Below are 376,330 nucleotides of genomic sequence, written 5' to 3' on the forward strand. Positions count from 1 at the left end.
ACGTGCAGCGAGGCCCGGCCCAGAACGAAGGTGTCGAGGTCACCCAACAATTTCGCCGAGGCGGCCGATCCGTCCATCGTGTACGACTCGCCTTTCCCGTCGAGAGCTGCCCGTTCGATCCGGAATCCGGTGGGCCGACCGCTCAGCTCCTCGACGAGGGCATAGGGCAGGCCGTTGCGGTCGCAGTCGGCATGAAGCTGATCCTCGGCGTCGAGGTACCGCTGGTACGCCGGCTGCAATCGCTTGGGAATCTCGTCTGGTTCGTAGCCGTAGGTGGGGAAGAACGTGCACGTCAGCTCCGGGTGGCCGGCTTCGCAGTGGTAGCACTCACGGTTGTTCTCCATGACGAGCTTCCAGTTCGAGTCCTCGATGAGGTCACTCTGCGCGGCCACCTTCGCCCCGGCGATGTCATGCCCGGTCAGATAGGGCTCGATGACCTCGGCCACCTCGTCGATATCATCGGGCGGAGTCGGGCTGAGGCAGATGAAGATGAGTCCGCCGATGACGCGAAGGTTCACGGAACGCAGAGAGAAGCAGCTCCGGTCGAAGCCGGGAGCTTGAACTCCTGCAGAGATGAGCTCTCCGGCAGGGGTGTAGGTCCATTGGTGGTAGCCGCACACGATGTTGCCCACCGAGCCGGACAGATCATTGAGCAGCCGAGTCCCCCGGTGACGGCAGACATTGTGGTGGGCACGGATCTCACCGTCGTCATCGCGGATGACGATGACGGAGTAGGCGCCGATGTCGACCGTGAGATAGTCACCGGGCTCGGGCACTTCGGCAACAGAGGCAACGAAGATCCAGGTCGAGGCGAAGATCGCCTCGATATCGCGGGAGAAGAACTCCGGGCTGATGTAGAACGGCGCCGCCAGCGAATAGCCGGGCACACGCTCGTCGATGAGCCGGTCGATATCGGTCCTGCCGTGCCCGCCCGAACCGTCAGCCGCACCCGACCCAGCAGGTCCGCTCGTGCTGGAATCGGTCCGCTTCTGCTCTGGCGCCAGAGTCAATTCGTCCACCACCTCGTCGTGTCTCGGCCGCGCCTGCTGTCGGCCCCTTCGCCGACCGCGACCGTGGAGTTCGTGCTCCTGCCCCCAGTGTCCGCCAGAGGTTTGCTGAAGAAAAGCGAATCTTCTTCATCCGAAACGTGCAATAATATTGCATGATCGATCCGCGTCTCCACGTCCTTCGGGTCCTTGCCGAAGTCGGCACTCTCACCGCGGCGGCACACCGCCTCGGATACACCCCTTCGGCCGTATCCCACCAGCTCAGAGGCCTGTCGAAAGATCTCGGCGTGCGCATCGTCGAACCGCGCGGTCGCGGACTCGTCCTCACCCGCGCCGGTCAGCTCCTCCTCGAGCGCTCTCAGGAGCTCTTCACCAGGTGGGAGGAGATCCGAGGCGAGCTCGACGGCCTAGGCACCAGCCGAGATACGCGCACCAGACGGCTGCGGCTGTGCGGCTTCTCCACTGCCGCGGCCGCCCTGCTTCCACCGACAGCTCTGACGGTGATGGAGCGATTCCCGGGTGCCGAGGTCACGATCATCGAAGCCGACCCCGAGGAGTGCTTCGACCTTCTCATCTCCGACCATGCCGACGTCGCCGTGGTCGTGGCCACCGACCCGCTGCCGCCGCGCAGCGATCCCCGCTTCGAGCAGTCGGCACTGTTCAGCGATCGCCTCGATCTGCTGGTTCCCGTCGGACACCGCCTGGCAGAGAAGTCAGCTGTGGCGTTGAGCGAGGCCGCCGAGGAGTCCTGGATCCTCGACCGGGCGGGTTCGCCGTATCACCGTCTGGTGCGCACGGCGTGTGCGGCTGCCGGTTTCCAACCGGAACAGGCCCATCAGTCTCGGGAGTGGGAGACGGGTGCGTCGTTGGTCTCGGCGGGACTCGGGGTCGCGCTCATTCCTCGCCTGGCACGCCTGCCGGACGGCTTCGATGTGGTGCGCGTGCCGCTGCGCGGTGATCCGGTGCCGTCACGGAAGATCCTCTCGGGCATCCGCCGCGGTTCGGGCGCTCAGCCGATCATCGCCTCGGCGTTGGAGGTCCTCCGGGAGTCTGCTGAAACGGCGGCCCACCAGGAGGCCTGACCATCCGGACCTGCGGTCGCATTCGACGCCGCTTCCGCACGACGACGGTGGTGAGGACGATCCCGGCGATCAGCACCAGAACGGAAACCACAGCCACAACGAAACCGGTGATGAAGAAGCCGGAGGCGAAATCGTCGAAGGCGTCGACGTTGCCGCCGCCTCCGAGGAGGAACAGGAACATCGGGATGACGAGGATGCACAGTCCCACCCCGAGACCGAGGACTCCGGCGATGATGAGGAGGATTCCCGGCACCACGGACGGTTTCTTCGCAGGCACACCTCCCGGCGGGAACCCACCGGGCTGGATCATCTGCGGGTGATGCGTCATCCGGGCCTCCTTCCTCTCCCCCAATCCTATCGGGGACTCGAAACCACGCCATGACCTGCGCGTAGAGTTGAAGCACATACTTCGAAAGACGGGCACCACGATGGACGATATGACCGCCGATGATCGGTCCAACCAGGTCGACAACGAAACTCGGACTTCCGCACCCGAGGACACGGCCGCCTCGGTGAGAGGTGGGACGCTCAAACGGACGATCGGCCTGAGCGAGCTCGTCTTCTTCGGACTCGTCTTCATCGGTCCCGCGGCCGCAGTCGGCGTATTCGGCACCCTCGATGCCCGCTCGGGCGGGGCCGTGGCACTCGTCTACATCGTCGCGACGATCGTCATGGCCTTCACCGCGGTCAGCTATATGCGCATGTCACGGGAGGTTCCCCGCGCGGGCACGGTGTTCGCCTACGCCTCGGCGGGAATCGGAAAACCGGCCGGTTTCGTCGCCGGCTGGATGATCCTCCTCGACTATCTCTTCATCCCCTCGGTCGCCTATCTGTTCACCGGGATCGCTCTGAACTCGATCTTCCCCGCGCTGCCCGTCTGGGTGTTCGTGGCCGTGGCCGTCATCCTTACCACCGGGCTCAATCTCGCCGGGGTCAAGGTCGCCTCCCGTGTGATCACCGGGGTCGTCCTCGCCGAGGTGGCCGTCCTCGCCCTGGTCCTCGTCCTCGGCATCGCCTACCTCGTCCAGCATGGGCCGACGCGGGGATGGTTGACCCCGCTGACCGGGGTCGATGCGTTCTCCGTGACAGCGGTGCTCGCTGCCGTGTCCGTGGCTGTCCTGTCGTATCTCGGCTTCGATTCGCTCGCAACATTCTCCGAGGAGGCCAAGGGCGGGCCGCGGATCGTCGGCCGTGCCACGCTGATCTGCCTCGTGCTCGCAGGTGTCTTCTTCGTCGCGCAGACCTGGGTGGGCAGTCTGCTCTCACCGTTGACTCCGGCGGACCTGCAGGCCGATCCCGCGCTCGAGGGAGCCGCCTACTACGACGCCGTCGACTCGACTCTCGGCCCGTGGCTGCACTGGCTGCTCGCCTTGGCCAAGGCCGTGGGCGCGGCGTTCTCCGCGATGATCGGTCAGGCCGCAGGCTCCCGCATCCTCATGGACATGGGACGATCCCGTCAGGTGCCGAAATTCCTCGCCGAGGTGGCCCCGAAGACCGGTGTTCCGTGGAAGGGAATACTCGTGGCCGCCGGCGGCAATGTGATCGTGGCCGGGTGGGCGGCGACCCGTGCCGATGGTCTCGACCAGCTGACCTCGATCGTCAACGTCGGGGCGCTGACGGCGTTCATCTTCCTTCAGGCCTCGGTGGTCGGATACTTCCTCGTGAAGAAGCAGGGCAGCGAGACTCCCAACTGGTTCAACCACGGCGTCATTCCGGTCATCGGCGCCGGTCTGCTCATCGCAGTGCTCGTCAGCGCAAACCCGCTGGCCCTGGTCATCGGGGCGGTCTGGCTCGTCATCGGCATTGCCGTGTTCGCGGTGAACAACCGGCGGCGCGCCCACGTCTGAGCCGGTCCGGCGGCCCATCATTCAGCCGCCGGTTGCGGGTGTGACCGGACGGACCGGCCCGGGAGTCTCAGTCCTGCAGGCGGGTCGTTCCTTCGTGGCCGCCGGAGGAGTTGAGCTGTTTGGCGTAGCAGCTGTCGGGGCCGAGTCCGTGCGATGAGCACCACGACAGGGCGTCCTCGGGGTCGTCGTAGCCGATGCCGACGACGGTGACCCAGAAATTGTCTTCCTTGAAGCTGCCGAAGTCGCCCGACCAGATGAGCTTCACGCGGGGGAACTCTTCGCGCAGCCCTTCGAATTCTTCGAGGATCGCTTCTTCGTCCCAGGTCTTCCCCTCGGCTTCGAGGCCGACCTTCTTCGAACTCAGCTGCGGCACCCATTTGCCGTTGAGTTCGCTCTTCGCTGTCTGTCCGTCGGAGTCGGCGAGCTGTTTGAGTGCCTTCTTCGGGTCGTCGGGAAGCGCCGATTCGGTCTCGGTGGGTTCGGGTGAATTGCTGGCCGCAGCCGAACCGTCATCGCTGGCGGCGTTCGTCGGCTCATCGGTGGAGGCGACATTGGCGGGGTCCTCGGAGTCCTTCGAGAAGAACGTCGCCGCGCCCCATCCGATGCCCCCTGCGAGGACGATGCCGACGACGACGAGGAGCGCGATCATCCCGCCGCGCTTCTTCTGCGCCGGCGGTCCGGCCTGCTGATACGGTCCCGGACCGTAGCCGTAGGGCTGCTGGTGTGCGGGCTGTCCGTTGCGATGAGGCGGGCCGCTCTGCGAGTGCGGGGTCTGGATATAGGGGCGCTGCGGCTGAGGTGACTGAGGAGGCGGCGGAGGTGTGCCCCATCCATTGCCCGACTGAGGCCCTGACTGCGGACTCGGCGGGGGTCCCGGCTGGGATCCGGGCTGCGAGGACCATTGGCTTCCCGACCGGTCGTTGACGTCCCATTCGTTCTCATCCCCACGCCCGGGAGGGTTCGTACTCATCCGTCACTCCAGATCGATCACGCCGTGTTTCAGAAAAAGTCCCAATATAGAACTTCTCTTGCATTAACAGCCTAATATAAGTTGTGAACTACACATGCTTGATCTGCTCAGTTGATTGTTTAGATGTGAATGACATTGCGGAGCTGTCGGGCAACTGCACTTGAGGACTGGGTATGCACGACGAATCCGACGAGACGACACCGACTGCCGCCGAGGATCCGAAGGATCAGACCGCCGAGGACCAGGAGAGTCCCGAAGACGAGGTTCCGGACGCCGCCGAGACCTCGGAAGATCCTGCAGCTCAGGACGATGAGGCCACCGAAGAGACCGCTCGCTGGGCGCCGCCGGAAGACGGCACGCCCACCACCGAGCAGACCGTCGACCCGTACCAACAAGACCCCTACCAGCAGGTGCCCAATCTGCAGGCGCCCTACCAGCAGGTCCCTCACCAGCAAGGCCCCTACCCGCAGGGCTCGGGTCCCTACCAGTCCGGTCCTGTGCCCTACCCCGCACCACCGGGCTACCCGGCGAATGCCCCGAAGTCGAAATTCGCCTCGGCGCTGGCAAAGGGAGCGACGTGGAAAACGGCCCTGATCCCGCCGGGGATCGCCCTCCTCGGCGGCATCATCGTCTCCATCATCCTCACCGTCATCCTCACGTCGATGTCGGAATTCGACTCGCTGACCGAGGAGACCGGCCTCAACCTCGACAGCCTCAACTACGCCCTGCCGTTCATCCTCATGGCTCTGTCGCTGTTCGGTTCGGCGGCGTTGCGCTTGGACATCAACGCCCCTGACACCTTCAACGCCCAACTGGGCATCTTCACCACCGGCGCACCCCTGGTGGTCACCATCGTCACCGTGGGTCTGCTGTGGTGGATGACGAAATTGAGCGAACGCCGCTCCCCCGCACCCAACCGAGTGTCCACGTGGATCCGCATCGGGGTCGCGACCCTGGCGATGACGCTCGTGCTCTTCCTCCTCCAGGTCATCTTCGCCGCCCGCGCCTCCGCCTTCGAAGAGGAAGGATCGTTCACCTTCACCTTCTCGGCGGTCACCGTCCGATCGTTCTTCCTGCCGATGCTCGTCATCCTCATCACGAGCATCGCCGGTCGTGTCGCCGGACATTTCAAGGGCACCGAGGCGATCGGTGCACCGTTCCTGCGCTGGGCTGTTCCGCCTCTGCTGGTGACCTGGATCCACCTCGCCCTCACCGTGGCCGTGTTCTCGATCGTCGCGCTCTTCGTCCTGCCGCTGTCAGTCGAGATGCCGGGTCAGCTGGTGCCGCTGACGTTCGTCAACATGGGCCTCATCCTCACGTCGCTGACCCACCTCGGCGGAATCAGCGCCACCGCCCAAGGCGACTTGGGCTTGTACTCGGACACCTTCTCCGAGAGCCTCACCATGTTCAGCCGCGACGCTCCCGGGCTGCTATGGCTGGGCCTGCTCGTCGTCGTGGCCGCCGTGCTGATCGCAACGATCGTCGCCACCGTCACCCGGCGTCCGGCCTGGACCGTGATCGAGCAGGACAAGCAGCAGTGGTCGAGCGCGTGGAAGCTGCCTGTGGCGTTCTGCCTCGTCTGGGGTCTGCTGTCGCTGTTGGCCATTCCGGCGAACCTGTCGATGTCCGGATCCGCCGAGGCGGCCATGTTCTTCGGTGGGTCCGGTGCGGCCCGTGCGGGGATCGGCCCCCTGGCCTGGACATTCCTCATCTTCGGCCTCTGGGGCGGGATCATCGAGGTGATTTCGCGCACCCTCGGCCCGCGACTCGCCCTCACCTTCCCGGCCGTGGCGCGGATCGCCGCCGGACGGACCGTGCACCCGCACTGGGGACCATACCTGGGCATGAGCGAACCGCAGTTCGCGTTCATCCATCCCGATCTGGCTCGAGCCGCCGCCCCGACGCCACCGCCGGTTGCTCCCGGCCCCGGCGAAGTCGGACCGCACGACCCTGGCGGGTTCGGACCGCAGGGACCTGTCGGCCATCAGTGCCCGCCCGCATCGCCGAATGCGTTCGACTCGCAGGGCCAGCCGCCCCATCTCCAGCAGGGTCCGCAGCAGTTCTCTGGTCCGGTCGGTCCGCAGCAGCATCCGACCCCGTCCGACCAGCAGCCTTATGCCTACCCGCAGGGTGTCGCCGACCAGCCGGCCTATTCGACGCCGCAGGGCTCAGCCGGGCAGCAGTCAAACTCGGCTCCGCAGGGAATGTATGCGCCGCAGCCGTACGCGGGCCCGGCCAAGCCCTTCGACAAGAAGAAGACGACGCTCGTATCGGTCGTCGCCGGTGGTGCCGTCCTCCTCCTTGTGGCCGCACTCATCGTCGTCACCCAGCTCAACGGGCACATGTTCGGTCCCGAGGCGACGGTGGAGAAGTACTTCTCGGAGCTCTCCGACGGTGACGCCGAGGGTGCCCTCGAGGTCGCCGACGTCGACGTTCCGCAGGAGTCACGGACCCTTTTGACCAACGATGTCCTCGGCGGCTCCAAGGCACTACCCGACGATGTCACCGTCGAGGATGCCGAGATCTCCGGAGACACGGCGACGGTCGCGGTCACCTACGACGTCGGCGGCTCCAAGGGCGACAGCACGCTGACCCTGCACAAAGCCGGAAAGAAGGCGCTGTTCTTCGACGACTGGGCGCTCAAGAGTCCCGACCTGCTCACTCTCACCGTCGACACTCCCGGCCTCAAAAAGGTCAAGGTCAATGGGATCGACGTCGACAGCGACGGGTCGACACTGTCCCTGCCGGCCTTCCCCGGTCTCTACACGATCGACCTGGCCGAGAAGTCCGATCTCATCACCGCAGACGCGGTCGAGGTGCGGGCGTTCCTCGGCGATGACGCGAACATGGAGGGTGAGGACACGCCGCTGCTCGCCGCCCATCCCTCGGACGCGTTCCGCAGCGAGGTCGACAAGCAGGTCAAGACCCTCATCGACAGCTGCGCGAAGAAGACGGTCGCCCGGCCCGACGGGTGCCCGTTCGGATCCTCGCTGGCCGACAGCTATGAAGCCACCGGCCTCACCTGGTCGATCTCGTCGTATCCGACGGTGAGCGTCGCCGATGACTCCATGGGTGCCGACCAGTATTCGAACCCCGAGGACGCGACCGGTCCGAACGGCGGTCCGGCGTGGCTGATCTCCTCCGACACCTCCGGTGAGGCGCTCGTGACCGGCAGCTACGACATGTTCGACGAGTCCGAACCCTTCGATGACACCGTGACCTTCGACCTCAACGGCACGGCCGAGATCGTCGACGGCAAGATCGTCATCACCGTCAACGACGACCCCTGGGACTGGTGACCGAGGCAGCGTGACCCGGCCCGGGGCACGCCGTTCAGTCGACGACGATCGCCGAGGCGGGGCTGCTGATCCGTTCGACGAGTCCCAGTCCTTCGTCGACGTAGGCGGCGCGTTCGTCGCCGGGGACCATCGCCCCACCGGTGAGCCACACGAGGTGGACGCCGGTCGCGGACCGAGCCGCCGCGTCGCCCATCCGCCACGGAATGGTCAGCCCGGCGGTAGCGGAGGGTTCGACATCGATGCCTTCGGTCTCATGGAGCACCCCGACTCCCGCGCGGATGACCTCGTCGGGGACCGCGGCGAAGCCGGAGATGAGCGGCCCGATCATCGGTCCGATGAAGCGTGAGGGTCGGGCGACCGCCAGCCCGTCGGCCGCGGTGGCTCCGGACAGCCCGATGTCCTGAACGGAGATGCCGCTGTGCCGATCGGAGCGCACGCCGAGGAACATCGCCGGTGCCTGGCTCGGTTCGACGAAGACGCAGCGCACTGCCGTGCCGAAGACCCGTTTGAGCCCGAAGGTCACTCCCCCGGGGCCGCCTCCGATTCCACACGGCAGGTAGACGGTGAGCGGATTCTGTTCGTCGATGGTCACACCTGCAGCCGCGAACTGGCGCTCCAGCCGCAGGGCAGCCACCGAATATCCGGCGAAGAGGCTCTTCGAGTCCTCGTCGTCGACGAAGTGCGTGTTTTCGGCGGCCTCGGCCGAGGCACGGCCGGCCTCGACGGCTTCGACGAAGTCACCGGCGTGTTCGATGACGTCGACCCCGTGGTCGCGCAGCTTCGTCTTCTTCCATTCCCGGGCGTCGGCGGACATATGCACCGAGGCGGCAAAGCCGAGGCGCGCGCTCAGAATCCCGATCGACAGCCCGAGGTTGCCCGTCGAGCCCACGACGATGCGGTGGTTCGCGGCGATCTCACGAAACTCAAGAGTCGAATAGGTGGCGGGATCAAGAGCGTCGAGTCCGTGCTCGGCGGCGACCGCCTCGGCGAATTCGAGCACCTCGTGGAAGCCGCCGCGGGCCTTGATCGACCCGCTCACCGGCAGGGAGTCGTCGCGTTTGAGCCACAGCCGTCCGCCCAGCTCGGATCCGAACAGACCGTCGAGGCGGTGCTGCGCCGCAGGCGCCGGAACCAGAGCCGATTCGATCATTCCGCCGTTGACGTCTGGAAACGCCGATGCGAGCTCGGCCGGAACGGTCGCCGTCTCCGGGAAGGTCTCTGCGAACCAGGGGGCGAAGCGGTCGAACCGGGCCGCCGCGGAATCCATCACGTCGCCGAGGTCGGGCAGGGCCGCCTCGGTGCCCGTGGAGCGGAGCCATGTGGTCGGGGCACCCGATGCGAGGGACCGGATGATCTCGTCGGTGCTGAGTTCGTCAGGCAGGTCGGTCATGCACCGATCGTAGCCCGGCGGGGTGCGGGCCTCAGCTCTTGACGATCTTCTTCGCGGATTCGAGGACGTCGCCGAGTTCGTTCAGCCATTTCGCGTAGCCGTCATAGGTGTAGGCGCGTTTGTCGTCCCAGGTGCCGAGCTGGTCCTCCTTGACTGCGGGCAGGCTCTTGTACACCGGGTTGTCTTCGTAGTCGGTCGAGGCGTCGTGGACGAGGACGACGTCGGCCGGGTAGTCCGACATCTTCTCCCAGGAGACTTCTGCCCAACTGCTCTCTCCTGTGGCGTCGGGGCCGACGAGGGTGAGCCCGTCCTTGTTGAGCATCTCGGCGATGCCCAAGGAGTTCGAGGTGTAGTTGATCTCCGCGGTGAAGTTCGCCAGCAGCACTGTCAGCTGGTCCTGCTTCTTCGCGACGCTGCGGATGCGTGCCCGAGCGTCGTCGAAGGCCTTCCGCTTGTCCGCGATGGCGCCGGTGTCTGTGTCCTTGCCCAGCGCCTCGGCGATGGCCGCGTACTGGGCGAACATCGCGTCGGGACCCTGCCCGCCGAGTTTGACCGGGACGAACGGCACGAGCTCGCTGACCTGGCCTTTCACCTTCTCGTCCCACCAGGTCCACCCGTCGCCGGCCTCATTGCCGTAGGCGACGAGGATGTCCGGCTCGGCAACCGCGAGGGCCTCGATATCGAGTTCCATATCGGTGCCGACGACCTCGACTCCTTCCGAGTCGAAGGACTTGCCCGGGGACTCGTTCTGTCCGAACCCGAAGACCGCGACCGGCGTGATTCCGTACTGCGCGAGTCCGGCTGCCGAATAGAAGTCCGCGGCGATGCGCTTTGCCGGGCGGTCGAGTTCGATCGTCAGCCCGTCATAGCCTTCGGGCGAATACGTGAAGTTCGGGACGCTGCCCGCAGCGCCGGTAGCGCCATCACCCGCATCGCCATCGGCTTCGCCGCGGCAGCCGACGAGGGCGAACGGGGCGAGAACGGACAGGGCAAGGAGCTGACGACGACGCATCGAGAGCCTTTCGGTGGGCGTCCCCGCAGGGACGGAACTGGTGCGCCTGTAGTGACGCCGGGACCACCGTAGCACTATTTGGAAAGGCTAGCCTTACTAAATTAGAGTAGAGTAGCGTTGCGGATGTTGACATATCCACGACAGCTGCACACACGAAAACAACGCGTCCCCGCGGGGACGCTCTCACGGCCACATGGTCCTGGGGATGCGAAGGAGAATCAGTGTCACGAGCCCCCATCGGTGCCTTCGAAGCAGAGGTCCTCGCCGTCGAAGACCTCAGCCCGTCCTTCCGTCGGGTGACTTTCGGGGGTGCGGGACTCGAGGAATTCGGCCCGAACACCCACCCTCGTGATCTGCGGATCAAACTCGTCATCCCTCCTCAGCGTGCCGCCTCGCCGCAGTTCGATCTGCCGGCATTCCTCACCGAGCAGGAAGCCGCTGGAGTGTCCTGGTACCAGGCCTGGCTGCAGGTCAGCCCCGAGGAGCGCGGCGCGATGCGCACCTACACCGTGCGCGAATGGGACGATGCCAAGCGCAGACTCGTCATCGACATGGTCCTCCACACCGATGAGCACGGCCACTCGGGCCCGGCGGCCGAGTGGGCCGAAGCCGCCGAGGTGGGCCACCGCCTCCATATCATCGGCCCCTCCCGTGCCTCGGAGACTCCGTGCGCCGGGATCGAGTTCGCCCCGGGAGATGCCCACCAGATCCTGCTCGCCGGCGACGAGACGGCTGTGCCCGCCATCGCCTCGATCCTCGATTCACTCAAGGACAGCCAGGCGCAGGGCAAGGCCGTTCTCGAAGTCCCGAGCGCCGAGGACATCATCGACATCACCGCTCCCACCGGCTTCGAGATCGAATGGCTGCCACGCGGGGAGGCCGACTTCGGTCAGCTCCTCGAACCTGCCGTCCGCGAGGCGGTGCGGTCGGAGACCCGGATCCCCGTCGGAGCCGGAGCGGCAGGGTCGGCCGGCGGGCCGGATGGTCAGGTCTGGGAACTCGACGATGTCAACATCGACGAAGAGATCCTCTGGGACGTTCCCGCGGCCCTCACCGAGGCGGCTCAAGGCAGTTCGAGTGCAACGGAGAAGGATGACCGCCCCTTCTATGCGTGGATCGCCGGAGAGGCCGGACCGGTCAAGCGACTGCGCCGCTACCTTGTGCAGGAAGTCGGGGTCGACCGCAAGCAGATCGCGTTCATGGGCTACTGGCGTCAGGGCAAGGCCGAGGGCTGAGCCCTCAGACCCAGCTCGACCGAGCCTTCAGACTCTGCCTGACTGAACTCTCAGACCTTGCCGGGCTGAGCCGGCGACCGTCGCAGAGCTCCGATGATCTGCGGCCCGATCGCGGCAGCCGCCCCGGCCAGGCAGAGCACACCGCCCACTGCGGCCAGCGGAGGCGGGGCCTCTCCGAGAACGATCCAGGCCATCACGACGACGATCGCGGGGACGAGGAGACTCGAAGAGCTGAGCAGACCTGCCGGCAGATGTTTGAGCGCATATCCCCAGAGGTTGAAGGCGATAGCGGTCGGTACGACTCCCAGGTAGATGATCTGCAGCGTCATCTCGATGGGTGCCGTGGCCACCTCGTCGATGAGGCCAGGGGCGAAGACGAGACTGACGAGTGCGCCGATGAGGATTCCCATCCAGGTCACGGTCACCGAGTCCTCTCCGGACAGGAAGTGCTTCTGCAGCAGCACGCAGGCGGCGTAGAGCACTGCGGCGACGAGACTGAGGACGAGACCGCCGACGGTGAAGAAGCCGGTGAAGCTGGCTGCCGTGATCAGCCCGATTCCGAGCAGAGAGACGATGATGCCGATGAGCAGGCGCTTCGGCAGCCCTTCTCCGAAGACGAGGCCGGCGAAGACGGCGATGATCAGCGGTGCGATATTGACGATCATCGAGGCGGTTCCGGCATCGATCGACCGTTCCGCAGCGTTGAGGACGACGACGTAGGCAGAGAACCAGGCGACTCCCCACAGGACGAGAATCAGCCAGACGACCATGCCGGAGGGGAATCGGGGGCGGCGGAAGAGCATCCACGCGGAGAGCACCACAGCCGCGGACGCGCCGCGCAGCAGCGCCATCGGACCAGGTGAGAAGAATTCGCCGGCATCGCGGATGACGACGAATGATGACGCCCAGAACGTCATGGTGAGCAGGGCAGCGATCCAGTGCAGGACGCGGGGCGCTGTCATCTGGTGAGGATTCGGACTCACGACTCGAGGACTGAGGGCTGATCTGTTCATAGGAACGATTATTCGTCGCATGATCGTGAAAGAAAAGCGCACACTATTGCACAACTGTCCGCGATGTGCGTACGGTTCAACTGTGTACAACGTTGCCCACCTGAAGTCGTTCAAATCGGTCGCACTCACCGGGTCCGTCCGGTCCGCCGCAGAGCATCTCAGTCTCTCACCGTCTGCGGTCAGCCATCACCTCAAGATTCTCGAACAGGAGACCGGTCTGACTCTGTTTCAGCGACAGGGACGCGGCCTGTGCCTGACCGACACCGGTTCGGCGATCATGTCCGACGTCGACTCCGTGCTCGAGAGCTCGGGGCGATTGGGCCAACGCATCTCGGACCTGCATGAGAATCGGATCGGACGCCTGTCGATCGGGTACTTCGGCACGGCCGGCACCCAGTGGATGCCCGAACTCGTCTCCTACCTCGAGAACCGCCATCCCGATGTCGCCGTGCAGCTCAACCTGGCAGAGGGCCCCTGGAACGAATTCCACTCCGATGTCCAGGTCGTGATCGCAGATTCCGAGGATCCCGTGTTCCCATCGCAGGTGGAGAGCCACTTCCTCACCGCGGATCCGTATGTGGTCGCAGTGCCCGACGATCACCCCCTGGCTTCGCGTCCGGAGGTCAGCCTCGACGAGCTGGAGAATCATCCTTGGATCGACAACGACACCGGCGACGGTCCGTGTCGGACGATCCTCTTCGACGCCTGCGCACGTGCAGGGGTGGCGGTGCACTTCAAGCACGAGGCTCACAGCTTCGCCACTGCCCTGCACATGGTCAGTCGGGGTTTGGGTCTGACGATCCTCCCGCGGCTCGGTGTCGAACCCCTGCCTCCCGGGGTGGCCATCATCCGGCTGGCGGCGCCCGAACCGATCCGCTTCATCCACGCGATCAGCGATCCGGGCCACCCGCAGCAGGAACTCATCGAGGATGCGGTCACAGCCCTGCGCGAGCTCGCCACCGGCTGACGATGGAAAGACCGCCGGCCTCCTGCCACGAGGGTGCGCCTCGGCAGCTCATGGGCCCTCTGCTGGCGGTCCGACTGCGCTCAGATCTCGGCGAGCATCTTCCCTGGGTTGAGGATGCCCAGCGGGTCGAGCGCGTTCTTCACGGCCAGCTGGATCCGTCGTGATCCTTCGTCGAGTTCGTTCGGCAGCCAAGCGCGCTTGAGGAACCCGACCCCGTGTTCGCCGGTGATCGTGCCGCCGAGTTCGAGGCCGATGCGCATGATCTCAGCGAACACACCTTCGGCCTTCGCCGTCTCGGCCGCATCGCCGGAGTCGAAGAACACCGATGGGTGCATATTTCCGTCGCCGGCGTGCGCGACGAGGGCGATCTCGAGTCCGGATGATGACCGCAGCTCGGCCAGACGGTCACAGAATTCGGGCACGGCGGTGCGCGGCAGGCAGACATCGTCGAGCAGCTGACCGCCGCCGTGAGCGTTGGCGAATTTCTCGTAGGCCGGCTGGATCATCCGCCGTGCCGTGATGAGAGCCGCGGAATCGCTCGGGTCGTCGGAGTAAGCGACGTCAAGGGCACCGCAGCGCTGGGCCACCTCGGTGAAGGTCGACATCGCGGCCTCCGCATCGGTCGGGTTGTCGTCGACCTGCATGATGAGCATCGAACCGGCATCGTCGTCGAGGCCGAAGTCGCCGTAGTCGTTGAGCATGCGCAGGCTGGCCCAGTCGAGGAATTCGAACAGGCTCGGCACTCCGCCGCCGGCCATGAAGTCGGCGACGGTCTGCAGTCCGCTGCGCTCATCCGGGAAAGTCGCGATCGCGGTGAACGGCTCGGGCAGGGCGGGCACGAGGCGCAGCGTCGCTTCGACGACGATTCCCAGGGTGCCTTCGGAGCCGATGAAGAGATGGCGCATATCGAGTCCGGCCACGCCCTTGGCCGTCTGCGGGCCGAGCGTGGTGATGGTCCCGTCGGCGAGTACGACTTTGAGTGAGCGCACGTAGTCCCTGGTCACACCGTATTTCACGCAGCAGAGTCCGCCGGCATTCGTTGCGATGTTCCCACCGATCGATGACAGTGCCACCGATCCGGGGTCCGGCGGGTAGGACAGTCCGAACGGGGCGAGGTGGTCCTTGAGGTCCTGGTTGATGATGCCCGGTTGAACGGTGACGAGACGTTCGGCCTCGTTGACGGCCACGACGTCCTTCATCTTCGACACGTTGAGCAGGATCGCTCCCGGTGAGGCGTTCGCGCCTCCCGAGATCCCGGATCTCGCCCCTTGCGGGACGACCGGCACCCGATGTGCGCTGGCGAAGGCCATGACCTCTTGGACGTCTTCAGCCGAGGCGGCCCTGACCAGGGCGATCGCCCCCTCGCGCGGGCAGAACAGGGCCTCATCGCTCGAGTGAGCGTCGATGACATCCGGGTCAGTCGTCAGCGCACCCGGACTCAGCTTCGCTGTGAGGTCGTCGATCGCCACCGGGTCGAGGGCGGGGAAGTCGGGTGCGGTGGACGTCGGGGTCGTCAATTCTGCTCCTCGGATCGGTCGGGCGAAGGCGGACGGCGGGCCGTCACTTCAGCGTCACGTCCAGGTTATCGGGAGCGGGTGCGGCCCGGAGGATGAGGGTGACGATGCCGGCGGCGACCATGGCCGCGCCGACGACCCACATGCCGGCATTCTGGGTTCCGGTGAGATCGGCCAGCCAACCGGTGATGTAGGGGGCGAAGAAGCCCGCGGAGTTGCCGAGCGAGTTGATGAGCGCGAGTCCCGCGGCGGCACCGGCACCGGCGAGGAAGGTCTGCGGCAGCGGCCAGAAGGTCGGCAGGGCGGCGCAGATCGCCATGCAGGTGATCGTCACGGCGATCATCGTGGTGAACGGTGAGGACAGGTAGAGGGCGATGGGGATCGCCACACCGCCGATGAACAGCGGGATGGCCACGTGCCACACACGCTCACCCGTGCGATCGCCGTGCCGGGACCAGAAGTACATGGCCAGGGCACCGAAGACATAGGGGATGGCCGTGATGAGGCCGATCTCGACGATCGAGTACTCGACGCCGAAGGACTCCTGGAAGCCGGCGATGATCGTCGGGAGGAAGAAGCTCATGGCGTAGAGGCCGTAGACCATGCCGAAGTAGACGAATGACAGGGCCCAGACGCGGGGCTGGAGCAGCGACCGGCGGACCGGGTAGTGGAAGGTCTCTTCCTTGCTCTTCTCCTCGGCGTCCATCGTCGACTGCAGCCAGTTGCGCTCTTCGGCGCTCAGCCACTTCGCGTCCCGCGGGCGGTCGGTGAGGTAGAAGATGCACATGATGCCCAGGAGAACGGCGGGCACGCCTTCGATGATGAACATGAAGCGCCAGCCGGCGAAGTTCTCGAAGATCGAGTTGCCGCTGGAGATCAGCCACGACGACAGGGGCGAACCCACGACGCTGGAGAGCGGGATGGCGAGCATGAACAGAGCCGTGGCCCGCGCGCGCATCGAGGTCGGGAACCAGTACGTGAGGTAGAGAATGATGCCCGGGAAGAATCCCGCCTCGGCGACTCCGAGAAGGAACCGCAGCACGTAGAGCCAGCCGTGGTTGGGCACGAATGCCATGGCCGCGGCGACGACGCCCCAGCTGATGAGGATGCGGGCGAGCCAGATGCGGGCGCCGAACTTGTGCAGAGCGAGGTTCGAGGGCACTTCGAGGATGAGGTAGCCGAAGAAGAAGATGCCTGCGGCGAACCCGAACTGGGTTGCGTTCATCGCGAGGTCTTCGTTCATTCCGCCCGGTCCGGCGATGCCGATGTTCGTCCGATCGAGGTAGTTGATGAAGTACATCGCGATGACGAACGGGATGAGACGGATGAGGACCTTGCGCAGGGTCCTCTTCTCCAGTGCCGAATCGGCGGGGGTCTGTCCGCTGGTCGGCGGGCTCACCTCGGATGACATGGGATCTCCTTCGATCAAGTCGGGCCACGGTGGTGGCGCGGGGATGCGCCGCGAACATGGTCGTCGGCGCATGATGGCAACACATTACGACAGCGCGGGCGGCTGACCTAGCGTTCGCAGCAAAAGTACCGAATACCGGGACGGGGACTTCAATCGGCTCGTTCAAGCCGGCGCCCGGATGTCGAACCGTGCTCGACTCGACATCCGCGTTCCGCCTTGAACGACGTTTCGGTTGCCCCACTCGCCGTCGGGCAAACGATCGGTACGATGAAGTCACTGAGGCGCGGATACCATTGCGAGGAGGGCGACATGCAGCCGATGACGGAACTCGAAGCCGAGACTCTGCGCGACTACTACGGCAAGTTCGCCCGCCTCGAAGCGGCCGACACCTCCCCGATCTACACCGCATGGGCCGAGGGAGTGGCCGCGGATGACGAGATCCTCTCGCTCCTGCTCGAACTGCCCCGACCGAAGCGCCAAGCCAATCTGCTCTTCGGCGCAGCCCGCCACCTCGGCGCTGGCGAAGGCGCCTATGCTGACCTGCGTGCATGGCTGCTCGACGACTGGGCGAAGGTGCGCGAGCTCATGCTCGCCCGGTCGACCCAGACGAATGAGGCGGGTCGCTGCGCGACGCTCCTTCCAGCACTCGCACGGGTTCCAGGACCGCTTGCACTCATCGAGGTAGGCGCCTCAGCGGGGCTCTGCCTCTACCCTGACCGGTACAGTTACCGATTCACCGTCACCGAGGCGGCCGGGTCGTCCGGTTCAGATTCCGAGAAGTCGGCGACGCTCGACCCTGCGGACGGTCCGAGCCCGGTCGTGCTCGAATGCGTACTGACGAACTCCACGGTCCCGGACCACCTCCCCGAGGTCGCGTGGCGGGCCGGAATCGATCTCAATCCTCTCGATATCACCGATGCTGACCAGCGGGAATGGCTGACTTCGCTGATCTGGCCGGAGCATGAGTCGAGACGGGAGCGCCTCCTCGCCGCTGCCTCGGTCGCGGCCGCCGATCCCCCGCACCTCGTCCGCGGCGACCTGCTCGACACCGTCGAAACCCTGCTTGCCGAGGTGCCAGCCGGGACCCAACCGATCGTCTTCCACAGTGCGGTGCTGGCCTATGTCGACGCCGAGGCGCGTGCCCGCTTCGCTTCGCTCATGCAATCGCGCGACGACGTCGTGTGGATCAGCAATGAGGGCGCCGGCGTTCTGCCTGACACTCGCGCTCAGCTCGAGACACTCGGGATCGAGCCCGATGGGCGATTCGTGCTCAGCGTCGACGGCCAAGCTGTCGCTCTGACCGGACCGCACGGGCAGAGCTATGTCGGCATCGCGGTGATCCCCTGATGCGCCGACCCGCTCGGAATCGGGCCGTGCTCAAGCAGTCGACGCCCCCAGGAGGCTCGTTCAAGGCAGAGCGCAGACATCGACCCGTGCGCCTTTCGAGGACTGAGTTGCGCCTTGATCGAGGCTGGGTCGAAGAGCGAAGCCTTGAACGAAGCGTCGACAGCGAGGCAGCGAGGCAGCGAACAGCGGCGGACAGTGCCCACCGAGGGAGACGTCTAAGAGCTTGCTGGCGTCCACCCGAGCTTCGGGCCGATCTCAGTGGCAAGTTGGTGGAGGATGTGCTTCCAGTCATCGAGCTCGAACTCGAACGGAAGTTCGAAGAGATAGTCATCCGAAGCCTGGAAAGCCGGGTTGGACAGCAGGTAGTCGACGATCTCCTCGGTCGAGCCGAGCAGGTCCGGTGCGATGATCGTGTTCTTCCCGTGGACCTGCTTCGTCCGCGGAGTCCGCTCCTCTGCGTATTTCCGGTACTTGGCCGCCTGTACCGGACTCGCGCTATCGGTTGGAACGATCACGCGTGCCAGGCTCACTCGTCCATTCTCACCAGAGAGCGATTCGCGGTAAGTCTCGATCTGGTTGACCTGGTTGAGAGAGAAGTCCTCGATGCCGTCCTCTGCCGAGGTGATGTTGCTCATCAGCCAGTTCAATCCAGCCTCGCCCGACCAGTTGGCCGAGCGCAGCGATCCCCCTCCATACCAGAGGCGATCGCTCAGTCCGGGCGCATGCGGTTCCACCCGTTCGGAATCGATGTCCCCGCCGAAGCCTTTGTACTCGGGCTTCTCCCGTACCGGGCCTCCCGCGAGGAGATCACGCAGACGCTCGATGCGCGCGTAGCTGTAGTCTTCGCCGCGCCATCTCTCACCATGGACGATGTCATTGACCTCCTCGGCGAATGCGGGCGGATGCACGCTCAATCCAGCCAGAACCCGGCCTCCGGAGAGGACGTCGGCAACGGCGAGATCCTCGGCCAGTCGAAACGGATTCTCATGACCGACGGGAATCACCGCACTGCCCAGCCCGATCCGCTGCGTGTGCTGGGCCAAAGCAGCGAAGTACACTGCCGGCGACGGCAGACCGGACTGCATGTGCCGAGTTCGGACCCATCCGCTGTCGAGCCCGAGCTCCTCGGCGAAGCGGAACAGTTCGATACCCTCGGCCAGGCCGCGACCAGGATCATCGCGATCGAAGGGAACGAGGTGGATGAACCCGAGATGGCCGACTCGGTCATTTGTCGACGTGCTCACGGTGCCTCTCTTCTGATGCCTTGAAGGCATCGTCCGACGATGGTTGAATGCTTGACTTCTATCAGCTCCGCCTGAGAACTCTAGCCAGGCTCGTCACACTCGGCCCTCGAAGTGATCGCGGGGCGTCGTTCAAGCCGCAGCGCGGATGTCGAACTGTGCACCTTTCGACAAGTGCGCGCCGCCTTGAACGACGGAGCTTGGTTTCGAAAAGCGAGGGCCGCTATGAACGATGCGGCCGTGGTCGCCCGATGACTCCCAGATCGCGAAATCACGCCCAACCGACGACGAGGCGGGCCGCCTCGGCGGGGATCATCGGATCGACTCCCGTGAGGTCGGCGAAGCGGCGCAGACGATTCGCCACAGTATTGCGATGGCAGAACAGCTGCGCGGCAGACGCACCGATGCTCCCCGAAGCGAGGTAGACCTGCACCGCCTCGATGAGGCGCTCTCGCTCGACCGGACCACAGGCGGCCAGCGCGGACTCGACATCGGCGAGGATCGGATTGCCGGCGGCATTGAGCGACCGCGCGGCCAACCGCGCCCACCCGCTGCGCCACGTCATCGCAGTCGCCTCATCAGCGGCGATGACATCGGCGAGATCTCGCGCGGTCAGCGCCGACCGCCGCAGGGTGCCGATCCCGTCGGCGCGGACATACCCCACCCTGGCCTCGGCGATCTTGCCGGCGAGCGCCCCCAACGAATGACCGGTTCCGCCCCCGACCGGACTGGAAGCATGGCCCGCACCGCCCGGAATCTGCGTGAACGCAATGAGAACCTCGCCGAGGTGGTGCGTGAACATGGTCCCGCCCGCGCGGGCATGATCGGAGATGATCACCCGCAGCGCCCGGACGTCGTCCCCGGTGGCGGCGATGACGAGCAACGGAGAGTCGACATCGAGACCGAGCCCGGTCGCGATTCTCGACAGGCGCTCCGCAGTCGGGTCGGGGTCGTCGAAGAGGCTTGCGATGAGGCCCGCATGCACCGAATCCTCTTCCGCGCGCATCCGGGTGCGCTCGGCGGTATAGGCCTGTTGGACCTGAGAGACGTATTCGTCGACGGTGGATAAGACGATGCCGGTGTGCCGGATGACGAGTTCCGCATCCTCCTGATTCGCCACACGGGTGAGCACCTCCCAGAGCACATTGAAATCGTGGCGGATCGCGGTCATCAGCGCCTCGAGCGGAATTCCAGCCCGTGCCCGGGAGACCCCGACCTCCGTCGACACCGCCACGGGGCCGTCGAACCCACCGGCGCGCAGTCCCTCGATGAGGGTGGAGAAGGACAGCCGACCGGTCCGCCGCAGCTCCGAGACCGGAATCGGTGCGGGATCGTAGCCCGAGACCGTGACGACGCGGGTCATGAACCGATCGGTCAGCTCGTCGAGATCGAGAGCGTCGAGGAGCTCGAGCCAGCGACGTTCGTCTCCGGGCTCCGGACGGTCCCGAAGCTGTCGTGTGCCCGCAATTCCATCCTGTTCATCCATCACACTCTCCAGAATATGTGCATCTGCACAAGCACTGCTCACTTTTCGGCGACAAATGTGCCTGGATCAGGACATGTGGCACTCTGTAAGGTCGATACCTGCCGGTCGATCGCAACGATCGACCGCTGCACCACCCGCACCCGGACACGGCCGACCAGGCCCAGGTCCCCGGACTCGACGGAGAGAATCCATGAGCGAGCAGAACACCACGGCGTCCGCCGAGCTCAACGCCACGACGGAACTGAGCATCAAGGACGCGAACAAGGTCGCCGCCGGCGCCCTGATCGGCACCGCCCTCGAGTGGTACGACTTCTTCCTCTTCTCGGCAGCGGCAGCCCTGGTCTTCAACGTCCAGTACTTCACCAGCGAAAACGCCACGGCCGCCGCCATGGCCTCCTTCGCCACCTTCGGTGTGGGGCTGGCCGCTCGTCCCATCGGCGGTCTGATCTTCGGCCGCATGGGCGACAAGATCGGGCGCCGCAAGGTCCTGCTCATCACGATCATCGGCATCGGCGTCGTCACCGGACTCATCGGCCTCCTGCCGACCTATGCTGCGATCGGCTTCGCCGCCCCCGCCCTGCTCGTGCTCCTGCGCATCCTCCAGGGTCTCTTCGTCGGCGGCGAATGGTCGGGCGCGATGACGCTCGTCGTCGAGAACGCCCCGCTCCACCTGCGTGCCCGTTATGCAGCGATCCCGCAGATCGGCTCCCCGATCGGCACGATCCTGTCCTCCGGCGGCTTCTTCATCATGACCCTGGTGTTCTCACAGGACAGCTTCGACTCGTTCGGCTGGAGGATCCCATTCCTCGTGGCCCTGCCGCTGCTCGTCGTCGCCGTCTACCTCCGCTCCCGCCTCGAAGAGTCCCCGGTCTTCCGTCAGCTCGAAGAGTCCGGCGAGGTCGAGAAGAGCCCCATCCGCACCACCTTCCGTGACTCGTGGAAGCAGATCATCATCGGCATGGCCGCGGCTCTGCTCGGCGTCGGCGGCTTCTACCTCGTCACCGCATTCTGCGTCTGGTACGGCGTCAACGTCCTCGGCTACGACGATTCGCTCCTCCTGCTCGGCAGCATGGTCGCCGCCGCCGTCGAGATCGGAGCCCTGATCTGGGGCGGTGCCCTGGGCACGAAGTTCGGAGCCTCGAAGGTCATCCTCTGGGGTGGAATCGCCTCGGCGGTCGTCGCGGTTCCCGCATTCTTCATGTTCGAGTCCGGCAATCCGGTCCTCGTCGTCATCGCCATGACCCTGGCCGTGTCCACTCTGTCCCTGCCCTACGCGGCATCGGGCACCGTGCTCACCGGACTGTTCCCCGCCACCACTCGCTACACGGGTGTGGGCATGGCGCAGAACGCCGCAGGCATGCTCTCCGGGTTCATCCCGCTGCTGGCCACGAGCTTCGTCGCTTCCGCCGGAGACCACTGGTGGCCGGCCGCCGCGATGCTCGTCTTCCTCTCCCTGTTCACGGCGTTCGCCGGCTACGTCGCTCCGCGCATGAGCGTCGACCTGCCCGGCTTCAAACACTGAGACTCGCACAGCGCTGAGAACCCAGCGCTGAACCGGGCCGGGAGCCCCCGGACCTCACACCGTTCGATCCTCGAAAGGACACCCCCACCATGTCGCGTTCCGCCGGCCACCTCATCGTCGACACCCTGGAGAAGGCGGGCATCGAACGCGTCTACGCGGTCCCCGGCGAGTCCTACCTCGACGTCCTCGACGGACTGTACGACGCGAACATCGAGACCGTCGTGTGCCGGCAGGAGGGCGGTGCCGGGTTCATGGCGCTGGCCGAATCCCGGCTGACCGGCCGTCCCGGAATCGCCATGGTCACTCGCGGTCCGGGGGCGGCGAATGCGATGATCTCCGTCCACACCGCCTGGCAGGACGCGACCGCGCTCGTCCTCTTCGTCGGCCTCGTCCCGCTCAACGATCGCTCCCGCGAATCCTTCCAGGAGTTCAGCCTTCCCGAGTGGTTCTCCTCGACGGCGAAGCGCGTGCTCACCATCGATGATGAGGACCGTGCCGGTGAGATCACCGCCGATGCCCTGCGCATCGCCGCATCCGGTCGCCCCGGCCCCGTCGTCGTCGGCCTGCCCGAGGATGTCCTCGTCCGTCTCACCGAGGCCCCCACTCCGATCCTCCCCGAGGTGGCCCCACCGACCCCTGCCCCCGCCGTCATCGATGGCTTGGCTTCGCGGATCGCGGCGGCCGAGCGTCCCGCATTCGTGCTCGGCGGGGATGGGTGGCACAACGGCTGCGGAGCCGAGCTGGCCGGTCTGGCCGCCTCGACGGGGGTGCCGATCTTCTGCGATTGGCGCGCCTACGATGCGATTCCGCATTCCTCGCCGGCGTGGGCGGGGTGGCTCGGCTACGGTCGCGCCGATGCTGTGGCGGCCGGTTTCGCCGAGGCGGACCTCGTCGTCTTCATCGGCTGCACCCGCTCCGATGTCTTAAGCGACGGCTACACGATCGGCTTCGACGCCGAGACCGTTCTCGTCTCCCTCGATATGGAGGCCACCCAGCACGCAGGGCGCATCGATGAGCACATCATCGCCTCCCCCGACTCCCTCACTCGCGCTCTGACCAGGACCGCTGCCGGTGATGCTCGGGATGCGAGCCAGCTGCGCGGTGACCGGACGGATGAGTGGATGCAGGGACGCGCGGACGCGCAGTCCCGGTTCGCCGCTCACCGCCCCGACGCCGAGGCGGCACCGGAGAATCCGGGCCGTGCCGGGGTCGATCTCGGGGTGGCGTTCGGGATTCTCGATGACCGACTCGGCGGGGAGGCGATCCTCACCTACGGGGCGGGCAATGCGACGATTTGGGGGCACCGGTTCATCCGGCATGAGCGACCGGCCAGCCTCGTCGGAGCCCGCAACGGGGCGATGGGTCTCGCCGTTCCCGCCGCGGTGGCCGCTTCTCTGGCGTACCCGGAGCGGCGTGCGGTCGCGGTCTGCGGCGATGGGGACTTCCTCATGAACGGCCAGGAGATCGCCACGGCCTTCGCCCACGGCGGATCACCGCTCATCATCGTCGTCGACAACGGCGTGTACGGCACGATCGTGTCTCACCAGGAGAATCACTATCCGGGACGACCCTCGGGCACGCGCATGGTCAATCCGAACTTCGCAGCGTGGATGTCGGCATTCGATCTCAGCAGCTCCGGGGCCACCTCGGCGAGCAAAGCGTCCGTGAACGGCGATGGGATGTCTGTGTCCGGGCTGACCGGGCACGGGGAGCGCGTCGAAACGACCGAGGAATTCGGGCCGGCGCTCGACCGGGCCCTTGCCCACGACGGGCCCGCGCTCATCCATGTGCTCATCGATCCGGCGACGATGCCACCGGCCGCCGACGAAACCTCCTGATCCATCCTGCGTGCCCACCACTGTGGGCTCCTCCCACCTGACACCGGCACTGCCGGCGCCGCACCCCTCCCCCGCACAGTCGCAACCCACCCGCCCGCGACACCGTCTCGAAAGGACCCGCTATGACCGTTTCACCCTCTCTGATCAACGCTGATCGCGAGGCCGAGTTCCTCGCCGATTGGGCCGTGCATTCGCGTTTCGGCGCCGTGGAGGGCACGAACGGCGTCGACCGGCAGGCGGCGAGCGCCGCCGATGGTCAGCAGCGGAAATGGTTCGAAGAGCTGCTCGTCAAGCACGGTTTCAGCGTGCACCGGGATGCGATCGGCAATCAGTTCGGGCTCCTCGAACTCGCGCCCGGGGCCCCGTATGTGCTGACTGGTTCGCATATGGATTCGCAGCCGACGGCCGGCCGTTTCGACGGTGCCTACGGGGTGATGGCCTCGGCGCACGCATGTTTCGCGATCGCCGAAGAGATGCGAGCAGACCCGTCGAAGGCGAAATTCAACCTCGCCGTGGTCAACTGGTTCAACGAAGAGGGCTCCCGGTTCAAGCCCTCCATGATGGGATCCAATGTCTTCACCGGCAAGGCCGAACTCGAAGCGGCCCTGACCACGCGTGATGCTGCTGGAATCACCGTCGCCGAGGCGCTCGATGCGATCGGCGAACGCGGGAACTTCACGGCCCCGGAGATCGCCTCCTATGCGGAGATCCACGTCCAGCAGGGTCGCAGCATGGAAGAGGACGGGGTGACGATCGGACTTGTCAATGCCACCTGGGCGGCGCACAAGTACGAATTCAAGGTCACCGGCGCACAGGCGCACAGCGGGTCGACGCTCATGTCGGACCGGCAGGATGCTCTGCTCGGTGCGGCACGACTGGTGGTCGCCGCACGGGAGCTCGTCGACGATTTCGAGCCTGGTGCCCTGCATACTGCGTGCGGTCAGCTCACCGTCTACCCGAATTCTCCGGTCGTCGTCGCCAGCGAGGTCAGCCTGCTGCTCGATCTGCGCTCCCCCAGCGCCGAGGTGATCGCCCCGGCCCATGAGAAGCTCATGGCCACGATCGCCCAGGTCAGCGCCGATGATCGCGTGGAGATCGAGATCGTCGCCGAGCACATCTGGGATCAGAACCCGTACTCCGAAGACGGAGTCGAACTGGCACGCACCGCTGCCGAGGATTTGGGACTCACCTCGGCGAAGGTGATGACCGTGGCCGGGCACGATTCCACGAACATGAAGGACGAAGTGCCCACCGTCATGCTCTTCATTCCCAGCGTCGACGGGGTCTCGCACAGTCTGGCCGAGTTCACGAAGGACGAGGACCTCGTCTCGGGTCTCCATCACCTCACCGAGGTGGTTCGCCGGCTCGCCGCCGGCGCGCTGGCAGAGTGACCGCGAAGGAGGTCAGTCCTCCCAGGGATTGAGCAACCTGACTCCCGTATTCGCGAAGTCAGCGACGTTCCTCGTCACCAGGGTCAGAGAGTGTGCGAGTGCGGTCCCTGCGATCAGGCTGTCCATGTCGGGCATCGCGTCAGGGACGTGCAACTGCGATGCCTGCACAGCCACTTCGGCATCGACGGCAAGAATTCTTCTGTCGAAGAGCTGAGAAACCTGTTCGTCGAACCACTGCCGAAGGACGGATCCAGCGCGTGTGTCCCGCCGCTCTTTCCGTCGGACTCCGACGTCGAGTTCGAGGACCGTAATGGCGCTGATGGCCAGATCGTCGATCCTCTGTGCAGCGATCCAGGAGCCGACGGGAGTCCGGTTGCCGCGGCGAGCGTCACTGATGATGTTGGTGTCGAGCAGATATCTCACAGTTCGGGCACCCGCAGCGATCGCTGAGAACGATGCGGCAGATCGAGGTCCGAATCATCGTCGTGGATGACGAGGGCATCTCCGACGAGGTCCGATCTGCCGCTGAGTTGATCGTACTCATCGGCAGTCAGCAGAACGTGCGCGCGACGACCATGTTCGGTGATGGTGACCGGTCCGTGTCTGGCCGCACGTTTAGCCGCCGATACGTCCCGGTTGAATTCCCGACTCGACATCGTGGTCATCATCCACCTCCCGAAATGTCACTACTGTAGGTACATTCTATCTCGGGGTTGTGGACGAATCCATAGCCAGATGCCGAGTGGACAGGACTCTCGGACCCGCGGTCATCAGTCGATGGAGTCGACGTCTTGGTTCTCGTCGACGAGCTTCTTCGCCAGCGGCTCCCACTTGTCGTAAGCGTCGGGGTATCCGGAGTGCTGCACTTCCTGTGCGGCGTCACCGGGTTCGATGCTCTCCCAGTTGTCGATCTGGGTCAGCCCCGGATTGTCGGTTCCGGAGTCGACGCCGTAGAAGGCTTTCGATGCGTACACGGTGTCGGTGACTTCGTCGGCCGATCCCCAGTTCATCGAGGGACGCTGCTGGAAGGCACCGGCGGAGTCGCGGTCGCCTCCTTCGAGGTCGTTGAGGCTCGATTCCTGCAGCGCGGTCATCACGGCGATCGTCTGAGCCTCCTTCGACAGGTCCGCGCCCTTGCCGACGCCGATGATGGTGCGCGCGTTGTCGATCTGCTCCTCGCTCAGCTCATCGGGGTCGTCGATCCCTCCGGTCGAGCCGGCGTCGGACTGGGTTGCTTCACCCTCCTGGCTGACGCCTCCGGAGATCGGGTCGGCCGAGGCCGAGGTCGCCGTTGCCAGGGAGACTCCCCCGGCGAGAATGGCTGCGGACAGTGCAGTCACCGCAAGTGTGCGCGCACGTTTCATCTGTTCTCACTCTCTCTTGATCGGGTCCTCGACCCGGGCGGCGATTCCTGGTGCGCGGCACACGTGGTGGGTTCTGCGGCATCTGCCCTGTGGTCGGCACAGGAACACCAATGCAGAAGGTGCCGTGGAATCGCCCCACACAACACTGACGGACCGATTGGCCCTGTTCAATGCAGAGAGACTTCGAGATGACTTATTCTCGCCGCAACGAATCGTCACGGATCCGTGTGCATGCGATCAGAGTTCGCTGAACGCCGCGCGGTCACCAGCAGTGCTCCCACCCGACCGTGACCGGGGTCTCGATCCGCTCGTCCGGCGGTTCGCAGGCGCGAGCCAGGGAAATTTCAGGTGCCGGCGGCGATCGGCGGGTGGAGGTAGATCCTCGGCGATCCTACACTTCGAGGTCGGCCCTGTTCCTCCGAGGCGGCCCTCCTCGTCACATGCATCGACGCCGCGTCCCATGGGAGGGGCGCGGCGACGATGTGCGCTCAGGTGCGCGGAGTACGGTCGGCGGATCGGTGCCGCCGGATCGGCATCGGATCAGTGGCGGATCACGTGCCGATCAGATCACAGACCGTTCAGGCGGTAGGGGACGAAGCTGTCGTCCTGGTCGTACGGATAGGAGACTTCGTGGGCGACCGAGCCGAGCGAGCCGTTCTCCTCGAGGGCGTGGTAGGCGGTTTTATCGTCGTTGGCCCAGCCGTTGAAGATCACGACGTGGCCGTTGGCGCCTTCGGTGCCGGGGCCGCCCTTCATCAGGACGTCGCCGGGCTTCAGTTCGTCCTTGTCGATCTTGTGGGAGACATCGGGCAGGGTCACGGTGTTGAGGCTGTCGTCGAGTCCCCAGGCCATCGAGACGAATCCCGAGCAGTCCATGCGGTACTGCTTGCCCTGTGGATCCGGATGGGTGGTGTCCCAGTTGTAGGGCACTCCCTGGTCGACCCAGGTCTGCGCGCGGCTGATGATCTCATCGCGACGATCATCGGCCTGGGTGGATGTCTTCTGGCCGGACTCCGACTGCGCGGTCGTGGCCTTGCCGGAATCTCCCTGTGCTGCGTAGCTGTGTGCCGGGGCAGCGTCGGCCTGAGCCGGTGCGGTGGCCATCATGGTGCCGCCTGCGAGGAGACCTGCGGTGAGGACGGTGGTGGTGAGTGTGCGTGAAACCTTCATCATCTCTCCTGATCGTTCTCGGGTGTGCATGTGTGATTTCGGAATGTGCGGTTTCGGGTGGTGCGACTTCAGGTCAGCGGAACGGGTCTCAGCTGATCGGGGCAACATCCTGATTGCCGTTGACGAGCTCGGTCGCCAAGGGATCCCACTTGTCGTACTCGGCGGGGAAGGCGGAGCCCTGCACTGCCTGAGCTGCGGCTCCCGGGACCATCGTCTCCCATCCTTCGATCTGGATGAGGCCGAGGTTCGAGCCTTCGGGGTTGACGCCATAGAACGACTTCGAGGCGTAGACCGGGTCGGTCACCTGGGCCAGAGTGCCCCAGCCCATGGACGGACGCTGCTGGAACAGTCCGGCGGAGTCGCGGTCTCCGCCGTCGAGGTTGTAGAGGCTCGATTCCTGCAGGGCCGTCATCACGGCGATCTTCTGTGCCTGCGTCGACAGGTCCGCGCCCTTGCCGACGGCGATGATCGTGCGCGCGTTGTCGATCTGCTCCTGGGTGAGCTGAGTGGCGTCCTGAGCGCTCGGAACCTTGCCGCCGTCGAGTGCTTTGCTCGTGAACGGAGCGGCCTCCTTTGAGACTGCAACCGGCTCTGCGGACGCGGCGGTCGCCATGGAGACACCGCCGGCGATGACAGCCGCGGAAAGGGCTGTCACTGCAATTTTGCGTACGAGTTTCATCGGTTTCCTGTTCTCTTGAGGGGCAGTTGCCGTGAGCGAGAACTCGAGACCAGCTGAGTGGGGAAGCGATCGGAAACCAGCATCGATCACGCAAGCGATCCTGTCGTTTCGCTCACGTCCTCCAGACTGTCCGATCCGATGAGAGGCCTCAACAAACTCCGTTTCAACATCACGTCACAGGGTTCTCAACACGAGTTCAACACCACGTGAACCAGGTCACTCGGACCTGAAGGCCTGCAGCGTCCGATCTCGCCCGACGACGAAGGAGGCACCCACTGCGATGACACTCGCTGCCGCAATCATGGCGCCGGTGCCGAGCAGTCCGACGATGAGACCGATGAGCGGATTGACGATGACCTGAGGTGCCTGCTGGACGACGATGAGCAGACTCTGAAATCTCGATACCTTGGACGCAGGTGCCAGCAGCACATAGACCGGGAAGACATGCGCAGTGAAGACCACGACCCCGGCCCCGACGAGGGCGGTCGCTGCGAGACCCACTCGCCAGTCGGCCGACACAGCCAGCACGATGAGCCCCAGGGCCACGACGCACGGACCGATGACCATCGGAGTCCACACCCGATTCGCAATGCCGCGCCATGCGAACACGGCGCTCGTCAGCAGGCCCCCGGCGATCCATCCGGATTCGATGAGCCCCGCCTCGGCGGCGGTCCAGCCGCGCTCGCGGGCGGCAAGGGGAATGCCGAGGAGTACCGACGGGATCACGGCTCCGGCCATGAGGGACACACCGGTCAGCAGCGCCGGCGCTCCCGGCGTCGTCCGCGCCGCTCGCACCCCGTCGACGATTCCGCGCACGCTGACCGGGTCGGGCAGGTGATCCCCTCGCCGAGGCGGTCGGATCGCAAGCAGGGCGATGAGCATGATCAGGCATCCGAGCACATCGAGCAGTGCCACCCCGGACAGGCTGATGATCCCGATGAGGATTCCGCCCAGCGGCGGGGCGATGGTGCGCGCCAGCTGTCCGGCCATGCCCGATCGGGCCATGGCTGTGCCCAATGATCTCTCGGGGACGAAGAGCCGTGGGAAGACTCCGACGGCGGGCCGATAGAACGCTGCCGCCGACCCGATGAGCACGGCGGCCGCCAGGAGCACCGGCGGAGCCGCCGACCAGACGGCAACGGCGAGTGCGATCCCCGAGCCGATGAGCACGAAGGCGAGTGTGCACGCGAGCATCACCCGACGCGGCCCGAATCTGTCGGCGACCGCGCCGCCGAGCAGCCCGAGCAGCACCGCAGGCAGGACGGTGAGTGTGAATACCCAGGCGGCGAGATGAGGGCCGTGGCCGGAGGCCACCCATGTCAGAGCGAACGCGAGGATCCCGGTGCCGAGTTCGGTGACGACCGAGGTGAGCACCCAGGCGTTGAATCCCTTCGGCAGCGGGACCCGGTCCCCGCCTGAGACTCCCATATCGACGGGGCTCAGGCTCTGCGGGGCAGGACGAGCGCCACGAAGTCGGGTTGGCTGGGAGCACGCCAGATGAGGGGATCGTCCTCGTTGCCCCAGTCGCAGGTCAGCTCGTCGCCGATTCCCGCGTCGACGATGGACTTCATGGAGCCGGCGGAGAGTTCGAATCTCGACGCGTCCCTCGGCAGCCGCACTCCGGATTCAGGGGACCGGCCTGTGGCTTCGTCGACGAGCCGCAGGATCTCTTGGCGTGAGAACCGGCTTCTGCCTCTGCGGCGTGCGGCGGCCGCCTCCACCGTGCGACCGATGTCGGGGAACCGGCGGTCGGACTGCGACAGGGTCGTCGATTCTCCGTCGGAGTGCTCGATCGACACGCGCACCTGTTCGGGGTGGTCGACGGATCCTCCGGTGACAGCGATCGTGAGGGTCACCTCGCAGCTCGTGGTCGGAAGCGAAAGCAGAGCCGAGGCGGTGACAACCGTCGACACCCCCACCGGCCTCTTCGGACCGTCTGCGGGCGTCGGAGCATCGAACTCGGCGGGGATGTGCGTGCGCGCCATCAGCACATAACCGTCGGTCACGGCCAAGGTGAGGGCCTCGGGTTTGATCTCCACGCTCAGGTGGTCGAAGGGCGAATCGGCGGGGGCCGTCCCCTTCGGCTGCGCCAGCTGGCGCACCGCGGCGGCGAGCACGGCGGAGTCGACCCGAGCGCGGCTGAGCGTCGTCTCGGTCCGGGATCGGAGCACCGATCTCAGGTCGTCGACCAGCGCCGCGGCGGATTCGCCTCGTCCGATGGCCTCGGCGAGCCAGTCGTCGAGGATGGCCTCGGCGATCACCGGTTCGCTGTCGAGGATGGTCCCGATCGTGCGCAGCCGAAAGCCTGCGTCACGCAGGCGTCGGATCCAGATCGCACGCTGCTGCTGGTCGAGCCCGTAGTACCGATAGCCGGTCCGGTCCTCGACATGTGCGAGCGACAGAAGGCCGCTGCTGTCGTACCCCCGCAGGGTGCTGGCGCTGAGTCCGACGGCACGAGCGAAGTCACCGATCGTCTGCAGCGACCGGCTCGTCGACTGCGGCACTCGTGCGGTGTCGGGTTCGCGGGTGGGGTCCACGGACCCATCATCGACTTTCACCCTGGCTGAAGGTCAAGAGTGCGGGAGATAGTCGTTGCGCAGCCACGTCGGACCCACCGGACAGTTCCTCAGTCCAGGCTTCTGTCCCTGTGTACGCTGATCCCATGTTCGTACCGCTGCCGCCAGATGCCGCAACCGCCGTCAGGTCCTACCTGCGTCTTGCCGATCGGATCCTGCCCGGCGGCATCATCGCCTGCGCCGTCACCGGATCGATCGCCCTCGGCGCCTATCGTCCGGGCCGCAGCGACATCGACCTCGTCGCGGTCATCGCCGATGAGTGGCTGGACCGTCCGGATCTCATTCGGCGGCTGCGGCTGCTCCACCTCTCGCAGGTGCCCCGCCTGGTGGTAGAGGCGGCGCGCGGGCGAGGTGTGAGTGCGTGCTGCAATACCGTCTTCATCGCCGAGTCCGAGGTCAGTCGACCCGTCACCGAGATCCGTCCAATCGCCTCCCATACGGGTGAGATCTTCGATTCGCACGGCGCGTTCGACGTCAATCCGGTGATCTGGAAAGAGCTCGTCGACGGCGGCATCACGGTGCGGGGACGACCGATCGCTGCATGGGATCTCGATGCGCAGACGGAGGCGCTTCGACCATGGGTCCGCACGAACCTGCGCGAGTACTGGACTCCGTTGGCCGCACAGCTGCGCGACCGACCGCGGAGAACTCCACGCACGCTGTTCCAGCGTCTCCTCACGTCCCCGCGGGGACTGAGCGCCGGCACGGTTGCGTGGTGCGTGCTCGGTCCCGCGCGTATGCATCACACGCTCGCGACCGGTGAGATCATCGGCAAGGAGGCAGCGGGTCGCCACGGATTGGACGCATTCCCTCAGCATGCCCCCATCACCGAGGTGGCCCTGGCCAAGGTGCGCGGCGCGCGGATCCCGTCCGCACCGTCACGTGCACAGTGGCGGGCATTGACCGCCTCGGCGATGGAGGACATGATCACCGCATCACTCGGCTGATCGACGACCGTAGTGGGTTGAGCGGCCGCCGGGAACTCGACGACGGTTGCGGTGATCTTGGGGTCAGCCGAACTGCCCCTATTTCGCGATGAAGTGGAGGCGCTTATTCACGAACTCACCCATCCCGATCGGACCCATCTCACGACCGAAACCAGACCGCTTCACCCCACCGAACGGCAACTCAGCCGCCTCAGCAGCAATCGTGTTCACATGCGTCATCCCCACCTCAAGACGAGCAGCCACACGATCAGCACGCCCCTCATCAGCAGAGAACACAGACCCACCCAAACCAAGAGCACAATCATTGGCCAACTCGAGAGCCTCCTCGTCACTGCCGACCTTGAACACAGTCGCCACCGGTCCGAAGAGCTCCTCACCATACGACTCGGAATCCCGGGGCACATCAACGAGCACCGTCGGCGAATAGTACGCCGCCGGGCCCTCTCCCAGCTCACCACCGATAAGCACACGAGCCCCCTCAGCAACGGCTTTCTTCACCTGCGCATCAACGGTCTCCGCGGCGGCACGCGACGACAGCGGCACATACTCACCCTCACCCAGATTCATCGGATCCCCCGGAGTGAGTCCGGTACCCAATCGCACGAGTTCGGCAACGAAGTCGTCATAGATGTCGTCCATAACAATGAGCCGCTTATTCGAGTTGCACACCTGACCGGCGTTATACGTCCGAAACTCCCACGCCTCACGCGCCACCGCCGCAACATCGTCGGCGTCGAGAACAACCATCGGATCGATCCCACCGAGCTCGAGCACGGCCTTCTTCAGGTTCTGACCGGCCTGGGCACCGATGATCGCACCCGCCCGCTCCGACCCGGTCAGGGACACTCCCTGAACCCGGGGGTCAGCAATGATCGCAGCGATCTGGTCATGGTTGGCAAAAAGGTGGGAGTACCCGCCGGCAGGGACTCCGGCGGCGTGGAAGATCTCCTCGATCAACAGTGCCGACCGTCCACAGATATCGGCATGTTTGAGCATGATCGTATTGCCCAGCACGAGATTCGGGGCAGCGAACCGGGCGACCTGGTAGTAAGGGAAGTTCCACGGCATCACACCCAACAGGGCACCGACCGGCAGGGATTCGATCCGCGCGGTACCGGGGATGGTAGATGGGATCTGATAATCCGTGGCCAGACTGGGGCCGTGGACGCCGTAGTAGTCGATGATGTCGGCGGCGAACTCGACCTCGTCAACGGACTCGGCATACGACTTGCCCATCTCCACCGAGATCGTTTTGGCGAGTTCGTCTTTGCGTTCATGGAAGATCTCCGCCGCCCTTCGCACAACCGACGCCCGCTCCTGAATATCGGTGTCCTTCCAGGTCAGGTGAGTGGAGTGGGCGGAAGTCACTGTGGACTCGATCTCGGCATTCGTTGCCTCGGGGAAGGTCTCGACGACCTCGCCAGTGGCGGGATTCTGAACACGATAGTTCGACATGGTTGCTCCTTCGCAGTCTCGGGTCGGAATCGCATCTGCGCGACCGGAGACGGTCAATGGTGAGAATTTCTGGTGGGCGGTCAGTGCTGCGACCAGGGCAGCGCGCCCGGATATGGGGATTGTGAGGCGATGAATGGCGTCGCTGCGGCCCCATCACCGCAGTCAGTTATCACCCATACCATCGACGGAAGCGCCCGAACCGGCGCGAACGATCATTCCGACTTGATCGTAATACAGGTCACGGAGTTTCGCCGAGGCGGCCGCCCACCGACCCGAGAATAGATCCGTCATCGAGGCGGCCCCATCTCGGGAAAGGCATTGCTCAGAAGAAACGGACGGCCAGAAAGGATGATCCAACTGGCCGTCCGAAATGAATTGCGGAACGAGCAGTGAGTTATGCGACGGCAGTTCCTTCGAGCTCGATCATCTGGCCAGGGATCGCCAGTCGAGTGACTCCGAGCATCGTAGTCGTCGGCGCAGCGCCTGCTGACCCGAGCTTCCCGGCGAGCAGCCCATAGTGTGGGAACAGTGCGTCCACATCGGTGGTGTAGACGTTCAGACGGACCAGATTCGACAATGACATGCCAGCTTCGGCAAGTACGGCCTCAAGGTTCGCTGTGGCCAGCGACAGTTGGGCTTCGATGTCACCATCGTGCTGTGGTCGGCCGTCACTGCTCATCGCTGTCTGTCCCGAGATGTAGAGGGTCCGAGTCTCCCCCGAAACGACCTCGCCCTGATTGAATCCCAATTCCTGTGACCACGTCACCGGATTCACTGCTGTGCGTTCCATTGCTGCTCCGTTCGTCTGCTAGGCAACGCCGCCTGCCCTGTGGCCGCCTTCTCAGACGTTGCACTGACAGCCTCCCAACTAATCACGACACCTTGTGGCGTGATTTCTGGTACAGATTGATTTATGCGAGCAGACCGCCTCGTCTCGTTGGTGTTGCTGTTGCGCCAGCGAAAGCGAATGACCGCCGACCAGCTGGCCGGTGAGCTCGAAGTCTCCACACGCACAGTTCTGCGCGACATCGACGCTCTCTCAACCGCAGGTGTTCCCGTCTACGCCGACCGCGGCCGACACGGCGGCTATTCCCTGCTGCCAGGCTTTCGCACCGAATTGACCGGACTCAACTATGACGAGGCACTCGCACTTCTCACTGCCGGATCAGACCGCGGCGAGAAGGTATTCGGCCTCAGCGCATCGCTGGCCTCGGCGATGCGCAAGGTCGTCGACGCGTTGCCCGAAGGCCACAGGATGCGCCTCGATGATGCAACCGAACGGTTCCTAGTCGAGCCGGAGGCCGATCTGCTCTCCCGACGCGTTACCACGGAACACTTGGCCACCGGGATCATGAGCGAGGTCCGCGACGCGGTGCTCAACGGCCGCCGACTGCAGTTCGACTACTCGGCACCGGGTCAGGAACCGAGCCGCCGAACTGTCGACCCGATCGGACTGGTCACTGTCCGCGGACGCACCTATTTGATTGCCACGAAGTCCGGGGAAGATCGGACCTACCGTCTATCTCGGATGCTCAGCGCCGAGTCGCTCCCGGAAGCTGCGCAACGGTCCGCAAAGGTCGACCTCGACCAGGTCTGGGCCGACCGAGTCGCACACTTCCTCTCCGACGATCACCTCCCCGTCGTCGTCCGCGTCAAGACCGCACGGCGCGAGGAGGTGCTGAAGAATGTGAGCGCAGTCCGGGGTGAGGAACCCGAGCAGGACGATTGGGTCCGCCTCGACGTGAACTACGAAGACCTGCGTCACGCGGTGTGGGCGACGTGGCAGTTGGATACGGACGCCGAAGTTCTATCGCCGCAGTCTCTCTGTGATGCGCTGTACATGCGCGCCAGTAAGCTGACCGCTCTCTATCGATCCTGAGCATCCATCCCGACCGACACGAGGGGCAAGTGAACCTAGCGCACGACTTCGCGGTGTGTGGTGTCGAGTCGGCGCGTCCAGCCCCGGCCGTCGAGGTGTTCGAGCAGGGGGATGACGACGCGTCGGGTCGTCCCCAGCGCCTGCCTCGCCTGGCTCGTCGTGAAGGGCTGGTCGAGACCGGCGAGGATCCGCATCGCCTGTGCAGGGGTGCGCGGAGACACGATGATTCCGTCGCCGAGGCGCAGGATCCGTCCCGCCTTCTCGGCGACCGCGAGCTCCCGCGCTCCGAGGGCGAGTTCGCGCAGATCATCGGCTTCCGGTGCGGCGAACGGGTCGGCTGCGAGTCGGCGCTCGATCTCGGCGATACCGGCTTCGGCGGCACCGAGGCCTGCGGTATGCCCGGGCGGGCGGACCATTCCGTCGACGGCTTCGAGCCCGGCTCGCGAGATGATCTGGTTGAGCAGTGCGCGAATCGCGCCGCCGGAGCCTTCGGGCAGAGGCAGAGCCGGTTGGATTTTCGCCTTCGCCGGGGAGTCGCGTTTCGGTTCGGCGCCGCGTCTGCGACCTGAGTCCGGAGTTCGCTGAAGTGCCTCTGCGACGGCTTTGACGGGCACTCCCGCGGCCATCGGCGTGGCGGCGAGTTCGCCTCGGACCAGGGATTTCGTCGCCCCGACCCAGGAGGTCAGCGTCGGCGAGTGGACGAGCCACTCACCCACTTCCTCAACATCGGCAGGCAAGGATTCGTCGACGGGCACCTGCAGTCCGAACCGGGTAAGGATGGTGCGTTCGACGGCTCCGCGGCGGGCCACCTCGGCGAGGATATCGCCTTTCACAGGATGCTCGGCAAGCTCATGAGCTCGCCTGGCGCCGTCGCCTCGTCGGGACAGTTCGGGCGGGTCGACGTCGAGCACGAGGAGGCCGGCGAAGACGTTGCGGCTTCCTGGCGCGCGGAGCACGATCCGGTCGCTGACCTGCAGGGGAAGCGGTCGGTCGAGGGTGAGCCGGGCGTGGTCGGCATCGAATGCCCGCAATCGTGCGGGCACGGCGGCGGTGCCGATATGGGCCATGAGTTTGTGGATGCCGGAGTCGAGGGTCTCGCCCATGGTGCGGCGCACGTCGATCGTGTCGACGATCGGCCAGGTCCCACTCGTGAGCAGTGCGTCGCCGCGGTGGAGGTCGTCGGCGGGGACATCGCGCAGGTTGACGGCCACGCGGGCCTGCGGGACCACCTCGGTAGTGGTGGAATTACGGGACTGCAGACCCCGCACACCCACGATCCGGTCGATGGTCTCTCCGCGCAGCTCGACTGTATCGCCCGTGGTCAGTGTGCCTGCCGTGAGGGTCCCGGTGACGACGGTGCCGGCTCCCTTGATGGTGAAGGCCCGGTCGACCCACAAACGCACCCTCCCCGAGGTGGTCGGAGGCTCGGCCGTGGCCGTGACCTCGTCGAGGACGCTGATGAGTTCGGGCAGGCCCTGCCCGGTCGTGGCTGACACCGTGACGATCGGCGCTGCTTCGAGTGGTGTTCCACGCAGCTGCGCTCTGACCTGAGCTTTTGTGGTCTCGACGGAGTCGGGGGCGAGGTCGGCCCGGGTGATGACGACGAGGCCGTGGGTGATGCCGAGCGCATTGATCGCGTCGCGATGGTCAGTCGATTGGGCTTGCCAGCCCTTGTCTGCGGCGATGACGAAGCAGGCGATGGGGGCGGGGCCGAGCCCGGCGAGCATGTTCGCAAGGAACTTTTCGTGCCCCGGAACGTCGACGAAGGCGAGTTCGCGGCCCGAGGGCAGGGTCGTCCAGGCGAAACCGAGGTCGATGGTCAGCCCGCGCTTCTTCTCTTCGGCCCACCGATCGGGCTCCATTCCGGTCAGGGCATTGACCAGCGTCGACTTCCCATGATCGACGTGTCCGGCGGTGGCGATGACGAAAGTGTCAGGCATTGTCAGCACGGACTCGCTTGATGGCGGCAGCGATGCGGTTGTCTTCGCTTTCGGGTACGCAGCGCAGGTCGACCAAGCATCGTCCCTGGTGGACTCGGGCGACGATCGCAGGATCGCCGCGGCGCAGCGGTTCGGCGAAGGCTTCGGGCAGTTCGACTGCCCAGCCGGACAGGGGCACTCCGGGGGCTCCCCCGCCGCCGACTCGTCCGTCGTGGTCGACGATCGTGGCACCGACCGCCTCGGCGAGAGTCTCGGTGCGTTTCCGCAGGTGAACTGTGTCGATGTGGAGGGCGTCGTGGATCGGGTTCGCCGTGTGCGTGATCGTGGCTTCCAGCGCAGCGAGGGTGAGTTTGTCGGTGCGCATCGCTCTGGCCAGAGGGTGTTTGGCCAGTGTCTGCACTGCTTCGGTGCGGCCGAGGATGAGTCCGGCCTGCGGGCCGCCGAGGAGTTTGTCGCCGGAGACGATGACGAGGTCGGCGCCGGCGCGCAGGGCGGTGTCGATGTCGGGTTCGTCGGGCAATGCCGAGTCGGGAGTGAAGAGTCCGGAGCCGAGGTCGACGATGAGCGGCAGGTTGTGCTCGTCGGCGAGTCCGCGCAGTTCAGCCACGTCGACGGAGGAGGTGAATCCTTCGACGCGGAAATTGCTCGTGTGCACCTTGAGCAGGCAGGACGTGTCGTCGCTGATGGCCTCGGCGTAGTCGGCCACGTGGGTGCGGTTCGTCGTGCCGACCTCGCGCAGGCTGGCGCCGGTCGTCGTCATGAGGTCGGTGAGGCGGAACCCGGCACCGATTTCGATGAGTTCGCCGCGGCTGATGATGATCTCGCCGGAACCTGTGCCGCGGCCGCGCACCGCAGTGACGGCCAGCAGCAGGGCGGCCGCACCGTTGTTGACCACGAGGGCATCCTCGGCAGCCGGGCTCGCCTGCAGCAGGGCGGCCTTCGCTCCGGTGCCCCGCTTGCTGCGTTTACCGGTGCCGAGGTCCATTTCGACGTCGACATATCCGGCCGCCTCGGTGATCGCCTGGGTTGCCGCAGGTGAGAGCGGTGCCCGGCCGAGGTTCGTGTGGACGAGGATGCCGGTGGCGTTGAGCACTGGGGTCAGGGAGGAAGCCGAACGGGAGCTGAGCTTGGAGGTGATGGCGGGGGCCACCTCGGCGACGGGGATCTCGCCGGCTCGGGCGGCGTTCTGCACCTCGGAGATGATGGCCTTGATGGTCGCCTGGTTGAGGCGCTCACCTGCTGCGATGACCTCGGGAAGGGCGAGGAGATGATCCGTGCGCGGAATGGATCGACGCGGGTCGGACTCGACCATCTGACCTCCTCCTCTGTGCGGGGTCACGGCGGCTCCGCTTGGTCGGCGGGACCGCGAAACGGTTGGCGGAGGCGGACGGGAATCGAACCCGCCAGACCGAGATACTCGGTCTCACTGGTTTTGAAGACCAGGGCGCCCACCAGGACACGGACGCCTCCATAAGGAATCCTATCGCGGGTATGAGCGAGGTGAAGCGAAGGGCCGATGCGGCCGGGGCGGCGCTCGATTGACCAAACGAACCAGTATCGAGCGCGCCGGTACCGATCTTCCGACCGAGTTCACTCACCATTCGCTCAGGCTTCTCCGAGCGCGGCTTAAGGTGACAAGGTTCCCAGCCATCACCGCTCGAAGGTCGTCATGCCCTCTTCGCTTCACCCTGCCTGGTCACACCGCCGACCCCATCCCACCGGAGGGCGACTGTTCATCCCCGCCATACTCGCCACACTGGCGGTCCTCGCTGCCCATGTCGCACCCATCGGAACGCTCACCGGTCTTCCGGGTCCCGCCTCGACACCGGCCCATGCTGCAGCACCAAGCGAGGACGACCTCGGCAGGGACGGGTCGGCACTGCGCGACGTCGAAACCAAACGCGTGGCTCCGGGACTCGACCTGACGAACTTCTCCCGTCTCGAGGACGGAGGATGGAACAACGGCAATGTGCTCACCGCGGACCTCACCACGGACTCCCTGTCGATGGACGTCCGCGACACGGGAAAGGTCGCCGGCGCCGGTACCACCAGCGAGATCATGGCGGGCGGACCCGAGGGGAAGAAGGCCGTGGCCGCCGTCAACGGCACGTTCTTCGACATCAACCAGTCGTGGGCACCGATCTACACCTCGGTGTCTCAGGAGGGAATGCGCATCGGCTCGAAGGAGGCCAAACCGGCGCTCACGCTCGAGGACAAGAAGGCAGCCGTGTCGATGCTCTCCGCTGCGGGAACGCTGACCCATGACGGGCAGGAGACGGAACTCGGCGGATTGAACAACCCGGAGCTGAGCCCCGACACCATCGGTGTGTACAACGAGGCGTGGGGAGACCATACGCTCGACCGTCCGGTCGGCGGCCCCGATGACATAGCCGCCGAGATCGCCCGCGTCACTGTCGTCGACGAAAAGGTCACCGAAACCTCGGGCATGGTGGACGAAGCGGGCGACCCGGAAATCCCGGCAGACGGACAGGTCCTTCTCGGCCGCGATGCCGGGGCGAAGACGCTATCGGAACTCGAAGTCGGCGACGACGTCGATGTCGAGATCGGACCGAGTGAGGACGTCGACATGGGGATCGCGGGCAGCCACCAGATCCTGGCCGACGGCTCGGTTCCCGACCTCCCCGCCGGCGACCTTGAAGACACCGAACACCCGCGCACCGCGGTGGGCATCAGCAAGGACGGTTCGGAACTGTTCGTCACCACCATCGACGGACGCAGCGAGTCCTCGGGAGGCATGAGTCTCGAGGACATGGGCGAGTTCTTCTCTGACATCGGCGCCTACAACGCGGTCAACCTCGACGGCGGCGGGTCGACGACGATGCTCGCCCGCACAGCCGGCGCAGATGCTCCGGCACTGCAGAACGACCCGTCCGACGGTAAGCAGCGCACCGTCGCCAATGCCCTCGTCTTCTACTCAGACGCCCCCGCAGAACAACTGGCCGATGCGCAGATCGAACCCGAACTCGACAGACAGACCACCGTGCTCAAGGGGCTGAGCCGATCAATGAAGGGCACCGGGCTCGGTAAGAATCTCGAACCGATCGCCTCCTCCGGAACGTTCTCCGCCGACGGCGGAGTGAAGCTCGCCGACTCCGATGAGTCGAACGCCCGCGTGACCGGTGAGACCACCGGCAAGGGTCGCGTGAGCTATGCCGTCGACGGGCACACCGCGCGACAGGACCTCGATGTGCTCGGCGAACCGGTCGGACTCTGGCCGAGCGCGCGTAGCATCAACCTGCAGGACGACGAGGACTCGCAGACGGTGTCCCTGACCGGCTTCGACTCCGAGGGCAGGCGTTCTCTCATCGAAACCGGGGACATCGAGGTCGACGCCGACGAAGGGCTGAGGGTCGACACCGACAGCCTCGGCGAACTCGTCGTCTCCGCCGATTCGTCGACGGCTGGGAAAGGCAAGGACTCCCGCGACGACGAACCGACGTCCGGGAACGTGAAGCTCACCGTCGGAGACGTGACAACGACGATCCCGGTGACCGTCGGCACCGAAACGACCGAGGTCCTCGACTTCTCCGACACCTCGGCGTTCACCGACGGGAAGGATCGGGCGAGCGGATCGTTCGCAGCCGGGGAGCCCAGCCCGGACGGTAAGCCGAGCATCGATCTCACGTATGACTTCACCACCTCCTCGGCGACGCGCGGCTACTACCTCATCCCGAAGGAGCCGGTGAAACTGGAAGGCAACACGGTGGCGTTCGAGATGATGGTCCGCGGCGACGGCACCGGGGCCTGGCCCAGGCTGCAGGTGAGCACTCCCGACGGCACGGTGACGAACATCGACGGCGACCACATCACCTTCGACGGGTGGCAGAAGGTCCGCTTCACCGTCCCCGAGGGGCTCTCCCAACCGCTCACCCTCGAACGGATCCGGATGATGGAGACCCGGTCTGCCGAGAAGTACAAGGGGGACATTTCGATCTCGGACCTCCAGGCGATCTCCACGCCCGAGACCGACGATCCGGCCGCCTCGGCGCTGCATGATCCGGCGCTGCTGACGACCGGGACCGTCGCTGACCGTCCGCAGAACATCGCCGTGATGAGCGACGCCCAGTTCGTCGCCACCGACCCGGATTCCGAAGCTGTCAAGGGTGCCAGGCGGACGCTCAAGGAGATCCGTGCCGCAAAGCCGAACCTGCTCGTCATCAACGGCGACCTCGTCGACGAGGCCTCTCCGGAGGATTTCGAGCTGGCGAAGACGATCATCGACGAGGAGTGGGATGAGTCGATCCCCTACATCTACGTGCCCGGCAACCACGAGATCATGGGTGGGGAGATCGACAACTTCGAGGCCGCGTTCGGTTCCCCGACGGGCGAGCGCACCGTGGGGCGGACGAAGATCGTGACCCTGAATTCCTCGGACGGAACGTTGAACGGCAGCAATGATTCACAGTTGAACATGCTCGAAGACGCCCTCGACGAGGTGGCCGAACGTGACGAGCTCACCGGCATCACCGTGTTCTTCCACCATCCCCCGCAGGATCCGCTGCCGTCGAAGACGAGCCAGCTCGGGGACCGGCGGGAGGCCGAGGAACTCGAGAAGAAGCTCGGAGAGTTCCGCAAGGACAGCGGGAAGTCCGCGGCCGTGATCAACGGGCATGTGGGGGCGTTCCACGGGTCCGCGGTCGAGGGTGTGAGCTACCTGATCAACGGAAACTCCGGGAAGGGTCCGGCCGGCACTCCGGCGACCGGCGGATTCACCGGGTGGACGATGCTCGGCGTCGATCCCGGAGTCGGCGACGTCGGTGACGATCCGAGCACGGCCGATCGGGTCGGTTGGCTGGCCGCGGAGACGAAGCCGCGCGTGGATTCGATCTCGTTGGAGGCACCCGGCTCCCTGGCCCCGGGTCAATCCGCGGATGTCGCGGCATCCTTCACACAGGGTGAGCGCACCGTGCCCGTCGGTTGGCCGGCGACCGCCCAATGGGGCGGCGACGGTGTCGTGGTCGATTCCGGCGCCGAGGTGGACATGCAGCAGGCGACGGGTGCGAAGGTCAGTGCCCAGTCAGTGAAATCGGGGGTCCCCGAGGCGGCCTCCGACGTCGTCCGCGTCAACCCGGCGACGGGTCAGATCACCGCGGAGAACCCGGGAACAGCGACCCTCGAGGTCACCGTCAACGGCAAGACCGCGAAGGCCACCGTCGAGGTCGCGGGTGAAGAACCGCCTCCGGGTCCCGGCGATGACGACGGATCTGAGGACAGCGGCGCATCGGCCGACAGTGCGGGAGCTGAGGACGGCTCCGACGCTTCCTCCGCGGGAGGCGAGGACGGCTCATCGGAGGGGTCGGACGATGACGGCGCCTCGACCAAGGCCTCGGCCGGTGCCGATGAGGATTCCTCGGCGGGAAGCGGTTCGGACGGAGCCTCGTCGAATGCCTCTTCGAGTGCCTCGGGCGGCAGAGAGGCGAGCGGCTCGTCGGACAGCGAATCGGACGGCACTTCGTCGACCGCCTCGTCGAGAAGCGATGCGAACGCGGACGGGTCGTCTGACGGGAACGGCGATCTGCCACGCACCGGCGGACCGGTTCTGCTCACCGCACTGCTCGGCGCGTTGCTGGTCATCGGCGGAATCATCGCCGTCCGCGCGGCCCGCGCGCGGCGGGCCGGCCGCCCGGCGGGGAGGCACTGACCCGGGCGAACGGCCGGCCGGACGCCCGTACGGAGGTGCACGGCCGCCTCGGCGACGGAGTGGAATCGGGCGTCCGTCGACGCCCTTGACCGCCGGTGTTAGTCTCGCAGTATGACTGCGATTCAGGACCGTCTGACCTCGTTCGCCCACGGTGGAGGATGCGCCTGCAAGATCCCTCCCGGCGAGCTCGAGGACGCGGTGCGCGGCCTGGTCGGTCAGCCCGGCCCGGATGTCCTCGTCGGCCTCGATGACGGCGATGATGCCTCGGCGGTGCGAGTCCGCGATGACCTCGCGGTGCTCTCGACCGCGGATTTCTTCACCCCGGTCGTCGATGACGCCTACGACTGGGGACGGATCGCGGCGGCCAATGCGCTCTCCGATATCTACGCAATGGGCGGAACCCCCGTCACGGCGATCAACCTCGTCGGGTGGCCGCGGGAGAAGCTGCCGATGGAGCTGCTCACCGAGGTTCTGCGCGGCGGGCTCGACGTTGCGGCACAGGCGAACTGCCCCGTGGCCGGCGGGCATTCGATCGACGACCCCGAACCGAAGTACGGGATGGCCGTGACTGGGGTGGCGCATCCGGATGAACTCATGCGCAACGATTCCGCCGAGGCGGGGCTGCCCCTGACATTGACCAAGCCGATCGGCGTGGGGATCCTCAACAATCGGCACAAAGTCACTGGTGAGACCTTCGACGAGGCAATCGCCACGATGACCGCGCTCAATGCCGAAGCGTCACGGGCGGCCGTGGCTGCAGGTGTACGAGCGGCCACGGATGTCACCGGTTTCGGTCTGCTCGGGCACCTGTTCAAGATGGCGCGAGCCTCCGGGGTCGGAGCGGTCATCGATGCGGCCGCGGTGCCCCGGCTCGGCGGTGTCGATGAGTCGATCGCTGACGGGTATGTGTCCGGCGGGACGAGGCGAAACCTCGACTGGGTGCGGCCTCATCTGACCGCGGATGATTCCATGACCGAGGACGACCTGCTGCTTCTGGCCGATGCGCAGACCTCCGGCGGACTGCTCGTCGTCGGCGAACTGCCTGGTCACCCCGTCATCGGTGAGATCGTCGCCGGTTCAGGCGTGCACGTGAGGTGAAGGGCTAGGGCTGAGGGATCCCAGCCTCGATGCCGGCGATGATGATGTCGAGACCGCGTCGGTAGAGCCGGTGATTGCGCTCGGTGCCCGCAGGGTGATTCTCAATCAAACTGGTGAGCCGCGAGTCCTCTGACGCAGGAGCGAAGATCACCTGCGGCGACAGCGCGTCGAGTGCGGCTCCGAAGGCAAACGCATCGAGCACCTCGATCGTCGTGAGAAGCTCGGTCTCCGGCACACCCGCATCGGCCAACACGTCGATGAGGGACTCGTAGAGAGTCAACGTCCCGGGTTCCTCGACTGTGACTCCGAGCAGGTGGATCATCACCCGCGGATGATCCGAATACAGCCGCCACAGCGAATCCACCATTGCCTTCAGGTTGTCTTTCCATGACCCCTGATCAGGGATGTTCAGGGCGTATTCGACGCTGAGAACCTCACGCATCGCGTGGATGACCCCTTCACGTCCGTCGACATGATGGTAGATCGAGGACAGACTGACCCCGAGCTTCTTGGCCAAGGGCTGGATCTTGAGCTCACCGCCGCCATCGATCATCCCAATCGCTGCGCGTCCGATCTTCTCCCGGCTCAGCAGTGGGGAACTAGGTCGTGCCATGAAGTGCTCACTTCCTCAAGGACGTCCGGACGCCCAGGCGCTTAAGGGGCCCGAAATCTGGACTAACGCTACTCGTCTACGCATTGACAAGGTCTCGGTGTACGGGCACCATTCTAGATAACCGAAAACTTTTCGTTTAAGTCGCGAAACTCGCACTGGCAAAGGGGCCGACCCATGAGTTCCACTTCCACCTCCGCACCGCCGACACCGGATGATCCGCGGGTCCCCCTCAGGCCGCGGAACGGATCTGCAGTCTTCCTCGTCTCTCTCGCCGGACTCATGCTTGCCAACCTCGCTCCGCTGATCATGTCGGTCTTCGAGCAGATCGGATTCGACGTCGTCGCCTCAGGCAACATCCTCACGTGGGGACTCTTCACTTCGGCGATCATCGGGTTGGCGACCTCCCGTGCCGCAGCCGGGACCAGGAGACGCACCATCGCCGCCAGCGGACTCGGCATTGCGACTATTGCCTTTCTCGTCGCTGCGCTGGTCACCGGGCCGACTGCGCTCATCGTCATCAGCTTCCTCATCGGCTCGGCGGGACTCGGCACTGCGGTATCGACCTCAGGTGCCGCGATTGCCGCACTGCGGAACCCCAACCGGGTCAGCGCATCGTCCGGAGTCGTCAACAGACTCCTCGTCATGGTCGTCCTCGCCGTCATTCCCATCCTCGGCCTGGCCCAGATCACCGTCTTCGGATCACTGGCCCTGCTATCGCTGGTCAGCTTCGCCGTGACGGTCTGGTTGCCGAGCACACCTGAAACATCGACGACCGAGGTGCTCGCCGAAACCCGAGCCGAGGCGACACCCTTATCGAGTCGACCACGCAAACCGCGCACAGTCCTCCTCGCAGGAATCGGCGTGCTCATAGTATTCCCCCTGTGGGGAACCAGCGAAGATTCTGTCTGGACACTTGCCCCGACTCTTGGTGATGCGGTCGGCATGTTCGATCAGACCCTCGGCTTTGCGCTCAGCGCGGCTGCGGGCATCGGCGCCGGAGCAATGCTCGTTGTGACCCTGCTCGGCAGCCGAATCGGACGCGCCCTGCCCTTGGGCATCGCACTGGCACTCGGAGGAGCGATCAAGATCTGGATCGGTGTGGAGACGGACCCCGCAATGCTCGCCACTCTCATCATCGCGGTGAACACCATCTACGCCTTCGCCTTCACGCTCTTCATTGCCACTGCCGCCGGTCTCGATGCGCGAGGAAACTGGTCAGGACCGCTGATCGGGGCCTATATCGTCGGTTCGAGCTTTGCCCCGATCATCGGAGCTTGGATCATCGACGGTGTCGGAATTCCGACCTTCGGACTGATCGTGGGTCTCGTCAGCTTCGTCCTCATCATTCCGACGATGCTCATCGCACGCGTATCAACCCGCGTAGAAAAGACGCTCAACAGCCTCGACGAGGCCGCAGCAACCCACGAAAGGACACCATGACCACGGTCTATGAGAATGCCGTTGTCTTCACCGGAGACGAACACGCACCGATCGGCCAGGCAGTGGCGATCGACGCCGGCCGTATTCTCGCGGTCGGAGACACCTCAGCGGTCCTCGATATCGCGGGAGACTCCGCGCAGCGGATCGACCTCGAAGGCAGCCTCCTCGCTCCCGGATTCGTCGAGGGACACACGCACCTGATGATGCTCGGCCAGACGCTCGACAAAGTTCAGCTGCGGGACTGCACGAGTCTCGAGGAGATCCAAGAGCGCTTGGCGCTCAAGCGGCAGGAGCAGCCCGAAGCCCCGTGCGTGCTGGGCTCGGGTTGGATGTTCGACGTTATCCCCGGCGACCGGCCCACGGCTGACATGATCGACGAGGTGGTCAGCGACGTCCCCGTGCTCCTCGACTCCAATGATGTGCATTCCGCTTGGGTGAATACAGCAGCGCTTGAGGCCATGGGCATTACAGAGGCGACACCGAACCCGCACGGCGGCGAAATCGTCCGTAATGGGCAGGGGCAGGCGACAGGGTTCCTCCTCGAAAACGCGGCGATCGAGTACGCATGGTCCTATCTCGAGTCCGTCACGACCGATGAGGATCGTGATCGGTTCCTCGACAGCGCCTTCCGCGTCTATCTGGAGAACGGAGTTACCTCGGCGACCGACATGGCGGTGGGCGAAGCAGAGGCGGCGACTTTCCGCCGTCGACTCGAGAGGGACGGACGACTGCCGTTTCCCATCACTGCTCACTGGCTGCTGCGGCCCACCGGCGATCCGGCCCGCGATCTCGCCGCTGTCGCACGAGCCGCCGAGATTCGCGACCAGTTCGCCGACCTTCCCGGCTCCGAATGGTTCCGCATCGTCGGCGTGAAGTTCATCCTCGATGGCGTCATCGATGCCTGCACTGCAGCCATGCGCGACCCCTATGTCGACGGAACGCAGGCCGGGCCGATCTGGTCGTTCGAATCGGCGGCTCCGGTCGCTGTCGCTGCCGATGCCCATGGACTCGAGCTTGCCATGCACGCCATCGGTGACCACGCCAGTGAGATCGCCCTCGACCTTGCGGCCGAATGCGTGCGCGTCAATGGACCCCGAATCCGGTCCCCGCGGATCGAACACCTCGAGTCGGTGACCGATGAGACGATCGCACGCATGGCCGGCCTCGGCGTCGTTGCATCGATGCAGCCGGTGCACTGCGATCCGGCGATCATGGGCAATTGGATGACGGTGCTCGGAGGGCAACGCGCCGAGAACGGGTTCCCGTGGCAGAAGTTCCGTGAGGCCGGAGTCCACATTGCTCTGGGCACGGATGCGCCGACGGCACCGCATCAGATGTCGCACAACCTCTTCATCGCCTTGACCACCCGCTCGGCACTAGAACCTGGGGATACCAACTATCATCCGGAGCGAGCCTTCACGCCAGCCCAAGCATTGAGTGCGCTCACGCATGCCGCGGCGCGGGCAGGGGGATTCGCCGACGGCATTGGCCGGATCACCCCAGGGGGTCGTGCCAACCTCGTCGTTCTCGACGTCGATCCCTTCTCCGATGATCAGGACCGACTACTCGAGGCTCAGGTACGCGCCACCTTCGTCGACGGTGAGGTGGTGTGGCAGAACAGAGAAGCAGTCGTAGATGGCTGACTTGGAAGAAGAGCCATTGCCCACAGTCCGTTTCTTGAAATGACGGTGCTGCGACTCGGCGTCGCTCCGATGCCTACTCAGCGCGGGGTGACGTCCTCGTCGCGGAACTGGCGGAAGCTGGCCATACAGAACCAGAAGATGACCCCCTGGACGAGTCCGAACAACAGTGTCTCCCACAAACTGAACATCCCATTGCTCAAACCAAGGAAATTCATTAGGAAGTAGATCAGCGGAAAGGCCACCGCGACCGCCACACCGAACCTAAGGCTCTGACGATCCTCGAGCAGCTTCTTCATAGGCCTCTCTCGCTACCCGACGCGCTTCAATTTGCAAGCAATGTTGCTGAATAAGGTGCCTGGTGAGGCTGTTTTTGACGCCGATCAGCGTTTGCCGAGGGAGATTTCGCGCAGCGAGTTCGAGCATCCTTCATCGGTCGTCGCACACCACCCCGTTACACCGAGGTGTTTTCGCACTGAAGGCGAGGGGTTCCGCCGGAACTGTATGAAGAGCCACTCGCGAGTGGGTGCTGGCACTGCCGGTGCCCAGCAACACGAACGGTGAGGGGTGCTCACGGTGAGGGGCGCTCGCGCTTAGCGGTGATGTCCCGCCCGCGCGCCTACCGGCCGGTGGTGATGGAGTCGTCGGTGATGCCGCGAGCCCGACGCTCTTCGAGGCGAGCGCGCTGCGGTTCGACCACGTGACGCGGGTCCTTCGTCGATTCGATGCCGGCTTCCAGCACACCGAAACGCGTGTACGCCGAGGCGGCCGCCAAGGCCGCACCGGAGACGACGGACAGTCCCCGCAGCACAGCACGAGTCTTCCAACTCCGCTTTCGCGAGACGCTGGATCCAGCCACAGTGCCCACAGCATCGGCGATCGCACCGGCGACTCCTCCGCCGGAACCACCAACACCACCACGGGCCAGCTTCTTCGCGAACACGCGCGCCCCCACCTCGACGACGGCGGCTCCGACGGCTCCGGCGATGAGCAGCTTCTCGGCGCGGTGGAGCTTGTGTTCCGGTTCGCCGTCGTCCAACGGATCGACCTCGGCCGGGTGCATGCGCTTCCTCATCGCCGACATCGCATAAGCCTCTCCGGCGGTCCCGGCGAGCGCGAGCAGTCGGGCCGGGCCGGTCTCGGCCACCGGTGCCAATGCCATCGCGGCACCTCCGGCGGCCATCGACGCCGAGGACACGAATACGTACGGCAGACCGTTGCGACCGGCGGCGTTCCAAGTCGGAACGGCCGTCGCCCCGAGAAGCACAGCGGTATATGCGGCCAGCGGAGTAGCAAAGAAGGCGGACTCGACGGCCGCCGGCGTCTCCATCGCATGGAGCACCTTGCGCAGCGGGCCCAGAGGCAGCAGCTTCTCACCGGTGATCCGGTCGAGTTCGATCGCAAAGGTCACTCCCGATCCGACGCCGAAGCCGGAGAGGATCCAGGTGCCCAAGCTCATCGGCGATGAGACTTTGACGACGCGCATCATATTGAGGAACCGCTCGGGCCTGCCGAGGTCAGCCACGAGAGCGGCACCGCCGATGCCGGTCGCGGCGATCGCAGTCATCCGGGAGGCGATGCGCAGACCGGGCCGATCGGTCAGCTGCGCGCCGAAGCCCAACAGAGACGAACCGCCCGCCAGACCGCCGAGGAACAGGTAGGCCCCGATCTCATCGCCCCACGGTGGAGCCTTGACGATCGGTCGACCGTAATAGGACGTGAACTCGACATCCTCGACCATCGGCATCTCACGGTTGCCGTCGGCACCACGGTTCTTCCACCCGCCGCCGCGACCGCCCCGTCGACCACCGGAACCGTCAGGTCCGCTGGGACCTCCGCGGCCGCCTCGGCGACGTTTTCTGCGTCCGCCTTCCGGCTCGGGTGGGCGGTAGGAATCGTATTCTGAAGTGCTCATGAACGGCGGCTCCCGAGGAACGCGAGACCGGCCGCGGCGACCATGCCCAGCGCCGCGATCCCGGCGTTGGCGTACATCTTCGGCAGATCCTTCGTCGCGACCCGCGGGTCCGGCGGCAGGCCGTAGACCTCGGGTTCGTCGAGGAGGAGGAACACCGATCCGGTGCCGCCGACCCCGTCGTTCGAGTTCGCCCCGTAGAGGCGAGCCTCGGTCAGGCCCTTCGCGTGGAGTTCGGCCACACGGTCGTGCGCCTGGTCGACCATGTCCTCACGGTCGCCGAACTTGATCGACTGCGTCGGGCAGGTCTGCGCGCAGGCTGGTTCCTGACCCTCGACGAGGCGGTCGTAGCAGAGGGTGCACTTGTTCGCGGTGCCCGCGTTCGGCACATCCATGTCCGCGGCCTTGCGATCATCCCGGTCGGTGGGGGTATTGATCGTGCCGTCGTCGCGGCGTTCGATGACGCCGAAGGGGCAGCCGGCCACGCAGGTTCCGCAGCCGTTGCAGACATCGTTCTGGACGACGACGGTGTCGAATTCGGTGCGGAAGAGCGCACCGGTCGGGCACACGTCGAGGCAGCCGGCGTGCGTGCAGTGTTTGCACACGTCGGAGGACATCAGCCAGCGGAAGTCCGCGGTGTCCGGGGGTGTCGTGTCGACGTTCGACAGGTCGGTCGGCTCCAGGGCACCCGGTGCCAGCAGATCGACGTTGAGGTCGGGGGTCGTCGGCAGACCGGCGGAGGTTCGGCCCTCGGCCGCCGCACCCAAGGCCCCGTCCAGCGGCTGCGCGGCGGCAGACTCATCGGTGCGCGGGCGGATCGTGGGCATGCCGAGATTGACGAGCTTGCGCCCGGATTCCCGCGCCTTCTCGATGCGTTCGGAATCCTGTTCGATGAACGCGACGTGCCGCCACGTGTTCGCCCCGAGGCTGCCCGTGTTGTCATACGAGGAACCGAGCAGTTCGAAGGTGCCGTCCTGCGGGTTGCGGTTCCACTCCTTGCACGCGACTTCGCAGGCCTTGCAGCCGATGCAGATCGAGGTGTCGGTGAAGAATCCCTTGCGGCTGTGCGCGGAATCGTGCCAGTGCCCGTCCGCCAACGTGCCGTCATCGATCGTCGGTGTCGACATCAGTCGTCCTCCTCCTCGTTCTCCTGCCGATCCCGAGCCGCACGGGCGCGAGCTTCCGCTTCGGCCACCTCGGTTTCGGCGATCGCACTGCCGTCGGCGTGCCGGCCGTGGTCGGGGTCGCCGTCGCTGGGGTCCCCGTCGTCGGCACGGTTCGACACCGCAGTCTCGGCGGGTTCGGTCGCCTCGGTGGGTTCGATGGTGATCCTACCGCTGCGATCATCGGCGCTGTCGACCGTCGCCGAGGCGGTCGTGCCGTCCCCGTCGGAGGCTCCATCGCGTCCCCCGTCCAGGGTCTTGCCCGGGGTGACGCCGACGGCCGAGTCGCCGCCTCGGTGAGCGTGCCCACCGGCGCTGCGACCCTGTCCGGCGTGATGGGAGGCCTCGACATCCTCGGCGGGAACGGTGACCTGCTGGTTGCCGGATTCGGGGCTGAGACCGGCCTCGCGTTGGTACTTCTCGACGAAGTCGACGAGTTCGGGTCCGCGGGGACGGCGGCCGGGCATGATCGTTCCGGCCACGTACTTGCTGTTCTGGATGTAGACGTTGGGGTCCATCGTCACTCCGAGCAGGTCGTTGGCGGAATCGCCTTCGACGACGGCATCCTGACCGCCCACGCCCCAGTGATAGGGCAGGCCGATCTGGTGGACGGTCTTCCCGCCGATGGTCAGCGGGGTCATCCGCTTCGTCACGAGGACGCGGGCTTCGATCGCCGCTCGCGGGGAGACCAAGGTCGCCCAACCGTAGGGCTCGAGCCCCACCTCGGCGGCGAGTTCGGGTGAGATCTCGCAGAACATCTCCGGCTGCAGCTCCGACAGGTACGGCAGCCACCGGGACATGCCTCCGGCGGTGTGGTGCTCGGTGAGTCGGTAGGTCGTGAACACATAGGGGAAGACCTCGGATCCGGGCACCCCGGCACCGGGAGCGGACAGGTTGTCCTCACGGCGCATGACCATCCGGGTCGGGCTGTTCTGCTGGGAGTACAGCGGGTTCGCGACCGTCGATTCCTGCGGTTCGTAGTGGGTGGGAATCGGCCCGTCGATCATGCCGCTTGGTGCGAACAGCCATCCCTTGCCGTCGGCCTGCATGATGAACGGATCGTCACCGTCGAGGTTCGCGGGTCCGCCATAGGCGGCATCCGATCGGGCGGCGGGTGCGCGGTCGATCGGGAAGTCGGGCACGTCCTTGCCGGTCCACTTCCCGGTCTCGTCGTCCCACCACACGAACTTCTTCCGTTTCGACCAGGGAGTTCCGTCGGGTGCGGCCGAGGCACGGTTGTACAGGATCCGGCGGTTCGCCGGCCATGCCCACGCCCATTCGGCGGCGGTCTCGTCCTGCTCATCCCGCGGTTTGCGGCGGGCGGCCATGTTCTGGCCTCCGGCGTAGACGCCGGCGTAGATCCAGCAGCCTCCGGCGGTGGTCCCGTCGTCGGTCATCTGGTTGAAGTTGTCCAAGGGCTCGCCGTCGCGGTCGCCGCCGATGAAGTAGCCGTTGATCTCCTTGACGACCGCCTCGGCGTCGACTTCGCCCTCCTCGTCGACCGGGTAGTCCCAGGTCATGTCGAGCAGCGGTCGATCGCGGGGGTCGTCGGAGTCCCTCAGCTTCTCGCGCACGGCTTGGCCGAGTTCGTAGAAGAAGTCGAGTTCGCTCTGTGCGTCCCCGGGCGGGTTGACGGCCTTGTGGCGCCACTGCACGAGACGCTGGGTCTGCGTGAAGGTGCCGGCCTTCTCCGTGTGGTTGGCTGCGGGCAGGAAGAACATCTCGGTGTCGATGTCCTCGGTCTTCAGCTCCCCGGTCTCGATCTCGGGGCCGTCCTTCCACCAGGTGGCGGATTCGATGAGGCTGAAGTCGCGGACGACCATCCACTTCAGGTGACTCATGGCCATGCGCTGCATGCGCCCGTTGGCCGAGCCCACGGCCGGGTTCTGCCCGAGCAGGAAGTACCCGTCGACACCGTCGTTGAGCATGCGCACCGCGGTCTGGTAGGTGCCGTGGGCGCCGTTGATGCGCGGCAGATAGTCAAAGGCGAAGTCGTTGTCCTGCGTGGCCGCGTCGCCCCACCAGGCCTTGAGCAGGCTGGTGGCGTAGGCACGGCCGTTGGCCCAGTAGCCCTTGTGGGTCTCCGGGGTGCCGACGGCGGCGACGTAGTCGTCGAAGGTGTCGTGGACTCCGGCACTGGGCATCGGCAGGTAGCCGGGCAGCAGGTTGAACAGGGTCGGGATATCAGTCGATCCCTGGATCGTCGCGTGCCCGCGCAGCGCCATGATTCCGCCGCCCGGTCGGCCCATGTTGCCGAGCAGCAGCTGGAGGATCGAGGCGGTGCGGATGAATTGCGCGCCGAGGCTGTGCTGGGTCCACCCGACCGCGTAGGCGAAGCACGTGGTCCGTTCCCGGCCCGAGTTCTCGGTCACCGATTCGTAGAGGTAGTCGAAGTCTGCGGGTTTGATTCCGCAGTTCTCCTCGACCATCTCAGGCGTGTAGCGCGAGTAGTGGTGCCGCAGAATCTGGAACACCGATTTCGGGTCCTTCAGGCTCGGGTCCTTGAGCGGTGCACCGTGCTCATCCGTCTGGTACGACCACGTCGAATTCTCGTAGGAGTTCGTGTCCGGGTCGAACCCGGAGAACAGTCCGTCGAGATCCTCGGTGTCGACATAGTCGTCGCTGATGAGGTTCGCGGCGTTGGTGTAGGCGCGCACGTACTCGTCGAAGTAACGGCCCTCGGTGAGCACACGGTTGATGAGCGCACCGAGCAGCACGATGTCGGAGCCGGCCCGAATGGGCACGTGCTTATCGGCGATCGCGGTGGTGCGCGTGAAACGAGGATCGACGTGGATGATGCGGGCACCCCGGGCCTTGGCCTCGCTCACCCACTGGAAGCCCACCGGGTGGCACTCGGCCATATTGGAACCCTGGATGATGATGCAGTCCGCATTCGCCATATCCTGGACGGGTTGTGTGGCGCCGCCGCGCCCGAACGAAGTTCCCAAACTGGGAACGGTGGCGGAGTGTCAAATACGCGCCTGGTTCTCGATCTGTATCGCCCCGGCCGCGGTGTAGAGCTTCTTGGCGAGGTAGTTCTCCTCGTTGTCGATGGTCGCCCCGCCGAGGCTGGCGATGCCCATCGTCCGCCGCAGCGGGTGGCCTTTGTCGTCGAAGTCCTCCCAGTGGTTGCGGCGGGCCTCGATGAATCGGTCGGCGATCATGTCGATCGCCGTCGGCAGGTCGATCTTCGTCCAGTCCTTGGCCTTCGGGGCCCGGTAGAGGACGTCGGTGACACGACCGGGAGCGTTGACAAGCTGTTCGCTGGCTGCGCCCTTCGGGCACAGGCGGCCGCGAGAGATCGGTGAGTCCGGGTCGCCTTCGATCTGCACGACCTTGTCATCCTTGACGAAGATCTTCTGCCCACAGCCGACGGCGCAATAGGGGCACACGGATTGGACGACCTTGTCGGCCGTGACCGTGCGTGGAGTGGTGTCCCGAGTCTGCTGGGACACGACGGATTCGCCGCGTCCCGTCTTATCCGACGTGCGCAGCTGCCGGAGTACCGGCCACTCGAGGAAGCTGAACCGAGCCATGGCACCACCTTAGCCCCTCACGGGGCGGAAATGCACCAGGTGAGACCGGGTTTTCGACCCCATCTCAGGGGGTTGGGAATCGCCCGGTTCGCCGAGGCGGCTGCGCGGTCATGATCGACCGCGCAGCCGCCTCGGTGCCGGGTTCCGGGTCTCTGGGTTGGCCGAGTTCAGATCCGGCGGGCCAGGAGGATCGCGTCCTCGAGTTCGGCGGGTTCGCCCGACGGGGAGGTCACTTCTCGGGTGCGGGTGTCGGCGAGTTCGATCTCCCAGCGGTGCGGGCTGGCGCCGATGAGGAGGGCGAAGTCTCCGTTCGGGCTGACCAGTTCATGGTGGTGGTCCATGCCGTGCTCGAACTTCTCGCTGTGTTCGGCGGCCCACGGCGGCATCGTCGCATGGGAGACGAGCAGGAGGGCCCCGCCCGGTGCCACGTGCGCGGCGACGCGGGTGAGGAGCTCTTCCCGGGTGTCGGGCAACCGGGTGTGGAGGAAAGATCCGGTGACGAGGTCAAAGCCGCCTCGGCGATCGGGGTCGTCCGGTTCCCAGGTGGAGACGTCGGCGACGGCGAATTCGGCGGAGATTCCGCGGGATTCGGCGGCCCGGCGGGCTCGGTCGATGGCCGTGGTCGACAGGTCGATGCCGGTGGCGTCCCAGCCGTTCTCGGCCATCCAGACGACGTCGGCGCCTTCTCCGCAGCCGACGTCGAGGACGCGGCCGGGGGTCATATCGGAGACGACGGCGACGAGGGATTCGTTCGGATTTCCGGACCAGATGGCGTCGTCAGCCCCGGCGTAGCGCTCTTCCCAGGCGGCCACGGAATCGGGTACGCCGGTATTGCCTGCGCCGGTTCTGTCTGCGTGGGTGTGGTCGTTGTGGCTGCTGGTCGCTGTCACTTGTCGACGCCCAGGTCGGCAGGGATCGAATCGGGTGCGGCACCGTCCGCGCTGTCGGTCTCTGCGGCAGCGGCGGCTTCCTGCTTGGCCAGTTCGGCACGAACCTCGTCCATGTCGAGTCCCTTGACGGCGGTGATGACCTGTTCGAGCTGCGGGGCGGCGAGCGCGCCGGGTTGGGCGAAGACGACGATGCCCTGGCGGAAGGCGACGAGGGTCGGGATCGAGGAGATCGCGAAGAGTCCGGCCAGCTGCTGCTGCGCTTCGGTGTCGATCTTGCCGAAGACGATGTCGGGGTTGGCCTCGGCGGCCTGTTCGAAGACCGGGGCGAACTGCTTGCAGGGGCCGCACCAATCGGCCCAGAAGTCGAGGAGGATGATCTCGTTGTCGTTGATGGTCGACTCGAAGTTGTCTTGCGTGATTTCGATCGTAGACATGCCGTCCAGTCTAGGAGCCGCGGATGAATATCGCCTGGACGGAGGTCACATGACGGGGCCGATGTCCGGAACGACGGGGCGGCTGAAACGGAGCTGACAACCGCCACGGCGGGGATCAACTCGGCGGGTGCCCGATGTTTACCTGCCGAGGTCGGCGATCGGTTCGTCGTCGATGATGGCGGTGAACACGGCGTCCGCCTCGGCGGATTTGACCACCCGGTTGGGGTCTTCCGGTGCGGGTGTCCACGGAATGATCTCGAAGGTGATGTCGTCCTCGGGCACGGAAGCCACCGTCGTGGCCAGGGAGGCCAGCGAACGCATCGAGTCGAGTTCGTCGTCGACACCGATCGTCGAGGTCACAGCGTCGAGGAATCCGTACAGGCGGTCGGGCCGGGTGAGGACCTGGCCGCTCTTGGCGCGGTCGATGATGGCCTCCATGACCATCTGCTGGTTGCCCATCCGTGAGATGTCGCTGCCATCGCCCACGGCGTGCCGTGTCCGGGCCAGGGCGAGGGCGTCGTCTCCGCCGATCGTCTGGTGGCCGGCGGGCAGGTCGAGGTTCGCCTTCGGGTCGTTGAGAGGTTCGTCGAGGTCGACGTTGATCCCATCGAGCGCGTCGACGATCGCTGAGAATCCGTCGAAGTCGACGTTGATGAAGTGGTCGACGCGCACCCCGGTGAGTTCCTCCGCCGCTGATACGGAGCAGGCCGGACCCGCATTGAGGGCCGAGTTGATCATCCCGTGCGTGGCCGCCGACGCGCCGTGGCCGGTATCGTCGCAGGCGGGAATGTCCATGATCGTGTCACGTGGGATCTGCACGGCGTCGATGCGGCCGCCGTCGGCGGCGACGTGAGCGAGGATCATCGCATCGCTGCGGGCACCCTCGGCACTGCCGAATCCTTGCCCCGAGGCGGTCTCGGAGTTCACGCCTTCACCTGTGCCCGAGTCATCGGAGGCGTCCTTCGCCGAGGCGAGATCGCGAGTGTCGGATCCGATGATGAGGACGTTCGTCTCATCCGTGAGCTTCTCGGGAACGTCACCGCCGTGGGCGCGCAGCGGGGACGAGGAGATATTCGCGCCGAGGTTGTGCACCGCCACCGCGATCGTCACGGGGGCACCGATGATGAGGACCGCAGCCACGGCGACGAAGGTGCGCCGGCGCCGGTACTTCGCGGCGAGGCGTCGCTGTCGGCGGGGTCCTGGCGGCGGTGACGATTCTTCGTTGTCCACGGTTCGGGTGCTCCTGCGTCCGGGGTCACGGCGGATTGCATACAAAACGGAATGTATACAATCCTAGATGCCTGCGCGGTCGAGTGCACATCGCTGTGTTCCATCTCTCGACTGAAATCATTCGGCCGAAATCACCCGCAGAGCGATCACTCTGTTAAGCTGGAATCGTTCTCGCACAGAAATGTGCGGAGCAGATGGTGTCTGAAGAGCAGGTAGATTCGCTCGTCACCATGTGTTTGCCCATCGGCGCGTGTCTGCCTTCCGCGCCCCTCATGATTTTTCCCAGTTCAGTCGTCTGACGACTTCCGTCCAGCACCTTCGAGTGCATGATCGAAACCGAGTATCCCCACGATTTCGTCTGAGACAGAGACCTCACATCAGAGAACTCATCCTCACCAGCGATTCCGAGTCCTCGGTTCACCCACAGATTTTCGTTGGATCTGCGTCTGAAGATCCAGTCCAGCCAGCGGGAAAGCCGGATCCAGCAATGGGTCCGACCATCACGATCGCAGCAGCGGTCATCAGTTAAAAAATAAGGATACAAAGATTATGGCAACAGGTACCGTGAAATGGTTCAACGCGGAAAAGGGTTTCGGATTCATCCAGCCTGACGACGGTTCGGCTGACGTGTTCACTCACTTCTCCGCGATCGAAGCCTCCGGCTACCGCGAGCTCACCGAGGGTCAGAACGTCGAGTTCGATTCTGAGATGGGCTCCAAGGGCCTGCAGGCGACTCGCGTCCGCGGCCTCTGAGACTCTTTGAGAGTCTCACCTAGAGACTTCTGAGATTCACCAGCGACCCTGCGTTCACCCATTTGGTGTGAACGCAGGGTCGCTGTCATCCCCTCCCCAATTGCTACCTGACGGGGGCCTAGATACCTGGCGCCAGGTTGCTGGGCCGCCGTCAGGTAGCAATTAGGGAGGGGTCTGTTTGAGTGGGGATCCTTTGAGGCGCTTCCGCCCCTGGTCACACCGGCAGTCCGGCATCCCTGCCCAGCTCTGAGCATTGCCGCAATCCGCTTGTCTCCGCAGAAAATCTCTTATCGAACCATTGCTTCGGCATATGCGGCTGTTTTAAGGTACTGGCAATGCCTATGGCGAGTTCGAGGATGAACTTGAACTATCTACCGGGCGCTACAGGAAGGAAAGGTAGCCCCGGTGCTCGATCGTCTCTTCGCATATTCACCCTGTCTCGACGTCCCTGACCAGTGGGCCATTGCCACTGTCGTCTCGGTCTCCGGGTCTGTCCCTCGCCCGATCGGCACCTCGATGGCAGTGCGCTCCGATTCCCTGACCATCGGCTCGATTTCGGGCGGTTGCGTCGAATCAGCCCTAGTCGATGCGGCGCTGACCTGCATCGATTCAGGTCAGCCCACGCTCTGCGATTTCGGCTATGCCGATGATGACGGGCTCTCGGTCGGCCTCATGTGCGGCGGCGACATCCGCGTGTTCATCGACCCCGTCAGCACCGTCGCGAACGCACTGCGCACTCTGCTGCCGGTCACTGCCCCCGCTTCCGCAGGCGTTCCAGTCTGCCCCGCCCGTCCCACCGACCTCACCGGTCCCGCAGCCGCCGAACCCCTCGCCCCCGAAACTGGGTCCCTGATCCGAGAGCTGCCCTACGAGATCACCCTGAGCAATGGTGCCCACATAGGTTCCTCGACCGCCCCGCACTACGGAACGCCTGCCCACCGCGAGGAATCTCAGCACCACCGGACAGTTCCGCGCCTCCCGATGCCGGCTGTGGCTGTGCCGACCGGGCAGCTCTTGCCGGCAGCCTATGCAGCTGAGATCGGGCGGGCAGCGGACGAGGTCGATGCGCTCATCCATTCCGGCGGCTGCGGGATCGTCGAAGTCCGCGATGACACCGTCGTCGAATGCCCGATCATCCGACGCCTCTTCGTCGAATCCCACCGCCCCCGCGCTCGCGTGCTCATCTACGGTGCCAACGACTTCTCCGCCGCGATCGCCGAAGCCACCTCCTTCCTCGGTCTGCATGTCACGGTGTGCGATGCCCGACCTGCCTTCGCCACCCAGGCCCGCCACCCCGGCGCCCACGACGTCATCGTCGCTCGCCCGGGCGACCACTTCGCCGAGGAGGTCACCGCCGGTCGCGTCGACGCGCGGACCGCTGTCATCATGCTCACCCACGATCCCCGTTTCGACCTGCCCGTGCTCGATCGCGCCCTGCGCATGGACCTCGCCTACGTCGGCGCGATGGGTTCACGCACCACCCACGAACGTCGAGCCCAGGAACTCCTCAACGGCGGTCTGCCGGCAGCGGCATTCGCACGCCTGCATTCCCCGATCGGGCTCGACATCGGAGCCCGCACCCCGCCCGAAGTCGCCGTTGCCGTCCTCGCCGAGTACATCGCCTGCACCCGCCGGACGGGCTACGCCTCGTCGATCCCGCAGCTGCGTGATACCTCCGGTCCCGTTCACGCCGATCGCAGCGGACATTCCTCACCTCGCCGAGGCGGCCCATCCTCCAGCGACCACCGTGCAGATGATTCCGTCCCCCACCCCACCATGGAGGCCGCATCATGGACATGACCTGCGTGGATGAGGTTCTCTTCTCCGCCGACCCTGACCATTGGCGGCCCGGTGACCGCTGGCTCGCCGGAGGCACAGTCCTGCTCTCCTACGGCACCGATATCACTCGCGGTGCGCCGATGAGGCTCCTCGACATCACCGAGGCCGGGTGGGAACCGACGATCTGGCATGCGACCGAGCTCGAAATCGCCGCCACCTGCCGCATCGCCGACATCTTTGCGTTCACCTCTGGCAGCAATCGTCCCGCTCCGCATTCAGTCCTGCCCGGACTCGACCTCTTCGCGCCATGCTGCGATTCATTCGTCGCCTCCTGGAAGATCTGGAATGTCTCGACGATCGGCGGAAATGTCGCCACGGCTCTGCCGGCAGGACCGATGACGAGCCTGCTCGCTGGGCTCGATGCGCAGGCTCTGCTCATCGGTCCCGGCGGAAGCCGTCGCCGCCTGCCTGTGGCCCAGCTCGTCCGCGGCGAAGCGAGAACGGACCTGGGTGAAGGTGAGCTCATTCGCAGCTTCCACATTCCCCTGACCAGCTTGGCCCAACGCTGCGCCTTCCGCCGGATCTCCCTGACCGAACGCGGAAGGTCTGCTGCCCTGCTCATCGGGCGACTGCTCGAAGTCGACCGGGTGCGGATCACCATCACCGCGTCGACGAGGCGGCCGATCATCATCGATCTCGGCCGGGCAACGGGCTATGACCTCACACCTTCAGCCCTCCATGCCGCGATCGAATCGGCCGTAGCTGGAGATTGGCATGACGACATCCACGGCAGTCCGCGCTGGCGGGAGGCGATGACGCACCGCCTCGGCGAGGAGATCCTCACCGAGCTGCTGGCCGCCGACGATTCCACGGCCGACTTTCGGGTCAGCGGAGACATCACCATGACAAGGAGCGAGCGATGAAGCCCGACGATTCAACTCTGGCCCCGACTCAGCCTGCATCCGTCTCGGACGCTCGGCCGCGGTCTCAGACCGACACAGCCCAAGTCGACGGACGCACTGTATCAGTCAGTCCGGAACCCGGACAGTGCCTGCGCACCTGGCTGCGCGACCACGGAGCGCACGGGGTGAAGAAGGGCTGCGATGCCGGTGACTGTGGGGCGTGCACAGTCATCGTCGACGGAGCGGCCGTGCACAGCTGCCTCTATCCGGCCCACCGTGTTGCCGGCAGGAACGTCACGACAGTGCAAGGACTCGGCACGGTCGAGGACATGCATCCGGTGCAGGAGGACTTCCTCGCCGCGGGCGGGTTCCAGTGCGGATTCTGCACAGCCGGGATGATCTGCACGGTCGCGTCGATGAGCGAAGACGATAAGAAGGATCTGCCGCGCAGCCTCAAGGGCAATGTCTGCCGGTGCACCGGCTACCGGACGATCGAGGACGCGATCGCCGGGCACCGCAATATCGACACCGGGCACGGCGGCGTCGGAACGAGCACCGGTGCACCGGCGGGTCCGGCCGTCGTCACGGGAACCGCCCGGTACACGATGGATATCGACGAGGCCGAACTGCCGGGGCCGCTGCTCCATGCCGTCCTCGTCCGCTCCCGGCGATCGCATGCGAAGATCACCCACATCGATGACTCTCGGGCTCTGGCCGAACCTGGAGTCGTCACCGTCCTCACGCACAAGGACGCTCCGGACAGGAGGTTCTCAACTGCGCAGCATGAACTCGTCGGTGATGATCCGAAGGACACCCGCGTCTTCGACGATGTTGTCCGCTTCTTCGGGCAGCGAGTGGCGGTCGTCGTCGCCGAATCCCAACGTGCGGCGGAGCGCGGTGCTGCGCTCATCGACATCGAGTACGAGGATCTCGAGGCAGTTTTCGATCCGGAGCTCGCCGACGTACCCGGTGCACCAGTCATCCACCCGGAGGCCGATGAGGAGTCGGGGATCGCCGATCCGGCGACGAACGTGGTTGCGGAAGTGCACAGCCACCTCGGCGATGTTCCTGCGGCTCTTGCCGAATCTGCGGTCACGCACGAGGCAACGTATCACACTCAGCGGCTGTCACATATGGCGTTGGAGACGCATGGCTGCCTGTCATGGATCGACGATGACGGACGGTTCGTCATCCGCTCGAGCACTCAGGTGCCGTTTCTCGTGCGTCGGACGCTGGGTCAGGTCTTCGACCTCGACCGGGAGCAGATCCGTGTCTGCTGCGAACGGGTCGGCGGTGGATTCGGCGGCAAACAGGAGGTGCTGTGTGAGGACGTGGCACTGTTGGCGACCATGGCCACCGGGTCTCCTGTGAAGCTCGAACTCTCCCGCAAGGAGATCTTCACTGCTACGACCGTCCGCCATCCCTTCCGGATGCGGGTCCGGGCAGGAGCGGACGCCTCCGGACGGCTGACGGCGCTGGCCCTTGACGTTCGGTCGAACACGGGAGCGTACGGCAATCACGGTCCCGGGGTGCTCTTCCACGGAGTCGGTGAGTCGATCGCGGTGTACAAAGCCGCGAACAAGCAGGTCGACGCCAAGGCCGTGTACACGAACACGATCCCGTCGGGAGCGTTTCGCGGGTACGGACTGAGCCAGATGATCTTCGCCGTGGAATCGACGATCACGGCTCTGGCGCACAAGCTCGGCATGGACGAACTCGAGATGCGGAAGCTGAATATCGTCGGTCCCGGAGATGAGATGCTCAGTGTCCATGATGAGCCCGAGGAGGACCTCGTGATGGGCAGCTATGGGCTCGACCAGTGCATCGACCAGGTTCGAACCGCCCTCAGACGCGGTCAGGAACGCTGGGATGAGCACATTGCCGCAGGTCACGGAGTCGAACCTGGACCCACGTGGAGAATCGGGACGGGGACGGCGATCGCGATGATCGCTACTGCCCCACCGCGCGGACACATCGCTCATGCGCAGATCGAACTCGCCGCCGACGGTCGCTACGAGCTGTCCATCGGCACCGCTGAGTTCGGCAACGGGACTTCGACCGTGCATGCGCAGATCGCTGCCACCCTGCTCGGGACGACGACTGACAAGGTGAGGCTGCGGCAGTCCGACTCGGATGCGGTCGAACACGATACGGGGGCTTTCGGATCGACGGGAACGACGATTGCCGGACGTGCGAACGAGGCCGCGGCGAAGGAGCTCGTCGGGCTGTTGCAGCGGTTGGCCGCTACCCATCTCGGGGCTCGGCCGGAAGATATCCGAATCGAAGGCGATCGGGCCGTCGCTCGATGGTCCGCCGAGGTGGCCGACCAGTTCACCTCGGTCGTGGGCCCGACGCGGCGGGAAGCGTCAATCGCACTGAATGTGCTGCGCGACGAGCACATTGCCGCTGCCGGTGAACCGCCACGCGGGTCCGGGTATTGGGGCGGCACCCCACGTTCGGTGGCCTTCAATGTCCACGGGTTCAGGGTCGCCGTCGACATGAGCACCGGCGAGATCCGCATCCTCCAGTCCGTCCATTCCGCCGATGCCGGAGTGGTGATGAACCCGCATCAGTGCCGTGGGCAGATCGAAGGCGGAGTTGCACAGGCGATCGGGGCTGCGATGTATGAGCAGGTCATCGTCGACGAGACAACCGGGAAACCAGTCACCGATATCCTCCGACAGTACAAAGCACCGAACTTCGCCGACATTCCCCGCACCGAGGTGTACTTCGCCGAGACCTCCGACGAGCTCGGTCCGCAGGGCGCGAAGTCGATGAGCGAGTCCCCGTTCAATCCCGTCGCCCCGGCCCTGGCCAATGCGGTTCGCGCGGCCACTGGTGTCCATTTCACCTCTACGCCGCTGACCCGGGACACCGTGTGGGCGGGTCTCGTCGGTGCCGGTGTGGTGATGGAATGACCAGGGAGCCGTCGGATGGCCTTTCGGCGGACGGGAGTTCGCAGAGCGGAGATTCGCAGGGCGGTATAGCGCTGATCTTCGCTGCCGGCAGCGGCCGGCGTTTGAGTCTGGGTCCGAAGGCGCTGCTGCCATGGGGTGATTCGGTTCTCGTGGTCCGCGCGGCCCGTGCCGCTCGCGCCGCAGGGCTGCATCCAGTCGTCACCGCAGGTCCGGGCCGATGTGAGATCGTATCCCACCTCGCCGAGGCGGGACTCGGCGAATCGCAGGTCACCGTTGTCGAGGTGCCCCAAGCTTCCGCTGGGTTGTCTGCGTCGTTTCGTGCGGGGGTGGCCGCGATCGCCGCGCTCACCTGCGACGATTCGGTGGCGGCCGCCTCGGTGAGGTCTGATTCCAGGTGTTCCCGGCTCTCGGGACGTACCGCGATCACGATGATGCTCGTCGATCAACCCTGGGTCGGGGCGGACGTGATCGCCCGACTCAATGCGCGATACGACTCGGATCGGGTCGTCCGCGCAGTCTGGTCGGGAGAACCGGGCCACCCGGTTGTCATGAGCCTTGTTCATGCGCAAGTGGCCGCCGACGGAGCCCAAGGGGATGAAGCGGGACGCTCATGGATGCGAAGTCGCCGACACCTCATCGACCCGGTCGAATGCTCTGACATCGGCAATGGCACCGACATCGACACCCCCGCAGACCTCGCCGCCGCCCACACCTCCCCAATTACTACCTGACGGGGGCCTAGATACCTGGCGCCAGGTTGCTGGGCCGCCGTCACCGGCGTTGACAGGCACCCTTGCTCTACTTAGAGTCAGTGCCAACGACCGTGAACCCTGACGTTGGAGGAGCGATGAAGCAATCGGTACTCACCCGTTGGATCGTCGCATTCATCCTGCTCGCCGCCGCCTGCATACTGAGTTCCCAAGCGGCGCCGTTCCATGACTTTGCCGCGTTTCTGTGGCTCTTGGCCCTCGTTCTGCTGATCACCGCCACGACACTCGCGGTCATTCGTGACCGTCGACGACGCCGATCTGGCTGAACACTCCGGCAGCTCCGCGCACTTCGGCCCGCCCGGTTATCCTGAACTCATGCCGCCCTGCGACACTCCTCGTCTGCGCCTGCGGGAGATGACCGACGACGATCTCGACGATATGGCCGCCCTCCTCGGCGATCCGCAGGTGATGGAGTATTACCCTCACCCCAAAGACCGCACCGAGGCGGCTGCGTGGATCCGGTGGAACCGACGCAATTACGCAGAGCACGGGTTCGGGCTGTGGATCGTGGAGACGCACAAAGGTGAGTTCCTCGGCGACTGCGGCCTGACTTGGCAGACCGTCAACGGCGCACCTCACCTTGAGGTCGGTTTTCATGTGAAGCCGTCCGACCAAGGTAATGGGTTCGCCACCGAGGCGGCTCTGGCCTGCGTCGATCACGCTCGGGAGCTCGAGGTGGCTGCAATACTGACCGCCATCATCCACCGAGACAATCGACCGTCGCAGCGTGTGGCCGAGAAGCTCGGGATGCAGCGCAACCCCGAACTCCGACACAAGTCCCCGGACCACGAGGTGTTCTCCCTGGACCTGTGACAGCCCTAATTGCTACCTGACGGGGGCCCAGATACCTCGCGCGAGGTTGCTGGGCCGCCCTCAGGTAGCAATTAGTGGTGGTCTAGGAAAGTGCAGAAGTCCTCGACTCCGCTGAGCTCGATGTCGTTCCGCCGTCTGGTTTCCCACGCCGAGCGGGTCAGGCGCCAGCGTTGGATGCGTCCCGGCTCGCCTCGGCGGATGTCCCAATCGACGCCGTTGCGCTCGTACCCCAAGGCTTCGGACACCTTGTTCGATCCGATGTTGTCGACGAACGCATCGGAACCGGCCTCACTCGCCCCGAGCCCCGCAAACGCAAGATGGAGCAGAGCGCTGCGCATCTCCGTGCCGAGGCCGCGACCGCGCACATCCGTCGACAGCCAGGAGAATGAGGCGAACGTCCCGCAGGAGTCGAATTTCTCCGCAATGAGGTCCTGCATCCCCACGGCCTCACCGTCGACGAGGACGGCGAAGGCCAACCGGAAGTCAGAGGGAGAGAAGCGTCCGCGTCCGCGCCATACGCTCTGGAGCCACCTGCTCACCCGCACGTCCGGGTCGGATTCGTAGAACGACATCGGATCGTCGTAGGGGGCGGGTTCCGCGAAGACCTTTCCGTCTCGCACAAGAGGGGCGAGCGCCGCGAGCATCTCATCGGCGGCACCGACGAGCTCGAGTCGGGGAGTCTTCACCCGGATCTGCAATGGCGGGTAGCCGATCATGCAACCAACCTAGGCCAGCCGGCCCGAATCCACAATGGTCCGACGACTCCGGGTAGCGTGGGGTTCGACTCCAGGATGCCGATAACAGGTGGTGGCCCATGACCGAACCCGATCGCCCGACCCCGACGACCGTCGTCTTCGACCTCGGCAATGTGCTCATCGGCTGGGACCAGACAGGGCCCCTGGCCGATCGTATGAGTGCCGATGAATGGCATTCCTTCGCCGAGGCGGCCGACTTCCCCACGCTCAACACCGCAGCTGACTCCGGCGTTTCGATCACCGATATCGTCGCCCGAGCCGCCGAGGCAGACCCCCGCCACGGTGAGATCGTCGCCGGCTACTACGAGAACTTCGACAAGTCCCTGACCGGTCCGATCGACGGCATGGCCGAGATCGTCGCAGATCTCAAGGCCGCCGGCGTCCGCCTGCTCGGGCTGTCGAACTGGTCGGCTGAGACCATCCACCATGCCCCTGTCGTCGCCCCGGCGATCAGCGAACTCGAAGACATCGTCGTCTCCGGTCGAATCGGTCTGGTCAAACCCGATCCGGCGATCTTCGAACTGGCCCGGGACCGATTCGACCTCGACCCGGCCCGGACGGTCTTCGTCGACGATCTGCCCGCCAACGTGAAGGCAGCCGAACGGCTCGGCTTCATCGGCCACGTGTTCTCAGGAGCCGACTCGCTGCGCGAGGAACTGTCCGAGCTCGGTCTGTTTAAGTCTTACTAAGACATTGCGTCCGGTTACTTGTTGGACTTTCAGTCCGACTGAGGTGACAGTCTTAGTTCCGAACCTTCACTTGAGTCTCTGCGAAGGTCGAAGGTCTTCCAGCGTCCGAAGTCGTTCTAGCGCACCGTCTATTTTGGTTGCGGCCTCGTGAACCACCGCCTCAACCAACGCCAGGCATCCCACTTGGCTATCAAAAAATGAAACGTCGACGGCGGCCTGCAGTACGACGTCGGAAATACCAGCGACCGGCGACAACCATTGGTCAGTGATCAACGCGACCGAAGCAGAGTTTCTCTTTGCGGCCTCAGAAACCTGGAAAAGATGCTCCTGATATCGCCTGACGTCAAGAACAAGCAAAACGTCTTGCCGCCGCAGATCGGTGACAACATGAAGGTCACGTCCCATCGGATCTTCCAAGAACGAGACGTTCGGCCTCACCTTCGATAGCTGCAGCTGAGCTACGCGGCCAACCAGCCCGCTGTAGTGTCCCCCAACAACCACCACGCGATTCGATACCTTTGTCAGCATCTTCACCAAGCGGTCGATTTCCGAACGTGGATTCTGCTGAAAAGTTCTAGTGATGAGATCCGCCCGGTCCGTCCCGCTCGAGGAGAACTCGTCTGAAAAATCTCGTCCAGCCGTCTCTGCCTCAGCCCGTATAAGCGGACTCGCCGATCTCGTCGTCAATTCGGTCCGCAGACGATCCTGCATTTCGACGAAGCTGTTGAATCCGAGCTGCGTACAGAAACGCACGACCGAAGCAGAACTCGAACTAGCCAAGGCCGCTAGTGACGATGTTGTCCCCAAACCAGCACTCGGATAGTCGGCCAGCAGAGCACGAGCAATCCGGCGACTGGCGGGACTGAGCGAATCAATCGACGAATTGACCGTCTCCGCGACTGTTTCCATCGTATGACTCCCGAGAATGAAGCGTACATTTCAAATGTGATCCACATTGCAGTTATGAAACAACTATGCCAAGCTGATCTCGCTCAGCACAAATGAAAGGAACATCACATGACTGAAACCATCCTCCGATCGTTTGGCCAGAGTACCGAGCCGCTTCTCATCGTTCATGGCGGTGCCGGACATCGATCGACTCCCCTTACCTCGGATGGTACAGCCAGCGCGCATGCAGCGTTGGAGAAAATTCTCGAAGCAGGCTACTCAGTACTCAGCGCGGGCGGCTCTGCAGTCGACGCAGTCGTTGCCGCGGTCCGCGAACTCGAGGATGCCCCCGATTTCAATGCGGGCCACGGGGCCGCACTCACTGCGTCAGGAACCGTTGAGCTCGACGCTTCGATCATGGCTGGTGACGGCCGCTCGGGGGCCGTCACCGGTGTATCTACCGCTCGCAACCCCATTTCGGTTGCTCGCGCGGTTATGGACAAAACCGACCACCTGTTATTCGCGACACCGACTCACGAACAGCTGAGTAAGTGGGACGTCGAAACAGTCGATCCCGAATACTTCATCACGGAGAAAAGGCGAGAGGAGCTCGCCGCCTTTCAGAAGCAGCCTGACGCCTTGCTCCAGCACGGCACAGTCGGTGCCGTCGCTCGCGATGCAGACGGGAATCTGGCAGCAGCAACTTCCACCGGTGGAATCGTCAATCAGGAGCCAGGCAGGGTAGGCGACACACCGCTGGTAGGTGCCGGGACATTCGCTGACGACGGAACAGTGGCTGTCTCTTGCACCGGCACGGGAGAAGTATTCATGACTGAAGTCGCAGCTCACAGCGTGCACGATCGAGTTTCTCTCGGAGGAGCCTCTCCAAATGAGGCGGCAGTCGCAGTCCTCGACCGAATCGCAATTCGCGGCGGGATGGGAGGAATGATCGTCATTCCGACGTCTGGTACGGGGCTCGCGGCGTACAACAGCGGCGATATGTTCTACGGGTCATTCGATTCCACAGGTACATACACGCACGTGTGAACGTCCAGCCCGGGGAAACCGGTAGCTGGAGTTGACGATTACTTGATTAGGAGAGATATGTCAGTTCAAGCACCCACTGACGAGGACAGGCAAAGTCGCTTGTCCCGAGGAGTGATGAAACTCCTCGAAGCAGTAGACCGTGCAGGCAACAAACTGCCTCACCCATTCTGGATCTTTGTGGGCCTTGCCGTCATCGTCGCCCTGCTCAGCGCACTGTTCGCTCGCTTGGATCTTTCTTCAGTCAATCCCACTGACGGCAAAACAGTGGCCGTCAAGAGTTTGCTCACGTCCGAAGGCATTCAGATGATGCTCGACGGTGCGATCGAGAACTTCGTGAACTTTCCCCCGCTGGGGTTGATTGTCGTGGTCGCACTTGGAGTGTCTATTGCAGACGCAACAGGATTATTACCTTCCCTGATGAGGGGGATGCTTTCCAAGGTCAATCCTCGCTACGTGACCTTCATGATCGCGATTACCGCAATGGCCGCCCAAATTGCTGGCGACGCCGCCTTTGCAGTGATGATTCCGTTGGCGATGATCGCCTACCGCGCGGTCGGGCGCAGTCCGATCATCGGGGCTGTCGTGGCATATGTTGCTGTGGGTGGAGCAAGCAGCGTTGGACTGATTCCCACCGGAACCGACGCGGTATTTGCCGGTCTGACGACCGCCGCTGCCCACACGATCGACCCGAGCTATAACGTCAACCCGCTATCTAACTACTATTTCTCGGCTTCATCGTCCATTGTGCTGGCTCTCTCCATCACTTTGGTTGTTGAACTGGTTGTGGCCAAACGAGTCGCGTCCCTTGAGGCGGCAGAACCTTCAATAGACGCTGATCCGTTACCGGACATGAAGCTCAAGCTTTCTGAGCAACGTGGCATGATCGGCGCAGGAATCGCCACTGTTCTCTTCTTCGGCCTCCTTGTCCTGGCAACAGTACCGGCGAGTTCGCCCCTCCGCGGAGAGGGTGGGAGTGTTGTCGATTCACCTCTGATGAACAATATCGCCGTCATCATGATGTTGTTCTTCAGTACTGTGGGAATCGTCTACGGTGTCATCGTCGGCTCAATCAAGAAGTTCAGCGACATCCCCGAACTCATGGCTCCTGGCGTCGCTGCTCTCGTTCCAGTCGTGGTTCTCTTCTTCGCCGCTTCACAATTCTTGGCCTACTTCAAATGGACAAATATGGGGCAAGTCATTGCGATTGAGGGGGCAGGGCTCCTCGATCGCATAGGTGCAGCTCCAATCGTCATTTTTGTTGTCGCCGTGCTGTTTATCAGCTGCCTCAATCTGGTGCTCACCTCGGGTTCGGCAATGTACGCATTCGTAGCACCGGTCCTGGTACCAATGCTCATGCTCCTCGACATTGCGCCAGAGACCACTCAGGCGATGTTCCGCATCGCCGATGCGCCGACAAACAGCTTGACCCCGATGAGCCCATACTTCGTTCTTGCCCTCGGATTCATCCGGCAACATCGACCCACGGCTGGTGTCGGCACGTTGATGTCGCTGGTTCTTCCGATCGCCTTGGTCAATCTCGTCGTCTGGCTGGTCCTTTTCATATTGTGGTACCTCGTGGGTCTGCCTCTGGGGCCAGGAGTAGCCGCTCGGTAGCGTCGTGATTGGTGCCGCGTTGGTCTTCTCGCCACCAACCGCGCACCGTTTTGATCCGGCAGGTGCCAATCCAATCCTTGTGCACTTCCCGTCCGTCTCTGCACGTCTCTTCCGCCACCTGCAGTTGTCGCAACGTTTCGCACAACTGAGAAATTCGTACCGTTCGAGGCGTCATCCCCGCTGATACTGTGAGAAATGTCCGCGCCTGGAGAGTCCACCCGCCGCCTGAACAGGAGACACGATGACGACACCTTCATTCCTCGACTCCATCGATTCCCAGCTCGACTGGCAGCGCGAGGTCTACAAAGACCTTCACCGCAATCCTGAGGTCAGCCTCGACGAGCACAAGACCGCCGACCGCATCGCGGCCGAACTCGAGGGACTCGGCCTCGAGGTCACCCGGATCTCCGCCACCGGTCTGGTCGCCGTCATCGACAACGGCACCGGACCGACCGTTCTCGCACGAGCCGACATCGATGCTCTCCCCGTCACCGAGGACACCGGCCTCGACTTCGCGTCCGAGGTCGACGGTGTCATGCACGCCTGCGGTCACGATATGCATGCCGCCGCTCTGCTCGGCGCGGTCCGGCTGCTCAAAGAGAACCAAGATGCCTGGTCAGGCACGTATATCGCGCTCTTCCAACCGGCAGAGGAGAACGCGGCCGGGGCGAAGGCGATGATCGATGACGGGCTGACGGACAAGGTTCCGACCCCCGAGGTGGCCCTGGCCCAGCACGTCATGCCGCTGCCGGCCGGCAAGATCTTCACCGCTGCCGGACCAGTGATGTCGGCCGGGGATTCGGTGAAGATCACGGTCTTCGGTCGCGGCGCCCACGGGTCCATGCCGCACCTGTCCGTCGACCCCGTGGTCCTCGCGGCCTCCATCGTTCTGCGCCTGCAGACAATCGTGTCCCGGGAGACCGAACCGGGTGAGTTCGCCGTCGTCACGGTCGGTGCGTCGAACGCCGGATCGAAGTCGAACATCATCCCCGATCGGGCCGAGCTGCTGCTCAACGTCCGCACCTACGACACCGCGGTGCGCAAGCGGGTGATCGCATCGATCGAGCGGATCGTCCGCGGCGAATGCGAGGCCGCCGGAACCCCGAAGGAACCGACGTTCGAGTATTTCGACCAGTTCCCGCTGACGGACAACAGTGAAGCGGTCAATGACACCATCACCGAGGCGCTCACCGAGTTCTTCGGCACCGAGGCGGTGCTCGAGGCGACCCCCGCGACCGCGTCGGAGGACTTCAGCGAACTGCCGAAGGCCTTCGGCATTCCCTACGCCTACTGGTTCGTGGGGTCCTTCGATGCAGAGAAGTACCAGGCCGCCGAGGAGGCCGGAACCGTGCTCACGGATGTTCCGGCCAATCATTCGCCGTTCTTCGCCCCCGAACTCGAGCCGACTCTCGAGATCGCGACCAAGGCGCAGGTCGTCGGCGCTTTGGCCTACCTCGGCGGCTGAGCCCTAACTGCTTCGACCGGCGACCCCGAGCAGTCTCCACGTGGCCTGTGATCGGTCGCGCGGAGACAGCAGGCTCCCTCGTCGGGTGAGTCACTCGTCGATCGTGCGCACGACGTGTGCCGGTGAGCCGACAACGACGGCGCGAGCCGGAACGTCTCTGGTCACCACAGACGCCGCGGCGACGACGGCGTCATCACCGATGGTGATGCCTGGCAGGACAGTCACGTTCGACCCGATCCAGACATTGCGTCCGATGACGATCGGAGCCGGGTGCATGTCCGCACGACGGTCCGGCTCCATCCCATGGTTGAGGGTGGCGAGAACGGTGTTGTGCCCGATGAGCGTGTCATCGCCGATCGTGATCCCGCCCTGGTCCTGAAAGCTGCACCCGGAGTTGATGAAGATCCGCTGCCCCAAGGTGATGTTCTTCCCGAAGTCCGTGTGGAACGGGGGAAACATGGCCACAGTCGGATCGACCGGGCGTCCCGTCAGCTCGGCCAGCAGCGCGCGAACCTCATCGGGTTCGTGGTAGCTGCCGTTGATTACCGCCGTGATGCGCAGGGCTTCCTGGCTGGTGCGGTGCATGACCTCATGCAGAGGCGAGCCGCCCGTGATCGTCTCTCCGGCGTTGAGGGCTTTCAGCAGATCTGCTGTGTCCACGGTGTCACCTTTCCTTTACTGACAGATGAAGAGATCAGGGCCTCAGCAGGACCTTGACGGCTTCGCGGCTGTCCATGGCCGAATAGGCGGCCGCGGCGTCGTCGAGGCTCATCGTCTGGTCGAAGACCTTACCCGGGTCGATCTCTCGGTTCCAGATGAGTTCGATGAGGTCCGGCAGGAAGCGACGAACCGGTGCGGGCCCGCCGTGCAGATGAACCAGACCGAAGAACAGTTCTCCTCCGGGCAGCTCGACATCGTGTGAGACACCGACGTAGCCGACATGACCGCCGGGTCGGGTCGACCGGATCGCCTGCATCATCGATTCCTGTGAGCCGACTGCCTCGATGGCGCTGTGGACGCCGAGGCCGTCGGTGAGCTCTCTGATCTTCGCCACGCCCTCGTCGCCGCGTTCTTCGACGATGTGGGTGGCACCGAATTCGCGGGCGAGGTTCTGCCTGTCGACGTGACGGCTCATGGCGATGATCGTCTCCGCTCCCATCTGCTTGGCGGCAAGGACTCCCATCAGTCCGACAGCGCCGTCGCCGATGACGGCGACCGACTTACCGGGGCCCACCTCGGCGGCATCTGCGGCGAACCACCCGGTGCCGAGCACATCGGATGCGGCCAGCAGCGACGGGATGAGATCGTCATCAGGCTGTCCCGGCGTGGCGACCAGGGTGCCGTCGGCATGGGGAATGCGAGCGAATTCGGCCTGGGTGCCGATCCCGCCGTCGACGAAGATTCCGTTGACGCAGCGGGACTGGTAGCCGGCGGTGCAGATCGGGCAGGTGTTATCGGAGATGACGAATGATCCGACGACGAAGTCACCGGGTGCAACGGTGCGAACCTCGTCGCCGACTTCCTCGACGATGCCGACGTATTCGTGGCCCATGAGCTGCTGATCCGGTGCGTCGGCACCACGGTAGGGCCACAGGTCGGATCCGCAGACGCACGCGGCCACGATCCGGATGACGGCATCGGTGGGTGCCTCGATGGTCGGATCGGGTCGTTCTTCGACCCGGACGTCGCCGGGCCCGTGCATGATCACTCCGCGCATTGTTCTCTCCTTGAGAAGTTCGGTTGTTCGCTGCTGTTCGGTTCGGGTCGTGAGGCTCAGCTTCGCGGACGGTGCAGGTCCGCCTCGTCCACGTGCTCGAGCCAGGTCGTCGTCTGAGCGGGATCCTCGGCGTTCTCGAGCATGGCGATGTGTTCCATGAATGTCTCGGTGGCGGCTCCGTGCCAGTGTTCCTCGCCTGCCGGGCAGTAGACGGTCTGCCCCGGGCGGGCCTCGATCACGTCACCGTCGCGTGTGCCGAACAGAGCGGTTCCGCTGGTCACGTGCAGAGTCTGACCCTTGGCGTGCGAATGCCATGCGGTGTGTGCGCCGGGGGCGAATCGGACCCGTGCGACGACCATGGTCTGGCCGTCCTCCTGCGGGGAGGCGATGGGGTCGACCCACACATCGCCGCTGAATTGCTCGGGCGGGTTCTTCGCTGTCGGGGTCGTTGGGAGAATGCGGTGGCTCATGATCGGTGTCCTCTGTTCTCAGGAAGTTGGTTCTCGGGTGGTCGTTCGGTCTCGGTCGTCGGCGCCGCCCACGAGGCGAGCAGACGCAGCTTCTGCTCCGATTCCGAGCCAGGTTCTGCTGTGTAGATGAGGAGGGCGAGGCCGTCTTCGGCGGTGATCCGCAGCTCCTCGAAGGCGAGGACGAGCTCGCCCACGACCGGATGGTTGAACCGCTTCATCCCCGTCCCGTGCGTGCGGACATCATGTTGGGCCCACAGGGTTCGGAACGTCTCGCTCTGAGTCGACAGTTCCCCGACGAGGTCCTGGATTCCGCGATTATGCGGATCCCTTCCTGCCGCGCTGCGGATGATCGCCACGCACATCTGCGCGAAGAGTTCCCAGTCCGGATAGAAGTCCTTCGATGCGGGATCGAGGAACTGGAATCGCGCCAGGTTCGGTGTCCGTCCGCCATCCCCGATGACCGGCGAGTAGAAAGCTCGGCCGAGTTCGTTGACGGCGACCATGTCCTGCATATCGTTGCGGACGAAGGCGATCGATTCCTTGATCGAATCGAGCATCCAGAACAGCGTCTCGTGCGGTGGACGTTGGGCGGTCACGGGACGTCGTCTGCGACCCGAGGTCGGAATGCCATCGGCGGCACGGGCGAGATCAACGAGGTGGCCCCGCTCGGTGTCGTTGAGCAGCAGAGCCTCGGCGAGCGCTTCGAGGACAGCTGCGGAAGCCCCTCCGATCGCGCCCCGTTCAAGTTTTGAGTAGTACTCGACGCTCAGTCCGGCCAGGGCCGCGACCTCGCTGCGGCGCAGGCCCGGCACTCGCCTCGTGCCTTGGGTGGGAAGGCCGACTCGATCAGGGGTGATCTTCGCCCGCCGTGACATGAGGAATTCGCGTACTTCGGCCCGGTTGTCCATATTCTCCAGGCTAGACGCGTTCTCATCTGAGAGGGATACCCTGTCAGGGCACCTCTGCGCATCACTCTCGCAGCACCGAGCGTGTCTACGGCTATGGGTGGGGCATTCGGTCGCGATCGTAGGTGATCGTCGTGTACCCGTGTGGAACCGGTGTGCCGTCCTCGTCGACTCCGACGAATACGATCTTCTCGATGCTGAGGATCGTCTTCCGGGTGATCATATTGCGCACCCTCGCCTTCATCGTCAGCGACGTACGCCCGAACTGGGTTGCGATGAGCCCCATCTCGATGAGATCGCCTTCCCTCGCCGAAGCCTGGAAGTCGATCTCCGAGATCAGCTTCGTGACAACTCGATGGTTGCCGAGCTGGATGATCGCGTAGATCGCGGCCTCCTCGTCGATCCACCTCAGCAGGCTACCGCCGAAGAGGGAGCCGTTGGCGTTGAGGTCCTCGGGCCGCACCCATTTGCGGGTATAGAAGTTCATCCCCTCCACATCGTGGCGGGCGGAGCTCTCTGTGGGCTGTGCCGTCGCTGTCATGCGATCAGAGTAGCGAGGAGTTGTTTCGCCCTCGTTTCGATCACGTCACCGCTGTGCGACGTCGTCTTTCAATTGTCGAAGTCATCCTTCGCGTTCGAAATCGTCCTTCATGGTCGTGAGCGTCCGCCGAATGTTCAATCGCTGGAAGTCCGCGAAGCTCCGCCCACGTGTGACGATGTGGTCGAAGACCCATGCCAGCCAGTCGGGCCAACCGCGACGATCGTCTGTCCACGACTCCGTCACTCGGGTCGCCCCACCGAGGTCCTCGAACTCGTAGGCCCAGCTCGCGTTCGCCCCTTCGATGCTGGGAGTTCGGGGTCCGATCCGGCGCACGGTGAAGGCGAACCGTTTGCCGGGCACAGATTCGGTGACGACGCATTCGGTCACCCACGTCGCCGGCCCGCGACGGCTCGTCCCTTCGAAGACGTCGCCTGTCTGCAGCGGACCTGCAATCGTGCGCGTGCTTGCCCCCGTGTTCTCCGGGCTCCATCGGGCCATCTGGGTCGGATCGGCGATCTGCTCCCAGAGTGCGGCGGCGTCGGCCTTGATCACCATGCTGTCGCTGACCTGCATCGTTCGCGTCATCGTCGTCCCTTCTCATTGTGGTCGTGCACGCACCAGGAGCCGGCCGAGCACGTGGCCCCATTCAAACACGGGTCCTGAGCTAGCCTGGGCACATGGCCGACTCCGCGACGAACGACGAGATCATCGCCTTCCGCCTCCGCGCTCATCATCTCGATGAGCGACTCAGCCGCAACTCACTCACTGAGGCCGCGGGAGCCTGCGGCATCCAGAACAGCCCACCGGGATCCGCGCTGACCTCACTCCATGCGCGGGTCGAGGACATGAGTGCGACGGCGTTTGCTTCGGCTGTCGAAGAGGAGAAGTCGCTGCTGCAGAGCTGGTGCATGCGAGGGGCGCCCCATTTCTTTCCCGCTGCGGATCTCCCGGTCTTCACCACCGGGGTCGAACCGACGAGTGAGAGGGCGATGCGCCATTTCGTCCTCGGAGTCGAACAGTCGGTCGATTCGCTCGGGATCTCGCTGAGCCAGATCCTCGATCGGGTCGAGCAGGAGATCGCCGGGGTGCTCAGAGGGCGGAGGATGACGATCACCGAACTCGGCGAGGAACTCGCCGAGGTGCTCGCAACCTCCCTGACGACGAAACAGCGAAGCACCTGGGAATCTCAGGGCCCGTATGCGAAGGGCCAGAGCCTCGGTGCCGGCGTGATCCATTTCTGCATTCGGCTGCTCACTCTGCGGCAGATCCTCTACTTCGCCCCGCGCGAGGGAAACACGGCTCCGTTCGTTCTGCTCGACGAATGGGTCGATCCGCGTTCGATGCCCTCGACCGCACTCACCGAGAGTGAACGCGACCGGGCCAGATCCGAACTGCTGCGCCGCTATCTGCACTGCTATGGACCGTCGACACGCGCCGACTTCGCCGCGTGGATCGGAATCCGGTCCACGGAGGCGACACCTTGGTGGGATCTGATCGCTGGGGAGATCACCGAAATCGATCGCGGGCGACGGACCTGGATGCTCGCCGAGGATGTCGATCAGCTGCATCGCGCGCAGCTTCCGCACGGCGTGCGTCTGCTTCCCCCACACGATCCCTATACGCAGATGCGGGATCGGGAGACGATCGCGTCCAAGGAGTTCCATCGGGAGATCTGGAAGACCGTGGGCGATCCAGGAGCGCTGCTGGTCGATGGCAGGATCGCGGGGACCTGGAGGGCGCGGAAGCGGAATCGACGACTGAGCATGACGATCGCAACCTTCGGCACCGTCCCGAAGTCGGTGAAGAGCGCACTGACCGCTGAGGCAGAGGCGATGGGCGCACTGCGCGAGGCAGACGCCGTCGACATCGAATTCGCGTCAGACTGAGATCATTCGGCGAGTTCGCTGATCAGCACGCGAGCGAGGGCTCCGAGTCGGAATCGCTCCGGGATCACGGTTCTGATCCCCTGTTCATGCAGCGGTGCTGCGGTGACGTCGCCGACTGCTGCCGCCACCACCGATTCGTTGAACGCCTCGATCACGGCCGGCAGCAGTCCCTGCTCCTCGGCTGCGGTGAGGAATGCTGCCGCCCCGGGTGCTGATGTGAAGGCCACGGCATCGCACCTGCGCTCCGCGACGAGTCGGACCGCGTCGACCACGGCGGCCGGATCGGGGGCCGGGCCCCACCGGTAGATGACGAGCGAGCGGACATCGGCGCCTGCTGCGGCGAAGGCCTCATCGAGTCCGTCGGCGCCGGCACCGTGATGCTGTACGGCGATGCGCTGACCATTCACGCCCTCGCCGAGGAGGACCTGCTGGATCTCTGCGCTCGTCTCGGATTCGGCGACCCAGTGAGCTCTCAGTCCGGCGGCCTGTATCGCTCCGCGTGCCTTGGGACCGCGGGCGTATATCCGTGCTCCGGCGAGCATCGAGTGCCACTCCTCGCGCAGACCCGCGGCTTCAGCCACGTCACCCCAGCCGGTGAATCCGACGCCGGTCGTGACCACGACGATGTCCGGCCGGGCCTCGATGAGTTCACGGGTGCGGGTGACGAGTTCAGGGTCGTCGATATGCGGGATGACGGACAGGGTCGGGGCGTGCACGATCTTGGCACCGTGACGCTCGAGGGCGGAGGCAAGCTGCTCCGCGCGCCGCTGAGCTGTGAGCACGATGCGACGTCCGGCCAGCTCGTCGCCGATGTCATTTTGGGGCTGGTTCATGCTCACATCCTGGTCGCGCCGCGTCACCGGGGCAACTTCCGGCCTTCGAGAGCAGCCTGGTGGGCGAGCATCTCATCCTTGAGTCCCTGGACGACGGCGGCGATCGCCGGTCGCCGCATCGAATCGGGTCTGAGCACCATCCAGTAGGGCAGTCGCTCGGCCACCGAATCGGGGAAGAGTCGCACGAGGTCGGGGTGACGGTCGGCCATGAAACACGGGAGGAAGCCGATTCCGGCACCCGCACGCGTCGCTTCGACGTGAACGAAAACGTTCGTCGAGGTCAGTGCATCCTTCATCTCGGGAAACAGCCGCCTCGGCGCATCGAGGTCGTCGACCTGGAGCATGGAATCGACGAAATACACCAGCCGGTGGTCGCTGACTTCCTCCACCGAGGCGGGGGTGCCGTTGGCCGCTAGATAGTCACGCGAGGCGTAGAGACCGAGTTCGTAGTCACCGAGCTCGATCGCCTCTGCTCGGTGCACGCGCGGTTCGCCGACGACGACCTCGATATCGAGACCGGACCGCTGCTGCAGGGCCTGCCTGGTGACGGTGACGATCTCGACGCTCAGCCCGGGATGCCGACGTCGCAGCTTCGCGACCGCCGGGGAGGCGACATAGGCGCTGAACCCATCCGTCGCGGTCATCCGCACCACTCCGGACACCGTCTCCGGGCCCTGGCCGGGACTCTCGAGTTCGGCGACCGCGGTCTCCATCTGTTCGGCCACCGCAACGGCCCGTTCCCCGAGGTCGGTCAGCTCCCATCCGTCATCCGAGCGAGCCAGCACGCGTCCGCCCAAGGACTTCTCCAAGGCGGCGATGCGGCGGGAGACCGTCGAGTGGGTAAGACCGAGGTTGTGTGCCGCCGTCGTGAACTTGGCGGTGCGGGATACGGCCAGCAGCACGAGCAGATCGTTGGGAGTGGTGTCCATGCCTGCCATGGTGGCACACCTGCAACAAGTGCGGCCTCGTCAGCGCACGTGCTGCTGCGACGGCGAGCGCGTCCAGCGCAGCAGCACGACGATCAGACAGATGAGGAACACGATCCCCGAGGTGACCAGTCCGGTGACGAGGATGCCGATATCGGCAGGCAGATCCACGTCCTCGGCCGGTTTGGTCGGTGCCTTCCCCTCCGGATCGATGAGGACGGAGATCGTGTCGCCCTCATCGAAGTCGTCGTATCCGTCCTTACCGCGGTAGATCAGCGGTTCGGCGACGGGGGTGCCGTCGGTGCGTTCGAGGCTGTAGGTATGAACATAGACCTGCCGCGACCTGGGCGGATTGGAACTGTGCACGGTCTTCTGCTCGACTTTGTGATCGGCGACGACCACCTCGGTGAGTTCGCCCGCCTGAGACAAAGCAAGATCCTCGCCGAGCATCACAGTGCCGATGAGTGCAATGGCCACGAACGGTCCGGTGTACCAATACGCCGGCGTGTGTCCCATGAACCTGCGCATCGCCAGAGTGACGCCGAGGAACACGAAGCATCCGAGGATGATCGTGAACAGCAGTTGGTCCGGATACAGGTATCCGATCGTGAAGACCGCACCTGTGCCGACGAAGAAGACAGCACCGGTGATGATGATGGTCAGCGGATTCCGGCTGCCCTGGTTCCAGCGGCGCTCACTCTTCCCGCCGTCACCCCACTTGCCGCGCATCCAGTAGGCGTCCATTCAAGCCCCGTTCGTCACTGCGGCATGTTGACGAATCGGGACTTCGCGCCCTGGAACGCCACGGGGATGTCCATCGTCGGACCGGCACGGTGCTTGGCGACGATGATGTCGGCCTCACCGGCGCGTTCGTGTTCCTTGTCGTACATGTCCTCACGGTGGATGAGGAGGACCATATCCGCGTCCTGCTCGATCGAACCGGACTCACGCAGATCCGAGATCATCGGCCGCTTGTCCGTGCGCTGCTCGCTGCCTCGGTTGAGCTGAGACAGTGCGATGACCGGCACCTCGAGCTCCTTGGCCAGCAGCTTGAGCGAACGGGAGAACTCCGAGACCTCCTGCTGACGGGACTCGACGCGCTTGCCCGAGGACATCAGCTGCAGGTAGTCGACGCAGACCATCTGCAGATTGTGCTGCTGCTTGAGCCGGCGGCACTTCGCGCGGATCTCGGTCAGCGCCATGTTCGGCGAATCGTCGACGAACAGCGGCGCATTGTTGATCCGGGCCTCGGTCGCGGCCAGCGTCGTCCAGTCGTGCGGACTGAGCTCGCCGCGGCGCAGGTTCTGCAGCGGAATCTCGGACTCCGCCGAGAGCAGACGCATGACGAGTTCGTTCTTGCCCATCTCGAGCGAGAAGAACACAGCGGCCGCATCATTGTGGATCGCAGCCGAACGGATGAAGTCGAGCGCCAGAGTCGACTTGCCGACACCGGGACGCGCGGCGATGACGATCATCGTGCCCGGATGCAGACCGTTGGTGAGGTTGTCGAACTCGGTGAAACCGGTGGGCACACCCGCGGTCTGCCCATCGGTGTTGCCGTTGCGTTCGATCTCCTGGGCCACCTCGCCGAGGATGTCGGAGAGGATGACGTAATCCTCTGTCGTATGGCGTTCGGTGACCTTGTAGATCTCCGCCTGAGCGGAGTTCACGACGTCATCGGTATCGCCTTCGGCGTCGTAGCCCATCTGCACGATGCGGGTGCCGGCCTCGACGAGGCGGCGCAGCACGGCCTGTTCGCTGACGATCGCGGCATAGTAGCCGGCGTTGGCGGCGGTCGGCACCGACGAGATGAGGGTGTGCAGGTAGGCGGCACCGCCGACGCGGGCGAGGTCGCCGGTCTTCGTCAGGTAGTTCGCCACCGTCACCGAGTCCGCGGGCTCGCCCCGGGAGTAGAGGTCGAGGACCGCCTCGTAGATGGTTTCGTGAGCGGGCTTGTAGAAGTCGTCGCCCTTCATCGTCTCGACGCAGTCGGCGATGGCGTCCTTCGACAGAAGCATCGCGCCGAGCACGCTCTGCTCGGCTTCGACGTCCTGCGGAGGGGTTCTCAGACCGTCATAGCCCTGGTCGTTGCTCACTTCAGTTCCTCTTCCTACACAGCCGCGTCGACACGCACCCGCAGATGGTGCGCTCCAACTGTACCCGGAGACCCGCGGAGGGTCCCACCGGCCCGGTCACTCCCGCCGAACCGGTGCCGACCATCCTAGGACGAGGCACTGACACAGAAACTTCAGTCCCGCGCCCTCCCGGCCGTGGCCACGGAGTGCAGAATCGGCTTCGTCAGCTGCAGCCCACCACGGATGATGCCGATGCCGACGACCACTGTGAGCAGGATCGTGAGGAAGGTGACCGGCTTGAATACGAGCGCGGCTCCGGCCAGGGGCAGGACGAGCAGCAGCCCGAGCCCTCCTGCCAGCAGGGACACCCAGATCGCTGGGGCCATGACGGCCCGCACCAGTGCCCGGTGCAGCAGCTGAGGATCGGCGCCCGCGGCATAGAGGTCGGAGAAGGTGTCGGCTCGGTCATAGATATCGGCGACCTGGTTGATCACCGCGGACACGGCGATGAGCACGATCGCGATGCCCATGACGAGCAGAACCCCGGTGAACATGTCGTGGAAGAGGTTGATATCGGAGGTGCCCATCGTTGCCGGGTCGTCCTCGGCGGCGTCGAGGCCGAGCTGCATCAGCGCCACCCCCGACCCGCAGACGGCCGCGGTGAACGAGGCCATCGCGAGTCCGGACACGCGTCGCCAGAACCGTTTGGGTTCGTCGGAGACAAGGCGAGCCGCGATGAGGCGCTCCGGGGTGGCGGCCCGCCGACCGGACAGGTGAGCGAACCAGCGGACGAGGAGCCCGCCGAGGAGGTCGACGACGACCAGCCCGAGAGCGAAGAATCCGACCACCGCGCCGAGCACGATCCCCACGCCGAGACCGCCGCTCTGGGTGAGCGCGTACACGACCGGCAGCAGGCAGATCACGAGCACCGTGACGATGATCTTGGCCACGGGGAGCTTCCGCTCCAGACTCTTCGTCCGCACGCCCAACGGAGAGACCGCGACCTTGCGCAGACCCAGCAGGGCCGAGCCTGCGCAGACCAGGGCCAGGAAGACGACAACGGCGAGGATGAGCCACGCGGGCATGAGCATGTTCGCGTACCCGATGGGTTCGCCCATGAAGTGGGTGAAGCTGACCGGCAGCGCCAGTCCGAGATACCCGAGCACCCCGAGGATGATGCCGGCCAGGGCCGGGATCAGCGGTTCGGCCACGGCGAGCGCCGTGATCTGGGAGCGTCGGGCCCCGAGCAGCGACATCGTCGACAGCCTTTCGTCCTGCCGGCGTGCCGACAGGGTCGCCGAGGCCGATGCCAGGGTGGAGGCGGGGATGATCAGCAGAGCCGTAGCCAGGGCTGCGAGGGTCTTGTACATGATGTCGAGGCCCTCGTCCGCGGGGTCGGGGCTCGGTGGGATCTGGAAGAACATCCAGGTCCCGGCCGCCACGGTGAGGAACAGCGTGGCACACGCGAAGAACGCGGCGGCCACGAGCACGGAGCTCGCCGAGGTCAGCGATCTCCGCCCGAGGACGAGGGGAACTGCTGCGAAGGACGTGGACATCGGGTCTCCTCTCAGGCCATGGTCGCCTCGGCGGTGGCCCGGTTCTCGGGTGCCGCCTCGGCGAGGGTGCGGTTGTGGGGATCGATCTCGGTGACCCGGCGGACGAGCGGGCGGGTGACCTGCAGCCCCAGCCACACCATCGCAACCCCGGCCACGAGGACGGCGGCAACGGTTCCGATGGTGAACGGATCGCCGAGGTCGCTCACCGAAGCCATGAGCCAGGCGAGGATTCCGCCGAGGAACAGGGAGACGACGGTGACCAGCAGGATCGGCGACATCACGGCGTTGACGGTCACCCGGTGCATCATCTGCTGGGTCATTCCGGCGGCGTGGAGCTCGCGGTAGGTCGTGGCCCGGTCCAGGATGTCTGCGGCCTGGTTGATCGTGGCCGAGACGATGACGAGGACGAAGGCGATGACCAGGGTGAGGATGAGTCCTGTGAAGATATCGTCGCCGAGGTGGACGTACGGACCCATGACCGCGCGGTCCTCGGCGGAGAAGTCCTCCTGACCGCTGCGCATCATCGCTGTTCCCGCCCCGCCGACGACGGCGATGAAGGTGATCATCGCCAGCCCGGCGACCCGGCGCCAGTACTGTCCGGGGGCGTCGGCGATCATTCCCGCCGCCATCACCGAGGCGGGACGGCGGGCGATTCTGCCGGCGATGCCGGCGTGGACGCGGATGCACAGGACGCCGAGGACGCTGATGAGCAGGAGGGTGATGCCGATCGTGGCGATGCTGTACATGATCGTCACCGCCATCGGCAGCTCCATCTGGGTGGAGACATAGGTCGCGATGGCCACGATGAGGATGAGCACGATGGCCGTGATGATGCGGGCCAGGGGGAATCTCCGGGGCAGCGACCGGGTGCGCACGCCCAGCGGGGAGACCTGGATCTTGCGCAGGCCGATGAGCGAGGCGATCAGGCAGACCGCCAGGAGGCCCACGATGACCGCGGCGAGCAGCCAGACCGGCATGAGCAGTGCCTGGTAGCCCAAAGGTTCGCCGACGAACGTGATGAAACTCAGCGGCCAGGCGACCAGCAGGTAGCCGCCGATTCCGGCGAGGATGCCCAGCGAGGCGGGGATGAAGGGTTCGGCGACGGCGATGAGGCGGATCGTGCTGCGTTGCGCCCCGAGCAGGGACAGGGTCGAGAGTCGTTCGTCCTGACGGCGGGCGCTCAATTTCGCCGAGGCGACCCCGAGGCTGGTCGCGGGCACGATGAGGAAGACCGTGGCGAGGACGGCGAGGAGCTGGTACAGCTCGGCCACCTCGGCGTATCCGGAGACCTCGGGGCGATCGATGAATGCCCAGGCGCCGGCGGCCACGGTGAGGAAGATCGTCGCGCAGGAGAAGAAGGCGATCCCGACAAGGCGCGACGTCATCGAAGTCAGGGACTGTTTGGACAGGAGGAGGGGAAGGATTTTCATCACTGGGCGGCTTCCTGCATTGCCGAATCTGCGACGATGCGGCCGTCGGCGAGTCGGACGACACGGGAGCAGCGGGCGGCGACGTTCTCATCGTGGGTGACGACGACGAGGGTGGAGCCGCGGCCGACGGTGGAGCCCAGCAGCTCGGTGAGAACCTCGTTCGAGGTTCGGGAGTCGAGGGCGCCGGTCGGTTCGTCGGCGAAGGTGACGACGGGCTGGGTGACCTGGGCGCGGGCAATTGCCACCCGTTGCGCCTGACCTCCGGAGAGCTGTCCGATCCGCTTGTGTCCGTGCTCGCTCAGACCAAGACGGTCGAGCCAGGCCCGGGCGTGCTGGGTGGCGTCCGAGCGGTTCATGCCTGCGAGCATGGCGGCGAGCGCAACATTGTCGATGGCGGTGAGTTCGGGCAGGAGCAGTCCCTGTTGGAAGACGAAGCCGAAGACCTCGCGGCGCAGAGCGGTGCGGCCGGATTCCTTGAGGGAGGTGATCTCGGCGGCGGCGCTGCGGTCGGTCGGCGAGAGTCGGATGCGGCCGCTGTCGGGACTGATGATGCCGGCCAGGCAGTGCAGGAGGGTGGTCTTACCGGAGCCGGAGGGTCCCATGATGGCCAGGGATTCGCCGAGGCCGATCGTGAGGTCGACTCCGGCGAGAGCGTACGTCTGGTTGAAGTGCTTGGTGACGTTTCCGGCGGTGATGATGGCGGGGTGCTGGTGGGCGGGCTGCTGCGCTGCGGCAGGATGCTGTGAAGAAGTCATGTCTCCATGTTTTCGCCCAACGGGCCTTGGCACTATGCAGTCAGCCTGTCAGCCGGTGCGGGATTTCCCAACCTCTGTTGACGGAAACCCCTGCGCGGTGGTCCGTGCCGGCTCCGGCGATGGATTCGGTCACCGCAGGGGTGACCGCCTCATTTCTTGAGGAACAGACGGATGACGGCACGCAGGGCGATCATCGTTCCGGCAAAGACGAAGAGAGCACCCAGCCCCTGGTACATCGTCAGGTCCGTCGAGATCTTCAGTCCGCCGTCCATTCCGAACAGGAGGATCGCGGCGATCACTGCCGTGCAGGCGAGGAGCACCGCCGTGAACTCGCTGAGAACTCCGCGCAGCCAGGAGCGTTCGGCAGCGGAGGTGAACAGCTGCGGTCGCACACTGAATCGGCCTGCAGCCATCTCCCTGCTCACCTGCTCGACACGTCCGGGCAGGCGCCGGGCGGTGAGCGCGGCAACGCCGGCGGCGCCGACGGATTTCGCGCTCATCCTCTCGGGCGCGATCACCGCCGCGGTGATCGCGGGCAGCTCCCGGCGCACAATGCTCAGCAGGGTCTGCTGCGGGTCGAGGCCGGTGACGGACTCCTCGATCGATGCCAGGGTGCGCAGTGCCGCTGCCAGGTCCCCGGGGACTCCGATTCCGTGGTCGCTGAGGACGGCGAGCAGCTGCCGGAACATCGCGCTGTCGATGCGTCCGTGTACACGCAGCACGGTGATGATGCGGCCGATGTCGCGCCGGAGCAGGTCGACGTCGACGTTCTCCTGTGCGTCGAAGGCCAGCAGGATCGCGTCGGCTGCTGTCGCCGCATCGTCGACGACGACGGCGTGGAGGATGAGGGCCAAGGCGTTGCGGGATTCGTCGTCGAGGATGCCGATCGACCCGAAGTCGAGGAAGACGAGGTCGCCATCCTCGGTGATCATGATGTTTCCCGGGTGCAGGTCGGCGTGGAAGATCCCCGTCACGAGGATGGACCGGATGGTCGACAGGCACAGTCTCCGGGCCGCAGCGCTCCGCTCCCTGTCGCCGAGGCGGGGGTATCCCTCGAGTGCCGCCTGTCCGAGGGTGCGCCCGGGAATGAAGTCGGTGACGAGGATCGACGCGCCGGAGAGCTCGTGTTGGACTGCGGGGACTCTCACCCCTTCTCGAGAGCCGAGGGAAGCGGCGGCCATGTCGAGGTTGCGGGCTTCGACCCGGTAGTCGAGCTCCTCGTCGAGGGATTCGACGAATCCGTGCGCCAACTCGCCGAGTCCCATCGCGCGGGCCCATTCGTAGCGTTTGAGCAGATGAGTCGACAGCCTGAGGAGGATGTCGCTGTCAACGCTCACCGCGGCCACGGCACGCGGCCTCCTGACCTTGATGGCCACCTCGGTGCCGGTTTCGAGCACCGCGCGGTGGACCTGAGCCAACGACGCGGCGGCCAGCGGAGTGGGGTCGACGGAGGCGAACGCTTCTTCCCAGTCGGCTCCGAGCTCAGCGGCGATGACGCCTTTGACTTGCGCGAAGGGCAGCCGTTCGGCATCGGCCTGCAGGGTTCCCAGTGCGGAGGTCAGTGTCGGCGGGAGGATGTCGGTGCGGGTGGAGAGGAACTGACCGAGTTTGACGAAGGTCGTGCCTGCCGAATTGAGGAAGACGACGAGCGAGGCGGCGAACCTGGTGTCGTCGGGTTTGAGTCCCGAGGTCAACGACCGGTGCAGGCCCGAGCTCATCGCTGCTCGGATGACGGTGAATATCCGGCCGGTCCGTCGGGTCCAGCCGCGAATCCCGATCACTGCGCCGCGGGCGCCGGGCAGCGTTCCGGTGGGCATGATGACTTCGAGGACGAACAGCACGATCGTGCTCAGTGCGAGGATCGCCAGACACATGAAACCGGCGAAGATCAGCAGCTGGACCTGGTCGAGGCTCTCATAGGAGACCTCGGGAGAGAAGATGCCGTTGAGTCGGGCCACGTGCGTGATGAAGGCGCCGCCGGATGAGAAGACGAGCATTCCGACGAGGATCGATCTGAGCAGTCCGACGTCGGGGCCGAGGAGTCGGCGCGAGAGCAGACCCAAGACGGAGCCCAGGATGACGATGGAGAGCAGCGCTGCAACTGTGAGCATCGGATCCTTTCCGGTTCTGCTCGGTCATTTCAGAGTACAGCCCGCGCGTAATCCTTGACAGAGTTTCGACACAACTTCCCCTGCGATTGTCCCCTTCACCCGGGGGCTTGGGACCGAAAGCGCTGAACCCTCAGTGGCTGAGGGCGCTTCAGCGCCTCACCCTGGCGGTCTCACCCCGGCAGGAGCACGATGACGGTGTGGATCACGAGGCCGACCAGCGCGCCGATGACGGTGCCGTTGATGCGGATGTACTGGAGGTCGCGGCCGACGTAGAGCTCGATGCGCTCGGCGGCTTCCTTCGCATCCCAGCGTTCGATGGTGTCGGAGATGACGCTGGCGATCTCAGGGCCGAAGCTTTCGGCCAGATCACCGGCGGTGGTGGCGATCCGGTCATCGATGCGGCGGGAGAATTCCGAGTCCGCCTGCAGCCGTTCGGCGAACTCGCCGATGAGCTGCCAGATGCGGGCTCGGACTTCGCCGCTTTCGTCGATGATGGCCTCGCGCAGCAGCTGTTTGAGCGAACCCCAGATCTCGAGGACGGAGTCGACGACGCCCTCCTGGCTGAGCAGGTCGTTGAAGATCTCTTCGGCCCGCTGGGACAGGGATGAGTCGGATTCGAGGTCGTCGGAGAGGTCGACGAGCCACGCATCCAGCGCCTGTCGGGCCTTGTGGTATTCGTTGTCGCGGACGTCGGCGACCCAGCCGAGCACTTCGCGCTGCAGGCGGTTGGCCAGCTGTTCGTTGACGAAATCGGGGACCCAGGACGGTGCCCGATTGTGGACGATCTCATCGATGACCTGCGGATTGTCACCCAGCCAGCTGTAGGCCTCCGCGATGATGAGGTCGACTAGTCTGTGGTGAGCCCCGTCGAGCACGATCTGACGCAGCAGCTGAGCGAGCACCGGTGTCTTCCTGGTGGCCACGAGCCGAGGAATGATGACGTTCCTGGTCAGCGCCTTGATGGAGTCGTCATCGATGCGCGCGAGCACATATTCGAGGCCCCCTGCGGCACGGTCGACGACGATATCTCGGTTGGCGGGTTTCGCCAGCCATTTTCCGGCACGATGGGAGATCTCGGCGGATCGGATCTTCGTCGACACCGCCTCGGCGTGGAGGAAGTTCGTGGCGACGAAGGCCGACAGACTCGCTCCGAGTGTGTCCTTCTTGCGCGGGATGATCGCGGTGTGCGGAATCGGCAGCCCGAGAGGGTGGCGGAACAGCGCGGTGACGGCGAACCAGTCGGCGATCGCGCCGATCATCGCGGCCTCCGAGGCGCGGGAGACGAACCCCCAGACGCCGGTGTTGTCGGTGAAGAGGTGGGTGGAGAGGAAGATGAGCGTGGCGAGGATGAGCAGCGAGAGCGCGAGCGTGCGCATCTTCTTCAGCCCGCGAGCGCGCTCTTGATCCTCCGGCGTAAGCTCGGCCGGCCCGCCGTTTCCGCTGCCGGCGCCGAAGCGCGGTACGGATGGTGTCTTCTCGATCGACATCGTTACCCCCTGCTCCACGACTTTAGCGAAACCCTGCCCCTCCACACGCATCCGCAGGCGGGTTCGCACCTGGGAATTCCGCGGAGAGCCCCGCCGCTCGGGCCGCCCTATCTCTCGCGAGCATCCCTCACAGTTGCTCTTACTTCCCCACGCTGCCCGCTATCCGCCCCGTCGCTCTCATATCTGCCCGGTGCACCGGGTGGAGATGCCACGATTCATGAGGGATGAGCCTTCGTGACAGTCGCCGAGGCGGCCCTGCCCGACCGTGGAACGTTAGGCTACGTGGATGGAACACTTCGAGAATCGTGAACGTGCAGAATCCTTCGGCGAGGTCGCCCGGGACTACGACGCCTTCCGACCGAAGTACCCTGCCGCGCTCCTCTCGGCGATCATACAAGCGGCCGGGGCGAGCGCCGACTCCCAAACGGATTCCTCACTGCCGTCCACCAGCGATCGAACCGCGGACGCCCCGCGCATCCTCGATGTCGGTTCCGGCACCGGCATTCTCGCGTCCCAGCTCCGGTCAGCAGGCGCCGAGATTCTGGCCATCGAACCAGACCCCGCGATGGCTGCGGTCGCTCGGGCCAAAGGTCTCGATGTGGAAGTCTCGGCGTTCGAGAAATGGGACCCACAGGGCCGGACCTTCGATCTCGTCAGCTTCGGTCAGTCCTTCCACTGGGTCGATCCTCTAGTTGCTCTGCCGAAAGTTCGCACGGTGCTCCGCCCCGGTGGGATTCTGGCTCTGGCTTGGAACGATATCGAACCCATCAGTGAGCTGAAGACCCGGCTCGATGCGGTCATCGCTCGCTTTCATGCCGACGGCAGGACCGCGAGTCTCGGTTCGAGAGCGAGCCGGGGCACCGAAGCGAGCCAAGAGGCAAGGGCGGGCAGCGGTACAGCTGAGTCCGCGCGGGAGGTCGAACCCGTCGAACATCCGGCGCTCACAAAACTGCAGGACGCCGGTTTCACCCCGAATGAGACCACTTTCGTCGAAGACCTCCATTATTCGAGGCACGACTGGCTGTCGATGGTCTTCACCTACTCGGCTCAGCTGACGATGGATCCAGTGAAGAGAGCGGTCATGCGCGAAGAGATGGCCGCCGAAATCCCCGACGACGGGCTCGATGCGCGGAACGAGGCACTTCTCGTCCTCGCTGGGGCCTGAATATGGGACGCTCAGAGTTCAAAAGCTGCGCGCTCAATGCTGAGCAGTGCCCACCCACTGGGCCGGTGCCACACGGCACGAGTCCGACCCGTAGAGTGAAGGCGTATGGTCACCGCTGTCCTGCACGGGGCCGCGCCCTCGCTGACACCGCCACCACCCGGTGGAGACGTGCACTCGTCCCTTTGGGACCACAGCGGCCCTCCCGCAGATGCAGCGATCTGACCGACCGAGACCACCCGCATCCTAGAGTCAGGAGCAGTCGTGCCAGCGACACCCGCCGAGGCCACCATCACCGAGATCACGAATCTCATCACCTTCGACACGACGAGCAGGGACACGAACCTCCCGCTCATCGACCACGTCGAAGCCCGCCTCCAGGCCGCCGGCATCGAATCACGCCGGATCCCGAATCCGGAGGGCACGAAGGCGAATCTGCTCGCGACCATCCCCGCAGCCGACGGCACGACCAGCGGAGGCATCGTCCTGTCCGGGCACACCGACGTCGTCCCCGTCGACGGCCAGGACTGGTCCTCCGACCCGTTCACCCCGGAGGTCCGCGACGGAAAGTACTTTGCCCGCGGCAGCGCCGACATGAAGTCCTTCATCGGCGTCATCCTCTCCCGCCTCGAAGCGCTCAAATCCGCGAAACTCAGCGAACCCATCCACCTCGCTTTCTCCTATGACGAAGAGATCGGCTGCGTGGGCGCCATCTCCCTCGTCGAGGCCATCACCGAGGAGGGCCTGGCGCCCCGCGGTTGCATCGTCGGCGAACCCTCGAGCATGCGGGCCATCCGCGGCCACAAATCGATGAACGTCTTCCGCGTCGACTTCCATGGCGTCGCCGCTCACTCCTCGCTCACCCCCGAAGGCGTCAACGCCATCGCCTATGCCTCCGAATTCGTCGCCTTCGTCCACGCCGTCGCAGCCGAATTCCGCACCGAAGGGCCCTTCGACGAGGCCTATGTCGTGCCCTTCACCTCGGTCACGGCGAACACGTTCACCGGCGGCATCGCCGTGAACACCATCCCCGCCGAGGCGACCGTCCAGTTCGAGTTCCGATCGCTCGGTTCCGTGGACCGCGAGGCCCTCATCGAACGCTTCCGCGCCGAAGCTCAGCGTCTCGGTCGAGCGATGGCCGCCGAAAACGAGGCCGCCGGCGTCGACTTCACGATCGAAGCCGAAGCTCCCGGCTGCGAGACTCCGGCCGATGCGGACATCGTCTCGCTCGCCGCGAACTGGGGCGCTATCGCCACCGATGACAAGGTCACGTACGGCACCGAGGCGGGGCTGTTCTCCGAAGCCGGCATCCCGACCGTCGTCTGCGGTCCCGGAGACATCGCCCAGGCTCACGCACCCGACGAGTTCATCGAACTCGACCAGATCGCCGCCTGCGAGTCGTTCATCGACGCCCTCATCTCCGACCTCTCCGAGAGCTGAGCCGATCGGGTTGCGCACTACCTGAAACACCCCACACCGCTGCCTGCGCTCCCTACGTGTTCGGGCACGAGCATCCCCCACTGCAAGCGGCACAACCTACTATTGCAGGAGCGTCCCTCACCAGGAGCCGCATAACGCACCGGTCGAACGGGAGGTTATGCGGTTGCCGCGGTGAGGCACAAGCAGCACGTCACAATGCCGGGACCGCGTACGCTCGCGTCGAACACGACCACAGCTGCGTCCGCTCCGACTGCGACAACTGACCCTGCCGACCCGCCGATTCTAGACCTTCCTGCGTCCTCTGCACCCCAAAAGTAGATGTACACTGAATCAGCCGACCTTAGGTTAGGCTAAATTCGTTCATCCCCTTTCGAGACGGCCCGAACACCCGCCTCGACGAACTGACGAGAGTGAGTCAGATGTTCGTCGCGAACCTCCTCATCGCCTTGCGCGAAGGTCTCGAGGCCACCTTGGTCATCGGCATCCTCGTGGGCTACCTGGTCAAGACCGGTCGCCGAGATGTCTTGCCCAAACTCTGGCTCGGCGTCGGTCTCGCCGCGCTCATTCCCTTCGGCATCGGCGCCCTGCTGACCTGGGGGCCGAAGACCCTGACCTATCAGGCGCAGGAGATCATCGGCGGCGTGCTCTCCATCATCACCGTTGCCCTGGTGACCGGAATGATCTTCTGGATGGGCAAGCACGCACGCGCACTCAAAGGTGAACTCGAATCGTCGATGGCCGCCTCGTTGGACAAGCGCTCGTCCGGCTGGGGTCTCGTCTGGCTCGCCGTGCTCGCCGTCGGCAGGGAAGGCGCGGAATCCGCGCTGTTCATCTGGGCCACGGTCCGCTCCTCGGTGGAGAACAACGTTGTCGCCACCACCGCCGGCGTCGTCACCGGTCTGCTGCTCTCACTCGTCCTCGGCTGGCTCATCTACCGCGGTTCGCGCAAGATCAATATGAAGCTCTTCTTCTCCGTCACCGGCTACTTCCTCATCCTCGTCGCCGCCGGAATCTTCGCGTACGGCATCAGCGATCTGCAGGAAGCCGGAGTCCTGCCCGGCATCATGAACCATGCGTGGGACGTCAGCCACCTGCTGCCCGAACCGACGTCGCCGATCTACTGGCTCTACGTCCTCGGACAGGCGATCTTCCAGGTCAACGTCCAACCCACGGTGCTCCAAACCATCGGCTGGATCGTCTATATCGTCCCCGTGGCGATCATCTTCTACCGCCAGGTCCACGGGAAGAGGCCCACAGCGAAGCCGGACGGTAAGTCCGAAAGAGCACAAAGGCACGCCCCCGCCGAGGCGACCCCCACCTCGGCGACGGCCGACCCGACATAATCGGCCCCGACACTCCACCCCCTGAATCGTGCGCATCCGCGCCGCTCATCGCACCACCACGTTCAATGACCGACCCATCTCACGAGGACAACTATGAAACGCCATTCCCCTCTCATCACCCTGCCCACGGTCACTCTGCTCGCTCTGTCGCTGGCAGCATGCACCGACAATCCGCAGAACAAGAAGGACGATGCCGCTGCCTCCGGCGACACCGTCACGGTGACGATCACCGATGACACCTGCGATGTCAGCCCCGCCACTCTGCCTTCGGGCAAGGTGAGCTTCTCCGTGACGAACAACGGCACGAAGCCGAACGAGTTCGAGATCCTCGCCGAGAACAAACTCCAGATCGAATCCGAGAAGGAGAACATCGGCCCGGGCACGACGACTACGGTGACCACAGCACTCGAAGAAGGCACGTACTACACGGCATGCAAGCCGAATATGGTCGGCGATTTCGTGGGACTGGCGAAGTTCGCCGTAACGAAGGGCGAAGACGTCTCCGTCGACAGCGACACCCAAGCCGCCGAGGACAAGGCGATCACGAACTACACCGGCTACGTCAAGGACCAGGTCGGTCAGCTCGTCGATGCAACGAAGGACTTCACCGATGCTTACACCTCGGGTGATACCGAGAAAGCGAAGGCCCTCTATCCGTTGGCGCGTCAGCACTATGAACGCATCGAACCGACCGCCGAGTCCTTCGGCATCAAAGAGGCCGGAGACCTCGACGGTGCGCTCGACGCCCGAGTCCAAGACCTCTCGGCCGATGCCGGAAAGAAGCCCAACGACCCCGAGGTGTTGGCCGACTGGACCGGTTGGCACCGGATCGAAGCCGATCTGTTCACGGACAAGTCCGAAGGCTATGAGTTCGAGTCCGAGGCCGAACGGAAGAAGGTCGCGGACAAACTCAACGAGGACACGAAGACCCTCTACGACCTCGTCTACGGCAAGGTCGACGGTGCCAGCGGCACGTTCGAACTCAAACTCTCCGATGTCGCCACGGGCGCATCCGCGCTGCTCGAAGAGGTCGCACTGTCGAAGATCGGCGGCGAAGAGGAGACCTTCTCGCACACCGACCTCTTTGACTTCCACGCGAATGTCGAAGGCGCAGAGGTGGCCTACGGCAATGTCGAAAAGCTCGTCGAAGCCCAGGATCCCGAGCTCGCGAAGAAGATCACAACGAACCTCGACGGTGTGAAGACGGTGCTGAAGAAGTACCAGACCGGCAAGGACGATGAGGGCAATATCCTCTACGAGGACTATTCGAAGGTTGCGGCAGTGCAGAACGACGCCGGCGAAGCTCCGCAGGACACCGACTACACCAAAGCCCAGCAGGAACTCTCAGACGCAGTCAATGCCCTGAGCGAACCCCTGTCGCAGGTCAGCGGCACCATCCTGCGCTGAAGTCTGTCGGAGTACGCGAATGAGCCATGACGAACCCACCGAGGCGGGATCCACCGAGGGCAAGGTCCGCGGGATTCCGAGGCGTCGGCTCTTTGCCCTCGGTGGGGCCGCAGGTGCTCTCGGCATCGCTGGTGTCGGGGGCGGTGCGGTCGGTTATGCCGTGCGCGGAACGCAGGAGAAGAAGCAGTCCGCCGTCCATCTCAGCTATCCCTTCCGGGCTGAGAAGCAGCAGGGCATCCTCACTCCCGCTCAGGACAATATGTACACGGTGGCCTTCGATGTCACGACCTCGGACCGCCAGGCACTCATCGGCCTCCTCGAGGATTGGACGGTGGCGGCGGAACAGATGAGCGCTGGTGACCTGGTCGGTGGCGCTCCGGACGCGAATACCGAACTGCCGCCGAAGGATTCCGGTGAGGTGTGGGGGTATCCGGCCAGCGGGCTGACGATCACCTTCGGCTTCGGTGCCACCTTGTTCGTCGATGAGTCGGGCAAGGATCGTTTCGGCCTGAAGGGCAAGATGCCGCAGGTGCTCAAGGACGGTGTGCCGAAGTTCGCGAATGAAGCCATCCATGCCTCCGAGAGCAATGGTGATCTGCTCGTCCAAGCCTGCGCGAACGATCCGCAGGTCGCCGTCCATGCGATCCGCAACCTCACTCGCATCGCTTTCGGCACTGCGAAGCTCAAGTGGGGGCAGATCGGCTACGGCCGCACCTCGTCGACGTCGACAGAGCAGGAGACGCCGCGCAACCTGTTCGGGTTCAAGGACGGGACGAACAACATCAAGAGCGAGGACGCCGACGGCGAACTCGACAAGCACCTGTGGGTACAGTCTGGTGATGATCCGGCTTCCGATGGCTGGCTGGCCGGTGGCACCTACTTCATGGCTCGCAAGATCCACATGTACTTGGAGATCTGGGACCGAGTGTCCTTGGCTGAACAGGAAGACATCATCGGCCGCGACAAACGCTATGGCGCCCCGCAGTCCGTGGCAGAACCCACCGCGGATGAAGAGTTCACCCCCATCGACTTCTCTGCGAAGAACGCGGAGGGCGCACCGGCGATCGATGCGCGGTCGCACATCGCCATCGTCGCTCCCGAACACCACAAGGGGGCGAAGATGCTGCGTCGAGGATACAACTTCACCGATGGCAATGATTCGCTCGGCCGCCTCGATGCGGGGCTGTTCTTCATCGCCTATGTGCGGGACCCGCGGACGAATTTCTACCCGATCCTCAAGACCATGGCACAGAAGGACCTGCTCACCGAGTACCTGCAGCATCAGGCCTCGGCGCTGTTCGCCATCCCGCCCGGCATCGGCACCGGCGACACGATGATCGGCCAGAAGCTCTTCACCTGACCCATCCCTTCCCATCGTCCCGCAGCGTCCGGGCGGCATCACAGCATCCCACACCGCCAGCGACATTGCGCACCGCAAGCGTCGTGTCCTCCATCTGCGACCCACGAGCATCCGTCACCGCAAGCGGCACAACCTACGACTGCAAATGCATCTGTCACCGGCAGCCGCACAACGCACAGGTGCAACGGGATGTTATGCAGCTGTCGCGAGGTTCTAGGTGCGACACGTCGTTTTGCCGCGAACCCGGACGGATACTCGACTGCCCTCCAGGGCAGACCGCAGCCCCCAACGTCGTCTGCAGCTCAGTGCCTACCGTGAGCAGGTATCAGCAGCGAGCCACCGCCGGCCGCATCCTCACAGCTCCGACAGCCGAATCCCAACCCCATGAATAACGCCGAGGCGGCACCTGAACTCAGGTGCCGCCTCGGCGGTGGTGCGGTGGGGCCGTTCAGGCCCTCACCACGTCCGAATCATCCGGACTGGGACGCCCGGACAAGGCCTTGATCAGGCCTTGCCGATGACCTCGAACTTGATCTTCGCGGTGATCTCGTCGCCGACGCGCACAACAGCGTTGTAGCTGCCGGGGGTCTTGACGTGACCGGTCAGGGCGACCTGACGGCGATCGAACTCGCGTCCGGTCGCGGTCTGCAGAGCCTCGGCCACGAGGGCGGGGGTGACGGCGCCGAAGAGGCGACCGTTCTTACCGGCCTTCATGTCGATGCGAACCGTGGTCGACTCGAGTTCGCCCTTGACCTTGATGGCTTCGTCGTGATCAGCGATCTGCTTGGCCTGACGGGCCTTGCGCAGAGCCTCGATGTGCTTCTCAGCGCCGGCGGACCAGGCGGAAGCCCAGCCACGAGGCAGAAGCAGGTTGCGTGCGTATCCGGCACGAACCTCGACGACGTCGCCGGCGGCACCGAGGCCGTCGACTTCCTGGTTCAGAATCACTTTGCGGTTAGGCATTATTCTTTCCCTCCGATCAGCGAGCTGAGCTCGAGTAGGGCAGAAGTGCCATCTCGCGGGCGTTCTTGACGGCCTTTGCGATGACGCGCTGTTCCTGCACGGTCACACCGGTGACGCGACGTGCACGGATCTTGCCGCGGTCGGAAATGAACTTACGGAGCGTAGCGGTGTCCTTGTAGTGGATGTTCGCCGCTTCGCCCTTCTTGAGCGGATTAGCCTTCTTCTTGATAGGCTTCCGGATCTCTGGCTTTGCCATGAGTATCTCCTGTTAACGAATGTCTCGAAATGTCGTGAAGACGTGGATCAGAACGGGGGTTCATCGGCGCCGGGGTTGCCCCAGCCGCCGTTGCCGCTCTGCGGGTTCGATGATGCCCACGGGTCATTGGCGGGTGCGTTGTTGCCGCCCTGGCTGTAGCCCTGGCGCTGACCGCCCTGCTGGCCGCCCTGCTGAGGATTGTTGCCCCAGCCGGAGGACTGCTGGTTGCCGAAGCCGCCCTGCTGGCCGCCTCCGCCCTGGCTGCCGCCACCGAAGTTGCCGCCGCCACCGCCGAAGTTTCCTCCGCCGCTGGGGCTGTTCTTCGAGACCTGGGCGGTGGCGCGTCGCAGGCTGGGGCCGACTTCGTCGACATCCAGCTCCATGACCGTGCGCTTCTCGCCTTCCTTGGTTTCGAAGGACCGGGACTTCAGTCGGCCCTGAACGATGACCCGCGTACCGCGCTGCAGAGATTCGGCGACGTTCTCTCCCATTTCACGCCACACCGAGCAGCGGAGGAAGAGAGTCTCTCCGTCCTTGAACTCGTTGGCCTGACGGTCGAAGATACGCGGCGTCGAGGCCACGGTGAAGTTAGCGACTGCCGCACCGTTCGGTGTGAAGCGCAGTTCGGGATCGCTGGTGAGGTTCCCGACGACCGTGATGACTGTTTCGCCTGCCATTGAATCTCCTAGAAGCGAGGTAGCTTAAGATGCCTTACTTGGCGTCCGGGCGGAGGATCTTCGTACGCAGAACGGACTCGTTGAGTCCGAGCTGACGATCGAGTTCCTTGGTCGTTGCAGGCTCGGCGTGGAAATCAACCACGACGTAGTAGCCTTCGGACTTCTTCTGGATCTCGTACGCGAAGCGACGACGTCCCCAGATATCCACGTTGTCGACGGTGCCGTTCTCAGCCGGGACAACCTTGATCAGGTTGTTCACGGTGTCAGCCAGCGTCCGCTCTTCGAGGTCGTTATCAAGAATGAGCATGAGCTCGTACTTACGCATATGTCACCCACCTCCTCTGGTCTTTGCGGCCATGGTCGGTCCATGGCAGGAGGGTATATGCACGCCCGCTCCCCGTCTCGTGATCGTCACGAAATGGGAACAGACCTCACTAGTCTAATCGACCGGTGCGCTGACTGTCATGTCCGGATTCGTGCTCTTCCTTACGTCCAGCAGCCCGATGTTCCAGTGCGTCGCCAGGATCGTCGATCTCTTCTCGCCGAGGCGGCGCCGACGCAGCCATGCGACCGCGGATACCTCGCCGGTAGAGGTTCTCACCGGCCATGATCACGACGAGGACGAGAGCGAGCAGCCGCAGCAGGGTGAACAGGGCGACGAAGGTGGACTCGAGTCCCTCATCGACTTCGAATCCCGACACATCGCCGAGTTGGACGGCGACGGCGAAGACCGCCTCGGCGAGGGTCCAGACGATGAGCACCCACCAGCGGCGGACGGACAGGGCGATGAAGGGCAGCAGCCACAGGCTGTCCCAGGGCATGAGTCCCGGCGCAAGCAGCAGGCAGCCGCCGATGAGCAGGCATGCGGCTACGGCCGGGTCGAGACCCGTGCGGCGGACCATGTAGAGGGAGACGGTGACGGCGAGGACCACTCCGGCGCTGACGATGATCCACAGCGGGGCCCAGACGGACACGTCGCCGAGTTCGGCCATGAGCAGGATCGACGCGAAGGATCCGCCGTCGACGGCATCGGAGTACCAGTGGATGATCCGGTCGATCGCGCTGAGATCGACGACGAGCAGCACCGCCGAGGTGACCGTGGCCGCGGCGAGCATCATCCGCGGATTGCGCGCCTTCAGTCCCCGTGCCGGGTTCGGCCCGGTCACCGTCAGGGCGAGGAGCACGAGGAGGGCGAGTGGGTTGATGAACGTCGCGATGCCCAGCAGCACACCGGCCAACCACCCGCGCGGGCGTAGCGGTGGGGTTCCGAAGAAGATGACCATCGCCCACACCGCCAGCGCGAGGGCAATCGGGTCGAGAGTGGAGCCGAGGGTGAAGAGGATGAGCGGGGAGACGAAGACCGCGACCAGCCACCCCCGGAAGCGGGCGAGGACGAGGAGTCCGGCGCCGAGAGCAGCGATCCCTGCGGTGTTGAGCAGGAGCACCACGACCATGAAGAGGGAGACGTCGTTGGTGAACAGCTGGAACAGGTCGACCAGCCGAGCTTCCAGCGGGGCCAGGGCCGCCGCTCCGCCGTGCGCGCGCCCAAGTACCTCGGGGTTGGTGTCACCGAGGAACGCCGTGGACAGAGGACCTGCGCACATCCTCGCCGAGGCGGCCGGCTGTTCGTATCCCGAGCTCAGGCACGGGCCCTGCAGAGCCAGAGCGAGGAAGGTGATGACGCCGAGGACCGCAGCCAGCGCAGAGGCCTGCGCGCTGCGGAACCGGCGACCGGCAGCACCGAGGTGAATGCCGACCGGACCGCCGAGCAGAGGCTCGGCGATCCGGGTGCTGGACTTCGAGGGCATGACTCGAGGTTACCGGTCAGCCGGTGATGTCATCGATGCCCAATCCGCCATCTTCACTGCTGCCGTTTCCGGTGTCTCCACCGCCAGTGTCGCCACCGTCGCCAGAGCCCTTGTCGGTACCGTTGCCACCGGTGTCGCCACCGCCGCCGGAGCCCTTGTTGGAACCGTTGCCGCCACCGGTGTCACCACCGCCGCCGTCATCGGACCCACTGTCCTTACCGTCGGAGTCCTTCGAACCCTCGTCGGAGCCGTCCTTCGAGCCTTCTTCCTTGCCCTTCTCGTCGCCGTCGGAGTCCTTGTTCTTGTCCTCGTCGTCCTTCGGAGTCTCGATCGGAGCCTTCGGCTCTTCCTTCTCCTTGTCCCCGTCGCTGCCGTCGTTGCTGCCCGACGGTGCTTTCGGCTCGGGCTTCGGAGCCGGGGCCGGGTTGGAGTTCTTCGGCTTCGGCTTATCGGGAAGCTCGCCGCGAGCCGGGAACTGTTCGACCTTCTCACCCTGGAGGGCCTTCTGCATGTAGTCGGTCCACACCTGAACGGGGAACGAACCACCGGTGACCTCACCGCGACCGCCGAAGGAGCCGATAGACACGGACTTTCCGTCGACCTCACGATAGAGCACGACCGAGGTGGCGAGGTTCGGTGTGTAACCGGAGAACCATGCGGCCTTGTTCTCGTTCGTCGTACCGGTCTTGCCGGCAGCAGGACGACCGAGGTTCTGGGCGTAGCTGCCCGAACCACCCTGAACGACCTGGCTCAGGGCGTACGAGGTCTCGGCACCAACTGCCTTGTCGAAGACGCGCTTGCCCTTGGTTTCGGCCTTGTACACTTCCTCGTCCTCGGCACCCTTCGTGACCTTCTTGATCGAGTGCGTCTCGTGGTGCACGCCGTTTGCCGCAAAGGTCGCGTACGCCGAAGCCATGTCGATGGGCTTGACGCTGGGCGTACCGAGCACATTGGAGGGGTTCGGGGTCAGACCGATCGAGCAGCCGCCGGTATCCCCGGTCTTCATCTCCTTGTCGGTGCAGTTCTCGCTCAGACCCGCACGTTCGGCGACGTCGACAGTCTTGTCGGGCCCGACCTGCACGTTGAGTGCCGCATAGGCTGTATTGATCGAGGACTGCGTCGCCTTGAGCAGGCTCACCGGGCCATAGCTCGAGCCGCCGAAGTTGCGCACCGGCCACGGCGTGCCGTCGTTGTTGAGCACCGTCGGGCTGGCACCGGGATAGGAATCGGTCAGCCTGACACCGTTCTCCAGACCTGCGACGAGCGCGAATGGCTTGAACGTCGATCCGGCCTGCACATGGCTCTGGGTCGAGGCATTGAACGCCTGATCGAGGTAGTTCTTACCACCGTAGAAAGCTTCGATTCCGCCGTTGTCGGGGTCGATCGAGACGAGTCCGGCCTGCATTCCTTCAGGCTGGTCCTGGGGAAGCGTCTTGATGGCCTGCTCGGCTGCCTTCATACGATCCTTGTCGAAGGTGGTGACGATGTTGTAGCCACCGCGGTCGAGCTGAGCCTCATCGATATCGAGCTTGCGCAGGGCTTCACGACGGACGAAATCCCACATGTAGCCCTTCTGCCCGGACAGCGAGGATTCCTTGTTCTGCTTCTTCACTTCGGGCATCTCGACCTTGGCGGCCTGCTCCTCGGTGATGAAGCCTTCGTCGACCATGTTCTTGACCACGTAGTCGAAGCGGTCCTGATAGGCCTCGGGGTTGTCCGAAGGATCGGCGGCACCCGGGCGCTGGATCATCGCGGCAAGCAGAGCGGACTCGCTGACATTGAGCTCCGAGGCCGGCTTGTCGAAATAGTTCTGAGATGCCACTTCGATGCCGTAGGAACGACGGCCGAGGTAGATGGTGTTGAGGTAGTTCGCGAGGATCTCGTCCTTCGACTGCTGCTGGTCGATCTTGAGCGAGATGAACATCTCCTTGACCTTACGATCAAGCGAATGCTCGTTCGTGAGGTAGAAGTTCTTCACGTACTGCTGGGTGATCGTCGAACCGCCACCCGCGTACTTATTCGTGGCCACGCCGACGACAGCGCGGGAGAGACCCTTGATCGAGATGCCGCGGTTCTCGTAGAACGAGGTGTCCTCGGCGGCGATCGCGGCCTTCTGCATGGGTTCGGAGATCTCGTCGATCTCCACTGACTTGCGGTCCTCGACCTTGTACTGACCGATCGGCGTCTTGCCGTCGCTGTAGTAGATCGTCGAGGTCTGACCGGTGGCCTCGAGGTTCGGCTCGGGGATGTCCGTTGCGGCATAGCCGATGGCGAACGCCACGCACAGGGCGATGACGAGGCTGAGCCCGCCGACGACGAGTACGCGGATGCTCGGCAGGAAACGGGTCCATCCGCTCACACCCGCTCGCGGGTAGTTGAGCAGGTTCTTCGTATTCCTGCCGATGTTCTTGGCTGTGTGTTGTCCCTTAGCCACCCAAGGTCCTCCAGGTCAGTCAGCCTGCCGCAATGCGTGGCGACGAGGTCCGAAAAAGGTCAAAGACGCCAATCAGTCTCGCACGCATTCATTAGTAGAGGATGAAAAAGTGCTGAGCCTGACGCCCTGCAGACACGCCAGGTTACCGAACCGTTCTCAGAGTAACCCCGCATTCGGCATCTCACCAGGCATTTTACTTGACTGCGGGAGAATCAACCATGACGAGTGCGTGTTTGCTCACATTCAAAATGTCTGCCCGCAGATCAGTGCTCGGCGTCGCCAGCCGGAGCACCTCGACCAGGCGCGCGTACCTTCTCGTTCAAGCGTGCCCGCACTTTTCCGCAGATGCCGCCAGCCGCGACGCCTCGTTCAAGCCGCCCAGCGCTTTGCCACAGGTATACGGGCTGAAAAGTGCTGGGCCGCTTGAACGAGAGTCGCGGCACCGCTCAGCTCTTGAGGTCGAAGTCCGTGTCGGCGTACTCGTTGCCCTCGACGACGGGTTCGCCGCTGAACGGATGCAGCTGGTCTTCGCGGGCGCGCAGCTCGACGCGACGGATCTTTCCGGAGATCGTCTTCGGCAGCTCGGCGAACTCGAGTCGGCGGATGCGCTTGTACGGAGCCAGATTCTCACGGCAGTAGGCGAGGATCGACCGCGCCGTCTCGGCATCGGCCTCGAACTTGCTCGACACCACGACATACGCCTTGGGCACAGCCAGTCGCACAGGATCAGGCGAGGGCACGACGGCCGCCTCGGCGACGGCCTCGTGTTCGATGAGCACGCTTTCGAGCTCGAAGGGGGAGAGCCGGTAGTCGCTGGCCTTGAACACGTCATCGGCGCGACCGACGTAGGTGATGTAGCCGTCCTCATCACGAGAGGCCACATCTCCGGTGTGATAGACACCGCCTTCGAAGGCCTCTGTGGTCTTCTCCGGGTTGCTCCAGTATCCGGTGGTCAATCCGACGGGGCGAGGATCGAGGCGCAGGCAGATCTCGCCCTCGTCGCCTTCCTCACCGGTCGCCGGGTCGATGAGCACGACGTCGAATCCGGGCAGGGCCTTGCCCATCGAACCGTATTTGAGCTCCTGATCGGGCGAGTTGCCGATCTGCAGGGTCGACTCGGTCTGACCGAAGCCGTCGCGGATGAGCACACCCCATTCGCTGTGAACGCGGTCGATGATCTCGGGGTTGAGGGGTTCACCGGCACCGAGAGCTTTCGTCGGGGGATTCTTCAGGTGGCTGAGGTCGGCCTGGATGAGCATGCGCCACACTGTCGGCGGGGCGCAGAAGCTCGTCACTCCCACGCGGTCCATGGTCTCCATGAGGGCGTTGGCGTCGAAGCGCGAGTAGTTGTAGAGGAAGACGCAGGCTTCGGCGATCCACGGGGTGAAGATGTTCGACCAGGCGTGCTTGGCCCAGCCGGGCGATGCGACATTGAGGTGGACGTCGCCGGGTGTCAGTCCCATCCAGTACATCGTCGAGAGATGACCGACCGGGTAGGAGACATGGGTGTGGGCGACCATCTTCGCCTTCGAGGTGGTGCCCGAGGTGAAGTAGAGGAGCATCAGGTCATCGGCGCGCGAGCTGCCCTGAGGGTCGAACTCGGTGCTCTCATCATCGGCATCGGAGTAGCTGTAGTCCTGCTGGCGGGTGGGCTCGCCGCCGACGACGATGCGGACGACTTCGACATCGACGTCATCGAACTTCGCGGCATCCTCGGCGCCGGCGACGACGAACTCGGCCTGACCGCGCTCGGCACGGTCGGTGAGATCGATGGGGCCCAGCTGCGTGGTGGCCGGCATGAGCACGGCACCGAGCTTGATGCCGGCGAGCATCGTCTCCCACAGCTCGACCTGGTTGTTGAGCATGACCATGACATGGTCGCCGCGCTTGATCCCGGCGCGGCGGAAGTGATTCGCCACCTGGTTCGACCGCGCGGAGAGCTCCGCGAAGCTCCACTTGCCCTCAGTTCCGTCCTGTTCGACGATCCACAGAGCCGGCTTGTCGTTGTTCTCGGCGATCTTGTCGAACCAGTCGAGTGCGAAGTTGAAGTGCGTGAGACGCGGCCATTCGAACTGTTCGCGCGCGGCCTCGTAATCGCTGCGGAGCTCGATCAGCTTGTCTCGGGCAGCGCGGAACTCCTCGGTCACTGTCATTGTGGTCTCCTCACCTTTCGCCACCGTCACATCATGTGACGTCACACACAAATCTAAACGATTACGAAGCTATCAGCACTGATCAGCCGGTGAGCAGGCGGGGGTCGGTCACTGACCGTGGGATTCCCACCAGGAGCGCAACTCCGCCTCGGCGCGTTCGCGTCCGAGCGGCCCGTGCTCCATCCGCAGCTCGAGCAGATGCTTGTACGCCTTGCCCACCAGCGGTGATGGTTCGATATCGAGGATCGCCATGATCTGCTTGCCGTCGAGGTCCGGGCGGATCGAATCGAGTTTTTCCTGTTTCGCCAGGGCCTCGATGCGCTCTTCCAGGTCGTCATAGGCGAACGCGAGCCGATCGGCCTTCCGCTTGTTCCGGGTGGTCACGTCCGCACGGGTGAGAATGTGCAGCCGCGAGAGCAGCCGTCCCGCGTCGGTGACATAGCGGCGCACCGCCGAATCCGTCCACCCGGCATCGCCGTAGCCGTAGAAGCGCAGATGCAGTTCGACGAGGCGGCCGACCGCCTTCGTCGTGTCCTTGTCGAAGCGCAGCGCCTTCATCCGCTTGGCCGTAAGCTTCGCACCGACCGCGTCGTGATGGTAGAACGTCACGGCACCGCCGGGCTGGAAGCGCCGAGTGGCGGGTTTGCCGACATCGTGCATGAGCGCGGCGAAACGCACGACGAAGTCCGGCACGCGCAGGCGCTGCGGATCATCGTCGGCCATTCCGGCCTCCTCTTGAGCCGCGGCATATCGGCTCTCGAGTTCGACTGCCTGACGCAGCACGGTCAGCGAATGCTGGTAGACGTCCTTGTGCCGATGATGCTCATCGGTCTCGAGCTGCAGTCCGGACACCTCGGGGAGGACATGGTCGGCGATTCCGGTGCGCACGAGCAGGTCGATTCCGGCGACCGGATCGATGCCGGTGATGAGCTTGACGAGTTCGACCTGGATGCGTTCGGCGGAGATGATCTCGATCCGATCGGCCATCGCCGTCATCGCCTCTTCCACCTCAGGCACTGGGTCGAGCCCGAGCTGAGAGGTGAACCGGGCCGCGCGCATCATCCGCAGCGGATCATCGGAGAACGAGTCCGCGGCGGCCCCGGGGGTGCGGATGCGACCGGCGATGAGGTCGTCGAATCCATGATGCGGGTCGACGAACGTCTTCGAGGGCAGCCGGATCGCCATCGCCCCGATCGTGAAGTCGCGGCGGACGAGGTCGGCGTCGAGGTCCGTGCCGAAGGCGACCACAGGTTTGCGCGAGTCCTCTTCATAGGCTTCTGCGCGGTAGGTCGTGATCTCGATCTGCACACCGGACTTCACGGCCCCGATGGTGCCGAATTCGCGTCCGATGTCCCAATGTGTGTCGACCCAATCGGAGATCAGTCCGAGGATGTCGTCGGGGTGGGCATCGGTGGTGAAGTCAAGGTCGGGCATGGGGCGACCGAGCAGCGCGTCACGGACGGAACCGCCGACGAGGGCGAGTTCGAAACCGGCTGAGGAGAACCTCTGACCCAGCGGGCCGAGGATGTGCTCGAGTTCGTCGAGCTTGTCGTGCAGTCGGTTGTGCGCGGTCTGCGGATCCACCGAGCTCCTTCAATTCTTCAGATCTCTGCTCTTGCCCATGGGAACTCGTCTCCCGCGTCCAGGCGTGAGTTCCGATCTCCATAAGCCTACCGGGAGCAGATGACACGAAACTTCCAAGCTTCGCCTACTAAGGTAGGAGAATGACCACACCGATGCCCAAGCCGGGACCCCGCACGTCCCGCCGCACCACAGTGGAGGAGATCTCCGCCGGTGGCATCGTTGTCGACTTCTCTCACCCGTTGCTGACCGTGGCCGTCATCGCGCGCATCAATCGCGCCGGCCGGATCGAATGGTGCCTCCCCAAGGGGCATCTCGAAGGAACGGAGACCCCCGCCGAGGCGGCCCGCCGTGAGGTCGAAGAGGAGACCGGGATCGCGGGGCAGATCATCTGCCCGCTGGGAACCGTCGACTACTGGTTCACCGTGACCGGAATCCGGATCCACAAACTCGTCCACCATTTCCTGCTGCGTGCACAGTCGGGGACTCTGACAGTGGATAATGATCCTGACCAAGAAGCGATCGATGCGGCGTGGGTGCCCTTCAATGACCTGCGTTCGCGACTGTCGTTCGCCAATGAGCGCCGAATCGTCGCCGCCGCCCGACCGATGGTGTCCCGACTGGAGCAGTGAAACCCATTCCCATCCGCCGACTGCGATTCCTCACCGCCCTGCTGAGCACGCTCCTGCTGCTCGCAGGGCCGGTTTTCGCATATCCGCTGCTCGATGCCGCCCCGGCCGCAGCCAGCACCGATGCGAATACCGACGCGGACACCGATGCGAAGAAGGATGAGGTCTCGATCACCCTCGACGAGGTGACTCCGTGGATCGATGACAAGGGCACGCTGACCGTGCGGGGAACGATCTCGAACACGACGAAGAAGGCGGTCGAGAAGCCGAGCCTGAGCCTGCAGATGTCGACTCGCAAGCTCGATTCCGAATCCCGCCTGACCTCCTGGAAGCAGGGACAGGCACAGCACCGCACCGTCGCCGATCTCGAGCATGATGGAACCGAAGCGAGGAAGAAGGCGAAGAAGGACAAGGACGCCGATTCCGATGACAGCTCGGGAATCACCCTCGACACCTCGTTCGACGACACCATCGATCCCGGCACCTCCGCGGAATTCACCTTCCGCGTGCCCGCCGATGACCTCGACCTGAGCAAGTCCTCACCCGTGAGTTCCTGGGGCCCGCGGGGGCTGGCGGTTCAGCTCGGCGACGACACCGGTCTGCGGGCCTCTGCGCTCGGCTTCACCACGTGGTACCCGGATCCGGAGTTCGATCAGACGAAGATCAGCCTGCTCGCTCCCGTCACTCTGCCCGGCCATTCCGAGGGCGGACTCATCCCTTCCGACCGGCTCGATGCCGCCATTGCCGAAGGCGGTTCGCTCGACACGATCGCAAAGCTGCTGGAACACAGAGAGCTCGCTCTGGCGATCGACCCGCGAATCATCGCATCCTTCGAAGCCGCGATCGCCGAACCGCCTCCCGCCGACGCACCGGAGGAGACCGAAGAACCCGACGGGGGAAGCGGTGAGGAGACTCAGTCGCCACCGGTCGGAGCGCCGGAGAACGATGACGCCGATTCCAGCGGTGCCGAACTCGAAGCCGCAGAGAAGCAGCGCAAACGCCTCGATTCCTGGTATCAGGACTTCGTGGAGGCGGCACAGAAGCACACGGTCGTCGCTCTGCCCTATGGCGATCCCGATCTCAGTGCTCTGCGCGGGACGAAGATCGACCGACTGAGCTCCTTCGCTCAGAAGCAGCGCGAGATCGTCAAGGACGTCTTCCCCGATGCCCGCACGGACATCGCTTGGCCGGTTGCCGGAAGTGCGACGAAGAACGGGCTGCGGGCACTGAAGAAGTCGGGCAATTCTACCGCGATCCTCAGCGATGGTCAGCAGCCTTCGATCACCGGCATCCACGATGATGCGCATTCGCAGACGACGATCACTGACGATGGCGAGTCGACGATCGACACTCTCATCTCGGATACGAAGCTCACTGACATGAGCGCCGAGGCGATCGCCGAGGACAACCCGGCCGGGGCACTGTCAGAGCTCGTCGCGGAGTCCGCGGTGATCCAATCCGAGGCGCCCTACCGCACTCGCAGCCTGTTCGTTCCGCTCCCACGCGCGGCCGCCTCGGCGAATTGGGAGCAGACCGTCGAGGAACTGAGCTCGGCACCGTGGATCGCTCCCACCGGAGTCGACAAGATCCTCGATTCCGGTTCCGAGGCGCGCGGGCTGCTGCGGACGGATGCCGACGCTCCGCACATCCGCAAGAGGGCCGTGGAATCGCTGGCCATGACCCGGGAGAACCAAGCGGACTTCAACAGCGTCTTCAGTGACCGTGACAGCGCCGATATCCGGCTCGACCGCGAACTCCTCACCTGCACCTCGGCGGCGTGGACCCTGGGCCGGAACGCGAACATCTGCGCCGGTCAGGCCCGCGAGCAGAGCGAGAATCTCATGGACAGCCTGCACCTGCGCAAGGGATCGTCCGTCCTCCTCGTCACCGGCGAGAAGACGACGATTCCGGTCACGATCGTCAATGATTCCCCCGCCGAGGCGACGTTGAGGATCCGGATGAAGCCGAACACTCCGCAGCTGCGGGCGCAGGAGACGGAGACCGTGAAGGTGCCTGCCGCGGAGACGATGCGTGTGGACGTGCCCGTCGAGGGCCTCGCCAACGCCGATGTGCCGACGACGATCGAGATGGTCACCGCCGACGAGGTGGTCCTGCCCAAGCAGGAATCACTCATGGTTCGGGTCCGCGCCGATTGGGAGAACATCGGCACCGCTGTGATCGGATTGGCCCTGGCCGTGGTGTTCGTGATCGGCTTGATCAAGACCATTTCTCGGGGGCGACCGAAGATCCCCGAACAGCAGCTGGCCGATGCGATGGCCCGCGCCAAGACCGACGACCCCGAAAAGAGGTAGAGCGTGTCCAGCTTCTCATCCCTGGCCCGGTCCTCGGCGATCATGACCGCCGGCACCATGACCTCGCGTGTGCTCGGTTTCGTCAAAGCCTCGATGCTGGCCATGGCGATCGGAGTCACGGCGGTCCAGGCCGATGCCTTCGATATAGCCAACAAGGTGCCGAACACCCTTTACATGCTGCTGGCCGGCGGTGTGGTCAATGCTGTCCTCGTCCCGCAGATCGTGCGTGCCTCCAAACGGGAAGACGGCGGTGCCGACTTCACGAACCGACTGTTGACGCTGTCGTTCCTGCTCCTTGCCGGTGTGAGCATCATCGCCACCGCTGCTGCCCCGCTGCTCGTCTGGCTCTATTCTTCGGGGTGGAGCGAGGAGCAGATGGCGCTGGCTACGGCTTTCGCCTTCTGGTGTCTGCCGCAGCTGTTCTTCTACGGCCTCTACACGCTGCTGGGCCAGGTGCTCAATGCGAAGTCGTCGTTCGGTCCCTATATGTGGGCACCGGTGCTCAACAACGTCGTCGCGATCGCAGGACTTGCCGTCTTCATCCTCATCTTCGGCACGAACAATGCGTCTCCGCACGGGCTCGACACCTGGACCCCGGACAAGATCGCCCTCATCGCCGGAACGGCGACCCTCGGCGTCGCGGCTCAGGCACTCATCCTCATCTGGCCGCTCAAGCGTATCGGCTTCAAGTACAAGCCGACATTCGGATTCCGGGGAGTCGGACTCGGCTCGGCCGGCAAGGTCGCCTTCTGGACGTTCGCAGCCATGCTCATCGGCCAGATCGGCTTCCTCATCATCTCCCGCGTCGCCTCGGGGGCTTCGATCCCCGGCGACGGAAACGCTTCGAACGCCGCTTATACGAACGCCTACCTCGTGTTCATGCTCCCGCATTCGCTCATCGCGGTCTCTCTGGCCACGGCACTGTTCACCTCTCTGGCCAAGAACGCGGCCGAGGAGGACACCGAGGCTGTCGTCGGCGACTTCTCGATGGGTGTGCGGATGGTCGGGATGGTCAACACCTTCGCCCTCGCCGCCCTCGTCGTCCTCGCCTCACCGGTGGCGATGATCATTGCCGGTCCTGGTCGCGAACAGGCCATGGCCATCGGTCTGGTCATCATCACGATGGTCTTCGGCCTCGTTCCCTTCAGCGCGAACTATCTCGCGCAGCGGGTGTTCTACGCCTACGGGGATGCGAAGACCCCGTTCCTCATCCAGCTGCCGCAGATCATCTTCCAGTCCCTGGCCGTCCTCTCGGTATCGATCTTCCCGAAGTCGGTGACGGTGGCGATCATCGGTCTCGTCATGAGCCTCGGCTATCTGATGGCGATGATCATCTCGTTTGCGGTCCTGAAGAAGCGCCTCGGCGCCATCGACCTGCGCGGAATCCTCACCTCGCACATGAAGTTCCTACTCGCTGCGATCGTCGCCGCAGGCGCTGGGTTCGGTCTGCTCTACTTCTTCCCGGACTTCGCCTTGGCAGGACGCTGGCAGGCGTTCATCACCACGGCTGCCGTCGGCACCGTGATGCTCCTGTTCTTCATCGGAGCTTGTTATTTGCTCAGAGTCAGAGAGTTGCATTCGATTATTGGCGTGGTAGCTGGAAAACTAAGGAGAACAGCCTGAGCCCCGTCAATCCCCACCGGAGGTGGTCGCCCTGATCGATATCGAACCCGGCATGGTGGTGGCCGGCCGTTATGTCGTATCGACCGTCGACCGCCGATGGCTTCCCGAAAAGCCCGAGGTCGGTGCCGTCTGTACCGGACTCGATGCGATCCTCGATGAACCCGTGCTCATCCTCGTCGCCGATGCCGACGGTTCCAACGACGTCCTCGAAGCCGCCCGTCGTGTGTCGATCCTCGGTGACCCGCGCATCGCCCCGACCCTCGACGTCGGCCATTCCAACGGACTGGACTACATCGTCATCAAGCGCATCGCGGTGACGCCGTTCAACCAGATCCTGCCCCGTTCGCCGTTGCCCGTCGACGCCGCCTGCGCACTCATCGGCGAGGTCGGCTCGGCGCTAGTGACCTCCGCCAGGCGGGGACTGTTCCACATGTTCCTGCGTCCGAGTCTGGTCGGTCTGACGTCGAAGGGTGCGGTGGTCATCGCAGGCATAGGCATCGATGCGGCACTGGCGCTGGACACCGGGCTCGTCGAGCAGAAGGACTACACGCCGACAAAAGCCTCACGTCGAGACGCCCTCGCGCTCGTCCAGCTCTTCTACACGGCTCTGACCGGATACTGGCCCGGCGAAGAGGCATTCGACGGCATTCCACCTGCGGAGAAAGAGAACGCCCGGATCGCCCGGGCGCAGGCGCTCAACCCCGAGGTCCCTGACAGACTCGATGATTTCGTCAGTGGAATCATCACAGGTTCGGATCCCGGTCCGGGTTCGGTCGCCGAGGTTCTCGGCTATATCGACAAGTGGGACCCGGAACTGCTGCGCTACGTCAATCGCGCTCCGGTGGCGGAGAACGAGAATCTGTTCGATCAGTCGCCGCGCAGCTTTGATGAGGCCACCAGCCTGCCCGCTCCACGTTCGAAGACCATCGGGCCCGGTCCCGGCGGTTCGACCAGCGCCAGCGAAGATCAGGTGCAGGCCGCCCTGGTGCGCATCGGAATCACTCGTCCGGGAACGCGGGGACTGGCGGCCGGAGTGGTCGGAAGCACCACGGGCCGGTATGCCGACAGGATGCAGATGCGCGAGGCCTCGAGCTTCCCGATTGCGAAGGAACAACTCGACAGCGCCGCTCAGGACTGGGAGGAATGGCAGCCGGAGCAGACGTACTCGGAGTATTCGGAGTATGCGGAGCACGAATACGACGAGAACCTCACGACCCCGATCATGAGCCGGGAAGACGATTCGGATCCTGACACTCAGGCACTTGAGATCGTCCCCGAGAACGACGACGAAGGCGATGAGAACGATACTCGCGTGATCATGGACGGCGAGGACGAGGACGACGGTTCCTGGTTCCTCGGCGGCATGTTCGAAACCAATGAACAGCAGCGCGAGCATCAGCGACGCGAGTATGAACGCGAACGGCGGATCGCGAAGGCCAAGGAAGACGAAGCGCGCAGGCGGCTTGCCGCCTTCGAGGCGAGTTCGGCTGCCCGTCAGCAGGAAGCCAATGCTGCCGCACCGCCGAAGGAGATGCGCCGGCTGTCCCCGGACTCCGTTGACGATCGCAGTGCAGTCGACAACCGGAACACCGGTGGTGAGTCCCGCGCCGCGGCGGCTGAGGGCTCCGAATCTGTGCGCCCTGCTGAGCGCAAGGCCGGGAAACCGCGCCAACAGCACAGCGATTCGACCGGTGCAGCCCAGGCTGCGTCCGTGAAGAACCGAACCAAGGCTGCCGGGACAGCAGGTGCCGCGGCAGCAGGCGTTGCCGGTGCTGCCGCGGCTGCGGGCGCTGCAGCCAAGTCCTCCGGTTCAGCGGCTTCGAGCTCCGCACCCGCAGCTGCCTCAGCCACGGCAGGGGGTGCCGGCACCGGTGGTGCTGGCGGTAGCGCGGCTTCCGGCGGTGCTGGCAGCGGTTCGGGTGGAGCAGGCCCCGACGAGCGGGATCCAGCCGCCACTCGGAAACCCTTCCTGTGGCTGGTTCTCGGCCTCGCGGTCGTTGCCGCAATCGTGCTCGGCATCGTCATCGTCGGCTTCAACTCGGGAGACGAGGAGTCCACTCCGGTCTCCGAGACGTCCGCAGCGAGCGAGCAGCCGACGAAGAAGGAAGAGAAGAAGACTCCGAAAGCCGATCCTCCGAAGATCAAGACGGTCGAATCCCTCGACCCCGAAGGCGACGGATCGGAACAGGACAGTGAAACCGAGAACGTCATTCCCAAGGCCGAAGGATCCTGGAACACCGACCGGTACAACTCGGCGAGCTTCGGCAATCTCAAATCCGGTGTCGGTCTGCTCTTCGAGTTCGAGGACGAGTCCACCATCAGCAAGGTGAAGGTGGCGTCGGGGAACTCCGGAGGCAAGTTCGAGATCCGTGACGGGGACGACCCCGAGGACGCGAAGGTCATCGGCGAAGGCGTCTTCGATGCCGACGGCGCCGTCACCGTGGAGTTCGATGAAGACGTCGAGACGGACAAGCTCATCCTCTGGGTCACTGAACTTCCGCAGACCGATGGCGGCTATAAGGCCACCATCAGCTCTGTGAAGTTCTTCTGAACCGACCAGCAGTTCCTCGTACCCTGATGCCGGACAGGATTCGGGTGCGGAATAGTCCGCGGCACCGTACCGTTATAGATAAGAACGTCAATTCGCGCGGCACTCCGCGGCGCGCTGAGCACAGCAGATAGAAGCAGGGAACTTTTCACATGACTGATACTCAACTGGTGATCATCGGATCGGGGCCAGCCGGCTACACCGCGGCCGTCTACGCGGCCCGTGCGAACCTCTCGCCGGTCGTCATCGCAGGATCGGTGACCGCAGGCGGCGAACTGATGAACACCACCGACGTCGAGAACTTCCCTGGATTCCCCGCCGGTGTGCAGGGGCCCGAACTCATGGAGAGCATGCGAGAGCAGGCTGAGAAGTTCGGTGCCGAGGTCATCTACGACGATGTCGAGACCCTCAAACTCAACCCGGGTGCTCACGAGATCGAGACCGCTCTGGGGGCGCGCTACACAGCCAAGGCCGTGATCCTGGCAACCGGCTCGGCGTACCGCGAGCTCGGACTGCCCAACGAGAAGAAGCTCTCCGGGCACGGAGTCAGCTGGTGCGCCACCTGTGACGGATTCTTCTTCCGTGACCAGCACATCGCTGTCATCGGCGGCGGCGACTCCGCACTCGAGGAGGCCACCTTCCTCACCCGTTTCGCGTCCAAGGTCACGCTGGTCCACCGTCGGCAGGAGATGCGTGCTTCGCAGGCCATGCAGGACCGCGCGAACGCCGATGAGAAGCTCGAGTTCCTCCTCGACTCCGAGGTCGCCGAAGTCCACGGTGAAGATTCCCTCACCGGGCTGACCATCCGCAACACCGTCACTGGTGAGACCTCAGAACTGCCGGTGACCGGCATGTTCGTGGCTATCGGTTCCGACCCGCGCACAAGCCTGTTCGCCGATCAGCTCGAGATGCGCGCCGACGGGTACCTCAGCGTCGACGGTCGCACCTCGAAGACGTCTGTCGAGGGCGTCTTCGCAGCAGGCGACGTCATCGACTCGGTCTATCGTCAGGCCATCACTGCTGCCGGTTCGGGCTGCTCGGCCGCCCTCGACGCCGAACATTACCTCGGCGACCTCGAAGCTGCTTCAAAGCCCGCCATGGCGGAAGCAGCAGTGGCCGAAGCCTCAGTCGCTTCCTGATCCCGAAACGCCCGCTCGTATCGCTGCGCTTGACAGCACAGCGGGCCGAGCGAATAGGCCCGGGAATGAAAGATCCAGCTCCACTGTTCTGATAGAGACATTCGTTGTGAAGGAAGGTTACTCATGTCGACAGAAGTCACTGATGCCACGTTCGAAGAGAACGTACTGAAGTCCGATAAGCCCGTACTCGTCGATTTCTGGGCTCCTTGGTGCGGCCCCTGCCGTATGGTCAGCCCCATCGTCGACCAGATCGCCGAAGAGCACGGAGACAAGCTCAACGTGGTCAAGGTCAACACTGACGAGAATCTCGAGACCGCAAGCACCTATGGAATCACCTCGATTCCGGCGCTCTACGTCTTCAAGGACGGCGAAGTCGCCAAGACCATCATCGGCGCACGTCCGAAGCCCGCTCTCGAGGATGAGCTCTCCGACTTCATCTGATCGAGTTCTAAGGCGCCTGTTGTAGTATCAACGGGCGCCTTAGGCATTTCTGAGCGCCGCTGAACACTGACCCTCGAAACGCATCACCTACGATTGGCAACGCATTGACGAACACGAACTTACCGCGCTATTCGCGTGGCGACATTTCCGAGATGCTGCCCAATATCAAAGCTCAGATGGCACGTTTAGGGCTCCATGTCGGTGATACCGAGACCGCGGACTTCGATCGAGCCTTTGAGCTGGGGGTCCGCCAGTTCCAGCAGGATCGAGGAATCCTCTGCGACGGTGTGTTGGGTCCTGAGACGTTTTCTGCGCTGGAACAGGCCCGATATCAGTTGGGTGACCGTGTGCTCCGATTCGACCCCGTCAAGGTGCTGACAGGCGATGATGTCGTCGACCTCCAGACCAAACTCGCCGGCCTGGGGTTCTATCCAGGTCGTATCGATTCCGAGTACGCGTCTCTGACCGAGGCAGCGGTCAAGGAACTGCAGATGAGTTTGGGTACGAAGGTCGACGGTGTCACGGGACCACAGACTCTGCGCGGACTCAACGCGATCGACCGCAACCAGGACACCGGCAATCTCTTCGCCCTTCAGGAACGTGCACGTGTGGCAGCCTCGGGCACGTCCCTCGTCGGCCGCACTTTTGTCATCGAGGCGGCGACTACAGTTGTAGATTTCCAAACGTTGCCGATGACCGACGAGCAATCTGCCCTCGAACGTCAGATCACTTCAGACATAGCAAGTCGCCTTGTCGGTCGTTTGGAGGCCATCGGAGCGGGGGCTCTTCTCCTCGAAGGCGATGCTGTCGAGGTCAATCGCGCAGATACACTCGGCGCATCTGCGGTCATCACCGTCACGGCAGATGTCAGCAAATCCAAGGATGCCAACGGAATCGCAACTTTCTACTTCGGTCATGAACGTCAGGCGGACCTCAACTCGCCCACGGGGCAGAAGCTGGCGGAGCTCATCCAAGGCGAATTGGTCGCACGGACCGGAATGCTGGACTGCCGCACGCATGCGCGCACGTGGTCATCACTCAAGCGACTGAAGACTCCGAAGGTGCATGTCGTCAGCGGTTACCTCACCAACCCTGACGATCTCGAAAATCTCAAGGATCCGCACGTCAGGGACGCGATCGCCGACGGAATAGCCGCCGCGCTCCAGCGCCTCTACATTCTGGAGGACAAGGATCCGCAGACCGGCACACTCAGTCTCGATGCCATCAAGGCGCTGAACTAGTCACCCAGCTTCAACCTTGCTGCCTCCAGAGTCATGCTTCTTGAATAGGAGCACGGCTCTTCTCGCCTCAGTCTTGGCCCTCTGGAGACAAAGCACCAGACGACTAACCACAGAGAACAGGCGCTCTCTTCAAGCACCGAAGACGGGTTGATACAACTCAGGGACAACACCTACAACGGACAACGGTCGACCCGCACTAATCCCACGCAGCGCGCGTACCGAACCCTACCGACCTCCCAGCATGGGCTCGGGAGAGATATGTTTCACGTGAAACGACAGCCTGGGTAGACTTCAATCGACGAATCGCCCGAGCAACAAGGGCCCTCCTTTGAGGAGCGAAGCCATCTGGACGACTGCCTGCTCATTGAAACTCTCGGCCACAACCTCGCGTAGCTTCGCAGCGACCATACACACGAACTGAGTTGCTCTCACACGACAACGAAAAGGGCGAGTCCAGTTCCGTCGTTCCACGTGAAACCATACGAGCTCTCCGAAGGCGCAAGACCAATGACTATAACAACACCCACAAATCCCGGCTGACATCACGGCATCCTTATAACGTCGAACTAACCCGCCCTTCACTGCCCATGCATTTTCGGGGACACCGACTCTAATCACTTCGACAGCGCCATCATTGCGAACGGGCTATTCACTGGACCAGTCAGAGACGGTAGTCGACAGTACTCGCGATCGGCACATCGAAATATCAGGTATCGGGCCGTTGCGAATCCCCGACCCTATACTCATTACATCCAGTACTAATAGGGCTGTTCGTTCAGCTCAAAAACGTGTGTTGAATAGCAGCGCGTCTCTTTTCAGTGCTCGGTTGTTTCACGTGAAACAACGAAGCGAAGAGGCCGTAGTTTCGACGATAACCCCCTGAATTGGGGATATGACCTGTGCGCAGAACATGATCTAGTTCCCGCCTCAGCCCAGCAGACTGAAACAACCAGAAGTTCTATCCCACCCGCATACGCCTCATTACGCGGAGTACAGCTATCTTCGCGTCGAGCAGATGCGCGAACCAGCCGTGCGATGGTACTCGCCGGCACGTGTTTCACGTAAAACCCACGCTATACCGGAGACTAGTAGTGAGCTGATCACCGGTAGGGAGTGATCATCTCGTAAACGCACCGATAGTCGACTGAGCACGCACGAGCCAAGTGGACTGAGCACGTACGAGCCATACGACGCCTTCCCACGCAACACAAAGCGAAACAGCACCGGCCCTCGAATGATGCCAACTTTGGGAAATTGCGACACACTCGGCACCGGCGAAGAATGAACAACCCGAACGTTGTAACAATGATGCTGGTGCCGACTACTTCTTTCGGTGCTTTTCGAGAGGCAGCGCGTTGCATCTTCATCGGTTGAGACGTGGTTCCACGTGAAACATCGCCATATACCCAATTCCTCATAAGACGACGTGCTCTGGTTCCGTGAAGATCGTTGAAAGTACTCGCCAAGTCACAACCCCTGAGTTCAGCGAATCCTGCCATTTGCTCTCATCTACTCCCGCGAATAGAGTCTACGTGGGCCCCCAAGGATAGATGCCGTTGACGTATTTCAGTGTCTTGTGGAGCGGTGACCACCGGTGGGCAGCTATTGATTCGCCACTAAACCGCACGCGGCAAACTTGAACTATAGAAGTGTTTGTGTGAACAAGCGAGCCCGAAGACACGGTGTGTTCTGATGAGTGCCATTCGACTGACAGCTTTATCACGTGGAACACCACTCGCACGTTGCCCCTGGTGCTCTATACCCGCGAACACCTTGCCGGCTCATATCCAACGCCCCGTCAGATCCGTATTCACGCTGATTCTCTATCCCGCGCATCCCGAGTATGCGGCTACAGTGGTCCATACTCTGCCTGCTAACGGCACTCCAACAGCCGGAAAAGGAGCTGGCGGAAGCGGAAGATGAGCTTTGAATGCCTTCCAATGTTTCCGACATGGGTTCGCTCAAGAAGAGACATGCGTGGACTGAGAATTCCACATCACCACTCGATTCACCGTCAGCCGATTGATGCGATCACGGTCCTAGCAGCGTTCCAGATCGCACTTCACCTACCTAGTCACCCGAGACTCCCGGACGAATCGAACATGGTTTCACGTGAAACAGAGATTCAGTCCGTGCGTCTTCGGGGAGTGACGCAGACGCTTGAGAACCAACATACTGCGTTTGAATCCAAGGAGGCTCAGTAGGGTCCAGATGTGGTTGTGGAAAGCCGCGCTGACTGTTGCACGGCCAAAGCGCCGGCCTGTTTCACGTGAAACAAGGACCGGTCCACGCGCCATGACTACTCTCCCGCAAGTAGTCCAGGCCGTCCGCAAGCAAGACCTGGCTGACCCAGTTGAAGTTCCAGCAACCGACCCGACTCGTCTGTTTCACGTGAAACAAGACTTCAGGAAAGTTCCACTCGAAATGAAGACCACATCCCACGGTATCGGGCCACCTGCCCGCATCAATGAGGCTATGGATTCCTGGAGTCCACCTCTTGGCGGCGGAACATGCTCGCTCAGCAGGGCGCACATGGCAGCTGCAAGAGCCACCCCCTGTGGACCTTCATACTAGGCTTCTTCTGAATGCATCTCGCCTGTTTGCCAGAAGAATCTCGAACTCCGTCAACACCCACGTCTAATGGGTGGAGAGTCGACGGCGAACCTACAGTCGCGCCGTTTCACGTGAAACGGTGTGAACGCCATTGCACAAGCGAGAGAGTGGCCTATTACCGTCAATAGCGAAATGGTGGATACCGGCGCGTTGAATTGATACGACGGGCTCAACCAAGTTCCGCATAATGGAAATGGGCTTCGGGGCGAACACCCCGAAGCCCATCTTCGCCTAGAGCAAGCCGCTCAGAGCGCGTCCTCGTTCGGGATACCCAAAAGACCGAGAATACGGTCGAGGTCCTCTTGGTTCGCGAACTCCACACTCAGCTTGCCCTTGCGTTTGCCAACGGAGATGTTCACCTTGGTGTCGAGTCGATCACCCAAACGTTCAGCTACAGCGATGAACTCAGGGGACACCTTCGTCGTTGCACGTGAAACATTGATGGAGTCGCCTCGGTTGAGCAGCACGACAGCTTCTTCCGATGCCCTGACGGACAGACCCTCAGCAACGATCCGCTGCGCCAGCACTTCCATATGCTCCGGATCGCGCAGTCCGAGAATCGCTCGAGCGTGACCGGCCGAGATGACGCCGGCAGCGACCCGTCTCTGCACCAGAGGAGGAAGACGCAGCAGACGCAGGGTATTGGAGATCTGAGGACGAGAACGCCCGATACGCTCGGAGAGTTCTTCCTGCGTACACCCGAAGTCCTCGAGCAGCTGGCCATAAGCCGCTGCCTCTTCAAGCGGATTGAGCTCTGCACGATGCAGGTTCTCCAAGAGCGCATCACGGAGAAGGTCTGTATCTTCGACATACCGGATGATTGCCGGAATCGTCGACAGACCAGCGTCCTTCGTCGCGCGAAGACGCCTCTCACCCATGATGAGCTCGAAGCGCGAGCGGTCGCTCGGCTTCTGCCTGACTACGACAGGCTGAAGGACACCGATCTCACGAATGCTGTGGACCAATTCCGCCAGCTGATCTTCATCGAAGACCGTTCGCGGCTGCCTGGGGTTCGCATCGATGAGATCGACATCGATCTCACCGAATTCGGTATCCGGAATCGACTCGACACCTTCGAAATCGTCGAGTTCGCCCTCATCGGCAGTCTCCACGGTGTCGGAGTCACCCGGCCGTCCGATTGAAGCTGAACTGCTCGTCCCGTTATCGGATTCGGAAGCTGTCGAAGGTTCTGATTCCGAGGCCGCCGCCGGACGGGTCTCGTCTAGGGCATCCATTGACTCTGATGCGACTACATTCGTAGTAGCAACGTGCTCGTCACCTCCGCTGACACCGGACTGGCCTTCTTCATCCGCCTCGTAGTCAGCATGGCTTCGCCCAGATGACGTGTATACGCCGGGATGCGTTTCTCGAACATCATCCTCGGCCGACGATGCCGATGCAGTTGCCGAAGTGACCTCTGGGACCTGAGAGTCATTGACGAGGTCAGAACTCACGTCAACAGCTTCATTGTCAGCCACTTGAACCGAAGTGGAATCAGCAGACGAGCTCGCCGCTGGAGTCTCAACTTCGCCTGAGCCCGTTGCTGAGTCAGAGACCGAGGCGGAGGACGATGTCTTCCGCGTCGTATTCTTCGTCGCTGCAGACGCCTTCTGTGCGCTCTCAACTGAGGAAGCAGAGGACGGACCGGACGCCGGCCGAGCAGAAGAAGACCCAGCCTTCGTCTTCGTTGACGTCGATTTGGCGCCAGCAGAAGTTCTGGAGGAACCGCTCCCGGTCGCCTTCTGTGCAGTCGCCTTCGATGCGTTCGACTTCACCGTCGATGCCTTCGTTCCCGACGTCTTGGAGGTCGCCGTCTTCGTCCCTGTCGACTTAGACGCAGTGGACTTAGAAGCGGTCGGTTCAGCGGCGGTGGACTTCGAACCCGCGGCCTTGGACGCAGAGGCCTTGGACGACGCAGCCTTGGTCGTTCCCGATTTTGTCGCCCCGGCCTTCGCCGACCCGGCCTTCGAAGATGCTGTCTTCGAGGCAGCCGCCTCAGTCTCAGTATCTGCCCCGGAAGTCGTGGACGGCGATCGAGTTGTCCCGGATGCCTTCGGCTTGCGTCGTCGGGACGACTGCATCGACGCCGCTGGGTCCGTGCGCGCAGTGCGTGACGTCTTCGTCTCGCTCTCGCGTTTGCCGTCTTCCGAGTTCCCGCCGGAGAAGAACACATCGACCGGACGATCATTGGAGTTCGCGTCGGGAATCAATGCTCCGAGTCCGCGCCCCAGGCCCCTCTTTTTGCGTTCAGCCACGACTTACTCCTCGATTCGCAATTTCTTCGGCGGCTTCCCGATAGGACAGGGCACCGCTGGAATGTGGGTCATATGAGATCACGGTCTGGCCATAGCTCGGTGCTTCGGAGATCCTCACCGAACGCGGAATGGCAGTACCGAGGACCTGCTCCGGGAAGTGAGTGCGCACATCCTCAGCGACCTGAGCACTGAGGTTCGTCCGTCCGTCATACATCGTCAGCAGAATCGTCGTGATCGCCAATTCGGGATTGAGGTGCTTCTGGATGAGCTGGATGTTCTTCAGCAGCTGGCTGAGGCCTTCGAGTGCATAGTATTCACACTGGATCGGGATGAGGACCTCGCGAGCGGCCACGAAAGCGTTCACCGTCAGCAGACCGAGGCTGGGCGGGCAGTCGATGATGATGTAGTCGACGCGGTCTCCCGCTGATTCCTCCTCCTTGAGGTAGATGCCCAAGGCACGCTGCAGTCGCTGTTCACGTGCGACGAGAGACACGAGTTCGATCTCCGCGCCGGCGAGGTCGATGGTGGCCGGTACGCATTTGAGAGTGTCGAAGTCCGGACACTGCGCCACCGCCTCGCGCATGGGAACGTCATCGATGAGGACGTCATAGATGCTCGTGACCTCGGAATAGTGGTCGATTCCCAGGGCGGTGCTCGCGTTTCCCTGCGGATCGATGTCGATGAGCAGCACATTGAGCCCCTGATTGGCCAGAGCCGCTGCGATGTTCACCGCCGTCGTGGTCTTTCCGACGCCACCCTTCTGGTTCGCGATCGTGAAGATACGGGTCGAGTCCGGCCGTGGAAAGGTTGTCTGCGACAGTCGATCCGCTCGCCGGTTGTCCCGTGCAATCGCGGCACCAATGGGAGACGACTCATCCATGATCGGCATAGGGCGCACTCCATCATCCATCGGTTTCACAAGGCTCTCATCCAGCCTAGACCAACTCTACTTCGTACTATTTCTTGACGATCTCGACGACACGACTCGGGACCTCGAGGATGCCGCCGCCATCGACGACGTGGATCTGAGGTTGGGACAGTCGATATCGCTTGATCAGTTTCTTCGCTTTGACCAGCTCGCCTTCGACGGAAGCTCCCTTGAGGGCGAGGATCCGGCCCCCGGGGCTGATCACCTCGCGGGTCCATTCGATGAGAGTCGTCATCGCCTTGACCGCGCGTGCGGTGACGACCGTGAACATCTCCTCGTCGACGAGTTCCTCGACGCGTGCACGCACGATTCGCACATTCTTCAGGCCCAGATCGTCGACGACCATATTCAGCCATTCGACGCGGCGTTCCATCGGTTCGATGAGGACGATCTTCGCCTCGGGGCGCATCAGTGCGATCGGAATACCCGGCAATCCGGCACCGCTGCCGACATCGCCGACGACATCATCATCATTGATGTGTTCGGCAACCACAGCGCAGTTGAGAATATGCCGAGTCCACAGCCGATCGACCTCGCGCGGACCGATGAGCCCCCACTCGATTCCGGTCGTGACCAAGTGCTCGGCATACTGCTGCGCGGCAGGATAAGCCGCACCGAAGTACTCTTCAGTGCCTGCCGGAGGCGACTCGATCTCCGCTGTCGTCGGCTCGGTCGAGAACTCCGCCTCGGTCGAGAGCTCGGGGTCGTTCTCGGGCTGATCAGTCATCGGCGAGCCGGATGACGACGTGACGACCGTCGCCCTCACCCTCAGACTCCGAGACCAGGCCGGCGCGGGCAGCTTGGTCATGGATGATCTTACGTTCGAAGCTGTTCATCGGCTTGAACGCGAACTCCTCGCCGCCGTCCTTGACTTCGGCGATTGCGCGCTTGGCCTTCTTGATCAGCTCTTCGCGACGGCTGTTGCGGAAACCGTCGATATCGAGCATCAGCCACGACCGCTGACCGGTCTGGGTCTGCACCGCCAGACGGCTGAGTTCCTGAAGCGCACCGAGGGTGCGGCCCTCGCGGCCGACCAGGGTGCCCAGGTTGGAGTCCTCGTCGTCCTCGCAGACGATGGACAGCTGTGCACGGCCGTCGGCGACATCGATATCGATATCGCCATCGATGTCGGCCAGATCCATCAGCTCTTCGAGGTAGTCCGCAGCGATCTCGCCCTCTTCTTCGAGGAGTTCGGCACGGCTCGGCTTCGGCGAGGTCTCCTCCGGAGTCTCTTCCGGTGTCTGTTCGGAGGTCTCGTCGATCTTCTCTTCGGTCATGTCTGTCCTCAGCGCTTCTTGTTCTTCTTACGGTTCTTGCTCACGGGCTGCTGCCGCTGGCCGCTCTTCTTCGGGGCCTCCTCGGTGACGGTCGATCCCTTGAGCTCGTCCTGCTTCACAGTCTTGCCCTTGCGAGCCTTGCGCTCAAGCATCTCCTTCTCGGCCTTCGAGCCGGGAGCGGGCATATTGCGGATGACCATGTGCTGCTGGGCCATCGTCCAAGTGTTCGAGACCAGCCAGTAGATGAGGACACCGAGCGGGAAGTAGATTCCGCCGATGCCGAAGACGAGAGGCATCACGTAGAGCAGCATCTTCTGCGACTGCATCATCGGGTTGGCCATTGCCGACTCCGACATGTTCTTCGCCATCATCTGCTTCTGCGTGATGAACATGGTGGCGGCCATGATGACGATGAGGACACCTGTCAGCAGCTTGACCGCAAAGCCCGGGTCGGTGAAGACCGCCGAAAGGCTGATGCCGAAGATCGAGGACTGCTCAGCCTGGATCGCCAGCTGCTGTGTGAAACCGCCGATGGCTCCGACGTCACCGGAAGCGACCTTCGGCATGTTGTGGATGACGCGGAAGAGCGAGAAGAAGATCGGCATCTGCACGAGCAGCGGCAGACACGATGCCCACGGGCTCGTCTTGTTGTCACGGAACAGCGCCATCTGCTCTTCGGCCATGGCCTGGCGGGAGTATTGGTCCTTCTTGCCTTTGTACTTCGCCTGCAGGCGCTGGATCTCCGGCTGCAGCAGTTGCATCTTGCGCTGTGACTTGATCTGGTAGACGAAGAGAGGGATGAGGAGAGCACGGATGACCACTGTCAGTCCGGCGATCGAGAGCACCCAGGTCCAACCGCTGTCGGCCGGGAGACCGATTGCGGTGAAGATCTCGTGGAAGATCGCGAGGATCCAAGCAACTACCCACTGCAGCGGGTAGAGCAGCTTGTCCATCCAGTCCATTCAGTTCTCCTCGTTACACCGATTCTTGCGCGAAGTTCATTTTGCCATTGTTCACAGGTCTGCGCGACACGACGTGTGCCCCGAGGCAGTCCGCTTCTTCACGCTCGTGCGCGGACTGCAAGTTCAATATATTCAGGTGTGTGCCTGACCGCGGTGGATGGTCTTCGACCTGGCCTCCCGCGCCGAGCCCGGCACATGGTCGACACCTCCGTGCGACCACGGATTGCAGCGCAGTATTCGCCACCCAGTTAACACCACGCCCTTGAGAACTCCGTGTATCTCGAACGCCTCGAGACCGTACATGGAGCAGCTGGGGTAGTAGCGACACACTTGGCCGTAGAGAGGTGAGATCACGATCCGATAGGCGCGGATGAACCAGACGAACGGCATCCTCGGTCCGATCAGGACGATCCAGCCGAGTGTCGGCCAGAAACCTGCCGGCCGGCGGGGCACCTCGGAGACATGCTTCAGATCATGCTCGGCGTCCACGACGTTCCAGCTTCTTCTCTGCCTTGACCAGCAGCTCGTCGACCTCGGCGGACAGTACGGCGAAATCGACCTGTCCGGCATGCGGCAGTGCCCGGATGACGAACAGATCTCCTGATCTCAGCTCTCCGAGCCGCGCACGCATGATCTCGCGCAGGCGGCGTTTGGTGCGGTTGCGCACCACGGCGTTGCCGACGGCCTTGGATACGATGAAACCCACGCGTGCAGCGTGGGTATCATCGGTGTCTCTCAGGCTGTGCGCCATGAGATGCTCTGTGCGCACCCGGACCCCGGCTCTGAAGATTCGTCTGAAGTCTTCGCCGCTGCGGATCCGATGTGCCGCGTCAAGCATGCTCAGGCCGAAATGTCGGAACGTCCCTTGCGACGACGTGCAGCCAGGATCGAGCGGCCCGCGCGGGTGCGCATACGCAGACGGAAGCCGTGCTTCTTGGCGCGCTTACGGTTGTTGGGCTGGAATGTACGCTTGCTCACTTCAGTCTCCGATTTCTAGGTTGCGGGTGAACGCCGGTGCGTTCTCACAAAAAACGGCGGTGCGAGTCTCGACCGCCGAGCACTCCTGTGCATAAGAGCCAAAAGATAATCAGGATAATCGGATGAAGCCCGGTACACAGGACACTCCATCTTAGCGAGGCGGAATCGGACCGGTCAAACGGGATCTGCATGTTTCACGTCACGCTCGCCCGAAATTCATCGCCGTTCGCGTGTCCGTCACCAACCCTCGTCCACAAGTCACACCCATGTAGTTTTCCACAAGCTTATCCACGAGTGTGGAGATTCACTGGGCTGAGTCGGCACTGGTCCACATTCTGTGGAAAACTATGTGGAAGTCATGCACAGGTGTGGATCACGCCAGAACGAATTTTTTGAAAGCTGAGGAAATGTGACGGTGTCGAATTCCAAGAATGAGCTCATCGGCCGCTGGCACACGGTGGTCTCAAACCTGGAACAGGACCCAGACCTCACGTCGCATCAGAAGGGATTCCTCTCCCTCGCGTTGCCGAAGGCCCTCGTCGACAATGCGCTCATCCTTCTCGCCGTGCGTGACGAACACACCCGCCGCACCATCGAGACCCGACTGCTCGGCCCTCTGACCAGGGAGTTCTCAAAGGTGCTCGGTTTCGAGGTGACCTTCGGCTTCGTCGTCGATCCTGAACTCGACGTGCCGATCCGCTTCGAAGAACTCATTGGAGAGTCGACCCCTGGAACCCAGGTTCCCATCGATCCGGTCACCTCCACCTCGGCGACGGGATCCCCTGAACCCACCCCCACCGAGGCGACCGAACCGGTCCGGCCGGCACCCGCCGATCATTCGACGCCCGAATTCGCTCAGCCGCACCAGGGCCAGCCGGCTGCGCAGACCTCGGGTACCCAGATGCCACAGGCTCAGGCATCGGCGCTTCCGGCAACGCAGACGCCCGCCTCGCAGCCGCAGGCTCCCGACGATTCCGGCATGACTGACCGTGAGATGAAGATCGCCGAGGCGACAGCCGCCCCGATGGGCCCGCCCGTCGATGCTCCCGGCGTCGCTCAGCTCAACCCGAAATACACCTTCGACACCTTCGTCATCGGCGCTTCCAACAGGTTCGCCCATGCAGCGGCCTTCGCTGTCGCCGAGGCACCGGCCAAGGCCTACAATCCTCTGTTCATCTATGGGGACTCGGGATTGGGCAAGACCCACCTGCTCCACGCGATCGGCTACTACGCGACACAGCTGTTCCCAGAGATCCGAGTGAAGTACGTCTCCAGCGAAGAGTTCGTCAACGACTTCATCAATACGATTGGCTCATCGAAGACCTCGAATGCTCTGCGTCCCGCCTTCCAGCGCCGCTACCGCGAGGTCGACATCCTCATGATCGACGACATCCAATTCCTGCAGGGCAAGGATGCGACCGTCGAAGAGTTCTTCCATACGTTCAACGCCCTGCACAATGAGGCGAAACAGGTCGTCATCACCTCCGATCAGCCGCCGAAGATGCTCAAGGGCTTCGAAGAGCGGCTGCGCTCCCGATTCGAATGGGGTCTGCTCACGGACGTGCAGCCGCCGGATATGGAGACTCGGTTCGCGATTCTGCGCCGCAAGGCCGCAGCCGAGCAGCTCGATGTTCCCGACGATGTCCTCGAATACATCGCCTCCCGTGTGTCCTCGAACATCCGCGAACTCGAAGGCGCTCTCATCCGGGTCACGGCATTCGCCAACCTCAACGATCAGCAGATCGACGTCTCCTTGGCCGAGACCGTTCTCAAGGACTTCATCACCCCCGATGACACCCCCGCGGTCACGGCCGCGGACATCATGGGCCAGACCGCTGCCTACTTCAGCCTCACCCTCGACGACCTGTGCGGAACCTCCCGGTCCAGGACTCTGACGACGGCCAGGCAGATCGCCATGTATCTGTGCCGTGAGCTCACCGACCTCTCCCTGCCGAAGATCGGACAGGCGTTCGGTGGACGCGATCACACCACCGTGATGCACGCGAACAAGAAGATTCGAACTCAGATGGCCGAACGACGGGCCGTCTACACCCAGGTCACCGAACTCACAAACCGCATTAAACAACAGCACCGCCTATAGAAGTCGTCATACACATCTGTGGATAACCCTGGGGACAATTGCTCACAGCTTGGGGACAGAACGGTGGACAGAACTGGTCCACGGGTGGAAAGATGTGAACTACATGCTTGTGTTTACCCAAGCGCCCACCGACGTCTCGGTCGCGGTGCACATGGCATCCACAAGCTCATAATGGATCAGAACCCTTGATTACTCTGGGGTAAGCGGCACTTGTCCACAGTGTCCACATGTGCTGATACTTCTACCAAGTGAATTCAACTCCTAAGAGGGCGACCGCCACCGACTGCTGCGGGGGATGAGCTTCGAGCTCATGAGCTCGAGGTCGAGAGAGTCATGGACCTGCAGAATATTCGAACACAGGATCTCGGCCGATTCTCGAATGCGAGATTCGGTCGCTGAGCACCCTCGGCATCCCTTTTCGGCCGGCACTCCTGAGGTGGGCACAAATCGGATAGGCTGTGTAAAGTTTTCCGAGCAGTATCGAGCCTGTGACTCGCAATCCGGAATCTCGTGCCAGATGCCCAGTGCAGGTCGGGTGGCCACCCCGAAGGAGTAAAGTGAACGCGGAAGCATCCCCCTTGAAGTTCAAAGTCAATCGCGACGTTCTCGCTGACGCTGTTGCCTGGGCGACCAAGACTCTGCCCAACCGTCCTTCCGCTCCGGTCCTCACCGGTATTCTCATCACCGCCGAAGCCGGCGGCACAGTGCGTCTGGCCGTCTTCGACTACGAAGTCTCATCCCGCGTCGAGATCGTTGCCGACGTCGCCTCCGCAGGAACGGTCCTCGTCTCCGGACGTCTGCTCGCCGACATCTCCAAGGCTCTGCCGAACCAAGAGGTCACCCTCGAACAGATCGATGCGAAGGTCGACGTGACCTGCGGATCCTCGCGCTTCTCACTCATGACGATGCCTGTGGCCGAATACCCCGCGCTGCCGCAGATCCCCGACGACTCGGGCACCGTTTCGGCCGGTGAGTTCCAGAACGCCGTCTCACAGGTCACGATCGCGACCTCGAAGGACGACACCCTGCCGATCCTCACCAGCGTGAGAGTCGAGATCGAGGGCGAGAAGGTCACGATGCTCGCCACCGACCGCTATCGTCTGGCCGTTCGCGAGTTCACCTGGAACCCGGGACGCCCCGACGTCTCGGCCGTGGCTCTGCTGCGCGGACGCACGCTCTCCGATGTCTCGAAGTCCCTCGGCGGCGATGTCACGATCGGCCTGAGCACCGATGCTGGCAAGGACCTCATCTCCTTCACCTCGGCGGGTCGAGTCACCACCTCGCTGCTCATCGAGGGCGAGTATCCGAAGGTCCGGTCGCTGTTCCCGGATTCGGTTCCGATCCATGCCATCGTCGAGACAGCCGTGCTGCGCGAAGCCGTTCGCCGCGTCTCACTCGTGGCAGAACGCAACACCCCGCTGCGCTTCGAGGTCACCGACGGCATGCTCACCCTCCACGCCGGCACCGGTGACGACGCTCAGGCCTCTGAAGCCGTCGAAGCCACCCTCCAGGGCGACGAGATCACCGTCGGCTTCAACCCGCACTACATCGCCGAAGGTCTCGCCGCTGTCGAGAGCCCGTACGTGAACTTCTCCTTCACGCAGCCGATGAAGCCGGTCATCATCTCCGGGCAGAAGGAACTCGACGGTCCTGCCGACGAGTCCTATCGCTATCTGCTCATGCCCACGCGCATCTGAATGTGGATATCCCGACTCTCCCTGCGTGACTATCGGTCGTATCCGGAACTCGACCTCGAGTTCTCACCCGGAGTCACCACATTCGTGGCCGACAATGGGACCGGGAAGACCAATATCGTCGAGGCGATCGGGTACCTCGCTCATCAGCGCTCCCATCGGGTGGCCTTCGACGCTCCGCTCGTCCTCGAGGGGCGCCCGGCCGCAACGGTGTCCGCACTGGTCAACCGGGATCAGCGGCATGCCACCGTCGAGGTGACTATCCAGGCCAAAGGTGCCAACCGGGCCCGGGTCAACCGCAATGCGGTGAAGCTCAAGGACATCCTCGGCCTCGTCTCCTGCGTCGTCTTCGCTCCCGAGGATCTCAGTCTGGTCCGCGGTGAACCGGCCGAACGCCGGTCGTGGATCGACACGCTCGTCGTGGCGCGCAATCCACGTTTCGCCTCGATCATCACGGACTTCGAACGGGCACTCAAACAGCGCAATGCTCTGCTCAAACGGCTCCGCGAGGACCGCGATCCCGGCCTCGAGGCGACACTCGACATCTGGAACATGGCCTATGCGGACTCAGCTGCCGAACTCGTCTTCGGGCGACAGCGGATCCTCGCCGATATTGTCGAACCGCTGCAGACGAACTTCGCCTATATCGCAGCCGATGCCCGGCTGGAACGGCAAGGCGCCCACATCGCCTACGATTCGCGCATCGACTACTCGCAGGCAGCATCCGCTGCCGACTGCAAGGAGCTGCTGCTGGCGGCCCTCGATCGTCGCCGCACGACTGAGATCGAGCGCGGACTGACCCTGCACGGACCCGGTCGCGATGATCTGTCCCTGATGATCGGAACCCATCCGGCGAAGGGCTACGCCTCTCACGGAGAGACCTGGTCGCTGGCGCTGGCCATGCAGCTGGCAGGTTGGGACCTGCTCTCCGCCGATGCCGGAAGCGCCGCTGAACAGCCGATCCTCGTCCTCGATGACGTCTTCGCCGAACTCGACACCGGTCGGCGTCAGCGTCTGGCGTCCAGAGTGACATCGGCTGAACAGGTCTTCATCACCGCGGCCGTCGACTCCGATCTGCCCGATGGCCTCGAAGGAATCCGGATCGACCAGTCCCGACTTCTGCAGAGCGGCGCATCATGAGCGGCATCGACCGGGACTACTCCACTCCCGTCGCCGCGCTCGAAGCCCTCGACCGAGTCCGACGGATGGAGGTGACCGAAGCGAAGTTCGTCCGCAGCCGTCGCCGTTCCCGCCTGCGCGGCGAAGCCGTCTACTCGGGGTCGGGTCGAGACGGCCGTGACCCGAAGACCGTGTCATCAGTGCTCGGGTCGCTCATCACGGACCGCGGCTGGTCGTCCTCACTCGACATCGGCAAGGTGCTCGGCCGGTGGCCCGACCTCGTCGGACCCCAGGTGGCCCAGCACGCGACGCCCGTCGACTTCTCTCCTCCCCTGCTCGTCATCGCCGCAGACTCGACGACCTGGGCGACCCAGCTGCGGGTGCTCAAACCGACGATCCTGCGCAGACTCGAGGAAGGGCTGGGTTCGGCGACGATCACCGAGATCGAGATCAAGGGGCCACAGGGACGCAGCTTCAAACGCGGTCGACGATCGGTGGCCGGCCGCGGACCCCGGGACACATTCGGGTGAAGTGGGCAGCCGCCTCGGCGAAATTCCGGGAAGAATCCCTGTATTTCTGAGAAGAACACAGAGGGCCTTAAACGGCCATAGCCGCTACCTCACCTGTCCGGGGGTACATCTGCGGCACGAAAATTCGGGAAATATGCCTTCACAGGCCGCTTACGGGCATTTCAGCGTGCGGCGCGGTAGAATGGGGAGCTGATAGCGACCATCCGAACAAGGAGTCATATGACGACCGAGGATCAGCCTCATTATGATGCCGGCGACATCACTGTTCTCGAGGGTCTCGAGGCAGTCCGGAAACGGCCCGGCATGTACATCGGTTCGACCTCGGAACGTGGTCTCCACCACCTCGTTCAGGAGATCGTCGACAACTCGGTCGACGAGGCGATGGCCGGCTACTGCGATCATATCGAGGTCACCATCCTCGCCGACGGAGGCGTCCGTGTCGCCGATGACGGCCGTGGAATGCCGGTGGCGATGCACCCGACGGAAGGCAAGCCGACCGTCGAGGTGATCCTCACGATCCTCCACGCCGGCGGTAAGTTCGGCGGCGGCGGATACGCCGTGGCAGGCGGTCTCCACGGTGTGGGTTCGACCGTCGTCAACGCATTGTCCGAACGACTCGAGGTCGAGGTCAGGCGCGACGGCTACGTGTGGACGATGGACTTCGACCGTGGTGTGCCCAACGGCGAACTGCAGCGCGGCGAAACCACCGATGAGACGGGCACGACCGTGACCTTCTGGCCGGACGGCTCGATCTTCGAGACCACGGACTTCTCCTACGAGTACCTCCGTGCGCGCTTCCAGCAGATGGCTTTCCTCAACAAGGGCCTGAAGATCAGCCTCACCGATGAGCGCCACAACGAAGTCGATGACGGCGATGTCCAGATCGACGAGGACGAGGCGACCGAGTGGAAGCCGCGCACCGTCACCTACGAGTACGCGAACGGTCTGCTCGACTATGTCGAGTACCTCAACTCGACGAAGAAGGCCGATCTCGTCCACCCTGATGTCATCGTCTTCGAAGCCGAAGAGGGCGAACAGACTCTCGCGCTCGAGATCGCGATGCAGTGGACGACGTCGTACAACGAGTCCGTCCACACCTACGCCAACGTCATCAACACCCATGAGGGCGGCACCCACGAGGAGGGCTTCCGCACGGCTCTGACCTCGCTGGTCAATGCGTATGCGAAGGACCAGAAGCTGCTGCGCGACAAGGACCCGAACCTCACCGGCGATGACATCCGCGAGGGTCTCACGGCCGTCATCTCCGTCAAGCTCGGCGATCCCCAGTTCGAGGGGCAGACGAAGACGAAGCTCGGCAACTCCGAGGTCAAGGGCTTCGTCCAGCGCGTGGTCCGCGACGAACTCGGACACTGGTTCGAGTCGAACCCGGCCCAGGCCAAGGACGTCGTGCGCAAGGCGCTGCAGGCCTCCCAGGCCCGCTTGGCCGCTCGCAAGGCTCGTGAGGCCACTCGCCGCAAGGGACTGCTCGAGTCTTCGGGTATGCCCGGCAAGCTCAAGGACTGCCAGTCGAAGGACCCGTCGATCTCTGAAGTCTTCATCGTCGAGGGTGACTCGGCCGGCGGCTCGGCGACTCAGGGCCGCAATCCGAACACTCAGGCTATCCTGCCGCTACGCGGAAAGATCCTCAACGTCGAAAAGGCTCGACTCGACCGTGCGCTGGGCAACAACGAGGTCCAGGCGATGATCACGGCCTTCGGCACCGGCATCGGTGAGGAGTTCGATCTCGAGAAGCTGCGCTATCACAAGATCGTCCTCATGGCCGACGCCGATGTCGACGGTCAGCACATCACGACCCTGCTGCTGACGCTGATCTTCCGGTACATGAAGCCGCTCATCGAGCACGGCTACGTCTACCTCGCCACCCCGCCGCTCTATCGCATCAAGTGGTCGAACGCCCCGCACCAGTTCGCCTACACCGACAAGGAACGCGACGGACTGCTCGAGACCGGGCGGGCCGCCGGCAAGCGACTGCCCAAGGATCTCGCGATCCAGCGCTACAAGGGTCTGGGCGAGATGAACTACGAGGAGCTGTGGGAGACGACGATGGATCCCGACCACCGGCTGCTCAAGCAGGTGTCGCTCGACGATGCGATCGTTGCCGACGAGATCTTCACCGTCCTCATGGGCGATGACGTGGATTCGCGTCGCCGCTTCATCCAGGAGAACGCGAAGGACGTCCGCTTCCTCGATATCTGATCGTCCGTCCTCACCGGGGCAGCCGCCTCGGTGAGGGTGGGAGACCGGATGCACCGCCCCCATTCTTTGCACGCACCAATCGCCGCCGCACACGGCTGAGATCCAGCCGGACACGGTTCGAACACAAGGGAAGAGCCCACATTGGCCGACGAGAACGATATCGGAACAGAAATCAACCGGATCGAACAGGTTGATCTCAACCTCGAGATGCAGAGGTCGTACCTCGATTACGCGATGAGCGTGATCGTCGGACGTGCCCTGCCCGACGTCCGTGACGGACTCAAGCCCGTCCACCGCCGCGTGCTCTACGCGATGTTCGACGGCGGGTATCGCCCCGACCGCAACTTCTCCAAGTGCTCGCGCGTCGTCGGCGACGTGATGGGCCAGTACCATCCGCACGGTGACACGGCGATCTACGATGCCATGGTCCGCCTCGTGCAGCCGTGGACGATGCGCTACCCGCTCGTGGCCGGTCAGGGCAACTTCGGCTCCCCGGGCGACGACGGAGCGGCCGCACCGCGTTATACCGAGTGCAAGATGGCGCCTCTGGCCATGGAGATGGTCCGGGACATCGAAGAAGGCACCGTCGACTTCCAGGACAACTACGACGGCCGCAACCAGGAACCCATGGTCCTGCCCTCCAGGTTCCCGAACCTGCTGGTCAACGGCTCGGCAGGCATCGCCGTGGGTATGGCCACGAACATTCCTCCCCACAACCTGCGTGAGGTCGCCCAGGGCGCACAGTGGCTGCTGTCCCACCCGGAGGCGAGCAAGGAAGAGGCGCTCGAGGCCCTCCTCGGCATCGTCAAGGGACCCGACTTCCCGATGGGCGCGACGGTCCTCGGTCGCAAGGGCATCGAGGACACCTACCGCACCGGTCGCGGATCGATCACCCAGCGCGCCGTCGTCGAGGTCGAAGAGATCCAGGGCCGGACCTGCCTCGTCGTCACTCAGTTGCCGTACATGGTCAACCCGGACACCCTGGCTGCGAAGATCGCCTCCTACGTCAAGGACGGCAAGGTCGCCGGCATCGCCGACCTGCGCGACGAGTCCTCGGGCCGCACCGGTCAGCGCCTGGTCATCGTGCTCAAGCGCGATGCCGTGGCCAAGGTCGTGCTCAACAACCTGTACAAGCACACGTCGCTGCAGGAGAACTTCTCCGCGAACATGCTGGCCCTCGTCGACAGCGTGCCGCGCACGCTGAGCATCGACTCCTTCCTGCGTCTGTGGGTCAAGCACCAGATCGAAGTGATCGTCCGTCGCACGCAGTTCCGTCTGCGCAAGGCCGAAGAACGCGCGCATATCCTGCGCGGCTACCTCAAGGCCCTCGACGCCCTCGACGAGGTCATCGCCCTGATCCGCCGCTCCCCGTCCTCGGACGAGGCGCGGAGCGGACTGATGGAGCTGCTCGAGGTCGACGAACTCCAGGCCAATGCGATCCTCGACCTGCAGCTGCGCCGACTGGCCGCACTGGAGCGACTGAAGATCCAGGAAGAGGCCGAGAAGATCGAGCAGCAGATCGCCGAGTACAACCACATCCTGGCAACCCCGGCTCGCCAGCGTGAGATCGTGTCCGAGGAACTCGACGAGATCGTCGAGCGCTACGGTGACGATCGCCGGACGAAGATCCTCGCCGGATTCGACGGTGATGTGTCCATGGAGGACCTCATCCCCGAGGAAGAGGTCGTCGTCACGATCACCCGCGGCGGTTACGCGAAGCGGACCCAGACTCACCTCTACCGGGCCCAGCACCGTGGCGGCAAGGGCATCAAGGGCGCGGCACTGCGCGGCGACGACGTCGTCGAACAGTTCTTCGTCACCTCGACCCACAACTGGCTGCTGTTCTTCACGAACACCGGTCGCGTGTACCGGGCGAAGGCCTATGAGCTGCCCGAAGGCTCACGGGACGCCAAGGGCCAACACGTAGCGAACCTGCTCGCCCTCCAACCAGGTGAGACGATCGCACAGGTGCTGTCGATCCGGGACTACGAAGTAGCCGACTTCCTCATCCTCGCCACTCGTTCCGGTGTGGTGAAGAAGACCCGCCTGAGCGAGTACGACTCGAACCGCACCGGCGGTGTCATCGCCATAAACCTGCGCGAATACAAGGGTCAGCCCGATGAGCTGGTCTCGGCCCGCATCGTCGGTGCTGAGGATCACCTGCTGCTGATCTCGCGCAAGGGCATGTCGATCCGCTTCGCCGCCGATGACGAGTCGATCCGTCCCCTGGGCCGAGTCACCGGTGGCGTCACAGGTATGAAGTTCAAGGACGACGACGAGCTGCTCACGATGGACGTCGTTCGGCCGGACACCTACGTCTTCGTCGTCACGGAAGCCGGGTTCGCCAAGCGCACCCCGGTCGACGAGTACCGTCTGCAGGGGCGCGGCGGTCTGGGAATCCGGGTTGCGAAGATCACCGAACAGCGCGGAGACTTGGTAGGCGGACTCATCGTCGAAGACGGTGAGGAGGTCCTCGTGGTCATGGAGCGCGGTAAGATCGTTCGGTCGAGCATCGATGAAGTTCCGGCGAAGGGACGCAACACCATGGGTGTGGTGTTCGCGAAACCGGATAAGAAAGATCGTATTATCGCAGTGACCCGTGGGCCCGAAGCCGAGGTCGAAGACGAGATCGAAAGCGAAGACGATGCCGAAGTCCCGGAAGGTGAGGTCGCAGAGCCTCAGACCGGCAACGAGGATGTGGAAGAGTGAGCGATAGCAAACAGCCAGGCTCAGGCAAGATCATACGCACGTCGAGCGGCTCGACCCGTCTGACGGCCGGATCGTCGAAGTCGGACGACAAGTCGGCTGCGGCAAGCGGTTCAGGCTCGAACTCCGGGTCGGGAACCGGCGCGAAACAGGGATCCGGCCCCGGTCGCGGCTCTTCGGGACCGAACAGCCAGAACGCCACCGTCGTCGCACCTCCCGCTCCGAAGGCCTCGCCGAAGCCCAACCGGGCACCCTCGGCGGGCTCGACGCCGTCGGCACACACCGGATCTCAGGGATCGGGTGCTCAGACCGGTTCGCAGGGATCCGGCGCACCGACTTCCGGTTCACAGGGATCGGGCTCCCAGGGATCGGGCGGCGGCAACCGCGGCGCCACCTCGGTGATGGGAAATGCCGCGAACACCGTCCGCGCGAGCTCCGGCAGCGTGAAGATGGGTGTGAAGAACATGGTCGACAGCGGGAAGGGCAAGAAGAAAAAGGGCCCCCGCACCGTCCGCCTCACCGTCTCCGCGGTCGACCCGTGGTCGGTCATGAAGATGTCGTTCCTCATGTCCGTGGCGATCGGCATCGCCACGATCGTCGCCTTCATCGTCCTGTGGGTCGTGCTGCAGGCGACCGGTGTGATGAGCGGCCTCGAATCGACGATGAGCGAGCTCGCCGGCGCAGAGTCGGCCGAGCGGATCGTCGGCATCTTCGGCTTCGGCCGAGTCGTCGCGGCCGGCTTCATCATCGCGGTCATCAACATCGTGCTGATGACGGCGCTGTCGACGCTTGCGGCCTTCATCTACAACATCGGCTCCCTCATCGCCGGCGGATTCAGCCTCACCCTCACCGACGACTAATTGCTACCTGACGGCGGCCCAGCAACCTCGCGCGAGGTTGCTGGGCCGCCGTCAGGTAGTTCTGGGAGGGTGTGAGAGGGGTCACTGGGCGTCGATTTGTGTTTAGCTGCGGTCGATGGGTATTGTTTTACTTCGGGTTCACCCGATGAGGGCCTATAGCTCAGGCGGTTAGAGCGCTTCGCTGATAACGAAGAGGTCCCTGGTTCAAGTCCAGGTAGGCCCACGTCCTGTCACAACAGGATTTCCTTTCGAGGAGGATCATGAGAAGATGGATTCTCAGCGGTCTCACGTTAGTGGGACTGGGAGTGTTCTTCGGGTGGCGGCACCAGAACCAGAGTGCCCAAGCCGAATGGTCCGAACACACCGACTCGGTGTGAGGGTGTGAACCCGTTTCGGGGGTATGGCGCAATTGGTAGCGCATCTGCTTTGCAAGCAGAGGGTTAGGGGTTCGAGTCCCCTTACCTCCACTCGAGTAGTTTTGAGACAGCACTCGTAGAACGAAGGCTCCGAACCAATGTGGTTCGGAGCCTTCGTCATTGCGAAAACCTATCAGGCGCGCCAGTAGCCCAAGTAGCCGTCGATGAGGCCGTCATAGGTGTGCAGGCTGCGGTCGCCGTTGAAGTTCTGGTGCCACACCTGGCCTTCGTAGTAGATGCCGATGTGACCGTAGGCTGTGGTGTTGTCGCCGTCTCCCCAGACGAGGATGTCGCCGTTCTTGAACTTCTGGTCGGTGTGCCAGGTGAAGCCGTTCGCCTTCATCTTGTCACCGCCGGAGCCGCCTGCCTGATAGTCGACGGCGTTGCCCCACGCTCCGTGGTCGACGCCGTGGACCTCTTCGAGGGCCCGGGAGATGAGGCTGACGCATTCTCCCTGGTAGCCGCCCTGCGAGTTCGCCAGCGACTGGCCCTTGTAGTGCTTGAGGAAGTCTCCGATGTTCGAGAACTTCTTCTCCGCCTCCGGGCTCGCCGAGGCGGTGCCGGAGTCCGCAGCCGAGTTCTCGGCTGCGGCGGAGGCGGCTCCCGCGGAAGCGGCGGGCGGTGCCGCCGGCTGGGCGGCGGAGGCGATCGAACTGGAGCCGAGCACGGCGGCTCCGGCGATCATCGCAGCTGTCATGGTCTTCGTGGTGACGTTCTTCAGAGTCATTCTCATCCGTTCGTTCCGCTTGACTGTGTGACTGGTAGTGACTTTCCAGGAGACGATCCGCCTCGGTGACGGGTCGTCTCCTCTGCCGACGTTAACAGCGCTTAAGTGAACATCCGATACGTCGAATCGAAGAGAGTGTGAACTCCGCCGCGACATCGATGCCGGCCGCCTCCGTCTGCAGTGTTTCCATGAGACCTCTGCTGAGCCCGATTTCACCGCGGTGGATGGCGGCCGCGGTCGCCATCGGCATTGCGGTGGCAATGGGCGGCTGTTCAGCGAACGCTTCGCCGCCATCGACGATGCCGACCTCAGGAGCTCCCTCGCTGCCGACGTCAGGAACCTTCGACTACCAGCTCGGCGGATCCTATGACTCGCTGCCGGATTCGCGGGGCCGCATCGATATCGTCGTCCGCGACGCGAGTGCCGCGCCGCTGACCGGGGCCTACTCCGTCTGCTACGTCAACGGCTTCCAGACCCAACCTGACGAAGCTGCGGACTGGCGCGACCACGCTGACCTGCTGCTCCACGATGCCGTCGGTGACCTGGTCGTCGACCCGGATTGGCCTGACGAACACATCCTCGACCCCTCGACCGCAGACCGACGATCCCAGATCCTCGATGTCATCGGACCCGTCATCGACGGCTGCGCCGAATCCGGATTCGACGCCGTGGAGATCGACAATCTCGACACGGCCGACCGATTCCCCGACATCGACCGAACCGGTGCCCTGGAACTCGCGGCCGCGTATGTCGACCGTGCCCACGCCCATGGTCTGTCGGTCGCACAGAAGAACGCCGCCGAGCTCGCCGACACCGCGCATTCTCAGCTCGGCTTCGACTTCGCCGTGGCCGAGGAATGCGCCGCCTTCGACGAATGCACTGCGTACACCGAGATCTACGGCGATCGTGTCCTCGCCATCGAATATCCCGACACCCTCGCCGAGGCGGGGCTGGACTTCGCCGCCGCCTGCACCGTCCCGGATCGTCCGCCGCTGATGATCCTGCGCGACCGCGATCTCGTCGCCGCAGGCGATCATGGGTACCGATACGACACCTGCTGAGGAGACCGAGCGAGCAGTGACGAAGATCGCCGCGATTTCGGGTTCTCCCCACTGTCGGAGGTATTCGGGAATACGTTAGTCTGAGATGCTGTTGACACTTTCGTCTGCGCGTCGATTCGGCATCTGCGTGCGACCTCCGCCCACATCCCGGGCCCCTCAGACACATCCGAACGGAGCACCGTCTTGTCCAGCGACAGCTCACCCGCACACGCGCAGACACAGCATAACGACACCATCGACCCCGCCGGTATGAAGGTCATCTGGCTGCTGTTGGTGGCTGCCTTCGTGGCCATTCTCAATGAGACGACGATGGCCATCGCCATTCCCGAACTCAACAAGGCCCTCGACATCCCTCCGGAGCTCGGCCAGTGGCTGACCAGCGCTTTCATGCTCACCATGGCCGTCGTCATTCCGACGACCGGTTTCCTCCTGCAGCGTTTCACCACCCGCCAGATCTTCCTGGCCGCGATGATCCTGTTCTCTGCGGGCACGCTCATCTGCCTCGTTTCGCAGGGCTTCCTGCTGCTCCTCATCGGACGGATCGTCCAAGCCGCAGGAACCGGCATCATGATGCCCCTGCTGATGACCACGATGATGAACGTGGTCCCGGCGCATTCGCGCGGTCGGATGATGGGTCGAGTCGGCCTTGTCATCTCGCTGGCCCCGGCCATCGGACCGACGATGTCGGGCATCGTCCTCGATTCGCTGGGCTGGCGCTGGCTCTTCGGCATCATCCTGCCCATCGCGCTCATCGCACTGGCACTCGGCGCGAAGTGGATGACCAACCTCGGCGAGTCGACGCACGCCCCGATCGATGTCATCTCCATCGTTCTGTCCGTCTTCGCCTTCGGCGGCATCGTCTATGGCCTCAGCCAGTTCGGCGGAGGCCACGGCGGTGAGGCGGGCGGCGGATCGACGAGCACCCTGGCCTGGGCGACGATCGGCGGCGGAGTCGTCTTCCTCGCGCTCTTCGTGTGGCGTCAGCTCGTCCTGCAGAAGGGCGATCGCGCCCTACTCGACCTGCGTGTGTTCAATTCGCGGAACTACGTCTTCTCGGTCATCATCATGGCCGTCGTCGCCCTGTCCATGTTCGGCACGTTCTCCCTGCTGCCGCTGTACCTGCAGAGCGTCGTCGGACTCGGTGCCACCCAGTCCGGTCTCGTACTTCTGCCCGGTTCGGTGATCATGGGTCTGCTCGGACCGGTGATGGGTCGGATCTACGACGCCCGCGGACCGAAGACGCTCCTCGTGCCCGGCACGATCATGATCGCGTCCTCGATGTTCGCGTATTCGACGGCCGGCGTGGGAACGCCGATCTGGCTGCTCATCATCGTCCAGATCGTCATGTCATTGGGCCTGGCCGCATCGTTCACCCCGCTGTTCTCCGCCTCGCTGGGATCGCTGGAGCGCCACCTGTACTCCCATGGTTCGGCAGCGCTCAACACCCTGCAGCAGGTCGCGGGAGCTGCCGGCACCGCGCTGCTCATCTCGATCTACTCCGCGGCCCTGCACTCGGGTCAGGCGGAGGGCAAGTCCGTCCCCGAGGCGGGTGCCCCCGGCGGTCACGCCGCGTTCCTGTTGGCGACGGTCATCGCGATCGTCCCGATCGTCCTCGCGTTCTTCATCCGCAAGCCGGAGGACCAGGAAGAGTACCCCGCCGAGGTGGTCGAACCGACCGAGGCCAGCCCCGCCGAATGACGGTCGGCCCCGCCGAATAAAGGTCGGCCCATGACAGCGGCCGACTGAGGCACATCGAACCCCTCGTTCCGAATTTCCCGGAACGAGGGGTTCTGTCGTCGGCCACCTCGGTGATCGGAGGTTCCGACCTTGGTACGGTGACCTCATGACCTCCTCTGTGCCCTCGGCTCCGACATCCTCGACCGAGATCCAGCCGGACGTGCGGGTCCGCGGGGCCAGGGAACACAATCTGCGCAACGTCGATCTCACCGTGCCCCGGGATGCGCTCGTCGTGTTCACCGGAGTGTCCGGATCGGGCAAATCCTCCCTGGCCTTCGGCACCCTCTTTGCCGAGTCCCAACGCCGTTACCTCGAATCTGTGGCACCGTATGCCCGCCGGCTCATCGATCAGGCAGGGGTCCCCGACGTCGATTCGATCACGGGAATGCCGCCGGCCGTCGCCCTGCAACAGCAGCGCGGCGGGCGTAGCGCACGCTCGAGCGTCGGCAGCATCACCACGGTGTCCAGCCTCGTGCGCATGCTCTACTCACGGGCGGGATGGTACCCGGAGGGGCAGTCGATGCTGTTGGCCGAGGATTTTTCGACCAACACCGTCGAAGGTGCCTGCCCGGAATGCCACGGAATCGGCCGCGTCTACGAGGTGCCCGAGGACAAGATGGTCCCGGATCCGACGCTGACGATCCGGGAGCGCGCGATCGCTTCCTGGCCGAAGGCCTGGCACGGCCACCAGCTGCGCGATGTGCTCGTCGCTCTCGGCTACGACGTCGATGTCCCCTGGCAGGACCTGCCGCGCGAACACCGCGATTGGATCCTCTACACGGAAGAGACTCCGCACCTTCCCGTCCACTCCCGGCTGACGCTGGACGAGGCGCGCGAAGCGATCGCAGCAGGCGCCGAACCGACCTACTCGGGAACCTTCGTCGGAGCCCGGAAGTACGTGCTCGACACGTTTGCGAACACGAAGAGTGCCGGGATGAAACGGCGCGTCGCCGAATTCCTCAGTGCCGGTCCCTGCCCCGTGTGCCACGGAAAGAAACTCAGACCCGACGCTCTGTCGGTGACGATCGCCGGTCTCGACATCGCGGAATTCTCCGCGCTGCCGCTGCATGAACTCATGTCCGTCCTCCGCGATGAGGTCGCCTCGGCGAAGGTGGCTGCGGAGGCAGACGACCACCCGGCGGCGGACAAGCTCGCCGCATTCGTCCGCCTCGGCGAGGGTCTCATCGATCGGCTCCGGCCGATCGTCGATCTCGGTCTCGGGTACCTCTCACTCGATCGGACCACACCGACGCTGTCCGGAGGTGAGCTGCAGCGGTTGCGATTGGCCACTCAGCTGACCTCGGACCTCTTCGGCGTCGTCTACGTGCTCGACGAACCCTCCGCCGGCCTTCACCCGCAGGACGTGGATGCCCTGCTGGGTATCCTCGACGGGTTGAAGGACCGCGGGAACAGCCTCTTCGTCGTCGAACACTCCGTGGACATCATGCGCCATGCCGACTGGCTCGTCGACATCGGACCCGGCGCCGGCGAACGCGGCGGAGACGTCCTCTACAGCGGACCTACGGCCGGACTTGCCGAGATCGACGAATCCGTGACCAGGGGCTATGTCTTCGGTGGACGTGGACTCGAACCCCACGAACCCCGGCAGCCGCGAGGCTGGATGCACCTTGAGAACATCCGCCGCAACAATCTCCACGACTTCAGCCTCGATCTGCCGCTGGGCTCGCTGACCGCCGTGACCGGAGTATCGGGTTCGGGCAAGTCCAGCCTCGTCAGCCAGGTGCTCCCGGCCATCGTCGGCGACCGGCTGGGCACCTCTACGACTGCTGATGAACCCGCGTCCGATGATGACGAGCTCCTGCTCACCGACGAACCCGAGGAGCTTGAGGGCACCGTCACCGGGGAACTCACCGGGGTCCGACGGGTGGTGAGCATCGATCAGAGGCCCATCGGCCGCACGCCCCGGTCCAACGTCGCCACCTATACGGGCCTGTTCGACCATGTGCGTCGCCGCTTCGCCGAGACGCCTGAGGCCAGAGAGCGCGGTTACAAGCCCGGTCGCTTCTCCTTCAACGTCGCCGGCGGACGGTGCCCCACCTGCGAGGGTGAAGGATCGGTCATGGTCGAGCTGCTGTTCCTGCCCTCGGTCTACACCGAGTGTCCCGACTGCCACGGCACCCGCTTCCAGTCGAGCACCCTGGAGATCCTGTGGCGCGGACGCAATATCGCCGAGATCCTGGGGATGAGCGTCGAGGAAGCCCACGACTTCTTCACCGGCGAATTCGACATCATGCGCTCCCTGACCGCACTCATCGACGTCGGCCTCGGCTATCTGCGCCTCGGCCAACCTGCCACCGAGCTCTCCGGCGGTGAGGCGCAGCGGGTCAAACTCGCCAGCGAGCTCCAGCGCTCCCAGCGCGGCGACACTCTCTACGTGCTCGACGAACCCACCTCCGGACTTCACTGCGCGGATGCCGACCGGCTCGTCGCGCACCTGCAGACCCTCGTCGACGCCGGCAACACGGTCGTCATGGTCGAACTCGATATGCGCGTCGTGGCAGTCGCCGACCACGTCGTCGAACTCGGTCCCGGCGCCGGTGACGACGGCGGCCGGGTCGTGGCGACCGGAACCCCCGCCGACATCGTCGACGTCGGAGCGGGCCCCTCCGCGAAATACCTCGCCGCGGCACTCTCCGAACTCCGGTGATCTGAGGCACACGACTTCATCTCAGCGGGCCGTGTGATCCCCAGAAGCAAGCGGATCCCGGGGCCTGCCGGAATTGTTGGAGGCGTCTAAGTCTCAGTTGTGCGTAGACACACCCGATTCGCGGCGGGAAGTCTTGAGATATGCCCACCGCAATCATCCGCCGTATCGCGATCTGCCTCGTCATCGCCGCACCCGCCGTGGTGCTGCGCATCACCGGCATCGAACTCGCCCCGGTTCTCGAGCTCCTCGCGTTCGGCGCCGCCATCGTCGCGGCCGCCTTCCTCCTGGCTTGGGCCGCCGAGGCGGCGCAGAAGGACATCTCGGGTGCCCTCGCGATCGCCCTGCTCGCCCTCATCGCGGTCCTCCCGGAATACGCCGTGGACCTCTACTACGCGTTCCGCTCCGGAACGGATCCGGATTACCTGCACTTCGCGGCGGCGAATATGACCGGATCGAACCGACTGCTGCTCGGCTTCGGGTGGCCGCTCGTCGTCATCATCGCCCTCCTCGTCGCCCGCCGCATGGCCAAGCGGACGAAGTCCCCCTTCCAGCATTCCCTGCACATCGACTCGGGCAGCCGGATGGACATCGGCTTCCTCGTCATCCTCGGTGTGATCGCCTTCGCCATTCCGCTGCTCGGCAGCATCCCCATCTGGTTCGGCTCAGCCCTCGTGCTCATCTTCGTCGCTTATCTGTGGCGGGCCGGGCAGGCCGCCGGCGATGACGAAGAGGAGTTCGTCGGCGCCGCGGCTCTCATCGTCGCCATGCCGCAGAAGGCCCGTCGGATCACGGTGGTGACGATGTTCGTCGTCTCGGCAGCGATCATCCTGCTGTCTGCCGAACCATTCGCCGAGGCGCTCGTGGCCTCGGGTTCGGCGTTGGGCATCGACAGCTACTTCCTCGTCCAGTGGCTGGCCCCGCTGGCCTCGGAGGCCCCCGAGTTCATCATCGCCGCAATGTTCGCCCTGCGCGGCATGGGCGGGGCCGCCATCGGCACACTCATCGCCTCGAAGGTCAACCAATGGAGCCTGCTCGTCGGCTCCCTGCCGATCGCGCATTTCGCGGGTGGGGGTGGTCTCGGGCTGCCTCTGGACGGGCGGCAGATCGAGGAGTTCACGCTCACGGCCACGCAGACCCTCCTCGGTGTGGCGATCATCTTGGCCCTGCGCTTCCACTGGGCACCAGCGCTGGGACTCGCCGCGCTCTTCGGGGTGCAGTTCTTCGTCACGGACACCTCCGGCCGCTATGTTCTCTCCGCGATCCAAGCGGTGCTGGCGATCGTCTTCCTTATCCTCCACCGCAGTGACATCCTCCCCACGCTCGCTGCCCCGTTCCGCAGACCGCAGCGCAGTGACGACGGTGCAGACCCCGCCGAGGCGGCCGATCCGGAGCGCGAACCGCCCGTCACAATGTCCGCCGACCCGAAGTCGACCGGTACCCGCGCGTAGAATGACGATCATGCCGCGCCCCTCTGTCACTCGCATGGTCGAGGACTATGTCACCCTCATCTGGAAGGCCTACGAATGGCCCGGCGGTCGCCCCGCCACCACCGAGATGGCCGAACAGCTGGGAGTGACCGCCTCGACGGTGTCGGCGAACCTCAAGAAGATCGCTCGCGACGGCTACATCGACTACGAACCCTACGGGCAGATCGTGCTCACCGATGTGGGCCGGCAGATCGCCGTCGAGATCGTCAGACGCCATCGCATCGTCGAGTCCTACCTCGTCGAGGCTCTGGGGCTGACCTGGGATCAGGTCCATGACGAGGCGGATCGACTCGAACATGCCGTCTCCGATCTCGTGCTCGAACGGATGAACGCAGCGTTGGGAAGCCCGCAGCGTGACCCGCACGGCGATCCGATTCCCGATGCCGACGGGCACACAGCCGATTTCCCGAGCCGGCGGCTGCAGGAGACCGCCCCGGGCGTCGAGGTCGAGGTCGTGCGCGTGTCCGACCGGTCGCCTGAACTGCTGCGTTACCTCACCGATCGTGGAATCGTCATCGGCACGAAGCTGCAGGTGAGATCGATCAGCTCGGCCGCCTCGGCGATCGCGGTCAGCGTCGGCGACGAGATCATCGAACTCGCCCTCGACGCCGCCGACGCGATCCGCGTCGCACCCTGCGTCGGCTGAGGCAGACAGAGCCTCAGACCGACTGCGATTCCCACTCGGGATCCGCGGTGGCCTCGGTGTGTACTGCCTTCTGGCGCAATTCCCCTCCCCGCGCGTGTCCGGCGATGAGGAGGGTGATGAGCCCGCCGACGGTGACGAGCGCACCCGCCCACAGCGGTGAGGTATAGCCGAGGCCCGAGGCGATGGTCAGTCCGCCGACCCACGCCCCGAAGGCATTGCCGACGTTGAAGGCCGCGATGTTCGCTCCTGACCCGAGAGTCTGCGCGTCGCCGGAGTGGCGCATGATGCGCATCTGCATGGCCGGAACCGTGGCGAAGCCGAACCCGCCCATGAACACCAGCGCGATGATCGTGGCGACCTTGTTCTCGGCGATCAGAGAGAACACTGCGAGGATGACGACGAGACCGATGAGCAGGGTGAGCAGGGTCGCCCCGAGGTTCTTATCGGCCGCCCGACCGCCGAGGATGTTGCCGATGAAGAGGCCGACTCCGAAGAGGACGAGCAGCCATGGGACGGCGGCGCTGGAGAAGCCGGTCACTCCGGTGAGCGTGAACGCCATATAGCTGAAGGCTCCGAACATGCCCCCGTAGCCGAGGATCGTGATGAGGATCGACGCCCACACCTGACCGGAGGCGAAGATGCGGAATTCGCCGAGGATGCCCGAGGCCGCGTCCGATCGTGCCGGAATCGAGGGGACGAGGACGGCTATGCCGATGAGGGCGATGATGCCGATGACCGCGATGGTCCAGAAGGTCGACCGCCATCCGGCGGCCTGGCCGAGGAAGGTACCCAAGGGGACTCCGAGGACGTTTGCCGTGGTCAGACCCGCGAACATCATCGAGATCGCCGCGGCCTGACGGTTCGCGGGCACCAGGGAAGCGGCCACGACCGCGCCGATGCCGAAGAAGGCGCCGTGGCAGAGTGCCGCGACGATGCGTCCGACCATCATCATCTCGTAGCTCGGGGCGAGAGCCGAGAGTCCGTTGCCGATGATGAAGAGGACCATGAGGCCGATGAGAGCCGTCTTCCGATCGACCCGGCTCAGCGCCACGGTGATCGCGATGGCTCCGATGGCGACAGCAAGGGCATAGCCGGAGATGAGGTATCCGGCGACGGTCTCGGAGACCGCGTAGTCTGCGGCCACCTCGGGCAGAAGGCCCATGATGACGAACTCGGTGAGTCCGATTCCGAACCCGCCGATGGCGAGAGCGAGCAGTGCGAGCGGCATGGTGGTGCAGACCTTTCGGTGGGGAGCGGATTCCGCGGTCGCGAAATCACGTGCGTGTGCAATAGAGCGCGTGTGCAGTAGTTGCAGACGCAATGAATATAGTTGCACACGCGTCTTATCCGCGCAAGTGGTGTATCCTTGAGAGACGTCGAGAACAAGGAGAATGACGTGGGCATCAGGGACGACGCGGTGGAGATCCGGGCCAAGGGCTGGCGCACGCTCGCTGCTCTGCACGGACTCATCGAGGTCGAGCTCGAACGCAGTCTCCAGCGCGAGCACGACCTCTCCGTGGTCGAATTCACCGTCCTCGATGCGCTGAGCCGGCAGGACGGCTGGCATATGCGCATGCGGCAACTCGCCCGCGCCGCCGCCTTGTCATCGAGCGCGACGACGCGGCTGGTCACTCGCCTCGAGGACCGCGGGCTGCTCACTCGTGTGCTCTGTGCCGACGACCGTCGCGGCATCTACACCGAACTCACCCCTGCCGGTGAGACGCTGCTCGCCGAAGCCCATCCGACGCATGACAGTGTGCTCGAATCCGCTCTCGCCGAAGCTCGTGAGACGCCGGAGCTCGCGCCACTGGTCTCGGCGCTCTATGCCGAGTCGGTCGTCTGAAGTTGCATCCTGAGTTGACTCACTCTGACCGCAGAGGCAGAGCTGGCCCAAAGGAAAAGGCCCGATCGACAGCGGAAATTCGCTGTCGATCGGGCCTTTTCGACCGCCTCGGCGATGGTGATCCTGCACTAGGGCACAGGACTCAGCCGATCAATTCCACCTGAGAACAGGTGCGACTGATCAGACGTGGACGCGGATGAGGTGTTCGTTGGTGAACGCCTGGAACGCCCACTGAGCGTTCTCACGTCCGTAGCCGGAGCGGTTGATGCCGCCGAAGGGGTATTCCGGTCCGGATTCCATGTGGCTGTTGATCAGCGTCATGCCGGCGTTGATCTTCTTGCCGAACTCCTGACCCTTCTCCAGATCGTCGGTCCACACCGAGGACATGAGGCCGTACTCGGAATCATTGGCCAGACGCAGAGCATCCTCTTCGTCCTTGGCACGGTAGATCATCACGGCCGGTCCGAAGAGCTCGTTGCAGCCGAGGTCCGAGTGCGGGTCGATGTCCGTGAGCACGGCCGGGGACATGAACCAGCCGGGGCGGTCGAGCTTCTTGCCGCCGGTGTGCAGGGTCGCACCATCGGCCACGGCCTTCTCGATCATCTCGATGATCTCGTCGCGAGCACCTTCGGAGGACACGGGTCCCATGCCGACCTCGGGGTCGTCGAAGTCGGAGATCTTCATGGCTTCGGCGGCCTTGACCGCCTCGGCGACGAATTCGTCGTAGAGCTCATCGACGACGATCATGCGCTTCGGCGAGGTGCAGACCTGGCCGGCGTTCGCCAGACGAATCCCGACGAGCTTCTGCGCCACCGAGGCGACGTCCTTCGAGTCGAGGACGACGGCCGGGTCATTTCCGCCGAGCTCGAGGACCGCGCGCTTGTAGTACTTCGCGGCGATCGCGGCCACCGACGCACCGGCACCCTCGGAACCGGTGAGTGAGAAGCCCTTGACGCGGAAGTCCTTGAGGACCTCCTCGGCGTGGGAGGAATCGAGGTAGATGTTCTGGTACACGCCCCTCGGCAGTCCCGCCTCGGTGAGGAGGTTCTCGAAGTACTGCGAGGACTTCGGACAGATCGACGCCTGCTTCATGATGATCGTGTTGCCGACCATGAGGTTGGGCAGCACGAAGCGGGCGATCTGGTTGTACGGGAAGTTCCACGGCATGATGCCCAGCAACACGCCAAGCGGCTGGTGCTCGACATAGCTGCTGGCCGCACCGGCGGCGGCCAGGTGGGTCGTGGACAGATGGGTGGCGGCGTTGTCGGCCATCCAGCGGGCGGTGCGGGCGACCTTGTCGACCTCGCCGAGGCCCTGCTTCTTGATCTTGCCCATCTCACGACCGATGATGTCGGTCATCTCATCGGCATTCTCATCGACGAGATCGGCGAACTTGCGCAGGATCGCCGCGCGCTCATGCAGCGGCGTCTCCTTCCACGCCAGATGTGCCTCGTGGGCACGATCGATGTAGGAAGGAATCTCCTCTTTGGGAACCGAGGCGAACTCCTCCTCGACTTCGCCGGTGTTGGCATTGGTGACAGCGAACTTGCTCATGGAACGTCCTTTCACGGGTTGACGATCTGTGCCCTGTAACAAACTACAGTCTCCCGACATTCCGCGACACTTGAGTCCATCCCTGGGATTGGGATCGGGCATAGGATTCGGACGTGGAGAGAGTGAATGGAATCGGCGGATACTTCCTGCGGGCGGCCGACCCCGAGGCGATGACGGCCTGGTACCGCGACGTCCTCGGCGTCGACTTCGGTGATCACGGATTGTGGCAGCAGCCGGCCGGACCGACCGTGATCGGACTCTTCGAGGCCGACACCGACTACTTCGGGACGCGACCGGAAGGTCAGGACCGGCAGCAGACGATGCTGAACTTCCGTGTCGCCGACCTCGACGCGATGATCGCGCAGCTCCGCGTTGCCGGCGCCGAGGTGGACGACGAGACCCAGCAGATGGACGGAATCGGACGCTTCGGTTGGGTGACCGATCCCGAAGGGAATCGGATCGAGCTGTGGGAACCGGAGGAACAGGACTGAATCTCGGTTGAACTGGGACTAGGCGGCCGCCTCGGCGGTGGCGGGTTCCCTGCGATCATCGATCAGACGGCGTCTGACCGCGAACGACAGGACCGCGGCGATGACGCACATGGCCGCCCCGCCCCACCAGGCGTAGGTGTACTCACCGAAGGCGTCACGGACGGCGCCGGCGGCGAAGGCCGCGGCGGCGGCCCCGATCTGATGGGCGGCGAAGACCCAGCCGAAGACGATGGTGCCGTTGTCGCCGAAGATCTCCCGGCACAGAGCGGCCGTCGGCGGGACCGTCGCGACCCAGTCGAGGCCGTAGACGACGATGAAGAGGATCATGCTCGGGTGGACCGTGTCCGAGAGCAGCCAGGGCAGAAGCAGCAGGCCGACCCCGCGGAACGTGTAGTACGCGACGAGGAGGATCCGGGCATCGAATTTGTCGGTCAGCCAACCGGAGAACACGGTGCCCACGATGTCGAAGATCCCGACGACCGCGAGCAGGCCGGCCGCCGTCGACGCGGGCATCCCATGGTCGTGGGCCGAGGGGATGAAGTGGATGCCGATGAGTCCGTTCGTCGTCGCGCCGCAGATCGCGAAGGCGATGGCCAGAGCCCAGAACGAGCGATGACGGGCGGCGAAGAAGAGACCTGCGAAGGCGCGTCGGGCGGCACCGGTGCCGCGGCGTTCGGCGGGCGTGGTCGGGGTGAACTCCGCCGTGGTCGGGGTGTCGCCCTCAGGCTCGGTCTCGTCGTTGAAGTCGGTCGGGCGATCCGTGCTCGCATCAGCCGCACCGTAGGGCAGGACGCCCAGGTCAGTGGGATGATCGCGGAGGACGAACCAGACCAGCGGCACGGCGGCCATCGCCGCGATGCCGATGAGCAGGGATGCCGGCTTCCACCCCGTGGACTCGGCGATCGTCGCGACCGGCGGCAGGAAGATCAGCTGACCGGTGGCCGATCCGGCGGTGAGGATGCCCATGACCAGCCCGCGGCGGGCGACGAACCAGCGATCGGCGATGGTGGCAGCGAAGACAAGGGCCATCGAACCAGTGCCCAGCCCGATGAGCACTCCCCAGAATATGAGCAGCTGCCACGACGCGGTCATGAGCACGCTGCCTCCGGCGCCGAGGGCGACGAGAGCCAGAGCCGCGGCCACGACCTGGCGGATGCCGAAGCGATCCATGAGTGCCGCGGCAAAGGGGGCCGTGAGTCCGTAGAGCAGCAGGTTGACGCTCACGGCCAGGGACATGCTGCTCATCGACCACCCGAAGTCCGCATGGAGCGGGACCATGAGTGCTCCGGGAGCAGCCCGGAATCCGGCGGCGGCGAGCAGGGCGATGAAGGCGACGGCAGCGACCCACCAGGCGGGGTGGATGCGGCGGTGCCGCCGCTGCGCGGGTGGAGTGGTCGACATCGATCCCTCGAACTTTCTTCAAAGAAGTTATACTGGGGGAAGTATAAGCAGACTTCGTCGAAGAAAGGTAGTCGAGATGGCTTTGCGTTCGGATTGGTCGCAGGAGTTCTGTCCGGTGAAGCGGTCCCTCGACGTGCTCGGCGATCCGTGGGTGCTGCTCATCGTCCGCGACGTCCTCCATGGTCGGGGGCGTTTCGATCAGCTGCGTGAGAATCTCGGAATCTCCGAAGCCGTGCTCAGCCGGCGGTTGTCCGGGATGCTCGAGGCCGGGCTGCTGACGAAGGTCGACTACGCCGATGGGGCCCGGATCCGGCAGGGCTATGCGGCCACCGAGGCCGCGGCCGATCTGCTGCCGATCCTGCAGCAGCTGTCGCTGTGGGCAGAGAAACACACCGAACTGCCTGCCGGCGGAGGCCATATGGGACTCATCCACGAAGCCTGCGGGCAGGAGACGACTCAGGGCGAGGTGTGCAGCGCCTGCGGCGAGACTCTGGTTCCCGAACAGATGACCTGGGTCAAGCCATGGAAGGACGCGCGCGAACGGCTGCAGCCGGCTGGGACTCTGAGGTGAGCACTGACCGGACTGTACGGTCCGCTGGGACAAACTGCACGGTCCGCTGGGACTAGCAGGCCGCCTCGGCGAGGATGGGCTCTGATCGCCGTGCCCACGCCCGTTCGACGCGGATCGCCACGGCCACCATGACGAGTGCAGCGAGCGCGAGGACGATGGCGGCGATGACCGTGGAGGGGAAGCCGAACCCGGCGGCGATGACCCAGGCGCCGACGGCAGGTCCGACCGCATTGCCGACATTGAAGGCCGAAGTGTTGACGCTGGCGGCCAGGGTCGGCGCCTGAGTCGCGATCTGGAAGACGCGGGCATTGAGCGCCCCGGCGATCGAGAAACCGCTGGCGCCGACGAGGACGATCATGATGACGGCAAGGATCGCATTGTCCGCGACCAGCCACAGGGCACCGAGGCTGAGCGCCAAAGCCGTGAGGCTGCCGACGATATTGCCGAAGATATTCCTGTCGGCCAAGCGCCCGCCGACGACGACACCGACGAAGGCACCGACGCCGAAGGCAGCGAGGACTGCGGGAACGAGGTCCGCGGACAGGCCGGCCACCCGAGTGAGCAGCGGGGAGAAGTAGGAGAAGGACGCGAACACCGAAGCCTGGAACAGCGCCGTCGTGCCCAGGGCCAACCAGATTCGGGGTCCCTTGAACGCCGCGATCTCGGCACGCAGCAGCGTACGCAGGCTGGGGGCCGCCTCGGCGGGAGCAGGCGATTCTGCTTCGTCTGGGCCGCTGGACTTCGATGGGTCGGTGGACTTCGCGCTCGACCGGGTGGCCACGGCGATGAGAACGGCGGCCAGGGCGGTGACGAGGGCGACCGCCCAGAAAGTCGATCGCCACCCGAACTGGGTGCCGATCCATGTTCCCATCGGCACTCCGACGAGGTTGGCCACGGTGAGTCCGCCGACGAGGCTGGCGAGTGCGCGGCCCTGCACGGCGGCGGGAGCGATGGCCGAGGTGTGGACGGCGGCAACGGCCCAGAACCCGCCGCAGGCGAAGGCCGACAGCACCCTTGAGACCATGAGCAGTCCGTAGCTCGGTGACAGCGCCGCAAGGATGTGGAGGGCGGAGAAGCCGATGATCATGACAATCATCGTCGCTCGCCTGGGCAGGGTCAGCGTCAGCAGCGTCATGGCCGGTGCCCCGACGATCATGCCGATGGCGAAACCGGTGATGAGCAGGCCCGCCTGCGGGATCGTCACACTTAGGTCAGCGCTCAAGGGTTCGAGGATTCCGGCGATCATGAACTCGCTGGTGCCGAGGCAGAAGATCACGGCGGCCAGCAGATAGACCTGACCGGGGACCCGAGGTTTCAGGGAGGGCGGTGTTGAAGTGGTCATGGGGTGGGGCTGCCTTTCGTCGAGGCGCCTGGAGCACCTCCGGTTTCGAGGGTGGCCTTGCCGGCCGGAGTGCACAGTCCCGCGACGAAGGCTCGGGCCTGGGCGAGGACGTCCTCTGTGGTCATGACGCGGGCGGCGATGCGCAGGCCGGCGAGCACGCTGTGGATGAGTGGGGAATGGATTCGGGGGTCGAGGTCAGCGAGGATATGGCCCGCGGTCTGACCGCGCTCGATGATGCCTGAGTAGGTGTCGAGCCACGCGTCGCGGTCGGGGTCGAGGATCGAGCACACGGCATCGACTTCGCGGCCGAGCTCGGCCGCCGTGTTCGCCGACAGGCACCCGGTCCGGTTCTCGTCGTCGCACTGCTTCTTCAGCTCGCCGCCGAGGCGGTGCATGAGCAGGACGGGCGCGGGTTCGAGGCTGTGCTCGAGTTCCTCCCTGAGCGGGATGCCCGTGGCCGTGTAGTCACGCAGGGCGCGGAGGAAGACGGCGTCGAGGCTGTCGAAGGTGTTGTAGAAGCTCGAGCGGCCGATGTTCGCGCGTTCGCAGACCAGTCCGACATCGGTTCCCGCATAGCCGTGCTCGCTGAACACGGCGATGGCGGCATCGATGACGGACTGCTCGTCGAAGCTCTTCTTCCTGCCCATGTGACGAGACTAAAGCATTTTGGACACCTGTGTCCAATAAAACAGTGGTGACGGTTTCGACGCCCTGGTCTCCGGCCCGGCTTCGGTCTGTGTTGCGGCCGTTCTCGGCCCGATCAGGAGTTGAGGATGCAGAATTCGTTGCCTTCGGGGTCGGCGAGGACGACCCAGGGTTCGTCTCCGGTCTGACCCACTTCGACACGGCGTGCTCCGAGATCGAGGAGGCGGGCCACCTCGGCGTCACGGTCATCGGGCCGGAAATCGAGGTGGAGTCGGTTCTTCACGACCTTCTCTTCCCGGTCGATGCCGACGATGATTCCCGGCAGGCGATCGGGATTCTGCCGGATCTCGATCTCCGTGTCGTTCTCGTCGACGATCACCCAGCCGAGCGCTCGAGCCCACCAGCGCCCGAGCGTGAATGGGTCGGGCGAATCGATGACGATCTGTTCCCATTCCAATGACATGGCTTCACCTTTCGACAGTTGTCTCGGTTGTGCCCTCAGGCCCCGACGTCGCCGAGGTGGTGCCGGATTTCGTGGAGTCCGTAGAGCGTGAGCGAGGCGACGGTGAAGGCGTGACCGTCGGAGCGGAAACCCTGACGCTCCCATTCCTCCCCGCTGACCTGGGACAGGAGGCCGGCGTAGGACTCCGCGGCCGTACGCACGGCGGGGGCCACCTCGGCGGGATCGGCGTGGGCATAGTCGGATTCGACGGCGACCGCATCGCCGTCGAAGTTGTCCAAGATCGGGTCGGTCTCGGCCAGCATGCGCTCGGTGCGACGGCGGAATTCGTCGAGGACATCGCGCATATGAGCGGCGTATTCGATGTCCGACCACCGGTCCGGACTGCGCCGTTCGGTAGCGTCATCCCTGGTCAGGACCGTCTGCCAGGTGGCGGCCGCCTCGGTGAGGGTGGTCGGGACGCCGGTCGGGTCCTCGGTGCCGGTGAAGCCGCAGTCGGAACAGCCCGCGGCGAGGACATCGGTCCAGTCGCGGGTGTCAGGGGTGATCTCGCTCATTCGCTGTCCTTTTTGGAGCTCGCCTTCTTGCTTCCGGACTTGGTGGTTCCGGTTGTCTTGCCGCTCGCCTTCCTGCCACTCGTCTTCTTGCCGTCGGTGAGGATCTCGGCGAGCACGGTGGCCTGGCTGATGTCATCGCGCTTGGCCGCCGTGAGCAGGGTCAAGGTCCCCTTCTGCGCGAGCTCGCGCAGTTCATCGAGGGCCTGCTCGGCTTCATCGCTCTTCAGTTCCTCGCGGAAGCGGCGGGCGAACTCGTCGAACTTCTCCGGGTCGTGGGAATACCATTTGCGCAGTTCGGTCGAGGGCGCGACGTCCTTGACCCAGTCGTCGAGTTCGGCCTTGTCCTTGCTCACACCGCGCGGCCAGACTCGATCGACGAGGATCCGGGTCCCATCGGAGGTCTGCGCTTCGTCGTAGATGCGGCGGACCCGGACCATGTGTGCGCTGCTCTCTGCGGAGCTCTTCTTCCCGGACATCGGAGGATGTTCCTTTCGCTCGCTTCCCTTCGAGTCTACGACGCGAATGCAGCGGCAGTGCCCGTCTGCCTCTGCCGGTCTTGTCGACAGCTGTTTCTGACGACAGCTGCTCTCAACGACAGTCGGTATGGGCACCGTGGCCAATCGCGCCTGGTGAGGCGTAGACTCCGAGACGTAGGTCACCTTGGTGTCCCGAGGTGCACCGCGCCGAAGCCGCGAGCGGAGGAGATGATGAAGTGACCGTCTGGCAACAGGCATTCCCCAATGGGAAGAGTCCGCAACGGGTGCTGGTCCCGCCGTCGCCGTCTGCGATCTTCCTCGTCCTCACGGTCCGCCCCGGATTCGAGAGCAGAGTCAAGGACTTCCTGTCCGAGATCGCAGGGCTGACTCGAACCGTCGGCTTCCGCTCCCGCGAAGCCGACCTCAGCTGTGTCACGGGCATCGGCGCCGACCTCTGGGACCGCATGATCACCGCACCCCGCCCCCGGGGTCTCCACCCCTTCATCGAACAGCGCGGAGACGTCCACACGGCACCGTCCACCCCGGGTGATCTGCTGTTCCACATCCGCGCTCGCCGCATCGACATGTGCTTCGAACTCGCCCGACTCATCGGCGATGCTTTGCAGGGCGCCGTCGACGTAGCCGACGAAGTCCACGGCTTCCGTTACTTCGACGAACGCGACATCCTCGGTTTCGTCGACGGCACCGAGAACCCCGAGGACCAGGGTGCCGTCGACGCCGTGTTCCGCCACCCCGATGACGTTGCCCAGGATTCCGGCCCGGAGTCCATCCCGGATTCCGCCGAGGCGGGACCCGATGTCGCTGCCGCCGCCGGGGCAGGAGCCGAGGTGGGAGCCGTTCCCGGCGATGGCGCCCCGGGCTATCCGGGCAGCACCTTTGTGATCGTTCAGAAGTACACACACGACATGGCCGCCTGGGACGCACTCAGCGTCGAGGAGCAGGAAGCGGCCTTCGGGCGGCACAAACTCTCCGACGTCGAATTCGCCGAGGAAGACAAAGCACCGAACTCGCACCTCATGCTCAATTCGATCGAGGACGAGGACGGCAACGACCGGGAGATCGTGCGCGACAATATGGTCTTCGGATCCGTCGGCTCCGAGGAGTACGGCACTTATTTCATCGCCTATGCCGCAGACGTGACGACGACCGAGCAGATGCTTACGAACATGTTCATCGGAGACCCGGTGGGCACCTACGACCGGATCCTCGACTTCTCGACCGCGGTGACCGGAGGGCTGTTCTTCGTCCCGTCCCAGGATTTCCTCGACGATCCCGATGGGGAACTCGCCGAGGCGGGACTCGGGATCGGCGGAGCCGCCTCGGCGAAGGTCGATGGACCGGACATCGACGACGGATCGGACGACGATCCGGTCGCTGATGAACCAACAGACAGCGACGACCCGACAGATTCGGACCCCTCAGCACCCACGGACGGCAGCCTGGGAATCGGCAGCCTGAACAGGAGACGACAGTGAACAATCTCTATCGCGAACTCGCCCCGATCACCGGCCCGGCCTGGGCGGAGATCGAGGAGGAGGCTCGGCGCACCTTCAAGCGCAATATCGCCGGTCGGCGCATCGTCGACGTCGAGGGGCCGACCGGTTTCGAGACCTCCTCGGTGACCACGGGACATATCAAGGATGTGCAGTCCTATTCGTCGGGTCTGCACATTCGACAGCGCATCGTGCAGGAATTCGTCGAACTGCGCGCCCCCTTCACTGTCACGCGTGAGGCCATCGACGATGTTGCACGCGGCTCCGGCGATTCGGACTGGCAGCCGGTCAAGGACGCAGCGACGACGATCGCCCTGGCCGAGGACCGGGCCATCCTCCACGGACTCGACTCCGCGGGCATCGGCGGAATCGTCCCGAACTCGTCGAACGCGGCCGTGACCCTGCCCGATGCAGTGGAGGACTATGCGGACGCGGTGGCGCAGGCGCTGTCGAGCCTGCGCACGGCCGGTGTCGACGGACCCTACAGCCTGCTGCTGTCCGAGGCCGAATACACGAAGGTCTCCGAGTCGACCGACCACGGCTTCCCGATCCGCGATCACCTCTCCCGCCAGCTCGGCGCCGGGGAGATCGTCTGGGCGCCGGCGCTCGAAGGTGCCCTGCTCGTGTCCACCCGCGGCGGCGACTACGAACTCCACCTCGGCCAGGACCTGTCGATCGGCTACAGCGGCCACGACAGCGAGACCGTCGACTTGTACCTGCAGGAGACATTCGGCTTCCTCGCGCTCACCGACGAATCGAGCGTCCCCCTGCACCCCTGAGCCCGGCTCGGTGAACTGCTGCGCCTGCGGAGTCGCGGCGCAGCCCCCAGGTCGCGCTGCACAGCAGAGGGCCGCAGTTGCCTAGGCATCGGGTTCTGTTCCCTGAATCATCGGGTTCTGTACGGTTGCACATCGAGTTCTGATTCAGTCATCGAGTTATATTGCGATCACTGGATCAGAAGTCGATGACTCCCCACGAGGTGGCCTAGCGGCGGGCAGCCTCGCTGAGGTTGCTCAGCACAAGCGTGCGCACCTGCCGGTCGATATAGGTCTCCAGGTCGAGCCCGATCCGCTGGAAGTACCAGTACTTGAGCGCCCACATATGGGCGATCGACATGAGGTCGTGCCCGAGCACCTGCGCATCGACATCACGCAGGTCGCCTGCCTCGACGGCGGCGGTGACGACGTCGACGAGGGGCTGGAGGGTCTCGAGCTCCTGGTCCTGGATCGACTTCAGTCCGTCCTTCGACAGTGCCCTGGAGACCTGATAGGTGAGCACGACCGCATGTCTCTGTTCACCGACGATGCGGCAGAACTCCGTGAACGCGGCGATGACCTTGTCCACGGGTTCGGCCGCCTCGGCGATGGCGGAGGGGACACGGAGACGGAACTCCTCGAGGACGCGGGTGATCGCGGCGAGCACGATCTGCTCCTTGTCCGAGAAGTACTTGTACAGCAGTCCGACACTGACCCCGCCGGACCTCGCGATCGCCTGCATGGACACCGAATGAGTGCCCTTCTCCTGCATCAGACGCACGGCGGCGTCGACGATCTGCCGCTCTCGGAATTCCGCGCGGGCACCGCGGACGATCGCGTTGAGGTCTTCGGATTCAGCTGACATGCTCGGCGGCGACTTCCTCTCTGAGCTTGAACTTCTGAATCTTACCGCTTGGCGTGCGAGGGAACTCGTCGAGGCACTGCAGGGCCTCGGGCCAGTACTGCTTGGCCACTCCCTTCGCGTCGAAGAACTCCTGCAGCTCGTCCATCGTCAGGCTGTGGCCCTCATTGAGGGTCACGACCGCGCACGCGATCTCCTGCAGCCGGGGATGCGGCACCGCGACGACGGCGACCTGGGAGACCGCGGGATGTTCGTAGAGAACGTTCTCGATATAGGCCACCGGGATGTTCTCGCCGCCGCGGATGATGATGTCCTTCGACCGCCCCGCGATCCGGATGAAGCCTTCGGCATCCATTTCGGCGAGGTCTCCGGTATCGAGCCAAACGCCTGCGAAGGCGTCTGCCGTCTGCTCCGGTTCATCGAGGTAGCCGACGAACAGGAATGGGCCCGTGACCTGGATTCTTCCTTCGACGCCCGCGGGCACGGGTTCCCCGAGGGGATCGACGATGCGGACCTTCATCGAGCCCAGTGCTCGTCCGTCGGTGCTCGTGACCTTCTCCTCCGAATCGCCCGGCGCCGTCATCGTCACCAGCCCGCATTCCGTCTGTCCCCAGCCGCCGAAGACGTTGAGCTCCGGAAGCAGCGTGCGCGCCTCATTGACCATGACGCGTGGAATCGGGGCGCCCATGCAGCAGAAGTGCTTGAGGGCGGACAGGTCGTGCTGCGTCGACTTCGCCACCTCGAGCAGATCGTGGAGGAACGGAGTCGCCCCCGATGTGTGCTGGATTCCGTGCTCGGCGACGAGACGGGCGAACTCCTCGCCGTTCCACACGTCCTGGAACACGCCCGAACCGCCGATGAGCAGAGGCAGACACACTCCGTACATGTAGCCGGTGAGATGGCCGAAGGTCGAGGCCATGTGGATGACCGAATCCTCGTCCAGGCCCAGGTGATCCGGCCACGGCAGCGAGGCCGCGAGCACGTTGTTGTGCGTGTGCATCACACCCTTGGGATTGCCCGTCGTCCCCGAGGTGAAGAGGATGAGTCCGACATCATTGGGGTCCGGGCGCCGGCCGTCCCAAGCGATGGATTCGATCGCCGAGGCGGCCCACCGTGAACCGTCCGAGCTTGAGTCGCGTTCCCCTCGAGCCAGGAAATCCGTCCACCTCTCGAAGCCGTCCCGACCGTCGAAGGTCGCCTCGCCGGGGGTGTCGAGGACGATCGTGTGCTGCAGCTCCGGCAGGTTCGGACGCAGTCGGTCGACCATATCGGGATAGTCGAACTTTCGGAAGCGATTGGGCACGAAGAGCACCGAGACCGACGCCTTCTTCGCCATATACCCGATCTCGCGGTCCCGATAGATCGGGATGAGGCCGTTGGTCACAGCGCCGGCCTTGATCGCGCCGAGGTGGATGACCAGCCATTCATACCAGTTCGGCAGCTGCACACCCACCACGTCGCCGGGTTCGACCCCGAGGTCGACGAGCGCCTGGGCACAGCTGTCGACATCCGAGCTGAGCTCGGCATAGGTGTGAGCACCGTAGGGATCGCGGGTGACGACCGCGTCCGGTCGTTGTGCACTCCAGTGCTCGAGGTGGTCGAGCAGGGTCTGGTTCTTCCAGTCCCCGGATGAGGTGAATTCCTTGATGAGGGAGTCGGTCAGGATGGTCTCGAATCGGGTGGGCATAGCAGGGCTCCTTTGCTCTGGTTTCGTGCCTGTGACTCGGGTGGTGCCGGTAGTCGTGCTGACAACTGCCGCCGACGGGAGACGGCCGTGATGCTCAGGCCATCGTCAGTCCGCCGGAGACGGAGAGTGTCTGGCCGGTGACATAGGCGGAATCGGGACGGGCGAAGAAGGCCACGGCATTCGCGAGGTCCTCGGGCTGGGCGAGTCGACGCATCGGAATCGCCTTCTCCAGTGCGGTGCGCAGCTTCGGATTGTCCGCGGAGATCTCAGCGAACAGCGGCGTGTCGGCCGGTCCGGGACACACGCAGTTCGCGGAGATCCCGTGACGGGCGACCTCGCGGGCGAAGGTCTTCGTGAACGAGATGATCCCGCCCTTGGCCGCCGAGTACACGGCCTCCCCGCTCGATCCGACCCGGCCGGCGTCCGAGCCGATGCTGATGACGGATCCCGATCCGGCTGCGATCATGTGCTCGGCCGCCGACTGCGTGCAGTTGAGCGTGCCGAGGAGGTTGATCGCGATGACCCGCTGCCAGGTCGCCGGCGTCGACTCCATGAACGGTTCGACCTTGTCCCAGCCGGCATTGTTGACGAGGACGTCGATGCGTCCGAAGCGCTCGACCACCTCGGCGATCATGGCGTCCACGGCCGCACGGTCGGTGACATCGGCGGCGAGCCCGATCGAATCATGCCCCAGCGCCGAGGCGGTGTTCGCGGCCGTCTGTGCGTCGAGGTCGGCGACGACGACGGTGGCGCCGTCGGCGGCGAGGCGGGTCGCGATTCCCTTGCCGATTCCGGAGGCGGCACCGGTGACGATGATGATGCGATCGGTCAGAGGTGCGGTCTGAGTGGGTGCTGACATGGTGGTGTCCTTCCAGTCGTGTGTCTGATGCTGCGGTTGGAATGTGAGCCGTGCGAGAGGAGTGCCAGTGGAGAAGCTATGGGTGGGACCGGTTTGTGTTCTTCCCGGTCAGGGGGCGTATTCGCGACCGGCGGAGTTGCGGGCGATGATGAGCTTCATGATCTGGGCGGTGCCGTCGCCGATCTGCATGCCGAGCACGTCGCGCAGTCGTTTCTCGACGTCCCGGTCCTGTTTGTAGCCGTTCTGTCCGTGCAGAAGCAGGCACTGATGGACCGCATGGTAGGCCTCGAGCGGGGCCCACCACTTGCACATGGCAGCCTGAGAGGTGTGCGGGTGGCCCTCGTCGCCGAGGCGCAGAGTGTCCAGGCATAGCAGTCGGGCCGCCGCCATCTTCGTCTCCGCCTCGGCCAGGGGGAAGGAGACCCCTTGGAACTTCGACAGCGGCTGATCGAAGGCCTCACGTCCCTTGACGTAGGCCCAGGCGTCCTCGATCGCGCGCGTCGCAGTCCCCGTGCACTGCAGTCCGATGAGAGCTCGGGAGAAGTCGAATCCCTGCATGACCTGGGTGAATGCTCCACCGACCTCGCCGAGGAGGTGGTCGGCGGGCACGCGGACATCGGTGAAGTCCACGCTGCCGCGAGCGACGGCCGCCTGACCCATGTCGATGATGGGGTTTCGGGTGACTCCGGGGGCGTCGAGGTCGACGAGGAACGCCGAGATGCCCTTTCCGCGCCCCGCCTCGGGGTCGGTGCGGGCGAAGATCACCGTTGCCGTCGAGGTCATGGCCAGCGACATCGACTTCGTGCCGTTGACGATCCAGTCGTCGCCGTCCCGCCGAGCCGTGGTCGAGGGGTTTCCGGCGTCCGAACCAGCCTCCGGTTCGGAGAGTCCGATGGCCACCGTTTCGTCACCGGCTGTGATGAGGCGGCAGTAGTGGGAGGCCACCTCGGTGCTGGCATTGCGGGCGATGACCTGTCCGATGAGGGATCCGACGACCTGGACATAGGCGACGGTGAGGTCTCCACGGGCGATGGCCTCGGTGACGAGACCCGCGGTGACCTTGGTCAGCCCGGTCCCGCCGAGGTGGGTCGGCAGTTCGGGGGCGATGAGACCGGCGCGGCCCATCTCCCGGGTGATATCGGCACCGATGCGGCCGGCGCCTTCGCGTTCGCGGGCCTCGCTGATGAGCCGCTCCTCGAATCCGGCCGCCGCATCGAGCAGGGTCTGGGTATCGGGGGTGAGAGTCGTGTCCACGGGAATCCTCTGTGCTGTCAGGGTCTGTGCTGTCAGGGTCTGTGCTGTCAGGGTCTGTGCGGGTGGGATCTGTGCCGGCGGGGCGCCGGGGGTCAGTACGCGCCGTCGAAGCGACTGAAGTCCGGATCACGCTTCTCCGCGAAGGCGGCCGCTCCTTCGTGTGATTCCGGGGAGTGCGCGTAGAGGTCGAGGGCGCTCATGGCGAGGTTCGTGAAGCCGGTCTGCATCTCGGAATCGGCGTTGAATGACTGCTTGAGGAAGCGCAGCGCCGTCGGTGCCTTGAGACCGAGGGCCCGGGCGCGTTCCTTGGCGCGGGGCATGAGTTCGTCGGCGTCGACGACTTCGTTGGCCAGGCCCCAGGATTCGGCCTTCTGTGCGTCGATGAGTTCGCAGAAGTACCACATCTCACGGGCGCGCTTCTCACCGATGACCCGGGCGAGGAAAGCCGAACCGTAGCCGGCGTCGAAGGATCCGACCTTGGGGCCGGCCTGGCCGAAGCGCGCGTGCGAGGCCGCGATCGTGATGTCACAGAGGGTGGTGAGCACGTTTCCGCCGCCGATGGCGACACCGTTGACCGCGGAGATCACCGGTTTCGGCACCGAGCGGATGACCTTGTGGAGTTCGGAGATGCGGAACATGCCGTAGCGGCCGGGGCCGTAGTCGCCGGTCCGCGCCTTCTGTTTGACGTCGCCGCCGGCGCAGAAGGACTTCTGCCCGGAACCGGTGAGGATGATCGAACGGACGCGGTTGTCGCCCCAGGCGAGAGTGAAGGCTTCGATGAGTTCGTCGACGGTCTGCGACCGGAACGAATTGAAGGAATCGGGTCGGTTGATCGTGATGACCGCGAAGGTCTTTTCCACCACGTAGAGGATGTCGTCGAAATCCGTGGCTGCGGTCTGCTGAGTCGGGCTGGTGGATGTTGGCATCGTTGCCTCCTCGAACGAAAAATGAATCTATGTTCACATCTAGTGAACATTAGTTCATGAATGAGGTCAAGAGTCGCGGTGCCGGAAGATTCTTGTGAGTTCGCCGAGTTTCGTCCGTCCGCATCGGAGCGACGGTGCACTGGTGGAAGAATGTTGCCGGCAAGGGTGCCGACATAATGCACTGATCAGGTGTCGGCCGATCCAAACTCCCGGCAATGGGTCGGGAGTGACCGACGATGACGACGAGAGACGGACGATGATGACCGCTGTAGAACCTGGGCCGAACGGCTCGACGTCACCGAGGGGCAGGCAGACAGCTGCCGGTGCGGAGATCGGGGCGCTCATCGGCGCCGGCTTCGGGCTGCTGTTCCTCATCATCAACACCGGCCAGTTCTCGACCCTGGGGCGCACGCTTGTCATCGCGGTCGGCGTCATCGTCTTCGCCGGCATCGCGGTCCTCGCGGTTCGCGGACTGCTGCGGAACCGTGGTGGAGGCGGCCGCCTCGGCGAATCGGGGACCCGTGGTCGTCGGGAACCGCCGTTCGGTCGCGCCTACTGGATCATCGTGCTCATCGAGGCGGTCCTCCTGTTCGCGGGAACCCGGCTGCTGGCGAGCCTCGGCCACTCGGAACTCGGAGTGGCATGGGTGGCCGTGGTCGTCGGCACTCATTTCTTTGCGCTCGGCTGGGTGTTCGAGCTCAATCGCTTTCATGTGCTCGCCACCGTCGTGACCCTCTGCGGAATCGGCGGGTTCATCGCCTTCTTCGCGGCGGCTCCGGCGTTCATCCCGGTCATCAGCGGCATCATCTCGGGATTCGTGCTGCTCGCCTTCGCCGTGTGGGCCCTGACCCCGACCGAGCGGTAGAGCCGGCACGCATCGAGTTTCGTTCGGTTCGTCATCGGGTTCTGATCCAATCATCGAGTTTTCTCCCGATGACTGGATCAAAAGTCGATGACTCCGCACGCGGTGGCTGGGCCAGGCCCTACCGGCAGGTGGAGGGGTTGGTTGGTCAGTCCTCGGCGGGGGCTTCGGGGACCCCGGCGCCGTCCTTCTTCAGCGGCTGCACGCGCGGGGGTGGGAACTCCGGAGCCTGGGCGGCGGGACGGGCTTCCAGCCCGGCGAACACCTCGGCGATGGCGCGGTCGAGCTGCGGATCGTCGGCGGCGAAGAGCTGACCGGGATCGTGCTCGACCTCGATATCGGGGTCGACTCCATAGTTCTCCACACTCCAGCCCTTGCCCTCGATCCAGAAGGCATAGCGCGGCTGCGTCACTCCGGTGCCATCGACGAGATCGTAGCGACCGTCGATGCCGACGACTCCGCCCCACGTGCGCACGCCGATCACCGGGCCGATGCCCTTGGCCTGAACGCGCGCGTTGATGATGTCGCCGTCGGAGCCGGAGAATTCATTGGCCACGAACACCACCGGGCCGCGCGGAGCATCCTCGGGGTCCCGGTCCATCTGGTCATAGCTGCGAGCCGCACCCCAGGCAACCACCTGATCGGCGAAGCGTTCGGCCACCAGAGCACTCGTGTGCCCGCCTCGGTTGAACCGCACATCGGCGATGACGCCCTCGCAGCCCATGGCCTGCCGCAGATCCCGGTGCATCTGCGCCCACCCGTAGGAGGTCATGTCCGGGACATGCACATAGCCGATGCGGCCGGATGACTTCTCGGCCACATACTCCCGGCGGGAGCGCACCCAATCCTGATAGCGCAGCTTCTCCTCGGTGGGCAGCGGAATCACGGCGACCGTGCGGTCCTTGCGTCCGCGGCGCAGAGTCAGCTCGACGATCGTGTCCGCGGCCCCCTGCAGATGAGCGGCGGGACCGGCCGCCTCGTCGACGGGCTGACCATTGACAGCCACGATGACATCGCCGGGCTGCGCTCCGACTCCGGCCTGGCGCAGCGGCGACCTCGCCCCCGGTTCACTGCTCTCACCGGGAAGGATGCGAGAGATCGTCCAACCCTCAGTGCTCCGCTCAAGATCCGCACCGAGGAATCCGAGCTTCTTCGACCCATCGCCGAGCCCAGACGGCGTGACATAAGCATGCGAGGTGTTGAGCTCACCCACGGTCTCCCACAGCACGTCGACGAGGTCGTCATGAGTCAGCGCCTTCGCGGCCACGGCACGCCAGCGCAGCGTCACCGACTCCCAATCGACCCCGTTCATGTCCTCGCGCCAATAGTGGTCGCGCATGATCCGGGAGTTCTCCTCGAACATCTGCAGCCACTCGGCCCGGCGGTCGAGCTCGAATCGCAGACGTGAGAGATCGACGGAGATGTTGTCATCATCGTCGGCCTCGACCTTCCGGTTCGCCGGGACCACGCTGATCGCATCGTCGCTGCGCACGACGAGCAGCTTGCCGTCTCCGGAGATCTCATACTCGTCGGCCTTGTCGACGACGGTGCTGACCTTCCGCTTGGCGAAGTCGAAGTACTGGACCACCTCGGCGGGTTTCTCACCGGCATCTCCGGCCCGTCCGGTGCCGAGCTCACCGGCTTCGACGTCGCCGGTGCGCAGCCAGACGAGTCCTCCCTCAGCGGATTCGAGATCCCGGAAGACCCCCGAGGCGACCGGGAACGGCACGATGCGCTCCTCGGCGCCCTCGAGCTCGACCTCGACGGTGGCGGCCGGTTTGTCCCCGCGACCGCGCTCGGACTTCGCCTCCTCGGTGACCTCGCTGATCGCCCATCCGCCGGCGCTCGGTCCGAAGGGCGCAGGTTCATCGGCGGCCAAGGGCAGCAGCCACGGTCGGGTGACGCCGTTGAACGACAGATCGAAGGAATGCTGGTTGTACGAGGGATCGAAGGTGCGATCGGAGAGGAAAGCGACGAACTTCCCGTCCCGGGTGAACGTCGGCGAGAAGTCATTGAACTTGCCCGTCGTCAGCGGCTGGGCCTCGCGATCCGATTTCACCTCGGCGATCATCAGCTGCGCGAGCAGCTCCTCACCCTGCGTCGGCTGCGACCACACGAGGTACTTCCCATCGGGTGAGAACCGCGGATCGCGCGCCTCGCCGTGTCCCGAATGCCCGACCAGGCGCGTCCGACCATTGCCCACCTCGACGGTCCGGATCGACCCGTCGTGGGAGATCGTGGCGAGCATCTTCCCCGCCGGATCCGCCTTCAGGTGCAGGACCCGTCCCAGGGCTCCGGCCCCGATTCGCCGAGGCGGCTTGTCCCCGGTCACGGACGCGACCTCGATCGCGTCCTCCCCTTCGACATCGGTGATGTACGCGGCAAACCCGGTGTCACCGAGGACGAGAGGTTCGCGGGTGCGGATCGACGAATCCGCGCACAGCGCCCGGGCCGGGCCCTCGCGGTGGGCGAGCCAGAAGGTCTTGCCTCGCCATTCCACCACCGAGGCATTGCCTTCTCTGTCGGGGCTGATGTGGTTGAGCCCGGTCTTCGGGTCGAGACTGAGCGGCTGCACCTGGGTGCCCGGCAGAGCTACTGCGAGGGTGCGGACCTCGGCGTCGAGGCTGTCGAGGATCCTGATCTCCCCACGGGAGTGCCAGACGATGCGGGTGCCGTCGGTCGTGGCGTCACGGACATAGCCCTCGGCCTCGGACTGGTGCGTGAGCTGCCGTGGTTCGACCGAGTCATCACCCGAACTCGCCGAGGCGGCCAGTCCGTCGATGATCCACAGGTTCGCCTGTTCATCGGCATGGTGAGGGAAGGTCGCGGCCCGGTCCGAGGTGAACACGAGCGAATCGCCGACCCACAGCGGGTCGGTCAGAGAGGCCTCGTCCTCGCGCAGCAGCCGCTGCCACCGGGCCCCGGATCCATCTCCGATGCCGGCAGCGTTCGTACTGCCGACTCGATCGAGCCACAGCCTCGGCGCAGTCCCACCCCGGTAGCGCTTCCAGTGCGCGGGTGGACGGGAGAACGGCGTCGACAGAGCGGTCACTCCCGTGTGGTGCCGGGCCAGACCCGAGGCACGACCGAACGACAGCCGATCGACCTCGCCGTCGAGGCTCACGGACTTCACGACATGGTTGCGGACCTCGAACTCCCCGGCATTCGCGCCGACGAGGACATGGGCGGCATCGGCCCACCCGAGCATCGTCATCGCGCTCGACCCCAACCAGGTGAGCCGACGCAGGGACCCGGTGGCCACCTCGGCGACCATGAGCTCCGCCTGGCCGGTGCGGAAGGATACGAACGCGACGTGCGCTGCGTCGGGTGAGATCCTCGGTGACCGGACCGGCGCATGATCGGAGGTCAGCCGCCAGGCGCGGCCGCCGGCGGAGGGAACGAGCCAGACATCGTCGTCGGCGGTGAAGGTGATGAGATCGGACTGGATATGGGGATAGCGAAGATAAGTCACGTGACCCACATTACAAGCTCGACAGTGCGGCGACCGCGGGCCGGAACCGATGCCCAGGCAACTTGCACCCGGCAATAGAATGGGCACATGCCATCTCTGACTTCTGTGCTCACGGACCGTTTCGCCGCCGCCCTCACCCGGGCCTTCGGTGAGGACTTCGCCGGACGTGATCCCGTCATCCGCAGCAGCCAGTTCGCAGACTTCCAGGCCAATGTGGCCCTGCCGCTGGCCAAGGAGCTGAAGTCGAAGCCGCGCGATATCGCCGCACAGATCGTTGAGAACCTCGACCTCGAGGGTGTGTGCGAGACCCCGGAGATCTCCGGACCCGGGTTCATCAATCTCACCTTCACCCCCGAATTCCTCGCCTCCACCCTCGAAGCGGGAGGCGCCGCAGAGGCACCGGCAAACGATGCCCCGCAGAAGATCGCCATCGACTACTCGGCCCCGAACGTGGCCAAGGAGATGCACGTCGGGCACCTGCGCACCACTGTCGTCGGGGACGCCCTGGCCCGCACCCACGAATTCCTCGGCAACACGGTCATCCGCCAGAACCACATCGGCGACTGGGGCACCCCCTTCGGCATGCTCATCGAACACCTCCTCGATGTGGGAGTCGACTCCGACGAGGCCTCCGAAGTGTCCGAGAACCCGAACGCCTTCTACCAGGCGGCCCGGGCGAAGTTCGACTCCGATGAAGCCTTCGCCACACGCTCCCGGTCCCGCGTCGTCAAACTCCAGGGCGGCGACGAAGAGACCCTGGGCCTGTGGACGACGCTCGTCGGCTACTCCCGCGAGTACTTCAACCGCATCTACTCCCTCCTCGACGTCACCCTCACCGACGCCGACCTCGCCGGAGAGTCCACCTACAACGACATGCTCGCCGAGGTCTGCGACGAGCTCGAGGCGAAGGGCCTGGCCACGATCTCCGATGGAGCGCTGTGCGTGTTCCCCGAAGGCTTCACCGGCCGTGCGGGCGAACCCCTGCCGCTCATCATCCGCAAGTCCGACGGCGGCTACGGCTACGCCACGACCGACCTCGCGGCCGTCCGCAACCGGGCGATCAACCTCGGTGTGAACCGGGCGCTCTACGTCGTCGGCACCCCGCAGGCCATGCACTTCGAAATGGTCTTCACCGTCGCCCGCGCGGCCGGCTGGCTGCCGGAGACCTTCAGCCCCGAACACGTGAAGATCGGCAATGTGCTCGGATCCGACGGCAAGATCCTGCGCACCCGTTCCGGTGCCCCGCTGCGCCTGGCCGAACTCCTCGAAGAGGCCGTGACCCGGGCGAAGACGACTCTGGCAGAATCACACGTGGACTTCGGCCCCGAGGAGGCCGATGAGGTTGCGCGCATCGTCGGCATCGGTGCGGTCAAGTACGCCGACCTCTCCGTCGCCCACGACACCTCGTACACCTTCGACCTCGACCGGATGCTCGCCCCCATCGGCAACACCGCCCCGTACCTCCAGTACGCCGGTGCCCGCATCCGTTCGATCGGCCGCAAAGCCGAGGCCGAAGGCGTCGATGCCTCCCAGGTCGCGAACGCTGCGATCAGCCTCGGCGAGACGGCCGAACGTGAGCTGGCCCTGTCGATCCTCGGCTTCGCCGATGTGGTCACTGAGGTGGCCGCCGGGTCGACGCCCCACCGCCTGTGCACCTACCTGTTCGATCTCGCCCAGGCATTCACCTCGTTCTACGAGCAGTGCCCGGTGCTCATCGCCGAGACCGAAGAGCTGCGCGATTCCCGTCTGCGGCTCTCGGCGATCGTGCTCGAGGTCCTCCAGGCCGGTCTCGGGGTGCTCGGCATCCGCGTTCCCGAGCGGATGTGAGTTCACCTCACCTGCCCTCCGCGAAGAGGATGCTGCCCTGGATCGTTCTGGGCATCGTCATCCTCGCCCTCAACCTGCGCACCCCGATCATCGCGCCGACGGCGATCCTGCCCGACATCCAGGAAGGCACGGGATTCAGCGCGGCCGGACTCGGTCTCCTCACCGGTCTGCCGGTTCTGCTGTTTGCGCTGGCCACGCCGCTGGCGGGGAAGTTCATCACCCGCCTCGGGGCCGAAACGACGGTTCTCGCCTGTCTGTCCGGTGTCCTGCTGGGCACCGTGCTGCGGTCGGTCGGTCCGTCCTGGCTCGTGCTCGTGGGCACCGGAATCATCGGCCTCGCGATCACCCTGGGCAATATCGTCGTGCCCGTCCTCATCCGCCGCGAGGTCCCGTGGGAACAGGTGTCGATGGTCACCGGCCTGTACTCGGCGATGATGAACGTCGGTTCGATGGCCACCCTCATCGGCACCGGCCCGCTGGCCGCAGCCTTCGGCTGGCGCTGGGCGCTGGCCACATGGGGCGTTCTCGCCCTCGCTGGGCTCGGTTTCTGGATGGTGCTCATCCGCGTGCGCGTGCGCCGCGAGGGGGAGGCCGCCCGCGCTGCCGCGGAGGCCGTCGATTCGACTGACCCGTCCCTCGCCGAGGCGGCCGCCCCCGCCGCGAAGCAGTCGTGGGCCGAGGCTCCCGCCTCCTTCCGAATGATCATCGCCCTGCTCATCATCACGTTCTCCGGGCAGTCGACCGCCTACTACGTGACGACGACCTGGCTGCCGAGCTACCTCGGCGACACGATCCGGCTCGCCCCCACCGCCGCCGGAGGCACAGCGTCCCTGTTCCAGATCGCGGCGATCCTCGGCGCCTTCGGAGTGCCGCTGCTGGCAGTGAAGACGAAGCCGTGGGTGCCCGTGGCGATCGTCGCAGTCCTCTGGCTGTCCCTGCCCGTGGGCCTGCTGGCAGCCCCCGGCGCGTACTGGCTGTGGGCGACCACCGGCGGCATCGCCCAGGGCGGCGGGTTCACCGCGATCTTCTCGATCATCGCCCGCACCGCCGGCAGCGACGCCCAGACCGCGTCAGCATCGGCCCGCGTGCAGTTCGGCGGCTACCTCGCAGCGACCTTGGCTCCGCCGTTCGCCGGTTGGCTCAACACCGCGACCGGCGGGTGGACGGCACCGCTGCTGCTCATCCTCACCGCAACCCTCGCATTCACGATCACCGGTCTCGTGGCCGCCCGCCGTGCCGGAGGCTTCCCCCGCGGCGGGCGCGAGGTCCTCGAACCCGAATAGGCTCGCCCTCCCTAATTACTACCTGACGGCGGCCCAGCAACCTGGCGCGAGGTTGCTGGGCCGCCGTCAGGTAGCAATAAGGAGTCGGCGCGCACAGAAACACCGAGGCGGCCCACCGTAACGGTGGGCCGCCTCGGTGACGGTCATGCGAATCCGTGGATTCGCCTGGTGACTGAACAGCGTCACTGATCAGTCGTCAGTGACTCAGTGCTTGGCGTCGGAGCCTTCGGCAGGCTTGACGGCCGGCTTCGGTGCGGGGACCTCGTCCGCGGCCTCAGCCTTGGTCGAGGGCACAGCGGTCTGCGAGACCTCGGTGGCCGCTGCCTGGCGCGAAGCCGGGGTCGAACCGACCGGACGGGCATCGGCGGGACGGTTGTTCGGCAGCGGGGTCGACCAGGGATCCTCGACCGGCTGGGCCTTCTTCCACACGTAGTAGCCGATTCCGGCGGCCGAACCGATGACGAGGGTCCACACAAGTGCGGCCTTTCCGCCACCGGACTTGCGGGCGGTGTCCTTCTCGATGCGCTTTCCGGCGTTGGCGAGAGCCTTGCGGGCCTTCTTCATGGCCTTCTTGTCGCCGGTGAGGCGGACAGCCAGGTCATCGATGAGCTTCGGGGTCTCGGCAGCGGACAGCGAAGTCGCGGCGTTCGATGCGAACTTGCCGGCGCGTTCGGTGGCTTCGGGTCGGTAGGACTCGAGCTTGTCGGCCCAGTCGTGGACCCGATCATTGGCCTTGTCGGCGAGAGCTTCGACCTGCGGACGCGCCTTCTCAGCGAACTCTTCGGCCTTGCCGGCCAGCGCCTCGACCTGGGGGCGAGCCTTGTCTGCGGCCTCACGCAGCTTAGGGGCGGCGTTCTCGCTGGCATCTGCCAGGACTCGGAGCGACGTCTGCTTCGCGGAATCGAGCTTCGAAGTGAGCTGATCTCGAGTGGGCTTCTTCGACATAAACAGTTCCCAATCCTTAGATGTCGGTGGTCAGGTGATCATTGACCAGTCTACGGCCTAGGGGCAACCCTGTGGACAGCGGATGTCATCGAATTGTCTGCGGATCGCCTGACAGGTTGGGCAATGGACCTGGTGCGAAACTGCATTCGCCGTCTCGGCGTGGAAGAATGAAGGCATGACTACAGCTTCGACACATACCGCAGTCCTGCACACCAACCACGGTGACATCACCATCAACCTCTTCGGCAATCATGCTCCGAAGACCGTGGCCAACTTCGTCGAACTCGCCCAAGGTGAGCGTGAGTTCACCGATCCTTCGACCGGCGAGCCGACCAAGCGCCCGTTCTTCGACGGACTCGGCTTCCACCGCATCATCTCGAACTTCATGATCCAGGGCGGCTGCCCGCTGGGCACCGGCACCGGCGGACCCGGCTACACCTTCGATGACGAGATCCACCCCGAACTGCAGTTCGACCGCAAGTACCTGCTGGCCATGGCCAACGCCGGCAAGCAGATGGGACGCGGCACCAACGGCTCGCAGTTCTTCATCACCACCGCTGAGACCCCTTGGCTCAACGGCAAGCACACCATCTTCGGTGAGGTTGCCGATGAAGCCTCGCAGCGGGTCGTCGACGAGATCGAGGGTGTGCGCACCGCTGCGATGGACAAGCCGGTCGAGCCGGTCGTCATCGAGAAGGTCGACGTCACCGCGAAGTGAGTCACTGTCCGTAGAGGACCACTGAGTACCATGGTGTGATGGACACACCTGAGGAGGGCTCGGCACGGGAAACCGGCCGGGCCCTCTCTGCATCCCCGCCGCTGATCACCCGCACGCTCCTCATCGTCACCATCGTGGCGTTCCTCGCGGAGCTCATTCCCGGCCTCGACCTGCTGCGCCGACTGAGCTTCGTGCCTGCGCTCACGCTCGAACAGCCGTGGCGGGTGCTCACGGTCGCCCTCGTCCACGAGGAGCCCTCACCGTTCCATCTGCTGGCGAACATGATCGGACTGTTCTTCTTCGGATCCTTCGTCGAGCGGGCGCTGGGGCATTGGAAGTTCCTGGCCGTCTACATCATCGGCACTGCGGGTGGTTCGGCCATGGTGCTCCTGCTGGCCGATCCCCTCGGCGTCGATTGGGTGACGCATCATATCGGTGCTTCGGGTGCGGTGTTCGCGATCGTCGGTGTCCTCTTGGCCCCGACCCGTCGGCTCGACCGGAACATCGCCGGGGTGCTCGTGTTCGTGGCGCTCAACTTCGGCTATGGATTCCTCGTCGCGGGCGTGTCCTGGGAGTCCCACCTCGGCGGTCTGCTCACCGGGTTCGTGCTCGGGTGTGCGGGGCTGCTCGGGCCACAGCGCTCACGGACGCTCGTGTTCACGTCGACCGCGGTCGGTCTGGTGGTGCTCCTGGCGGCCGGCGGAGCGTGGAAGCTGGCCGGCCTCTCAGCCCTGCCCTGAGCTAGGAGCTCGAATTCCGAACTCGGCTGAGGCCCTGGACTCAGTCGCAGAGTGCGACGTTTTCGTCTGCTGAGCGAAGTCGCACAGGCGCTATCAGGCTTTTACCAGACAAAAGCCGTTTTGTGTGCACTCTGCAGTGGAAAATTCTTTGTCCACAAGCTCTATCCACAACGTGGATAACTTACACCTGTGTGTTTAGCCTGGTCAGAGGCTTAAATTAAGTTTTCCACAAGCGACGCACCCGGCTTGGGTATAACTCGGCGCTTGTGGATTGTTGATGCCGGGGCGCCGCTGCCGGAGCGAGCGGAGCGCCGTTGCCGGTGCGAGCGTGGACCGGTGAATGCAGATTGTCTGGTCGATCCGCGGTGATTCCGAGCTCAGAATCACCGCGGATCGACCAGACAATCGTCAGCGATTGCGGCCGGGGTCGGCTACCGCCAGCGTGTGGACATGATCAGACCCGCCACGAAGAAGGCGAAGCCGATGAGGATGTTCCAGTTGCCCCACGCTTCGACGGGGAAAGCGCCCTGGGTGATGTAGAAGGTGACGAGCCAGATCAGACCGATGAGCAGGAGGCCGATGAGGACCGGCAGGAACCAGCTCGGGTTCGGTTTGATGGTCTGCTGCCCCGAGGTCGAGGTGTAGCTCGCCGTCTTGCGACCTTGCGGGCGCTTGGCGGGATTGCCCGACCGGGCCGTGCGCTTGGCGGCCGCACCTTTCGAGCCGGTTGTCTTGGAGGCCGATGATTTGGAATCAGAGGCCTTCGATCCTGAGGTCTTGGAGTCCGAGGTCTTCGACGACTTCGCATCCTTGGCCGACTTCGCGTCCTTGGCCGAGTCGGACTTCGTGGCCGACTTCTCGTCCGTCGACGCCTTGTCCTTCTTTCCGGCGGCCGCGGTCGCTGAGTCCTTCGCGGAAGCTTTTTCGGAGTTCTCTGCGTCCTCATCCGCGGAATCGTCCTTCAGGTCATCCGCAGCAGACTCCGTCGCATCCGACTCGGTGTCGGCAGCTTCGGCGACATCGGTGTCGAGCGATTCGGTCTCGAGTTCCTCGATCTCGGTCGCTTCGACCGTTTCTGCGGATTCGGCCTGCTTCGCCTTGGCCGCCGACGAAGTGCGAGAAGTGCGCTGGGGGCGTCCTTTGGACTTGGCCACAAGTACTCCTTTGTCGGCCGACCGTCTTTGGGGTCGCCGAATGAATGGTTGGGGACGATCGCAGACCAGTCTACTCGGGGCGGGGGTCACAGCGAAAAACTCCGACTACCCTGAAAGCGCCCCGAGCGCGCCCCGAACGATGATTCCCATAGGATAAAGTGCATAGGGGTGTCCCCGCCTGTCTTCTTCGACGGCCCCCGACAATGCAGTGACAGTCACGGAGCAGAAGTGGTGAATAGTTCCTCCTCGGGTAACGAGCCGGGCGTGAATCCGCCCTCGCGACCCACTATCCGTCCTGCTCAGAGACGGCAGGCTCCATCTGACTACGGTGACCAGCAGCTCGGTTACTCCGCCGATCAGTCTGCAGGTGGTTCCGGTGCCGGCGGCGATCAGCCGCTGCCCAGCCGACGCGAGCTGCGACGCAGGGAAGCCGAAGCCGCTGCGGCCCAGGGCGAACCGACCGCCGTCTACTCCGACGCCCCGCCTGTCTACGAACAGCCCCACTCGACGCACGCTCAGGCGACCCAGGCCATGCCCGCGGTCCCGCAGAACGCTCCCAATGCGGCACAGAACGCCGGTGGCGCGGCCGGCAACGGATATGCGGCCGCACCCCAGCAGGGCGGACATGCTGCGCACGGCCACCTCGGCGAGGATCCACGCCAACCTCAGGCCGCACCCCAACCTCAGGGCCGGCCTCAGACCCGCCGCCAGCGGCGACGTCAGCCCGTGGAGAAGGAACCGCTCGGTCCGATCCGCGGGACCGTGCGCACCTTCGGCGAACTGTGCATCACGGCCGGTCTCGTCCTCATCCTCTTCGTCGTCTGGCAGCTGTGGTGGACGGACATCCAGGCCAACCGCGACAACGAAGTGCTCGCCGACGAACTCACCCAGGACTGGGCGAACCAGGACCCGAACGAGCTGCCCGACGACCCGGACGAACCCGTGGTCTCCGATCCCGTGGGCAAGAACGAGGCCTTCGGCATCTTCTACATCCCGCGCTTCGGCGACGACTACTACCGCACCGTCGCCGAGGGCGTCGACCTCGAACCCGTGCTCAACCGGATGGGCGTGGGCCGCTACCCGAACTCGGCGATGCCGGGCGAAGTCGGGAACTTCTCCATCGCCGGCCACCGCGTGACCTACGGCAAGCCGCTCAACCAGATCGCGAACCTGCGCCCGGGCGATGAGATCATCGTCCAGACGAAGGACGGCTTCTACACCTACACCTTCCGCAACTTCGACATCATCCTCCCCGACGCCGTCGAAGTGCTCTCGCCCGTGCCCGACGCACCCGACTTCAAGGGCAAGGACCGGATCCTGACGATGACGGCCTGCAACCCGATGTTCTCCGCCCGGGAACGCTACGTCGCCTACGCCGAACTCACGGACTGGACGCCGGCCAGTGACGGAGCACCGGACAATATCAAGGACTCGAAGGCCTATGACAAGGTCAGCAAGAACGGCGGTGCCTGATATGTACGCATTCATCTGGCGGATCCTCCCGGGCAACTGGGTGGTCAAGCTCATCCTCGCCCTCATCCTCATTGCGGCTGTCGTGCTGCTGCTCATGCAGTACGTCTTCCCCGTGATCGCCCCGTACATGCCCTTCAACAACGCCACAGTGACCGAAGGCGGACAATGACAAAGATCCTCGTCATCGACAACTACGACAGCTTCGTCTACACGCTCGTGTCCTATCTGCGTGAGCTCGGCGCGGATGTCGACGTCGTCCGCAACGACGACATCCCCGTCTCCGCGATCGCGGAGTCCGTGAGCGCCTACGACGGCGTGCTCCTGTCCCCGGGCCCCGGCGTGCCCGCAGAATCCGGAGTCTGCCCGCCCCTTCTGTCCTGGGCGGAGAAGGCTGGCATGCCCGTGTTCGGCGTCTGCCTGGGCCATCAGGCACTCGGCGAGGTGTTCGGCGCCGAGGTCACCCATTCTCCCGTGCTCATGCACGGCAAGACCTCGGTCATCACCCACGACGGCGAAGGCATCTTCTTCGGCTGCCCGAGCCCGCTGACGGTCACCCGCTACCATTCGCTGGCGATCGTCGACGAGACCCTCGACCTCGAGAAGTTCGCCGTCACCGCCCGCACCGACGATGGCATCGTCATGGCCATCGAACACCGGGAGAAGCCCCTGTTCGGGGTCCAGTTCCACCCCGAATCCGTGCTCACGGAGTGCGGATACCTCATGCTCGGCAACTGGCTCGAGGTGTGCGGTCTCGAAGGCGCTGCGCAGGCGGCGGCGGGCATGTCGCCGCTGGCGACCGCGATCGCCTGAGAATTCCCGCCGATCCCTGTTCTCAGGGTTCTCGCCGAGGCGGCCCATCGTTATGATCGTGAGCACAGTGGTCCCCGTGCTCAGATGATCCGAATCAGCGCCGGGATCCGTGCACGACCTCAAGGGCCGTGCACTGCCGACGAACAGGAGACAGCGACGATGTCAGAACCGACCTATCTGCGCGACGAACCGTTCACCGAACTCACCGTCATCGAGGTCCCTGCCACTCCGGCGGCGGTCGTCGAAGCGCGTGAAGTGCACATGTCAGACCTGCCGGAACTCTTCGATGCCACGTTCTCCGGTCTCTTCCCCGTGCTCTCCGAGGCGGGCCTCGAACCCGCGGGACCGGCCTTCGCCCTCTACACTCGACAGCCGAGTGAAACGGTGGATCTGCAGGTCGGGATCCCCACCTCGGCGGGGCTGACGAATGCGCAGCCGATCGCCGGCGGTCATATCGTCATCCCTGCGGAGCTGCCCGGCGGCTCCATGGCCGTGCGCAGCCACCTCGGCGGATACGACGGCCTCGGGGAGTCATGGGCGCAGCTGCTCAAAGACGCGGTGGCGGCCGGCCACCGTCCGGGACTGCCGTTCATCGAACTCTATGTCACCGAACCCAGCCCCGAGGCGGATCCCGCCGATATGCGCACCGACCTGTTCCTCACCTTGGAGTGAGGAACGGCGTCACCGACGCCCACAGACACACACCGGAGACGACAGCGGCCGGGTCAGTCGATGACTGACCCGGCCGCTGTGCGCTGAGAGCTCAGTTGCCGATGATGCCTTCGGACCAGTTGTCGAAGAGCCCTCCACCCATCGAATCCTTGTCCTTCTTGTCCTTGTCCTGATCGCCTTCGTCTCCGTTGTCTCCGCCGTCGTCGCCGGGAGCGGTCGGGATTCCACCGGGGACCGACGGGATCGACGGCGACGGCTCCGGCGGCTTCTTGGCCACCTTCACAGTGATCTCCGAGCCCTGCTTGACCTCGCTTCCGCCGGTCGCTGACTGTTCGAAGACCTTCTTCTCATCGTGTTCGTCGGTCTCGACCTCTTCGGTCTTGCACGTGAGCTGGTACTCATCGCCCTCGAGGGTCTTGCAGGCCTCCTCGGCGGTCTGACCCGTGACGTCGGGGACCTCGACCATGCCCGAGGAGACGACGAGATCGACATTCGAATCGACGTCGACCTCCTGACCGTCACCGGGCTTGGTCTCGATGACGACGCCTTTCTCCACATCCGGGGAATTCTGGGAGATATGGGTGCCGGCCTGCAGCTTCGCGTCGTTGATGATCTTCCGCGCCTGCTCCTCGGTCTTGCCGGTGACATCGGGGATCTTCACGGACTCGGGGCCCGAGGAGATGATCAGCTTGACGACGCTGTCCTTGTCGACCTTCTGACCGCCCGGAGGGTCGGTCTCGATCGCCTTGCCCTCGTCGACTTCGGCGCTGTACTTCTCGTCCGTGTCCACCCGCAGGCCCTGTTGGATGAGCGCGGCCTCGGCCTCATCGGCGTCCATGTTCGCCACATCCGTGACCTCGACCTGGACGATCGGCTCGGGCTTGTTGATCTCGTACACCCACAGGGCCACGGCGGCCAGGGCGAGGAGGACGAAGATGCTGCCGATCCAGACCCAGGCGCGCGACCGCTTCTGCGGCGGACGCTCCTCCTGATTGGTCATGATCGCCGATACGGGCCCGGTTTCGGGAGTGGGCTCGGCCTCGTTGGCATGAGCCATCGGAGCGGTCATGGGCGGGGCCATCATCGGATACGCCTGCGTGGCCTCGACATCGTCCTCGAAGCTCATGGGACGGCCGTCGCGGGCGGCGAGCACGTCCTCGCGGAAGGTGTAGGCGTCCTGGTAGCGGGCGTCGCGGTCCTTGAGCAGAGCGTGGAGGAGGAGCCGGTCGACGGCCGGTGGGATGTTCGAGTTGTAGAAGCTCGGCGGCTGCGGAGTCTCCCCGACGTGCTGGTAGGCCACGGCCAACTGGGAATCGCCGACGAACGGGGGACGACCGGCCAGCAGCTCGTAGAGCAGGCAGGCTGTCGAATACAGGTCGGAACGGGCGTCGACGACTTCGCCGCGGGCCTGCTCGGGGGAGAGGTACTGGGCGGTGCCGACCACCGACTGGGTCTGCGTCAGTCCCGAATTGTCCTTGAGCGCCCGGGCGATGCCGAAGTCCATGACCTTGATGTCACCCTCAGGGGTGAGCATGACGTTCGCGGGTTTGATATCGCGGTGGACGATGCCGTTGCGGTGGGAGTATTCGAGCGGAGCCAGGACCCCGGCGATGACGTTCAGCGCCTCGTCGACGGTGAGTGTGCCGTGCTCATTGAGGACTTCGCGCAGGGTCTGGCCCTCGACGTATTCCATGACGATGAACGGAACGGACACCGACGAGCCGCCGGATTCGACGAATTCCTCTTCGCCCGAATCGTAGACGGAGACGATTCCGGGATGGTTGAGACCGGCCGCGGATTGGGCCTCGCGCTTGAGTCGGGTGTGGAACGACGGATCGCGGGCGAGATCGGAGCGCAGAAGTTTGATGGCCACGCGACGGCCGAGACGGTTGTCGACGCCCTCATGCACTTCTGCCATGCCCCCACGGCCGAGGAGCGCACGAACTTCGTAACGCCCCGACAGAACCTTGGGTTCACTCATGTATGTCCTCCGCTTGTCTCACCCGAGCTTCAGGCTTCATTCTCACCTGAACCGGGTCGAGTTTCAGTATCTCAAACTCTTCGCTTCTCGTAATCGCTGCTCTGTATCGATCACTGTCTAGTCATTGCCGTTGTTTCCGTTCTGGTTGCCGCCGGCCTCCGAGCTGCTCGCCGAGCCGGAATTGCTGCCCGCTCCGTTATTGCCGCTGTTCGGGTTGGAGCCGCCGGAGGTGTCGGCCGAATCGCCGGAGCTCGAGGTATCCGACTCGCCTGACGTGTCCGTCGACGATGAGGAGTCCGATTCGCTCGAGGTCTCGGAGTCCGACGACGAACTCGACGAGCTCGAGGAGTCCTGATCGGAGGACGAACCGTTGTCACCGGAGTTCGAACCCTGATCCTGCGAATCGGATGAGGAACCGGAATCCGAGCTCGACTCCGAGTCATTGCCCAGCCCCGAATCGGATCCGGAGTCCGAGGCCGGCTCTTCGGGCTGCTCGGCGGGACCGGCGGAGATGTAGAGGGTCACGGTGTCACCCTCTTCGAAGGTGTAACCGTTGTCGCCCTCGCCGACGTCCGCGACGGTTCCAGCCGCCCGATCCGAGTTGATGTCGGTCGTCTCGACCTCGAGTCCCTTGTTCTCGAGGTTCTGCGTCGCCGAGGATTCCGTGAGTCCGATGTAATCGTTCTTATCGATCTCGATCGTCTTCGCCGCCTCCGAGGTGGGCGCCGAGGTCGATGGCTCCGGTTCGGGTTCGGCATTGCCTCCGCCGAGGAAGAACCACAGCAGGGAACCGACCGCGATGAGGGCGATGATCGCAAGGATCCAGATGAGGACCCGGCCCTTGTTCGACTGCTTGTCCTTCTCCAGATCCTGATTCTGCGGATCGTTGGGATCGATCTGTCCCGTATTCGCCGCAGCTGCTCCGGCACCGGCGGCACCAGCGCCGACGATTCCGGCGGCGGCACCGTTCGGATACACCTGGGTCGCATCGTTCGAGGAGGTGACGGGCAGGGTCTTCGTCGTGGCTGCCGGCTCCGGGTTGTTGAAGACCTGGGTCAGAGCTTCGGACGCCGCGGCTCCGTGGCGCATCTGCGGCACGAGCTCCTCGGCCCCGGCGATGTCCCCGGCCGAGAGCGCCTCGGCGGCCTTGGCGACCTTGAAGGCATCGGAGGGACGGCGTTCGGGCTTCTTCTCCAGCAGGCAGTCGACGAAGCGGCGCAGCGGTTCGGAGACCGTGTCCGGCAGCGGCGGATGCTGCTGATTGACCTGGGCGATGGCGATGGCCACCTGCGAGTCTCCGGTGAAGGGACGCTGACCGGCCAGGGCCTCATAGGCGATGATGCCCAGTGCATAGAGGTCGGAACCGGGTCCCGAACCCTTTCCGGTGGCCTGTTCGGGGGCGAGGTACTGGGCGGTGCCCATGACCTGCCCGGTCTTCGTCAGCGGTGCCTGATCGGTGACTCGGGCGATGCCGAAGTCCGTGATCTTGACCCGGAAGTCCGGGGTCATGAGGATGTTGCCGGGCTTGATGTCACGATGGATGACGCCCACCTTGTGTGCGGCACCGAGGGCCTGAGCGGCCTGCGTGACGATGGAGAGCGTATCGGTCTCGGACAGGGGAGCACTGCGCTCGATGATGGCCGACAGAGCCTCACCGGGCACGTATTCCATGACGAGGTAGGGCGAACCCTGCTCGTCACCGTAGTCGTAGACGCCGGCGATTCCCGGGTCGGAGACTCGGCCCATGTTCTGGGCTTCGGCACGGAACCGGGCGAGGAAGGTCGATTCGGAGAGGTACTCGTCCTTGAGGATCTTCGCCGCGACCTCGCGGCCGAGCACGGAGTCCACACCCTTCCAGACCTCGCCCATGCCGCCGACGGCGATGCGGGAGGTGAGTTTGTAACGGTTGCCCAACAGGGTGCCTTCGACGGGTCTCATTTCTCGACCACCGCTTCCATCATGTTCTTCGCGATCGGTCCTGCGACCGTCGCACCATAAGCTTCGTTGCCCGCGTTTCCACCGTTCTCGACTACGACCGCGACCGCGACCTGAGGGTCGTCGGCGGGGGCGAAGGAGATGAACCAGGCATGGGGTGCCGCGCCCTTGGCGTGCTGGGCGGTGCCGGTCTTCGCCGCGACCTTCGTATCGCCCATCTTCGCCACCGAGGCGGTGCCGTTCTCGACCACACCGGTCATCATGTCGGTGAGCTTGTCGGCCGTATATCCGGACACGGGGCGGGACATCTGGCTCGGGCGGGTCTCGGAGATCGGCTCGAGGGTGTTCGCATTGAGCACCCTGTCGACGAGCTGGGGCTTCATCATCTTGCCGCCGTTGGCGATTCCTGCGGTCATCATCGCCATCTGCAGCGGAGTCGACCTGACTTCGTACTGACCGAGCGAGGACTGAGCCAGCTGCGGCGGATTGAGGTCGGACGGGAACGAGGACGGGGTGACATTGAGAGGGATCTCGAGATCCTCGCCGAAGCCGAACTTCTCGGCCTGCTTCGCGATTGCGTCTTCTCCGAGGTCCATTCCCAAGGAGGCGAATGAGGTGTTGCAGGATTCGGCGAGCGAATCGGCCAGCGTCGGCTTGCCCCCGTTGCGGCAGGCACCGGGATGCGAGTTGCCGATCGTCGCCGTCGTCTGCGGCAGATCGAGCGTGGCGGGTCCGTTGAGCTGGGAATCGGGCTCGTAGTCGCCGGATTCCAGGGCGGCCGCGGCGACGAGGACCTTGAACGTCGAGCCGGGCGGGTACAGGTTGCCGCCGATAGCGCGGTTGTAGGCGGGCTTGCCGTCGGCGGCTTCGAGGTTCTTGAAGGCCTGGCTGGCTTCGGTCGAGTCGTGGCTGGCCAGGGCATTGGGGTCCCAGCCCGGGGTCGAGGCCATGGCCAGGATCTTCCCGGTCTTCGGGTCGAGAGCGACGGCGGCGCCGTTCTGGTTGCCCAGCCCGTCCCACGCAGCCTGCTGCACCTTCGGGTCGATCGTCAGCTCGACGGCGGCGCCGCGCGGCTGCTCACCGGTGAAGAAGCTGCCGACCTTGTCATAGAACAGGGCGTCGGAATCGCCGGAGAGGTAGTCGCCGGAGGCGCGCTCCATCCCCGAAGCGCCGGACACGACGGAGTAGTAGCCGGTCAGCGAGGCGTAGGCACGCGGATCGAGGTTGTCCGAACCGTATTTGCGTTGGTACTTGTACTTGTCGTCGACGGGCTCCGAATAGGCGATCGGGGTGCCGTCGACGAGGATCGGACCGCGATCACGAGCCAGCTGGTCGAGAATCCGCCGGTTGTTCAGCGGATTGTTGTTCAGCGAATCCGCAGTTACGTACTGCACCCAGCTCGTCGACCCGAACAGGAGCGCGAACATGACGAATCCGACGACGGCGATATGCGTCAATGGCTTCTTCATCGTTCACCTCCGGTGGGTCGTTGGTCGGTGGCATCGGTGTCGTTCGGTGCCTGGCCGCGGGGCCGTGCGCCTGCGGACGGCAGATTCGTGGTCGGGGCTTCGTCATCGAACACGCGGGAATCCGCCGGCGGCAGGTTCGTCGTGGGGGCATCCTCGTCGACCGTGAGCGCCGAGGCGGCCGTGTCGTTGGCGCGAGCACCTGCGGGAACGGGTTCGGGATCCTCTGTGATTCTGAGCACTCCGGTGTGGAATTCCTCCACGGGGCGCCTGGCATTGTCCGAGATCCGCAGCAGCAGGCCGATGATCATCCAGTTCGCGATGAGCGAGGAACCGCCCTGTGCGAGGAACGGCGTGGTCAGACCCGTCAGCGGGATGAGGCGCGTGACGCCGCCGACGACGACGAAGACCTGCAGGGCGATCGTGAACGACAGGCCCGTGGCCAGCAGAGTGCCGAAGCCGTCACGCAGCTGCTGAGCGGTGCGGATTCCGCGCTGGAAGATGAAGAGGTAGCACAGCAGGATGACGAAGAGCCCGGCCAGGCCGATCTCCTCTCCGAAACTGGCGTAGATGAAGTCGGATTCGGCGTAGGGGACCATATTCGGCCGGCCTTCGCCGAAGCCGGTGCCGATGAGTCCGCCGTTGGACATGCCGAACAGGCCCTGCACGAGCTGGTAGGAACCACCGGGAGTCTTGTTGTACTCCTCGGCGGTCAGCGCATTGAGCCAACCGGACACACGCTGTCCCACGTGGGAGAAGAGGAAGGTCGCCGCAATCGCGCCGGCGGAGAAGAATCCGAGGCCGAGGATGATCCACGAGACCTTTGAGGTGGCCACGTAGAGCATGGCGACGAAGAGGCCGAAGAAGAGCAGCGAGGTGCCGAGGTCGCGTTCGAAGACGAGCACGCCCACGCTGGCGACCCAGGCGACGACGATCGGGCCGAAGTCGCGCAGACGGGGGAAGCGGATGCCGAGGATCTTCGGCCCGGCGGCGACGAGCTGGTCCTTGTAGGTGACGAGGTAGCCGGCGAAGAAGATGGCCAGCAGGATCTTCGCGATCTCGCCGGGCTGGAAGGACAGAGGGCCGACGCCGATCCAGATTCGGGCGCCGTTGATGGTCTTGCCGATGCCGGGGATGAGCGGCAGCAGAAGGAAGACGAGGGCGGCGAAGCCCGAGACATAGGTGTAGCGGCGCAGCCAGCGGTGGTCGCGGACAATGAAGATCACGGCGATGGCCAGACCCACGCCGAGTGTCATCCACACCAGCTGGGTCATCGCCGAACCGAGGTATTCGTCGCGGCCGAGGTCGACGCGGTAGATCATGGCCAGGCCGAGGCCGTTGAGCAGCACCGCGATCGGCACGAGCACGGGATCGGCGTATTTCGCCTTGATCCACACAATGATGTGGAGGATGACGCCGAGGGCCGCCAGCCATGCGGCATAGCCGTAGACATTGGCCGGGATGGTGTCTTCGACGCCGAGACCGACCAGGGCGTAGGCGGTGGTGGCGACGGCAATAGCCAGGATCAGGAGACCGAGCTCGGCCAACCGGTAGGTTCTGGGGCGCGCGGTCTGCGAGGGAGCCTGGTTCATCACTGCGACTCCCGGGTGATGGCATCACTGGGGTCGGCAGACTTCGAATCCGGAGGTGAGGGAGCCGGGTCGCTCGGACTCGTCGAGTCCTCGACATCGCCGGACATGCCGGAGGAGCGATCGGATTCCTTGCGCAGATTGTCGATGATGCGATCGGCCTCATCGCGTGACCCGGCGGGAATCGATCCGCGCAGACGGTCCTGGGAGTAGCTGTTGAGGCTGCCGACCTCGATGTCCGTGGTGTCGACGAGGCGGCTGAGTTCGATGGGCCCGAGCGTCGTGTCGAGACCGCGGTAGAGGGAGACCTTGCCGTCGTCGTCGGCGACATAGTACTGGTGGCTGACGTAGTTAAAGGCGAAGAATCCGCCGACGGCCAGCGCGACGATCACGATGGCGGTGATGATCCATCCGAGGTAGGACCTTTTCTCGACCTCATCGTCGAGGTCGGCCTCCTCGTCTGCCGCGGTGTTCGTCTGCAGCTGCTGAGTGGTTCCGTCCCGTGCTTCGACGTCCTCGCCGTCCACGGTCTGGATCGGGGCGGTGTCGGCGGACACGTCGTCCTCGGCGAAGGTCGCATGGGCTTCGGTGTCCACGGCCGCCTCGGCGTCGGGGTTCGCACCGATCGCGGCGTAGCGGGGGTTGAGGTGGACGGAGCCGACGGACACGCCTTCGGTGGTCTCGACCTCGCCTTCGAGAACGTCGCCGACGACGACGGTGACATTGTCGGCTCCGCCGCCGGCCAGGGCCAGGTCGATGAGCTGACGGCAGGCCTCGTCGGGGTCGGCCACCTCTTTGAGCACGCGGGTGATGTCGTCGATATCGGCGAATCCGGTCAGACCGTCCGAGCACAGCATCCAACGGTCGCCGACCTGGGCCTCACGCAGGGACAGATCGAGGTCTGGGGAGGCCCCGACGTCGCCGAGGACCTTCATCACGACCGAGCGCTGCGGGTGGGTCTCGGCCTCCTCAGCGGTGATCCGGCCCTCATCCACGAGCATCTGCACGAACGTGTGGTCGTGGGTGATCGGCTGGAGTCTGTCGTCGCGGAGCACATAGCCGCGGGAGTCGCCGATATGGGCGAGAGCGAAGCGATTGCCGGGGGCGCGCAGCACGGCCGTGACGGTGGTGCCCATCCCGGCGAGTTCGGGCTGTTCGCCGACGCCGCGGCAGATGCGGTCATTGGCCTCGAGGATCGAGGTCCGCAGGATTTCGAGGGCGTCCTCGCCTCCGGGCTCGTGATCGAGTTCGGCCAAGCGGGACACGGTGATCGCCGAGGCGACGTCTCCGCCGGCGTGACCGCCCATTCCGTCGGCGATGAGCAGGAAATTGGGTCCCGCGTAGCCGGAGTCCTGGTTGTTCTTACGAACCAGCCCGGTATGAGACCGGGCTGCCGAACGGAGAGTGATGGTACCGCCGGTCGTCACGATTGGGTCTCCAGGGTCGTATGTCCGATGGTGATCCGGGTGCCGATGGCCAACTGGATGGGCCCGGTCATGCGCGAGCCGTCGACGATGGTGCCGTTCGTCGACCCGAGGTCTTCGAGCATCCAGGCTCCGTTCTTCGCCGAGATCCGCGCATGATGGCTGGAAGCGAAGTCGTCATTGATGATGATCGTGTTGTCGGGGGCTCGGCCGAAGGTCACTGGCGCTCCCGAGAGCATCAGCGTCTGCCCGGCCAAGGGGCCGTCGGTGATGCGGATGGTGCCCGGATGGGCGTGGGCGACCGGGGCGGCCGCCGGACGAGGTGCGGGAGCCGGACGCGACGGTGGCGGCGGGGCGGACTTGGAGCCGCCTCGGCGAGCTTTCTTTCCGGCGCGGGCCTTCCGGGGGCCGAAGATGTCGCGGCGGAGGACTCCGGCGACTCCGAGGACGAAGAGCCAGAGGATGACGAAGAATGCCAACCGGAAGACGGTGACGGTGAATTCGCTCACTGGGCATCCCGCTCGTTGTAGTGGACCTCGGCCTCTCCGGCGAGGAGGACATCGCCGTCGGACAGGGTCGCCGATGTCAATTTGCGTCCGTGCAGAAGCGTGCCGTTCGTCGAACCGAGGTCATTGGCCACGGCACGGTCGCCCTCGACGACGATCTCGAAGTGACGTCGTGAGACGCCGGGATCGTCGATGACGATGTCCGAGCTCGACGAGGATCGGCCGAAGGTGTTCGTGCCCTGGCGCAGCATCTGCGTGCGACCGTCGATGGTGACGCTGGCTTCGATGGAGCGCGCGGGAGCCGGTGCGGGTGCGGGTCGGGCGGCAGGGTTCGGTCGCGAGGTCGCGGCGGGGGTCGGAGCCGAACGGGCAGGTTCGGGGGTGCGGCGCGGTGTCGCGGGTCGGGAACCGGAGTTCGGGGACTCGCCGACGATCGGATTCGCCCGCGAGATCGGGTCGTAGCCGCCGCGGTTGGCCGGTTGAGCGGCGGGGGAACCGTCGGGACGCTGGGTCGAGGACACGACGCGGTACATTCCCGTGTCGAGATCGTCGGCGAGAGCGAATTCGACGGAGACGGGACCGACGAAGCTGTAGGCCTGTTCGACGGCGTGGTCGCCGACGACTTGGCGCAGATCGGAGCGCAGTTCGGACTCGAGTCCGGAGAGTCGGTCGTGGTCGGTCTGCGAGAGCTCGATGACGTAGTGGTTGGCCGTCAGGGTGCGACCGCGGGAGACCACGGCGGCTTTGTTGTCGGCCTCACGGCGCAGGGCTCCGGCGAGCTCGACGGGTTCTACCTGGGATCTGAAAGCCTTGGCGAAGGCGCCGTTGACGACGTTCTCCAGCCCCTTCTCGAAGCGATCGAGTAACCCCATGGCACCTCCTCATCAGGTGTTGCCGTTGCCGGACGAACTCTTCGCCTAGCGTCTTTGAGTGCTCTGACCAGGTGGTCCTGATCACGTGCACTCTGGGCACATCAACACCCAATCCTAACGCGGTGTGGCTCTCAACTCACGTCACGCGTGTTCGCGGGGCGAAGCTGTGCCGGGATTCCCTGCGTGCGTCCAGGGAAGATCGAGGCAGTGCACGCGGTGCAGGTGGGCCCGTGCGCGGGGCGAGCGTGCGTGGCTGCGCGGGGTGAGCGCGGGGCGAGCGTGTGGGGCCGTGTGCGGCGAGGGCGGGCGCTGGGAAGGGCGAGGACGTGGGGCTGCGAGGGGCGAGGGCGTATGGCTGCAAAGGGCGAAGATCAGTGGCCACGTGGAATGCGCGATGAGTGACCGTGCGGAATGGACGTGGTCCGCGCGGGCGACACAGCGTGAGTGACCGCGCGGGGCGAAAATGTGAAGGTGGACACGTTTGCCTCGATTCGGCTTCCTCGGTTTTCAGTTTCGCCGCCTCCGATGCTAGAGTTTTACCTTGTTCGCGCGAGTGGCGGAATTGGTAGACGCGCTGGCTTCAGGTGCCAGTGGCCGCAAGGTCGTGGGGGTTCAAGTCCCCCCTCGCGCACAGCGAACGAGAAGCCCCTCACCGGGTCCCGTCAGGGTCAAGGTGAGGGGCTTCTTCGTGCCTGCGGTCGGTTGAAAACTCGCGAAAGGCCCAGTTTGAGTTGAGCAGCCCAGTTTCAAACATGGGCTGTTCGCCCCAAACTGGGCCGAACGCAGTGCGTGAAGTGTCGGGTGAGCCGCCTAGGCGCGCTCGTAGAGGCGGGCGCGGCCCTTGATTCCGGCGAAGCGGAACGGTCCCGCGGTCACCTTCGGGGTCGTGACGTCCTCGGCGCTGGAGAGCTCGGCGGCGTGGAGCGCGCGGTACGCGTCGATGGACAGCGGAACCCGGGCGTCGAGGGCCTCGGTGACGGTTAGTCGGTGCGAATGCTGTGCGTAGCCGGGGACGACGCGGGCGGTGAAGAACTCGCCGACGCTGCCCGACCCATAGCTGAACAGTCCGATGCGCTTGCCGGCAAGATCCTCATCGTGATCGAGCAGTGAGCACAGTCCGGCATAGAGCGAAGCGGTGTAGGAGTTGCCGAGGCGCCGGTTGTACAGAGTGCTCGTGGCCAGCCCCGTATCGCGCGGGCCGGTGGCGACGGAGCTGTCGGCAGAGCCGGTAGTGGCCGAGTCTGTGGCGGCGGCCGAGTGGGCGGCAGCCGGGCCGGGACTGACAGCAGCGGCGCCCGCACCAGAGGCACCCGGGACGATCTCCGTGTCGAGATCCTCACCGGTGAGTCCGGCGAGATGGACCTGTGCCTTCTTCGCCATCTTCGTGAACGGCTGGTGGTAGAGCACACGGTCGATCTCGGCCATGGCCGGTCCGCCCTGCGCGGCCAGATCGGTCCACGCTCCGGTGAGCGCATCGAGGTACGCGGTGACCGACAGGGCCCCGTCGACGATCGCGGTCGTCGAATCGTTCGGGCGCCAGAAGTCATCGACATCGGCCGAGTTCAGGCCCGAGACCGGTTCGATCTCGAGCAGCTTCGGATCCGCCGAGACGAGCATCGCCACGGCACCGGCACCCTGGGTCGGTTCACCCGGAGAATCGAGGGCATAGCGGGCCACATCCGAGGCGATGACGAGCACGCGCTGACCCGGTGACCGGGTGACGATGCCGACGGCCGCCTGCAGGGCGGCGGTCGCCGAATAGCACGCTTCCTTGACCTCGACGACGCGCATCTGCGACGGCAGGTCGAGCAGCGAGTGCACGGCCATGCCGGCGGCCTTCGACTGGTCGATTCCCGATTCGGTGGCGAAGAGCATCGTCCGGATGCCCTCCGTCCCGCACCGCTGAATGATGGACGCGGCGGCCGCGGCGGCCATGGTTACGACATCCTCATCGGGTGCCGGGAAGCTGAACTCGTCCTGGCCGAGGCCGAGGTGGAACTTGTTCGGATCGGTGCCGTTCGCCTCGGCGAAGTCATCGAGCCTGACGACATGATGGCTCGTGGCCAGTTCGATGTCGTCGATGCCGATCGGTACAGTGCCCGCAGCAGTGTGTGATGTCATGCGGCCTCGCCGTCCTCTCGCTGAGTCTCGGCAGCGCGCTGCTCATCAGCCTTGCGTTCCATCTGACGGTGAGTGTCCATCAGCTCACCGGGGTTCGTCTGAGCGGCGAGCAGCGAGAGCTCCCCGCAGAGCACCGTCGCGGCCATGAGTGCGGCCAGACGACGCGAATTCGCTCCCGGCTCACGATCCTCCCGGCAGCCCAGCCGTTCCAGCGCCTCATCGACATGCGGCAGATCCTTGCCGTTGCCCACGGTGCCGACGATGAGGTGCGGCAGCGTCGTCGAGAAGTACAGGCCCTCGGGGCGGTTCTCCGCATAGGTGATGCCCTGCGAACCTTCGACGATGTTCGCCGCATCCTGACCGGTGGCCAGGTAGAAGGCGAGCAGCATGTTCGCATAGTGCGCGTTCGCCGAACGCAGGGCTCCCGCGATCGTCGATCCGACGAGGTTCTTGCGCACGACGAGTTCGACCATCTTCTCAGCGCTCGTGCGCAGGCGACGATCGACGACCTCGTGGGGCAGGACGATCTCGGCGACGACATTGCGTCCGCGTCCGAGGATCCCGTTGACCGCGGTGGCCTTCTTGTCCGAGCAGTAGTTGCCGGACACCGAGCCGTAGTCGAGGCCCAGCTGCCAGGACAGAATGGTGTCCATGAGCGAATCCGAAGCCTGGGTGACCATATTGTGGCCCGAGGCGTCGTTGGTGCGGAAGGCGAAGCGGACGAAGAGCAGGTTCCCGACGATCTCGGGGTGGATCTCGATGAGCCGGCAGTGGCCGGACCCGGCTTCGACGACGGCTTCGAGTTCGCGGGTGCGGTGACGGATGGCCTGCGCGGCGGCTGAAGCGCCGATCGCTGATTCGGCCACGAACAGCACGGATCGGGTCATCCGCTCATCGACGATGACGGTGCGGATCCCACCCTCGATCTCACGGGAGATCGATGCCCCGCGGCCGACGGAGGGCCACAGCGGGGTCTCGTACGTTGCCAGGGGCACAGCCACCTCGGTGTGGGTGCCACTCGGCGCCAGCGCTTCGCCGCTGACCCGCAGGGGACCGACCCACGTGGTGGGGATCCCGGTGATCGTGGTCTGCTGATTCACAGCTGATTCCTCCTCGAAAGGACGTCGGATCGGTGCGAGAGCGCGGTGACGTCGATTCCGCGCAGGCGGGCGAACTCGCCGAGGCGGCCCCGCGTGAGCAGGTCCGTGGCCGTGAGGTCCGTGGACCGCTGCGCCCCGAGCAGGGCGAACAGAGCCGAGGTCTGAGTCTGCCAGGTGCGCACGAGATCGACGAGCCCGTCCGGACCGTGGTCGAGCACGGTCTGCAGGAACGTGCCGGCGACGCCGACGGCCCGAGCACCGCAGGCCAGTGCTTTCACGACATCATAGGGGTTGCGCACGCCGCCGGAGGCCAGGAGCACGCGGTTCGAGACGCCGTCGTCCATCGTCGTCTCCGTCGTCCACTCGGGTGGGGCGTCGAGCAGGCAGGCCAGGGCGGACTGGCCGAAGCCGGTGAGCATGGAGAAGTCATCGGCCGGTGAGCGATCGTTCTCGATGCGCAGGAAGTCCGTGCCTCCGGCGCCGGAGACATCGGCGTACTGGACTCCGATATCGGCGAGCAGGGTGAGCGTCCGGCGGCTGAGTCCGAATCCGACCTCCTTGACGACGACGGGCACGGGGCAGGCGGCGACGATGTCCTCGAGTCCGGACAGCCAGGTGGAGAAGTCGCGGGTGCCTTCGGGCATCGCGGTCTCCTGCACCGGGTTGATGTGCAGCTGGAGGGCATCGGCGTTCAGCAGCTCGACGGCCCGTCGGGCATCATCGGCGCTGCGACCGGCACCGAGGTTGCCCATGACGAAGCCGTCCGGGTTCTCCTCGCGGATGACGGTGAAGCCCTTCGCTGCCTCGGCGTCGTCGAGGGCCACGCTCATCGATCCGCAGGCCATGGGCAGACCGGTCTCGGCGGCGGCGATGGCCAGGTCCCGGTTGATCTTCGCTGTGGTCTCCGTGCCGCCGGTCATGCCGTTGACGTAGAAGGGCGTCGGCCAGGTCCACTCGCCCAGTTCGACGCTGAGGTCGACAAGTTCGGGGTTCGTGCCCGAGAGCGCATGGTGGACGAATTCGAGGTCGTCGAAGTCGGTGCGGCGGGGGCCTTCCGTCTGCTGTGCCGAGGCGAGGCGCACGTGGTCGTCCTTGCGGGAGGCCCGTGAGGCCTTGGTCTCCGGTGTCTCAACTGATGCCGGGGTCTCAGAACTCATCGATCTCGCCTTCCTCTCGGTGGGCACCGAGGTCCAGGGGTCGGATTCCGGCGGCTTCCCAGCCGCTGAGAATGGTCTGTGCTTCGGTGTGGGGGTGAGCGAGGGCGATTCCGCAGTCACCGCCGCCGGCTCCCGAGGGCTTCGCTGCGGCTCCGTGGGTTTCGGCGATCTCGCACAGGTCGTGCAGAGCTTCGGTTTCGATGAGGCTGCCCGTCGAGTCGCTCAGTCGCCGCAGCAGGGCGCGCACGGAGCGGATCGTGGTCAGGCTCGCCTCGGCATCGTCGGCGTCGAAGGCCGCCACGAGATCGTCGACGAGCGTGTGCGACTCGGCGGCGAAGGACACGAGCGGGCGCGCTTTCTGCGCTGCCGGGGACGATTCGGAGGAGGTTTCGTCCGCCCGCTCACGCGGGGAGTGGACGCGTGTGACGAGATGTTCGGTCGACGCCGGTGATCCGGTCCAGCCGACGAGGAGGTCGAGCGAGCTCGGTGGGGTGACCCGCCTGGCCGAGCAGCCGGCCCATTCCGGGCAGCTCATGGCGGAGACGACCCCGTGGGCCTCGCGGTGAGCGTGCAGGGCGGCACGGTCGGGGGAGGAGTAGCGGATCCAGCCGCCGAAGGTGCTCGCGGCAAGATCGCCGCCCGAGGCCTTCGTGGAGATCGCGATGGTCGCCAGGACGGCGAGTTTGAAGCGTTCGGTCAGGGTCAGCCCGAGGCGATAGAACTCATCGAGCGCGGCGATCGTCGCCACCGTCACCGCCGCTGAGGAGCCGAGACCGAACTTCCGGCCGTCCGAGTCATTGAGCTCGCTGGAGATCTCGAGATCGAAGTAGCGGGGGCTGGCGCCCCGGCCGGAGCGCAGCTCTTCGACGGTGGAGATCGCCGAGAGCACATAGTCGAAGGGGCGCTCGTCGACGATGATGTGCTCACCGTCGTCTTCGCGCCGCCACACGACGGGAGCCTGACCGTATTCGCTCGAATGGATGCGGCCGGCGCCTTCGCTCTCGGTCAGCCGGACGGTGATGCACCGGTCGACGGCGATGAGCACGGCGGGCTGTCCGGGTTCGACGACGGCGTACTCGCCGGCGATGAACAGCTTGCCGGGCGCCCGGGTCTCGATCATGCCCGGCTGCCCTCACCCGCAGCCGGGTTCACTGCGTCTGCGGGCGGGACTGCGTCGGCGGCGGTGAGCAGGTGGGCTCCCGGTCCCGGTCCGACGATGCGGACGTCGCCGAAGCCGGAGAGCTTCTCGGCGAGTGCCTCGGCGTCATGGGGGCGGACGATGACGGCGACGTTCGGGCCGGCATCGGCGGTCGAATAGGCTTCGATCCCCGACTCGCGGGCTTCGGCCACGGCGTCGAAGATCGCGTGGCTGGTCGGATTGAGGAACCGGATCGGCGGCACGGTGGACTGGATGAGGCCGTGCATGCGCAGGGCGTGTGATTCGGTGATCTCGCCGATGCGGGTGAAGTCCCCGGCCGCGCACGCGGCGACCATCTGCTCGAGGTAGTCCTCGGTCGAGGACACCCAGCCGGAGTAGAAGGGAGAGGTGGCGGCGGTCAGGCGCATCGCCTCGCGGGAGGACACGGCCTTCCTAGCCCGGTTGACGGTGACGATGATCATCCGCATATCCGGGGCGGGAACGGTCTCGGCGAAGGAAGCGGCGTCGTCGCCGGCGTGCCAGACGGCGATGCCGTCGGGAATCGAGCGGCACGCCGACCCCGAACCGCGGCGGGCCAGCCGGCTGAGATCGCGGGGTGCGAGGTCGAGGTCGAAGGCCGCGGCGGCGGCCGTCGCCAGAGCTGCGAAGCCCGACGCCGAGGAGGCCAGTCCGGCACCCGTGGGCACGGAGTTGCGGGACCGGACGAGGACCCGATCATCGCGTCCGGCCAGGTCACGGACATGGTCGAGGAAGGTGGAGATGCGGTCGGTCTGACCGGCATCGGCGAGTGCGCCGTCGAGTTCGAGGACATCGGTCTCGGCGTCCGGGGCGGGCACCACGGTGGTCGTGGTCTCGAAGTGATCGAGGGTCAGCGACAGACTGCCCGCAGCGGGCAGGATGAGCTCCTCATCGGCCTTGCCCCAGTACTTGACCAGGGCGATGTTCGGGTAGGCCCGCGCCGTCGTCGTTCTCATGTCGGTCTGACCTCCGTCGTCCAGGTGCGGGGTGCTCCCGCCTTGCGCAGGGCCTCGGCGAGCTCTTCGGCCGAATCATCGTCATCGGCCAGGGCCAGCACGCAGCCGCCGAGTCCGCCGCCGGTGAGTTTGGCACCCCGGGCTCCGGCCGCCGTGGCGGCATCCACGAGGGAATCGAGAGTCGGGGTCGACACACCGAGGCTGCCGAGCAGTCCATGGGCTTCGTTCATCAGCGTGCCGATCGCCCCACGATCACCGGAGCGGATGTTGTCGACGGCGGAGTCGGTGATTTCGGCGAGACGGTCGATCATCCCCCCGATGCGCACAGGATCGGCGTCACGGCGGGCACGGACTCCTCCGACCGCCTCGGCGGTGGACCCGTGATGACCGGAGTCCGCGAGGACGAAGACGAGGCGCTGACCGACGTCGATGGTCTGGGCGCACCCGGTCTGGAAGCGGATGGGGGCGGGTTTGGCCACGGCCCAGGCGTCGATTCCGCTGGGTCGGCCATGGGCGACGGTCTCGGCCGCCTGCACGATCTCGTGGAGGGTGTTCTCGTCGAAGACCGTCGCATGCAGGTTCGCGACCGCGCGGGCCACGGAGGTGGCCACGGCTGCACTCGAACCCAAGCCCCGGCTGTGGGGGATCGCCGAACGGATGAGCAGCTCCACCTCGGCGTCGGGATTTCCCACGGCCTTCAGCGCGGCGTTGAGACCGGCGACGACGGGGCCCATCGGCTCCGGAGCGGTCTGCGCATTTCCGGAGAACAGCTGGCTCTCGATCCGGGTCTCCTGGTGCGGGGACCGGCGGATGTCGGTCTGGACTCCGAGCCCGTGCAATGGCACTGCGACGGCCGGAGAGCCGTAGACAACCGCGTGTTCGCCGAACAGGATCGCCTTTGCGTGGGCGAAGCCCTGGGATGTGCCCTGGGCGGGTTCGGTCTGAGAGGAATTGTGCATGCAGGATGGTTTCGGAGTCTGTGGATTGATTTCACCATCATATGCCGTACCCCCGCCCATCCCGAAGACGAGGTGACGTCCGTCTCAGGTGGGTCCTGCCGAGAGGTACTCGCGTTCGGCCGGGTCGGTGGTCAGGTCGAGCGCCCGCCGGCGGGCGGTGGCCGCCTCGTCTGTGCGGCCGAGGCGGGTGAGCAGATGAGCCCGCAGCACCCAGGCAGGTTGGAAGGCGGAGACGCGCTTATCGTCTTGGCCGTCCGGGTCGGAGCCCAGCGCGTCGAGTGCGGCCAGTCCCGCCTCGGGCCCCTCGATTTCGGCGAGGATGGCCGCCCGGGAGACCGCACCGCCGAGGCTCGGGGCTACCTGCGCGAGGTCGTCGTGGAGGCGCAGCAGCATCGGCCAATCCGTGGATCCGGTGCGGATTCCGGCCATATGGAGGAGTTGGATGGCCGCCTCGAGTCCGAATCGGCCGACGTGGCCGCAGCGGTGGACCTCGACGAGGTGGCGCTCGCCCGCCTCCGTGAGAGTTCCGTCCCAGCGGTCCGGGTCCTGGTCGGACAGGGGCACGAATCGTCCGTCGCCGCTGCGACGAGCGGGGAACCGGGCGGCGGAGAGGTGGATGAGGGCTGCCAGTCCGTGGGATTCGCCGTCACCGGAGCAGAGTTCGGCCACGAGGCGGGACAGGTACAGGGCCTCGCCGATCATGCCCTCCCGTGGCTGAGCGGCCGCCTGAGCCCATTCGATGGCGAAGGCCTCGTAGATCGCCTCAAACACATCGGGCAGGCGGGACTCGAGGTCGAGGCGGTCGGGACTGCCGAAGGCGACGCCGAGACCGGCAACGCGCTTCTTCGCCCTGGTCAGACGGGCAGAGACGGTGGCGGCGGACAGGGCCATGGCCGCCGCGATCTGTTTTGCCGTCATCCCCATCACCGCCGAGAGCATGAGCAGCGGCCGGGCGGGAGGATCGATGTCCGGGTGGGCGCAGGCGGCGAGGAGTTCGAGCCGGCGGTCGGGCAGGGCGGCAGGGTCGTGATGGGCAGGGTCGGTGCCGGCGTCGATGCGGTCGATCGTCTCCTCGTCGAGGGCTGTCGAGGTCCGTGCCGCCGCCGATCTCCACACGTCTCGCCGGGCGTTGAGAGCCACCCGGTAGAGCCAGCCCTCGGGATTCCCGGGCGGACCGTGGGCCCGCCACGCGGTCACGGCACGTTCGAGGGCGGTGGACAGCGCATCCTCGGCGCCGGAGATATCACCGTCGGCGGCCGCGATGAGCGCGATGATCCTGCCCCAGCCGTCCTGGGACAGGATCATCGCGCGCTCGGCAGGATCGGCAGACTCGATCATCGGCGAGCGATCAGGAGGAGCCGCCCGGGCGGGACGGGCAGTCGCCGGGTCGGGTCGGCTCGTCACCCGGTCGGGTCCAGGCGCCGTCGACGAACGAAGTCGCCGCGGGTCGGACCTCGATGGTGCCGTAGCTCGTGCCGGGGAACTTCTCGGCCCAGGCCAGGGCCGCCTCGATGTCGGGAACGTCGATGACGACGATCCCGGCCAGGGCCTCCTTCGCCGCGGCGAAGGGCCCATCCTCGATGACGACTTCTCCGGTCCTGCGGGTCACGGTCTTCGTCTCGGAGTGGGGTGCGAGCATCTCCCAGGCGACGACGACCCCGGCCGAGGTCAGCGCCTGGCCGAAGTCGTCCATGAGGCGCATCATCTCCTGGAAGTCCTCTTCGGTGGGGGCAGGGCCGTCGGCTCCGGGCTCGGGTGCGTGGAAGATCAGTGAATAGCGCATGGTTCGCTCCGTTCTGTGTGCGGCGGCCGGATTTCGGCCGCTCACAGAGAAGACGATCGAATCGACGCCGATTCGACAGCTGTGCAGAATTCTTCCACGAATCCCCTCCGCCGAGGCGGTCCCGACCCAGCCGAACCCTCAGACGAGTCCGGTGTAGACCGATCCCGGGTTGAAGATGTTGTCCGGATCGAGGGCCTGTTTGATCCGGTGGTTGAGCTCCATGACGTCCTCGCCGAGGTAGGGCGCGAGCCACGGCGCCTTGAGTCGGCCGACGCCGTGCTCACCGGTGATCGTCCCGCCCAGCCCCGTGGCCAGATCCATGACCTCGCCGTAGGCGATCTGCGCGCGCTTCTGCTGTTCCTCATCCTTGGGATCGAGGACGAGCAGCGGATGCGTGTTGCCGTCGCCGGCGTGCGCGATGACGGCGATTGTCACCTTGCGTTCGGCCGCGATCTTCTCGATGCCGAGGACCAGGTCGCCGAGCTTCGGCAGCGGAACCCCGACGTCCTCGAGCAGCAGAGCACCCTTCTTCTCCACGGCCGGGATCGCGATCCGGCGGGCCGTGACGAAGGCTTCGCCCTCGTCGGGGTCGGCAGTGAGATAGCACTCTGAGGCAGAGTTGCTGTTGCAGATCTCCTCGATGATCTTCGCCTGCACAGTGCAGTGCTCGCCGGGTTCGTCGGACTGGATGACGAGCATGCCTTCGGCCTCACGGTCGAGCCCCATCTTCAGCTCATCCTCGACGGCGTTGATCGAGGGCTTGTCCATGAACTCGAGCATCGAGGGTCGCATGGCCTTCGCGATCTCGAGCACGGCGTTCGTGGCATCGGCGAGCCTCGGGAACATCGCGACGACAGTCGTCGGGGGCAACTGGGCGGGAATGAGCCGCAGGGTCACCTCGGTGATCACGCCCAAGGTCCCCTCGGAACCGACGAAGAGCTTCGTCAGCGGCAGACCCGCGACGTCCTTGAGCCTCGGGCCGCCGAGTTTGACCGCCCGTCCATCGGCGAGGACGACGGTCATGCCGAGGACATAGTCCGTTGTCACACCGTATTTCACGCAGCACAGGCCGCCGGCGTTCGTGGCGATGTTGCCGCCGATGGAGCAGAACTCGAAGGACGAGGGGTCCGGCGGGTACCACAGGCCGTGTTCGGCCGCGGCGGCCTTGACCTCGGCATTGAAGGCGCCCGGCTGGACCGTGGCCATGCGGGTGACGGGATCGATGCTGATCTCGCGCATCTTGTCCAGGGACAGCACGATTCCGCCGGCGATCGCGGAGCTGCCGCCCGATAGGCCGGATCCGGCGCCGCGGGGCACGATCGGGACCTTCGCCTCGGCGGCGATGCGCACCACCGTCTGCACCTCCTCGGTGGTTCTCACCCGGACCACGGCGGCAGGCACCCCGGCATCGGGGTCGTTCGCACGGTCCCAGCGGTAGGCGTCCATCGAATCGGGATCGGTGATGACGGCTTCGGCCGGCAGAGCGGAGGTGAGGGAGGAGACAACGTCCATGTTGTGTGTCTGACCTTTCGAGCGGAGTTCGGCACCCGGAGTTCGCTCTCGACGTTACCAGGATCACGTTCGCCGCAGGCGGCCAGGGCCAGGGTGCGGACAGGCGAGCGGGAGATCGTCCGAGCGACCGTCCGAGCGGGCCCGCGGCGTAGGCTGGATCCATGACCTCCGCCCCCGCTCAGCGGCCTGCCGCCTGCGTGCTCGGAGCCGTGCCCGGAACCGGGTTCGAGGGGCAGCGGATCGGGATCGTCGACCTCGACAGCGCAGGTCAGGAGATCGGTCGGATCGACCTCGCCGAGGCGGCCCTGCCCGATTTCGTCCGTGACCGTGAGGACGGGGCCGGGGGAGATCCGAGCGAACCGGGCGGAGCCCGCCCTCGCTGGGTCCTCAGCGACACCGCGAAATGGTGCCCCCCGCTGCTCGCGGCCGGGGTGAGCCTCGAGCGCTGCCATGATCTGCGTCTGGCTCATGCGATCCTCGCCCGCTCCGAACTCGTCACCGCACCGGAGGCGGTGCGCGCCGCCTCCGAATGGGACGCCGCGCCCGCCGACGCCGCCGCACCCGAACAGGCGGCCGCTCTCTTCGACGTCGATGCCGGGCGCGGATTCATCCCACAGGTTCCGCACGATCTCGAGGCGGCCCTGGCCGAATATGCCCGTCAGACCGCGGCGATCGAGACCGCAGGCGATCCGGGCCGACTGCGGCTGCTGCTGGCCGCCGAATCGGCGGGAGGACTCGTCGCCGCAGAGATGCGCGCGGCAGGCGTGCCCTGGGACGAAGCCGAACATGATCGGATACTGACCGAACTGCTCGGTCCCCGGCCGATCCGCGACGGGAAGCCTCAGAAGATGCTGGCCAAGGCCGAGGAGGTCCGCGCGGCCCTTGAGGATCCGCGGGTCAACCTCGATTCGCCGAACCGGCTGCTCGCGTCGCTGCGCAATGCCGGCATCAACGTCGCCTCGACCTCGAAATGGGAGCTGCAGACGAGCGAACATCCGGCGATCGCGCCCCTGCTCGAGTACAAGAAGATGGCGCGGCTGCTGAGTGCCAACGGGTGGCATTGGCTCGACGAATGGGTTGATGACGGACGGTACCGACCCGTGTACGTGCCCGGCGGGGTCGTCACCGGCAGGTGGGCGGCCAGCGGGGGAGGGGCCCTGCAGATCCCGCGGCAGCTGCGTCCGGCCCTGCGTGCCGACGAGGGATGGCGGCTCGTCTCCGCCGATGTCGCCCAGCTCGAACCCCGGGCGCTCGCCGCCATGTCCGGAGACCGGGCGATGGCCGCGGCCGGATTCGGCCGCGATCTCTACTCCGGGCTCGTCGACGCCGGCGTCGTGGCCACCCGGCAGGAGGCGAAGATCGCGGTGCTCGGGGCGATGTACGGATCGACGACCGGGGAGGCCGGAGCCCTGGTGCCGCGTCTGCGGCAGAATTTCCCCGCCGCCATGCACCTCGTCGATTCCGCCGCCGAGGCGGGCCGACAGGGAGGAGTCGTGTCCACCTGGTTGGGTCGGACCTCCCCGCCGCCCGGCGAGGAGTGGCAGAGACTGCAGAGGGCCGCGAACCGCTTCGATGCCACCGGTGCCGATGAACAGCGGGCCCGGCGGGCCGCCGGTGACCAGGGACGGTTCACCCGCAATTTCGTCGTTCAGGGCACAGCGGCCGAATGGGCGCTGGCCTGGCTGGCCGACCTGCGGCTGCGCCTGGCGCGGCTGCCGGAGATCGAGGCGACATCAGAGGCGACCGCCTCGGGGCCGGTGTTCTCCCGCCGTGCTCACCTCGTGTTCTTCCTCCACGATGAGGTCATCGTCCATGCCCCGACCGAGCAGGCCGAGGAGGCGGCGGAGGCGATCAGGGCGGCGGCCGCCTCGGCGGGTCGACTGCTGTTCGGAGATGCCCCCGTCGATTTCCCTCTCGATCTGAGCATCGGTGAGCGCGCGATCAAGGACTGAGCCGTTCGATGGGCCCGAATGAAGGACTGAGCGGGACCATGGCGCCGAACGAGGGACTGAGCGGATTTACGAAGAATAAGTCCATGTGCATGGAATAGACTGCGAGCCGCAAGCGCTGGACGATGTGGCCCAGCAACGGATACGCAAGTCCAAGGAGATCACATGAGCATCAGCGTCAAGGCACTGCAGAAGACCGGCCACGATCAGCCGTTCCGCGTGGCCACCATCGAACGCCGGGATCCCCGACCCGATGACGTCGTCATCGACATCAAAGCCGCGGGCATCTGCCACAGCGACATCCACACCATCCGCAACGAATGGGGCGAGGCGCACTTCCCGCTCACCGTCGGCCACGAGATCGCCGGCGTCGTCGAGGCCGTCGGCTCCGAAGTCACCGATTGGAAGGTCGGCGACCGCGTGGGCGTGGGCTGCATGGTGAACTCGTGCGGCGAGTGCGAGGAATGCCGGGCCGGTCAGGAGCAGAACTGCCTGAACGGCAACGTCGGAACGTACAACGTCGAAGACGTCGACGGCACGATCACCCAGGGCGGATACGCACAGAAGGTCGTCGTCAACGAACGCTTCGTCTGCCGGATCCCCGATGCGCTCGACTTCGACGTCGCCGCCCCGCTGCTGTGCGCGGGCATCACCACCTATGCACCGCTCAACCGCTGGGGCGCCGGTGAGAAGAAGAACGGCGCTCCCAAGCAGGTCGCCGTGCTCGGACTCGGCGGACTCGGCCACATGGGTGTGCAGATCGCCGCGGCCATGGGCGCGCAAGTGACCGTCCTCTCGCGCACACTGAAGAAAGAAGCAGCGGCACTGGAACTCGGCGCGCAGCGGATGCTCGCCACCACCGACGAGAACTTCTTCTCCGACCATGCCGGCGAGTTTGACCTCATCCTCAACACGATCAGCGCCGATATCCCCGTCAACCGCTACCTGCGACTGCTGGGGCCGCGCGGGGTCATGGCCGTCGTCGGTCTGCCGCCGGAGAAGCAGGAGTTCTCCTTCGGTGCCGTCATCGGCGGGGCCAAGGCCATCGCCGGATCGAACATCGGCGGCATCGCCGAGACCCAGGAAATGCTCGACTTCTGCGCCGAACACGGCATCGCCGCGAAGATCGAGACGATCCCCGTCACCGAGGCGGACGCCGCCTACGACCGAGTCGTGGCCGGAGACGTGCAGTTCCGCGTCGTCATCGACACCGCGAGCTTCGATGACGTCGAGGCCGTCGCCTGATCCGCCTCGTCTGATCCGCCTCGTCCGAATCCCGGGCGTGAGACCGCAAGGGTCGAGGGATTCCCGCAATCGATGCGGGAATCCCTCGACCCTCATGCTGCAGGCGGGCACAATGAGACCGGGTCGAGGAACAGGGGAACGATGACGGGTACGAGGCGACAGCTGCGGACGGTGCCGCTGGCGCTGCTCATCCTCTACACGGTCTTCATCGGCCTCGTCACGCTCACACCGAATCAGCTGGACACGGGCCCCGGGTCGTTCATCGCAGGACTGCTCGAGTTCCTCGCCTCCCACCGAGTGACCGCATGGATCAGCTTTGACATCCTCGAGAAGCTCGCGAACGTCGGAATGTTCATTCCCTTCGGCCTGCTTGTGGCCCTCCAGTGCGGCCGCAGCCGCTGGTGGGTCGGCTGGGTCGCGGGCATCGCCTTCACGTGCCTCATCGAGGGCACTCAGGCGACCCTGCTCTCACCTACGCGCTTCGCCACGATCAGCGATCTCGTCACGAACAGCCTCGGTGCGGGCATCGGGGCTGTGGTCGGACTCATCGTCATGAGGATCTGGCCGCCGAGGATGGACGTCGTTCCCGTCGACCATGAGGTTCGTTGACAGATCGTGAGGTCCGGTGAGAGCCGGGTCATATCCGCATCTGAGGATGTGCCCAGGATTCGGTCGTAAGTTGGGCGGTGATGACCGATCGTGATCAGCGCACAGTCGGTGCGCCGCTGGCTCTTCTCGTCCTCTACACACTCTTCATCGCCGCCATCACGCTGACCCCGCAGCAGATGGGCACCGGTCCGGACACTCTCATCGGGCACGCACTCGACCTCTTCGCCGCTCACCGGGAGACCGCCTGGCTGACCTATGAACGGGTCGAGAAGCTCGGCAATGTGGCGATGTTCATTCCCTTCGGATTCCTCGCGGCCCTGCACTTCGGGCGCCGACGCTGGTGGCTCGGATTCCTTTTCGGCGCGGGTTTCAGCGCCGCCATCGAGATCTTCCAAGGCACCGTGCTCACTCAGTCCCGCTTCGCCACGCTCAGCGATCTCGTCACGAACACTCTCGGCGCCGGCATCGGCGCGCTCCTCGGCCTGTGCTGCCTGGCCGCATGGCCGAAACGGTCGAGGAGGAGGGAATCGGACAAGGAGCTCGCGCCGGTGTAGGTCCGATCACATCGGTCCAGGCCTCGATCTCCCGGCCCTCAGCCGTCCTCGGCTTCTTCGAGGGCCGCGATGCACCGGCCGAGCGCCTCGGTGACCATCGTCCGAGTCTCATCATCGAGCGGCGAGACCATTCGAGCGGAGACCGCCTCGACGCGGGAGACGGCCTGATCGAGCACCTCAACGCCTGCCGAGGTGAGACGTGTGGGCAGGACTCGACCGGATTCGGCCGTGGCCGGCCTCGTGATCAGTCCCCGTTCCTGGAGGCCGCGCACCAGCGTATTCATCGTCTGCCGGGTGACGAAGGCGCCGCGCGCGAGCTCGGAATTCGACGCCCCCGGCCTCCGGCGCAGCTGCTCGAGGCAATTGTACTGCGGGGTGGTCAGCTCCAGCGGCCGCAGCGTCTCGTCCATTGTCGACCGCAGCTCCGACTGCAGATGCTTGAGCTGATAGCCGAGCAGCGACTCGAGTTCCACCGGCTCTTCGCAGGTTCCCGCATTGTGATCCTCTGACCCTTGACTCATGTAAGTATTCTGACATACATTTATCGATGTCAGGATACTGACATGTGACAAAGGCGGCTCTCCATGAAAGGGAGGGATGCCGAGAGAAGGGAACGAACATGAATGCATCGACGACCGATACAGTGAAAGCCGGCACCACGAGCACCGAGGAGACCGGCACCGTGAGCGGTCCGGACTTCATCGCCTTGCAGGTCCGAGACGTGGAAGCGGCCGCACAGTTCTACGAATCGCGGCTCGGCCTCACCCGTGCCCCGGCTGCCCCTCCCGGAGCGGTCGTCTTCACGACTTCGCCGATCCCCTTCGCCGTGCGCGAACCGCTGCCCGGCGTCGACCTCGACTCCGGCGACCGTCCGGGAAACGGGGTGGCACTGTGGCTGAGGTGCGATGATGCGCAGGCGCTGCATGATTCCCTCGCCGAGGCGGGGGTGGAGATCCTCCGGGCGCCCGCTCCCAGCCCCTTCGGGCTGACCTTCGCCTTCGCCGATCTCGACGGCTATGCGGTGACCCTGCACGACGCAGGGTGATCACTCGAACGAGTCGACGATCTTCTTGATCCGTCTGTTCCGGGTCTCCTCGGCCTTCGCCGAGGTCACCTGCCGCACATGTTCCTTGCGCTTCGACGGTGCGAGCGCATCGAAAGCCGCGCGGACACCGGCGGCGGCGAGCGCCTCGGCGAGGGAATCGGGAACAGGGGTCTCCCGGTTCGAGGTGTCGTGAGTCAGCGTCACCTCGTGGGTCTCACCGCCGGCGACGCCGATCTTCTCCCGGTGCTCCTTGGCGAGCGGGAGCAGGTACTTCCCACCCATCACCGCGGTCGTCGAGGGATAGGAATAGCCTTCGATCGTGACGATGACCGGGACCCGTTTGCCCACGCCGAAGTCGAGGACGATGTCCTCGGGAACTTCGATGCCGACATTGTTGCCGAGTTTCAGGAGTTCAGTGGTGAACGTGACCATGCGGCCTCCTCGGTGAGTGGATGGTCTTGACCGAGCGTAGGCCGATCAGTCCTCGTCGACAAGGTCGGGAGCGGTTTCGGCGGTCGAGAAGGTCGGCCACCAGCAGCGCACGCGCTTGGCGTAGTCGCGGTATTCGTCGCCGAAGCGCTCCAGGAGGTCGGTCTCCTCGTGGGGGCGGATGAGCCAGTTCCACAGCAGTGAGCCGATGAGCGCGTACACGACGACGAGCCACGAACCGATGAGCAGGCCCATCGCCATGCCCTGGACGACGCCGGCGATGGCCATCGGATTGCGGACGAAGGCGTAGGGGCCGCGGGCGACGAGGTGGTGGGCCATCTGCGAGGGCAGCGGGGTGCCGGAGCCGAAGTTCGCGATCGCGCGGGCCGACCAGACGCCGATGACGCTGGAGATGGCGAGCAGGGCGAAACCGACGACGACCAGGAGGATCGGGAACTTGTAGGCGAGGTTCCAGCGGTCTTCGAAGGCATTGATGATGACCGGGATGATGATGAGGAAGACGCCCCAGAACACGACGATCTGGATGGTGGTCCGCATCAGCAGGCGGGACCGGATGCGGGTATGCGAACTGTGGAACGCGAAGGGCCCGACCAGGAGCTTCTCGGACGGGATGCGGCCGACGATCATGAGCACACCGGCAAGGAGGCTGCCGAGTGCGGCGAGGATCATGAGGACGGCGCCGAGCCCCGCCTCGGTGGTGGCGGTTGCGTAGATGACCATGCCCAGCGCCACGAGCACGGTCCACCCGGTGGCGATCCACACCGCCCAGCGGAAGTTGAGCGCGGCCAGGGCAGAACCGATGACGAACAGCGGAATGTCGACGATCGCGATGAGCAGCGGGTCGATGCTGCCGAGAGTCGCGGTCGCCACCCCGGGAATCATCGCGGTGCCCAGCCACCATGCCGCTCCGGCGAGGGCCTGGAGGGCGAAGTACATGCGGCCGTGGAAGATGCGCAGTCGTTTCTTCGGTTTGTTCACTTCGGTGAGATGTCGATTCATGTGTGCACCGTCCCGCGGATGCAGATGGAAGTGTCTCCGCCGACCCAGATCTCGTCGTCCTCGGCGGTGATGGAGATGACTCCGGAGCGGCCGAGCGCGGTTCCCTGGGTCGCGGTATAGCTGTTCGGGGCCAGGTTCTCACCGATGAGCCATTGGGCGACGGAGGCGTTGAGGCTGCCGGTCACCGGATCCTCGGCGACGCCGACTCCCGGCACGAAGGCGCGGATCTCGTACTCGTGTTCTGCCCCGTCCGGGTGGGCGCCGAGGACGCCGAGCTTCGCATCGGGGATGGCCGAGAAGTCCGGGGTGAGCGCGAGAACCTGGTCGGCGCTGGACAGTCGCACGGCCGCCCAACCGGGGCCGTTGTCGGCCCACTGGTGGCCGAGGATCTCGGCACGATCGACGCCGAGGGCGACCGCGATCTGGTCGACGTAGGCATCGTCGAGCGGTCCCGAGCGCAGTCGATCGGGGGCGGCGAAGGCGAGGGTCTCGGAGGATCCGCTGGTCGGGTCGGTGGGGCCGGCCGGGTCGGTGGGGCCGGCCGGGTCGGTCGGGCCGCCTCGGCGAGGGGATCTGCGGATGTCGACGAGGCCGGCACCGCACTCCTGGACGATACGGTCCTCGTGCTTCGGGGCGCCGCCGGCGTCGAGCCAGGCCGCGGCCGAACCGAGCGTGGGGTGGCCGGCGAAGGGCAGTTCTCGATGCGGGGTGAAGATGCGCAGACGGTAGTCGGCGGTGGGGTCGTCGGGCGGGAGGATGAAGGTGGTCTCGGACAGGTTCGTCCAGTTCGCGATGCGGGCCATCTGCTCCTCATCGAGGCCATCGGCGTCGACGATGACCGCGACGGGGTTGCCGTGGAAGGGCACGGCAGAGAAGACATCGACCTGGGCGAATCGGCGGTGCTGTGACAATGACACTCCTTCACGAGTTGCGGACCACGCTGCGAGCGGGGGATTGCGCGGGCGCTTCTCACAGTGTAAAGGCCCAGGCCGGAGCGCCGGTGGATTGGCCCCCGGTGGCGCGGGGGTGTCAGCCGCGGAGGGCGGCGGAGATCCGCTCGGGCGACAGTGCTGCATCAATGGCCAGATGAGCCGCGCCGAGGATTGCGGCGTCTCCGGCCGCACGCGAAGGTGCGATCGTGAGGTGCTCGGTCGACAGCGGGATCGACCGTGCGTAGACGACCTCCCTCACCCCTGCGACCAGGTGTTCCGCGGCCTGCGCCATGGTCCCGCCGATGAGGATGAGCGCCGGATTCATCAGGCTCACACATGTGGTGAGCACCTCGCCGAGGTCGCGTCCGGCTTGGCGGACGGCCTGAATGGCCTGCAGGTCCCCGTCTTTGGCGAGACGGACGACATCGCCGGGTGTAGCAGCGGGAACCCCGGACTTCGTCAGGTTCAGCGCTATCGCTCGGCCGGAGGCGACTGCTTCGAGGCACCCGCGGTTGCCGCACGCGCAGGGGATGTCCGCAGCACGGGAGAGCGCAACATGCCCGATATCGCCAGCCGCACCGTGCGAGCCACGGCGCAGAGAGCCGCCGGAGATGATTCCGGCCCCGATGCCCGTGGCGACCTTGACGAAGATCAGGTCGGAGGCGTCGGGCCAGGCCGCAGTCTGCTCGCCCAATGCCATGATATTGACGTCATTGTCGACGAGGACCGGCGCCGAGAAGGTCTTCTTCAGCGCTCCGGGGAGATCGAAGCGATCCCAGCCGGGCATGATCGGAGGATTGATCGGCCTGCCGGTTGAGAACTCGACGGGACCGGGCAGACCGATTCCGATGCCGACGACCTCGTCGATGCTGCGCCCTGTCTGCTCGAGCAGCTGGAGGGCGGTGGTGGTCATCCAGTCGACGGCGTCATCGGGGCCGGTGGAGATGGCTCGCTTGGCGCGATGATCGGCGAGCAGCTCACCGGCCAGGTTCGTCACCGCGATCCTCGCATGTGAGGCCCCGAAATCAGCAGCGATGACGACGCGGGCCCGAGGATTGAAAGCGAACTGCGAGCTCGGTCGGCCGCCGGTGGAGACCGCATCATCGACCGGGGCGATGAGTCCCAGACCCAGCAGCTGTTCGATCCTGTGTGCCACCGTCGGACGAGACAAGCCCGTCGAGCGAACCAGCTCCGCACGAGTCCGCGGCCGACTGTCACGCAGCAGCTGAAACAGCCCGCCTGCATGAGACAGGTCGAAAGTATGCGGATCGGTCGCCAATGTCATCCATTCAGTAAACCACATTGCAACTTCTTAGTGACTGTGTGAAAGCTTTTGAAAAAGCATTGACAAAAGGGGTGATGCACGCAACATAATGGTGCATGGTCAATGTTGCTCATGCGGTTTCGCGGGCCCCTCGAATCGGCCTCCTCGGCGGCGGGTTCATGGGGCGCGTCCACAGTCGGGCCGCGCGGTCTGCCGGAGCCGTACTCGACAGCGTCGCGGCCTCCAGCCCATCGAGAAGCGCCGAGGTCGCCGCCGAATTGCGATTCGACCGGTCGGCGCCGGGCGCCGAGCTGTTTGAGCGAGCCCTCGACGCGATCCACATCTGCACTCCCAATGACGTCCACGCCTCGCAGTCCCTGCAAGCTCTGGACGCGGGATCGAACATCATCTGCGAGAAGCCCTTGGCCACTGATTCGACGGCCGCGCGTGCCGTGTTGGCCCGCGCCGACGAGGCTGGTCTGCTTGGGACCGTTCCATTCGTCTATCGCTACCACCCGATGGTGCGTGAGGCCCGTGCGCGCTTCCGCGAGGGTCAGGCCGGGACGCTGCTGACTGTTGATGCCGGATACCTCCAGGACTGGCTGCTCGGCTCGGGCGACGAGAACTGGCGTGTCGATTCCGAACGCGGCGGCCCGTCGCGGGCCTTCGCCGATATCGGCTCCCACCTCGTCGACCTCATCGAGTTCATCGTCGATGACCGGATATCGTCCCTGGTGGCGACCACGAGAACCGTTCATCCACGCCGAGGCGGCACCGCGGTGACCACGGAGGACACTGTGGCCGTGACCGTCGAGTTCTCCGGCGGCGCCATCGGTTCGCTGCTGGTGTCTCAGCTGGCTCCCGGACGCAAGAACGGACTGACAGTGGAGATCGCCGGCACCGAGGCGAGCATGCGCTTCGAGCAGGAGCGGCCCGAGCAGCTGTGGTTCGGTCAGCGCGCCGACAGCCGCCTTCTCGTCCGCGACCCCGACTCCCTATTCGCCGATGCCGCGCGTCTGTGCATGGTCCCGGCGGGGCATCCGCAGGGATACCAGGATGCGTTCAATGCCTTCGTCGCCGACTCCTATGCGCTCTTCGCCGGCGAACACCGAGAAGGAGTGCCGATGCTGTCCGATGGTCTGCGCGCTCTGCTCATCACAGAAGCCGTTCTGAAGTCTGCCGAACAGCGCTCGTGGGTCGAGATCGAGTCGCCGTGATCACCGTGGGAGCCCAGACATGAGTACAACAGGGTCGGTCCAGCCGGTGCTCTCGGCCACCGGGATCACGAAAGGCTTCTTCGGAGTCGAAGTTCTGCATGGTGTATCGCTGGACGTACACTCCGGCACCGTCCACGGTCTCGTCGGTGAGAACGGAGCAGGAAAATCCACTCTGATGAAGATCATCGCCGGCGTCCACCAGCGGGATTCCGGAGACCTGCGGATCAACGGCGAGCTCGTCGACTTCACTCATCCGGTCGAGGCCGAACGAGCCGGAGTCGCTACCGTGTTCCAGGAGTTCAACCTGCTGCCGGACCGCACCGTCGCCCAAAATGTCTTCCTCGGACGCGAACCGCATAAGTGGGGAATCGTCGATGTCGCTGCGATGAAGCGGCGGACCCAAGAGCTCCTCGACGAGCTCGACGTCACAGGAATCACCCCCGAGGCGAAAGTCGGCTGGCTGACTGTGGCCGAGCAGCAGATCGTCGAGATCATCAAAGCACTGTCTGTTGATGCGAAGGTCATCTCGATGGATGAACCTACCGCGGCGCTGTCAGACAACGAGGTGGCTGTTCTCTATCGCGTGATCGACACTCTCAAAGCCAAAGGTGTGGCGATCATCTACGTGTCGCACAGGCTGCAGGAGATCTTCGACCTCTGCGATGAGATCACCGTGTTGAAGGACGGTTCCCTGGTGGCCGGCAGACCACGAGACGAATTCGATCATGCGAGCCTTGTGCGGGCCATGGTCGGTCGACCCATCAGCGCCTTCTTCCCGGGTCCCGAAGCGGGGACGACGATCGGAGAATCGTTGCTGGAGGTCAGCGGCGGAGGAAACGAACAGCTTGAGAGCATCGAACTCGAACTGCGTGAAGGGGAGATTCTCGGTGTCTCCGGTCTCCAAGGTTCCGGTCGGACCGAACTGCTCGAAGCGCTCTTCGGCACGCAGCCGTTCACTCGAGGCACAGTTCGCTTGTCCGGAAAGACCGGGCGGATCGGTTCCGCACGGCAGGGTGTTCGTCAGGGCCTGGCTCTGGTCACCGAAGATCGCAAAGGCACAGGTCTGGCGCTGTCCCAATCGATCGCAGACAATGTTCTGTTGGCCATTCGTGCGGTGTTTCCGTCGAGAACTGCCCGGGTGAAGTCGGAAGTCCCGTCAATACTCGAATCGCTCGAGATCATCAGCCGGGGACTCGACCAGGAAGTGCGTGCACTGTCCGGAGGCAACCAGCAGAAGGTCGTTCTTGCGAAATGGCTGGCGACCTCACCCCGGATCGTGCTCCTTGACGAACCGACCCGTGGGATCGACGTCGGAGCAAAGGTCGCCGTCTACCGACTGGTCCGAAGCCTGGCGCGCCGCGGAGTCGGCGTCATCCTCGTGTCGAGTGAGCTTCCGGAGGTCTTGGGGATGGCCGACAGGATCCTTGTGATGGCCGATGGGCGGATCGCCGGAGAGCTTCCTCCCGGTTCGAGTGAAGAGGAGGTTCTGTCGATGGCGACCGGAACCGAAGCCCAGGTGGTGACAGAACAGTGAGAACTCGTCTGCGTCGTCTCGACACCACCGCTCTGGTCTATATCGCCTTGGTCATCGTGCTCATCGTCGCCGCGATCCTCGTCTCCACAACCGGTCGCAATCTCTTCAGTCCCGGAAACATCCGCGACATCCTCACCGGTATGAGCGTGCTCGGTTTCGTGGCGATCGGACAGACGCTCGTCATCCTCGGCGCTTCCCTCGATCTGTCGGTCCCCTACGTCATGAGCCTGGCGAGCCTGATCGCTGCCCAGACCATGGACGGCAGAGACGGGATGGTGATTCCCGCAGTGCTGCTCACCGTGGCGATCACGGCACTCATCGGGCTGACCAACGGACTCTTCGTCTCGGTGCTCAAGATCCACGGCTTCGTCGCCACCCTTGGAGTCGGGTTGATGCTCAAAGGTTACTTGGACACGAACTATCAGGGCACCGAGGGTGAAGTCCCCTGGTCGTTCCAGCTCTTCGGTGCCTCGGGCATCGGTCCGGTCCCGATTTCGACGATCGTCATGCTGGCTTTGGCCGCTCTCGTTGCGTTCATCCTCGTCCGTACGACCTTCGGCCACCACCTCTTTGCCGCGGGAGGCAATGCTGAGGTCGCTCGGCTCTCGGGAGTCCGCGAACGCCTGCCGATCATCGGGGCGCATATCGGCAGCTCGGTCTGCGCAGGATTTGCGGGGCTGCTGTTGGCCAGTCGGCTGGGAGTCGGCAGCCCGACCGTCGGCTCACAAGGCACTTATGATCTGCTGTCCATCGCCGCGGTCGTGCTCGGCGGCACTGTCCTCATGGGTGGGCGAGGATCGATCTGGGGAACCATCGGCGGAGTCGCGATCTTCGCAGTCCTCGACAACCTCATGAGCGTCATGCAGTTCAATCCCTTCCTCAAAGACGTCATCCGCGGGCTCGTCATCATCGTCGCCGTCGCACTCTACGCGCGGCGCAGAATCATCGCCCGCCGCATCAGGTTCGCCCACGCACCGCAGGGTCCGAACATCGCCACCGGGAACCGCGCCGGCATCGAGACTCCACGGACCGACAACCTCGGCGAGAGGGCGTCCGTCACCGGAGAGGGGAGCAAGGCGTGATCTCCTCAACTGCGCACCCACAGTCTGCGCAAGCACAATCCGAGCTTTCACGGTCGGGGCAGGGCCGCCTCGGTGTCGGGGAACGGATTGCCGGGTTGGGCCGGCGGGCACTCGATCCGAAGGGGATCGTCGTGGTCCTCCTCATCGTCATCCTCCTTGCCATCGTCGTGCTCAACCCGAGCTTCGCCGAGCCCGGATCGCTGATGCGGTTCGTCCAGCGGGTCGCACCCATCGCCATCGTGGCGATCGGGCAGTACTTCGTCATCGTCAGCGGTGAGTTCGACCTGTCGATGGGAGCAGTCGTCACAGCTCAGGTGATGACCGTCGGTCATCTCGTGGGAGTCGATGAGTCGAAGACCGGTCCAGTGCTCTTCGTTCTCTTCGGGATCGGCATCCTCGTCGGTCTCGTCAACGGATTGGCCACGACTCTGCTGCGCGTGCCCTCCTTCATCGTCACCTTGGGCACCATGCTCATCATCCACGGTGCGATCATGTGGTGGACCGGAGGCGTGGCGACGAGCAACCCCGCGGAGAATTTCCGACAGATCGGCCGGGGCGGGTTCGAGGACATTCCGCTCATCGACTTCATTCCCTATGCGGTGCTCATCCTGGCGGCAGTGATTCTTCTGGCAGTATGGCTTTCGCGTCGTCCCTTCGGTCGGACTCTGGTCGCGATCGGAGACAACTCGGCGGCAGCGACCTTCGCCGGCACTCGGGTGTGGTGGACCAAGACTTCGGCTTTCGTGATCTCGTCACTGTCGGCCACTGTCGCCGGCGTGCTGCTGGTCGGTTTCGCCGGAGTGCATCCCTCGGTCGGGCAGGGCTACGAATTCACAGCGATCACCGCCGTCGTCCTCGGCGGAGTGGTCCTCGGAGGAGGACGAGGCACTGTCCTCGGCGCTCTCACCGGTGCATTCACTTTAGAAGCCCTGTTCACACTGCTGAACTTCACCGCGGTTCCGGCAACCATGCGCGATGCGATCCAAGGTGCGATCATCATCGCCGCAGTCGCCTATTCGGGAGTGGTCTTCGCCCGACGGCGCAGACGCGGCCGGGCCCCGACTTCGACGAACTCATTGATCACCTCGGCGGAGACCATTCCGTCGACCCCACCGGCCGGCGGCGATGGTGCCGTACGGCAATGACAGAGGAGAAACCATCATGAGAACAGGACTGAAACCAGTGCTGAGGACGGCGGTCGCGCTGGTCGGTGCCTCCGCGCTCATCGCTTTGGCCGGGTGCACAACAGACCCCACGGTGGAACCCGGCGGCGGCGAGGGCGGCGGCGAAGACTCCTCCGAGGAGTGGTTCGATCAGAAGCTCTACGATCGTCAGTTCGAAGAACGTGACGTCGTTCCCGAAGGCCCCGAGGACCAGCCGTACCTGCAGATGATCAACCCCGAGATGGGCGACACCTCGGAGTTCAAGTCCGAGGGCGGGAAGAAGATGTGCTTCGCCAATGCTTCGATCTCGAACCCCTGGCGGCAGACCGGCTGGATCACCATGAACGAACAGCTGAAGGATCTCAAGAAGAACGGTGTCATCACCGAGATGGAGACCCGCGACGCACAGGACAACGACGACACCCAGATCGCCGACATCGACTACTTCATCTCGGAAGGCGACTGCGACGGCTTCATCATCTCGCCGAACTCGACCTCGGCGATCACCCCTGCCGTTGAACGCGCCTGCAAGACCGACAAACCCGTCATCGTCTTCGACCGAGGTGTGGAAACCGATTGCGCGGTGACCTTCATCCATCCGATCGGCGGCTTCGCATGGGGCATTGACACCTCACAGTTCCTCATCGACAACCTGGAGAAGGGAGACAAGGTCGTCGCACTGCGGATTCTGCCCGGCGTCGATGTGCTCGAACAGCGGTGGGCGGCAGCTGAGAAGCTCTTCGGTGAAGCCGATATCGAGGTTGTCGACTACTTCACCGAGGGAGACCCGGCCGAGATCAAGAAGGTCGTCTCCGATGAACTCGCCAAGGGCGACGTCCAGGGCGTGTGGATGGACGCCGGCGATGGTGCCGTCTCCGCGGTCGAAGCCTTCGAGGACGCTGGGAAGGACTACCCCGTCATGACCGGCGAGGACGAGCTCAGCTTCCTGCGCAAATGGAAGGACACGGACATGACGGCACTGGCACCCGTTTACTCGAACTTCCAGTGGCGGACACCTCTGCTCGCCGCCGAGATGATCTTCAACGGTGAAGAGGTTCCGACCGAATGGGTGCTGCCGCAGAGCCCGGTCACGGCCGAGGACCTCGATGAGTACCTCGATCGGAACAAGGGAATGCCCGATGGGCACTATGCGAAGTTCGGCGGCGAGGACCTGTCCGGATTCCCTGAGGTGTGGCAGGACAGGGTCATTCCCTGATCCGTGAGAGACGAGTCGGATCATGACACGTGAGATCGGGATCAACACCTGGGTGTGGGCGTCGCCGCTGACAACCGACCGCCTCGGTGAGTTCGCCGGCCGTGCCCGCGATTTCGGGTTCGACCTGCTCGAACTTCCGGTGGAGGTGCCGGGGGACTGGGACCCCGGTGCCGCCGCCGAGGCGGTGGCCGAGTTCGGTCTGGGCGCGCGGATCGTCGGGGCGATGGGGCCCGGTCGAGACCTCATCGACCCGAGGTTCCGGCCGGATACACAGGACTACCTGCGTCGCTGCGTCGAGGTGGCCGTCCAGGTCGGTTCGCCCACCGTGGCCGGACCGTTCACGGCAGCGACCGGCCGGGTGTGGCGGATGGACAACGGGGAACGGACAGTTGTGGTTCGGACACTTCGGGAGGCTCTGCGCCCTGTGGCTGCGTTCGCGGCTGAAAGGGGCGTGACGATCGCAGTGGAGCCTCTCAACCGCTACGAGACGAGCCTCATCAACACCGTCGAGCAGGGGCTCGACGCCTTGGACCCCCTGCTGGGCAATGGCGTCGGCTTGGCCCTGGACAGCTACCACCTCAATATCGAGGAGCGGTCCCCGGCCGCTGCGATCCGAGCCGCTGGAGAACACTGTCGAGTGGTGCAAGTCTGCGGCAACGACCGTGGACCGGTGGGAGGCGATCACACGGATTGGGCGGCGTTCTTCGATGCACTCGACGACATCGACTACCTCGGACCGCTCACGGTGGAGAGCTTCACCGGCGATAACGACACGATTGCCGTGGCTGCTTCGATCTGGCGGCCGTTGGCAGAGAGTCAGGACGCACTGGCGCGTTCGAGCGCCGAGTTTCTCACTGCGCTGCAGCGGGCGCGGGCAGGAGCACACCACGATGACCACTTACCTGGTCACGACAACTCATACAGTCACGGCCATCCAGCTGGTCACGATCACTCATCAGGCACTGCAGAGGAGCAGCCATGACCGAAAGCTCTCATCCCGTCACTCTCTTCACTGGGCAATGGGCCGATCTTCCGTTCGAGGAGGTGGCGCGCCTAGCTGCTTCCTGGGGCTATGACGGCTTGGAGATCGCTTGTTCCGGCGACCATCTCGACTTGGTTCGGGCCGATGAGGATCCCGCGTATCTGAAGTCGAGGCTCGAGGTCCTCGATCGGTACGGGCTGAAGACGTGGGCGATATCGAACCATCTCGCGGGTCAAGCCGTCTGCGATGATCCGATCGACTTCCGGCACCAGGCGATCGTCAGAGAGTACGTGTGGGGAGACGGCGAGGCGGAGGGGGTGCGGCAGAGAGCGGCCGAGGACATGAAGCGCGCTGCCCGTGTGGCGCGGCGTCTCGGAGTCGACACGGTCGTCGGATTCACCGGTTCGAAGATCTGGCCCTATGTCGCGATGTTCCCGCCTGTTCCGGCGTCGGTCATCGACGAGGGGTATGAAGACTTCGCGAATCGGTGGAATCCGATCCTCGACGTCTTCGACGGTGAAGGGGTCAGGTTCGCCCACGAGGTCCATCCCTCGGAGATCGCCTATGACTATTGGACGACAGTCCGGGCGTTGGAGGCGATCGACCATCGCGAGGCGTTCGGTCTCAACTGGGATCCCAGCCATCTGCTGTGGCAGGGAATCGACACCGTCGGCTTCATCACGGATTTCGCCGATCGCATCTATCACGTCGATTGCAAGGACACTCGGCTGCGGCCGCCGACCGGCAGAAGCGGAATCCTCGGTTCTCATCTGTCCTGGGGCGATCCTCGGCGAGGGTGGGATTTCGTCTCGACCGGCCATGGCGATATGCACTGGGAGGACGCGTTCCGGGCGCTCGCCTCGATCGGATACGACGGTCCGATCTCCATCGAATGGGAGGACGCTGGGATGGACCGTCTTCACGGCGCCGCAGAAGCGGTCGGCCGGATCCGCGAATTGCTGTGGAAGCGACCGGAGACCTCGTTCGATGCAGCGTTCTCGAATCAATGAGGTCACTTGAGCAATCGACCAGGTGATGCTTTTCAAACCTTCGAAGCGACCGATCTCCCGAACCATAGGCACCTCGACTGCCTGAGTCATAGGAGTCCCGACCTCCCGAATCGCTGAGGAGGTCCTGAGGGTCCCGCTCAGGAGCGGTTCGTACACTGGGCCGCTATGGACTTCAAGCAGGCAACGGCGACGTGGTGGGACGCCATCACTTCGGGCTTCGGGCGGCAGGACGGGCTCGAGCTCGACGTCCTCGGGCTCGTGCTCGTCATCGGAGTGCCCCTGGTCGTGACCCTGACTCCGGGGATCTGGAGGTTCTTCGGACTGTTCGTGACCTTCATCCACGAACTCGGTCACGCATTCGCCGCGCTCATGACGGGACGAGTGGTCAAGGGGATCTCGCTGAACTTCGATCATTCGGGGCAGATGAACTCCTTCGGCCGAGTCGGCTTCTCCGCCACATGGGCGGGTTTCTGGGGATATCCGGCACCGGGTGTGCTCGGACTCGTCCTGGCCACCTCGGCGGCCTTCGGTTGGGCCCCCTTGGCACTGTCTGTGGGCGCGCTGATCCTGTTGGTCGCGCTCATCTTCATCCGGAACTTCGCGGGCGCGGTCATCGCCGTGATCACGGCGATCGCGGCGCAGCTCGTCGTCGTTTTCCTGCCGCTGGAGTGGATCTCGGTCTTCGTCGCCGCGCTCGGCACGGCGCTGACGATCGGGTCGCTCAAGGACCTCGTCAAGGTCATCCGCGTCCATACGCGCCGGCGCCATGTGCAGCAGTCCGATGCCTATATCCTCGCGCAGGGCTCGGCCTTGCCCGCCGGTGCCTGGCTGACGCTGTTTGCGCTGGTCATCATCGTCTGCGCGCTCGCCACCGCGCGGGTGCTGTATACGGCGGTGGCGGTCGGCGCGGTGTGATTGGGACTCTCTTCGTTTCCTGAGCTGGGGCAGCAGGGACGGTGTCGGTCGGCACGGTGCGACAGCGGCAGCATCGGGTCCGCGAGATTCAGGGACGAGCCGGCGTGGATGCCCGTGATTCCGCGTCAGTGCCGGGTGGCAGAATCGGAGTATGGCCCCACTTCCGAAATTCTCCGCTGTCCTCTTCGACTGTGACGGAGTCCTCGTCGATTCCGAAAGCATCACGAACGGCGTCCTCCACCAGATGCTGCAGGAACTCGGCTGGCAGCTGAGCGCCGAGGAGTGCATTGCGCGATTCGTCGGCAAAATGCTCCGCGACGAGGCCGATGTCATCGAGGAGCACACCGGATTCCGCATCGGCGCGGAGTGGATGGAGGAGTTCCGGCGGCGGCGCAATGCCCAGCTCGAGGCCTCCCTCCAAGCGATTCCGGGGGTCGTCGATGCCGTTCACCGCATCGCCGAGAGCTACCCGGGCAGGATCGCCTGCGCTTCGGGAGCGGATCGTCCGAAGATCGAGCTGCAGCTGCGCAAGATCGGCCTGTTCGATGCCTTCGAGGGTCGGATCTTCTCCGGCATGGAGCAGCCGAACTCGAAGCCCGCCCCAGACGTCTATTTGGCAGCAGCCGAATCCTTGCAGATCGACCCCGCCGAGGCGGCCGTGATCGAAGATTCCCCCACCGGCGTGATCGCCGGCGCTGCGGCCGGATCCCGTGTGCTCGGGTTCTGCCCGGATTCTCCGGTTCATCAGAGCGCGGAAACGCTGTTGGCAGCGGGTGCCGCCGAGACCTTCAACGCGATGGACCAGCTGCCCGGCCTGCTGACTGAGTAAGTTCCTGGCTCGCCGAGCCTCGGCTGGGGCAAAACTCCATCATCAAAATACATCAAACAGCACCCAAACTCGCAGAGATTCTTTTCGTAATCGAATTGTGATATTCATATCTTCTCCTTGGGAGTAGAATAGAGTCAAGGCATTCACATCGACGTGAAAGGCGGCGAGATCGATGAAGGATCCTCAGGATCCGGGCAACAACGGTCTCGAGCGTGCCTCGAATGAATCAGTCTCCGGTTCACCCGCGACATCGGCAGACCTCTCTTCATCACCTCAGGTTCCTCTGATCGGCCCCGACTCACCCCGTCGTCTCGACGTCGAACCCGATTCGCCGATGGCCGTGGTCGTCAGTCTGGCTCATTTGAGCACGGGAGTTCGCCTCGCCGAATTCCAGGCCATCGCGGGCCTGTTTCTGACCGATGTCATTGAGAAGCTCCGTTACGCCGAGGGCGACAAGATCTACTATCACTCAACGTTCACCGAAACGGCCGGCCGCTTCATCACGGCACGTGACGGACTGCTGCCTGAAAAGGACGACTTCGTGGACCCGTGGACATCCACCGGCTTCGTTCTCGAAGACCGCGCTCTCGACGGGTCTGATGATGCTGATTCCTCCACCGGCACTGCCGCCGGCGACAGCGAAACCGGGGAGAGCATCGTCGAGCAGCCACTGGCTTCGCCGGCAGCCCCGCTTCCGAATTTCCCCAAGTTCGGACTGCACAAATCCTTCAACAGCTGGGTCCACGACCTTGCCACGCGCGAAGAGATCGCCGAGCTGACCACGGTCCTCGGCTCGACGAGCAACGGTGCCTACAACGAGATCACGAACGCCGTGACACTGGCGTTCGGACTGCCGAAGTTCCTGCAGCGCTGCCTCGCCGGTGAATTCACGATTGAACACGTACTTGCAGCGACCCGTGCCATCAAAGACGTCGCCTTCGAATATCTGCCCCGTCTCGATGCCTACCTGGGCGACCGCCGTGCCGATATCACTATGGAGACCTTCAAGAAGTCGCTCAACCTCAAGATCGCGGCACTCGTCCCGGTCGACGACCGGACCGAACTGGCCGAGAAGCGTCGCCGGGTCGACATCATGAATTACCCCGACGGCACCGCCTCCGTGACCTTGTCCGGACCCGCCGTGGAACTCAACGCCTTCTACCTGCGCATCGAAGCATTCGCCCGAGCGATCCGCAACGGCAACATCTCGGCGGTCTCCGAAGAGAGCACCGCTGGCCTCGAGGTCGCCGACCAGGACAGCATCGCCGCCCTCATGTTCGACATCGCCACTCGAGCGACCCCGCAGATGAGCATCGCCGTGACGACGCACGACACCATGACCGGTGAGACCACCACGAACGAGATTGCTCTCGAAGCCGCCGACGGCTCGGACTCCTCGGTCGCCGACGAATCCGACCCCACGGCTCCGATCACGGCAGCCGCGGTCGACCGTGCCGTGCAGGAGGCGCAGAGTGAAGCGGAAGCGACCGCCAACACCGGCGTCGAGGTGACGACCACCATCAAGCTCGTCATGCCCACCCACGGGCAGTGGGTGCGAGAGCAGGCGAAGATGATGGTGACGGTTCCCTACCTCACCGCGGTGGGAAAGTCGGAGCTCCCGGGGACGTTCTCCGACGGCACCCCGGTGCCGCCCGACGCGGCACGTGCGCTCGCAGGCGAGAGCCCCACTTGGCACCGGATCCTCACCGATCCCGCCACCGGGACACCGATCGATGCCCGCTCGCGCAGTTACTACATCCCGGCGGAAGTGCGCGCGCCCTTGGTCGGCAGATGGCAGTCCTGCACCGCTCCAGGCTGCACCCGACGAGCGGAGACCTCGGAAGTCGATCACATCATTCCGTTCGACCATGCCGATCCGGCCCGAGGCGGTCAGACGACGTTCGAAAACCTCCACCCGCTGTGCAAACCCGACCACCAGGCCAAGACCGACCGCAGGCTCGCGGTCCGAATGACCGAGGACGGGGCAGTGGAGTACTCCTTCACCCGCGGAGTCGTCGCAACAATGTATCCACCGGACAACCCAATCAACGCCGAGCACGCTCGACAGGTGGAGAACTATGACCAACTGCCGAATCTGCTCGACCGGCAGAATCCCGTCGACGCGGAGCAGCTTCGCGACGTCGGAAATCTGGGCCCAGCCGGACGACTCGACAATACAGATGCATTTCGCCCTCCTGAACCAGAGGGCCACACCGCAACAGGGGGCTCCGAACCAGTAGCCTCCGAGCCAGGGGACCCCGAACCAGGCTCCAGGGAACGAGGGGACAAGTGTGCCCCGACCGCTGGCGCCAAGCCCGTCTCGAGCGTCGGCCGGGAGCCCCCGTGGAACGACTATTGGGACTCCGGAGATCCTCCCCCGTTCTGACGGCGGGTCCGATCTGACGGCCCGCCCGTTCTGACGACCAGCCCGATCTGACTGCAGCCCGAAATCGCACGAGGCCCCGGACGCGCGCCTTCGCAGACGGCGGCCGGGGCCCGTTCGGTGTATCCGGGTCCAGTTGGCGTATCTGGCCTCAGTTACCGTCCTCGGCGATGAGGCGGCGGACGTCTTCCTGGGTGCGAACCTCACCCTTCTGGGCGGCGTCGACGACCTTCTCGTGCTGCTCCTCGGTGACGACCGGAACCTCTTCTCCGTTGCAATCGACGATCTTGCCGTCCTTGACGGTATCGCCTTCATAGAGGATGGCTTCGTTGTCGATGAGTCGCTGCAGCTCTTCCTTGCGGATGACTCGTCCGGTGCCGGCCACGAAGACCGACCGATCAGAACGGTCCTTCGTCTTCACTCCGATGTGGTTGAAGACGAGGTTGAGCAGCACGGCCATGAGAGTGGCCGAGGAGATGCCCGAATGGAGGATGATGCCGACCCAATCCGGGAAGGCATTGTAGAAGTCGGGCTCGACGACCGGGATGATGCCGAAGGCCAGCGAGACCGCCACGATGATCATATTGAGGTTGCCCTCGTACTCGACCTTCGACAGCGTGCGGATGCCCGACGCGGCGACCGTGCCGAAGAGCACGATGCCCGCGCCGCCGAGAACCGGAGTCGGGACCGCCGCAACGACCCCGCCCATCACGGGCAGCAGACCGAGAACGACGAGGATCGCACCACCGGCCGTGACGACGAAGCGCGACTTCACGCCGGTGATCGCCACCAGGCCGACGTTCTGCGCAAATGCCGACTGGGTGAAGGAGTTGAAGATCGGCGAGACCGCCGACGACAGCATGTCAGCGCGCAGGCCCGATGCGATGCGCTTGGAATCGACCTTCGTATCGACGATCTCTCCGACGGCGATGATGTCCGCCGTAGTCTCGGCGAAGGTGACGATGATGACGATGAACATCGAGATGATCGCCGCGGCCGAGAATGTCGGCAGACCGAAGGCGAACGGCTCGGGGAACGCGAAGATCCCGCGATCGAGCACATGGGAGAAATCGGCCCAGCCGAAGATGAGGCAGCCGATGGTGCCGATGACGATGGCCAGCAGAATCGACAGGCGGGAGATCACCGCGACGGGAATCCGGCTGAGGATGAGCACGATGGCCAAGGTGACCACGGCGATGAGGATATTGCGCATGCTGCCGTAGTCGGCGGCCTCGGCATCCCCGCCCATGGCCCAGCCTGCGGCCACGGGCATGAGTGACAGACCGATCGTGGTGATGACCGTGCCGGTGACCACCGGAGGGAAGAACTTCACGATGAGCGCGAAGGCGGGGGCGACGATCAGGCCGATCACCGAGGCGACCAGCACCGATCCGAAGACCGCAGGCAGGCCGTCGCCGCCGGCCAGAATGGACGTCATCGTCGCGACGCCGGCGAACGAGACTCCCTGGACCAGCGGCAGCTGCGAGCCGAAGAACGGCACTCCGACCGACTGCAGGATCGTGGCCAGACCGCCCATGAACAGACAGGAGGCGATGAGGAGGCTGATGCCGTTGCCGTCGAGACCGGCGGCATTGCCGATGATGAGGGGAACGGCGATGATTCCGCCGTACATGGTGAGCACGTGCTGCAGACCGTAGGCGAAGGAACTGCCGACGGGAAGCCGTTCGTCCTCCGGACGGGCCGGCTTGCTCGCGACCGCGGACTTGCGGTCGTTGCTGGGTGACTGATGGGATACCGACATCTATCTCTCCATTGAGTGCGTCCTCGGGCGAAGACCTCACTGTGACTGACCGACCTCAGTGGCCGGTGTAGCGTCCGAGCGGGCATCAGATCGACCGAGGGATCGGTTGCATAATTCCGTTATGCGAAAGGAAATTTCCTTATCGCAAAACTCTAAAGGAATACCATTTTCGCCGCAAGCCATTTTAGTGACCCGCGGCACATGCTAGAGTTCACGGCAGTCGTGTACTCATCCCCCGACGATCTACTGAACGTTCGCTCAGTTCGATGGTTTTGGATCATCGTACCGTCTCGCCGATAGGTGGGTACAGTCGGGGATCCCGGATGGGATACCGACCGGCGGAGCAGCAGACGCCGGAAAACCTGAGCTGGTGGCGTCAGCCCCAGTTCTGTCGCCACTGACCAATAGTGCGCGCTCGACGCGCACGGTTCAAGAGGGAAAGGCGACACGATGACCGACAGCAATGGAACCGGCACACCGTCAGCAGGAAGCTTCTCGGCTTCCGGGAACACATCGACCGCGCGACTGTGGCTGCGCGATCCGCTGGCCGTCCACCTCGGTGCCGGTGTCGATCCGAACCGGGCGGCGCGGGGAATCGTCATCGACCCCGCCACGGGAACTATCGTGGAACTCGTTCCCGCCGGTGGCGAACCCACTTCATCCGGGGCCGGCGGAACCGCCGGTGACACGGCTGCCCTCGAAGTCATCGACGCCTCGGCGCATGTCATCACTCCCGGGCTGATCAATACCCATCATCACTTCTACCAGACGCTGACCCGTGCATGGGCGCCCGTCGCCGACCTGCCGCTGTTCGGATGGCTGCAGAACCTCTACCCGGTCTGGGCCAGGCTGACCCCGCGCGCGCTCGAACTCGCCACGACCGTGGCGATGGCCGAACTCCTCGAATCCGGATGCACGACCGCAGCCGACCACCACTACCTGTTCCCCACCGGCATGGACGAGGCCATCGACATCCAGGTCGACGTCGTCCGGAGACTCGGCATGCGTGCCATGCTGACTCGTGGGTCGATGTCACTGGGCGAGGATGACGGCGGACTGCCCCCTCAGCAGACCGTCCAGGACTCGGAGGTCATCCTCGACGATTCCCGCCGTCTCGTCGAGACCTACCACCAACGTGAGCCCGGCGCTCAGATCCAGATCGGCTTCGCCCCGTGCTCCCCGTTCTCCGTGACCACCGAGCTCATGCGCGAATCCGCCGCACTCGCTGCGGAACTCGATGTCCGCCTCCATACCCACCTGGCCGAGACCATCGACGAAGAGGACTTCTGTCGCGAGACCTTCGGCCTGCGCACCGTCGACTACCTTGAATCCGTCGGCTGGCTGGGGGAGCGGACCTGGTTGGCGCACGGTGTGCACTTCGACGATTCGGAGATCGGCCGCCTCGGCGCCGCCGGGGTCTCCGTCGCCCACTGCCCGACTTCGAACATGCGGCTGGCCTCGGGAATCGCCCGCGCTGTCGAACTCGAGGACGCCGGAGTCAACGTCGGACTCGGTGTCGACGGATCCGCGTCGAATGACGCCTCGAACCTCATCCGCGAGGTCCGGCAGGCGCTCTACATCCAACGTCTGCGCTACGGCGCCGAGGCGGTCACCTGCGGCCGCGTCCTCGACTGGGCGACGAAGGGATCGGCGGCGGCACTCGGACGCGACGATCTCGGCACCATCGAGGTGGGCAAGCAGGCCGACCTCGCAATGTTCCGCCTCGACGGCCTCGCTTTCTCCGGATCGCACGACCCGATCCCCGCACTCGTCCTCTGCGGTGCAGAGAAGGCCGATCGCGTGATGGTCGGCGGTCAGTGGCGGGTCGTCGACGGCCACGCCATCGGCGCGAACGGGCACGCGCTCGACAAAGAAGCGCTCATTGCTGCGCATCAGGAGGAGGCGCGCCGCCTCGTTGCAGGGTGAGTTCCGGCTGAGGTCGGATGGCGTGGTGGGCGGGTGCCGCCTCGGTGGTCGTGGTCCGGGGCCTCATCCGATGGGCCTCCGGTACGGGCCCGGGCACGAGGAGGATGCCGCCCGCTCAGTCCTCGGGTTTGCGGAACACCTCGCGCAGGTGGTCGCCGGTGAGGAAGTCGCCGACGCCGATCATGACCAGGCTGAACACGATCTGCTCGGTGATCATCCAGACCGGGTAGAGGCCGGGGATCGCGGCCATGACGAGGGTGATGACGGGGAAGATCTGCGTGAACAGGCGCAGGCGCTGGTATCCCCAGTAGAAGCCCTTCGTTGCGCGCCAGAAGAAGTAGAAGAGGGTCACGGTCATGCCGAGGACGACGATCGTGCGCATCCACACGGCGAACGGCACCGGTTCGCCGGCCCTGGCGATGAGCACCGCGTAGACCACGGCTCCGAAGCCGAGCACGAGTTCGAACACGAGCAGCCAGGTGATCCACGCGAAGGCGCGTTTCGTCTTCGGGTGTGCGAGGCCGTCCGAGGGCACGACGATTCCGGCTTTCCTGCCGCCGGCGAGGCGGTCGATCTTTGCAAGCAGGTTCTCCATGGCCATGCCTCCAGGCTAGCGGGATCACGAGCTCCGGAACCGATTTTCGGGGCCTCAGGACCCTGTGTGATGGAACATCAATCGAAAGTTGGGGATGCAGTTCAATCCTGTGGGTCAGGAAACCGCGCCCGCGTGCTGATGAAGTGGAAGCATGAAGAAGATATTCAATGCAGCTTTCACGTACATGATCATCGGCGTCCTCTCGGGACTGTTCTACCGCGAGTTCACCAAGGCCAACGATTTCCCCTCCGGTGAGTTCACGCAGCTCGGCCTCGTCCACACCCACCTGCTCACACTCGGCTTCATCGTCCTCCTCATCGTCCTCGCCCTCGACAAGGTGTTCGGACTCTCCGGCACGAAGCTGTTCTCGTGGTTCTTCTGGCTCTACAACGTCGGCGTGATCCTCACGGGCGGAATGATGGTCTGGCACGGCTCGCTCACCGTCCTCGGCGAAGAGTCGAACGCCATGATCGCCGGAATCGCCGGCCTCGGCCACATCGCCCTGTCCGTCAGCCTCGTCCTGTTCTTCCTCGCCCTGCGCAAGAAGGTCGTGGTCGGCAAGGCTGTAGCCGATAAGGCTGTGACCGAAGGCGCGGAGGCGACTTCGCCGTCGCGCTGACCAGGACACCGTCGCCGAGGCGGTTCCGCAGCGTCGTTCAAGGCGAACCGCGTCTGTCGGTTCGTGTACGGATCGACAGACGCGGTTCGCCTTGAACGAGGGAATGGAACCCCGCTCCCTCGGACGTCACCGTCACGCGATGATCGGCTGCTGGAGCTCGACGATCCACCCAGCTTGGTCGGAGTTGTCTGCGGTGTCGTCATCGGTGTCGAGGTAGACCTCGCGGCACGGGCCGGTCAGGGAATACCCCTGACTGATGCACCACTTGGAAAGGTGCTGCCAGCTGGCGCCGATGCGGCTCATCGACCCCTCGTGGATGAGAGTCGCCGCAGTGCACGCCTCCAGCTCTGTGACCTGCAGATCCGCAAGATCCTGAGCTGCTTCCGTGCGATACCCGCAGGTGACCTCGGTCCTGTGTCCGGCGTCGGAGTAGATGCCGATGCCGGCTGCGTGTCGGATCCCCGCCTCAGCGAGACGGCCGGCAACGGTGCCGAACAGCGGTCCGATCTCAGAAGTGTCGAACGGCGGCTCGCCGAGAACGACCGTCTGTCCGAGTACCCTCTCTGCAGGCAGTTCTTTGATGATGCAGTCCGGATGGTTCATAGCAGTCCCTTCGATGAGTGCCAGCCGAAATTCGACTTCGGCCAGCTTCGCGGCTGCAGCCGACTGCTCGGCTCGCAGTTGATGACGACGCAGATTGAGCATGCCGGTCAGCTCGGTCGTGCTGAGGTCGGCGTCTATCAGTTCGGCGATCTTCCGCAGCGAGATCCCCAGGGCGTTGAGCGCCATGATTCTGTTGAGGCGCGGCAGCTGCGCCACCGTGTAGCTGCGGTGTCCGGAGAACGGTTCGACCGAATCCGGAGCCAACAGACCCATCGACTCATAGTGGCGGAGCATGCGCACCGATACCTGCCCCAGCTGCGCGAATTCACCGATCCTCATGTGCTCTCCTCGTCGTCATCGACAGTCCACCACCTGACACGGTGTCAGGTTCAAGAGCATTCGCCGCTGGTCTCACCTCTGTTCGAGGAATCCGCGCAGCAGCTTCTCGGTGCCTTCCGCATGCTGTGCGGCGAGATCGGCGGCACGATCAGGGTCAGAGGCGAGTATGGCGTCGACGATCTCTCGGTGCTGATCGCAGGAGTGCTCGACGTTCGTATGGATGAAGGGGATCCGGTCGAGCAGGGCGTTGACCCGATCGCGAGTGCTCGCTGAGGCGTAGATGAGTGACGGCATGTGCGTGAGTTCGGCGATCATGAGGTGGAATCTGGCATCGAGCACGCGGAACTGTTCGGCGGAGGCGAACACCGTACGACAATCCGTCTCCGCTGCGGTCAGGGCAGCGACCTCGTTCGGAGAGAGGTCTCGCTCGGCGACGATGCGGGCCGCGGCTGTCTCGAGAACCAAGCGAAACCGGACGGCATCATCGAGCTCGCCGGGGTCGATGCGCTCATCGGTGTCGGCGGACGGCAGTCGTGTCACAAAGGTGCCGCCGTAGCGACCGCGACGGGAAGTGACGATGCCCGCAGTCTGAAGCTCGATGAGCGCCTGCCGCAGGGTCGCCCGCGAGACCCGGACCTGGGCGGCGAGTTCGCGCTCGGCCGGCAGTTTGTCGCCGACGAGGTACTTGCCGAGACGGATCGCCCGCAGCAGCTCCGCAATCGTATGTTCGAACACATTTCCGCCGCGCGCATGCTTGCCTCCCGGGCGGGGTTGGCTGCCCGCGGTCCCTGGGCCGCCCGGCTCTTCTGCTCTGTCCAAGTCTGCCTCCTCTCCTGGTCTCGCAACTCAACTCGTCTTCGTTGATTCTTCCACTCTCGCGGAAAATCCTTGACAGTCGTCTGTGAGTCAGATTACATTCGTCTCAGTCTAATGGTCTGGTAACGATCCATTGGGCGACTGTTCGACCACGACGAGATCGAGACTCACCAGAACCCCGAGGGGCAGCCATGAGCAAGAACATCGAATACGGCAATGTCGATGAGCACTACCTCGAGAAGCGACAGTTGAAGAAGGGCGCGGCCGGCTGGATCCTCCTCGCAGGCCTCGGCGTCGCCTACGTCATCTCCGGAGACTTCTCCGGCTGGAACCTCGGGTTGGCCGAAGGCGGCTGGGGCGGCCTGCTCATCGCCTTCCTCCTCATGGGACTCATGTACGTGTGCATGGTCTTCGGCCTCGCCGAACTCTCCTCCACTCTGCCGACTGCCGGTGCAGGCTACGGCTTCGCCCGCCGAGCGCTCGGCCCGCTGGGCGGATTCGCCACCGGCATGGCGATCCTCATCGAGTACACGATGGCTCCGGCCGCGATCTCGACCTTCATCGCCGGCTACGTCCAGGCGCTCGGCATTCTGCCCGAATCGGTGCCTACCTGGACGATCTATCTCGTCGCCTACGCGGTCTTCATCGGAATCCACCTATGGGGAGTCGGTGAGGCCCTGCGGCTGATGTTCGTCATCACCGCCGTCGCGGTCATCGCCCTCATCGTCTTCGTGGTCGCCGCGGTCGGCCACTTCGATGCCAGCAATCTCTTCGACATCGAACCCACCGGCGCCCTCGGGTCATCGGCATTCATGCCGATGGGCATCTCCGGCCTGCTCGCCTCGCTCGTCTTCGGTATCTGGTTCTTCCTCGCCGTCGAAGGCGTCCCGCTGGCCGCCGAGGAATCGGCGAACCCTAAGAAGGACATGCCGCGCGGCATCATCACGGCAATGGCCGTGCTCGTCGTCTTCGGCGCCCTCATGCTCCTCCTCGTCCCCGGACTCGCAGGCGCCTCGGCGATGGGGGAATCGGACAATCCGCTGCCCGAAGCCCTGCGCACGATCTACGGCGAGAACTCCGTCCTTGCGACCTTCGTCAACTGGGCCGGCCTGGCGGGACTCATTGCGAGCTTCTTCTCGATCATCTTCGCCTACTCTCGTCAGCTCTTCGCCCTCTCGCGCGCCGGCTACCTGCCCAAGTGGCTGTCCCTGACGGGCAAACGCAAGACCCCGGTCCTCGCCCTCATCGTCCCCGGCACCATCGGCTTCATCCTCGCGATCGCCGTCGACGGCAACGGCGGAGTCCTCCTCAACGTCGCGGTCTTCGGTGCCACGGTCTCCTACGTCCTGCTCAACCTCTCCCACATCCGCCTGCGCGTCAAGGAACCCGATCTGCCCCGCGGCTACCGCACTCCCGGCGGCATCGTCACCACCTCCATCGCCCTCGTACTCGCATCGGTAGCCGTCATCGCCACCTTCTTCGTCGACATCCTCGCCGCCGGCATCGCCGCCGGAGTCTTCCTCATCGCGCTCGCCTACTTCTGGTTCTACTCCCGCCACCACCTCGTCGCGAGCGCACCGGAAGAGGAGTTCGCACAGATCGAGGCCGCCGAGAAGGGCCTCAAGTAGCCCGCACGACCCACCTTCAACCGCCCCGCACAGCAAAGGAACGCCGCATGACCGAGATTCCGGTACCCACCTCGCCTACCTCGGAGCAGAGGACCTCCAGAGGGTCGATCCAGGCCGAACCGCTCACCGTCGACGAACTCCGCCGACTCGCCGCCGAGGGCACGATCGACACCGTGGTCGTTGCCATCACCGATCACATGGGTCGCCTTCAGGGCAAGAGGCTCGGCGTCCAGTTCTTCCTCGAAGACGTCATGGACCACGGCTCCGAATGCTGCAACTACCTGCTCGCCGTCGACGTCGACATGGATACCGTCGACGGCTACGAGGTCTCCTCCTGGGAGACCGGATACGGCGACATGGTGATGAAGCCCGACCTTGCGACCCTGCGCCTCCTGCCCTGGCAGCCGGGCAGTGCGATGGTCAACTGCGACCTCCTGACGACCACCGGCGCCGAGGTGGCGCCCTCCCCACGTCAGATCCTCAAGCGCCAGCTCGCCCGCCTTGCCGACCATGGGCTGAGCGCGCATGTCGGCACCGAACTCGAGTTCATCACCTTCGACTCGAGCTACGAAGAAGCCTTCGCCTCGAAGTACACCGAAGTTACGCCCTCGAACCAGTACAACGTCGACTACTCCCTCCTCGGCACCGCCCGAGTCGAACCTCTGCTGCGCGACATCCGCAATTCGATGGCTGGGGCCGGGCTCTTCGTCGAAGGGGCCAAGGGCGAATGCAACTTCGGCCAACACGAGATCACGTTCCGCTACCAGCCCGCCCTCAAGGCGTGCGACGACCACGCGGTGTACAAGAACGGGGCGAAGGAGATCGCCGCCCAGCACGGGAAATCGATCACTTTCATGGCCAAATACGACCAGAAGGAGGGTTCCTCGTGCCATATCCACCTGAGCTTCCGCTCGGCTGAGGGCGATATGGTCATGGCCGGAGACCGCGAGCATGGGTTCTCGACCCTCATGGAGCAGTTCATCGCCGGTCAGCTCGCCTGCATCGAGGACTTCACGTACTTCTTCGCCCCGAACATCAACTCGTACAAACGCTTCGTCGAAGGTTCGTTCGCACCGACCGCGGTCGCCTGGGGCTTCGACAACCGCACCTGCGCCTTCCGCGTCGTCGGCTCGGGACCCTCCCTACGTGTGGAATGCCGAGTCGGCGGGGCCGATCTCAACCCGTACCTCGCCACCGCGGCTCTCATCGCGGCGGGTCTCCATGGGATCGAGAAAGGCCTCGAACTGCCCGCGATCACGGAAGGCAACGCCTACACCGCCGGTGCCTCCCGACTGCCCACCACCCTCCAGGGTGCCCGCGACCGGTTGTACGGATCGCAGATCGCCGAGGACGCGTTCGGCGACTACGTCGTCCGCCACTACGTCCACGCGGCCGACATCGAACTGGAGGCCTACAACGCGACTGTCACCGACTGGGAGAGGCTCCGTGGGTTCGAACGACTCTGACCCCGTCATCGGCATCAGCTGCTACATGCAGCAGGCCCAGTGGGGAGTCTGGGACACCGAGGCGGCTCTCATCCCGGGCGACTATGTGCGCATGGTCGCCGCTTCCGGGGCGATCCCCGTGCTGCTGCCGCCCCACGGACAGGCTCCTGCGGCCCTCGACCGTGTCGACGGCCTGCTGTTGGCCGGAGGAGCCGACGTCGGATCGTCCGAATACGGTCAGGATCCGCACGAAACGACCGTGTCCCACCCGTTCCGCGACTCGAGCGAGATGATGCTCCTGGCGGCCGCGCGGCGACGCCGCCTGCCTGTGCTCGGCATCTGCCGCGGGATGCAGGTCATCAACGTCGCCGCCGGAGGCACCTTGATCCAGCATCTGCCGGAGTCGCTCGGACATTCCGACTATCAGCCGGCCCCCGGCGTCTACGGCGAGGTCACGGTGACCACGGAAGCAGGGTCACGGGCCAGGGAGATCCTCGGCGAGGCGACCACTGCACCCTGCTATCACCATCAGGGAATCGACCGCCTCGGCGCCGGTCTGCGTGCGACCGGCCGCAGTCCAGAGGGACTCGTCGAGACCATCGAACCGGACCCGGCCGTGGATCAGACAGGAGACCCGGCTGACGGAGGATGGCTCTTCGCCGTCCAATGGCATCCCGAACACGACCCCGATGACGACCGAGTCGTCCGTGCCCTCGTTCAAGCGGCACGACGACACGCGACAGACAGAGGAACAAGGAGAGCACCGAAGTGAGCACCTACACGGTCATCAATCCGGCGACGGAAGAGCCGATCGCCGACGTCGAACTCGCCGACCTCGAACAGACGGACCGGGCGATAGAGAAGGCGGCGCGGGCCTTCGAATCCTGGCGCGCCGTCGCCCCCGCCGATCGCGCCCGACTCCTGCGGCGCTTCGCCGACAAGGTCGACGCGGCCAACGAAGAGCTCGCCCGGCTCGAGGTGGCCAACGCCGGACATACGATCGGGAACGCCCGATGGGAAGCCGGCAACGTCCGCGACGTCCTCGAATACTACGCGGCGGTGCCGGAGAGGCTCTTCGGTCGGCAGATCCCCGTCGACGGGGGAGTGAACATCACCTTCGCCGAACCGCTCGGCGTTGTCGGTGTCATCGTCCCCTGGAACTTCCCGATGCCGATCGCCGGATGGGGCTTCGCCCCTGCCCTGGCAGCCGGGAACACCGTGGTCCTCAAACCCGCCGAGATCACGCCGCTGACCGCGATCCGCATCGGCGAGCTCGCCCTCGAAGCGGGCTTGCCCGAGGGTGTTCTGCAGATCATCCCCGGCAAGGGATCCGTCGTCGGGGAGCGCTTCGTCACCCACCCGGCCGTACGCAAGGTCGTCTTCACCGGATCCACCGAGGTGGGCAAGCGGATCATGGCCGGCTGTGCAGCGCAGGTGAAGAACCTCACTCTCGAACTCGGCGGGAAGAACGCGAACATCGTCTTCGACGACGCCGATGTCGTGGCCGCCGCGGCCGCCGCCCCCGGAGGCGTCTTCGACAACTCCGGCCAGGACTGCTGCTCCCGGTCCCGGCTGCTCGTCCAGCGCGGGATCTACGACGACTTCATGGCCGCACTCGAATCCTCCGTCGGGTCCTTCGCCTGTGCGGATCCGAGCCGCGAGGACACGGACATGGGTCCGCTGGTCACTGCAGCTCACCGGGAGAAGGTCGCCGGCTATGTGGCTGCCGCCGAGGTGGCCTTCACCGGCTCTGCCCCCGAAGGCCCGGGCTTCTGGTTTCCGCCGACAGTGCTCACCCCGCCCGACACAGCGACGGCCGACTTCCGCGAGGAGATCTTCGGCCCCGTTCTCTCCGTCGTCCCCTTCGATACCGAAGCGGATGCCCTGCGCATCGCCAACGACACCGAATACGGACTCTCCGGCTCAATCTGGACGAACGATCTCGACCGGGCAATGCGGGTCTCCCGCGGAGTCGAGGCCGGCAACCTGTCGGTGAACTCGCACTCCTCGGTCCGCTACTCAACCCCGTTCGGCGGATTCAAGCAGTCCGGACTCGGCCGCGAACTCGGCCCCGACGCCGTGTCCGCATTCACCGAGGTCAAGAACGTCTTCTTCGCGACCCGGCCAGCGCGCTGACCCATCCACCTGCCACCTCATCACCACGATCATCAGGAGAATCATGACCACTGCGGCAAACCGACTCAAGGACAAGATCTGCGTCATCACCGGCGGTGCCTCGGGCATCGGACTCGCCAGTGCCCGCCGTCTGACCGAAGAAGGCGCGAAGGTCGTCATCGGCGACCTCGACGAAGTGCGTGGACCCGAGGTCGCCGACGAGCTCGGCGGACTCTTCGTGCGAGTCAACGTAGCCGATGAGGAGGAGGTGAAGAACCTGTTCGCCCGCTCTGTCGAGCACTTCGGACGCGTCGACGTCGCCTTCAACAACGCAGGCATCAACCCGACCGACGACAATTCGATCCTCACCACCGACATCGAGGCTTGGGCGAGGGTGCAGACGGTCAACCTCACCTCCGTCTATCTCTGCAGCAAATACGCCCTCGAGCACATGGTCAAGCAGGGATCGGGGTCGGTCATCAATACGGCGTCGTTCGTCGCGCTCATGGGAGCGGCGACTTCGCAGATCTCCTACTCGGCGTCGAAAGGCGGAGTCCTGTCGATGAGCCGTGAGCTCGGCGTCCAGTTCGCGAAGGATGGCATCCGCGTCAACGCACTGTGCCCGGGACCGGTGAACACCCCGTTGCTGCGTGAGCTCTTCGCCTCGGACCCCGTGCAGGCGCAGCGGCGACTCGTCCACTGCCCCGGTGGGCGCTTCGCCGAACCTGAGGAGATCGCTGCCGCCGTGGCCTTCCTCGCCAGCGACGACTCCTCCTTCGTCAACGCCTCGACCTTCACTGTCGACGGCGGCATCTCCTCGGCTTACGTCACCGCCGAATAGAGGCGCACGGAGGGTGAGAAGATGGGGCCATGACTTCCGTGAGAATCCTTGCCATCGAACACGAACGTGGCACTGGACCGCAGAGGTTCGGTGAATGGCTGATCGAAGCCGGCGCCGAGGTGGTCGTGGCCCGTCCTTACGTCGGCGAGGTGATACCGGAGCTCGGTTCGTTCGACGCCCTCATCGTCCTCGGCGGATCCGCGGGGCCCACCGAGGACGATGAGAATCCCTGGTTCCCCGAGGTCAGGCATCTGCTCCGCCGGTCGATCGCGGGGGAGTTCCCCAGCCTCAACATCTGCCTCGGCGGGGAGATGCTTGCCGTCGCAGGCGATGCTCCGATCTGGCGGCGTTCGCACCCGCAGATCGGGATCTACGAACTGGGTGTCACCTCGGCGGGGGCATCCGACCCGGTGTTCGGGGCACTGGCCGGTGGTGGTTCAACCAGTGCTGGGGAGACTGAAGGGGAGTCGCTGCCCTCCGTGCTCTTCCATCAGGAGGAGATGGCGCTGCCGCCCGGAGCCGAACTCCTGGTCACCGGTTCCGACGCCCCGGTCCAGGCCTTCCGCCTCGGCGAATTCGCGTGGGGCACCCAGTTCCACCCGGAAACCGATGCCGCGCAGATCGCTCGCTGGCTAGACGGCAACGACCTGGCCCTGCCGGCCGGCAAGACCGAGGACTCGATCATCGCCGAGGTCGAGGTGGACGATTCCGCTCTCGTCGACAATGGGAGGCGATTGGCTCGTGCCTTCGTGGAATTCCTGGAGGGCCGGCGTCGGGCAGGCCGGGAATGCAAGCTGGAATGCAGACAGCAAAGCACGAAGGCCGCGGACTGAGTCCGCGGCCTTCGGGCCTGGCCTTTCTGGGCTGAGCCCGGCCCCGTCGGGTGGTTCCTCCTCACGGTGAAGGAGGAACCACCTCGGCGATGGTGGGTCAGTCTTCGGCTTTCTTGAGCTTCTGATCGGTGTTGGTGTAGTAGATCCCATCGGCGGTCGAGCCGACGAGCCCCATCGTCACTCGCAGCAATCCGGGTTCGACGTCGTCCATGGGCGGCGTCTCCGGTCCCAGGGTGAGCGACTTTCCGTCCTTCGTCGTGGCGGTGATCGAGCCGATGTACACGGTGACATCGCCCTTCAGCGTCATCGTGTCGGCCGTCGTCACCAGTCCATACTCCTCGTCCGGCGGCTTCACCGTCAGCGAGAAGCCTTCGATCGAGATCTCTTCGGCCTGCAGCTTCAGAGTCACGATGGACCCGCCGTCAGCGGTGGGCACCGAGACGAACGAAATGCCCTTCAGGCCCTTGAATGAGAGTCCTTCCGAACCCATTGCGGCCGGAGTCTTCGTGAAGACCGGTGCGTTCTCATCCATCTGTGCATCGGACGGGAACTCACCGTTGCCCTCTTTCTCCGAGCCTTCATCCTCGTCCTCGGTCGGGTCGTCGCTGGGCTCATCGAGTCCCAGACCACCCGGATCCGTAGGTTCGTCGGACGGTTCCTCCGTCGGTTCCTCGCTCGGTTCATCCGTGGGGCCCGGTGCGGGCAGCGAGGGGTCTGACGTCGGTGGATCACTGGGCTTCACCGGCATTCCGGGCGACAGGCTCCCCGCAGGTGCGGAGTCCTTGGCCTTTGCGGAATCCTCGTCATCGCAGGTGCCCACGAGCGAGCACAGCGGTGACGAGTGGGCGGCTGCAACCGAACCCGCCCCGAGAGTCGTCGGGAGGATCAGGACAGCTGCCGCGAGGATTGAGGCCGTGCGGCGGCTGGGTGCCCTCATGCAGTCTCCCCCTCAGCGGCTTCGGACTCCTTCGGCCCACGCGGTCCCATCCATGCGACGATGAGGATCGCGCCGATGGTGGACAGCAGCATGCCGATGATGAACCCGCCGAGGTTCACTCCGATGAGTGAATAGACTGCGAGGACGAGAGCGATGATCCCGTAGAACACATGATGCGTGGGACGGAAGATCGACAGCAGAGCGAGGACGACGATGGCGATCGGAACCACCGTCGCCTGCAGACCCTCGATGCCGAACTGGATCTGCATATTGCCGAGGTCCAGCTGACCGGAGAAGAAGAGCTCGATTCCGCCGAGGACGGCAAGCACGCCTCCGATAAAGGGCCGCTGCCGACGCCAGTGCTTGAACCCCTGGCGCTTCTTCTCGGCGCCTTCGGTCATCTCGGCTCCCTCGCTGTTGTCAGCATCACCCGTCTCCGGCGCCGCGACTGCGAATTCTGCCGTCTCGACGCCGGATTCGGTGTGGTCGCTCTGTTCGTTGGCGCGTCGACTCCGCCGGGACAGCGCAAGCAGGCTCGTCTTCTGCACGGTGTCCTCCTGTTCGGCGGCCCCCCGTTCATCGGTCGGCTGCCCGTTGGCTGCTGAGTCCCTCATCAGTCGCACTGCTCAGATCCGTCGGTGAGCTTCAGCGACATGTCCTTGAGGGTGAAGACCGAGGCCGTGGTCGACCAGGAATCCTGCTTGAGGTCCTTGATCGAGATGGTGTCGGAGTCCTGGGCGAAGTCGCCCTTGCTTCCCTTGGCCTTCGTATTGACGTCGGAGGCATCGACGCCGATGCGGATGTTCTTGAATTCCGCATCGCCCTTGAGGCCGGTCATGCCGATCTGCAGATCCTTCGCCGAGGCGGGGGTGCCCTTTCCGCCGGCCTTGATGAGGATGCCCACCTTGCCCAGAGGAGTCTCCTGGACGGCCGACTGGCAGAGGTTCTCCAGGGTCGCATCCTTGATGTTCGCGGTGACGACGGCGTGCTTGCCGCCCTCGGCGTCCTTGGCGACTCCGCTGTACTGGGAGAATCCGGTTCCCTCGAGCTGCGACGAGGCGATCTTGAACTGAGTCCCGGAGATGGCGAACGAGACCGGCACCGCGCCCTGGGCCACCCCGCCCATGAGCATGGCTGAGACGACACCCGTGGGAATTGCGACCATGGCGATGCGACCGGCATGGGATGAGACGAGCCTGCGGATGAGGCTGGGATTGCGGAACTTCATTGATCCTCCTTGACCACCGAAGGCTCGGTGGGCATCAGCGTGTGACGTAAGTTACTACGGGGTGTTACCCGACAGTATCGTGGGTGAAGTTTGAGCGTCAACATCTTTTGTCGACGGGGCTCGCAAGGGCGCGGGTGCGAGCGGTCGTGCGGCCAGGTTCCAAGCAGTCGTGTCGGATCATCACGTTCATCATCGGCCCAGGTCAGACGATGCGTCAGCGGCGACCGTGGGAGAGATCTGAACCACGAATGATGCCCCGGCGGCCCCGCCCGAGACGACGGAATCCGAGGAAAAGCAGTTCGTGAACAAAACTTTCAAAACTCAGCTGGATCGGCACGCTCAGGGCGTTGCGAACTCAGCGGCGAGAGCAGCGCGCAGGGCGATGATCAGCGGAGTCCGGGCGCTGCCGCGACGGATCGCCGTCGAGATCCGCCTGCTCGCAGGTTCCGGCAGCCGGTGAGTTGAGATCGTCGCAGAATCGATGCCTGCGTTCGCTGCGGCCGCCTGCAGAGACATGCGCGGAACCAGCGCCGAGGCGAGGCCGAGAGCGACGAACCGGACGAGCAGGAGGATATCTGAGGACTCGGTGCGCACCTCGGGTTCGAAGCCTGCCCTTCGGCATTCGGCGCGCGACCAGTGTCCGGCGCGGGTATCTGCCGGCTCCATGGCCCAGGCATGGTGGGCGCACCCGTCAAGACTCAGGACCGAATGCGGATCCGAAGTGTTCGAGCCAGCGGCGGCGGGAGTGATGAGGCAGAGCTCGTCGTCGCCGAGCACCTCGGTCTCAACCCCTTCGTCACGGCGCGCCGGAAGAGACGGATAGTCCTCCTGGAGGACGAGATCGAAATCCCGGGCGAGCAGCGCCGGGACGGCATCCTCGGTGCGGATGTGCGTTGTGATGACCGTGAGGTCGGGATGGTCCCGGGCCAGCCGGGCGAGCGCGCCGGGCACGATCGTATGCAGCGCGGTCTGGAAGGCGGCGATGCGCACGGTGCCGCCCACACGATGCCGGACCTCGGCGATCTCGGCCTCCGCGGCTTCAAGCTCACGCAGGACCGCCTCGGTACGGGCGACGAGGATCTGCGCTTCCTCCGTCAGGCGCACCCCGCGACCCACGCGTTCGAGCAGCTGTGCGCCGACCTCGGACTCGAGGGTCTTGAGCTGATGGGAGACCGAGGATGGGTCCTGGCCCAGAGCGGCCGCGGCCGCAGCCAGACTGCCGCGGGCTGCGACCTCCCGCAGCAGACGGAGCCGTCTGAGACTGAACATCGTGCCTCCGGTGCAGGGTGAACTCTGAACGATGGAGTTCAAAAGATGAAGAAAGTTCATGAGTAATGGTGGAAACCAGTCTATCGATTTCATGAGTCCGCGTTCGTAGGCTCGAGATCAGACACTCGAGAAAGGACGCTCAATGACCGCGACCACGTGCCCGAACAGCACAGACCTTCGCATCGACGGTGACCGACTGTGGGCCGACCTCATGGCTCTCGCCGCGATCGGCTCCTATGACGATGAGGCGACCGGCCTCGTGGGGGTCAATCGGCAGTCGCTGACGGATGAGGACCGGGCGGGACGCGAACTGCTCATCTCCTGGATGGAGGAGCTCGGCCTTGAGGTCACGATCGACGAGATGGGTACGATCTTCGGCCGACGCGAAGGTCTGGGGCCCGAGCTCGCGCCCGTGCTCGTCGGTTCGCACATCGACACCGTGGCCACCGCCGGCGCCTTCGACGGCTGCCTCGGTGTGCTCGGCGGGCTGGCCGTGATCCGCGCCTTCGCCGAGGCGGGCCTCCAGCCCCGTCGCCCCATCGTCGTAGCCGCGTGGACCGAAGAGGAGGGAGTGCGCTTCGGCACCGATATGCTCGGGTCCGCCGTCGCGGCGGGGCGACTGAGCCTCGATTACGCCTACGGACTCACCGATGAGACCGGAGCACGGTTCGGTGACGAACTGAGGCGCATCGGCTTCAAGGGCGAGCGTCCCGTGCACATCGACCCGCCGCACGCCTACCTCGAATGCCATATCGAGCAGGGACCCGTGTTGGCTCAGGAGGACCGCGTGATCGGCATCGTCACCGGAGTCCAGTCGATCTCCTGGCAGAAGGTGACCCTTCACGGCCGTGCAGCCCACGCTGGAACCACCCCGACCGAACTGCGCATCGACGCCGGCCTGGCCGCCGCGCAGATCATCGTCGAGGTCCGACGCATGGTTGACTCCGGCGCCTACGGACGGCTGCGGGCGACGGTCGGTCGCATCGAGACCTCCCCGGGACTGCCGAGCGTCGTGCCCGATCGGGCCGAGATCACCGTCGATCTGCGCAATCCCGACGATGAGCACATGGCTCGCGCCGAGGCGGACCTCGCCGCCTTTCTCGAGCGTCTTCCCGACAGCCAGCCCGGGCTGCGGGTGGAGGCGGCGCAGATGGCGCGGACCAAGGCCGTGCCCTTCAGCGAAGCCGTGCAGGACACGCTCGAGACCGCAGCGAAGGAACGCGGCTATGATTCGATGCGGCTGATGTCCGGGGCCGGCCACGATGCGCAGGAGATGGCCGCGATCGCCCCGGCGGCCATGGTTTTCGTCCGCGGTCAGCATCACGGAATCAGTCATAACCCCCGCGAATACTCGACCCCCGAGGACTGCCGCGCCGGTGTCGAGGTCCTGGCCTCAGCAGTGAAGGAACTGAGCTCATGATCGGCGAATCCACGCATCCGCAGGAATTCCACCGCACGATCCCCGGTTATCGGGTCACCGACCTCATCGATCTGCCCGGTCTCGCCGTCGAGGTGGGGGCCGCCTCGGTGCGGGTGAAAGACGAATCCGATCGCTTCGGTCTGCCGGCATTCAAGGCACTTGGAGCATCATGGGCAGTCAATCGGGTGATCAGCGCACACCTCGGTCTGCCTCCGGCCGCGACGTTCGCCGAACTCAGTGACCGCGCCGCGGGACTCGAGCTCGTCCTCGTCACCGCCTCCGACGGCAATCACGGCCGGGCGCTCGCCCATATCGCCGCCCGCCTGGGGCTGCGCTCACGCATCCACGTGCCCGCGGGTCTGCCTGCCAGCACGCTTGAGGCTATCCGCGGCGAAGGGGCCGAACTCGTGGAGACCGGCCTCATCTACGACCGGTCCGTCGAGGACGCGGCGGCGAGCTGTGGCGACGGGGAGCTGCTCGTTCAGGACACGGCATGGGACGGCTACGAGGACGTGCCAGGGTGGATCGTCGACGGGTATTCGACGCTGTTCGCCGAGGTCGATGAGCAGCTGGGCGGACCCGCTTCGCTCATCCTCGTGCCCAGCGGGGTCGGCTCCCTGCTCCAGGCCGCCGTCGTCCACCAGGGTAGGCACGGGCCGGAAGCCCGCGTGATCGCCGTCGAACCGGTCACGGCTGCGTGCATCACCGCGTCGATGCGGGCAGGACGGCCGGTGAGCGTCGACACCTCGCAGCCGACCTCGATGGCCGGGCTCAACTGCGGGACCGTCTCGTCCCTGGCCTGGCCCGTCCTCCAGTCCGGACTCGACGATTCGGTCACGGTGACCGACACCGAGGCGGCCGCCGCCCAGGACGAACTCCATGACCTCGGTGTGGCGGTCGGCCCGTGTGGAGCCGCCTCGTTGGCGGGGCTGAGAGCCGCGCTCACCGCGTCCGGTGGACCGGGCGGCCTCGGACTCGATGAGTCCGCGCACATCGTCCTGCTCAGCACGGAATCGGCTGCGGCCAATGCCGGAGTCGACGCGCTCAGCGCACCGGCGCATCGGGACCGAGCGGAATGCCCAGACCCCACCACAGGAAGAACAGCAGGCTCCAGCTGATCGTCATGCACACGGCCAAGGGCAGGGTGTGAGAGGCGAGCGTGCCGATGCCGGCACTCTTCTGATACTTCTGCATGAACCCGAGCGCGAGGATGAAGTACGGGCTCATCGGGGTGATGGCCGTCGACCCCGAGTCGGCGATGCGGAAGATCGCCTGTGAGGTCTCCGGCGGCACCTCGAGCAGCATGAGCAGCGGCACGATGACCGGGGCCATGATCGCCCACATCGCCGAGCCGGAGGTGATGAGCACGTTGACGACCGAGAGCACGAGCAGGACGAGGATGAACACCACCCACGTCGGCAGGCCGAGGCCGGTGAAGAGTTCGGACACGGAGACCGAGACGAGCATGCCGATGTTCGTCCACTCGAAGTACTCGAGGAACTGGGCGATGGCGAAGAAGAGGACGAGGACCCCGGAGATCGAGGCGAGCCCCTGACCCATGAGCTTCGGCACGTCCGACCAGGTCTCGATCGTGCCCTCGCGGAAGCCGTAGACGATGCCGCCGATGCCGAAGAGCATGGCGATGAGGAAGGCGATTCCGGTGAGGAACGGCGACTCGCCGAAGGGCCCGTCGCCGCGCAGGGGCGCGCCGTCTGGGACGACGAGGACGACGATGGCGATGACCGCAGCGATGACGGCGAACATGGCCAGGCGCAGGGCCTTGCGCTCCTTGTCGGTGATGACGAGGTCTTCGTGTTCGGCATCCTCGTCGGCTTCGAGGTTGTCGCGCTTCATGAGCACGAGCTCGGTGACGATCGTGATGACGATGGCCAGCAGGACGGAGCTGGCGATGTTGAAGTACCAGTTGCCGATCGGGGTGACGATGTAGTCGGGGTCGATGATGTTCGCCGCAGCCGTCGTGATGCCCGCGAAGATGGCATCGTTGGGCGTCGGGATCGGGCTGGCATCGTAACCGGAGGCGATCGAGGTGTACGCGACGATGACGCCGAGGACGGGGGAGCGGCCCACGGCCTTGAACACCATTCCGCCGAGCGGGACGAGGATGACATAGGCCGCTGCCGAGGCGACGTGGGAGACCGTGCCCATGAATGCGACCGTGAAGACGATGAGTCCGGCCGGGACGCGGGCGATCGAGACCTTCATCGCCGTCGACAGCAGGCCGGTGCGTTCGGCCAGGGCCACGCCCATGATGACGACCATGATCGTGATGAGTGGTGGGAAGGTCTCATAGGCGTCGAGCGCGGTGTTCACGGCCATGGCGATGCCCTCGCCGCTGAGGAGGTTGTTCACCGGGGTCCAGTCCCCGGTGCCGGGATCGTCGACTCCCGCGCCGGCGAGGGAGAGGACGAGGCTGAATACGGCGAGGATCGCCGCGAGGATCCAGAACAGCCAGAAGGGGTTCGGCAGCTTGTTGCCGACGACTTCGATGACGTTGAGGGCGCGAATGACCAGCGGCAGCTTCTCCTGCTCGTCGGTCTGCACGGTATCGGTGGTCTGGGTCGGTTTCATTGTGAGCTCCTGAGAGTCCAGGCGGGATTTTCGGGCAGGGTCCACCAGGGCACGGTGATTACGGCGCTGGAATCGGGTGTTCTGTGGTGGGGTGCGGGCCGAGCGGCCGGTCAGTGAGAAGCGGGTGTCACAGTCTCTGCAGCTCCTGACAGTAGGCGACGAGTCGGTCGACGACCTCGCCGAGGATGTCCTCCCCGGCCGCGGCCGTGGCGGTCCGCGGATCGCCGAGGACGCCGTTGTCGGCGTAGCGGTCGAATGTCACCGCTGTTGACGGTGTTTTCGTTCGTGAGAGTCGGGCACGTGGGTCGAGATCGTCGAGCCGGGTGGCGCCGGGGTTGAGGTGGCCCGAGTCGACGAGGGATTCGTCGATGGCGAGCATCTGCGAGGTTTCGGACTCTCCGCAGTGGCCGCTGACCTCGGTGCGCGGCAGCTGGGCGGTCGCCTCGGTGGCCAATGCTGAGACCGGAGCATAGGCGAAGACGAAGTCCGGATGGGTGGCGAGCAGGGACTGCTGGACCACGCCGAGCGCGGCGAGGTTGCCGCCGTGGCCGGTGATGACGAGGAGTCTGTCGAATCCGGCATCGGCGAGCTGACGCACGATCGAGGAGACGAGGTCGATGAACAGCTGCGGACCGATGTTGATCGTGCCGGGCAGGAAGCGGTGATGCGGGGAGACCCCGTAGTCGATGCTCGGCAGGACGAAGGCGCTGCCCTCCCGAACCTGATCGCCGTCGATGAGCGCGTCGACGACGGCGCGGGCGACGTGAGCGGCTCGGATGTTGTCGGTGCCCAGAGGAAGTCCGTCACCGTGCTGTTCGCAGGCGCCGACGGGAAGGACGAGCAGGCTGCTTCGATCCTTCGCGAGCTCGACCTCCAAAGAGGTGAGTTCGGCGTAGTCGCGGATATGCGGGCGGATCTCGGAGATCGTCGGGCGGCTCATTGCTGGGATCCTCCGATGGTGTCGGCGTCACCGGTCTGGTCTGTATCGTCCGCCCAGTCGGCGAGGACGGCGGCCTTGATCGCCTCGAGGTGCTTGCGGGTGCGGTGGGAGGCTTCGAAGCCGTCGCCGCGGCGGATCGCATCGAGGATGTCCGCGTGTTCGTCGTGGTCGCGCAGTCGGTCGTAGCTCGTGCGCGCCGCCTGCTGGGTCCGCGAATGGATGGCCAGCAGGGACACGAGCATCTCGTGCAGAGCGCGGTTGCCCGAGGCGCGAGCGAGTTCGACGTGGAAGTGGCCGGCCGGGACCGCGGTCTCGACCTGGAGGGCGTTGTCGAGTGCGGATTCCATGGAGGACACGGCGTCAGGTTTCTGGACTGTCGCTGCGAGCTCGGCGATTCCGGGCTCGATGGCGATGCGGGCGTCGAGGAGTTCGATGGCCGCGGCGAGATCGACGGGCACATAGTGCGGGTTGTCGAGGATGCGACGGTTGATCGCTTCGCGGACGTAGGTGCCCGAACCGTGCTTGAGCTCGACCGACCCCGTGGCCTCGAGCCGGCGCAGAGCCTCCCGGACGGTGGGCACGGTGACCTCGAAGCGTGCGGCGAGGACCTTCGCCGACGGCAGGGTCTGCCCGGGCTGGAGGTTCTCGGTGCGAATGGTGTCGACGATTTCGCGAGTGAGGCGTTCGACGAGTCCGACGGTGGACGTCATGGTGCTCTCCTTCAAGTGTTTAAGTCATCTAATCACTTTGAGTGATGTGTGTCAACGGTCACTTCTGGGGCGGGCCTGGTTGGTCACTTCTGGGTGGGCCCCTGCGTTGTTCCCGGGTGGCTGCGGAAGAAGTCCCAGACCGTGCTCGTGGCCGAGAAGTTCTTCGTGACGTATCCGCCTCCGCTGTAGACGACCTCACCGGGCCAGACGTGGCCGCCGTCGGCGACGGTGTAGAGCTCGACGGAGGCGTCGCACCGCGTCCACTGGGTGCGCACAACGTCTTCGCCTTTGCGGCCGACCTGGCGTTCCTTCGTTCTCGCGCAGCCGGAGGCCTCCGCCCATGGCTGGATCCACTCGCGGACTCCCGGGTAGTCCTCGCCCTGACGGTGGCCGCCCTCGTAGTGCATTGTCGCGTCCCCGGTGCCGTGGATCGCGAGCATCGGTGTGGGTGTCGAGTAATCGCAGCCCTCCGTCGACTGCGGATAGTAGGCGCCGGCGACGGGAGCGAAGGCGGAGAAGCGATCGCGCAGGTGACAGGCGAGGACGGAGACCATGCCGCCGCCGTTCGACTTGCCGGTGGCATAGACCCGATTGAGGTCGATGCAGTGCTCGGATTCGACCGAATCGAGCAGCTCGGCGACGAACGCGACGTCATCGGCACCGCTGGCGTACGGGGCGCCCTGCCAGGAGCGTTTGCCGTCGCCTTCGTCGCCTTCGTCGCCGTCGGGGAAGACGGTGATCGCGGGAAGGGTCGGCAGCCCCGTGTAGTTCTGGAATTCGGCGCCGTCGGAACCGTTGCCGTGGAACCCGAGGACGAGCGGCAGGGGAGTCTCAAGCTCGTAGTCGCGCGGGATGTTGATCCGGTAGCTGCGCTCGCCGTCTTCCGTCGAGATCGTCTTCTCGTCGTTGCCGGGCTTCTGCTCGGTGCCGCAGCCGGCCGACGGGGCGGCCGGTATCGTCGATGCTTTCTTGCTGGTTGTGTGAGCGGCGGCAGAATGCGCGGGTGCGGTCTGTGCGGTGGCGGCCATTCCTGGGGTCGCAACTGTGCCCGTCAGCAGAGCAGCGCTCGCGGCGGTCGCGAGCAGAGCGGTCATGATGCGTTTCGTCGTCGATGACATCGTCAGTCCTTTGATCGTCGGTGATCGTGGTGAGGACTCTAGCACAGGTCATCAGATGACTAGAAGAGTTGGCGATGACGGTGGCGTCGTCGAGGTGACAGCGGTGTTGCCGATCCGGAACCCGCAGCTGGAAGGTGTTCGACTCAGGCCGTCTGGGGCGCATCCCCTTCGATGGTCGACCAGTTCGCCTTCGTCAGTGCGACGGCATGCGCATGCTCACCGGAACGGATGGCGGCGATGATCTCGGTGTGCTGCTCCGGTGAGGCTGATCCCTTCACCGATTCGAAATGCAGGAACTCCGCGCGGCGCAGAGTGGCGGTGACGACCTCGAGGTGATCGGGAATGAGGGGATTGCCGGATCGGGTGAGGGCCACCTCGTGGAAGTCGTCATCGGCGGCGATCGCCGCCTCGGCATCGCCGACTGCGAGGGCCGCGCTCAATCGCCCGTTTGCCTGCTCCATCTCAGTCAGCGCCTCCTCGTCGAGGGCGGGGAAGGCGAGGTCGATCGCCAGGCCGTGGAGTTCGGCGGCGATCTGCCGCGCCGCGAGGATGAGCTCCGGATCCTCTGGGGCCACGCGCGTCATCCGGCCTGGCTCCGCCACGACGAGTCCGGCCTGTGCCAAGCGTTGGAGCGCCTCGCGCACAGGAGTTCTGGATACCTGGAGCCAGGCACCGAGCTCCTGATCGCGCAGCTGTTCCCCGGGGGCGAGCTGGCCGCGGACGATGGCGTCGCGGATCGACCGATAGACGTCATCGCGCAGCAGGCTGCGCTGCGGGGCGGGGGAATCCGTGGGGATCGGCACGCTCGGTCACCTTGTCTCTGAGTGGGCAGGTCTCGTCCCGCGGGATGGGGCTCGAACTCTGACCCATTGTAACCATCAGCAGAATGCAATATATTGCATATTGCGATCCAGGACACATCGCACAGGACACATCGCACGAGAGAGCGATCGCCCCGAAGCGAACGCTTCAGAGAACAGAGGACATCATGGCCATCACCGACTTCGAACGCTACCCACTCACCTTCGGACCGAGCCCCGTACACGAGCTCCCGCGACTGAGCGACCACCTCGGCGGGGCCCGTGTCTGGGCCAAACGGGAAGACGTCAACTCAGGACTCGCCTTCGGCGGCAACAAGACCCGCAAGCTCGAGTACATCGTTCCCGACGTTCTCGCCTCGGGTGCGGACACCCTCGTGTCCATCGGCGGCTACCAGTCCAACCACACCCGCCAGGTCGCCGCCGTTGCCGCTCACCTTGGACTGAAGGCGCGCCTGGTGCAGGAACGCTGGGTCGACTGGGAGGACCCGGTCAACGACAAGGTCGGCAACATCGAACTCTCGCGCATCATGGGAGCCGACGTCCGCCTCGACTCGGCCGGATTCGACATCGGCATCCGCTCGAGCTGGGAGAACGCCCTGGCCGAGGTCGAAGAATCAGGCGGCAAGCCCTACCCGATCCCGGCTGGCGCCTCCGAGCACAAGTTCGGCGGACTCGGATTTGCGAACTGGGCCTATGAGGTCGCTGACCAGGAGAAGGAGCTCGGCGTCTTCTTCGACACCATCGTCGTGTGCACCGTGACCGGCTCGACGCATGCCGGAATGATCGCCGGATTCGCCGCCCTCGAAGCCGCCGGCGGACGCCCCCGCAAGGTCATCGGCATCGATGCGTCGGCCACGATCGAGAAGACCCGCGACCAGGTGAAGAGGATCGCGAACACCACTGCCGAACTCATCGGCCTCGGGCGTGAGATCACCGCCGACGACGTCGATATCCGCACCGGTTGGGAAGGCCCGGCCTACGGCATCCCTGACGAGACGACCGTGAACGCGATCCGCACCACCGCCCAGCTCGAAGGCGTCATCCTCGACCCCGTCTACGAGGGCAAGTCGATGGCCGGACTCCTCGACCTCGTCGGAGACGGCACGATCGGCAGGGATTCCACCGTCCTCTATGCCCACCTCGGCGGACAGCTCGCACTCAACGCCTACTCCTCGATCTTCTGACGATGAGCACCGCACAGGAGTCGACAGCACAAGAATCGGCGGCTCAGGCGCCAACACCACAGGACGCGGACCGCCACCAATTCGAGACCTCCCTGCAGGTCAGCCCGCCCGGGACGAATGACCGTCCGCTGCGCGCCTCGACCTCGGGAGATGATGAGATCCTCGACGAGATCGCCCAGCGCGTACTGTGGCTGGCGACCTCGATCATCGACCGTGCCAACCGCGGCCGGGTCAACCCGGACGGGGTCAAGGTCGGCGGCCATCAGTCCTCGTCGGCCTCGATGACCGGGATCATGACGGCGCTGTGGTTCACCCGACTGCGCGCCATCGACCGCGTCTCGGTCAAACCGCATGCCTCGCCGGTCCTCCACGCGATCAACTATCTGCTCGGAGACCTCGGCGAGGAATTCCTCGACACCCTGCGCAGCCGCGGGGGACTCCAGCCCTACCCGTCGCGGACGAAGGACCCGGACACCGTGGACTTCTCCACCGGATCCGTGGGCATCGGCGCGACCGCTCCCATCTGGGCGGCTCTGTCCCACCGTTACGTCTCCGACCGGTTCCCCGAGACCCCGGAAGCCGGCCGGTTCTACTCCCTGCTCGGCGACGCGGAGATGGACGAAGGGGCGGTGTGGGAGGCGATCATCGATCCGGAGGTGCGCAGCCTCGGCGAGATCGTGTGGATCGTCGACCTCAACCGGCAGTCGCTCGACCGGGTCATTCCCGATGTCCAGATCCGCCGTTTGCAGGGCATGTTCGATGCCGCCGGGTGGCAGGTGCTCACCTGCCCGTGGGGGCGCCGACTCGAAGCCGTGTTCGCAGCCCCCGGCGGTGAGGCGCTCAAGAAGCGGCTCGTGCAGATGCCCAATCCCGAATACCAGCGGCTGCTGCGCGCCCATCCGTCCGAGATCCACGACCGGCTGCTCTCGGGTCTCACCGACACCGAGGCGACCGCCCTGTCCGCGGTCATCGACGGCTTCGACGCGGACGGTCTCGCCTCCCTCATCCGTGACCTGGGTGGACATGACCTCGGCCAGCTCGTGTCGACGTTCGACGCGATCGACGACGACCGGCCGACGGTGGTCTTCGCCTACACGATCAAAGGCAAGGGGCTGGCCACGGAGGGCCATCCCGGCAACCATGCCGCGCAGCTGACCGAAGCGCAGATGCGCGAGCTCGCGGCCGCCTCGGGGATGGACTTGGACGATCCGTGGGTCGCCTTCGCTCCGGACACCCCGGCCGGCCGGTTCTGTGCCGAAACCGCGCGGCGGCTGCGACGGGAGCCGGTCACCGACCATGCCGTGGCCGCAGTGCCTGCCGAGCTGGGATTCACTCCGCGACCGCAGATCTCCACGCAGGCGGCGCTGGGCCGGTTCCTCTCCGACCTCAAGCACGTCGCCCCCGAGGTGGCCCAGCGGGTTGTGACCCTGTCACCGGACGTCGCGACGTCGACGAACCTCGGCGGATGGATCAACAAGACCGGAATCTGGTCACCGGCGGGCCGGCATGACTGGTTCTCCGACGATCGGGAACGGGTGCTGCGGTGGCAGGAAGGCACGAGCGGACAGCACATCGAACTCGGCATCGCCGAGGTCAATCTCGTCTCCCTGGCCGGGGAGCTCGGATCGACCGGGCAGCGCTGGGGACAGCCGCTGCTGCCGATCGCCACGATCTACGATCCCTTCATCAACCGTGCTCTCGAGCCCTGGACCTTCAGCCTCTACGCGGGTGGGCGTTCGATCATGGTCGGCACGCCCTCAGGGGTATCGCTTGCGCCCGAAGGCGGGGCCCACCAGTCGTTCAACACACCGTCGGTGACCTTGGAGATCCCGGGCCTGACGAGCTGGGAGCCGGCCTTCGCCCAGGACCTCGAGTGGACCCTGCTCGAAGCGCTGCGCGAACTCGCCGACCCGGACGGCGACTCCGCCTACTTCCGACTGACGACGAGACCGGTAGCGCAGGAGCTCGCAGATGTGCCCGAAGATCCGCTGCTGCGGGAACGCCGCCGTGATCAGGTCATCGCCGGCGGCTACCGGCTCTCCGCCAGACCGGCTGCCGAGGACGAGGTCACCCTCGTCGGCGCCGGGGCCATCATGACCGAAGTGATCGCGGCGGCGGCCCGACTGGAATCCCTGGGTGTGCGGGCGGGAATCGTCTGCCTCAGCTCACCGTCGAAGGTGTTCCGGTCGGTGCAGGATCGGTCTCGGGTCCGCTCGAGTGTCCGCTCGGCCATCGCCGACGAACTCTTCCCCGCAGAACATCCGGCACCGCTGGTCACCGTCCTCGACGGGCACCCGCACACTCTCGCGTTCCTCTCCGGAGTGCGCGGGGACCGCACACGGAACCTCGGGGTCATCGAATTCGGTCAGGCATCCTCGGTGGGGGAGGCCTATGCGATCCACGGGATCGACACGGACTCCATCGTGCGCGCCGGACTCGACCTCGTGGGGCGGTGAGTTCCCGCGACGCGAGGTGAACCGTTTCGGTCCTCTGGTTCGATGAACAGGGACCGGAGCGGGCCCCTCGCCGAGGAGGGTGGTCCCCGATCGAGGCCGGAGTTCTCTCCTCGCGAGTGCGGTTCGGATTTCGTCGTGACCGATTCGGAATCCGCACCGCCTCGGCGAGGGGACCACGGACGATCGGGGACTGAGGATTCCCCCAGGTTTCGGCACTTGTTGCGCGGGTCACCTATTGATAGCGTGGGTGGCAGGCATACGCATTCCGTCGATTCGGGCGGCAAACAGGTATGCAATTGCTTCAGCGGCGCCAACGGGCGCGCACAAGTCAAAGGAGTCTGGAATGAGCAACGTAGGCAGTGCTGCAGGCGGCTACCGTGTCGAGAACCCGGCCACCGGTGAAGTCGTCGAGAAGTTCGACAATGCCACCGACGAAGAGGTCCAGCAGGTCCTCGAATCCGCACACAAGGGCTACCTGAGCTGGCGCGAGAAGACGATCGAGGAACGCGCCGCGATCGTCAACAAGGTCGCCGCTCTCTTCGGCGAGCGCAAGGAAGAGCTCGCGAAGATCATCGCCGAGGAGATGGGCAAGCCCACCGCCGAAGGTGAGGAAGAGGCCGAGTTCTGCGAGGCGATCTTCAACTACTACGCCGACAACGGACCGAAGTTCGCCGCCGATGAACCGATCGAATCGATGTCCGGCGGCAAGGCCTTCATCCAGCGCCGCCCCGTCGGCACGCTGCTGGGCATCATGCCCTGGAACTTCCCCTACTACCAGGTCGCCCGCTTCGCCGCACCGAACCTCGTGCTCGGCAATACGATCATCCTCAAGCATGCGGAGATCTGCCCCCGCTCCTCGGCGAAGATCGCCGAGATCATGAAGGAAGCCGGCATCCCCGAAGGCGTGTACTCCAACATCTACGCCACGCACGAGCAGATCGAGACGATCATCGCCGACGACCGCGTCGAAGGCGTGTCCCTGACCGGTTCCGAGCGCGCCGGATCGGCCGTGGCCGCCACGGCCGGCAAGTACCTCAAGAAGGCCGTGCTGGAGCTCGGCGGCTCCGACCCGTACATCATCCTCGACACCGACGACATGAACGAGGCCGTCGACACCGCCTGGGGCACCCGCCTGTACAACACCGGCCAGGTCTGCAACGCGAACAAGCGGATGATCGTCATGGACGACATCTACGACGACTTCGTGTCCGGCCTGACCGAGCGCGCCCAGTCCTGGGAGAAGGGCACCCCCGCCGAGGCGGGCGACGGCAAGTACTCGCCCCTGTCCTCGCGTTCGGCTGCCGAGAACCTGCGCAAGCAGCTCGACCGTGCCGTCGAGCAGGGTGCGACCCTCGTCGGCGGCGAGCTCGCCACCGACGGATCCGCGTACGTCTCGCCGGCCGTGCTCACCGGAGTCACCTCGGAGATGGACGCCTACCGCGAAGAGCTCTTCGGCCCCGTGGCCACCGTGTACAAGGTCAGCAGCGATGACGAAGCACTGGCCCTGGCCAATGATTCGCGCTTCGGCCTCGGCGGCGCGGTGTTCGCCAAGGACGAGGAGCGTGCCGCGAAGCTCGCTCAGCGCCTCGATGTCGGCATGTCGAACGTCAACACCCCTGCCGGAGAGGGTGCGGAGATCCCGTTCGGCGGCACGAAGCGCTCGGGCTTCGGCCGCGAACTCGGCCCCTACGGCATGGATGAGTTCGTCAACAAGCGCATGTACTACGTGGCTGACTGACTGGGGCTTGGCTTCAGCCTTCGTCGAGAAATGGGCTGGGTGTCGAGAAACGCGTGTGCGCATGCGTTTCTCGACACCCAGCCCATTTTTCACTGTCTTTCATGTGGGCCAGCCCTTTCTGCATGGGCCGGGGTGTTCCCTGCGGGTGGATCCACCTCGAACTCTGCGCGGATGTCGCGGTGAATCCACCCGCAGGAGACATCCGCTCGCGGGCAGCAGGGGCGAGCGACCGTGAATCTCAGAGTCTGAAACGCCTCTCTGGTGGGTTGACGCACGTTGGGTGAGCGGGATTACACTCAAACCTGTCATACAGCTTGACAGGTTTGTCTGGTGGGCTGTGTGCCGGATCAATGATCGGATCGAACCGGAGGAGTGGTCATGGGGACGAACAGCCCGACCGAACCCACGGCCAGACGCACGGCTGTAGAACGACTGTCCGCGGGTGAGGGCGTCGTGCGCAGTCTGCGTGCCGAGATCGCCGACGGCACCTTTCCCGTCGGCAACCGCCTTCCCTCCGAAGCGAAGCTCGCCGACCGATACGCCGTCAGCCGTCCCGTCATCCGCGAAGCCCTGCGCTCGCTGGCAACCCTCGGGCTGACCGAGACGAAGACCGGCAGCGGCACCTTCGTCATCGCCTCCGCTCCGGAGACCGGACTGCACCTCGGCGACTACTCCTCCCGGGATCTCCACGAGGCCCGACCGCATATCGAAGTTCCCGCCGCCGAACTCGCGGCCACTCGGCGCACCGAGGCCGACCTCGTCCGTCTCCACGCCCTGCTGCAGTCGATGAGCGCCGAGCCGAGTCCCCGTGGCTGGGTCGAGCTCGACGGAGAGCTGCACATCGCCATCGCCCGAGCCAGCGGAAACCGAGTCTTCGAAAGCGTCATCGCCGAACTCCGCGGTGCCCTGACCGCCCAGTCCGAGCTCCTCAACCTCGCCGCCAGCCGTCAACCGGACTCCGACGTCGAGCATGCGGAGATCGTCCGCGCGATCGAAGCCGGCGACAGCGCCCGTGCCCGCGACGCTATGGCCGTACATCTCGCTCAGGTCGCTGTCGCCGTCACCGACCTCGCCCGAAATCCAGGAAGACCATGACCCACACAGCCACCCCCACCGCGACCCACCGCGCCCATGTCCCACTCGTCGAGGTCACCCGCGGTGATCTCGTCGAAGGCGTGCACTACGGTTCCTTCGCGGTCGTCGACTCCGAGTGCCGGCCGCTCACCTCCGCCGGTGATATCGATGCGCCCTTCTATCCTCGGTCGACCCTCAAGCCCCTGCAGCTGCTTGCGATGCTGCGTCTCGGCCTCGATCTGCCGACCGAGCTCCTCGCTCTCGCCGCGGCCAGCCACTCGGGATCCCCCGAACACATCGACGGTGCCCGCCGGATCCTTCATCAGTACGAACTCGACGAGACCGCCCTCGGCAACGTCATCGACCTTCCCTATGGGGCGCCCGAGCGCGAAGCCCACCTCGCCGCCGGCGGACAGCGCAGCCGCTTGGCCCAGAACTGCTCGGGCAAACACGCGGCCATGGTCGCGACCTGCCGGATCAACGGCTGGGACCTCGCGGGCTACCTCGATCCCACCCACCCTCTGCAGCGGCACATCGGCGCCACCATCGCCGAACTCACCGGCGAGACGCCGGCGACCGTGTCGACCGACGGATGTGGAACACCGTTGCCGGCGATCTCGCTGACCGGAATGGCCCGCGCTTTCGCTCGCCTGTCCACCGTCTCGACCGGCACGAGCGCGGCGCGCGTCGCCGCCGCCATGCGCGACCACCCGGACATGGTCGCCGGTGCCGGGCGCGACGTCACCGCGCTCATGCGCACCGTCCCCGGACTCATCGCCAAGGACGGCGCCGAAGCGGTTCAGCTGCTCGGGATCGACGGCATGGGCATCGCCGTCAAGATCGCCGACGGCTCGGATCGGGCCAGGCTGCCGATCGCCACCCGGATCCTCTCCGCTCTGCCCGCACCGACCGAAAAGGCTGGCGACATCGTCAGCCCGCCCATCCTCGGCGGAGGACGGGAAGTCGGCGGACTGCGCGTGACCCGCGAGGTCGAGGACCGCCTCGGCGAGTGGGAACGCACCCGGTCGGTCGCCTCCTGAGCCTCCGCAGCCGAACCACCCACCAGCACCGACAGGCATCAGCAACAACGACGAACAAAGGCGACACGAGAACCATGAGCACGGATACACGCATCGAGCACGACCTCCTCGGCGATCGGGAGATCCCGGGCGATGCCTACTGGGGCATCCATACGCTGCGGGCGGTCGAGAACTTCCCGATCACCGCGCAGACCCTGCAGTCCAACCCCGACCTCATCCGCGGACTCGCCGCGGTCAAGCTCGCCGCCGCCAGGGCCAACCACGACCTCGGCCTCCTCGATGAGCAGCGGCGGGACGCGATCGTCTCAGCCTGCCGGGAGATCATCGACGGGAAGCTGTACGACCAGTTCCCGATCGACGTCATCCAAGGTGGGGCGGGCACCTCGTCGAATATGAACGCCAACGAGGTGATCGCGAACCGGGCGCTCGAGATCATCGGGCAACCGCGCGGAACCTACACGCGGATCAGCCCGAACGACCACGTCAACCTCAGCCAGTCGACGAACGACGCCTACCCGACGGCTGTCAAGCTCGGTACGATCTTCGCGATCAAACGGCTGCTCACCGCCCTCGGGGAACTTCAGGACGCGTTCGCCGTGAAGGCGTCCGAATTCCACGACATCGTCACGATGGGACGCACCCAGCTGCAGGACGCCGTGCCGATGACACTCGGCCAGGCCTTCGGCAGCTACGCGGTGACGATCGGGGAGGACCGCGAGCGCCTCGGGGAGGCCGAGTCGCTGGTCCACGAGATCAACCTCGGCGCCACCGCCATCGGCACCGGCCTCAACGCACCAGCCGGATACGCCGAGGCGGTCCGCGACCATCTCGCGCAGCTGACCGGGCTGCCTCTGGTCACCGCGCCCGACCTCGTGGAGGCGACCCAGGACGTCGGATCCTTCGTCCACCTGTCCGGGGTGCTCAAGCGCATCGCCGTGAAGATCTCGAAGATCTGCAACGATCTGCGGCTGCTGTCCTCGGGTCCGCGAGCCGGATTCAACGAGATCAACCTGCCCGCCGTGCAGTCGGGATCGTCGATCATGCCGGGCAAGATCAACCCCGTCATCCCCGAGGTGGTCAACCAGGTCGCGTTCGAAGTCATCGGCAACGATGTCACGATCACCGCGGCCGCCGAATCCGGGCAGCTGCAGCTCAACGCCTTCGAACCCGTCATCCTGCACAGCCTGCACAAGTCGATCTCCCACCTCGAATCGGCGTCGCGGACGCTGACGACCCGCTGCATCGCAGGCATCACCGCCAATCCAGAACTCACCCGCGCTGCCGTCGAACACTCCATCGGACTCGTCACCGCACTCAACCCCACCATCGGGTACCAGGCGGCGACGATGATCGCGCAGGAGGCGCTGAAGACCGGCCGCGGCGTCGCCGAACTCGTGCTCGAACACGGGCTGATGACCGCCTCCGAACTCGAACGTCTGCTCCGACCCGAACGGCTGGCGAACCTCACGACCGTGTGAGCGAACCGACTCCGGGCCGCCTGCAATCGACCACCTGACCACCTGACCGCCTGTTTCTGACAAGACCATCTGTACTCAACGAACGAGGACACTCATGACTGACAATCTCGGCTCCGACCGCAGCGCCGCCGTCGCACCCGCAGAACCGGGCTCGGGCCCGACCCGACCGAACCTCACCGCCGAGGACTCCGGGTATCAGAAGAACCTGGCCCCGCGCCAAGTGCAGATGATCGCCATCGGCGGGGCGATCGGCACCGGGCTCTTCCTCGGTGCGGGCGGTCGCCTCCACGAGGCGGGACCCTCGATCGTGCTCTCCTACGCGGTGTGCGGGTTCTTCGCGTTCCTCATCCTCCGCGCGCTCGGCGAACTCGTCCTGCACCGTCCGACCACAGGGTCGTTCGTCTCTTACGCCCGTGAGTTCTTCGGCGAGAAAGCTGCGTTCATCTCCGGGTGGTTCTACTGGCTGGTGTGGGCGACGACCGCGATCGTCGACATCACCGCGGCCGCGCTCTATATGGGCTTCTTCGGCCGCTACGTCGCCTGGATCGCGACCGTGCCGCAATGGGCGTGGGCGCTCATCGCGCTCGTCCTCGTGCTCGGACTCAACGTCATCTCCGTCAAGGTCTTCGGAGAGCTCGAGTTCTGGTTCGCGCTCATCAAGGTCGCCGCCCTCATCATCTTCCTCGTCGTCGGGGTCGGTTTCCTCATCTTCGGCACCCCCGTGGCCGGTCACGATCCCGGACTGTCGATGATCCTCGACAACGGCGGACTCTTCCCCAACGGTGCGCTGCCGGCGATCATCCTCATGCAGGGCGTCGTCTTCGCCTATGCCTCCATCGAGTTCGTGGGCACGGCCGCCGGCGAGACGGAGCACCCGGAGAAGGTGATGCCCAAGGCCATCAACTCCGTCATCCTGCGCATCGCGGTCTTCTACGTCGGATCGCTCACCCTGCTTGCCCTCCTTCTGCCCTTCACCGACTACGTCGACGGGGAGAGCCCGTTCGTCACCTTCTTCTCCTTCATCGGGGTCAAGGGCGCGGACACCGTGATGAACCTCGTTGTGCTCACGGCAGCCCTGTCCTCACTCAACGCGGGGCTCTACACGACCGGGCGAATCCTCAGGTCGATGTCGGTGGCCGGGTCGGCCCCGCAGTTCGCGCAGCGGATGAACCGCAGCGGCGTGCCCTACGGCGGGATCGTCATCACGGCAGTGGTCGCCCTCCTCGGCGTGCCGCTCAACTACCTGCTGCCGAGCGATGCGTTCGAGATCGTCCTCAGTGTCTCCTCGGTGGGGATCATCCTCACGTGGGGCATGATCGTGCTGTGTCAGATGCGGCTCAAGCGGTGGGCCGACCGCGGACTGCTCGAGCGTCCCTCCTTCCGGATGATCGGTGCCCCCTATACCGGATATGCGACGCTGCTCTTCCTCGCTGTCATCCTCGTCATGGTCTTCGCCGATTCCCCGCCGACCCTGGTCGTGACGATCATCGCCTCGGTGTGCATGGTCATCGGCTGGTTCGTCTGCCGGAAGCGGATCCGAGCCATCGCCGAGGCGGGGGAGGCCGTCGAGTTCGAGATGTGAGGTTGGTCGGTCGGCTGGGCCGTGACGGTCACCGGGCGGCTCAGCTCGCGTCGAAGTCCCAGGTCGCCTCGGTGGGGAGGTCAGGCATCGGCCAGTCGGGGTCCGGTTGGAAGTCCGGATAGTCGGAGTCGAAGGGGAAGGCCCAAGCGCGGATGTCGTCGATGGCTGAGTTCGCAGCGGCGCGGATGCGTGCGACCTTCTCGTCGGAGAACATTCCGGCTTCGCGCGCGAATTCGAGTTCGTCCTCGTCCTTGAGCCGGTAGGTGCCATCTGAGTCGACGACGATGTCGAGGACGTGGTCGGAGGTGAGGATGCCCCTGTCGAAGCGAGTGAAGGGGTCCTCGAGGTTGACGTAGAAGGAATCGCGACGGGCCGAGTCCAGGTTCTCGAAGAACCACACCGAATAGGCTGCTCCCGGCTGGAAGACGGCGACGATGCCCGGTCCCTGCCACCGCTTGAGGCCCTGTGCCCGTGGGGCACCGAAGCGGGCGGGTCCGTCAGCGGTGCGGATTCCCGAGCCGTCGGCGAGCACATGATGAAGCATCCTCGTCCCCGACTCCAGCCAGACGGCCAGGTGGTTCTCGTCATCGGCGATGACCGTGACAGGGCGTTGGTCGTACAGCCCTGGGTGTGCCGGGTTGGTGTAGGTCCACAGGATCTGGTCGCCGTATCGCCAGCGTGGTTCGTCTGCCCGTTCGTACTGGCTCCCTGCTCCGCTCATGCTCTCATTGTCCCGGACCGGGGTGAGCGTGAGCCGTGAGCAGTCGGCGGTATCGCAGGGCTCCTATACTGAGGATCGGTGCCCGGGGTCTGGTGATGTCAGTCGAGGATCGGGCACATGCCGGCCCGGAATTGGGCCCGTGAGAAACGAATTCGAGGAGGACGGAATTGCCCATCACGTCGAGGATCCTCGAGGTCGCGGCCACCGATCCGGACCAGTTGGCCATCGTCGGCGGCCACTCTGGCAGCCCTGCCCCCGATGAGAGCGCCGACCCCGCCGCGGACGTGCGAGCCCCACGTTCCCTCACCTATGCGCAGCTCGTCCGGGATTCGGCCACGATGTTCGCCGCCGTCGACGCCCTCCACAGTGCCCAGACCGACCCGCCGAATCCTGCTCCCGAAACCCACGGCACCCCGATCACGGCAGTGAGCCTCACCTCGGCGTTCGAGACCTCCCGCATCATCGCCGGCCTCGCCGGCTTCCGCGCAGTCTCGGCCACGATCGACCCCCGCTGGCCGCTCGACCACCAGGTCGGAGTCATCACGACCACCGGAATCGGCCTCGTCATCTCCGACTCGACCCGCCTCGCCGAGGCGCTCGCCGCCGCCGGTTGGACCGGAACCGTCATCACCGCGACCGAATTCCGTGCCCGCGAGGACGCCATCGACCCCGCCGACACCGCACCGCCGAGCGTTCGCGAAGCGTCCGAGCCGTTCCTCATGCTCTTCTCGTCGGGCACGACGAGCAACCCGAAGGCGTTCATCAAGACCCGCCAGCAGTACCGCGACAACGTGGCTGTGTCCTCGGCCCACCTCGAACCCTTCGCCGGAGTGGCCACCCTGGCACCTGGCCCCGTGTCCTACAGTCTCACCCTCTATGCCGTCATCGAAAGCCTCGCCACCGGCGGCAGCGTCCACGTCGCCGACGACTTCGACCCCTTCACCATGGGGTCGCGCATTACCGACGAGGCCATCACCCGCGTCGTCGCTGTGCCCGCCGTGGTCAAGGCTCTCGCCGAGGCGGCCCGTCGAACGCCGGAGAACTTCCACGGCCTCGACCTCGTCGTCACCGGAGGAGCGAACCTGCCCGCTTCCATCCGCTCGGCACTCGCCGACGTCCTCCCCGACGCCCGGCTGATCAGCTACTACGGTGCCGCCGAGATCGGATTCATCGGCGACAGTCGTGATGGCGACGGCACCTGGATCTCGATCTACGACACCATCGGCGTCGAGGTCCGCGACGAATCCGGTGCCCGGCTGCCCGACGGAGAGATCGGCACGGTCTGGATCAGAGCCGCCGCCTGCTCCGACGGCTATGTCACCGGCACCACCGACGCTCGGCTGCGACGCCCCGACGGCTGGGCCACGGTCGGTGACCAGGGACGGATCGAAAACGGACTCCTCCAACTCGCCGGACGGGCCGGTGACATCGCGATCACCGGAGGGCACAAGGTGTCCCTGCCCGAGGTCGAACGAGCCTTCGAGGGATTCGACCGCGCGGATCCGCGGTCGGGGCAGGGCTGCCTCGGCGAGGTCTGCGCGATCGCCTTGCCCGACGGCGGTCTCGGCAACATCGTCGCCCTCGTCATCGAACCAGGCGCCCTGGGTTCGGGGAGCCATGCCGGGGATGGCGAATCGACTGCGCCCAACAAAGCGGAACTGCTCGACCACGCCCGGGCGGAACTGGCCCCGCAGTTCGTGCCGCGACGGTTCTACTTACTCGACCGGCTGCCGCGGACCGTCGGTGGGAAGATTCGACGCCTCGAAACCGTTGACTTGGTCATGAGCGGAAAGGCACAGCGGCTGTGAACGCATCCCGGAGCAATCGGCACCGGACAGATGGCGTGCGCGAGGTCGTCATCACGGGACTCGGCGCCATCACCCCGAGCGGCCAGGATCCCGAAACCCTCTGGCAGTCTGTGCGCAGCGGCACCAGCGCCATCGACGTCCTCGCAGGTGAGCAGTTCGACGACCTCGCCGTGCGGATCGGCGGGCAGATCAAGGACTTCGACGCCGAGGCGGTTCTGCCCCGAGCGCTCGCCCGCCGACTCAGCCCCGTCCAGCATTGGGCCATCGCCGCCGCCGACCAAGCGCTGCGCGCAGGCGGAATCGAATCCGCCGCCGACGATCTGCCCTGGGACCGCGACCGCACGGCCGTCATCGCGGCCACCGGCTCCGGACCCGTCGACGCCATGCAGGAGGCGACGCGTCGCCTCGACGCCGACGGCCCCAGGTGCGTTCCGCTGACCCTGTCCATCCACGGAGCACCGGACTCCGCGGCGGCGCTCATCAGCCAGCGCTTCGACCTGCGCGGTCCCGGTCAGGGAGTCTCGGCGACGTGCGCCTCCGGGGCGATCGGACTCGGCGCGGCGATGCGCCGCATCCGCCACGGCTACGCCGACGCGGTGCTCGTCGTCGGCATGGAGGACTGCCTCGGTCCGGTCAATCTCGCCTCGAACTCGAACATGCGCGCGCTCGCCGCCGGATACGAAGACGATCCGACCGCCGCCAGCCGCCCCTTCGACCGGGCCCGCAACGGCTTCGTCATGAGCCAAGGTGCGGCCGCGATCCTCCTCGAATCCGCCGACTCGGCGGCCTCACGTGGGGCGACGCCGCTGGCCGAGCTCGCCGGATTCGGCGCCGCCAGCGATGCCCACCACCCGACGAATCCGCATCCGCAGGGACGGGGAGCCGCCTCGGCGGTGGTTCAGGCTGTGAGAGACGCAGGGCTGGAACCCGGCGATATCGACCACATCAACGCCCACGCCACGGGCACACCGGCCGGCGACCGAGCCGAACTCGCAGCCTTCGACTCCGCCCTGGGGGAGGACGGACGGACGATCCCGATCTCGGCGACGAAATCGACGACGGGGCACCTCCTCGGCGCATCGGGGGTCGTCGAGGCGATCATCGCGACCTTGACGATGCGTGACCAGACGCTGCCGCCGACGTTCAACCTCGACGACAACGAGTTCCCCGACTGGGACATCGTCGCAGGTCACGCCCGTGAGATGGGCGGTGGACCGAACCCCGCCGAGGCGGCCGTCGACACTGTGCTGTCAACGTCGTTCGGCTTCGGCGGGCACAACGGCGCGATCATCCTGCGCCGCACCGCGCGGCCCGCGACACCCTCGACAGACGCGACCGACCCCTCGACGGACGCAGACGATCCCTCGACGAAGGAGAGACGATGACCGACCGTGAGACACGCGTGAGCGAGCTCGCCGCGCAGTACCTGCCTGATGATGTGCTCGAACGATTCCGCGAACGAGCCGACGTCTATGACCGGGAGAACCGGTTCTTCGACGAGGATCTCGCCGAGCTCAAGGAACTCGGCTATCTTCAGCTGTTCGTCCCGCAGTCGCATGGCGGGTCAGGGCTGAGCCTGTTCGAGGTCAGCCGACTGCAGCAGCGGCTGGCAGCGGCGGCGCCCGGAACGGCTCTGGCGATCAACATGCACCTCATGACCACCGGCGTGGTCAAGGCGCTGGCCGACCGCGGCGACGACTCGCTGAACTGGGTGTTCGACGAGGTCAGGGCCGGTGAGATCTTCGCCTTCGGCATCTCGGAACCGTCGAACGACTGGGTCCTGCAGGGTTCGAACACCGAGGCGGTGCCGACGGCCGACGGCGGATACGAACTGACCGGGGTGAAGATCTTCACCTCGCTGTCTCCCGTGTGGACCAGGCTCATCGTCCACGGTGCCGTGGCCTCCGACGACGACGGGATCGCCGGTCCCGATGCGGACGAGCCGGCCGAAGGGCAGCTCGTCTACGGATTCATCGAACGCGATGCCCCCGGGATCACGGTCTCCGACGAATGGGATGTGCTGGGAATGCGGGCCTCGCAGTCGCGGGCGACGATCCTCGACCACGTGCCGATGAAACCCGAGCGGGTCTCACGCGTCATCCCCGCCGGCAAGCACCCCGACCTGCTCACGTTCGCGATCACGAGCAACTTCCAGCTGCTCATCGCCGCCGTCTATGCCGGAGTAGCGGCCCGTGCGCTCGAGCTGGGCGCTGCCGGTCTGCACAAGCGGAAGTCCGCGAAGGCCGGCGTCACCTTCGCCGAGGTGCCCGAGGCCCGGACGCGCCTGGCCGATGCGCATCTCGACTTCATACCAGTGACGGCGATGATCGACGCCTACGCTCGGGACTTCGATGACCTCATCGACCACGGTGCCGGTTGGCCGTTGCGCCTGGTGGGGGCGAGGATCAAGTCCGCCGAGGCGGCCCGCCGCAACGCTGAGACCGCGCTGATGTGCACGAGCGGCAACGGGTTCGGCAACAAGCACGAACTCTCCCGCCTCTTCCGCGATGCCACGGCCGGGCTCTTCCACCCGCCGAGCGCCGACGCCGCCCGCCCGATGTACGCGGCTGCACTGCTCGACGGGTGAGGTCGCGCTGATCGAAGGGCTCGCGCCTACAACGCTGCCGCCTCGGTGCGCGTCTGCCGCTGGGCTGACGGCACCCACCGTGGGTCCGGCTTCGCCAGAGTGACGATGACGACCACGATGAGGTTCGCCGCGACCGCCCACAGTCCGCCGTTGATTCCGAGCAGCGGGTCGAGTCCCGTGTAGTGGAGGGCGACCATGACGACGGAGCCGACGATGAGACCCGCAGCCGCCGCCTGCTTGCTCATGCGCGGCCAGTACAGGGAGAGCAGCGCGGCCGGCACGACCTGTGCCAGGCCCTCGTAGCTGAGCACGGAGAGCTCGACGAGCGCATCCGGCATGAGCAGGCTCATGATCAGGGCGATGATGCCGACGGCCAGGCACACCCACTGGGACAGTGTCTTCTGCCGCAGGCCCCGTGCGTTCAGCTGCTCAGGAGTCATCGAAGCGGCGTTCTTCGGTCCGGCCAAGCCGCCGCCCAAGACAGTCCGTCCCCACATCGAACCGATCGAGAGCATGTACACGCTCATCGGCACGATCGCCGAGAGCGCGCCTGCGACGCCGATGATCGCGACGATCGGCGCGGGCAGGGAATCGATGACCACGGAGAACAGGGCCAGGTCGGCGTCTTTGAGAGCAGGGACGACGAAGAGTGCAGCCACACCGACCATCATCGGCACGAGGAGCAGCAGCTGATACCACGGCAGAATGATCGAGTTGCGTCGCAGAGCATTCGCCGAGGTGCCCGACAGATAGCCGGCGATCGACGTGGGGAACACGGTGATCGTGATCCCGTTGAGGATGATCGTCGAGATGAACCATGCACCCCCGTAGATGCCATCGCCTGCGCCGGGGAAGGTCAGCCACTGAGATTTCTCACTCACGACGCGGTCAAGCAGAGGAGCCAGGCCGTCGAAATAGTGCAGCGGTACGTAGATCGCGAGGAACGCGACAGCGAGGATGACCAGTCCGTCCTTGAGGACGCTGACCCAGGCGGAACCGCGCAGTCCGGAGAAGAGGATGAACGCCTCGGCGACGATGAAGGAGACGATGGCGGCGATCTTGAGGTCGATCGCGCCGTAGCTCATCGCGTTGACGACCGCACCCATGCCCTGGATCTGCAGCTGGATGTAGGGAACGATGAAGATCGTTGCGAGGACAGCCACGAGGATCGCCAGCCCGCGCGAGCGGAACCGGTGTTCGACGATGTCGGAGAGACTGACGAGCTTGTGCCGGGCGGCATAGGTCCAGAACAGTGGGCCGACGAGGTAGGCGACGACGAGACCGATGCTCAGGTAGCCGATGAGGTAGAGGATCGGCACACCGTAGGAGTAGGACCAGCCGGCCGTGCCGAGGAACGAAAAGCTCGTATACGTTTCGCCTGCCATGAGCAGCAGGATGAAGACGAAGCCGAGCCCCCGCCCGGACACCGACCATTCATCCAGCGACTTCTCCCGGCCGCGGCCGGACCAGATGCCGATGCCGATGGTCGCGAGCATGGCGAGGCCGAAGATGATGCAGGCGATGATCGCGGAGGTGCTCATTTCCCGGCCTCCTCGATCTCGTGGTCCTCACCGAATGCGACATCGGAAGGGATGTGCTCGGGCAGATCGTGCCGGTAGTACCGGTCGCCGCGAGCGGTCATCCACACGAAGAACCAGGTGAGGATCGTGACCGCGATCGTATAGGCGAGGATGAACGGCAATCCGGCGATGCGCGGCTCGACCGAGTTCGCCACGACCGGGGTGAGGGCGTAGAGGACCACGGGAACGATGAGGAGGACCAGCGAATACCGCCGCCGAGGCGACCCCGCCTGGCGAACCGAACTGGGGTTCCGTGACATGCTCAACCTCGTTTCCTTGCGTTCGCGTCCGCGGTGAGCGGACTCGGCAAGGTTAGTGCTGTGAGTCACAGACGGAATGGCCGTCCGAAGTGTGGAACTGCAACGAGGAAGTGCAATGCGGGAAGCGTCGTTCAAGGCGGAGCGCACTTGTCGAACGGTGTACCTATCGACAAGTGCGCTGCCGCTTGAACGAGCGTCGTGTCGGCTCCGAACTGGACGCTTCGACCGGGCCGGCCCTCAGAGCTCGGGCAGCAGCGAGATCGGGTTCTCGATGCAGTCGGCGACGAAGGTGAGGAACTCACTCGGCTCCTGACCGTCGCACGCCCGGTGGTCGAAGACGAACGACAGATACATCACCTTGCGCACCGTCAGCTCGCCGTCGACGACCCACGGGCGGTCCTTGATCCGACCGAGGCCGAGCATGGCCACCTCGGGGAGGTTGATGATCGGGGCCGAACCGTCGACGCCGAACACTCCGTAGTTGTTCAAGGTGAACGTACCGCCGGACAGCTCCGACGGATCGAACCTGCCCGAGGCGGCCTTCCCGACGGTTTCGGACACGGAGTCGCGCAACTGCCGCAGGCTCATCTCGCCGGCCCCGTGGACGACGGGGACCATGAGCCCGCGCGGGGTCTGCGCGGCCAAGCCGAGGTTGATGTCACCATGGGTGACGATCTCTCCGGCGGCTGTATCGATCGACGAGTTGATGATCGGATATTTCTTCAATCCGGCCACGACGAAGCGGGCGGCGAGCGACAGCAGCGAATATCTCTCACCGGTGCGCGCCTCGAGCGCGCGCTTCGTGCCCAGTAGCTCGGTGGCATCGACGTCGAGCCAGATGGTCGCCTCGGGGATCTCCTGCCGCGACTTCGTGAGGCGTTCGGACACGATCTTCCGCAGCCCCGTGATCGGGGTGCGGGTATCGCGGTCGGCCCGCCCGACAGGCGAAGGTGCCCCCGCCGAGGTGGCGCTGCGTTCCGTGATCGACTGAGGTTCGCCGGCTCGTGACGTCCCCGCGGGGGCGTGAGCGCTCTCGGATTCGACGCTCATACCTGCGCCCGACTCGACCGCGGCAAGGACATCGGCCCTGGTCACGACCCCACCGTGCCCCGTGCCGGGAAGGTGCTTGGCGCTGATGCCGTGATCCTTCGCGAGCTTGCGCACGAGCGGCGAGGACACGGGGGAGACCTGCTCGCCGGCGGCCGTTGCCGACTCTCCGATGGCGATCTTCGACGAGTCTTCGGTGGGAGTCTGTGTCTCTGTCGGCGGCTGCAGGGGAGCATCCGGGATGACTGTCGGGACGGCTGGGGCGGCACTCGGGGTCACGGTGGATGTCGCGTCCGGAACAGCCGCGTGCTTGCCGCCGAACGAGCGCTTCTTCGTCGAACGGGTCTTCGGCTCCGATGTACCGTAGCCGATGAGGTTCGCGCCGCTCGATTCGCCGGCGCTGCCGTCTGCGCTCGCGCTCGCCGCCGCACTCTCCGCCTCGGCGACAGAGAGCAGGGCCTGGCCTGCACTGACGGTGTCTCCGGCGTTCGCGTGAAGGCTGACGATCCGCCCGGCGTACGGGCAGGGGAGCTCGACGACGGACTTCGCGGATTCGACCTCGACGACCATCTGATCGACGTGGACCTCGTCCCCGATCTCGACCTTCCAGGAGATCAGCTCCGCCTCGGTGAGGCCTTCGCCGAGGTCGGGAAGGATGAACTCGCGCGTGCCAGTCCCGCGCATCCCGGTATTCAGATCAGCACTCATCACAGCTCCCAATCCCAGGACTCGAGCGCATCGAGCACGCGTTCGACGGTGGGCAAGTAGAACTCCTCGAGCTTCGGCGACGGATAGGGCACATCGAACCCGGCGACCCTCAGGATCGGGGCCGACAAGTAGGTGAAGTTGCGCTCGGTGAGACGCGCGGCCACCTCGGCGCCGTATCCGCCGAACTGCGCGGCCTCGTGGATGATCGCCGCGCGCGAGGTCTTGCGCACCGACTCAGACACCGTCTCATCATCGAACGGGGAGAGCGTGCGCAGGTCGATGACCTCGATGGACAGTCCGTGCTCGGCTCCCGCCTCGGCGGAATCGAGCGCCGTCCGCACCGTCGGACCATAAGCGAGCAGGGTGACGTCCGTGCCCTCACGGATGACCTGCGCCCGATTCATCGGCGCCGTCGTCACGGGCAGGCTCAGCGTCTCCTTCATCCAGTAGCGGGACTTCGGCTCCATGAACACGACCGGGTCATCGGAGGCGATCGACTCGCGCAGCAGCGAATACGCATCGGCCGGATTCGACGGCGTGACGACGGTCAGACCCGGCGTCGACGTCCAATAGGCCTCGGACGAATCCGAGTGGTGCTCGACTCCGCCGATGTCGCCGGCATAGGGAATCCGGATCGTGATCGGCAGACTGACCCGGCCTTTCGTCCGGTTCCGCATCTTCGCCACATGGGACACGATCTGCTCGAACGCGGGGTAGGCGTAGGCGTCGAACTGCATCTCGACGACCGGGCGCATCCCGTTCATCGCCATGCCGATCGCGGTGCCGATGATGCCGGACTCCGCAAGCGGGGAATCCCAGACCCGATTCGACCCGAATTCGGCCCGCAGTGCTTCGGTGACACGGAAGACCCCGCCGAGGCGGCCGACATCCTCACCGAAGACGAGCACAGTGTCGTCGTCGGCCAGGGAATCCCGCAGCGCCTGGTTGAGGGCCTTCGTCATCGTCACCGATGACGGGGCGGGTGCGGCGTCCGATGCCGCTGTGCCGTTCGCGGTCGCCGTGCTTGCCCCATCGTTCGCCGAGGCGGCGCTGCCCGTTTCGTCGTTCACCGCAGTCGGATCGGTGGTCGGATCCGTGGTCGGGGTGGTGCCGGTTTCGACGCTCATGCCTGGCCTGCCGCGGCGAGTTCGGTTTCGAGGACCTGCTGCTGTTCGGCAAGGGCCGTGCGCGGGGTCGCGTAGACGTGAGCGAAGAGTTCGCGTGGGTCGATCTCGGCCTCTTGGTTCATCGCATCGCGGACGGACGCGGCCAGGGACTCAGCCGCCTCGGCGACCTCTGCGACTGTTGAATCGTCGAGGGCACCGGTCGTTCGCAGATACTTCTCGAGACGGTCGATGGGATCGAACTGCTTCCAGTGCTCGACTTCCTCGGTGTCACGGTACTTCGTCGGATCGTCGGAATTCGTGTGCGACTCCATCCGGTAGGTGAGGCACTCGATGAGGGTCGGACCGTCCCCGTTCCGACCGCGTTCGAGGGCGGCGGCGACGGCGGCGAACACGGCGGCGACGTCATTGCCGTCGACGCGCAGGCCCGGCATTCCGTAGCCGGCGGCTCGGTCGGCGAGCATCGTCGCGTTCGTCTGCTCCCGCAGGGGAGTGGAGATCGCGTACTGGTTGTTCTGCAGCACGAAGACCGTCGGCGTCTGCCAGACGGAGGCGAAGTTGAATGCCTCGTGGGTGTCGCCTTCGCTGCTGGCGCCGTCGCCGAGGAAGGTCAGAGTCGCTGCATCCTCGCCCTTGAGCTTCGCGGCCATCGCGAATCCGGTGGCATGCAGAGTCTGCGTCGCCAGCGGTGTCGCCGCAGGTGAGGCATGATACTCGTGCGGATCGAAACCGCAGTGCCAGTCTCCGCGGAAGGCGGCGAGGATCTCGGCGACGGGCACTCCGCGGGTCAGCAGCGCGGCCGAGTCGCGGTAGGTGGGGAAGAGCCAATCGTTCGGGGCCAGCGCGGTGGTGGCCCCCACCTCGGCGGCTTCCTGACCTGCCGCGGAGGGATAGGTCGCGAGTCGACCCTGTCTGGTCAGGTGCGTGACCTGCGCTTCGAACCGGCGGACGAGGACCATCTGCCGGTAGAGACCGGTGAGGGTGGCATCGCTGGGGATCCGCAGCCCTTCGGTCGGAGTGTCGGTGAGCCGGCCATCTGCGCCGATGAAGCTGATCGGCTGCAGCTGGGGCAGTGAACGGCCTGTGGTGGGAACGTCAATGGTCATGGCCCCATGGTGGCGTGAGCCGAGTCACGATTCCACGGCTGACGTGCAGGTGAGGACGGGCGGCCAAACGTGTCGCGAACTCGGGACGAAGGGACCGGTTCCGGCAGGCCGAGTGGACGTTTGGCTGGATGGTCAGGGAGGCACAGACTCCGTTTTCGGACTGCTCAGATCTCACCCTGCGCGGTCAGATCTCTCCCCACCGGTAACCGCGGGAGGTGAAGGCCTCGGCGATAGCAGCCTTCTTGCCTTCGACATCTCCTTTGAAGGCCTGGTGCCCGCCTTCGGTGACGACGACGAGCTTGCCGTCGGCGAAGTATGCGGTCGAAAACGAGGCGCGGGAGATGCGCAGCGGGTGGTCGTCGTCTCGGCCGATGGTGATTCCGTGTTCATCGACGACCAGGGGAGTCGTCGAGGCGGCGATGAAGAAGGCGGCGATGAGTCCGAGCAACCCGCCGATGATCGGTCGGGCGATGACGACCCACGCCTGGTCGAAGCGGCTGAGCTTCTCGATGACGTCACCGAAAGGAATGGGAAATGTTGCGGCAAGCGATCCGAGGGCCGGAAGGAAGAAGCCGAGCGCCACCCCGATGCCGATGCAGACGAGGCCGATGACGACGACGTCGCTCCGACTGAGCGCGAACGTCGCGGGGGCGTGGGGCTGCTGGGTTGCGAAGTCGTTCTTCTGCTGGGGCTGATCCATCACGTGCTCGATCGTCGAAGGCATTGTCGGTACTCAATGATACCAAAGTGGAACAACACTGTTCCACAAGTAGACTGCTCTGTATCGTTCGCAGAGTCAGGGAGGGGTTGTGCCGGTGCAGGGAATGCGTCGATTGGGCCGAGAGGCCCTGGTCAGCGAGGCACTGACCCACCTTGCCGCGAACCCGCAGGCGTCGATGATCGAGCTCGCGCAGTCGATCGGCGTCGGCCGCACCACTCTTTACCGACATTTCGGTGATCGCGAGGCGCTCGTCGGTGCGGCGGCGAGGCTCGGTGCCTGGCGATTCGGCGAGGCGGTAATGAAGGCCCGTCCCGGCGAAGGGACCGGGCTGGCTGCGCTCGAACGGATCTGTGCGGAGCTGTTCACTCTGCCCGATGTGCTCACACTGCTCTTCGCCGACAACCCGATCATCACCGATGAGACCTTCGCCGAAGTGGCCGCGGAATCCCGGTCGGGTGCGGAATCTGCGGGCGACGAAGATGATCCCCTCGAAGCCGTCATCGCGAGAGGGCAGGCGGACGGCTCCATCGATGAAAGTGTGCCGATCGGATGGGCGGCGGCGTTCGTCTACCTCACCATCGGCTCAGGACACCTCTACAGCGTGAGCGTCGGCGTCGACGATCCGACCGCACGCGCCCAGTCTCTCGAGCTGACCATCAGGGCGGTGCGGAAGACCCTCGCTTCTCCGGGAGGCTGAGCGCTGACCAGGGCGTGAACACCGACCGGGCCCGCAGAGCTGTGTGCGGTACCGCCGACTCCCGAAATGTGATCTCGGTGAAGCCGCGGGGCCATGCCGGGGCAGTTGTGCGGCCGACGAGGTCTGACTTGTTACCGTTATTGCTTCAGTTCATCCTCGGCAGGAGCAATGCGTGTCTACTTTCTTCGACGGTCCCGAATTCCACGGAATGGCAGCGGGCGGCAAAATCAGCCACGACCCCGGAATGTCCGATCGGATGATGCGGGAGCTGGCGCCGTTCCTCAAGGCCGAAGGAATCGACATCGATGATCCGAATGCGGACTTCACCGAAGCCGACTTCCACGTTGCCATGGAGAAGGCGCAGGTGGAATACAACCGCCGACTATTCACCCCGGTCGGTGCCCACCGCGGACTGGCTCTGGGGAAGCTGCGATCGTTCTCCGTGGCCTTTGCCGAAGGCGACATCAAAACCGCCGAGGCTGTAGTGGCCTCCCTGCCCTCCGATCCCGAGGACTTCAGCCCGAGCGTCGCGCAGGTGACCGGGGCGGCGATGGGCCTCGTTGACGAATGGTTCACCGACGACGTGCACGGGCCGAAGCTCGGCGGAGTGATGGCACCGAAGTGGTCGGCGAAGAAATCCCGCCACGTCGCCCGCGACATCCTCGCCCTGGCACATAAGGGTCGCGTCGTCGACAGCCTCGATCGCCTCATCACCAACAACAGCGGACTCCCCGTCCTCGAAGGGGCCATGCTCGCCGTAGCCGCCGCGGTCGCGCGGTTGGCCAAGCGAAACAAGGTCTCGGAGCAGGAAGTCGTCGACGAGCTCTTGCCGCTCGACGGTTATCCGGAACCGGTTGAAGGCACCTACGGCTCCACCGGCCGAGTTTTCCAGGGCGACCAGGACGTCCAGGACGGCCCTGCCGCAGAACAGGGCCTGCCGGAGTGGCTCGGCGGATCGAGCGCCGAGGCGAGTGCACAGGCGAATCCCAACGCTGACCCGCAGGGCATCGATGCACGAATGGACGAGGTCGAGAAGACCGTCTACGAGATGCCGCTCTACCAGCGCTTCCGCGACTGGCTGGCCGAGACCTACGATGATGTCGATGAGGACTCAGAGGTCTTCGACATCGCCCATCTCCTGTTCTGCATCGCCGTGTCCTCCCGCGCAGATATCGACGAACCGGAGGGAATCGACGACCTCCTCGACGTCCTTGAAAGCTTCGCAGTCGACGGACAGGAGGAAGCGGAGAAGACCGATGGCGAATCGCCTTCGACGGTGATCTTCCTCGACAGCCTCGAAGCTCTCGACAACTATCTCCGCTTCCGCATGGACACCGGCGAGAACCCCGAACGCTGGAGTGCTGCCCGGGCCCGCGCCGAGGCCGCGAGCATGCGCACCGATCCGCTGCCCTCGGCGCTGATGGCCGCCGTCGAAGCCAATACTCTGAGCGAGGAGCAGCTCGCGCAGCCTTTGCCGCACAACCGCCTCGTCGAGGGCGTGGTCGGCATCCTCGACTGGGTGGGCGAGTCCCGGCCGCTGACCGGTACGGGGCGGGTGAAGCGTGCCGATATCGCCGAGGCGGCCGAAAAGTTCGGCATCAAAGCCGTCGGAGTTGCGTCGAACGCCCGTTATGAAGACGGTGTGAACTATGCGCGCAGCGCCGACGAGGTGCCCGTCCTCGAAGCGATGTGGGCCGTGATGCAGAGCGCCGAGATCACCGAGATCTCCGGCACCAAGGTCCGCCCGGGAAACGCCGCCGACGAGTGGAAGAAGTGCGAGGTGAGCGCGGATACCGCACTGCCGGTCATCGGCGCCTTCATCTACGAGCGGCTGCTCGACGTGATCAACCTCGTTCCCGGAGAAGACTACGGCGCCCCGGCGATCACGATCGCCCAGCGCCTCATCGAGATCCTCACTCCCGACTCGGCACCGGAACGCCCCGAACTCGACCTCGGCGAGGTGCGCAGCGAACGGCTCTCCACGCTCTTGGAGGACGAACTGCAGGAGCTCACCGAGCTCGGGCTCCTCATGGCCGACGGAGACACGCTGTCAGCCGAGCCGGTGTACAAGCGCATCGTCGCCGGTGCCGCGCTCATGCTGCTGTCGGGACCGCGCGAATAAGACGAGGCGAGACCAGGGGTGTCGGAGCGAACTGAGGTGGCGGCCTCTGGTCGGTGTTGAAAATAAATGGTTGCACCTGCTGCGATCTCAGGTTAGGCTCACCTATGAGATATAGGGAACATCGGTCTTGCCTAAGGCAGTTGACACACCTGCTTGAAGTTGTGGGTCCGGCTTCTCTGTTTCTCGCTGTTTCATACGTCAAGAACCCTCGGAGCTGAATACATGCCGCGTACTTCCAGGCCTCTGCAGGTGCTGCCGATCATCCTGCGAGAAGTGGAAGTCACCGGCATCGTCGACATCACCCCGAACATGCGACGCCTGACAGTGGCAGGCGATCAATTGGCGGCCGGTGGGGTCGGCGAGGCTGCACGGCCTGCATTCCGCTCCGAGGGTTTCGACGATCACGTGAAACTCGTCATTCCCCCGCCCGACGGCTCATCCCTCGATATCGGCGAGCAGGAGGAGTTCCGCTTCAACTGGAATCGGGAAGCGCTCAACCGTGCCCGCGACTACACTGTTCGCAGCGTCGACCACGAGACGAACTCCTTCAGCATCGACATCGTGCGCCATGACTCCGGACTGGCCTCTGACTGGGCTTTCGGCGTCGCGGTCGGTGATCGGATCAGCTTCGCCGGACCGAAGACCTGCGCCGGGCTGGCCGACGGCATCGATTTCCACCTCCTCGTTGCCGACGAGACGGCGCTGCCCGCTGTCGGGCGCTGGCTCGAAGAGGCACCTGCTGGCACCCGCGGTCACATCATCATCGAAGTGCCCACCTCCGACGACATTCAAGACATCCCCACCGAAGCCGATGTCGAAATCGACTGGCTCATCCGCGGATCCACCGCACCGGGCGAATCGCGCCTGATGTTCGACGCCGTGAAGAATCTCGATCTGCCCGAAGGACGCACGTTCGCCTGGTGCGCGGGCGAGACGCTGACCATCGCCCCCATCCGCCGCTACCTGCGCCGGGAGATCGGCCTTCCCAAAGCGGACGTCGAGGTCGTCGGCTACTGGCGGAAGATGCCGACTCGTCCCGCCGCGCCAAGTGCGGCAGTCGCCTCCACGCCCGAGGCCACGCTCGAGGGATCTGGGGCCGAGTCCGGCCCGGCCGATGATTCGGCCCCTTCTGCAGCAGCCGGCAGCGAGGGCAGCGCCGAACCGGACGGAACTCTCGAGGTCCTCCACCAGGTCCACGAAATGACCGAACTGCTCCCCGCGATCATCACCCGGACAGCCGTCACCCTCGGCATCAACGACCTCATCGCCGGCGGAGTCGCCACCGCCGAGGCGATCGCCGCCGAACTCGATATCGATGCCGACCGTGTGCGCCCGGTGCTGACGGCTATGTGCTCCCTCGGGCTCCTTGCGCGTGAGGAGGAGAACTACCGCAACACCCCGACCGGAGCGGTCCTCACCGGCGACGGTGCCTCCGACGGACTTGACCTGAGCGATGCGGCGCTGCTCGACCTGTTCTCCCTCGTCGACCTCATCGATGTGCTCAGAGGCGGGTTCGCCTCCCGCACTTCGCGCGCCTCGACGATTCAGGCTCCCACCTGGCATGCCCAGCGCGACGCTGATTCCGAACTCGACTCCGCCCACCGGCGACGCAGCCTCGACCACCTGCAGTATGTCCTCGATCTCATCCTCGACCTCGAACCCGTGGCTTCGGCCGAGAGCCTCGCCGTCGTCGGTGATGTCGACGCCGAGGCGGCCGCCGCCCTGACGAGGAAGGCCTCGCACTCTGGGCGGACGATCCACACTCCCGGCGCACAGGGCCTGTCCGGTCGACGACCCTGGCCGGATGTCGACTGCACCCTCGTGATCGCCGGATTGACGGGGCGATCTCGGACAGAGGTGACCTCGTTGTTGGACCGGATGCTCGCCGCGAGCCGGACCCTGGTGATCGTCGAACCCTTCACCGATGATGCCGAGACCGACGACCATCAGGCCGAAGAACTCATCACGGTCCTGGCCACCACCGGGAATCCGTCGCTGACCAGCGGCGAGCTCGTCACGGATCTGCATAAGCTCGGAGCCGCGCACGTGCAGGTGAGAGACATCGGATGGGGGTTCGGCCGGTTCCGATCGGCCGTGATCGCCGCATGCTCCTGAACTGCCTCTCCGGGGCCTGGCCGCCTCACCCGGACGTTCACCAGATCAAAGAAGAATAAGGACAAACGTATGTCATTGACGCGCCTGACCGCTGCTGCCATCGCCGGAGCCACCGGCCTCGCTCTCCTCGCCGGATGCGCAGGCGGCAGTGAGGAAGCAAACCAGGGCGCTGCCTCCGAGACGCGCACCGTCACCGATGCGACCGGCGCGGAGGTCGAAGTGCCCGCGGTTCCGAAGGCCGTCGCGACACTGCACTACGCCGCCACCGAGACCCTCATGGATCTTGACGCGCCTCCCGTGGCGCAGGGCGAGTACCAGGATCCGGCCGTGCCCGAGGAGTGGCTCGATGAACTCGAGGGGATCCCCACAGTCAGTCAGCAGGAGCCGGACCTCGAGAAGCTCGCCGAGGCCGAACCCGACCTCATCCTGTCCCCGAACATCTTCGAACCGGAGATGATCGAGCAGCTCGAGGAGATCGCACCCGTCTACCAGTTCACCCTGCGCGGCGGAGACCGCGCGAATTGGCAGCAGCGTGTTGGGGAAGTCGCAGACGCCGTCAACAAGACCGATCAGCTCGACGAACTCGACAGAGAATTCACTGCTCGGCAGAAGCAGCTCGGCGAAAAGCATTCCGAGGTCACCGAGGGTACCACGATCGGAGTGGTGTCCTCCTTCGAGGAGAACTCGGCATATCTGTGGGGCAGTGAGAACATGCTCGGCACGATTCTGTCCCCACTCGGGTTCGATTGGTCGGCCGACGAGGACGCCATGGTGAAGAAGTACGGCAAGGCCGAACAGGGAGGCAATAAGTCAGGGACCGTCGAGCCCGAAGCTCAGATCTCGCTGGAAGTCCTCGACCGCAGTCTGTCCGATGCCGACATCATCTTCGTCAACTCGGACCTGCGCGGCGACTATGACTCGTTGACGAAGGCGCTCATGAACTCGGCTGTGTTCAAAGACCTCCCGGCTGTCCGGGCCGGACACGTCTATCCGATCGGCAAAGCCACAATCGCCGGATACGCCGACGCGGATTACGGTCTCGACCTTGCCGAGAAAGCCATCACCGAATACCAGAAGGACTGAGCCGCACTACTCAGCCGGCGCCCGGCCTGTGGCCCTCGGCCTCATCGAGGATGAGGAGCGAGCGGGAGGACACGACGCCCGGGACTTCGTGGATGCGGCGGAGGATCACCTGCGACAGTGCGGTGTTGTCCGGGGCGTTGACCGTCACCAAGGCGTCGATGTCCCCGCTGACGGCTTGAACCTTCTCGACGAAGGGGAGTGCTGCCAGGTCGTCACGGACCTGCGGCCAGGGGCGCTCGCCGATCTTGACGACGACGACCGCGGTCACGGTCATGCCGAGGGCCTCGCGGTCCACCTCGGCGGTGAATTTCCTGATCGCACCCGATTCGATGAGGGTGGTGAAGCGCTTATGCGCGGCGGAGCGGGAGATGTGGACGCGTTCGGCCAACTGGCGCACGCTCAGGCGCGAGTCCTCGACGAGGGCGGCGATGATGCTGCGGTCGATGTCGTCGAGGTCGAATGCCACGGGGCGCTCCTTCACCATTGATGTCTGCGTCTTGCCTGCGACCTCTGCGTCCAGCCTGCCCGGATGCACTCGCACGGAGGGGCGGCGATGGCCACCGGCAGGACTGGTCGGTCTGCGTCCCATTCTAGGGCCCCGCCTCGGCGATGGGACGACCCCGCGTCGAGGTCCCGACGTCGACGACAGGGGGACCACCTCGGTGGGGGAAGTGCACGAGGTTACGGAGTCCGACGCACTGGACAAATTCTGTCGATCGTTCGTACAGTAACGGAGATATCTGTGGTGCCTACCACGTACCATGGGTGATGGACATGATCGGTTCTAACCCGGACCCGGTCAACGGACGGAAATCAGCCACCTGTAGATTATGAGACGAAAGTCTCACGCAGCTGGAACTGCTTCACGAACCTAAGGAGTCATCCTTGAAGATCGCGGTGTTGGTCAAAGAGGTCCCGGATACGTACGGCGACCGCAAGTTGAACTTGGAAACCGGGCTCGCCGATCGCGGCGCCTCGGAAGCCGTCCTCGATGAGATCGGTGAGCGTGCCCTCGAGGTCGCCCTGACGCAGAAGGACTCCGACGGCGACACCGAGGTGACCGTCATCTCGATGGCGCCCGATACCGCGACCGCGACGATCCGCAAGGGTCTGGCCATGGGTGCCGACAATGCCGTGCACGTGGCCGATGAAGGTTTGGCCGGTGCGGATCTCGGGCTGACCGCCGAGGTGCTCGCCGCCGCTCTGCGCCGCGGTGAGTTCGACCTCGTCGTGACCGGCAACGTCTCCACCGACGGCAACGGCGGCATGATGCCGGCGATGCTCGCCGAGCACCTCGACTACCCGCACGTGACCGGCCTGACGACCGTCGAACTGGGCGACGGCAAGGTCTCCGGCACCCGCGCGGTCGAAGGCGGCAAGCAGCAGGTCTCGGCCGAACTGCCCGCCGTCATCTCCATCACCGAGGCGCTTCCCGAGGCCCGATTCCCGAACTTCAAGGGCATCATGGCGGCGAAGAAGAAGCCCTTCGAGGTCATCAGCCTGTCCGATCTCGACATCGACGCCGAGGACCAGTCCGTGGCCCGCTCGATCATGGTCACCGTCGCCGAGAAGCCGCCGCGCGAAGCCGGCGAGAAGGTCGTCGACGAAGGCAATGGCGGAGTCGAACTCGCCGAATACCTCACCAAGAACCGTCTGGCCTAAGGAGAATCGTCATGTCAGAATTCCCGCAGGACTCCATTCTCGTCGTCCTCACCTCCGATTCCGAAGGCCAGCTGGAGAAGCCGGCCGCCGAACTGCTCGGCGGTGCCGCTGAGATCGGCTCGCCCGTCGCCCTCGTGCTCGCCGCCGGCAGCGCCGACGCCGCTGCCGAGAAGGCCGCCGAACTCGGCGCCGTGGCGACCCTGACCGCCGCAGCCACCGAGGGCAACCTCGGCACCGCGGCCGTCGACGCCGTGGCCGCAGCCGCGGAGCTCACCGCTCCCGACGCTGTTCTCGTGCCCAATACTCTCGACGGTCGTGACATCGCCGGTCGCTACGCCGTGCGCAGCGGATCGGCCGTATCCGTCGACGCCACCGGTCTCGAACGCGACTCCGAGGGCATCGTGGCCAACCATTCCGTCTACGGCGGCGGCTACACCGCTTCCTCGGCCCCGACCTTCGGTGCCCCCATCGTCACCGTGCGCCTGGGCTCGATCGAGGCTCGCGCAGAAGCACAGTCCGCAAACACGCAGGCCCTCGAGGTCGCCGATTCCGGCAAGCGCTCGGCCGCGATCGACTCGTTCGAAGCCGTCGTCGAAACCTCCTCGCGTCCAGAGCTGCGCGGCGCGCAGAAGGTCGTCTCCGGTGGTCGCGGCGTCGGCTCGGAGGAGTCCTTCGAGCTCGTCGGCGAATTCGCCGACACCCTCGGTGCTGCCGTCGGCGCCTCCCGTGCGGCCGTCGACGCCGGCTACATCGCTCAGTCGCACCAGGTCGGCCAGACCGGTGTGTCGGTGTCCCCGCAGCTCTACGTGGCGCTCGGCATCTCCGGCGCGATCCAGCACAAGGCCGGTATGCAGACCTCGAAGACCATCGTCGCGGTCAACAAGGACGCCGAAGCTCCGATCTTCGACATCGCCGATTTCGGCGTCGTCGGCGACCTGTTCAAGGTCGTTCCCCAGGCCATCGAATCACTGAACGAGAACAAGTCCTGATATGGCAACCTATTCCAGTTCGCTGCGCTCGGGTCTGCCCCGGGTCGAAGGCGGAGACCCCTGGCCCCCGGAGGGCACCATCGGCGAACCCTTGGAAGAGGGCGCGTCGTGGCTGCCGGAGACTGCCGAGACGGAGGAACTGGATGAAGGTTCCCCCGCCGAGGCGGCCGAGTCCGATGTGACCGAGGCCGAGGAGTCGACGGGGGCAGAGGCTTCCGCTGAAGCGGAGGAGCCAACTGAGGACTCCGTTGAGGACGCCGCTGAGGAATCGGTCGATGAATCGGCTGACGAATCGTCGTCGGGTGCTGCTGTTGCGGCGGGCGTCGGCGCTGCCGGTGTCGCCGCTGGTGCTGCGGGTGTTGCCGCAGCCGGTGCCGATGACGCGGGTGAGTCGGCTGACTCGACTCCTGCCGGTGAGCCTGAGGCCGACGCCGCTCCTGCGGCCGAAGTGCCTCTGCGCCGCGGCCTGCCGCGCGTCGAGGGTGGAGAGCCCTGGCCGCCGGAAGGTCTTGCTCCTGCAGGAGTGAAGGCCACCGGTGCCTCAGCTGCTCCCGTTGCGTCCGCTGAACCGTCGGCTCCGGAAGAGACTGCAGTCGAAGAGGATGTCGCTGTCGAGGATTCGACCGAGGACGCGGCGCCCGCTGAATCGGACGAACAGTCCTCGGCTGCCCCGGCTGCCGCTGCCGCGACGGCTGGTGCCGGAGTGGCTGCCGGCGCTGCCGTCGCCGCTTCCGGTTCGGACGATGAGTCGGCTGCCGCAGAATCTGCCGCCGCCGATGCTCCCGCTGCCGAATCGGCTCCTGCCGCCGAGGTTCCGCTGCGTCGCGGTCTGCCGCGTGTTGCCGGTGGAGAGCCCTGGCCGCCGGAAGGCTTCGCGCCCGCCGGGGCCAAGGCCGCAGGCGGCTCGGCTGGCGCTTCTGCACCGGCAGCAGCTGCATCCGCTCCTGCCGAGAGCACTGCGGAGGAATCCGCAGCTCAGGTCGACTCTGCCGAAACCGCTTCGGCTGAAACGTCAGCCGATTCCACGTCTGAATCCTCGTCCGCTGCTCCTGCGGCGGCCGCCGCAGCTGGTGCTGGCGTTGCCGGTGCCGGTGTGGCTGCAGCAGCCGCGAACGGCTCGGGCTCCGGAGAACTCTCCGATGTACCGTTGCGCCGCGGACTTCCCCGCACCGCCGGGGGAGACCCCTGGCCGCCGGAAGGCTTTGCTCCGGCACACGCTGCCAAACCTGCCACAGGCTCGGCCGCCGCTTCGGCTCCGGCTGAAGAGAAGGCCGCCGGCGCCACGTCGACGGGTGCCGAATCTGCCGACGAAGCGCAGGCGCCGGCCGAGACGAAGCCGGATGCGAAGCCGGCTGCAGCTGACGAGTCCGGTGAGAAGAAGCCCCAGGGCCGACGCACCGGAATCGGCGGTGTCGGTGCCGGCGCGGCAGCCGCAGGTGCGGGAGCCGCTGCCGGTGCAGGTGCCGCAGCAGCGGGAGCCGCCTCGGCGTCGGAGAAGAAATCCGACGAAGCCGAGAAGAAGCCGGCCCAGCGCAAGCCGATGGCTAAGCCTGCGGCGAAGACCGCGGACAAGCCTGCCCAGCGCAAGCCGATGGCCAAGCCCGCAGCGAAGTCGGACGACAAGGCTGCGGCTCGCACCGCGGACAAGCCGGCCGCGAAGACGGCACCGGCTGCGAAGGCCACATCGTCGAGTTCGGGCAGCACCGCCTCGGCGAAGCCTGCAGCGAAGAAGGAACCGGTCATGATCGGTTCGAAGTCGCTGGGACAGTGGTCCAAGCTCGTCGGACTGGGACTCGGCGGACTCATCGTCGTGGCCGGGATCCTCATCCTCGCCGCGCGCGGTGTCACGACCCTGCCGGGCGTGCCGGAGTTCCTCGAACGCTACCCGGGCGAATACCACATCCCGGAATTCGTCGAGCCCGGCTTCCCGGGCTGGGTGCGGTGGACGCACTTCCTCAACATCTTCTTCATGGTGCTCATCATCCGTTCGGGTCTGCAGGTGCGTCACCAGCAGAAGCCGCCGGCGTTCTACACCCCGAAGAAGGGTGGGAAGAAGATCAGCATCAACCTCTGGCTGCACACGAGCCTCGATCTGCTGTGGCTGGCCAATGGTGTGGTCTTCGTCGTGCTGCTCTTCGTCTCCGGGCACTGGGCGCGCATCGTGCCGACCAGTTGGGAAGTTTTCCCCAACGCGCTGTCGGCGGCGCTGCAGTACGGAACGATGGAATGGCCGATGGAAGATGCATGGGTCAACTACAACGCTCTCCAGCAGCTGATGTACTTCATTATCGTGTTCATCGCCGCCCCGCTGGCTGCGATCACGGGTGTGCGGATGAGCGAATGGTGGCCGAAGAACGCTTCGACGCTGAACAAGATCTACCCGGCGCCGCTGGCACGGGCGATCCACTTCCCGACGATGCTGTTCTTCGTGTTCTTCATCCTCGTCCACGTGTTCCTCGTGTTCACGACCGGACTGCGGCACAACCTCGGCTACATGTTCGCGGGAACCGAGATGCTCGGATGGGCCGGACTCGTCTGGTTCCTCATCGCGATGGTTGTGGTCGTGGCCGGTTGGTTCGCCGCCAGGCCGCTGCTGCTCGCTCCGATCGCGAATCTCTTCGGACGCGTCTCGAGCAGGTAGCTCTTTCAGCTCAGACGCGCGGCGATTGACAGCGAAAGGCCCTGTCGGACATTCAGTCCGACAGGGCCTTTCTCGTGGACGGATCGGGCCGCCTCGGCGAGGGGAATGTTCCGGCTCAGACCCTGCCGTGGGTGGCCACGTGGCGGATCGTGCGGACGATCATCAGCGCCAGGAGGACGATGCCGACGTAGCCGTTGATGACGTAGACGATGTTGACCATCTGCGAGAACGGCAGGACGAGGCCGATGATCGTGCCGAGAAAGGCGAGGGCGATTGTCACGTACTTGAACTTCTTCGTCTTGTCGTCGAAGAAGCGCGATGACACCGTCCACAGCAGCGGAATCGCCGTCGTGTAGATTCCGGCGAGGATCATCACGGAGATGAGCGCCCCGACCCACGGTCCGAGACTGCTGGCGAGAACGAGCATCGGGATCTCGGCGTCGAAGACCTCGCCGATGTTGGCCAGCAGCCCGAGTCCGACGACCATGCAGGCCAGGGAGAAGGCAATGCCTCCGACGAAGCCGCCGGCCGTGGCCTCGCGGCGGTTCTTCACGGTCTTGCCGAGGGCGGCGAGGAACGCTGCGAGCCAGAGCATGCAGAATCCGACATAGGACAGCCCTGAGAGGAACCAGTTCGACGACGCCTGAGTGACGTCGAGGCTCGGCAGGATCTCAACTCCGGTGGAGATGCCTTCGGGGTCGCGCATGATGCCGTAGACGCCGAGGGCGATCGCGACGACGACGATGACCGGGCCGATCTTGCCGATGACGTCGACGAGGCTCGTCAGCCCGAACCACACGGTGGCGCAGACGACAGCGGCCAGGGCGATCCCGCCGATGAACTTCGACAGTCCGTAATGCTCCTCGAAGACCGCCCCGGCACCGGCGATCATCACGGTGAAGGACAGGAAGACGAAGAGGATCGAGAAGTAGTCGAAGAACGTGCCGAGGTACTTTCCGCCGTAGTAGTAGAAGACGCGTGAGGGTTTCTCGAACTGCTCCCGCCTGCCCGTGAGGAAGAGCTCGACAGCGACGTAGGAGATGAGCACGAGCACCAGAAGACCGGTGCCGAAGACGCCCCAGAAGCCGTAGGACGCGTAGTACTGGAGGATCTCTTGACCGGTGGCGAAGCCCGAGCCGATGAGGAACGCGATGATCGCCCCGGCATAGGTGATGACCCGCAGAAGGCTGGTCTTCTCGGTCGTGGCCAGATGGGTGGCAGTGGAGGTCTCAGCCATGGAAGTCCTTCGTCGTTGAGGGAATGAGGTGGTCGACAGAGTCAGGTCGACAACTGATATATCACATTCAAGCACGTTAGCGTGTGTTTGTGATCACGTCAACGGATGCTGGGGTTCAGCGACGGCGTCGTTGTTGGCGCGGGCCGGTGGAACGACCTCGGGGCGGTGGCGCCACCTCGGTGGAGTGGAGCGGTGGAGCCACCTCGGTGGGGGTGTGCTGGCGATTACGGGGAATCGTGTCTCCTGCGGGCGGATCCGCCACGAAATATGGCGAGATTTCGTGGTGGATCCGCCCCCGGGTGACAAGCGTCGTTCCGGGCGGTGCTGGGGAGTTCGGCGCTGCCCTCAGCGCAGGGTGGTGCGGACGGTCTTGTCGAATTCGCGGACGTGCTCGGCGGCGCGGGCGGCGACAGTCTCCTCGTCGCCGTCGAGGATGGCCTCGAGCAGATCGATGTGCTCCCGGATGTGAGTGACGAGATCCGGGATCCCCGGGATGACGAGGCACCAGATGCGGGTAGCCAGATCATCGAGGCGGATCAGCGTCTCCGACAGGTGCGGATTGTCCACTGAGCTGTAGATGAGGCGGTGGACGTCGAGGTCGCGCTCCATGAGGGTGCGCTGCTCGTCGGTCGATTCGAGTGCCTTGAGGTCGGCGATCGAGGCCGTGAAATCCGCGCGCCGCTCCGGGGTGAGGTTGCGTGCCGCACGCCGGGCGGCGATAGGCTCGAGTGCTTCGCGCATCTCGGAGATCGTCGACAGATCGGTGAGGTCGACATTCGTGGCGAAGGTGCCGCGCCGCGGATACGACACGACGAGGTGATCGCGCTCGAGTCGCTTGAGGGCCTCGCGGATCGGCGTGCGGCCGACCTCGAGCTCGGCGCTGAGGGCCGCCTCGTTGATCGGATCGCCAGGGGCGATGTCGAGCATGATGAGACGGTGGCGGAGGATCTCATAGGCGCGATTCGCCAAGGACGTCGTCGGTGACGTCGCGTCGGCGGATGTGCTCATGAGAAGCCCCTTCATAATCTCTGCGGCAAACGTATTGCATCGGCTGGAATTCTCTGCCTACACTACAGGAACGCATCTGATATATTAGTTGCCGATCAGCTGGGAAAGGCCGATCGCGACAGGTCGAAGGAGATCCATGACAGAGCAACTCGCCAATCCCGCAGAAGCCGGCACGGCCAGTGCCCCGGCAGGCGCTTCCGCTGGGACCTTCCCCAGCCGTGAACCCGTCGAACTGAGCACCTCGATCGCTGAACTCGATCCGCAGATCGCCGGATTCATCGATGCCGAACTGGCCCGGCAGCGCGAGGGACTGGAGATGATCGCCTCGGAGAACCACACCGCCTCGGCCGTCATGGAAGCTCAAGGGTCAGTGCTCACGAACAAGTACGCCGAGGGCTACCCGGGCCGCCGCTACTACGGCGGCTGCGAACACGTCGACGAGATCGAACGCATCGCCATCGACCGCGTCAAGGCACTCTTCGGTGCCGAGTACGCAAACGTCCAGCCGCACTCCGGCGCCCAGGCCAACGCCTCGGTCATGCACGCCCTCATCCGTCCCGGCGACACCGTCCTCGGACTCAATCTCGCCCACGGCGGCCACCTCACCCACGGGATGAAGATCAACTTCTCCGGCCGCCTCTACTCGATCGTCCCCTACGGCCTCGATGCCGAGACTGGACGCGTCGATATGGCCGAGGTTGAACGCCTCGCTCACGAGCACCAGCCGAAGCTCATCGTCGCCGGCTGGTCGGCCTACACGCGACAGCTCGACTTCGCAGAGTTCCGCCGCATCGCCGATTCCGTCGGTGCCTACCTCATGGTCGATATGGCCCACTTCGCCGGACTCGTCGCCGCCGGACTCCACCCCTCACCGGTCCCGCACGCCCACGTCGTGTCGTCGACGACGCACAAGACCCTCGGCGGCCCCCGAGGCGGCATCATCCTCACCAACGATGCGGACATCGCGAAGAAGATCAACTCCGCCGTCTTCCCCGGACAGCAGGGCGGACCCCTCGAACACGTCATCGCCGGCAAGGCAGTGGCCTTCGGCTTGGCCGCCACCGACACCTTCGTCGACAAGCAGAAGCGCACCCTGGCCGGGGCGAGCGAACTCGCCCGCCGCCTGACCGAATCCGATGTCGCCGAACGCGGAATCTCCGTCCTCACCGGCGGCACCGACGTCCACCTCGTCCTCGTCGATCTGCGCAACTCGACCCTCGACGGAGCCCAGGCCGAAGATCTGCTCGCCCAGATCGGCATCACCGTCAACCGCAACGCCGTTCCCGACGACCCCCGACCACCGATGGTCACCTCCGGTCTGCGGATCGGCACCCCGGCGCTCGCCAGCCGCGGATTCGGCAGCGAAGCATTCGCCGATGCGGCCGACATCATCGCCGAAGTGCTCAAGGCCGGCACCGACGAGAACGGAGCCAGCCCGGAGACCATCGCCGAACTGAGCGAACGCGTCACCCGACTGGCGAACGACCACCCCCTGTACCCCACCCTCACCGAGATCGGAGCACGCTGATGGCTGACCAGCTTCCCGAACACCCCGACTTCCTGTGGCGCAACCCGGAGGCGAAGAAGTCCTACGAAGCCGTCATCGTCGGCGGCGGCGGACACGGACTCGCCACCGCCTACTACCTGGCGAAGAACCACGGAATGACGAACATCGCCATTCTCGAGCGCGGCTGGTTGGCCGGGGGCAACATGGCCCGCAACACGACGATCATCCGGTCGAACTACCTGTGGGACGAATCCGCCGCGATCTACGAGAAGTCCCTCAAGCTCTGGGAGCAGCTGCCCGAAGAGCTCGAGTACGATTTCCTCTTCTCCCAGCGCGGCGTGCTCAACCTCGCCCACACCCTCCAGGACGTGCGCGAATCCCAGCGCCGGGTGAACGCGAACAAGCTCAACGGCGTCGACGCCGAATGGCTCGATGCAAGCCAAGTCAAGGAAGTCTGCCCGATCATCAACATCGGCGACGACCTCCGCTACCCCGTGATGGGCGGCACCTATCAGCCGCGCGCCGGCATCGCCAAGCACGACCACGTCGCCTGGGCCTTCGCCCGCAAGGCCGATGAGTTGGGCGTCGACATCATCCAGAATTGCGAAGTCACCGGCATCGAACGCATCGGCAATCAGGTCGTCGGCGTCCAGACGAACCGCGGACCGATCGCCACCGAGAAAGTCGCCCTGGCCGTGGCCGGCGACTCCTCGGTGCTCGCCGACATGGCCGGGATCCGCCTGCCGATCCAGACCCACCCGCTGCAGGCGCTGGTCTCCGAACTCTTCGAACCCGTGCACCCGACCGTGGTCATGTCCAACCACGTCCACGTCTACGTCTCCCAAGCGCACAAGGGCGAACTCGTCATGGGCGCCGGCGTCGACTCCTACAACGGCTACGGTCAACGAGGCGGCTTCCACGTCATCGAGGAGCAGCTGGCCGCCGCGGTCGAACTGTTCCCGATCTTCGCCCGCGCCCATGTGCTGCGCACCTGGGGCGGCAACGTCGACGTCACCCTCGACGCCTCACCGATTGTGTCGAAGACGGAAGTCCAAGGACTCTACGCCAACTGCGGCTGGGGCACCGGCGGCTTCAAGGGCACCCCCGCGGCGGGCTTCACCTACGCACACACCATCGCGAACGACGAACCTCACCCGCTCAACGCCCCATTCGCCCTCGACCGCTTCGAAACCGGTCACCTCATCGACGAACACGGCGCCGCAGCCGTGGCCCACTGAGCCGGACGCGGAAGGAAAGAGACACCGACATGCTGCTCATCGACTGCCCGAACTGCGGGCCACGCGACGAAACCGAATTCCACTACGGCGGACAGGCGCACGTTCCCTACCCCGAAGACCCGCACGCCCTGACAGACAAAGAATGGGCCGAGTACCTCTTCTACCGTGAGAACAGCCGCGGCGCCTACGCCGAGATGTGGAGCCACAGCGCTGGCTGCCGGAAGTGGTTCAACGCCATCCGCGACACGGCCACCTACGACTTCACCGCGATCTACCCGATCGGCTCGTCCCGTCCCGACACGCAAGGAGAGGTTCGATGACGAACACCACCCGCCTGCACTCGGCGTCTCGTCTGCCCGGTGCCACCGGCATCGACACCGCCCGCCCGATCGATTTCACCGTCGACGGAGCGACCTACTCGGGCTTCGCCGGTGACACGATCGCCAGCGCGCTCATCGCCGCCGGCCGCATCGACTGCGGCAACTCGACGTACCTCGGACGCGCCCGCGGCATCCTCGGTGCCGGCGTCGAGGAGTCCAATGCGCTCGTCCGCGTGCACCCCCGGTTCCCCGGAGACGTCTCCGAGTCGATGCTGCCCGCCACCCGCGTCGCCCTCGCCGATGGTCTCGAGGCCGACTACCTCGCCGGACTCGGCATCCTCGACCCCGGCCAGGACGAACTGACCTATGAACACAAGCACGTGCACACCGACGTTCTCATCGTCGGCGCCGGCCCTGCCGGACTCGCCGCGGCCCGGGAAGCCGGCAAGTCCGGTGCGCGCACCCTCCTCCTCGACGACCAGTCCCTGCCCGGCGGCTCGCTGCTCGCGGCGGGACCGGCCACGGCCGAAACGATCGACGGCGTCGACGCCCTCGCCTGGGTCGAGTCCACCGTCGCCGGGTTCGCCGAGCACGAAGAGCTCACCTACGTGAAGAACACCACGGTCTTCGGCAGCTACGACTCGAACTACTTCGTCGCCCTCGAAGACCGCACCGACGCCGTCGCCGCTGCCGGTGGCCGCGGAGTGCGCCAGAAGGTCTGGCACATCCGCGCCGGTCAGGTCGTGCTCGCCACCGGTGCGCACGACCGTCCGATCGTCTTCGCCGACAATGACCGTCCCGGCATCATGCTCGCCTCGGCTGTGCGCACCTACCTCGGCCGCTACGGTGTGGCCGCCGGGCAGAACGTGGCCGTGGCGACGACGAACGACTCCGCCTATGACCTCGTCACCGACCTCCACGCGGCAGGCATCACCGTCCCTGCGGTCATCGACTCCCGCACCTCAGCCTCGGCGATCGCTGAATCCGTCACCGCAGCCACGGGCACCCGTCTCATCCTCGGCTCCGCCGTCACCGGCACCGCCGGTGAAGGACCCGCCGGACGGGTCAGCGCCGTCACCGTCGCCGGACTCGACGACGACGGCGTCGCTGCTGCTGAGAGCGAAGAGATCGCCGTCGACCTGCTCGCCGTCTCCGGCGGGCATTCACCGGTCATCCACCTGCACGGTCAGCGCAAGGGCAAGATCCACTGGAACGTCGACATCGCTGCCTTCGTGCCGACGACCTCAGTGCGTGACCAGTTCACCGTCGGCGCAGTGACCGGGGACTACTCGCTCGAAGCGGCTCTGCGGCAGGGCGCCGAGGCGGGGAACCAAGCGGCGAACCGCACCGGCTTCCCGGCCGCGCTCGCCGTGCCCGCAGCCTCGGCGATGGCCTATGCTCCGGCCCGTCCGCTGTGGCTGGTCACCTCGGCGCAGGACGATCACGCGAACCTGAGCACGCACTTCATCGACTTCCAGCGTGACCAGACCGTCGCCGATGTGCAGCGGGCGATGGGCGCGGGCATGCGCTCGGTCGAGCACATCAAGCGCTACACCTCGATCTCGACGGCGAACGATCAGGGCAAGACCTCAGCGGTCAACGCGATCGGCGCGATCGCCTCGGTGCTGGGGGAGGCCGACGATCTCGGTCAGGTCGGGCACACGACCTTCCGCGCCCCCTTCGCACCGGTGCCCTTTGCGGCGCTGGCCGGACGGCGCAAGGGCGAACTCTTCGACCCGGCCCGGGTCACCTCGATCCATCCCTGGCACGTCGCCCACGGTGCCGAGTTCGAAGACGTCGGGCAGTGGAAGCGCCCCTGGTACTACCCGAAGCCGGGCGAGGACATGGAGGCGGCGGTGCTGCGCGAGGGCAAGGCCGTGCGCGAATCCGTCGGCTTCCAGGACGCCTCGACGCTCGGCAAGATCGAGATCCGCGGGAAGGACGCCGGGGAATTCCTCGGCCAGATCTACACGAACGGCTTCAAGAAGCTGGGGGTCGGCAAGGGCCGTTACGGGCTGATGTGCAAGCCCGACGGAATGGTCTTCGACGACGGCGTGACCCTGCGCGTGGCCGAGGACCGCTACTACATGACGACGACGACCGGCGGGGCGGCGACCGTCCTCGAATGGCTCGAGGAATGGCACCAGACCGAATGGCCCGACCTCGACGTCGTCTTCACCTCGGTGACCGAACAGTGGTCGACCGTCGCCGTGGCCGGACCCCGGTCCCGCGATGTCATCGCCAAGGTCGCACCGAACCTCGATGTGTCGAACGCGGCCTTCGAGTTCATGGGCTTCCGTGAGACCACCCTGGCGAACGGCATTCCCGCTCGTATCTGCCGGATCTCGTTCTCCGGAGAGCTCGCCTTCGAGATCAACGTCGACACGTTCTACGGGCTGGCCGTCTGGGAAGCCGTCGCCGAGGCGGGTGCCGAGTTCGACATCACCCCCTACGGCACCGAGGTCATGCACGTGCTGCGTGCTGAGAAGGGCTTCATCATCGTCGGGCAGGACACCGACGGGACCGTGACCCCGCAGGATGCGGGTATGGAGTGGATCGTCTCGAAGGTCAAGGACTTCATCGGCAAACGCTCCTACTCCCGGGTCGACACGGCCCGCGAGGACCGCAAGCACCTCGTCGGAGTCCTGCCGGTCGACGGTACGACGCGTCTGGCCGAGGGCGCCCAGCTCATTGCGGCGGGCACGCCCGTCACACCGGAGGACGGACCGGTGCCGATGATCGGGCATGTCACCTCGTCGTATACCTCGCCGAGCCTCGACCGGCCCTTCGGTCTCGCGCTCGTCGAGAACGGCCGCAACCGCGAAGGTGAGATCGTCAAGTCTCCCTTCGGCGACACCCTCGTCGACGTCGAGATCACCTCGCCCGTCTTCTACGATCCGGAAGGAAACCGCCGCGATGGCTGACACCACCTATTCCACCCCTGCGACGGCAGAGTCCCCCTCGACGGCTGAAGCGCAGACCGCCCACACGGGCACAGGGTCGAGCGGACTCGATGACCTGCGGGTCTCGCCGGCCGCGCACCTCGCCGGGCTGATGTCCGAGGCGAGTGCCGCCGGCGGCCGCAGCGTCGGCCTGCGCGAACTGCCCTTCACGGTGCAGATCGGCCTGCGGGCACAGCCTGACTCCGCATCGTGGACGTCACTCGAAGACACGTTCGGTCTCAACCTGCCGCGCAGCGTCGGCGAAGTCACCGGTGATCCGGCGGCTCAGCACGTGCTGTGGCTGAGCCCCGACGAGTTCCTCGCCGTCGATGTCTCCCGCGAGCAGCAGCCGGGAGAGACGATCGTCGCCGAGGCAGGACTCGAGGGACTGCCCGGACAGGCCGTCGATCTCTCGGCCAACCGGACGATCCTCGAACTGACGGGGGAGAAGGCCCGGGACGTGCTCGAGAAGAGCTGCCGCGCCGATCTCCACCCTCGCGCCTTCGGCATCGGATCCGCGATCGTCACGGCGCTGGGTCCCGTGCCGGTCATCCTCCACCACAGCGGTGAGGACACCTACCGCGTCTACCCGCGGGCGAGCTTCGCGGACTTCACGGTCCGTTGGCTGCTCGATGGAATGGCGGAGTTCCTCGACAGCGTCGATGCCAGCGGAGCCTCGGCGCGTGAAGAGGACGTCGGCTGATGGCACTCGGGGTCCTCGATCTGTTCTCGATCGGCATCGGCCCCTCCTCCTCACACACGGTGGGGCCGATGCGTGCAGCCTTGCGATTCGTCGACGAACTCGAGGGGCAAGGTCTCCTGCATCGGGTGCGTCGGGTCCGGGTCGGACTCTATGGTTCGCTGGCCGCGACCGGCATCGGGCACGGTTCGGATTCGGCGGTGCTCGTAGGTCTGAGCGGTTTCGATCCCGAAACGCTCGACCCCGACCAGGTGGGTCCGCTTGTCGCCGAGGTGGAGACCCAACGCAAGCTCCACCTCGGCGGGCGTCTCGTCATCGAATTCGAACCGGAGACGGATCTCGTCCTGCACATGCGGAAGAATCTTCCCGGCCATCCCAATGGGATGCTCATCCGCGCCGAGGTCGATGATGAGGTCATCGAGCGCGAGTACTACTCGGTCGGTGGGGGATTCGTCGTCACCGCCGAGGAGCTCGCGGCCGAGAAGGACGCTGCGGAGACGATCGAGGCGTCTGAACAGGCCGGGCAGGAAGTCGGTCGGACGATTGATTTCGCCACGGCCGATGAACTCCTCGCCCGCTGCCGCGAGCATGGGCTGAGCATCGCCGAGCTCATGGCCGTCAACGAACGCGTGACCCGCAGTGATGAGCAGCTGCGGGAGAAGCTTTTGTCGATCTGGGCGGTGATGCGCGAATGCGTGCACAACGGGTGCACGCGGGAGGAGACGACGCTGCCCGGCGGGCTCAAGGTGCGCAGGCGCGCCCCCGAACTGCGGGCGAAGCTCGAGGACGCGGACTACCGGGCATCGGGTTCGCTCGATGCCCTCGAGTGGGTCAACCTCTATGCCTTGGCCGTCAACGAGGAGAACGCCTCGGGCGGGCGGATCGTCACTGCCCCGACGAACGGGGCCGCGGGCATCATTCCCGCGGTGCTCCATTACATGGACCGGTTCGTCACCGGCGACGGGACGGCTGGCGGGGATGCGAGCTCCGGTGACGGAGCAGGCACCGCCGCTGGTGCGAGTGCTGCCGACGATGCCGTCGTGCAATTCCTGCTCACGGCCGGGGCGATTGGGATCCTCTTCAAACGCAATGCGTCGATCTCCGGCGCCGAGGTGGGCTGCCAGGGGGAGGTCGGATCGGCCTGCGCGATGGCTGCCGCAGGCCTGTGCGCCGTACTCGGCGGAACTCCCGAACAGGTGGAGAACGCCGCGGAGATCGGACTCGAGCACAACCTCGGGCTGACCTGCGATCCCGTCGGCGGGCTCGTCCAGGTTCCGTGCATCGAACGCAATGCCATCGCCTCGGTGAAGGCGATCAATGCGGCCCGGTTGGCCATGCACGGCGACGGCTCCCACCGGGTGAGCCTCGATCAGGCGATCGAGACCATGCGGCAGACTGGAGCCGATATGAAATCGAAGTACAAGGAGACATCGCGCGGCGGCCTCGCCGTCAACGTCGTCGAATGCTGAGCACCATCCCGACCTCGCACCACACAGACCTTGCCCCACGGACAGAAGGACACGGACATGCAGGACTACATCTTCACTCTCGAATGCGCCGAGCGCCCCGGAATCACGCATGCCGTGACCGGTGCCCTGCTCACCCACGGCGGAGACATCAAGGAACTCAAACAGTTCGATGACCAGTCGACTCAGCAGTTGTTCCTGCGCATCGACTTCAGCGTCTCCGACGAGCCCGGCAATGGTGTCGAGGCTCTGCGGACCGACTTCGAAGCGATCGGCGAGGAGTTCGGCGCGACCTGGCAGCTGTGGCCGCAGGGGGAGAAGCGGCGGGTGCTCATCATGGTCTCGAAGTTCGAGCACTGCCTCAACGACCTGCTCTTCCGCGCCCGGGTCGGCGAACTGCCGATCGAGATCGCCGCGGTCGTCTCGAACCACCCCGACCACCGTGAGCTCGTCGAATGGCACCACATTCCCTTCTTCCGGATCCCGGTGACGAAGGAGACGAAGCCCGAGGCCGAGGCGAAGCTGCTCGAACTCGTCGACCGCTTCGAGGTCGACCTCGTGGTGCTCGCCCGTTATATGCAGATCCTCTCCGACGACCTCGCGCGCGAACTCACCGGACGCGCCATCAACATCCACCACTCGTTCCTGCCGTCGTTCAAGGGTGCGAAGCCCTACCACCAGGCATGGGAACGCGGAGTCAAGACCGTCGGGGCGACCGCGCACTTCGTCAACAGCGAACTCGACGAGGGCCCGATCATCGCTCAGCAGCTCGTCGAGGTCGATCACGCCTTCACCCCCGAAGACCTCGTGGCCGCCGGCCGCGATGCCGAGTGCAAGGCGCTGTCCAATGCCGTGAAGTGGCACTGCGACGGCCGTGTGTTCCTCTCGGGCAAGAGGACTATCGTCCTGCGCTAGTACCTCTTTCGCGCCGACCGCTCAGGTTTCCGTCGCTGTACCGCGTTATGCGGCGAGCGGTCGACGGCAACCTGGGCGGTCGGCGTTTTGGGGAACTGTCAGCGGGCGTGGTTGATCTGGACGTGCTTGGTCCGGGAGAAGTCGTTGAGCGCATAGATCGACAGGTCACGCCCGTAGCCCGAGCCCTTGAAGCCGCCCCACGGCACTTCGGCGGCCAGCGCCAGGTGGGAGTTGACCCACACGGTGCCGAAGTCGAGGCGGCGTGGCACATCGAGGCTGCGCGCGGCATTCGTCGTCCACACCGAGGCGGCCAGGCCGTAGGGGACTTCGTTGGCTCGGGTGATCGCCTCGTCCTCTGACTCGAAGGTCTCGATCGTCACGACGGGACCGAAGATCTCCTCCTGAGAGGCCTCCGAGCCGGCCGCCACATCGGCGAGGACCGTCGGGGCGACGAAGTAGCCTGGGCCCTCCACCGGCCCACCGCCGACGACTGGCCGGGCGCCAGCGGCAATCGCGCGGTCGAGGAAGCCGGTCACCCGTTCGAAGTGCGTCTGCGAGACCAGCGGTCCGAGCTCGACTTCGGCACCTCCTCGGGGATCGCCGACGACATAGGTCGAGACCTCCTCGGCGAGAAGGCGTGTGAACTCCTCGGCCACCGAGGACTCGACGAGCACTCGCGTTCCGGCACCGCACTCCTGACCGGAATTCCAGAACCCCGCGGTGCGCACACCTTCGGCGGCGGCCTGCAGGTCGGCATCGGCGAAGACTACCACCGGGGCCTTGCCGCCGAGCTCGAGATGCACCCGTTTGAGGCTCTCGCCGGCGCTCGTGGCCACGGCCTTCCCGCTGCCGACGCTGCCGGTCAGCGCCACGAGGTCGATATCGGGGTGGCTCGACAGGCGCGCTCCGACGCTGGGCCCGAGACCGAGGACGATGTTGAGGACACCGGCGGGCAGGAGATCGGCGATGAGTTCGGCGAGCTTGAGTGCCGTCAGCGGAGTCTGCTCCGAGGGTTTGAGAACCATCGTGTTTCCCGCGGCGAGCACCGGGCCGATCTTCCACGCGGCCATGAGCAGCGGATAGTTCCAGGGCACGACCACTCCGACGACGCCGACGGGTTCACGCAGGATGATCGAGGTATGGTCCTCGACGTAGTCGCCCGAGCCCATCTCGGTGAAGGCCCGAGACGCACCCGCTGCGAAGCGGAACGTGTCCGCGGCCATCGAGATGTCATCCTCGGAGACCGCATACGGCTTGCCGGCATTGAGTGATTCGAGTCGGATGAGCACATCGGCGTTGTCCTCGATGCGGTCTGCGATGGCCAGCAGGACATCGGCACGGGATTTCGGGGTCAGCGTCCGCCACCCGTCCAAAGATCGGCGTGCGGCAGCCACCGCGGAATCGACGTCGGCGGTCGACCCCTCGGCCACCTCGGCGATGATCGCCTCATCGGCAGGGTTGACCAGGGTCGTCGTCGAGGATGACGCGCCGGGCCCGGTGAACGCCCCGTCGATGAAATGGGTGAGCGGGGGCAGCTCGGAGTCGGCGACGAGGGGAGCGGTCGAGGTGCTGCGGACAATTGGGTCGGTGGATGTGGCGGGCATTCTGAGCCTCCGCTTCGTTGGTTCGGCAGATGGGGGTCCATTCGCACTGATGATTGGATGTGATCACATTATTACGTGATTCGTGTAACATGCAATCACATCGACGGGAATTTCAGCCGTCGTCGCCGCGGGCCGCACGCGTCAGCGCTCACACACGACCACGAACACGGAGCTGTGCTCATGGACTTCACCACTCGATTGCAGGAGATCGCCAATACGATGTGGATGCCGGTCATCGGCCTCGCCATCGTCATGGGTCTCTACTTCACGATCCGCACGAAGGTACTCCAGATCCGCCTTTTCCCGCAGATGCTGCGCGAGCTCAAAGGCGACGGCAGCACCGCCCCCGGCGGGCTCACCCCCTTCCAGGCGCTCGCCCTGACCATCGGCAACCGGGTGGGAGTCGGCAATATCGCCGGCGTCGCCACTGCCGTCGGCTGGGGCGGACCCGGCGCCCTGTTCTGGATGGGGGTGATGGCCTTCTGCGGAGGTGCGACCGCATTCATCGAATCGACGCTCGCCCAGATCTACAAGGAACGCGTCGACAGCGAACTCAAGGGCGGCGTGCCCTACTACCTGTACAAGGTGTTCCAGAAGCGGTGGCTCGGCATGACCGCCGCGGTCATCGCGCTCATCCTCTACACCCTCCTGGCGCCCGGCATCCAGTCCAACAGCATCGCCGTGAGCTTCGAGTACGCCTTCGGCATCCCCGGCTGGGTCACCGGCCTCTTCGTCACCGCAATCCTCGGAATCATCATCTGGGGCGGTCGCGAACGCATCGTGCGCGTCGTCAACATCATCGTCCCGATCATGGCCGTCGGCTACATCGGCGGGGCGATCATCGTCCTGCTCGTCAATGTCACCGAACTGCCCGGCGCCATCGGACTCATCATCTCCTCGGCCTTCGGTGCCGACCAGGTCTTCGGCGGCATCGTCGGCGCCGCAATCTCCTGGGGCGTGCGCCGCGCCCTGTTCTCCAATGTCGCAGGCGTCGGCGAAGGCACCTACGCCGCCGGTGCCGCCGAGGTCAGCCACCCGGCCAAGCAGGGGCTCGTCCAGACCTTCTCGATCTACATCGACACCCTGACCGTCTGCATGCTCACGGGATTGATGATGGTCGTCACCGGGCAGTACAACGTCATCACCGAGGATGGCCGCGAGCTGCTCGTCAACCTCCCCGGCGTCGAGGCCGGCACGAACTTCACCCAAGCCGCCGTCGACACCGTGGCCACCGGATTCGGGTCACCGTTCATCGCGATCTCGGTGGCGATGTTCGCGATCACGACCATCGTCGCCTTCTACTTCATCGCCGATACGAACCTGTCGTTCATCGTCGGCGAGGGCGACCGAATCTACATCCGCGTCCTCGAATGCGCCCTGCTGGCCGTGTGCTTCATCAGCTGCGTCGTCGACGCCGGAGCTGTCTGGGCCGTCGGCGACATGGGGTACGCGACCCTGGGTGTCATCAACTTCCTCGCCCTCATCGCGCTCTCCGGAATCGCGCTGAAGACGCTCAAGGACTTCGACACCCAGCGCAGGCAGGGGCGGAATCCTGTCTTCGATCCCGTGAAGCTGGGGATCAAGCACGCGAACTTCTGGGAGGAGATGCACGCCGAGGCGACCGTGACCTCCCGTGCGTCCGCACCGTCCCGTACTGCCGACCCATCCAGGGCTGGGACCTCGACCGACACCGATCCGAAGGATGGCACACCATGACGATCATCGCCGCATTCCCGCACGGGAAGAGAGACCGTTCCGCTCTCCACCTGGCCGCGTTCATCGCCCGCTCCTACGGGGAGGACCTGCGCATCGTCAGCGTGGTTCCCGAGGCCGGGCGGGGGTCGATCCCCTCGGGCAGCGACCTGCAGTTCGCGGCTTGGGCGAAGAAGCGCTCCCGGCAGGCGGTGCGCGAGGCCGAGGCTGCGGCGGCCCAGATCTGCCCCGATCTGATCACCGAGGCGGTGGCGGTGGAGAACCGTTCCCGGGCGAAGGGCCTCCTCGCCGAGGCGGCCGCCTACCGGGCCACGATGATCGTCCTCGGGTCCGGCACCGAGGGGACCCGCGGGCGGATCCGCGTGAGCTCGACCTCTGACCGTCTCCTCCATTCCTCTCCGGTGCCGGTGGCGCTCGCGCCCAAGGGGTTCGTCGCACCGGAGCGGCTAACGCGCGTGACCTGTTCGTTCCGCCCCGACTTGGAAGCCCGGGCGGTGCTCGAAGCGACTGTCGAATTCGCGCACGCCACCTGCGGACGTCTGCGGATCGCGACCTTCGGCGTCAGCGGCCGGACCGTTCCGCCGGAGTCCGTCGAAGAGGAATCGGTGCGCCGGGCGCTCGTCGCCGAGCTGAAGGCAGCTCAGGCCGAAGCGATCGACGGTCTCGACGAGACCGAACACGGGGAGGGCTCTGCGGGGGAGTCCATCGCCGAGGCGGTCGGAATCGGCAAGGACTGGAAGGCGGCTCTGGCTGCGATCGAGTGGGAGCCCGGCGAACTGCTCGTCTTCGGGTCCTCGTCGGAGGGACGGCGCTCCCGGGTCTTCCTCGGAACGAATGCCGCCCGCATCATCCGGCACTCCCCGGTGCCCGTGCTCGTGACACCGTGAGGAAAGTGATCGACCGATGCTCGGTCAGGGCCGCCTGGGCGTGGATAGACTGTCGACTATGAGCGAGACCCAGACCGAGATCGGCCCGCGCATCGGCGACCAGGTGTTCGAAGCGCTGCAGGCGAGCATCCTCTCCGGCGAGTATCGCAGCGGAGATCGACTGCGGATCCGCCAGCTCGCGGCATCCCTGGGTACGAGCGTCATGCCCGTGAGGGAGTCGCTGGCCCGGCTCGAGGAGGTCGGACTCGTCGAGACCAGCCCGCACCGGGGGGCCGTGGTCAAGGAATTCACCGCCGAGGAGCTGCTGCAGATCTATTCGGTGCGTCGCATCCTCGAGGTCGAAGCGACGGTCCAGGGCGCGCAGAAGCTCGATGCGGCAGGACGGGCACGACTCGATGAGGAGTTCGCGGCGATGGAGGCGGCGCTCGACTCCGGCGATGCCTCAGAGTATCTCGACCACGACGAAGAGCTGCTCTCGACGATCTATTCCGCCTCGGGCAATCCCGTCCTCGTCGAGACGATCCGGACCCTGTGGCTGCGCTGCCGGGCTTACAAACTCGTCGGTGCCAGGCGGGAGATCGCGGCCGACGCCAAGGCGCCGCTGCTCAAGCACCAGCGCCGACTCATGGACGCCGTCGACGCCGGCGATCCGGGGGCAGCCGCCGAGGTGACCGAGGAGTCCTTCGACGACGCCGTCCGCCGCATCCGTGCCGGATTGGGCGCTTGAAGGGCCGGCAAGTGCGGGCCTGAAGAAACTCCTGAAATCGGATGTGATCAAACACTTGCGGAAGAATGTGATCACATCCTATTCTGTGTGCAGTTGATCTGCGTGAAGGTGCGCGGACGCTCAGAGTAGAGAGGGGGTGCTCCCCATGAAAGATGCCGTCATCGTCGGCGGCGGACTCGCCGGACTGTCAGCAGCATGGCGACTGCGCAATTGGGATGTGACGCTGCTGGAATCGGGTTCCCGAGTCGGCGGTCGGATCCGTTCGGAGAACCGCGGACGCTATTTCCTCAACTGGGGCGGACACATGTTCGCCGGAGGCAAGACAGCGACGAATTCCCTTATCACCGAGACACAGACCCGCTCGTCGGAGATCCCCGGATCGCTGTCTGCGGTGTCGATGAACGGCAAGCTGCTCATTGACGGACCCGTCCAGTCGTATCCGTTCCGGATCCCGATGTCGTTGAAGGACCGCGCATCGATGATCAAGGCCGGGGTCAAGGTCTCCGCCGACGTCCTCCGCTACGCCAACGCCGTGCGACTGCGCCCGAACGAGAGCTCGGAGATGCGTCAGCAGAGGATCTACGACTTCGAGAACGATCGATCCTTCGCCGACTACATCGGGGAACTGTCCGAAGACGCCGAGGCGATGTTCCGGCCCACGATCACCCGCTCGGCAGCCGACCCCGATGAACTCGCCGCCGGTGCCGGCATCGGCTACTTCAGCCTCGTGTGGAACATCGGGCAGGGTCTCAACCGCAGCATCGGCGGCGGGCCGTCCAACCTCGTCGAGTCGATCGCGGCTCCGCTGCAGGAGAACATCCAGCTGGATGCGAAAGTCTACGAGATCGTCCATAAGAAGGACCATGTCGTCGTCCGCTATCGGCAGGACGACATCGACCATGAGATCGAAGCGCTCTCTGTCGTCCTCGCCACTCCGGCGACCGTGGCCCATAAGATCGCCGTCGATCTGCAGGAGGACAAGCGGGAGGCCCTCGGAAAGATCGTCTACGGACCCTATGTGTCCGCGGCCTTCCTCACCAACGAGACCGAACCTCAGCCCTGGGACCGGGCCTACGGGATCGCCACGCCGAAGCGCTCGTTCAACGTGGTGATGAACCAGGGCAACATCGTCCGCGGCACGGAATCGGAGCGTCAGCCGGGCGGAAGCATCATGACCTTCTCTCCGGCGAGCCTCGCCAGGAAGCTGCTCGACCAGGACGACAAGGACATCCTCGACACCTACATCGGCGACCTTGACGAGGTCCTGCCCGGTTTCGCCGGCATCGTCGAAGAAGCCCAGGTGCAGCGGTGGCGCACCGGCGCACCGTACTGCTTTCCGGGCCGAGGGAAGCTGCAGCCGACGCTGAACAAACTCTCCGGCCGGGTTTTCCTCGCCGGCGATTACATGGGCACCTTGTACACGGAGACCGCCATCAGCTCCGGCTTCACCGCCGCGCAAGAAGCCGCGAACATTCTCGTCACTGCGCGCCAGACCCGCAGACACCACCCCGTCCAGCATCCCAACGAGAACGAACCGCCTCGACATGAGGCGACCACCCAGACCACCGCATCACAGACAACCCCTGCATCTCAGGCCATTACGGAGGCATCATGACCACTCAGCTGCGCGGCGTCCTCACCGCACTGACCACCCCCTTCGACGCCGAGGAGAACATCGACTACGACGCACTCGGGCGCGTCGTCGACCGTTCGGTCGACGGCGGAGTCGACGGCCTCGTCGTCGGCGGCTCGACCGCAGAATTCGCCACCATGACCGGCGAGGAGCGGCAGACCATGCTCGAATTCGTCATCGAGCGCACAGCCGGGCGCGTGCCGATCGTCGCGCAGACGGGAGCCACCTCGACACGGGAAGCCATCCGCCACTCCCAGGCGGCGCAGGCAGCCGGAGCCGACGTCCTCATGATCGTCACACCCTATTACGAGCCCCTGACGCCGGCCGAGACGGTCGACTACATCAAGGCCGTCGCCGCGGCCGTGGACATCGACGTCATGCTCTACAACATCCCCGCGGCCACCGGCGTCAACCTCGACCCCGACACCGTGAGGCAGCTCGCCGAGAATGTCGCGAACATCCGCTTCATCAAGGACTCGAGCGCGAACTGGGAGCAGGCACTTCAGCTCATCCACCACCACAGCGACGTCATCTCTACCTTCATCGGCTGGGACAGTTACATCTACTCCGGTCTCGTCGAGGGAGCGGCCGGAATGGTCGCGGGGGCCGCGAACGTCCTGCCGTCCGAGATCGTGTCGGTGTCGACGAAGATCGCTGACGGCGACCTCCACGGGGCCCGCGACGAGTGGCAGCGGCTCTACCCGGTCATCGACGCGATGATCTCAGAATCGTTCATCCAGGCGGTCAAGACCGGCCTCGAGCTGCGCGGCGTCCCCGTCGGTTCACCGAGGCGGCCCCTGGCCGACACCGATCCCGACGCCCGGGAACGGATCAAGGCGGCACTGGCCACCCTCGGCAGCTGAGCACAGGCGCCGACCGCTCAACTCGGCGTCGAGCTCTCGCTCCGGATTCAGCCACTGATGCCGACCGCTCACGTTGCCGTCGCTGTACCGAGTTATGTGGTGTGCGCTCGACGGTAACTCGAGCGATCGGCGAAGCTCAACTACGGCTGCGAGTGATCAGCGCAGAGTGGAGTTCCTCCGGCAGCTTGACGACCTCGAGGCTGCGTTTGCGGCCGAAGTCGAAGCCGAACCGTGCATGCAGACGGTCGAGATGCTCGGCGACCCGTTGCGAATAGTCAGGGTCGAAAGCATCTGCCGCGATCGCGATGATGAACAGGCCAGTGCCCGGACTCTCCTGTCCCGAGTCGAAGGCAGGTGCGTCGACGGAGAAACGGCCCCCGCCGTGGACGGCGAGGAGTTCGATCATGAGAGCGACATTGCTGCCCTTGACCCCGCCGAATGGCAGCAGGGAACCGGCGAGGGCGGCCTCGGCATCGTTCGTGGCCGCTCCGTCGGGTGCGAGTGCCCATCCGTCGGGGATCGTCTCTCCTCGATCGGCGGCGTCGCGGACGTTGACCCACGCGGTAGCGCTGGTCGCCTGATCGAACATCCGCGGGCCATCGGAATGGGGAACGGCGAACGAGAACGGGTTCGTTCCGGTCGCCGATCCCGGTGCGCCGAACAGCGACATCAGCGCCGGTGAGTTGGCCCCTGCAAACGCCACCAGGCCTCGTTCGGCCAGTCGCGTCGTAAAGTAGCCGAGCTCTCCGGCGGTGAAAGCGTTGGCGATGTTGAGGACGGAGATGCCGAGCGTTGCGGCCGCCTCGGCGAAGTCGTCGAAGGCTGCATCGAAGGCGAGCTGCGCGGTGCCGCGGTCGGCATCGACGTGGTGTGCTGCGGGCAATTGGTTCGTCATCTTCGGCTGCGCCTGCCCGTTGATGCGGCCGGCCTCGAGCCCATCGAGATAATCGCCGAGATGCGCCGTGCCTACAGCAGTCTTGCCCCGTCGCTCGGCCGCCACTGTCGCGTCCGCCAGAGACTGCGACAGCGCGGGTGACCCGCCGGCCGCGGTGATCGCTGCGATGCACAATTCACGCAGTTCGGGAATCGTCAGGGACACGGTCGAGGAATCAGAAGTCTCCGGCATGCCCATCACGCTACCGGACGCCGACCGCTGCTCGTCTCAGAGGTCGCCGGAGTCCGGAGTGAGATCGGATTGGGAGCTCAGCGCCTCGGCGATGGCCTTCGCCTCCCGGCGCAGCAGAGCGACGAGGCGTTCGACCCGGGAACCGGTGACACGGTCGGCGATCGAGGCGATCGACAGGGCCGCACGCGGTCGGGAGCCGCGGATGCGCAGCGGAACCGCGACCGCCCACGACCCCTTGGCGAAGAGCCCCGGATTGTGGACGAAGCCGTCGATGCGGGCCTGATCGATGATGTCGCGCAGGTGCGGAACGGAAACCTTCGGATACCTCTCGGCGAGGATCTCGGCGTTGGCCTCGAACTGGGCGTCCACCTCGGCGGGGGAGAGCTCGGAGAGGATCGCCAGCGATCCGGCGCCGATGCCCAGCGGGTGGCGGTCGCCCACGGACAGGGCGTTGTTGAAGATCTCACCGAAACCTTCCTCGCGGCGGGCGCAGATCGAATAGCTGCCCGTGCGCAGGGTAAGGAAGACGGTGTCCTGACTGAGTTCGGCCAAGCGCATCAGACTCGACTCGGACTCCGTGACCAGGGGGTCCACCGATTTCTGGGCCAGCTGACCGAGGATCTGCGACTGCACGCCGAGGCGGTACCCGCCCTCTTCGAGGCGTTCGACGTAGCCCATGGCGATGAGCGCCTGGAGCATGCGGTGGACGCTGGCCTTCGGGCGGCCGCTGATCGAAGCGAGCTCGGACAGGCTCGCGCCCTCGCGCCGCTCCCCGGCGATGAGCCCGACGAGGTTGAGCAGGGTCAGCGCGCGTTGGATGCTCTGAGCGCCGGTGCCCGGTTCGAGGCTGTCGACGGCGTGGGCGACATTGAACGAAGCGGACCGACGCAGCAGCCGACCGCGCATCTTGATGCGATATTCCTCGCGGAGGTCCTCATTCGAATCGGCGGCATCGTGCATGACTCCATTATGGCCCGTCGCCGGAACCGGTGCCCGGGGGTGGTGCGCGCGGCCGCCGAAGCGCACACTTGGACCACCGCACCCACTTCGGGGCGCGTTCTGACAGGAGCGACCATGTCCGCGACCTACACCTTCGATGTCTTCATGAGCCTCGACGGGTTCGCCTCGATCATCCCCGAAGGCGACTGGGGAGGTTACTGGGGCAAACAGGGCCCCGAACTGCTCGACCACCGGCTGCGAACCTACAGAGACGACTGCCGTTTGGTCCTCGGCGCGACCACGTTCCGCGAATTCGCCGCCATGCTCGCCGCCGCTGACGAGTTCCCCGATGTGCTCGACCCCTGGGTGACGGCCATGAGACAGAGCCCGACCACAGTCGTCTCGACCACTCTGGACGAGCCGCTCGATTGGCCCGACGCCACCATTGCCCGTGGCGATGCCGCCGATGTGGTCGCTGCGCTGAAGGACGAATCAGATGTGCCGATCCGCTCACACGGATCCCTGTCGATGAACAGAGCGCTCATGGCCGCCGGACTCGTCGACCGAGTTCAAGTCACCGTCTACCCCGTCATCACAGGTCAGACCGGGGCCCAGCCGGTCTTCGCCGGAGCCGCGGATTTCGACCTCGACCTCCTCGAATCGACGCTGCTCGACGGAAGCATTCACGAACTCGTCTACCGACCGAGACTGCACACCCGGGCCGACTGACACCGCACCGATCCCCCACTGCCGCCTGCGACGAGTCGAGGGCCGCCTCGGCGAGCTGACCTGGGACGATCCACCTTCCCTGGAAAACGCCCCGGGGTCCGGGGTCCATTTGTGGTCGACTCACAATCGAGCGCCGTGAAGTCTGGGCCGACTCACGAAGCATCCTCACTGTGGCCTGCACCACACTCGAACTGCACCCCGAAGCAATGACGCAACAGTGAGGACATCATGTACGACTACATCGTGGTAGGCGCAGGATCGGCCGGATGTGTGCTGGCCGCTCGGCTGAGCGAAGATCCCGACGTCAAGGTCGCGCTCATCGAAGCCGGAGCCGCCGACACCGCCGACGAGATCCACATCCCAGCCGCATTCAGCACCCTGTTCAAGAGCCAGTGGGACTGGGACCTCGACACCGAACCGGAACCCGAACTCCACCGCCGCCGCGCCTACCTTCCCCGCGGCAAGATGCTCGGCGGATCGAGCTCGATGAACGCGATGATCTACATCCGCGGCAACCGCGCCGACTACGACCAGTGGGCCGCCGACGGTGCCACCGGCTGGTCCTATGACGACGTCCTTCCCTACTTCCGGAAAGCCGAATCCAATGAGCGCGGGGCAGACGACTTCCACGGAGCCGACGGCCCACTGACCGTCTCCGAATCCCGGTCGATGAACCCTCTGTGCGACGCCTGGGTCGACGGTGCCGTCGAAGCCGGATTCGACCACAACGAGGACTTCAACTCCGGTGAACAGCTCGGCGTCGGCCGCTTCCAAGTCACCCAACGCGACGGCATGCGCTGCAGCACCGCCGTCGCCTACCTCCACCCCGTGGCGGAGCGGAAGAACCTCACCGTCATCACCGACGCCCACGCCCGCAAGGTGCTCATCGAGGGCAGCCGTGCCGTCGGCGTCGAGATCGAACGCTACGGCGAGATCGAACAGATCCGCGCGAACCGTGAGGTCGTGCTCTCGGCCGGTGCCTACGGCTCCGCCCACCTCCTCCTGCTCTCCGGCGTCGGCCCGGCCGCCCAGCTCGACGCCTTCGGCATCGAGAAGGTCGCCGACCTGCCCGTCGGTGAGCGCATGCAGGACCACTACATGGTCATGCTCAACTACACGACTGACCTCGAAACGCTCAAGACCGCCGTCTCCCCGGCCAACGCCGAACTGCTGCAGACCGCCGGCCGCGGCCCGCTGACCTCGAACATCGGCGAAGCCGGCGGCTTCTTCGAAACCCGAGAAGGGCTGAATGGTCCCGATGTGCAGTTCCACTCCACACCCTGCCTCTTCGCCGAGGAGGGGCTCGGCGCCCAGACGGTCCAAGGACTGGCCGCCGGTCCCTGCGTCCTCAAACCCACGAGCACCGGAACGCTCACCCTGCGCTCGCCCGACCCGAAGGTCGCACCCCGGATCCTCCACAACTACCTCGGATCCGAAGAGGACAAGCAGAGCATCCTCGCCGGACTGCGCATCGCGCTGGACATCGCCTCCCAGCCGGCGATGCAGGCCGTCATCAAGGACGACTTCATCGTCCCCGAGGGCTTCAGCGACGAGGAGCTGCTCGACTTCGCCCGGCAGGTCGGACAGACGCTCTACCACCCGACCTCGACCTGCTCGATCGGCCACGTCGTCGACCCCGAGCTCAAGGTCATCGGCGTCGACGGACTGCGCGTCGCCGACGCCTCGGTGATGCCCACCGTCGTGCGCGGCAATACGAACGCCCCGACGATCATGATCGGCGAGAAGGCCGCCGACCTCATCGCCGAATCCCGCACCACCGCCACTCGCACCGCGAAGCCCACCACCGCCACCGAGGCGGCCACCCCCATCACACAGAAAGACGAGGTTCCGGCATGACCGAGATTCCCACCTACCGAATGTTCATCGACGGCCGATGGATCGACACCGCCGAGAAACACGCGATCACGTCACCGGCCACCGGGCAGACCGCCGCCCGAGTCGCCTTCGGTGGAGTCGAGCATGCCGATGCCGCGGTCGCCGCTGCCGTTGCCGCTCACGAAGAGGGCACGTGGCGGAACATGACGCCTGACCAGCGCGCGGACATCCTCGACCGGATCGCCGCGAGCATGGAGGCCAAGGCCGAGCGGCTGTCCGCCCTGGCGACCGCCGAGAACGGGGTCACCGTGCGCACCGCCGGCGCCTTCCACATCGGCCTCGGCGTGGCGAACCTGCGCGTCTTCGCGGGCATGGCCCGCGGCTTCACCCCCGAACAGGACAATCCGCTGGCACCGGCCACCGGCGATGCTCGAGCGACCATCCGCCGCGAACCCATCGGAGTCTGCGCCGGCATCGTGCCCTTCAACTTCCCCCTCGTCCTCGCCGGATGTAAGCTCGGACCGGCCCTGGCGGCAGGCAACACCTTCGTGCTCAAAGCCGACGAGAACACCCCGCTCACCCTGCTCGAACTCGCCCGGTCCGCCGAAGAGGCGGGCTTGCCGCCCGGTGTCCTCAACATCATCACCGGCCCCGGCGAGACTGTCGGAGCCCGGCTCGCCGAACACCCGGACGTCCGCAAGATCGGCTTCACCGGATCCACCGAGGTCGGCAAGAGCGTCCAACGCGCAGCCGCCGACAACCTCAAGAAGGTGACCCTCGAACTCGGCGGCAAGGGCCCGAACATCATCCTCGACGATGCGGACCTCGACGCCGCGATCGACGGTTCGATCTTCGCCTTCCTCATGTACTCCGGGCAGGTGTGCGAATCCGGCACCCGACTGCTCGTGCCCAATTCGCGCAAGGACGAGATCGTCGACCGCCTCATCACCCGCTTGCAGGATGTGACGATCGGCGATCCGACCGATCCCGCCTCGGACATGGGCCCGGTCGCCTCCCAGGACCAGAAGGCCAGGGTCGAACGCTACCTGGCGATCGCCGCCGAGGAGGGGGCGACGCTGGCCTACCGCGGGGCCCTTCCCGAGGGGGAGATGTTCGAGACCGGGGCCTGGGTGCCGCCGATCGTTTTCACCGATGTCACCAACGACATGCGCATCGCCCGCGAGGAGGTGTTCGGTCCGGTCCTCGTCGTCATCGGCTACGACGATGAAGCCGAGGCGATCGCGATCGCCAACGACAGTGAATACGGACTCTCCGCCGGAGTCTGGGGCTCATCCGAGCGTGCCCGGGCTGTTGCGAACGCCCTCGAGGCCGGCACCGTGTGGGTCAACGACTGGCACGCGGGCTTCCCGTTCAACCCGTTCGGCGGGTACAAGCAGAGCGGCATCGGCCGGGAGCTCGGTCCCGACGCCCTGGCCGAATACACCCAGGTCAAGGCGGTCCAGGAGAGCCTCGACGCCGACTGGGCCAAGCACGGCTACGCTCTCGTGCTGCCGGCGCCGGCCGAGGTTCCGGTTCCGGCCTGACCATCCGACGTCAGGTCCTGAGGATCCGACGTCGGTTCGTGAGGTCATCGATCCCCACGCCGAGGCGACTCTCCCGTTCCGGGGATGGGCCGCCTCGGCGCGGGGATCGTTCAATTCGAGATCGGGACGTTTCCGCGCGCGGTGAGCATGCGGATGGCGATGATCGTCTCCTGCAGGTCGGTGAAGCTGCGGACGTTGCGGCCGGTGCGGTCGGCTGCGGTGTCGAGTCGGTAGTACGCGGTGTTCACGTGGACATGGAGGTGCTCGGCGGCGAGTTTGGCGTTGAGGTCACACGCCGCGTATTCGAGCAGCGTTTCGATGAGGACACCGCCGGCGGCGAGATCGTCCTCGACGAAGCGGCGCAGTTCGGGGCGGATGAGGCGGTGGGCGACCTTATCGTCGAGGGTGACGAGGTAGTCGAGCGGAGCGAGGGCATGCAGCGACCTCACTCCCGGCACACCGTTGAGACTCTCCTGGGCGAGCACAGCCTCGCGGTACGCCTCGGGCACACGGTCGAGCCCCTCGTGGACGGTGGAGGTGCCCACGCACAGGTCGGTGCCGTGGCGGGACAGCTCCCGGTGGACACGTTCGAGATCGGCCAGGGTGGTCGTGCCGTCGGAGGTCACCGGGGTGATGCCGACGATCTGATCCTGGAGGACCACGGCGATGCCGCGACGGCCGACGTCGAAGACCGAGCGCAGGGCGGTGATGACCTCCCGCATCCCTCGATCATCTCGCAACGGAGTCTGCGAGGTGGCCGTGGCGACGAGCACGCGCGAATCCGGGCGGAGGTCGGACACCTCGGCGAGGTCCGCGCTCGGCCCCGGTGCCAAGCGGCGACCGGAGAGCAGATCGTCGACGAGGTCACGGCGGACCCGGTCGCCCTCAGCCATCTCAAGCTGCTGGGTCTCAAGGAAAGCGACGGCCCCGACGGAGCTGCCGACCTCGATGACGCTCATGACGTGGATGGCGATGTGCAGCGCCTCGTCGCGGGTCTCCTGTTCGGAATCCGAGGCATCGACGATCGCCTCCCACAGAGTCTCCTGCCCGATCCGGAAACCGGTGAGGAAGTCCGGCAGGGTCACTCCCTGCCGCAGTCGCCGCCGGGCTTGGGAAGCGGTGATCGGGAAGTCCTCGGCGGTCGCGCGGCGGCCCTCCTCCAAGGGGGTGAGCGCGGCTTCGAAGACGGTGAACGTGTGTGCGGTGAGATCCTCGGCGAGATTCTTGTCCGGGCTGGCCGGATAAGCGGGCACTTCCCGCCAGGTGCGGCTGACCGAACGTTGGACCGTGGCCGGCAGCGTTGCTCGGACACGGTCGACGATGCGCAGGACGAGTGGATTGGCGACCATGGCAGAAGCTTACGGGCATCCTTGTCGTCCGACCACAATCGATGACCCGTGTTTCTGTTGCGCATCCTGTTGCCCGAGGTCGCCGGCAACGGCAGAGTGGGCACCATAGAGCCGGACGGCGGGAACCGAACGGGAGTCGGACACGTCCGCTCAGTCGACTCTTCTCCTGTGCTGGGGCCACAACCAGTGGTGGTCCCAGCGCCAGCACCGAGCCGATCAACGACGAACGAATCAAGCCTGGAGGAAGACATGACCAACCTCGCCGACAATCTCACCGCCACCGCGAGCCGGCACGGGCAGCGACCTGCCGTCCGCCTCGGCGATTCCGTGCTGACGTATGCGCAGCTGCAGGACCAGGCGCAGCGGGTGGCGACGATGCTCAAGGACAGGGGAATCGGGCCCGGCGACCGCGTCGGACTCGTCCTGCCCAACGTTCTCGAATTCCCCGTCCTCTTCTACGGTGCACTGTCCGTCGGCGCGATCGTCGTGCCGATGAACCCGCTGCTCAAGGACCGTGAGGTGCAGTACTACCTCGAAGATTCCGGGGCTCAGATCGTCTTCGCGTGGAAGGATATGGCGGGCGAGGCCGGGAAGGCGGCGGCCGCGGTCGGCATCGAATGCGTGCGCGTCGACCCCGCCGATTTCGCCGATCAGCTGGCCGTCTTCGACCCGACGCCTGAGGTGGTGTCCCGAGCCGACGACGACACCGTCGTGCTCCTCTACACCTCCGGCACCACCGGACAGCCGAAGGGCGCGGAACTCACCCACTTCAATATGATGACGAACGCGGCCGTGACCGCCGAGACCCTCACCTTCCTCACCGAGGACGATATGGTCATGGGCTGCCTGCCGCTGTTCCACTGCTTCGGCCTGACCTGCGGACTCAACGCCTCTGTGCTCAGCGGATCCTGCCTCGCCCTCATCCCGCGCTTCGACCCGATCGAGGCCCTCGAGACCATTCAGGAAGCGAAGGTCAGCATCTTCATCGGTGTGCCGACGATGTACGCGCGCATGCTCAACGCCGAGGGGCGGGAGAACTTCGACGTCTCCAGCCTGCGCTCATGCATCTCCGGCGGATCGGCGATGCCGGTCGAGGTGATGAAGAACTTCGAATCCGCTTTCGACTGCATCATCCTCGAAGGCTACGGGCTATCCGAGACCTCACCGGTCGCCTGTTTCAACCAGCCGGGCATGGAACGCAAGACCGGCACCATCGGCGTGCCCGTGCGTGGAGTCGAGATGAAGCTCGTCGACGATGACGACAACGACGTTCCCGTCGGTGAGATCGGCGAGATCGCCATCAAGGGCGAACCCGTGATGAAGGGGTACTGGGGTCGGCCGGAGGCGACAGAGGTGGCCATCCGCGACGGATGGTTCCACTCCGGCGACCTCGCCGAGCAGGACGAGGACGGCTATTACACGATCGTCGACCGGAAGAAGGACCTCATCATCCGCGGCGGCTACAACGTCTATCCGCGTGAGGTCGAGGAAGCGCTCTACGAGCACGAAGCCGTCGCCGAGGCGGCTGTGATCGGCATCGCGAATGACGACCTCGGTGAGGAGATCGGGGCCGCCGTCGCCCTCAAGGCCGGCAGCAGCGTCGACGCCGAAGCGCTGCGTGAGTTCGCGAAGGACCGCGTCGCCGCATATAAGTACCCGCGCAATGTGTGGATCGTCGACGAGCTGCCCAAAGGCCCGACCGGCAAGATCCTCCGCCGCGAGATCTCGGCACCGGAGGACGCATGAGCGGTGTGCACGAGCCAGCACATGTGCCCTCGAAACACTGAGTCCTGTTCCTGGTGAGCGAATACAGTGCAGTCGGCGTAGAGTGCGGTTGATGAATGCTGAGTCTTCGCCAGATGATCACTTCCAGAGACTTCTCAGTGATTCCGAGAGAAGGCGTGAGTGGGTTCGAGCCTGGGCTCAGGCCGTGGGGGCTGGTGTTGATGATGCGAGGTTCGACACGCTTTGGGCTGACTTCTGCTCATTGTGCGACCAGGGCAACATTGCAACTTCGAACCGCATTCGTGTATCGCCGTCTCAATCCGTTCTTCTGATCACTGCCTTCAATGACAATCAACTGAACTCTGAGTTGGTGGGCATAGATCTCTCTGAACATGTCTGCGTCAGAAGATCGAAATGGGAGAAATCTGATTACGAAAATGCCATGACTATATTCGAGGGAATCGAAGACGACCATATTTATGAAGTTCGCGAATCGATCGATGACGCTGGTGATATTCGGATTGAAGCAATGATCTCTGCTGAAGCTGAGGAGACTATTCGAGACCGCATAAGTGGTCTGCCAGAAGGGCTTGTTGCGGTTTCCTGCAACTACGATCAAACCTGAACTGAGCTCACCTTTCGAGCCATCTGACCTGAACGGGATCCGATCACAGATCCACGATGCGGAACGTAGGCCTTGCAGTGCGGGGGCCGCCTCGGCGAATTGGGTCCTAGAATCGAGGAGCCCGGACGCAGACAGCTGCTCGGGATCGAACATCGGCCCATGGGCGATGTTCGACAGATGATCCGAAGTGGAGGTGAGACGTGGCAGAGACCGTCCTCGATATCGCTGATGTGACATTCCGACGTGGGCAGACGCAGATCCTCCATGGCATCGATCTGCGCATCGCCGCCGGCGAGCACTGGGTGCTCATCGGACCGAACGGGGCGGGGAAGTCGACCCTGCTGAGCTTCGCTTCGGCGCAGGTGTTCCCGACCTCGGGCACCGTCGACATCCTCGGATCACGGATGGGCCGAGTCGAACTCGCGGCCCTGCGCCGCCTCATCGGACACGTCAACCCGCGCCATCCGCTGCGGTCGAACCTCACCGTCCGCGAAGTCGTCCTCACCGGGCTGACCGGCACCGTCGAACGACCCATGCGGTGGGAGCCCTCACCCGAGGATGTCGTGAAGGCCGATGCCCAGATCGCCGAGGTGGGTCTGGGCTCCCGCGCTGACGCCGGGTGGAAGGTGCTGTCACAGGGGGAGCGAGGCCGTGCGCTCGTCGCCCGGTCGCTCATCGCCGAACCTCAGCTGCTGCTCTTCGACGAGCCGACCACAGGCCTCGACGTGGCCGCCCGCGAACAGCTGCTCGAGACCATCGACGCCCTGTCGGTGCGTTCGCCGGAGTTGTCGACGCTGCTGGTCACCCACCATCTCGAGGAGATTCCCGAGACGACGACGCATGCCGCGCTCATCTCCGACGGTCGGCTGACCGCCGCCGGTCCCATCGCCGAGGTGCTCACCTCCGAGCAGGTCTCTGCCGCCTTCGACCACCCGATCGAGGTGGGTTTCGCCGACCGCCGCTGGTCGGCCCGCGCAGTCCGGTCCGGTGCGGTGCTCGGCTGACGAACTGCGTCCGTGCTGAGGATCGGCTGGGACGATCACCGCGCGCATTGCACGGCTGTGCACTCGGGCCTAGGCTTGAGGCATGAAGATGAGTACCGTGTGGAGCATCATCGGCGCGATCATCGCCATCATCATCGCATGGTGGGTGGTCAACGTCGCGTTCTCCATTGCGTGGTTCCTCGTCAAGGCCATCATCACCGTCGTCGTGGCGCTCGCGATCTTCGGCCTCATCAAGGCCTCGCTGAAGTCCAAGGACCGCGACCGAACGCGCTGACTTCCGGCCTTCGACCGCGCTGACTGCGCCTCAGAGATCGCCGAGGCTTGTATTTGCCCCGCAGAGGACGACGCAGACCTTCTCTCCTTCGGCCGGCACATAGCCGACACCGCGGACTCCCGCCAATGCCGTCGCTGCCGCATGTTCGACCGCCAGCCGGTGTTCGTCCCACAGCCGCTGCCGTGCTTCGATGATCGCGTTGTCGCCGACCAGCACCGAGGTGACCAGATCCGACCGTGCCGCCTCCAACGCCAGCGGTGTGGCGCGCCTGGCGCCGAGTGAATCTGCCGCCACCGAATCGACCGTGACGTCGACCGGCTCGTCCGCCTCAATCGCTGCATTCAGCGCTCGGCAGTTCTCCGGCTCAACCGCGACAGTGCGCACTCCGTGATGAGTTGCCGCAGTCGCGACGCCGGCGAACAGTCCGCCTCCGCCGACGGAGACGACGACAGTGTCGAGGTCGGGCACCTGCGCCAGGATCTCGGTCATCAGCGTGCCTGCACCGGCCGCGATGAGCGGGTGGTCGTAGGCGTGCGAGGCCAGCGCCCCCGATGAGACGACGAAATCCTGGCAGGCGGCGGCCGCCTCGGCGAATTCGGAACCGACCAACTCCACTCGCGCGCCATACGAACGCAGCCGTTCGACCTTCACGCTCGGCGCGGTGGTCGGCAGGAAGACGGTCGCCGGTACACCGGCGGCACGGGCGGCCCATGCGCAGGCGAGTCCGGCGTTCCCGCCCGAGGCGATCGTCACTCCCGCCTCGGGGAAGGTGCCTTCGGCAAGGTGAGCCTGGATGAAGTTCTGCGCACCGCGGGCCTTGAACGTGCCGGTGTGCTGCATGAACTCGAGGGCGAAGACGTGTCCTTCCTCGTCGGCCGGGGCCACGGTCACCGGGCGCACACGGCCTGCGATCCGTGCAGCGGCGGCTTCGATGTTGGGATACGTCAGCTCAGTCATCTCATCAGCCTATGCGAGAGCTGCTGAGGGGTGCGCCGCCTCGGTGGATTGTTGGGTCGATCCACGGCGTTTCAGGCGGAGGAATCACCGTGGATCGACCAGTAAATCGAAGTGCAGGTGACGAACCGGGGGTTCGCGGCAGCCTCAGTGATGCTTCGTCAGGCCGAGGTCGTTGCCCTTCGTCTCCTTGACGAGGCTGACGCCGATGAGCGAGATGATGCACACGATGATCATGTAGATCGCGATCGAGATCGATTTTCCGGTCTCGGCGAGCAGGGTCTCGGCGATGGTCGGGGCGAAGGCACCACCGAGGATCGCGCCGAGCGCGTAGCCGATCGAGACGCCCGAGTAGCGGACCTCGACAGGGAACATCTCTGCGTACATCGCCGACATCGGGCCATACGACAGGCCCATGCCGACGGTGAGGACGAAGATGCCGATGCCGTACATCCAGATGTTCGCCATATCGATCATGAGGAAGGTCGGGATGAGCCAGACGATGAGCAGGACGTACCCGATCTGGAAGGTCCGCACGCGACCGAGCTTGTCCGACAGCGCACCTCCCCACATCGTGAAGACCAGCCAGCCGAAGCTCGCGAGCGTCGTCGCCAACAGCACGGGTGCACGGTCGAGGCCAACCGATCCGCCCTCGGCGATGGGGCGTGAGGCGTAGGCGGCGAAGAACGCGATGATCATGTAGCCCACGGCGTTGTTGCCGATGAAGATGAGCGCGGAGAGGACGACTTCCTTCGTGTTCTTCTTGAACAGGGTGCCCAGCGGAGCCGAGGATTCGGCCTTGCGCTCGGCGAGCTCGGCGAAGACCGGGGACTCCTCGACCTGCCGGCGGATGTAATAGCCGACGAAGACGAGGACGACTGAGAAGAGGAACGGGATCCTCCATCCGAAGCTCGCGAACTGTTCGGCGGAGAGGACCGTGGTGAGCACCCAGATCACACCGGTGGCCAGGATCATGCCGACCGGCACACCGATCTGCGGGTACGCACCGAAGATGCCGCGCTTGGAGATCGGAGCATGCTCGACCGACAGCAGCGCGGCCCCACCCCATTCGCCGCCGGCGGAGAAGCCCTGGAGGATCCGCAGCAGGGTGAGCAGGATCGGGGCACCGACTCCGATCATCGCGTAGTTCGGGAGCAGACCGATGAGCGAGGTCGCGGCCCCCATGAGGATGAGTGTGAGCACGAGCATCTTCTTGCGTCCGATCCGATCGCCGAGGTGGCCGGCGATGATCGCGCCCAGCGGTCGGAAGAGGAACGAGATGCCCAGAGATGCCCACGCCATGATCTGGCCGAGTGCCGGATTGTCCGCGGCCAAAGGGCCGAAGTACTGGGCGGAGAGGACGAGGCCGGCGGCCTGAGCGTAGATGAAGAAGTCATACCACTCGATGGTGGTGCCGACGAGGGTGCCCGCGAGAACTTTGCGTTCCTCGCGGGTGGTCGTATGTGGGGTGGCCGGATTCGGAGTGACCGGGCCTGATGCGGTGGCGGACATGAGCGGAACCTTCTGTTGCTGGGCGACTTTGCCGGGTGCCGTCTCCGGAGGCGGTGGTCCTCGACTCTGAGTGATCGCCGGTGCCTCGGGTCTGGCGGCGGACGGATGGACGTCTGCCTCGACTGACTGCCTGGTCAGTAATTGAGAACGATCATAGGTCAGAATGCACCCCCGTGTCACTCGCACATCGACGAAGCGCGCCGAGGATGTGCCGCGGTTCCGTCCGATCGCCTTATGCGAGGCAGCTCATGACAATTACCGACCGATTGGTTAGTATATGTTGAGGAATCGGCAGCGGTGCCGAATGCGGCCGCCGTGGACCGGGAGACGTCGTTTCACCAGGGAGAGCAAAGCATGACCGAAATCCTCAGTTCCTATGTGGCCGGAACCTGGCACACCCCCGGCTCGGCCGACGGTGCCCGGCCCGTCCGCGACGCCGGCACGGGGGAGCTCCTGCACTCGGTGAGCTCGGCCGGAGTCGATTTCTCCGCCGTCGCCGACCACGCCCGGACCACCGGCATCGCCGAACTGCAGAAGCTCACCTTCCACCAGCGCGGTGTGATCCTCAAGAAGCTCGCCACCTACCTCATGGAGCGCACGAAGGACTACCACGAGATCTCCTTCACCACCGGCACCACGAAGCGCGACGCCTTCGTCGACATCGAAGGCGGAATCGGCACACTCTTCACCTACTCCGGCGTCGCCCGCCGCCAGATGCCGAACTCGACCGTCCACCTCGACGGCGGAGTCGAGCGCCTGTCGAAGAACGGCACCTTCGTCGGCCGCCACATCCTCACCTCCCGGCAGGGCCTCGCGCTGCAGATCAACGCCTTCAACTTCCCCGTCTGGGGCATGCTCGAGAAGTTCGGACCGATGTTCGTCGCCGGCGTCCCCGTCGTCGTCAAACCCGCCACCGACACCGCTCACCTGACCCACGCCGTGGTCGCGGATATGATCGAATCCGGTCTGCTCCCTGCCGGTGCTATCCAGCTGGTCACCGGTGACGTCACCCCGCTATTCGACCGCCTCGCCGACCAGGATGCGATCGCGTTCACCGGCTCAGCCAACACCGCCCGCACGCTGTCCGCGCTCGACTGCGTGACCCAGCGCGGCACCCGCTTCTTCGCCGAGGCGGACTCACTCAATTTCTCTCTGCTCGGTCCCGACGCCGCACCCGGAACGGAGGAATTCGACCTCTTCGTCTCCGGCGTCGTCGCCGAGATTACCGTCAAGGCCGGACAGAAGTGCACCGCGATCCGCCGCACCTTCGTCCCCGAAGCCCACGCCGAGGCGGTCGGCGAGGCCATCATCGCGAAGCTTTCCACCCAGGGTGTCGGAGATCCGCGCGAGAAGTCCACCCGCCTGGGCCCCGTGGTCTCTGACAAGCAGCGCACCGACGTTCTCGACGCGGTCGACCAGATCATCGCCGGGGGAGCGCATCTGCTCGCCGGCGGCCGTGAGGAATCCGATCGTCTGGCCGCCGAACACGGCGGAGCCTATGTCGCGGCCACCGTCCTCCAGGCCGATGACGCCTGGTCCGATGCCGTCCACGACATCGAAGCCTTCGGGCCCGTGACCTCGATCATCACCTATTCCGACACCGAGGATGCCGTCCGCCTGGCCGCCCGTGGTCGCGGTTCGCTGGTCGGCTCCGTCGTCACCCACGACCGTGAGTTCGCCACCGAATTCGTCCGCAAGATCGCCCCATGGCACGGCCGCGTGCTCGTCCTCGACCGCGACGATGCCGAAGAGTCGACCGGTCACGGTTCGCCGCTGCCGAACCTCGTCCACGGCGGCCCCGGACGGGCCGGCGGCGGTGAGGAGATGGGCGGACTGCGCGGCGTCGAGCACTTCATGCAGCGCACCGCGATCCAGGCCTCCCCGGACATGCTCACCGCGATCGGCGGGGAATGGGTCAACGGATCGGAGCGCCGCCTCGGCGATCATCCGTTCACGAAGTCGCTGGCGGACCTACGCATCGGTGACACACTCGATTCGGAATGGCGGGAGGTCACGCTCGACGATATCGAGCACTTCGCGAACTTCACCGGGGACACCTTCTACGCCCACATGAACGAGGAGGCGGCCGCCGCGAACCCGTTCTTCCCGGGAAGCGTGGCGCACGGCTACCTCATCGTGTCCTTCGCCGCCGGACTCTTCGTCCAGCCGGACCCGGGCCCGGTGCTCGCGAACTACGGACTCGAAGGGCTCAACTTCATCACGCCTGTCTCCCCAGGTGACAAGCTCAAGGTGACGCTCACCGCCAAGCGCATCACCCCGCGTGAGACCGACGAATACGGTGAGGTCCGCTGGGACGCGCAGGTCGTCAACCAGAACGACGAACCCGTGGCGAACTACGATGTGCTCACCCTGGTGGCCAAGGAGTACTGAGGGCTCGGTTGGGTTGAAGGCCCTGCCGGCCGGACAGGCAGGTAAGAGTCGCCCCGCGCGGAGGATGTGCATCCTCGGCGCGGGGCGACGTCGATCATGAGGTCCGGGGCACCCGGACCCTGAGCGAAGAAGGGCGGATCGTCACGGTCGCCGGGGTCTGTGCGACCGCGTCGCCGTCGGCGACGATCTCGACCGGTGCGGCACCGGCGGGAGTGTCGATGCGGATCTCGCGAGCCCGGCTGAGATGGATGTGCGGGTGACGGTCGTGCCTGCCGGACATGAACGCGACGAGTTCGACGGCGAGCTTCGGCAGCCATGCCTCCTTGAGGAGGACGACGTCGATGAGTCCGTCGTCGATCGCCGCCTCGGGTGACAGTGTGAGCCCGCCCCCGTAGCGGCCGGAATTCGCGAACCCCGCGGTCAGGCCCCGGAAGTCGAGGCGCTGTCCGTCGACTGTCAGCTCGAGGTCGATGCTCCTCGGCGGCAGGATCGCACGCAGGATCCCGTACAGGTACACCCAATGGCCCCGGACGACCCTGGTCGAGTTCGCATGCCGCTGGACGGTCGAGTCGAGGCCGAGACAGACGTTGCCGAGGCTGATCGTGCCATCGAGGTCGAGCACGTCGATCACTCGATCGCGGCCGTCGGCGATCGTGGCCACAGCCTCTTCGACGCGCTTAGGGATGCCGAGTTTGCCGGCGAGGTCATTGCCGCGGCCACCGGCGATGACGCCCAGTGCCGTGTCCGTATCGACGAGGCCGGCGGCGACTGTACGTGCCATCCCGTCACCGCCGAGTGCGCCGACGACCTTGGCGCCCTCGGCGGCGAATGCTGCGGCGAGCTCCTTCGCATGTTCCTCGCTCGTGCTTCTCACAAGCCGTGCCTCGAGACCGTGTGAGGCGAAGGCGTGGACGAGCGGATCGATGCGTCTGAGCACCGCTCCGCGCCGTGCCGTGGGATTGAGGATCACGGGCACGACCGCCGGATCGGCGACCGGCCGTGCAGAGCCCCGGTCTGCGGAATCCGTGCCGAAGGCGCCCTTGTCTTCGATGCCGCTCACAGTCGATCCGGTCCGTTCATGAGCTTGCCGGGATTCATGATGCCGGTCGGGTCGACCTCGGCCTTGGCTGCGCGCAGCATCCGCAACCACATCTGACCGGTCTCGGCGGGCAACCATGGAGCGTGGTCGGTGCCGACGGCATGGTGATGGGTGATCGTTCCGCCGCCCGCCATGATGGCGTCGCTGGCCGCGGACTTCAGCGCCTTCCACTGGGCGATCTCCGCCCCGACCTCCTGCTTGGCGAAGACCGTGTAGTACAGCGAACAGCCGGTGGCGTAGAGATGCGAGACGTGGCAGAGCACGAACGCAGGAGTGCCGCGATCGGCCATCGCCTTCTCGATTCCCGCGCCGATCGCACCGTGGAGGTCCTCCACCTTCGACCACGGGGCCGAGGTCTCCATCGTCTCGACGATCATGCCCTCACGCAGCAGCTGATCCCGCAGGTACGGAGTCGAGAAGCGGTGCTTCTCCCACGAGGTCTCCGGAACCGCGCCGAGGTTGACGCCCTTGTGCCGGCGCACGATCGAACGGCCCCGTGAGCGACGCGCACGCACATCGGAGGGGGTGCCGTCGTAGCGGACGACCAGCAGGCAGGGAGTCGTGAGGCCGCGGGCGCGCAGGTACGAGAGAACGCCCTTGCGTTGCAGCTCGCTGCCGAGCTGCGCGAGACCGAACGCGGTCTCGTTGACATCCGAGAGACGGGCGATGTCGAGCTGCAGTCCCGACTGCTCCATCTCCCGCAGTGCTGCGCTGCCTGAGGTGAAGTCCGGGAAGAACCAGGAGTCGCCCTGCACTGCCTTCGGCACGCGATGGATCCGCAGGGTCGCCTCGGTGATGATGCCCAGCGTTCCCTCGGAGCCGACGAACAGCTGGCGCGGATTCGGTCCGGCCGCCGTCGCCGGGGTGGTGCGCAGCTCGATGGGACCGTTCGGGGTCGAACAGCGCAGACCGCAGACGTTCTCATCGATGCGCCCGTACCCGGTCGACTGCTGACCGGCCGAGCGAGTGGCGATCCAGCCGCCGACGGTGCTGAACTCGAAGGACTGCGGATAGTGGGCGAGCGTGAAGCCGCGAGCCTGCAGCGCCTCCTCGAGGTCGGGTCCGAAGACTCCTGCCTGGACGGTGGCCGTCAGCGACTCCTCGTCGATGTCGATGATCCTGTCGAGGCGGGCCAGGCTGATGCTCACGACCGCCGCGAACTCGCCGCGCACGGCATCGATGCCGCCGACGACGCTGGTGCCGCCGCCGAAGGGAACGACCGCCACGGATTCCTCGGCGCACAGCGCGAGGAGGGTGTCCACCTCGGCGTTCGAAGCCGGGTAGAGCACCGCATCGGGAGCGGTGACCAGCTCGCCGCTGCGCAGCCGGATGAGGTCGGGCAGGCTGCGCCCGGCCGCATGGGAGACGCGGACGGCGCGATCGTCGCGGACGAATTCCTCGCCCACCGCCTCGGCGAAACGGGCCCTGACTGCGGACGGCAGGAATGATTCGGGCAGCTCGACGTCCTCGAGCGCCACGTGCGGCCTGTCGACTCCGGCCGGCCACCCGCAGTGTTTGCTCAGTATCACCTTCGCCCCGGGCTTGACCGGGCCGTCGTGGCCGTCTTCGCCCCAGCCCCACCAGCGCATACGCGGCTTGTCCATGGTCGTCATCCTTCGTGTCGTGATTCGGTGGTGAGTTCCGGAGCGAGCCGGGCCACAGCGTCATAGAGGTCAGCGCGGTCGGCGTCGACGAGTCCCCACCGGGTCCGCCGGTCGATGACGTCCTCGACCGTCAGCGCCAGTTCGTGTTCGACGGCGAAACGGACCTCCGCGCCGGTCAGCGGGATGCACTCGCGCACGGGTTCGTTGAGGGAGGGATCGGCATCGCCGTAGGCTGCCACCTTCGCCGCGTCGGTTCCGTAGATGGCGACGAGGCGGTCGGGCAGGCCGGGTGCGGGTGTGCCCTTGCCGACGAGGCCGAGTTCGGTCGTCCGGCATGCTCCGGCGCGCAGTCCGCCGACCTTGACGACGTCGTCGACGGCATCTTCGGCCATGCGGCGGTAGGCGGTGAGCTTGCCTCCGACGATCGTCAGCGCCCCGGTCCGCGAGTCGCGCAGCAGGGCGTGCTTGCGGGAGAGGTCGGCGCTGGTGGAGGCGCCGCTGCTCTTGATCAGCGGGCGGAAGCCGGCGTAGCCGCCGACGATGTCGTCAGTGGTCAGCTCGTCGCCGAGGACGGCGTTGATCGTGTCGAGGAGGAACGCCTCCTCATCGCCGTCGGGCAGGGCACGGTCCGGGATCGGTCCGTGGTGTGGATCGTCGGTGAGACCGATCATGGCCAGACCGTTGGGCCACGGCACGGCGAAGACGTAGCGACCGAAGTGACCGGGCACCGGGGCGGTGATCGCGGCCTGTGGGTCGCCGAGGCGGGCGGCAGGAACGAGAATGTGCGATCCCTTGCTCGGTGCCAGTTCGACGTCGCCTGCGAGGGTATCGGACCAGACGCCGGCGGCGTTGACGATCTGACGGGCGCGCAGCGTGTGCTCCTGCCCGGTGAGGCGGTCCCTGATGTGAACACGAGTGGGTTCGATGGCGGTCGCCTCGGCGTAGGTGATGATGCGTCCGCCGTGGGCGGCGGCCGTCCGAGCCAGTGCGACGACGAGCCGGGCATCGTCGATGAGCTGACCGTCCCAGCTGAGCAGCCCGCCGCGCAGACCGTCGGTCGCCGTCGTCGGGGCGAGCTGCCGGACTTCGGCGGCCGAGACGCGGCGGGGATGGGGGAGAAGCTCCTTCGGGGTGCGGGCGAGCATCCGCAGGAGGTCGCCGGCGTGGAAGCCGGTGTTCGTCATGGCGACCTCGACGCGACCGACCCCCGGATGCAGCGGGAAGATCATCGGCAGCGGCCGGATGAGATGCGGGGCGATGGTGTTCATCAGCCGGCCGCGTTCGACGGCCGATTCCCATGCGATCCCGATATCGCCCTTCGCGAGGTAGCGCAGTCCGCCGTGGGCGAGCTTCGATGACCAGCTGCTCGTGCCCGAGGCGAGGTCGCCGCGCTCGACGAGGGTCACCGAGAGTCCGCGGCTGGCCGCGTCCAAGGCGACGCCGGCGCCGGTGAATCCACCGCCGATGACGACGACGTCGGAGACATTCGCCGAGGCGGCCGCGAGGTCACGTTCGCGCTGAGCGGCATTGAGGGACGAGGTGTTCGCCGTGGCGTGGGAGCCGAGTCCCGCCGAGGCCGTGGGGCCGTCGTCTGCGTTGGTGGAGGTCATTCCCGCCCTTTCTGGCACGATGCCGTACCAGTTTGCATTCGGCGATCAGTGTTGTCAAGATCACACTGTGACTAAAGAAGGACGCCCCTACGCGGGAGCCAGCCGCGAGGCGCGGGAAAGTGCTCGGCGAGAACAGATCATCGGCGCGGGGATCGAACTGTTCGGGACTCAGGGATACCGAGCTGCCACCGTCGGTGCGATCTGTGAGACCGCAGGGTTGAACAAGCGCTACTTCTATGAATCCTTCGCCACTCTGGAGGATCTCCTCGTTGAGGTCTACGAGCGGGTGGTGGCCGATCTGCGTGCCGCGGTGCTGGCCGGCGGTGCGGCCGATGCAGGGGGCTCTGAGACTATGACGGAGGCGCAGGGCGGCGAGTCGACGACAGCATCAGGGGCCGACTCCACGGCGACGCCCGGTGTCGAGATCGCCGCGACACCCGGCGCCGAGGCCATGGCGGTGCTGCGCGGATTCATGGGCGGGTTTCTCGGCTGGGCGCAGGCGAACCCGATCTTCGCGCGAGTCCACCTCTTCGAAGTGCTCGGAGTCAGTGCGCGCATCGACGAGCTCTACCGTCTGCATGGTCGGGTGATCGGCGGCGAACTCGCCGATGCGCTCTGCGTGGCCGTCTCGGGCACCGTACTCACCGGCACGCGTCGGAGAGTGCTCGGGGACCTGCTCGTCGGCGCCGGTATTCAGATCGTCGTCGACTGGGTGATCGGCGACTATCAGCCTCCGAGGCGGGAGCTGCTGTCCGAGATCGAATCGACACTCGGCTGGGTTCTGACTGCGGGAGCGATCGGGGAAGGCTGAGCCTCGGGTGCCAGGACCCGACCCTCAGGCCTCCAGGCCTTGGAAGGCCATCGTCGTGACCGCCTCGGCGATGGTGTCGGGGTCGACAGGGTAGCTGGGCCGGTACCACTCGGTGATCGAGTTGACCATGCCGAAGAGCAGACGGGTGATGAGCCCGGGGGTGAAGTCCGAGCGCAGACCGCCCTCGGCGATGGCAGCCGCGACGAGAGCACGGACCTTCGCATCGATATTGCGCCTGGCCTCGAGGGCTTCGCGTTCCAAGGGTGAGTTTCCGCGCACGCGCAGCAGCAGGGTCACCGAATGGTGGTACTCGATGAGGATGACGACGCTGGCGCGCACGGCCAGCTGCAGGCGTTCGAGCGCGGTGACGTTCTCACGCAGGCTCTCGGTCTCGACGGCGGAATCGAGGGCGCGGATGCCGCGGCTGATCGCGAGATGCAGCAGCTCTTCCTTCGACTTCACGTGATGGTAGATCGCCGACTTCGTGATGCCGAGCTCACGGGCGACCGTGTCCATCGACGTGCCGTCATAGCCGCGGGAGACGAAGACCTCGGTGGCCTTATTGATGAGCGTCTCCCGGTCGTAGCCGGGACGGCCGCGGCGCGAGCGTTTGGGGGCGGTCGCCTCGGCGGGGGTCGTCGAGGACGTCGACGCGGCGGTCGTCGATTCCGCGGACGACGTCGTCGGGTCCGGGGTTGTCGACGCAGGTGAGGACGATTCGGGCATGCGCATCAGTCTAATCGGCCACCTCGGTGAGTGCCGCGATCCAAGTCACAGCACTCACCTCGGCGCGCGTCCGCGGCGCCGCTTCAGCGCATGCCCTGCGCCTCATCTCAGCGCACGCCCTCGCGGCGGTCGATGATGCGCTTCATCTTGCCGACCGAGCGCGGCAGGTCCCCGGGCAGCTTGATGTCGATGGAGCAGGAGACGCCGAGGCGCTCCTTGATGCGGGCGGCCACGAGCTTGTCGAGGCCGTCGAGTTCGACGGCGCCGACGCCTTCGCGGGCCTCGACCTCGACGGTCATCTCGTCCATCCGGCCAGGGCGGGTGAGGATGAGCTGGAAGTGGGGGCTCAGGGGTGCGAACTCGAAGAGCACGGTCTCGACGTTCGCGGGGTAGACGTTGACGCCGCGGATGATCATGAGGTCATCGGATCGGCCGGTGATGCGCGAGATGCGGCGGAAGTTCGGGCGCGCGGTGCCCGGCAGCAGTGTTGCGAGATCGTGCGTGCGGTAGCGGATGATCGGCAGCGCTTCCTTCGTCAGTGAGGTGAAGACGAGTTCGCCCTCCTCGCCGTCGGGCAGCACCTCGCCGGTGAAGGGGTCGACGATCTCCGGGTAGAAGTGGTCCTCCCAGATCGTCGGGCCGTCCTTCGTCACCGCGGATTCGCAGGCCACGCCCGGTCCCATGACCTCGGAGAGGCCGTAGATGTCGACGGCATCGATGTTGAAGGAGTTCTCGATCTCCTTGCGCATCTCGTCCGTCCACGGCTCGGCGCCGCAGATCGCGGTCTTCAGGCTCGTCGAGGTCGGGTCGATGCCCTGCTTGTGGAATTCGTCGAGGATCGTGAGCAGGTACGTCGGGGTGGCCGTGATGATGTCCGGCTTGAAGTCCTGGATGAGCTGCACCTGGCGCGGGGTCTGACCGCCGGAGATCGGGACGACGGTGAACCCGTGACGCTCCGCCCCGTGGACGCCGAGGCCGCCGGTGAACAGCCCGTAGCCGTAGGCGTTGTGCATCATCTGTCCGCGCTTGCCGCCGGCACCGAGGATGGACCGCGCGATGAGGCTGCCCCACCGATCGAGATCGCCCATCGTGTACCCGACGACGGTCGGCAGGCCCGTCGTTCCCGAGGAGGCGTGGATGCGCGCGACCTGCTCCTGCGGGACGGCGAAGAGCCCGAACGGATAGTTGTCGCGCAGGTCCTGCTTGGTCGTGAACGGCAGCTTCGCAATGTCATCGAGGCTCGTGATGTCGGCGGGAGTCACGCCGAGGTCGTCGAAGGCCTTCCGGTAGAACGGCACCCGTTCGTACACCGAGGTCACTGTCGTCTTGAGGTTCTTCAGCTGGTCGGAGCGCAGCTCGTCCAGGCTCATCCGTTCGCCGGCGTCGAGGTCGGTCTCAGTCATCATCGTCTCCTTGCGAATCTCTTCTGTGTGTCAGATCCAAAGACCGCCGAGGTGGTCCACCGTTCTTCGGTGTTCGGTCGTCGACGGGTGGTTCGGTGGGGGTGGTCCGGCGCGGCATGGTGCCTGTCGCGGAGCCGGCGGCCGTGTGGTTGGTCGGGTCTACTGGCGGGCGGGCAGCGTGCGGGAGCGGCCGCGGTAGGTGGCGATGATGTCGTCGCCGCGGGTGACGGTGACGTCGTAGATGCCCGAGCGGCCCTGCTTGATGACCTCATGGCCGCGGGCGACGAGCTGATCGCCGAGGTATGTGGGTTTGAGGAAGTCGATGTCTCCGCCGGAGGCGACGGTGATCGAACCGGGATAGTTGCAGGCCATCGCGAAGGTGGTGTCGGCGAAGAGGAAGATGTAGCCGCCGTGGGTGATGTCGTGGCCGTTGGTCATGATCTCGGTGACAGTCATCGAGCACTGCGCCCAGCCAGGTCCGTGGTCATCGACGGTGATGCCCAGGTGCTGGGAGGCGCGATCGTTGGCGAACATCGCGGCGGCACCGGTGAGCTCGGGCGCCGCCTCGGTGGGGGCGTCTGCGAGGGACGGAGTGGTCGCCTCGGTGGGGGACTCGGGCGCCGCCTCGGCGGGGGTGGAGGTGTTCGGGGTCTGTGACTCCGCGGTCGTCGTATCGTGGGCGGGCTGTCCCATGGTCGGCTCCTCCTCGAGTCGCGGGTTCAGGCGCCGATGCACGAGGAGTGCCTGCGCCGCTGCGTGTGGACGACGGTGAGAGTTCCCCGCGATTCCGGACGGTCAGCCCGTCGGAGAATAAACGACCATCTGGTCAATAAATATCGTTCCGATCGTCGTCGCTGTCAAGTCACGGGGTGCGTTCGGGGTGTGTTCATCTGCGAATCGCGCACGCATCGTCAAGCGCAGGCGGGAATAGGTCACTATCGGATAGCTGCCGAGAAATATAGGTCGCTATCGGACATTATCCGGCGCTGAAAGTATCCGATGCTGACCTATATTCGGCAGTCGCCGCTTCGGCACGGCGACGTGCAGGACGGCGGGGCTGAGTGGCTCCTTCGCGTGGGCGGCATTGCACCCGGGCCGGGGGTGTGCGACACTGGTGGCAACAATACAGAACAAATGGTCAGTAAATGGATGCCCTCGGGCCAGAGGTCTTACGATGGTCGGACCGATGAGGAGGTCGGCAGCCGCTGACCGAGGCAGGTCCTGACAAGGGCACATCCAAGGGTGGAGTGGTCATGACAACTCAAGTGAACGACAACCGCTTCGATGAGGCGCAGCTGCAGGAGCAGTTCGACGCCACGATCGAGGCCAAGGATCGGATCGAACCCCGGGACTGGATGCCCGAGGCCTACCGCAAGACGCTCATCCGCCAGGTCGCGCAGCACGCGCACTCGGAGATCATCGGCATGCAGCCCGAAGGCAACTGGATCTCCCGTGCGCCCTCCCTGCGTCGCAAGGCGATCCTGCTGGCGAAGGTCCAGGACGAAGCCGGACACGGCCTCTACCTCTACTCGGCCGCCGAGACCCTGGGCGCCACGCGCAACGAACTCACCGAGAAGCTCGTCGCCGGCAAGCAGAAGTACTCCTCGATCTTCAACTACCCGACCCTGTCCTACACGGATGTCGGCACAATCGGTTGGCTCGTCGACGGGGCGGCCATCTGCAACCAGGTGCCGCTGTGCCGGACCTCCTTCGGCCCCTACGGCCGCGCGATGATCCGCATCTGCAAGGAAGAGTCCTTCCACCAGCGCCAGGGCTACGAGCTGCTGATGACGATGATGCGCGGCACCGAGGCTCAGCGCGAGATGGTCCAGGAATCGGTCAACCGCTTCTGGTGGCCGGCGCTGATGATGTTCGGACCTCCCGACGACAACTCGCCGAACACCGAGCAGTCGATGGCCTGGGGCATCAAGACCCACACCAACGATGAGCTGCGCCAGAAGTTCGTCGACATGTCCGTCCCGCAGGCCGAAGCCCTCGGCGTGACGTTCCCCGATGAGAACCTCAAATGGAACGAAGAGCGCGGACACTACGACTTCTCCACCCCGAACTGGGACGAGTTCTGGGCCGTCGTCAAGGGAGACGGACCCTGCAACGAACAGCGCCTCAATCACCGCAAGCGCGCCTGGGACGAAGGAGCGTGGGTGCGCGAAGCAGCGCTCGCCTTCGCAGAGAACCAGACCGCCGAGGCGGCCGCCACCCCGACCGCGGCCGATGCGACTCCCGCCGCCGGAGTTGACACCACCACCCCCGAGGAGACAGCGAAATGACCGAGACCAACCCCGGCTCCACCTCGGCGAAGGACGCATCCGCTGCAGGCTCGACCCGCGGCGAATGGCCGCTGTACGAGGTCTTCGTGCGCGGCAAGCGCGGACTCAACCACGTCCACGTCGGATCTCTGCACGCCGCCGACGACCAGATGGCCGTCCACCATGCCCGCGACGTCTACACCCGACGCAACGAAGGCGTGAGCATCTGGGTCGTCCGCGCCTCCGACATCACGGCCTCGAGCCCGGACGAGAAGGACCCGATGTTCGCCCCCAGCGGCGACAAGGTCTACCGCCACCCCACCTTCTACGACATCCCCGCCGATGTCCCCCATATGTGAGAAGGGGCGAGAGATGACTGCGAACAACGAACCCACCATCCACGTCGAACACGACGAAGCCGGCACGAACGTCGATCACGGCGACCACGACAACGCGTACTCCGGTCTGCTCGTCAACGACGCGAACTGGGCCTTCGGCACCGACTTCGAAGACCCCCTGGCCGGCGTCGATACGACCGTGCCCGACGGCGTCGACGCCAAGGACCTCGGCGCGTACTGCCTCATGCTCGGCGACGACGCGCTCGTCTTCAGCCAGCGGATCTCCGAATGGTGCTCGAACGCCCCTGACCTCGAAGAGGACATCGCGCTTGCGAACATCGCGCTCGACCTCCTCGGCCAGGCGCGTCTCCTGCTCGCCCGCGCCGCCGCAGCCGATCCGGAGCTCGTGCCCGAGCTGCCGGCTGGCTCCCCGGTGCCCGATGAGGACCGGCTCGCGTACTTCCGCAATGACCTGGGCTTCCGCAATGTCCGCCTGGCAGAGGTGCCCAATGGCGACTTCGCCGAGGCGGTCGCGAAGATCCTCATCTACTCCACCTGGCGCCTGTCGATCTTCGAACGCCTCACCGACAGCCGCGACACCGTGCTCGCGGCCATCGCGGCCAAGGGCGTGAAGGAGATGTCCTACCACCGCGACTTCGCCGGACGCTGGGTCGTGACCCTGGCCCGCGGCACCGAGGAATCGAAGTCCCGCCTGGTCACCGCGCTGAACGGCCTGTGGCCGCTGTGGTCCGAGCTCTTCGAGACCCACCCAGTAGAAGCCTCCGTGGCCGAGGCCGGAATCGGCGTCGACCCCGCGACCGTGGCCGATGAGGCATCCGTCATCCTCGACCAGGTGTTCGCCGCAGCCGGAATCGACCGGCCCGAACGCGGCGGACTGGCCGGAGTCGGCGTCCACGGCGGCAAGGGCCGCGACGGACTCCACACCGAGGCCCTGTCGAAGCTGCTCGCCGAGATGCAGGTCGTCGCGCGGGAGCACCCGGAGGGTCAGTGGTGACCGCCATGCTCGAGACCTACCCGACCGACACCCGCACAGCAGACATCACCGACGCCGAGGCGATCGACCGTGCCTGGGCCGCCGCCGAACGCGTGACCGACCCCGAGATGCCGATGCTCACCCTCCTCGACCTCGGCGTTCTGCGCGACGTCACGATTGAGAACGGCCACGTCGTCACCACCATCACCCCCACCTATTCGGGCTGCCCGGCGATGGCGACGATGCGCGATGACCTGCAGCGCGAACTCCTCGAGGCCGGCTTTCCCGACGCCGAGGTGCGCGTGTCCCTGACACCCGCCTGGACGAGCGACTGGATCACCGAACGCGGCAGACAAGCACTCAAGGACGCCGGAATCTCCCCACCCGGGTCCGCCCCAGTCCGCACCGGCCCGGTGGCGCTGACCCTCATGCCCACTCGCCGCGCCGTGACCTGCGTGCTGTGCGGATCCGACAACGTCCGCCTGTCCTCCGAGTTCGGCGCGACCGCGTGCAAGGCGATGTACCAGTGCAACGACTGCCTCGAACCGTTCGACCATGTGAAGGAGATCTGATGACACAGACGATCGATCAGACCGCCGAGGCGGCTCCCGCCACCGAGCCCGCCGACGGACGCTCGCGGTCGGCTTTCTACCCACTCACCGTGAAGTCCGTCGACCACCTCACCGAGGATTCGGCCGCAGTGACTTTCGACGTGCCGGCCGAATACAGCGAACTCTTCGACTTCGCCGCCGGACAGTCCCTGACCCTGCGACGCATCATCGACGGCCAGGAGCACCGCCGCACCTATTCGATCTGCGCCCCGGCGGGAACCGCTCCGCGCATCGGTGTCCGCGAAGTCCCCGAAGGGCTCTTCTCCCTGTGGCTGGTCAACGAGGTCCGAGCCGGCGACACCATCGAGGTGCAGCCGCCCTCGGGCAGCTTCCGTGCCGACGCCTCCGCCGGTGGCCGGCACCTGTGCATCGCGGCGGGTTCGGGAATCACCCCGATGCTCTCCATCGCCTCGACCGTGCTGTCCAACCCCGACGCCTCGGTGACCCTGCTCTACGGCAACCGGCACACGAACACCGTGATGTTCGCCGAGGAGCTCGCCGACCTCAAGGACGCCCGCAACCAACAGCTCGACCTCGTCCACGTCCTCTCCCGCGAACCCCGCGATGTCGAGCTCTTCTCCGGCCGCCTCGACGCGGAGAAGCTGCGGGATCTGCTCACCGCCATCGTCCCGATCGGCAGCATGGACCATGTGTGGCTGTGCGGCCCCTTCGGCATGCTCGAAGACGCCCGCAAGGTCCTCGCCGAATTCGACGTGCTGAAGGAGAAGATCCACTTCGAGCTCTTCTACGTCGACGAACCCCCACCGGAGGTCGTCCACGCGGACAAGGTCGTCGAAGGGGCCACCAGCGACGTCACGGTCATCCTCGACGGGAAGCGCTCCACCTCGGCGATGTCGCAGGGCAAGACCATCCTCGATTCCGCACAGGAATCCCGGTCCGATCTGCCGTTCGCCTGCAAGGGCGGCGTCTGCGGAACCTGCCGCGCGAAGATCTGCGGCGGCGAAGTCAACATGGTCCGCAACTACGCCCTCGAGGACGCCGAGGTCGAAGCGAACTTCGTCCTCACCTGCCAGACGTTCCCCGTCAGCGACGAGGTCACGGTCGACTTCGACTCCTGAGCGTCCCGAACCCCAGCGGGCGCGGGCCCGCACACCAACGGGTGCAAGCCCGTACCATGTCACCTACCCGAACTCTTCAGCGAGGAGACCCATGCCCGAGGCATTCATTCTGGACGGACTGCGCACCCCCATCGGACGCTACGGGGGGTGCACTGGCCGACCAGCGGCCCGACGACCTCGTGGCGACCACGATGAAGACCGTCGTCGAGCGGGCGGGCATCGACCCGACCGATATCGACGAGGTCATCCTCGGCTCGGCGAACCAGGCCGGTGAGGACAACCGGAACATCGCGCGCATGGCCGTGCTCCTGGCCGGACTGCCCGAATCCGTGCCCGGGTTCACCGTCAACCGTCTGTGCGCCTCGGGGATGACCGCAATCACGACGGCACGGGCGATGATCGCCGCGGGAGATGCCGATGTGGTCGTGGCCGGCGGAGTCGAATCGATGACTCGAGCCCCGTGGGTGAGCGAGAAGCCCTCGCGTGCGTGGTCGAAGCCGGGCCGGACCTGGGACACCTCCATCGGCTGGCGGTTCACGAACCCCGCTTTCGGTGAAGACACGACTCTGTCGATGCCGCAGACGGCTGAACGCGTTGCCGAGAAGTGGCAGCTGAGCCGTGAAGCCCTCGACGAATTCGCCTATCAGTCCCATCAGAAGGCGCTGGCCGCGCAGAAGGCCGGCAGCTTCGGCCCGGAGATCCTGCCCATCGGAGAAGTCACCGCCGATGAGGGTCCGCGCGATTCGACGCTGGAGAAGCTCGGCAAGCTGCGCCCCATCCACGGACCCGGGGGCGTCATCACCGCCGGAAACTCCTCCTCGCTCAATGACGGTGCCGCCGTCGTCGTGCTCGTGTCCGAGGACTATGCGAACAAGCACGGACTCACCCCGCGCGCCCGGATCGTCGCCGGTGCCAATGCCGGTGTGTCCCCGGAGATCATGGGCATCGGACCCGTCCCCGCGACCCGGAAGGTGCTCGAGCGCACCGGGTGGAAGGTCGGCGAACTCGAGGCTGTCGAACTCAATGAGGCCTTCGCCTCCCAGTCGCTGGCGTGCATGGGCGACCTCGGCCTCGACCCGGAGACCGTCAACGGCTTCGGCGGAGCGATCGCGCTCGGCCACCCGCTGGGCTGCTCGGGCACCCGCATCACTCTGACCCTGCTCAACCGCCTGGAGCAGGCCGGGGCGAAGAAGGGACTGGCGACCATGTGCGTGGGCGTCGGCCAGGGTTCGGCGCTGCTGCTGGAGCGCGTGTGAGCGCCGGCGGCAACGGAGGGGACACGAACGGCGCACCCGGCGTGAACGATTCCGCCTCCCCGCTGCTCATCGAACGCCATTCCGACCGCACGATCATCCGCCTCAACCGGCCGGAGGTCCGCAACGCCATCGACCAGTCGATGGTCGATGCCCTCCACGCGGTGTGTGCCGAACTCGAGGCCGAACCGAAGGTCGCGATCCTCACTGGCACCTCCGGCATCTTCGCCGCAGGTGCCGATATCTCGCAGCTGCGCAATCGTCGCCGCGATGATGCCCTGGCCGGGATCAACTCGAAGATCTTCTCCCGCATCCAGGAGCTGCCGATGCCGGTCATCGCGCTCGTTGAGGGATTCGCCCTCGGCGGCGGAGCCGAGCTCGCCTTCGCCGCGGACTTCCGCATCGGGACCCCGTCGACGAAGATCGGCAACCCGGAGACCGGTCTGGGCATCCTCGCCGCCGCCGGAGCCGCCTGGCGTCTGCGCGAACTCGTCGGCGAGCCCCGCGCCAAGGAGATCCTCCTGGCCGGACGCACCCTGCAGGCCGACGAAGCCAAGGCCATCGGTCTGCTCAACGACGTCGTCGATCCCGAGGACCTCGAACTCGCCGGTCAGGCGCTGGCCGATCGGATTGCGAGCTTCGCACCCGTGGCCGTGCGGCTGAGCAAATCGGCGTTCCACGCGCCGCGTGAAGCGCATCCGCTCATCGACAATGTGGCCCAGGCCGTGCTGTTCGAAACCGAGGAGAAGTTCGCCCGCATGGATGCGTTCCTGTCCAAGCGCGAGGCCAAGAAGGCGAAGAAGGCAGCCGAGCAGGAAGCGGCCGAGCGTGCCCGCGCCGAGGCCGTGACCACCGAAGCGATCGATCAGCAGCGCGATTCGCGCACCCGAGAAGAAGGCGACAACGCATGAGCGACACCACTGACACCCCCACCGAGGCGGCCCCCACCACCGCCCGCGTCCCCGATGTCGTCGGCGTCTTCGGAGGCGGTCGGATGGGTGCCGGAATCGCGCATGCCTTTGCCACCGCCGGTGCCCGCGTCGTCGTCATCGAGAACACCGACGACACCGTGGCCGCAGCCCGGGAACGCATCGACGCCTCGGTCGAGAAATCAAGGTCCAAAGGCATCGAGGTGCCCGGAACCGTCGTCGTCGACCGCGACCCCACCCTGCTCGACGAGGCGCTCCTCGTCGTCGAAGCCGTGCCCGAGATCGTCGAACTCAAGCAGGAGGTGCTCGCTGCCATCGCGAAGCACGCTCCTGCTGCGAGCATCGGCACGAACACCTCGGCGCTGTCGATCGACGAGCTCGCCGCAGCCCTGCCGCGGCCGCAGGCGCTCATCGGCCTGCACTTCTTCAACCCGGTGCCCGTGTCCGAACTCGTCGAGGTCGTCGTCGGCACCCACACCGATCCCAAGCTCGTCGACGTCGCCAAGGACTGGGTGACGGGGCTGGGGAAGACGGCGATCACGGTGAAGGACTCGCCCGGATTCGCCTCTTCCCGCCTCGGCGTGGCTCTCGCTTTGGAAGCGATGCGGATGGTCGAAGACGGCGTCGCCAGCGCGGAGGACATCGACCGGGCCATGACCCTTGGCTACCGGCATCCGGCCGGGCCGCTGAAGACGACGGACATCGTCGGCCTCGATGTGCGCCTCGGCATCGCCGAGCACCTCGCAGCGGAGATCGGTGAGCGCTTCACACCCCCGCAGATACTGAAGGACAAGGTCGCCGCCGGTGAACTCGGCCGCAAGACCGGACAGGGTTTCTACACCTGGTGACCAAGGACGCCCGCCCGGCGGGCACCGGCCGCACCACACTGACAGGACACGCAAAGGAGCATCCATGACCGAGATCCAACTGAAGAACCGCGGCCCGATCGCCGAGCTCGTCCTCGACGGACCCGAGTCCCGCAACGCCCTCGACGCGGACAACCTCCGCGATATCGCGGCCGCCGTGGCCAAGGTCGCCGAGGCGGTCCCGAACGTCCGCGTCCTCCTCATCCGCGGAGAGGGCAAGGTCTTCTGCTCCGGTCGCGACATCGCGAACGTCGACGTCGAGACGGATGACGCCCATGCCTTCCTCGCCGAGATCTTCGCCCCCGTCTTCCAAGCGATCAGGGCGCTGCCGATCCCCGTGATCGCCCAGGTCCAGGGGGCGGCCCTCGGGCTCGGGTACGGGGTCGCGGCGGCAGCCGACATCATCTTCGCCGCCGATGATGCGAAGTTCGGGTCCCCGTTCGCCGCAATCGGTGCGATGCTCGATTCCGGCGCCCACCACGTGTTCCTCGACCGGGTCGGCTATCACCGGACGATGGATCTTATCGTCACCGGTGATTTCTTGACCGGCGCCGAGGCGGCCGCCACCGGGATCGTCTCCCGTGCGGTTCCCGCCGTGGAACTGACCGACTTCGTCGAATCGAAGCTGGAGAAGATCGTCACCGGACCGGCCGAGGCCTTCGCGATGGAGAAGGGCTTCGTGCAGAAGCTCGCCGACGAGCGTCCGAACCTCGCCGAGGTGCTCGCCCAGGAAGCGGCCCTGCAGGAATCGGCGCGTCAGACCCCGGACTACGCCGAAGGATTCACGGCGTTCCAGGAACGCCGCAAGCCGAACTTCGGCTAAGACTCAGGAAGTTCAGGCGTCTCTGCCTGTGCGTGTTCGGCGTCTCGGGTGCGCTTCCACCGGCGCATCGTGATGATCGTCAGCGTGATGACCAAAGCCCAGGAGATGCCCACGCCGATGCCGTTGAGGACATTCGGCTCCCCGATGAAGGCACCGACGGCCACGAGGGAGAGCTGACCCGGCAGGGACGAGATGATGGTGGCGCTGAGGAATGTGCGGTTGTCGATGCCCAGTGCTCCGCTGCCGTAGTTGACCGGCCAATACGGGAACCCGGGCATGAGGCGCAGGGCGCACACTGCGTAGAAGCCGCCGCCGGTGAGCTTGGATTCGATCGTCTCGGCATGGGAGCCGAGCAGCCGCAGCACGGTGTCCCGGCCGAGGGCTCGGGCGATCCAGTAGCCGATCCAGCAGCCCGCGACGACTCCGACCATCGACAGAATGGTGCCGAACGGCAGCCCGTAGATGAGTCCTCCGGCGGTGGCCATGATCGTCACGGGGATCGGGGTGGCGGCGACGGCCATGTAGATGAGGACGAAGACGGCGAAGCCCCAGAATCCGGCGGCCGCGATATCGGCCTGCAGCACATCGACCGAGGGCAGGCGAACGTTGAAGACCGCCAACACTCCTGCCAGAACGACGAGAGCGAGTGCGATATTGCGCAGGATCGTCGGCCAGTCGAGGCGCCCATGGCCCGACCGGGGGCGGTGCGACCACTCCGCGGGCGAGGCGTCTTCGTGTCCGGGCATGGCCCGATCTTACGTCGCGCCCGGGGTGGTTGGGCAATCTCCGGCTCAGGCTGCGGGGCCCTCGGTCAGAGTCACCTTCGCGCTGTGGGTCTGACCGTCGGCGTCCGTCCAACTCAGCGACACGGTGTCACCGGGCTTGTGCTCGGCGATGGCCTCCGAAAGTGCGGTGCCGTCGGTGATCTGGGTCGAGCCGATCCGGGTGATCGTGTCTCCGGCGGTCAGTCCCGCTTCGGCGGCGGGGGTGTCCTCATAGACTCCGGCGACGACTGCTCCTTCGGCCTGCGATGACGAGCCCGACTGGCTTGGCTGACCTGACTGGCCGGCTTGGCCCGACTGGCCGTTCGAACTGCCGTCTCCCGGCTGGATCGACTGGCTGCCCTGGCCCGACTGGCTCGACTGCCCGTTCTGCGAATCCTGCTGGACCCCGATGCCGAGGAACGCCGGATAGCCGAGTGTGTTCGTCCTCGTCTGCTCGCCGTCGATGATCGACTCGGCCGTGGACAGCGCCGACTCGATCGGGATGGCGAAGCCGGTGACGGTGGCCGATCCCGACGAGGCCGCGGTATTCATGCCGACGACCTCGCCTTCGTCATCGAGCAGGGCCCCACCCGAATCGCCCGAGACGATATCGGCCTGGACCTGGATCATATTGTTCAGCGTCTCCGAATCCTCGGAGCCCTGAGCGGTGGTGGTGACGGAGGCGCCGAGGTCGGTGACCGTGCCGTCGGCGGCCTGCAGCTGTCCCTGTCCCTCGGAATTGCCGACGGCGGTGACGTCGTCACCGACCGTGACCGAGTCGTCATCGACCGTGGCCGGCTGCAGGTCCGAGGCGCCCTTGAGTTGGAGCACGGCGACGTCCTCCGTCGAATCGGAGCCGACGACGGAGGCCTCGTAGGTCTTGCCGGTGGTGGCTACGGTGACGGAGATCTTCGTCGAATCGGCGATGACGTGGTTGTTTGTCAGCACGAGACCGTCCTTGCTCAGCACGATGCCGGTGCCGGCCGCCTCGGCGTTCTCATAGCCGAGCTCGGTGTCGATGAGGACGACGCCGGTCGACTCCTTCTCACTCGCCGGGCTGGCCTCCTGCTGGGAAGAGCCGTCGCTGCCCTGGCCGGTGTCAGGGGACTGCGAGCCGCCGCCGGGAGCGGTGCCTCCGCCGTAGCTGCCTTGGCCGCCGTTTCCCTGTCCGAAGTTCGGGGACTGTGTTCCGTTCTGACCGCTGCCCCCTTGGCTGTTGCCGTTCTGCCCGCTGCCCTGGCTGGGGTCGGTCGGCTGCCCGGTGAAGGGGATGGCTGACTCGGTGGTCACGCCCGCGACCGTGCGGGCATGGGCCGCCGCGGCGCCCGGCAGGCCTGCAGTCGTTCCGATGCTCAGCGCCAGCGCCGCTGCCGCTCCGGTGACGGCCAGGGCGAGTCGACGCCTCCGGGGGCGGGATCGGGTGACGGATGCTGCCGTCGTCTCGGTGCCGAATGCGTTCTCACCGTTGTACCCAGCGCCGGTCGCCATCTGTGCTGACCTCATGCGCTTCGACTCGTTCATGGTCTGTGCCTTTCTCCGTTCTGCGGAAGTGCTCTGTGATTCCTATTGAGTACCCGCACGCTGTGGCCAAGCTGTGGCGCAGCTGGAGCGAAGCTTCGACTTTGTCAGTCGAGGGCTGAGAGGGTTGAGCCGATCAGCCGGCGATGACGATGATGCCGATCGCGGCGCCGATGTAGAAGAGGTTGACCGAGAGGATGAAGATGCGTTCGGCAATGCCGAAGAACTTCGGGCGCAGGGGCTTGATGATGAGCACGGCGACGCTGACGATGAGGGACACGAGTGCGAGCCACGAGATCACCTGGAGGAGCTGTGCCAAGGGTGCTGGTCCCTCGGCGGAGAAGAGTCGCACGAAGTTGCCCATGCAGGCGTAGCTGAGGGCGAACCAGGCGATAGCCATGAGATAGTGCAGTCGCCCGATCGTGGTCAGCTTCTCGCCTTCCAGATCGGTGGGGACGAAGGGCAGGGCGAGGAAGATCAGCGCGAGGACCGCGAGGGCGATGCTGACGAACGTCGAATCCTCCCAATCCGGCAAGCCGACGACGACCGCCGCGGCGAGCAATCCCCAGAACGGCACCGTCACCCAGGTCATCGCGCTGCTCAGGCGCCGGGTTGAACCGACCGCATAGTCGCTGACGGCGTGGCTGACCATCGAGTACTCGCTCTTGACGAGGTGGAGAGCGATGAAGAGGACGAGCCGAGCCAATCCGCAGGCGGCCGCGAGGGCGGCGAGGATGAGGGTCATGAGTGGTCTTTCGGGGTCTCGGAGCGGATGGTGCGGACCTCGTCGTGGAGGTCGCGGATCGTGGAGGCCAGAGAGTTCGGGTCGACGCCGATCGCTCGGGCATTGTCGTCGAGGGAGTGTCCGAGCAGGCGTGCGCAGTGCCCGCTCTTGTCTTCCCCCGCCGAGGTGAGGCGCAGTTCCCTACGATTGCCGGATCCCGGAGTCGCGCCGTTGGTGATGAGGCCGTCGGTCAGCAAGGCTTTGACGATCCCGGATCCGGCCGCCTCGGTGACGCCGAGTGATTTAGAGAGCGTGCGCCCGGTGATGCCGGGGTGCTGGCCGAGGATGACGAGGGCGACGTACTGGTTGTAGGTCAGTCCCTCGGGGCGCAGCATCTGCTCCGCCCACCGGTCGAGTGTGCGGACCAGGTCGTGGAGTTCATGAGCGAGATCCATGCTGTAAGTTAAGCACTTAAGTTAGTCGGTGGCAAGGGGCCGGCGAAGATTCTTCACTGAGGGGGAGGAAGGCGGTCGGGGGTCACAGCAGGGCTGTCCACGGCCGGTCCGACCATGACTGAAGACGACCGAACCCCGGCAGAACCATGGTTCTGCCGGGGATCGGAAGGGGGCCCGCGTCGAGGACGGCGGGTGGGCGGCTGCGTAGGGGCCGCCTCGGCGAGGTGAGGGTGGGGAACCGCCTTGGCGGGGATCCTGTCTGAGGGAGTCTCAGCCGGTGAAGATCGCGACGGCCTTGACCACGGTCAGAGACAGGCCCCAGAGGAGGCCGCCGACCACGACAACGGTGAGGACGGAGCCGACGGCCTTATAGGCGCCGCCGACGGGGGACTGCGGCGATCCGGAGTCGGGGACGTGGGCTACGGGGGTGGAATCGTTCATGATCTGACCCTTCCTTCAGTTCTCTTCGAGGGCGGCGGCCTGCTTGGCGGCGACGTCCTCTTCACGTTCGAAGTATTTTTCGCTGACCGGGCGGACGAGCACATTGGCGATGAAGCCGATGACCAGCGCGCCGACCATGATGAACATTCCCGGAGTGTAGAGCTCGGGGCCTTCCTTGCCTGCCGCCTCGCCGGCCTCGACGACGGAGTTGACGATGAGCGGACCGGCCACACCGGCCGCCGACCAGGCGGTGAGCAGTGCGCCGTGGATGGCTCCGACCTGGTAGACGCCGAAGAGGTCCTTGAGGTAGGCGGGGATCGTGGCGAAGCCGCCGCCGTAGAAGGAGATGATGATGAGGGTGGCGAGCACGAAGAGGAAGATCGAGCCGCCGCCGAAGAGGGCGACGACGAGGTAGAGGATCGCACCGACGCCGAGGTACATCATGTAGTTGTTCTTTCGACCCAGGTAGTCCGAGGTCGTCGACCAGATGAACCTGCCGCCCATATTGCCGATCGAGAGCAGACCGACGAAACCGGCTGCTGCGGCCGCGGTGATGCCGAAGTAGGACTGGATCATCGGGGCGGCGTTCTCGAGGATGCCGATGCCCGCGGTGACGTTGAGGAACAGGACGACCCACAGCAGCCAGAACTGCGGGGTGCGGATGGCGTTGCGGACGGAGACATTGCCCTTCGTCTGCATCGGCTTCGCCTCGACCTTCGAGGGGTCGAAGCCCTTCGGGGTCCATTCGGGGTGGGGGACGCGGATGACGAAGGCGCCGGCGGCGATGACCACGGCATAGACGATGCCGAGGGTGACGAACGTCGGCGTCAGACCGGCGACGAGGTGTTCCGGGTCGGAGCCGCCGCCGAAGAGGGCCATGAGCTGGTTCGACATCGGGCTGGCGATGAGGGCACCGCCGCCGAAGCCCATGATGGCCAGTCCCGTGGCCAGGCCCGGACGGTCAGGGAACCATTTCATCAGGGTCGAGACCGGGGAGATGTAGCCGATGCCCAGACCGATTCCGCCGATGACTCCGTAGCCGAGGTAGACCAGCCACAGCTGCCCGGTCATGATGCCGAGCGAGGCGATGAAGAAGCCGACGACCCAGCAGGTTCCGGCCGCGACCATCGAGGCGCGGGGGCCGTTCTTCTCCACCCAGGGGCCGAAGACGGCAGAGGAGATGCCGAGCATGAGAATCGCGATCGAGAAGATCCAGCCGATCGAGACCTCACCGGCGTCGAAGTGCGACATGAAGGGGATCTTGAAGACGCTGAATGCGTAGACCTGGCCGATGCACAGGTGGATGGCCAGAGCGGCCGGTGGGATCAGCCACCGGTTGAAGTTCTTCGGCGCGACGATCGCCGAGCGCGTGAGAATGGAAGCCACGGGAAGTCCTTTTCTGCAGTGGAACTCGTGTCACCGTCGACACCGGTCAGCGGACGGCAGGTGCGGCGGGCGGTCAGGTGACCGACCGGAGAGTCCACCTCAGAGTAAGTTCCACACAAGAGAAATGCGAGGAACACTCAGCAATTTCTTGAGAAAAGACGGCAATTTCTTGCCAAGTGGGATGTCGTCCGTGGCCCTCGGGGCTCAGAGGTGGATCGTGACGTCGGCCTGCTTACGCAGCTTCTTCGCGTACTTCTGCGTTGCTTCCTGAGACTTCTGGTTCTTGACCTGTTCCTTGAGCTGGGGACGCATGTCCTCGATCGGCGGCATCTCCTGCTGACCCTGGCCGCCCTGCTGAGCCATCTGCTCCTGCTGGGACTTCGCCTGTTCGTAGGCCTGCCCGATCTCTTCACCGCTGACCTCGAACTCACCGTATTCGTCCTCGACGAGGCCCTCGATCTTCAGCTGGTTCTTCAGCTCCGAGCGGACGTTCTCCTCGTCCATGCCCTGGTCCTTCATGGCCTTGAGGAAGTCCTTCTCGCTCATCTGTCCCGATTTCGCGGATTCCTTGAGCCCCTTGTCGATGTCCTTGTCCGAGACGTCGATCTTGCGCTTGTCGGCTTCCTGGACGAGCACTTCGGTGCTCACAAGGTTCTCGACCGTCTGCTTCTTCAGGCCCTTCTCATCGACCGGCTGTCCGGACTGCTGAGCCTGCATCTGCATCTGCTGATACTGGGTTTCGAAGAGGGGAACGAAGTCGTCCTTGAGGATCTTCTCACCGTTGACCTCGGCGACGACCTTCGGAATGTCCTTCGTGTTCGGTTTGCCCTGCTGGCCCTGTTGGTCTTGAGCAGAGTCGGCGCCGGGGGACTGTTCGGCCGCGGCCGAGGACTCCTTCGGCTTTGCTTCGTCGCCCTGACTTCCGCAGGCGGCCAACGCCACCACGGATACGGACATGGCCAGGCCCAGCAGCCACCGGTTCGTTCGCACATTCACTCCTGCTCATCGGTTTCAGCCTGCCAGGCTAACAGTGCCGACTCCCCGAAGAATGTGTGGAGTATGTGCGTCGCTTGGCAAGGACGATTGCGGTGGTCGGGGTCGGGGAGGCCCCGGGTATCTTCTGTTCGTCTCGGATTCGTCGATCGGGCACTGACGGTCGGCCGCCTCGGCGGATACACTGCGGCTACCGGAATCGTACGGAGCACGGTCCGTGCCATCCGCAGCGGAGGGAGTTGGCCATGGAATCGACGTTTCGCGGAGTGTTCCTCACCTGCACAGACGCCGAGGCGACCGCCGCCTTCTATCGCGAGATCGCGGGGCTGCCGCTGACGACCGAGGGCGATGAGGAGTACTCCTACTTCGTCGTCGAGGCCGGGGGAGTGCAGGTGGCTCTGCACTCGGCCGAGGCGTTCGCCGACTATGCGTTCCCGCCGGTGACGGAGTCGAATCTCACGCACCTGTACTTCCGGATCCCGGATCAGGCGGAGTTCCTCGAACGGATCAAGAACGCCGGCACTCCGCTCGTGGCGGTCGACGATGTCGTCGTCACGGTCGAGGACCCCGACGGCCGGAAAGTCATGTTCGGCACGGCGTGAGGCGGGGCGGCTCTACGGCTGTGTGTGAGTTCGTTGCCGGTCAGGCGCTCGGCTCGTAGGCCGAGTAGGTGATGCCGCTCGGGAAGGACTTCGCATCGATGAGCTTGAGGCGCGGCGGTCTGGCCGAGTGCGCGCCGTCGTGAAAGTAACCGCGTCCGCGACCCTGCCATACCGGATAGGTGAACATCCGATACTCATCGACGAGTCCCTCCGCGATGAGTTCGTGGGCCAGGGTGATGCTGCCGGTGACGATGACATCGCGTCCCGGTGCCTCGCGCAGGTCAGCGACCGCGCGCAGCGGATCGGAGCTGATGATCTGTGTGTTCTGCCAGCCCGGTTCGGTCAACGTCGAAGACACGACGCGTTTGTCGACCTGATTGAGGTGGTCCGCGACTCCGGTGGTGTCATCGGTGGCGTTCGGCCAATAGCCGCGGAAGTCCTCGAAGGTCTGCCGACCGAGCAGCAGCACGTCTTCGTTCGCGGACTGCCGCATGAGTTCGGCCGAGAGCTCTTCGTCCTGAGCCTGCGGATCGAACCAGTCGTCGAGCATCTCGACACGACCGTCGAGGGTGATGTTCTGAGTGATGATGATGCGCACGCTCGGTCTCCTCGTTGAGTGACGTGGGTAATCAACATTACTTGCCCGTGCAGACCGGCAACAAGGGTGCGTTGACCACCGCAGGGCATAGATTGGTAACAGCAGCCGACCGGAACCGGTCGAACCGAACCGCACGCCACCCACACGATGAGGAGCCCCATGACCACCCCAGATTTCCGCACCGAAGCTCAGGGCCACCTCGGCGATCTCATTTCCCTGCGACGGAAGCTGCACGCGAACCCCGAACTGGGATTCGACCTTCCTTTCACGCAGCGGACGGTGCTCGATGAGCTCGCCGGGCTGGGACTTGAGATCACCACGGGGGAGTCGCTCACCTCGGTGGTGGCCGTCCTCAAGGGCGGGAAACCCGGGCCCGCGGTGCTGCTGCGCGGCGACATGGACGCGCTGCCGGTCGTCGAGGACACCGGCCTCGACTTCGCCTCTGAGAACGGGAACATGCACGCGTGCGGTCACGACCTGCACACGGCGGGGCTTGTCGGCGCCGCACGCTTGCTCGCCGCTCACCGCGAGGAGATCCCCGGATCGATCATCTTCATGTTCCAGCCCGCCGAGGAGGTCGAAGGCGGGGCCGAGCCGATGATCGCCGAGGGCGTGCTCGAAGCCGCCGGTGTCCCGGTCGTCGCGGCCTACGGCATCCACGTCGAAGCCGACGTTCGAGGTCGCTTCACGACGAAGGGCGGGCCGCTCATGGCCGGCTTCGCCGACCTCAACCTGACCATCCACGGGGCGGGCGGACACAGCAGTCAACCGCAGGCGACCCGCGACCCCGTGCCGGCGCTCGCCGAGGTGGTGCTGGCCCTGAATACGATGACCGGTCGGTCCTTCGACATCTTCGATCCCGTCGTCGTCTCGGTCACTCAGCTCGAAGCCGCGCAGGCCAGCAACGTCATCCCGGACTCGGCGAAGCTCACCGCCTCCATCCGCTTCCTCTCCGCCGAGTCTGTGGCCCTGCTGCAGGAGCGGGTGACGGAGATCGCCGAGAACATCGCCCGGGCTCACCGCTGCACCGCCGAGGTGGACTTCCAAGTGGGATTCCCCGTGACCGTGAACAACCCTGCCGAGTCGACGGTCGTGCTCGAGCGGCTGGGCTCAGTATTCGGGTCCGAGCGGGTCGTCGAGATGGAGCATCCGCGGATGGGGTCGGAGGACTTCTCCTTCGTCTTGCAGAAGGTGCCGGGTACCTTCGTGTTCCTGGGCGCGACGCCCGAGGGCATCGACCCGGACGCCGAGACGAACCATTCGCCGAGGGTGGTCTTCGACGACGGCCTGCTCGGCGATCAGGCCGCAGCGCTCGCCCACCTGGCGTTTGCGCGGCTGGAAGACGAGGAGAAGCGCTGACACCTCTGGCACAAAACAGTGGTCGCAATCGGATACTCAGGAGGTCGTCCTGAAAGTATCCGATTGCGACCGCTGTTCGAGATTCCGTCTGAGGCGGTGGAGTCTGCCAGCGGGGTCAGTCGGCGGCGGGTGCCGGCTTGACGGTGGTGTCATCGATATCAACGGACTCTTCGCCGCGCGTGCCTGTCCCGCCAGTTTCGAGGTCCCGGCGCCGCACCGTGCGGTACGCATCCATCGTCTGATCCTCGTGCAGCGTTTTGACGATGCAGTAGCCGAGCAGCGCCACGATGACCGCGAACGGCAGGGCGGAGAGCATCGCCGCTTGCTGCAGTGCCGCGAGTCCTCCGGCGAAGAAGAGGACCATCGCCGATGTTCCCGTGAGCGCACCCCAGACGGCGAGCACCCATCGGCTCGGCTCGAGCGTGCCGCGAGACGTGAGCATGCTGAGCACGAATGTGTTCGCATCCGCACCCGAGACGAAGTAGAGGACGACGAGAAGAATCGCGATCACCGAGGTGAGGCCCACCCAGGGCAGATGTTCGAGGGTCTCGAAGAACGCCGAATTCACATCTTCGGCCGCTGCCGCGCCGATCCCGCCATCACCGTCCATGTCGATCTTGATCGCGGTGCCTCCGAAGATCGTGAACCAGACGAAGAAGACAAGACTGGGAATGCCCATGACGCCGAGGACGAATTCGCGGACGGTCCGCCCCTTCGAGATCTTCGCGAGGAAGACGCCGACGAAAGCGCCCCAGCTCAGCCACCAGGCCATCATGAAGTAGGTCCAGTACTGGTACCACTCGACGTCACCCGAGACCAGCGGAGTGAGCAGGCTGACCTTGAAGAAGTCGTTGAGGTACTCACCCGTCGAGCGGAAGAAGAGGTTTCCGATGAACCCGGTCGGCCCGACGATGAGGACGAAGAGGCCGAGGAAGATCGAGAGCACGGCGGTCGTCTGGCTGAGGAACTTGATCCCGCGGTTGACTCCCGAGAGTGCCGAGAGCGTGAAGACCACCGTGATGCCGAGGATGATGATGATCTGAACGAAGAGCTCGTTCGGGATTCCGAAGACTCGGTTGAGGCCCTCGCTGATCTGAGAGGCACCGAGGCCGAGCGACGTGGTCGTGCCGAACAGCGTGGCGATGACGGCGAGGATGTCGATGACATTTCCCAGCCAGCCGTCCATTGCCTTGCCGAACAGTGGCCGCAGCATCGGGGAGATCAGTCCGGTGTTGCCGCGCCGGTGAGTCGAGTAAGCGATGGCGAGGCCGAAGACACCGAACACGGCCCAGGCATGCGGTCCCCAGTCGAAGTAGGAGAACTGCAGAGCACGTACGGCGGCTTCGTTGGTGCCGGGGTCGGCGAGCCCATGCGGCGGGGTGGTGAAGTGGGTGATCGGTTCGGCCACACCGTAGCTGATGAGACCGATGCCCATCACCGCGGAGAGAATCATCGTCAGCCAGGCCCAGGTGCTGTATTCGGGACGGTCATCATCGGCACCGAGGCGGACCCGGCCGAAACGACCGAAACCGAGGTAGACGAGGAGACCGATGCACCCGAGAGTGAGGACGAGATAGACCCATCCCACCTTCGCTGCGACAGCATCCATGGCAGTGGTCATCGCCGCAGCCATGCCGTCGGGAGAGAGGACTCCCCACAACGTGAATGTGCCGACACCGAGGATCGAGATCCAGAAGACGCGTCCAGGTCGGTGCCGCATGGAATCGGCATAGCGTACGGCCGGGCTCGGCCCGGTCAGAGAGTCGAGACCGCTGCCGGGCAGCTGTGCGCGGCGGTGTCCGCTCCGTTCCCCACTGTCATCGTCAACGTTGGGGTCATGGTCGGGTTCGGAATACATCAGGACTCCACTTCTTCGTGTGTCGTAGGGAGAGGGGTTCGGGCGGTATCGGAGTTCGCCAGGGCGGGGCGAGATCAGTTGAGAGAGGTGAGATCTTCGCTGTCGAAGAAGCGACCGGCTTTGTAGATCATCGGCTCGTCCTCGGACGCCTCGGCACTGCGGACACGTCCGATGAAGACCGTGTGGGTCAGCGCTTGGAAGCGCTCCTTGATCTCGACTTCGATCGATGCTGCTGAGCCGTCGATGAGTGGAGAGCCGCTGGCTCCCTTGTGCCAGTCGAGCTCGGCGAACTTGTCTGCGGCTTTGGACGCGAACGTGCCGATGGTGTCCCGCTGATTCCGGCTCATGATGTTGATGCCCATGTGCGTTGAGCGGACGAGCGCGGGATACGTCGACGAGGTCTTCTGTACGCAGACGAGCACGAGCGGCGGGTCGAGAGAGACCGAATTGTAGGAGTTGACCGCGAGGCCGCGCGGCTTGCCGTCCTCGTCTGTGGTGGTGACGACGGTGACGCCGGTGATGAACTGACGGTTGAAGGCCTTGAGGGCATCGGCCGAGGGCTCTCCGGAGAGGTCATCGGTGACGACTTCGGGTTGAGCCTCGAATGCCGAGGACAGGGACTTCAGGCCCAGATCGGCCAGGAGCTCGTGGGCATCCCAGGTGACCTCTTCGCGGGCGATCCGGCCCTCTTCGAGGCGGATGAGATTGGAACCGTGCGTCGTCACCGGCTGTCCTGTGGGCGGAACGTCGTTGAGCGGCTGGGTGAAAGTGCCCTCCGAGTGCCAGTAGATCGCGCCCTGGTCGCCTTCGATGAGGATGTGGTCGATCGTCGTTGTGAGGTCGGGGAAGGCGGCGCGGATCTCATTGATCTCGGCCTTCGTCTCCTCGGCGGTCATGGTCCGACCGGAGTTGGCTGACACTCGCTGGTAGTCGTCGGTGAAGAGCGAATCGAGCGCATCGGTGCGCCCGCTGTCCCAGGCCTCGTGCCACACTGCGCGGATTTTTGTCTTGAGCTGTTCAATCGTGATCTGTTGCATGCTAGATAGCGTAGATAGAGTGTGATGCATTCGTCAATAGATCGTGAAAAACTCGTAAAACGCGCAATCTAAGAGAGCTATTGACATGCTTCGATGCATGCAAGTAGATTCCTTGTATGCAACAAACTCGAGAGAAGGACGCATGACAACCACCCCGACACGGCTGCAGAAGCCGGGCCTCGGAGCACAGAAGCCCAGCCTCGATCGATTGAATGATTTCGATGAGCTGCCGGCTGATTTCGACGAGCTCGCCTGGCGTCTAGGTGTCCGATCGATCACCGTGCAGCGTGAAGAGATCATCGCCGACGGCGGAGCCTCGCCGGATGCCCCGTTGACGCAGGCGGCCGCCATCGCCGTGCTCGCCAATCCCTGGGCGGGCACGGACACGCAGGCCGATCTGGCGCCGGCTGCCGAACAGGTTGCACCGGTGCTCGCAAAAGTGCTCACTGACAGACTGCTTGACGCGCTCGGACCGGCTTCTGCGATCGAGGCCTTCGGCAAGGGTGCCGTCGTCGGTGTCGATGGAGAACTTGAGCACGCTGGGGCTCTCATCCACACTCCGTACTTCGGCAATATCATGCGAGAGATGCTTGAAGGCACTTCTGTTCTCTGCTTCGCCGACGGCCGATCGGGTCCTTCGGCATCGATCAGGGTGCCGATGTGGCACAAGACCCACGCCACCTCGCGAGACCACTATCAGACCATCGACCTGCGACTCACAGATGCTCCGAAGGCTGACGAACTCTGTGTGATTGCGGCGGCCTCAACGGGGCCGAGGCCCTTCGCCCGCATCGGCGACCGTCGCACCGACGGTGCTGTGACCACCGAAATCCTGAAAGGACTGACGAAATGAATATTCGCAAGATCACGACGGTGACCGAAGAGATCCTGGCCGAAGGCGGACGGCGAACGGACCCCGTCATCACTGTGGCTGCCGTGGCGGCAGTCATCGAGAACCCTTGGCATGGGCAGGGCTTCGTTGAGGACCTCGGCCCGGGAATCGACGCGACGGCGAGCGAACTCGGCGCTGTTCTCGCTCCACGGGTCATGGAGGCTCTGGGCGGCACGCTCGAGGCCTATGGCAAGGCCGCGATCGTCGGACTCTCGGGAGAGATCGAGCACGGTTCGGCACTCATCCACACCCTCAAGTTCGGCAACCACTTCCGCGACGCCGCGCAGGCCTCGACTCTTCTGCCGGCTGTGGAGAAGCGCGGCGAGGCCGGAGCTGTCTTCGACATCCCTCTGAAGCACTTCACCGACGCGACGATCCGGTCTCACCACCAGACCTTCGAGTGGAGGGTCGCGGACGCTCCGCACCCCGGCGAGATCCTCATTGCACTCGCGGGCTCCACCGGCGGTCGCCCGCAGCAGCGACTCGCTTCGCTCTCGACCGAGCAGTAGGAAACGAGACGGACGATGCCGACAGACGATGAAGTCCCGGTCGTGCTGCTCCACGGGGTCGGTCTCGACCGCACGGTATGGTCACGGGTCGAAGCACTGCTGTCCAGGACCGCCTCGGCGATCGACCTGCCCGGACACGGTGCGCAGCCGCCGCTGACCGGCCCCACGGACCTGGCGGCGATGGCATCTGATGTGCTCGCACGGATGCCGGCCGGTCAAGTGCACCTCGTGGGGTTCTCCCTCGGCTCGCTCGTCGCCCAGCAGATCGCGATCGAGGAGCCGACGCGCGTGCGCAGCCTCACCTGCGTGAGTTCCGTGTGCGCTCGCACGCAGGAGGAATCTGCCGCAGTGCAGGGGCGACTCGAAGGAGCGGAGTCGGACTTCCGCGGCAGCATGGAACGAGCACTCGACCGATGGTTCCCGGAAGATGAGGGAGATTCCGAAACGCTGCGGGACGAGACGCGGCCTGTGCTTCTGGCCAACGACCCCGATTCCTACCGCCACGCCTATGCCGTCTTCGCGGCGGGCGACCGGGAGCTCGAATCGAAGCTGAATGCGATCAGCTCACCGACCTTGGCGATCACCGGCGAACTCGACCCGGGATCGACTCCGGAGATGAGCGAGAGGATCGCGAACCGGATTCCGGACACACGGGTCGCGATCGTCTCCGGCGCACGCCACATGCTGCCCGTCACCCACCCTGAGGTGCTCACCGATCACCTCCGCGCCCTGATCAACCACACAGAAGGGAGTCGATGATGACTACGCGACTCGACCATTTCATCGGAGGGGAGCACCGCGCACCCGCCGACGGGGAATACCTCGAGAGCACGAACCCTGCGACCCTTGAGACGCTCTACAGCTTCGCTCGCGGCACAGGCGCCGATATCGCACAGGCAGTCGAGGCCGCGCAGCGAGCCTTCGACTCCACCGCTTGGCAACGGACCACGCCGACGCAGCGAGGGCACCTGCTGCGCCGATTCGGCGACCTCATCGGGCAGAACGCCGAGGAGCTCGCCCGTTTCGAGAGTCAGGACAACGGCAAGCTCCTGCGCGAGATGAAGGGGCAGCTGCAGGGCCTGCCCGAATACCTCTACTACTATGCGGGACTGGCCGATAAGGTGCAGGGATCGCAGATCCCGACGAATTCGCCCGAAGTCATCAATTTCACTCAGCGGGAGGCGCTCGGCGTCGTCGGACTCATCACGCCGTGGAATTCGCCGATGACCTTGACGATCTCGAAGCTCGCACCGGCGCTGGCGGCGGGCAACACGACGGTCATCAAGCCGAGCGAATACACCTCGCGAACGATTCTGCGCCTGGCCGAACTTGCGGACGAGGCCGGTTTCCCCGCCGGCGCCGTCAACGTCGTCACTGGCCTCGGCGCCGAGGCGGGACAGGCCCTCGTCGACGCACCGCAGCTGGCGAAGATCTCATTCACCGGCTCGACCCGGACGGGTTCGGCCATCGCCAAGTCCGCGGCCGGCCGCTTCATCGGATCGACACTCGAACTGGGTGGAAAGTCCCCGAACATCGTCTTCGACGATGCGAACGTGTCCAATGCGGCGATGGGCGTCATCGCCGGCATCTTCGCCGCAGCCGGACAGACCTGCATCGCCGGGTCTCGAGTCTTCGTCCAGCGCGGGGTCTACGACGAACTCCTCGAAAAGGTCACCGCTCGGGCGGCATCGATCGTCATCGGCGATCCCATGGCCGAGGACACCGAGCTCGGACCGCTCGCCTTCGCGGCTCAGCGGGACAAGGTCGAGGAATACGTCCGCCTCGGCGAGGAAGAAGGCGGACAGATCGCCTACGGGGGCAATCGTCCCGATGTCGGTCTGCCCGGGTACTTCTTCGAACCGACCGTTCTCACGGAGACGACGAACGATATGCGCATCTGCCAGGAGGAGATCTTCGGGCCGGTCGCCGCGATCATGCCCTTCGACACCGAGGACGAGGTCCTCGGGCTGGCCAACGACACCGAATACGGACTGGCGGCCGGGGTGTGGACGCAGAACCTCGCCCGCGGGATGCGGATGTCGCAGCGACTCGATGCTGGCACCGTGTGGATCAACATGTATCGGGCGATGTCGCCGATGTCTCCTCGGCAGGGATTCAAGAACTCCGGGGTCGGGGTCGAACACGGTCTCGAGTCGATGCACGAGTACACCAGGCTCAAGAGCGTATGGATCAACACCGACGAAGGGCCGGTCGCAGATCCCTTCGTGCTGGGCAGGTGAGATCATGCCGCTCATCGATATCTCGATCGCGAGAGGGCGCACTCCCGAACAGCTGCGTGCCCTCATCGCCGGAGTTCATGAAGTCGCCGCATCCACGACGGGAGCCGCCGACGAGAACATCACCGTGATCGTCCGCGAAGTAGAGAAGGACCTCTGGTCGCGGACGAACACGACGATCACCGAACGCGAGAATGCCGCGGCCGGTGTTCGGGAGACCGACGGCTGAATACCGCCACGGCGATCACACATCACTGAAGAACATGTCGGAGGCACGGAGGCCTCCGCTGGGAAAGGAACCATCATGCGCTTTTCGCTCTTCCTGCACATGGAACGCTGGGACGACTCGGTCAGCCCTCAAGAGCATTGGAAGAACCTCGTCGAGCTCGTCAAGATCGCCGAAGCCGGAGGTTTCGGCACTGTCTGGATCGGTGAGCACCACTCGATGGAGTACGTATCCTCGCCGAGCCCGATGCCGCAGCTGGCCTACCTGGCCGCCGAGACGTCGACGATCCGACTGGGATCGGGCACAATCATCGCCCCGTTCTGGCACCCGCTGCGTGCTGCTGGCGAAGTCGCTCTGCTCGATGTGCTCAGCGGCGGTCGGGCCGAGGTCGGCATCGCCCGCGGTGCCTACCAGTTCGAGTTCAACCGCATGGCCGACGGCATGCCCGCAGCCGACGGCGGCGAATATCTGCGTGAACTCGTTCCGGCGATGAAGGAACTGCTCCAAGGTGACTACGCCCATGAGGGCAAGCATTGGCAGTTCCCCGTCTCGACGGCCGTGCCGAAGCCGGTTCAGAACCCGACTCCTCCGATCTGGCTGGCCGCCCGCAGCCCCGAGACTCATGACTTCGCCGTCGCCAACGGCTGCAACGTCCAGGTCACGCCGCTGATGAAGGACGACCGTGAGGTCGAAGACCTGATGAACAAATTCAACACCGCGGTCGCCGCTCACCCGGAGGTCGAGAAGCGCCCCGAGATCATGGTGCTGCGCCACACCTACGTCCACTCCCCGGAGGAGCCGGACGGTTGGAAGGTGGGTGCCGCCGGAGTGAACAAGTACTACCGGACGTTCTCGTCGTGGGCCTTCGGGAAGAAGGACCCCATCGACGGATTCCTCGATCCGACCCCGGAGGAGAACTTCGCCGACCGCCCCGAATTCGAGCTCGAGTCGCTGCACAAGTCAGCGATGATCGGCACCCCGGCGGAGGTGACCGAACGCATCCGCCACTACGAGGACCTCGGCTACGACGAGTACAGCTTCTGGTCGGACAACGCCTTGAGCTTCGAAGAGAAGAAGGCGTCCCTGCAGCTCTTCATCGACGAGGTGGTTCCGAACTTCCAGTGAGGTGACCAGTTCGCCTGACGGCGTACGCCAACGGGGCCGGGAAACACAGAGTTTCCCGGCCCCGCTGGCGTGCGTCAGAGGTGGCGACGGCTCAGCATCAGGTGGTCCGGCCGTTTTCTGGAAGTCAGGAGTCGCGCTCGAGAGACAGGGTGGTGCGTGTCTGCGGAACGAGGAGTTCCTGGGTCGAGGCGAACACGTGCGCACGCATCGTCGTTTCGGCGCCGAACGGGTCCTTGTCCTGGATCATCGTGAGAATCTGGCGGTGCTCTCGGCTCGAGTCCACTGCCCTGCCCGGATGGTTGAGAGTCTTGCGCACGAGTCTGAAGTAAGCGAGCTGATTCATCAGGCGCGAGTACTGTTCGACGAGTTTGTTGTTGTCCGCTCCGTCGACGAGGGTCTGGTGGAAGTCCTGAACCTGCGAAGCGTAGGTGTCTGTGTCGCCTGCGTTCGACGACACCTCTGATGCTGCGACGATCTCTTCGAGCTGGTCGAGTTCCGGGCAGGGCCCGCGGCGAGCCATCAGGGCGGCGGCCAGGCCTTCGAGGACCTCCTTGAGCTGGAAGAGCTCGACGATCTCGCGTCGGTTCGGCTCGCGGATGAAGGTGCCGACCTTTGGGCGGATTTCGATGAGGCCCTCGAGCTGGAGCTGCTTGAGGACCTCTCGGATCGGGGTTCGGCTGACATCGAACTCCTGTGCGAGGGAGACCTCGGAGAGCGGATTGCCCGGTTCCAGTTCGCCGCTGGTGATCTTCGACCGGATACGCTCGAGAAGCGTGGGTGGCGGGGAATCGGGAGAATTCTGCATAGCCCGATGCTATGTTGCATGCATCAAAAGGGTCAAGGCGAATGTGGTCTATCCTCGCGCTTGGCCGCAACGGCAATGTTTTCTTTGGCTGGGACCTAGGCTCGAGTGCATCTACACACGACTGCGTGGCAAATTCTGCCATGCAAGATACGTCACTTGGGTGCTCTCTTTTCGGTCCATGGGGCACAAAACAGTGGTCGCAATCGGATACTCAGGAGGTCGTCCTGAAAGTATCCGATTGCGACCACTTCTCACCGCTTCACCCGGCTTTCGGCCATGAGAAGCTCGGGCTCAGCGTGAGGTCTGAGAGCCTCAGGCGGAGATGAGGCCGTGCGGGTCGAGGACGAACTTCTTCGCGACACCGGAGTCGAAGTCGGCGTAGCCCTGCGGGGCATCCTCGAGGCGGATCGGGGTCGCATTGACGTTCTTCGCGATCGAGACCTTGTCGTGCAGGATCGCCTGCATCAGCCCCCGGTTGTACTTCATCACCGGGCACTGGCCGGTCACGAACACATGCGACTTCGCGAAGCCGAGCCCGAACCGCATCGACAGCGACCCTTCCTTCGCCGCCTCATCGGGCGCGCCCGGATCGCCGGTGACATAGAGGCCGGGGATGCCGAGGCTGCCGCCGGCTCGGGTGATGTCCATGAGCGAGTTGAGCACCGTTGCCGGCGCCTCGTGGCTGGCGTCCTTGCCGTGTCCGCGCGCCTCGAAGCCGACGGCGTCGATTCCGCAGTCGACCTCGGGCTCGCCGAGGATCTGCGCGATCTGGTCCTTCGGGTCACCCTTGGACACGTCGACCGTCTCGCAACCGAATCCGCGGGCCTGAGCCAGTCGATCCTCGTTGAGATCGCCGACGATGACGCAGGCCGCGCCGAGCAGAAGCGCCGAGGTGGCCGCGGCGATTCCGACCGGACCCGCACCTGCGACGTAGACCGTCGAACCCACCCCGACACCGGCGCTGACGGCGCCGTGGAACCCGGTGGGGAAGATGTCGGAGAGCATCGTGAGGTCGAGGATCTTCTCCATCGCCTGATCCTTGTCCGGGAACTTCAGGACGTTCCAGTCAGCATAGGGCACGAGCACGTACTCGGCCTGACCGCCGACCCAGCCGCCCATATCGACATAGCCATAGGCCGAGCCCGGACGATCGGGATTGACGTTGAGGCAGATGCCGGTCTTGCCTTCCTTGCAGTTGCGGCAGCGACCGCACGAGATGTTGAACGGCACCGACACGAGATCGCCGACCTTGACGAATTCGACGTCTCGGCCCACCTCGACGACCTCACCGGTGATCTCGTGTCCGAGCACGAGACCCTCCGGGGCAGTCGTACGGCCCCGGACCATGTGCTGGTCGGAGCCGCAGATGTTCGTCGCCACCGTCTTGAGGATGACACCGTGATCGACCTTGCGGCCGATATTGGCGGGATTGACTCCAGGCCCGTCCTTGAGGACGAATTCCGGGTACTCGGTGTCGACTACCTCGACCTTCCCGGGACCTGCATAGCTGATTGCCTTATTGCTCATCGTTGAGCCTCCATGGGTGCGAAAGCGTGGGAATTCGATATGCGAGTGCGACGAACGGGAGCCCGTCGACAGCTCTGACATATCAGTCTGACATCAGACTTAGATGCAGTCTCGCCGTCGTGAGAGAGCTCTGTCAAGCCCCCGTGTCGGTGGCCGGGCGGAGGTGCCGTTTCAGGAGTCTTCGCGCAGGCGCGTCGAGAGGATGTACTGGGAGGTCGTGCGCAGATGTTGAAGGGAATCCCTGATCAGCGGGGATCTGCGACTGCCGGCGCGGACAGCGGCGATGATCTTCCGGCTCAGTCTCCCGGTGCCCGTCAGCCGCACCCGGCTGACGTTGTCCTCTCCGGCGAGGCTGGCCAGCCTCGGCAGCAGGCTCACTCCGACCCCGGCGCCGACCAGGGCCGCCGACGTCTCCCACTCCGCGGACTCGTGCGCGACCGTCGGCGTCACTCCCGCGGCGGTGAACGCGGCGATGAAGAGCGAATGATAGGGCGAGCCCGGGCCGGCCGTGATCCAATCCTCACCGGCGAGCTCGCTGAGAGTCACCGACTCCCTGCCCGCCGCAGGGTGGCCTGAAGGCACCATGACGTCGAGGGGATCGTCGAGGAGGTCGATGCTCTCGAAGCGGGGATCCTCCTCGACCTGGACATTGCCCTGCATCGAGACGATGACGGCGAGGTCGATGCGCTCGGCGACGAGGAGCTCGAAGCAGCGAGTCGGAGTCGCCTCGATCACGTGGACGCGGACCTTCGGCCGTGAAGCCCGCAGGTTCGCCGCCAAGGGCGCGAGCAGGTTCGAGGATGCGGTCGAGAAGCCCCCGATTCCGAAGTGAGTGGGGGCCTGATCCCCGGCCCCGAGCGCGCCGGCGCGGATGTCCTCCCATGCGGCGGTCAGTTCGTCGGAGCGGCGGACGAGGTAGCGCCCCGTCGCAGTCAGTCGCAGACCGCGACCGTCCTTGACGAGAAGGGTCATGCCCAGGGACTGCTGCAGCTCTCTGAGCTGGCCGGAGACCGCCGATGCGGAGTAGCCGGTGAGCTCGGCGGTGGCGGCGATGGTGCCGCAGGCGGCGAAGGTGCGCAGTGTCGTCAGGCGCGGATCGATCATGCGCACAATTATGCAGTGAATCCGCAGAATATGTAACGAAATCTCGCGCTTTTTCTGCAGGGAGTTCCTCGCTAGTGTGACTGTCGAGATCGTTCCGGCAGCACACGGTCTCCGCGGTCTCCGCCGAGGATTTCGCCCCTTCCATCGGTGGGCCGCTGCAGGCAGACATCAAGGGAGATGAGCATTGACAGCTACTAACCTGGCACCGACGAAGAAGGGCTTCCCTGCGGGATTCACCGAGGAGAAGCTCGACGAGACCCGAATCCGACTCGACACCCGTCGGACAGGCTTCTCGCTCGAAGCTCCGTTCTACACGGATCCCAACCTCTTCAATCTCGATATGCAGGCCATCTTCGGTCAGCACTGGGTCTTCGCGTGCAGCGTCGCCGAGATCCCCGAGCCGGGTGACTATGTCACGCTCGACTACGGTCCGTACTCCCTCATCGTCCTGCACAACGACGACGGCGGCGTCAACGTCCTCCACAACGTCTGCCGCCACCGCGGGGCACGAGTCCTCACCGATGCGCAGGGAACGACGGGCAACCTCGTCTGCGGCTACCACTCGTGGACGTACTCCCCCGAGGGCGACCTCATCCACGCCTCGGCGCCGGGGGAGATGACCTTCGACAAGTCCTGCTACGCACTCAAACGCGCGCACGGGAAGATCGCCGCCGGACTCGTGTTCATCTGCCTGGCCGAAGAGCCGCCGACGGACTTCCACGAGACCGCGAAGATCTTCGAACCTTATATCGCCCCTCATGAGCTGGCGAAGACGAAAGTCGCCTATCAGCAGAACATCGTCGAAGAGGGCAACTGGAAGCTCGTGATGGAGAACAACCGCGAGTGCTACCACTGCGACGGCCACCCGGAGCTCGCGTGCTCGCTGTTCCCGACCTGGGGCCTGACCGATGAGACGATCCCGCCCCACCTCGAAGACGTCTGGGACCGCAACCAGCAGGCGCAGGCCTCCCTCGAATACCGCTGCCGCCGCTACGGCCTGCCCTATGAAGTCGTCGAAGAACTCGACACCCGGGTCGGCGGCATCCGCATCTCCCGCGAATCGCTCGACGGAGCGGGGGAGTCCTTCTCGGCAGACGGGCGCCGGCTGTCGAAGAAGCTGCTCGGCGATCTGCCGGACTTCCGCCTCGGCCGCTGCTCGATGCATCTGCAGCCGAACTCCTGGTTCCACCTCCTCGGCGATCACGTCATCACCTTCGCGGCATTCCCGATCAGTGCCTCGAAGACCCTCGTGCGCACCACTTGGCTCGTCGCCGACGACGCCGTCGAAGGCGTCGACTATGACCTTGAGACCCTCACTCACACATGGAAGCAGACCAACCTGCAGGACAAGGCCTTCGTCGAACTCTGCCAGCAGGGAGCGGCGAGCCCGTTCTATGAGCAGGGTCCGTATATGAAGAGCGAATACCAGGTCGAAGCCTTCATCAACTGGTACGTGCAGCGGATGCGGGAGCACGTCGGATGAGATCCTCCGCTGTGCCCGCGCTGCCGCTGGCCCAGCGGGTGCGCGGACTGGAGATGCCCTGGAACCGCGTGCTCTCGAGCGCCTCGGGGCCAGCCGGAGCCGCCACCGCGCTGGGTCCGTGGCACCCGCAGGAATTCGCCGCCGAATGTGTGGAGACCATCCCCGAGGCGGGAGGGATGATGGTCTTCGTCTTCCGTCGCATGGACGGGGCGCCCCTGGCGTTCCGGTCGGGGCAGTACATCAACATCGACTTCCCCATCGACGGACCGAATGCCGAGCCGGTGTCGCGCAGCTATTCGATCTCCTCGGCCCCGACCGAGCCGTGGACGTTCTCGATCACGATCAAACGCGACCCCAAGGGCAGGGTGTCGCCCTGGGCGCATGACCACCTCCGTCCCGGCACCGTCCTCGACATGCTCGGCCCTGTCGGTGCGTTCCACCTCGCAGATTATGACCGGCGAGCACGGTTCCTGCTGCTCGCGGCTGGAGCCGGGATCACCCCGCTGATGTCGATGATCAGGACTGTGCATTCGCTGCCCGGCCAGGCCGATGTCGTCCTCCTCTACCACGGAGCCGCACCTGACTCCTTTGCCTTCTCCGAGGAACTCGACTTCCTCGCGAACGTGGATTTCCGGATCAAGGTCATCTACTGCCTCGGCGATCGGGAATGCGGCGACGAATGGGAGGGACGGACGGGCCGCCTGTCGACGTCGCTGCTCGAGGAGCTCGTGCCCGACGCCAACGGTCGGCAGATCTTCGCCTGCGGCCCGGAGGGATACCTCAACTCCGCGACCGAACTGCTGCGCGAAGTCGGCGTCGACGACACCTCGGTGTTCATGGAGTTCTTCTCCGGCGATCGTGAGATCCGTGCCGAATACGCCGAGGAAGTCGCCATCGCCGGTGAGATCGCCGAGGAGATCGCGGCGACGACCGAGGAGTACTTCGAGTCCCAGCCGGCCGCGCTCGACATGTACGAACCCGAGTACGACGCCGACGGACCGGTCGAGGCGGTCGGCGCACCGACCGAAGCGGTCGACGCCGAGGCGGTCGTGCCCGTCGACGACGAGGTCGAGATCGAGGTCGTCGGGGTCACCGATGAGAACCTCGCCGAGGTGGGGCCCGGATCTGAGTCCGACGCTGGGCCCGCGGTCCCGGCTGGGGATGGGGCGGCCGCCTCGGCGGGGGGATCGGGCGACGATGACGAAATCGCCGTCGTCGACCCGGCCGCACTGCCTACTGTGGGGCAGGGTGAGCACACGATGTCGTTTGTGCGCACCGGCCTCAACGTCTGCGTCGGGGAGGACGAAACGGTCCTCCAGGCCGCGCGGAAGGCGGGGGTGAAGATCCCCGCGAACTGTCAGGAGGGCATGTGCGGATCCTGCAAGGTCGTCAAGCTCGACGGCGATGTCGAGATGAACCATCTGGGCGGAATCCGCGCCAGAGAGATCGACGCGGGGAAGTTCCTGCCGTGCTGCTCGACGGCGAAGACCGACCTCGTCATCGACGCCTGAACCGGGCGCTGACTACCATATTCGTTCGGTGAGTCGAAGGAGACCACATGACACAGCAGAAGGACATCGACGGCATCGAGCCGGTCCGTCGTGATGCTTTCGCGCAGCGGACCGATGCCGGGCGGATCTCGATCGATGAGGCCCCGCTCAACCGGCTCGTGCTCCTCGTCGCGGTTGCGGCCTTCGGTGGGATCTTCATCGACGGCTACATCCTCGGCGTCATCGGCGGTGCCGTCGCTCCGGCGGCCGCGGAGCTGGGGCTGTCGGCATTAGGGCAGGGACTGATCGCGGCAAGTGCGCTCATCGGGATCTTCGTCTCCGGTCTGTTCTTCGGGCGGATCGCCGACCGCTATGGGCGCAAGCGGGTGTTCTTCTGGAACCTCGTCGGCTTCGTCGTCGTCTCGCTGGCCCAGCTCTTCGTCGTCGGCACGTGGGACCTCGTGGCCATGCGGCTGCTGCTGGGCCTGCTCATCGGCGTCGAATACGCGGTCGGCACCGCTCTGCTGGCCGAATTCACCCCGCGCCGCCACCGCAGCGTTCTGCTCGGGTCGATCGCGGCGTTCTGGTTCATCGGGTTCATCTCGGCATTCGTCGTCGCCCACGTCTGGGACGGGGATTCGTGGCGAATGCTCCTGGCCAGCAGCGCGGTGCCGGCCCTGGTCGTGCTCATCCTGCGCATGGCCCTGCCCGAATCGCCGAGGTGGCTGCAGGCTCAGGGGCGCACGACCGAGGCGCAGGCGATCGTCGCCGCCCACTATGGCCCGCAGTACGGACTGCCGCCGGCGCCGACCGAGGTCGTCAAGACCCGCCTGCGCGACTTCTTCCGCGAGAACGACGTCCGCACGGTGATCTACTCCGGACTGTTCTGGTTCTGCCAGGTTGGTCCGCTGTTCGCGATCTTCACGTTCATCGTGCCGGTGCTCGAAGACCTCGGACTCAACAGCGGATTCTCCACGGATCTGCTCATGAACGGGCTCCAGCTCCTCGGCGCCGGCGTGGGACTGTGGCTGCTGTGGCTGCTGCCCCGACGCGCGTTCGTCAACTGGACCTTCGCGCTCATGGTGGTCCTGCTCGTCTTCCTCGGCGGCTGGACTGAGCTGCCGTCAGTGGTCGTGCTCATTGTCTTCGGCGCTTTCGTCCTCATCATCACGGCGTCGAACAGCATTCAGTACGTCTATCCGCCGGAGATGTTCACCACCCGGTTCCGCAGCACCGGCGTCGGCTACGCCGCGGCATTCAGTCGAGTCGGTGCGGCCGGAGCGACCTATCTGTTCCCGGTCACGCTCGAACACCTGGGTGTCTCGAGCACCCTGCTCATCGCGGCGGTCTTCCCCCTGGTCGGGTTCATCGCTTCGCTCTTCTGGGCACCGGAAACCAAATACTCCGCATTGGACGACTGAGCTCCGCTCCGGCGTCTGCTGCGACAACTGCCTCTACCACCGTTAACAACAAGGAGTACTCAGTGCCGATCTCATCACCACGAGTCGTTATCATCGGAGCCGGCATCGTCGGCGCCAACCTCGCCGACGAACTCGCGCAGCTGGGCTGGACCAACACCCTCGTCATCGAACAGGGCCCGCTGAACATCCCGGGCGGCTCGACCTCGCACGCACCGGGACTCGTCTTCTCCTCGAACGCGTCGAAGTCGATGACCGAATTCGCGCAGTACACGATCGAGAAGCTCACCTCGCTCAAGGACGCCGACGGGCGTGGATCGTTCCTGCCCGTCGGAGGCCTCGAGATCGCCACCACCGAGGATCGGCTGCAGGACCTGCACCGGCGGGCCGGATGGAACCGCTCCTACGGCGTTGAAGCCGACGTCATCGACGCCGACGAGTGCGCGAAGCTCTTCCCCATGCTCAACCGGGACATGGTCCACGGCGGTCTGCTCACCCCGGGTGACGGCCTCGCGTTGGCGGCGAAGGGCACGCAGATCGTCATCGATCGTGCCCGTGCCGCCGGGGTCGAATTCCGCGACCGCACCACGGTGACGGGTATCGAGACCACAAGCGGTCGCGTCAGCGCCGTGATCTGCGGCGATGACCGGATTCCTGCCGATATCGTCGTCTCCTGCGCCGGATTCTGGGGGCCGAAGATCGGTGAGATGGTCGGTACTCCGATCCCGCTGCTGCCCTTGGGACACCAGTTCGCCTGGACCACTGAGGTGCCCTCACTCATCGGCAAGAACGAGACGCCCGCCGGGGCGCAGGCGCCGATCCTGCGCTACCAGGACAAGGACCTGTACTACCGCGAATGGGGCGAGCGGATCGGCATCGGCTCCTACGCGCACCGACCGATGCCCGTCGACCTCGACACCCTGCAGACCTACTCGCCCGACGAGATCACCAGCGAACGGATGCCCTCGAGCCTCGAATTCACCCCGGACGACTTCGCCCCCGAATGGGAGGCGACGAAGACACTGCTGCCCGAACTCGCTCAGACTCAGATCCAACGCGGCTTCAACGGCATCTTCTCGTTCACCCCTGACGGCGGTTCGCTGGTCGGACAGTCCCGTCAGGTCGACGGATTCTTCGTCGCCGAGGCGGTGTGGGTGACCCATGGCGCCGGCATCGCCCGCGCTGTGGCCGAGCTCATCGCCGAAGGACGGTCGAAGACCGATCTGTCGGGAATCGATCTCAACCGTTTCGAGGATGTGCAGACGTCAGCGGACTACGTCAGCGAGACCTCCCAGCAGAACTTCGTCGAGATCTACGACATCATCCACCCTCTGCAGCCACGAGTCTCCCCGCGTGACCTGCGCTCGAGCCCGTTCCGGAGGCAGCAGGAGGAACTCGGTGCGTTCTTCCTCGAAACCTCCGGCTGGGAGCGGCCGCACTGGTTCGACGCGAACGCCGCTCTGCTGTCGGAGATGCCGGCCGAGTGGGCGGCACCAGAACGGGACGCCTGGGCGGATCAGTTCCACTCGCCCATCGCCGCAGCCGAAGCGTGGAAGACGCGCACCTCGGTGGCGATGTTCGACATGACCCAGCTCAAGCGCTTCGAGGTCACCGGCCCCGGAGCGGGCGAACTGCTGCACGGGATGACCACCTCGTCGATGCTGCGCAAACCGGGAGCGGTCAGCTACACGCTGCTGCTCGACGAAGCCGGCGGCATCACGAGCGACATCACGGTCGCGATCCTCGACGAGGAGACCTACCAGGTGGGAGCGAACTCGAACATCGACCTCGCGGCCATCTCACGGGCGGCCAGGCACCAGTCTGCCGCCGACCCGTCCAAGTGGGTCACCGTGCGCGAGACGACTCCCGGCACCTGCTGTATTGGTCTCTGGGGCCCGCTGGCCAGGGATGTCATCGCCAAGGTCACCGATGAGGACTTCAGCGATGCCGGACTCAAGTACTTCCGCACGAAGCCGGCGGTGCTCGGCGGTGTGCCGGTTACGGCGATGCGCCTGTCCTATGTCGGCGAACTCGGCTGGGAGATCTACACTTCGGCGGATCTCGGGTCGCGACTGTGGGACGTGCTGTGGGAAGCCGGTGAGGAATTCGGCATCATCGCCGGAGGCCGCGAAGCCTTCAACTCGATGCGACTGGAGAAGGGGTTCAGGTCCTTCGGCACCGACATGACCAGCGAACACGAACCGGTTCAAGCCGGACTCGGATTCGCCGTGAAGGCGTCGAAGACCGACGACTTCACCGGCAAGGCCGCGCTGGAGTCGAGGGCCGCCGAGGCGACGACGAAACTGACCTGCCTCACCCTCGACGTGCCCTCTGACGTGGTGCTCGGCAAAGAGCCGGTGTACGTGGTCGGCGGGTCGGGTGTCGCGGACGGCGAGACCGCCTCGGCGAAGTCAGACGGATCGGACGGATCGGGAGTCGCGGACGGCTACGTCACCTCGGCGGCTTACGGATACACGATCGGGAAGTCGATCGCCTACGCCTGGCTGCCGAACACTCTGGCGGTCGGTGACGCTGTGCAGATCGAATACCTCGGCCGCCGCCTGCCGGCCACAGTCACCGCCGAGCCGCTCTTCGACCCGGAGATGACTCGCCTCAAAGGGTGATGCCGGGCGGCTCGAATTCTCAGCGAGGAGTCGCCGCCGGACTTCATCGAAAAGCGCATGGAGCGTCGAGACACGGGGGTACACACCCGTTTCTCAACGCTCCATGCGTTTCTCGACGGGAAGGTTCAGTGCTCAGTGGTCGGCTGAGGGGTCCAACGAGGCGATCGCGGCGATGCCTGCGGCTATCGGCTGGTCGAGCCAGGCGGGGATCTCGCCGCCGATGAAGCCGCGCACCATGCCGTACGGGGTGTCTCGGCAGGCCAAGGCGACGAGCTGCAAGCTGCGAGGGGTGACTTCGCCGAACCGGCGTCGCGTGAGTTCGGAGATATGAGCGACCACGGGATCGTTGAGTCCTGTGAGGTCATCGAGCAGTCCCTTGGGCGGGTCGGCGAGCAATTCTGAGTGCCGGTAGAGGGTGAGAGTCCGGGCCTCGTCGGGATTCTCTCGACAGAACCGGGGGATGAGCAGGCCGGTCTCGACGATCGCCTCGAGCGGGTCATCGACATCCGTGATCGCTGCAAACGTGTCGTGGAATCGGTGCACGCACCGGATCCAGGCAGAAGCGAACAGCGACTCCCGAGTCGGGAAGCGGTGGTAGATCGAACCCGACGGTGCACCGAGCTCATGCGTCACATCGGCCACTGTGGCGGCATGGCCGCGTCGGCCGACAGCGCTGATGGCCGCCGAGAGAATATCGTCCCGCGAATAGAGTGCGCGTTTCGCCATGTTTGTCACGTCCTCTCGCTCCAGGCGTTCGGGTCAGTCCGGGGATTCAGAGAATCTCGTTCGAAGGGTTGACCGTCGAGCCACCGTACCTCAAACTAGAGACTAGCATCTAGAGAACGTCCTCTAATTCGGGAGTCGCCGTGACGAACGCACGGATATCAGCACCTGCACCTGTGACATCGCTGCAGCGCGCCGCCATCATCACGGCGATCGTCGCGGTTCTGCCGTATCTCGCCTTCAAGGTCCTGTGGCTGAGCGGTTCGTCGGTCGGTTCGACCACGTCGGCCGGAGGCGAGGGAATGCTTGCGCCGCGCTTTCTCATCGGAAACACCATCACTCTCGCGATGATGGTGGTGGGCGTGGTCTTCGTGGTGGCGCTGACACGACCATGGGCGCGACGCATTCCGGCACCCGTGGTGTTCGTGCTCGGCGCCGGAGCGGCCGGGCTCCTCGGTCCGATACTGCTGGGACTGCCGTCGGGCATTCTCATTCAAGCACTCATCGAAGGAGAGGTGCGAATGGCCGAACAGGGAATGCATCCCTGGGTGTTCGGGCTCGTCTACGCAGGATTCTGCGCTCTGGGCGCGGCGATGGCGATCGTCGTCGGAGCCTATGTGATCCGGCGCTGGGGCGATCTTCTGAACACTCCGCCCCCGGCACCGTCGCCGACCATGATCGTCTGCGGTGCACTCGGCATCCTGCCCTTCAGCTGCGCCATGGCCTTCTGGGCGATTGCGGGACCGGGAAGCACCGGGCCCCAGGGAATGGAGCAGCCGGCACAGCGGATGGTGTTGGCTATGACCGCGCTGTTCGGGTTCCTCTGCCTGCTGTGTCCGATGTTCTCGCGCTATCTCGGGAGATGGCCGCGCGCGGCGTGGCTGGTGACCTGGACCGGGTGCTGCGTTGTGGCTCTCCAAGGGCCGACACAGATTCTTCTCGCCCAAGGCGGCGAGATTGCGCCGGTGGTCGTCGGGATCGCTGTCCTCGCGACTCCGGGTGCCAGCCTCTTCGGCCTCGCAGTGCTCCGGACCCACCTGCGCAGGCTGGGCCGGACTCACGTGCCGTCTAGCCGGGACCGGCTCCGGCTCGGTGGTGCGGATCGGTCAGCGTGATGCCGCCCTGGCTCTTCGTCCTGCTCGCAGTCTCGTTCGTCCTCTATACGGACGACTATGTCATCGCCGGAATTCTGCCCGAGATCGCAACCGACCTCGGGGTGACCGAAGGCCAGGCTGGTCAGCTCGTCACGGCATTCTCGGCGACCGTAGCCGTGGCCGCGCCGGTGGCAGCTGTCGCGCTCGCCCGGGTCCCGCCTCGGCGGCTGTTCCTTGTCGCGCTCATCATCTTCGCCTTAGCGAATTTCGGCGCGGTGGGAACTTCGTCCTTCGCCGTGCTGATGGTTCTGCGGGTGGTGGCGGCCGCGGCGACAGCCAGCGCCACCCCAGCCATCTTCGCGTTCGCTGCGTCCCATGCGCCGAGGGAAAAGACCGGCCGCTACCTGGCGACCGTCTCCCTTGGGGTGACCGGATCAATCGCGCTCGGTGTCCCACTGGGGACGTGGATCGGCGGCGCATTCGGATGGCGGGCGACCTTTCTGGCCGTGGCCGTAGCCGGGATGCTCGCGCTCATCGGAGTCCTCCTCACTGTTCCCGGAAGCGCCCGCGGCGACCGCTCTCCACGACTGTCAGAACAGCTGCGCAGCCTCACGCGCGCCCCGATCGCCGTGAGTCTCGCGGCGAACTGCCTGCTCATGGCGGGGACGATGATGGTCCTCACCTACCTGGCGCCCTATCTGAGTGCGACCGCCGGATCCGGAGTCGAGGAACGGGGAGTGGCATTCGGGCTCTCCGGGTTCGCGGGCATGGCCGGAATCTGGCTCGGCGGTCAGGTCGCAGACCGATGGGGCCCCGGGCGAGCACTGTTCTTCGGGATCGGCGTCATCATCGCCGCCATGGTCGCGATGTGGGCGATGTGGGCAGTCCGGCCAGTGCCCATCTGGCTCGTGCTCATCGTCACGACAGTGTGGGGCGGAATGGCCTTCTGGAACTCACCCGCGATCCAGATGCGCCTGCACAGACTTGCCGGGCCCCTGGCCGGACAGGCACTGGCGCTCAACACTTCTGGGACCTACCTGGGCATCGCATTCGGGGCCGCCGTCGGCGGGGCCGTGCTCACCGAGACGGGTCCCGGAGTCCTGCCGCTGACCGCGGCGGGATTCGGGCTGGTTGCCCTGTTTCTGTTGGAACTCGTCCGGCGGTCGCCGCCGGCTGGACGGGCGCGAGACACCGATGTGACGCCGCCTGCTGGCGAGGCGTCCCACGGCAGCAAATCCTCGAACCACGGAGATCAATCGCACCACCGCAACTCATCGAAGCACACAGAGAACACAGGAGAGTGACACCATGACCGCCTACGCGATCGCCCACCTGCAGCAGTTCGCGCCGCACCCCGAGGTCGCCGAGTACATCGACCGGATCGGCGAGACCTTCGAACCCTTCGGAGGACAGTTCCTCGTCCACGGCACCGCCCACGAGGTGATGGAAGGGCGGTGGCCGGGACACGTCGTCATGATCGCCTTCCCCGACGCTCGGCTCGCTCACGAATGGTGGGACTCACCGGCCTATCAGGACATCGCCCCACTGCGTTCGCGCCATATCGACACCGACATCGTCATCGTCGAGGGAGTGGCCGAGGGCTACGATCCGCGGACCACGGCTCAGGCCCTGCGCGACCAGCTCGGCTAGCCGCCGAGCTGGCGGGGCTTTATCGAAAAACGCACGGAGCGTCGAGAAACGGGCGCGCACACCCGTTTCTCGACGCTCCGCCCGTTTTTCGGCGGCTACGCCAGTGGTGGTGTTTAGAAGGCCGACACCAATGTTCCATATGGTGGATTTTCGTTGCCTCGCGGAACGTGAACGATGACGATAGCGAGACAGGGTCGAAATGAGGTCACAAAGGGGTCTTCTCTGCGTCGAGTTTCGTGCAATGGCGACTCATCGGGTCGGCTCTGCCTGTTCACCGGACCGGTGCTTTCTGAAGGAGCGTGCCATGCCTGTTCTCACCACCAACGATGGAGTGAACTTGACCTACCGCGACAGCGGAGGAGACGGAGTTCCCCTGGTTATGCTCCACGGATGGGGCCAAACTCAGGCAATGTTCCGCTACCAGCTCGCCGGACTGGCGGAGAACCGTCGAGTCATCACGCTTGATCAGCGCGGTCACGGACTTTCTGGGAAACCTCACCACGGCTACCGGATCGCGCGTCTGGCTCAGGATCTCAGCAATCTTCTCGATGACCTCGGACTCGACGAAGTCGACCTTCTCGGCTGGTCGATGGGTGTCTCCGTGTCCTGGAGTTACATCGATCAGTACGGTACTGGACGGATTCGACGTTTCATCGCTGTCGACCAGCCAGCTGCCGTCGCAGCTGTTCCGTGGCTGACTGAGGACGAACAACGCGAATGCGGTGCGATCTTCGGTGTTGACGGACTCCTCGAACTGGGCAGTGCGCTTAGCGGACCTGACAGTGAACAGGTGTGTGAGGACTTCGTGCGGGGAATGTTCTCCGGAGAACCCGATCCAGAGGTATGGAACTTCGTCGCCGAGGAGATCAAATCGTTCCCGTCCTATGCCGCGGTCCCACTGCTCTTCGACCATTGCGCTCAGGACTGGCGAGACGTCTTGCCCCACATTGATGTGCCCACTCTTGTACTCGGGTGCGATGGAAGCCACGTCAACCCCGATTCGCAACGTTATGTTGCCGCACAGATTCCCGACGCGCGCATTCACGTGTTCCCGGTCGAAGAGGCGAACTCGCATTTTCCGTTCCTGGAGAACCCACGGGCGTTCAACGGGGTCGTTGAGGAGTTCCTCGTCGCGAAGTGACTCACACCGGACCACGGCTCAGGCCCTGCGCGACCAGCTCGGCTAGACGACACCAATGTTCCATATGGTGGATTTTCTTTGACCAGCTGGTGGGACCGGGAAAGTATGAGAGGACAGTGCTCGTTCCGCAGAGCCCGGTACCCGAAGGAGTGTCCATGTCCTCACCTGCGATCATCGGCTGGTCCCACGGCAAGTTCGGACGATCCGAATCACCGCTGCCCCAGATGATGGCCGACGTCGCCCGCGACGCCATCGCCGAGGCGGGACTGGAACCGGCCGACATCGACGTCATCCACGTCGGCGTCTTCAACAACGGACTCTCCCGCCAAGGCTTCGAAGCCGCACTGCCGGGCACCGTGTTCCCCGAGCTCGCCCGCACACCCGCCCACCGGCACGAGAACGCCTGCGCCACCGGTTCCGCCGCGATCTTCGCAGCCCACGACTCCATCGCAGCCGGCCGCCACAAGACCGCCCTGGTCATCGGCGCCGAACGCATGACCCAGGCCTCCGGCCACGACGTCAACGAAGTGCTGCTCAGCGCCAGCTTCCGGGAAGAGGAAGAGCACTATAAGTCCTTCGCCGGAGTCTTCGGCGAGATCGCCCGCCAGTACTTCGACCGATACGGCGACCACTCCGAAGCACTCGCGAAGATCGCCGCGAAGAACCACGCCAACGGATCGCAGAATCCTCTGGCACACATGCAGAAGGACCTCGGCTTCGAGTTCTGCAACACCGTGAGCGAGAAGAACCCGTACGTCGCCGAACCCCTGCGCCGCACCGACTGCTCGATGGTCTCCGACGGGGCCGCGGCCCTGGTCCTGGCCGCCGAGGATGTCGCCGCCTCCGCATCGCAGGCCGTGACCTGGAGAGGCATGGGCAACGCCAACGACGTCCTGCCGCTGTCCCAACGCGACCCGCTCGAGATGGCCGGCGCCCGCGCCGCCATGGAGCAGGCGCTCACAGCTGCCGGCATCGGCATCGACGACCTCGACTTCCTCGAGACTCACGACTGCTTCACCATCGCCGAGCTCCTCGAATACGAAGCCTTCGGACTCGCCGCCCCCGGGCAAGGCCACACCCTGCTCGACGACGGTGCCACCGAGGTCGGCGGCCGCCTGCCCGTCAACCCCTCCGGCGGACTCAAGGCCAAGGGCCACCCCATCGGTGCCACCGGTGTGTCCATGCACGCCCTCGCCGCCGCCCAGCTGACCGGTCGCTCGCCCGGCATCCAGATCGAGACCCCGGAACTCGCCGGTGTCTTCAATATGGGCGGTGCCGCCGTGTCGAACTTCGCTTCCGTGCTCGAGCGCGTCCGCTGATGCGCGCCATCTCCCAGACGTCCCCGGCCAAGGACTTCACGCCCACGCCTCGGCGCGGGGTCAACGTCTCCCACTTCCTCACCCAGACGGCCCGCCGGATCCCCGACCGCCTCGCCGTCGTCGACGACGACCACGGGCAGCGGTGGACCTGGGCCGAACTCGACGCCCGCGCCGAAGCGCTCGCCGCCGCCCTGCAGACCGGTGGAGTCGATCGCCGCGACACCGTCCTCCTCGTCTCGGCCAACCACGCCGAGGTGATCCAGTCCTTCTGGGGCATCCTGCGCTCCGGCGGTGTCATCGCCCCACCGAACGCGGCCCTGTCGACGGAGGAGCTGCTCGGCATCAGCGCCGAAGTCGCCCCCGCCGCCGTCATCGCCGACCGCGCCCACGCCGACTTCGTCACCGCTCTCAAAGACACCGGCTTCACCGGCCCCGTCTTCCGGATCGGGGACCTGCCCACGGCGCAGGCGGCAGCCGCACCGGCAGAAGCCGTCGACTCGACTGTCGACGAGGACGACCCCTGCTGGTACTTCTTCACCTCCGGGTCGACCGGGCGACCCAAGGCTGCGACTTTCACGCACCGCCACCTCGGCGCGGTGCTGATGAATCACCGCTGCGACCTCTTTCCCAACGAGGACGAGACGGGGGCCTCCCTCGTGCTCGCGCCGCTATCGCACGGTGCGGGCATCCACATGCTCGGTCAGGTCTTCGGCGGCACCCCGTCGATCATCCACCCCGGTGGCAAGCCCAGCGTGGAGTCCCTGTGGCCGGCCATCGACGCCTACGGGATCACGAACGCCTTCACCGTCCCGACCATTCTCAACCGCATCGCCGCCGGCTACCCAGAAGGCCGCGGACCCGAGGACCACACCCTCGAGCGGGTCATCTACGCCGGAGCCCCGATGCTCGCGACCGACCAAGCCCGGGCACTCGAGAGGCTCGGACCGTGCCTCGTCCAGTACTTCGGACTCGCCGAGGTGACCGGAGCGATCACGATCCTCCGCCCCGAGGACCACGGAGCCATCCCCGTCGACGACGCCGGCATCGGCACCTGCGGCCGAGCCCGCACCGGAGTCGAAATCGTCATCGTCGACGAGGCCGGCGCGCAGCTGCCCGCCGGTGAGCAGGGCGAAGTCTGTGTGGCCGGACCGACCGTGTGCGCCGGCTACCTTGGCCGCCCCGATGCGAATGCCGAATCCTTCGCCGGAGGGCTCTTCCACACCGGCGATGTCGGCTACCTCGACGAACGCGGGTACCTCTTCCTCACCGGCCGCAAGTCCGATATGTACATCTCCGGCGGTTCGAACGTCTACCCCCGCGAGATCGAGGAGCTCCTCCTCACCGACACCGAGGTGGCCCAGGCCGTCGTCGTGGGCGTGCCCGACCCGCAGTGGGGCGAGATCGGCGTGGCCGTCATCGAACGCGCGCCGTCGACCGGGAACGAAGGTGCCGGTGCTGCCGATGCCGATGCGGAGGACCTGGCCGAACGGCTGACCGCGCTGTGCAAGTCGGGGCTGGCGAAATACAAGGTGCCCAAGGAGATCCACTTCGTCGAGACCATGCCGGTCACCGCCTACGGCAAACTCGCGCGCAAGGAACTCAAGGCCGAATACTCCCAAGGACGGGGCAGCGCACGATGAACACGACAGAGACGGCAGCCGTGTCAGTGCCGACAGGTAGGTTAGTCGGCACGACGATCATGGCCATCGGCTGCGGCACTCCGGACGGGGAGGTGAACAACGGCTTCGCTGCAGCGATCGGATTCCTTCGCGAGGGAGCGAAGGTCTGCATCGTCGACCGTGACCCGAGGGCGCTTGACGAAGCGACACGGGCCCTCGCCGAGGCGGCCGCCGCCGACGGTGCTGACGGCACTGACCGTGTCGACCTCAGCAACCGTCGCGACGGTGAGCCCGACCGCGACACCGGTGCCGATCGCGTCCCCGGCACGGGCGTCCACCTCGGCGGGGTCGACCTCGACTCTCAGCTGACCACGGTTGTCGCCGATGTCGGCGACGAAGGCTCCCTGGCCGCGGCGTTCGCGCACTGCGTCGACCGCCTCGGTGGACCGACCGTGCTCCACTACAACGTCGGCATCGTCGTCAACGGGGGAGTCGACGAACTCGACACCGACGGCTTCCGACGTGCGCTCGATATCAACCTCACCGGGGCGTTCTCCTCGATCAAGCATGCTCTGCCGCATATGCGTGCGGCCGGGTACGGGTCGATCATCACGGTGTCCTCGGTCGGCGGCATGCGCTACATGGGGTATGACTATCCGGCGTATGCGGCGTCGAAGGCCGGACTCATCGAGCTGACGAAGGTCGTCGGCGCGCAGTACGCCTCCGAAGGCATCCGCGCGAACTCGATCGCCCCGGGCCTCATCGAGACCCCGCTCATCCACCGCTCGATCTCGGGCCACTACGGCTCGGTCGAGGAGATGCTCGCCGCTCGGCATGCGCAGTCACCGACGGGGAAGATGGGTCGGCCCGAGGACGTAGCGGACCTCGCGGTGTTCCTCGCATCAGGCGAATCGGCTTACATCAACTCCACACTCATCCCCGTGGATGGGGGACTGACCCATTACGCGGGGATGCCGAAGCGATGACGCGGACGGCGGCGGTCGCCTCGGCGAGGGCCTGATCCCACCGAACTCAACGACAGTGACATAACGGAAATCAAGGAGGCAATGGTGCCGAGAATACGGACGACGAGGACCATGCTCGTCTGGTCCGCCGTACTGATGGTGTGCGCCCTGCTGCTGGCAGGGTGCGGAACGAACTTCGGCACCACCGACGACGGCAAGCAGCGCTACCGGTGGAAGATGACGGTGACGACCGGATCGACCTCGACGTGGTACCTCGCGGCGGAGAAGTTCGCGAAGGACCTCGACGAGGAGACCGACGGACGGATCACCATGAAGGTCTTCGCCAACGAACGGCTGTCGGCCGGTGAGGCCACGGCCGGAGTCGAACAGCTCATGGACGGGGCGAAGGACTTCTCCTACAACTCGCCGATCATCTACGCCGGCGTCGACCCGCGCTTCGGCGCCGTCACCGCCCCCTTCGTCTTCGACTCCGTCGAGGACGGTCAGAAGGCGCTCGCCGGAAAAGGCGGGGACGTCTACGGCGACTACCTCGCCGAACGCGGAGTGCACCTGCTCGGCTTCGGCGAATCCGGAATGCGGCAGCTGACGAACACGCACCGGCCCATCCACACGCCCGAAGACATGAAGGGCATGAAGTTCCGCATCCCCGGCTTCGGCATGTACACCGACCTCTACCGCGGACTCGGCGCGAACCCGACGACGATGCCCTTCGGCGAGGTCTTCACCGCCCTGCAGCAGGGAGCCATCGACGGGCAGGAGAACCCGATCGACGTCATCTATTCGGCGAATCTGCAGGAGGTCCAGCCGTACCTGACGCTGTGGAACTACTCCTACGACCCGCTCGTCCTCGGCATCAACAAGGACCTCTATGACTCACTGACTCCGGAGGACCAGAAGCTCGTGAGCCGCCTGGCCGGCGAGGCCAACGACTTCCAGATCAAGAAGAACCGGGACGGCGAGGAGAAGCTCATCGCCGAACTCGCCGACTCCGGCATGGAGGTCAACGAACTCAGCGACGAGGAGAAGGACGCCTTCCGCGCCAAGCTGGGTCCGATCTACAGCGAATACCGCAAGGTCTGGGGACCGGACATGTCCCAGGCGTTCATCCCGAAAGGACTGTGAGATGAGAGTCATCAGATTCTTCGAGGATTGGGTCGTCATCGCCTCATTCATGGTGATCGTCCTCGTCACCTTCGTCAACGTCCTCTCCCGCTACATCTTCAAGGCCTCACTGGCCTTCTCCGAGGAGATCACCATCAACCTCCTCGTCGTGCTCACGATGATGGGAGCCGTCGTCGGGATCCGCCTCGGCGCGCATCTCGGGTTCACCTACCTGGTCGAGAACGCGAAGGGCAGTGTCCGCCGGGCACTGCTCATCACCGGCACCACTCTCATCGTCGTCTTCCTCGCCGTCCTCCTCATCTGGGGCGGCGAGATGACGATCGCGCAGGGGCTGCGTGGCCGGGCGACGCCGTCGCTGGGGATCCCGCAATGGCTGTTCACCCTGTCGATTCCCTTGGCCGGTCTGCTCGGAATCTTCCGCAGCCTCCAGGCCCTGCGGACGGCACTGCACGAGGACACCTCCGCCGAGGCGGTCGTCGAGCGGCTCGCCAGCGAAGCCGCCCCGACCATCGACTCGTCCGAATTCTCAACCGACTCCGAAGGAGGCCGGAAATGATCGCGCTTCTGCTCTTCGGCAGCTTCTTCCTCTTCCTCGGCCTCGGGATCCCCGTCGCCTTCGCCCTCGGCCTCTCCGCCGTCGTCACCCTGGTGACCACCGACGGTGTGCAGGTCCTCGACGTCGTGCCCTCGGTGATGTTCCCGTCGATGAGTTCGGGCACGCTGCTGGCGATCCCGTTCTTCATCCTCGCCGGCATCGTCATGCAGTACACGGGCATCTCGCAGCGACTGGTCGACCTCGCGTTCCTCATCTTCGGGCGCCTGCGCCACGGCCTGGCCGCGGTGACGATCATCTCCGCGTTCTTCTTCTCCGCGATCTCCGGATCGGGGCCCGCCACCGTGGCCGCGATCGGTGCGATCCTCATCCCCGCGCTCGTGCGCAACGGGTATCAGAAGAAGCACGCGGTCTCCCTCGTCGCGGCCTCCGGTTCGATGGGCATCGTCGTGCCGCCGTCGATCGCGTTCATCATCTTCGCCGTCGTCGCCGCCGAGTTCGGCAAGATCTCGATCTCCCGGCTGTTCATCGCCGGCATCGTGCCCGGCATCATCATGGCCGTCGCGTTCTTCATCGCCGCCCTGTTCGTCCCTAGGGTGCGTGAGCTCGCCGGTCTGCCGGTGAGAACGAAGCCCGACGCCGAGGCGGTCACGGGGTCGGCGTCGACCGGAGCGTCGGCATCCGGTTCCGCCGGTGCTGACTCCGCCGGGAACGGCGGTACGGGTGACAGTGCGGCAGGGAGCAAGACCCAGCTGCTGACGGCGAACGGGCAGGCCGCCTCGGCGAGTTCCGGATCCACCGGATCGAGTGTCGGCGCCGCGGATCCGACAGCCACGGTCAACCCCGAGGGCGGGTTCGGCGAGATCATGACCGCGCTGGTCAAGGCCATCCCCGGGCTGCTCATTCCGGTGATCATCCTCGGCGGGATCTACGGCGGAGTCTTCACCCCCACCGAGGCGGGAGCCGTCGCATCCGTGTACGCGCTCATCGTGGGGGTGTTCGTCTACCGGGAGCTGACCTGGAAGGACATGCCGAAGGTGTTCCTCGAATCCGGGGTTTCGACCGCGGTCATCATGTTCATCGTCGGCGTGGCCAGCCTCTTCTCCTACGTCATCACCGTCGAAGGGGTGGCCGACCGGATCTCGACGGCAGTGCTGGGGGTGACGGACAACAAGTACCTCATCCTCGCGGCGATCACGATCATCCTGCTCATCGTCGGTGCCTTCGTCGACGCGATCAGCGCGTTCTACCTGTTCATCCCGATCCTCGTGCCGATCCTCATCGGTGTAGGCGTGGACATGACGACGATCGGCGTGTTCATGACCGTCAACCTCGCGATCGGCCTGTTCACGCCGCCGGTCGGACTCAACCTCTATGTGGGTGCGGGCATCGGGAAAGCCAAACTCGAGGAGGTCGTGCGCGGGATCCTGCCGTTCCTCGTCTGCGCGATCGTCGCCCTGCTGCTCATCACGTACATCCCGGCGATCTCGAACTGGCTGCCTGACCTGCTCGGGGTCGGGTAGTTCGGGCCTCACTCAACTCTGTCGAAGGAGAAACATGGAACCGTATCTGCTCACGAACAAGACGGCCCTGGTCACCGGCGCCGCCCAGGGCATCGGCTTGGCCATCGCCACTGCGCTGGCCAAGCGAGGCGCCTCGGTCGGCATCGTCGATCTCAAGGGTGCCGAAGAGGCTGCCGCGTCGTTGGCCTCGGAGTACCCGGATCAGCGGTTCGCGGCGTTCTCGCTCGATGTCCGCGACGCCGAGGAAGTGACCGCTGCGGTCGGATCGTTCGTGTCGACCTTCGGGGGTCTCGATATCCTCGTGAACAATGCGGGCACGGCCGCGCGCATCGGCATCGATGAGATCACCGCCGAACAGTGGCAGCGTGATATCGAAACCAACCTGGGTGGGACGTTCAACTTCATCAAGGCCGCCGTCCACCCGCACATGTGTGATGCGGGACGCGGGTCGATCATCAACATCTCATCGATCTCGGGCATCAACGGCGGAGCGGTCTCCGACGGAGAAGCCGGGGCACGGTCGGGGCCGGCATATGCGGCGAGCAAGGGCGGGATCATCGCCCTGACGAAATGGGTGGCCAAGGAGTACGGACGCCAGGGCATCCGCTGCAATTCGGTGGCACCGGGGCCGGTCGAATCAGCGCTCACCGTCGGTCAGACTTATGACACCTCAGGGCAGGCTCTCGATCGGATGGGCCAGCCGGATGAGATCGCCGAGGCGGTCTCCTACCTTGCCACCGATGGTGCCGCGTTCACGACCGGACAGATCCTCCGCGTCGACGGCGGAGCCGTGATGTCGTGAGCGTTTGAGTGTTCTGAGCTCGAACGGACGATCCCCGCATCATCCTCAGGATGGTGCGGGGATCGTTGTCTCTGCGGACCTGTCTGGCTGGGCGACGTGTCCGGTCAGGCTGTGCGGCGGACGAAGAGTTCGAAGGTCACGGCCACGGGGTTGGCTTGAGGCTTGAGGGTGCCGGAGCTGACGTCTCCGGCGACGTCGACGACTTCGCCGGAGAGGGTGATCCGTGGAGTTGAGTTTCGCGCTCCGATCACGGCGCCGCTCAGATGGGTGAACTCGACGGCCGGCCACGGGGCGGTGCCATCGGTGAACACGGCTCCGGTCGTACTGCCGAGACTCGCGACCACCTCGGCGGAGTCGAAGCCAGCGGTGCGGCAGACGGCGAGGACTGCCTCGTCGAGGATCTCACCGGGACGTACGCGGGTGACGACGGCTTCGGGGGAGCCCGAAGACTCGGGCGGTTCTGACTTCCTCACTGCCCGGTCGGTGGGCGTCGGGGCGAAAGCTGAGAACCCGGTCTCGGGGTCGACCTCACTGATCAGCTTCGCATCGTGAAGGGTGAAGAGTCGGATCGTCAGTCCTGCCGGCCCCGCCAGAGTGCCCGACAACAGGTGTCCGCCTTTGGTTTGGCCGTCCGCACCGGTCCATGAGGCGTGGACGTGGCAGAACGGTGTGCCCTCACGGAAGCCGATCGTCGCAGATGCGTGGCGAAGCTTCGTGGGGCTGTCGACGGCGAATGCCTCGGTGAAGGACATCGGGTGCTCGGCATCGGGGCCGTAGGCCGGATGGACATAGTCGATATGGCCGAACTGTCCGGAGACGAACTCGGCCATGATGCCGGGAACGGCGAAGTCGGTCAGGGATGTTTCGAGTGAGGCGAACAGGTCCGCGCCCTCCTGCAGTTCGAGGACATGCTCGGTGCAGCGGGACCGGACGGAGACGATGCGGGGGTTCTGCCGTGGACCCGCGTGGACCACCGCTGTTCCGGGTGCCTTCAGCGGGAAGGTCGGCTGTTGCAGTGCTGTCGTCTCGGCTCCATTGCTCATGTCTCGATTATGGTCAGGCGCCAGGGCCGGTGTCGCCGAAGATCCAAGTGGTGGAACATGAGCTCAGACATCTGACGGAACGGCGGCGGCCGCCTCGGTGCCGCGCATGATCATCACGGTACCGATGATGCCGATGCCGCCTAGGACGGCGATGCCGGCACCCATCGTCATCGCACCGGTCGCGCCCGGACCGCCGACGGCGACGAACACTCCGACAAGTGCTGAGGCGATCGTGTTGCTGATGAGCTCGGCGGTGCCGAGCCCGGCGGCCGCCTTGGATCCTTCGACGGGGTCATCGCTGCTGCTCATCGCCGCGACGTTGAGGTGCGGAAAGGCGAGGCCGATTCCGGAGCCGGCGAGCACCAGACTTACGGCCCAGACCCAAGCGATCCACTCCGCGTCGACGAATTGAGTCGCGGCGTAGATGACCAGCCCCGCGGTAACAAGGATGGGGCCGAGGGTCATGAGCCTCCGGCCGGTGCGAGAATCATCGATACTCGCGCTGAACAGCTGGACGAAGCTCCAGCCGACCGAGATGCTAACGCCGAACACAGCCGCCAACAGTGGCGGCATGCCGACGAGATCTTGACCGAACTTCGGCAGAAAGATCTCCACCATCGCCGCGGAGCTGAGGATCCCGATGACGAGATAGATCCACTTGAGCGGATTGCCGCGCTGGTAGGTGATGTGTGGGAGGACTGGAGAAGCGGAAGTCCGATCGACGGCGATGAAGGTGATGATGAGTGCCGCTCCTGCAACAAGAGCGATCGTCGTGGGCCAGCCCGTGTGAACCACCGCGGCAATGCTGAAGGCAGCGGAGGCAAGGACGAGCAGCGACAGCGAGGGGATCGGAAGGCGGCCGAAGTCCCGTTGACCGGAAGCCTCGCGGGGAAGGCTGCGCAGCGCCATAAGGCCGAGCACAACCGATATCAGCGTCAGCAGACCGAAGGCCCCGCGCCAGTACCCGACCTGGGCGAATGCTCCGCCGACGGCTGGGCCGATAAGTGTGCCGAGCCCCCACATCGCCGAGACCAGTCCTGTCGCGCGAGTCCAAAGGCGCTTCGGCAGGGCATCGCGGATCACCGAGTAGCTGAGCCCGGCGAGCAGACCTCCGCCGAGTCCCTGAACGACCCGCGCGATCACCAGCAGCTCCATGGTAGGAGCGAGCGCGGCGCCGAGCGAGCCGACAGCGAAGAGGCCGAACGCGAGCAGGTACGACCACGCAGCGCCCATCGAACCGAGCACTCTGGCGACGAGCATTGAGGCGAGCACAGAGGCGACGAGGAATGCCGTGGTCACCCATGCGAAGTACTGCTGCCCGCCGATGTCGGCGATCGTCGACGGCAGAAGGGCTGCCGTGACGAAGGTGTTCATCGCGAACACGGCGATGCCGCCGGCGAGGACGAGGGAAGCGCTTGCATGCTCGGCACTGAAGAGTTCCCGCCAGCCGCCCGTCAACTGTGCTGCGGCGGCATCCGCGGTTGCGCCTTCGGAGGGATGTTCTGGAATCGCGCTCTCGTGTTCGTCTCTCATATCGACTACGCTAAAACCTCAACTTAAGTTGAGGTCAATGGGTCAGTGTCGGGCGAGGGAAAGAGGGTCTCCATGAGCGACAAAAAGCCGTCGCCGACCGACATCCTGTCCGTGGGCGATGTGGCCGCACGGACGGGAGTCGCCGTCTCTGCGTTGCATTTCTACGAACGGCAGGGCCTGATCGCCTCGGTCCGTACTGCCGGAGGCCAGCGCCGATACGCCCGTCATGTGCTCCGCCGGGTGTCGGTGATCCAGGTGGCGAAGAGGATGGGCATTCCCCTGGCGGAGGTGGCCGAGGTTTTCGAGGACCTCCCTGCGGACCGGATGCCGGGAAAGACTGACTGGCGACGAATCAGCGAGCGCTGGAGAGGCAAGTTGGAGGCCCGTCGCAAGGAGATCGAGCGGATGGAGAGCGAGCTCGTCGAATGCATCGGCTGTGGCTGCGTCTCCCTGCGCAGCTGTCGAGTACTCAACCCGGATGACGCGCTCGGCTCGATCGGTTCGGGCCCGCGCCTGCTTCCGGAATTCCCCTCCGAGTGAGGGGATGAGCGGTTCTACGAGAAGAAGAATGTGAAGAACCCGGAACATCTCACAAACTGTTCTGCAGAGCCTCCACCACGAGATCGAGACCGTGGGAATCGCGGCGCGGATCGGCTTCGAGGACCTGAATGTAGCGCGATTCGATATCCGGATCGACGATCGGAATCGCTTTGCAGCCAACTGCATTGAGATTCGTCGGAATGGTTCGCCCGGCCATCATCGCGATCATCGACGTTCCCACGAGAGAGCGCAGCATGAGAACCGGACATGTGGCCTCAAGTGACGGGGAGAAGACCTGCCCCTGGGCCCGGACTGCCTGCTCGATGCGCATCCGAGCAGTGTTCCCGGCGGGAAGTGTTCCGACAGGAAAGTCCGTCATATCGCTGATGAAAAGACTGGACCGGTCAGCCAGCGGATGGTGTCCGTCGAGAATCGCAAAGTTCGTCGCTTCCACTTCGGCGACTTTGCGGACCCCCGGTAAGGTTCCGAATTCGTGGCTGGAGACCGAGAAATTCACGCACAGGTCGGCCCGACGGTTCCGCAGCACCTGCAGAGCTTCGACCGAACCGCGGTCGATGATGCTGACCTGAACTCTGTCAGTCATCCGCATCAGTCGGTTGATGGCATCGGCCACCACGGTCTGCCCCAACCCGGTGCTCGTCACGATCGAGACTGTTTCGACCGCGCCCGAGTACTCCCCGAACGAGTCGGCGAGCAGTTCCGACTCGGCGATGGTTCGGCGAGCAAAATCCGCGACGGCCAGGCACTGTGCTGTGGGATTGACTCCGGCACTCGTCCGTTCGAAGAGCTGAGTGCCGTAATGCTCTTCCAGGCTCCTGATCTGACGGCTCGCTGTCGAGTGCGAGATGAAGATCGACCTCGCGGCAAGATGGATCGACCCGTATTCGACGACGGCAAGCAGGGTCTTGAGACTGCGGAGATCGGTCATCGTGGTCGTCCTTCGGCCGGGTGCGACTCCAGAGTACGTCGGTGGTGCAGCAAACGCACCACCTCGGTGCGGGAAGCGCACCTGGGTGTGGACGGATCCGGGTGTTGTCGAGCCGTCTGCTGGGCGATGCTGACAGTCATGAACGCAGAGAACACTGTCCGCAAGGGTGCGGAAGATTCCCCCGAAACCCGAACCGATCTTGCCCGGCGTGCGGGCGAATTCGTCCGCAGCGCAGACTTCATCGATCGGCTATCCCGCAGAGTCGCCCGGCGCACCGAAAGCCAAGCACCCGGAGGCGGGCCGGCAGCGCTGGCCTACCTCAGCGAAGAGCTGGTTCCAGAACTCGACGAACTCGATTTCGTTTCGACCATCCACGACAATCCGGAATCGGACGAACACCCGCTTCTCATCACCAAGCGCGTCGAGGACCCGAAGCTGCCCACGGTGCTGCTCTACGGCCATGCCGATGTGCAGTTCGCCCACGATTCGCAGTGGGCCGAGGGCCTCGACCCCTGGGTGCTCACTCGTGACGGTGACCGCCTGTATGGCCGCGGCACTGCCGACAACAAAGGCCAGCACAGCGTGAACACGGCGGCATTGAAGACCGTGCTCGACGGCCTCCGTGCAGAGCACGGAACCGGCGAAGCCAGGCTCGGCTACAACATCACGATCCTCATCGAGACCGCTGAAGAGGCGGGGTCCAAGGGCTTGCGCTCGTTTGCGGCCGCACATGCCGATGACCTCTCGGTCGAGCTCTTCCTCGCCTCCGACGGTCCACGGATCGCCGCCGAGGTGCCCACACTGTTCCTCGGCTCCCGTGGGGCACTGAATTTCCGGCTCATCGCCCACGAGCGCGACGGCGACCACCACTCGGGCAACTGGGGCGGTCGGCTGCGGAACCCGGCCACGGTCATCGCCGCCGCGATCAACGCTCTGGTGGATGCCAACGGCGTCATTCGGATCCCTGCACTGCGCCCTGACGATCCCCCCGCCTCGGTGCTCGATGCAGTGGCGAAGCTGCCTGACATCGCCGAGGAAGGTGCTCCGGAGACCGATCCGGACTGGGGTGAGCCTGGCCTGAGCCCCGCTGAACGGGTCTTCGCGTTCAATGTGCTCGAGGTCCTCGCCCTCGATGCGGGCGACCCGACTCAGGTCGTCAACGCGATTCCCGGCGCCGCCTCGGCGAGCATGCAGCTGCGATACGTCGTGGGCACGGATGTCAGCGATTTCGAGAACCGGGTCCGGACCTTCCTCGAAGAACAAGGGATCCATGGGGTCGCGGTCGAGCTCGAACACTGCATGCCGGCCACACGTCTGGACCCGGAAGCACGAGTCGTCACGGCGGCGGTGGACTCGATCCGCGAAACGACCGGACTCGACGTCGCCGTCGAGCCGAACCTCGGGGGAACCATTCCGAACGATGTCTTCGCCGAAGTGCTCGGACTGCCGACCGTCTGGGTGCCGCATTCCTACCCGGGATGCAACCAGCACGCACCGAATGAGCATGCGCTGGTATCGATCCTCGAGCAGGGTGCGGAGATCATGACGGGAATGTTCTGGGACATGCGCATGCGTCCGGGCGACTGGTTCTCCTCGAAATGATCCCGCCAGCTGTCGGAGACCCCATGTCGCCGACAACCAAGCCGACCCACCACCACACTGCAGGCAAAGGAGCCCAGTCATGACAGAACAGCTGTCAGCGCAGAATACCGCTGAGAACAAACCGGTGAAATCGTGGAAGGTCATCACCGCGGCCTCGATCGGCAACGCCCTCGAGTGGTACGACATCTCGGTCTATGCGTACTTCTCCGTCTACATCTCCGTGGCGTTCTTCCCCTCCGAGAGTCATGCGGTCTCAGTGATGCTGGCCTTGGGCACTTTCGCTCTGTCCTTCTTCATCCGCCCGGTCGGAGCAATCGTGCTCGGCAGCTTTGCTGACCGGAAGGGACGCAAACCGGCACTGACGCTGACGATCTGGCTGATGTTCGCAGGCACACTGATGATCGTGCTCATGCCACCGGCTCATGTCATCGGACTGGCTGCGCCGCTGCTCATACTGCTTGCGCGACTCATTCAGGGGTTTGCCGCCGGAGGCGAATTCGGTTCGGCAACCTCGCTCATGGTCGAACACCTGCCCGATCGCCGAGGGTTCGCTGCAAGCTGGCAGTTCACCTCGCAGGCGATGTCGACAATTCTCGCCTCCGTCATCGGTGTGGCCGTAACGACGACGCTGACGCAGGAACAACTCGAGACCTGGGGCTTCCGCCTGCCATTCATCGTCGGACTCCTCGTCGGCCCGGTCGGACTCTACATACGTCGGCATGTCCCCGAATCTCCCGAGTTTGCCGCTGCCCAAGCTGAGAAGCCCAAGGAAGCAGCAGCAATCGGAGGGGTGCTGCGACATCACAAACTCGCGGTGCTGTTGGCGATCGGTGCGATCGCTGTCTCGACCTGCCTCAACTACTTCATCACGTATGTGCCGACTTACGCTGTCGACAACCTCGGTATGAACAGCTCCGCAGGATTCTGGGCGACCCTCGTGTCCGGACTCGTGCTGTTCCTCTGCACACCGGTCGCCGGCTACTTCTGCGACAAGGTCGGACGGTTGACCTTCATGATTCCGGCGGCGCTCGCGGTCATGGTGCTCACTTGGGTCCTCTTCACCTGGGTAGTCGCGGCCAATGCGCTGACGGTGCTCATCGTCGTGGTCGTCATCTTCTCGATCCTGAAAGCCGCCTATTACGGGCCGCTGGCCAGCGTCATGGGCGATATCTTCCCGACTGAGGTGCGAGGGACTGGGTTGTCACTGGGCTACAACGTCGGCGTTGCCATCTTCGGAGGACTGACCCCGCTGGTGGCGGCCTGGCTCATCGGCATCACCGGTGATGCGAAAGCCCCGGCTTACTGGGTGCTGCTCGCCGGAGCGCTGAGCGTGGCGGCGATCCTCGTGGTGTGGAAGAAGCTCGGCGTGCGCTGACGCCCAGGGTATGGGTGCCGCCGTGAGATCGGGGCCGTGGCCGATTGCGACCACGGCCCCGACTGGGCGAATACGGAACTCAGGCGTTCGAGGCAACGGCGGCGGCCGCCTCGGCGCGGGTTCGTCTCTTCTTCTCGCCGAGGTGACCGATCACGGCTGCGGCGGCGATCATGACGGCGACGAGAGCGATGCCGATCCACTGGTTGAGCATGAGCGTGGCGGCACCGGCCAGCGCGCCGATGAGGATGAGAACGACGGCGAGGGCTCGGCGGATCCAGCGGATGTTGTCGCCGCCGGCCAGGCTCGAATCGGCGGCGAGACCGACGATCGTCGAGGTCACGACCACGGTGGTGACGTCGGCGATCTTCATCTTCCGTGCGGCCGCGGCCTGCGCACCCATGAGCGCGGACAGGGCTGAGGTGAAGATCGTGCCGGCCAGCCCGATCTCGGGATCGGGGACGACCGCGACGTAGACGGATAATGCGGCACAGCCGACGGCGACGCCGGAGAAGATCGCGGTCGTCCGGTGGTGCCAGTTCTCGCCGATGTCGCCGAGGATGCGACCCGACAGCGCCGCGCCGACCATGAAGAACACGAGGGCGAGGGCGGGGCGGAGGACGGGAACGCCGTCGGCGCCGGCGAGGCCCATGCCGAGGATGACGACGTTGCCGGTCATATTGCCGGTGAAGACCTTGTCGAAGCCGAGGTAGCCGATGGCGTCTACCATGCCGGTCGAAAAGGTCAGCAGCAGGAGCATGGCCAGGTCGAGGCGACGAGTCATGGTGTCCTTTCCGGGCGAGTGGAGCCGGCGGCAGTGCCGGAATGTCGCCATGAGGGGCAATTTGTATACAAACTGTAATCAGGTGACGGTTGGCATGCAATCGAGGGGCAACCGGAATTGTCCGGGTATCGTCGTTATCGACAGCTGACCACGGCTTGCACGCCGAACCACGATCAGCTGACCACTGCCGAAGGACTTCGCTCATGACCTTTACACCGCCCCCAGCATTCACCACGCGCCCCACCCTCGAGGGGCACTTCGGGATGGCGGCATCGACGCACTGGTTGGCCACTGCAACATCGCAGGCGGTGCTCGAACGCGGTGGGAACGCCTTCGACGCCACCGTCGCCGGAGCCTTCGTCCTCCACGTCGTCGAGCCCCACCTCAACGGACCCGGAGGTGACATGACCGGGATCTTCGCCACCGCCGCCGAGCCTTCCCGGCCACAGGTGATGATGGGTCAAGGGCCGGCTCCGGCTGCGGCGACGATCGAGCATTTCCGCGGCGAGGGCCTCGATATGGTTCCCGGCTCCGGGGCTCTCGCCGCCGCCGTTCCCGGAGCCGTCGACTCGTGGCTCAACCTGCTCGAACACCACGGGACGTGGGAGCTCGCCGACGTCCTCGACTTCGCCATCGACTACGCCGACAACGGACATCCGATCCTCGCCCGAACCGCCGGGACGATCGCGAAGGTCAGCGAACTCTTCACTGAGCACTGGCCGACCTCGGTCGCACAGTGGATGCCCGAAGGCCGAGTTCCCGATGCCGGCGAGTTGGTGTTCAACCACGCCTACGCCGATGTGCTGCGCAAACTCATCGCCGCCGGTGACGGCACTGCGACACGTGAGGAGCGGATCCGAGCGGCCCGTCAGGAGTGGAAGTCCGGATTCGTTGCGCGGGCGATCACCGACTTCATCACCACCGCGCACAGACATTCGACCGGCGGCGACCACGCCGGAGTCATGACACTGGAGGACATTTCCGTATTCGACGCTGGGTTCGAAGATCCCGTCACCATCGACTTCCGCGGATTTCAGGTCGCGAAGATCGGTGCCTGGGGTCAAGGTCCGGTGCTGCTGCAGACTCTGAAGATCCTCGAGGGTTTCGACGATGACCGCCTCGACCCGTCGACCGAGAGCGGAGCGCACACGATCCTCGAAGCGCTGAAGCTGGCCATGGCCGACCGTGACACCTACTACGGCGATGCCGACGTCGACCTCGACTGGCTGCTCAGCGACTCCTATGCGGCCTCCCGACGAGAACTCATCACCGAGCAGGCATCGGCGGAATTCCGGCCCGGTCTCGGCCGGGACGGTGCGGCGCCCGTCTTCACCACCCCCCTCATTCCCGAAGGTGATGACAAAGAAGCGCTGATCAAAGCCGGCATCGGGGAGCCGACCGTACAGAAGAACGGCGTGAACAACGGCGACACCTGTCACCTCGACGTCGTCGATCGGTGGGGCAATATGATCTCGGCGACCCCGTCCGGAGGGTGGCTGCAATCCTCGCCGACCGTCCCCGGGCTCGGATTCTGCCTCGGCACCCGGCTGCAGATGATGTGGCTCGACGAGGCGGCCCCCTCGGCACTGCGCCCGGGCAAGCGTCCGCGCACGACATTGACCCCGACCTTGATCTCCCGAGACGGGCAGCCGATCATCGCTCTCGGCTCACCCGGCGGTGACCAGCAGGAACAGTGGCAGCTGCTGCTGATCCTGCGCATGCTCGTCGGCGGCTACCGTGCGCAGGAGGCCATCGATGCACCGGCACTGCACACGACGGCGTTGGCGGGATCGTTCTGGCCGCGCACCTGGGTTCCGGGTGGGGCGGTCGTCGAGGACCGCCTCGGCGAGGATGTCATCAACGGGCTCATCAACCGCGGTCATGACGTGACCAGGGCGGGGGAGTGGGAGCTCGGTCGGCTGTCGTGCGTGACCCGGGATCCGGCGACGGGGCGGCTGAGCGCAGGAGCGAATCCGCGTGGAGCGCAGGGTTATGCGGCGGGGAGATGACCATGGCTGATTCGCACGATGCGCCACTGGATGTCGCCGCGCAGATCCGCACCGACATCATCAAGGGCAAGCTCGAGCCCGGGACCAAGCTGCGTGAGGTCGCCCTGGCCGAACGCTACGAAGTGTCGCGGATTCCGATTCGGGAAGCGCTGCGAACTCTTGAGGCCGATGGGCTCGTCGAGTCCCGGAAGTTCAGCGGTTCGGTTGTCGCGCCCTCCCCGGCCGAGGATGCCGAGGATCTGTTCGAGATCCGCATCGTGCTCGAATCGGCGACCGCGAAGCGCGCCGCCCGCCGGGCCGCCGAGCTCAGTGCCGGCGGCGAGCATGATGCGAAGTGGTCGGAGATCCGCGCAGAGATCAACGAGATCCTCGAGGCCGGCGACGCCGTCATCGCTGATGAGCGCTTTGAAGACCTCGCGGTGCTGAATATGCGATTCCATTTCGCGGTCGCCGAGCTCAGCGGGAGCCTGTCGTTCATCAGCCTGCTGCGTCAGATATCCGGCAAGATCGAGTGGCTGTACTCGCTCAACCTCATGCGTCGAGGCCCGCAGGCGTGGCCGGAGCATCGCGAGATCATCGCTGCCATCGATGCTGGCCAGGTCGAGCAAGCCGCCGAGACAATGGCCCGACACGTGCGCCGCAGCCGCGATTCCTACTTCGCCACCATGTCCGAACGCCCC

At 65.2% G+C, this 376,330-nt stretch carries 316 protein-coding genes, 4 tRNA genes and 2 pseudogenes (1 of these 322 running past the window's edge); 168 read left to right on the forward strand and 154 right to left on the reverse strand.

Features of this window, described 5'->3' with window-relative positions; genetic code table 11:
• Nucleotides 1–1,019, reverse strand: partial view of an aromatic ring-hydroxylating oxygenase subunit alpha gene (locus tag KTJ89_RS12595; protein WP_310650295.1) — the 5' portion only. Its footprint begins 352 nt before the window's first position; 1,019 of the gene's 1,371 nt are visible here — the first part of the coding sequence; its start codon is at nt 1,017–1,019; the stop codon falls past the left edge of the window.
• Between the two features lie 143 nt (nt 1,020–1,162).
• Between KTJ89_RS12595 and KTJ89_RS12600 the strand changes: the two genes are divergently transcribed.
• On the forward strand, nt 1,163–2,089 hold the full coding sequence (locus KTJ89_RS12600; RefSeq protein WP_259357969.1) for a LysR family transcriptional regulator: 927 nt from the start codon (nt 1,163–1,165) through the stop codon (nt 2,087–2,089).
• Here the strand turns inward: KTJ89_RS12600 and KTJ89_RS12605 are convergent.
• A complete protein-coding gene (locus KTJ89_RS12605) occupies nt 2,025–2,417 on the reverse strand; it encodes a hypothetical protein (protein WP_259357970.1) in 393 nt (130 codons plus the stop codon). The two genes, KTJ89_RS12600 and KTJ89_RS12605, sit on opposite strands and share 65 nt — an antisense overlap.
• A 109-nt stretch (nt 2,418–2,526) precedes the next feature.
• Between KTJ89_RS12605 and KTJ89_RS12610 the strand changes: the two genes are divergently transcribed.
• On the forward strand, nt 2,527–3,936 hold the full coding sequence (locus KTJ89_RS12610) for an APC family permease (RefSeq protein WP_259357971.1): 1,410 nt from the start codon (nt 2,527–2,529) through the stop codon (nt 3,934–3,936).
• A gap of 67 nt (nt 3,937–4,003) precedes the next feature.
• Here KTJ89_RS12610 and KTJ89_RS12615 read toward each other — a convergent pair whose 3' ends face one another.
• Nucleotides 4,004–4,906 (reverse strand): hypothetical protein, encoded by a 903-nt coding sequence (locus KTJ89_RS12615; protein WP_259357972.1) that lies wholly within the window; start codon nt 4,904–4,906, stop codon nt 4,004–4,006.
• Between the two features lie 173 nt (nt 4,907–5,079).
• Between KTJ89_RS12615 and KTJ89_RS12620 the strand changes: the two genes are divergently transcribed.
• Entirely contained in the window at nt 5,080–8,205 is a 3,126-nt protein-coding gene (locus KTJ89_RS12620) for a hypothetical protein (RefSeq protein ID WP_259357973.1), read from the forward strand.
• A 34-nt stretch (nt 8,206–8,239) separates the two neighbouring features.
• On the opposite strand, the gene dsdA is transcribed toward KTJ89_RS12620, so the two are convergent.
• On the reverse strand, nt 8,240–9,595 hold the full coding sequence (dsdA, locus tag KTJ89_RS12625) for a D-serine ammonia-lyase (protein WP_259357974.1): 1,356 nt from the start codon (nt 9,593–9,595) through the stop codon (nt 8,240–8,242).
• Between the two features lie 31 nt (nt 9,596–9,626).
• Nucleotides 9,627–10,607 carry an ABC transporter substrate-binding protein gene (locus KTJ89_RS12630; protein ID WP_259357975.1) on the reverse strand — a complete coding sequence of 327 codons (981 nt, stop codon included), beginning with the start codon at nt 10,605–10,607 and terminating at the stop codon, nt 9,627–9,629.
• 221 nt (nt 10,608–10,828) lie between these two features.
• Between KTJ89_RS12630 and KTJ89_RS12635 the strand changes: the two genes are divergently transcribed.
• On the forward strand, nt 10,829–11,842 hold the full coding sequence (locus KTJ89_RS12635) for a siderophore-interacting protein (protein ID WP_259357976.1): 1,014 nt from the start codon (nt 10,829–10,831) through the stop codon (nt 11,840–11,842).
• A 50-nt stretch (nt 11,843–11,892) separates the two neighbouring features.
• On the opposite strand, the gene KTJ89_RS12640 is transcribed toward KTJ89_RS12635, so the two are convergent.
• A complete protein-coding gene (locus tag KTJ89_RS12640) occupies nt 11,893–12,804 on the reverse strand; it encodes a DMT family transporter (protein ID WP_259357977.1) in 912 nt (303 codons plus the stop codon).
• Between the two features lie 133 nt (nt 12,805–12,937).
• Here KTJ89_RS12640 and KTJ89_RS12645 point away from each other — a divergent pair, with 133 nt between their 5' ends.
• A complete protein-coding gene (locus KTJ89_RS12645) occupies nt 12,938–13,822 on the forward strand; it encodes a LysR family transcriptional regulator (RefSeq protein ID WP_259357978.1) in 885 nt (294 codons plus the stop codon).
• An 80-nt stretch (nt 13,823–13,902) separates the two neighbouring features.
• Here the strand turns inward: KTJ89_RS12645 and KTJ89_RS12650 are convergent, their stop codons facing one another.
• Both KTJ89_RS12650 and KTJ89_RS12655 read right to left on the reverse strand, forming a co-directional pair.
• The gene (locus tag KTJ89_RS12650) at nt 13,903–15,339 is read right to left on the reverse strand and encodes an FAD-binding oxidoreductase (RefSeq protein WP_259357979.1); all 1,437 of its coding nucleotides are present in this window, start codon (nt 15,337–15,339) and stop codon (nt 13,903–13,905) included.
• A 43-nt stretch (nt 15,340–15,382) separates the two neighbouring features.
• Nucleotides 15,383–16,747, reverse strand: a complete 1,365-nt coding sequence (locus KTJ89_RS12655) for an MFS transporter (protein WP_259357980.1) — start codon at nt 16,745–16,747, stop codon at nt 15,383–15,385.
• 309 nt (nt 16,748–17,056) lie between these two features.
• Between KTJ89_RS12655 and KTJ89_RS12660 the strand changes: the two genes are divergently transcribed.
• Nucleotides 17,057–18,094: a DUF2332 domain-containing protein gene (locus tag KTJ89_RS12660; protein ID WP_259357981.1), complete on the forward strand. Its 1,038-nt coding sequence runs from the start codon at nt 17,057–17,059 to the stop codon at nt 18,092–18,094.
• A 215-nt stretch (nt 18,095–18,309) separates the two neighbouring features.
• Here KTJ89_RS12660 and KTJ89_RS12665 read toward each other — a convergent pair whose 3' ends face one another.
• Both KTJ89_RS12665 and KTJ89_RS12670 read right to left on the reverse strand, forming a co-directional pair.
• Complete coding sequence (locus tag KTJ89_RS12665) at nt 18,310–19,338, reverse strand: LLM class flavin-dependent oxidoreductase (protein ID WP_259357982.1); 1,029 nt, start codon at nt 19,336–19,338, stop codon at nt 18,310–18,312.
• A gap of 268 nt (nt 19,339–19,606) precedes the next feature.
• A complete protein-coding gene (locus KTJ89_RS12670) occupies nt 19,607–20,821 on the reverse strand; it encodes an RsbRD N-terminal domain-containing protein (RefSeq protein ID WP_259357983.1) in 1,215 nt (404 codons plus the stop codon).
• A 190-nt stretch (nt 20,822–21,011) separates the two neighbouring features.
• On the opposite strand from KTJ89_RS12670, the gene KTJ89_RS12675 reads away from it, so the two are divergent.
• The 3 genes from KTJ89_RS12675 (at nt 21,012) to KTJ89_RS12685 (ending at nt 25,572) form a co-directional block, all read left to right on the forward strand.
• On the forward strand, nt 21,012–22,343 hold the full coding sequence (locus KTJ89_RS12675) for an MFS transporter (RefSeq protein ID WP_259357984.1): 1,332 nt from the start codon (nt 21,012–21,014) through the stop codon (nt 22,341–22,343).
• A gap of 89 nt (nt 22,344–22,432) precedes the next feature.
• Nucleotides 22,433–24,181, forward strand: a complete 1,749-nt coding sequence (locus KTJ89_RS12680) for a thiamine pyrophosphate-dependent enzyme (RefSeq protein WP_259357985.1) — start codon at nt 22,433–22,435, stop codon at nt 24,179–24,181.
• Nucleotides 24,182–24,303: 122 nt separating this feature from the next.
• Complete coding sequence (locus KTJ89_RS12685) at nt 24,304–25,572, forward strand: M20 family metallo-hydrolase (RefSeq protein ID WP_259357986.1); 1,269 nt, start codon at nt 24,304–24,306, stop codon at nt 25,570–25,572.
• Nucleotides 25,573–25,584: 12 nt separating this feature from the next.
• Here KTJ89_RS12685 and KTJ89_RS12690 read toward each other — a convergent pair whose 3' ends face one another.
• The 7 genes from KTJ89_RS12690 to KTJ89_RS12720 form a co-directional block, all read right to left on the reverse strand.
• Nucleotides 25,585–25,995 carry a type II toxin-antitoxin system VapC family toxin gene (locus tag KTJ89_RS12690; RefSeq protein WP_259357987.1) on the reverse strand — a complete coding sequence of 137 codons (411 nt, stop codon included), beginning with the start codon at nt 25,993–25,995 and terminating at the stop codon, nt 25,585–25,587.
• Nucleotides 25,992–26,237: a type II toxin-antitoxin system prevent-host-death family antitoxin gene (locus tag KTJ89_RS12695; protein WP_172173324.1), complete on the reverse strand. Its 246-nt coding sequence runs from the start codon at nt 26,235–26,237 to the stop codon at nt 25,992–25,994. The genes KTJ89_RS12690 and KTJ89_RS12695 overlap by 4 nt, the downstream gene beginning before the upstream one ends.
• Nucleotides 26,238–26,342: 105 nt before the next feature.
• On the reverse strand, nt 26,343–26,936 hold the full coding sequence (locus KTJ89_RS12700; protein ID WP_259357988.1) for a hypothetical protein: 594 nt from the start codon (nt 26,934–26,936) through the stop codon (nt 26,343–26,345).
• A 567-nt stretch (nt 26,937–27,503) separates the two neighbouring features.
• The gene (locus KTJ89_RS12705; protein ID WP_139909426.1) at nt 27,504–28,106 is read right to left on the reverse strand and encodes an NlpC/P60 family protein; all 603 of its coding nucleotides are present in this window, start codon (nt 28,104–28,106) and stop codon (nt 27,504–27,506) included.
• An 88-nt stretch (nt 28,107–28,194) separates the two neighbouring features.
• The gene (locus KTJ89_RS12710; RefSeq protein ID WP_259357989.1) at nt 28,195–28,785 is read right to left on the reverse strand and encodes a hypothetical protein; all 591 of its coding nucleotides are present in this window, start codon (nt 28,783–28,785) and stop codon (nt 28,195–28,197) included.
• Between the two features lie 216 nt (nt 28,786–29,001).
• Complete coding sequence (locus KTJ89_RS12715; RefSeq protein ID WP_259357990.1) at nt 29,002–30,213, reverse strand: MFS transporter; 1,212 nt, start codon at nt 30,211–30,213, stop codon at nt 29,002–29,004.
• Between the two features lie 11 nt (nt 30,214–30,224).
• Complete coding sequence (locus KTJ89_RS12720; protein ID WP_259357991.1) at nt 30,225–31,322, reverse strand: MerR family transcriptional regulator; 1,098 nt, start codon at nt 31,320–31,322, stop codon at nt 30,225–30,227.
• A gap of 125 nt (nt 31,323–31,447) precedes the next feature.
• Between KTJ89_RS12720 and KTJ89_RS12725 the strand changes: the two genes are divergently transcribed.
• Nucleotides 31,448–32,308, forward strand: a complete 861-nt coding sequence (locus KTJ89_RS12725; protein ID WP_259357992.1) for an aminoglycoside adenylyltransferase domain-containing protein — start codon at nt 31,448–31,450, stop codon at nt 32,306–32,308.
• Nucleotides 32,309–32,386: 78 nt separating this feature from the next.
• Here the strand turns inward: KTJ89_RS12725 and KTJ89_RS12730 are convergent, their stop codons facing one another.
• Together KTJ89_RS12730 and KTJ89_RS12735 are read right to left on the reverse strand one after the other, a co-directional pair.
• The gene (locus KTJ89_RS12730) at nt 32,387–33,763 is read right to left on the reverse strand and encodes an NAD-dependent succinate-semialdehyde dehydrogenase (RefSeq protein WP_259357993.1); all 1,377 of its coding nucleotides are present in this window, start codon (nt 33,761–33,763) and stop codon (nt 32,387–32,389) included.
• A gap of 394 nt (nt 33,764–34,157) precedes the next feature.
• Entirely contained in the window at nt 34,158–34,553 is a 396-nt protein-coding gene (locus KTJ89_RS12735; protein ID WP_172173301.1) for a RidA family protein, read from the reverse strand.
• Nucleotides 34,554–34,676: 123 nt separating this feature from the next.
• Between KTJ89_RS12735 and KTJ89_RS12740 the strand changes: the two genes are divergently transcribed.
• Nucleotides 34,677–35,642: a helix-turn-helix transcriptional regulator gene (locus KTJ89_RS12740; protein ID WP_172173299.1), complete on the forward strand. Its 966-nt coding sequence runs from the start codon at nt 34,677–34,679 to the stop codon at nt 35,640–35,642.
• A gap of 35 nt (nt 35,643–35,677) precedes the next feature.
• On the opposite strand, the gene selB is transcribed toward KTJ89_RS12740, so the two are convergent.
• The 3 genes from selB to KTJ89_RS12755 form a co-directional block, all read right to left on the reverse strand.
• Nucleotides 35,678–37,582 (reverse strand): selenocysteine-specific translation elongation factor, encoded by a 1,905-nt coding sequence (selB, locus tag KTJ89_RS12745; RefSeq protein WP_172173296.1) that lies wholly within the window; start codon nt 37,580–37,582, stop codon nt 35,678–35,680.
• Nucleotides 37,575–38,894: an L-seryl-tRNA(Sec) selenium transferase gene (gene selA, locus KTJ89_RS12750; RefSeq protein WP_172173293.1), complete on the reverse strand. Its 1,320-nt coding sequence runs from the start codon at nt 38,892–38,894 to the stop codon at nt 37,575–37,577. The genes selB and selA overlap by 8 nt, the downstream gene beginning before the upstream one ends.
• 63 nt (nt 38,895–38,957) lie before the next feature.
• Nucleotides 38,958–39,052, reverse strand: a tRNA-Sec gene (locus tag KTJ89_RS12755).
• Between the two features lie 199 nt (nt 39,053–39,251).
• Here KTJ89_RS12755 and KTJ89_RS12760 point away from each other — a divergent pair.
• A complete protein-coding gene (locus KTJ89_RS12760; protein WP_172173290.1) occupies nt 39,252–43,244 on the forward strand; it encodes a phosphodiester glycosidase family protein in 3,993 nt (1,330 codons plus the stop codon).
• A gap of 111 nt (nt 43,245–43,355) precedes the next feature.
• Nucleotides 43,356–44,342, forward strand: a complete 987-nt coding sequence (selD, locus tag KTJ89_RS12765) for a selenide, water dikinase SelD (RefSeq protein WP_172173287.1) — start codon at nt 43,356–43,358, stop codon at nt 44,340–44,342.
• Between the two features lie 4 nt (nt 44,343–44,346).
• On the opposite strand, the gene KTJ89_RS12770 is transcribed toward selD, so the two are convergent.
• Nucleotides 44,347–44,955: a TetR/AcrR family transcriptional regulator gene (locus tag KTJ89_RS12770; protein WP_172173284.1), complete on the reverse strand. Its 609-nt coding sequence runs from the start codon at nt 44,953–44,955 to the stop codon at nt 44,347–44,349.
• 174 nt (nt 44,956–45,129) lie between these two features.
• On the opposite strand from KTJ89_RS12770, the gene KTJ89_RS12775 reads away from it, so the two are divergent.
• The gene (locus KTJ89_RS12775) at nt 45,130–46,395 is read left to right on the forward strand and encodes an MFS transporter (protein ID WP_172173281.1); all 1,266 of its coding nucleotides are present in this window, start codon (nt 45,130–45,132) and stop codon (nt 46,393–46,395) included.
• On the forward strand, nt 46,392–48,038 hold the full coding sequence (locus KTJ89_RS12780; protein WP_172173278.1) for an amidohydrolase: 1,647 nt from the start codon (nt 46,392–46,394) through the stop codon (nt 48,036–48,038). Before KTJ89_RS12775 ends, KTJ89_RS12780 begins: the two co-directional genes overlap by 4 nt.
• 77 nt (nt 48,039–48,115) lie before the next feature.
• On the opposite strand, the gene KTJ89_RS12785 is transcribed toward KTJ89_RS12780, so the two are convergent.
• From KTJ89_RS12785 to KTJ89_RS12815, 7 genes and pseudogenes are all read right to left on the reverse strand, one after another.
• On the reverse strand, nt 48,116–48,334 hold the full coding sequence (locus KTJ89_RS12785) for a hypothetical protein (RefSeq protein ID WP_172173275.1): 219 nt from the start codon (nt 48,332–48,334) through the stop codon (nt 48,116–48,118).
• A 320-nt stretch (nt 48,335–48,654) separates the two neighbouring features.
• On the reverse strand, nt 48,655–49,950 hold the full coding sequence (gene nrfD, locus KTJ89_RS12790; RefSeq protein WP_172173272.1) for an NrfD/PsrC family molybdoenzyme membrane anchor subunit: 1,296 nt from the start codon (nt 49,948–49,950) through the stop codon (nt 48,655–48,657).
• On the reverse strand, nt 49,947–51,074 hold the full coding sequence (locus KTJ89_RS12795; RefSeq protein WP_172173269.1) for a 4Fe-4S dicluster domain-containing protein: 1,128 nt from the start codon (nt 51,072–51,074) through the stop codon (nt 49,947–49,949). The genes nrfD and KTJ89_RS12795 overlap by 4 nt, the downstream gene beginning before the upstream one ends.
• Before the next feature lie 410 nt (nt 51,075–51,484).
• Nucleotides 51,485–54,646 (reverse strand): annotated as a pseudogene (gene fdnG, locus KTJ89_RS12800) (formate dehydrogenase-N subunit alpha); the annotation flags it as partial.
• Between the two features lie 167 nt (nt 54,647–54,813).
• On the reverse strand, nt 54,814–55,536 hold the full coding sequence (locus KTJ89_RS12805) for a class I SAM-dependent methyltransferase (RefSeq protein ID WP_259357994.1): 723 nt from the start codon (nt 55,534–55,536) through the stop codon (nt 54,814–54,816).
• A complete protein-coding gene (trxA, locus tag KTJ89_RS12810) occupies nt 55,533–55,970 on the reverse strand; it encodes a thioredoxin (protein ID WP_259357995.1) in 438 nt (145 codons plus the stop codon). The genes KTJ89_RS12805 and trxA (KTJ89_RS12810) overlap by 4 nt, the downstream gene beginning before the upstream one ends.
• Before the next feature lie 138 nt (nt 55,971–56,108).
• A complete protein-coding gene (locus KTJ89_RS12815) occupies nt 56,109–57,200 on the reverse strand; it encodes an LCP family protein (protein WP_259357996.1) in 1,092 nt (363 codons plus the stop codon).
• A gap of 549 nt (nt 57,201–57,749) precedes the next feature.
• On the opposite strand from KTJ89_RS12815, the gene KTJ89_RS12820 reads away from it, so the two are divergent.
• From KTJ89_RS12820 to KTJ89_RS12845, 6 genes are all read left to right on the forward strand, one after another.
• Nucleotides 57,750–57,953, forward strand: coding sequence for a cold-shock protein (locus tag KTJ89_RS12820; RefSeq protein ID WP_062240453.1), 204 nt, complete (start codon nt 57,750–57,752; stop codon nt 57,951–57,953).
• A gap of 405 nt (nt 57,954–58,358) precedes the next feature.
• Nucleotides 58,359–59,753 (forward strand): XdhC family protein, encoded by a 1,395-nt coding sequence (locus KTJ89_RS12825; RefSeq protein WP_259357997.1) that lies wholly within the window; start codon nt 58,359–58,361, stop codon nt 59,751–59,753.
• A complete protein-coding gene (locus KTJ89_RS12830; RefSeq protein ID WP_259357998.1) occupies nt 59,744–60,655 on the forward strand; it encodes an FAD binding domain-containing protein in 912 nt (303 codons plus the stop codon). The genes KTJ89_RS12825 and KTJ89_RS12830 overlap by 10 nt, the downstream gene beginning before the upstream one ends.
• The gene (locus KTJ89_RS12835; RefSeq protein WP_259357999.1) at nt 60,652–63,552 is read left to right on the forward strand and encodes a molybdopterin-dependent oxidoreductase; all 2,901 of its coding nucleotides are present in this window, start codon (nt 60,652–60,654) and stop codon (nt 63,550–63,552) included. The genes KTJ89_RS12830 and KTJ89_RS12835 overlap by 4 nt, the downstream gene beginning before the upstream one ends.
• Entirely contained in the window at nt 63,549–64,283 is a 735-nt protein-coding gene (locus KTJ89_RS12840) for a nucleotidyltransferase family protein (RefSeq protein ID WP_259358000.1), read from the forward strand. Before KTJ89_RS12835 ends, KTJ89_RS12840 begins: the two co-directional genes overlap by 4 nt.
• Before the next feature lie 276 nt (nt 64,284–64,559).
• Nucleotides 64,560–65,135 carry a GNAT family N-acetyltransferase gene (locus tag KTJ89_RS12845; protein ID WP_259358001.1) on the forward strand — a complete coding sequence of 192 codons (576 nt, stop codon included), beginning with the start codon at nt 64,560–64,562 and terminating at the stop codon, nt 65,133–65,135.
• Between the two features lie 71 nt (nt 65,136–65,206).
• Here the strand turns inward: KTJ89_RS12845 and KTJ89_RS12850 are convergent, their stop codons facing one another.
• Complete coding sequence (locus tag KTJ89_RS12850) at nt 65,207–65,851, reverse strand: GNAT family N-acetyltransferase (RefSeq protein WP_259358002.1); 645 nt, start codon at nt 65,849–65,851, stop codon at nt 65,207–65,209.
• A gap of 98 nt (nt 65,852–65,949) precedes the next feature.
• Between KTJ89_RS12850 and KTJ89_RS12855 the strand changes: the two genes are divergently transcribed.
• A complete protein-coding gene (locus KTJ89_RS12855) occupies nt 65,950–66,579 on the forward strand; it encodes an HAD family hydrolase (protein WP_259358003.1) in 630 nt (209 codons plus the stop codon).
• Between the two features lie 66 nt (nt 66,580–66,645).
• On the opposite strand, the gene KTJ89_RS12860 is transcribed toward KTJ89_RS12855, so the two are convergent.
• Entirely contained in the window at nt 66,646–67,488 is an 843-nt protein-coding gene (locus tag KTJ89_RS12860; RefSeq protein WP_139467572.1) for a MurR/RpiR family transcriptional regulator, read from the reverse strand.
• Between the two features lie 108 nt (nt 67,489–67,596).
• On the opposite strand from KTJ89_RS12860, the gene KTJ89_RS12865 reads away from it, so the two are divergent.
• The 3 genes from KTJ89_RS12865 to KTJ89_RS12875 all read left to right on the forward strand — a co-directional run bounded on the left by KTJ89_RS12865 (nt 67,597) and on the right by KTJ89_RS12875 (nt 71,593).
• The gene (locus tag KTJ89_RS12865) at nt 67,597–68,514 is read left to right on the forward strand and encodes an isoaspartyl peptidase/L-asparaginase family protein (protein ID WP_139467573.1); all 918 of its coding nucleotides are present in this window, start codon (nt 67,597–67,599) and stop codon (nt 68,512–68,514) included.
• A 114-nt stretch (nt 68,515–68,628) separates the two neighbouring features.
• Complete coding sequence (locus KTJ89_RS12870) at nt 68,629–70,128, forward strand: AbgT family transporter (RefSeq protein WP_229664222.1); 1,500 nt, start codon at nt 68,629–68,631, stop codon at nt 70,126–70,128.
• Between the two features lie 241 nt (nt 70,129–70,369).
• Nucleotides 70,370–71,593 (forward strand): amidohydrolase, encoded by a 1,224-nt coding sequence (locus KTJ89_RS12875; protein WP_259358004.1) that lies wholly within the window; start codon nt 70,370–70,372, stop codon nt 71,591–71,593.
• Nucleotides 71,594–71,683: 90 nt separating this feature from the next.
• Here KTJ89_RS12875 and KTJ89_RS12880 read toward each other — a convergent pair whose 3' ends face one another.
• The 6 genes from KTJ89_RS12880 to KTJ89_RS12905 form a co-directional block, all read right to left on the reverse strand.
• On the reverse strand, nt 71,684–72,253 hold the full coding sequence (locus KTJ89_RS12880; RefSeq protein ID WP_259358005.1) for a DapH/DapD/GlmU-related protein: 570 nt from the start codon (nt 72,251–72,253) through the stop codon (nt 71,684–71,686).
• A 34-nt stretch (nt 72,254–72,287) separates the two neighbouring features.
• Complete coding sequence (locus KTJ89_RS12885) at nt 72,288–73,310, reverse strand: zinc-dependent alcohol dehydrogenase family protein (RefSeq protein ID WP_259358006.1); 1,023 nt, start codon at nt 73,308–73,310, stop codon at nt 72,288–72,290.
• Nucleotides 73,311–73,366: 56 nt separating this feature from the next.
• Nucleotides 73,367–73,780 (reverse strand): (R)-mandelonitrile lyase, encoded by a 414-nt coding sequence (locus tag KTJ89_RS12890; RefSeq protein WP_259358007.1) that lies wholly within the window; start codon nt 73,778–73,780, stop codon nt 73,367–73,369.
• Nucleotides 73,777–74,688: a helix-turn-helix domain-containing protein gene (locus KTJ89_RS12895; protein ID WP_259358008.1), complete on the reverse strand. Its 912-nt coding sequence runs from the start codon at nt 74,686–74,688 to the stop codon at nt 73,777–73,779. Before KTJ89_RS12895 ends, KTJ89_RS12890 begins: the two co-directional genes overlap by 4 nt.
• Before the next feature lie 91 nt (nt 74,689–74,779).
• Entirely contained in the window at nt 74,780–75,172 is a 393-nt protein-coding gene (locus tag KTJ89_RS12900; protein WP_139909931.1) for an acyl-CoA thioesterase, read from the reverse strand.
• 135 nt (nt 75,173–75,307) lie between these two features.
• Entirely contained in the window at nt 75,308–75,811 is a 504-nt protein-coding gene (locus KTJ89_RS12905; protein ID WP_259358009.1) for an SRPBCC family protein, read from the reverse strand.
• A gap of 92 nt (nt 75,812–75,903) precedes the next feature.
• Here KTJ89_RS12905 and KTJ89_RS12910 point away from each other — a divergent pair, with 92 nt between their 5' ends.
• Nucleotides 75,904–77,112: a winged helix DNA-binding domain-containing protein gene (locus tag KTJ89_RS12910; protein WP_259358010.1), complete on the forward strand. Its 1,209-nt coding sequence runs from the start codon at nt 75,904–75,906 to the stop codon at nt 77,110–77,112.
• A 2-nt stretch (nt 77,113–77,114) separates the two neighbouring features.
• On the opposite strand, the gene KTJ89_RS12915 is transcribed toward KTJ89_RS12910, so the two are convergent.
• The 9 genes from KTJ89_RS12915 to KTJ89_RS12955 all read right to left on the reverse strand — a co-directional run bounded on the left by KTJ89_RS12915 (nt 77,115) and on the right by KTJ89_RS12955 (nt 88,285).
• Nucleotides 77,115–77,945, reverse strand: a complete 831-nt coding sequence (locus KTJ89_RS12915) for a uroporphyrinogen-III synthase (RefSeq protein WP_259358011.1) — start codon at nt 77,943–77,945, stop codon at nt 77,115–77,117.
• A 23-nt stretch (nt 77,946–77,968) separates the two neighbouring features.
• Nucleotides 77,969–78,874, reverse strand: a complete 906-nt coding sequence (locus KTJ89_RS12920) for a LysR family transcriptional regulator (RefSeq protein ID WP_259358012.1) — start codon at nt 78,872–78,874, stop codon at nt 77,969–77,971.
• Nucleotides 78,875–78,913: 39 nt separating this feature from the next.
• Nucleotides 78,914–79,615: a hypothetical protein gene (locus KTJ89_RS12925; RefSeq protein WP_127365193.1), complete on the reverse strand. Its 702-nt coding sequence runs from the start codon at nt 79,613–79,615 to the stop codon at nt 78,914–78,916.
• 14 nt (nt 79,616–79,629) lie between these two features.
• Nucleotides 79,630–80,967, reverse strand: coding sequence for a replicative DNA helicase (gene dnaB, locus KTJ89_RS12930; protein WP_039211746.1), 1,338 nt, complete (start codon nt 80,965–80,967; stop codon nt 79,630–79,632).
• Nucleotides 80,968–81,119: 152 nt separating this feature from the next.
• On the reverse strand, nt 81,120–82,502 hold the full coding sequence (locus tag KTJ89_RS12935; protein WP_259358013.1) for an FtsX-like permease family protein: 1,383 nt from the start codon (nt 82,500–82,502) through the stop codon (nt 81,120–81,122).
• Between the two features lie 11 nt (nt 82,503–82,513).
• Complete coding sequence (locus KTJ89_RS12940) at nt 82,514–83,932, reverse strand: FtsX-like permease family protein (protein ID WP_259358014.1); 1,419 nt, start codon at nt 83,930–83,932, stop codon at nt 82,514–82,516.
• Nucleotides 83,932–84,687 (reverse strand): ABC transporter ATP-binding protein, encoded by a 756-nt coding sequence (locus KTJ89_RS12945; protein ID WP_139467588.1) that lies wholly within the window; start codon nt 84,685–84,687, stop codon nt 83,932–83,934. The genes KTJ89_RS12940 and KTJ89_RS12945 overlap by 1 nt, the downstream gene beginning before the upstream one ends.
• 149 nt (nt 84,688–84,836) lie before the next feature.
• A complete protein-coding gene (locus KTJ89_RS12950) occupies nt 84,837–86,798 on the reverse strand; it encodes an ABC1 kinase family protein (protein ID WP_139467589.1) in 1,962 nt (653 codons plus the stop codon).
• A 170-nt stretch (nt 86,799–86,968) separates the two neighbouring features.
• Nucleotides 86,969–88,285 carry a DUF445 domain-containing protein gene (locus KTJ89_RS12955; protein WP_139467590.1) on the reverse strand — a complete coding sequence of 439 codons (1,317 nt, stop codon included), beginning with the start codon at nt 88,283–88,285 and terminating at the stop codon, nt 86,969–86,971.
• 286 nt (nt 88,286–88,571) lie between these two features.
• Here KTJ89_RS12955 and KTJ89_RS12960 point away from each other — a divergent pair, with 286 nt between their 5' ends.
• The 5 genes from KTJ89_RS12960 to KTJ89_RS12980 all read left to right on the forward strand — a co-directional run bounded on the left by KTJ89_RS12960 (nt 88,572) and on the right by KTJ89_RS12980 (nt 94,997).
• On the forward strand, nt 88,572–89,450 hold the full coding sequence (locus KTJ89_RS12960; protein ID WP_139467591.1) for a class I SAM-dependent methyltransferase: 879 nt from the start codon (nt 88,572–88,574) through the stop codon (nt 89,448–89,450).
• 261 nt (nt 89,451–89,711) lie between these two features.
• Complete coding sequence (argE, locus tag KTJ89_RS12965; RefSeq protein ID WP_259358015.1) at nt 89,712–90,887, forward strand: acetylornithine deacetylase; 1,176 nt, start codon at nt 89,712–89,714, stop codon at nt 90,885–90,887.
• Between the two features lie 419 nt (nt 90,888–91,306).
• Nucleotides 91,307–92,230 (forward strand): iron uptake transporter permease EfeU, encoded by a 924-nt coding sequence (gene efeU, locus KTJ89_RS12970; protein ID WP_139467592.1) that lies wholly within the window; start codon nt 91,307–91,309, stop codon nt 92,228–92,230.
• Nucleotides 92,231–92,323: 93 nt separating this feature from the next.
• Nucleotides 92,324–93,637, forward strand: coding sequence for an iron uptake system protein EfeO (gene efeO / locus KTJ89_RS12975; RefSeq protein WP_259358016.1), 1,314 nt, complete (start codon nt 92,324–92,326; stop codon nt 93,635–93,637).
• 19 nt (nt 93,638–93,656) lie between these two features.
• Nucleotides 93,657–94,997, forward strand: coding sequence for a Dyp-type peroxidase (locus KTJ89_RS12980; RefSeq protein ID WP_259358017.1), 1,341 nt, complete (start codon nt 93,657–93,659; stop codon nt 94,995–94,997).
• A gap of 504 nt (nt 94,998–95,501) precedes the next feature.
• On the opposite strand, the gene rplI is transcribed toward KTJ89_RS12980, so the two are convergent.
• From rplI to KTJ89_RS13020, 8 genes are all read right to left on the reverse strand, one after another.
• Nucleotides 95,502–95,945: a 50S ribosomal protein L9 gene (gene rplI / locus KTJ89_RS12985; protein WP_259358018.1), complete on the reverse strand. Its 444-nt coding sequence runs from the start codon at nt 95,943–95,945 to the stop codon at nt 95,502–95,504.
• A 31-nt stretch (nt 95,946–95,976) separates the two neighbouring features.
• Nucleotides 95,977–96,216: a 30S ribosomal protein S18 gene (rpsR, locus tag KTJ89_RS12990; protein ID WP_025779604.1), complete on the reverse strand. Its 240-nt coding sequence runs from the start codon at nt 96,214–96,216 to the stop codon at nt 95,977–95,979.
• 47 nt (nt 96,217–96,263) lie between these two features.
• Nucleotides 96,264–96,893 (reverse strand): single-stranded DNA-binding protein, encoded by a 630-nt coding sequence (locus tag KTJ89_RS12995; protein WP_172173179.1) that lies wholly within the window; start codon nt 96,891–96,893, stop codon nt 96,264–96,266.
• 34 nt (nt 96,894–96,927) lie between these two features.
• The gene (gene rpsF, locus KTJ89_RS13000; RefSeq protein WP_025779601.1) at nt 96,928–97,218 is read right to left on the reverse strand and encodes a 30S ribosomal protein S6; all 291 of its coding nucleotides are present in this window, start codon (nt 97,216–97,218) and stop codon (nt 96,928–96,930) included.
• Nucleotides 97,219–97,327: 109 nt separating this feature from the next.
• Complete coding sequence (locus tag KTJ89_RS13005) at nt 97,328–98,701, reverse strand: glycosyltransferase family protein (protein WP_259358019.1); 1,374 nt, start codon at nt 98,699–98,701, stop codon at nt 97,328–97,330.
• A gap of 16 nt (nt 98,702–98,717) precedes the next feature.
• On the reverse strand, nt 98,718–101,135 hold the full coding sequence (locus tag KTJ89_RS13010) for a transglycosylase domain-containing protein (RefSeq protein ID WP_259358020.1): 2,418 nt from the start codon (nt 101,133–101,135) through the stop codon (nt 98,718–98,720).
• A 446-nt stretch (nt 101,136–101,581) separates the two neighbouring features.
• Nucleotides 101,582–103,288 (reverse strand): AMP-binding protein, encoded by a 1,707-nt coding sequence (locus KTJ89_RS13015; protein ID WP_139467595.1) that lies wholly within the window; start codon nt 103,286–103,288, stop codon nt 101,582–101,584.
• A 108-nt stretch (nt 103,289–103,396) separates the two neighbouring features.
• Nucleotides 103,397–104,872 (reverse strand): CCA tRNA nucleotidyltransferase, encoded by a 1,476-nt coding sequence (locus KTJ89_RS13020; RefSeq protein WP_259358021.1) that lies wholly within the window; start codon nt 104,870–104,872, stop codon nt 103,397–103,399.
• Nucleotides 104,873–105,012: 140 nt separating this feature from the next.
• On the opposite strand from KTJ89_RS13020, the gene KTJ89_RS13025 reads away from it, so the two are divergent.
• From KTJ89_RS13025 to KTJ89_RS13055, 7 genes are all read left to right on the forward strand, one after another.
• Complete coding sequence (locus tag KTJ89_RS13025; RefSeq protein ID WP_025779589.1) at nt 105,013–105,501, forward strand: NUDIX domain-containing protein; 489 nt, start codon at nt 105,013–105,015, stop codon at nt 105,499–105,501.
• On the forward strand, nt 105,498–107,810 hold the full coding sequence (locus KTJ89_RS13030; RefSeq protein WP_248283864.1) for a DUF6049 family protein: 2,313 nt from the start codon (nt 105,498–105,500) through the stop codon (nt 107,808–107,810). Before KTJ89_RS13025 ends, KTJ89_RS13030 begins: the two co-directional genes overlap by 4 nt.
• A 3-nt stretch (nt 107,811–107,813) precedes the next feature.
• The gene (gene murJ / locus KTJ89_RS13035) at nt 107,814–109,433 is read left to right on the forward strand and encodes a murein biosynthesis integral membrane protein MurJ (RefSeq protein WP_259358022.1); all 1,620 of its coding nucleotides are present in this window, start codon (nt 107,814–107,816) and stop codon (nt 109,431–109,433) included.
• Nucleotides 109,434–109,455: 22 nt separating this feature from the next.
• Complete coding sequence (locus tag KTJ89_RS13040; RefSeq protein ID WP_259358023.1) at nt 109,456–111,984, forward strand: protein kinase family protein; 2,529 nt, start codon at nt 109,456–109,458, stop codon at nt 111,982–111,984.
• A 149-nt stretch (nt 111,985–112,133) separates the two neighbouring features.
• Complete coding sequence (gene trxB, locus KTJ89_RS13045; RefSeq protein ID WP_139467599.1) at nt 112,134–113,120, forward strand: thioredoxin-disulfide reductase; 987 nt, start codon at nt 112,134–112,136, stop codon at nt 113,118–113,120.
• 123 nt (nt 113,121–113,243) lie between these two features.
• On the forward strand, nt 113,244–113,561 hold the full coding sequence (trxA, locus tag KTJ89_RS13050; RefSeq protein WP_039211718.1) for a thioredoxin: 318 nt from the start codon (nt 113,244–113,246) through the stop codon (nt 113,559–113,561).
• Nucleotides 113,562–113,713: 152 nt separating this feature from the next.
• Nucleotides 113,714–114,802: an N-acetylmuramoyl-L-alanine amidase gene (locus tag KTJ89_RS13055; protein WP_259358024.1), complete on the forward strand. Its 1,089-nt coding sequence runs from the start codon at nt 113,714–113,716 to the stop codon at nt 114,800–114,802.
• A 2,858-nt stretch (nt 114,803–117,660) separates the two neighbouring features.
• On the opposite strand, the gene KTJ89_RS13060 is transcribed toward KTJ89_RS13055, so the two are convergent.
• A complete protein-coding gene (locus KTJ89_RS13060) occupies nt 117,661–118,650 on the reverse strand; it encodes a ParB/RepB/Spo0J family partition protein (RefSeq protein WP_259358025.1) in 990 nt (329 codons plus the stop codon).
• 253 nt (nt 118,651–118,903) lie between these two features.
• Here KTJ89_RS13060 and KTJ89_RS13065 point away from each other — a divergent pair, with 253 nt between their 5' ends.
• Nucleotides 118,904–119,746, forward strand: a complete 843-nt coding sequence (locus KTJ89_RS13065) for a hypothetical protein (RefSeq protein WP_259358026.1) — start codon at nt 118,904–118,906, stop codon at nt 119,744–119,746.
• Here the strand turns inward: KTJ89_RS13065 and KTJ89_RS13070 are convergent.
• From KTJ89_RS13070 to rpmH, 7 genes are all read right to left on the reverse strand, one after another.
• Nucleotides 119,663–120,559 carry a ParA family protein gene (locus KTJ89_RS13070; protein WP_259358027.1) on the reverse strand — a complete coding sequence of 299 codons (897 nt, stop codon included), beginning with the start codon at nt 120,557–120,559 and terminating at the stop codon, nt 119,663–119,665. The two genes, KTJ89_RS13065 and KTJ89_RS13070, sit on opposite strands and share 84 nt — an antisense overlap.
• Nucleotides 120,560–120,626: 67 nt before the next feature.
• Nucleotides 120,627–121,325: a 16S rRNA (guanine(527)-N(7))-methyltransferase RsmG gene (gene rsmG, locus KTJ89_RS13075; RefSeq protein WP_259358028.1), complete on the reverse strand. Its 699-nt coding sequence runs from the start codon at nt 121,323–121,325 to the stop codon at nt 120,627–120,629.
• Complete coding sequence (locus KTJ89_RS13080; protein WP_139909522.1) at nt 121,318–121,875, reverse strand: Jag family protein; 558 nt, start codon at nt 121,873–121,875, stop codon at nt 121,318–121,320. The genes rsmG and KTJ89_RS13080 overlap by 8 nt, the downstream gene beginning before the upstream one ends.
• An 8-nt stretch (nt 121,876–121,883) precedes the next feature.
• Nucleotides 121,884–122,837: a membrane protein insertase YidC gene (gene yidC, locus KTJ89_RS13085; RefSeq protein WP_259358029.1), complete on the reverse strand. Its 954-nt coding sequence runs from the start codon at nt 122,835–122,837 to the stop codon at nt 121,884–121,886.
• Nucleotides 122,838–122,969: 132 nt separating this feature from the next.
• Complete coding sequence (yidD, locus tag KTJ89_RS13090) at nt 122,970–123,326, reverse strand: membrane protein insertion efficiency factor YidD (protein WP_248283866.1); 357 nt, start codon at nt 123,324–123,326, stop codon at nt 122,970–122,972.
• Nucleotides 123,310–123,675, reverse strand: a complete 366-nt coding sequence (gene rnpA, locus KTJ89_RS13095) for a ribonuclease P protein component (RefSeq protein ID WP_259358030.1) — start codon at nt 123,673–123,675, stop codon at nt 123,310–123,312. Before rnpA ends, yidD begins: the two co-directional genes overlap by 17 nt.
• A 2-nt stretch (nt 123,676–123,677) precedes the next feature.
• Nucleotides 123,678–123,815, reverse strand: coding sequence for a 50S ribosomal protein L34 (gene rpmH / locus KTJ89_RS13100; protein WP_039211706.1), 138 nt, complete (start codon nt 123,813–123,815; stop codon nt 123,678–123,680).
• A 415-nt stretch (nt 123,816–124,230) separates the two neighbouring features.
• Between rpmH and dnaA the strand changes: the two genes are divergently transcribed.
• The 9 genes from dnaA (at nt 124,231) to KTJ89_RS13145 (ending at nt 135,509) form a co-directional block, all read left to right on the forward strand.
• On the forward strand, nt 124,231–125,916 hold the full coding sequence (gene dnaA / locus KTJ89_RS13105; protein WP_259358031.1) for a chromosomal replication initiator protein DnaA: 1,686 nt from the start codon (nt 124,231–124,233) through the stop codon (nt 125,914–125,916).
• Nucleotides 125,917–126,473: 557 nt separating this feature from the next.
• Entirely contained in the window at nt 126,474–127,613 is a 1,140-nt protein-coding gene (dnaN, locus tag KTJ89_RS13110; RefSeq protein ID WP_172173149.1) for a DNA polymerase III subunit beta, read from the forward strand.
• Nucleotides 127,614–128,750 carry a DNA replication/repair protein RecF gene (recF, locus tag KTJ89_RS13115; RefSeq protein ID WP_172173137.1) on the forward strand — a complete coding sequence of 379 codons (1,137 nt, stop codon included), beginning with the start codon at nt 127,614–127,616 and terminating at the stop codon, nt 128,748–128,750.
• A complete protein-coding gene (locus KTJ89_RS13120; protein ID WP_101546518.1) occupies nt 128,747–129,259 on the forward strand; it encodes a DciA family protein in 513 nt (170 codons plus the stop codon). The genes recF and KTJ89_RS13120 overlap by 4 nt, the downstream gene beginning before the upstream one ends.
• A gap of 219 nt (nt 129,260–129,478) precedes the next feature.
• Nucleotides 129,479–131,476: a DNA topoisomerase (ATP-hydrolyzing) subunit B gene (gyrB, locus tag KTJ89_RS13125; RefSeq protein WP_172173135.1), complete on the forward strand. Its 1,998-nt coding sequence runs from the start codon at nt 129,479–129,481 to the stop codon at nt 131,474–131,476.
• Nucleotides 131,477–131,617: 141 nt separating this feature from the next.
• Nucleotides 131,618–134,185, forward strand: coding sequence for a DNA gyrase subunit A (gyrA, locus tag KTJ89_RS13130; protein WP_139467609.1), 2,568 nt, complete (start codon nt 131,618–131,620; stop codon nt 134,183–134,185).
• Nucleotides 134,182–135,042 carry a DUF3566 domain-containing protein gene (locus KTJ89_RS13135; RefSeq protein ID WP_229664213.1) on the forward strand — a complete coding sequence of 287 codons (861 nt, stop codon included), beginning with the start codon at nt 134,182–134,184 and terminating at the stop codon, nt 135,040–135,042. Before gyrA ends, KTJ89_RS13135 begins: the two co-directional genes overlap by 4 nt.
• Nucleotides 135,043–135,191: 149 nt before the next feature.
• Nucleotides 135,192–135,265: transfer RNA gene (locus KTJ89_RS13140), tRNA-Ile, on the forward strand.
• Between the two features lie 171 nt (nt 135,266–135,436).
• A tRNA-Ala gene (locus tag KTJ89_RS13145) sits at nt 135,437–135,509 on the forward strand.
• 82 nt (nt 135,510–135,591) lie between these two features.
• On the opposite strand, the gene KTJ89_RS13150 is transcribed toward KTJ89_RS13145, so the two are convergent.
• Nucleotides 135,592–136,185: a CHAP domain-containing protein gene (locus KTJ89_RS13150; RefSeq protein WP_172173133.1), complete on the reverse strand. Its 594-nt coding sequence runs from the start codon at nt 136,183–136,185 to the stop codon at nt 135,592–135,594.
• Between the two features lie 188 nt (nt 136,186–136,373).
• Between KTJ89_RS13150 and KTJ89_RS13155 the strand changes: the two genes are divergently transcribed.
• The 5 genes from KTJ89_RS13155 (at nt 136,374) to KTJ89_RS13175 (ending at nt 143,784) form a co-directional block, all read left to right on the forward strand.
• Nucleotides 136,374–137,246: an endo alpha-1,4 polygalactosaminidase gene (locus KTJ89_RS13155; RefSeq protein WP_216657147.1), complete on the forward strand. Its 873-nt coding sequence runs from the start codon at nt 136,374–136,376 to the stop codon at nt 137,244–137,246.
• A gap of 249 nt (nt 137,247–137,495) precedes the next feature.
• Nucleotides 137,496–138,944, forward strand: a complete 1,449-nt coding sequence (locus tag KTJ89_RS13160; protein ID WP_172173512.1) for an MDR family MFS transporter — start codon at nt 137,496–137,498, stop codon at nt 138,942–138,944.
• A gap of 145 nt (nt 138,945–139,089) precedes the next feature.
• Nucleotides 139,090–141,651: an excinuclease ABC subunit UvrA gene (locus tag KTJ89_RS13165; RefSeq protein WP_259358032.1), complete on the forward strand. Its 2,562-nt coding sequence runs from the start codon at nt 139,090–139,092 to the stop codon at nt 141,649–141,651.
• Between the two features lie 140 nt (nt 141,652–141,791).
• Entirely contained in the window at nt 141,792–143,099 is a 1,308-nt protein-coding gene (locus KTJ89_RS13170) for a calcium:cation antiporter family protein (RefSeq protein WP_172173129.1), read from the forward strand.
• Between the two features lie 10 nt (nt 143,100–143,109).
• Nucleotides 143,110–143,784, forward strand: coding sequence for a metal-dependent transcriptional regulator (locus KTJ89_RS13175; RefSeq protein WP_259358033.1), 675 nt, complete (start codon nt 143,110–143,112; stop codon nt 143,782–143,784).
• Nucleotides 143,785–143,797: 13 nt separating this feature from the next.
• Here KTJ89_RS13175 and KTJ89_RS13180 read toward each other — a convergent pair whose 3' ends face one another.
• Entirely contained in the window at nt 143,798–145,012 is a 1,215-nt protein-coding gene (locus tag KTJ89_RS13180) for an MFS transporter (protein WP_172173125.1), read from the reverse strand.
• Between the two features lie 168 nt (nt 145,013–145,180).
• Here KTJ89_RS13180 and KTJ89_RS13185 point away from each other — a divergent pair, with 168 nt between their 5' ends.
• On the forward strand, nt 145,181–145,627 hold the full coding sequence (locus KTJ89_RS13185; protein WP_172173123.1) for a MarR family winged helix-turn-helix transcriptional regulator: 447 nt from the start codon (nt 145,181–145,183) through the stop codon (nt 145,625–145,627).
• 180 nt (nt 145,628–145,807) lie between these two features.
• Here KTJ89_RS13185 and KTJ89_RS13190 read toward each other — a convergent pair whose 3' ends face one another.
• Nucleotides 145,808–147,181, reverse strand: coding sequence for an aldehyde dehydrogenase family protein (locus KTJ89_RS13190; RefSeq protein ID WP_172173121.1), 1,374 nt, complete (start codon nt 147,179–147,181; stop codon nt 145,808–145,810).
• 113 nt (nt 147,182–147,294) lie between these two features.
• Between KTJ89_RS13190 and KTJ89_RS13195 the strand changes: the two genes are divergently transcribed.
• On the forward strand, nt 147,295–147,672 hold the full coding sequence (locus tag KTJ89_RS13195) for a VOC family protein (protein WP_259358034.1): 378 nt from the start codon (nt 147,295–147,297) through the stop codon (nt 147,670–147,672).
• Nucleotides 147,673–147,690: 18 nt separating this feature from the next.
• Here KTJ89_RS13195 and KTJ89_RS13200 read toward each other — a convergent pair whose 3' ends face one another.
• Entirely contained in the window at nt 147,691–149,073 is a 1,383-nt protein-coding gene (locus KTJ89_RS13200; protein WP_259358035.1) for an MFS transporter, read from the reverse strand.
• 76 nt (nt 149,074–149,149) lie between these two features.
• Here KTJ89_RS13200 and KTJ89_RS13205 point away from each other — a divergent pair, with 76 nt between their 5' ends.
• Complete coding sequence (locus tag KTJ89_RS13205; RefSeq protein WP_259358036.1) at nt 149,150–149,644, forward strand: winged helix-turn-helix transcriptional regulator; 495 nt, start codon at nt 149,150–149,152, stop codon at nt 149,642–149,644.
• Nucleotides 149,645–149,696: 52 nt separating this feature from the next.
• Here the strand turns inward: KTJ89_RS13205 and KTJ89_RS13210 are convergent, their stop codons facing one another.
• From KTJ89_RS13210 to KTJ89_RS13230, 5 genes are all read right to left on the reverse strand, one after another.
• Nucleotides 149,697–150,986 carry an MFS transporter gene (locus tag KTJ89_RS13210; protein ID WP_259358037.1) on the reverse strand — a complete coding sequence of 430 codons (1,290 nt, stop codon included), beginning with the start codon at nt 150,984–150,986 and terminating at the stop codon, nt 149,697–149,699.
• Nucleotides 150,983–151,633 (reverse strand): TetR/AcrR family transcriptional regulator, encoded by a 651-nt coding sequence (locus KTJ89_RS13215; protein WP_259358038.1) that lies wholly within the window; start codon nt 151,631–151,633, stop codon nt 150,983–150,985. The genes KTJ89_RS13210 and KTJ89_RS13215 overlap by 4 nt, the downstream gene beginning before the upstream one ends.
• Before the next feature lie 113 nt (nt 151,634–151,746).
• Complete coding sequence (locus tag KTJ89_RS13220; protein WP_259358039.1) at nt 151,747–152,094, reverse strand: VOC family protein; 348 nt, start codon at nt 152,092–152,094, stop codon at nt 151,747–151,749.
• A 35-nt stretch (nt 152,095–152,129) separates the two neighbouring features.
• Entirely contained in the window at nt 152,130–152,648 is a 519-nt protein-coding gene (locus tag KTJ89_RS13225) for a DinB family protein (protein WP_259358040.1), read from the reverse strand.
• On the reverse strand, nt 152,645–153,124 hold the full coding sequence (locus tag KTJ89_RS13230) for a DUF488 domain-containing protein (protein ID WP_310650298.1): 480 nt from the start codon (nt 153,122–153,124) through the stop codon (nt 152,645–152,647). Before KTJ89_RS13230 ends, KTJ89_RS13225 begins: the two co-directional genes overlap by 4 nt.
• 236 nt (nt 153,125–153,360) lie before the next feature.
• Between KTJ89_RS13230 and KTJ89_RS13235 the strand changes: the two genes are divergently transcribed.
• Together KTJ89_RS13235 and KTJ89_RS13240 are read left to right on the forward strand one after the other, a co-directional pair.
• A complete protein-coding gene (locus KTJ89_RS13235) occupies nt 153,361–154,620 on the forward strand; it encodes a Dyp-type peroxidase (protein ID WP_259358041.1) in 1,260 nt (419 codons plus the stop codon).
• A complete protein-coding gene (locus KTJ89_RS13240) occupies nt 154,617–155,417 on the forward strand; it encodes a family 1 encapsulin nanocompartment shell protein (RefSeq protein WP_139467630.1) in 801 nt (266 codons plus the stop codon). Before KTJ89_RS13235 ends, KTJ89_RS13240 begins: the two co-directional genes overlap by 4 nt.
• A 205-nt stretch (nt 155,418–155,622) precedes the next feature.
• On the opposite strand, the gene KTJ89_RS13245 is transcribed toward KTJ89_RS13240, so the two are convergent.
• The 5 genes from KTJ89_RS13245 to KTJ89_RS13265 form a co-directional block, all read right to left on the reverse strand.
• On the reverse strand, nt 155,623–156,258 hold the full coding sequence (locus KTJ89_RS13245) for a TetR/AcrR family transcriptional regulator (protein WP_139467631.1): 636 nt from the start codon (nt 156,256–156,258) through the stop codon (nt 155,623–155,625).
• Nucleotides 156,248–157,942 carry an AMP-binding protein gene (locus KTJ89_RS13250; RefSeq protein WP_259358042.1) on the reverse strand — a complete coding sequence of 565 codons (1,695 nt, stop codon included), beginning with the start codon at nt 157,940–157,942 and terminating at the stop codon, nt 156,248–156,250. The genes KTJ89_RS13245 and KTJ89_RS13250 overlap by 11 nt, the downstream gene beginning before the upstream one ends.
• Nucleotides 157,943–158,036: 94 nt before the next feature.
• Nucleotides 158,037–158,801 carry an SDR family NAD(P)-dependent oxidoreductase gene (locus tag KTJ89_RS13255; RefSeq protein WP_139909569.1) on the reverse strand — a complete coding sequence of 255 codons (765 nt, stop codon included), beginning with the start codon at nt 158,799–158,801 and terminating at the stop codon, nt 158,037–158,039.
• A gap of 108 nt (nt 158,802–158,909) precedes the next feature.
• Nucleotides 158,910–160,055 (reverse strand): acyl-CoA dehydrogenase family protein, encoded by a 1,146-nt coding sequence (locus KTJ89_RS13260; RefSeq protein WP_259358043.1) that lies wholly within the window; start codon nt 160,053–160,055, stop codon nt 158,910–158,912.
• Nucleotides 160,056–160,147: 92 nt separating this feature from the next.
• A complete protein-coding gene (locus tag KTJ89_RS13265; RefSeq protein WP_259358044.1) occupies nt 160,148–160,981 on the reverse strand; it encodes an enoyl-CoA hydratase-related protein in 834 nt (277 codons plus the stop codon).
• Between the two features lie 226 nt (nt 160,982–161,207).
• Between KTJ89_RS13265 and KTJ89_RS13270 the strand changes: the two genes are divergently transcribed.
• Nucleotides 161,208–161,846, forward strand: a complete 639-nt coding sequence (locus tag KTJ89_RS13270; protein WP_259358045.1) for a hypothetical protein — start codon at nt 161,208–161,210, stop codon at nt 161,844–161,846.
• Nucleotides 161,847–161,991: 145 nt separating this feature from the next.
• Here KTJ89_RS13270 and KTJ89_RS13275 read toward each other — a convergent pair whose 3' ends face one another.
• On the reverse strand, nt 161,992–165,315 hold the full coding sequence (locus KTJ89_RS13275; RefSeq protein WP_259358046.1) for a S41 family peptidase: 3,324 nt from the start codon (nt 165,313–165,315) through the stop codon (nt 161,992–161,994).
• Nucleotides 165,316–165,402: 87 nt separating this feature from the next.
• Between KTJ89_RS13275 and argS the strand changes: the two genes are divergently transcribed.
• Nucleotides 165,403–167,142, forward strand: coding sequence for an arginine--tRNA ligase (gene argS / locus KTJ89_RS13280; RefSeq protein WP_259358047.1), 1,740 nt, complete (start codon nt 165,403–165,405; stop codon nt 167,140–167,142).
• On the forward strand, nt 167,139–168,425 hold the full coding sequence (locus KTJ89_RS13285) for an MFS transporter (RefSeq protein WP_310650299.1): 1,287 nt from the start codon (nt 167,139–167,141) through the stop codon (nt 168,423–168,425). The genes argS and KTJ89_RS13285 overlap by 4 nt, the downstream gene beginning before the upstream one ends.
• 204 nt (nt 168,426–168,629) lie before the next feature.
• Here the strand turns inward: KTJ89_RS13285 and KTJ89_RS13290 are convergent, their stop codons facing one another.
• Complete coding sequence (locus KTJ89_RS13290) at nt 168,630–169,370, reverse strand: hypothetical protein (RefSeq protein ID WP_229664020.1); 741 nt, start codon at nt 169,368–169,370, stop codon at nt 168,630–168,632.
• Nucleotides 169,371–169,545: 175 nt separating this feature from the next.
• On the opposite strand from KTJ89_RS13290, the gene KTJ89_RS13295 reads away from it, so the two are divergent.
• Both KTJ89_RS13295 and KTJ89_RS13300 read left to right on the forward strand, forming a co-directional pair.
• Nucleotides 169,546–170,088, forward strand: coding sequence for a peptidylprolyl isomerase (locus tag KTJ89_RS13295; protein WP_139467639.1), 543 nt, complete (start codon nt 169,546–169,548; stop codon nt 170,086–170,088).
• A 38-nt stretch (nt 170,089–170,126) separates the two neighbouring features.
• Complete coding sequence (locus tag KTJ89_RS13300) at nt 170,127–170,828, forward strand: rhomboid family intramembrane serine protease (protein ID WP_139909574.1); 702 nt, start codon at nt 170,127–170,129, stop codon at nt 170,826–170,828.
• 431 nt (nt 170,829–171,259) lie between these two features.
• On the opposite strand, the gene KTJ89_RS13305 is transcribed toward KTJ89_RS13300, so the two are convergent.
• On the reverse strand, nt 171,260–171,982 hold the full coding sequence (locus KTJ89_RS13305) for a cell division protein CrgA (RefSeq protein ID WP_259358048.1): 723 nt from the start codon (nt 171,980–171,982) through the stop codon (nt 171,260–171,262).
• A gap of 264 nt (nt 171,983–172,246) precedes the next feature.
• On the opposite strand from KTJ89_RS13305, the gene KTJ89_RS13310 reads away from it, so the two are divergent.
• The 4 genes from KTJ89_RS13310 to KTJ89_RS13325 all read left to right on the forward strand — a co-directional run bounded on the left by KTJ89_RS13310 (nt 172,247) and on the right by KTJ89_RS13325 (nt 174,937).
• Nucleotides 172,247–173,455: a class E sortase gene (locus KTJ89_RS13310; RefSeq protein WP_259358049.1), complete on the forward strand. Its 1,209-nt coding sequence runs from the start codon at nt 172,247–172,249 to the stop codon at nt 173,453–173,455.
• A 1-nt stretch (nt 173,456) separates the two neighbouring features.
• The gene (locus KTJ89_RS13315) at nt 173,457–173,624 is read left to right on the forward strand and encodes a hypothetical protein (protein ID WP_167443994.1); all 168 of its coding nucleotides are present in this window, start codon (nt 173,457–173,459) and stop codon (nt 173,622–173,624) included.
• Entirely contained in the window at nt 173,621–174,265 is a 645-nt protein-coding gene (locus KTJ89_RS13320; RefSeq protein ID WP_259358050.1) for an anthranilate synthase component II, read from the forward strand. The genes KTJ89_RS13315 and KTJ89_RS13320 overlap by 4 nt, the downstream gene beginning before the upstream one ends.
• A gap of 159 nt (nt 174,266–174,424) precedes the next feature.
• Nucleotides 174,425–174,937, forward strand: coding sequence for a GyrI-like domain-containing protein (locus tag KTJ89_RS13325; RefSeq protein ID WP_139467643.1), 513 nt, complete (start codon nt 174,425–174,427; stop codon nt 174,935–174,937).
• Nucleotides 174,938–175,028: 91 nt separating this feature from the next.
• Here the strand turns inward: KTJ89_RS13325 and pknB are convergent, their stop codons facing one another.
• The 7 genes from pknB to KTJ89_RS13360 form a co-directional block, all read right to left on the reverse strand.
• Nucleotides 175,029–176,918, reverse strand: a complete 1,890-nt coding sequence (gene pknB / locus KTJ89_RS13330; RefSeq protein ID WP_259358051.1) for a Stk1 family PASTA domain-containing Ser/Thr kinase — start codon at nt 176,916–176,918, stop codon at nt 175,029–175,031.
• 117 nt (nt 176,919–177,035) lie between these two features.
• Nucleotides 177,036–178,856 (reverse strand): protein kinase domain-containing protein, encoded by a 1,821-nt coding sequence (locus KTJ89_RS13335; protein ID WP_259358052.1) that lies wholly within the window; start codon nt 178,854–178,856, stop codon nt 177,036–177,038.
• Nucleotides 178,853–180,322: a peptidoglycan D,D-transpeptidase FtsI family protein gene (locus KTJ89_RS13340; protein ID WP_259358053.1), complete on the reverse strand. Its 1,470-nt coding sequence runs from the start codon at nt 180,320–180,322 to the stop codon at nt 178,853–178,855. Before KTJ89_RS13340 ends, KTJ89_RS13335 begins: the two co-directional genes overlap by 4 nt.
• A complete protein-coding gene (locus KTJ89_RS13345; protein ID WP_259358054.1) occupies nt 180,319–181,911 on the reverse strand; it encodes an FtsW/RodA/SpoVE family cell cycle protein in 1,593 nt (530 codons plus the stop codon). The genes KTJ89_RS13340 and KTJ89_RS13345 overlap by 4 nt, the downstream gene beginning before the upstream one ends.
• Nucleotides 181,911–183,335 (reverse strand): PP2C family protein-serine/threonine phosphatase, encoded by a 1,425-nt coding sequence (locus KTJ89_RS13350; RefSeq protein ID WP_259358055.1) that lies wholly within the window; start codon nt 183,333–183,335, stop codon nt 181,911–181,913. The genes KTJ89_RS13345 and KTJ89_RS13350 overlap by 1 nt, the downstream gene beginning before the upstream one ends.
• Nucleotides 183,332–183,841, reverse strand: coding sequence for an FHA domain-containing protein FhaB/FipA (locus KTJ89_RS13355; RefSeq protein ID WP_101545295.1), 510 nt, complete (start codon nt 183,839–183,841; stop codon nt 183,332–183,334). Before KTJ89_RS13355 ends, KTJ89_RS13350 begins: the two co-directional genes overlap by 4 nt.
• Nucleotides 183,838–184,710: a DUF3662 and FHA domain-containing protein gene (locus tag KTJ89_RS13360; RefSeq protein WP_259358056.1), complete on the reverse strand. Its 873-nt coding sequence runs from the start codon at nt 184,708–184,710 to the stop codon at nt 183,838–183,840. Before KTJ89_RS13360 ends, KTJ89_RS13355 begins: the two co-directional genes overlap by 4 nt.
• A 547-nt stretch (nt 184,711–185,257) precedes the next feature.
• Between KTJ89_RS13360 and KTJ89_RS13365 the strand changes: the two genes are divergently transcribed.
• Nucleotides 185,258–185,341: transfer RNA gene (locus KTJ89_RS13365), tRNA-Leu, on the forward strand.
• 179 nt (nt 185,342–185,520) lie between these two features.
• Here the strand turns inward: KTJ89_RS13365 and KTJ89_RS13370 are convergent.
• The 9 genes from KTJ89_RS13370 to KTJ89_RS13410 form a co-directional block, all read right to left on the reverse strand.
• On the reverse strand, nt 185,521–186,831 hold the full coding sequence (locus KTJ89_RS13370) for a hydroxymethylglutaryl-CoA synthase family protein (protein ID WP_259358057.1): 1,311 nt from the start codon (nt 186,829–186,831) through the stop codon (nt 185,521–185,523).
• Nucleotides 186,828–187,931 (reverse strand): hydroxymethylglutaryl-coenzyme A reductase family protein, encoded by a 1,104-nt coding sequence (locus KTJ89_RS13375; protein WP_139909583.1) that lies wholly within the window; start codon nt 187,929–187,931, stop codon nt 186,828–186,830. Before KTJ89_RS13375 ends, KTJ89_RS13370 begins: the two co-directional genes overlap by 4 nt.
• Nucleotides 187,928–189,088 carry a type 2 isopentenyl-diphosphate Delta-isomerase gene (gene fni / locus KTJ89_RS13380; RefSeq protein WP_139467653.1) on the reverse strand — a complete coding sequence of 387 codons (1,161 nt, stop codon included), beginning with the start codon at nt 189,086–189,088 and terminating at the stop codon, nt 187,928–187,930. The genes KTJ89_RS13375 and fni overlap by 4 nt, the downstream gene beginning before the upstream one ends.
• Nucleotides 189,078–190,208, reverse strand: coding sequence for a phosphomevalonate kinase (locus tag KTJ89_RS13385; protein ID WP_259358058.1), 1,131 nt, complete (start codon nt 190,206–190,208; stop codon nt 189,078–189,080). Before KTJ89_RS13385 ends, fni begins: the two co-directional genes overlap by 11 nt.
• Nucleotides 190,205–191,221, reverse strand: a complete 1,017-nt coding sequence (gene mvaD / locus KTJ89_RS13390; RefSeq protein ID WP_259358059.1) for a diphosphomevalonate decarboxylase — start codon at nt 191,219–191,221, stop codon at nt 190,205–190,207. Before mvaD ends, KTJ89_RS13385 begins: the two co-directional genes overlap by 4 nt.
• On the reverse strand, nt 191,218–192,180 hold the full coding sequence (gene mvk / locus KTJ89_RS13395; protein WP_259358060.1) for a mevalonate kinase: 963 nt from the start codon (nt 192,178–192,180) through the stop codon (nt 191,218–191,220). The genes mvaD and mvk overlap by 4 nt, the downstream gene beginning before the upstream one ends.
• Before the next feature lie 84 nt (nt 192,181–192,264).
• The gene (locus KTJ89_RS13400; protein WP_259358061.1) at nt 192,265–193,518 is read right to left on the reverse strand and encodes an RNA polymerase sigma factor; all 1,254 of its coding nucleotides are present in this window, start codon (nt 193,516–193,518) and stop codon (nt 192,265–192,267) included.
• 10 nt (nt 193,519–193,528) lie between these two features.
• Nucleotides 193,529–193,963 (reverse strand): YciI family protein, encoded by a 435-nt coding sequence (locus KTJ89_RS13405; protein WP_259358062.1) that lies wholly within the window; start codon nt 193,961–193,963, stop codon nt 193,529–193,531.
• 138 nt (nt 193,964–194,101) lie between these two features.
• Entirely contained in the window at nt 194,102–195,475 is a 1,374-nt protein-coding gene (locus KTJ89_RS13410; RefSeq protein WP_259358063.1) for an FAD-binding oxidoreductase, read from the reverse strand.
• 161 nt (nt 195,476–195,636) lie between these two features.
• Between KTJ89_RS13410 and KTJ89_RS13415 the strand changes: the two genes are divergently transcribed.
• From KTJ89_RS13415 to KTJ89_RS13430, 4 genes are all read left to right on the forward strand, one after another.
• Nucleotides 195,637–197,427: a bifunctional 3'-5' exonuclease/DNA polymerase gene (locus KTJ89_RS13415; RefSeq protein ID WP_259358064.1), complete on the forward strand. Its 1,791-nt coding sequence runs from the start codon at nt 195,637–195,639 to the stop codon at nt 197,425–197,427.
• A gap of 162 nt (nt 197,428–197,589) precedes the next feature.
• A complete protein-coding gene (locus KTJ89_RS13420) occupies nt 197,590–198,669 on the forward strand; it encodes an NAD(P)-dependent alcohol dehydrogenase (protein ID WP_259358065.1) in 1,080 nt (359 codons plus the stop codon).
• 141 nt (nt 198,670–198,810) lie between these two features.
• Nucleotides 198,811–199,278 (forward strand): VanZ family protein, encoded by a 468-nt coding sequence (locus KTJ89_RS13425; RefSeq protein ID WP_253903969.1) that lies wholly within the window; start codon nt 198,811–198,813, stop codon nt 199,276–199,278.
• A gap of 80 nt (nt 199,279–199,358) precedes the next feature.
• Nucleotides 199,359–199,832, forward strand: a complete 474-nt coding sequence (locus KTJ89_RS13430; RefSeq protein WP_259358066.1) for a VanZ family protein — start codon at nt 199,359–199,361, stop codon at nt 199,830–199,832.
• Nucleotides 199,833–199,870: 38 nt separating this feature from the next.
• Here KTJ89_RS13430 and KTJ89_RS13435 read toward each other — a convergent pair whose 3' ends face one another.
• Nucleotides 199,871–200,353: a MarR family winged helix-turn-helix transcriptional regulator gene (locus KTJ89_RS13435; protein WP_259358067.1), complete on the reverse strand. Its 483-nt coding sequence runs from the start codon at nt 200,351–200,353 to the stop codon at nt 199,871–199,873.
• 98 nt (nt 200,354–200,451) lie between these two features.
• Between KTJ89_RS13435 and KTJ89_RS13440 the strand changes: the two genes are divergently transcribed.
• Complete coding sequence (locus tag KTJ89_RS13440) at nt 200,452–200,877, forward strand: VOC family protein (RefSeq protein WP_259358068.1); 426 nt, start codon at nt 200,452–200,454, stop codon at nt 200,875–200,877.
• Here the strand turns inward: KTJ89_RS13440 and KTJ89_RS13445 are convergent, their stop codons facing one another.
• The 4 genes from KTJ89_RS13445 to KTJ89_RS13460 form a co-directional block, all read right to left on the reverse strand.
• Entirely contained in the window at nt 200,878–201,309 is a 432-nt protein-coding gene (locus tag KTJ89_RS13445; protein ID WP_139467664.1) for a YdeI/OmpD-associated family protein, read from the reverse strand.
• 45 nt (nt 201,310–201,354) lie between these two features.
• The gene (locus tag KTJ89_RS13450) at nt 201,355–202,326 is read right to left on the reverse strand and encodes a methyltransferase family protein (protein ID WP_172173052.1); all 972 of its coding nucleotides are present in this window, start codon (nt 202,324–202,326) and stop codon (nt 201,355–201,357) included.
• Complete coding sequence (locus KTJ89_RS13455) at nt 202,323–203,237, reverse strand: PhzF family protein (RefSeq protein WP_259358069.1); 915 nt, start codon at nt 203,235–203,237, stop codon at nt 202,323–202,325. The genes KTJ89_RS13450 and KTJ89_RS13455 overlap by 4 nt, the downstream gene beginning before the upstream one ends.
• Nucleotides 203,238–203,355: 118 nt before the next feature.
• Nucleotides 203,356–204,543 (reverse strand): ROK family transcriptional regulator, encoded by a 1,188-nt coding sequence (locus KTJ89_RS13460; RefSeq protein ID WP_139467667.1) that lies wholly within the window; start codon nt 204,541–204,543, stop codon nt 203,356–203,358.
• 95 nt (nt 204,544–204,638) lie between these two features.
• Here KTJ89_RS13460 and KTJ89_RS13465 point away from each other — a divergent pair, with 95 nt between their 5' ends.
• The 10 genes from KTJ89_RS13465 to KTJ89_RS13510 all read left to right on the forward strand — a co-directional run bounded on the left by KTJ89_RS13465 (nt 204,639) and on the right by KTJ89_RS13510 (nt 216,856).
• The gene (locus KTJ89_RS13465) at nt 204,639–205,739 is read left to right on the forward strand and encodes a Gfo/Idh/MocA family protein (protein ID WP_259358070.1); all 1,101 of its coding nucleotides are present in this window, start codon (nt 204,639–204,641) and stop codon (nt 205,737–205,739) included.
• Between the two features lie 19 nt (nt 205,740–205,758).
• The gene (locus KTJ89_RS13470) at nt 205,759–207,273 is read left to right on the forward strand and encodes a sugar ABC transporter ATP-binding protein (RefSeq protein WP_259358071.1); all 1,515 of its coding nucleotides are present in this window, start codon (nt 205,759–205,761) and stop codon (nt 207,271–207,273) included.
• Complete coding sequence (locus KTJ89_RS13475; protein ID WP_259358072.1) at nt 207,270–208,355, forward strand: ABC transporter permease; 1,086 nt, start codon at nt 207,270–207,272, stop codon at nt 208,353–208,355. The genes KTJ89_RS13470 and KTJ89_RS13475 overlap by 4 nt, the downstream gene beginning before the upstream one ends.
• Nucleotides 208,355–209,500, forward strand: a complete 1,146-nt coding sequence (locus tag KTJ89_RS13480; RefSeq protein WP_374990283.1) for an ABC transporter permease — start codon at nt 208,355–208,357, stop codon at nt 209,498–209,500. Before KTJ89_RS13475 ends, KTJ89_RS13480 begins: the two co-directional genes overlap by 1 nt.
• A gap of 16 nt (nt 209,501–209,516) precedes the next feature.
• The gene (locus tag KTJ89_RS13485; RefSeq protein ID WP_180345541.1) at nt 209,517–210,734 is read left to right on the forward strand and encodes a substrate-binding domain-containing protein; all 1,218 of its coding nucleotides are present in this window, start codon (nt 209,517–209,519) and stop codon (nt 210,732–210,734) included.
• A gap of 22 nt (nt 210,735–210,756) precedes the next feature.
• On the forward strand, nt 210,757–211,716 hold the full coding sequence (locus KTJ89_RS13490; protein WP_259358073.1) for a sugar phosphate isomerase/epimerase family protein: 960 nt from the start codon (nt 210,757–210,759) through the stop codon (nt 211,714–211,716).
• A complete protein-coding gene (locus KTJ89_RS13495; protein WP_259358074.1) occupies nt 211,713–212,726 on the forward strand; it encodes a sugar phosphate isomerase/epimerase family protein in 1,014 nt (337 codons plus the stop codon). Before KTJ89_RS13490 ends, KTJ89_RS13495 begins: the two co-directional genes overlap by 4 nt.
• A gap of 165 nt (nt 212,727–212,891) precedes the next feature.
• The gene (locus KTJ89_RS13500; protein WP_259358075.1) at nt 212,892–213,641 is read left to right on the forward strand and encodes a M50 family metallopeptidase; all 750 of its coding nucleotides are present in this window, start codon (nt 212,892–212,894) and stop codon (nt 213,639–213,641) included.
• Between the two features lie 151 nt (nt 213,642–213,792).
• On the forward strand, nt 213,793–214,470 hold the full coding sequence (locus KTJ89_RS13505; protein WP_139467674.1) for an HAD family hydrolase: 678 nt from the start codon (nt 213,793–213,795) through the stop codon (nt 214,468–214,470).
• Nucleotides 214,471–214,642: 172 nt separating this feature from the next.
• Nucleotides 214,643–216,856, forward strand: a complete 2,214-nt coding sequence (locus tag KTJ89_RS13510; RefSeq protein WP_259358076.1) for an HNH endonuclease signature motif containing protein — start codon at nt 214,643–214,645, stop codon at nt 216,854–216,856.
• 148 nt (nt 216,857–217,004) lie between these two features.
• Here KTJ89_RS13510 and KTJ89_RS13515 read toward each other — a convergent pair whose 3' ends face one another.
• Nucleotides 217,005–218,615 (reverse strand): nucleobase:cation symporter-2 family protein, encoded by a 1,611-nt coding sequence (locus KTJ89_RS13515; RefSeq protein WP_259358077.1) that lies wholly within the window; start codon nt 218,613–218,615, stop codon nt 217,005–217,007.
• 450 nt (nt 218,616–219,065) lie between these two features.
• On the opposite strand from KTJ89_RS13515, the gene KTJ89_RS13520 reads away from it, so the two are divergent.
• Nucleotides 219,066–220,541, forward strand: coding sequence for an 8-oxoguanine deaminase (locus tag KTJ89_RS13520; RefSeq protein ID WP_259358078.1), 1,476 nt, complete (start codon nt 219,066–219,068; stop codon nt 220,539–220,541).
• Nucleotides 220,542–220,656: 115 nt separating this feature from the next.
• On the opposite strand, the gene KTJ89_RS13525 is transcribed toward KTJ89_RS13520, so the two are convergent.
• Nucleotides 220,657–221,142, reverse strand: coding sequence for a hypothetical protein (locus KTJ89_RS13525; RefSeq protein WP_139467678.1), 486 nt, complete (start codon nt 221,140–221,142; stop codon nt 220,657–220,659).
• Nucleotides 221,143–221,287: 145 nt separating this feature from the next.
• Between KTJ89_RS13525 and KTJ89_RS13530 the strand changes: the two genes are divergently transcribed.
• The gene (locus tag KTJ89_RS13530; protein ID WP_139909602.1) at nt 221,288–221,755 is read left to right on the forward strand and encodes a DUF2871 domain-containing protein; all 468 of its coding nucleotides are present in this window, start codon (nt 221,288–221,290) and stop codon (nt 221,753–221,755) included.
• 132 nt (nt 221,756–221,887) lie between these two features.
• Here the strand turns inward: KTJ89_RS13530 and KTJ89_RS13535 are convergent, their stop codons facing one another.
• Both KTJ89_RS13535 and KTJ89_RS13540 read right to left on the reverse strand, forming a co-directional pair.
• On the reverse strand, nt 221,888–222,697 hold the full coding sequence (locus KTJ89_RS13535; RefSeq protein ID WP_259358079.1) for a MerR family transcriptional regulator: 810 nt from the start codon (nt 222,695–222,697) through the stop codon (nt 221,888–221,890).
• Between the two features lie 72 nt (nt 222,698–222,769).
• Nucleotides 222,770–223,516: a FadR/GntR family transcriptional regulator gene (locus KTJ89_RS13540; RefSeq protein WP_172173036.1), complete on the reverse strand. Its 747-nt coding sequence runs from the start codon at nt 223,514–223,516 to the stop codon at nt 222,770–222,772.
• Between the two features lie 188 nt (nt 223,517–223,704).
• Here KTJ89_RS13540 and eat point away from each other — a divergent pair, with 188 nt between their 5' ends.
• The 6 genes from eat to KTJ89_RS13570 are packed head-to-tail and all read left to right on the forward strand — an operon-like array spanning nt 223,705 to nt 230,375.
• Nucleotides 223,705–225,141 (forward strand): ethanolamine permease, encoded by a 1,437-nt coding sequence (gene eat, locus KTJ89_RS13545; RefSeq protein ID WP_139467681.1) that lies wholly within the window; start codon nt 223,705–223,707, stop codon nt 225,139–225,141.
• A gap of 47 nt (nt 225,142–225,188) precedes the next feature.
• Nucleotides 225,189–226,607, forward strand: coding sequence for a glutamine synthetase family protein (locus tag KTJ89_RS13550; RefSeq protein WP_259358080.1), 1,419 nt, complete (start codon nt 225,189–225,191; stop codon nt 226,605–226,607).
• On the forward strand, nt 226,588–227,358 hold the full coding sequence (locus tag KTJ89_RS13555) for a gamma-glutamyl-gamma-aminobutyrate hydrolase family protein (RefSeq protein ID WP_181271170.1): 771 nt from the start codon (nt 226,588–226,590) through the stop codon (nt 227,356–227,358). The genes KTJ89_RS13550 and KTJ89_RS13555 overlap by 20 nt, the downstream gene beginning before the upstream one ends.
• On the forward strand, nt 227,355–228,722 hold the full coding sequence (locus tag KTJ89_RS13560) for an aldehyde dehydrogenase family protein (RefSeq protein WP_259358081.1): 1,368 nt from the start codon (nt 227,355–227,357) through the stop codon (nt 228,720–228,722). Before KTJ89_RS13555 ends, KTJ89_RS13560 begins: the two co-directional genes overlap by 4 nt.
• Before the next feature lie 43 nt (nt 228,723–228,765).
• Nucleotides 228,766–229,542, forward strand: a complete 777-nt coding sequence (locus KTJ89_RS13565) for a 3-oxoacyl-ACP reductase (protein WP_139467685.1) — start codon at nt 228,766–228,768, stop codon at nt 229,540–229,542.
• A gap of 29 nt (nt 229,543–229,571) precedes the next feature.
• Nucleotides 229,572–230,375: a type 1 glutamine amidotransferase gene (locus KTJ89_RS13570; RefSeq protein WP_259358082.1), complete on the forward strand. Its 804-nt coding sequence runs from the start codon at nt 229,572–229,574 to the stop codon at nt 230,373–230,375.
• Nucleotides 230,376–230,472: 97 nt separating this feature from the next.
• Here the strand turns inward: KTJ89_RS13570 and KTJ89_RS13575 are convergent, their stop codons facing one another.
• From KTJ89_RS13575 to KTJ89_RS13590, 4 genes are all read right to left on the reverse strand, one after another.
• Complete coding sequence (locus KTJ89_RS13575; protein ID WP_259358083.1) at nt 230,473–231,312, reverse strand: hypothetical protein; 840 nt, start codon at nt 231,310–231,312, stop codon at nt 230,473–230,475.
• Nucleotides 231,309–231,926: a DUF6114 domain-containing protein gene (locus tag KTJ89_RS13580; protein ID WP_259358084.1), complete on the reverse strand. Its 618-nt coding sequence runs from the start codon at nt 231,924–231,926 to the stop codon at nt 231,309–231,311. The genes KTJ89_RS13575 and KTJ89_RS13580 overlap by 4 nt, the downstream gene beginning before the upstream one ends.
• On the reverse strand, nt 231,926–232,540 hold the full coding sequence (locus KTJ89_RS13585) for a DUF6230 family protein (RefSeq protein WP_139467688.1): 615 nt from the start codon (nt 232,538–232,540) through the stop codon (nt 231,926–231,928). The genes KTJ89_RS13580 and KTJ89_RS13585 overlap by 1 nt, the downstream gene beginning before the upstream one ends.
• A gap of 339 nt (nt 232,541–232,879) precedes the next feature.
• On the reverse strand, nt 232,880–233,809 hold the full coding sequence (locus tag KTJ89_RS13590) for a LysR family transcriptional regulator (protein WP_259358085.1): 930 nt from the start codon (nt 233,807–233,809) through the stop codon (nt 232,880–232,882).
• A gap of 142 nt (nt 233,810–233,951) precedes the next feature.
• Here KTJ89_RS13590 and KTJ89_RS13595 point away from each other — a divergent pair, with 142 nt between their 5' ends.
• On the forward strand, nt 233,952–235,229 hold the full coding sequence (locus tag KTJ89_RS13595) for a M20 family metallo-hydrolase (RefSeq protein ID WP_259358086.1): 1,278 nt from the start codon (nt 233,952–233,954) through the stop codon (nt 235,227–235,229).
• Nucleotides 235,226–236,347, forward strand: a complete 1,122-nt coding sequence (locus tag KTJ89_RS13600; RefSeq protein WP_172173020.1) for a diaminopropionate ammonia-lyase — start codon at nt 235,226–235,228, stop codon at nt 236,345–236,347. The genes KTJ89_RS13595 and KTJ89_RS13600 overlap by 4 nt, the downstream gene beginning before the upstream one ends.
• Here KTJ89_RS13600 and KTJ89_RS13605 read toward each other — a convergent pair.
• The 5 genes from KTJ89_RS13605 to KTJ89_RS13625 all read right to left on the reverse strand — a co-directional run bounded on the left by KTJ89_RS13605 (nt 236,274) and on the right by KTJ89_RS13625 (nt 241,389).
• Entirely contained in the window at nt 236,274–237,818 is a 1,545-nt protein-coding gene (locus KTJ89_RS13605; RefSeq protein WP_259358087.1) for an AbgT family transporter, read from the reverse strand. The genes KTJ89_RS13600 and KTJ89_RS13605 overlap by 74 nt on opposite strands.
• Before the next feature lie 127 nt (nt 237,819–237,945).
• Nucleotides 237,946–238,758, reverse strand: coding sequence for a creatininase family protein (locus tag KTJ89_RS13610; protein ID WP_259358089.1), 813 nt, complete (start codon nt 238,756–238,758; stop codon nt 237,946–237,948).
• Nucleotides 238,755–239,468, reverse strand: a complete 714-nt coding sequence (locus KTJ89_RS13615) for a FadR/GntR family transcriptional regulator (protein WP_259358090.1) — start codon at nt 239,466–239,468, stop codon at nt 238,755–238,757. The genes KTJ89_RS13610 and KTJ89_RS13615 overlap by 4 nt, the downstream gene beginning before the upstream one ends.
• Nucleotides 239,469–239,551: 83 nt before the next feature.
• Nucleotides 239,552–240,586 carry a CE1 family esterase gene (locus tag KTJ89_RS13620; RefSeq protein ID WP_259358091.1) on the reverse strand — a complete coding sequence of 345 codons (1,035 nt, stop codon included), beginning with the start codon at nt 240,584–240,586 and terminating at the stop codon, nt 239,552–239,554.
• Nucleotides 240,587–240,729: 143 nt separating this feature from the next.
• On the reverse strand, nt 240,730–241,389 hold the full coding sequence (locus tag KTJ89_RS13625) for a GntR family transcriptional regulator (RefSeq protein ID WP_259358092.1): 660 nt from the start codon (nt 241,387–241,389) through the stop codon (nt 240,730–240,732).
• A 185-nt stretch (nt 241,390–241,574) separates the two neighbouring features.
• Between KTJ89_RS13625 and KTJ89_RS13630 the strand changes: the two genes are divergently transcribed.
• The 7 genes from KTJ89_RS13630 (at nt 241,575) to KTJ89_RS13660 (ending at nt 251,959) form a co-directional block, all read left to right on the forward strand.
• The gene (locus KTJ89_RS13630; protein ID WP_259358093.1) at nt 241,575–242,591 is read left to right on the forward strand and encodes a 1-aminocyclopropane-1-carboxylate deaminase; all 1,017 of its coding nucleotides are present in this window, start codon (nt 241,575–241,577) and stop codon (nt 242,589–242,591) included.
• A gap of 2 nt (nt 242,592–242,593) precedes the next feature.
• Complete coding sequence (locus KTJ89_RS13635) at nt 242,594–245,047, forward strand: thiamine pyrophosphate-binding protein (RefSeq protein ID WP_259358094.1); 2,454 nt, start codon at nt 242,594–242,596, stop codon at nt 245,045–245,047.
• A 343-nt stretch (nt 245,048–245,390) separates the two neighbouring features.
• Entirely contained in the window at nt 245,391–246,785 is a 1,395-nt protein-coding gene (locus KTJ89_RS13640; protein WP_181271159.1) for an NAD-dependent succinate-semialdehyde dehydrogenase, read from the forward strand.
• Nucleotides 246,786–247,163: 378 nt separating this feature from the next.
• Complete coding sequence (locus tag KTJ89_RS13645) at nt 247,164–247,880, forward strand: FadR/GntR family transcriptional regulator (RefSeq protein WP_181271158.1); 717 nt, start codon at nt 247,164–247,166, stop codon at nt 247,878–247,880.
• Nucleotides 247,877–248,899 (forward strand): asparaginase, encoded by a 1,023-nt coding sequence (locus tag KTJ89_RS13650; RefSeq protein WP_139467698.1) that lies wholly within the window; start codon nt 247,877–247,879, stop codon nt 248,897–248,899. The genes KTJ89_RS13645 and KTJ89_RS13650 overlap by 4 nt, the downstream gene beginning before the upstream one ends.
• 74 nt (nt 248,900–248,973) lie before the next feature.
• Nucleotides 248,974–250,377: an aspartate ammonia-lyase gene (locus tag KTJ89_RS13655; protein WP_259358095.1), complete on the forward strand. Its 1,404-nt coding sequence runs from the start codon at nt 248,974–248,976 to the stop codon at nt 250,375–250,377.
• A gap of 94 nt (nt 250,378–250,471) precedes the next feature.
• Nucleotides 250,472–251,959, forward strand: a complete 1,488-nt coding sequence (locus KTJ89_RS13660; RefSeq protein ID WP_181271155.1) for an amino acid permease — start codon at nt 250,472–250,474, stop codon at nt 251,957–251,959.
• Between the two features lie 40 nt (nt 251,960–251,999).
• On the opposite strand, the gene KTJ89_RS13665 is transcribed toward KTJ89_RS13660, so the two are convergent.
• Complete coding sequence (locus tag KTJ89_RS13665; RefSeq protein WP_259358096.1) at nt 252,000–252,680, reverse strand: ribonuclease FAU-1 family protein; 681 nt, start codon at nt 252,678–252,680, stop codon at nt 252,000–252,002.
• Nucleotides 252,681–252,847: 167 nt separating this feature from the next.
• Here KTJ89_RS13665 and KTJ89_RS13670 point away from each other — a divergent pair, with 167 nt between their 5' ends.
• The 3 genes from KTJ89_RS13670 to KTJ89_RS13680 are packed head-to-tail and all read left to right on the forward strand — an operon-like array spanning nt 252,848 to nt 257,075.
• Entirely contained in the window at nt 252,848–254,488 is a 1,641-nt protein-coding gene (locus KTJ89_RS13670; RefSeq protein WP_259358097.1) for a class I adenylate-forming enzyme family protein, read from the forward strand.
• A gap of 35 nt (nt 254,489–254,523) precedes the next feature.
• Complete coding sequence (locus tag KTJ89_RS13675; RefSeq protein ID WP_259358098.1) at nt 254,524–255,873, forward strand: beta-ketoacyl-[acyl-carrier-protein] synthase family protein; 1,350 nt, start codon at nt 254,524–254,526, stop codon at nt 255,871–255,873.
• Complete coding sequence (locus tag KTJ89_RS13680) at nt 255,870–257,075, forward strand: acyl-CoA dehydrogenase family protein (protein ID WP_259358099.1); 1,206 nt, start codon at nt 255,870–255,872, stop codon at nt 257,073–257,075. Before KTJ89_RS13675 ends, KTJ89_RS13680 begins: the two co-directional genes overlap by 4 nt.
• Before the next feature lie 26 nt (nt 257,076–257,101).
• Here the strand turns inward: KTJ89_RS13680 and KTJ89_RS13685 are convergent, their stop codons facing one another.
• The 6 genes from KTJ89_RS13685 to KTJ89_RS13710 form a co-directional block, all read right to left on the reverse strand.
• The gene (locus tag KTJ89_RS13685; protein ID WP_172172988.1) at nt 257,102–258,616 is read right to left on the reverse strand and encodes a sodium:solute symporter family protein; all 1,515 of its coding nucleotides are present in this window, start codon (nt 258,614–258,616) and stop codon (nt 257,102–257,104) included.
• Nucleotides 258,613–258,915 (reverse strand): DUF3311 domain-containing protein, encoded by a 303-nt coding sequence (locus tag KTJ89_RS13690; RefSeq protein ID WP_259358100.1) that lies wholly within the window; start codon nt 258,913–258,915, stop codon nt 258,613–258,615. The genes KTJ89_RS13685 and KTJ89_RS13690 overlap by 4 nt, the downstream gene beginning before the upstream one ends.
• 237 nt (nt 258,916–259,152) lie before the next feature.
• Nucleotides 259,153–260,670 carry a dihydrolipoamide acetyltransferase family protein gene (locus KTJ89_RS13695; RefSeq protein ID WP_259358101.1) on the reverse strand — a complete coding sequence of 506 codons (1,518 nt, stop codon included), beginning with the start codon at nt 260,668–260,670 and terminating at the stop codon, nt 259,153–259,155.
• On the reverse strand, nt 260,670–261,797 hold the full coding sequence (locus tag KTJ89_RS13700; protein ID WP_259358102.1) for an alpha-ketoacid dehydrogenase subunit beta: 1,128 nt from the start codon (nt 261,795–261,797) through the stop codon (nt 260,670–260,672). The genes KTJ89_RS13695 and KTJ89_RS13700 overlap by 1 nt, the downstream gene beginning before the upstream one ends.
• Nucleotides 261,794–262,900, reverse strand: a complete 1,107-nt coding sequence (gene pdhA, locus KTJ89_RS13705) for a pyruvate dehydrogenase (acetyl-transferring) E1 component subunit alpha (protein WP_259358103.1) — start codon at nt 262,898–262,900, stop codon at nt 261,794–261,796. Before pdhA ends, KTJ89_RS13700 begins: the two co-directional genes overlap by 4 nt.
• 184 nt (nt 262,901–263,084) lie before the next feature.
• Nucleotides 263,085–263,624 (reverse strand): YqeB family protein, encoded by a 540-nt coding sequence (locus KTJ89_RS13710; protein WP_259358104.1) that lies wholly within the window; start codon nt 263,622–263,624, stop codon nt 263,085–263,087.
• 85 nt (nt 263,625–263,709) lie between these two features.
• Here KTJ89_RS13710 and KTJ89_RS13715 point away from each other — a divergent pair, with 85 nt between their 5' ends.
• The 4 genes from KTJ89_RS13715 to KTJ89_RS13730 all read left to right on the forward strand — a co-directional run bounded on the left by KTJ89_RS13715 (nt 263,710) and on the right by KTJ89_RS13730 (nt 269,638).
• Complete coding sequence (locus KTJ89_RS13715; protein WP_259358105.1) at nt 263,710–264,318, forward strand: TetR/AcrR family transcriptional regulator; 609 nt, start codon at nt 263,710–263,712, stop codon at nt 264,316–264,318.
• A gap of 172 nt (nt 264,319–264,490) precedes the next feature.
• Complete coding sequence (locus KTJ89_RS13720) at nt 264,491–266,440, forward strand: hypothetical protein (protein WP_259358106.1); 1,950 nt, start codon at nt 264,491–264,493, stop codon at nt 266,438–266,440.
• 222 nt (nt 266,441–266,662) lie between these two features.
• The gene (locus tag KTJ89_RS13725) at nt 266,663–268,555 is read left to right on the forward strand and encodes a siderophore-interacting protein (protein ID WP_259358107.1); all 1,893 of its coding nucleotides are present in this window, start codon (nt 266,663–266,665) and stop codon (nt 268,553–268,555) included.
• A 69-nt stretch (nt 268,556–268,624) separates the two neighbouring features.
• Nucleotides 268,625–269,638, forward strand: a complete 1,014-nt coding sequence (locus KTJ89_RS13730; RefSeq protein ID WP_259358108.1) for an ABC transporter substrate-binding protein — start codon at nt 268,625–268,627, stop codon at nt 269,636–269,638.
• A 10-nt stretch (nt 269,639–269,648) separates the two neighbouring features.
• Here the strand turns inward: KTJ89_RS13730 and KTJ89_RS13735 are convergent, their stop codons facing one another.
• Entirely contained in the window at nt 269,649–270,104 is a 456-nt protein-coding gene (locus KTJ89_RS13735) for an Lrp/AsnC family transcriptional regulator (protein WP_009883814.1), read from the reverse strand.
• 419 nt (nt 270,105–270,523) lie between these two features.
• Here KTJ89_RS13735 and KTJ89_RS13740 point away from each other — a divergent pair, with 419 nt between their 5' ends.
• From KTJ89_RS13740 to KTJ89_RS19265, 3 genes are read left to right on the forward strand one after another with little or no spacing between them, the layout of a single operon-like run.
• The gene (locus KTJ89_RS13740) at nt 270,524–271,300 is read left to right on the forward strand and encodes an electron transfer flavoprotein subunit beta/FixA family protein (RefSeq protein WP_259358109.1); all 777 of its coding nucleotides are present in this window, start codon (nt 270,524–270,526) and stop codon (nt 271,298–271,300) included.
• Nucleotides 271,301–271,311: 11 nt separating this feature from the next.
• Entirely contained in the window at nt 271,312–272,289 is a 978-nt protein-coding gene (locus tag KTJ89_RS13745; RefSeq protein ID WP_259358110.1) for an electron transfer flavoprotein subunit alpha/FixB family protein, read from the forward strand.
• Nucleotide 272,290: 1 nt separating this feature from the next.
• On the forward strand, nt 272,291–274,930 hold the full coding sequence (locus KTJ89_RS19265) for a cytochrome b/b6 domain-containing protein (protein WP_310650300.1): 2,640 nt from the start codon (nt 272,291–272,293) through the stop codon (nt 274,928–274,930).
• Nucleotides 274,931–275,045: 115 nt separating this feature from the next.
• Here the strand turns inward: KTJ89_RS19265 and KTJ89_RS13760 are convergent, their stop codons facing one another.
• Together KTJ89_RS13760 and KTJ89_RS13765 are read right to left on the reverse strand one after the other, a co-directional pair.
• Complete coding sequence (locus KTJ89_RS13760; RefSeq protein ID WP_259358111.1) at nt 275,046–276,167, reverse strand: YkvI family membrane protein; 1,122 nt, start codon at nt 276,165–276,167, stop codon at nt 275,046–275,048.
• A 345-nt stretch (nt 276,168–276,512) separates the two neighbouring features.
• Nucleotides 276,513–277,175, reverse strand: coding sequence for a GntR family transcriptional regulator (locus tag KTJ89_RS13765; protein WP_172172964.1), 663 nt, complete (start codon nt 277,173–277,175; stop codon nt 276,513–276,515).
• Nucleotides 277,176–277,311: 136 nt separating this feature from the next.
• Between KTJ89_RS13765 and glyA the strand changes: the two genes are divergently transcribed.
• The 7 genes from glyA to purU are packed head-to-tail and all read left to right on the forward strand — an operon-like array spanning nt 277,312 to nt 286,263.
• Nucleotides 277,312–278,703 (forward strand): serine hydroxymethyltransferase, encoded by a 1,392-nt coding sequence (glyA, locus tag KTJ89_RS13770; RefSeq protein ID WP_310650301.1) that lies wholly within the window; start codon nt 277,312–277,314, stop codon nt 278,701–278,703.
• Complete coding sequence (locus KTJ89_RS13775) at nt 278,703–279,920, forward strand: sarcosine oxidase subunit beta family protein (protein WP_259358112.1); 1,218 nt, start codon at nt 278,703–278,705, stop codon at nt 279,918–279,920. Before glyA ends, KTJ89_RS13775 begins: the two co-directional genes overlap by 1 nt.
• A 29-nt stretch (nt 279,921–279,949) precedes the next feature.
• Nucleotides 279,950–280,240 carry a sarcosine oxidase subunit delta gene (locus KTJ89_RS13780; RefSeq protein WP_259358113.1) on the forward strand — a complete coding sequence of 97 codons (291 nt, stop codon included), beginning with the start codon at nt 279,950–279,952 and terminating at the stop codon, nt 280,238–280,240.
• Nucleotides 280,237–283,164, forward strand: coding sequence for a 2Fe-2S iron-sulfur cluster-binding protein (locus KTJ89_RS13785; protein ID WP_259358114.1), 2,928 nt, complete (start codon nt 280,237–280,239; stop codon nt 283,162–283,164). The genes KTJ89_RS13780 and KTJ89_RS13785 overlap by 4 nt, the downstream gene beginning before the upstream one ends.
• On the forward strand, nt 283,157–283,885 hold the full coding sequence (locus KTJ89_RS13790) for a sarcosine oxidase subunit gamma (protein ID WP_259358115.1): 729 nt from the start codon (nt 283,157–283,159) through the stop codon (nt 283,883–283,885). The genes KTJ89_RS13785 and KTJ89_RS13790 overlap by 8 nt, the downstream gene beginning before the upstream one ends.
• The gene (locus tag KTJ89_RS13795; RefSeq protein ID WP_259358116.1) at nt 283,885–285,351 is read left to right on the forward strand and encodes an L-serine ammonia-lyase; all 1,467 of its coding nucleotides are present in this window, start codon (nt 283,885–283,887) and stop codon (nt 285,349–285,351) included. The genes KTJ89_RS13790 and KTJ89_RS13795 overlap by 1 nt, the downstream gene beginning before the upstream one ends.
• 57 nt (nt 285,352–285,408) lie before the next feature.
• Nucleotides 285,409–286,263 (forward strand): formyltetrahydrofolate deformylase, encoded by an 855-nt coding sequence (gene purU / locus KTJ89_RS13800; protein ID WP_092009573.1) that lies wholly within the window; start codon nt 285,409–285,411, stop codon nt 286,261–286,263.
• A 98-nt stretch (nt 286,264–286,361) separates the two neighbouring features.
• On the opposite strand, the gene KTJ89_RS13805 is transcribed toward purU, so the two are convergent.
• Nucleotides 286,362–287,867 carry an aldehyde dehydrogenase family protein gene (locus KTJ89_RS13805; RefSeq protein ID WP_259358117.1) on the reverse strand — a complete coding sequence of 502 codons (1,506 nt, stop codon included), beginning with the start codon at nt 287,865–287,867 and terminating at the stop codon, nt 286,362–286,364.
• Nucleotides 287,868–288,047: 180 nt separating this feature from the next.
• On the opposite strand from KTJ89_RS13805, the gene KTJ89_RS13810 reads away from it, so the two are divergent.
• The 5 genes from KTJ89_RS13810 to dapA all read left to right on the forward strand — a co-directional run bounded on the left by KTJ89_RS13810 (nt 288,048) and on the right by dapA (nt 293,690).
• Complete coding sequence (locus KTJ89_RS13810; protein ID WP_259358118.1) at nt 288,048–289,583, forward strand: alanine/glycine:cation symporter family protein; 1,536 nt, start codon at nt 288,048–288,050, stop codon at nt 289,581–289,583.
• Nucleotides 289,580–290,467, forward strand: coding sequence for a universal stress protein (locus KTJ89_RS13815; protein ID WP_259358119.1), 888 nt, complete (start codon nt 289,580–289,582; stop codon nt 290,465–290,467). Before KTJ89_RS13810 ends, KTJ89_RS13815 begins: the two co-directional genes overlap by 4 nt.
• A 58-nt stretch (nt 290,468–290,525) precedes the next feature.
• Nucleotides 290,526–291,194, forward strand: coding sequence for a GntR family transcriptional regulator (locus KTJ89_RS13820; RefSeq protein WP_259358120.1), 669 nt, complete (start codon nt 290,526–290,528; stop codon nt 291,192–291,194).
• A gap of 145 nt (nt 291,195–291,339) precedes the next feature.
• On the forward strand, nt 291,340–292,809 hold the full coding sequence (locus tag KTJ89_RS13825) for a flavin monoamine oxidase family protein (RefSeq protein ID WP_259358121.1): 1,470 nt from the start codon (nt 291,340–291,342) through the stop codon (nt 292,807–292,809).
• A complete protein-coding gene (gene dapA, locus KTJ89_RS13830) occupies nt 292,806–293,690 on the forward strand; it encodes a 4-hydroxy-tetrahydrodipicolinate synthase (protein WP_259358122.1) in 885 nt (294 codons plus the stop codon). Before KTJ89_RS13825 ends, dapA begins: the two co-directional genes overlap by 4 nt.
• Nucleotides 293,691–293,826: 136 nt before the next feature.
• On the opposite strand, the gene KTJ89_RS13835 is transcribed toward dapA, so the two are convergent.
• Together KTJ89_RS13835 and KTJ89_RS13840 are read right to left on the reverse strand one after the other, a co-directional pair.
• A complete protein-coding gene (locus KTJ89_RS13835) occupies nt 293,827–294,816 on the reverse strand; it encodes an Ldh family oxidoreductase (protein ID WP_259358123.1) in 990 nt (329 codons plus the stop codon).
• A gap of 36 nt (nt 294,817–294,852) precedes the next feature.
• Nucleotides 294,853–295,776 carry an IclR family transcriptional regulator gene (locus KTJ89_RS13840; protein ID WP_139467731.1) on the reverse strand — a complete coding sequence of 308 codons (924 nt, stop codon included), beginning with the start codon at nt 295,774–295,776 and terminating at the stop codon, nt 294,853–294,855.
• A gap of 114 nt (nt 295,777–295,890) precedes the next feature.
• Here KTJ89_RS13840 and KTJ89_RS13845 point away from each other — a divergent pair, with 114 nt between their 5' ends.
• From KTJ89_RS13845 to KTJ89_RS13855, 3 genes are all read left to right on the forward strand, one after another.
• The gene (locus tag KTJ89_RS13845) at nt 295,891–296,484 is read left to right on the forward strand and encodes a dihydrofolate reductase family protein (protein WP_259358124.1); all 594 of its coding nucleotides are present in this window, start codon (nt 295,891–295,893) and stop codon (nt 296,482–296,484) included.
• 228 nt (nt 296,485–296,712) lie between these two features.
• A complete protein-coding gene (locus KTJ89_RS13850; RefSeq protein WP_139467733.1) occupies nt 296,713–298,341 on the forward strand; it encodes a GMC family oxidoreductase in 1,629 nt (542 codons plus the stop codon).
• Entirely contained in the window at nt 298,338–299,864 is a 1,527-nt protein-coding gene (locus tag KTJ89_RS13855; RefSeq protein WP_259358125.1) for an aldehyde dehydrogenase family protein, read from the forward strand. Before KTJ89_RS13850 ends, KTJ89_RS13855 begins: the two co-directional genes overlap by 4 nt.
• A gap of 110 nt (nt 299,865–299,974) precedes the next feature.
• On the opposite strand, the gene KTJ89_RS13860 is transcribed toward KTJ89_RS13855, so the two are convergent.
• Nucleotides 299,975–301,213: a PucR family transcriptional regulator gene (locus tag KTJ89_RS13860; RefSeq protein WP_259358126.1), complete on the reverse strand. Its 1,239-nt coding sequence runs from the start codon at nt 301,211–301,213 to the stop codon at nt 299,975–299,977.
• A gap of 249 nt (nt 301,214–301,462) precedes the next feature.
• On the opposite strand from KTJ89_RS13860, the gene KTJ89_RS13865 reads away from it, so the two are divergent.
• From KTJ89_RS13865 to KTJ89_RS13880, 4 genes are all read left to right on the forward strand, one after another.
• Nucleotides 301,463–302,959, forward strand: a complete 1,497-nt coding sequence (locus KTJ89_RS13865; RefSeq protein WP_259358127.1) for a long-chain-fatty-acid--CoA ligase — start codon at nt 301,463–301,465, stop codon at nt 302,957–302,959.
• 91 nt (nt 302,960–303,050) lie between these two features.
• On the forward strand, nt 303,051–303,563 hold the full coding sequence (locus tag KTJ89_RS13870) for a hypothetical protein (protein WP_139467737.1): 513 nt from the start codon (nt 303,051–303,053) through the stop codon (nt 303,561–303,563).
• A 200-nt stretch (nt 303,564–303,763) separates the two neighbouring features.
• Nucleotides 303,764–304,567 (forward strand): ABC transporter ATP-binding protein, encoded by an 804-nt coding sequence (locus tag KTJ89_RS13875; RefSeq protein WP_259358128.1) that lies wholly within the window; start codon nt 303,764–303,766, stop codon nt 304,565–304,567.
• Between the two features lie 82 nt (nt 304,568–304,649).
• Nucleotides 304,650–304,841, forward strand: a complete 192-nt coding sequence (locus KTJ89_RS13880) for a hypothetical protein (protein ID WP_039211572.1) — start codon at nt 304,650–304,652, stop codon at nt 304,839–304,841.
• A gap of 30 nt (nt 304,842–304,871) precedes the next feature.
• Here KTJ89_RS13880 and KTJ89_RS13885 read toward each other — a convergent pair whose 3' ends face one another.
• Together KTJ89_RS13885 and KTJ89_RS13890 are read right to left on the reverse strand one after the other, a co-directional pair.
• Nucleotides 304,872–305,798 carry a serine/threonine dehydratase gene (locus tag KTJ89_RS13885; RefSeq protein WP_259358129.1) on the reverse strand — a complete coding sequence of 309 codons (927 nt, stop codon included), beginning with the start codon at nt 305,796–305,798 and terminating at the stop codon, nt 304,872–304,874.
• Nucleotides 305,799–305,942: 144 nt separating this feature from the next.
• Nucleotides 305,943–307,307, reverse strand: coding sequence for an MFS transporter (locus KTJ89_RS13890; RefSeq protein ID WP_259358130.1), 1,365 nt, complete (start codon nt 307,305–307,307; stop codon nt 305,943–305,945).
• A 354-nt stretch (nt 307,308–307,661) separates the two neighbouring features.
• Here KTJ89_RS13890 and paaZ point away from each other — a divergent pair, with 354 nt between their 5' ends.
• Nucleotides 307,662–309,698, forward strand: a complete 2,037-nt coding sequence (gene paaZ / locus KTJ89_RS13895) for a phenylacetic acid degradation bifunctional protein PaaZ (protein ID WP_259358131.1) — start codon at nt 307,662–307,664, stop codon at nt 309,696–309,698.
• Between the two features lie 94 nt (nt 309,699–309,792).
• Here paaZ and KTJ89_RS13900 read toward each other — a convergent pair whose 3' ends face one another.
• Genes KTJ89_RS13900 through KTJ89_RS13910 form a run of 3 tightly spaced genes read right to left on the reverse strand, consistent with a single transcriptional unit; the run spans nt 309,793 to nt 314,011 of the window.
• Nucleotides 309,793–310,758, reverse strand: coding sequence for a diacylglycerol/lipid kinase family protein (locus tag KTJ89_RS13900; RefSeq protein WP_259358132.1), 966 nt, complete (start codon nt 310,756–310,758; stop codon nt 309,793–309,795).
• Nucleotides 310,755–312,401 carry an FAD-binding oxidoreductase gene (locus KTJ89_RS13905; RefSeq protein WP_259358133.1) on the reverse strand — a complete coding sequence of 549 codons (1,647 nt, stop codon included), beginning with the start codon at nt 312,399–312,401 and terminating at the stop codon, nt 310,755–310,757. The genes KTJ89_RS13900 and KTJ89_RS13905 overlap by 4 nt, the downstream gene beginning before the upstream one ends.
• 5 nt (nt 312,402–312,406) lie before the next feature.
• The gene (locus tag KTJ89_RS13910; protein WP_259358134.1) at nt 312,407–314,011 is read right to left on the reverse strand and encodes a glycerol-3-phosphate dehydrogenase/oxidase; all 1,605 of its coding nucleotides are present in this window, start codon (nt 314,009–314,011) and stop codon (nt 312,407–312,409) included.
• Nucleotides 314,012–314,078: 67 nt separating this feature from the next.
• Here KTJ89_RS13910 and KTJ89_RS13915 point away from each other — a divergent pair, with 67 nt between their 5' ends.
• Entirely contained in the window at nt 314,079–314,822 is a 744-nt protein-coding gene (locus KTJ89_RS13915; RefSeq protein WP_259358135.1) for a TetR/AcrR family transcriptional regulator, read from the forward strand.
• A 24-nt stretch (nt 314,823–314,846) separates the two neighbouring features.
• Here KTJ89_RS13915 and KTJ89_RS13920 read toward each other — a convergent pair whose 3' ends face one another.
• The 3 genes from KTJ89_RS13920 to paaI all read right to left on the reverse strand — a co-directional run bounded on the left by KTJ89_RS13920 (nt 314,847) and on the right by paaI (nt 317,644).
• Entirely contained in the window at nt 314,847–315,548 is a 702-nt protein-coding gene (locus KTJ89_RS13920) for a TetR/AcrR family transcriptional regulator (protein WP_259358136.1), read from the reverse strand.
• Between the two features lie 107 nt (nt 315,549–315,655).
• Entirely contained in the window at nt 315,656–316,951 is a 1,296-nt protein-coding gene (gene paaK / locus KTJ89_RS13925; RefSeq protein ID WP_139467747.1) for a phenylacetate--CoA ligase PaaK, read from the reverse strand.
• Between the two features lie 159 nt (nt 316,952–317,110).
• On the reverse strand, nt 317,111–317,644 hold the full coding sequence (paaI, locus tag KTJ89_RS13930; protein WP_259358137.1) for a hydroxyphenylacetyl-CoA thioesterase PaaI: 534 nt from the start codon (nt 317,642–317,644) through the stop codon (nt 317,111–317,113).
• Between the two features lie 560 nt (nt 317,645–318,204).
• On the opposite strand from paaI, the gene paaA reads away from it, so the two are divergent.
• From paaA to KTJ89_RS13975, 9 genes and pseudogenes are all read left to right on the forward strand, one after another.
• Nucleotides 318,205–319,239: a 1,2-phenylacetyl-CoA epoxidase subunit PaaA gene (paaA, locus tag KTJ89_RS13935; RefSeq protein ID WP_259358138.1), complete on the forward strand. Its 1,035-nt coding sequence runs from the start codon at nt 318,205–318,207 to the stop codon at nt 319,237–319,239.
• Nucleotides 319,236–319,577, forward strand: a complete 342-nt coding sequence (gene paaB / locus KTJ89_RS13940) for a 1,2-phenylacetyl-CoA epoxidase subunit PaaB (RefSeq protein WP_172172924.1) — start codon at nt 319,236–319,238, stop codon at nt 319,575–319,577. Before paaA ends, paaB begins: the two co-directional genes overlap by 4 nt.
• Before the next feature lie 13 nt (nt 319,578–319,590).
• Nucleotides 319,591–320,571 (forward strand): 1,2-phenylacetyl-CoA epoxidase subunit PaaC, encoded by a 981-nt coding sequence (gene paaC / locus KTJ89_RS13945; RefSeq protein ID WP_259358139.1) that lies wholly within the window; start codon nt 319,591–319,593, stop codon nt 320,569–320,571.
• 5 nt (nt 320,572–320,576) lie between these two features.
• Nucleotides 320,577–321,122, forward strand: coding sequence for a 1,2-phenylacetyl-CoA epoxidase subunit PaaD (paaD, locus tag KTJ89_RS13950; RefSeq protein ID WP_139467886.1), 546 nt, complete (start codon nt 320,577–320,579; stop codon nt 321,120–321,122).
• Entirely contained in the window at nt 321,122–322,240 is a 1,119-nt protein-coding gene (gene paaE, locus KTJ89_RS13955; protein ID WP_259358140.1) for a 1,2-phenylacetyl-CoA epoxidase subunit PaaE, read from the forward strand. The genes paaD and paaE overlap by 1 nt, the downstream gene beginning before the upstream one ends.
• Before the next feature lie 91 nt (nt 322,241–322,331).
• A pseudogene (locus KTJ89_RS13960) lies at nt 322,332–323,496 on the forward strand (thiolase family protein).
• Nucleotides 323,493–324,404, forward strand: a complete 912-nt coding sequence (locus tag KTJ89_RS13965) for an enoyl-CoA hydratase/isomerase family protein (RefSeq protein WP_248283875.1) — start codon at nt 323,493–323,495, stop codon at nt 324,402–324,404. Before KTJ89_RS13960 ends, KTJ89_RS13965 begins: the two are co-directional and overlap by 4 nt.
• Complete coding sequence (locus KTJ89_RS13970; RefSeq protein WP_259358141.1) at nt 324,401–325,270, forward strand: 3-hydroxyacyl-CoA dehydrogenase family protein; 870 nt, start codon at nt 324,401–324,403, stop codon at nt 325,268–325,270. Before KTJ89_RS13965 ends, KTJ89_RS13970 begins: the two co-directional genes overlap by 4 nt.
• A gap of 64 nt (nt 325,271–325,334) precedes the next feature.
• Nucleotides 325,335–326,111, forward strand: a complete 777-nt coding sequence (locus KTJ89_RS13975) for an enoyl-CoA hydratase/isomerase family protein (protein ID WP_259358142.1) — start codon at nt 325,335–325,337, stop codon at nt 326,109–326,111.
• Here the strand turns inward: KTJ89_RS13975 and KTJ89_RS13980 are convergent.
• The 7 genes from KTJ89_RS13980 to KTJ89_RS14010 form a co-directional block, all read right to left on the reverse strand.
• A complete protein-coding gene (locus tag KTJ89_RS13980) occupies nt 326,108–326,857 on the reverse strand; it encodes a TVP38/TMEM64 family protein (protein ID WP_259358143.1) in 750 nt (249 codons plus the stop codon). The genes KTJ89_RS13975 and KTJ89_RS13980 overlap by 4 nt on opposite strands.
• Nucleotides 326,858–326,902: 45 nt before the next feature.
• On the reverse strand, nt 326,903–328,396 hold the full coding sequence (locus tag KTJ89_RS13985) for a S1C family serine protease (RefSeq protein ID WP_259358144.1): 1,494 nt from the start codon (nt 328,394–328,396) through the stop codon (nt 326,903–326,905).
• A 133-nt stretch (nt 328,397–328,529) separates the two neighbouring features.
• Nucleotides 328,530–329,138 carry a DUF998 domain-containing protein gene (locus tag KTJ89_RS13990; RefSeq protein WP_259358145.1) on the reverse strand — a complete coding sequence of 203 codons (609 nt, stop codon included), beginning with the start codon at nt 329,136–329,138 and terminating at the stop codon, nt 328,530–328,532.
• Nucleotides 329,135–329,572 (reverse strand): MarR family winged helix-turn-helix transcriptional regulator, encoded by a 438-nt coding sequence (locus KTJ89_RS13995; RefSeq protein ID WP_139906544.1) that lies wholly within the window; start codon nt 329,570–329,572, stop codon nt 329,135–329,137. Before KTJ89_RS13995 ends, KTJ89_RS13990 begins: the two co-directional genes overlap by 4 nt.
• Before the next feature lie 270 nt (nt 329,573–329,842).
• Nucleotides 329,843–330,013 carry a hypothetical protein gene (locus tag KTJ89_RS14000; RefSeq protein WP_172172908.1) on the reverse strand — a complete coding sequence of 57 codons (171 nt, stop codon included), beginning with the start codon at nt 330,011–330,013 and terminating at the stop codon, nt 329,843–329,845.
• Between the two features lie 15 nt (nt 330,014–330,028).
• Complete coding sequence (locus tag KTJ89_RS14005) at nt 330,029–331,399, reverse strand: L-lactate MFS transporter (protein ID WP_259358146.1); 1,371 nt, start codon at nt 331,397–331,399, stop codon at nt 330,029–330,031.
• 204 nt (nt 331,400–331,603) lie between these two features.
• Nucleotides 331,604–332,389 carry a SurA N-terminal domain-containing protein gene (locus KTJ89_RS14010; protein ID WP_259358147.1) on the reverse strand — a complete coding sequence of 262 codons (786 nt, stop codon included), beginning with the start codon at nt 332,387–332,389 and terminating at the stop codon, nt 331,604–331,606.
• A 248-nt stretch (nt 332,390–332,637) separates the two neighbouring features.
• Between KTJ89_RS14010 and KTJ89_RS14015 the strand changes: the two genes are divergently transcribed.
• On the forward strand, nt 332,638–332,994 hold the full coding sequence (locus KTJ89_RS14015) for a VOC family protein (protein ID WP_139906545.1): 357 nt from the start codon (nt 332,638–332,640) through the stop codon (nt 332,992–332,994).
• Nucleotides 332,995–333,034: 40 nt separating this feature from the next.
• On the opposite strand, the gene KTJ89_RS14020 is transcribed toward KTJ89_RS14015, so the two are convergent.
• Nucleotides 333,035–333,592, reverse strand: coding sequence for a dihydrofolate reductase family protein (locus tag KTJ89_RS14020; RefSeq protein ID WP_139467764.1), 558 nt, complete (start codon nt 333,590–333,592; stop codon nt 333,035–333,037).
• Nucleotides 333,593–333,751: 159 nt separating this feature from the next.
• Between KTJ89_RS14020 and KTJ89_RS14025 the strand changes: the two genes are divergently transcribed.
• A complete protein-coding gene (locus KTJ89_RS14025; RefSeq protein ID WP_172172898.1) occupies nt 333,752–334,951 on the forward strand; it encodes a M20 metallopeptidase family protein in 1,200 nt (399 codons plus the stop codon).
• A 115-nt stretch (nt 334,952–335,066) separates the two neighbouring features.
• Here KTJ89_RS14025 and KTJ89_RS14030 read toward each other — a convergent pair whose 3' ends face one another.
• Together KTJ89_RS14030 and KTJ89_RS14035 are read right to left on the reverse strand one after the other, a co-directional pair.
• A complete protein-coding gene (locus KTJ89_RS14030; RefSeq protein ID WP_172172896.1) occupies nt 335,067–336,809 on the reverse strand; it encodes a BCCT family transporter in 1,743 nt (580 codons plus the stop codon).
• A 74-nt stretch (nt 336,810–336,883) separates the two neighbouring features.
• Nucleotides 336,884–337,846, reverse strand: coding sequence for a flavin reductase (locus KTJ89_RS14035; RefSeq protein ID WP_259358148.1), 963 nt, complete (start codon nt 337,844–337,846; stop codon nt 336,884–336,886).
• A 142-nt stretch (nt 337,847–337,988) separates the two neighbouring features.
• Here KTJ89_RS14035 and KTJ89_RS14040 point away from each other — a divergent pair, with 142 nt between their 5' ends.
• The 6 genes from KTJ89_RS14040 to KTJ89_RS14065 all read left to right on the forward strand — a co-directional run bounded on the left by KTJ89_RS14040 (nt 337,989) and on the right by KTJ89_RS14065 (nt 342,835).
• A complete protein-coding gene (locus KTJ89_RS14040; RefSeq protein ID WP_139467768.1) occupies nt 337,989–338,699 on the forward strand; it encodes an amino acid synthesis family protein in 711 nt (236 codons plus the stop codon).
• Nucleotides 338,696–339,247 carry an amino acid synthesis family protein gene (locus KTJ89_RS14045; protein WP_172172892.1) on the forward strand — a complete coding sequence of 184 codons (552 nt, stop codon included), beginning with the start codon at nt 338,696–338,698 and terminating at the stop codon, nt 339,245–339,247. Before KTJ89_RS14040 ends, KTJ89_RS14045 begins: the two co-directional genes overlap by 4 nt.
• A 15-nt stretch (nt 339,248–339,262) precedes the next feature.
• Nucleotides 339,263–340,006, forward strand: coding sequence for an alpha/beta fold hydrolase (locus KTJ89_RS14050; protein WP_172172890.1), 744 nt, complete (start codon nt 339,263–339,265; stop codon nt 340,004–340,006).
• Nucleotides 340,006–341,487 carry an aldehyde dehydrogenase gene (locus KTJ89_RS14055; protein ID WP_259358149.1) on the forward strand — a complete coding sequence of 494 codons (1,482 nt, stop codon included), beginning with the start codon at nt 340,006–340,008 and terminating at the stop codon, nt 341,485–341,487. The genes KTJ89_RS14050 and KTJ89_RS14055 overlap by 1 nt, the downstream gene beginning before the upstream one ends.
• A 4-nt stretch (nt 341,488–341,491) precedes the next feature.
• A complete protein-coding gene (locus KTJ89_RS14060) occupies nt 341,492–341,713 on the forward strand; it encodes a tautomerase family protein (protein ID WP_259358150.1) in 222 nt (73 codons plus the stop codon).
• A 75-nt stretch (nt 341,714–341,788) separates the two neighbouring features.
• Complete coding sequence (locus KTJ89_RS14065; RefSeq protein ID WP_259358151.1) at nt 341,789–342,835, forward strand: LLM class flavin-dependent oxidoreductase; 1,047 nt, start codon at nt 341,789–341,791, stop codon at nt 342,833–342,835.
• Between the two features lie 124 nt (nt 342,836–342,959).
• Here KTJ89_RS14065 and KTJ89_RS14070 read toward each other — a convergent pair whose 3' ends face one another.
• The 3 genes from KTJ89_RS14070 to KTJ89_RS14080 all read right to left on the reverse strand — a co-directional run bounded on the left by KTJ89_RS14070 (nt 342,960) and on the right by KTJ89_RS14080 (nt 346,271).
• Nucleotides 342,960–343,640: a GntR family transcriptional regulator gene (locus KTJ89_RS14070; protein WP_172172886.1), complete on the reverse strand. Its 681-nt coding sequence runs from the start codon at nt 343,638–343,640 to the stop codon at nt 342,960–342,962.
• 312 nt (nt 343,641–343,952) lie between these two features.
• Nucleotides 343,953–345,167, reverse strand: a complete 1,215-nt coding sequence (gene fdhA / locus KTJ89_RS14075) for a formaldehyde dehydrogenase, glutathione-independent (RefSeq protein ID WP_259358152.1) — start codon at nt 345,165–345,167, stop codon at nt 343,953–343,955.
• 171 nt (nt 345,168–345,338) lie between these two features.
• The gene (locus tag KTJ89_RS14080) at nt 345,339–346,271 is read right to left on the reverse strand and encodes a LysR family transcriptional regulator (protein WP_139906551.1); all 933 of its coding nucleotides are present in this window, start codon (nt 346,269–346,271) and stop codon (nt 345,339–345,341) included.
• A gap of 262 nt (nt 346,272–346,533) precedes the next feature.
• Between KTJ89_RS14080 and KTJ89_RS14085 the strand changes: the two genes are divergently transcribed.
• The 4 genes from KTJ89_RS14085 (at nt 346,534) to KTJ89_RS14100 (ending at nt 353,286) form a co-directional block, all read left to right on the forward strand.
• The gene (locus KTJ89_RS14085) at nt 346,534–347,754 is read left to right on the forward strand and encodes an aromatic ring-hydroxylating oxygenase subunit alpha (protein ID WP_229664036.1); all 1,221 of its coding nucleotides are present in this window, start codon (nt 346,534–346,536) and stop codon (nt 347,752–347,754) included.
• A complete protein-coding gene (locus tag KTJ89_RS14090) occupies nt 347,751–349,265 on the forward strand; it encodes a flavin reductase family protein (RefSeq protein ID WP_259358153.1) in 1,515 nt (504 codons plus the stop codon). The genes KTJ89_RS14085 and KTJ89_RS14090 overlap by 4 nt, the downstream gene beginning before the upstream one ends.
• 47 nt (nt 349,266–349,312) lie before the next feature.
• Complete coding sequence (locus KTJ89_RS14095) at nt 349,313–350,665, forward strand: MFS transporter (RefSeq protein WP_259358154.1); 1,353 nt, start codon at nt 349,313–349,315, stop codon at nt 350,663–350,665.
• Nucleotides 350,666–350,727: 62 nt separating this feature from the next.
• Nucleotides 350,728–353,286, forward strand: coding sequence for a GcvT family protein (locus KTJ89_RS14100; protein WP_259358155.1), 2,559 nt, complete (start codon nt 350,728–350,730; stop codon nt 353,284–353,286).
• A 132-nt stretch (nt 353,287–353,418) separates the two neighbouring features.
• Here the strand turns inward: KTJ89_RS14100 and KTJ89_RS14105 are convergent, their stop codons facing one another.
• Entirely contained in the window at nt 353,419–354,012 is a 594-nt protein-coding gene (locus tag KTJ89_RS14105; protein WP_139467781.1) for a TetR/AcrR family transcriptional regulator, read from the reverse strand.
• A gap of 173 nt (nt 354,013–354,185) precedes the next feature.
• Between KTJ89_RS14105 and KTJ89_RS14110 the strand changes: the two genes are divergently transcribed.
• The 11 genes from KTJ89_RS14110 (at nt 354,186) to KTJ89_RS14160 (ending at nt 365,818) form a co-directional block, all read left to right on the forward strand.
• Entirely contained in the window at nt 354,186–355,124 is a 939-nt protein-coding gene (locus KTJ89_RS14110; RefSeq protein ID WP_259358156.1) for a hypothetical protein, read from the forward strand.
• Nucleotides 355,124–356,407, forward strand: coding sequence for an MFS transporter (locus tag KTJ89_RS14115; RefSeq protein ID WP_259358174.1), 1,284 nt, complete (start codon nt 355,124–355,126; stop codon nt 356,405–356,407). Before KTJ89_RS14110 ends, KTJ89_RS14115 begins: the two co-directional genes overlap by 1 nt.
• Before the next feature lie 4 nt (nt 356,408–356,411).
• On the forward strand, nt 356,412–356,753 hold the full coding sequence (locus KTJ89_RS14120; protein ID WP_139906557.1) for a DUF1330 domain-containing protein: 342 nt from the start codon (nt 356,412–356,414) through the stop codon (nt 356,751–356,753).
• Nucleotides 356,754–357,057: 304 nt separating this feature from the next.
• On the forward strand, nt 357,058–357,894 hold the full coding sequence (locus KTJ89_RS14125) for an alpha/beta fold hydrolase (RefSeq protein WP_259358157.1): 837 nt from the start codon (nt 357,058–357,060) through the stop codon (nt 357,892–357,894).
• A 155-nt stretch (nt 357,895–358,049) separates the two neighbouring features.
• Nucleotides 358,050–359,213 carry a thiolase domain-containing protein gene (locus KTJ89_RS14130; protein ID WP_259358158.1) on the forward strand — a complete coding sequence of 388 codons (1,164 nt, stop codon included), beginning with the start codon at nt 358,050–358,052 and terminating at the stop codon, nt 359,211–359,213.
• Nucleotides 359,213–360,853 (forward strand): AMP-binding protein, encoded by a 1,641-nt coding sequence (locus KTJ89_RS14135; RefSeq protein WP_259358159.1) that lies wholly within the window; start codon nt 359,213–359,215, stop codon nt 360,851–360,853. Before KTJ89_RS14130 ends, KTJ89_RS14135 begins: the two co-directional genes overlap by 1 nt.
• Nucleotides 360,850–361,818, forward strand: coding sequence for an SDR family NAD(P)-dependent oxidoreductase (locus tag KTJ89_RS14140; RefSeq protein ID WP_259358160.1), 969 nt, complete (start codon nt 360,850–360,852; stop codon nt 361,816–361,818). The genes KTJ89_RS14135 and KTJ89_RS14140 overlap by 4 nt, the downstream gene beginning before the upstream one ends.
• Before the next feature lie 81 nt (nt 361,819–361,899).
• On the forward strand, nt 361,900–362,940 hold the full coding sequence (locus KTJ89_RS14145; RefSeq protein WP_253903964.1) for a DctP family TRAP transporter solute-binding subunit: 1,041 nt from the start codon (nt 361,900–361,902) through the stop codon (nt 362,938–362,940).
• A gap of 1 nt (nt 362,941) precedes the next feature.
• Nucleotides 362,942–363,496, forward strand: a complete 555-nt coding sequence (locus tag KTJ89_RS14150; RefSeq protein ID WP_139467788.1) for a TRAP transporter small permease — start codon at nt 362,942–362,944, stop codon at nt 363,494–363,496.
• On the forward strand, nt 363,493–365,016 hold the full coding sequence (locus KTJ89_RS14155; RefSeq protein ID WP_259358161.1) for a TRAP transporter large permease: 1,524 nt from the start codon (nt 363,493–363,495) through the stop codon (nt 365,014–365,016). The genes KTJ89_RS14150 and KTJ89_RS14155 overlap by 4 nt, the downstream gene beginning before the upstream one ends.
• A gap of 34 nt (nt 365,017–365,050) precedes the next feature.
• On the forward strand, nt 365,051–365,818 hold the full coding sequence (locus tag KTJ89_RS14160; protein ID WP_259358162.1) for an SDR family NAD(P)-dependent oxidoreductase: 768 nt from the start codon (nt 365,051–365,053) through the stop codon (nt 365,816–365,818).
• Nucleotides 365,819–365,922: 104 nt separating this feature from the next.
• On the opposite strand, the gene KTJ89_RS14165 is transcribed toward KTJ89_RS14160, so the two are convergent.
• Together KTJ89_RS14165 and KTJ89_RS14170 are read right to left on the reverse strand one after the other, a co-directional pair.
• Nucleotides 365,923–366,861 (reverse strand): PCC domain-containing protein, encoded by a 939-nt coding sequence (locus tag KTJ89_RS14165; RefSeq protein WP_172172862.1) that lies wholly within the window; start codon nt 366,859–366,861, stop codon nt 365,923–365,925.
• Nucleotides 366,862–366,924: 63 nt separating this feature from the next.
• Entirely contained in the window at nt 366,925–368,394 is a 1,470-nt protein-coding gene (locus KTJ89_RS14170) for an MFS transporter (RefSeq protein WP_139906563.1), read from the reverse strand.
• A 72-nt stretch (nt 368,395–368,466) separates the two neighbouring features.
• Here KTJ89_RS14170 and soxR point away from each other — a divergent pair, with 72 nt between their 5' ends.
• The gene (soxR, locus tag KTJ89_RS14175) at nt 368,467–368,934 is read left to right on the forward strand and encodes a redox-sensitive transcriptional activator SoxR (protein ID WP_259358163.1); all 468 of its coding nucleotides are present in this window, start codon (nt 368,467–368,469) and stop codon (nt 368,932–368,934) included.
• Between the two features lie 49 nt (nt 368,935–368,983).
• Here the strand turns inward: soxR and KTJ89_RS14180 are convergent, their stop codons facing one another.
• Nucleotides 368,984–369,883 (reverse strand): LysR family transcriptional regulator, encoded by a 900-nt coding sequence (locus tag KTJ89_RS14180; protein ID WP_259358164.1) that lies wholly within the window; start codon nt 369,881–369,883, stop codon nt 368,984–368,986.
• A 138-nt stretch (nt 369,884–370,021) separates the two neighbouring features.
• On the opposite strand from KTJ89_RS14180, the gene KTJ89_RS14185 reads away from it, so the two are divergent.
• Both KTJ89_RS14185 and KTJ89_RS14190 read left to right on the forward strand, forming a co-directional pair.
• Entirely contained in the window at nt 370,022–371,485 is a 1,464-nt protein-coding gene (locus KTJ89_RS14185) for a M20/M25/M40 family metallo-hydrolase (protein WP_259358165.1), read from the forward strand.
• A gap of 79 nt (nt 371,486–371,564) precedes the next feature.
• The gene (locus tag KTJ89_RS14190) at nt 371,565–372,860 is read left to right on the forward strand and encodes an MFS transporter (protein ID WP_139467796.1); all 1,296 of its coding nucleotides are present in this window, start codon (nt 371,565–371,567) and stop codon (nt 372,858–372,860) included.
• Between the two features lie 79 nt (nt 372,861–372,939).
• Here the strand turns inward: KTJ89_RS14190 and KTJ89_RS14195 are convergent, their stop codons facing one another.
• Complete coding sequence (locus KTJ89_RS14195; protein WP_259358166.1) at nt 372,940–373,641, reverse strand: YoaK family protein; 702 nt, start codon at nt 373,639–373,641, stop codon at nt 372,940–372,942.
• 203 nt (nt 373,642–373,844) lie between these two features.
• On the opposite strand from KTJ89_RS14195, the gene KTJ89_RS14200 reads away from it, so the two are divergent.
• Complete coding sequence (locus KTJ89_RS14200) at nt 373,845–375,650, forward strand: gamma-glutamyltransferase family protein (protein WP_259358167.1); 1,806 nt, start codon at nt 373,845–373,847, stop codon at nt 375,648–375,650.
• 2 nt (nt 375,651–375,652) lie between these two features.
• Nucleotides 375,653–376,330, forward strand: a 678-nt coding sequence (locus tag KTJ89_RS14205) for a GntR family transcriptional regulator (protein WP_172172849.1), incomplete at its 3' end; no start/stop codon positions are given.

It is taken from the genome of Brevibacterium sediminis, from assembly GCF_024895295.1.
GTDB lineage: Bacteria > Actinomycetota > Actinomycetes > Actinomycetales > Brevibacteriaceae > Brevibacterium > Brevibacterium sediminis.

Bases quoted from the DNA above. Each gene is read 5' to 3' on its own strand.
- KTJ89_RS13775 (WP_259358112.1), top strand. From the start codon at position 278,703: ATGGCTGACCAGCTTCCCGAACACCCCGACTTCCTGTGGCGCAACCCG.
- KTJ89_RS13595 (WP_259358086.1), top strand. From the start codon at position 233,952: ATGACCGCGACCACGTGCCCGAACAGCACAGACCTTCGCATCGACGGT.
- KTJ89_RS13985 (WP_259358144.1), bottom strand. From the start codon at position 328,396: ATGAACGAGTCGAAGCGCATGAGGTCAGCACAGATGGCGACCGGCGCT.
- KTJ89_RS13520 (WP_259358078.1), top strand. From the start codon at position 219,066: ATGACCGACAGCAATGGAACCGGCACACCGTCAGCAGGAAGCTTCTCG.
- KTJ89_RS13500 (WP_259358075.1), top strand. From the start codon at position 212,892: ATGGACTTCAAGCAGGCAACGGCGACGTGGTGGGACGCCATCACTTCG.
- paaE (WP_259358140.1), top strand. From the start codon at position 321,122: ATGACACAGACGATCGATCAGACCGCCGAGGCGGCTCCCGCCACCGAG.
- rnpA (WP_259358030.1), bottom strand. From the start codon at position 123,675: ATGCTTGACGCGGCACATCGGATCCGCAGCGGCGAAGACTTCAGACGA.
- KTJ89_RS12870 (WP_229664222.1), top strand. From the start codon at position 68,629: ATGAAACTCCTCGAAGCAGTAGACCGTGCAGGCAACAAACTGCCTCAC.
- KTJ89_RS13820 (WP_259358120.1), top strand. From the start codon at position 290,526: ATGAGCGAGACCCAGACCGAGATCGGCCCGCGCATCGGCGACCAGGTG.
- KTJ89_RS14060 (WP_259358150.1), top strand. From the start codon at position 341,492: ATGCCGCTCATCGATATCTCGATCGCGAGAGGGCGCACTCCCGAACAG.
- KTJ89_RS14195 (WP_259358166.1), bottom strand. From the start codon at position 373,641: ATGACTCGTCGCCTCGACCTGGCCATGCTCCTGCTGCTGACCTTTTCG.
- KTJ89_RS13490 (WP_259358073.1), top strand. From the start codon at position 210,757: ATGACACGTGAGATCGGGATCAACACCTGGGTGTGGGCGTCGCCGCTG.
- KTJ89_RS14000 (WP_172172908.1), bottom strand. From the start codon at position 330,013: ATGAACGATTCCACCCCCGTAGCCCACGTCCCCGACTCCGGATCGCCG.
- KTJ89_RS12940 (WP_259358014.1), bottom strand. From the start codon at position 83,932: ATGAAAATCCTTCCCCTCCTCCTGTCCAAACAGTCCCTGACTTCGATG.
- KTJ89_RS12920 (WP_259358012.1), bottom strand. From the start codon at position 78,874: ATGGACACCACTCCCAACGATCTGCTCGTGCTGCTGGCCGTATCCCGC.
- KTJ89_RS13980 (WP_259358143.1), bottom strand. From the start codon at position 326,857: ATGCCCGGACACGAAGACGCCTCGCCCGCGGAGTGGTCGCACCGCCCC.
- KTJ89_RS13320 (WP_259358050.1), top strand. From the start codon at position 173,621: ATGACAAAGATCCTCGTCATCGACAACTACGACAGCTTCGTCTACACG.
- KTJ89_RS12675 (WP_259357984.1), top strand. From the start codon at position 21,012: ATGAGCGAGCAGAACACCACGGCGTCCGCCGAGCTCAACGCCACGACG.
- dsdA (WP_259357974.1), bottom strand. From the start codon at position 9,595: ATGACCGACCTGCCTGACGAACTCAGCACCGACGAGATCATCCGGTCC.
- KTJ89_RS13120 (WP_101546518.1), top strand. From the start codon at position 128,747: ATGAGCGGCATCGACCGGGACTACTCCACTCCCGTCGCCGCGCTCGAA.
- KTJ89_RS13995 (WP_139906544.1), bottom strand. From the start codon at position 329,572: ATGGATCTCGCTCATGAACTCCACGACCTGGTCCGCACACTCGACCGG.
- KTJ89_RS13700 (WP_259358102.1), bottom strand. From the start codon at position 261,797: ATGAGCGTCGAAACCGGCACCACCCCGACCACGGATCCGACCACCGAT.
- KTJ89_RS13070 (WP_259358027.1), bottom strand. From the start codon at position 120,559: ATGCCGATCATGGATGAGTCGTCTCCCATTGGTGCCGCGATTGCACGG.
- KTJ89_RS13495 (WP_259358074.1), top strand. From the start codon at position 211,713: ATGACCGAAAGCTCTCATCCCGTCACTCTCTTCACTGGGCAATGGGCC.
- KTJ89_RS12820 (WP_062240453.1), top strand. From the start codon at position 57,750: ATGGCAACAGGTACCGTGAAATGGTTCAACGCGGAAAAGGGTTTCGGA.
- KTJ89_RS13660 (WP_181271155.1), top strand. From the start codon at position 250,472: ATGACTGACAATCTCGGCTCCGACCGCAGCGCCGCCGTCGCACCCGCA.
- KTJ89_RS12695 (WP_172173324.1), bottom strand. From the start codon at position 26,237: ATGACCACGATGTCGAGTCGGGAATTCAACCGGGACGTATCGGCGGCT.
- KTJ89_RS13400 (WP_259358061.1), bottom strand. From the start codon at position 193,518: ATGATCGAGTCTGCCGATCCTGCCGAGCGCGCGATGATCCTGTCCCAG.
- KTJ89_RS13160 (WP_172173512.1), top strand. From the start codon at position 137,496: ATGAAGGTCATCTGGCTGCTGTTGGTGGCTGCCTTCGTGGCCATTCTC.
- KTJ89_RS14090 (WP_259358153.1), top strand. From the start codon at position 347,751: ATGAGATCCTCCGCTGTGCCCGCGCTGCCGCTGGCCCAGCGGGTGCGC.
- fni (WP_139467653.1), bottom strand. From the start codon at position 189,088: ATGAGTTCTGAGACCCCGGCATCAGTTGAGACACCGGAGACCAAGGCC.
- KTJ89_RS14185 (WP_259358165.1), top strand. From the start codon at position 370,022: ATGAACGCAGAGAACACTGTCCGCAAGGGTGCGGAAGATTCCCCCGAA.
- KTJ89_RS13315 (WP_167443994.1), top strand. From the start codon at position 173,457: ATGTACGCATTCATCTGGCGGATCCTCCCGGGCAACTGGGTGGTCAAG.
- KTJ89_RS13265 (WP_259358044.1), bottom strand. From the start codon at position 160,981: ATGCCAACATCCACCAGCCCGACTCAGCAGACCGCAGCCACGGATTTC.
- KTJ89_RS13465 (WP_259358070.1), top strand. From the start codon at position 204,639: ATGGTCAATGTTGCTCATGCGGTTTCGCGGGCCCCTCGAATCGGCCTC.
- KTJ89_RS12925 (WP_127365193.1), bottom strand. From the start codon at position 79,615: ATGGACGCCTACTGGATGCGCGGCAAGTGGGGTGACGGCGGGAAGAGT.
- KTJ89_RS13300 (WP_139909574.1), top strand. From the start codon at position 170,127: ATGGACACACCTGAGGAGGGCTCGGCACGGGAAACCGGCCGGGCCCTC.
- selD (WP_172173287.1), top strand. From the start codon at position 43,356: ATGACTGCGATTCAGGACCGTCTGACCTCGTTCGCCCACGGTGGAGGA.
- glyA (WP_310650301.1), top strand. From the start codon at position 277,312: ATGACAGAGCAACTCGCCAATCCCGCAGAAGCCGGCACGGCCAGTGCC.
- KTJ89_RS14035 (WP_259358148.1), bottom strand. From the start codon at position 337,846: ATGCAACAGATCACGATTGAACAGCTCAAGACAAAAATCCGCGCAGTG.
- KTJ89_RS12705 (WP_139909426.1), bottom strand. From the start codon at position 28,106: ATGAAGGTTTCACGCACACTCACCACCACCGTCCTCACCGCAGGTCTC.
- KTJ89_RS14145 (WP_253903964.1), top strand. From the start codon at position 361,900: ATGGTGCCGAGAATACGGACGACGAGGACCATGCTCGTCTGGTCCGCC.
- KTJ89_RS14140 (WP_259358160.1), top strand. From the start codon at position 360,850: ATGAACACGACAGAGACGGCAGCCGTGTCAGTGCCGACAGGTAGGTTA.
- KTJ89_RS13580 (WP_259358084.1), bottom strand. From the start codon at position 231,926: ATGAGGGACTCAGCAGCCAACGGGCAGCCGACCGATGAACGGGGGGCC.
- KTJ89_RS13655 (WP_259358095.1), top strand. From the start codon at position 248,974: ATGAGCACGGATACACGCATCGAGCACGACCTCCTCGGCGATCGGGAG.
- nrfD (WP_172173272.1), bottom strand. From the start codon at position 49,950: ATGAGCACTTCAGAATACGATTCCTACCGCCCACCCGAGCCGGAAGGC.
- KTJ89_RS13815 (WP_259358119.1), top strand. From the start codon at position 289,580: ATGACGATCATCGCCGCATTCCCGCACGGGAAGAGAGACCGTTCCGCT.
- KTJ89_RS12830 (WP_259357998.1), top strand. From the start codon at position 59,744: ATGGACATGACCTGCGTGGATGAGGTTCTCTTCTCCGCCGACCCTGAC.
- KTJ89_RS12710 (WP_259357989.1), bottom strand. From the start codon at position 28,785: ATGAAACTCGTACGCAAAATTGCAGTGACAGCCCTTTCCGCGGCTGTC.
- KTJ89_RS14050 (WP_172172890.1), top strand. From the start codon at position 339,263: ATGCCGACAGACGATGAAGTCCCGGTCGTGCTGCTCCACGGGGTCGGT.
- KTJ89_RS13440 (WP_259358068.1), top strand. From the start codon at position 200,452: ATGAATGCATCGACGACCGATACAGTGAAAGCCGGCACCACGAGCACC.
- KTJ89_RS13760 (WP_259358111.1), bottom strand. From the start codon at position 276,167: ATGGCTGAGACCTCCACTGCCACCCATCTGGCCACGACCGAGAAGACC.
- KTJ89_RS13200 (WP_259358035.1), bottom strand. From the start codon at position 149,073: ATGTCGACCACTCCACCCGCGCAGCGGCGGCACCGCCGCATCCACCCC.
- KTJ89_RS13890 (WP_259358130.1), bottom strand. From the start codon at position 307,307: ATGTCCGCCACCGCATCAGGCCCGGTCACTCCGAATCCGGCCACCCCA.
- KTJ89_RS13025 (WP_025779589.1), top strand. From the start codon at position 105,013: ATGACCACACCGATGCCCAAGCCGGGACCCCGCACGTCCCGCCGCACC.
- KTJ89_RS13190 (WP_172173121.1), bottom strand. From the start codon at position 147,181: ATGAGCAAGTTCGCTGTCACCAATGCCAACACCGGCGAAGTCGAGGAG.
- trxB (WP_139467599.1), top strand. From the start codon at position 112,134: ATGACTGATACTCAACTGGTGATCATCGGATCGGGGCCAGCCGGCTAC.
- KTJ89_RS13730 (WP_259358108.1), top strand. From the start codon at position 268,625: ATGTCATTGACGCGCCTGACCGCTGCTGCCATCGCCGGAGCCACCGGC.
- KTJ89_RS13080 (WP_139909522.1), bottom strand. From the start codon at position 121,875: ATGACCGAAGAGAAGATCGACGAGACCTCCGAACAGACACCGGAAGAG.
- KTJ89_RS19265 (WP_310650300.1), top strand. From the start codon at position 272,291: ATGGCAACCTATTCCAGTTCGCTGCGCTCGGGTCTGCCCCGGGTCGAA.
- KTJ89_RS13685 (WP_172172988.1), bottom strand. From the start codon at position 258,616: ATGAGCACCTCCGCGATCATCGCCTGCATCATCTTCGGCCTCGCCATG.
- KTJ89_RS13880 (WP_039211572.1), top strand. From the start codon at position 304,650: ATGAAGATGAGTACCGTGTGGAGCATCATCGGCGCGATCATCGCCATC.
- KTJ89_RS13785 (WP_259358114.1), top strand. From the start codon at position 280,237: ATGACGAACACCACCCGCCTGCACTCGGCGTCTCGTCTGCCCGGTGCC.
- KTJ89_RS12890 (WP_259358007.1), bottom strand. From the start codon at position 73,780: ATGAGCCACCGCATTCTCCCAACGACCCCGACAGCGAAGAACCCGCCC.
- KTJ89_RS13635 (WP_259358094.1), top strand. From the start codon at position 242,594: ATGAGCACCGCACAGGAGTCGACAGCACAAGAATCGGCGGCTCAGGCG.
- KTJ89_RS13550 (WP_259358080.1), top strand. From the start codon at position 225,189: ATGACCGAGATTCCGGTACCCACCTCGCCTACCTCGGAGCAGAGGACC.
- KTJ89_RS13385 (WP_259358058.1), bottom strand. From the start codon at position 190,208: ATGATCGAGACCCGGGCGCCCGGCAAGCTGTTCATCGCCGGCGAGTAC.
- KTJ89_RS14015 (WP_139906545.1), top strand. From the start codon at position 332,638: ATGGAATCGACGTTTCGCGGAGTGTTCCTCACCTGCACAGACGCCGAG.
- KTJ89_RS13515 (WP_259358077.1), bottom strand. From the start codon at position 218,615: ATGTCGGTATCCCATCAGTCACCCAGCAACGACCGCAAGTCCGCGGTC.
- paaB (WP_172172924.1), top strand. From the start codon at position 319,236: ATGACCGAGACCAACCCCGGCTCCACCTCGGCGAAGGACGCATCCGCT.
- KTJ89_RS12605 (WP_259357970.1), bottom strand. From the start codon at position 2,417: ATGACGCATCACCCGCAGATGATCCAGCCCGGTGGGTTCCCGCCGGGA.
- KTJ89_RS12620 (WP_259357973.1), top strand. From the start codon at position 5,080: ATGCACGACGAATCCGACGAGACGACACCGACTGCCGCCGAGGATCCG.
- KTJ89_RS13170 (WP_172173129.1), top strand. From the start codon at position 141,792: ATGCCCACCGCAATCATCCGCCGTATCGCGATCTGCCTCGTCATCGCC.
- KTJ89_RS12980 (WP_259358017.1), top strand. From the start codon at position 93,657: ATGAGCCATGACGAACCCACCGAGGCGGGATCCACCGAGGGCAAGGTC.
- KTJ89_RS13570 (WP_259358082.1), top strand. From the start codon at position 229,572: ATGACTTCCGTGAGAATCCTTGCCATCGAACACGAACGTGGCACTGGA.
- KTJ89_RS14095 (WP_259358154.1), top strand. From the start codon at position 349,313: ATGACACAGCAGAAGGACATCGACGGCATCGAGCCGGTCCGTCGTGAT.
- KTJ89_RS13870 (WP_139467737.1), top strand. From the start codon at position 303,051: ATGAATGCTGAGTCTTCGCCAGATGATCACTTCCAGAGACTTCTCAGT.
- KTJ89_RS13905 (WP_259358133.1), bottom strand. From the start codon at position 312,401: ATGGACAAGCCGCGTATGCGCTGGTGGGGCTGGGGCGAAGACGGCCAC.
- KTJ89_RS13910 (WP_259358134.1), bottom strand. From the start codon at position 314,011: ATGACCTCCACCAACGCAGACGACGGCCCCACGGCCTCGGCGGGACTC.
- KTJ89_RS14040 (WP_139467768.1), top strand. From the start codon at position 337,989: ATGACAACCACCCCGACACGGCTGCAGAAGCCGGGCCTCGGAGCACAG.
- KTJ89_RS14150 (WP_139467788.1), top strand. From the start codon at position 362,942: ATGAGAGTCATCAGATTCTTCGAGGATTGGGTCGTCATCGCCTCATTC.
- KTJ89_RS14070 (WP_172172886.1), bottom strand. From the start codon at position 343,640: ATGCAGAATTCTCCCGATTCCCCGCCACCCACGCTTCTCGAGCGTATC.
- KTJ89_RS12640 (WP_259357977.1), bottom strand. From the start codon at position 12,804: ATGACAGCGCCCCGCGTCCTGCACTGGATCGCTGCCCTGCTCACCATG.
- KTJ89_RS13055 (WP_259358024.1), top strand. From the start codon at position 113,714: ATGCTGCCCAATATCAAAGCTCAGATGGCACGTTTAGGGCTCCATGTC.
- recF (WP_172173137.1), top strand. From the start codon at position 127,614: ATGTGGATATCCCGACTCTCCCTGCGTGACTATCGGTCGTATCCGGAA.
- KTJ89_RS13215 (WP_259358038.1), bottom strand. From the start codon at position 151,633: ATGGGCAGGAAGAAGAGCTTCGACGAGCAGTCCGTCATCGATGCCGCC.
- KTJ89_RS13795 (WP_259358116.1), top strand. From the start codon at position 283,885: ATGGCACTCGGGGTCCTCGATCTGTTCTCGATCGGCATCGGCCCCTCC.
- KTJ89_RS13290 (WP_229664020.1), bottom strand. From the start codon at position 169,370: ATGTCGAAGAAGCCCACTCGAGATCAGCTCACTTCGAAGCTCGATTCC.
- KTJ89_RS13470 (WP_259358071.1), top strand. From the start codon at position 205,759: ATGAGTACAACAGGGTCGGTCCAGCCGGTGCTCTCGGCCACCGGGATC.
- rpsF (WP_025779601.1), bottom strand. From the start codon at position 97,218: ATGCGTAAGTACGAGCTCATGCTCATTCTTGATAACGACCTCGAAGAG.
- KTJ89_RS13060 (WP_259358025.1), bottom strand. From the start codon at position 118,650: ATGGATGCCCTAGACGAGACCCGTCCGGCGGCGGCCTCGGAATCAGAA.
- KTJ89_RS12840 (WP_259358000.1), top strand. From the start codon at position 63,549: ATGACCAGGGAGCCGTCGGATGGCCTTTCGGCGGACGGGAGTTCGCAG.
- KTJ89_RS13155 (WP_216657147.1), top strand. From the start codon at position 136,374: ATGAGACCTCTGCTGAGCCCGATTTCACCGCGGTGGATGGCGGCCGCG.
- purU (WP_092009573.1), top strand. From the start codon at position 285,409: ATGCAGGACTACATCTTCACTCTCGAATGCGCCGAGCGCCCCGGAATC.
- KTJ89_RS13825 (WP_259358121.1), top strand. From the start codon at position 291,340: ATGAAAGATGCCGTCATCGTCGGCGGCGGACTCGCCGGACTGTCAGCA.
- KTJ89_RS13230 (WP_310650298.1), bottom strand. From the start codon at position 153,124: ATGTCCGGGAAGAAGAGCTCCGCAGAGAGCAGCGCACACATGGTCCGG.
- KTJ89_RS13680 (WP_259358099.1), top strand. From the start codon at position 255,870: ATGACCGACCGTGAGACACGCGTGAGCGAGCTCGCCGCGCAGTACCTG.
- KTJ89_RS13690 (WP_259358100.1), bottom strand. From the start codon at position 258,915: ATGTCACGGAACCCCAGTTCGGTTCGCCAGGCGGGGTCGCCTCGGCGG.
- KTJ89_RS12995 (WP_172173179.1), bottom strand. From the start codon at position 96,893: ATGGCAGGCGAAACAGTCATCACGGTCGTCGGGAACCTCACCAGCGAT.
- KTJ89_RS12725 (WP_259357992.1), top strand. From the start codon at position 31,448: ATGTTCGTACCGCTGCCGCCAGATGCCGCAACCGCCGTCAGGTCCTAC.
- KTJ89_RS13325 (WP_139467643.1), top strand. From the start codon at position 174,425: ATGTCAGAACCGACCTATCTGCGCGACGAACCGTTCACCGAACTCACC.
- KTJ89_RS14025 (WP_172172898.1), top strand. From the start codon at position 333,752: ATGACCACCCCAGATTTCCGCACCGAAGCTCAGGGCCACCTCGGCGAT.
- argS (WP_259358047.1), top strand. From the start codon at position 165,403: ATGCCATCTCTGACTTCTGTGCTCACGGACCGTTTCGCCGCCGCCCTC.
- KTJ89_RS12885 (WP_259358006.1), bottom strand. From the start codon at position 73,310: ATGCGCGGAGTGATCATGCACGGGCCCGGCGACGTCCGGGTCGAAGAA.
- KTJ89_RS13605 (WP_259358087.1), bottom strand. From the start codon at position 237,818: ATGAAACCGACCCAGACCACCGATACCGTGCAGACCGACGAGCAGGAG.
- KTJ89_RS13780 (WP_259358113.1), top strand. From the start codon at position 279,950: ATGCTGCTCATCGACTGCCCGAACTGCGGGCCACGCGACGAAACCGAA.
- KTJ89_RS13615 (WP_259358090.1), bottom strand. From the start codon at position 239,468: ATGACGTCCACCGTCGGACTCGTCGAACGCCTCACTCGCGAAATCGTC.
- KTJ89_RS14165 (WP_172172862.1), bottom strand. From the start codon at position 366,861: ATGAGCAATGGAGCCGAGACGACAGCACTGCAACAGCCGACCTTCCCG.
- KTJ89_RS13505 (WP_139467674.1), top strand. From the start codon at position 213,793: ATGGCCCCACTTCCGAAATTCTCCGCTGTCCTCTTCGACTGTGACGGA.
- KTJ89_RS12735 (WP_172173301.1), bottom strand. From the start codon at position 34,553: ATGGAACGCACAGCAGTGAATCCGGTGACGTGGTCACAGGAATTGGGA.
- KTJ89_RS12915 (WP_259358011.1), bottom strand. From the start codon at position 77,945: ATGAACCAGCCCCAAAATGACATCGGCGACGAGCTGGCCGGACGTCGC.
- KTJ89_RS13245 (WP_139467631.1), bottom strand. From the start codon at position 156,258: ATGTCAGCTGAATCCGAAGACCTCAACGCGATCGTCCGCGGTGCCCGC.
- paaC (WP_259358139.1), top strand. From the start codon at position 319,591: ATGACTGCGAACAACGAACCCACCATCCACGTCGAACACGACGAAGCC.
- KTJ89_RS13220 (WP_259358039.1), bottom strand. From the start codon at position 152,094: ATGTCATTGGAATGGGAACAGATCGTCATCGATTCGCCCGACCCATTC.
- KTJ89_RS13575 (WP_259358083.1), bottom strand. From the start codon at position 231,312: ATGAGGGCACCCAGCCGCCGCACGGCCTCAATCCTCGCGGCAGCTGTC.
- KTJ89_RS13745 (WP_259358110.1), top strand. From the start codon at position 271,312: ATGTCAGAATTCCCGCAGGACTCCATTCTCGTCGTCCTCACCTCCGAT.
- KTJ89_RS13405 (WP_259358062.1), bottom strand. From the start codon at position 193,963: ATGCGCTATTCACTGATCTTCCACGCACCCGAGCCCGGAGCCGACGGC.
- KTJ89_RS12770 (WP_172173284.1), bottom strand. From the start codon at position 44,955: ATGGCACGACCTAGTTCCCCACTGCTGAGCCGGGAGAAGATCGGACGC.
- KTJ89_RS13765 (WP_172172964.1), bottom strand. From the start codon at position 277,175: ATGAGCACATCCGCCGACGCGACGTCACCGACGACGTCCTTGGCGAAT.
- KTJ89_RS13565 (WP_139467685.1), top strand. From the start codon at position 228,766: ATGACCACTGCGGCAAACCGACTCAAGGACAAGATCTGCGTCATCACC.
- paaK (WP_139467747.1), bottom strand. From the start codon at position 316,951: ATGACTGAGACCGACCTCGACGCCGGCGAACGGATGAGCCTGGACGAG.
- KTJ89_RS13805 (WP_259358117.1), bottom strand. From the start codon at position 287,867: ATGCCCGCCACATCCACCGACCCAATTGTCCGCAGCACCTCGACCGCT.
- KTJ89_RS14030 (WP_172172896.1), bottom strand. From the start codon at position 336,809: ATGTATTCCGAACCCGACCATGACCCCAACGTTGACGATGACAGTGGG.
- KTJ89_RS13255 (WP_139909569.1), bottom strand. From the start codon at position 158,801: ATGTCAGCACCCACTCAGACCGCACCTCTGACCGATCGCATCATCATC.
- KTJ89_RS12875 (WP_259358004.1), top strand. From the start codon at position 70,370: ATGACGACACCTTCATTCCTCGACTCCATCGATTCCCAGCTCGACTGG.
- KTJ89_RS13645 (WP_181271158.1), top strand. From the start codon at position 247,164: ATGGGGACGAACAGCCCGACCGAACCCACGGCCAGACGCACGGCTGTA.
- KTJ89_RS13920 (WP_259358136.1), bottom strand. From the start codon at position 315,548: ATGCCCGAATCGTCCTCACCTGCGTCGACAACCCCGGACCCGACGACG.
- KTJ89_RS14055 (WP_259358149.1), top strand. From the start codon at position 340,006: ATGACTACGCGACTCGACCATTTCATCGGAGGGGAGCACCGCGCACCC.
- KTJ89_RS13445 (WP_139467664.1), bottom strand. From the start codon at position 201,309: ATGGTCACGTTCACCACTGAACTCCTGAAACTCGGCAACAATGTCGGC.
- KTJ89_RS14080 (WP_139906551.1), bottom strand. From the start codon at position 346,271: ATGATCGATCCGCGCCTGACGACACTGCGCACCTTCGCCGCCTGCGGC.
- KTJ89_RS12680 (WP_259357985.1), top strand. From the start codon at position 22,433: ATGTCGCGTTCCGCCGGCCACCTCATCGTCGACACCCTGGAGAAGGCG.
- KTJ89_RS12835 (WP_259357999.1), top strand. From the start codon at position 60,652: ATGAAGCCCGACGATTCAACTCTGGCCCCGACTCAGCCTGCATCCGTC.
- KTJ89_RS13725 (WP_259358107.1), top strand. From the start codon at position 266,663: ATGCCGCGTACTTCCAGGCCTCTGCAGGTGCTGCCGATCATCCTGCGA.
- KTJ89_RS14065 (WP_259358151.1), top strand. From the start codon at position 341,789: ATGCGCTTTTCGCTCTTCCTGCACATGGAACGCTGGGACGACTCGGTC.
- KTJ89_RS13710 (WP_259358104.1), bottom strand. From the start codon at position 263,624: ATGCCTTCGACGATCGAGCACGTGATGGATCAGCCCCAGCAGAAGAAC.
- paaD (WP_139467886.1), top strand. From the start codon at position 320,577: ATGCTCGAGACCTACCCGACCGACACCCGCACAGCAGACATCACCGAC.
- KTJ89_RS12910 (WP_259358010.1), top strand. From the start codon at position 75,904: ATGGCCGACTCCGCGACGAACGACGAGATCATCGCCTTCCGCCTCCGC.
- KTJ89_RS13970 (WP_259358141.1), top strand. From the start codon at position 324,401: ATGAGCGACACCACTGACACCCCCACCGAGGCGGCCCCCACCACCGCC.
- KTJ89_RS13840 (WP_139467731.1), bottom strand. From the start codon at position 295,776: ATGCACGATGCCGCCGATTCGAATGAGGACCTCCGCGAGGAATATCGC.
- KTJ89_RS13630 (WP_259358093.1), top strand. From the start codon at position 241,575: ATGGCCATCACCGACTTCGAACGCTACCCACTCACCTTCGGACCGAGC.
- KTJ89_RS13205 (WP_259358036.1), top strand. From the start codon at position 149,150: ATGGCTTTGCGTTCGGATTGGTCGCAGGAGTTCTGTCCGGTGAAGCGG.
- KTJ89_RS14115 (WP_259358174.1), top strand. From the start codon at position 355,124: ATGCCGCCCTGGCTCTTCGTCCTGCTCGCAGTCTCGTTCGTCCTCTAT.
- KTJ89_RS13600 (WP_172173020.1), top strand. From the start codon at position 235,226: ATGATCGGCGAATCCACGCATCCGCAGGAATTCCACCGCACGATCCCC.
- mvaD (WP_259358059.1), bottom strand. From the start codon at position 191,221: ATGAGAACGACGACGGCGCGGGCCTACCCGAACATCGCCCTGGTCAAG.
- yidC (WP_259358029.1), bottom strand. From the start codon at position 122,837: ATGGACTGGATGGACAAGCTGCTCTACCCGCTGCAGTGGGTAGTTGCT.
- selA (WP_172173293.1), bottom strand. From the start codon at position 38,894: ATGGTCGAGTCCGACCCGCGTCGATCCATTCCGCGCACGGATCATCTC.
- KTJ89_RS13850 (WP_139467733.1), top strand. From the start codon at position 296,713: ATGTACGACTACATCGTGGTAGGCGCAGGATCGGCCGGATGTGTGCTG.
- KTJ89_RS13410 (WP_259358063.1), bottom strand. From the start codon at position 195,475: ATGGACGTTGTCTCCTCCCTCACCTCCGCTCTGCCGGCCGAAGCCGTC.
- KTJ89_RS13450 (WP_172173052.1), bottom strand. From the start codon at position 202,326: ATGAATCGACATCTCACCGAAGTGAACAAACCGAAGAAACGACTGCGC.
- KTJ89_RS12850 (WP_259358002.1), bottom strand. From the start codon at position 65,851: ATGATCGGCTACCCGCCATTGCAGATCCGGGTGAAGACTCCCCGACTC.
- KTJ89_RS13885 (WP_259358129.1), bottom strand. From the start codon at position 305,798: ATGACTGAGCTGACGTATCCCAACATCGAAGCCGCCGCTGCACGGATC.
- efeU (WP_139467592.1), top strand. From the start codon at position 91,307: ATGTTCGTCGCGAACCTCCTCATCGCCTTGCGCGAAGGTCTCGAGGCC.
- KTJ89_RS12855 (WP_259358003.1), top strand. From the start codon at position 65,950: ATGACCGAACCCGATCGCCCGACCCCGACGACCGTCGTCTTCGACCTC.
- paaA (WP_259358138.1), top strand. From the start codon at position 318,205: ATGACAACTCAAGTGAACGACAACCGCTTCGATGAGGCGCAGCTGCAG.
- KTJ89_RS13860 (WP_259358126.1), bottom strand. From the start codon at position 301,213: ATGGTCGCCAATCCACTCGTCCTGCGCATCGTCGACCGTGTCCGAGCA.
- KTJ89_RS12945 (WP_139467588.1), bottom strand. From the start codon at position 84,687: ATGACTTCTTCACAGCATCCTGCCGCAGCGCAGCAGCCCGCCCACCAG.
- KTJ89_RS13790 (WP_259358115.1), top strand. From the start codon at position 283,157: ATGGCTGACACCACCTATTCCACCCCTGCGACGGCAGAGTCCCCCTCG.
- KTJ89_RS12630 (WP_259357975.1), bottom strand. From the start codon at position 10,607: ATGCGTCGTCGTCAGCTCCTTGCCCTGTCCGTTCTCGCCCCGTTCGCC.
- KTJ89_RS13420 (WP_259358065.1), top strand. From the start codon at position 197,590: ATGAGCATCAGCGTCAAGGCACTGCAGAAGACCGGCCACGATCAGCCG.
- KTJ89_RS14170 (WP_139906563.1), bottom strand. From the start codon at position 368,394: ATGAGAGACGAACACGAGAGCGCGATTCCAGAACATCCCTCCGAAGGC.
- KTJ89_RS14045 (WP_172172892.1), top strand. From the start codon at position 338,696: ATGAATATTCGCAAGATCACGACGGTGACCGAAGAGATCCTGGCCGAA.
- KTJ89_RS13620 (WP_259358091.1), bottom strand. From the start codon at position 240,586: ATGTCATCGACGACGAAACGCATCATGACCGCTCTGCTCGCGACCGCC.
- KTJ89_RS12700 (WP_259357988.1), bottom strand. From the start codon at position 26,936: ATGAAACGTGCGCGCACACTTGCGGTGACTGCACTGTCCGCAGCCATT.
- KTJ89_RS13370 (WP_259358057.1), bottom strand. From the start codon at position 186,831: ATGACATCACACACTGCTGCGGGCACTGTACCGATCGGCATCGACGAC.
- gyrB (WP_172173135.1), top strand. From the start codon at position 129,479: ATGACGACCGAGGATCAGCCTCATTATGATGCCGGCGACATCACTGTT.
- fdhA (WP_259358152.1), bottom strand. From the start codon at position 345,167: ATGAGCAATAAGGCAATCAGCTATGCAGGTCCCGGGAAGGTCGAGGTA.
- KTJ89_RS13650 (WP_139467698.1), top strand. From the start codon at position 247,877: ATGACCCACACAGCCACCCCCACCGCGACCCACCGCGCCCATGTCCCA.
- KTJ89_RS14130 (WP_259358158.1), top strand. From the start codon at position 358,050: ATGTCCTCACCTGCGATCATCGGCTGGTCCCACGGCAAGTTCGGACGA.
- KTJ89_RS13525 (WP_139467678.1), bottom strand. From the start codon at position 221,142: ATGGCCATGGAGAACCTGCTTGCAAAGATCGACCGCCTCGCCGGCGGC.
- KTJ89_RS13015 (WP_139467595.1), bottom strand. From the start codon at position 103,288: ATGACAGTGACCGAGGAGTTCCGCGCTGCCCGAGACAAGCTGATCGAG.
- KTJ89_RS13610 (WP_259358089.1), bottom strand. From the start codon at position 238,758: ATGAGCCGCCCGACGATCTCCGAGATCCGCCCGCATATCCGCGACTAC.
- KTJ89_RS13510 (WP_259358076.1), top strand. From the start codon at position 214,643: ATGAAGGATCCTCAGGATCCGGGCAACAACGGTCTCGAGCGTGCCTCG.
- KTJ89_RS12935 (WP_259358013.1), bottom strand. From the start codon at position 82,502: ATGTCCACGTCCTTCGCAGCAGTTCCCCTCGTCCTCGGGCGGAGATCG.
- KTJ89_RS12655 (WP_259357980.1), bottom strand. From the start codon at position 16,747: ATGTCATCCGAGGTGAGCCCGCCGACCAGCGGACAGACCCCCGCCGAT.
- KTJ89_RS14155 (WP_259358161.1), top strand. From the start codon at position 363,493: ATGATCGCGCTTCTGCTCTTCGGCAGCTTCTTCCTCTTCCTCGGCCTC.
- KTJ89_RS12730 (WP_259357993.1), bottom strand. From the start codon at position 33,763: ATGTCGAACTATCGTGTTCAGAATCCCGCCACTGGCGAGGTCGTCGAG.
- KTJ89_RS12785 (WP_172173275.1), bottom strand. From the start codon at position 48,334: ATGAAGAAGCTGCTCGAGGATCGTCAGAGCCTTAGGTTCGGTGTGGCG.
- KTJ89_RS12600 (WP_259357969.1), top strand. From the start codon at position 1,163: ATGATCGATCCGCGTCTCCACGTCCTTCGGGTCCTTGCCGAAGTCGGC.
- KTJ89_RS13485 (WP_180345541.1), top strand. From the start codon at position 209,517: ATGAGAACAGGACTGAAACCAGTGCTGAGGACGGCGGTCGCGCTGGTC.
- KTJ89_RS13665 (WP_259358096.1), bottom strand. From the start codon at position 252,680: ATGAGCGGAGCAGGGAGCCAGTACGAACGGGCAGACGAACCACGCTGG.
- KTJ89_RS13150 (WP_172173133.1), bottom strand. From the start codon at position 136,185: ATGACTCTGAAGAACGTCACCACGAAGACCATGACAGCTGCGATGATC.
- rpsR (WP_025779604.1), bottom strand. From the start codon at position 96,216: ATGGCAAAGCCAGAGATCCGGAAGCCTATCAAGAAGAAGGCTAATCCG.
- KTJ89_RS13250 (WP_259358042.1), bottom strand. From the start codon at position 157,942: ATGCCCACCCGATTCGAGACCATCCTGACCGACTCCCTCATCAAGGAA.
- KTJ89_RS14125 (WP_259358157.1), top strand. From the start codon at position 357,058: ATGCCTGTTCTCACCACCAACGATGGAGTGAACTTGACCTACCGCGAC.
- KTJ89_RS14120 (WP_139906557.1), top strand. From the start codon at position 356,412: ATGACCGCCTACGCGATCGCCCACCTGCAGCAGTTCGCGCCGCACCCC.
- KTJ89_RS14180 (WP_259358164.1), bottom strand. From the start codon at position 369,883: ATGACCGATCTCCGCAGTCTCAAGACCCTGCTTGCCGTCGTCGAATAC.
- KTJ89_RS13175 (WP_259358033.1), top strand. From the start codon at position 143,110: ATGCCGCGCCCCTCTGTCACTCGCATGGTCGAGGACTATGTCACCCTC.
- KTJ89_RS13810 (WP_259358118.1), top strand. From the start codon at position 288,048: ATGGACTTCACCACTCGATTGCAGGAGATCGCCAATACGATGTGGATG.
- trxA (WP_039211718.1), top strand. From the start codon at position 113,244: ATGTCGACAGAAGTCACTGATGCCACGTTCGAAGAGAACGTACTGAAG.
- KTJ89_RS13360 (WP_259358056.1), bottom strand. From the start codon at position 184,710: ATGGGGTTACTCGATCGCTTCGAGAAGGGGCTGGAGAACGTCGTCAAC.
- trxA (WP_259357995.1), bottom strand. From the start codon at position 55,970: ATGTCTACGATCGAAATCACGCAAGACAACTTCGAGTCGACCATCAAC.
- KTJ89_RS13585 (WP_139467688.1), bottom strand. From the start codon at position 232,540: ATGAAGTTCCGCAATCCCAGCCTCATCCGCAGGCTCGTCTCATCCCAT.
- pknB (WP_259358051.1), bottom strand. From the start codon at position 176,918: ATGAGTGAACCCAAGGTTCTGTCGGGGCGTTACGAAGTTCGTGCGCTC.
- KTJ89_RS12795 (WP_172173269.1), bottom strand. From the start codon at position 51,074: ATGTCGACACCGACGATCGATGACGGCACGTTGGCGGACGGGCACTGG.
- KTJ89_RS12670 (WP_259357983.1), bottom strand. From the start codon at position 20,821: ATGGATGAACAGGATGGAATTGCGGGCACACGACAGCTTCGGGACCGT.
- KTJ89_RS12900 (WP_139909931.1), bottom strand. From the start codon at position 75,172: ATGAACTTCTATACCCGCAAATGGGTGCGGCCCGAGGACCTCAACGCC.
- KTJ89_RS13845 (WP_259358124.1), top strand. From the start codon at position 295,891: ATGTCCGCGACCTACACCTTCGATGTCTTCATGAGCCTCGACGGGTTC.
- KTJ89_RS13295 (WP_139467639.1), top strand. From the start codon at position 169,546: ATGACTACAGCTTCGACACATACCGCAGTCCTGCACACCAACCACGGT.
- KTJ89_RS13590 (WP_259358085.1), bottom strand. From the start codon at position 233,809: ATGTTCAGTCTCAGACGGCTCCGTCTGCTGCGGGAGGTCGCAGCCCGC.
- KTJ89_RS13460 (WP_139467667.1), bottom strand. From the start codon at position 204,543: ATGACATTGGCGACCGATCCGCATACTTTCGACCTGTCTCATGCAGGC.
- KTJ89_RS13865 (WP_259358127.1), top strand. From the start codon at position 301,463: ATGACCAACCTCGCCGACAATCTCACCGCCACCGCGAGCCGGCACGGG.
- KTJ89_RS13975 (WP_259358142.1), top strand. From the start codon at position 325,335: ATGACCGAGATCCAACTGAAGAACCGCGGCCCGATCGCCGAGCTCGTC.
- KTJ89_RS13530 (WP_139909602.1), top strand. From the start codon at position 221,288: ATGAAGAAGATATTCAATGCAGCTTTCACGTACATGATCATCGGCGTC.
- KTJ89_RS12895 (WP_259358008.1), bottom strand. From the start codon at position 74,688: ATGGACAACCGGGCCGAAGTACGCGAATTCCTCATGTCACGGCGGGCG.
- KTJ89_RS12955 (WP_139467590.1), bottom strand. From the start codon at position 88,285: ATGTCGATCGAGAAGACACCATCCGTACCGCGCTTCGGCGCCGGCAGC.
- KTJ89_RS13415 (WP_259358064.1), top strand. From the start codon at position 195,637: ATGACCTCCGCCCCCGCTCAGCGGCCTGCCGCCTGCGTGCTCGGAGCC.
- KTJ89_RS13835 (WP_259358123.1), bottom strand. From the start codon at position 294,816: ATGCCGGAGACTTCTGATTCCTCGACCGTGTCCCTGACGATTCCCGAA.
- KTJ89_RS13165 (WP_259358032.1), top strand. From the start codon at position 139,090: ATGACCTCCTCTGTGCCCTCGGCTCCGACATCCTCGACCGAGATCCAG.
- KTJ89_RS13640 (WP_181271159.1), top strand. From the start codon at position 245,391: ATGAGCAACGTAGGCAGTGCTGCAGGCGGCTACCGTGTCGAGAACCCG.
- KTJ89_RS13425 (WP_253903969.1), top strand. From the start codon at position 198,811: ATGACGGGTACGAGGCGACAGCTGCGGACGGTGCCGCTGGCGCTGCTC.
- KTJ89_RS13855 (WP_259358125.1), top strand. From the start codon at position 298,338: ATGACCGAGATTCCCACCTACCGAATGTTCATCGACGGCCGATGGATC.
- paaZ (WP_259358131.1), top strand. From the start codon at position 307,662: ATGACCGAAATCCTCAGTTCCTATGTGGCCGGAACCTGGCACACCCCC.
- eat (WP_139467681.1), top strand. From the start codon at position 223,705: ATGAGCAAGAACATCGAATACGGCAATGTCGATGAGCACTACCTCGAG.
- KTJ89_RS12780 (WP_172173278.1), top strand. From the start codon at position 46,392: ATGACCACGGTCTATGAGAATGCCGTTGTCTTCACCGGAGACGAACAC.
- KTJ89_RS13340 (WP_259358053.1), bottom strand. From the start codon at position 180,322: ATGAAGAAGCCATTGACGCATATCGCCGTCGTCGGATTCGTCATGTTC.
- KTJ89_RS12615 (WP_259357972.1), bottom strand. From the start codon at position 4,906: ATGAGTACGAACCCTCCCGGGCGTGGGGATGAGAACGAATGGGACGTC.
- KTJ89_RS12950 (WP_139467589.1), bottom strand. From the start codon at position 86,798: ATGCTCACAGTTGCAGCGCTGCTCTCCATCGTCATCCTGGGCTCCGTC.
- KTJ89_RS14190 (WP_139467796.1), top strand. From the start codon at position 371,565: ATGACAGAACAGCTGTCAGCGCAGAATACCGCTGAGAACAAACCGGTG.
- KTJ89_RS13180 (WP_172173125.1), bottom strand. From the start codon at position 145,012: ATGCCGCTCGCACTGCTCGCTCTCGCCATCGGCGGGTTCGGAATCGGA.
- KTJ89_RS13430 (WP_259358066.1), top strand. From the start codon at position 199,359: ATGACCGATCGTGATCAGCGCACAGTCGGTGCGCCGCTGGCTCTTCTC.
- KTJ89_RS12865 (WP_139467573.1), top strand. From the start codon at position 67,597: ATGACTGAAACCATCCTCCGATCGTTTGGCCAGAGTACCGAGCCGCTT.
- KTJ89_RS13345 (WP_259358054.1), bottom strand. From the start codon at position 181,911: ATGAACCAGGCTCCCTCGCAGACCGCGCGCCCCAGAACCTACCGGTTG.
- dapA (WP_259358122.1), top strand. From the start codon at position 292,806: ATGACCACTCAGCTGCGCGGCGTCCTCACCGCACTGACCACCCCCTTC.
- KTJ89_RS12905 (WP_259358009.1), bottom strand. From the start codon at position 75,811: ATGACGCGAACGATGCAGGTCAGCGACAGCATGGTGATCAAGGCCGAC.
- KTJ89_RS14105 (WP_139467781.1), bottom strand. From the start codon at position 354,012: ATGGCGAAACGCGCACTCTATTCGCGGGACGATATTCTCTCGGCGGCC.
- KTJ89_RS13535 (WP_259358079.1), bottom strand. From the start codon at position 222,697: ATGAGGATCGGTGAATTCGCGCAGCTGGGGCAGGTATCGGTGCGCATG.
- KTJ89_RS12660 (WP_259357981.1), top strand. From the start codon at position 17,057: ATGCAGCCGATGACGGAACTCGAAGCCGAGACTCTGCGCGACTACTAC.
- KTJ89_RS12715 (WP_259357990.1), bottom strand. From the start codon at position 30,213: ATGGGAGTCTCAGGCGGGGACCGGGTCCCGCTGCCGAAGGGATTCAAC.
- soxR (WP_259358163.1), top strand. From the start codon at position 368,467: ATGAGCGACAAAAAGCCGTCGCCGACCGACATCCTGTCCGTGGGCGAT.
- paaI (WP_259358137.1), bottom strand. From the start codon at position 317,644: ATGGGACAGCCCGCCCACGATACGACGACCGCGGAGTCACAGACCCCG.
- KTJ89_RS13210 (WP_259358037.1), bottom strand. From the start codon at position 150,986: ATGACCACTTCAACACCGCCCTCCCTGAAACCTCGGGTCCCCGGTCAG.
- KTJ89_RS12775 (WP_172173281.1), top strand. From the start codon at position 45,130: ATGAGTTCCACTTCCACCTCCGCACCGCCGACACCGGATGATCCGCGG.
- KTJ89_RS12960 (WP_139467591.1), top strand. From the start codon at position 88,572: ATGGAACACTTCGAGAATCGTGAACGTGCAGAATCCTTCGGCGAGGTC.
- KTJ89_RS13335 (WP_259358052.1), bottom strand. From the start codon at position 178,856: ATGAGACCCGTCGAAGGCACCCTGTTGGGCAACCGTTACAAACTCACC.
- mvk (WP_259358060.1), bottom strand. From the start codon at position 192,180: ATGCACAATTCCTCTCAGACCGAACCCGCCCAGGGCACATCCCAGGGC.
- KTJ89_RS13990 (WP_259358145.1), bottom strand. From the start codon at position 329,138: ATGACCCTCATCCTCGCCGCCCTCGCGGCCGCCTGCGGATTGGCTCGG.
- KTJ89_RS13005 (WP_259358019.1), bottom strand. From the start codon at position 98,701: ATGCCCTCGAAGTCCAGCACCCGGATCGCCGAGCCTCTGCTCGGCGGT.
- pdhA (WP_259358103.1), bottom strand. From the start codon at position 262,900: ATGACCATTGACGTTCCCACCACAGGCCGTTCACTGCCCCAGCTGCAG.
- KTJ89_RS12610 (WP_259357971.1), top strand. From the start codon at position 2,527: ATGACCGCCGATGATCGGTCCAACCAGGTCGACAACGAAACTCGGACT.
- KTJ89_RS12760 (WP_172173290.1), top strand. From the start codon at position 39,252: ATGCCCTCTTCGCTTCACCCTGCCTGGTCACACCGCCGACCCCATCCC.
- KTJ89_RS12860 (WP_139467572.1), bottom strand. From the start codon at position 67,488: ATGGAAACAGTCGCGGAGACGGTCAATTCGTCGATTGATTCGCTCAGT.
- KTJ89_RS13225 (WP_259358040.1), bottom strand. From the start codon at position 152,648: ATGAGCGAGATCACCCCTGACACCCGCGACTGGACCGATGTCCTCGCC.
- efeO (WP_259358016.1), top strand. From the start codon at position 92,324: ATGAAACGCCATTCCCCTCTCATCACCCTGCCCACGGTCACTCTGCTC.
- KTJ89_RS13435 (WP_259358067.1), bottom strand. From the start codon at position 200,353: ATGAGTCAAGGGTCAGAGGATCACAATGCGGGAACCTGCGAAGAGCCG.
- KTJ89_RS14160 (WP_259358162.1), top strand. From the start codon at position 365,051: ATGGAACCGTATCTGCTCACGAACAAGACGGCCCTGGTCACCGGCGCC.
- KTJ89_RS12740 (WP_172173299.1), top strand. From the start codon at position 34,677: ATGCGAGCAGACCGCCTCGTCTCGTTGGTGTTGCTGTTGCGCCAGCGA.
- KTJ89_RS12685 (WP_259357986.1), top strand. From the start codon at position 24,304: ATGACCGTTTCACCCTCTCTGATCAACGCTGATCGCGAGGCCGAGTTC.
- KTJ89_RS13695 (WP_259358101.1), bottom strand. From the start codon at position 260,670: ATGAGTGCTGATCTGAATACCGGGATGCGCGGGACTGGCACGCGCGAG.
- selB (WP_172173296.1), bottom strand. From the start codon at position 37,582: ATGCCTGACACTTTCGTCATCGCCACCGCCGGACACGTCGATCATGGG.
- KTJ89_RS14135 (WP_259358159.1), top strand. From the start codon at position 359,213: ATGCGCGCCATCTCCCAGACGTCCCCGGCCAAGGACTTCACGCCCACG.
- rsmG (WP_259358028.1), bottom strand. From the start codon at position 121,325: ATGACTGATCAGCCCGAGAACGACCCCGAGCTCTCGACCGAGGCGGAG.
- KTJ89_RS14200 (WP_259358167.1), top strand. From the start codon at position 373,845: ATGACCTTTACACCGCCCCCAGCATTCACCACGCGCCCCACCCTCGAG.